The organism is Pseudomonas sp. S3E17, assembly GCF_024168685.1.
In the GTDB taxonomy this organism is placed as follows: domain Bacteria; phylum Pseudomonadota; class Gammaproteobacteria; order Pseudomonadales; family Pseudomonadaceae; genus Aquipseudomonas; species Aquipseudomonas marginalis.
Genome location: NZ_JALJWE010000001.1, coordinates 1,260,152 through 1,719,486 on the forward strand (window position 1 = coordinate 1,260,152; position 459,335 = coordinate 1,719,486).

A 459,335-nucleotide genomic window follows, 5' to 3' on the forward strand; every position below is an offset into this window, starting at 1 on the left:
TGAATTGCACTATGAATCACAAAGCCCGCTCGGTTCACATTGAACCCGGACTCACGAACCTGATTGCCCTCTTGGTCTACCAGCACCAAGGAAGAGGCTGTGATTTCTTCGAAAAGAAGCCCGTAGGGATTGATCAAAAAATGGTGGTCCGGCCCGGGAACACGGGCACTGATGTGAGTAAATACCAGGTCGGTCCAGCCGTACAAAGCAACCAGGCGATAGCAAGCCGCCAAATCACATCGCAGTTGCCACTCCTCCTCACTCACGTGTGCCTTAAGCGAAGGCATGTGCATTTTGAATCCCCTTATCAGAAGTTCTTTCTGTGCTATTTCTAAGTTATGCACGGCAAGCATAAGGTGAGACAAAGCACTTCTCTGTTGCTCAAAGGGACAGCTGTGAGTCATTTAGGGACAGCATCAACTGCGGGCTTAGACGATGTACGAAAGTTTGGAAGTTGACCGCCGAGCGCTGATCCACAGCGCTAGGCGCCAGCCTATTTACGAGGAAATTGAAAATGACTTACGATTTTGACCTTTATGTGATCGGTGCAGGTTCCGGAGGTGTTCGGGCTGCGCGCTTCTCCGCCGGTTTCGGCGCCAAAGTGGCTGTGGCCGAGAGCCGATATTTAGGTGGTACCTGTGTAAACGTTGGCTGTGTCCCGAAAAAACTGCTGGTTTACGGAGCGCACTTCTGCGACGAATTCGAGCACTCGAAAGGGTTCGGATGGACTCCAGGGGACACCAAGTTCGAGTGGGCAACACTGATCGCCAACAAGGATCGCGAGATCAATCGACTGAACGGTATCTATCGCGATCTGCTGGCCAACAGCGGCGTGACTTTGCATGAAGGCCACGCCAAGATCGTCGACCCGCATACGGTCGAGATTAATGGTGAGCGTCACACCGCCAGGAACATTTTGATCACTACCGGTGGCTGGCCGCAGACTCCGGAGATTCCGGGTCATGAGCATGCGATCAGTTCCAATCAGGCATTCTTCCTCAAAGAACTGCCAAAGCGTGTTCTGGTGGTGGGTGGTGGTTACATCGCTGTTGAATTCGCCGGTATCTTCCACGGGTTGGGCGCCGAGACCACATTGCTGTATCGCGGCGATTTGTTCCTGCGCGGCTTTGACGGTACGGTGCGCAAACATTTGCAGGAAGAGCTGAGCAAGCGCGGCATAAACCTGCAATTCAATGCCAACATCGAGCGCATCGACAAGCAAGCCGATGGCAGCCTGAAAGCAACCCTCAAGGATGGTCTTCAGCTTGAGGCGGACTGCGTGTTCTACGCTACCGGTCGGCGTCCGATGCTCGACAACCTTGGCTTGGAAAACACTGGCGTCAAACTCGACAAGAAAGGTTTTGTCGAGGTCGATGAACTGTATCAAACCGCTGAACCGTCGATCCTGGCTCTGGGCGATGTGATTGGTCGGGTGCAACTTACACCGGTCGCGCTGGCAGAAGGCATGGCCGTAGCGCGGCGCTTGTTCAAGCCCGAGCAGTATCGTCCTGTGGATTACAAGATGATCCCGACGGCGGTGTTCAGCCAGCCCGACATCGGCACTGTCGGGTTGACCGAAGAAGAGGCACGAGAGGCCGGGTACGAAGTGGTGATCTTTGAAAGCCGTTTCCGGCCGATGAAATTGTCGCTGACTGAATGCCAGGAGCGCACTTTGATGAAGTTGGTGGTGGACGCCAAGACCGACAAGGTCTTGGGCTGCCACATGGTCGGCCCGGAGGCCGGCGAGATCGTGCAGGGTTTGGCGATTGCGCTGAAGTCGGGCGCGACCAAGCGCGATTTCGATGACACCATCGCCGTGCATCCGACGTCCGCTGAAGAGTTCGTCACCATGCGCACACCGGTCGCGGGTTAACCGCTCTTCGGTTATCTGATGCGTCTAGCCCTGTCGCAACGACAGCAGCTAGACGCACGCTTTCACCATCATCACGAACTTGTTGGCTCCGCCTGTGAAAGTTGCTCACGGGCAAACTCAGCCACTGTGTTCAGCGCTTTGGCCGCTGAGCGCAGGTAAAAGGCTTGAAGCTGAAAAACGTGCCATCGTGCTGCGTACACCTCCAGCCAGCAATTCACCCCACTGTTGACTGCGTGTTCGGCCAAACGTATGGAATCGGATAACAGCAGTTCATGCTCGCCAACCTGAACCAGCATCGGAGGCAGTCCTTGCAGATCCACTCGCAATGGACTGGGCGTCGCCTCATCGGAGGCATACCAACCCAATCCCTGCTCAAGCCAATCGCGACGAATCATGGGGTCTTCCTTAAGTCGCGAGATCATTGAGGCGCCGGTCAAGTGCTCGTCGGTTACCGGTGACATCAGCAGCAGCCCAGCGGCAAAAAGCTCGTAACGATCTCGAAGCTTGAGGGCCAAGGCCAATACCAACGCAGCGCCCGCCGAATCGCCTGCGAGAAAAATCCGGTTGGCGGCATAACCTTGAGCGCGCAAGGCTTCATAGCATGCCAGCGCATCTTGCAGTGCTGCTGGACAGGGATGCTCTGGAGCCAATCGGTAATTCGCAACCCATACCGACATCCGGGATGCCTTGGCCAAGCGACTGGTGATGCTCCAGTGCGTGTCCGGGGAGCCGAGGCAAAACGCTCCGCCGTGCAGGTACAAAATGACACCGCCGCTCTCACCTTGCTTGGGAGCAACCACCTGTACGGGAACACCATTGACCTGCTGGCAATAACGGATCACGCCAGTGGTGCCGGGCATCAGCCGGGAAAGTCCCCTGACCACCCTTCTCTGCGCGACGACACCCAATCCCGGCCCGATCAACGACCGAAATGTGGTGCGCAAGAAGCCTCGCAAAAAACGAGTTTTCATCACCTCAAGCCAATCTGGTGATTCCGCTATCGTGGTGCCTCCTTCGAACTGACGGCTAAAGCGGTAGGCGTGCAAAGCCGAGAATCGCGTTAGCCAGCGATAGGTTAGGGTGAAGCCTGGCCAATTTGTGCTGTTGTTGCCGGCTTCATCGACGTACCAGCTCTTGCATCCGTTCCACACCGTGTTGGCCAGGCGGTTCTGGGTCTGTTGGTGGAAACGGTCATACGCGCTTTGATCGACCTCAACTGTGTTCGTCTCTGTTGCATTCAAAGTGCGCAAGCATCGCATGATGTGGGCAATCTGGCTTTCAAGCATATACACGATCGAGTTGTGGCCAAGATTGGTATTTGGGCCGTAGAGCATGAAGAAATTGGGGAAGTTCGGAACCGCTAGTCCAAGATAAGCCCGGGTACCGTCGCGCCAAGCCTGATTAAGGTTTATTCCGCCACGCCCGACAATGCGCATCGGAGACAAAAATTCAGTGGCCGCAAACCCGGTACCGTAGACGATCGCATCGACCTCATGCTGTCTGCCGTCAGCGGTTTCAATTCCGTTCTCCGTAATACGGACAATACCGTCGGTGACCAATTCCACGTTGGGCCGACTCATGGTCTTGAGGTATTCGCTAGACAGCAAAATGCGTTTGCAGCCGAACGGATAATCAGGAGTAAGTTTCTGCCGTAATTCGGGATCAGTCACTTGCTCGGTCAGCAGCTTGCGAAATGGAATACCGACCGCCCATTTCATCAAAGACTTGAACCGGGTAAATGCCAGAGCTCGTGATTCATACCGTAGATATATTGATGCACGGTAAGCCTTCATCAACCAGGGAACATTGCGTAGCAGGGCTTTTTCTCGTTCGGAGTAAGCGCGGTCGGGACGTGGCATCACGTGCGCTGGAGAGCGCTGGAAAACCTTCAAGTGCTCCACCTGTCCGGCAATGGCCGGGACAAACTGGATCGCAGAGGCCCCGGTGCCGACTACCGCTACCCGCTTACCAGCTAACGAGTAGCTGTGATCCCAAGTGGCCGAGTGAAAGATGTGGCCCTTGAAATTATCCATGCCCGCCAATTTTGGAAATGCCGGGCGGCTCAGCTGTCCGGTGCCGCTAATCAGCAACGAAGCACTCAGTACAGTTCCGTCCCTCTGAATGACCTGCCACAGCGAGGTCGCTTCATCGAATTCAGCGGAGGCGACTTCGACGCCAAAACGGATGTACTTACTCAACCCATATTTGTCGGTACAGCGTTGCAGGTAGTTATGAATTTCACCCTGCGGAGCGAACACTCGGCTCCAGCCCGGATTGGGCTCAAACGAAAACGAATATAAGTGCGAAGGTACGTCGCACGCTGCGCCGGGATATGTGTTGTCCCGCCAGACACCGCCTACGTCATGTTTTTTTTCCAGGATGACGAAGTCCTCGACGCCGGCCTTTTGCAACGCAACGGCCATGCCGATGCCAGCGAAGCCGGTTCCAATGATGATCGCGGTCAGAGGCATTGCGGACTGAAGGTCCACATCAAATTCATGCAACGACATAAGGTGCCTCATTCTTGTTATTGGCAATGGTCGAGTCTTCCGGCTCCACGGACAATTTCACCCGTTGAATACCCCGAATAAGATCAGCGGCTTTCTCAGCGATCATGATTGTCGGCGCGTTAGTATTGCCGCCGATGAGGGTTGGCATAATGGAAGCATCGACAATCCGTAAGCCCTGCAACCCATGTACGCGCAGCTTCGAGTCCACCACAGCAAGTGCGTCAACGCCCATCCGGCAGGTACCCACTGGGTGATAAACGCTGTCGGTGCGACGTTGCAGGATGGCGCGGATCTGCTCATCGGTGCCGATTTCTGCGGTATACAGATCTTGAGTGATCCAACTGGCAAGAGCGGGAGCCTGCATCAACTGACGGGTGATTTTGAACGCCGCGACCATGTCTTCAAGATCTTGTGGATCCTGAAGAAAGGCCGGATCAATCAATGGCGCCGTTTGCGGGTCATTGCTGGCCAGCGACACCGCACCGCGACTGCGTGGTCGCAGAAGGCAAAAATGGCAGGAAAGTCCATGGCCGAGTCGCAATTTGCGGGCATGATCCTCGACCGGCGCAACGACGAAGTGCAGTTGAATATCCGGTTTGTCCAAAGCCTCGCGAGTTTTAAGAAACGCCCCGCCTTCGGCAAAGTTCGAGGTCAACATACCCCGACGTTCATTTCGAAAACGGACTGCCTCTTTCAGCAGCTTGACACCGCCGCCCATGGAGACGCCCATTGCGTCGAGGCTGGGTGTTTTGTAAACGAAGACAAAATCCGGGTGATCCTGCAGGTTCTGGCCTACCCCTGGAAGATTCAGCAGGACTTTGATGCCGTGGCGTTGCAGTTCTGCCTCCGGCCCCACACCAGAAAGCATCAACAGTTGTGGCGTCTGAAAGGCTCCGGCGGCAAGGATTACTTCCCTATGTGCCCGTAACACGTGAATCTGGCCGTGTTGAAGAACTTCCACACCTACGGCGCGGGTACCTTCGAACAGGATGCGTTGAACCTGTGCCCGGGTTTCCACCGTTAGATTGTTGCGTACACCGATATGAGGAAGAAGATAGGCTCGCGCTGCACTGCAACGCTCACCATGCTTTTGCGTCACTTGGTAAATACCTACGCCTTCCTGCTCGACACCGTTGAAATCGTCGTTGAGCGGCAAACCGGTCTGACGGGCCGCGTCCAGGAATCGCTGCTGAAACGGGTTGTCGGAACGCAGATCGCTTACCCACAAAGGCCCGCCTCGACCGTGCCATTCGTTATCGATTCGCTCGTTGTGTTCGCTGAGGCGGAAGTAAGGCAGCACGTCTCTGAACGCCCAGCCGGTATTACCCAACGAAGCCCAATGGTCGTAATCCCATTGATGTCCCCGTACATAAATCATGGCGTTGATCGCTGATGAACCGCCCAATGTCTTACCGCGAGGCTGGTAGCCCTTGCGGCCAGCAAGAGATATTTGCGGAACGGTTTCGAACGACCAGTTGTTCACCGAAGTCGGCACCATGGACACCACGGCGGCTGGGATATTTATCAGACTTGATTGACCACCTCCCCCCGCCTCCAGCACACAAACGCTGACGTTCGGATCTTCGGTCAACCTGCTCGCAACCACACACCCACCGGAACCACCACCCACAACGATGTAATCGAAGGTCTTTTTCATTATTGTTTTCTCACGCACAGAACAGTGCGAAGTCCCAAACGTCTAATCAGAAACGTTTAAAAGCGATTTCTGATTCGCGCCAAGCACCGCGACAGCCTTTATTGTTGTTGAAACGGCTAGCCGAACACGGATGATGTTGACGCCTATCAGGGAAGAGACCAATGCTGGAAAGGGCCAACTGCTTTATTATTTGGGCCAATCTTTCGCAATAGGCAAAGAGTCATGAGCTTTCGGGATTTTACGCGCGGCCCCGCCAGCGCCTTGTTACAGCTCGAATTCGGTCGTGAGAAAGGCCTGTCGGCCACTAAAGTTCTTGCGGGCTCTGGGCTGACTCAGGCGCAATTGGGCGATCCGAACGTCGAGTTGACCGCCGATCAGGAGCTACGCGTGATCAGCAATTTGCTGACACTTCTAGGGAATCCATCCGGCTTGGGATTTGAAGTTGGTACACGCTATCACTTCTCCACTTATGGCCTGTTCGGTTACGGCTTGATTAGCAGTGCGACTACAGGTGATGCCTTGGCATTGGCGTTGCGCTTTCTGCCGCTCACCTACGCTTTCACCGTCATTTTGTATGAAGCGCAAGGCAATGACGGCGTGTTGACCTTTCAAGCGCCTGGGCTAGCGTCGGACTTGCGTGATTTTGTGCTGGCTCGGGATATGGCTGCAGCAGCAGTGCTCCTGAACGAGTTGGCTGGTGAACACTTCGCACTGTCGCGTTTTACCCTCAGAGCTACTGCACCAACGCTACCTGGCATCGATCATCTTTTGGGCACCACTCCGACCTACTCGGCCAACTGCAATAGCCTATCCTTCAATCGTGCATTCCTGTCACACCCCTTGCCCCAGGCCAATGCCGTCACGGTAAGCATGTGCGAACAGATGTGCACAAAGTTGATGCAAAGCAGAGTCGCCCGCTCGGGCATGACTGCCCTGGTGCAGCATTACCTAACTAGCTCCGAAAACACACCAAGGGATCTTTCCGAAATTGCCCGTCTGACCCATATCAGCACGCGCACCCTGAAGCGCCGACTGAGCGATGAAGGCACCACGTTTCGAACACTGCTGGCAGAAGCCCGCAGCAGCAGCGCCATCGAAATGATCAACGACTCCCGCCTGAGCCTGACCGAGATCGCCGAGCGACTAGGCTTCAGTGATTTATCGAGCTTCTCTCAAGCATTCAAGCGATGGCATGGGGTGGCACCGAGCAATTTCCAAAACTCAAAAAAACAAAAGTGATCACCGGAAAGGATTTTCGGGTTAATGAATCCCTGCTTTGCCAAATACAACCAATAGCGCTCACGCGCCCTTCACCAGAATAAGCGACTCGTATCAGCAGTGGGGTCTTGAGGCTGGTTGAAACGATCCTTGCGTTCGCCTAGGGACAGAAACTTCCATGTAGTAGAGGCAAAATCGCTCCCCGCCATCCAATTGGATAATACTTTTACTAGCGTCATATTTTTTAGAAGAAAATTCTAAATTTGATGTGTTTTCTGAAAAAGAACAGAAAATTTTCTGTTGGGAAATGCCCTATATTTTATTGAAGCCCATGTGTCGTAGATAGCTTGTAGCTAAGCACCACAATGAGTTTTTAGCCAAGTCGTGGGATGTCAAAACCATAGCAACTATGAGAGGTGATCATGGAACAAATACCATTGTTTATTGGCGGTGTATGGCGTAATACGCATCCCAGTGAATCGATCCCTGTAATAAATCCGGCAACAGAAGATCAGATCGGACTCATCGCGAAAGCGAGCTTGGCTGACATAGAAGACGCGGCAATCGCAGCTGAGAAAGGCTTTGCGACATGGAAGCAGGTTTCCGCGCTCGATCGTGCATCGATAATGCATAAAGCGGCAAATTTGATTCGTGAGCGTGCTGAAAATATCGCTCTGGTACTCACTGCCGAGCATGGAAAGCCCTTGGCGGAAGCAATGGGTGAAGTCGCAGCAACTGCAGACACCATCGATTGGCATGCTGAAGAAGGCAGACGTGCATATGGACGAGTCATACCTTCCCGCGCATTGGGTATTCATCAATTTACTCTGATGGAGCCAATCGGGCCTGTAGTGGGATTCGCGCCGTGGAACTTCCCCCTCATTCAAGCCGTAAAAAAAGTCGCTGGTGCCTTGGCGGCCGGCTGTTCGATCATTTTGAAAGGTGCTACCGAGGCACCGTCCTGTGCTGTCGAGCTCGTCAAAGCATTCGCTGACGCTGGCGTTTCTCCTGGAGCAGTCAACCTGCTTTTTGGCGACTCGGGCCAAATTTCTGAGCATTTGATTGCCCATCCCTCTATCCGGAAAGTAACCTTCACCGGATCTACGCCAGTGGGCAAAAAGCTTGCGAGCCTCGCAGGGTTGCACATGAAGCGATCCACGATGGAGCTGGGTGGCCACGCGCCCGTGATCGTAATGGACGACGCGGACATCGCCACCGCAGTCAAGATTTCTGTTGCAGCTAAATACCGCAATGCGGGCCAGGTCTGTGTCTCCCCTACTCGCTTCATCGTTCACTCGAAAGTATTCGACGAGTTTGTTTCCCGCTTCGTGGAAGGCGCACGCGCCATCAAGGTAGGTGACGGTCTTGATCCCAACGTAACCATGGGCCCAATGGCGCACGCTGGCCGGCTCAAGGCGACAGAAGAACTCGTGGCGGATGCGGTATCGCATGGAGCGAAGCTAGAGATCGGCGGAAATCGCGTAGGCAACAAAGGGTACTTCTTCGAACCAACGGTTCTGACGAATGTACCGGTAACTGCCCGCGCCATGGTTGATGAACCATTTGGGCCAATTGCATTGATCAATTCGTTTGACGACATCGAGGATGCCATCAAAGAAGCAAACAGACTGCCATATGGTCTCTCCGCATACGCCTATACCCGATCGCTTACCTCTGCAAATAAGCTGTTCAACGGAATCGAATCTGGCGCCATCTCGATTAACCATCACAGCGTTGCACTACCAGAGCATCCGTTTGGCGGCGTCAAAGATTCCGGATACGGAACCGAAGGTGGCCCCGGCGCACTCGACGCATTCATGACCACGAAGTTCGTTTCTCTCGCGAGCGTTCTTTAACTTTCGGCGAATATGATTTTTTAGTTCTGCTACCGAATACAGCTGAATTAGGAAATAACGCGTCGCTAACTATTGGAACTTATATGCTTACTCCGAATATTATCGAGCGTCTTGTCGGCGCAAATGAAAACTCTCCGCTCGCGATGGCCATTGCGGAGCGGGCAGAAATTATGGCACTCAGTCAAGCGAGCCATGATGCCGTGATCATTCCGAAAGATCCTGGCGGTCTGTCACATGCAGAGCGTGCAGCTCTTGCTGAACGAATCGCTCGGTTGAGCGATTCTGAAGAACTGGCTGATCACTACCATGCATGCCTTGAGTCAGCTGGTGGCGATGAAGGACTCTATGTCGCCGCCAATCCTCAGCAGACGGCATACGGTGATGAACGCTTCATGGCAATCATCCGATTTACTGATCTGGTCACTCAAAAGCCACGCGAAGCTACGAAGCAAGATATCGACACATTGAAGGCTGTCGGTATTACAGAGCCGGATATCGTCAGGCTCACCGAGGTTCTTGCTTTCGTTAACTATCAGCTCCGGGTCGTAGCTGGGTTTAAAATTGCAGGAGAAATGAAATGAGCCAGGTCGTGCATAATTTCACCGTATCGGTGCCTCACTGGTCGCCGTACATCAAGCCTGTCGAGTTAGAAAGCGCGAGCCAAGAGCAGCTCGATGCGATGAAAGTGACCCCATCGAGCAAAAAAATCTCGGAATATGTGCTCACTCTTGCTCATGACCCTGAATCGCTCGCGGTACGATCACCTTTGTTTAACGCCATCATGTATGGTCGCGCCGGCTTACCCCCTGCTGAGCGTGAACTAGGTGCGATAGGTTCTTCGATTGTTAACCGCTGTGTCTACTGCGCTGCAGTACACGGTGCCCGATACAATCAACTAACCAAAAGTACAGAGCTGGTCGCAAAAATCTTTGCAGACGAAACAGAAGCTCGGTTGGATGTGCGTTCTCAGGCTCTTTTCGACTTCGCCGTAGAGCTGGCTAAATCACCTCCATCATTGAAAGGACAGCATGCAGACGCGCTGAAAGACCTCGGTTTTGACACGCTTGGCGTTGTTGATCTGGTGTTGGCCACGGCCATCTTCGGATGGGCGAACCGCCTGATGCATGTTCTGGGCGAACCCGTAAAAATCTAATCCGATGTTTCGTAAAACGTGATGTCAGCATAGCGGGCAGCCCCAAACTGCCCGCTATCAAAATGCTTAATTTCCCCGCACTTCCCTTCCGCTTTCCTCCGAATTCCAGCCCGCCACGTTCATTTCGATACGAAATCGAAGCCATGGAATATCCCCTTCAGACGTGCTACACAGTCTGTCGTAACACTTCGCTGACCTTGAGCAACCGATTTGCAATACAGCGCCTGGTAAGGAGTTTCGTATGTTTCCAACCAACCAGACAATGCGCTGCGGCTAACGGACATAAAATGACCCGACCTCTCACCGTCAGTGCCACTTGGCTTGTAGGCGTCATCGAGGAGCTCACTCGGCAAGGTATCGACCCTTCCCGTTTGGGAGCTCCCTGGGCTCAACACCTGGAGGACGTGGCACCTACGCGGCAGCTGCAACTCGTGCAAGTGAGACGGCTTTGGCAGCGTGCGATGCAACTTTCCCAAGATCCGCTGCTAGGCTTGAAGGTTGGAGTAGCATTACCACTGCAATCAATGAACGTCGTGGCACTGGTGTTAATGCACAGCAGTTCATTACGCCAGGCGCTCGCCCACACGGTCAGGCTGCAGCAATTAGTTAGCAACTCTGGTCGCTTTTTAACTGAACCCACGTCCAACAACGGTGTTCAGCTGGTTTACCACGTAACACCTAGTCCCGTAGCCATGCATCCCGCCCAAATAGATTCTCTCTTTGCCGCGTACATGCGTCTTCTCTATAGCTGTATGCCGGCTGATCGTAGGCCATCCAGAATTGAGCTACCTGGAACTGACGCGTGTTTAGCAGACCGCTATCAAGTCTATTTTGAATGTCCGGTCATTCTCGGAGTCGAGCACGCTCGTGTCGTATTCGGCGCTGAACTGCTGGACTCCTCCTGGCAGGCTGCCGATCCAACCCTACTTCGCATCGTACTTGGTCGTGCAGAGGCGATGCTTAAAACCCAGGGTCGCTCCGACACGCTCGTTGATTACGTGACGGCAGCCATCGCTGCGCAGGGATTTTCAGAAGCGAATTGCGACAGCGTGGCGCACTCGCTGGATCTCAGCAGGCGTACTCTTCAGCGTCGATTGGCTGAACGCGGTTCATCCTTCCGCCAATTACTGGAAGCGGTGCGTATGAGCGAGGCATTGGAAGGCCTCGCTGATCCCGATCTGCCGCTTGTGATGCTGGCAGAAAGGCTGGGCTACGCTGAGCCCAGCGCGTTTTCGCATGCTGTGCGAGGTCACTTCGGTAAGGCACCTAGTGCACTGCGCCATGAATTGGCAAGCAGCTTACTTACTGGAGGAAAGCCCCTTTCAATCAACAACACTGTGAGTTCTGACCACCAAAGTGCGGCTTGTGGAGCCAATTCGCCCCAGTGCGAACTTGAGAGTTAAAGCTCTCGGAAAAGGTCACGTTCGAGAACAGCGCTCGCCGCGACAAGCCCACTGACCATCGCGCCACTGACTCCGGCAGCAGTCACATCCTGTCCCCCAAAGTACAAGCCTTTAACAGGGCCGTGCGCGCGCATCCATCGCTGTGCAAAACGTAGCGGCGTTTGCTCATAGCCCATGAAATTGCCGTGACTGCGGTTTAGAAAGTGATTGAAAGTGAGAGGTGTAGCCAACTCGGCATGAGCAATGCTTCCGCCGATTTGAGGATAATGTTTTAAGGCCACGCCCATCAGGTCTTCACTCAGTCTTGCCGTCATGTCCTCGTACTCTGCACCTCTATGCTTCCACTTCGTGCCAGTGAAGCGCTCGAACACCGCCCAATCAGTGAGGCCGCAAATATCCATAGTGCTTTGCTTAGGGTGACGGTCTGGCCAACTCGGATCCCGCAGCGATGGGTGGGCAATGAAATGTAAAGGCATGGGCTGTCCCTCTGGATCAGCTTTGTAACGTGCGAGGTTCGCCGGTAGATCATTGCTCGGGTGCACCCAAAGATTGGCTGGATGAATATTCAGATCCGCATTTGCGATGTCGATGCCAAGATTCAGCACAGCAAAACATTGAGTCGTACCCATCCGCTTAGTCATCTCGCCCAATGGCTGCGCTAGCTCAGGATCGGAATGAGCCAACAGTGGTAAGGTCTGAGAAATACCAATCGCACTCACGACTCTATCCGCACGAATCTGACTTCCGTCAGCGGTTTGTACGCCTACTACGCAACCAGCCCTAATTTCGATGCTCACAACCTCTGCCGCCACAAGGCAAGCTCCTCCAGCAGCACGTACAGTGTCGGCCATTGTTGTAGCGATGCGTTGTGAACCTCCAACGGGGTAGCTAGCACCATCGATGTAATGGCTGAAAACCATGGCGTGGATCGCAAAAGAAGCCTCCGCCGGAGAATTGCAGTAATCCCCGTAATTCCCGCACCAGACCGCCTTGAGGTCGGCGTTGTCCGTCAATTCGTCCAAAACGTCCTGTACCGTCCGCTGTGCAAGCGGCATGAATGCAGTCTGAGCCCTGGTGAACGCTGCCTCAGACGCTGAACGTGGCAAAGCACGCTCTCCAAAGAAGGATTTCGCAGCCCGGCTTGCCTCACCCACTAGCTCTACATAACGATCGATCGCGCGCGCATCCTTCGGAAAGTAGTCTTTGAGTCGATCCTTGTAGACTTGTGCACCAGCCATGTGATCGTAGCTATTGGCACCTACGATAATGCGATTGTAGTTCTCGGGCATGGGAGCCCATTCAAGTTGACCACCTGAGACTTTGTCGAAAAGGCGATAGAGTCCACTCGTCTTGCGGTGTACCTCCCCCATGTAGTGCAGGCCAACGTCCCACTCGAAGCCTTGGCGTTTGAAGGATTGCAAGCAACCGCCCAACACCGCGTGGCGCTCAAGCACCAAAACGCGCTGACCTTCCAGCGCTAACAATGCGGCTGTGCTTAGGCCGCCTGCGCCAGAACCTATAACGATCGTGTCGAACCTGCCGTCTAGCTCACCACGGGCCAACACACGCTTAAAACTCAGATCGTAATCGCTCACCGTTCGTCCCCTTCCCTGCCCTTTCCGGGATTTTTATTGATCATTGCCGAGCCGTCGCTGCGCAGCTTGGCTCAGTGTGGGTGAGAGGGAAATTTGAGTGAATGGCACCACGCGCCAAAGATTTGTGACGACACGACAGTTCAAAGGGTGGGAAAGCCAACGCCAAGGGTATTGGCATCTCAGATCAATTCTCTGTCGCACGGTAGCAACGACAGCAGTGGACTGGCATCAGAGAATCGCTCCACGGTCATCCTGTGATTTGTTTATAAAAACGAGAGAAGGGACTGCGATGATGGAGAGCAACTTCAGGCATATTCAGGTAGAACCCGAGGCGCACGGTTTTGGAGCCAGGGTTACTGGTATTTCGATTGATAAGCCACTCACGGCAGCTGTACTCGAAGAGGTAAAAGAGGCATGGGCCAGGCATTCGGTAATTTACTTTCCGGATCAGCCGCTCTCCCACACGCAACTGGAGGCATTCACGCTTCAATTTGGTGAGTTCGGAATAGACCCATATATCGTCCCGATGGAGGCCCATCCGCACATTCTCGAACTCAGGCGCGGGCCTGATGAGAAAGCGGTCAACTTCGGTGCCCAGTGGCATTCCGACTGGAGCTTCCAGGAACAGCCGCCGGCGGGAACCATCCTGCATTCCAAGATCACTCCGCCCGTGGGTGGCGATACCCTGTTTGCCGACGGCTATCGTGCCTACGATGACCTTTCCGAGACGATGAAGGGCTTACTGAGTCGTCTCGCCGCTATACATTCTGCGAGCATGCCCTATGGCAAAAATGGTCTCTTCGCAAAAGAAACAGAAGCGCGCTCGATGAAGATAGTGGTCAGTGAAGACGCGGACAAAACCTGGCCACACCCGCTGGTGCGTGTACATCCGGTAACAGGTCGAAATTCTTTATACGCAAGCCCTGTCTACACGCAGGGTATTCAGGGTTTGACTCATGGTGAATCATCGGCGCTGTTGAGCTATTTGTATCAGCACATGGTGCAGGACAAATATATCTACCGCCATCGGTGGGCGCCGAACATGCTCACCCTTTGGGACAACCGCTGTACGCTTCACAATGCAGAGGGTGGCTACGACGGTCACTTACGCGTCATGCATCGAACAACCATCTCTGGCGAACGCCCTGTTGGTATTGCCGCCGTTTAATCACTAAACCAGGAAATACACTCAATGATTGACGTAAGCATTCTTTACCCGAATGAAGCTGGCGCAACCTTCGACTTCGATTATTATCGTGATAACCATATGACGATGATTCAGCAGAAGATGGCCGGAGCATGCAGCCACTTCACTATTGAAAAAGGCCTTCAAGGCCCAATGCCCGGAAGCGATCCGACGTACCTTGCGATAGGCCACCTCTTCTTCGAATCGCTCGACGCATTTGCCGCTGCATTTGGGCCTCACGCTAAAGCCATCGGCGCGGACATCGCCAATTATACTAATCTCAAGCCCATCATTCAGATCAGCGAAGTGCTCGCTGGCTGATACATCCCAAGAGACGCAATTGGCGTATACCGAAAGGCACCTAGTATTGAAAATACCAGGTGCCTATTTGTTAGAGCTTGCATAAGAGGCGTTAGCTCAGCAATGGCTTATAACAAGCGGCAATCGACTACTCGCTTCGTACATTTTTACAGAGGTTGATCAGCGACACGTCTGAACCCTTTCCATCGAGGAATGCATTCAAATATTTCTCATAAGGACTTATGTCAATGTTGGCTTCTTTAAGCCAGTCAGCATCGTAATACGTTGAGGCATAACGATCTCCTGAATCGCAAATAACCGATACTATCGACCCTGTCTGCTTCTGCGAGCACATATGCTCCGCGATGCAACAAACGCCAAAAAAATTCGTTCCGGTGGAACCACCAACACGGCGCGATAGCCGCTCCGAAAGAACGTGCATCGCAGCAAGTGAGGCAGCATCTGGAATCTTGATCATGTGATCAATGACATCAGGGATGAACGAAGGCTCTACTCTCGGCCTGCCAATACCTTCAATCCGAGAGGGAGTCGGACAAGTGCTTCCCTTATCCCCTGTGTCGAAGGATTCATAGAAAGCAGAATGTTCAACGTCAACTACACAAAGTCGAGTATTCAGATGCTTATACTTGATATACCTTCCGATTGTGGCGGACGTTCCTCCAGTGCCGGCACTCATAACCACCCAAGCCGGCTCAGGATCTCGCTCCATCGCCATTTGCGAAAATATGCTTTCAGCGATGTTATTGTTACCACGCCAGTCAGTAGCCCGCTCTGCATTTGTAAATTGATCTAAATAATGACCACCCGTTTCACGAGCAAGCTGTTCGGCGACCATGTAGATAGCCCCAGGATTGTCAACAAAGTGGCACTTTCCTCCTAATCGGATGATAGCGTCGATCTTCTGGCAGCTTGTGGATCGCTGCATTACTGCAGTAAATGGCAGATTTAAGAGCTTAGCGAAATACGCCTCGCTGACCGCAGTGGAACCAGAAGATGCCTCGATTAAACAAGTACTCTCTTTGATCCATCCGTTGCAGATGCCATACAGGAAAAGCGATCGTGCCAAGCGGTGCTTCAGACTGCCTGTAGGGTGAGTAGACTCATCCTTCAGATAAATCGATATCCCAGGCAGCCTGTTAAAATCTAAAGGAATCAGATGTGTATCGGCAGAGCGATTGGCATCCCCCTGCAACACGCCGATTGCCCAGCGAGTCCACTCTTTATCCTGATTACCGAGATTAAGATTCATAAATATCCTGTATTTGGCTACTGATTCAACATTCAGTCCAGCGCGACAATGGCATCTACTGCAACGAGGGCTCCTTTTGGTAGTGCGGAAACCTCGAATGTGGCGCGAGCAGGGAACGGAGAAGAGAAATAGGTAGCGTATACGTCATTCAACTTCGCAAAATCACTTAAATTCGTGACCATTATTGTTGTTTTGATAGTCTTTGAAATACCGGTACCCGCTGCTTCAGCAATCGCTGAGATATTACTGAGACACTGTTTCATTTGAAGCAAGGCATCGTCCGCGACCAACTCTCCCTTGGCAGGGTCAATGCCTAGTTGCCCCGAAACAAATAGATATTCGCCATGGCAGACTGCTTGGGAATAAGGGCCAACGGCAGCAGGCGCTAACAAAGTTGCAACATTTCGCATAAAATAATCCCTATCCATTATTAATGGATATCAACAATTTATAATTTTATGTCAGTAAAGGTATCGGTTACCGATACCTTTCATGGGCCAAGCAAGGACACTTAACTCAATCAGCGAAAACCTTGTTTGCTGGAGTTGAATTGCTAAATGGAACAACTCCTACGATCTCAAGCTCGGCATAATCGGTGAATTTATTATAAATCTCTTCAGCATCCTCAAGATAAAGCGATTTTGTGATACCACGTACCGCACGAGGAACCGAGTATCTAAACCCGCTGATGGCCGAGCCGGAAAGCCCCATACTTACAAGGGCGCTATAGGTAAAGTTGAATATATTCTTAATATAGGGGGCTTCCCCACGCTTTTTTTCGACAAACTCAAAATTCTCGCCAAGGTAGGGGTGGCTGGATATTTGAGCATCTTCCTCCCCATGGGCAGGACTATATTTGTCTCGCCATAGCGCTATGTCATTGGAAATACTTGAAAGCTCTGGGCGTAGTGAAAAATCGTTGACAAACCCAACAGCAACAATCAAGTAGTCGACCTTGAGCTTGTCTCCAGATGCAAGGGTAACCTCAACTTGTTCTTTTCCGTTATCAATGACGAGTTTCACCCTTTCCCAGGCCGCATTGGTACGAACGCTCGCACCTTCTAAACCTGACAATCGATTATAGGCGTCCTGCGGAGCTGGAATGTTGTACCTGAACATATGCCGCATGTATTTCCACTTCAGGGAATCATCCATATCAGCGTAATGATTAAGAAACCCTGCTTTTGCCATCCAGATCTGAGGATTAATACGCTGGATATCCTTGCGACGAATACAAACAGTCGCTTCTAACGCTCCCGCCTCAAGCGCGGTCGAAGCGTTATCGAATGCAGATGCGCCTGCACCGAGAACAGCAATCTTCTTCCCTACAAGCTTGGAAAAATCAATATGCTCTCCTGAAGAAGCATATCGATCTCTGGGCAATACCGATGAGATGAATTTGGGGACATGCCACGCCCCACTGCCATCAACGCCCGTCGCAACAACCACTCTGCGAGCATAAACAACGTCGCGAGACGATATTTCCCCTCGACCGTCGAATCTGTTCAGCTCTAGTCGAAAGAGTTTATCTTCTGGAATGATGTTGGAGACACCAGTAAGATTCTCGACTGGAATCTTTAGCGTATCGCGACACCATGTAAGATACTCTTGCCAATCGCCTTTCGGAATCTTGATCAGCTCTTCCCAGGCCTCTTCACCGTATTTGGCTGTGTACCAGGCTTGAGGTGCAAGGCTGGTTAAGGAAGCATCAATACCTGGCAAATGCTTTACGGTACGCAAAGTGCGCATCCGCGCCGTATTGTTCCATGGGCCTTCCAGTCCCTTGGGCTGCTGATCAAAAACAACGATGTTATCAACTCGTTCGCGCAAAAGACCTGCCGCGACTGCCAACCCGCCTTGCCCGCCCCCGATGATAGCAACGTCGTAGACATGCTTACCGCTAGGGTGCGCCTTAGGCAGTACCCAAGGGTCATGAGGAAAGCGTAGGACGTGGAGATCTGCCTGTACCCTGGACGCCAATTCATCTAGAGCACTATATTTTGTTGATTTAACACTCATTTTTCTTCACCTATCTACATAGATCCGAAATATAGGTCATCTCGTCGCAAACAGCCCAGAGGCTACTCATATTGCCATTTCGCTAATTGGGTTCGATAAGTCAGTGTATTCTTCCTTCATCAGAAGCTGCTTCCAATCTTCACCGCTAAAACCAAGCAAAAATGAATAAACTTCTAAAAAAATCAAAATCCTTGGAATTATTTTTCAAGGACTCGCAAAGATGCGAACGAAGATATCCAATAGCAATGCAAAACCCGCATTTTTTCGTTTTTATTACGTAAAAAGTAACGTATTACGATAGAAGCGAATTCCAGCGTCATATGCTTCTAACGCGATTTCACGCATTGGATATTTCGTAGAGTTTCTAAGTGGCAACGGAGTTATTACATCATCGCCAAGTGCGATTCTAGCTAGCATTTTTCCGAAATAAGCATTTGGCGCAATGCCTCGTCCGTTACATCCGATGGTCGCAAAGATGCCCGGGCGCGGTTCAACGAGATGCGGCAATCTGTCGACCGTTTGGCCGAGCGTGCCTGACCACCGATAGCCCCATTTGAATGTAGGCGCGAACGGGTAGACAAACTTCATTGCGCGATTTACCCAGCTATCCCCTTCCGAATGAATGGGAAGGAACCCAATAGATCCAACATGAAGACGCCCAACCGGGTCATATCTGAACCACAGCGGTATCTTATGGGTGTCCCACATGGCTATGTAGTGAGGCAAAATTCGCTTTCTCCACTCAGGAGGTAACGGGTCTGCTGTGGCGATACCAAAAGCACCAAGAGGCATTATTTCCTCTTTGAAACCTGGTACCAGATCATTGCTGTATGCGTTGGTTGAGAGAATGACTTTGTCGGCTTTTATTGTCGTATTGCCGGTGGTAGCAACCCATCCGGTACTTGAAGGTTCCAGGGATGTCACTTTAGACCCTGTAGAAATTCTAAGACCTCTGGCGACTGCGGCTCGCGCTAACCCGCGCACGTAGGCAAGCGGTTGAAGCGTAAATCCGCGATGATCGATCAGTGCTGCTTTATATCGGGTCGATCCGTTCATCTCTTCGAGTTCAGAGCCATAGACCATCTGAACATTCGCGCCCAAGGCTTGCCAATCCGAAGCCTGGGTTTCGAGTTCTCGTGTTTTTTGAGGAGACGTTGAACAGCGGATGATAGGCCTTTCGTCAGCGGCACAATCTATATCGTAATCGCGTATCAACTGACGGACGACGTCTGGGGCGCTACCCAATTCCATCAAGAAAAGCTGACCATAATCGGGGCCTAATGCGCGGAGGATTTGTTCGGGCGAGAGGAACTGGCCAGGATTCACTTGCCCCGCATTGCGACCGCTCGCACCAGAACCAATTTCTTGAGCCTCAACCAATATCGTCTTAGCACCGCGCTCCGCACAGTGGAGTCCTGCCGTCACACCATTAAAGCCGCCACCGATGATCAACACATCGCACGACTCTTGCCGTGAAAGGATCACGCTTTCTGGCTTTGCCCCACCAGTTGCAGACCACATTGAATGGTCGATCTCAGATTCTTGTCCGCTAATGAAAGGTCTATCGCCATTAAACATAGTCATCCTACTTCGCTACGAGCGCTTAAATTATTAACTGTTGTCAATCGCTACAAAGTGTTTCTTTCTTGCTTAACTAAATAGCCATGGTATGCAGGATTTTCCGTTCCAAGGCAGTAACTGCACGAGTAATAGGAAATGCAATAACAAAATAGATTACTGCCGCTGCTGTCAAAAGCTCCACCGGGTGCCCTGTTCGGTTCGATATGTTTTGACTAACGAACATCAAGTCAGCCATACCCACGGCGGAGACGAGTGCACTCTCCTTAAATAAGCTAGTGCAATTCGATAAAAGCGTGGGAGCCGCTCTGAGAAGCGCTTGTGGTAGAAGAACGTACAAAGTATGAACACGGTAAGTGAGCCCTAAAGCGACCCCCGCATCATGTTGTTCTTTACTGACGAAACTAAACGATGCACGGAACGTCTCACTCGTAATCGCCGCCATATACAACGTAAGCGCGATTATTCCGCAAGTCAGATTCGATAGCTCCATACCCAAGACCAGAGGCAAGCAGAAAAACATCCAAAACAACTGAATGAGCACTGGAGTACCGCGAAACAGCGCTACATAGACAGTGCTGACCCCATAGATAATCTTATTTTTTGAGCTCCTTGCAATCGCCACCAAAAAACCTAAAGCACACCCCAACACAACGCAGATTGCTGTGAGCTTTAGAGTTAACAGAAGGCCAAAAAGCAACGCAGCCTTGTAATCGAAGATTACTGAAAAATCTAGTTCCATGGCCGCGTCCTCATGAGTTTTCCGCTTTACGGCGTCGCTCTATGTATTCTACGAGCTGTGATACAGGGAACGATATTGCAAAATATATAAGAGCAATAACGGTAAACACCTCGATAGGTCGATAAGTGTCGGTGGCCAGTATTTTCCCCATATACATAAGGTCTTGCAAAGCGACTATCGCAACCAGCGCAGTTTGTTGGAATGCACCAATGCCGTTTGCAACCAATACTGGTAGCGCCGAGCGGAATGCTTGTGGGAGCACCACATACACCGTTCGTTGAAACGGAGAAAGTCCCAGAGCAACAGTTGCATCGTACTGATTGCTTTGAACTCCCTGCATGGCGGCCCTGTACGCTTCCGCGTTGAATGCAGCAAGGTTGAGTCCAATCGCCAAAATACCCATCGTCATTGCATCGATGTAAACATCGAAGATGATTGGTATGCAGTAGAAAAACCATACGATCTGGACAAGCGCAGGGGTACAGCGGAAAAATTCGATGAACAAGGTAAAAGGCCAACGGAGTATCGGATTTGGGCTCATAACCAATAGTGCAATGATGAAACCCAGAGTCAATCCGATGATATTAGCTGCGACAGTGAGTTCCAGGGTTACGACTAACCCTTTGAGCAGCGGCCAGAGACCGTTCGCGATGAAGAACAAATCAAATTGATAGTTCACGTCCGACTCCTACCGTCTCACCAATATGAAAGACTCGCTGTATGAACTCTCTCGTTCGAGCTTCCTTCGGCCTACCGAGTACCTGCTCGGGAGGCCCATCTTCGACTACAACGCCGCCAGCGCAGAAAATCACACGCGAAGCGATGTTTTTGGCGAAGTGCATATCGTGAGTCACTATCACCATTGGCATGGATTGTTCAGCCAAATGCATGATGACTTGCTCGACTTCAGCCACCAGCTCGGGATCGAGAGCAGAAGTCACTTCATCAAACAACATTAGTTTTGGATCGAGCATCAAGGCTCTAGCGATGGCGACGCGTTGCTTTTGCCCGCCGGAAAGATGGGCAGGATAAGCTTTTTCCTTTGCCTCCAACCCGAATCTCGTCAACAATCCGCGTGCTCGTAGTTCTGCTGATTGCTTAGACTCACCTCTCACTTTGATCGGTGCGAGTGTCAAATTCTGAAGAATATTGAGATGTGGGAACAATGTGTAATGCTGGAAAACCATACCAATGTTACGACGAATCTCCTTATCAATTACCGTCCTTCCATACTTATCAGTCGTAATATAATTTTTACCTTGAAACAGTAATTGGCCTTTATCAATATCCTCTAGGCCCATCAACACTCGTAGCAACGTACTTTTTCCACCACCACTCGGCCCAATCACGACGACACGATCACCAGGACACATGCTAATATCCAAGCCTTGCAGCACAGGCTTTACGCCGCCAGCATAGCTCTTGTGCAGCCCCTTCATTTCCACGAGATAGTTTGCATTTGCCATTAGCTTCTACTCCAAGTTCAGACAACCTCTAACACCTACCAAGACTAATCACTTAGTCTCGTGTGAGATTGCTTTTTTAATTAGCTCATCCATATGACCGGTCGTAACAGCGTCATTGATATAAAGGTCTAATACTTGAAGATCTGCGTATGAGGTATCACGTCGTAAGCCGAACGAAACGCCTTTTTTATCGATTGCCGGTACGGGCTTAAGTACCACGGCCCAGTCGGTATGCGAAGCAGCGAATAAGTCGTTAGCTGCTGACGTATCAAAAATCACATCAGCTCGTTTAGACATTACAGCCAAACGGATTTCGTCCGGGCCGGGCAACCGCATAATAGATGCGTTTTTGATGATGGCCGTCAGTGACTTATCTTGAGCAGTCCCAGACGAGACAGCGATAGTCACGCCAGGCTGGTCAATATCAGCAAGGCTTTTTGGCTGATTCGTCTTTGGGTTTTTCTGGTTGTAGATAAAGGTCGATTCAGTAGCTGAGAGATTTTTTGAGAAAACGATAGAGAGAGCACGTTGTGGCGTAGCCGTAAGCGCTGGGGCCAAATCCCATTTTCTGGATTGCAAGCCAGCAATCATGTTATCCCAACTGGTATCCACAAATACCGGCTTGACCTTTAAGATCTCAGCAAATTCTCGGCATGTATCCACGAAGAAACCCGAATACTCTCCAGTGGCCGGGTCTTTCATGATGTAGGGCGGAGCCTCAGCCGCGCCACATCGAATAGAACCAGATTTCTGAGCAGTAGCCCATACGCCATCCCCCTCACCCTCGGCGTAAACGCCTGTCGATCCGGAAACCACTCCTACTAGAACCAATGCCGGTAACAGACGCATGCCCATACGTTTGAAAATCATATCGGTATCTCCCAGTGATGCGCCGGCCAAGCGCAGATTCGAGGGGATGGCCCTCTGAGCCTCTTGTTATTTTCAGCGCGCCCGCTTTGGGGCTAGAACGCACCTCTTTTTTTCTCCCTGATGAAGCACTTTGCTCGATCCGTTTAGCTGATGAAAAAAGACTACCATTTGACAATAGGTAAACTATTGCAAAATTTCCACACCTCAACCTCTTGACATAGAAGCAACTTCCAATGTTCTCTATATCTGTGCAATATTTTTTCGAGGCTGTGTAAATGTCCACTTCTTCAAAGCTGCCGGATCGCTCATCCCGCCTAGACCGTATTGATCGTCGAATACTGGCAGGTCTCCAGCGAGACTCTACTCAGCCCGTCACCGAGCTCGCGGAGCAAGTCGGGCTCTCCATGACTCCGTGCTGGCGCAGAATTCAGCGCCTGGAACAACAAGGTTTCATCAAAAAACGTGTCGCCATCCTTGACAGAACGACGCTGAACGCAAAAGTGACAGTGTTCATAATGATCAAAACAAGGGAACACTCCATTGAATGGATAGATCGCTTCCATAAAGCCACCCGTGACATGACCGAAATTGTCGACATTTATCGGATGAGCGGTGAGGTTGACTATTTAATTCGGGCTTTCCTGCCTGATATCCAAGCGTACGATGCACTCTATAAAAAGATCATTAGTCAGCTACCGGTTGCGAATATGACTTCCATGTTTGCAATGGAAGAAATCAAGTCGACAAGCGAAGTACCGCTTGATTTTATTCCAGATTAAATCGGCTTCTGAGGCAGCTCGTTGTATCCAGACGAGCTGCCTGGTCTAAACGCTAACCATCGAAATTGGCAATGTTTTTCCGAATTCCGAACCGGGTTGGGCGTATTGCCACAGCAATGGATAGAACTCTAAGAAATCCGCACTCAGCGGCTCATACAGCGCAGTCAGCTCTTCGTATGCACCAAGCAAGCCGTCTGGTTGGGATAGGCGTAGGGAGATGACTTCCAGCCCATGGCCGATCATCGAAAAATCCCTATACGCTCCAAGCCAATCTTCCGTGATGATCAACGGCGCGATTTGAGCCAATCGTTCCGGCAACGCGGGCTCCCCCTCTAAAAGTCGATAGATTTTTTGAGAGAAAACGTCCAGGGGTAGATCGGCGTATCGCTCCCAATCTCGCGCTAAGCAGTGATCAAAAAACATGTCGAGCGCGATTCCTGCATAGCGACGTCTTGTTGCCGGGAATCGATCAAGCGCCCTTCTAACCAGTGGATGGGAATCCGTGAAGGCATCAATTCGACGATGCAGCCTGATTGCCTCCTCAGTCTGAGTAGAAAATTTTCCTAAAAGCGCACCCTTCACAAAATCTCCATAAAGACTCCCCAGCAGCTGTTGCGGCTCCTGTCCGCCTAAGTGGAGGTGTGCAAGGTAGTTCATAGTGATTCCTAGTAGCTGAATGGAGGCTGGCCACACTATTGAAGGAGAGTTCCAAGCGTAAAAAAATACCCTTAGCAGGAACACTACCAGTCAATAGGTAGGTCATCAACACCAGATTTCCCCTCCCCCAACACCGTCGTGTGGCAGACGACGGTCAACCGCCGACGCGTTCAAAGCGACATGATAAAATCGAATATTTAATCCATCGTTAATAGTCAACCAATTAGGTGGCGGCATGTAACAATATTCAAACCCCTTGCCGGTGAGCATCCGGGCTGTTAATTCCACGTAGGATGCTATGCAAGACGGTAAGCAAACTCGTGAAACCCTCAATGCTTGCTTGGCGCAGGTGAGTAGCCTGCCACCCCGAGACGTGAAGGGCATAGCATAGCTTTGGTCGCCCTACAAATCAGGCCCGGTTCAACCAAGTGTCCCATGTGGTGTGGAAAATGAGGATGGAATACCGGGCATCGCAGACTCTGTGAAATCTGCGCGGATGGTAATGGACGCAGGTTTTGGTGATATCGAAATCATGGCTGCCAATGACTTTCTGTTCGATTAGTTCCTAAGCAGCACGCCGAACATTCGAACGGACCAATACAGTGGCTCCGTTGAAAACCGTCAGCGCTTCCTGCTGGAGACTATTGATTCGGTTGCTGCTGAAATCGCTGGTTCCAAGACCGATGTAGGTTGCTCACCGTTTGGGCACCTGTATGACGCTTGCATATACGACGGTGAGAATAAATTTAGACGAGCGCGGCAGCAGCACTCAATGAGCGGGAACTAGAGTTTATTCAACTGAACTGCCTCGCCGCGCAGACACTTCAGGGTTTCAGTGGTGCATTCCTTGAATCCTACAGGCGCACCACTCGCGTTTCAAATAACGTCTAAATCAGGCATTAAAGCCGCCGACGAGTTTGCAGATGTCTAACATTCTACTGGACCAAAGAAAAATACTGGCACATTTCACTAGGTCGAGCACTCAAGAGGTCAATCGTGTTGTCAGTGCTCAATGTAGAAACTTGACCCAGCCAGCAACTGCAAGTGACGCAAAGCAAGTCCAGCCCGAGAACAGCCAGCGCCACGCGCGCGCGCGTGGCACAAACCCCACGCCCCGCACAAAGGCCACACTCATCGCCGTGAACAAGGCCATTGCCAGCCCATGATCAGCTTTGCCGTCCGGGGCGGCCATCAGGGGCGGATAGAGCGTACACACGAGCATGATCGCTACTGCGATAAGCAAGCTTAGCGGGTGAAGGCGTGAGGGTGCCGGGGCGTCGGCGACACGCGGCATCATGGCCGGGGCCCCTCACGGTCGCTCAGGGCGCGACCGGCTTCGTTCTCGCCCCACATCGCATTCAATATGGCCAGCAGCAAGGCAAAACCGACTCCCAGCATCCAGGCGAAATACCACATAGTCTTTACTCCTCTGATGGCGTTAGTAGGCCGAATGTTCGTTGGCTTCGATCTGTGCCACGGTGACCTTGCCGCGCATGACGCGATAGGCCCACGAGGTATAAATCACGATCAGCGGCATGAAGATCAACGTAGCCCAGAACATGATGGACAGGCTGAGATGACTGGACACGCTGTCCCACACGGTCAGGCTGGCCGCAGGCACGGTCGACGACGGCATGACGAAGGGGAACATCGACACGCCGGCCGTGCTGATCACCCCGATCACCGCGAGTGACGAGGCGACAAACGCGGCCAGTGTGCGGCGCATCATCATCAACAATGCGGCACCGACTGCGCCACCCAAGCCCAGCGCGGGCAGCAGCCACAACACAGGATAATGGCCATAGTTGGTCATCCAGGCCCCCGCCTCGCGTACCACGGTCTTGTTGAGAATGTCCGGCAGCCCGGCGGTATCCACTACCGAGGTAATGCGATAGCCGTTGATCGATTGCAACCACACACCGGCAATGACGAATGTAAACAGCAGCACCAGCGCCGCGCCAACCCCGCCCTTGATGGCACGGGCCTGGATCAAGCCTTCAGTGCGGTGCGCCAGATAGGTACCGCCTTGCAGGGTGATCATTGCACTGCTCACCACGCCGGTCAGCAGCGCGAAGGGGTTCAGCAGTTGCCAGAAACTCCCGGTGTAAGTCGATACCAGCATGTTATTGAAGTGGAACGGTACGCCTTGCAACAGGTTGCCGAACGCGATGCCGAACACCAGCGGCGGCACGGCCCCGCCGACAAACAGCCCCCAGTCCCAGGTGCTGCGCCATTTGGCGTTGTGAATCTTGCTGCGATAGTCAAACCCCACCGGGCGGAAGAACAGCGCCCACAGGACCAGAATCATCGCCCAGTAGAACCCGCTGAACGCGGTGGCATACACCACCGGCCACGCGGCGAACAGTGCGCCGCCCGCCGTGATGAACCACACCTGGTTGCCGTCCCAGTGCGGCCCCACCGTGTTGATCGCGACGCGGCGCTCCAGGTCCGTGCGGCCTACAAAGGGCAGCAGGGTGCCGACCCCCATGTCGTGGCCGTCCATGATGGCGAAGCCGATCAGCAGTACGCCGACCAGTGCCCACCAGATAATTTTCAGGGTGACGTAATCAAGCATGGTGGAGTTCCTTCAGGTTGGCATCGTGGGCATAACGGCCGGTTCCGAGGCTGCCGGGCCCTTGGCGGGCGAACTTGACCATCAGGAACATTTCAACCACCAGCAGCACGGTGTAGAAAGCGACGAATCCTGCCAGCGAGCCATAGAGGTTGTTGATGCTGAGCGTGGAGACGCTCATGTGGGTGGGCAGCACGCCGTAGATGGTCCAGGGTTGACGACCGTATTCAGCGACGAACCAGCCCAGCTCGCAGGCCAGCCAGGGCGCGGGGAGCATGCAGAGCGCCCAACGCAGCAGCCAGCGGCGACGTGTGCAGGCCGACTTCAAGGTGCTCCAGAAGGCCAGCCCGAACAGCAGGAGCATGGCGAAACCCAGCGCGACCATGGCCCGGAACGCCCAGAACATCGGGGTTACGCGCGGTACGGTATCGTTCACCGCCTTGTCGATAATGGCCGGGGTGGCCTGGTTGACATCCGCGACGTATTTTTTAAGCAGCAGGCCAAAGCCAAGGTCGGCCTTGTACGCTTCGAAGGTCTCGAACGCCGCCTTATCGGTGCGATCGGCGCGCAGGGCTTCCAGCGCATTGACCGCGGTAATGCCACGCAGGATGCGCGCGCGGTTTTTCTCTTTGATGTCATGAATGCCGGGAATCTGTTTGCTCACCGAGCGCGTGCCGATCAAGCCCATCACCCACGGCACGTCGACTTCCCAGTTGTTCCGGGATTCGGCTTCATTGATGCTGGCCAGCAAGGTCAGCCCCGCCGGCGCCGGTTTGGTTTCCCACATGGCCTCCATGGCCGCGAGCTTGGTTTGCTGCGCCTCACCCACCGTGTAACCCGACTCATCCCCCAGCACGATGACGCTCAGCACCGAGGCCAGGCCGAAGGCAGCCGCCACCCGAAAGCTGCGCTTGGCAAACTCGATGTCACGCCCCTTGAGCAAGTACCAACTGGAGATCGACAACACAAACATTGAGCCGGTGACATAACCGGCAGATACCGTGTGGACAAACTTGGCCTGGGCCACCGGGTTGAACACCACCGCCCAGAAATCCACCATCTCCATGCGCATGGTGATGTAGCTGAACTCCGAGCCCACCGGGTTCTGCATCCAGCCATTGGCGATCAATATCCACAACGCCGACAGGTTGGTACCGACGGCCATCAGCAGCGTGACCAGCAAGTGATGCTCTTTCTTCAGGCGATCCCAGCCAAAAAAGAACAGCCCGATCATGGTCGACTCGAGGAAAAACGCCATCAACCCCTCAATGGCCAGCGGGGCACCGAAGATGTCGCCCACGTAGTGGGAGTAGTACGCCCAGTTGGTGCCGAACTGAAATTCCAAGGTGATGCCGGTGGTCACCCCCAAGGCGAAGTTGATGCCGAATAACTTGCCCCAAAAGCGCGTCATATCTTTCCAGATGACATTCCCGGTCATCACATAGACGCTCTCCATGATGACCAGCAGCCACACCATGCCCACCGTCAGCGGCACGAAAAGAAAGTGGTATAGCGCAGTCGCCGCGAACTGCAGCCGTGACAAATCCACCAGTTGTTCTGAGATCACTTGCTTGCCCCTTGAGTCGAGGTGGGTACACCGAATCGGTTGCCGACAGTGTTCGGGTCGACAGTGACGTGCGAATCCCGGACGAACAGCCACCACAGCACGCTCAGCAGCACGAGCTTGATCAGCACCGCGGTGAGCAGATGGCGCAGCAGTCGTTTGTCGGAAATGGTCATGCCAGGCAATTAGCACAGGGTATGCCAAGGCCTGAGTCTGTATTTATATCGTTAAAAAACAGACAGTTACGATGTTATCGGGTTGGATTCAGCGGGAATTGGCAGGCCAGCACGCTGCCAATCTGCCAGGTTGGCAGTCATTGGCAGTCGTAGACTGCCTAGGCCAGGCCCTGTTCTTTCAGGCGTCGGTACAAGGTCCTGTCGCTGATCCCCAGGTGCTTGGCCAACTCGCTGCGGGTGCCTTTGAATGTCGCCAACACCTGCGCCAGCGTGTTGCTGTCTAACGGCGTCGAAGCCACAGCCTGAGGCGGCAGCGCCGCGCATGCCTGGGGTAAATGGACGGCACGGATGACGCCGTCGTCAGCGAACAGACTGGCTCTTTCCAGAGCATTGCGTAACTCACGGATATTGCCAGGCCAGGGGTATTGCTGGAGCCTTGCCAAGGCTTCAGGGTCGAGGGTCAGGCGGCGCGTGCCGGCACCGCCACGCTGTAGAAAGGAATTGGCCAGCAAGCCGATGTCTTCGACCCGGTTACGCAAGGGTGGCAAGTGAATCGGGAAGGCGCTGATGCGATAGTACAGGTCCTGCCTGAACTCGCCTGTTTCCATCATCTTTTCCAGCGGTTTGTGGGTGGCGGCAATCAATCTGAAATTGGCGTGACAGGTCTCGACACTGCCGACCCGGCGATAAGTCGAGGATTCGATCAGGCGCAACAGTTTCACCTGCATGGCCAACGGCACATCGCCAATTTCATCCAGAAATAATGTGCCGCCCTGGGCGGTTTCGACCAAGCCGGGCTTGCGCGTGATGGCGCCGGTAAAGGCGCCTTTTTCATGGCCGAACAACTCGCTCTCGAACAACGTTTCGGTCAAGCCCGAGCAATCCACCACGACAAACGGCCCGGCGGCCCGCTCGCTGGTTTCATGGACGGCGCGCGCGAACAGCTCTTTACCGGTGCCCGATTCCCCCAGAAGCAGCACCGGCAGCATGGATGGCGCCACCCGTTGCAACTCCGACAGGGCGAGGTTGAAAGCCGCTGAACAGCCGACCAACCCTTCGTCGCTGGGGCGCGCCGAGGCGCTGCGTACCAGTGTCAGGCGCTCCACATAGGCGGTAATCACCCCGTGCTCGTCGAGGATCGGGCGCAATTCCACGTCGACATGCTCCGGCCCCCGAGGCGTGTGGTGGATGTGCAAGACACGATCCGGCCCACGCATTTCCTGGGCTTTTTTCATCGGGCAATTCTCACCCGCCTGATCACAAGGGACGTCGTAATGGTGGGAGATCTGATAGCACTTATGCCCGATGAAGGGCTTGTCAGCGCTGCCGAACTGACGCTGATAGGCCGTGTTGGCCGCCAGGATGTTGTAGTCCGGATCAAGCACGATCATGGGGTTGGGTTCGTGTTCCAAAAACGAAACAAGCGACTGCACTTGATCCGGAGGGGGGACGGCGTTGGTGGGGGTCGGCTGAAAAGTCTTCATCATGGCTCCTGGAATCCATTCTTCTATCCTGTTGTGGCACTGCCACCTCTGTCAACAGGCACTGCCAATGGCAGAAAAACCCACCCGACAGAGGCCCTAACACGCCCATACAACAACAAAAAAACAAATAAAATCAATTAGATATTAGAAATTTTGGTGAGTGCCATCGCCTGGCAAACTTATTGCGCTGTCAGTCCTTAGTCTAAGTGGCTCGGTAAAAAAAGCCCTCTCAAGGAGACCGTTCATGCGCGTCAAACTTCACGTCGAAGGCTTCTTCGACTCTGCCACCAACACTGTCAGCTATCTGGTACTGGATGAAGCCAGCAGCCACTGCGCGATCATCGACAGCGTTTTGAATTACGACCCCAAATCAGGCCACACCGCCACCACGTCCGCTGACCGCCTGATAGCCCGGGTGAACGAGCTGAATGCGCAGGTCGAGTGGATTCTGGAGACCCACGTCCACGCCGACCACCTGACCGCCGCGCCCTACCTGAAAGAGAAAGTCGGCGGAAAAATAGGCATCGGCAGTCAGATTTCGACGGTGCAGAAGGTCTTCGGCACGCTGTTCAATACCGGTAGCGATATGCCCCGCGACGGCAGTCAGTTCGATCACCTGTTCGTCAGCGACGAGTCGTTCAGCATCGGCACGCTGCACTGCACCGCACTGCACACACCCGGCCATACGCCAGCCTGTATGACTTATGTGATCCGCAACGGCGGCGAAACGGCAGCCTTCGTCGGCGACACCTTGTTCATGCCCGACTACGGCACTGCCCGCTGTGACTTCCCCGGCGGAGACGCACGCACGCTGTTCCAGTCAATCAACAAAGTGTTGAGTCTGCCGGCAGAGACATTGCTTTATATGTGCCACGACTACCAACCGGGGGGCCGTGAAGTGCAGTTCGTCAGCACCGTTGCCGAACAGCGCGAGCACAACGTGCATGTGCGCAATGGCATCAGTGAGGAGGAGTTCGTGGCGATGCGTACCAAGCGGGATGCCTCGATGGACATGCCGACACTGATCCTGCCCTCGGTCCAGGTCAACATGCGAGCCGGGCATTTGCCCGAGCCTGAATCGAACGGGACCCGCTATCTGAAAATCCCGCTCAACGTCGCCTGACACTCATCCCCCCCCCAAAAAAATATAAGAAAAAATACCCATAACGGAGACACTTATGGATATCCGCCGCCTTGCACCTGCTTTATCGGTATCAGAACAGATTCTCCCCAGCCAATTGGCTGAACTGAAAGCCGCCGGCTTTCGTGCCATCATTTGTAACCGCCCCGATGGCGAAGGCAGCGACCAACCGTTGTTTGCCGAAATCAAACGCGCCGCCGACGCAGTCGGCATGGAGGCGCACTACCTTCCCGCCGAATCGGGCAAAGTCACCGACGAGCAAGGGGCTGCCTTCGGCAAGCTGTTGGAAACGCTGCCCAAGCCGGTGTTGGCCTATTGCCGCTCCGGTATGCGCTCGACAACGATGTGGGCGCTGTCACAAGCGGGTCAACACGACCTGCCGCACATCGTCGAGAGCGCCAAAAAAGCCGGGTTCGATATGAAGGGCGTGATTCGGCGGATTGCGAACCAGGGTCGCACGCCGGTCGAAGTGGCTGAGGCGCAGCACACCGTAGTCATCATTGGCGCCGGCGCGGCGGGTATCGCCACCGCCTCCAGCCTGCTGGCCCGCGCGCCGGGGCTCGACATTGCGATCGTCGACCCGGCCGATGTGCATTACTACCAGCCTGGCTGGACGCTGGTGGGCGGCGGTGTGTTCGACGCGCGTCAAACGGCTCACACGATGGGCACCACCCTGCCCCGCGGCGTGCATTGGATCAAGGCAGCGGTGGCGGCTTTCGAGCCCGAGCGAAATGCGGTCATTTTGGATGGCTGCCGGGTCGTCAAATACGAGCAACTGATCGTGTGCCCCGGCCTGAAGCTCGATTGGCATGCCGTCGAAGGCTTGTCGGAGACCCTGGGCCGCAACGGCGTGACCTCCAACTACCTGTATCACCTGGCACCTTATACCTGGGAAAGGGTGCAGCAACTGCGAGGTGGTCGGGCGATTTTCACGCAGCCGCCGATGCCGATCAAATGTGCCGGGGCGCCGCAAAAAGCCATGTACCTATCGGCCGATCATTGGAAACGCAGCGGCGTACTGGATGCCGTCGAGATCGAGTTCTACAGCGCCGGTGCGGTGCTGTTCGGGGTTTCCGACTATGTGCCGGCGCTGATGGAATACGTCACTGCTTACGGTATCGACCTGAATTTCGGCAACACCCTCACCCGCGTCGACGGCCCGGCACGGACGGCCACGTTCAGCGGGGTGAATCTGGATGGCAGCCCCCGTGTGGTGACCCGTGAGTTTGATTTACTGCATGTGGTACCGCCGCAGGTCGCGCCGGATTTCATTCGAGTGAGCCCGTTGGCTGACGCGGCCGGCTGGATTGATGTCGACCCCGCCACGCTGCGACATAAAACCTGGGCAAACATTCATGCGCTGGGCGACGCGGCCAATTCGAGCAACGCCAAGACCGCTGCCGCCGCCCGCAAGCAGGCGCCGGTGGTGGCCTATAACGTGTTGGCGGCCATGGGTAAGGCGAACGGTTGCGCGCAGTACGACGGTTACGGCTCCTGCCCGCTGACGGTGGAACGCGGCAAGATCGTCCTGGCGGAGTTCACCTATGGCGGCAAGGTCGCCCCCAGCTTCCCGTCATGGCTGATCGACGGCACCCGCCCGTCCCGGCTGGCCTGGCTGCTCAAAGAGCGGATTCTTCCACCGCTGTATTGGAAGGGCATGCTCAAGGGCCGCGAATGGCTGGCGAAACCCGAGTTGACCGACCAATGAAATCAGGGCTGAACGCAAGGAGACTGAAATGATCATCGTCTTACTGCTCGGATTGACAGTGGGCGTGATTCTGGCTCTGACCGGCGCCGGCGGTGGAATACTCGCGGTGCCGTTGCTGGTGTTCGGGGCGGGCTTGAGCATGGCCGAGGCCGGGCCCATTGGCCTGCTGGCCGTCGGCCTGGCCGCGACCCTGGGCGCGGTGATGGGCCTGAAAAACGGCACCGTCCGCTACAAGGCAGCGCTGTTAATTGCCGCCGCCGGGATCATCTGTTCGCCCCTGGGCCTTTGGTTGGCGCAGCGCACGCCGAATCGTCCGCTGACGATCCTGTTTGCCTGCGTGCTGATGTATGTGGCGGTCCGGGTATTCAAACGGTCGTTGCCGCCGTCCGCGGCGTCAAAGGCCGCTGTCGCGAGCAAGCCACCGCCCTGCGTATTGGACGCCCAACGAGGTAAGCTGAACTGGACGGCGCCGTGCGCCTGGGCACTCACGGTGTCGGGCGTGGTTGCGGGCGGGCTTTCGGGCTTGCTCGGCGTGGGCGGCGGCTTTGTGGTGGTGCCGGCGCTGCAGCGATACACCAATTTGACCGCGCAGTCGGTGCTGGCAACGTCCCTGGCGGTGATTGCACTGGTGTCGATGTCCGGCGTTGCCGCAAGCTCTGCGGCCGGCCACCTGCAGTGGGCGATTGCCCTGCCGTTCTCCCTGGGCGCATTGGTTGGAATGATGTGCGGGCGCCTGATCGCGGCCCGGCTAGCAGGTCCACACCTACAAAAAGGGTTTGCCGCTGTTTCTATGGCGGTTTCGGTGGCCTTGCTGGTGAAGGCTATTTAGTGATGTACATGAGCCATCCACTTCCAGGCCTGCCTAAGCCTCGCCTATAGCCCGTGACTTGCCCCCAGCTTTGTTCGGCTGAGCGCATGGGTGTAGTGAGTGTCACCGGCGGGCACTGCGTCGACCGCTTTTTTCAAATCGCGTTGTCAGTGGCGAAGTCCGAGTCACTTAATAAAATCCCTTGATGTAAGTGGCTGACGCTGACCCACATCAAGGGACGCCCGCAAAAAATTTGCTAAAACGATGCTGGGGCTGACCACGCCCCGGCTGTCTGCCTGATGACTCAATAAAAACGATTGCAGACCTGCGCCGAGGGGATCGCCCCAGGCCGGGTTATTAAAGGAATAGTGCGATGACTTTTCCCCTGTTACGTCTGTGCCTTGTGGGGGTGATGCTGTGTCTGTCTCATCCCTTACACGCCAACGAAGCTCCCCCCTCGCTGATCGAACAGGGTAAGTACGTTGCCCAACTGGGCGACTGCATCGCCTGCCACACCGCCAAACAAGGCGCGCCAATGGCCGGCGGGCTGGAGCTGAGCACGCCGATGGGCACGATTTATTCGAGCAACATCACCCCGGACCGCGACACTGGCATCGGCCAGTACACATTCGAGCAGTTCGACCGGTTGATGCGTGAAGGCGTGACGCCTGCCGGGCAGAACGTGTACCCGGCGATGCCCTATCCGTCATACGCGAAGATGAGCGAAGGCGATATGCGCGCCTTGTTCGCCTACCTGATGCAGGGCGTGGAGGCAGTGAAAAAACCGAACATGGAAGCGCAGATGGGCTTTCCGTTCAACCAACGCTGGGGCCTGGCGTTGTGGAATTTCGCGTTTCTCGACAAGCAGCCGTTCGTGCCTGACACGGCGAAGGATGAAGTGCTTAACCGTGGCGCTTACCTGGTCCAGGGCCTTGGCCACTGCGGCTCTTGCCACACCCCGCGCGGCTTCGCCTTCCAGGAAAAAGCCATGAGCGATGCGGACCGCAGCGGCCAGCATTACCTGGCCGGCGAGACCGTCGAACACTGGCGCGCGTTGAGCCTGCGCAACTTGTGGACGGTGGAGGACACCGTGCAACTGCTCAAAACCGGGCAGAACCGCTTTGCCACAGTCTCGGGCAACATGGCCGATGTGATTCACCACAGCACTCAGCACTTCACTGACACTGACTTGACGGCCATCGCGACCTACTTGAAATCCCTGCCGCCAGGTAAAGATGACCTGCCGATGCCTGCCGTGGCGCACGAGCCCGCAGCACCGCCCAAGGAACTGTTCAACAGCCGTGGCGGCCTGGGTTACATGCAGTTTTGCAGTGACTGCCACCGTAGCGATGGCGGCGGGGTGAAAGGCCTGTTTCCACAGTTGGCCGGTAACCCGAGTGTCGCCTCGAACGACCCGGCTTCACTGCTGCACATCACCCTCACCGGGTGGAAAACGGCTGAGACGGCAACCCATCCACGGGCCTACACCATGCCCGGGTTTGCTCGCCTGGCAGATCAGGAAATCGCCGAAATCCTCAGCTTCGTGCGCAGCAGTTGGAACAATGAAGGCACGCCCATCAGCGCAGCCCAAGTGAAGAAAATGCGGGACCAGCTCAACCCGATCACCACTGATTCTTCAGCCTTCGAAACCCCACGTTTGGCTGAGTTACTGACAGCCCCCAACGCCGAACAAGTTGTACGCGGCATGCGCCTACATCTGCAGACCAAGGAGCTGCTGCCCAATAACGTCGGCAACTCGCTCAATTGCACCAGTTGCCATCTCAACGCGGGCACTGTGGCGGACGGTTCGCCGTTTGTTGGCGTCTCGACGTTTTTCCCAGGTTATGCGCCACGTGCGGGCAAAGTGGTGACCCTGGAAGAACGGATCAACGGCTGCTTTCGCCGCTCCATGAATGGCAAGCCGCTGCCACCACAATCGACAGATATGCAGGCGATGGTGGCGTACTTCGACTGGATGAAAAACAACGTTAAGCTGGAAGATAGAGTGGCAGGGCGCGGGGTGGGCAAGGTCGACACGACGATCAAGCCTAATCTGGACAACGGCGAGCGGGTTTATGCCAAGCAATGTGCGGTGTGCCATGGCGACAATGGCCAAGGTCTGACGCGAGCGGACGGCGAACGGGTGTACCCACCGTTGTGGGGCGAACAGTCGTTCAATATTGGGGCGGGGATGGCGCGCGCATACACGGCCGCGGCATTTGTTAAACGCAACATGCCGATCGGGTTCCACGAGAAATTTCCATTGGGGCAGGGAGGGTTATCTGACCAAGAGGCGGTGGATGTGGCCGCGTACTTTACCCAGCAGCCAAGGCCGGATTTCCCGGACAAACTGAAGGATTGGCCGAAGGGTGGTAAGCCGGTGGATGCGCGGTATTAACCGCAGCCGCCCAAAGCGGGCGCTGTAAATAAGGGAGCGGCGGTCTTGGTAACTTTATATAAACTCCATCAAGGCCGCCAGACAAACTCCCACAGGTCACACCGTGCCATGGCTCACAACGGATTAAGTAGCTGAATGAGGCTACTTGATCTCACCCTGGTTTTTAAAGATGAGTAAACTTGCATGATGCAGGAAAAGTTCATCGCGCCTCCATTTTGGCTAGGAATGGCCTAAAGTAGACGGATATTTTCCGGCTACTTCAGCCCATTCCAAGCACCCATCTGCGGTATGCAATTGAAGCTGCTGACGGCTACATTGCACATTTGCTTACACACGGCGCCGCGGATAGCGCTAATCCGGTTGGTTGATACCTTGTCCCAGCATCACACCATTAACGGTCTCTCCGTATAAGTTTACGCCGTCGCCTTCGTGATACTTTTTTCGAGTCTTTTCAATGGAACCATCGACTAGACGAGGATCCTGAGGCCGCTCATGGCTATTGATGTACGCAGCCACATGCCAAGCTTCATCATCCTTCAGAGAACCGCCCTTACCCAGGGGCATATTTTGCTTGATAAAACCGGCGGCAGTATTGATGCGGTGCATCCCCGCCCCCCAGTTGTAAGATTCCCATCCCCAAAGCGGCGGAAATACGAATGCGCCCAAGGACTTTTGGCCCTGCCCCTCCACTCCATGGCAGATGGAACATTGTTCAACATATATTTGTTTCCCTTTAGCCAGATCAAAACCTTTTTCAGGTGCGGGGATAACAGGATAGAGGCGCCCTGGAAGGTTCTCGCCCACAGGTGCCTTGGTCGCGAGCCAATAGGCATAGGTGCCGAGCGCTTTCATTACATGACTATCACTGGAGGGAGCCTTGCCGTTCATGCTGAATTCGAAGCAACCCTGCATCCGTTCGGTAAACGTATTCACTTTGTTATTCTTTTTTCGATAGGCGGGGTACATGCCATAAGCTCCCCACAGAGGGGCAGAATCCGCCTTACGACCTTGATCGAGGTGACAATTACTGCAGTTAAGACCATTGCCAACATACCCAGGAGCATTTTTTTGAGTATTGACAAAAATATCACGGCCCTCCCTTACCAGCACCCCGAAGGCATTGTCTGGCAGGTCCATTTCTTGCGGTGGGGTAAATACAGAAGGCGAAACCGCATCAACCGCCATGATGGCGTGGCTTTGAGCATTCGCATCACGTTGAGATCCGACCGGCCCCTTGATTGTCGGAGCCATGTCGCGTTCTTCGTACAACGTTTTCGCAACCAGAAGTGGCACAGCTATGGCAATAGTGAGCAGTATTTTCGCTGGAAACTTCATTGCTTAACCTCACCGCTCAACCTGGGCAAATAGACTGACAAATCTTGAACTTCGGTATCGCTCAACGAACGTGCGATATGGATCATTAGTTCATTTGGGTCATTCTTTCGCGTTCCACTGCGCCAAGCATTTAACTGCGCCGCGATGTAGGCACTGGACTGGCCAACAAGCGGGGGAAAGCTTTCTCCCACGCCAGTGTTACTCACCCCGTGACAAGCCACACACGCAGGAATATTGCGACTCCAGTCTCCTTGCTTCACCAGTTTTTCAGCGACGCTGCCCAGACTACCGGTGGAATTCAACCCGACACTCGGAGCATCGACAACTAATGCATTTAAGTAGCGGGCAACAGCCTCACCTTCAGTATTTTTAAGCGCCAATGCGATAGGTTGCATCACGGCACTGGCCCGTTTTCCAGAGCGAAAATCTTCAAGTTGCTTGGCCAAATAACCCTGCGGCAAGCCCGCAAGACGGGGAAATCCTGCGCTGCTGTTGCCCATCCCATTGGTAGAATGGCAGGTAGCGCAAGCCACTGCTGCAGGTGACTCGCCTCCTTGAGTGTAGATTTTCTGACCTAGGGACTCGGCGTTTGCTCCGGTCGCCAGCACAACAACGCAGGCACTAATGCTGGTCTTGAGACAGAATCTTGTTGAAAGACTCACGATTTTTTGACTCCTTTTTTTATTGGCTCATTCACAGTGCGATCCAACTATTTATGCCCTAGGTTTATGCCCTAGGTGAAGGAGCTAGATAGCGACATACCGCGCTGTAATGATTTTTATGAATATACTTATGCCCAAAAAAAATATTGTCAATTTGTTCCCTCATAACTTTGAGGGCAGAGCCCCTCCTCCCATCCCCTTACTTGGAAGCGTCGCTCGGCCCCCGTCAGACCTGAAATCGCACGAGGAACTTCAGTGCGCATATCGGCAACATACGCTTCCCACTATTGCAGCGGCTTATATCAGTGATCGCTTGTGCTGCGCCTCTACTACCCGTAATTCCATCGAGACCAGTGCGCGCAGAGTCGAGCCGAATCTTCCACTCGCTCAGACGGGCAATCGCCAAAGCGAGTGCTCGCGATTCTGGATCGTCTTCACTGCGGTCCGCTCCAACGAGCCAAAGCTGCGGGTCCGGAACCTGCCCCGTACTAGGGCATGGATATCGTTGGCGCCTGCACAATAATCTAGGCAGCTTCACTTTGAAGGTCCTCAAGCACTGCATCACAGTGGTCACCGGCGTGTCCGGTTCAGGACATTCCTCGTTGGTGTTCGACATGATCGCGACTGAATCCCAACGCCAGCTCAACGAAAGCTACAGCCGCAAGCCCGTTTAACACCTAGACGCGATGCTTACTCATCAACCCGTTGCCCCGCGATGCAACTGGGCGGCTACATCGCGGGAATGCTTAACGATGGCCTTCAGGTCCGGCCTGGCACGACACTACTATTCAAAATCAAATTAAACCCAACCAGATCCGTCACCTTCTCACTGAGCGCCCATGCAACAAAACTACCGCCTTCCAGCACGCTCAATAGCGCCCTTGCCAGCACCTCGGGATCTAGCTCTGCTTTGATGACGTTTAACGACTGCCCGAGCGCCAAATTATTTTTTAACCAAGCAAGGTGCACTTCAAAAAATTGTCGGGTCAATTGTTTAAGGGCCTCCGGTAGTACCGACAGCTCAGCGGCAAGTGCGCCACACAGCGGTAATGCGCCACTGTTGGAGCTGTCAATAAAAAAATCAGAAAAATTTTTCAAGCGCGCCAGCACATCAGCGCTGTCTTCGTTAATTAATGTCAGCTTTTTTTTAAACCTAAAAAGATAACTCTCGATGACCGCGGCCCCCAAATGTTCTTTAGTCGGAAAATGATGATGAATACTGGCTTTTTTAATACCAATTTCATCGGCTAAATCGGCATAGCTGAATGAGGCATAGCCTTTTGTTCGCAACAATAACTCGGCAGTAACTAAAAGATCAGTTCGTGTGCTCATGGCGCTTACCTATATTTATTAGTGCGATAATACTCACTGCGCCGGCGCACTGGTTCAACTCATCACGATAAGAGGCCACCACGACTTCGGCCTCTTATCGTTCATTTCTTATACGCCTGCTTGATTAGGATGAGCATTGATATCTAATGATTCGTTTGTTCTGGAGCGGACCACCTTCCACCATCCCAACGACAGCGCGATCGCCACCAAGGGAATAGACAAGACAGTATAAGTCCCGTTTGGATAATCGAGTCCCAACAGCACCAACACCACACCGAGGAAAATAAGCGTCAGCCATGACGTAAATGGCGCGCCAGGCATTTTAAAAGACACCATTTCTACCTCCCCTCTTTTAACTGCTCGACGGTAGTTTATTTGTGACAAAACAATAAACGCCCACGTCGACAATATCCCCAGCGACACCAAGTTCAATAACAACTCGAAGAGTTGAGCAGGCATGAGAAAGTTCAACCCCACTCCAATGACGTTAATGACCATGGTGACCAGAATCCCCATATAAGGAACGCCCTGGGTGCTCATGCGTTTGAACATTTTCGGCGCAGACCCGCCCATGGCCAATGATCGCAACACCCGCCCTGTTGCATACAAACCGGAGTTTAGGCTTGAGAGCGCGGCAGTCATCACGACAATGTTCATGACGGAACCGATGCCAGGAATGCCGAGCGCCTCGAAAAAGGTGACAAAGGGGCTGACGTTAGCGCTGTAGGCAGTCCACGGTAAAACGGTCACCAGCAAAAATACCGAGCCCACGTAAAACAGGCCGATACGCCAGATCACGCCATTGATCGCCTTAGGAATTACGCGCCGTGCATCCGCCGTCTCACCTGCAGCGGTACCCACCAGTTCGATGCTCGCATACGCAAATATCACGCCTTGCACGATGATAATTGCCGGCAATAGCCCATGGGGGAATATCCCGCCATTCTCGGTAATCAAGTGCAAGCCTGGGATAGTGCCTCCCACCGCATGGCCGGTGGCAAAGAAAAACGAACCTATAACCAGGAAGACACTGATCGCCGCAACCTTTATGACCGCAAACCAGAATTCCATTTCGCCGAACCATTTCACTCCGACCATATTCATCACGGTCACCACACCCAGGGCACTCAATGCAAACACCCACTGTGGAACGTCAGAAAATACACTCCAGTACTTCATGTAAATAGCGATGGCGGTTATATCAACGACGCCCGTTAATGCCCACACCAGAAAATACATCCATCCTGCCACAAAAGAAGCGCCTTCTCCCATGAACTCTCGCGTGTATGAGACAAAACTGCCACAACTCGGGCGGTGCATTACCAACTCGCCCAAGGCTCGCAAGATGAAGAACGCAAAGATGCCACAGACCAAATAAACAACGGCCAGCGACGGACCAGCAATTTGTAGCCTGGCCCCTGCGCCCAAGAACAAACCGGTGCCAATAGCACCGCCCAATGCCATCATCTGTACATGGCGTTTTTTCAAATTTTTTGAGTAGCCACTTTCGTGGGCATCCAGCCAATCTGCCCGGTTCGCGGGCCTGCCTTTGAAACCACGGTCTTTTGGAAAGGTATTATTTTTTTTCATAATCCACCCGAGCGATTAATGTGCTTTTTTTTATTTATCGAAACGCCTACTTTTTGTGTACCTTAAAAAGTTCAGATAAAACGTTCCTCATCATCACTTTGTCAGGCGCCATGCCTCTCCCGCACGCCTCTTGTATAACTCCGACTCTCGCCTGGCCAAACAACCACTAGAAACGCCGGACAACAAAAAACCTACCATCCACATGATAGCCATGCAATAAATATTTAAAACACGCGACCATGCTATTGTTTTTTATGGCAAAAAAATAAATTGCCAACCAAGTGGTAGACATTTAAATATCGTGTGAATTACTCTGATATCGTCGCCTTAGCCGCGACCAGCCCCCCACCAGGACAAACATTGGACGGTCGTATGAAGCCTTATAAAAACGTACAAACGCTGCTCGCCCACGCATCAATCGAGCCCGACCAGCATCATGGTTTCGTGAACACGCCGGTTTATCGAGGTTCGACCGTCGTATTTCCTACCTGCGAGGACATGCGTGAAGGCCGTCAGAAATATATCTACGGCCGATGGAATAACCCCTCGACGCAGGCGCTGACCCAGGCCCTGACCCAACTTGAAGATGCGCAAGGCACTGTGCTTTGCCCTTCAGGTCTCAACGCATGTACGACAGCCATATTGTCTGTGGTCGGTACGGGGGATCACCTGCTGGTTGCCGACAATGTGTATTCGCCGATAAGAGCTTTTGCCGATGACGTGGGGCGGCGCCTTGGCATCGAAGTATCGTTCTACGACCCGATGATCGGCTCCGACATCGCGGCGCTCATCAAACCTAACACCAAGGCCATTTACCTCGAGTCGCCAGGGTCGTTGACCCTGGAAATACAGGACATCCCCGCCATCGCCAAGGTCGCCCATGCACATGACGTATTGGTGATCGCAGACAACACCTGGGGTACCCCGCTCTACCATCCTGCGCTGGAACTGGGTGTGGATCTTTCGATCATGGCCGCCACAAAGTACATCGTCGGCCACTCTGACGCGGTGCTGGGAACGGTCTCGGCCTCAGAGAGAGCCTGGGACCGCCTGAAAAAATACCACTTCAATATGGGCTTGTTCGTCAGCCCTGACGACGTGTCACTGGCGCTTCGCGGCATGCGAACCCTGGATGTAAGACTTGAACGACATTACAAAAACGCGATGATCGTGGCCCGCTGGCTGGAAAGCCATGGCGACGTTACGGCGGTTTACTACCCGGCCCTCGAATCCCACCCTCAGCATGAACTATGGAAAAGAGATTTCAAGGGCGCCTCCGGACTGTTGTCTTTTCTGACCAAGCCCGCGACCCAAGCAGCGGCCGATGCACTGCTGGACAACTTGTCGCTGTTTTCAATCGGTTACTCGTGGGGCGGCTATGAAAGCCTGGCGATGCTTACAGACCCTAAAGCAGTCAGAAGCGCGACAACCTGGGAGCATGATGGCCATCTTGTGCGACTGCACATTGGCCTGGAAGACCCGGAAGACCTTATCGCCGACCTGGAACAAGGCTTTGAGCGCTTCAACAGGTTAAACAGCTGACAGGCTGCTGGTTTTTCATGCACTTCTTTGGCTGCGCCTGACCAGCGCAGGCAAGGTTGCGAACAGCACTTCATACGGCACCGGAATCAGCCCGAACATCACCAGCGGACCCAACGAAAGCCCGCCCATGAGGGTGATCGCCATCCGTGCCCGCGAACAGCATCAACGGCGCAGGCCGATGATGCAGGTAAACTTTGCCAAGACGATAGGCCGCAGCCTCATCACTGCGGCCTTCAGCATTGGGCTCCAGACCTGCACTGCGCGAGGCTGAACATGCGATCAAATCCAAATGGATGGGGAGTGGCCGACTGGCTGGTTGGATCAACACCGGCCCTCTGCGCCTGGCAAGTTCGCGCGGTCCCACAAATCCACGACCAAAACAGTCGACCATTGAAGCGATCGGCGGCTGATCAATGGGCAGATTTGCAGTCGCGGCCGTTGAAGTCTGGGCACTTGACCATAGCACTCAACTTTCGACCGAAGAAACCGCAGCGATGACAAAGCGATCCAAAGCCAGTCGCCCCTCGCTGTGAGTGCGATGCAACTGAGTACCGACATGGCGACAAACTCGATTGCGGTGGCGCAGGCCTGCCAGAAAGGTGTACCGCAATCGGGTCAGCATCACCGATGCTTTCGACCCAAAGTGCAGCGGGAGCCAGCCAGGCGGCCAGCGCTTGCAGCGAGCTATCGAGCCTGGCAATAAACGTGAACAAACTGGTAGGCGGTTTCAAGGTTTAAACGTGCAGTGATACCAGCGGCTGCTCAAAAAACTGCGAGTTAAAACAAATCAATAACCTGCCGAAAACGCTCTCGACGGCTCAGGGCAAACGGTTAACGCTTCGGTCATGTCACTGCCTTACACTGTCTTTCAGCGCGTTTTCAACACCTTCGATTATACGGATAGTAAATATTTTCAGAATAAACGTTGCAAGCCTACCAACTGGATGGTAGCTTGTTACCATATTCCAAGAAGCCCGCCATCCACCACCCTACTTGTTTTGTGAGAATCCTATGAAAGACTGGACCCAAACCCGCAAAGACATCAACGCTCGCCTGGTAGAACTCAACGCTCTGTCTCCAGAAACCATGAAAGGCATGGCTGCACTCGGTGCCGCCGGTGGCAAGACCAACCACCTGGACGCCAAGACCCGCGAGCTGATCTCTCTGGCCGTGGCCGTGACCACTCGTTGCGACGGTTGTATCGCTTTTCACGCTGCCGAAGCCAAGAAGCTTGGCGTTACCAGTGAAGAAGTGGCCGAAGCCTTGAGCGTGGCAATCAACATGAATGCCGGCGCCGCACTCGTCTACAGCACTCACGTGCTGGACGCGTTCGATAAGTCGTAAGTAAACGCTGACTTTCAACCTTTAACACTGTCGAGATCAATCATGACTAAGCTGTTCACCCCTTACGATCTGTCGGGTACCGCGCTGAAAAACCGCGTGGTCATGGCGCCGATGACCCGTACCCGTACCCTGAACAACATCGCGAACGCGTTCACCGCGCAGTACTACGCACAACGCGCGTCCGCTGGCTTGCTCATCACCGAAGGCCTGCCGATTTCCGACGAGGCTCGTGGCTACCTGTACACCCCCGGGATTTATACCGAGGAACACCTGGCAGGCTGGCGCCCGGTAACTGACGCAGTGCATGCCAAGGGCGGGAAAATTTTCGCGCAACTGTGGCACGTTGGCCGTATGTCGCACATTTCGGTACATGGCATCGTTCCGGTTTCTTCGGGCACTCAGCCGGCGGTCGATACCACCGTGTACGCCTGGTCCACACCGGACCAAACCGGCCCGGTACAACCTAGCGTGCCGCGTGCGTTGGAAACCAACGAAGTGAAACGTGTCATCGCTGACTTTGTGAAGTCCGCACGCATCGCGATGGATGCCGGTTTCGACGGGATCGAAATCATGGCAGCTAATGGCTTTCTGTTCGATCAGTTCCTCAGCAGCGCTTTGAACACCCGTACCGACCAGTACGGCGGTTCAATTGCCAATCGCCAGCGTTTCCTGTTGGAAACCATTGACGCGATCGCTGCCGAAATTGGCGGCTCGAAAATTGGCGTACGTTTCTCCCCGTTTGGTCGCTTGTACGACTTCGGCGTCTACGAAGGTGAAGAAGAAACCTGGATGAGCATGGCGGCCGCGCTGAATGAACGCGAACTAGCGTTCGTTCACCTGAACTACCAGCCGACCATCGTCGCCGCGCAAACGCCACCGGGTTTCGGTGCCGCATTCCGTGAAGCGTATAAAGGTACCTTAATGGCCGCCGGCGGCTTTACCCAAACACTCGCCGAGTCTGAATTGGCCAAGGGTGAGCTCGACCTGATCGCCTTCGGCACCGCCTACATTGCTAACCCGGATCTGGTAGAGCGGATGCAAAACGGCTGGCCATTGGCTGAACCTGATCGTGCGACGTTCTACGCTGTCGGCGATCAAGTAGCCAAAGGCTACACGGACTACCCTGAGTATGCCGCAGCCAACGCTTGATGGCTCATTGCATCACTTTTTTTCACCACAACCGTTAAGGAGCAGACCATGCCACTCGTTACCATCAAAGGTATTGAAGGCGTTTTTACCGACCAGCAAAAAGCTGAAGTCATTCAGAAAGTGACGGACGCCATGGTATCCGTAGAAGGTGAAAGCATGCGTGGCATCACCTGGGTCATCTTTGAGGAAGTCAAGAGCGGCGATTGGGGCATTGGCGGCAAACCCATTACAGCTGAAGAAGTACTGAAACTGCAAAAAGGTCAGTAAGGGGTCTCATCCCTTAATAAACGACTCCCGGGTCGTTGGGCGTTATCACGCCCAACGACCCGGGAGTTTTTGCGTTCTATATGAACACTGATTTATCGTGGAATATTCAATGATTCTGATCATTTATGCTCACCCGTACCCGGACAAATCCACGGTAAACGCGGCTATGCTCAAGCAGGCAGCCACTCATCCTGATGTCGTCATCCGCTCTCTCTACGCGCTTTATCCCGACTTCAACATCGACGTCGAGGCCGAACAGCGGGCGGTTGAAAAGGCTGACCTGGTAGTGCTGCAACATCCAATGTACTGGTACAGCTACCCTCCCCTGATGAAATTGTGGATCGATAATGTATTCACCCATGGCTGGGCCTACGGCAAACACGCCCATGCGCTTAAAGACAAACCTCTGTTGTGGGCAGTTACGACCGGCGGCGACGAGGATCACTTCGGCATCGGTGCCCATCCCGGTTTTTCTGTACTGGCTCAGCCACTGCAAGCTACGGCTATCTATTGCCATATGCGCTGGCTGGAGCCTGTGGTTTTCCATGGTGCGTATACCGCGGACCCAACTGCCCTGCACACACACCTCGAGTACTACAGCGCACGCCTGACCGCTGGCAAGGAAGATTGATATGGAAACTCACAGCCTGATTGAAATGCTCATTTACCTGGGTGCGGCGGCATTGATAGTACCGATTGCCGTGCGACTGGGGCTGGGCCCTGTGCTCGGCTACCTGATTGCCGGCTGCCTGATCGGTCCATGGGGGCTGAAGCTGGTAACGGATGTGAAGTCCATTTTGGAGTTCGCCGAAATCGGCGTCGTACTGATGCTTTTCATCATCGGCCTGGAACTTGATCCCAAACGGCTCTGGGCTATGCGCCGAATGGTATTCGGCGGCGGCGCCTTGCAAATGCTGGTCTGTGGCGCGGCGATTGCGGTGTTTTGCGTCGCATTGGGCCTGAACTGGACGGCAGCGCTGTTGGTCGGCTTGACGCTGAGCCTGTCGTCGACCGCAATCGCCATGCAAGCCATGAACGAACGCAACATGACCTCGACCGCCGTGGGCCGTAGCAGTTTTGCCGTGCTGCTGTTCCAGGACATCGCGGCCATTCCGCTGGTGGCAATGATTCCGCTGCTGGCGGCACATGGTGGCACGCCGTCGGGTTCAGAACTGGCGATATCGGTCGCCAAAATCGTCGGGGCGATCGGCGCGGTCGTCGTGTTAGGCCAGTACGTTTCCCGCCCGGTGTTGCGCTTCGTGGCGCGCTCCGGATTGCGCGAAATCTTCAGCGCCGTGGCGCTGTTTCTGGTGTTCGGGTTCGGCTTTCTGCTGGAAGAAGCCGGTTTGTCGATGGCCATGGGCGCCTTTCTTGCCGGCGTGCTGTTGGCCAGCTCCGAATACCGGCACGCCCTGGAAAGCGACATCGAGCCGTTCAAGGGGCTACTGCTCGGCTTGTTCTTTATCGGCGTAGGTATGTCGATCGACTTCGGCACGCTGATCAATGCACCGCTGATGGTCTTGACCCTGACCCTGGGCTTTATAGTGATCAAGCTGCTGGTGATCAAACTGCTCGGGCGCTTCCTGAATGTTCCCGCTGACCAGCGCTCCTGGCAGGCGGTGTTTCTCGGCCAGGGCAGTGAATTTGCGTTCGTCGTGTTTGGCGCTGCAACGGTGGCCGGAATTCTGGTCGACCCGTGGGGGAAAAGCCTGACACTAGCTGTAGCCTTGTCCATGTGTGTCACGCCGTTGCTGATTCTGCTGCTTAACCGCCAGGAATCCTCCGGCAAACAGGCCGATGGGGACGCCGACACGATCGACCAGAAAAATCCGCGGGTGATCATCGCCGGCTTCGGGCGATTCGGCCAGGTCGCCGGTCGCTTGCTGATGTCTTGCGGCTTTGAGGTAGTGGTGCTGGATCACGACCCCGACCATATCGAGACGCTGCGCAAATTCGGCGTCAAGGTGTTTTACGGGGATGCTACTCGTCTGGATTTATTGCATGCCGCCGGCGCTGACCAGGCGGTGGTGCTGATCAACGCCATCGACGATCAGGCCGACAACTTGAGACTGACCCAACTGGCCCAGGAGCACTTTCCTGACTTGAGGTTGGTGGTGCGCGCGCGCGACATGGGCCACATCATTACCTTGCGCCAGATGGGCATCGAGGCCGTCGAGCGGGAAACCTTCGAAAGTGCGCTGTCCTTGGGACGCAGGGCGCTGGAGTACCTGGGCATTGGGCGATACGAAGCCCGCGAGCGAGCGGATCGATTCCGTCGGCTGAATCTTGAGATGCTTGAGGACATGGCCGCACAACCGGTGGAGGATACCGAATACAAGTACGACGCCTACAAACGGGCCAACGCACTGTTGACGGAAATCTTCAACGAAGACCGCGCGCATCCCATCGTTAACTGGATCGGCGCCAATCCACACCCAAGCGATGAACAGGACCGCAAGGCAGATCAACCATAGCGCTGAGGGACAGCCGGGTCAGGCCGCCTCTTCCAGCTCTGCGAGAATCGCTTTTTTCATGGCGCCGATCGACCGGGATCCGGCCATGACTCGCAACAATCGACCCTCATGGAAAACCGCCAGGGATGGCACCGCGCGGATACCGTACATTTGCGCAATGGTCGGAGACACCGCCACATCGATCTTGCCAAACGCAGCCAACGCATGAAGTTTTTCTTCCAAGGCATGGAAGACCGGTTTCATTTCTTGGCAAGGCTTGCACCAGGACGCCGAAAACAGCACGACGCTACTGCCTTTGGCCACAAAGCGGGCGAATTGTGGGGCACTCAACTCAACGATACGGCTCATTTTGACCTCGTGTTTAAGGCGATGGGCAGGCGGTCGGTTTAAGGGCCGCATGACCATTGCCAATCAAATTTTGCAACCATCGATCCCGCAGACCTGGCCAATGAACGCGTCATCGTTGACTCCGGCCTTTGTCTGCATTTTATTCAGCGCTTCGAGAAATGCGGCCTCAGGCTGAGCCCCCGATAACGAGAACGCATTATTGAAGACAAACATCGGAACGCCTGAACCCAGTTGCGCGGCGATTTGCTCGTCCTCTTCCATCTCCACACGCATCTCAACGGATGACTCCGCCAGTCGGATCGACTCATCCGATACACCGGCTGCCCGAGCAATGGCTTCCAGGCTGCCTTGATCAAACAGTGATTGCCCGTGAGTGGTGCTTTGCTCGTACAGCGCTTCCACCAGGTGTTTTTTAACGTCGGCGTCTGTGACGGCCTTGACCAGTACGTGGGCCTGCGTGGTATCGCCAAACAGCATGGTGTCAAAGCGGTAGTCCAAGCCGTCGGCCCGACCATATTGACTCACCGTGCTGATCATCGCCTCAACCAAACTGGGATTACCAAGCTTGCGTTTAAGCGCCGCAATCATCGGCTCTGGCGCGTAGTTTGCCGCCAGGCGATATGCTCGGATGTTGATCTGTACCTGGTCTTTCTCAGCAAACTGATCAAGCGCTTTCTCGAATCGACGCTTGGCAATCCAGCACCAGGGGCACACATAATCAGACCAGATATCGACTACATATTTTTTCGAAGGGGTTTGCATCATTTATCCTGTATTCAAAGAAATTGAGACCCGGCCAGCGCGTCAAGCAAATGGTCGAAGCCAGCCAACGGGTCGGCTGATCGGCCCAATGTCCAGTTGATAAGGCTTGCGCCTTCCAACGTGCTCAGCAACATGAAGGCGTACACTTGCACAGGCTTGTTCAACGACCAGCTGTGGTGCTGAGCCGCGTCATTGAGCGTGCTTTGCAGCCAGTCAAGCTGGGATTCAAAGAAGTCCCGAGTCAGCCCTTGCAACGACAATGGCAACGCCGCCATTTCTGCTGCCAGCGCACCGCATAGCGGTAACAGCCCGTCATTGGCGCTGATAACGAAAAGCCGGGAGAAGGCACGCAGGCGCTGCAGTGGATCGGCATGTATGGCTTCGATTGATGCTAGAGTCTCATTGAAGCGAGCGATATAGTCCTTGATCAACTCCGCGCCCAGGCACTCCTTGGTCGGGAAGTGATGATGGATACTGGCTTTTCTGATGCCAATTTGCATCGCAAGATCGGCGTAGCTGAACGCTGAATAGCCTTTGGAACGCATATGCGTTTCTGCGGCACTGAGTAACGCAGCTTTGGTCGTGATGGACATTTAAGACTCCTGCAGCCGGCCTTCAGCCGCCTTCACCGTTCATCGGTAAAGGCGTGAAACTCCCGCAATGGGAGCTTCACACGCTTTGCTTGCCGTTATGGTCAGGCACGAACGGCCATGATGCCGGCATCCACGTCCCAAATAGCACCCGTCACCCAGGACGTTTTGTCCGAGAGCAGGAACAGGATCGTATTTGCGACATCTTCGGGAACGCCGACGCGGCCCAGTGGGTGGAAATCGTTCAGCGACTTCATCGCCTCCGGGATCGCGTCCTTGTCCATGAACCCTTCGTAGATCGAGGTATGGACGATGCCTGGCGAAACGGCGTTCACGCGGATACCCGAGTGAGCCAATTCAATTGCCAGGTTACGTGTCATCGCATGCAGACCCGCCTTGGCCATGGAGTAAGCGGAAGCCGGCGAACTTGCCAGTGCAGCCTGTGCGCCGATGGAGCCGACGTTGACGATGGCACCTTCGCGCTTGGCCGCAAGCATGTTCTTGACCACGGCCTGGGTGATGAAAAAGGTCGCACGGTTGATCGACAGGTACATGTCGTACTCGGCCTCATCGTGCTCGGTAAAAGCCTTAGGAATGAAGATCCCGGCTGAGTTCACCATCAGACTGATGTCGGTGTGGTTGGCGTTGATTTCCGAGCGAACTGCGTTCATGCCCGCCTCAGTCATCAGGTTAGCAACGATCACCGACACAGAGCCAAGCGAGCTCAACTCTTTGCGGACGGCTTCGGCTTTGTCTTGCTTGCTGCCGGTGAGTACCACGCTGCCGCCGGCCTTGAGCACCATGCGGGCCGTTTCCAAGCCCATGCCACTGGTGCCGCCGACGACCAACAGCTTCTTGCCTTTAAAAAAGTTGTTCATTTCAGACTCCGGTTATCCAGAACTATTGAGGGTCGGCACCAGGGCAGTTGGCCGCTGGTGCACACAAGGATTGAATTAATTTGCCGTGGGCGAATCAGCCCTCACGCACTTCCAAAGTAGGGACCATACGGATGGCTCGCGAGAAGTTGGCGTAGTTGACCGAGGTTTTCAGCACAACTTTGTGCAACTCTTCAACACGTTCACGGGAGGCGTCGGTGTGCAGGCGCACCACCACGCTCACTTCGTCGTAGCCTGGGTTGATGCTCTCGTCGATACCCAGGAAGCCACGTAGATCGAGGGTGCCGTCTGTCTCGATTTCCAGGCTATGGATCTTGATGCCCATCATCGCGGCATTGGCGGCGTAACCAACTGACATGCAGGCGTTGAGAGCAGCCATCAGCAGTTCTTGCGGGTTTGGTGCAGAGTTCTGGCCGAGCAATTCGTTGGGCTCATCGGCGGCAATTTCAAAATTACGCGAGTGGGTCTCACCTGCCAGGCTGTAGCGGTTCACTTTGGCGACAGAACGCGTCTGGCCTTTCCACTCAGTCTTGACGTTGAAACTTGCATGGCGCTTGGTCGCATCCTCAGCTACACCTTGTGCAAACTGCTGGAGTGCGGCGACGTCGATACCGTTCAGGTTGTTGCTCATCTGCTTAATCCTCTTTGGATGGACCGGGCGTTTGGCCCGAAAGAGAAGCAACTCTACCAAGTAGTAGGTAGCTAATCAAGCTATTTTATAAACACCCCATAAACCGCTCAAACAATGCAAAAAAAAACGCCTCGATTATTCGAGGCGTTTATGAGGTGACGGGCGTGCAGTGCAATAGTTTTTAATGACGCATGGTGTCTGCACGTACCCCATTCAAAATCAAATCGAACCCGGTGGACTGCTCATAAGCGTCGCTCATTGCCCAGGAAACAAAACTGCCCCCTTCCAATGTATTGAGGATGAGCCGAGCAACGTGCATTGCATTGAGCTCGGCCTTAATCTCCCCTCTCGCCTGGCCCAGCACGACATTGGCTTGAAGCCATTCAAGATGGATCTCGAAAAAGCCTCGGGTCATTTCCTTGAGCCTGACCGGTAATGCCAACAGCTCCGCAGCCAGTGCGCCGCACAACGGTAACAATCCGTTTTCACTGCTCTGGGCGAACATCTGGGCAAATGCGTTCAGGCGCTCGACAATTTCCGTGTTTTCGTCATTTACCTGCTCCAATTGTTTTTTGAAGCGAAACAGATAGCTCTCGACGATGGCAATCGCAAGGCCTTCCTTGGTGGGAAAATGGTGATGGATACTCGCCTTTTTAATGCCGATATCCTCAGCCAGGTCGGCGTAGCTGAAGGCTGCATAGCCCTTGGTACGCAACAGGATTTCGGCGCTGCTCAGAAGATCGGAACGTGTACTCATGATGAAGCATCCAGATTTTATCAATCGGCCATCATAAATCAGTCATCCCTGAGTTGACAGTGCACAGCCCTCATGCATAACGCCCGATGCAAGCATCGGGCGTTATGGGTTTACCTATTGTCAGCAACAGCGCGGCTGGCCGTTACCGCCGCCGTAGCGGGCTTGTTGGCGCTCCCGAAAGAACGTCTCGTAATCCATCAGCGGTTTGTGCGGGTGTTTGGTCTGCATGTGTTCCACGTAAGTATCATAATCAGGCATGCCGACCATCAGTCGTGCGGCCTGACCCAGATATTTACCCAGACGGCTCAGGTCATTGAACATCGCGCGCTCCCCTCATGCATCCGGCACTGGCTGATAAGGCGCTTCCCTGTCGGTGCGTTCCTTCGTGCCCCATGCAGCAATACCTACCTTGAGTGCAAAGAACAGGATACTGAACACCACCGCCAGAAACAGCGCGGTCAACGTCGCGTTGGTATAAGCGTTGTAGATCACGTGCTGCATCTGATCGAGGCTTTTAGCCGGTGCCAGTACCTGCCCATTGGCAACCGCATCGCTGTACTTTCTGGCCAGGGCCAGGAAGCCGATCGCGGGGTTGGCGTCGAACAACTTGATGAAGCCCGCCGTAGTGGTGCAGATCAGCAGCCACACCGCTGGCAGCATGGTCACCCAGATATAGCGTTGGCGCTTCATTTTGATCAGCACAACCGTCGCCAGCATCAGCGCGATACCCGCCAGCATTTGGTTGGAGATACCGAACAGCGGCCACAAGGTGTTGATGCCACCCAGTGGGTCGATCACACCTTGGTACAGCAGGTAACCCCACATCGCCACACAACCGGCCGTTGCGATCAGGTTAGCGGTCCAGGACTCGGTACGTTTGAGCGCCGGCACGAAGGAACCCAGCAGGTCTTGCAGCATAAAGCGACCGGCACGGGTGCCCGCGTCGACGGCGGTCAGGATGAACAGTGCTTCGAACAGGATCGCAAAGTGATACCAGAACGCCATGGTGTTTTCACCCGGCAACAGTTGGTGAAGGATCTGCGCGATGCCAACAGCCAACGTCGGCGCGCCGCCGGCTCTGGCCAGAATCGTGGTTTCACCGATGTCATGGGCGACCGCCTGCAATGCTTCCGGCGTGATCGCAAAGCCCCAACTGCTAATGGTTTGCGCGACGGTTACCGCATCAGCACCCACGACGGCGGCCGGACTGTTCATGGCGAAATAAACGCCAGGCTCGATGACCGATGCCGCAACCATCGCCATGATCGCCACGAACGACTCCATCAACATGGCGCCGTAGCCGATGTAACGGGCGTGACCTTCGCTGGCAAGCAACTTGGGCGTGGTGCCCGAGGCAATCAGCGCATGAAAACCGGAGACCGCACCACACGCGATAGTGATAAACAGGAACGGGAACAGGCCGCCCTTCCACACTGGGCCAGTACCATCGGTAAACTGCGTCAACGCTGGCATTTTCAAATCAGGCATCGTAACCAAGATGCCGATTGCCAACGCCACAATGGTGCCGATCTTCAGGAACGTCGACAGGTAGTCACGCGGCGCCAGGATCAACCACACCGGCAGCACTGCGGCGACGAAGCCGTAACCTATCAGCATCCAGGTAATTTGGATGCCGGTGAAGGTAAAGGCCTTGGCCCAGACCGGATCAGCGGCAATCTGCCCGCCCAGCCAGATTGAACCCAGCAGCAATGCCACGCCGATGACAGAGATTTCACCGATGCGACCCGGGCGGATATAGCGCATGTAGATGCCCATGAACATCGCAATTGGGATGGTCGCCATTACCGTGAAGATGCCCCAAGGGCTCTCGGCCAGGGCTTTGACCACGATCAGCGCCAGCACCGCGAGGATGATGATCATGATCAGGAAACAGCCGAACAGGGCGATGGTGCCGGGAATACGGCCCATTTCTTCACGTACCATGTCGCCTAGCGAACGGCCATTGCGACGTGTCGACATGAACAGCACCATAAAGTCCTGCACCGCACCGGCCAGCACCACACCGGCGATCAGCCACAGCGTGCCAGGCAGATAACCCATCTGTGCCGCCAGCACCGGGCCCACCAATGGGCCTGCACCAGCAATTGCTGCGAAGTGGTGACCGAACAGTACGTGCTTATTGGTCGGCACGAAGTCCAGGCCATCGTTGTTCACCACGGCAGGGGTGGGGCGACCGGGATCGAGCTGCATCACCTTGTTGGCGATAAACAGGCTGTAGTAACGATAGGCAACCAGATAGATAGCGACTGCCGCGACGACGATCCACAGCGCGTTGATCGCTTCGCCGCGGCGCAAGGCCACGACACTCAGCGCAAACGCACCCAGGACAGCCACGGAAAACCAGGCGAGATGTTTAGCCAGACGGTTCATTGCGTGTCTCCTGTCACAGCCATTGAGCTGCGACGATAATTTTTATAATTGTGTCCGCTACGCGGCGCTGGCTAATATCCGCGTACACCGATAACAAATACATCCGCACTACTACGCAGGCGTCTACGTAGTTCTACTGAGACGCACGGGAGTCGCGATGCAACTCAAACATAAAATCGTCGCACTCGGGATACTGCCGTTAGTGTTGGCCATCGCAGTTATATGTGCGCTGGTCATTTCCTTGAATAGCCAATTAGGTGACCAACAAGCGCGCCTGATTGAAGACAGCATCCTGGCCAGCAAACGCGCAGAACTGAAAAACTACGTCGCCATGGCGCAAAGTCTGATCGCACCGCTGTATAACGACGGCGCGGGCGACGAGCAGGCGCAGCGCCAAGTACTCGAAGAGCTGCGCAAGCTGAGCTTTGGTATCAACGGCTACTTCTTCGTTTACGACCGCGAAGGCCGCAGCCTGATGCATGCGCGTCAGTCGGAGTTAGTGGGGCAGTATCTGTGGGAGATGAAAGATCCGCACGGGCTGCCCGTCATCCAGGCTCTGTTCAAAAGCGCCCGATCCGGCGAAGGTTTTCAGCGTTACGCCTGGAACAAGCCCTCCTCCGGCCAGGTCACCGATAAGCTCGCCTATGTGGTCATGCTGGACCGCTGGGGCTGGATGCTCGGCACCGGCATTTATCTGGAGGACGTCGAGCGCGCCACTCAGCAAGCTCGCGATGAAGTGGCCCTGGGCATCCGCAAAACCATGCTTGACATTGCCTTCGTGGCATTAGTCGCGGTGCTGCTGGTATTCGCCAGCGGCATGACACTCAACGTCAGTGAACACCGCCTGGCCGACAAAAAGCTGCAACGCCTGAACAGGCGTATCGTCAGCCTGCAGGAAGAAGAGCGTGCCCGCGTTTCCCGCGAGTTGCACGACGGGATCAGTCAGCTTCTGGTCTCGATCAAATTCCAGTTTGAGCTGGCCGGGCATGTGCTTGAGGGGCCGGAGTCGAGCAAGGGGCTGGTGATTCTTAGGGAGGCTACGCAACGGCTGGGTAGCGCGATTGGCGAAGTGCGCAGCATCTCCCATGACCTGCGCTCGTCACTGCTCGATACCTTGGGGCTGCCGGCCGCCATCGGTCAGCTCGCCAGTGAGTTTGAACAACGCAGCGGCCTGAAGGTGAGTTGTCAGTGCCAAGGCATCGATTACCCAATGCCGAGCGGCACGACAGATTCGTTGTTTCGGATCCTGCAGGAAGGCTTGATGAATGTTGAACGCCACGCTCACGCAGAGCATGTTTCTATCACGCTACTCGCGACGGATCAGGGATTGAGGTTGACGATTGTGGATGACGGCGCCGGGTTCAACGTTCTCCAAGTGCTACGCCGCCACAACGGCATTGGCCTGCGTAATATTCGCGAGCGCGCCGAACACTTGGAGGGACATCTGCAACTGACCTCAACGCCAGGCAAGACCATGTTGAACATACTGCTACCGATGGAAAAACCTGGCAAAGATGCCGTTTGATTTCCCCCACTCAACAGGAAGAACACGTCGATGAAGGTGCCAGGTCGCATACGTATTGGATTGGTCGACGACCATTCGCTGGTTCGCGACGGCATTAAATCGTTGCTGGCCATTGTGGATACCGTCGAGGTGATCGGTGAGGCCGAGAACGGTCACGAGGCGCTCCACCTGGTCGAGCAGTTCCAGCCGGATCTGTTGCTGGTGGATATTGGCTTGAAGGATATGAACGGCCTTGAACTGACCCGTCGGCTCAAACAGCATTCGCCCTTTCTCAAGATCCTGATACTCAGCATGTACGATAATTTCGAGTACGTGAGTGAATCCATTCGCAGTGGTGCCAGTGGTTACGTACTGAAAAACTCCCCGTCCAGGGAAATCATCGCGGCCATTGAAGCCATCGCCAGTGGCGGCACCTTTTACAGTGCGGACATCGCGCAAAAGCTCATCGCCGACAAGGACACCGACAAAGAACTGACACCTCGTGAGAGCGAGGTTTTGTACAAGATGGTTCAAGGCATGAACAACAAAGAGATGGCCCGCGACCTGGATATCAGCGTTCGCACCGTTGAAACCCATCGGCTCAGTATTCGTCGCAAACTCAACATCGACAAACCGGCAGCCCTGGCGAAATACGCACTGGATCACGGCCTCGTTTCGCGTAATCGAGAGTGACGGCCGAAGCGCAGACGCTATACGCCGACCGACGATGCGCGCACGTCGCTGGGCGTGCGTCCATAGTGCGCCTTGAACGCCCTGGCGAAATGCGCCTGGCTGGTGAACCCTTGGCGATAGGCGACTTCAGCAATGTCCAGTCCGCGGCTGTCCGTCTGGCTCAGCAGACGGAACGCTCCCTGTAAGCGCTTTTCCAGAATAAAACGATGGGGTTGCGTGTCTTCCAGCGCAAATAGCCTGGCCAGGTGTCGTGTGGAGACGCCGGTTTGAAGAGCCACCCGCTCACAACTCAATGCAGGATCGGACAGTTGCTCGAGGATGCATTGCTTGGCGGCCAACAAGTAGGACGCACTGAGTGCGTTGATCCGGCGATTGCCCATCTGACCCGCAATGATAGTCCCCAGCAGTTCAAGGGCATCCTCTTGATAGCTGTCTGCCCCTTGGCTGAGCGGCTGCTCGAAAAAACCGCCGGTGCGCTCACTCAATGTCCTTAACAGTAAACGCTGTGTGCCGGTGTGGGCGCTGATCTTCACGGCGTGATCAAAGCGGCGCAGGCAGCGGGATGCAAACACGTCCTGAGGGATATCGAAGATAAACTTGTGCATCGAAGCGGAGAAGCCGAACAGGTAGGGCTTGTCGGTGCGATACACCATCACCTCGCCCGGTTCCAGCAGATGGCAGTTGCCGTTCTGAAAGAAAAACGATGCACTGCCCATGACCAGCGATACGAATACCGACTCTTTTGGCACGGTGCGAATCATTGAACCATCACGCTCGATGACGTGTTGGTTACCGACAATATGGGCGACCCGTAGCTGGTCAAGGCTCAGGTTGTCTTCGCGGGCGCTGAACCCGGTTTCACTGAAGGACGAACACTTCAGACCAACCAGTGTCGATGCGTTGTACTGTTCCCAGAATGCTACGCGTTGCTCCGGCGGTAGGCCATCGGTACTGGCACACTGGGTATCAAGCATGGCGGCGGCTCGGATCATTTTTATTATTCTCGTTTTTATTGACTGCTCGGTCCCACACAAGGCGGATTACAGGGCCTGCAGCGCCCCATTAACCGCTGACCCAGACACGCTGTCAATCCGTAGCCGATACAAAACCACGGTAACCGATGAACTGAAAATATCCGTCCGATTCAGACAATAATGACGTCAGTTTCGATCAAACCCCAGAGTTCCTTTCACCCTAGAGTGCCCTCTGTATTCCAACAATCAGAGGCCCAACATGCCCGAATTAGCCAGTAACGAATTTTGGAAAGACCTGCAGCCTATCGCGAACTGCTTCAAACCCGATGCCAAGCCTGAGGTTTACCTGCCGAATGCCGCCAGTGATGATTTGCGGCTCTACGTACCCTTTACCGAGACCGTCTCTTCACGCCCCTTATGGATCTCCCCGAGCGAAAACCGCTGGTGCGACATCTTGATGTCCAGCAAGGCCGGCCTGGTCAATCGCCACTACCACCCCCATGAAGTGTTCGCCTACACGCTTTCGGGTAAATGGGGTTACCTGGAGCATGAGTGGACCGCCACGGCCGGCGACTTTGTCTACGAGACGCCCGGCGAGGGGCATACCCTGGTGGCGTATGAGCACGAGGAACCCATGCGCGTGTTCTTCATCGTCAAGGGGCCGCTTATCTGGCTCGACGATCAAGGCGAATCCACCGGTTACTTCGACGTGCACTCCTACATTGCGCTGTGCCGTGAACATTACGAAAAGGTCGGCCTCGGGGCTGATGCAGTGGACCGTCTGTTCCGTTAAACCTCGTGCTACGGAGAACCACAATGGCTCACAACAATAATAAAGCCAGTTATGAAAATGTTTTGCTCTGCGTGTTGTTCCTGACGTTTGGTTTTGTGTTTTTCGACCGTCTGGCGCTTTCGTTCCTGTTTCCGTTCATGGCTAAAGACCTGCAACTGAGCAACAGCCACCTCGGCATGTTGTCCTCGGTGCTAGCCTTGGCCTGGGCGATCTCCGGTACGCTGGTCGGCGCGTGGTCGGATCGCCGGGGGGTGCGCAAGCCGCTCCTGATTGCGGCGGTCATCCTGTTTTCCCTGTGCTCGGCCCTCTCGGGGCTGGTCGCGGGCTTCCTCAGCCTGTTGCTGTTTCGAGGCATCATGGGGTTGGCCGAGGGCCCCATTCTGCCATTGTCCCAATCAATGATGGTGGAGGCGTCATCGCCGCATCGGCGAGGCCTGAACATGGGCTTGCTGCAAGGTTCGGCAGCGGGTCTGTTGGGCGCGGTGATCGGCCCTCCGGTGTTGATTGCCCTGGCCGAAGCCTATGGCTGGCGGCATGCGTTCGTTGTGTCGCTGCTGCCAGGATTGCTGATTGCATGGTTCATCTGGCGTTACGTGCGTCAGGATGAACCTCGTCAGGCTGCGATGAGTAACGTCAAACTCACCGGGCATCGGCTGGCACTGCTTAAAAGCCGCAACATCGTGCTGTGCACCTTGATCAGTTGCGTGTTTTTAACCTGGTTCGTGATCCTGATCTCCTTTACCCCGACGTTTCTGGTCAGCGTCCGCGGTTACAGCGCGCCGAGCATGGGCACGATCATGAGTTGCCTGGGTGCGGCATGGGTTGTGTGGGGGTTTATGGTGCCCAGCATCTCCGACCGTATCGGCCGCCGTCCGACGCTGGTGCTGTTCTCACTGGTTGCTGCCTGCTGCCCGATAGCCCTGCTATTTGCCCCCTCGCCGATGATACTCGGCGTGCTGATGGTGCTCACCTTCACCGGGCTTGGCTGCTTCACGCTGTTCATGTCCACCATTCCGGCCGAAACCGTCCCGCGCGAGGTCATGGCTACGGCACTGGGCATGATCATGGGCATTGGCGAACTGGTGGGAGGGTTTGTGGCGCCGACCATCGCCGGGTTCGCCGCCGATCAGTTCGGACTGTCGATAGTGATGTGGATTTCCTGCGGCGGCGCCTTGCTGGCAGCAGGGCTGTCCCTGCTGCTCAAGGAAACCGCGCCTTCCGTGCTGCAACGCCGATCAATGCAAGCCTGCACACAGCGTGCGTGATCCAAGACCGCCACGCTGCTCCATTTGCTCATCACAACAACAATAAAATGAGTCCCCGACCATGCACCCTACTCTTCGTTTGTGCGCGTTTTTGTTCCTGGTGTTTACCTATCCCCAAGCCTGGGCACTGGACCGAGAAGGTCCACTGGCCGGCCTGGGCGAGCATTTGGCCGACTATGGCATCCAGCCCCATGTGCAATTCACGAGCCTGTCGATGAAAAACCTCGACACCGGCCCGCGCCCCTACAGCTTCGGCAACAGCGGTGACCTGTACATCGGCGCAGACGTTAACCTTGCCACGCTCAGTGGCCTGGACGGCGCAGCCCTGCATTTCGAACAAACCGTCTTTATCCTCGATAACGGTACCGGCCAACCGACCGGGAACAAATGGCAAGGTGCCGTCGGCAGCTATTTTGGCGGTGCGCCCTTGCACAATGACATCGCCAGCAATCAGTTAAGCGTGTTGACCTACGAGCAAAAATGGCTCGACGGTCAGCTCGACCTGCACGTCGGACGGACCAATGGCCGACGGTACTTCTACATCTATAACTGCGAAACGGGCGTCACCTGCACCGACCCGATCCTGGACGCTTCAAGTGGCATGTTGCCGCCGCCCTTCGGCGCCTGGGGTGGCTACCTGAAGTATCAAGTGAACCCGCGTTTTTACGTGCACGCGGGTGCGTTCGAATCCAACCCGGTGGATTACCTGAAAAAGCGCAAAGGCCTGGACTTCAGCACTGACGACGCGAGTGGCACCAGCTTTCTGCTAGGCATTGGCAGCAAGCCGGGCGATGACACCACCCAGTACGAACTGAATGCGTACTTCAACTCGTCCAATCAGGTCGACCCATTGACGGGTGCCAGCGACCACGGCACGGCCGGCGGCTTCTTCAAGTTCCGCCAGACGCTATGGCGCGGCGGGCAGCAAGGCGTTCAGGTATTCGGCTCGCTGTCGGCGGCGGCTGACGATAAACAACCCTTCAGCCATTTCGCCGAAGCCGGGCTGACCTACCTTGCCCCCTTTGATCGGGCGCAGGACAAGCTCAATCTCAAAGCCAGCTACCTGCAAGTCAACGACCATCAGTTGCAGTTCCAACAACGCCTGCGCACGGCGGCCGGTGGCGATCCTGAATTGGGTGAGCGCAATGTCTACGCCGTGGAAGCCAACGGCCATTTTGCCTTGACCCGCAACCTGGCGATCGAACCGAGCATCCAGTACATCATCAACCCGGACAACTTCTACAACCCGGGCGCGACGCAATTGAGCAACAACGGTTTCGTGGTTGGCCTGCTGGTGGTGCTGGATGTGGGTTCGGTACTGGGTCTGTAAGCCGGTGCCTTGAATAAAACGTTTAACTGACTCCATGAGGTAAAGATGACTATGTTCAGCAGCACTCTGTTTGAAGGCAAGGTCGCGCTCGTCAGCGGCGGCACCTCCGGGATTGGCCAAGCGACAGCCGAGTATCTGGCCCGGCATGGCGCCAGGGTCGTGGCGATCGGCTTGGGCGCCGACGCGACAATCGTCGCCGAGGGGGTTGAGCTCGATCTGCGCGAGGTTGACGTCACCGACGATGGTGCGCTTAAAGGCGTGATCCAAAGCCTGGACCGCCTGGATATTCTGGTACCGGCCGCGGGTGGCACCCTGGGCGAAAAGGAGATGGAGTGGGAGGCCTTCAACCAGGTGTTGTCGGTTCAACTCAATGCCGTTTACCGCCTCATCAACCTGGCGCATCCGCTGCTGGCCAGGCAAGGTGGGTCGATCATCAACATCGCGTCGATGTTCTCCTACTTCGGCGGGGGCAAACTCGTGGCTTACTCGGCAGCCAAAGGGGCGGTTGTCCAGATTACGAAGTCCCTGGCGGAGGCCTACGCCCCTGACAACATTCGCGTCAATGCCGTGGCGCCGGGGTGGATCACCACCCCCCTGCTGGCGAAAATCGATGATCAACCGAGGATAGATCGCCTGCTGTCTCGTACGCCCATGAAGCGCTTCGGCAGCGCCGAGGAGGTCGCCAAGGTGATTGCCTTTCTGGCTTCTGATGCGGCGTCATTCGTGACCGGTGTGGTTTTGCCCGTTGATGGGGGGTATCTGACTACCGCGATCTGAATCAACACTCGCTCGAACTCGGGCCTGCGTTGTCAGGCCCGTTTGGCTATCGGGTCTTAAGGGTCGACACGCCTTGCGCCATTGCTCGACTCAATTTTCTTAAATCAAACTCGCGCAATCAAACCACGGCAAACCAATCATCAACCAACTAAACGGTAGGTATTTGATCTAAATGCCTTTTAAGAAAGGCATAAACACCCCCTATGCAACTAAAGTATTTTTAAATTTTGTCGATAGTCATTCCATAGGTGAACGCCCCCACACGCCAAGGAATTGATATGCTCCTGCGAAAATTGAAACTCGCACCTCGATCCGCGCTCTGCTTCGGCTTTTTTTGCCTGATAATTGTTGCGATGGGGCTGCTAGCCCTGAGACAGGCAGGACAGCTGAAAACTGCCGAAAGGTACCTGGAAACAAACGTATTACCCAGCGTGATGCTGTTGGGGCAGTTAGACCGAGAATTCATCGGCATTAGAGGTAACAACGCTCGTGTACGTAATCCAATCGAACCTCAAGAGCGCAGAACCAAAGCGCTTAGTGACATTCAGCAGGCTCGGCAACTGATTGATCAATACCTGCAGTCTTTAAGAAAATTGATAGTCACTGTGCAAGGCAAGGAAGCGTTTGAGCGTCTGCGCGAAGCCCAAGATGAATATTCCAAGGCGCAGGATCAGTACCTTGCCTCAGTGGCAGCGCAACAATTGGACACTGCCGTTTCCATATCGAATGGAATGATGAAAGACGCGGCGGATCAAGTCGAAGTATCCCTCAAAAACCTCATCAGCGTTAACGAAGGCAAGGCCAAAAAAGCGGGACAGGACGCCGATGATATTTATCAGCAAACGGTGATGACGGTGAGCGTATTTTTGCTGGTTTCGGTGACAGCCTCGGTGTTACTGGCCTGGCTCTATACCCGAAGCCTGACGGTGCCCATTAATGAGTCATTGGTTATCGCACAACGTATTGCTGCGAATGACCTGAGCCAGGATTTCAACGTGGAAGGCTTTGATGAAGCAGCACTGCTGGTAAAAGCAATCGCCACGATGCAGTCAAATTTACGTGATGCCCTTGCGCTGATAGGTGATTCATCGACTCAGTTGGCAGCTACATCCGAAGAAATGCATGCCGTGACAGAGGGGGCTTCGCGCACCATCCAACGTCAAAACCATGAAATCGAAATGGCGGCGACCGCAGTGACTGAAATGAGTGCGGCGGTAGAAGAAGTCGCGGGTAATGCCGCGTCCACCTCTGAACTGACCTCACAATCGAGCTCGGCTGCTATCGCAGGCCGGAATCAGGTGAACGAAACAGTCACGGCCATCAACCTGATGGTCTCCAACGTTCAGACTACCTCGGTTGAAGTGCAAACCTTAGCGACCATGGCGACCGACATCAGCAAGGTGCTGGATGTAATCCGTGGTATTGCAGAGCAAACCAATCTGCTCGCATTGAATGCAGCCATCGAAGCTGCCCGCGCCGGTGAAGCCGGTCGTGGCTTTGCCGTCGTCGCCGATGAAGTCAGAGCCCTGGCCCATCGCACCCAGAAATCCACGCAAGAAATTGAGCATATGGTGAGTGCGATCCAGACGGGCACAGGCAACGCAGTAACATCGATGAGTCAAACCAGCCTGCAAGCCAGGCAGACCCTTGAAATGGCAAACGACGCAGGCAAAGTCCTAGGCGAAATTACCGATTCGTTGAGTCAAATCAACGAGCGAAACCTGATGATCGCTACGGCCGCAGAGGAACAGGCCCAGGTCGCTCGGGAAGTGGATAGAAACCTCGTCAGTATCAGGGACCTGTCCAGCGAGGCATCGGAAGGCTCAAGCCAAACGGCGATCGCCACCGCTGAGCTGACGAAGCTGGCAACCGATCTGAATCATTTGACCAAACAGTTCAAACTCTGAGAATCCACACCTCAATCATCCCGTCGACGTGCGCGGCACCGTCGACGAGACACCACGTCCAGTCACGTCGGTGATTATCGGGTTCAACTAGCCGATACGACCTTTTGCCGCTGCTCGCCAAGGCCGTCGATCCACAGGTGAATTTCATCACCCGGTGACAACCACTGTGGCAGCGGCTTCATGCCCATCCCCACACCAGGTGGCGTGCCCGTACAGATCACATCGCCCGGCTGCAACGTCATGTAGCGGCTGCAATACGCCACGATTTGAGCAACAGAGAAAATCATGGTTTTCGAATTCCCGGTCTGGCGGCGCTCACCGTTGACCTCCAGCCACATGTTCAGGTTTTGCGGGTCAGGGACCTCATCCCGGGTCACCAGCCAAGGCCCGATAGGACCGAATGTGTCACACCCTTTGCCTTTGTCCCACTGTGAACTTTGCATTTGGAATGCCCGCTCCGACACATCGTTCACAACGCAATAACCCGCAACATAGTTCAAGGCATCGGCTTCGTCCACATAGCGGGCTTCACTGCCGATCACTATGCCCAGCTCCAGCTCCCAATCCAACTGGGTGGAATCGCGTGGCTGCTGGATGTCGTCATCGGGGCCGTTCAGGCAACTGATGGCTTTATGAAAAATGATCGGCTCGCTTGGGATCGCCATGTGCGCCTCTTCTGCGTGGTCGCGATAATTGAGCCCGATGGCGATAAATTTGCGCACGTGAGCTACAGGTACACCATAACGAACCCCGCTTTCGACCAATGGCAAACTGGCTATATTCAAGGTCGCCAAATGTGCAAGTGACGGCGGCGCTAGCACCGATGCATTGAAATCGGTGACGTGCGCTGAGAGATCGCGAACGCGTCCGTCGGCATCTATCACCCCCGGACGCTCTTCGCCTCGTGGGCCAAAACGACAAAGCTTCATGACTACCTCGATTAGCAATAAAAGGGAAAATGAACTGCAACATCTAGAGGCAAACGCCAAAGCTGCAGAAGCAAATCGGCCGATTTGAATAAAACCATCATAAGGATTAAAATATATTTTTTGCAACAAAATATATTTATAAGGAATTACCATTCCATGATTGTTCAGCCCGCCAAAAGCCTCACGCAAGCGACCTACGAGCGCTTGCGCAATGACGTTTTATCTTGTGTTTTGCGCCCAGGGGACCGCGTTAACGTAAAGGTCTTGGCCGAACGCTATAACGCCAGTGCGGGCGCGCTTAGAGAGGCATTGTCTCGAATGGTCTCAGAGGGAATGGTGATTGCCGAGCCCCAGAAAGGCTTTCGCATTTCTGCCATCTCGCTGGCGGACCTGAACGACCTCACACGCGCTCGCATGGAGATAGAAGCCAGCTGTCTTCAGCATGCAGTGGACAACGGTACGCTTGCATGGGAAGCAGGACTGGTCGTCGCGCATCACTGTCTCTCAAGAATTGATCCGCGTGACGCGGATGAATGGGCTGCCGCCCATACGGCTTTTCATGAGGCGTTGGTCAACGCCTGCCCCAATACCTGGCTATTGCGCATTCGCTCAATGTTATTCGAGCAGACCGCTCGCTACCGCGCGATGTCGATTGCTATGACCGCCAGGGATCGGGACATTGGAAGTGAACACCAGGCGCTGCTCGATGCAGCGCTGGCCCGAGAAACAACCAAAGCCTGTGAGCTGTTGAAACAGCATATCCACACCACATCCTTGATGCTGGTTGAATGCTTGCAATCGGTTGAGCCGTTTATGAATCCCACGTAATGACGCTCACGACGCCCTTAAAGACTCATGGGGTTCAAGCATATTGACTGGATTGCGATGAAAATCGAGCGCTGGCAAACGGTCTTGTCTGACCAGACCCCCCAGACTACCCACTCCAACCCAAGAGGAGTCGGTATGAAAACTTCACGTGTCGCCGCGGGCCTGTTTGCCCTTTCACTCATCGCCGCCAACGCGCAAGCACAATCGTTCACGGTATCCAGCAGCAGTGTCCAGGACGGGCATTTTCAACAGCGCCAGTTTGCCGATGTGTTCGGCTGCACCGGCAAGAACCTTTCCCCTGAAATTTCCTGGAGCGGTGCCCCGCCTGACACCAAGAGCTTTGTGGTAACCCTGTACGATCCCGACGCTCCGACGGGTTCTGGATGGTGGCACTGGGTGCTGGCAAACGTGCCTGCAACGGTAAACGAACTGAAGGAAGGCGCCGGGAGCGCCGGAGGCAAACTACCCGCCGGTACGCTGCAAGTACACGGTGACAGCGGTATGCCCGGTTATCTAGGGGCCTGTCCACCCGAAGGGCAAACCCACCATTACGTCATCACGGTCTATGCCATGAACGTCGATACAATCAAATTACCGCTGACTGCCACTCCGGCCATGCTTGGATTCATGGTGCCAGGTAATTCGCTTGCCAAGGCAACCCTAACGGTACAAGGCGGCAGATAATGTCGTCACCGAACGCTTACGAGTCTCTGCGCATTATCCATCGACCCGGCGTCGGTTCGGCAGGCATCGTACTTCAGCAGGAAAGTCTGGAGTTCAAGCGTTTGTACATCGAGAGCCCCGTCTTCATCTACGTTGAGCGGGGCTCGAAAACCGTGCGATGGTCAGGCGGCGAGTACGTGATCAACCCAGGCGAGGCCATAGCTGTGGCAGGCGGCCTATCTCTGGATATCATCAACCGATTGGCGCAAGACGGCAGCTATCAGGCCCACTGGCTGGTGTTGGACGAAGCGTTGATTCAGTCTTACGCCGAAGCCAACATGCACCTTGCGGCCATCCGATATGCTCAGCCCATCACATGCGACGGAGAACATTTTGCCGAGTCCTTTGAGCGTGCCGTTGAGGCGGTAAAAGACACCACGATACCTAATCTGGTCGCTCGACATCGTGTACAGGAATTGCTGGTCTGGGCGGGTGTGCAGGGGGTGCGGTTCGAGCAACCGTGCCTGCCAACAATGGCGTTCAAGGTCCGGCAGTTGATCGCCAGCGACTTGGCGAACGAATGGAGCGCTCTCGACATTGCTTCCACCTTTGCGCTTAGTGAAGCCACCTTACGGCGCAGGCTGGCGGAAGAAGGCACCACCTTCAGTCGCTTATTGATTGATGCGCGCATGACCTTTGCCTTGCAGCTGTTGCAATCGTCCGCTCAGACCGTCATGCAGATAGCGCTTTGCGTTGGTTATCAAACGCCGTCGCAATTTGCCGTGCGCTTTCGAGACAGGTTCGGCTTCGCGCCTACGGCAATTCGGGGGCATCGGCGCTGATTGCCCCTTCCACCCAGACGCCCATGTTAGCGTCGCAGCGTAGAGGCCTCGACGCTGATGCTGACGACCCTGGGGTTATCAGGCCGGCTGCAGCCCCTTGATCGCAATCGTCATCCATTGCATCCATAGACGCTCCATCGCGTGTGTATCGACTGGGGTTGAGTCCGCGCGCCACGCCAAACTCAGAATGCCATTGGCGGCGGCCCACAACGAAAGCGCTGCCAAATGGGCGTCTACGCCCGCATCAATCGAGCCATCGGCGATTCCATCGGCAATAGCTGCTTCCATTTTACTGTTCTGGTGCCTGACCAGCTCGCTGACTCGAGAGAGCGCTTCGAGATCGTTCGGCGGATCGGCGAGCAATCGAAACGCCGTTGGGCGCTCCATCGCAAAGCGGAAATAGCCCCTCGCGGCCACCTCCAGGCGCTCCAATGGTGTACCTGCCGTTCGATAAGCAGCGTCCATATACGCCTTGTTTTCTTCAAAGGCTTTTTCAGCGACCGCCATCAATAAAGCCGACCGGCCGCCAATACGGTTGTAAATGGTCTGCACGGCAACATCAGCACGCTCAGCGACGATCTCAAGTGTCAATGCCATCGCGCCGTGCTCGAGAATGAACCTTTCGGCATGTTCGATAATGGCAGTTCGCGTGGCCTGGGCCTTGCGCTGCGTGCGAGTAGGGGATGTGATTTTGGTCATGTCGACAGTCTACACAAGGATAATTATTGTAAGTACTTCCAATTTTGGAATAGCATCAAAAAAACAACAAGGAATATCGCTATGTTCCAACGTATGGAAGTCTCGTTTCCCTCAGAAGATGTGCATTGCGCCGCTTGGCTCTATCTGCCTGACGCTGTAAGCGCTCCCCCCGTTATCGTTATGGCGCATGGACTGGGCGGCATACGGGAGATGCGCTTGGATGCCTTCGCAGAGCGATTCTGCGAAGCCGGCTACGCTTGCCTGGTCTTCGACTATCGCAACTTTGGCGCAAGCGAGGGCAAGCACCGACAGCTTCTCGATATTTCCAGCCAGCAAGAGGACTGGCGATCAGCAGTCGCTTATGTCCGTCGCCATCCAGCGTTGAACCCGGAAAAAATCATACTGTGGGGGTCATCCTTCAGCGGCGGACATGCACTGCATACCGCAGCAGCAGACAACGCCATAGCCGCCGTAATCGCGCAGTGTCCTTTCACCGACGGCCTCGCTTCGCTGCTTCAGGTCGACTTGCTGACTTTGCTCAAACTAACGATATTGGGTATTACAGACATGATCTGTGCGACGTTGGGCCTTGCGCCGGTGCGCGTAAAAATTGCCGGTCCCAAGGGTTCCGCTGCACTCATGACAGCACCCGATGCTGAATCCGGATACCTCAAACTGGTTCCCGATCAATACCCGTTCAAAAACTACGTCTGCGCGCGCTTTGCGCTGAAGATCGGTTTCTATCGCCCCGGTAAGAAAGCCTCGTCACTTTGCTGCCCCGTGATGTTCTGCGTGTGTGACAACGACAGCGTCGCCCCTGCCGCACCGACGTTGCGTTACGCAGGAATAACCAAAGATGCCGAGATTTACCGGTCTGCGGCGGGGCATTTCGGCATATATGTCGCACATGCTTTCGAGCAGGTTGTAGAGCAACAAATCTCGTTTCTAAAACGGCGCATTGACCCTCAAAGCCGCCTTCTTGATCACCATGCTCAGAGAAAGGTATGACAATGACCCCGAAACCGAGCGTATTCGTGACCGGTGCCGCCAAAGGCATAGGCGCTCAGATTGCATTGATGTTTGCCAGGCAGGGGTACCGAGTGGGCGCAACGGACGCCAATGAACACGACCTGCACGCCTTTGAGGCAATGCTCGGCCCTAATCATTTCTACCGTCGACTGGATGTCACACAAGCGGATGATTTCGCCACCGCACTCAAAGACTTTGCGGCTGGCAATCTGGGTGTTATCGATGTGCTGGTCAATAACGCAGGGATTGCCTTTATTGATGACTTCGAAAAAGTGCCACTTGAAAAACACCTCTCCGTCACTGAGGTCAACATCAAGGGGGTGCAAATAGGGTCCTATTACGCGCTGCCCTACCTGAAGAACAGCTCACAGCCCAGCCTGATCAATATGTGTTCCTTGAGTTCGGAATACGGCGTGCCCAGCGAAGCCTCTTATTCGGCGAGTAAATTCTGGGTTAAAGGCTTCACTGAGGCGCTCAATATTGAATGGGAACGTCATGGCATTTATGTATGCGACATCATGCCTAATTTTGTCGCGACGCCGATGATGCAGTGCGCCCATGGAAAAATTGTCGATTCGATCGGCATCCGACTCACTGCGGAAGATGTCAGTCGCACCCTTTGGCGAGCGTTACAGAATCGTCGGCGAGTTCACTGGGAAGTTGACACTTGGCGCCCTCGCCTGCTGCGCTCGCTCAATAAACGACTACCCGCCCCGCTACGCAGGGCTGCTATGAAATATTTGAGCGGCTACTGATTCCCCGATATGGATCGATTGTCGCTCGCACGCCGGTCCATTGCCTATTTGCGACCGTACGACTCACCGACGCTTGTCCACAACGGACTTAAATAACAAAGTCCAGACAGCGTATTCTCGTCCAGCTTCAAGGGTTGGAATTGGAAGGCCTGCTGAGCGGCGATATCGTCATCCGGCCGTTTGCCAACCCTGTTGGTCTGACCAGCAGATATTTGGCCAATTGCCGGAGCGTTTCAACCTGGCCAATGTTGAAGACTTCAATCGCAATGTCCCCAACATCAACGCCTGCCTGGAAACGGGGAACTGCTACATCTCCCCTAAACGTACCTCTTGCAACCGCCTGGTATGAAAAAACTCGCCAATTACAAAGCCGTCGCCGAAGGCATCGCGATGCTCTACTTCCCCCACGCAGAAGTGATCATTCACGATATAAAGACCCAAACCGTCGTTCATATCGCCAACAACCTCTCCAAGCGACAGCTCGGGGACGACTCAGCCCTGCACGAACTTCGTGGGAACGTCGAGGCCGTTGATAACCTCGGCCCTTATGAAAAACTCAGTTGGAATGGACAGCGCATCCGCTCAGTCACCAGTGTGATGAGAGATGATTCAGGCAAGCCGGAAGCGCTTCTGTGCATCAACATGAATTCAGCGTGTTGGAGATGGCACGAGATGCCTTGAATAATTTCTTTGAGCCTGGTCGGCTGCTTCCGCAACCCGAAGCCTTGTTTCGCGACGATTGGCAGGAGCGGATTAATACGTTCCTCCATGCCTGGCTCAAGGAATGCAATCTTGCACTACAGGGACTGAGGCGTATGACAAACGTCTACTGGTAGAGGCCCTGTTCGCGCAAGGTGCTTTTGAAGGACACAGCTCAGGCGACTACATCGCCAATGTCCTGTCGATAGGCAGAGCTGCGGTTTACAAGTATTTGAATACGTTTGCGCGAAGCGGCATGGTTGAGTCAAACCTATCACCGTAAACAGCCGAGTAGCACCTCTTGGAGCCAGTAAAGGCGGCGCTAGCCGCCCCCTTATTATTCAGGTAGCCATGGGTCAGGCGTCCAGCCAAACTTGCTCAGCGAACATAAACCCCATAAAGCCGCCCAACGGGTTGCTGCCGTAGCCTTTGACACGCCGATCAACGCCATCGATGTTACTGATAAAAACGGGGATGCCGATACCGCAGTGATCATGTACCAGCGTTTGCATATCCGCGTACATTTTACTGCGCTTGGCGTCATCGGTTTCACCTCGGGCAAGCAACAACAACTGATCGAACTGGTCGTTCTTCCAGGCCGATTCGTTCCAGGGTGCGCTCGACTGGAAAAACTGCGAGAACATAACGTCCGCGCTCGGCCGCGGATTGATATTGCCGAAGCTCAGGGGGTGCTTCATCCAATGATTGGACCAATAGCCGTCACTCGGCAGACGGCTGACATCGAGCTTGAGGCCGATCTGTTTCGCAGACTGTTGCAAGAGTACCGCCATGTCCACCGAACCAGTGGCGGCAGGCGATGCAATCAGCGGCATCGTGATGCTTTCCATCCCCGCCTTTTTAAGCAAGAACTTGGCTTTTTCTGGGTCGTACACGATCTGCGGCAGGTCGGCATTGTAATAGCGTGAGCCCGGGGAAATCGGGTGGTCATTGCCCACCACGGCGAAGCCACGGAAAACTGCGGATTTGACCTGTTCACGGTCTAGCAAGTATTTCATCGCCTGAGTAAATTCCGGGCTTTTGCCCGGCAGTTGATCCTGGCGAACAATCAGATCGGTGTAGTTGCCCGACGGCGCCGAAATCGCCTGGTGCTTGCTACTGGCATTGATGCGTACCGTAGAGCGTGGATCGACTTCGTTGGTGATCTGCACATCGCCCGATAGCAACGCGTTGATCCGTGAAGGTTCGTCGGCGATACCGATAAATTCGATTTCATCCAGGTAAGGCAAACCCGGCTTCCAATAGTTGGTATTGCGCACGGCAACGGAGCGCACACCAGGCTTGAACTCCTTGACCTTGAACGGTCCGGTGCCAATTCCCTGGTTAAAATCAGTGGTGCCTTCGGGAACGATCAGGAAATGCGACACCGCTAGAATCGATGGCAGCTCGGCATTCGGGCCATTGAGGCGAATCTGTACTTCGTGTTCACCGCTCGCTTTGATCTCGATGAACTGCTCCGCCAGCGGCAGAACCTTGGACCCGGTGATGGGATCCTTGTGGCGCAACAGCGAAAATACGACGTCGGCGGACGTCAGCGATTTTCCGTTGTGAAAGGTCACTTCTTTACGCAGACTGATCACCCAAAGCGTGGCATCGGAAGTATCGAATCGCTCGGCCAACTCTAGTTGCGGCACCATATGGTTGTCGAAACGGGTCAGTCCGTTATAAAACATGTATTGGCGCGTGTAGTCGGTGGAGCCGGCCCCCTTGGCGGGGTCGAGGGTATCGGCAGTAGAACTGTTCATGCCGGCGACGCGGATCCGCCCGCCGGGCTTACCTTTACCGGGGCTTGCCTGATCGTCGGCAAGCAATTTGCCGGCGGCACCGAACAGGCTACCGGCGCCTGCTGCGGCCACACCCGCCACCCCGAGCATTTGCAGTGCATGTCGGCGAGACATACCACGATTGAGGCTTTCGAAAATACGCAGACTTTCTTGGCCCTTGATCAGTTGAGTGTCGGCCTTGGTATCGGTCATATCAGTTGTACCTGTCGAGGATGCATAGGAGAAGATCACCGTCAGGATCTTGTAGGTGATCTACCGGCATGACGTGTAGAACAGTTGCAGCGCTCCACCCCCCCTGTGCGCTGACGCATCACAGAATGATTACAGCATCACAGGACCATCGAAAACTGGTTGAAATAGTGGCCTGGCTGGCACAAACCGCCGTTTTCAGCCTTGCCCTCAGCAGAGTTTGCGGAACGCACCACGCGCGCGCAACGGATGAAAAGTCGACAAAACGGTGCACAACGTGAACGACGCGCGCCTAGCGGTTGGGCTAACGCAAGCAACGCACCTGCATCGTCGCAGCGGTTTAGCGCACCAAGTCCTGAAAACGGTAGTAGGCACCCACCAACGGCAGAAACCACGGGTTTCCGAAATGCCCTGGGATGGCCGGCCAAGTGAAATCCCGCCAAGGATTCAGGTCGGCGCGGCCGTCAAGAACCTCTGCCATGATTGCGCCCATGTAAGTCGCCATATGGGTGCCGTGGCCGCTGTAGCCCATGGAGTAGAACAGTCCGTCGTGCTCGCCGGCCCGAGGCAGGCGGTCGCGGGTCATATCGACCATCCCGCCCCAGCAGTAATCAATGCGCGTACCGCTTAACTCCGGGAATACTTCGATCAGCGATTTCTGGAGGATGACGCCGCTTTTCATATCGGATGTGGGGTTTGATGTGGCGAAACGCGCACGCCCCCCAAACAACAAACGGTTGTCAGGAGTAACCCGAAAATAGTTAACGAAGTTTTTGGTATCGGTGGTCATGCGCCTGCGTGGCAACAGACGGTCCAGCACCTCGACAGACAAAGGCTCTGTAACGATTATAAAGGCCCCCACCGGAACGATACGCCGACGAAACCACGCCAGCGGCCCCACCGAGGACGTGCCGGTCGCCAACAGCACCTGCTTGGCACGCACTTCGCCGCGCGACGTCTTGACCTGGTGCACCGTGCCGGTCTGACGCGAAAGCGCTAGCACGGGCGCGTTCTCGTAGATGCGCACACCACGTCGGGCGGCCGCCTCGGCCAGGCCTTGACCATAGCGGCCGACATGCATACCAGCACTTTTACCGAAAACCAACCCGCCAAAATAGCGGTCTGAACCGATCTCACTGCTCAGTTGCTCACGCGTCAACATATAGGTGTCCGGATCACACTCCTTCTCCATCAGCGCCTGTGACCGAGCCAATTTGTCAAAATGCTCAGGCTTCGCCGCGAGCTTGAGTTTGCCTACCCGTTTGAAATTGCAGTCGATACCCTCTTGCTCTATCAGCGACTCTACCTTGCTCACCCCGGCGTCAAAGGCTTGATACAACAGATTCGCACGTTCGCGCCCAATGGCTGTCGAAAGAGCAAAATAATCCTGAGCAAAGCCGTTGTTACACATACCGCCATTACGGCCGGAGGCGGCATTGCCGACCAAACCTGCTTCAAACACAGCCACACTCGCGCCCTTTTTGGCTAGGGCAATGGCGGCGGACAATCCGGTAAAGCCGGCACCTACGATCGCTACATCAACCTCGCCACTGGGTGCGTCACGCTCACCAGCCGCAAATTTAGGCGCGGTATCCAGCCAATAGGGCATCAGTTTCATAAGGGGTTTCCATTAAGGTTGAGTAAGCAATTCGCGCATCGCCACATCTGGGCGTCCGCGTACGTCAACCGATCGACTGGTTGGACAGGGCAAACAAACGCACATTAGCTTCAGCGGAACGCACCTGCGATTGAGCAGCGCGCACCATTGGTATTGCATGACCGACGCAGGGTAGGCCCTGCTCTTTCAACCAAGGTGATAAGTCACTGCCCTCGTTCACATCGATACGCACGAACCGGCCTCGATGAGCGTCAGCAAGCGCCGCGATAAGCGCCCTGGCATCCTCTAACGCATCTGGCGCGCTGGCCACGACAGGGCCGATGACAACTCCACGCCCGAACTCCCGCACACAGCCGTAACCTGACACACCCGCACCGTGATCCACGACCAGAATGCTCCCGACTTCGAACAAAGCATTCAGCAACGCACCACGGTCACGTCCCGTGGCTGCCAGATCCAGTTGGCGCACCGCTTGTTCGTCACCCGCCCGCATAACGCGCAGGTGTGTCGAATGAGGGATGAAGTGATGCGCGAACTCCAGCACCGCCTGGTGCTGGTTAACCTGTCCACGGGCGATGAAACCGAGCCGTGTGTAAAGCCTCAAGCCCTCCTGGGTTGAGTTGAGGATCAGCGTTCGCTCCCCTGCCTGCTGCAACAACTGGTCCATCAGGGCCCGGCCAATGCCCTTGCCCTGCAGGGAGGGGGACACGATGATCATGCCCACTGAGGCATGGGTGCCGCCTTGCGGCCACCACAATGCCGTTGCCACCAATTGCCCCTCCACCTCAACGGCGAGTCCTTCCCCAAGGTCGAAGGCGAAGCGCCAGTCCGCATCACGGTATGGCCATCCCAATGCGGATGAGAGCCCGACTGCGTAGGGTAGATGATCTTCACGCAGCGGCATCATGCGCGGTCCCACCAGAACTGAAGACATGGCGTGACTTGAATGGGATAGAGCTTTCTCGTCGGTGTCCCGGGCGGAGTGTTTCGACATGAAAGGTGATACCTCTGTTTAGAATTGAGCGATGGAGGGCATACGGTTAAAAATCAGCAACCTTGCCCCAGGCTGACGTCTGAAAACGGTCAGGGTGATAAGGCCGTGGGTCGACGATGGGGGCGACGCCACTTACAATATCGGCAATCAAATGGCCTGCGCCTGGGCCAATACCGAAGCCATGCCCACTAAAGCCAGCCGCCAACACTAAGCCCGGGAGGCCGGCTATTTCACCGATGCCAGGAACACCGTCGGGCGTGCTGTCCACATAACCTGCCCATGACGCGCCCACCGACGAACTTTTCAGTATGGGGATCAACTCAACCGCACGCTTGTAGGTCAGTTCAACAATCGCGGCATCCACCTTCGGATCGAGAATGCGCATCCTCTCCATGGGTGTCGGCTGGTCAAGGCGCCAGCGCTTCCAGCTTTCATGGCCCGCGCGTACTCCTTCAAATCCTCCAGGCGCCAGGTTTCGCCACCTGCGCTGAAACATCGGCAGGAACTGTGGGGCGAAACCGATCAGTTGGGGTGTGATGTCAACCCGCCCTTTACCACTTATCGCGATCGTGTAGCTACCATCGAAGCGGCGCGTCATGGACACATCGGGCGTATGCAGCGCGCTCGGTATTTCCTGGCTTGGTGCAGAGACAGAGAGCACCGTTTGACGAATGGTGGCCTGTGGAAAGCGAATGCCGTATTGGCGGCAGAACGAGGACGCCCAGGCACCCGCCGCGAGGACCGCAATCGGGGTGCGGATAATGCCCTTTTCAGTAACGACCGACGACAACCGACCGGCTTGGGTCTCGATGCCACGGACGGCGCAGTTTTGATGCACAGTGCTGCCAAGCGCCATGATGGCGCGAGCTACCGCTGGTGCCGCGCGAGAGGGGTCGGCGATACCATCGGAAGGTGAAAAGACTCCGCCTTTCCACTGCTTGCCGGTCGCCCTACCGCGTTCGGCGGCCTGCTGCGCAGTGAGCATGTAGGTCTCGACGTTGACGGTACGGGCAAACTCTCCCCAACGAGCCCAACCTGTCAGTTCCTTCTCATTGTTGCTCAGGTACAACAGACCACACCGCGTAAAGCCCGTCTGCTCGCCAGTTTGCACACCGAACTGCTCCCACAGATCCAGGCTTTTAGTCGCCATCGGCAACTCACGTGCATCGCGATTCTGCTGACGGCACCAGCCCCAGTTGCGGCTTGATTGCTCAGCACCTATGCCGCCCTTTTCCACCAGCGCGACCTTCATGCCGCGCTTGGCCAGGTAATAGGCCGTAAACGCACCGATGATACCGCCGCCAATCACGACTACATCAGCGTCCAAGGGAAGATCGGGTGAGGTTTGTACAGAAGCTAAAGGAGCGGGCATGTTCTGAGTGTCCGTTAGGGGCGGTGGCAGTGTGAGCTTCTGTATTCACTGCGGCAAAAGCTTGCGCAGTGGCACTCGATCTTTTCAAAACGGCGATTTGTTAACGCCATTACTGACGCGGTAAATACGGGCTCTCGTGCCGTTGCTATCCAAAACCCAGCGTGACGCAGCCGGCCGCTAAGTGAGCGCATGCTGAACAGGTTATAACTTCACAAAAACAATCCACGCCGAAGTTAAGGCTCCAGACGTTCAGATCCACCGTTTTAGCCCCCGAAAACGGCAGATTCCTTCTCGACATTGAAACGACTACTTCCTATTGGTAACAGGAGCGTTATTCGACGACGTTACCAAGGCAAAAATTAGCTTTTTGAACGGGTTATTCCGGACACAGCGCTACAGTTGAGTACCCGTTCAATGTGATGGGCAATAGGAATTCGGAATGAAGCTTCGTTCGATGCACGATTACGAGTGCATCTGGACACATTCCATACCGCTATCACAGTAATCCGTGGGCGCAGGGTTACCTGACAGCTTGCTTTATATAAGGATCCAACAATGAAAATGCCTCTGCTTCAAGCTCACCGGAGCTTAGCCACTCAGGACACTCGATAACTGCTCGATGAGTGAGCGCTTCGATAGTCGTCTCAAGAATGAAAACGAGCATCTGCAGTCGATGGGCAGACATGTGTGAACAGTGTTTTGCCAAGTGCCCACTGAGCAAAGAAGACAATTGCTCACTCAACTCGAGTGCCTGCACATAAAGTCCGACGCGTGGAATTTGTTCTATCAGGACTTTATGTAGCTCAGGCTGCAGTCGGTGTGCGTCCAGGCTCGAACGAATGATGGCGAGTAACAAAACGTCAAGTGTGGAGTCGCGATGGGTATGCAACGCAGACTCAACGATTGCAAACACCTCCTTAAAATGCCCCTTAATCACACTCGCTACCAACGACTCCTTGTTTGGAAAATATTGGTAAAGCGTTCCAATGCTCACCCCTGCGCGTTCGGCGATAGCGCCAGTCGTCGCACTCTCATAGCCACAGCGGACTAAAACCTGAGAGGCCGCCTGAAGAATGGTTTCAACAGTGCGTCTGGATCGGTCCTGGACAGGCACCTTTCTCTCGCTAGTAAAGGCTCCTCTACTGTTATTCGCCATGTAGTCTCCAAATGCGAGTTGTGAACCTGAGGAATCCCTCATATCGTAACGTAAACTCATGTTGAACAGCCAGGAAAATGAAAAAATGACACTTCCCCACTCACTTGGTGTTGACACTAAACGCCTCGCACTGCTCACAACAGCCATTCATGCTGATATTGAGGCCGATAGGTTCGACGGCGCAGTTGTGCTCGTCGCCCGTCGCGGCACAATCATCCTTCATGAGGCGTTCGGCTATGCCGATCGCGCAGCAAATAAGCCCGTCCAACGCGATTCCGTTTTCGTCACAATGTCAATCTTCAAGCAGATGGTAAATGCCGCCGTGCTCCAACGGATTGATCGCGGCGAGCTCAGCTTTACAACTCAAGTTCGCGAACTCATTCCCGAATATGCCGCCAACGGAAAAGGGACCACGACCGTCGCGGATTTGATGTTGCACAAAGCTGGCTTGCCGCTAGGAGCTCCAGGCATACCTCCCGAAAAAATCGGTAACATTCAAGCGGTAACCAGCGCAGTGAGCGCTATGGTGGCGCAATCCTTGCCAGGAAAGAGCATCAGCTACGCCGCGGTGCTCGGTCATGCAGTGCTCGCGGAAATCGTACGCCGACTTGATGGCGGAAACCGCACATTCGGTCAAATTCTGAAAGAGGACCTTATAGAACCACTCGCAATGACGGACACATCACTTGGCTTCGGGCTTCGGGAGGACCAGATAGATCGTGTTGTACCAGTAGTGGTGAAAAACCACGCCCCGGCACTTTTAGATCCTGTAATGCTCGAGGGCGCCGGTAAACATGCTGCGACGCCAGGGTTTGAAGTTCCTGCAGGAAGCGCATACACAACCGCGCATGACTGGTTCCGCTTCGCCGAAGCGTGCCGCCGCGGGGGGGAAATCGATGGCATTCGTGTCTTGAGCCCAGCAATTTTGCGCTTTTCCCGTACAATCGCTACCGGCGAACTGACTAATAGTCTCTGGGATTACGCACAGAATATGAGGGGGTGGCCAGCGCTTCCGGCAAATCTAAGTCCCGGCTTTTATGTTCGTGGAAGTGGGATAACTTCACATGCGTTCGGCCTGCTCTCCTCCCCGGAAACTTTTGGAGGCATCGGCACTGGTTCAAATTGTTTCTGGGTGGATCCCGAACGAGAACTCACCTATGTATTTCTTTCAGCAGGGTTAATGGAAGATTCATATAGCTGGGAAAGGCACCAATGTTACTCAGACCTAGTGCAGTCCTCATTAACGGATTGATGCCAGTTGACCGACCATCGTGCTGAGTCACTATAAAGATATGAGAGAACTAATAATCTCAACATGTAGAGCAATCACGCAAACACACGAGGTAGCTGTATATACCACTGAAATGAGATCGCAGGATCAAAAAGTGACTCAAAGCGATAATACGGGTTGTGGTCGACATTTTTAAATAGCGACCTAGTACGTTGTCGTGCAAGCCATTGAATCTCCGCACTGCAATAATCCAAAGGTGAAATTTCATTAGACAAATACGACCTAACTTATACAAAACTCTGTGAAAAGAATATTGCTATAGAATAAAAATAACTATTGCATCGCCAGTAGCTGTTGCGGCTAAGTGCCTTTGGGTTGCGCATTGTCTGTGGCGGTAGCAATTCCTCGAGTAAACAGGGGCATCCGATGATTCACAATAAAAATTCCAATATCAATCGTGTTACTGCTTTAGCGTTAGGTTTATTCGGCTTGTGTGCTGCCGCGCAAGCCGCTGAAAATGGGGCACATACTACGGCTGACGGGGTTTACGACTTCGGCGCCGGGATAATGCCCCCCGCCACACCGTTCGGTACTCTGAGCCTGCGTACCTCCTACTATTCAAGCAATGTGAAGAAAGACCAACAAGGGCGCTCCGTGGATAACCATTTATCCTTAGATGTGCTGGCGATCAGTGTCGCTTACCTGCATATGACAGACCAGACCGTATTAGGCGCCAGATATGGCTTCGGTACCGTAGTGCCGTTTTTCCAGATGGACGCCTCCATCCAGGTGCCGACGCCGAATGGTCCATTGACGCTGTCGGCAGATCCTTTTCGCATGTCGGATATGCTGATTTTCCCGGTCATCCTGCAGTGGGCTTTATCACCCAACCTGTTTATTAACACCCAGTTCCAGATCCAGATGCCCACAGGAGACTATGATAAGAACCGATTGGTCTCCCCTGGGTACAATCACTGGGCCTTTTCCCCTATCGTCAACGCAACTTACCTCAGCGATACCGGCTTCGAGGTGTCGTCGAGTTTCGAGCTTGATGTGAACACGCGCAACCCAGCAACCCACTACAAAAATGGTATGGAGTACCGCCATGAATTCGCCGTGGGTCAGCACCTCGGGCCCTGGACCGCAGGTATAGGCGGCTATTACTCCCGGCAGTTCTCGGACGACGATGCCCCTGGCTTGACCAGTGGCAATCGTGGCCGGGTATTGGCGCTGGGCCCGGCGATCAGCTACTTCAAGCATGGACTGCCGCCGATCTGGCTGCATTTTTACAAAGAGTACGATGCGGTTAATCGCACCGAAGGTTATAACATCGCCTTGCGCGTTTCACAAAGTTTCTGAGGGCAAGTTGATGAAAACTGTACATACCAACGCTCCCCACGTCAGTGTTAACGCGCAAAGCGACTTGATCGAAACAATGAAGCGGTTCTGTAAGGACGACTTTGCCTCATTATATTGTGACGTCTATATGTCGGCGTTGTCTGCACTGAATAAACAGCATCTGCAGAGGTGTCTCGCGCGCCTTGTACGCAGCCTGTAGCAGGCATATTGGAGGGGTGCCGGTAGCGCTGGTCGTGCTTATGTTCATTGGTTAGTTGGCGTTTGAGCCTGATTGTACTAGCCAATCTCCCACTAGTGCTCCTGGCTTCGACGCAGGCGCTGCACCTACTTGGCAACACCTTCAACATTATGACACTCGGAGGCCTGGTACTTGCGATAGGCATCGCTAGTCGATAACGCGGTGGTCGACTTAGAGAATACCAACCGGCACGTCGCGATGGGTAAGTCGGTACCCACCGCCCTTCTTGATAGCGCAGAAGAAGTGGTCGTCCCAGCGTTTGTATCCACGCTGTGCATTTGCAAAGCGCTCAAGTAGATCCTATTGCTGACAGGCCTTTCCTCCTGGGTCTTCGCCCATCTGACCATGGCGGTGTCTTCGCCATGCTCGCATCTTCCATGCTCTCGCAAACGCTGAGCCCCGTACTATGAATCTCACAATTGCTAGAACACTGTGGCGCACTCACCTTCGCGTACCGATCGAAGCCGGACCGACCTGCCCCATTTGCAACGCCCAATGCGCAGGTGAAAGGGGAAATCAGGGCAGTTCTGGTCATGCTCCCACTACACCGAATGTAAGGGAAAAATGCCGATCAGAAAAAATACGCGTCGTCCATGATGCGCCAATGGAGATCAACGTGAGCATTGGGGTCAATGAAGCGGTCAGTGCATCATCAACGGCGACTAATCCCTCTTTAAGTCGATTAAGGGTCGCAATACGTGATACATCACTCCTCGTAGCGAGGTCACGCGGAGCCTCAAAGGTAGTTGTCACATCCACCAGCAGCGCAGCAGAACTTAGGGCCGAAAATTGCATTTCAAAGGTGGAGACCTGAATTGGCCACAACCAATCAATGCCACGCAGCTCTAGTCAAAAACAAAGTTATTTACTGGATCGCCAGCAAGGTAAGCGCCACCCCAGCGGCCATAAAATTCGATTGCCTACACCAAAACTTAAACATCGATGTATATATATTAGATAACCGGTAGGAGTTAGCCCACAACAAACTGGGCGGCGCTGCAGGTCATCTCGCCCAATTCAACTCCTGATCAACTACCCAAACCTGAGCCTCTCCTGCGAAGTGCCCTCTATTCCTGCGCCGCTTCCAAAAAATCATAGAAAAAATGTAACTATTGGTATCAGCAGCATTTTTCCCGTAAACCCAGATGGCAGACATGCTAACTCAGTACTCCAGCCATCGCGCATGGGGAAAACTTGAATGTAAGTGTCAAACCACTTTCAAGTTGATTGCAATTACTCCCCCGAATCGACTCTATTTCATTGGATCATGTCAGCGACGGCTACCGGTATATGCCATCGCATTCCTATCACCCCGATGGCCGCCCAACCAAGGAACCCATTGATGACTTCACCACTCATGCGAGATATCGATCATGCGACAGCTACCTACTTCGTTGATAAAAGCCTACTACCACCCGATTGAGGCAGCGATACGCTGGAGTAATCTGCATCGCTTTGAAACCTCAATCCTGGACCAACTAGGCAAGCGTCTACGCCCGATGCAGGACGATTTTCCACGCTGGCCGAAGCTGTATTTGAACAGTGAGCGTATTTACTGCGCCCTTTGCAATGGCGATCTACCCTTCGGAAAAAACGGCGTCATCTGCCAGGACATAACTCTGCTTGATGATCCAGACCTGAGCATCTGTGAGCCGCATCTGAAAGCCTGGATGCAACGCGACTACCCGGAAGAAAAACCTAACTTTCTATACGGCCCAGCGGAGCGCCGCGGTCTTAGCTGGGCGGCGTTGCAGGAGATGTCAGCCAACCATGCTGCGCTGAAAGTGCAGCTTGATATGTGTGCACAGAAAGCTTCGCAATTACGAGAGCGCAACACCCTGCTAAAACGCGACCTGGCGGAATTCCAGCGCTTGTTGCCAACCGATGAAGACCTCAGTGATCGCGGTCGCTCAGCATTGTTAAACATTATCGGTGGCCTACTTACAGCCCTGCGCGGCATATCGCCCGGTGGCCAGCGATACAGCCAGTTCGACAGCGACGCGGCAATTATCCAAACGGTCATTTCCTACCATGGCGGACGGGTTGGGATCACCGAACGTACGATGCAAAAGCACTTCGCCGCTGCTCGCCGCAGCCTGAGCACTTAAGCCCCCCCTACATCGCACCGCAACTGCGGTCGTATACCCCGCAGTTGCGGTAGCCGTCGACAGAGATGGGCTATTGAATACCGATCACCCCAAACAAGCCTTCGGGAGTGATCACCATGACTGAGAACGCCTCCATAGACCTCCACGCCGAGCACCGTGTATTACGTCGGGTGGAAGTCGAGCACAAAACCGGCCTTAAGCGCGCGCATCTGTATGCATTGATGCGTGCTGGGCGTTTTCCCAAAAGCATTTCGCTCGGCACACGGGCAGTGGGCTGGGATTCGCTGGAAATCGAACAATGGATCGCTGAACGCCGTGCCGAGCGCGGCTGAAGGGAGACGACTATGCGAGTTGTATCCCTGATAGAGACCAAGGGCGGCGTCGGTAAAACCACCACGGCGGCAAACGTAGGCGGCTTTGTCGCCGATGCCGGGTTGCGCGTGCTGCTGCTGGATTTGGATGTGCAGCCCACGCTGTCCAGCTACTTCGAGTTAAATAAACTGGCGTCCGCCGGCAGCTACGAGTTGTTAGCGTTTAATGAACGTGACCTTGAGCAACTGGTTTCGCACACCACCATCCCCAACCTGGATCTGATTGCCTCCAACGATGATCAAGGCCATTTGGGCCCCCTACTGCTGCAAACGCCCGATAGCCGATTGCGCCTGCGCAATCTGTTGCCAATGTTTCAGCATCACTACGACCTGCTTTTGATCGACACACCAGGCACACGTAGTGTGCTGCTGGAGATGGCCGTAATTGCCTCAGACCTGGTGGTGTCACCGGTCACTCCGGAGATTCTGGCCGCGCGTGAATTTCGCCGGGGTACGCTGCAGTTACTTCAAGATATCCCTCTCTATCGCAATCTGGGTATTCAACCACCGCCCCTGCATCTGTTGATCAACCGCGTGCATCCTGTCTCCACCGATGCGCGGCAAATCCAGCAGGCACTGCGCCAGGTATTTGGCAGCGTCCGTGGAGTTCATGTGCTGTGTACTACGATCCCAGCGATCACTGCCTACCCTTGTGCCGCCACCCATCAATTACCAGTCCATCGATTTGAACGCCGCAAGCCCTCCCGACGAGTCGCCCCTGCGGGGCTGGAGACCATACGCGCATTGGCCTGCGAACTCTTCCCGGACTGGACAGAGCGCTTTGCCAAGGTCAACGGGAGCGGAGCGCGCCAACATGATCGATAGTCGTGTACCGAGACGATTGCGGCGCCTGATTGTTCTGGCGCTGCAAGAAGGCTGGCGGGTCGAGATCAGTCCTGACGTGCAGCTGACTTTGCGCAAACCGGGTTTCACGCCGATTCAGACCGGCCCTCGTGCCAACGATGCCCGAGTGCTGCAGCGCTCAAACGGCGATGAGCCCGATAATGGCTAAGTCACCCACCAGTGATGTGGCCGCCCATCTGCTCGCCGCATCGTTCAACCGTCGCAAGCAGGATACTTGTGATCCGCTGGTGGATACCCCAATGCAAGTGAGCCTGGAACAATTACGCCCGTATCAATTGAACCCACGCCGCGCGCTGAACCCTCAGCATCAGGCAATCAAGGCCTCAATCCGTCAGCGCGGCCTGGATCAGCCACCGAATATCACCCGCCGTCCCGGCGAAGAACACTTCATCATCCGCAACGGCGGCAACACTCGCCTGGCGATCCTGAACGAGCTTTGGCAGGAAACCGGCGACGAACGTTTCCACCGTTTTTTGTGCCTATTTCGTCCCTGGACCGCACGCGGCGAGATTCTTGCCCTAACTGGCCACCTGGCCGAGAACGATCTGCGCAGCGGCCTCACCTACATTGAGCGCAGCCAGGCAGTCGAGCAGGCGCGTCAGTTGTACGAGCAAGAGTATGGACAGCCTTTGAATCAACGCGAATTGGCTGAGCGCTTAAGTGAAGACGGCTACCCAGTGGATCAGCCCACAATCAGCCGCATGGGCGATACCCTGACCTTCCTACTGCCGGCGATTCCCGAGGCGCTTTACAGTGGGCTGGGGCGCCCTCAGATCCGAAAGTTGCTGAGCCTGCGCAAAGCCGCGCAACGGACCTGGCAACGTCATGTGCCCGATGCTGACGCAGACTTCGGCGCACTGTTTCAGCAGAGCCTGGCGCGCTGTGACGCCGAGACAAAGCAGTTTTCGGTGCCGCGCGTACGCGACGAACTGCTCGGTGATCTGGCTCAACAACTGACGCTGGACTACGGTGAATTGGCGCTGGATATTGGTGAGTCAGAAATACGCCGTGAAGTGTTGGGCCAATTGCTGGAGCCGGAAGTCCCACTCCCGCTAGCAGAGCGCGGTCCAGCATCAGGGCCGCTTACCGCACCGCCCGACCACGCCAAACCACCTACCGCCGAGCAACTGCGCACACGCATTGCCGAACTGGCGCGGAGCCTGGTTGATCAGCCCACTGAGGTACGCCCACAGCCTGAACACCTGGGTTTTCTCTGTTTCTGCACCAATGAACACGAACTTCCACCACCTCAGAAAGCGTTGATTGCGCTACTGCTGTCACTGACTGGGCAATCGCCAAACACCCGCCTAGGGCCACTGCTTTGCGGCACCGCCCACAGGGAGCCGGAACTGGACGACCCTGCATTTGCCCGACTAATCCGCCTGATCAAACTGGCTCGCCAACTCCCTCACAGCGGTGAATCACAATGAACACACCTCAGCCGTTAAACCAGGCCGTGATTACCCAGATCCTGCATGACTTGCGCAACGGTCAACTGCGCCGTGGCTTGGCGATGGGTTTTACCGAGCAACAACTGGGCGCACTCAAACGCCCCGAGTTGCTCAGCGTACTGGCTAATGCGCCCGTTTGCTGGTGCACGGTGAAGGTCAACGCCGCGATGGTACAAAGGGTTCTCAGCCAGGCCAACGCGGTGAAGGAAGAAGTCAACACCATCGACCGTCTGCTGCGCGCCGGCGCCAGCACCGAGATGATGAGCTTGTATCACGGTCTGACTCATCAGGAGGTTGCCATGCGCCGTGATGTACTGGGTCTGCCCAAGCGCCGCGGACGACACCCCGCACTGGACGAGGCGCAGGACACCGAGTTGTGGAAGCGCTGGAAGCCGCAGTTGGATGCACGCCAGATCGATGTGAACGATGAACCGAAAATGCTCGAACTGGCCCTGGACGTTGCCGAAGACATGGCACTCCCCTTATCGGTGGTCTGGGCAATGATTCAGGACTGGATCAAACAGCGATTGGTCTGAGCCATGGCTCATCCTCCGCTGCCCTGTGATGATTTTGTCTACAGTGGCCAACTGCACGACAGTGTGCCCCGCGCTCTGTTGCTGGATCGGCGCCTTTCTCCACTGGAGCGCAACGCCTGGCAAGTCATTCGCCTGCTGCTCAACGGGGACGGCATAACCTCCATGCCTACTTACGAGCATCTGCGTCCCTATCTGGCAACCTCTCCCTGCGCCCTACAGGCGTCCACCGAAACCGTGGCACGTGCACTCACCGTGCTGCGTTTATGTCGCTGGCTGAGCCTGGCGCGACGTCGACGCCCCGAAGGCAATGGGCGCTGGCAAGGCAATCTTTATGTACTGCACCAAGCGCCACTGACACCCAATGAAGCCCTACGCCTGGATGGCGAGTATCTGGAATTGCTCAGCCAATCACTGACCCATGCCAGCAAGGCCGTCCAGCGCGTGGCCTATGACGCCCTCCAGGCTCTGGCCGAAGATCCTCTGCTCACCACTCAGCCACTGCCCGAACACCTGAAACGGCTCGCTGAGTGGCTGGAAAGCACCACCGGCATTACGGTTTCACCATGCCCCATCATCACAGACTTTAGCGCTGCACCTACTTCGGAATCCGAAGGCCGCCCTACTTCGGATTCCGAAATCAACCCACCAGCTTCGGCTTCCGAAGTAGGTCGCCAGCCCAGTAAATCCGCCAGTCTTCGGAATCCGAAGCAGGGCCCTAGTACTGTATTAAGTATTAGTAAAAGCTTTTGTATACCGCGCGCGCGAAAATCGAATGCGCCCCACCTGCCGACCGGTTTCGCTCAACTGCGCCCGGAGGAACAAAGCGCAGCGTTGGCCACCCTACAGCGAATCGCGCCCGATCTGCGTCAGGCGGTGCTGAACGAATGGCAGGTTCGTTGCGAAACCGGCGACGTGCAACGCCCGGCCAATTACCTGTTCGGCATTCTGCAAAAAGCCCTGCGCGGGGACTTTCATCCGTGGGCAGCACAATCGTTCCAACCTGCAGCACCAACAACCGCGACACCCGAGCAGCAGGAAGCGCAACGCGCCCTCGCACACCAGCATCTGGCGCAACTGCGCAAACTACTCAAGATCCGCTGATCGTACCTAACCGACTTATGTCACTGACATAAATCCACAGCAGGTCGCCAACAAACCGGGATACGCCACCTACCCATTGTGCAAAGACAGTGCCTAACCAACCCGTCAGCCTGAAACCTCAACTTGCCCTTGAGCCCTTTGCCCATGGCCACGATCGAAGACGCCCCGCTCGGCAGCCTGCGCAGCCAAATGCGCCTGACCTTGCATACACTTCATGCGATCCGTCTGTGGAACGGCCGACTGCCGTCCGCTGACGCACCACGCATCCGCGGCCTGAATGATTTCGTCACCCTGGTCAACCGCGTCTACCGTGACGCCGCACGCGACGATCCCTACGCCGACACCCTGTTACTGCGTTTTGAAGCCAAGCTCGACAGCACCCGCACTGCCCTGCTCAACCTCCACGCACAACTCAACGCCGCCATGGCACAAGCCCCAGCTGCCTTCAGCTTGGGTGACAACCTGAACGTGGAACCGGTCCAACTGCCAGTCACTTTCAACGCCCCATTGGGGTTTCTGGCGCTCTACCTGCTGGCTGACTACGACGAATTGGCCCGTCGCGCACTGCTGGCTCAGCACACTGCCCTGATCGACCCACCCACCCTCGAATACTGGCTGGACGAGGGTGCCCACTGCTTGCGCAGCCTGTTCAGCCTGATCCAGACCTATCGCACCAGTGGTGCCTGTCGCGATGACTTCGCGGCCAACAATGCCAAGGCGCAACGGGCTCGCGAGCAGTTTGGTGAACTGCCGCAGAACATCCTCGATGGCAGGCTGCGTGCCAGACATGCGCCTGCCATTCGACAGAGTGAGCCAACCACTCTCAACAGTGCTGGGCCAACCAGCAACAACACCCACGGACTGCCCGAGGACTCTTGACCATGCCCACACCGATTGCAGACGAGGTCACCATCCTGCTGGAACAGTCCACCTCCCTAAAGGGCCTTTTAAGGGCTTTTAAAGGTAAGGGGGAATTGACCACGCTGGTCGATAGCTGCATCGCACTGCGCGACGAACTGATCCAGCAGACCCTGCCACACAAAGTAGCGCGTGCACGCGTCTCGCCACTGCATCTGCTGCCGGTGCAATTGAGCAGCCAGAGCACTGGCGCAGGCACCACGTTTCTGCGTTGGCGCCGCGTCGACCGTACCGCCATGGGGGTAGCGCAATGGCAGGCCCTGATACTGGCGCCGAGTACACCGGATGCGCTAGTACCAACGCTGTATCGACTGGAGCAGCAACGGGTGTTGCTCAACGCACAGATCAGCCTGACTCACACCCTGATGCACCTGGCACGCACGACGACCGACAAATTGGCCGTGGCCGAGCGCACCTATGAACAACGCCTGCAATCCATCAGTAAGGAGGTCGTATGAGCACCTACTTTGTCGGCGAGGGGAATATCGGTACTGCACCGGAATACCGTGAGTTCCCACGGGACAATGCCGAACCGCGGCGATTGTTGCGGCTTAACGTTTACTTCGACAACCCGGTATTGATTAAGGACGGTTATGAGGATCGCGGTGGGTTTTGGGCGCCCGTGGAGCTGTGGCATTCCGAAGCGGAACAATGGCAAGCGCTGTATCAGAAAGGCATGCGCGTACTGGTCGATGGCCGCACTGTGCGCGAGGAGTGGGAGGATCGGGAGGAGAATCTGCGCGTCACCTTCAAGGTCGAAGCGCGGCGGGTAGCAATTCTGCCGTATCGGATTGCCAAAATTACGCTTCAAACGCCTGTAGAACCGTTAGAAAAAACGACCTCCGAGCGAGACTGAATCGTTACATCTTTTTAACCAGAGAGCTTGCGCCAACAGCCTTGTACATACCCATTATGACGTCATTCGTCGAGAGCATGCTGATAAGCAAAGACACTGTTTTTAGTCTTTCTTATAGCCGAGCCGCAAGCCCGTCACCGAGTGGTGAGTTTATCTCTTGACCGCCTACTGCGCTCTCCGCTCGGGCCTTGTATTACGAGAGCCTCAAAGCGTTTCAGACGGACCTGCGTACGCGAACTAAATAGCCGGTATATTTTCAGCGTCAGAAATCACGCTCCCCTTTTCCTGACCATCAACGCTGACGTCTGGTTTGTGCGGAGCCGTACCTTCATGCTGAATTTGGACAGGCCGCAGTTTGAACAGTCGATTAGCTGTGTTCATACCAAACGCAAGCCATGTCGTGAACAGCAAACCTAAAATTGCGCCAAGTATCGCGAACACAGCCTCAAACCGCCCTTGGTCCGCAAGGTAGAAAAAAGTAATCATGAGCGCGCTGTACGGAACTAAGCCAGATAGAGCGATGTAGATGGGCCAATGACCGTAAGTTTTTTCGCTATTACCGTGTGCCATTCGCTGAAAACGACGGCCATCTTCAGAAATATTTACAAAAATCCGAGCGACCAAGTAGTACCTCAGTGCGGCAAAAGCATGGTCCTGGTAATCCAGGGCAAGGCGCAAGGCGCGTGGGTCAAGATTGATCCGTTGGCTGAACGCTTCACGCACATCCATCACCAGTACCATTGGGTGCACAGTGCGCCACGAACCAGAATGCACCAAGTCACGTAAACGCTGCGTTCGTTGATGAGAGATGCTAGCCGTGTTGTGCCGCCACGTAACGAACAGCGTCAACAACGCAATAGCGAGCGGCACAACTACAGCCTGCCATACCTGAAAATCCATTTGCGACTCCTTCATCAACATTAACGATATAAAGTCAAACACCATCTCACAATCAACACGCCTACGTCCGTTAGGTCGAACGTAATTTGCGATCTTCGACACATTGCGAAGTAACTCGAATCTCTATGTTTATAGACGCTCTCCCGGCATGATTGATAGCGTTCAACGCCCGCTACATAAGTATCGACATCCGAGGAGACGCATATGGCAGAGGCTGCCCACTTTTACGTATACAAAGACGTCAAAAACGAATGGCGTTGGCGATTCATCGCTAAAAACTCAAAGATCATCGCCGTCAGCTCCGAGAGTTATCACAACCTCAAGGACTGCGAACACTCTGTTGAATTAGTCAAAACACAGGACTCCGCCACCCGGGTTATTGGCGACGACTCCTTCATGCGATTACGTACACAGTAATCAGATTCGGCTCATGCAGTGCAGCACTGCATGGGCTATCTCACACAGTTCTTACGTTTGAGCCAGATAATCAACACCCGCCTATAGCGGGCTGCGCCCGTTGCCGATTGACGCTGCCCCGCCACCCACCATCCTCTCCAGGCTAACGCCCAGCGCTGCCGACTCGCTCGGCACCCGCCCAGGTCCAGGTAGTCCAGATCTTCAAGGCTACGGCGCAGTACCCGCTGCGTTGGTCCAACAGCCTGTTGCATGTCACAGGCCATCGTCCTTCCCACGGCCGACCCAGGCCGTCATTGTCTGGAGATTCATCCATGAAGCTACAGCCCACAAAACCTGAGGTCTCGGGCCAGATGATCGCTGATCACCCCGAGGCCCCTGCGACCCAGCAGTTCTTCCAAACCTGGCAACACGCCGTCCGGCTCGCAGGCCCACGTTACTTCGGTATTGAGCATCACAACGACATCAATCTAGCCCTCAGTAAATGGGATCTGTGCCCCGATGTCCCACTGATTGACACGGCCATCGGCGCCATGAGTCATGGTGAGCAGGTGTTCCTTGCTGCGCTGGTCAGTTTTTACAACGATGAAACCGGGGGACGCCTGTTGCAACGGGTTGGCGTCCACGGACTGGCTGACTTTGGTCTGCTGGACTCCCGGCGACGCTACCTCATCGCCAACCTGATCATCCACTACAACGGCTGGTAATCCAGCAACTCAGGCACCCGACGGGACACCTCCCGTCGGGGGTGGTGTCCCTCCTCATTTGCTTATAGGAGAGTAGCCATGCCTATCGACAATCATTCGTTCAACCCATTCGTCCGCGGCTTTAACGAACTGCGCATCCAGCGCCTGCTGGCCATCCTTTACGATGCCAAGGCGCCGCTGTGCTATCTGCCACCCCATCCTTCCCAGCAGCACCTGGATGACGAGCAACTCGAACGTCGGCCTTGTCTGTTCAATGACACCCATGCGCTGATCATTACCTCAAACGCTGCGTCGACGGTCGATGACGACAACCACCCAAATCCAGGAATCGTGGTGCAGGTGATCTACGGAGTATTTGCCCACGATCAATCACCGCCCCTCCTGGTGGGCGATCTCTATTCCCAGGCCCATGCCCAACAGAGAATTCAGCAACTGACGTTTGAGACCGGCCACTACAGCCGTTGCTGGGAGGTCAGCAGTGCCCACTTGCCGGAAACGGCCTGGAGCACGCTGGAAATGTTGACGTCTTTAAATGGCCTGCTGTTTGAGTCCTTTGTGCTACCGGCCAGCGCTGCTATCGGTTTCAAACTGATTGCCACACCCTGGACCGATGCGCATCTAAGCAAGGTCGGAAGCATCACAGCAGAACAGTTGCGCCAGGAACAACTCTGCAAAGGCGTGCCCAGAGAACTGGTCGAGGTGCTGCATTTGGCGGCACAGGCTGATGTTCGGGTACTGATATTCGACCCAAACGCTGCGTGCCTGGCAGGATTACCTACCTACGAAGACTTGCAATGATCCCACCACTCAGAAGCCCCGTTCGCGGGGCTTCCTCATACCTGCAGCCGCGAATTCGGGTGTCCGTGCACGGCGTATTCATACATGCCACAGGCAAGCAACAGGATCACGCTGAAAGCATGTTCCGCCGACCCGTTCGGCAACATGCCCAGGTGGTCTCGGTCTTCAAGGCCACGGCGCTCAGGCGCTGATCCGCGTCACGCACATCGCCAGTCCAACACTGGTAATCAACCCGTGGGACCACGTTCCGACGGGACGTCTCCCATGTTCATCTTCACTTTGAATTGAGGGAGACTGTCATGTCTCAATCGTCTTGCGTCTCTGAAGAGACGACCTACTTCGATCTGCACACCCAGGGCCTCGGTTACCTCAACCGAATTCGCGAGGTCACACCCAGCCGCGGCAAGTCATTCCTGGCCTGCACCATCGCCGCGCTCAATGGGCCCACACAGGCGCCTGAGTACCGCTACTTCGACGTCATTGTCTGCGGCGCTGAAGCGCAGCAATTGGTCAACCGCTACGCCAACGCCGTCAACCGCGGCCAAAAAGTCCTGATGGGATTTCGTCTCGGCGATCTGTGGACCGACCTATTTCGCTACAACCGTGGCGAAAAAGCCGGCAAAACCGGCGTCAGCTTGAAGGCGCGGTTGCTGTTTGTCAGTTGGGTCAAGGTCGACGGAAAGCTGGTCTATCAGGCACGACCCAAGGTTGAGTCCGAAGAGGCCGAAGCACCCTATCCTGCGGATGCACCGGCGACTGCCGAGTCCATTTAGAACCCGTGTTCCTTTCATCCATCCGACGGCGTCACGGTTTGCCGTGGCCTTGTCGTACGTTATGGAGGATTCCATCATGGAAACCGCATACGCTAACGCCCCGCGTTTTTCGCCGGGCATGATCGTCGCTACGGCCGGGGTTCAAGCCCTGATCGAAAGTAGTTCCTTCCAGCCCCTGCCCTACCTGCTGCGCCACCTCAACGGTGACTGGGGCGATATCTGTCCTGAAGACTGGGAGGAAAATCAGTCCGCGCTGGAGCTTGGCAACCGCCTGCTCTCGGTCTATCACGTCGCGCCGGAGCTGACATTGTGGATCATCACCGAGTGGGATCGGTCGGTGACGACGATGCTGCTGCCTGACGAGTATTGAGCCTGAAAAGCAACGGCCCCAATCGGGGCCGTTGTGCTGTTTGCCTTCAAGGCTTGACCCAATCCAGATCCACCGCGCCCTGGATACCCTCGACCTGGCCCTTACTGCTGTGCTGCCACCACTGCCAGCTTTTGCCGTGTTTGCTCCAGGTTTCCGGCACGGTGGGGGCGGCGACGTCCCAGTGGGCAATCCACAACGGGCATTCGCTGAAGTCATACTTGCGCCAGGCCACGCTGTTGCTCCAGATACTGGGCGAGGCATAAATATGCGGATACGCCCCCTCCAGCAGCGACACCCTGACCAGCGTCACCAGTTGGAACAAGGCATCAGCCATCTGATCCGGGGTGGCCTCTTCGTTGCGATGGGTCTCGACATCGATGGCCAGGATGTCCTGCCCGACCTTGAACCCCACCTCCGAGAGGCAGCCCTGGATATTGGCCAGTTGCTCGCACGGCGTGCTGCTCAACGCACGGAAATAGTGGTACACCCCGGCCTTCAGACCGTTCGCCTTCATGCCTTGGAAGTTCTCGACGAATTTGGGATCGGTGTAGTCGCCGCCCTCCGTCATCTTTGCTATCGCATGGGTAACGCCCGTGCCGGCCACACGCACCCAGTCAATATCGCCCTGCCAGCGCGACACGTCGATGCCGCGTGCACTTGCATCGTTGATCGGTCCTTCGCAACTCATATCTGCTCTCCTGCAATGGATATCTTGACGCTGCATCTTTTCATCGGCGACCGGCCGCCATGCACTATCGGGATACCGCACCTTGCCCATTCCAGATGGCAGCGGGCACATCAAGGCACGACGCTGCGCCATAACTGTCATGGAGCCCATCATGCTGATACGCCCAAATTGCTATCGCCCGATCATTGCCGCTTTGGCCGCGATGCTGGTCGGTGCATGTGCCTCAACCACAGAGGAAACAGCACTTTCCATCACACCGATGCCGGTGCCAACCGACGAGGATGTACGCGGGTTCCTGCGCCAAGGCCGCTACACCCTGGTCGAACTGCGCCCCGACGCCGGGCAGCAGAACCTGCTGCGGCAAATCATCGACCTACGCATTCCAGCGACCCACGCCACCACCGTCGGCGATGCCATACGCTATCTGCTGCGCCGCTCGGGCTACCAGCTGTGTGAGGGGGGCCCGGTACTGGCGACCTTGTGGGATCTACCCTTGCCGGCGGCACATTTACGGCTTGGCCCGCTGCCGTTGAACCAGACCCTGCAACTGCTGGCCGGTGATGCCTGGCGCCTGTCGATAGATGAACGCGCACGACAGGTCTGCTTTATCACCACCCAATCCAATGGCGAGGCTCAGCCATGATTTCAACGCCCCGCAATAGTTCGCGCCTGATCCGCGTGGCAGTGGTCGTATGGTTGACACTGATCAGCGTCGGCTTGGTCGCGCTGGCACTCTCCCTGACCCGTCTGGATGCACAGCGCCGCCAGGACGCACCTGATGCGCAGATTGCCGAACTGCAAACCCGCGCACTTGAACTGGAAGCGTTCCGGGCCTCGGTCGATGCAGCACCGGCCACAGTCACGGAAAGCGATTTCCAGCTGATGCGCGACCACTGGCAGCAACAGTGGGACACCCTCGACCAGCGTCAGCAGGATCTCGCCAGTGCCACAGACCTGATCGCCCTGCAAAGCCGTCTCAACGCCTTGGCTCAACAGATCGACACTGCCAAACCTATCGTAACCAAACCGTGCCCTCGCGCTGCCAAGCCACGCGCTGTTTCCACGGCCCCGACTTTCCAGTTACTGGGCATGGAGTTGCGTGGCGGCGAACCCTTCCTGGCAATCCAACCCAACGGCACCACCGACTTGGCCACCGTTCGCCTGCTCCAGCTCGGCGATGCCGCAGGCCGCTGGCAGTTGGAGGCCCTGGAACCACGCAGCGCGCTGTTCCGGAGTGGCCAACAGATGCAGCGCCTGCCGCTGCCCCAGGAGTAAGCCATGGCCTCGCAACTGCTCTCCCGTACCCAGCCCGCACTGGCCGTCGCGGTACTGGCGGCCCTGTTGATCGGTCTGGCCTCGGCATTGGCCGGTGGCGACGTCACCAGTGACACCCGCCTCAGCCAGTCACGCGACAGCCGCGAAGTTCGCACCGACGAACAACAGGCCAGGGAGTGGGGCCTGGGCGGTGAAGACTGGGCACGCTACCGGCAGTTGCAACAAGGCCCGCTGGGCGTCTACTCGCCCAACCTTGACCCGTTGACTGCACTGGGTATCGAAGCCCGCAATGACGAAGAACGCCGGCGCTTTGCCGAGCTACAGGTACGGGCCGAATCAGCCCGCGTCAGCAAGGAGCTGGCGTATCAACGCGCCTACGATCAGGCCTGGAAACGGCTGTACCCAACCCTGCAGGTGGTCACCCTGACCGCCGCCGCCAACAGCAGCCCGGCGCGCTTGCAAGGCAATGGCCGCCTGGCGCTGTTTATCGAGGACAACTGCATGGCCTGCAACCTGCAGGTCAAGAAGCTGCAAACCGCCGGCCGCGAGTTCGACCTGTACATGGTCGGCAGCGACAATGACGATGCCCGCCTGCGGCAATGGGCCCAGCGCATGGCACTGGACCCGCGCAGCGTGCGCGAACGCCGGGTCACCCTTAATCACGACGCCGGGCGCTGGGCCAGCTTGGGCGTGGCTGGTGAGCTGCCGGCTCTGGTGCGCGAGGTGGGCGGGCAATGGCAACGTCAATGATCGGCCACTGCACGGCACTGCTGCTGGTCCCGACACTGCTTGATCCATCCGCACTCACCGCGCGGGAACTGCCACCGCCAGCCTATCAACTGGCAGCCGCACAGGCCCGGGTGCCGCCGAATCTGCTCTACGCAGTGGCCCTGCAAGAAAGCGGACGCAACCTGCGTGGGCGGACCGTGCCCTGGCCCTGGACGCTGAATGTCGCCGGCCAATCCCGCCGTTACGGCACCCGCCGCGAGGCCTGCGCTGATCTACGCCAGGTCTTGCAGCTCACCCCCGCCACACGGGTGGATGTGGGTCTCGGGCAACTCAATGCCGGTTATCAACGCCACCGCGTGCGCCAACCCTGCGAGCTGCTGGAGCCGTACCGCAACCTGCGCCTGGCCGCGACCATTCTGCGCGAGCAGTACAACCCCGACCAAAGCTGGTTGATGGCCGCCGGGCGCTATCACCGCCCCGCCGGCGGCGCACCGGCCGTTCGCTATCGACAGCGAGTGGGCCAGCACCTGGCAAGGCTGGAGGTCGTAGCTTCGACCCGGAGAACGCCATGAAACACGTCGCCCTATTACTGGTGTTGTGGGTGCCCCGCCTTGTGCTGGGCGCAGCGTTCGATGACGCGCCAACGGCACCGTACAACGAAGCCGCGCTGCTACCGATCCGCTCACCCTCACTGCGCCCTGGCCCTGTAGAACCGCGAGCGATCAGCCTACCCGGCATCACCGCGCTCTTTCTCATCGGTGACGACCCGCGCTCCCACGCCTGGCTGCAAAAACGCCTGCCCGACCTGCAACGCCTCGGCGCCGCTGGGCTGGTGGTCAATATTGAGTCAGCCAAAGCACTGCAGGCCCTGCGCGAACGTGCCCCCGGCCTGAGCTTGACCCCAGTGCCGGGCGATGACCTGGCCCAGCGGCTGGGACTGAGCGGCTACCCGGTGCTGATCACCGCCACGGCCATCGAGCAATGACATGGCCCAGACCGTCGAAGTGCTGCTGCGCCCGGCGGTGGAGCTATACACCGTGGCGATCTGCGTCGGCAGTGCGCTGCTTTGCCTGACCGCCCCCTGGGCATTGGCGCTCAATCCGCAACTTGGGTTAGGGGCGGCGTTGGGGTTTATCGTGTTCGGCGCAATTCGTCTCCAACAGGCCTGGGTAATCCTGCGCTACCGCCGCAACATCCGCCGCCTGCCCCGCTACGCCCTGCGCGACAGCCAAATCCCGGTCAGCCAGGAGCGGCTGTTTCTCGGCCGCGGCTTTCGTTGGGAACCGCACCATACCCACCGCCTGCTGCAAACCTACCGCCCGGAGTTCCGGCACTACGTCGAGCCCCCTTGGCGGCTGCGCTATGCGCGCCGCCTGGAACAGCGCCTGGAATTTGCCCCCCCGCCCTTGCCGCAACTGGCGCGCGTCACGTGTTGGGACCATCCACTGAATCCAGTGCGTCCCTTGCCCGCAGTGGGCGGCCTGGCCCGCCTGCACGGTGTCGAACCTCATGAGGTCGAAGTCAGCCTGCCGCTGCGTGAGCGGGTCGGCCACACCCTGGTGCTCGGCACAACCCGCGTCGGCAAGACCCGTCTGGCTGAACAACTGATCGCCCAGGACATCCGCCGTGGCGAGACCTGCATCGTGTTCGACCCCAAGGGTGATGCCGACCTGCTCAAGCGTGTGTACCTGGAATGCCTGCGCAGCGGCCGGCTGGATGCCTTCTACCTGTTCCATCTGGGTTGGCCCGACAGTTCCGCGCGCTACAACGCCGTCGGCCGTTTTGGTCGCATCACCGAGGTGGCCAGCCGCATCGCAGGACAACTCTCCAATGAAGGCAACAGCGCCGCGTTCCGCGAATTCGCCTGGCGCTTCGTCAACATCATCGCCCGTGCCCTGGTCGAACTCGGCCACCGCCCGGACTACCTGCTGATCCAGCGCCATGTGGTCAACATTGACACCCTGTTCATCGAATACGCCCAACACCTGTTCGCTAAGCGCGCGCCCAAAGCCTGGGAAGCCATCGTGCAAATCGAAGGCGGCATCAACGAGCGCAATACCCCACGCCATATGCTCGGTCGCGACCGCCGGGTGGTGGCCATCGAGCAGTACCTGACCCAGGCGCCGCTGTTCGACCCGGTGCTCAAAGGCCTGCGCAGCGCCGTGCGTTACGAGCGCTCCTTCTTCGACAAGATTGTCGCCTCGCTGCTGCCACTGCTGGAAAAATTGACCAGTGGCCGCATCGCCCAGTTGCTGGCCCCGGACTACGCCGACCTGAATGACCCACGGCCGATCTTCGACTGGATGCAGGTGGTGCGCCAACGCGCGGTGGTCTATGTCGGCCTGGATGCCCTGTCCGATGCTGAGGTGGCCGCCGCTGTAGGCAACTCAATGTTCGCCGACCTGGTTTCGGTGGCCGGCCACCTATACAAATTCGGCCTGGACGACGGTTTGCCCGGTGTCGCAAACCACCCGATGGCCCCGATCAACGTCCACGCCGATGAATTCAGCGAACTGATGGGCGACGAGTTCATCCCCATGGTCAACAAAGCCGGTGGCGCGGGCGTACAAGTCACCGCCTACACCCAGACCCTCAGCGATATAGAAGCGCGCCTGGGCAACCGCGCCAAGGCCGCCCAAGTAGTGGGCAACTTCAACAACCTGATCATGCTGCGCGTACGCGAAACCGCCACCGCCGAACTGCTGACCCAGCAACTGCCCAAGGTCGATGTCGCCAGCGTCTCACCGCTCAGCGGCGCCACCGACAGCTCCGATCCCCACGGCCGCACCGCCTTCACCTCCAGCAGCATGGACCGTATCAACACCACCAGCGTGCCGTTGCTGGAGCCGGCACATATCGTCGCCCTGCCCAAGGGCCAAGCGTTTGCCCTGCTCGAAGGCGGCACCCTGTGGAAGTTGCGCATGCCACTGCCGATCCACGAACCCAACACCGGCCTGCCCGACGACTTGCGCGCCCTGGCCGAACAGATGCGTTGCCAGTACAACAACGACGCGCCGGCCTGGCACGCGCAAGCCTGCGGCAATGCGTGACCCGGCCAGCGCCGCCCAACAACAGCAGGCGCGGCAGCATGGGCTGGTCATGGGCCTTATCACCCTGCCGCTACGGTTTATCGGGGTGTTATTGGGCTCGTTGCTGCTGTGCCTGGTGATTGAGCTGATCGGTATGCACCTGTTCTGGCCGGAGCAAGGTTGGCGGCATGCACAAGGGATGATGAACTTCGAGCTGCAGCAGCTTTCGGCCCAGTTCATCCGCAGCGTGGTAATGCAGGAGCCGGGGCGCAGCGCCTACCGGCTGGTGAGCTGGTTGCATCAGACCCTGCTGCTCGACAGTGGGCTGCTCGACTGGTTGACAAGGATGAACGAACAGGCGAAAGCGGCTGATACCGCAAGAGGGTTCAACGCTAGCCTGGCTCAGGCCGTGGTGTATCTGGAGCGGCATCTGCTGGCGGCGTTCTACACCACGGTGACTTTTGTACTGCGCCTACTGGTGCTGGCTCTGACCCTGCCGCTGTTCGCCCTGACAGCCTTCACCGGGTTGGTGGATGGGCTGGTGCGGCGGGATCTACGCCGGTTCAGTGCTGGGCGGGAATCGGGGTTTCTGTACCACCGGGCAAGGGCGACAATTCTGCCATTGGCGGTGTTGCCATGGGTGACGTATCTGGCCTTGCCGGTGAGCGTGCATCCGTTGTGGGTGCTGCTGCCCGCAGCAGCGGCTTTGGGAATGGCGATGGATGTGACAGTCGGAAACTTTAAAAAGCACCTTTAAAACTAAGCGTTTGTGGCCGCTTATCCAGCCAGTCACTAGCCCGGTCAGTGAGCATCACTATTCAATACTGATTTTTACATCAGGCTCTGATTTCATCGTCGGGCGATGAAGTTCTGGATCACCGGCATCAAGACATCGGAATTGCAACTCAGCATTGGCGTAACGCCCATAGCCTGAATCTCGCGAAGTCTCCTTCACCGGCATCAGCTGCTTGCTCTTCCTCTCACAGAACGCATTTGCCTCTCGGTAAAGCTCGGCCTTTACCTGAGCACCTCCAAATGTCGTAAAACTGCCATCCTTCGCAACCATGTAGGTGTCCTGGCCCATTTGAACAACGCCCGTCGCAGAGCATCCAGCGGTGAGTATTAAAACGAGGATTGGAGCAAACAAAACGCGCATGAAAAGTTAGTCCCTTGTGATTTCGAGTAGGTATTTTCCCACTCTGCCACATCACCACCTCATACAGCCACTGGACTGAGTAGCCCCAAACAATGCAACTGACCATTCCAGAAGCATTAGTTGAGAACGCAACACTGCGGATGTTGCTACCTGCAATCGAACGTGAGAGGTTTGGTTACGCTCAAACGGGGCTGACACAGCACGGTGACACGGCATGTTGTACGCATGGGTTGATGGAGTAAAACGTTCGCCTACTACCAAGGGAGAGAGAACGACCTGCCGCGATTGCAGTGGCATGTTGACATCTGTCATTCCTGTCGAAAACGTGAACCATTGGAGGCACAAAGCCGGTGATTGTGACGTGTGGAGTGAACCAGAAGGCCCTTGGCACCTCGATTGGAAAGAAGCCTTCCCCGAAAGCTGCCGCGAGGTCGGCCTCATTGACCCTATGACGGGCGAGCGCCATAGAGCCGACGTCTTGTGCGGGGCCGGCGTATCCCCGGCGACTGTATTGGAGTTGCAATACTCCCCTATATCAGAAGATGAGCGGGTTGCACGCGAAGCTTTCTATCAGCAGGCCCACCGCATGTTTTGGCTTGTGCATGTGCATGACGGCCCTTCAAGCTTTACGGGCTGGAGCTTCGCCGCGTCGATTGATTGGCAATCAAAACCGGTTGATATCGACGGTCGCCATTTTGCGATCATGCAGTGGTACGGTCGTAGCAAACAGTTCATCGAGAAGTGGAAACGCGCGACTGCACATGTCTTTTTCGAGTGTCAAGGTCATATCTTCTTTCTCGCGGGTAACACTCTGTCGTTGCGCATCACGGGTGGCATAACACTTAAAAAAGGTCAGTACGCCTTGTGTCATCTGTCGCGTGAGCAGTTCATCCAAACCGTTCTAGCGAGTTAGGGACTATGACAGACAGTCCCACTCGCTTGGTAGTGCCCGGCGGAATCGACTATTACATGTCAATAGCTGACAAAACTGCACAAGAGCTGTTGGCTTCGGAAAACTTGATGGTAATGGTGCTGAGAGAGTACGACACCTATTTCCGTGAACGTCTTTGGCAAGCTGATCAACCGTCAGCCTTACCGCTCATGCTACAGATGAACGCCTATCAGTTGTTCCTCGCCAGTTCAAGAATGGCATTGAGCGGACATAGCGCCGCCGTTTTTCCTCTGTTACGCACTGCATTGGAGTCCGCAGCCTATGCTGGGTTGATGATACAAAATCCCGATCTGGAACAGGTTTGGTCCAGCCGACATCTGGGAGAGACAGATGCTGAGAAAAGGATTTTTCGTAAGGCTTGCAGTAAAGATTTCAACTTTCGCAAAGCAATCGAATCACTGAAAACACTGCAAGCGCATGCACCGAACATTCTCGAATACATCATGGACTGCTATGAGCACGCTATCGACCATGGTGCTCACCCCAATATCATAGGGGTATTCAGCCATGTGACTATCGACAATCAGCGTGCCGATGATGGACTTGTCGCCGCTAACTTCACCAGTCTTTACTCCACGTTTCACATCGAAACGATACGTGGACTCTGTGCCTGTCTCGATTACGGTTTTGCCATCATCAGCATAATTGCACTATCACGCTTGAGCATTAGTGACGCGCTGCTTGAAGAACTCGACCACCTCGTGGACGCCAAGGAAGAAGCCACCACCCCCTACTCTGCGGAGAGCTGAAACTTCGCGCTCACCAAAATTGCCTCAATGCTCCTTGGTTGCCGCTTTATGAACATTCCACTTTACGTTCGCTGCGAGCCAGGTGCCGGTTGAAAGTAGTCAGCGCAAATCTACCGTGCACCATTACGGGCGTGTGCCAGCCCCCATTCCGCACTGCACTGGACTCACGGGGCATGCAGCATTTACCTCCATGTATTGGAGGGCTGACCGATGCTACCCACCTATGTCTCTCGGCAGCCCTTGCTGCTGTTTCCCGCAACGTTGATGCTCTTCGTACCGTTCGCATTTTCATCCACAGCGGCATCCGAACCAGTAAGCCTGGCAGTCCTGCTCCGCCAACTCGACCTCATCGAACGCCAGGCCGAAGCCAGCGCACGCCTCCCCCACGACGACACCTCCCGCTACCACTTCGACTACACCCGTTTTCGCGATGACGTGCAGCGCATGCGCCAGGGCATCCGTGACCACCTGAGCCCGCAGCGCGCCCAGCCGCGCGATCCGCTGCCGTTGTCCGGGGACTACCGCCGTGAAACCGAGGCCAACCATGAGCCTGAGTAACGAACAAAGCATCGCCTTCCTGGCCCACGGCGGGTTCACGCCGGGTGCCAGTGCGGCGCTGTTGATTGCAGTGGTATTCGCGGTGCTGCTGGTGTGGGGCGTATGGGCGTTGCGCACGGCTTATGTCGGTTGGGCCGAGCACAAGCTGACCCAGCGTCAGTTGCTCGGAGTCGCGGTGCGTTTTGCCGCGATGTATGTGGTGTTGACCTATTTCCTGCTGTCATGAACGAGGTTGCCATGAAGCGTTGCCATCAGGTCTTTCCCGTTGCGCTAGCCGTAGCGTTCGGCGGCTGGTCGGCGGCGATGCTGTTATCACCGGCTCGGGCGCGGGGTGCGCTGCCCAGCCTGGAAGAGCCCTCGCGCGGGACAGGTGACGGCATTATCTCAACGATGCAGAACTACGGTTACGACATCGTGCTGCTGGTGGCGTTGCTGGTGATCGCCTCGATGTTCATTGGCGTCTGCTACCACGCCTACACCACCTATTCGGAGATCCACGCCGGGCGCAAAACCTGGGGCCAGTTCGGGCTGACCGTGGCGGTGGGTGCGCTGTTGCTGGTGGTCGGCATCTGGTTGCTGACCCAGGCCACCGGGATCTTGTAGGGAGAAGGCCGCCATGCTGAGCACATCGCGATCCGATCAGACCCTGACCTTTTTACCCCATCGCCTGAACCGCCAACCGGTGGTGGTGCGCGGACTGACGGCCGATGAGCTATGGGCCTGCACCGGGATCAGCGCCGCGCTGGGGGCGCTCGCCGGGTTGCCGTTGGCCTGGCTGAGCCGTAGCGTGGCGATGGTGCCCACGTTGATGCTGATCGCGGTGGTGTGCGGGGTGTTTTTCGGCGGTGGCTTGCTGCGCCGCCAGAAGCGCGGCCGGCCGGATGCCTGGTTGTATCGGCAGTTGCAATGGAGGCTGTGTCAGCGCTATCCGCTGCTGGCCCGCTACGTCGGCGGTGAAGGTTTGATTCTGCGCTCGGGCGCCTGGCGCACACGCCGGAGCCAAGCATGAGCCGCTTCAAGAACGAGGTCACGCACCTGCAAGCCCATGTGCGCAGCTTGCGCCTGGGCGGGTTGGCGTTGCTGGGGCTGACGGCGCTGTTGGCGGTTGGCTGGTGGAGTGCGCCGCGTGACTTGACCATCCACATTCCGCCAGATCTGCGCTCGGGCAGCGTGCGCAAGTGGTGGGAGGTGCCGCCCGGTACGGTGTACAGCTTTGCCTTCTACATCTTCCAGCAGCTCCACCGTTGGCCCACCAATGGCGAAGACGACTACCCACGCAATATCCGCGCGCTTTCCTCTTACCTGACCCCGGCCTGCCGGGCGTTTCTGCTCGACGAAGCCGGGCGCCGGCGCGACAGCGGCGAGCTGCGCCAGCGGGTGCGGGGGGTCTACGAGATTCCCGGCCGCGGCTACGGCGACAACCCGATGATGCGGGTCAAGGCCCTTTCCGATGATGACTGGATCGTCACCCTGGACCTGAGCGCCGATGAGTATTACGGCGCCGAGCAGGTCAAGCGGGCGCTGGTGCGCTATTCGCTGAAGGTGGTGCGGCTGGACATAGATCCCGAGCGCAACCCCTTCGGTCTGGCGCTGGACTGCTACAGCGAAGCGCCGCAACGCATTGGTCGTAGCCCCGATGACAACGGCGAGGAGTCCGCACCATGAAACGACGGCTGTGCAGTGCCCTGTTTTTGCTGGTTAGCCCACTGGCCACTGCGGTGGAGATCCTGCGTTGGGAGCGTTTGCCATTGGCGGTACCGTTGCAAGTCGGCCAGGAGCGGGTGGTGTTTATCGAACGCAATGTGCGGGTCGGCCTGCCTGCGTCACTGCAAGGCAAACTGCGCGTGCAAAGCGCCGGCGGCGCGCTGTACCTGCTGGCGAACGAAGCTATCGCGCCTAGTCGCCTGCATCTGCAGGACGCCGACGATGGGACGTTGATCCTGCTGGATATCGTTGCCGAGCCGGCCAAAACCGGCGAGCCGCCACTGGAGGCGGTGCGCATTGTCGAGGCCGAAAGATCGGCCCCCCGCGACGAGGTGGAGGCTACCGTTGCACGCCCTGCCCCACCAACACCGCTGCCCGTGGCACTGACTCGCTATGCTGCACAAAGCCTGTATGCGCCGCTGCGCACGCTCGAACCAGTACCCGGTTTGAGCACGGTGCCCCTGCGCGATGACCTGGTACTGGACACCTTGATCCCGGAGCTGCCGCTGGCCTATCGCGCACTGGCGGCCTGGCGGCTGGAAGACTTGTGGGTCACTGCGGTGCGACTGCACAACACCTCGCCGCGCTGGATTGAGCTGGATCCGCGCCGCCTGCAAGGGGATTTCGTCAGCGCCACCTTCCAGCATCTCGACCTTGGCCCCAAAGGCGACGCCACTGACACCAGCGTGGTGTATCTGGTCACTCGCGGCCACGGTTTGGCCGGATCGCTGCTGCCAAGTATCAGCCCAGTGGATGCGGTTCTGAACCTGCCCCGGAGCCACGACAATGAAGAGTAACGGCCTGCTCAAGTGGCTGATGCTGCCGCTGATTTTGTTGCTGTTGTACGCCGGCGTGAAGTGGGCCGGATCGTCGCGGGATAACGCGGGCGACAGCAATAGCGTCGAGCCGCTAAGCCGCGATGAAATGCAGGCGCTGGGTATCGAAGGCGATACCCCGCGCGATACGGTGGCCACGCTGGTTGCCCAGGTCAAACAGCTGCGCGGCGAGCTGCAGGGTGCGCTGAAAAGCAATCAACAGGAGAAGGCCGAGAACGAACGTCTGCGTCAGCGCGAAGGCGCCATTGAGCAGCGCGTCCAGAGCACCTTGCAGGACGGGCGCGAGCAGTTGGCCGAAACGCAACGTCAGACCCGTGGCCTGATCGAGGAGCTGCAGCAGCGTCTGGAATCGCTGGGCAATACCGACCTGCCGGTTGGTCTGGGTCTGGAGGACAGCGATAACCAAGGTCTGATGCGTGATCAACTGATCTGGATCGAACCCGAGGATGGCCGCGCCCCAGCAAACAAGCCCTCCAAACCACTGACCTTTCCCACCTCATTCGGCCCCGCCCAAAAACCACTGGAAGACACCTCCGCCCGGCTCGACAACGCAAGCAAGGCGTTGCGTGAAAAAACCGCACTGCAACCGGTGTATACCGTGCCGGCCAATGCCACGTTGATGGGCTCAGTGGCGATGACTGCGTTGATCGGCCGCGTGCCGGTAGACGGCACTGTCAATGATCCCTATCCGTTCAAGGTACTGATCGGCCCGGACAATCTCACCGCCAACGGCATCGACTTGCCGGAAGTGGCCGGCGCGGTGGTCAGCGGCAGCGCTTCAGGAGATTGGACGCTGTCGTGCGTGCGCGGCCAGATCCGCTCACTGACCTTTGTGTTCCGTGACGGTACGGTGCGCACGGTGCCGTCGAAAGGCGCCAAACGCGAAAATGACAACGATGAGCAGAGTAGCGACACCCGCCAGGGGTTGGGCTGGATCAGCGATCACTACGGCATCCCCTGCGTTGCCGGTGAGCGCCGCAGCAACGCCCAACAGTACCTGGGCTCACAGGCGCTGATCACTGCCGCCGGAGCGGGCGCCGCCTCGCTGATTCAGGGCAACAACAGCATGACCTACTCTAGCCCCGGCAATCCGCTGGGCACGGTGGGCATCACCACCAACGAGGCCTTGGGGCGGATTCTGGCCGGTGGGGTGCAGGAGATGGCGCAGTGGGTCAACAAGCTCTACGGGCAGGCTTTCGCGGCGGTATACGTGCAACCTGGCGCCAAGGTTGCGGTGCATATCGAGCGGGCGATCACGGTCGATTACAACCCCAGCGGGCGCCGTGTCGATCACAACCGAGGAGAGAGTGGCCATGTTGTTGAACTGGATTAAATCCGCGCTGTTGTCCGCCCTGGTGGTGCTGGGCGGCTGCGCCACCAACCCGGAGAAGATGCTGCCCCACGGCGATGCCACAATGCTGGATATCTGGAACCGGCAGACCGACGGCGGCGCTTCGATGCGCCGCCTGCTGGACGCCCGCCAAACGCTGCGCCGACCGTTGCAGCCGCCGGTGCCGATGGTCGATCAGAGCGGCTACACCCGCACCGCGCAAAACGAGATCTACCGCCAGTTCCAGCGCCTGCCCAACCCGGACCTGGTGATGTATATGTTCCCGCATTTGGCCGGCACAGAGTCGGTCCCGGTACCCGGCTACAGCACGGTATTCCCGCTGTATCAGCGGGTGCATTACGCCCTGCCCGGCGAGCGGGTCGAGGACTACTGATGAAACGCGTACAGCGTCGTCCGGGGAATGCCTGGCAACGCTATCTGGCTCGGCTGCGCGGCTTGGGCATCCCCGCACCGAGACGTGACGCCACTCGCCGTCCTGCGACCCGCGCCGACGAACAGCAGCTGTATGCCGCGCCGCGGTCCTTTGTCGATCTGCTGCCCTGGGTCGAATATTTGCCCGACTCGCAGAGCCTGCTGCTGGATGACAGTCAATCGGTCGCGGCGTTCTTTGAACTAAGCGCCATCGGCACCGAGGGCCGCGAGGCCGAGTGGTTGTGCAGCGTGCGCGATGCGCTGGAAAACGCCTTGCAAGACAGCTTTGATGAACTGGATCAGCAGCCGTGGGTGGTGCAGCTCTACGCCCAGGACGAGACCGATTGGGACGAGTATCTCGCCGGGCTGCGGGCTTATATGCAACCACGGGCGCAGGGCACGGCGTTCAGCGCGTTCTATTGGCGTTCCATGCAGCATCATCTGCAGGCCGTGGCCAAACCCGGCGGGCTGTTCGAGGACACAACCGTCAGCCACCTGCCCTGGCGCGGCCAACGCCGCCGCACGCGGCTGGTGGTGTACCGGCGCACAGCGGGCACCCCATCACGACGCGGCCTGCCACCGGAAGCGGCCTTGACGGCTGTTTGTGAGCGCCTGCTCGGCGGGCTCGCCAATGCTGGCGTCCACGCCCGCCGCCTGGAGGCGGCCGCGATCCATGCCTGGTTACTGCGCTGGTTCAATCCCGCCCCCGACTGGCTGGGCACAGACGCCGAGACGCGACGGAGTTTCTATCGACTGGCTGAGCTGCCCCCTACCCCGGATGCCGATGAACTGGAACTGGCCTGCGGCAGCGACTTCGCCCAACGCCTGTTCTTTCGCCAACCGCGCTCGGATACGCGGCATGGCGTGTGGTGGTTCGATGAACAACCGCACCGCGTCGTTACCCTGGACCGGCTGCGCAGTCCGCCCGGTATCGGCCATCTCACCGGCGAGACTGCCAAAGGCGGCGATGCGCTCAACGCGGTATTCGACCAATTGCCGGAAGACACCGTGCTGTGCCTGACCCTGCTCATCACCCCGCAGGATCGGCTGGAAGCCCAGCTCAATCACCTGAGCCATAAATCCGTGGGCGACACCCTGGATTCGCAACAGACCCGCGAAGATGTCGAACAAGCGCGCAGTTTGATTGGTCGCTCGCACAAGCTCTATCGGGGGTCGCTGGCGTTCTACCTGCGCGGCCGTGACCTGCCGGAACTGGACGCACGCGGCCTGCAACTGGCCAATGCCTTGCTCAATGCCGGGCTGCAACCGTTGCGAGAAGAGGATGAGGTGGCACCGCTCAACAGCTACCTGCGCTGGCTGCCGTGCGTGTTCGATCCTGAACTGGACAAGCGCCAGTGGTACACCCAACTGATGTTCGCCCAGCATGCCGCCAACCTGGCGCCGGTCTGGGGCCGCAGCGAAGGCACCGGCCACCCCGGTATTACCTTGTTCAACCGGGGCGGTGGGCTGATCACCTTCGACCCGCTGAACCAATTGGATCGGCAGATGAACGCGCACCTGTTCCTGTTTGGCCCGACCGGCTCGGGCAAGTCGGCGACCTTGAACAATCTGCTCAATCAGGTCATGGCGATCTACCGGCCGCGGCTGTTTATCGTCGAAGCCGGCAACAGCTTTGGCCTGTTCGCCGACTTCGCCCAACGTCTGGGCCTGAGCGTGCATCGGCTTAAACTGGCCCCCGGTGCCGGGGTCAGCCTGGCGCCGTTCGCCGATGCTCGCAGGCTCGTGGACAACCCCTGCCAGGTCAAGACGCTGGATGCCGATGCCCTGGATGAGGACGGTTCCGAGCAGGAAGACGAGCGCGATGTGTTGGGCGAACTGGAAATTACCGCGCGGTTGATGATCACCGGCGGCGAGGACAAGGAAGAACAGCGCCTGACCCGCGCCGACCGCAGCCTAATTAGGCAAAGCATTCTGGATGCCGCCCATCACTGCGCCAGCCAGCAACGCACGGTGCTGACCGAAGACGTGCGCGACGCCCTGCGCGCCATGGGCCAGGATCTTGCTTTACCCGAATCGCGGCGTGTGCGCCTGTTGGAGATGGCCGATGCCATGGACCTGTTCTGCCAAGGCAGCGACGGCGAACTGTTCAACCGCGACGGCACGCCCTGGCCCGAAGCCGATGTGACCCTGGTCGACCTGGCCACCTATGCGCGCGAGGGCTACAACGCGCAGTTGTCGATCGCCTATATCTCGCTGATCAACGCGGTGAACAACCTGGCCGAACGCGACCAGATGCTCGGCCGCCCGATCATCAATGTCACCGACGAGGGGCACATCATCACCAAGAACCCGTTGCTGGCGCCCTATGTGGTCAAGATCACCAAGATGTGGCGCAAGCTCGGCGCCTGGTTCTGGCTGGCCACGCAGAACCTGGACGACCTGCCCAAGGCTGCCGAGCCGATGCTGAACATGATCGAATGGTGGATCTGCCTGAGCATGCCGCCGGATGAGGTGGAGAAGATCGCGCGTTTTCGTGCGCTGACGCCGGCGCAGAAAGCCTTGATGCGCAGTGCGCGCAAGGAGGCGGGCAAGTTCTCGGAGGGGGTCATTCTGTCCAAATCCATGGAGGTGCTGTTTCGTGCGGTGCCACCCAGCCTGTACTTGGCGATGGCGATGACCGAGCCGGAGGAAAAGCACCAGCGTCACCAGTTGATGCAGGCTCATGGCATTGATGAGCTGGCAGCGGCGTTCCGGGTCGCAGCCCAACTGGATGGCATCCGAGGGATCGAACCGCTGGTCATCGATCTGCCGGAAATGGGCTGAACGGCATGGAAATTGTCATTCAGTTGAATTACATTCTACCCAAGCCCACCCCAGGAACCTCAGCCATGGCCAGCAATGCCCTGATCCAGACCCGCATCGACCCGGACGTGAAAGACCGTGCCACGGCGGTCCTGCACAACCTCGGGCTTACGGTCTCCGACGCCGTGCGTATCCTGCTCACCCGCGTCGCCAATGAAGGCGCCCTGCCCTTTGGATTTGCCACCGACCCCGCCACCTATGACGCCTGGTTCCGCGCCAAAGTGCAGGAGGCACTGGACGACCCTCGCCCGGCGATTGCCGCCGAGGACGTCGAGGCTCACTTCGCCAAGCGCCGTGCCAAGGCCCAGCGCAAGCTGTCGGAAGGTGGTGAGGCGTGAAGTTGGAGTGGTCGCCTTGGGCTATGAAGGATCGCGATGCGATCTTCGATTTCATTGAGCAGGACAACCCGCGTGCGGCCATTGAGGTAGATAGCCGAATTGCCGAACAGATCCAGCGACTGGCTCAGTTCCCTGAGAGCGGTCGCCGTGGCCGTTGTCTCGGCACACGCGAGCTGGTGATCAATCGCACGCCTTACATCGTCGCCTACAGAATCCATGATGAGCGTGTGCGGATCTTGCGCGTGTTGCATGAGGCTCAGAGCTGGCCGGAAGATTTACCCACGCTGGTTGGCCAATGATCTAAATTCTTGATAGCGCACGCCTCTGCCATTCAATACCTAGTGTTGACTTACGATGACTCGGGAATAGGCTAACCGCGTCACAACGCTGTTGTGGCCGGGTGTCGCAACCTGCAATCGCACGAAGGCGCGGTTCAGCGCTATATGACAGTGGTCGACGCTTTTTCAAGCCGGCTACTGTCCTTTTATGGCAGGCCGTGCGGGGCAGGCTTCGGCCTGGCCGGTTTGCCTTCGTGTACCGGTTTGCGACCCTCGTACGGTCTGCCACCTTTTCCGTGTCGCAACGGCGGGTGGGAGTTCCTTAACCACACGTTGGAGATAAGGAGAATGGCCTATCCCCCTTTTACGCCAGGGCGCCGCCCGGTAAACATCGCTATCAGATCCAAACTGTCCAGAAGCAACCTCGCACGATGGTTTCGAGGTTCTGCGCCAGCGGAGGTTTTGTCATGAACAACGACCTCCCCATGAAGAGCGCGTCGTCCAATATATTCAATGTACGCCCTGGAATTAGCCCAGAAGATGCCTTGACCAATGCCAGTGAACTACTGGCCTCCGCAGTCAGCATAGGCTATCACGGCGCCTTCGAGTTGGTGGGTGCCCAGCGCGACAAGGCGCTGGGCATACTGCAGCTCGTAGAAATGGCGCAGATGCTGGTCAATCAGACCCTTGAGCAGCAATTTCCAGCGGCATGATTGCGTGACGCGAGCGCCAATGGCCGCTGCGGCACTTTCGCAGCGGCCTTATTGCTGTCTCTGCGCGATCGTAAAAATTTCCTACACGATTTTCAGAACACATCAAAAAATCGAATAGCCGACTTCGTGACTTGAAACCGCCGTATCAAACTATCTGCCTGGTAGGCCCACAGTCATCATGTTGCGCCACACCCAAACGTTCTGCTGATACATAAGATCACCGCCGCCAAGGGCCGCGTGTTCAACTGCTCAACGTTCATGACCCCTCGTATCCTGCTGTAACCGTCTAACTCCCACGAGTAAGCCCGACACCCGATGCAGGGCGCCGCGCGCCGGGCTATCCACATTATCGAATCTATGAACTACCAACATAGTAGGGGTGTAAGCCGCCCCGCTTTTCCTCGCGACATCGCCGGTAGCCGGCGCTCAACTACCTTCTGATCGTTCAACCGGTAGTTGCCTGATGGACCCACGTCAATGCTTGCGGCATGGCTCGTTGAGCCTCGCCCTGCTGGCCACAGCCGGCAGCGCCACCGCCATCGATAGCGCCACCCTGATCAGCTCCAGTCTGTCCACGGACTGCCTGGCCTACCGCGTTGTCGGCGTGTGCTACTGGCTGCGCTGCACGCCCTACGGCTGCAAGGTCAAAACCTCGGTGAAGGTGCGTCACTATGTGCCCGACGCCGTGGTGTCGAGCTATGCCGATACCGGGAAAAACCCGTGGCGCGAAGTCGCGTTGATGAGCCCGGCCAATCCTTCGGCTCAAGGCGGCGGCGACAGCACCACCAATCAGTCCAACGAAAACGCACTGCTCAAATTCAAGAATGCGGACGTGATCGGCCATCCGGGCACGCTGTTGTTCAATCGCTTCGCCAGCCAGTTCGGCTACAGCTGCACCGGTGCCAGCACCGCGTATAGGCCGTATTTTCTGAGTAGTTTCGACGTCCCCGCCTGGCGCTACAACGTTCCCGAGATGATCTATCCAGAGGCATTGACACCCGGTCAGCGTGAGGTAGGTGTCACCGGCGATATGTGGGGCAACGTGTATCCGCGCGGCGGTTTCCTGCAGCAGGCCGACGACTACAAGGCGGCGGCCGTGGTCGCCCAGCGCGCAGGCGATGTTGTCACCCGCAGCGGTCAGCCGCATCTGTATCAGTCCTTGCTGGCCCGGGCGCAACCGGGTTATTGGCCGGCCGGCGCACTGCGTGAGAACGATGCCGACAGCGGCAAGTGGCAGCGGCTGCAACCGGACATATCGATGAACTGCGCGGTGTTTCCCAATAGCGAGGCGTTGCCGCAGGCCGAGGACGGCGCGTATGCCTGGGGTTTGTGGCGCCCGTATAGCTGCTGCAAGCGCGAGGGCCAATTTTTTCTCGGCAGCACCGACACAGGGAGTTGAACAATGAAGACCCACTACCCCGCCGCCCTGCTGATCTTCGGGCTGCTGTGCTACCCGGCCTACGCCGACGCCCCCAACTTCGGTGCCAGCGGCAGTGTGATCGGCGACGACGTGCTGTACAGCATCGGTGGCGGCCGCGTCGTGCCGATGGGCCCAGGCGCAAACATGCGCAGCCTCGGCGTCGGCGTGGGCTGGAACAGCAATATGATCTGCGGCGACATGAGCCTGGAGACCACGTTGCAGAATCAGTTGAACGGCATCACCAATGGCTTTCAGTCGATCATGAGCAGCGTGATCCAGAATGCCACCAGCGCCGTCGCATCCTTGCCCGCCTTAATCATTCAGCGTGCCAACCCCGGCCTGTACAACCTGCTGACCAACGGGATTTTGCAGGCGCGGCTGGACTTTGACCGCTCCAAGACCACGTGCCGGGCGATTGCCAACCGCATGGCCAATATCGCTGGCAACCAGTCTGGCTGGGAGCAACTGGCCGAAGGCATGGCGCTGAAAGAAACCACCAGCAAGACCGATGCCGTGGCTGCGATTGAACAGACCGAGGCCAAGCGCGGCAACCGTGGCGTGCCTTGGGTCGGCGGCGAGCAAGCCGGTGGCAGTGGACAGGCGCCGATCAAGGTGGTCGGTGATGTGACCCGCGCCGGCTACAACCTGCTCAACGGCCGCAGCGCCACCGACACCTCCTCGATTCCCAGCACCAGTTGCGGCGGTCGCTTGAGCTGCCAGAGCTGGCCGTCGCCCCAGGCCGCAGCCGACTGGGCCAACCGCGTGTTGGGCGAACAGGTACAGCGCACCTGCGACGGTTGCAGCAAGACCGACAGCACGCCGGGCACCGGGCTGACTCCGCTGATTCAAGAGGAGTACGACGCCAAGCTCAAGGCCCTGCTGGATCTGGTCAGCAAGCGCGTGCCGACCACCCCGGCCAATCTGGACGCTGCCGGTAGCAACGCATTGCCGGTGACTCGGGGACTGATTGAGGCACTGCGAGAGGAACCCGATCAGGATCTGTTGGGCAAGCGCCTGGCTTCGGAAGTGGCATTGTCCAGCGTGCTGGAGAAAGCCCTGTTGTTGCAGCGTACGCTGCTGACCGGGCGCCAGGAGCCGAATGTGGCAGCCAACGACCTGGCGCAACAGGCAGTGGCCCAGGAGAGCGACATGCTGACCCTGGAAATCCAGAACCTGAAGACCGAACTGGAGCTGCGTCGCACCCTGGCGGCCAATGCAGCGAGCGAGATACTGCGGCGCAATCAACTGCGCATCGAAGGTTCGCGCGGCGTGTATCAGGGCGATCCGCAACGCAACCGTATCGAGCAGATCGAACAGCCAACCGAGGGAGGCCGCTGAGATGCGCTGGCCAGACGTCAAGTACCTGCGCCCGCTGGGTCGTGGTGCGGCGTGGGCCTTGGGCCTGGTCGTCGCGACCCTCCTGATCAATGTGCTCGCCATCCGCCTGCTGGGCGATGTGCAGGCCTGGAGCAACTGGTTGCGCCATCACACACTGGGCTTGTTGCTCTGGCGCCTGGGCCTGTACGCGGCACTCATTTACGGCTGGTGCTGGATGCGCGCACGTCTGCTGCAGCGCGAACCAGACGCCGCCGTGCATCTGCGCCGCGCCGAATGCGCTGGTGTGGCCGCACTGGTGTTGCTGGAAGTCAGCAATGCCCTCTCGGGACCGGAGGCCACATGACCCTGACCACCACCGACTATCTGGAGTATTACCTGACTTTGGTGGGCTGGATCGTCAACAACGGCTTATGGCAGGTGTTGGTGGCCAGCGGCGTATTTGCGCTGCCGTTTCTCGCGATCATCCTGCAGGAATGGCTGCGCGCCCGCGCCGAAGGGGCCGATGAAGGCAACAAGGGTGTGCTTTCGGCGATGCGTATCGAGAACCGGGTGTGGGTAGCCATCGTGGTGATTCTGTTCGCGGCCATTCCGTTTATCCCAGTGGACCTGAGCACCCTGAAGTTCGATGAAAGCCGCTCGCAGCAATGCCAGGTGCGCGTCGTCGCGCCCACGGAAACTGGTTGGGAAAGTGCCTTTACCACCCTCAACAACCAGAGCGCCGAGGTGCCAGTGTGGTGGTTTTTTATGCACTCACTGTCCAAAGCGGTGACCGGCGCGGCAGTAGCTTCGATCCCCTGTGGCGCGGACCTGCGGCAGATGCGCATGGCCATCGACAGCGCGCGGATCGATGATCTGCTGCTGGCCCAGGAAGTCGCCGACTTCACCCGCGATTGCTACGCCCGCGCCCGCGCACGGCTGTTCATGGACCGCCCGCAACTGAGCGACGAACAGATGAACGATGTGGGCTGGATCGGCTCACGCTACTTCCTCGACACCCCCGGTTTCTACGACCGCTACCGCTCCAACACCCCGCGCAGTGCTTGGCCGTATGACCCCAACCGCGATGCGGGACTGGCACAGGTGCCGGACGGTGGCGGCTATCCGGGTTGCCGGCAATGGTGGACAGATGCCGACAGCGGCTTACGCTCGCGCCTGTTGCAGCAAGTGGATGCGGACTTGGTGACGCGCCTGTCACGCTGGGCCAGTTTCATCCCGCGCGCGCAAGTCGATGACGCCGTGATCAGAGCGGTTGCTGCGCCTCGGCAGCAGGTGATGAACCAGGGCCAGGTGTACAACGACTATGGCGGACAGGTTGAAAAGAGCATCCCCAACCTCGTCACCCGCGCCACCGCCGACCTGGGCCTGACCGTGGGCTCGCTAGGCTTTTTCCCGGCGATGGATGTGGTGCGCCAGGCGCTGCCGATGGTGTTGTCATTCCTGAAGATGGCCTTGGTGATCTGTCTACCGTTGGTGCTGGTGATCGGCACCTATGATCTGAAGACCTTGGTGACCTCTACCTGTGTGCAGTTTGCGCTGTTTTTCGTGGATTTCTGGTTTCAGTTGGCACGCTGGATCGACAGCACCATTTTGGATGCGCTCTACGGCAACGGAGCACCGCACAGCAACTTCAATGTCCTGTTTGGGTTGAATAATTCGTTTGGAGATATGTTGCTGAATTTCGTCATGGCGATGATGTTCTTGGTACTGCCCACCTTCTGGATCGCGGCATTAACTTGGACTGGACTGCGAGCAGGCAACATTGTTGAAGGACTCGCTGGCGGGGTCAGCGGTGCTAAGGAGGCAGGGTCTAAAGGCAGCGACACAGCCATGAGAGCAGTGAAGTGAGTTTGTGCTCATGAATCCCCACTGTCGTGAGGGTCGATTCGCGTATCGTACTTGTCATAAAGACCGAAACCGGAAAGACCATATCGCCAAGTCGGATGATCCTTGTCCCAAGACAGGTCGCTTCGAGCAACACCTCGACCGATCAACCATAGCCCGCAAACAATCATCACTAGGACAAGTGAAAAGCTCAGCAGCAAGACAATCACGCTAAAGCGCAGGCACCAGGCGAAGACCCTGGCACCCGGTGCGGGAATCCCAAGCCCAACCAGCCACAAGCGCAACCGCTGTTCCTGTCGCAGCAGGCTTCTATAGGCTCTACCCAGCCAGCGCCCGACACGCTTGGCTTTACTGTTTGTTGAATGACCGCTCATGGCATTCACCTCTACGACAATGGGCTTTTCAGCACTCCAGTTCGAGGACGGACGAGTAACAATGGATACCACAGCATTCCTGGGATGTGCGTGCCGCCCGTCAGCAAAAAATGGCTTGAAACGGCGGGCGCAAGGGACGCAAAGGAAGGGTTCATCAATGGCAAAGGCTCTATCCAAAAAAGGCAAAAGGCACTCCCGCCATGCACACTTCGGAGTGTTGTCATGTTTCGATGGTTACGCCCCCGAAAAGGGGTAACTGAATCGTCCACTTCTGCTGACATCGAACTGCCCAGCGGTTGGCTGTATCCGCAGTCGGCAGCGGCATTGTTGGCTGTGCCCCATCGCCGAACACTGATGGAGCAAATCTGGCAACGCACCGCCGTCTCCCCAGCACAATTCGCCGTGTTGTACCGCGCCCCACTGGAACGCTATGCCGAACTGGTCCAGCACTTCCCCGCCTCACAAAGCCATCACCACGCCCATCCTGGCGGGCTGTTGGACCACGGCCTGGAAATCGTCGTCTGCGCTCTGAAGCTGCGCCAGTCACACCTGTTGCCGCTGGGTTCGCCACCCGAGATCCAAACCCAACAGGCCGAAGCCTGGACTGCCGGCATCGCCTATGCCGCCCTGCTGCACGACATCGGCAAGCTGATCACCGACCTGGTGGTGGAAGACCAGGCCAGTCATCGCTGGAATCCATGGCACGGCCCGCTGCGACAGCCCTACCGCTTCCGCCATAACCCGGACCGGCAGTACCGCCTGCATGGCGCCGCAGCCGAGCTGCTGGCCAGCTCCGTGCTTGGCCGCGAACCGCTGGACTGGCTCAGCGGCTTCCCGGCGCTGTGGGCCGCATTGCTGCACGCCCTGGCTGGGCAGTACGAACACGCCGGCCTCCTCGGCGAACTGGTGATCCGCGCCGACCAAGCCTCCGTCGCCCGCGCCCTTGGTGGCGATCCGGTGCAGGCGCTGGCCGCACCCCGCCACGCCCTGCAGCGCAAGCTGATCGACGGCCTACGCTACCTGCTGCACGAGGTGCTCAAGCTCAACCGACCCGAAGCCTCGGACGCCTGGCTCACCGACGATGCGCTATGGCTGGTGAGCAAAACCGTTTCAGACAAGCTGCGCGCTCACCTGCTGTCCCAAGGCATCAGCGGCATTCCCGAGCGCAATACCACCCTGTTCAACATCCTGCAGGAACACAGCCTGGTGCTGGATAACCCGGACGGCAAAGCCATCTGGCGCGCCACCGTGCAAAGCGACAGCGGCTGGACGCAGACGTTTACGCTGCTCAAACTGTCCCCCGCGTTGATCTGGGAACCGGACCAACGCCCAGCAGCCTTTGCCGGTCGGGTTCAGGTGGAGACGGCAGCGCACAACGACTCAAATGAACCAAACGATGTCCCTGACCTACCCAAGGGCGCAGCGCCGTTACCAGCGTCTGACGAAGCCACTCAACCGCCAGAAGACGCCCCAGCCCTGCCATTCATGCAGTGGTTGCGCGATGGAATACGCGAGCAGCGCCTCGCCATGAACGACAGCAAAGCCCTGTTGCACACCGTTGACGGCACACTGTTCCTGGTTAGCCCCGGTATCTTTCACCGCTATCTGCAGGAACACCCAGAAATCGCCAACAATGCGCACAGCAACAACCCGCGTGACTGGTCATGGCTGCAGAAGCAGTTCGAGCAACTGAAGCAACACCGCAAACGTCCGAACGACCTCAATCTGTGGGCCTGCGAAGTCTGCGGGCCTCGTCCAGGCAAACGCCTGCATGGGTATCTGTTGCTACGGCCGGAGTCGGTCTCGGCGCAGGTGTCGTTTGATAACCCTTATCTTCGTCTGATGACGAACGAACACACGGAATAGACCCGCTGATTGGCGGCAATGTTGGCTAGTAAATTCACGTCACGAGAGGATAAGAATGTAGTGTGGCCAGTTATTCTCAAACCGTCTTGATAGACGCTTTTCGGCACGGTAGGCTTTTCATGTCACAGCAGAGCTGTGACCGGGTGTCAGATCCCGACCAAACCAAGGCGCGGCCCCATGCGCCATAACTCAGCCGTTGGCGCTTTTTTCTGCCTTCTGCTGCTCCTTATGGCGGCCCGCGCGGGGCAGGCTTCGGCCTGGCCGGTCCCTTGGTTCCGGTATTCTGACCCCCGTGCGGTCCGCCACCCTATATCGGGTCAGAACGATGGGTGGTTGGTTCCTTAATCAAACCAAGGAGCTAAGGAGATGACTTATCCCCCTTTCACGCCAGGGCACCGCCCACTACGTCTAATCAATATGTCGTTACACATATCGGAACTTTCCGTCAGCGCGCTCAGTTGGTCAGTTATCAATCCGCAGCTGTTCAAATATCCCCGCAAAGGGAGGTTTGCGTATGAATGACCACGATAACCACGCAGATGCATCTCAGGGCCTTTTCAACGTACGCCCAGACATCACCAACGAAAAAGCCTTGGTGCATGCCAGCGAGTTTCTTCAATCAGCTACCGCACTGGCTTATGACTACATCGCCAAACTCGATGACGCGCAGCGTCAGAAAGCCTTTGGGGTTATTCAACTGATTGAGGATGCACAATTGCTGGTCAACATGGTGTTGGAGCGCGAAGCCCCATCTGCCAAATGAAAAATCAGCCCGGATGGCCACTCCCACAAGGAGTGGCTATCCGCTTTGCCGATAGCGGACTACAGATCCCACACCTATCCGTTCGGACAGTAGATCCTCATATCGCTCTCCCGACACAATCACGCTATCGCCAGGGTGGACTCGGAAAGCCGTCCATCTCACAGCACCGCTCACATCTTCCCGTATGGAATCGGCCTTTGCTATGTTGGAAGTCTTATGAAGCTCGAAATTGCGCTGTACCAGGCGTTAGCCTCAATCAACGTTCCCGAGCAAAAGATCAATGCGGTCATTGATGCGATGGAGTCCGACTTGAATACCTATCTCGCGACAAAGGCTGATATTGCCAATGTAAAAACGGAGCTTGCGAGTTTTCATGGTGAGCTCTCGAAACTCGAAGCGCGACTTACGATTCGCATGGGTGTCATGCTATCGGCCGCCGTTGGTGTGCTGATCGCGGTTATGAAGCTGATGCAGTAAGCGTTCAAGCGGTTTTCATCGCACGTACCGGCGGAGGGATTTTCATACGTACCATTGCTGCAAAACTGCATATCCATCAGACGCGTCTCTTCCATGGGGTGCCTCAAAACCTGGTCGAATTCCCCCATGGCCGAATCGTTCTAAAAATATGTTTTCACACAGCCTAGGCCAAAAGCGGACAGTGATCCGAATAAATAAAACTGTCCGCTTTTCTGTTAAAGGTACAGCTCAATCCTTACTTAAAAGCCAGCGAAGTGCATGCCATCAATTTAGATGGCAAGAAACTCAAGGCGACTCACACTTGGATCAGAAGAAAAACATGGGCCTCACGATACGGTTAATGGGCAGGTAAATAACGGTTAAATAGCGTGGCGAAATCTATGTCTTCGAGCTCCCGCCCAATGAAATAGCCTTTGTCCCGGGCGAGATTGAGCGCTGCTCCCCCTGGGGCGGCAACTGGCAGAATGAAAGCCATAGGATTGAGCCGCCTGAAGATATCGTATTCGACCTCAACACCGTCCATCCCGCCAATGAAAACTGCACCGACCAGATCTTCCCTAGAGAGCATCTGTTCGCGCATCAGTTGCAAACTACCTTGGATATCATCGAGAACGGGATCGGTGTAAATTACGTTGCCAAACCGTTGGTTCTCTTCCGGATAACGACCTTCGAAAAAGCGGCTTTGATACAGGATCACAGAGCTTGCGTAATCAACCCCGAGATCTTCGCAGATGCTCCAAATCATTGGGGTAATTGCAGGATGGCCGCCCCATACAATCTTGTGCCGGCGAACGGTAGCGATAGCTAGTTCACGAACGGCACACTGGATTAGAAACGGGTCAGCGGTCTCGTAGTACGTCCCTCGCCCGATCACGGGGATGCTTGCAGAGAGGAAAATTGCCCCCATTTCTACCCCCTCCAGTCTGCAAATTGCCAGCCAGCCTCGCAAGCCTTAACCCAGTGCGTCGCTTGGATGTATTGGCCCAGCCAATCCAAGTGACTCAGCCATTCGGGATGCAGACCTATATGGTCATAGAGTATGGCCACAGATTCGTCAGGAGAGTTCATTGAAGCTTCGTGCATTGTTGTCGAGGTCGGCACGCCCACCGTTGGGTAAACCACAACAATCCGGTCGTCGGGAAGACGTACTCGAATCCCGCGGCCGGTGCCCATGCCAATCACTTCGCCACCTATGGCCTCAATGCCTATTCGCAGATTGCTCACTAAGTTAACGGTTCGCACTGCATGGCTTTTGCTGCGAACTTCTTCAAGCTGAAGACAGATCCGGTCAATCGCGTGATCATTAATCCGTCCAGATATGACATCTATTTCACTCGCATCAAGTTCAGCGAGGCTTGCAGTTGCCAAGCGCGCGGACCGCTGGGCCTCAGGCCACCCTACTCGAAGAACGCTAATGCCCTTGGCAAGCGCCCTTCCGAACTCGGCTGCCGTCCATCGACTGTTGAAGTAGTCAGGCGTGTCGAGCATCAACAGCACGTCAGAGTCGCAAAGCCGATGCCACAGCATGGTCTGAAAATCTTCTGCCGGCGCGATGCTATGGGTATCTAGGAAAACATCGAAATGCCTGGCAGAGAGCGCCTCGAACATTTGCAGCGCTGCCTGCCTGGCCTCGTCTCGTCGATAACTGACAAAGACTCGACGTTGCTTCGGAAGCAGGCCTGCACATTCTAAAAGCGCAGTGGCGACACGTTTCGCCCCGCCATTGGCGTAAGACAAACAATTTAATGGGTGCAGAATTTCCGGGACGTCAGTCGCAACTCGATCTAGGTCAGACACGACCGGGACAACAGGAATGCCACCTCGAAGCAAGCTTGGTAGGCTGGGGTGATCCGCGCCTACTCCCCCAAAAAATACAACGGCAGCCGATCGTTGCTGATGAGGAGTAAAAGCAGCAGGAACTATCTCCCAGCCGATATCTTGGCCCAACCTCAAGCCAAACATGGAAACCGCATCTGCTACGGTGGTTTCAAGCTCAGAGATTTGCGAGGCCGTGGGTGCCCCCAAGACAGCTAGCTGATAGATGAATGACATGACAGCCTCGCTATCGGAGTTGATTAAGCGCCAATAATCAAACGAACGCCGAGAGATTGTCCCCCGAGCGCCCGCGCCTACTCAGAACCGCTCCCACACATCAACATGTTGGCCGTCGAAGAATCTGGAGCGCACCTCCGCAAAGTGTTCTTTGCCAGCCTCATTGCCACGTTGCGCCATATCCTGGATAGCCTCGGCGTCATCCATTTTGATTTCAACAGGGGTCTGCTGGTTAACGCGCACGTGACGTGTCGGGCCCAGAAAGCTCTCTGCGAGTACCAGAGCACCGTGCTCTTGGGCGGCGAAAAAAAGATCGACACTGTGAGGTGCCCAACCTGCCTTGCCCTTTCCGAGCTGATCGGTGAAGTCGCTTTCGCTACTGAGTGTGCCGATGCTCAGTACATCAATCCTATCTAGAGGGATTCTCAAGTATCGAACCGCTTCCGCCAGAGCCGGAAGGATGGGGTTATTGGCCCAGACGCCTCCATCCAGGAACGTCTCCAGTGCAATAGGCCCGTCGAAGGCAACTTCATCAAAATAGGTAGGTGCAGCGGATGAAGCCAATGCGGCGTCGACGGCTGAAATATCTCGATAAGCGGTGCGATCTGGGCTATGTGGGGTGACGATCGCCTCTGCTTGACCTTGCTTAGCCCGAACAGTGGGAATCACCAGACGACAGCGAGAATCTGCAGCCAACGTTTTGTCCCCGTACACCTCAGTCAACAGGTCGCGAAGTGTGGCAGAGTCGTGCTTGGATTTGAGCCAGTGCCGCAGTTTCCGATCCTTCGGAAAAATCTGAGGTCCCTTTTCCTCGTAAAACTCAAGGATTTCACGCGGCTTCAGGCCCATGGCGAGCCCAATAGCGAGAATTGCACCAGTGGATGTGCCAGCGACCAGGTCGAAGTGCGAAATCAGGTCATTTCCACCACCAGCCTTGAGCATGTCGTCCCACTTGGCTAAGACCGCTGCAGTGAAGATACCTCTCAGTCCTCCTCCGTCGAGCGCCAAAATGCGGAAGTTACGGCCCCGCGAGATGTTCCGGCGGGCAAGTGGTAGGTTCTTCAATTGCTCAACAATCAGCCCTACGACCTGATCAACCGATGTGCTGTTGGCAATGGTCGCATTCGCCTCGTGAGGTAGCCCGTTTCGCAGGCGAGATAACAACGAAGGGTCGTCTTTTAGATAACCCGCGATCGCTCCGCCAAAGCCAGCGACGACAAAGGCTGGCTTTCCGAGCTCAAGCATCGTATCCAGCTCATTGGGAACACCTGCTTTTGCTTTGTTCACGTCCCACCACGCACCACCCACGCAGATGACGGTGTCGGAACGATCAGCCATCCAATCACGCATCGGCGTCAGGCCGTCTGCGGCTGGACCATCGCTGTTATCGGCAGGCACGATCTCTACAGAAGCGAATGCTCTCTGCTCCTCAATTTCAGCAGTGTACTGGTCGGTTGAGTAGCTCCTCGCCCGCACCAGGGTAAGTGAACCCTTGCTCCCACCTGCCTGGATGAAGCCCTCTGCAGCTTTGCGCAGTGGTTCAGTGAACGAAGGATGGCTCCCATGGACAATAGTTCCCCCTTCACTGAAGACTTTCGCTGCGAATTTCTGTACGAAATCAGCGATGTCTGCTTGCAATTCTTTGTTCGACCCGGACAGGTGAATCCTAACGCCGGCCAGGCGCTGTGTGACTGCCATGTGTAATACCTGAGTGATCTGAAATGTCGATTTCTGAGGGCCACTACGGCTAGGATCGTATTTCTAGCGACCGGCCAAGCCCGCTGCGGTTTCGATCCAGCCAGCGATGTTTTCCCTGCCGTTTTGAGCGACGAAGTCGTATCTCATGCAGTGCTCGGACAGCTTGACAACCTTGTTGTCGCTGGTAGGGGCATCAAACCACAGATCAGAGGCAGGGATGGCGGCGGCGTAGTCCGAGTACTTCACCCATTTACCGTCCTTGAGCTCCGCGAAATAAATCTTTCCGCTGGAGAGATAGACACCCACTTCAGCCAGTGGGTCTTTGCCTTTCAATCCCAGCTCCTTCTCGTTGTTTTTTAGGCCATGGATATCGACGGTGAGCAGCCCATTGCCCTTCAAAACGCTGCGCACGATCTCATAACGTACCCACCGCCTGGCAGCGGTGTACTGACCGGCAAGCACGCAGGTCACGGAAGTGCTCTTGAGACCATTACGGAGGAAAGTCTTGAGCGCCTCATCGCCTTCCTTCTGGGAAGCTTCGAATACACTGCCGTCGAAAAACCCATCCGCCGCTTGATCGTTGCTGACAACCAAGCAATTCCTGACATTAAAGACTCGCCAAACGTCTTCTTGATAATGGAATGAAAAAAATGTTCTGCGTGCCATCCCTTGCCTCCGTTCGTTGACAACCCGCCGCCATTATTTCGGAGCGACTTCAGTTCACTCTGGCATGTGTAGTCTGTGGTCGCCCTGTAAAGTGAGACCGGCAGACATCAAGCGGGTTAGAAGTCAGCAAGATTACACCAAGCAATCGCCGGCGACATCACTATGATGGCCAGGTCTGAGTTATGGATTGGTTCACTGCTTAGAGATGTTGATTTGAGACAATGTTGGCAGCTTGAACAACGCTTCAAAAGATGGCACTTTGCTTGCAAAATGCTAGGAAAGCTTGCTTATGCCAATTCGCCAGTCAGATCTCCTCAACGCAGGCCAACGCCGCTCCATGCAAGGGCGATTCAGTAAGCGTTTCAGTCAACCCACAGCTTTTTTGAGCCATAGCCACAAGGACGCAACACTCGCTCTAGGCTTGCAGGAACTGCTCAACAGTCAAGGATGGGATGTCTACATCGACTGGCAGGATCAGACAATGCCCGACAAGCCAGATGCTGAAACGGCCTTCCATATCAAGGCCGCAATTATCCACGCCGACTGGTTCCTCTTTCTTGCAACGCAGAACTCGATGACGTCGCGCTGGTGCCCCTGGGAAATCGGCTTTGCGGATGGCAAAAAGCCCCATGATCGCATCGCGATCGTCCCCACCGTGGACAACGTTGGTCATTTTTATGGCAACGAGTACCTGAACCTCTATAACAAAATCGATGTGCCTAGTGGCGCTGCTGGTCTTGCCTTCTACGACACTCGAGGCAATGGCAAGTGGATAAACACTCTTTAATTCCAACCTACCTGTAGTGCCTACAACATGAAAAGGGAACATCTAGGATCTGTATTGCTTTTTGGTCGGGAACTGTGACTATGGCGTAATGGACAAGAATTAAAGCTTAGAAGAGTACCATCTATGTACAAGGACTGGAGGTGACCGATGGCGGAGAAAAGGAATGTATTTATCAGCCATGTCCACAAGGATGACCATGGGCTGCAGAAGCTCAAGAATTTGCTAGCCCCTAAAGGGCTGGAGGTAAGAGATTCCTCCATTCATACAGGGAAATTCAACGATGCCACTGATGAGCACTACATCAAGACACAGATTCTTGCGCCAGCTATCAACTGGGCTGGCGTTTTTATTTGCTACGTTTCCCCCCAGACCAAGGACAGTGATTGGGTTAACTGGGAAATTGAATATGCAGCCAAACAGGGAAAGCGCATTGTTGGTGTATGGGAGCATGGCGAGAAAGAATGTGACCTCCCAAGCGCCCTTAAAGAGTATGCCGACGCTTTGGTTGGATGGAGTGGTAATGCAATCGTTGATGCAATCAACGGGAAGGATTCTTGGGAGAAGCCTGATGGTGATGCCTGTGATCAGGTGCCGTTGAAGAGGCATCCGTGCTAATGGCTCGTATTCATTCTTATGTCGTGCGGTATGACAGTGGTTTCGCGCCTAATCCATTCTACGGTTACTGTTCGCTTGCAACCTGCAAACCCAGAATCCGTCAAACAGCTCATGTCGGGGATTGGGTAGTTGGTAGTGGTAGTAATGATCGAAGTATTCGTCTTGGTGGACATCTCGTTTATGCAATGCGTGTAACTGAAGCGATGACATTTGATCAATATTGTTTAGATCCTAGGTTTGAATCCAAGAAACCGTACCGTAGTGGTAGTCGGAAACAAAGCTGTGGAGACAATATATATTTCAGGGCTGCAGGTGGGGCCGATTGGCAGCAGCGCGACTCGTTTCACTCTCATCCAGATGGCTCATCCAACTCGGACCACGTGGCACGTGATACAGGTGTTAACAGAGTTCTGATTAGCGACGATTTTGTGTATTTCGGAGGCGAAGGCCCGGAATTTCCCGATGAGTTGAAAGACCAGCAAGGCCGCCACCTATGTAAAACAGGAATTGGGCTAACCACCTTTTCTGATGTGCAACTGATTGCAAACTTTGAAAAGTGGATTCGTAGTTTTGGTGTGCGCGGTTATCAGAGCGCACCATTCGAATGGCTGACTCTCCGCAGGTGACCTATGAAAAAAGAAGGCTCACTCTTACTGTCAGATTACGCTGCGGAAATCGCAGCTACAGACGTACTTGATTCGCATGACTTCAATCCAGTCCTCCAAGGACTATACGGAGAAGTTGGTGGAATAATGGCTACGGCCAAAAAAAATGTTCGCGAGAGAACGGCATACCCTGGTTTTAGGAAGGCGGCGGAAGAAGAATTTGGGGACACTCTTTGGTATTTAGCGGCAATCTGCAGACGCTTGCAGATCCCTCTTGAAGATATCTTCGCGGAAGCTGCGAATCACGGAAACTTCAGAAATTTAGGAGCTGCAAGTGATGTAGCCGAAGGTGCGTTAGCTTATATCGCTGTACCCGTAAACTCGACTACTACCTTGGATACCACATTGGTACTTCTTGGACAATCAGCAGCGGCTTTGCTGGGAAACACTCCTACCCGTACTAATTTGGTTTCTTTCGCACGAGCATACTTGGATGCAATGCACGCAGCCAAACTTGCGTTTTCGGAGGTAGCTCGCGGCAATCTTCGGAAGGCTCGTGGCGCGTTTTTGGAGCCTCAAGTAGATGATTTAGCTGGCCTTGATTTCGACTGTGAGTTTGGGATCGAAGAGCAGCTTCCTAGGGACTTTAGGATACGGGTAAATCAACGAGGAAGCGGTAAGAGTTATCTCCAATGGAAGGGGGTATTCATTGGAGATCCGCTGACTGACAACATTGCCGATAATGATGGCTATCGGTTCCATGATGTCTTTCACTTTGCTTACGCAGCAATCCTGCACTGGTCGCCTGTAACGCGGGCATTGATTAGACACAAGCGGAAGAGTCATCCGAGGTATGATGAAGAACAGGACAGTGGTCGGGCCATCGTCGTGGAAGAAGGGGTTTCGGCGTGGATATTCTCCAGAGCCAAGGAGCTGAATTTCTTCGAGGAACAAGAAAAAATTTCACTTGGGCTTCTCAAGACTATTGGCGAGTTCGTGGCTGGTTACGAAGTTGAGAAATGCCCGCTGAAGCTCTGGGAAAGAGCGATTCTGGATGGCTATGCTGTCTTTCGCCAGCTTAAGGCGAACCAAGGTGGTTGGATCATTGGAAACCGAGAACAACGCACCATCACATACATGCCGCTTGAGTCTGAAAAATGAAGATCCACCCATTTGTTGATGCAGTCGCTTCGCTGCAGTTTGAAGACTGCTTCAATCCGTATTCGGATCGTTGTGAAATTCATGACCGGCGCGATGCACCGCGTCGCCGTGCTGCCGCGCTGTCCGCCATGTTGCGTCGTGCAACTGAGGAGCCCGTAGATGCGATATGGATCGGACGAGACCTCGGATATCGCGGAGGACGCCGTACAGGCTTAGCCCTGACTGACGATGTTCACATAAGCCAGCACACTAGACGCTGGAATCTTGACCTAGCCTCCGAGCGACCGACGATAGGCAATGCTGTGGCCGAGCGAACCGCTGCGGTCATATGGGGGATGCTGGAAAACATTGATGCTCGCATCTTCTTGTGGAACGTCTTTCCTCTTCATCCGCATGAATCAGGAGATCCGTTCACAAACCGGCAGCACAACGCGAGTGAGAGACGCGCAGGTGAAGCGCTTCTACAGCAGCTCATTGACTTACTACGGCCCTCTCGCATCGTGGCCATTGGCAACGATGCTGCCGCTGCGGCACATCGCATTACAGATTCTGTACCCGTGGTTTGCGTAAGACATCCTAGCTACGGGGGGCAGACCCAGTTCCAGAAGCAGATATCGGAGCTCTATGGGCGTCGTATGAGCACTGGATCGTTGTTTTGACGGGCCTCGCTTCTTAGCGAGCGGTGATTGCCGTTTCAATCCCTCATGACAGTTGTCTCTGACGTAGTTGTAGGCCTGCACTAATGTTGAAGCTCGGTAGGGCGTGGAGCTTTTCGTCTAGCATCGGTCGCGGTATGGATGGCAGTTACCTGCCACCCCCCGCACAGATCCGTACGTGCGGAACTCCCGCATACGGCTCCTGCCTTGGGTTCGGGACGCGAAGCGATCCTTAGGATACGGGTGTGCGTTCTTTGAGCTCGGTATGTAGTGATCTGTGAGGTATGCGTCCGGGCATCACGTCTTGCGTGATTAAACCGGCTGCCACTATATGCGGAAGCAACTGCTCAATTTCACTCGCCCGCTGCGTCGGCAGACGCGTGAGAACATCCTTTAGATAGGCGTACGGATCGTGGCCATTCAGCCGCGCTAACTGGGTCAAACTCATGATCGCCGCAGATCGTTTTCCGCTGCGTAGCGACCCGGCGAAGAGCCAGTTCTTGCGCCCAAGAGCCCATGGCCTTATCTGATTTTCGATGTGGTTGTTGTCTATCGGTACCGTGCCGTCATCCAGATAGCGACTCAACGCCACCCAGCGCTTGAGGCTGTAGTCCAAGGCTTTGGTAATCCCCAACCGGCCGGTGAAGTCACTTACGTGATCCCAGCCATAAAGGCGATGTTCCCCACTTAAAAATACGTGGACACCATCGTCCTTATCGTCAGGATCGCAATGCGCCAACGAAGCTCTTATTCCAAATCTTTTAAAACCCAGGTCGTTCAGGAATGCTTGCAACCTGGAATTTCGATCGCCAGCGTAGCCTTACGGCACGGCATCAACGCCAATCTGGTTCGCAAATGGATACCTGTTTATCGAGATCATCAGGTACCGGCTTTACCCGCTTTCGTTCCGTTGAAGCTGGAGCCGAGCATCCAACCCGATCAGCAAATGTCTGTCATCATCGAAGTCCCTTTTGGCCAGCAGACGCTCACAGTAAAGTGGCCATCCTCAAATCCGAAGGGTGCACCCGATTCATCCGTGGGCTCACTCGATGATCCGCATAGACTCCATCTGGCTCGCCACCGACCCCATGGACATGCGTGCCGGCACCAAGACTGCGCTGGCCAGGGTGATCGCGGTGTTCGGTGCGGCGAAGCCTCACTGCGCTTATCTGTTTGCCAATCACCGCGCCACTCGAATGAAAGTGCTGGTGCATGATGGGTTTGGCATCTGGCTGGCGGCTCGCCGATTGAACCAAGGCCAAGTTCCACTGGCCAGGCATTCGTCAAGGCCTTGAACTCGAGTTGAATACCGAGCAACTTCAGGCCTTGGTGTTGGGTTTACCCTGGCAACGCATGGGCAGTGGCGGTGCGATCACACTGCTTTAAAAAAGCTGAAATTGGCGCCTTGGCCTACTGATGCAAGCGACCTGCTTTGGTGCAATCCAAGGTATGACTTTTTCTCCCAATCTCGACCAAATGTCCTCCGACCAACTGCGCGCCCTCGCGGCGAAGTTGCTGTCGCAAGTCGAGACCATGGACAAGAAGATCAACCGCGACCAAACGGTTATCGAGAAGCTGACCCACGAAATCGCGCAGCTCAAGCGTTTCAAGTTTGCCAAGCGCAGCGAGCAGCTGAATCCAGAGCAGGCCAGCCTGCTCGATGACTTGATCGATACCGATATCGTCGCGATTGAGGCTGAGCTTCAAGCCTTGCAAGCGGCTCCAACGCAGCCTGAGAAAAAGCAAAAGCCTAAGCGCGCGGCATTGCCAGCAGAGTTTCCACGCACGTTGATCCATCACGAACCAGACAACACTCACTGCCCATGTGGCTGCGCGCTAAACGCGCGTCGGCGCTAATGAGCCTTATCCAGTCGGCCAAACTCAACGGGCATGACCCATATGCTTACTTGAAAGACGTTCTGGCGCGACTACCAACGCAGCGTGCAAGTGAGATCGCCGAGTTGTTGCCGCATAACTGGGTACCGTTGCACAACCTGTGATCCCCGTTCGGTTACGTTGGGCGGACAGTTACGCAACACCAATCAGCGCCAAGGCAAAGCCGAGATGAGCGGGGAGCTCGTGATCATGAATTGGGAGCCTGCCGCGTTAGGGGGATTTTTCTAGCGACAACAATAGGTGTCATACATCCCCTCCATTTTTCCCAGACTACACAGGAGGGGATTTGTTGCATTTCGAAGATCTGGTGGTTTTTTTAATTTTACATATCTTGAATTTCTAATGGCGCCCCTAGAGCTATTGGCGGTGAAAGTGCAGTCAAAGTTTCACAGAGAGCAACGCCAAAGCTTATCAGTAGATTTAAGTCATTGATGATTTGGCCGGGGCCACTGGATTGGCCTGGATTTAGCGCGTGAGCAATCGCGTTGCGGCGCTCGAAAAACTCTTCAAGGTGTACCAGCAGTTTTCCATGGGCCTTGGCGGGGTCTGCGTCGCCAAATATTTCAAGTATCGTAGGTTTATCCGAAATTTTCTTGCAGGTGTCTCCTAGCCCGCTAACTTTAAAGAGTCCATTAATTTCGTTTGGACGCATATTGTTTTCGTTGTGGATTAGGTCTTTATATATATCTTGTGTTAAGTCTCCTTTGCAGAAATCGTGTATGACATTGAACTTTGCTTGAGCTATTCCGAATATATTTTCTTGTCCGCCGCCTATTTGGTTGCCATCAAACCTGACTTTCGAAAGGCCATCCATAGTTCTTTTCCAAGCTGTAGCTGCTAACTTGTTTGGAAGCTTATCGAAAGACTCTGTTGCGGAGACTACAGCACGCGCATATTCCCTTGCCATTTCTCTGACGTATTCTTCGAAAGTGGCCGCGAGCAGCAGAGTGGCAGAGTTGGCGGCGGCAATTCTTGCCTTAGCGGGTTTCTGGGGATCATTAAATGTTTCGACAAGGGAGCGGATGGCCTCCATGTCGTCTACGAACTCTTCAGTGACTATCTCAAAAGGAGTCGCCACATTAATTACTCCGGCCGCAGGATTGTTCGCATCAAAGTGATGCGAGCTTTCACGGCATTGGCAGTATTACCTTGTCCGGTAAGAGTGCTTATGCCTTCCGCATTATTAAGAGCGGCTGCCATCCGTTCTTGAATCGCTAGGCCATCGCTCCGAATGGAATCCCTGTGCTCCCACAGATCATTCATAGCTACCATTGCCGAGTCGAACATAGCTGCGGATACTCGTGATCTGCCCTTTTCGTCAGGGGGGAGTACGAAAGGATTGCCATTGAAAATCTTGTATAACAAGGTAAAACGCTCAATGAATTCTTGTTTCATCACTTCTCCTTCTTGCTCAGAGGTGACTCGTTCCATTGCTCTGTCTAACATTGATTTCATTGAGCCTCGAATATTTGCTTCGTCTCTGAGAGCAAAGTAGCGAAGCACAAGCTGGCAATCACCCATAGTGGAATAAAGGTTGTTTTTCTGACGTAGAGGATTTTCATAATACTCGTTCGGATCGGACTCAATATATGGCGGAATATCGAAAACCTCTGTAAAAAGATTAAATCTAGTCAAGTCAATAATGACTTTGTTGAAACTCCCGGCATTGAGTGCGTTGCGAATTTCTTGCGGATTTAGTTTGGTACCCCCAGTATTCAAACGATCGAAAATAAATCGTCGTATATCTGTTAGCGAAAGCCTACCTTGAGCTTTTTCAGGTTCGCTTTCTAGCAACAGCACAATTGCAGACAGACTTGCCCGATCCAGCGCTCGCTTGATTCGCGTCGGGCAGCGGTGATAGCGAAGCCCAATGAGGGGCTTGAGCACTGTAAGCCCAGTTAGTGCAAAGTCATTGGCAATAAACTCCCGGACGGTATTCAGGCGTTGCTGGCCATCCATCACTTCATATCGAGCGGCGTCGCTTTCATATAAAAATACTGGAGGCACTGGTATGTTTAGAAGTAATGATTCTATGAGCTTTGATTTTTGAGCAACGGACCATCTCAGGCGACGTTGATATTCAGGTCGAAGATTAAGCACTTCCCCTTTGTCGATAAGGTCGCGTATCTGCGGAAGAAAAAAATTGTTTGTTTGATAGATTATTCGAAATGCATTTTTTGCAAAGTATTCATCTGGGTCAACGTGTTGAGTCTCCGTAGTCATGCCCTCAGCCTCGTCTTCCGGATCACCCATCAAGATTTCGATATCCATCCTTCCTACCTCGATCATTTCAGTCGTCAATGTGTGGTAGCTATAGTGCCCTAGGCGCCAGTTCATTGCTCATTGCAGCATACAGGGTTTGGATCCAGTCCAGCTTTACTGCATAGTTTTAGGGCAAAATGGAGGCCTTTACCGGCCGCTCTAATGCGCTGGCGATATAGCCCCCCCATATTTCGCGGCCTATAGCGGTAGGTCGACCCATCGGTGGGGAATTCCTACCTACGCTCATTGTGGACTCTGGACGCCAATGTAGACCGGCCCCATCCTCTGCGATTCCAGAAAAAATGGGGGGCTGGTACCTGCAATGTTGCGGTTACATGTTGCGAATGTCGTCGTTTGCTTTAAGCACAAACTCAAACCGTCACCGTCCACCCAACACCCTCTCCTGAGAGCCCTCCCAATTCGCCAAGATAGTGGGCACCATTTTTTAGTGGACACTACTTTGGATACAGCTCCCCTTCGTTGCCCTGGTCGCCGCCCGAACTTCCCTCCCGCTTTCAAGCGCAAGGTCGTCGAAGCCTCATACCAACCTGGTGTCTCCGTGTCGTTGATCGCTCGCGAACACGACGTCAACGTCAACATGGTCTTTCGCTGGCGGCAGCAGTACCTAGATGGGGTGTTCGGCCCGGTCAGTCGGGGGGGGCAACACTGTTACCCGTTGAAGTTATTGACGCGCCTATTGAATTGTCGCCACCCGCGCCGCTGCCGCAAGAACCCATTCCGAGATCCTTATAGAAGTAGGAAAAGCCAAGCTACATATCACCGGCACGCCTGATCCGCAGACCTTGCAACTCACCTTGCAGCAGTTGCTGTGATGATTGCACCTCCCGCTGGAATCCGTATCTAGATCGCCGCCGGCGTCACTGAAATGCGCCGTGGCTTTGATGGATTGGCAGCGTTGGTACAAACACAGCTGGAAACCGATCCCTTCTCCGGCCAGATTTTTGCCTTTCGCGGACGGCGCGGTGATCGAATCAAATTGCTGTGGTGGGACGGCGACGGCTTATGTCTGTTCTGCAAACGCCTGGAACAAGGCCGCTTTGTCTGGCCCCAGGCAACCAGCGGCAGCGTGTCTGACGTTGGGTGGCGGTGCCTGAAAACATCACCTTGAGCAAGTTACATCGCGTGATCCAGGCCGTTTTTGGCTGGTGCGATACGCACCTGCATGAGTTTGAAATTGATGATGAAAGTTATGGTGTACCGGACGCGGAATGGGGCCCGCCAGTGATTTCGGAGCAGCGCAAAAAGCTGATCAGCATGTTGTACGGGAAGAAGACGTTTCGCTACGTCTATGACTTCGGCGATAACTGGGAACTGCGTATTAAAGTTGAGAACACTTTGCCTGCAATTATTTTCCCGCAAGTGCCATGTTGCATTGATGGGGCTAATGCACGCCCGCCGGAGGACATTGGTGGTGCGCCAGGATATGAAGATTTTCTGGCAGCGTTGGCGGATCCGAATCACCCTGAGCATGAGGCAATGTCGGAATGGTATGGGGATGATGGGTTCGATCCGACGGCGTTTGACTGCGAGCGGGTCAATCAATGGTTGAAGTAGGCGAAGGTCTGATCAGCAAGAGGGTGTCGGGCGGACGCTTACGTTTTATTAATGGGTGGATCACTTTAATCTTGCTGATTAGCGCCGAGTCGGCCATCACCTGATCGCCGAATGTCAGCCCCAAACTATTCCCCCCTGAACGAAAATGGCATAATATGCCAACAATCAAAAGTACCTGTTTGCATAGAACTGGAGCTAGTTATGGCGACGCGAAACGTTGTGCTCACCCCTCACCAGGAACAGGTTATCCATGACCTGGTGCAGTCCGGCCGCTATCAGAATGCCAGCGAAGTGATGCGAGAAGGTTTACGTTTATTGGAGCAGCGCGTCGCCGAAGACACCGCCAAAATTGAGGCACTGCGTCAGGCAACCTCAATCGGCATCATGGATCTTGAGCGCGGGCGCTTTACTCAGGTGAACGACGGAGATCTGGAGCACTACCTCGAGGGTTTGAGCATGGAGGCAACCCTCCCCGCGCGCGAGAAACACTGAGCATGCCGCAGTATCGGATTTCCAACCCGGCGCGCGCCGACATTGTCGACATCCTTAGGCTCTCCCAGACGCAGTTCGGCGATCAAGCACGCCAGCGCTACCAGGCGCTGATCCTCGCGGCGCTGCAAGCGCTTGCCGACACGCCTTATTGCATTGGCAGCCACGACCGCGACGAGCTTGCTCCGGGCCTTCGCAGCTATCACCTCATCTATTCACGCCAGCAGGCCAAACAAACCCATGGAACGGTCAAAAGCCCACGCCATATCGTGTTCTATCGTGTGGCAAACGACGACGTGATCGAGGTCGTCAGACTCCTTCATTACGCCATGGAAGTGCAGTTGCACTTGCCTAATGACTGATCACCGAGCTAGCCCAAAGGGCTAACTGGCCATGAACAGCGAAGGTAAGGTGCCCCCTCGCCCTCGCTGTCAGTCGACTCGGCAGCCAATTGAAGCGGGAGGTTTTGGACCTAACCTGACTATCGAGACCCAAGACCAGAAACACGATGTTCAACTTTGCGTACCACTTCAATGCTGAACAACCGCTTCTAAAGTGTTTTCGTGACCAGGCGCCTAACATTACGCTCCCGCTCTCGATGGGCACGTGTATCGATGCCCATGGCGACCAGCGCCTTGGCAACATCACGCAGAGCACGAACACTTCGCGTGCGAGTCAATTTCAGGATAGGTGCTGAAAAACACACCCGACAACACCGCTTAAAGGTATCGACTCATTACCCATGCACTCTTCCGAACAAGCAAGGGTTTGCCAGATACGGGTTGCTCATCCAGTATACGGAGGCACACTGAATACCAGCCACGGCCACCGAGGTCCGTGTCAGAAATCGCCATTCGCGATCGCTCGCACACCCGGTGCGAGCGGGGGCAAATCTGGGGGCATATTTTAGATTTTTTGAGCTGAAAATATTGTCCTAGAGCCCAGTCAAAATGTTCTTTGGCGACCCTGAGAGTCTTTAGACGTCGTCGGGCAGGCTGTTGATCTGATCATTTTTGCCTTTTCATAGACCATGGAGATCCATCCACTTCCAGAAAATTGCTACATTGGGGGCATATCTGAGGGCATGCTTTGGATGGTTTGAAAAGGATGCCCCCAGCCTAAGGCTCAACAATCTTCTTCTCGAAAAATCACCTGCGACAGTTCCCTATCGCCGTTGAATGCTATCGGATCACCTCAGCTCAAATACGCAGAGTGCTCATTGCCGTTGGAGCAGTCTGAGCGCTTGCTGGGTTGATGTCGCAGTGGCTGACACAGGCATCGCTTGCAGGACAACCGTCGCCCCACGATCACGCCGGTTTTCAAAAGCCCGTAAGGGCCCTTCTACCCCCGAAGATTGAAAATCCAAACGACCAACAAGTACTAACTCAATAGCAATCATTCATAGGTTGGGGCGATCTGAAATCGGCGTTGAGGTACGTGGAGCCCGCACAGCAGTTCGGCGGGCTAGCCAAGAAATTGGAAGGTTCCGCTTAACCTCTTGAGCTTCCTGGCGTTCCAACCATTTTTCATCTATGAAATGAGTACCGTAGGCAAACCAAGGAAGTGGTATGGAACTGGTTACCGTTGCATGCATCGTGCTCAATCGTATTGGCTCTGCCAACTCAGCAGGATTCGGCTTCGGAAGGCATCGCAGGCAGCAGTTTTTCACCGAAGTGATTGACGACGAAGTGGACACTCTCCGCCAGAAAGTGATTGAGGTTGCAGAGGCAAATGGAGAGAGGGAGGGAGCACTTCACAACCTGACGCGCGCCCAAAACCTAGGCTTTCCACCCGGCCAGATAGTGTTCGACGTCCAAGGAATATCCACTCAATACAGTGACCCCTACGCCGCTTGTGTTGTTTTCCCCGCCCTCAAGGTGGCTGGCCGTTTCTTCAAACTTGAAGAGGTGGCTGAGAGCGGGATGATCCTTCATATTTCTTCCAGCTAAGTACGCGAGGCGCGCCTGGCAGCCCTATGCCAGGCGCAAAGACAGACTATGACGACAGTTTACGCTTGAACTTGAACATCACGTCATCAAGCCATCGCCCATAAGCCGCAGGGGTAGCTGGGACGAGCAGCCGGCGTTCCTCCACCTCTTGCTCCGACCGGTGCGACATAGTGAAACTGCTGGTGGCAACCGCAGGCGGCTCAGCAAATACCTTGTATGAAACGCCATAGAGAGACAGTTGAAACCACCCTCCTCGGCCCTGGCAAAGAATCTCATGCGCAGCCTCTGCCAAGCGTCTCACTTGAGTTGGCGATATGTAGTACCCGTCAAAGTGGTTAGACGTGCGGACTGGGTTTGCCAAGGACATCGACAACCAGGACAGTCCACGATCGTGATGCCGCCAAATCAAGCCCGGAGCATCAATTCCAGTAAGCTCATCCCTGTCGAAGTCCACATAGCCGGCTTTGACCGTGCTGAGTCCAGCTTGGCAAAACTTCAAGAAATACGATTCATGCTCCGCGTGGATGGCACGCAGACTGCCAGGGCTAGCAGGCTGAGGGAGGAAGGCCAGCTCGATCCGTGTTTCGTGGTCTCTGCCACCCCACCGACCGGTGGCGTTCCGAATCTGAAGTTGTTTCTCAAATTCCTCCTCACTAACTGCACTTCGGTTCGTATTCAGCTGGTTTAATGCCCGGACGATACCATCCGAAAGCTCCTGCTCATTGGCGAATGTCGCGCGGAAAAGGCCGTCGACATAATCCGATACTTCCCAGCGAAACTCCTGCTGAGGCCCCTCCACGTCCACATCGTGCAGGAACGCGAGGATGGGCTTGTCTGCAGCACGAGCGCGCCGGAACTCTTGCTGTGTCACTGACTCCCCAGATGCAGTTCTGAATCCGAAATCTGCACCTAGCACCAGCACCACCACATCTGCCTGCTCGACCTCAGTCATGCAAGCTTCTTGAGAGGAATAAGGCCGCGCCCCAAAATCCTCGCACATCACTGGCACATGCCCCAGCAGCGTGACAGCTTTCTTGGCTGCCGCCCGATAGCTCTCAAAGTTTCGAACGACAGAGCTGATGAAAACGTTCATAAAACCCCCAATCACCCCAAGATTCGCCAAGCTCGCATGAGTTTGAGCAGCCAAAGCGCACGCCTTGTTAGCATGGCTACTGATCACTCTGACCAGAGGTTGACATTCTCATAATTATGCACAAAAATCCCGGTTGACACTACAGATTATTTGCACGCTTTTCGGAGAAATGCATGCCTGATTACCAGCATCCAAGCGAGCTTGAGCCGAAGCTCAGCCGCGCTCACCTTGATGTCGTCTGCAACAACCTCTTGGATGCTGCTTACAAGGCGCTCGAGGCTACCTCCACTGACGATGACACTAACTGGACTCGAGGGATCTTCCCTTACGGTCGCATTCATGGCCGCTTCAAGCGTTTACATCTCCAGGGTGACCTCCCTTGGTTCAAGCTCGTCAACAACACGCTGGATTTCACGGTCAGCATTGATGGGGTTTTGATGCAGGTGGTCACGGATGATCCCGACACTCGCAAAAAAGGCTATCGAGTGGAGAAGAACGTCGTTGAGCTTTACCACGACAGCCTTCTAGGGCCGGCTACTGACGGGAACGTAACGTGGCGGCTGTACGTAGACAGCGATCGAAATCCAGATGGCCCGACTCTCACCGTGTCTGTCCTGGGCTTCGACACCAACCGAAATGTCGTTAGCAAGTGGACACATAACTACGAACCTCTGGTTTCTGTCCGCGTCACCGAGCTTTCCCCTATTGTTGAAATTGATGATTCTCTGCCAGTTCGTCGCGATAAGGACGCTGCGCAGAAAGAAACGAAAGACGCTGACTTGAAAGATGAATGACACAACAGGCCTTCTGCCTCTGGGTGATGAGTTCTCACCCGACAAGCTCCGCCTTGCAAGGTGCGCCTCGGGGCGATCCCTTGCTGAAATCGGCGAGCTCCTTGGCGTGACCAGACAATACGCACACAAGCTTGAGATCAACTCAATTCCCAATCCTGGACAGTTGAAGCAGCTATGCGAAATCCTGAACGTCAAGGAGAGCTTCTTCTTCGTTCCGCGCAAAAGTGGTGTTGAGCTTGAACAATGCCACTTTCGTAGCGTGCGAGCCTCGACCCAAACGCTCAAGAAAACAATCGCAGCCCAAGTGGAGATCTTCGAGCTTCTCGTTGATGAGCTGGACAAGGAGGTAGCTTTTCCCTCCGTCGATTTCCATGCCATCGAGGAGCCAGTCACTGGTGCCGGAAAAATTGAACAGGTGGCCGAGCGTTTTAGGAGAGAGCAAGGAATAGGTTTGGGCCCACTTTCGAGCGTTACCAAGCTTGCGGAAAAGATTGGGGTGCTCGTCGTCAACCTGGCGGACGCGGACGATCGCGTTGACGCCTTTTCATTGTTCAACAAACGTCCATTGATCGTCCGGAATACCTCAAAGGTGAACCCTGGACGGCAGCGCTTCGATCTGGCCCACGAGCTAGGTCATCTTGTGATGCATCAAGGGGTGGAAACCGGCTGCCGGGAAACGGAAGAGCAAGCTAATCAATTCGCCAGCGCTTTACTCATGCCAAGGGCTAGCTTCGCCGCTGAGTTCCCAGCAATGCGAGGTAAGTATCTCAACTGGCCAGCGCTGAAAGACTTGAAGCTTCGCTGGAAGGTGAGTTTCAAGGCGCTGATTTATCGTGCACGGGCTTTGGATCTTCTCACCGCTGACCAAGCCAAGAGCGGCTTCACTTATCTCGCTCGGAAAGGGTTTACTAAGCACGAGGAGTTCGACGAGCTCATCCCAATGGAGTCTCCCCTGCTTGTGCAACGAGCAATCGATCTCCTGGATTTTTCTACTTGGAGCCGGGTTCTCGCAGGGGCTGGACTGACCAGTCAGATGGTCGAGAACCAGTTCATGCTCAAGGTGCCTGCTTCTCCGTTGAGGCTTATAAAGACTGGCGATTCCCAGGGGTAATCCCAAGCCACTCAACAGATGCCCTGCTTCCCCAGGGCATCTGCAGATAGTCAGAAGATCTCATCGTCATCTTCGCCCGCCGCGAAGTCGGCCAGATCAACGTCGAATGCTCTGTCGAGCCGCAACAGCGTTCGATCACTAGACGTATCGCCAGCGTCGATACAGCCTGAAGCATCAGCAAAAATAACGATCGCCTTGTTCCCAGTCTTCGAGCTCGGGTAGATGATCCCATCAATTTGATGATCGTCATCGGTACGGTAGACGTGCCTGAAATACTCGGTCACCACCTGGGTCGGAACATAGTCCGCGTGAGCTCGATCGCTTCGCTCGATCGGTTTGGTGAAATCCTCGACGAAGTCACACATGAAGCTGAAGTATGGCCTTAGCGTTTGCAGTTCAGGATCGAAAAGGCTCGGCACATAAAACGAGCGGGACAGATCAACCACTCGCAGATCCCTGATAGGCGAAAACTCGCCGGTGGCTGCCTTCTTAAGGGCTCCCTCAGCAGGATCGTAGGTTTCACGAATGGCGGTGTCTTGATCGAACGCCCCATAGAACATAGGGATTCCCACGGGGCTCATCCGGTTCGGCATGTTCGCATGCGCGGCTGGTGGCGGCCCAAGCTCACTAGCTCGGCTGAGGTGAACCTCAGGATCGACGATGCGAACGCGGAAGATTGACTGTCCTGTAGGCACTGTATCAATTAGGTCGAGCTTTTTCGCCACGCTCCCCAGCGTTTCAAGAATGTCGACCGGGTTCATCTCATCGTGCTGATCAGCCGCATATGAGGTGTTCACAGCTTTGTAAAACACGAATCGTGCTGTGTGAATGATGAAATGACTGAAGCTCTGCCATCCGTAGACCAGCGTTCGATCTATGGGTAACGAATACGGATCTCTCTCGCACCATGCCACGTCGTGTATGGATCCGGCGATAGTGTCGAACACTTCTTCCGAACACTCGGGGCCGTGGTAGTAGAGAAGCTCCCAAGTGCCGCATACGCGGCCCTGCCAGCCTCCTTCACGGGTTTCGTAAGCGAGCCCCTCATTCGTAGCTTCGCCCCACTCTATTGAGAGGCTGTTGAAAACGTGCTCAATCACGTCATTCATGTCAGCGACGCGTCGGCTTCCATCGCAATAGCTGCAGATTCCTCTCACCGAATTATCCTTGATGAAAGCTTTGAGGCCGTCATCTTCGACGCAGCGTAAGCACACGAACGTGTCCTCGACTCGCGAGAAACCTCGCTCCATGTCCTCTTCCATCATTCTCTTGACTCCGCCCATAGCAACGCCTCAGATGCATGCTCAAACATCTCAAAAGTACTGGATACGTAGCATCTTCAGAGATAGATCGTTCGGATTCGTACCGTCATGAGTAGCACATGATCAATGGAACTGGGACGGGAGCCTCGATCAACCTGGCGCTTTTCTCGACTACCCACGCGCCAAACGGCCACATCACCTGAAGCACAAGGAGAATAGTGAAGGTCAAAAAGGCCCGAAGCAGATACTCATGGGTCATTTTGATGCCGGTCACTTTTTCGTTGACTAGCGAGTAGTTATGCAGAACGGCGCGGGCGAGCTGTTTAGCTAAGCCCGCTTTAGGCGAGCTTTCTTTCCAGGTATTGGCTAGCTCTCCTGGGCCAAGCTGAGCGAACCCTGCGACTTTCAACGTTCTGAATGCCCACGCCCCTGCGCGTAGCAGAAAGGCTACTGCCAATCCGAACAGGACGAGACCAATGCAGCCTAGCCATTTGCTCGACTTGTCGCTCCACAGAGCGGGCAGCAGTGAGACTAGGACGGGTATCAGCGCCGTAATGGCGGCTAGGTAGATACCGGCTTTCGCGTCAGCTCCCTTCCGGCGGTCAACCTCTGCATCGAAAAGACGGCGTGACTCGTCCAACACCACGTCGCTGTCTGTCGACCAATCCCCCGCCTGAACAGACGCAGCAATGCCCTGCTTCCATTCCACATCTTCAGCCTGCTGAGTAGGCGACAACGGGATGAGGGTCGGCCATACCCAATGAAGCCAGTCTTTAAGTTTGAGCAATGGCGTTCACCGTCAGCTCGTCTACGATTGCAGCAGCGATTGGGTAACCCGTGAGATTCTCGATCCAGGCCCACTGCCCGTTCGGATTTATCTCCAAGAACCACAATTTGCCCGATTGATCGCAAACCAAATCGATTGCCCCGTAACGAAGACCTAGGCGCTGGACGAGATTCACGCACTGACGTTCAACGCGTCGATCAAGAACAATCTTTTCGTGGCGAAGATCAGGACGACTGCCCTTGCGCCAGTCAGTTATCGTTTCCTCGTTATCTTGTGACCAGATCGCCGTCGCAAAAACCCGCTCGCCCACGACGGTCACTCGGACATCGTATTGCTTCAAGATCTCTGATTGCACAATGAAGGGGGTCAGCCTGATGGCTTCCGCCTGTTCATCCTCAATCTCAGCGAGTCGAGAGGTGAAGATGACTCGCTCCGTTTCGCCTGCTAACACCGCTTGTCGAAGAGGCTTGCCAATGGCCTGGCCACGAGCAGAGATAGCCCTAGCGCATAAGATGTCGTTCGTCACAAATGCCTGTGGTACATGGAAGCCGATCTCCTGCGCGAGAAGGAGCTGCATCGGCTTGTCCTCAGCCATGAAGATCTTGGTGGGAGAGTTCAGCCACCGGCCTTCTAAACGGGAGTAAAGGCTTTTGAGGAAGCTACTCCACTCCGCTTCGATGTAGGCCCGCTCTCCAGGATCCATTGCCGTGTCCGGTACAACTGGAGCTCCCGGCCTACGGAAATAAGCTCCTGTTATCGCTGCCCCGCGGACTACTACCCCGTCTAGCGAAATAGACCACGCGTCCCGGGGAAACCCTGCCATCGAGCACAACGCTTGGGGCAACTGTTCGGTATTCAGCCGAAAAAAAGGCTGGCCACGTCGACGGAGCTCACCAACCACGTAGTCCATCGTGATGTCACGACAATTTGTAACCAACAACAACATGAAGCGCTTCCAGTTCAGTCCGTGTAGTAACGAGCATCTAGCCCAAAGGTAGGATCACCATTGTCGTCCCGCTCCAGCTCGACATTAGTCTTGGTGATCAGCTCCAGGATGTGATTGGCACTGCATTGATCATCGCGCTCAGTCGCCGCATCGGTTTTGGTAACCAGCTGCAGCAGGTGATTGCTCGAGTCGAATCGATGCGGGGAGCCTGAATCAGCCGATTGGCCTCGGTAAGGACTGGGATCGTCGTCATCGCTTTCGACTCTCTGGTAGGTTTTGGTCAACAGCTCGACCTGCCAGCACGCCTCGTCATCCTGCTCAGCGTTGACCTTGGTCTTGGTCATCAGCTCATTCAGCGCCCCGTCAGCGATGATTGGAACTACTCCATCAGGAGCCTCAACGGCCCACATCTGGAGCTCCGGGGAATAGAAGCCCGGGATACTGTCCTCTCCTGTTCTAGGCGTCGCAAATCTCGATAGAAAGGGCGACGATTTCTGCAGAGCTCCCAAGCTGGCGTCTCCTGTGCCGGCGAGTCGCGAAAGGCGACAATGCCCGGACAATACCAGATTCATAGCAATCTGCTAGCAACAAAAGCCATCAGGATTTAGGATCTGGGGCAGCCGATAAACATCGCCATGAGAACATGAATCCGTTTGGCTATTTGTAACGGCGCGGAAAACGCCCGACAGAACCCAGACGTTGATATGCTTGAGGACGACACCCCCCACATGGAGGGACAGCTCAAGGGACGTACCGACCTCCTCATTCTGGAGCACCGTAAGCGAGGCCTAGAACTACTGATTTTCATCGGGAAGCGAAGTACGAATACCTCATCCCTCCTTCCAGAAGATCGGCTTAGTTCTTGGAGAGCCGGCATTGCTGTGCCTAGCTAAGTGCTCATCCCATCAGAAATCTTATAAAGTGTTAGAAATACGTCTGCTTCGGTCACGCTGAGCAGGTCTTCAAAGATGGTCACAAGGACGGTCTATGGCCGCCAAGGATGAGCAAGTGATTGGTCGTGGGTCTGAATGGCGTCGCTGGGAACCGCACATCCATGCGCCGGGAACTGTCCTAAATAATCAGTTTGGCAGCGACTCCCCTTGGGATGTCTACCTCAAAAAACTTGAGACAGTCGCGCCGAAAATTGAGGCGCTGGCGGTGACTGACTATTACCTTACTGACACTTACGAAGAGGTGCTAAGGCAAAAGGCGGCTGGCCGTTTACAAGATGTGCAGCTCATTTTTCCCAATGTCGAATTGCGTTTAGATGTCGCTGCAAAGTCTGGCTTCGTCAATTTGCATCTCCTAGTCAGTCCTGAAGACCCGAACCACATCGCAGAACTGCACCGCATCCTTCAGCGCCTTCAGTTCCAGGCGCATGGCGATACCTTCAACTGCACCCGCCAAGATCTGATTTCGCTCGGGAAAAAAGCCGACACTAGCATTCTCGATGATCGTGCGGCGCTTTCGCACGGTGCCACGCAATTCAAGGTAAATTTTGACCAGCTTCGCCGCGTTATGCGAGAGAGCGATTGGGCGAAGACCAACATCCTCATCGCGGTCGCAGGCGCGACGGGCGACGGAACGTCGGGGTTGCGCCAAGCCGCAGACGCAACCATGCGTCAGGAGATCGAAAAGTTCGCCCACATCATCTTCTCAAGTAGTACGGCACAGCGCGAGTTCTGGTCTGGTCGTAAGGGCGTGACGCTCGACCAACTGAAGGAGCGATATGGCGGTTGCAAGCCCTGCCTCCACGGCAGCGACGCCCACGACCAGAAAACCGTAGGCCAGCCGGTTGAAGAGCGTTATTCGTGGATCAAGGGTGGTCTAGAGTTCGATGCCCTCCGCCAGGCTTGTATCGACCCCGAAGGTCGGGCTTATGTCGGCAGCGAATCGCCGTCCACGGCCATGCCTTCCCAAGTTATCTCGAACATAACTATTGGAGATGCCAGTTGGGCAGCAACTCCGGACATACCAGTTAATCCTGGGCTCGTCGCAATCATAGGCCCGCGCGGCTCAGGCAAGACCGCGCTTGCTGACATGATTGCCGCCGGCTGTGACGCAATCACGCCAGGCACTTGGAGTGCGAGCGCAAATATCAGCCCGTCATTTCTCGTCCGTGCCCGCCAGTTGCTTGGCCACGCGACTGCGACGCTGACATGGGGTGGAGGTGCTTCAGTCACACGCTTCCTCGACGGTCGCGATGCAAACGGTCATTTAGCCTTTCCCCGAGCGCGCTACTTGTCGCAGCAATTCGTAGAGGAGCTTTGCTCCTCTGCTGGCGTCTCCGATGGACTTATTGCGGAGATAGAGCGTGTGATCTTTGATGCCCACCCGCACGATGATCTTGACGGCGCTATCGACTTTGCCGAATTAAGGGATTTTCGCACCGCCCGTTTCCAGCAGGCCAGAGAACGGGAGGCTGAGGCAATCGCCGATTTATCCGAGCGCATTGCCACGGAGATTGAAAAGGAAGCTGCTGTCACAGGCCTAGCGCTGCAAGTCACGCAAAAGACCGGCCAGATCAAGAGTTACAACGAAGATCTCGCCAAGCTTGTCGTAAAGGGAACTGAGGCGCAGGCCATTCGCCACACCCAGCTCGGACAGGCCGTGCAGACGCTGCGCGGCACGATCCAGGCCTACGGAAATCAGCGCCGGACATTCGTTGCCCTGCAGGATGAGGTCGTCAGCACTCGCAATACCAAGGCCCCCGAGCTGCTTCGCCAAGCCAAGGAGCGGCATGTTCTCAGCGGCCTCAGTCAGGAGCAATGGGATGAATTCCTGCTGATCTATAAAGGCGATGTCGATACGAGTTTGACCAGCTATGTCACATGGTCCGATCAGCAAATCGCAGCGCTCACAGGTCCGGCCATTCCGGCCACTCCAACCAGCGACCCGAACACGCCGCTCTTCCCAGATACTACTGACCTCTCCAAATTAACCCTCAATACGCTGTTGGCTGAAATGGCCCGGCTGGAGGTCCTACTAAGCGCCGACAATATCATTCGCGGTCAGTACTCCACCCTGTCAAAGCGCATCGCCCAAGAGAACGCAGCGCTCATTACCCTTCAATCACGCCTAGCCGACGCTCAAGGAGCTGGCGCGCGTCGTAAGGAACTCCAAAGCGAGCGCGATGAGGCTTATGGCCGAGTATTTCAGGCGATCATCAATGAGCAGAATTCGCTCTCCGATCTTTATGGACCGCTGATGGCGCGCTTGAATGCGTCCACCGGCACACTTCGCAAGCTCGGGTTCTCGGTTCGCCGCGTCGTCGACGTTGCCACCTGGGGAGCTGTGGCTGAAGAAGACCTTCTCGACCGACGGAAGGCCGGGCCATTCCAAGGACGCGGTGCACTAATCGCTCTGGCGGACACAACCCTACGATCAGCATGGGAAACAGGGTCGGCTGCCGACGTACAGGCAGCGATGGCGAACTTCATTTCGCTATACATGCGCGACCTTCTGAGCCAGGCCCCCTTTGGCCAGAATCAACAAGCAGAGTTTCGTGGCTGGTTGAAGCAGTTCGCGCACTGGCTTTTCGCCACCGATCACATCTCGGTGCGATACGAAATAGTCTATGACGGAATGGATATCCGCAAACTGTCGCCTGGAACGCGGGGAATCGTACTTCTCCTTCTCTACTTGGCACTGGACGATGCTGACGATCGGCCACTCATCATCGATCAGCCAGAGGAGAACTTGGACCCCAAATCTGTGTTCGAGGAGTTGGTCGCCCTGTTTATCGCGGCCAAGGCCAAACGCCAGGTAATCATGGTCACGCACAATGCCAACCTCGTCATCAACACCGATGCGGACCAAATCATTGTCGCCGACGCCGGTCCGCATCCTGCTGGTGGTTTGCCCCCATTCAAATACACTTCTGGCGGCCTTGAGAACACTGCTATTCGCAAGGCGGTTTGCGACATTCTGGAGGGCGGCGAAGAGGCCTTCCGCGAACGCGCACGTCGATTGAGGGTTAGGCTGGATCGCTAACGGCTGCGGCATTGAGCTCTCGATGCGTAGATTGATTGTCCGATGTTTCGGAACAAACATCGGTTTTCCTCACCTTGATGCTGCGCACCGGTATGGACGCAAATTGCACCTGGGTGTGATCCCATCGACCAACGGAAGGATGCAACAGCTCCAATGACGGCCTCCGCTCCTATAGACACTACGGGCCTGCTCACCATATTGGGAGTCATCGCCGCGGTGTGGGCGCTCATCTCTCCCACTAACCGACTCCGGCTTCGCTTCTGCACGACCTGGGTGGATTGGGTCGTGGGTGGGTCAGTGCTTTGTCTTGTCCACTACTTGGTGTTCGCCCCGGCCTTGGTGCAACTTGGGCTGTACTACAGCTTGGGGCCTTGGAAATGGGGGCTCGACAGTTCCAGTGCGGTGTATCTGCTGCTGCTCTCGGTGGCGCTCTACTTCTTTTGGCGAACACGCTTTCCGACACTGGCCCGAGGGCGAGTTCACGTCTTTCGTGAGCTGATCGAAAATCTGCACCTGACGAAACGCTACGACGAGCTGGTGCTGCTGGTCGAACCCCAACTGCCGACACTCATTTCCCTGACCCAGCAACAGTCTTGGCTGGTGTGCTGGATCGAAAACCGGGGCAATTCCAAGAGTGAACTGGCTGCGCTCCTGCGTGGGGAAGCCCCTAAGTCCCCTTCAGCCTGGCGCAAACAGTGGCGCCGCGTGTTTCAAACATTGAAATCAAGATGCGCGGAGCGAGACCAGGCCAGCCTACATGCCCGGGAGATCCTGTTGAATCTGCTCACCTCACCTGACTTGATCGTTCACTTGGCACAGGCGCACCCACATTTCTGCCTAAAACTGCTGAAGACTGACGAAGCAATACGCTCCGACTTCATAGCGCATTACATCGAAGCATTGCTGGACGCGCCGGGAAGCCGTCTCTATGTCGAGCTGAAAAACAATCAAAATCTAAATGGTGGAAGCCGCTTGTATCTGCCGGAAAGCAATCGGTTACTTCGCTTTTTCTTCGCTGATGCAGCCATGGCGGTGAAGAACGGCTTGGAGGCGGCAATAGGTGACTCAGTATGCCGCCGCTTGGATGAAGACCGGAATTTGGCCGAGAAGCTTAACCAGCCGCTGGGCTCCTACCAGCAGAGTGGGCGGTTTCGCTGTCCAATCAATTCCGGCATCACGCTCTTTGAGATCATGGTGCACGAAGGCATCCATCAGGGACTCCAAGACCATATGTGGCTGCACTACTTTGACGACTTCGCCGAAAAGATCCTCAAGCAAATGTCCGGGCCACCCGACGAAGATGCCTATCAGGAGTGGCCGACGCCCTTTCACTACATCCTCTATCGCCTCGTCAGCATCGCCACGGATTGGGCTGAGCAGTGCGCGCGGATGGATGACTCTGAAATCCCGCAGGCAACGCTTTCTGCCGGTAATTTTGATCGCCACTACATCTCCAAAGAAGCTACTAAGGTGCTTGGCGCAATGCTGCAAGACATCATTCCGAGTGAGAAGCTATCTGCTTCCTTCAAGACGTATCTGCTAGAAGTCGCCATTCGCAGCCATGTGCAACTCCAGAGCGATCCGAAGATGGCAGATGTTGCGGCGTCATTCCTGACCGCCGTGATCCAGGGGGCCAACTTGCCAACGAAGGTCGCCTACCGGCAAGAGCTTCGGAATGTATTCGGAAGTTTAGATCACGTTCTGAGGGGCAACGCATCTGCCTTCGAAACAGCGCTGGATGCCTCCCTGCCTTGACCCTCTACTGCGCTCAGGTGTCCGCCGCACGGGGGTGGGCCGTGATGGTGGATGACACCAGAGTTGAATCACTCATTCGGCATGTCGGACGTTGGCTGTAGCTACTACTTGATTGAGGCCATAGCCTCTTCGCTCATCGCCCTCGTCAATGAGTCGCATCATGGCCTCGCGCAGTTCGCTCGACACGGGTGTGCTGGCGTCCGTGTCGCGAAAGTAGCGCATCACGGTGCCCGCAACGATGTCGGCCAGCTGCACGCCGATGGCCTCATGCGATTGCGCAAACTCGATGCTGGCTTCTTCCTCGAACCGGTAGTCAGACTGCGGGGTGTAGGGCAGATCCACGGAGCGGCTCAGGTTTTCGGCCGTCATTTTTCCCAGGCGCAGAATGTTCTCCACCTCCAATTGCTGGTCGTGTACCAAGCGGATGCCGGCCAAGCGCTTGCTGTAATAGCGATTCATCCTGGCATAGATACTCGTAAATGACGTCAGGTTCGGCAACATCCAGACCTGTTTCGCATGTTTGTTGAGATCGGGGGGCGGAAGAAACCGCGACCAAGCCTCGCTACCGTTATCACGTTGCTCGCCGTATTCGGCTTCAGCCTCCTGCACCATGTGGGCAATGCCTTCCGCGATTTGCATGGCCGATCCGGTGTAGCCCAGATCTGTAGCCATGTCGCGCAGCACGGCGAATGAGGCGCGGAGCGTCGTGTCACCCGGCGCCAGGCACGAGGCGACCAATGTATCGAGGACGCGTTCGGACGCGTGAAAGTACAGGAAGTCTGCCACCGTGTTCTTGATGAAGTGGAGCTTTACCGACTCGGTATAGCCAAGGCATGCTGGCAAGAGTTGGAACGAGGTGATGCTGGTGCAGATAAAAAAACGCTTGTCGACCACCTCGATGAAAAGCGGAGCGCGCTGATCAAGCAATCCATGGATGACTTCGGCCGAAAATCTTGGCTTGGCTGTCAGCGACTTAGACTTGAGTTCGCCGGCAGAAATGCGGTGACGGCTTCGCAGCTCATTGATGCGATCGTCCCAGTCATGACCGTCCTCAAGACCAATGCCGGCCAGGGCGAAGTAGGGCTGGCCCTTGAAGTCGTAAGCATTGCCGCTGTTGATCATGTCCCCGCTGTGGCCGCTTTCATCAATATAGACGGTGGTCATTTTCTGTCCCTAAAATGATTCGCCTTTAGATATATAGCGCATTCTGAACGCGCGCTCGACCTAGTGTTAAGGATCGGGCGCGTCTGCGCCTTCCTTTGAGCTGGCGGCTTTGGGTGTCTTCCTGCCACCTCTGCAGAACGTCAATGTCCCGTTGCAGGGAAGAACGACTCTTTGATCAAAGTGCGCCAAAGTGCCTGCTGATCCGTTGATTCAACTGTCTTTGACCATGAGGTCGGTGCGCTGCCAATGCTAGAAATCTCCCCAATCAGCCAGCGCCAATTCGAGCTCTATGCCCTGTCGCTCGAACACGGTCCCAATTTCGACCCCGCGCATATTTTCAGTGCCTATCAGGCCGGAACTGGTGGCGTAACCGGCTGCATTCTTCTTGATCCGGACACAGGAGCTTTCACATATCTGGCCATGCGCCGCCGCATCGACCACTGTTGGATCAAAGTAGATGAAAGCGGGCCCTACTCCACACCCGAGGCTGCACTAGAGCGACTCACCGTCGCTATGCGTGCCAGTGATCCACCGGAACCATTGCCGCCAGGAGTCAGGCGTCGCCCGCATTTGCTGAAACCGGGGCCGCGTGGGACTTCTCCAGAGTTCCAGCTGCTGACAACCACGATCAACCATCTGCCGGCGCTCATGGCGGTCGGCGAATGCTACCTCGCGCTTCCCAACCCCGACGCCAATTTCGCCTCAGATTTTCAAACCAACAACTTCGCGTCCCGTCTGTTCGAGCTCTACCTTTTCAGCTGCTTTCGTGAGCAGGGTTTGAACGTCCGACAAGACCATGTCTCTCCCGACTTCTTGATCGAGAAGGAAGGTAACGCATGCTGGATTGAGGCAGTTACAGCAAACTCCGAGCTTCCACGCGCCGGCGGCATAGGGAAATGGGTTCATGCCCCAAAGGATCGCATTGAACGGCTCACAGGCAACCCGGCAGAACGATTCGCAAAGACGCTGCGCGGCAAGCTCCAGCGTAACTATCATGAACTGGGCCATGTAAAAGGACAGCCGTTCGCCTTAGCGATCGCCGACTTCCATGATTTCGGCTCCATGGTTTGGAGCCGCGAGGCTCTTCCCACCTACCTTTACGGCTTACGCGCGGACGTCACCGGAGATGGCACTGATCGTCGCTCGATTGGAGTGCCGATCTCAAATCTGACGGGCCAACACAGCATTCCTGCTGGGCTCTTCCGCGACCCAAATTTCGCACACCTCTCGGCCGTCATCTTCAGTAATTCTGCAACGCTTGCCAAATTCAACCGCATGGGTTTCTTGGCAGGATGGCGACCGCCCGGGCTGACGATGATCAGGCGCGGCATTCTCTTCGACCGAACTCCGGGCGCACTAGAGCCTATCGATTTCAACCTTGCCGTCGACAGTGCCGAATACCAAGCACTCTGGCCGTGGGGCGAAGCTTGGTGTCAGGAACTGGAAGTGTTTCACAACCCATTGGCAACACATCCCATCCCGTTTGATCTCATCCCCGGCGCGACCCACTGGTTTGAACGCGATGGCGACATCGAATGCAGCACGATTTGGGCGAACTCAGTCATCTCATCGGTCACTCATCTACAGATGGACGGCAAACCCGCTGTGACGAGCAAGCCGCGTGACCGTCGCCAACCACCTGCCCCCCACGAGCACAGAATAGACAACGACAATGACGAATGAGCCATCTGACCGGACGATCATCCTACATCTCCTCCGCGGCGCCGTGCCCGAGCGAGCCGATGAAATAAGCGGTCTTTGGAGCCAATACGGCCATGCCGTCGAGATCGCGCCAAGTAAAAAGGGCGTGACGATGAATGCCAACGAGAAACGTATCCAGTTCGACACTAAGACGATCGACTTGTTCTGGCTACTTGGTTTCAGCTCGTGGCGGGCCATCGAAGTGTACGCACCAGCCTTAGTTGTCGCGACATCCAACGGGTTACCGCTCGACCAAGCCCTCAGTGTCGATGAAGAACGCGGCCAATATGAATTCGACTACAAGCAGCGCATCGCCGCCGCCCAGTCGCTCATCACAGCCGAACAGACCTCAGACGTATCCTGGCCGATGGACATCCCCCTGCCGAGCGCCGACCGTGATGGCCTGGGCAACATTCAGCACATGGCGGCATTCGACCTTGTTGCGCTCGCCTTGGCCTTCGCCCTGCTACACGAATTCCAGCACGTAATGTTCTGCGCCGATAAACGCGCGCCCTCTACGCGACCTGAAGAGGAAATCGCCTGCGACACCTATGCCCGAACTTTCATGACAAGCGAGCTCGCCGCCTATGCGAAGGTACACGGACACGATTTCGCCCAGGTCCAGAACAAGCGCGCGATGGGCATCACGCTCGCCGCCGTTGTCGTTCATGCGATGACGCCGCCCCATGCACGTTGGGGCGATAGCGAATACCCACCGATCAACGAACGGCTGACAGCAATGATCCGTGGCTACACTTTGCCAGCCGATTCATCATTCTGGGCCTTCACGGCCTGTGTCCTAATCGCGCTAATGCGGCAGGAAAACCGTCCGCTCGACATTGTCGCCTACTCGAACAAAGAAATGGTCGAAATGCTGCTCGACCGGCTCGGTTGAAGGCCTAGGGGAAATAAGATGCCGGTCTATTTCATTGGTGAAGATGAAAACGGATGCTCTCCTATCAAGATCGGGGTCGCGAAGAACATCGAGGAGCGTAAGCGCAATCTCCAGACTGGTAACCCTCTTGATCTGAAACTGCTTGGATGGATCGAAGTAGCCGATGCCTTTCAGCTTGAACGCCAGCTTCATCAGCATTTCGAGTCGACCCATGTGCGCGGCGAGTGGTTCGCAATCGAGCCTGCAGAGATCTAGCCCATTCTCATGCGCGCTGGCCTAGACGGATTTGTCGCCAAGAACGCTGATGCGTTCCAGGTCATTGGCTATGACCGTGACGCTGTGCCGGAGTATCTTGGGGTATGGGAATGGGGCGACCTTGAGATCTATGAATGTTGCCCCTACTGCGGCTGCCTGTGCGGCATGCACTTTCAAGATGCATCACAGATGTACCACTGTCTGAACTGCGACACGCTAACGGACTTTTCGGACTTGGACCCACGCAACGAAGACTTGGACGACTGAGCCATGACTGACAAGGAACTTAGTGCAAGTGAACAATGGCTTGAAGCCCGAGCCCCCGGCTTTCGGCGCCTACCAGATCTTGATCGCCGCGTCATATTCGACTTCGCCTTTCTTTGGAGTCTTTTCGAGGCACAGATCATGGAGAACCACGCCCGGACTGATCGCATCCGCGATCGAATCGATGCCTGGACTTTGGACGGAACGCTAGGAGCTGAGCTCTACGAGGGGGAGCTTGCCTATTTTCGGAATCGTTACTATGCCGACGGTGAATTGACTCACCATTTCCCGCACTTGAAACTCCGGCCCTCAGACCACCTTGGTCTCGTTCAGGAGGTTGTTGAAGGGGTGAACGACACCCCACGCGACCGAATGTTAGCTCTCCTGATGATCGTCTGGCGCCTACGCAACAATCTCTTCCACGGCGAAAAATGGGCCTATGAGCTTCGCGATCAGCGCGAGAACTTCAGTCATGCGAACAGCGTTTTGATGCGAATACTCGAACGCCATGGCCGGCTCGGCTAACAGTCCAGCCGCCCTTGAAGACCGTTCCCTAGCCAAGTTGAACCGGTCCCTCGCGCTCGATCCAGGCTTCAGAATTCCCGAATGCGCAATGGGGAACCGTAAGCCTAGTGTGGCCTACGCGGCTATTTCGGGTCGCCCTTCTTAAATCCCCTGTCCCCTGCCATAAAGGCCTCCAGCATGTACGGAATGAGAGTCGCCGCATCGACGGTCTCGCCATACGCTTGACCGTATAATGCCGCATAGCGGTCCAAGTCGGCTTTCAATCTCGCTGGGCACATGATGGTCAGCTTGACGCTCTCGGTCTTGGGGAGCGGCCCCAGCCGCAGCTTGCGCGATGTGGTCATCTTGATATCCCCCCGATCGAAGAACAGAGGCTGATACGGCCTCAGAATCAGATCGCGATTGACGATGACGCGGACCGGCAATCCGGGACGCTCAGTCAGCGTTGGCTGGATGCTGAGGTTGCGTCGGGTCATCTCCTGCCCGACCTCATTCACGCTGTCCTGCATGCTGTCACGCCCTGCGACGATGACGCGATCACCGTTTTGGCGATTCTCCAGTGCGGCCAACTCCGCGCCAACACCCAGCAATGTCGTCAACGCGGCACCTGCAAAGATACGATCCCAGTGCCAATCGACACCATCCTCAAGGCCAGCGTAACCAGCCGGATCAGTGACCGCTAGGTTGTCGAGCGCGAGCGAAGAAGTGTCCGGCAAAATGATGCGACTCCATACCATCTGCACGCGGCTCGACCAACTCGGAATGTAGCGAGTCAGAAGGCACGATCACCAAGGCCGTGGCCATCCGCGTGACGAGCCGTAGTCCGAGCATGGCCTGATTCATTCCCACTCAACCGGCATGACTGTCGCGGCATTCGTAGCCGGTGCCAGCACTGTCACGAGCGCGACGCACAGCTCGCCTAGCTACGGCTCACGTAGACCAGCCGCCTGGGTTTGCCGAGCAGCGATCAAGTTGAAAATGATAGATGCGCAAGGACGCTGTACGGTCCTAAAGTGCGCTTGATGCCCTGCCCTGGGCAACCAATCATCAGGCATGCTCCGAACAAGCCGACTGGCGTACACTGAAAACCGTGGAAGTCCATCATGCTCCGCATCAGAAATCGCCATTCTCGATCGCTCGCGCACCCGGTTCGAATGGGGGCACAATTGGGGGCATAATTAGTTTTTTTCTGGTTGTAAATACCGTGTTAGAGCGGAGTCAAAATGTTCTTTGGCGATCCTGAAAGCCTTTAACGCCAGGTTACGCCGACGATTCACAAAGCCTGTACACGTGAATAAAACGCTGTCCTAACCAAGCCTCAATCGTCCATCAGCCCCGCGAAAGGACGTTCAACCTAACCCAGGTCGAGCAGCAAAACGACCTATCGAAGGAACTCTCCTGATGGAGCTCAGACAGCTTCAATACTTTCTTAAGATTGCCGAACACAGAAGCTTGAGCCGGGCTGCTGCTCAGCTTGGCCTGGGGGTTTCTGCCTTAAGCCAGCAAGTCAGTAAGCTGGAAAATGAACTGAGTACTCGGTTACTCAATCGCACGACCACTGGCGTGACACCGACCAGCGCCGGCATGGCGTTTCTTCACCATGCGCAACTTGCGGTAAGGCAGATAGGTAATGCGGTACATGCCGCTCAGCGAGGTCGCATGAGCGGATACGTCAGTGTGGGCCTGCCACCCACTACGGCCAGCGTTCTGGCGTTGCCTCTGATCGAGCGCATGCGCACCCGCTACCCTGACATTCAGCTGCACTTAGTGGAGATGTTATCCGGCCATCTCGCGAGCCAGCTTAACGCTCGGCAGTTAGATCTGGCGGTTGTGTTCCAAGCCGATGCCGGAAGGCGATGGCACGTCACTCCGTTGCTCGACGAAAAGCTGTTTGTCATAGCAGTCCCGACTCTGCTTGATATCCCTGAAGGCGATACCGTGCAAATTGATCAACTCGGGCATGTACCGTTGGTTATGCCCAGTGCACAGCACGGATTACGCACTAGCATAATCACGGCGTTTGAGCGCAGTGAGACCGTCCCTCACATCGTGATGGAGATCGATGGGCTAGCGACGCTGATGCAAGCAGTCAAAGCTGGACATGCGGCGACAATACAGCCAGGTGCCGCCGCCGCTCGCTTAGGGGATGCAGAACTTCGCATGGTCGAAATCTCTGACGACCACGTGGGGCGCCGCAACTTCCTAGCCAGCCTTTCGGACGACGAGCTGTCCCCTGCTGCGTTAGCCACGCGCGTCGTTCTTCTTGAGGTCAGCCGTGAGCTAGTGAATATGCACCTTTGGCCGGGGGCAAGCCTTCAACTGCCAGAGGCTCTCCATCAGGTAGGCCTTTAGTAAAAGTAAAGGCCCTGCTGCTAGCACGTTCTTTCGACCACTCAGACCTCGCATTAAGCTTCGCTCACTCACAAGGAGCACCGTGCTCCAGCCGGTTGTAGAGTCGAGTCGAGGAAAATAACAATGATTGATGTGTTAGTCATCGGAGGGGGTAATGCCGCCTTATGCGCTGCGCTGATGGCGCGGGAGGCTGGTGCGAGCGTCATGCTTCTGGAAGGCTCGCCCAAGATTTGGCGGGGTGGCAATTCGCAGCACACACGTAACCTTCGGTGTATGCATGATGCGCCGCAAGACGTTCTAGTAGACGCCTACCCAGAGGAAGAGTACTGGCAGGATTTGCTGAAGGTCACCGGCGGGATCACGAATGAAAAACTTGCCCGAATCACGATCCTTGCATCTTCCAACTGCCGAGACTGGATGCGCTCCCACGGCGTTCACTTCCAGGCGCCGCTCTCCGGCGCTCTCCATGTTGCAAGGACAAATGCCTTTTTCATGGGCGGTGGCAAAGCCTTGGTCAATGCTTATTTCCGAAGCGCTGAGCGAATAGGCGTTCAGATTCGCTATAACGCCCAGGTCACCGATATCGAGCTCAAGGACGGAAAGTTCATTGCTGCACATCTCCCTGAACGCGTGGTGGATGACGAGCATCTGCCGGCTGAACGGATCGAGGCCAAGTCCTGTGTGCTCGCTGCTGGCGGTTTTGAATCCAACCGTGAATGGTTGCGAGAAGCCTGGGGCCAGAACGAACGGGGTGAATGGCCCTCCGATAACTTTTTGATTCGCGGCACGCGTTTCAATACCGGAGTGCTACTTAAACGCATGATAGCGCTGGGCGCGGATGTCATCGGTGACCCGACTCAAGCCAACATGGTTGCGATTGATGCGCGGGCTCCTCTCTACGATGGAGGGATATGCACCCGTATCGACTGTGTGTCTCTTGGGGTCGTAGTCAATCGGGAAGGTGAGCGCTTCTACGATGAAGGCGAGGATTTCTGGCCCAAACGTTATGCCATCTGGGGTCGACTGGTCGCAGGGCAGCCCGGTCAGCAAGCGTATTCAATCATCGACCAGCAAGCTATAGGCAGATTCATGCCACCTGTGTTTCCAGGCACCACCGCTAACACACTGGCAGAGCTTGCCCGGAAACTAAACCTGCCCGTCGAGACCTTCGTTAAGACGGTGGAAGATTTCAATCAGGCATGCCAGGCAGGGACATTCGATCATACGGCGCTCGATGACTGCCACACTGAGGGCCTAACCCCTGCGAAGACTCACTGGGCGCGCCCTCTAGTTAACCCCCCTTTCTATGCATATCCGCTCAAGCCGGGGGTTACGTTCACATACTTGGGACTGGCGACTGACGAAACCTCTGCCGTTCATTTCAACGGCAAGCCTAGCCCCAACTTGTTCGTCGCAGGGGAGATGATGGCCGGGAACGTACTGGGAAAAGGTTACACAGCCGGGATTGGCATGGCCATCGGCACTGCTTTCGGTCGCGTTGCCGGGATCCAAGCCGCAGCCAGCGCAGACATTGCTTCCAAATCAGAGACAGGGGGATCTCGATATGCAGCTTTATGATCCCAAAACTGCCAACCCGTTGATTCCGGTTCTAAATGTCGATGAGACTGAAGTTCAGCGACAAATGACCATTTGCAACTCGTGCCGTTATTGCGAAGGGTTTTGCGCAGTTTTTCCAGCCATGACGCGCCGACTGGCGTTCGGGCAAGCAGACATCCATTACTTGGCCAACTTGTGTCACAACTGCGGCGCATGCTTGCATTCTTGTCAGTACGCAGCCCCGCACGAGTTTGCGGTCAATGTTCCAAAAGCCATGGCCAAGGTGAGGGTCGATACCTATGGGGAATACGCATGGCCTAGACCATTTGGCCAGCTTTATCAGCGTAATGGGCTGACCCTCGCTGTAGCCTCGGGTATTGGCCTGGCGCTGTTTTTGTGTCTGACGCTGGCCATCATGGGCAACCTGTTCCGTGAAATGCCGGGCGGTAATTTCTACGGCATTTTCCCTCATAACACCCTTGCATTGATGTTTGGCGCCGTGTTTGGTTTCTCCATATTGGCGTTAGGGATTGGCGTGAGGCGTTTCTGGAAAAATGTGTCACCCGCCCAAGTTCCTACTTCCCTGAAGGCATCGGCAGCCATCGAGGCGACAGCCAATGTCGCTAAGCTCAAGTACCTGGACGGCGGTCATGGTGAGGGGTGCAGCAACGCCGATGACAAATTCACGCTCTGGCGACGTCGCTTCCACCACTTGACGTTCTATGGCTTTCTGTTGTGCTTTGCAGCCACTTGTGTGGCCACGCTTTTCCACTACTTCCTCAACTGGTCCGCACCCTACCCTCTCTTCAGCCTTCCAGTGATTCTCGGCGTACTAGGCGGCGTCGGGTTGTTGGTGGGTCCTGCAGGCTTGTTGTGGTTGAACTTCCGGCGTGATCCCGAACACGGCGATGCGAACCAAAGGCCCATGGACCGTGGTTTCATAGCCCTGCTGTTTCTGGTCAGCCTTAGCGGTCTGGCGTTGCTAGCCTGGCGGGAGTTTCCAGCCATGCCGCTGCTGCTGGCGATCCACTTAGGATTCGTTATGGCCTTCTTCCTGACGATGCCTTACAGCAAATTCGCCCATGGGATTTTTCGATGTGCGGCGCTGCTTAAGTTCTCAATCGAGAAACGCCAACCAAATCCTATCAACGCCGGGAGCGATTGAATCCGGCCTTCACGATTAGAACTCGTTTTTTCACAGAAATAACTAATGCAAGGAGACGAAATTGAAAACTCTCGAGTTTCTCACCCATGTTCGTAGCAGCTGAAGCCAACGATGCCGGCGGCCTGGCGGTGGGGGACGATAAATGTAAGGTCTCAGTAAATACACCGCTGAGTGAGCTGCAGCCGCCGGCAACAACCCGGTGAGTCAAAATGAGTAGGTCTAGATAGACTGACAGGCATTGACGGTCGTTCCAAACATCGGCAGGTCAACGGCGCCAACGGTGGTCAAGCACGCGGCAGACCTAGCTCTCAATAGTTACGTATTGCGCAGGAAACGCTCAAGCACATTGTTGGTGATCATCACGGTGTAGATGTCTGCCTGCATGAGCCCATGCACCCATTCGCAGGTGGCGGCGGTAAACACCTCGCCTCGACCTTTGTGGAAGTGCACCACCATGCCGGCCCCGCGGCTATGCATATCGATGCTGGCGTCGCTGAGGTCCGGCGCCAGTACGGAAGCACGAAACCGCGCATCGCCATCGCCGAGCATGAATGAATAGGCATCCTCGGACCGGCCATGCTCGGCATTGGCCGCCCAGCCCATGGCGAGAATTTGCAATCCGCAGGGCGCCCCGTCTGTGTAGAGCGGTTCCGGGAGGCCGTCGACGAAGGTGTATTCCAGGCCATCCACCTCATAGCCGAAGAGGTTGGCTTCGTCCGCGAACATATCCGCGTAGCCGAGGCCCGTCCCCATGAACGCCCAGTGCTTGGGCCTGAAGACTGTGTACCCGCGCGGGCTGCGCGGCGCCATGCCTCCAAAGCTGGCGTAAATCCCCCGCAGAGCATTCACCCCGAACGTCGTTGCCCCGGGGTGATTCACCCTCGGATCTTCCCAGGCCCCCGTTAGCCGATGAGGCTCGGTAGCGGCCACAGGATCGAGCGCACCGGCATCGTACTTGTAGGCCACCTGCCGCCGGCCTTCATCCTCCAGGCGAATCTGCCACATGAAATTGCCGGCGAAGCGCGCGACCTTGCCGCCCTCCTCGACAAAGGCGTCGACATGGTCACGCATTTCCCGCGTCCAGTACTCGTCGTGCCCGATGAAGACGGCGCAGGCGTAGCCCTCAAGCGCGTGGGGGTCGTGATGCAAATCGTCCTGGGTCAGGATATGCACCGTATAACCTTGCTGCTCGGCCCAGACCACAAAAGGTCTCTCGAAGGAAGCCCACCCCGCCAGCGCGTAGTACTTGGCGTAGCCGTTAAGGGAGGCCCATTCGATGAACTCATAGCGCGCCGGCCCTGGCTTGCGGGGCCGGGTCGCGTTGACGCAACGTGGCGCATCGGCCGGCAGCCACACCTGCCCTCGCGCCCAGGGGCGCTGCGCCGACAGCAACGGCGAGCGGCCACGTGGCGTGCCGGGGTGAATGCCAAAGTAATGATTGGCGCCGCCCCAGTCGTTATAAGCGGCCCACGTCGAGGTGGCCGCGACGAGCACCAACGCATCGGCACGCTTGCACAGCGCCTTGACGATAAACAGATGATGCCCGAGGACGCTGTCGTCGCCGTCCCGCACTTCCACTATGTAGCCACCCTGCTCGGCATCCGCCGGAATTGACCATTGCATGAAGACAGGCCATTGGCAGCCATGCTCGTAGGCACGTTCGGGTATGGGGTGGAATCGAGCGTCAAGGCTGTCGGTGGTATGCAGCGTGCGGGCGATGGCGCCATCACGATAGATCCGCAGCCGCACGTGCGGGCGGTTCGACGACAGATACAGGCAAACCGAATCACCCGGGCTATAGGAGCGACGGTCCGAGTAGCACCAGGCGGCCGCCGGGCCCGACTCGCAAGGAACTTCGACCCAGGTCTCGCGTGCGGCCTGACGTGGGCCCGAAGTCTGGCTGACGGTCACGTTGGCGCCCGGGCGCTCACCTCGCGCAGCGGTGTTTTTGAGGTCTGTGGAATTCATTGAGTCGTACTCCTTTGATCGGCTGATTCTGCAGCTCGACCAGCCAATGTATTTACGCTGACTCGAGCGCCAGGCGCCTTGATGTGCGCAAGGTCGATGCCCGCTGTTTCGTCGATAAGAAACCCTGCCAGCACAGTGACGACGCCCAACCCGATCACATAGCTGACGTACAGATAGCCAAGGTCGGCGCCGCTGAGATAGTTGTGTAGATAAGGGGCGGTGCCGCCAAAGATCGCCACTGAAACCGACGAGACCAAACCGACGCCCTGTGCCCTTGCCTGGGTCGGCACCTGCTCGGACAGCACAGCAGGGAAAATCGCCGCGATCAGCGACCAGGCGCCCAGCCCCAGCACCTGGGCCAGGAACAGCGTCCAGGGCTCAGTGGTCACCATTATCGAAAGGGGATAGGTCAGCACGATCACGCCCAGGCCCCAGGTGATGACCATGGGCCGGCGCCCTACCCGATCGGACACCATCCCGCAGACTGGCAACCAGCACACACAGAGGAGCTGCGCGAGAAGGCTGGCCACATAGGCCCCCGTGGCGTCCATGCCCTGGGCAATCGCCGTCGAGGCGCCGAACGTGACCCACGCGTAGTAAGTGACATTGGCGGCCGCTGCAAGCATGACGATGTTGCGCGCCACGCGTAGCATTTCGCCCTTGGACAGCTTGCGCGGCGGCCGCACCAGACCCTGCTGCTCTACAAATACATGAGACTCCTGGGCGCCACGGCGCAAAAACAGCGCATAAATACCGAGTACTCCACCGATGGCGAAGCCAATCCTCCAGCCGTAGTCACCCATGGCCTGCGCCCCCAGCAGCCAAGTCAGAACTGCCGCCACGGCCGTTGCCGCCATCACGCCCAGCGTCACCCCCACATACACGGAACTGGACCATAAGCCACGGTGCTTGCTTGGGGCGATCTCGGCGACATAGGTATAGGAAACCCCTGTCTCGCCACCATGGGCGAGCCCCTGCATCAGCCGGAAAAACAGCAGCGCGACCGATGCATACAGGCCAATACTCTGGTAGTCAGGGATAAGCGCGATGCCCAGGCTGCTGATCGCAAGCAGCAGCATGGTGAGCACCATGATGGTCCGGCGCCCCAGTCGGTCGCTCAGCCGGCCAAACAACCAGCCGCCGACAGGGCGTGCGACAAAGCCAACCGCAAACACCGCAAGGGTCGCGAGCATCGCCGAGCGCGCATCGGTCTTGTCGAACAGGTTGCTTGCCAGGTACACCGAAAAGGTGGCGTACAGGGTCCAGTCGAACCATTCGAGCGCGTTGCCGATACCGGCCGCGCGCAACGATTTGAGGCGTCCTTGGTGAGACGTCGTATTGTTCATGGGGTATCTCCTGGTGACGAACGGGATCGAAGCGGTTTTGGCAAACCGGATCAAAGGTGCAACGCGGGCTTGGGCTGGCGTACGCCCTGGGCAGATGGCACGCGGACACGCAGCGCAATCAGCAACGCGGCCAGCAGCATCAGCATGGCCGCCGCTACGAATACGCCTGCGCTGCCACCGAAGCTGAACACTGCACCGCCAGCAGCGGCGCCCGTGGCGATGGCCGACTGCACAGAGGCCACTACCATCCCTCCGGCACTTTCCGCCTGGTCAGGTACCGCGCTGGCGACCCAGTTCGACCACGCCACCGGCACACCACCAAAGGCCAAGCCCCAGACCGCCAGCAGTAGCGCCTGCCCCGGCACCGAGGCCGGCAACAGCACCAGCGCCAGGGCTGCAACGCCGACCAGCGCCGGCATCAACACCAGCGTGGCCAGCGGGTGACGCTCCAGTAGCCTGCCGGCCAACAGCGTGCCGGCGAAGTTCGCCACGCCAAAACCCAACAACATCAACGACAGCCCCTGCGGGCCGATGCCAGTCGTCCCTTCAAGGAATGGCCGAACATAAGTGAACATCGCAAAGTGGCCGCTGTGCACCAGCACACAACCGAACATCCCCATGGCGATGCCCGGGCGCTGCAACACCTCGAGCACAGTGCGCAGACGTGCCGGCCGGCGCGGCGCCAGGCGCGGCAGCGTGAACGACTGGAAAGCCAGGGTCACCATGCCTACCGCCGCCGCGGCAAAGAACGCGCTGCGCCAGCCGTACAGCCCGCCCAGATAGCTGCCCAGCGGTACTGCAACGACCGTCCCGACGGCAATGCCACTGAAAATGATCGACAGCGCCCGGGGCAACAACGCACTCGGCACCAAGCGCATCGCCACCGCCGCCGCCATACTCCAGAACCCGCCAAGGGCAATGCCCAGCAAGATGCGCATCACCAACAGCACCGCGAAGCTGGAGGAAACGGCGACCAACAGATTGGAGGCGACCATCAACGTGGAAAAACCCAGCAGCACCCAACGTCGGTCGATGCCGCGGGTCAGGCCGGGCACCAGCAAGCCGGCGAACAGCGCCACCACGGCGGTCACCGTTACCGCCTGGCCAGCCAGCGCTTCGGACACCCCCAGGTCGGCAGACATCAGCGTCAACAAACTGGCCGGAAGGTACTCAGCGGTCAGTAATCCGAACACACCCATTGCCAGCGAGAAGACGGCCATCCACGCGGGCGTCGCAGGCTCTACGTCCGCACCGACGCCGCAATGGCGGTCGGATACGGTGTTACATACACAGTCAGTCATTGCACGGATCTCCCAATCTTCATGGCGAGCCGAAGTCTAGGCGCGGGAAGCTGGATGATCTATGATCGAAAATCTCTCCTTTTTGACTAAAACACCTGAATAATGCCAACAGATCAGTTTGCTCTTTCCTCGGACCTCATCAACGAGCTGTTGCGCGGCATGCGCCTGCGTGGCGTCGAATACCGGCGTATCCAGGCAGGTCCAACCTTTGGTTTGGGCTTCGCGGAAAAACCTGGGCACGCCTGGTTCCACTTCATGGCCGTCGGCAATGCCGTGCTGCGAATGGAGGACGGCAGCACCTACGCGCTATCTGCCGGCAACGCCGTGTTCATTTCCCACGGTGCGGCCCACCAACTGTTTTCCGATCCGGACGCGCCTGTTCAAGACATCGACCGCCTGGACGGCGCGCCCTTAGGTGACACCGTCAGCGCGGTTAATACCGGAACCGATGCCAGCCCCACGCCGAGCACTATTTTGTTCAGTGGTTGCATGGAGTTTGAACTGGGCAGTATCCATGGCCTTGGCCGGCTGATGCCGGGACTGATGCTGATTGATGCCGGCGGCCAGCGTTACCCCGGACTGGTGCCGATCCTGACCACCATGGAGCGCGAGGTCAGCGCCGCGCGTATCGGCTTTGCCGGTATCCTCGCGCGGTTGGCTGACGTGGTGGCCGCCATGGTCGTTCGCGGCTGGGTGGAGTGCGCCTGCGGGAATGCCTCTGGCCTGGTCGCCGCCTTGCGCGATCCACGCTTGGCCGGTGCCCTGCTGGCGCTCCATCAACAACCGGGCCGCGACTGGACTGTTGCGCAGCTGGCCGAGCACTGCAACACCTCGCGCTCGGCCTTCGCAGACCGCTTTCAAGTGACGATTGGCATGACCCCGCTGCGCTACGTCACCGAACTGCGAATGCGGCTGGCAAGCCAGTGGCTGACGCTCGAAAGGCTGCCGATTGAAGAGGTGGCGCAGCGCTTGGGCTATACCTCCCAGGCCGCTTTCAGCCGCGCATTCAAGCGCATTACGGGCAAGACACCGGGTTTGAGTCGCAAGGTGAGGCCGCACGCTGTTACTTGAAGCCGATGAGCCTTTGACTCATCTACCCCCCGTTACGTCGAGGAATGTACCGGTAACGAAGGATGCCTCCGCGCTCGCCAGCCATAGAATCGCGCGCGCCACTTCCTCCGGCTGACCGCCCCGCCCCATGGGGATCGAGTCCTTGACACGATCCACCCGCCCCGGCTCACCGCCGCTGGCGTGCATGTCGGTATAGATATGTCCGGGGCGAATACAGTTGACCCGTATCCCTTCCCGAGCCACCTCCTTGGCAAACCCGATGGTGAAAGTCTCCAGCGCGCCCTTTGACGCCGCATAGTCGACGTACTCATTGGGGCTGCCAAGGCGTGCCGAGGCCGATGAGACATTGATCACCACCCCGCCCGGGCCGTTGTAGCGGTAAGACATGCGCTTCACCGCCTGCTGGGCACAGAGTATTGGCCCAATGGCATTGACCGCAAAGATGCGCTGCATCCGCTCGAAGCCGAGGGCCTCCAGGCGTGACTGAGGTGCGAGCATCCCGGCGTTATTGACCAGTACGTCGATGCGACCGAACGTGCGGTCGATGGCCGCGAACACATCGGCCACCTGTTGCGGGTCCGCACTGTCGGCCCGCATCGCCAATGCCCGGCGCCCCAATGCTTCTACATCCGCAACTACCGCCAGCGCTGCGGACTGGTTGGCAACGTAGCTGATCGCAACGTCATAACCTCTTTCGGCGGCCAGCCGGGCGGTTGCCGCCCCCACTCCACGACTTCCACCCGTGATTAGAATCAGCGGTGCCTGCGAGACATTGACCATTAAACATTGCTCCTGAGCCGTTGGCTGTATCAGCCGATGATGAGGGTGCCGCTGGCGATCACTACGCACGCCAGTATCCGGCGGGGGGTGAGTGTTTCGCCGAGAAACACATAGCCGATCAACGCCGCAAACAGCACGCTGGTTTCGCGCAATGCCGATACCGCGCCCAGTGGCGCTTCGTTCATGGCGTAAATGACCATTCCATAGGCGAGTAAAGAGACCAGCCCGCCGACCAACGCGGTCACTGTTCCAGGCCGGATGCGGAACAAGCTGCGGGTGTCGCGCAGGCCGATGTAGACCATCGGCATCAGCACGCCCCACAGCGCGCACATCCACACCGTGTAGGCAAGCGGCGCACCGGAGAGCCTGGCGCCGATGCCGTCGACCACGCTGTAGGCCGCGATAAATCCGCCCGTTCCCAGCGCATAGGGCAGGCTGGGAACCGACAGACTGCGCCCTCTGAAGGCCAGCGAAATAATCCCGCCGGACACCAGCGCAATACCGAGTAACTCGCCAGGCGTGATGCTTTCCCCGGCAAACACGGCTGCGCCCAAGGTGATCAGCACCGGCGACGAGCCACGTGAAATCGGATAGATCTGCCCCAGGTCGCCGACGCGGTAACTGCGCACCAGAAACAGGTTGTAGCCCACATGCAGCAACCCCGACAGCACCGCGTAGCCCCAGCTTTCAAACGCAGGGGACACCATGAACGCTGCGGCGACGACACTGGCGATGGCGATGGCAATGCACATCACCGTCATGGACCACAGCCGGTCGGCGCCGCTACGCAGCAGCGCATTCCAGCTGGCATGCAGCAGCGCGGCGAAAAGCACGAGGAGGATGAGATGAGTAGGCATGCCCCACTGTAGGCAATCCGGCGCCGGGGCTAAAGCGAAGTCTCCTCAGCGCATCATGAACGGATACTCATGACTCACTCATCCGGTCGTTTGGACCTTCAGAGCCTCGCTGACCAGCCATTGGCGAAAGCTGGCGATGTGCGGCTGGGATTCGATGCCCTTGGGGCAGACGAAGTAGTAAGCGAGCGGCGATGGAAGCGGCACATCAAACAGCCGCACCAAACGGCCATCGCTGATTTCGTTCTCGACATGCCCGCTGCGCACCAATGCAACGCCCTGGCCGAGCAAAGCCGCCTCGACCGTCATGTTGGTATCGCCAAACCTGACGCTTTCCTGGAGCGGCAAATAGGCCAACCCCACGGCTTGAAACCACACCTCCCACTTTGGCACCAACTCGGCGCCATCCCGAGTCAGGAGCGGGAAATGCAACAAGTCTGCCGGGCTTTGCGGTGTGCCAACGCGCCGCAGCAGTTCAGGACTGGCCACGGGAAATACCTGCTCCCCAAACAGGAACTCCGAATGCAGGCCTGGGTAATTGCCCTTGCCGAGCCTGATCGCAACATCAGCCTGACCGTGAGAGAAGTGGATGATTTTATCCGTGGTGTCCAGCGAGACCAGCAGCTCGGGATGCTGGCGAGACAGGCGCGGCAAGCGTGGCAGCAGCCATTTGAGCGCGAAGGAATAGGTGGTGCTGACGCTGAGCCGAACCCGGCCCTTTTGCTCGCGCAGATCACCCAAAGTCGCCTCCAGGCTGATGAAAAACTCCCGCACGATGGGCGCCAGCGCAGCCCCCGCTGCCGTGAGGCGTAACGCCTTGCCACGTTCAAACAGCGGCAGCCCCCAAAGCGCCTCAAGGTGTTTGAGCTGGTGGCTGACCGCGCTTTGAGTCACATGCAGTTCCTGTGCGGCTGCAGTAAACGTCGGGTGGCGGGTGGCAACTTCAAAGGCGCGCAAGGTCGCGGTAGGCGGCAGGTCTCTCATCGGGGCAGGATCCAGCGAGTTATAGGAAAAGCGCATGCATGAACGTTAGCTCATGCAGCAGCTTACTTCACTGTAACCATTTGAACCTCGTCCTTGTTCAGTCCGCGCCTACAGAAGCAGCAGCTTTGGCGACTTGATAGACGAGAGGACGCGGGCGCCCTCCCCTCGAACACCCCTTGCTCAGGCAGGTTGCACTGCTTGAGCCTTGCTCGCGTTGCCAGGGCGGATTTTGAACCAGATGGCGTACATCGCCGGCAGGAACACCAACGTCATGATGGTGCCGACCAAAGTACCGCCGATCAGTGTGTAGGCCAGCGTGCCCCAAAAAACAGAATGGGTCAGCGGGATGAATGCCAGGATGGCCGCCATCGCCGTCAGCAGTACCGGGCGGGCCCTCTGTACCGTGGCTTCGATGACGGCGTGAAAAGGATCCAGGCCTTCCTGGGCGTTGTGATGGATCTGCCCGATCAGAATCAGCGTGTTGCGCATCAGGATGCCCGACAGCGCGATCAGCCCAACCAGGGCGTTGATACCAAACGGTTGATGAAACATCAGCAGCGTCGGCACCACGCCAATAAGACCCAGCGGTGCGGTGAAAAACACCATGATCATTGCCGAGATCGAACGCACCTGGACGATGATGATCAGCAGCGTCAGCGCAATCATGATCGGAACCAGCGGCACTATCGCCTGGCCTGCCTTGCCCGACTCCTCGATTGCACCCGCTTGCTCGATCCGATAGCCGGCGGGGAGCGTGGCGATAATCGGCTGCAGTTGCTTGATGATCACACCCGATACATCAGGTGGTTGAAGGCCTTCGTCAATATCGCCACGCACGGTGATCGTCGGTGTACGGTCACGGCGCCTGAGGATCGGATCCTCCATACGCACATCCACCTCTCCGACCTGGGACAGAGGGATCCGCTGGCCTACGGCGCCCACCAATGTAAACCCTTCAATCCGCGCAGGGTCCAGACGTATATCGCCTGCAGCGCGCCCAACCACCTGCACTGAACGAATGTCTTCACGAACCGACGTGATCGGCACGCCCGCCAGCAGGAATTGCAACTGCTGGGCGACGGCGCTGGAGGTCAGTCCAACCGCCTGCAAGCGATCCTGATCCAGGCTGAAATGCAGGGTCGGCGCCAGCGGGCCCCAGTCGCTGTTGACCGTCCTCATCAACGGACTCGCGTGCATGACCGCTTGTACACGGCCCGCAATCTCACGCAGCTTCGTCGGGTCAGGCCCCATTACCCTGTAGGCGACGGGATAGGGTGAATACGGACCAAACACAATTTGAGTCGCCCTGACACGGGCCTCTGGGGCGAGCCCGGCAGCGACCGCCTCGCGAAAACGCAGCTTGAGGGTTTCCCGTGCCTCCTGGCTGGACGTCAGCACCACGATCTTGGCGAATGACGGATCCGGCAGTTCTGGCGCCATCGCCAGGAAGAAACGCGGCGCGCCCTGCCCGATATAGGCCGTGACGATTTTTGCCTCTTCCTGCTTTTGCAGCCAGGCCTCGACCTTTTTCGCAGTGGCACTGGTCTGCTCGATGGAGGTTCCGTAGGGCATCTGCACCTCGACCATCACCTCGGGACGGTCTGACGTCGGGAAGAACTGCTTCTTCACCAGGCCCATGCCCAGGACGGCCACGACAAACAGCGTGATAACCGTACCAGCCACCAGCCACTTGAGTTCGATGACCCGGGTCAGGACCCGGCGGAAGCGGTTGTAGCGCGGGGTATCGTAGATAGCCGCATGCCCACCCTCTACCTGCTTGATGTCTGGCAGCAACTTCACGCCCAGGTAAGGGGTGAAAGCCACTGCGACAACCCAGGAAGCGATCAGAGCAATGCCCACGATCCAGAACATGTTGCTGGTGTACTCGCCAGCAGTGGACTGGGCGAAACCGTTGGGCATGAAGCCAACCGCCGTTACCAGTGTGCCAGAAAGCATCGGCGCGGCCGTATGACTCCAGGCATACGCGGAGGCTTTGATGCGGTCGTAGCCCTCCTCCATTTTCACTACCATCATTTCGATCGCGATGATGGCGTCATCTACCAGCAACCCGAGCGCCAGGATCAATGAACCGAGGGTAATACGGTCAAAGTTCTTTCCGGTGGCCGCCATCACCACAAACACGATCGCCAGTGTCAATGGCACGGCAGCTGCGACCACGACGCCTACACGCCAGCCCATGCTGAGGAAGCAAACAAGCATCACCACGAGCAGCGCGACAAAAAACTTGACCATGAACTCGCCAACGGCCGAGTCGATGTTGACGGCTTGATCGGTCACCTTGGTCAGCGTCATGCCCAGTGGCATGCCTTCATTGATCTTGGTCGTCTCGGCGTCCAGCGCCTTGCCCAGGTCCAGGCCGTTCCAGCCTTCGCGCATGATGACCCCCAGCAGCAGGGTCTCTTCTCCGTTACTGCGCACCAGAAAGGTTGCCGGGTCTTCATAGCCACGTTCGACAGTGGCCACGTCGGAGAGCTTGAGCGTGCGCCCCTGAACCACAATCGGCGTGTCACGAATCTTCTCCAGCTTATCGAAGGCGCCGTCCAGGCGGAGGAAGACTTGCGGCCCATTTGTTTCAATCGAACCGGCGGGCGTGAGCACGTTTTGGTTATTCAGCGCGGCAAAGATGTCCTGAGGCGCAATGCCCAGGGTGGCCAACCGATCATGGGAGAACGAAACAAATATGCGCTCGGCCTGCTCGCCGATGATGTTGACCTTCTTCACGCCCGGCACATGCAGCAGTTGCTGGCGCAACGACTCAGCATCACGCACCAGCAGCCGCTGCGGCTCGCCTTTGGCTTTGAGGGCGAACAGCGCAAACGTCACGTCCGAATACTCGTCGTTGACCAAGGGCCCGATTACCCCCGCCGGTAGCTTGGTGGCTTCGTCGTCGAGCTTTTTGCGTGCCTGATAAAACTCTTCCTGCACCTGTGAGGGTGGCGTGCGGTCCAACAACGACACCATGGTGAAAGCAAGACCGGGCCGCGTATAGGTTTCCGAGCGGTCGTACCATTTCAATTCCTGCAGGCGTTTTTCAAGTGGCTCTGCGACCTGGTCCTGCATTTCCTGCGCAGTAGCCCCCGGCCAGGCAGTAATGACCGTCAACTGCTTGACCGTAAACGGTGGATCCTCCGCACGCCCCAGTTGGAAGAACGCCAGGGTGCCCGCAACCGCGATCAGAAAGATCAGGAATACGGTAATGGATCGCTCACGAACGGCGATCGCCGAAATATTAAAGCGGCCTTCGCTCATGGATGACTCCCGGCAACATGGGCGTCATCCTGCTGGGGCACTCTCACGTCCTCTCCATCGCGCAGCAGATGGGCGCCTAACGCGACGATCTGCTCACCGACCTTGAGATCGCCTGCCACGCGCGCGGCATCGTCGCTCAATCCCAGCACCTGAACAGGACGCCAGGTCACCTTTGCCGGCGAGCCTGCGATCACCCACACACCGGTGCCATTGCCTGGGTCATAAAGGGCTGCGATGGGGACTTGCAGCGCCTGCCCGTGCGCGGCGCCTTCTGCGATCCGCAACGTGACCGTCGAACCTATCGGGGCATTGGCCAGCGCGCCCTCAAGCACATACCGCGCCTCAAACGTGCGCGTCACTGGGTCGGCAGAGTCAGAAAGCAGCCTGAGCTTCGCTGTAACAGCCCCTGCGGTACTGCCGTAAAGCGTCGCTTGCGCGGTGGATCCGGCTGCAGGACGCAACGTCTCGGGCAGATGCACGATGGCTTCGCGCTGGCCTGCACGGGCCAGTCGAACCACGGGCTGCCCCGGGCTGACGACTTGCCCGGGCTCTGCGAGTGTTTCCACCACGACACCGTCGGAATCCGCAAATAACACCGCGTAACCGGAAGCATTGCGGGCGACATCGGCCTGGGCTTGTGCGGCGCTGAGCTGCGCCTTTGCGCTATCCGCTGCGGCCTTGACCTGGTCGTAGGCCGATGCAGAAACAGCTCCTGCGGCGACGAGGTCGCGATATCGCGCCTCGTCATCGGCGGTCTGCCTGGCGCGGGCCCTGGCGGCGGTGACCGACTCTTGCTGTGCTCGCGCCTGCAACCCCAGGTCGATAGGGTCAAGGCGCATAAGCGGCTGACCGCGTTTAACGCTCTGGCCGGTATCGACCAGCCGCTCGAGGATCTTGCCGGAGACCCGAAAGCCGAGATCGCCCTGCACGCGGGCCGCCACTACCCCCGTGAATGAACGTGACGTCTCCGATGAGCCCTCAACCGTTCCGGGCCTTACCAGAGGAGCCTGCGTGCGCGGATCGTCAATGTTGGATGAGTCACCACACGCCGTCAGGACGAGAGGCAACAAGCAGGCTGCAATGGGGATGGGTCGGAGCCGGAGCATAGGTTCCCTTATTGAATAGAAAGAACAGGGATCATATATTCAGACCGGTGACCATTATTGTCAACGGTCACAAACGAGATTTCAAACGACACAGAAAGATGCACTACCCCGCTACGTGACCGCTCAAAACCTGGTTGCAACAAGACTGGGTTGATGCAGGACCGCATACTCCAAAGCAGCACATGACGGAAATGAACGATATTTTTCAGTCATATCTGAATTTAGCCTAGAGGCCTCAATTGACAGAGAGTGACCATAAAGTAATATGGTCACCAACAATGTTCGATTCAAGGAATCTCAATGCGCTCCTTCCGCCCTGCTGCTTTTTTGATCAGCGCCAGCTTGATGACAGGTTGTGCGGTCGGTCCGGACTATCGCCGTCCGGACGCCCCGCTCCCGGACCGTTACCTGGGCCAGTCTTCTGTCGAGCAGAGACCAGGAGCGACGCCTGCCAGCCTCGTCATCTGGTGGGAAGGCTTCGGTGATCCACTGCTCGCCGACTTCGTCGCCAAGGCACTTGAACAGAACCTCGATCTGGCGCAGGCACAGGCGCGAGTCGCGCAGGCGCGGGCAGGACTAGGCGCCGCCAATGCCGCTTTATGGCCCTCGGGAAACATCAGCGGCCAGGCCGCCCGCGCCTACCAATCAGTCGAGACGCCACTCGGCCAGGTACTGAACTCAACCCCCGGCTATGATCGCTATGGCAGTTCCTACGAGGCCGACCTCAATGCCAGCTGGGAAGTGGATGTCTTTGGCGGCCTGCGACGCGGACGCGAGGCTGCATTGGCCGAGTACCAAGCGTCCGAGGCAGGCGCCGCGGCCACACGACTGGCCATTGCCGCACAGACGGCGGATATCTACATCACTGTCCGCGGATTGCAGGCTCGGCTGGACATCGCGAATCGACAAGTCAAAACCCAGCAGGGGCTGCTGGAGAAAGTCCAATTGCTCTACAGCAAGGGACTTGCCGCCAGCCATGAGGTTCGTCAGACCGAGGGGGCTTTAGCACAGGTCCAAGCCACCGTACCGGTCCTGCAGACCGGTCTGGATGCGGCCATGAATTCACTCGATGTCATGCTCGGCACGCCACCCGGTACTCATCGCACGCAACTTGCCATGGTCGCAAGCATTCCGGCAGCGCCGCAGTTAAAGGCCATGGGAACGCCAGCCGACTTACTGCGCCGCAGACCTGACCTCATTGTCGCCGAGCGCCGCCTTGCCGCCTCAAACGCACGCATCGGGGAGGCGATTGCCGAGTACTACCCTAAGTTCTCTCTGAGCGCATTACTGGGGAGTGCGACAGCTGTATCGGCAGGCAATCTTTTTTCCGGCGGCGCCAGTCAATCGTCGGGCGTACTGGGGCTGCGCTGGAGACTCTTCGACTTTGGCCGCATCAACGCCCAAATCGACCAAGCCAAGGGACAGGAAGCCGAATCCCTGGCCGCTTACCGTCAGTCTGTGTTGCGCGCCACCGAGGATGTCGAGAACGCGCTCTCCTCACTGGTGAATCGGGACACCCAAGCAACCACCCTCATTGGAGGTGAGACGTCTCTGACGCAAGCGCGCCAATCGTCGTTCACTGCTTATGAGAAAGGCACGGCCAGCTTGATTGACGTCCTGCACGCTGACGAGACCCTGCTTCAGGCTTCCGACGCTCGGGCGCAGGCACAAACCGAATCGGCACGCGCGGCAGTCGCCGCGTTCAAGGCGCTGGGCGGCGGCTGGCAGCCCTCGGATAGCCGACTGACGAGCCGATGACACGGGTGGTTTTCGAGATTCAAACAAGGGGTATGCAAGATGACAGTGAGAGAAAATTCATGGGTGCTCATTACTGGAGCGTCCAGCGGATTCGGCAAGGAATTTGCCCGACAGTACGCCGCAAAAGGGAAATCGCTGATTCTGGTGGCCCGCAGGCTGAACGAGCTTGAAGCACTCGCGGACGAATTGCGTAGTCGTTTCGACGTCGACGTGATGGTGCAGCAAGCGGATCTTTCATCGATAAATGTGATTATCGATCTGCATCGGCGCCTGCATGACAGCAATACGGTGGTCGATGTCCTGATCAACAATGCGGGTTACGGCTTGCAGGGAGCATTCCTGGATGAGCCCCTGGAAAGCTCCCTGGCGATGATCGACCTGGACGTCGCCAGCCTGACCGCCATCACTCGTCTGTTTGCAGAGGATATGCGGGCCAGGCGCAGGGGGCATATCTTGATGACGGCCAGCCTGCTGTCCTACCAGGGCGTGAAGAACTTTGCGGTTTACTCTGCCGCCAAGGCTTACGTACTCAGATTCTCCGACGCCCTGCATCGTGAGCTCAAACAAGACGGTGTGGTGGTCACAGCGCTTTGTCCAGGCATGTCGGATACCGGGTTTGCAGCAAGTGCCAAACAAAAGATAACACCGGTCTTGAAGAGGGTCATGATGCAACCCGAGCCTGTAGTGCGTGCAGGGATACAAGCGTTGCACGCAGGCCGCATGAGCGTCGTGCCGGGCTTTGGCAACAAGGCTATTGCGGTCTTGACCTGGGCCACACCCCGTCGACTTCACCAGGGCCTGATGTCGCGCGTAATGGGTGTTTGAGCGGGCCAGGCACGGATACCTGATCCACTAGGTATCCGCTCTCAGGCCACGCAGTGAGTCAGAATCGATAGCTGACAGAAGTGCCCAAACCGCTCGCGCTATTTTTATACTTCGAGCTGTAGGCGCCTCTTGAGGCGGATACGTCATTGACCTGCACGCTTTCCTCCCATAGGTAGGAATACGCCACATCGATCGTGACATTCTCTGCCGGCGTCCACCCTGCCCCGACACTGATGACTTTCCGGTCACCGGTCGGGATTCGCGGCCCACGGTTGACGTTGTTGGCGGGGGACTGGTCAACCGAGAAGCCTGCGCGAAGAACCCACTGATTGTTCAGCTTATACGCCGTGCCGATAGCGTGCGCCCACGTGTCGTGCCAGTTCTGCTCCTCGGTAATACGACTCAGCGTTCCGCTCAACGCCGCAGGCAAACCACTGTTTTCGAACACCAATTCCTTGAAGCGACTCCAGCGCGTCCACGTACTGCCCAGGTAGAGCGTCCAGTCACTGTTGAGTTGATGAGTCACGGAAAAATCGACTGATTCCGGGGTGTCCACATCCAAGGAAGCGTCATAGCTCGTACCGCTTACACCCAGCACACTGAAGATGCCGTCGGTGAGCTTGGTCTTGGCATCCAGCCGGTAGCTGACCTTGGAGTGATAGGTCAGACCCAACCGAGTTCGATCTGTCGCTTGCACTAGAATACCCGCGTTAAACCCAAGCGCCGTGTCATCACCGGTGCTTTTGAGTTTTCCGTCATTGCGGCCCGGGCTGAGTGGATTGAGCACCATCCCGGAAAGCTCACCACTGATACGGTTGATGGTCGGTCCGAAACCGATCGAGACCTTGTCGTTGAACGCATAGCTGATGGTGGGCTGAAACGTAAGGGTCGTGACCTCACTTTTGTTGGCGTAGTAGCGGCCGGCGAAACCACTGCCATAATCGGTCATTAGCCCAAATGGCACATAGAAACCCACACCGAACGCCCAGTGCTCATCGATGGGTTTGACGTAGTAACCCATGGGCACTGTGGTGGTCGGCACCATGTCCCCGTCCTCCTGCCCCCCGAATGTGCTGCGCGTCTGGCTTATATGGGCCTTTGCGAAAAGCGTTGCCGCCCCGACGCTGGCCTGCTCTTTTTTCAAGCGAGACATACCGGCCGGATTACCGAAGACGGTACTCGCATCTTCTGCAGATGAAGAACGGCCGGCAAATCCGGAGCCCATCCCACTGATGCTTTGTTCATTGAGAGCGAAACCGCTCGCGAACAGTTGTGTCGACGAGAGGGCAACAGCAAGGCCAAGCGGGGTCCTGCGCAGTATTTTTTTCATTATTAGGACTCGATAGATCATCGGGATAAAGCGGTAGAGAGCGTCACGCCGAGCGCGGGCTACCGGGAGGGGCCGCTGCGCAGAGTTACGAAGATCGTGCGCGCCGCGGCGATTCCTCCAGGATAGGTACAGCATATTTATTCATGTGACTATTTATGTCAATAGTCACCAATTCGACAAATGAACATGCGTGGCTAGGCGGCAAATGCTGCGTGGATAATCCACTCAGTTACCTGGTGAGGTTTGATACATGGCTGTGAATGTGGGGATCAGGCCCCGGATTCGAGTTAATACCGCGCCCCGGAAAAGGGTGTCCACCTGGATCGGTGTTCACCATCATCTCAGCGTTGATATCAGAGCAAAGTGATAGAGATAATTAGCGCAGGCTCACGGCATCAAGCTACGCAGAATGAGATTGGAGGTGAGGACCGGAGCCAGCTCGACGAAGTCAAGGTTGTATTGCAAAAGCAACGGATTGACGAAAGGGCGCAGCGCAAGGTGGATCGAATCGACTGTTTCGTCCAAGGGTGTTTTGCGTTCAAATTCGCCGATCTCTCGGCCTTCACGCACAATCTGCAACACGAAGTCCCTGACCAAGGCGTCATATTGCTGAGCACAGGGCCAGTTCTCAGACGCTGCAAATGCGGCGATGTCATAGAGCTTTCGATCACTGAAGAACAAATTCACCCCGGTAGCGATCAACGTTTTCACCAAACGTCGAAAACGTTCGGTCGGCGAGATGTCCTCTGCATTAATGGCCTGTTCTACGGCCGCGATGATTTCCGCCAGGCAATTGCCACAGATAGCCTCACCAATCGCCTGCTTGGAATCAAAAAACTTGTAGATGTACGCCTTGGAAAACCCGATCGCTTTCGCCAGGTCGGAAACCGTAGTTTTGCTATAGCCGTATTGACTGAAGTGCTGATTGGCCGCCACGACGATCTGATTCCGGATCTCATGATCGGCTGGGCCACGGATGCTGGGGGAAACTATGGATGTCTTGTTCATGCGAGCTAGCTTACGCATCCGAAAAGCGCTTGACAACGAGTGACCAAATTATACTTTTGTCACAAGCTCGCAATGATCAGGGTTGGTTTCAGGTCAATTGTCTCTACGCGGAAGGCCAAGCACCTCCCCTGTCACTCCCTGTCAGCTTGCCGGATTGCGTGCCATGACGATCCACGTCGCGCCGTCGATCATCACCGACCGCTCGCCGGGGAGGCCCGCGAAGGCGGCGCGAACCGCGGCCCAGGCGCGGGCTCGGATGGCGTCGGGCTGATCAGCGAGCACAAGCGCCAGCGGGCCCCCCTCGAATGCCATCTTCACCGCGTCGTCGATCGCCGCGTCCCGCGTCACGCCCTCGCCGAACGGGATGGAAGCATCGAAGGGCGTGCTGGTGATATCGGTGAAGCCGGCCGCTGTCAGGATGCGTGCCACGCGCTCCCGGTCGCCAAACGAGAATGGGCCGGGCGCTTCGGGATCGGGCCGTGCGGTCAGCGGGAGGATGCCCTTGAGCGCGCCCATCGGCAGGCGCACCCAATCATTCTCGGCCACACCGCGCCAGCAGACGAAGGCGACCCGCCCGCCCGGCCGGAGCGCGCGTCGCATATGGGCGAACGCCCCTATCGGATCGTCGAAGAACATCACCCCGAAACGCGAGAACAGGAGGTCAAACGCGCCCTCGGGCAACTCGGCGCTGCTGGCATCGGCTACCCGGAACCGGGCCGGCGTATCCTGTGGCGCCAGCGCACGCGCGCGGCCGATCAGCGGTTCGGATATGTCCACGCCCAGCACATGGCCGCCCGCGCCGACGCGGGCGGCCAGAGCCAGGCTCGACGCGCCCGCGCCGCAACCGATGTCAAGCACGCGTTCGCCCGTGGCGGGCGCGGCGGCTTCGATCGCGGCCTGGCCGAATACCGCAAACATGGCGTCGAGCCGGGCCTGGTTAGCGGCCCAGTACTCTCCGCTTTGGCCATTCCAGTCGGCAACCTGATAGGCATTTTGCTCTGTCATGACATCTCCTCGTTTTGATTCGTTTTTAACCAGGCCGTGCACAAGCCGGGAATGGCGACCTTCTGAGACCGGTGTTCCAGAAGCCTGCGACAACCGAACTGCCCTCAAACCAGCATCGACTGTTGGGCGGAGATACCCGCCGTCGCGCCGTGCGATATTGCCAGGGTGACCGAGGCCATAAGGGGGTTTGCCAGGTCGCCCGCGGCGTAGATGCCGGGCACGCTGGTTTCGCGGCGCTCGTCGACCTTCAGGGCGACGCCCTGGGGCGTATCCACCGTGGCGAGGCCCAGCGACTCATGCAGGCGTGCAGACGGCTTGTTGCGCGGATGCGCGAACAGAATGTCGACCGCGACAGGAGGGCCGGCGTTGAGCCTGACGGTGGCGTTATGGTTCTCGTCATGGTCGATTTCGGTGATCCGGCCATTGACGACAGAGATGCCACGTCGCGCCAGGTCGGCCTGGATGTCGGGTGGAATGTCATGCCCATTGGCGAAGACCGTCAACGTGTCGGTCCAATCGTGGAACAGCCTGACCTGATTCATCGATTGCGGGCCGGACCAGACGAGGCCCCAATGCTGGCCGGCGACTTCAAAGCCGTCGCAATAGGGGCAAGGCACGATGGAGGTGCCCCAGTTTTCGGCATAGCCCGGAACATCAGGCATCTGGTCAACGACGCCATAGCTCAGGATCAGGCGGCGCGCCCTGAGGCTTTCGCCATCGCCAGTGAGGACGCAGAAATCGTCGATGGCGCCGGAGATGCTCTCGGCACGGGCAGTGACCAACCTGACCGTGGGATAGCGCGCCAGCTGCCGCCGCGCCTCGGCCAGGATCTCCAGCGGTGGCTTGTGATCGTGGCCGAGCAGGCCATGGGAGTGGCCGGCGAAGCGGTTGCGTGGGAGGCCGGTATCGAGAACGGTGACCTTGCGCCGGGCACGACCGAGCTGCAGGGCTGCAGCAAGACCGGCAAAGCTGCCGCCGATGATGATGACGTCATTCATGGTGATGGGCTCCGCGTTGTGGATGAAGGGAGATCGGCTTGCATTTTTAAGATACTTTGAAGTACCCTAATTCAAGAATTAGAATACTGTCAAGTACTGGAATATTTATGACCGAACACAACCAGGGTCGGCGCGGCCGGCCCGCCAACGAGGCGCTTGGCCAAACGATAGTCGACGCCGCGTGCGAGCTTTTTGTGGAATTGGGTTTTCAAGCGACGACAATGGACAAGGTCGCCCAGCGGGCGAAGATATCCAAGCTCAGCATCTATCGGCACTTTGAGAACAAGGAGGCGCTGTACAGCGCGGCCATCGCGGCCCACTGCCATCAGTTTGCACCACAGGCCCTTATTGAAGGCGTCGACGGTTCGGCGGCAGATCAGCTCATGGCGGTGGGAACATTCCTGCTTCGCACGTTGTTGAGCCCGGATGTGCGCAGTGTCGAAGCCATGATCATGGTCGACAAGACGAATCAAAAGTCGTTAAGCAAGCTCCATTACGAAGCCGGCCCCGCCTATGTCGTCGCCCAGATCGAGGCCCTGCTGCGTCAGTTGCACGGAAAGGCGGTGCTGAACGTGCCCGATCCTCTGGGGTCCGCCCGCTTGTTTGCCGCGCTTTTCAAAGGCTCCGATCTCCTGATGATCGCCCGCTTCGATGAGGCGAGAGCAGAGGATGAAATCGAATCCTATTGCCGATCGGCCGTCACCCTGTTCATCGCCGCGCATGGTGGCAACGACCGCGCTGGCGGATAAGCATTCGTTGCTCCAGGCAGCTTGGCCTGAGCCGTCGTCCGGGCCTTGGCAGCTATCACCTGATCTATTCGCGCCAGCAGGCCAAACATCCGCATGGCCCCATGGCTTAGCTGAACACCGAAGAACTCTCAGCTTCGATATCGACCAAGGCGCGCCCTTTCGACCAACGTTTATAATCCGCGGGAGTCATCCCCGTCAGTTGTATAAATGAACGACGAAATGACGTGTCCTCGTTGTAGCCACAATTAAGGGCTACCTGTTTAACGCTGGCCCCTGGTATCTGTAGCAGTACACAGGCCGTCTCTATTCTCACGCGGGTGATGAGTTCTTTAGGCGATTCATTTGTGAGGTTCTTGAAGCGTCTGTGTAAAGTTCGCTCGCTGACATTCAACGCCTTGGCCAGCCCCGCAGCGGTCAGGCCAGGATTTCCGTGTCGAATGATTTGCTCCGTTTCCAGCAGCAGTGGATCGGCATTGTTAATGAATCCTCGGGGCGCGTAGACGGACTGGGGCAATGGCAAGCTATCGGTCACAGAAATATCAGCCGTTAATTTCGCTACCTCCGCGCCTGCCAGGCTCCGGATCACATAAAGCGCCAAATCAATCCACGACAAAGGCCCGCCGGTAGTCACGATGCGATCCTGGGACTCTACCGCGGAACCCCATGCAACCAGCGCCTTGGGAAATCGCTGTTTGAAAACATGGTGGAGCCACCACGTTGTAGTACAGCGCCGACGGTTCAACAGGCCTGCCTCGCCCAGCACAAATGTGCCCGCACACGCCGCACCCACCAGTGCTCCCTGTTGGTGATTGGCTTTAATCCACTGCGCAGCTCGCGTGAGGGATTCAGAGCCAGGTGGCAGCCGATCAGCCCCGAGTGCCATCCCGGTAACAAGTACAGCGTCGCAAGGCCCGACATTTTCAAATGTTGTATCAACGGGGATCACCCGCCCTTGCGGGTCTCGCACTGCGTTGCCATCGGCACTGACTATGATCGTCTCAAACTCGTCGCAGACGTGGGCCTTTAAGGCAGATGGCAGCCCCGCCGGTGGAGACCTCAACGCCTGATTGGTCATCCAGAACAAATCAGCCAGCCCGGTAATCGCAGACATCAGGCTGCCCTCTAAAGCAACGATGGCAATGCGCATGGTAATTCCCTGTTTAAAGATCAAGATGGCGAGTTTTGCATGAAATATGGCCGATCCGAGCCCTCACGGTTTTAGCAGAGTCTCCCTAGACTTGCAGCACAAACTGTAGAGACGGCCTGCATGAAAAAGCTACTGCACCTAAATGTTCACTGCGCAAAAGAACGTTTGTGGGCGCTTCTAAGGTGGTCAGGTCGACTCACTTTCACAGTGGGAGCGTTCCTGCTGATATCTGGAGGCCCCGCCATGGCGGCAACAACCGCACACCCCGTGCCTAATATCGTGCTGGTACACGGTGCTTTCGCAGATGGCTCGAGTTGGTCGGCAGTGATGGAGCGATTGACTGCAATGGGCTATCACGTCACCGCTGTCCAGAATCCATTGACTTCATTGAGTGATGACGTAATCGCCACGGAGCGCGTTCTGCGCAGGCAAAAGGGCGATGTACTGCTGGTGGGACACTCATGGGCTGGCGCGGTGATAACACAGGCTGGCAACGCCAGTAATGTAAAAGGCCTGGTCTATTTATCCGCGCTTGTGCCCGATAGTGGAGAGTCCGCGGCGGATCTGTTGGCGCGGTTGGGGGCACCCATGACAGGCCTCAGCCCGGATGCAGATGGGCTGCTTTGGCTGGATGATCCAGCGCAATTTCATCACGTGATGGGCGCAGACCTGGCGATGTCAAACGCACGGTTTCTGTCATCAGTGCAGCAGCCCATTGCCGCCGTCTGTTTCGCCGCAAAGGTCAAGCATGCGGCCTGGCATGACAAGCCAAGTTGGTACTTGCAAACAATCGATGACCAGGCACTTCCCTACCCGGTGCAGCAAACCATTGCGCGCCAGATTGGCGCCAGGACCTTGTCTATTCGATCCAGCCACCTGTCATTGATTTCTCAGCCCGATGCGGTAGCCAAATTCATCGACCGTGCTGCCAGCGAATCGGAAAGATGAGCCTCTGCCCACAAACAACGTTGATAACAACGCTTTTCCACTCCCGAGGAAATCAAGAATGAAAGTGCTCCATATTGACTCCAGCATCATGGGCAACGATTCCATTACCCGAGATCTTACCGCCTCCATCGTTGCGCACATTCAAGCCAGTAATCCTGATGCCCACGTCCAGCGCCGCGACCTCGCCGCTCAAGAAGTAAGACACCTGAGTGGCTCAATTGCCGCAGGGTTTCGGCAAACGGGGAACAGTGATTTTTCGGCGGATATTTTATTGGAACATCAACTCTCGGAAACGCTGGTGACCGAGTTTCTCGCGAGCGAAGTGCTCGTAATCGGTGCGCCAATGTACAACTTCAGCGTTTCGACTCAGTTGAAGGCTTGGTTAGACAGAGTCGCGCAGGTGGGGCGCACGTTCAAATATACCGAACGCGGCCCTGTTGGCTTATGCGGCGGGAAGCGCGTCATCGTGGCATCGGCGCGCGGAGGTTTTTACGCTGAAGGTCCTTTTCAGAACATGGACTTTCAGGAAAGTTACCTGAAAGCGTTTTTTGGCTTTCTGGGAATTGACGATATCGAATTCGTTCGTGCCGAAGGCGCCTCTAAAGGCGAGCAGGTTCGCGATAACGGCGTAACGCTGGCCAAAAACGCCATTACCTCGGCAGTGGCACACTTGTCAGCAGCCCACTAATAACCATTAAAGCCAGGAGATTAACGGATGCTTTACGCCATAAAGTTGACCTACACCAGTTCTGCCGAACAGATTCTGGAGCACCTGGATGCGCACAAGGGCTGGCTGATCAAATACATCGGATCGGCACATGTGCTTTTCGCCGGCCCGCTCATGGATAAGAGTGGCGGATTCATTCTTGCCCACGCCCATCAGTTGTCAGACATTCAGAAAATAATGGCCGAGGATCCTTTTGTTGCCCAAAGGCTTGTAAGCCTCGACATAATTGAGTGCGACCCGGCAATTCGCTCGACGGATTTCGCGGCACGCTGGGCCGAGAATGCGCAGTCTGTATAAATGACCGCTGAGTTTGTAAACAACAGGCTGCTTTAGACGAAGGGTCCAGAAATACCAACTTTGTCGACTCTTCAGTGCAATCTTTGGCTTGCCTGCACCACCGCGATTCGATGAGTAATCCGATTCTATACGCTATGTAGAAACGTTCCTCATCATTCACCTCTGATTGATCTGGAACTCCCGATGGATATTTCTTTCACGACCTTGGTTCTATTTGCTACGTCAGTGGCGATTCTAATGATCACGCCCGGAGCGGACATGATCTACATCCTGTCTAATTCGATCAGTAATGGTGCCCGCGGGGGTATGGCTGCGATTCTTGGCGTGGCGAGTGGCGCGTTTTGTTATGTGCTTCTGGCGATAGCGGGTGTGGCGGCCCTCATCGCTGCGTCTCCACTGTTGTATGGCCTGTTGGTAATAGCAGGCGCGGCATACCTCTCCTGGCTGGGTGTGGGCCTGCTCCGCTCCGGTCAATCGGTGATACAGGTCCAGGGCGGAATCAGGGCAACTTTCTGGCCCGTCTACCGACGCGGGTTAATGACCAACTTGCTCAACCCGAAGGCGATGATGTTCACCCTCTCATTCATGCCGCAATTCATTCCACAGCACGCAAGTCATAAAGCACTTTCGATGCTTTATCTCGGTGTCGTCCTGGTAGTGGTCATGATTTTAGTAGAGCTGCCCCTTGCGCTCTGTGGACAACAGATTGGCCTTAAGTTAGGTAATAATCCACGCATTGGTGTGTGGATCAACCGAGTCGCAGGGGCGTTGCTGCTGTCCATTGGTGTTTTTCTTGTACTCTCTAACGTCTTCTAAACCGTCTTGCCCAGGATAGTCGTTGGACAAATAACGGTCATTCCCTTTGGAAAACCACAGCGCTAGAACACAAAGCTGTGCCCTAACTCCACCTCCATCCACCCCAAGAACCGCCTGACCCTGGGAAAACTGGAGTGCGCCTTCGGGAACACCAAATGGTGGGCGGCAACCGCAGCGCTCAACGCTTCGGGGGCGACTTCAACCAGCGAACCGTTGGCGAGGTATTTTTGCGCCAGCAGCGTGCTTTCAAGGGCGAACCCCAGGCCGTGGCTCGCGGCTTCCAGACTCATGTAGGAGCGGTCGAAACTCAAGGCGTAGGGCTTTTCGGGACGCGCCAGGCCATGCTGGGCGAACCACTCAGGCCACCTGAGCAAGGTTGCTTCGGAAAGGATCAGCTCTTGTGCCAGGAGATCTGCGGCGTTTTTTACCGCGCAGCGCGCGATCAGCTTGGGCGAGGCCAGCACCGCGAAACTTTCGTTGCGTACGGTGCGCACTTCATAGCTGGGCCAATTAGGCCGGCCGTGACGAATATCCACATCGATCTTGTCCTGGCTGAAATGCAGCGACTCATAGGAACACGACAAATTGATCTGGATGTCCGGATTGCTCGCGCGAAACGACTCCAACCGCGGCATCAGCCAGAGCAAGCCAAAGCTGGGGGCCGAATGCAGCCGCAGGCAATCCAGGCTGACGTCACTCGCGGCGCGCTCGGTGGCGACCTCAAGGCTCTGCAACAGACCGGAAATATCCTTCAAGTACTGCTCACCCACTGGCGTCAGGGTCACCCCACGCGCTGCCCGCACAAACAACTGTCGACCAATCATCACCTCCAGCTTGGCCAGTTGATGGCTGATCGCTGACGGTGTGAGGTCGAGCACTTCGGCGGCCCTTGCCAGGTTGCCAAAACGGGCTGTCTGCTCGAAGGCCTGAATGGCTCTCAGCGGTGGCAGATTGGAGGTGGGGATATCGTCCTGGCGCATCGGTAGTCAGCCTATTGTTTTTGGGTCGCGGGCGGATCGTGCCATTCAAGCATTTGCGGTTCGCATTGACGAGTGCTGAATTTTATTCATGTAGCAGTGAGGTTTGCGTTATTGCTCGGCCCGTCGACGGGGACCACTCTGAGCCATCGATCGCTGAATCGAACCATAAAAACAATCAGAGGTATCCCTCATGCTTCTTCAAGGCAAAGTCGCGATTATTACTGGCGCCGCATCCGCACGCGGCATCGGCCGCGCAACCGCGCTCACTTTCGCCCAACACGGCGCCCGCGTTGTCATCCTGGATCTCGACGAGTCCGCCGCCCGTGACGCCGCCGCCACCCTCGGCGAAGGCCACCTGGGCCTGGCTGCCAACGTGGCCGATGAGCAACAAGTCCAGGCAGCGGTCGCCAAGGTGCTGGAGCACTACGGCCGTATCGACATACTCGTCAACAATGCCGGCATCACCCAGCCCATCAAGACCCTGGACATTCGCCCGAGCGATTACGACAAGGTCCTGGATGTCAGCCTGCGCGGCACGCTGTTGATGTCCCAGGCGGTGATTCCGGTGATGCGCACTCAGGCTTCGGGCAGCATCGTCTGCATGTCATCCGTATCGGCCCAGCGCGGCGGCGGCATTTTTGGCGGCCCGCACTACAGCGCCGCCAAGGCCGGCGTGCTCGGACTGGGCAAGGCCATGGCCCGCGAATTTGGCGCGGACAACATTCGCGTCAACGCCATTGCGCCAGGCCTGATCCATACCGACATCACCGGGGGCCTGATGCAGGATGAGCGCCGCCACGCAATCATCGAAAGCATCCCCCTGGGTCGGCTTGGTGCCGCGCAGGATGTTGCCAATGCGGCACTGTTTCTCGCCAGCGACTTGTCGTCCTACCTCACCGGCATCACCCTGGATGTCAACGGCGGCATGTTGATCCACTGACCACAGGTGCCAGCACCCGCTGTCCATTAAGTTCTGGATCGAAGATACGTCGGGCCTCAAGCCCGGCGTTCTATAAAAACAAGAGATCAGACCCTCATGATGACCACCATGACGCTCGACACTGTGTCCACAGTGCGCGCAAGCGCGTATCGCAAAACTGCCTGGCGATTGATGCCTTTCCTGATGCTGTGCTACCTGTGCGCCTACCTGGACCGGGTAAACGTCGGGTTTGCAAAGCTGCAGATGATGAATGACCTGTCCCTGAGCGAAACCGTATACGGGCTCGGCGCGGGCATGTTCTTTCTTGGCTATTTCCTCTGCGAAGTGCCGAGCAACCTCATCCTCCACAAAGTCGGTGCCCGGCGCTGGATCGCGCGGATCATGATTTCGTGGGGCATTATCTCCGCCCTCTTCGCCTTCGTGGAAACGGCCTGGCAGTTCTATGCGCTGCGCTTCCTGCTCGGTATCGCCGAAGCCGGGCTCGCACCGGGCCTGCTGCTCTACCTCACCTACTGGTTCCCCTCCTACCGCCGCGCCAAAATGACCGTGTTGTGGTTCATCGCCATCCCGCTCTCCGGCATGATCGGCGGGCCGCTCTCGGGCTACATCATGACCCAGTTCGCCGGCGTGCATGGCTGGGCGGGCTGGCAGTGGATGTTCGTGCTCGAAGCCATTCCGACCGTCATCGTTGGCCTGATGGTGCTGGCTTACCTCAAGGACGGCGTGCACCAGGCGACCTGGCTCACCGATGAAGAAAAAGCGCTGGTCAGCAAAGAACTGGCCGAGGACAACAGTCGCAAAGTCACCCATGCATCGGGCGGCGCCTTCCTGCGCGACCGCCGCCTGTGGATTCTCGCCTGCATCTACTTTTGCGTGGTCATGGGCCAGTACGCGATCACCTTCTGGCTGCCGACCCTTATCCGTAATGCCGGTGTTGCCGACCCGATGCACATCGGCTTGCTCACCAGCCTCCCCTACCTGTGCGCCATTGTCGCGATGGTGCTGATGGGGCGCAGCGGCGACAAGCACCAGGAGCGCCGTTGGCATCTGGTGGCGCCAATGCTTGCCGGTGCGCTGGGCCTCACGTTGGCGGCGGTGTTCGGCACCCACCTGATGCTGTCGGTGTTGTGCCTGTGCCTTGCAGCAGCAGGCGTGCTGTCGGCGTCGTCACTGTTCTGGATGCTGCCGACCACCTTGCTCGGTGGCGTCTCCGCCGCCGCCGGGATCGCTGGAATCAACAGCTTTGCCAATCTGGCGGGTTTCTGCTCGCCCTACCTGATTGGTTGGATCACCACCACGACCGGTTCGAGCGCCATCGGCATGTACCTGATTACCGGTGTGCTGTGCATCGGTGCCTGCCTGGTGCTGCGCATTCCTGCTGCTTCGGTCAATCGTTGAGTTAACGGAGAATTTCCATGACTGCCACTTTATCTCGCGCGTCCTCCACCACGCTGGTGCAGCGCGCCCATAACATTCGCCGCCATGCCTTGCGCATGGGCCAAGTCCAGGGCCAGGGCTATGTCGGCCAGGCGCTGGGCGCGGCAGACTTGCTGGCCGTGTCGTACTTTCACGCCTTGAACTACAAGCCCGAAGACCCGGAATGGGAACAGCGTGATCGCTTTTACCTTTCCATCGGCCACTACGCGATCGCCCTGTATGCGGCGCTGATTGAAGCGCAAATCATCCCACTGGATGAACTTGAAACCTACGGTTCGGATGACAGCCGCCTGCCCATGTCCGGCATGGCCGCCTACACTCCCGGCATGGAGATCACCGGCGGCTCCCTGGGCCAGGGGCTGGGCATCGCAGTGGGTGCCTGCCTGGGCTTGAAGCGCAAACAGTCCGCCTCATTCGTCTACAACCTGCTGTCGGACGGCGAGCTGAATGAGGGATCCACCTGGGAAGCGGTCATGTCCGCTTCGCACTGGAAGCTCGACAACCTGATCGCCATTGTCGATGTGAATAACCAGCAAGCCGACGGACACTCCAGCGAAGTGCTGGCATTTGAACCCATCGTTGACCGCTGGCAAGCCTTTGGCTGGTTCACCCAGCGGGTAGACGGTAACGACCTGGATGCCTTGGTCAAGGCGTTCGACGCGGCCCGCAGCCACCCCGGCGCACAACCGCGCGTCATCATTTGCGATACCAAAATGGGCAAAGGCGTGCCGTTCCTGGAAACCCGCGAAAAGACTCACTTCATCCGCGTCGACGAGCATGAATGGGATGTGGCCCTGAACAACCTGGAAGAAGGCAAAACCGTATGAGCAACGCACACAAGACTGACGTTCAGGCACCCGCGGCGGCGAAGAAAAAGCTGACCACCTCGGCGATGATTGCCTCGATTGCCGCTGAAGGCCAGGCCACAAAACCAGCGCCATTCGGTCACGCACTGGCCGCACTCGCGGACCAGCGCCAGGACATCGTGGGTTTATCGGCTGACTTGTCCAAATACACCGACCTGCACATTTTTGCCAAGGCGCATCCGGAGCGTTTCTACCAGATGGGCATGGCCGAGCAACTGTTGATGAGCGCGGCAGCCGGCATGGCTCGGGAGGGGTTCGTGCCCTTCGCTACCACTTACGCGGTGTTTGCGTCGCGCCGGGCCTATGACTTCATCTGCATGGCAATTGCCGAGGAAAACCTCAACGTCAAAATCGTCTGCGGCCTGCCGGGCCTGACCACCGGGTACGGCCCCAGCCACCAGGCAACCGATGATCTGGCGATCTTCCGCGCCATGCCCAACCTGATGATCGTCGACCCCTGCGATGCCCTGGAAATCGAACAAGCCGTGCCCGCCATTGCTGCGCACCAAGGGCCGGTCTACATGCGGTTACTGCGCGGCAACGTACCGCTGGTGCTCGACGAATATGGCTACACATTCGAGATCGGCAAGGCCAAGACCCTGCGTACGGGCAATGAGGTTTTAATCATTTCCACCGGTTTGATGACCATGCGCGCCCTGGAAGCCGCCAAGGAACTACAGGCAGATGGCGTGGATGTCGCAGTACTTCACGTGCCCACTATCAAGCCTTTGGATGAGCAGACCATTCTGGCTGAAGCCAGAAAGCCGGGACGACTGGTAGTGACGGCCGAAAACCACTCCATCATTGGCGGATTGGGCGAAGCGGTGGCAACCGTGCTGTTGCGCAATGGCGTTACCCCGACGTTCCGGCAAATAGCGTTGCCGGACGCGTTTCTCGATGCAGGAGCGCTTCCGACGTTGCACGATCGCTACGGTATTTCCACCCAGGCTGTGTGTGCGCAGATCAAGGGTTGGCTATAGGGTTTGAGCCTGCAAGGGACTGAGTGAGTCCCTTGGCAGTCATTACGTTCCACCACCTTCCAAGAACTCGCTGAAACCCACATAGAACCTGCCTACAGGTGAGACCATTTACGTATTTGCGAGTCCCCATCCAATCTGGTCACCAGAACAGCATCCTCAATGCCAGCGCGACCACGACTAGATTGAAAACTGCCTCCATCCACTGGTCGCCCTTCTTTAGGGCAAACTTCGCGCCGGCATTTGCACCCAATAGCGTGCCAATAATCAGGCAACATCCGTACTGCCAGTCAATGATGCCGCTGACGCCGAAAATCAGTAATGAACCCACGGAGAGGACCAGCCCACCGACTTTGCGGGTACCCACCGATTCGCTGATGCTTTTTCTGAAAAAGATAATGAATAAATACGTCGAGAGTTTGGCTTGCCCACCAAATAACCCGCCGATCATTCCTACGGGGATAAACAGGATATAGCCAAACAGACGTCTGATCGCTGAGGGAGGTGTTTCGCCGCTACGAGGTTTTTTTATAAGGGACAGTGCGACGAGCAGCAATGTCAGCCCGCCAATTACCTTGTGCAGCAGCGCGGGATCTATTTGAAGAAGCAGGCTCGCGCCTGCCAGAGCCCCAACCAACCCCAGTACCGCAGCTGGAAAGGCCAGCGCATAATCGACCTTTCCCTGGTTATGGAAGTGCCGCAGTCCGGCAACCATGGTGCCTACCGAGGCCAGGCGCGCAGTGGCGATCGACGACTGAGGTGCAATCCCCAGCCAGATCATCACCGGAACGGTCAAAAACACACTCCCACCGGTGTTGGTCCCGACGAATCCCGTTATTGTTCCAAGGAAAATCAGACCGACGCCTGTCAACCACTCATGCCCCATCATGTTGAGGTGCTCGCATAAGATTCATGGCACGGCTTACTCGCTCAAGTAAACCGGGTCTATCCAGTGATAGCAGTTTCTATTTCGGGAGCCGGCGGTCACATGAAGCTTTGCGGTATGTACGAAGCTGTACTCGCCGATAATCGGGCGGCGTCGGTCAAAGGCGTCGCCCAGCGTTTTCGAAACGATGCTGCTGAGCTTTAGAACTTTCGACGCTCTACCGCTGCAAGCTATTGAGTTGAAGTGCAAATTAGTAATCAGAAGGCATGTTTCGGTGATACCGCATCGCTCGCCGATGCCATTGACGGTACAGGAAATAAAAGTAGCGCCTGCTTCAATGGAGGCCAAGGTATTTGCCATCGCCAAACCTCTGTCGTCATGAAAGTGCACTTCGAGGTCAATCTCAGGCAGTGCCTGCCTGATTAGTTCAATAGTGGCCTGAACCTTGAAAGGTTCGCAAATCCCTAATGAGTCGGCATAACAAATTCGGTCCGCGCCGGCAGCTTTAGCAATCTTAAATGTCTCAATCAAATCATCAGATGGCGTTCGAGAAGCGTCTTCAATGGTATAGCGAACTTTCAGCCCCAGTGATTTTGCATACAACACACTTCGTTTAATGAGATCCTGTATCTGTGCTTTTGATTTTCTAATTCGATATTTCTGTGACGTCTCATTGATACCAGCAAATATGCCTATCCAGTTTGCCCCTGTCGCCGCAACCGCATCAATATCATCTTGATGCGCGCGGGAATGCGCAAGGATATTTTTGGCGATCTTTGATTGTACAAGCGCGGTAACCCTGTCGAACTCTTGTTTCGACGCATACGGGTGGCCGGCTTCGATAAAGTCGATACCTGCATCTGCGAGTGCGTAGGCTATGGTCAAGGTAGATTGGGTTGTGAGTTTAACCCCAGGCGCTTGATTTCCTTCGCGCAGCGTAGAATCGACGAGTGTTATAAAAGTCATAAAATACATTCCATTGCATTAAAAGATTATACGGCTTTCGAGCGCTCAATCGACTTGTAGCGCGAGGTATATGAAAGTAGTTTTTCTTCATTAACCTCTACACCCAACCCTGGCTTATCGATGGAAAGTTTCACTTGCCCATCGCAAAACGAGTAACAACTTTCATCAACTATATCGTCTACAAATCTCTCAGTAGGGCATCCGTATCCGGTGGTCGCTACATTTTTCAGGGTAGAAACAAAATGATGAAGGGCTGCTGTGCCAATACCAAACGGGTGCATGCTACCAGTACTGACTTGTAAATCGGCGATCTCGGCCGCAGCACATAAGCGGCGGGAGGCCAATATGCCACCCGACTTGAAGGGTTTCAGACAGATGACGTGCGCGGCGTTGAGGTGAATTATCTCCTTTAGATCTCGAGCATTGAAAACGCTTTCATCGGCGATGATAGGGGTGCAGACATTTCGTTTGACCTCCGCCAATCCGCAGATATCATGGCCGGGTGTAGGTTGCTCGACAGCAAAAACACCGTGCTGCTCTATACGCTTTATAAACTGAATAGCGGTGGAAACGTCATAGGCACAGTTGGGATCAACTTCCAATTCAAAGTCATCTCCTAAAGCCTGCCTGACAGATTTAAAGCAGGCGTAATCGTCTTTCAATACACCGGATCCTTTGAGCGTCAATCGCTCATAGCCAAGCCCTTGCAACTCCAGCGCACGCTCAGTGACCACTTTAGCGCAAGCAAACGGTAAGCTGCGGCTTACCCTATAACTAAGTGCATGCGCGCCGCCCAACAAGTTACAAACTGGAACGCCATATACTTTCCCCGCAAGATCGAGAAGCCCATGATCTATTGCACACTTAGCAAACAGATGCCCCTTAATGACCAGATCAAGCTCGCTCATTATTATTTCAAACAGGCATGGATTCTTACCAATTATTGCAGGACACAAGTAGGTTTCCAATACTGCCAGCATCGTTTCGGGAGTATCGCCCTGGGCGGGGTAACCTCTCGATATAATTCCCGACTCTCCCCATCCCACCAGTCCCGTGTCTGTCGTCAGTTTCAACACTATATGCCGCCCTTTGGCGGTGATATTGGTTGCGGTCTGATAAGGATTTTTATACGGAACCTCTACTAAAAACACTTCAGCTTTAGCAATCAGCATAGGGTAACTTCCTGTTGGTGAGCGTTGATACTGGAAATTAAATGAAATGTACTGGGATGCTTGCAGCAATATCAAGCATCGCAAACCAGGGTTTCTCAGCCACCAACATGAATAAAATTTCATGATTTCGCATATTGATTTTCTTAAAACTACCGACTGCCTGTTCTCGCCTATTGAATCAAAAGAAATTTTATTTATGACACTTTTTCGCACTAGGCAGCTTACTGCCTGACTTCTCAGCCCCTTTATAGCTTCCAACAGCTTTGCACTCAGCAAGCTATATATATTTAATCTAACAAAGGACCTGAATTAGGTTGGCACTGATTAAAAGCCGCCCAGCGCCACCCATATATCATTCCGGAGAGGGTCGATGCTCATCGCTTACTCTACGGCGCATCAAGAGGGATCTCGAGGATGAAGGTTGCGCCCTGCCCTTCCCCGTCGCTGTGCACGGTCAAGCTGCCACCCATTTCCTGCGCGGCGAGCGCGCAGCTGTGCAGACCGAAACCGTGACCGTCTTTGCGAGTCGTGAAGCCATGGGAAAAGATACGCGTCAGGTGCTCTGGCGTAATCCCGTTGCCATTGTCGGCCACTGTAATACGCAAGACTGCTCCGTCACCGATGAGGGAGGCGCTGAACGTGATGCACGGGCTGCGATCGACCACGCCGTCCAACGCCTGCCTGGCGTTTCTGATCAGGTTCACCAGTATCAGCAGCATCCGGTGCCGGTCCAGCGACAGCAGGGGCAAGTCGGCAATGTCCTTGACCACCGTCACCTCCTGATTCATCCGTGAGCCGGCACTCATGCGCCAGGCATCATCGATTAATTCCGAGACCGGTATTGTCTCGACGACACTGACGGCAACGGCATAGGACTGCTGGGCAGCGACAATGGTCTTGATGTGGTCAATGCCTTTGGTGAGTTGCTCGAGCTCTTCGATGATGCCCTGCTGCTCTGCCGCCACCGCCTGCGCCAACTTGAGCAGGTAGTCGGGCAGCATCTTTCCCCTCTGGTCCTGGGTGAGGAAATCGCTCAGCTCATGGATGTGTTCGTTCATCATCTGCGCCACCTTGCCCAGGCCCTGGGCCTTGGAGGTGCGCATCTGGCTGCTGACCAGCTCGGCCGAAACGTTCACGCTGTTGAGGACATTGCCGACATTGTGCAGCACCGTCGTGGCGATCTCGGCCATGCCCGCCTGACGGGATTTCGCATTCAGCTCGGATTGCACCTGGCTCATGCGTAGCGCCGCGCGTACGCGAGCCTTGAGCTCCAATGGCGAGAAAGGTTTGGCGATATAGTCATCGGCGCCACTCTCCAACCCGGAGATGCAAGCCTCGCTGCCGCCGCGGGCGGTCAACAGGATGACGGGCAGATGGGCAAAACCGGCGCTCGCCTTGATTCTGGCGGTCAGGCCAAAGCCGTCAAGCTCCGGCATCATCACATCCGAGAGAACGACATTGATCGGATGACGCTGCAGCATGGCCCAGGCCTGCTCTCCATCAGCGGCGGTGACGACACTGTAGTCGTCGCGCAAAAGCTCGCTGAGGTAGCCAAGCATTTCCGGGCTGTCATCGACCACCAGGACCCTGGACTGCGAGGTGCGTTCCGGGTGCTGCTCGTTGTCTGCATCGCCCATGGACGCCTGGTCGTTGCTACTGCCACGGCGGCCGTCATCGAACAGCAAGTGGCGCTGCTCGGTTGTGATCATTGCGGTGGGTGACGATCCCTCATGCAGATGACCGGCTTCAGTCGGCGCGCTGTTCTGCTCGGTTCCCCGAGGAAATCGAACAAGGAAGCACGAGCCCTTTCCAGGCTCACTGTTGACGCTGACTTCGCCCCCCATCAGTTCGACCAGATCCTTGACCAGGGCCAGGCCGATGCCTGTACCGCTGTAATGCCGCGTGGCGGAATTGTCGATCTGGGAAAAACGCTGGAACAGCAGGGGTAATTTATCAGGCGCGATGCCAATGCCCGAGTCTTGCACCGCGAGCTCAAATCGCTCGTCATCAAGCGCAGTGACTGCCAGATGCACCGTACCGCCAGCAGGGGTGAACTTGATGGCATTACTCACCAGGTTGAGCAGAATCTTCTCGAAGTGTCGGGGGTCCAGGAACACGGTACCGAGGGCAGGATCGATGCTGCAGGTCAACGTGCAGCCTTTGCCCTTGGCTACCATGGCGGCGTCCTCGGCCAGCACGCCCACCGCCTTGTTCAAATCAACGGGCGCCGGACACAGCTCAAACTTGCCTGCTTCGGCCTTGGAGAAGTCAAGGATATCGTTCACGCGGTTCAGCAAGCGCAGTGCATTTCGTTGTGCGCGCTCGATTTGCACGCGCCAGTCCGCCGGCGGCGTGATCGCCATCGAGAGCTGCTCCAACGGGGCGAGAATAAGGGTCAAAGGGGTACGCAGTTCGTGGCTGACCGTGGCGACGAAATCACTCTTTGCCTGGTTGGCCGTCTCGGCCTGGTTGCGCGCCTGAATAAGTGCAACCGCCTGCGCCTCCAGCACCTCGGTCTGTCGGTGCAGCGTGTCGGTCCGTTCGGCGACCATTCTCTCCAGAGAGGCCTGCACCTGCTGTCTTTCGGCTTCGGCCTCGGCCTCCAGCACCCGGATGCGCAAGGCATTCTCCTGGAACACCCGGACGGCGCGAGTCATGATCCCAATCTCATCGCCGCGCCCAGCACTGGCGATTTCGGCGCTCAAGTCACCGGCAGCCAGCCGGCGCATGACCGAAGCCAGGGCGACGATGGGCTGCGCGACAAACCGCGAGGTGCTCCAGGCGATGGCTCCGGCCAGCAGGATGGCGACGGCGCCAGCGACTATTGTCGCCAGCACGCCGCGATCCTTATGGACCAAGGCGTCTGAACGCGCTTCGCCTGCGAAGCGCGCAACCAACAGGCCAGCGCTGCGTGCCTCGATGCGAACCTGGTCGCGCGCGTCGCCCAAGGCGTTGCTCGCCTGATGGAACCCGGCAAATGCCGCCCGGTAGCCAGCAATCTGATCGCTGACCGTCAGGGGCGTAGCGTTGGCCTGCTGCCCCACAGACGAAGGCAGAACCCGGGCGAGACGGGAGAGTTCATCGAGGATGACGCCTACAGAGCTGGCGACCTCGGCCGACGGCGCCAGGCGAAACGACAAGGTCTGCGCTTCCAGGGTGGCAACACGTTCGGCGAAACGCTTGGACAACGCGGCGGCGTTTTGCAGCAAACCGATGGCGGCCTGAATGTCACTGGCGTCATGGGCAATGTGCTCGTCCACTTCAGCCAACATGACTTCAAGGCGCTCTGCCACACCTCCAACAGCCCCCAGATGCCGCAAAGCCTCGCCGCCCCGGAGCCTGGGAGCCTCGCCAAGCTGCTCGAGCGCAAGGCTGGCTGCTGCCACCGCCGTCGCCAACTGTTCCAGGGTCTCCACCTGTTGCGGCGCCCCCATCAACTCACGCAATTGCTCGACCACAGGCGGCAGCGCCGCACAGGCGTTGCGCGCCGCAGTGGCGGCGGCACCATCACCGCTCACCAGCACCTGGGCCACATTGGCGGTAATGATGCGTTCGCCGTTGCGCAGGATATCCAGGATGCGATGGGCGCTCTGGGCGTTGCTCACCCGCGCCTGGTGGTCGGCGGCGCGGGAGTCCAGGCCCTTCAGCCCAGCGGCGATACCCTGCTCAACGAGGGCCGTCGCCTCTCGCATCCGGGCGTAATGGGCGGTCATATTCTCGGTTTCGCCATCCATGGTCAGCGTCGCCGCCCGCAAGGACGCGATCGCCGCAGCGAGCCTCTCCAGGCTGCCCTTGAGCGATTGCGCCTCTGCCGCCGGGATGGCGTTAAGGCCGTTGATAGCCGTCGCGACCAAGCCTTCGGCCTGGGACACGCTGTCCTGGTCGCGGGTGGCAATGAAGTTTTCCACCCGCCCGGTAGCCCCGTTGACCGAGGCCAGAATTTCCGCGGAATGGCTGGCGGAATCCACCGCACGTACCATGCCTCGCAGGCCGTAGAGGTTCACGAGCGATACCGCCAGCATCAGCAACACCAGTGCGGCAACCGCCAGGCCGATCCTGACGGCAATAGGCCTGGCCGTGGCTGATTTGAATGTCAACATGGGGCCTCGCCTCCTAGCCCGCCGCTACTGTTTCGTCACCTCCGGCAAAGGCGCCGGCGGCGCCGTATGGTTGATGGCCGCATCGATCATCGCCGCAACGGAAGCCTGGCCGTAGAACGGATTGGCGGCACCGCCCACCGGCATAGTGGCAAGCCAGGCGTCCAGGTCTTTGGCATCAATACGTACCAGCGGCACCTCGACAAACTTCGGCACCTGCTTGCCAGCCAATATCTGCTGGGCCACCCAGAACCCCATCTGGGAGACGCTCGGGGAGGCAGAGACAGAAACGGTCTCGTAGCCATTGGCATCGCGTTCCTGTTTCCACAGGGCAAGTTCGTCCTGACGGTTCCCCATCACAATGATCGGCAAAGGGCGTCCCGCCGCCTTGAACGCCATGGCCGCACCATATCCGTCGCCACCCTGGGTAGCCACGGCATCAATGGTGGGCAGCGACGGCAGCGCCAGCGTCACTTCCTTGCGGGCGACAGAAGCCGTCCAGTTTCCGTATACGGTCTTGACGAATTTCAGGCCCGGATAGTCGCTGGCGGCCTTGCGAATGCCATCACTGATGTTTTTATCCGTGGCATCGCCAGCGATGCCACGGATCTCCAGCAACGTCCCGTTGCCCTTCAGGCGCTCGGCGATGTAGTCCATTTCCACACGGCCCATGGCGGACCAGTTGTAATCCACGGTATAGACACAGGGCTCGGTGACCAGGCTGGCCATGACGACCACCACGATGCCGGCGTTGCAGGCATCGCGGATCACCCCGTTGAGGGCCGTGTCGGAGGCAGCGAGGATCACGATGGCATCGACGCCCTTGACGATCATGTCCTGGATATGGGCTGCCTGTTCCGAAGCCGAGTTATTGGCGCTGACGACGGGAGCCTCACGGATCAAGCCCTCCTTTTGCGCCTGGAGCGCAATTTCCTGCCAGTTGCGCACCATCACCTTGCGAAAATCGCTGCCTGCGTAGGAATTGCTGAAGGCAATGCTGTAGCTCGCCGTAGGGCCGCTGGCGATGCCGTCGGCGGCAGCGTGGGCCGGATTGCCGGCAACCATCGCCAGCCCCGCCACGCAGCCGGCGAAGCGCCTCAAGATCGTGTGGATCGACTGGGTGTTCATGCTGTTCTCCATCGTGCTTGGCATTTACCAACAGTCATCCACCCGCACCGGCTTACAGCCTGGATCAACGGCGTGTTCTGGTTGGAGCAATTGGCCCCCAAATTGGAGATTTTCGAACAGGTGAGGTGTGGGGCAGGCATTGAACGTTTCCCTGTATGCCGCGTGCGGGTTGTTGCGTGAGCCGTTGAAAACGCCTGAAGCCCGCCCACCGGCTGTCTTGCCGATATAAGGCTGCTGGCCAACGTCAATGATTTTGCCCGGGTCGGTGCCCTTGGCGGCCGAACATTGAGCCCCGTAGATGGCTCGCATTGGCAATGAGCATAGTATCAAAGTGCCCGCTTTGCTCACGGTCTGTGAACGGATGCGCCGTTCTGAGCCATAGTTTTATGTTTGACTGCCGCCCCACTCAACCTTGCCTGCTGTTCTACGCTTGTTGCTCGACCCACTTATCGGAGACCCGACATGAACCCACACACCACCGCCCTGGTCCTGATCGAATACCAGAACGATTTCACCACCCAAGGCGGCGTGTTCCATGACGCCGTCAAAGACGTCATGCACACCTCCAATATGCTCGCGAACACCGCCACCACGGTTGAACAGGCGCGCACGCTCGGCGTGAAGATCATCCACCTGCCGATCCAGTTCGCCGAGGGCTATCCGGAACTGACCACCCGCGACTACGGGATTCTCAAGGGCGTTGCCGATGGCAGCGCTTTCCGCACCGGCAGTTGGGGCGCCGACATCAGCGAGGCGATTACCCGGGAAGCCGGCGACATTCTCGTGGAGGGCAAGCGCGGGCTGGACGGTTTCGCCACCACGGGCCTGGACCTGGTGCTGCGCAACAACGGCATCCAGACCCTGGTGGTGGCGGGCTTCCTGACCAATTGCTGTGTCGAAGGCACGGTACGATCAGGTTATGAGAAGGGCTATAACGTGGTGACCCTGATCGATTGCACCGCGACCTTCACCGACGAACAACAACAGGCTGCCGAACGCTTCACGCTGCCGATGTTTTCCAGGACGTTGCAACACACCGAGTTTCTCAACGGGCTGAACGCCCGCTAGCCATCGCCCAGGAGGCGGCTTTACACCCGCCCTCGGACTCCCAGCCACCTGCGACACCCTGGCCGGGTTCGTTGATCTGAAACACCTCAGTTGTCAGGGTGTTCGCTCGCCACTGAATCGGCAGCGTCCACATCAGACATATCCTCCTCAAGGGGGGCATCGTCGTCCGGCGGCAGCGGGATCTTATCCTCATCACGCCTCGGGTCGTGCCCTGTCTCGTTGTCCGTGCCGCGCGTTACAGCCTGCTGTGAAATGTTGCCCGGGGCATTCTCATTGATTTCCATGCTGGCTCTCCGTTCTTGGGCCCGGGATATCCGTGCTTAAGGTTGAGAAACGCCATGCCCCCCAGAGTGCCGGGCAACAGACGAATGGACGCGCCCAGGCTGGCACAAGGTGACACTGCCGGCCGGCAGACTGGGAAAAGCCCTCCCGCAAATGCTCAAATCGCTGCCCGCAATTCACGGGGTGACAGGCCATAGTGTGAGCGAAAGCGCACGGCAAAACGTGAGGCCGAGGCGTAGCCGCAGGCGCCGGCAATTTCACCGATCGGGCGAGACGTTGTCTGCAGCCGTTGTAATGCTGTCGACAGTCGAACGCCCTCCAGAATGTTCCTGAAACTATTCCCCTCGTTCGCCAGTTGGCGACGCAAGGTCGACTCCCCCAGGTTCATGTGCTGTGCGATGCTCGCAACCGTCCAGTCTCTCTCCGGGTTGGCCATTACCAGTTGCTGCACCCGCTCGCACAAGGGATCGTTGCGCCCCATCAGCAGAGGTCCGGCCTGGCCGCCAAGGCACAGGCTCAGCAGCACCGCTTCCCCATAATGTGCGGAGAGTGCCTGCGGGGCGTTTGCATGGATGGCGACCAGCAACTGCTCCCATGCCTGGGTCGTGTGCCTGTCCAGGGGAACGCACAGATCGCTCTTCAGTGCACCGCGACCACTCTTGATCTGCTGGCTATATCGGCTGCTGAATTGACGCAATGTCGAGACGGGAAAGGTCACCGCATCGGCGATGTAATGACCCTGAGGGCCGGGGAAGTTTGAGATACCCAGCTCGCGCCCGGCCGGCATCAGAATCAGATGCCGAGGCCCTGCGCGCATTTCACGGTCATCCCATTGCAACAGTTTTTCCCCCTGCCGCACTCGACACAAGGTGGTCACGAACACCGGCACCCTGGGCAAGGTAAGGGTATGTCGCGCCCGTATGACACAGGCATCGATAATATTTTCCCGGTGCTGTATGCCGTCACAAGGGCGCATGGTTCTTAACGTCCGTAAGTGGAAGTAATGGTCGCTTTGGCCAGGACGTTGGCGTTGAGCATGTAACCGACCAAGGCTCCGCTGGCCTGGTTGTCGAGCGGTAGCTTATCGACTTTCAAGGCCCACACGGTGAATTGATAGCGATGGGGTTTATCGCCGACAGGAGGGCAAGCGCCACCGAACCCCGGCTGGCCATAATCGGTTCGCCCTTGCACGGCACCCGCAGGCAGGTTCGCCCCCACGCCGCTTGGCAAACTATGGGTGGAGGCTGGCAGGTTGACCACCGTCCAATGCCACCAACCGCTGCCGGTGGGGGCATCGGGATCGTAAACGGTGATCGCGTAACTTTTGGTCCCTGCGGGGGCGTTTTTCCACGAAAGCTCAGGAGACGTGTTGCCACCGTCGCAACCGAAGCCCTGGAACACTTCGCGACGGGTCAGCGGGCGGTTGTCAGCAATATCCCGGCTGGTCAGTGAGAAATCCGCAGCGTAGCCACTGAGTGTGACGGCCATGAAGAGTGCAGGCAGGATTGATCTGATGTTCATTGCGGCTCCAGCTGAGTCTTGAAGTGAAGCTCGAGTCTAGGTTGAACAAAACCGGGAGACTGTGCCGAAATGCTCGATAACAGTGCCGAAATGCTCGATTGTCCGGACGAACGATGGCTCTCCACATGCCCGACGGCCTTCAGATGCTCAAGAGCTCGCTGACGGGCAGTCGATGAGTGGTCTTCATCTCGCGCAGGGAGAGGTTCGAGCGAATACTGGAAACCCCCGGGAGCTTCCTCAGCACTGTTTCGACAAAGCGGCTATAGCTGTCCAGGTCCCGTGCAACCACCTCAAGGAGAAAGTCCGCCTCCCCCGTTGTGTTATGGCAACTCAATACCTGCGGGGCCGCCTGGATAATCTTTTCAAACGTTGCCGTGGCTTCTTCGCTGTGATCCGTGCAGGAGATCTGGACAAACGCCTTAAGGCCCAGCCCGAGTTTCTTTCGATTGAGAATGGCCTGGTATCCCTCGATAACCCCGCATTCTTCCAGGCGTCTTTGCTTGCGCCAACAGGACGCTTCGCTGAGGGACAGCTGCTCGGCCAGCTTGACATTCGACAGCTTGCCATCGCGCTGCAAACGCTCCGATATTGCAATGTCCGCCTTATCGAGCTGTTCAATCATGAAATAACTCCCCAAATTCAGGCTTAAAAATGAAGGTTAATTTCAATTCTTGCGTTCGGTCAATGGCAACTTGAAGGGTAATTTCACGACGCTCATTCATAATGGCAATGCCTGAATCGCCCCTCCAAGCCGAGGTAATTTGAATGAAAGCAGTCGTCTACGAAGCCTTTTCCAAACCGCCGCGCCTGATGAACGTGGCCGATCCATCCCCGGAACGTCATGGCGTGGTAATCCAGGTGCTTGGCACCGGGGTGTGCCGCAGCGACTGGCATGGCTGGAAAGGTCATGACCCCGACATTGAACTGCCCCATGTACCGGGTCATGAGCTGGCGGGCATCGTGGCCGAGGTGGGCCACGACGTCACGCGGTGGAAGGTCGGCGACCGCGTGACCGTGCCGTTCGTGGGTGGCTGTGGTGCCTGTGCGCAGTGCAACAGCGGCAATCAGCAGGTGTGCCACACGCAATTCCAGCCGGGCTTCACTCATTGGGGCTCTTTTGCCGAGTACGTCGGCATCCACCAGGCCGATCTGAACCTGGTCGCGCTGCCTGAGAGCATGGACTTCGCTACCGCCGCAAGCCTGGGTTGTCGCTTCGCCACCTCATTCCGTGCAGTCGTCGACCAAGGCAATGTCAGCGCCGGTCAGTGGGTCGCGGTTCACGGCTGCGGAGGTGTCGGCCTGTCTGCGGTGATGATTGCCCAGGCCATTGGTGCGAACGTGATCGCCATCGATATTTCCCAGGAAAAACTCGACCTGGCACGCGCCCTCGGCGCTTTCGCCACCATCAATGCCCAGTGCGTCGCGGACGTCACCGAAGCCGTGCTGGAAATCACCCAGGGCGGTGCCCACGTCTCGCTGGACGCGTTGGGCCACCCAACCACCTGTTTCAACTCCATCAACAACCTGCGCCGTCGCGGCAAGCACGTCCAGGTCGGGCTGATGCTCGCTGATCACGCCACGCCGGCCATCCCCATGGGCAAGGTTATCGCCCATGAACTTGAGATCTACGGTAGCCACGGCATGCAGGCGCATCGCTATGGCGCCATGATCGAGATGATCACCTCAGGCAAGCTGGCGCCTGAAAAACTCGTGGGTAAAACCATCAGCCTGGAACAGTCCATCGACGCGCTGACGAACATGGACCGGTTCGAGACGGCAGGGGTAACCGTCATAACCGAGTTTTAACCCATGACGCGACGCTGAGCCGCATTGAGCAATAGTTTAGAAATCTCTGAACTATCTATTTGCACTTCCCTATTCTTTCCACCAACCGCCCCTCCCTACTATTGGCGGCAACAAAGGAGCCTTTCCACAGAGATGCGGCCCGAAGATTGCCTTTTCTGATTGTCACTGCCGTTTTTTGTGCGTTTCGGTCCGCGCCGAAACGCCGCTGTGTCAATCAAGCGAAGGCACCTTTGGAGCAGATCGATGAAGTTGGAAGTATTCCGAACGTTATGGGGCTACACCGCGAGCAAGGCACAAGCGCTCGAAGAGTTGCTTGAAGCCGGGTTCGATGGCATGGAAGCCCGCCTGCCCATGACCGCCAGCGAACGCGCCGAGTTCGCAGCCTTTCTACGCGCCAACCATGTCAGCTATATCAGTACCGTCTTCAGCGCCTACGATGTTCTGCCGGAACAATCGGCGAGCGTCGACGAACACCTGCTGGACCTCGATAAAAAATTCGCTTGGGCGGCTGAGTTGTCACCGCGCTTCATCAACCTGCTGGCTGGCAACGACCGCTGGCCACTGGCACAGCAAGTCGACTTCTTTGGCCGCGCGATGGACGTCGCGCGCAAGCACGGCCAGGTGTGCGCCTTTGAAACCCATCGTGCGCGCTCGTTGTTCAACCCCTGGGTCACCCTCGAGCTGATTCGCCAACTGCCGGACCTGCGCTTCACCAGCGACATCAGTCATTGGGTCGTCACCTGCGAGCGTCTGCTCAACGATCCGGAAGATGACCTCAGCGCTTTCGTCGAGCGCGTTCACCACATTCAAGCCCGGGTCGGTTATGACCAGGGGCCCCAGGTTCCCCACCCCGCCGCCCCCGAGTACGCCCACGCGCTGGCCTTCCATCAGCAGCATTGGGAGGCCATCTGGCGATCCCAGGAAAGTCGCGGCTATCAGGTCAGCACGCTGACGCCGGAGTTCGGTGCCGACGGCTACCTGCATCACCTGCCCTTCACCAATGTGCCGGTAGCCGACCTGTGGTCGCTGAACGTATGGATGGCAAATACCGAGCGCGAGCATTTCCGGCGTTTCAGCGGTGCCTCAACCCGATAAGGAGCGTTACTTCATGCCAGACCAAACGCCAAAGGCCGCCAACTTCAATCGCATTCCGCTGGTGGACATCGCCGGGCTGTACAGCAACGACATCGCACAGCGCCAGGCAGTGGCCGAAGAACTCGGTAACGCCGCCCGCGCAGTGGGTTTTCTGTACATCAAGAACCACGGCATCGAGTCGTCGCTGATCGACGGCTTGCGTCACGCGGCGAAGGACCTGTTTGCGCAATCCCTTGCGTACAAGATGCAGCATTACATCGGCACCTCCCGCAGCCACAAGGGGTTTGTGCCTGAAGGCGAAGAGGTCTATGCCAAAGGCAAACCGGACCACAAGGAGGCGTTCGATATCGGTTTTGAAGTGGGCGAAGACGACCCGCTGGTCAGGGCCGGAACCCCCTTGATCGGGGCCAATGAATGGCCGGACCTGCCGGGTTTCCGTCCCGCCGTCGAAGCGTACTACGCTGCGGTGTTTGCGCTGGGGCGTCGCCTGTTCAAGGGCTTCGCGCTCGCATTGGGCCTTGAAGAGGACTATTTCGAGGCAATGGTTACCCGCCCACCGTCGAAACTGCGCCTGATTCACTACCCCTTTGACCTGGCCGCCCAAGACGCACCCGGCATTGGTGCGCATACCGACTACGAGTGCTTCACCATTTTGCTTGCCGACAAGCCAGGCCTCGAGGTGATGAACGATCAGGGCCAATGGATTGATGCGCCGCCCGTGGACGGGGCCTTTGTGGTCAACATCGGCGACATGCTGGAGGTCATGACCGCGGGTACGTTCGTCGCTACGGCTCACCGAGTGCGAACCGTCAGCGAAGAGCGCTACGCCTTCCCACTCTTCTACGCGTGCGACTTCCATACGCAGATCAAGCCACTGCCACAGTTTCTTGAAGGCGCTAAGGATTACGAGGAAATCACCATCGGTGAGCACATGTTCGGCCAAGCGTTGCAGACCTATCAGTACCTGCGCCGCAAAGTCGAACGGGGCGAACTCAAGCTGTACGAGAAAGCGCGCAAGCCATCGAGTTTCGGTCACTTGAAGAGCCAGGCGCAGGACGCGTCCTGATGCAACCCTCAGCCTGGTCACACCGCCCTGTTTAACCACCCGCCCAGCCCTACTTTACCGACGTGGAGTCATCGATGATGCGCAATCCAATCAATCATGCTGTCCGCTTGACCCTGCTGGCCGTCGCACTCCTTGGTGCGGCCGGCGCCCATGCAGCAACGACGGTGACACCCGGCGTACTCAAGGTCGGCATGGAAATCACCTATCCGCCCTTCGAGTCATACGACGAACATAAAAACGTCGTCGGTTCCGACCCCGAGCTGGCGCACCTGCTCGCCAAGCACCTGGACCTCAAGGCCGACTTCGTTGACACCAAGTTTTCCAACCTGATCCTCAGCCTGAACGCCGGCCACTACGACGCGATCATCTCCGGCATGTACATCACGCCCCAGCGGCAGACGCAAGCGCAAACCATCCCCTACGCCAAGACCGGCGCAGCGATCATGGTGCTGAAGGACAGCCCGCTGAAACCGAAAGTACCGGAAGACCTCTGCGGCCTGAAAGTCGGCCTGGAAAAAGGCACCACGTGGGTGACGCAGTTCAACACGCTCTCGACCGACTACTGCGCCCCGAATAACAAGGGCGCGATTATGGTCAGCGAGTTCCCGTCCGCACCGGAGGTAACCCAGGCGCTGCTCTCCGGCAATGTGCAGGCTCAGGTGGAGATCGACGGCGCCGCCGGCATGATCGCAGAACGCACCAAGGGCCGCGTCGTGGTGAGCACCGAGCACTCGATCTACCAGCAGACGCTGGGTATTTACGTCAAGAAAGGCAACGACGCGCTCTATCAGGCACTGCTCAAGGCCTTTGAGGCGAGCAAGGCCTCCGGTGAATACACCGCCCTGTTGAAGAAATACAACCTCGAAGAACCGACTAACTGACCCGGTGCAGCCCTGTGGGAACGCAGCCGCTCCCACAGTCGGCGGCTTTCGCTTGACTGCCCGGCCCAGGTAAAGCCTGTGTCGACGCCAGCAGTTGGAGAGACACATGCAATTTGAATGGCCTTACTTTTTTTCTCTGTTTTCGCTCTCGGACTTCTGGAAAGCCTGTATTACGGTGGTGGAGCTCAGCACGCTGGCCTGGTTCATCGGCATGCTGCTGGGTTTCCTGCTGGCTTCGGCCAAGCTTTCGGCCGCGCGTTGGATCAGCGTGCCGGCGTCGATTTATATCTGGTTCTTTCGCAGCGTGCCGCTGCTGGTACTCGTGGTGTTCGTCTATAACCTGCCGCAGATGTTCCCGGTCACCCGTGGCGTCCTGTCCAACCCGTTCTATTCCGGCCTGTTGGCCCTGGTGGTCACCGAAGCGGCCTATATGGCGGAAATCCACCGTGGTGGCTTGATATCCGTGGCCAAAGGTCAAAAAGAGGCCGGCCGCGCGCTGGGCATCGGCCTGATCGGTTTGCAGCGCCTGATCGTGATCCCCCAGGCGTTCCGCATTTCCCTGCCGACGCTGATCAACGAATACATCACCGTGGTGAAACTGACCTCGCTGGTCTCGGTGATTTCCTTGACCGAACTGTTGACCGTGGGCCAGCGCCTTTACGCGCAAAACTTCCTGGTGATGGAAACCCTGTCGGCTGTGGCGGTGTATTACGTGCTGATCGTGACCGTGCTCGGCTGGCTGTTTCATTGGCTGGAACAACACCTGGAACTCAACAACCGCACACCCCGGACGCTGGATGACACCAGCATGGGGCGCCTACGCTCCTCACAACCCGCCCCTACTTCGGCAAGCGCTCGGAAAGCCTCCGGGCCTGGCTCGGCACCCGCCCTGCAACTGGTCGACATTCACAAGCGCTACGGCCAGCACGCTGTGCTCAAGGGCATCAACCTTGATGTAAATGTGGGTCAGGTGATTTCCATCATCGGCCCATCGGGCTCGGGGAAAACCTCGCTGATTCGCACCGTCAACGCCCTGGAAAGCATCGACCAGGGCGAGATCATTCTGTTCGGCGAAAGCTATATCCACGCCGGTGACAACACCAACACGCAACAAGTACGCCGTGGGGTACAGCACATCGGCATGGTGTTCCAGGGCTTCAACCTGTTTCCCCATCGCACCATTCTCGACAACGTCACCCTCGCGCCGCGCTATCACGGCCGCGACAAGCTCATCAGCGAGCAGCGCGCCTACGCCCTGCTGGACAAGGTCGGACTGCTGGCTCACGCGCACAAGTATCCGCATCAGTTGTCTGGGGGGCAGCAACAACGCGTGGCAATCGCCCGCGCATTGGCCATGGATCCACATATCATGCTGTTTGATGAGCCGACGTCAGCCCTTGACCCGGAACTGGTAGGCGACGTGCTCAAGGTCATCGGCGACCTGGCCAAAGAAGGCATGACCATGCTGATAGTGACCCACGAGATGGACTTCGCCCTGTCCATTTCCGACCGGGTGATTTTCATGGAGGACGGCCTGGTTGCGCTGGATGCGGCGCCTGGGATGATTCGTGCCGATCAGTGCGGCGAGAGAATCAAGGCGTTCATGCGGGTTTGAACCCGGCGTGAGTGGCGCCTGAAATTCGAAACGCAAGCGTCGCTGATCAGCGCCACTCAACGTACCCTCAGCGCCTGGCCTTGAGCCGGACACTGGCAAAGGTCGACTCCCCTCGCGCCTGCTCCAGGGCACTCATTGGCATCGTCACCGGTACGGCACGAATCGTCGGTTTCAACATGACGGCTCGCTCGCCTGCCGTCACCAGGCGCTCGTCACTGGGCGGCACGCCAAAGTACTCGCGGTAGCATTTGGAGAAGTGCGGCGTGGACACAAACCCGCAGAGCAAGGCCAGCTCCACGATGGAAATGGGGGTTTGCTTGAGCAACTGACGCGCGCGGATCAGCCGCAACCGCAGGTAGTAGCGCGAGGGCGAACAGTGCAGGTACTTCTGGAACATGCGCTCAAGCTGCCGGCGTGACAGGGCCACATACTCGGCCAATTCATCCAGGTCGATCGGTTCTTCCAGGTTGGCCTCCATCAGCGCGACGATTTCCTGCAGCTTCGGTTGCTGGGTGCCGAGCATATGCTTGAGCGGCACGCGCTGATGATCCTGCTCGTTGCGCATGCGCTCGTACACGAACATGTCCGAAATCGCCGCCGACAACTCATGCCCATGCTCACGCCCGATCAGGTGCAGCATCATGTCCATGGGCGCGGTGCCGCCCGAGCTGGTCAGGCGATCGCGGTCGAGGGTGAACACGCTGGCGCTGAGGCTCACCCGTGGAAAGGCTTCCTGCATGGCCGCCAGCCACTCCCAATGCACGCTGCATTCAAACCCGTCGAGCAGCCCCGCACGGGCCAATACCCAACTGCCGGTACAAATACCACCCAGGCGCTTGGAATAACGCGCCTGGGTCCGCAGCCACTTCATCAGTTCGTCGCTCAGGGTATGTTGAATACCCGTGCCGCCGCACACCACGACGATATCCGCAGAGGGCGCAGCGGCTATGGAACAGTCCGGCGTGATGGGCATGCCGTCGCTGGCCCACACAGGATGACCGTCGACACTGGCGGTGTGCCAACGATAAAGCTCCTGGCCTGCCAGTTGGTTGGCCATGCGCAGCGGCTCTACCGCCGACGCCAACGAGATCAGGGTGAACTGATCCAGCAGCACGAATACCAAACAGGTGACCGGCCGGGGGTTCATGGGCGCGAAGCCAGGGGGATCGATTTTTGGGTGCGGTCCGGCTGCCGCGCCGTGATCACGCCGACCAGGGAAATCAGCAAGGCCAGGCCGATGGTCGACGACACCTCGAAGCGGTGCTCAGGCGTCAGCAGCATCACCGCCAATGCGCAACAGATGAAGACGATAACCACCCAGGTCAGCCAGGGAAACAGCCACATCTTGAACGTCAGGGTGACATTGCGGCGTTGCAGGACCTTGCGCATGCGCAGTTGCGACACGGCGATCACCAGGTACACCAGCAAGGCGATGGCACCCGAGCTGGCCAGCAGAAACTGGAACAATCCGGCGGGCATGAAGTAACTGAGCAAGGTCACGCCAGCCCCGAGGATCGTGCTGGCGATCACGGCGGCCCTCGGCACACTCGCGGCGGAGGTCTTTTTCATCAGCGTGGGCGCATCCCCGCGCTTGCCCAGGGAGTACAGCATGCGTGAAGCAATGTAGATGGACGAGTTCATGCAGCTCGCCACGGCAATCAACACCACCACGTCCACCAGTAACTTGGCGTGGGGAATGTTCATCAGCTCCAGGGCGCGCTGATAAGAACCTACCGACGCCAACAGCGGGTCATTCCACGGCACCACGGAAATCACCACGAAGATCGACAACACGTAGAACACGCCGATGCGCCACATCACCGAGCGCGTGGCCCGGGCGATATTCTGCGCCGGGTTATTGGACTCGGCAGCCGCGATGGTGACGGCTTCCGTGCCAATAAAGCTGAACATGATGGTGATGAATGCCCCGACCACCGCCGACAGGCCGTTAGGCGCGAAACCGCCGTGTTCTTCCATCAGGCGACTCAAGCCGCTGGCCTCCCGCTCGGGAATCCAGCCCATCAGCACCGCGCCTCCCAGACCGATGAAGCCGATGATCGCCACCACCTTGGCCATGGCAAACCAGAACTCGAATTCGCCGTACTTGGAAACGCTGAACAAATTGGTGACCACCAACAAAAAGATCGACAACAAGGCGAACAGCCAAGCGTCGATCTGCGGGAACCACTGGTTGAGGATATGCCCGGCGGCCAGGGCCTCGATGGGAATCACCAGCACCCAGAACCACCAGTACAGCCAGCCGATCGTAAACCCGGCCCAGCGGCCGATGGCCTGGTCGGCGTAGGTCGAGAATGAGCCGGTGTCGGGGTTGGCCACCGCCATCTCCCCCAGCATGCGCATGACCAGCACCACCAACAGGCCGGAAAACAGATACGCCAGCATCACCGCTGGGCCTGCCGCCGCAATGGCGTGCCCGGAGCCGACAAACAGCCCCGCGCCGATAATGCCTGCAATGGAGAGCATGGTGACATGACGCGGCTTGAAGCCCTGCGCCAGCTGGCCGTTGGAATCCTTGGAAATCAGGCTATTCATCGTTGTTTTTTATTCTCTGTGATCGACGTTAAGACGTACTGACTGGAAGGTCAGGCGATCATCATTTCTTAATGACGGGTCACAGTACGCGGCCTGCGTGCCGCAAAAATAGCCTCATAGCGGCACGCCGGTGCCTGATATCGACATTGGCGGGCGGCCGCCGCTCATTGCCTCGGCGGGTCAAGGTTCGCCAGAAAGCCTGCAATCAGCGCGTTGAACACCGCGCCCTGATCGTCGTGCACATAGTGGCTCGCGTCGGCGACCTCCACCGTCCGTACATGGGGGTTGCTGGCCCTCATCGCCTGCAGCGTCGCCGGCGGCAGGAAGTCCGAGCGACCACCGCGAATGAACAGGCTGGGGCAATCCAGCGCACGCACCGCTGGCCACAGGTCCGTCGGCTCGATACTCAGGCGGGCCTGGGCAATCCCCTGCTGATCATGGCGCCAGCCAATCACACCGTCGCGCTCCTGCATCGAATGCGCCAGCCTCGACGCCAGGCCCTGCTCCGACAACCCTGGGCGCGAAGCCCTCCAGAACGCGCGGGCCGCGTCCCAATTGTCGAACTGCAACGGCGTCTGGCCCATCTCGCGGCGGATACGTGCGGCGCCATCGCCCTGGGTTGAAGAGCCGGGGCCGATGTCCTCGATCAGCAACCCCAGCAAGCCTCCCGGATGTTGCCGCGCATACTCGAGGGCGTTGGCGCCGCCCAATGAATGCCCGAGCAGGACAAAACGCTGCAGGCCGATATGGGCGATCAGATCCTCAAGGTCCTCGACATAGGATTGGGTGTGATACGTGGAGGGCTCGGCCCAGTCGCTCAACCCACGACCACGCTGGTCGAGGGCATAGATGCAGTAGCCCTCCCCCAGGGCTTGCACCAGAGACTCCCAGGTCTGGGCATAGGCGCGCAGGCCGTGCAACAGCACCAGGGGCACGCCACTCGATACGCCCCAGCGCAAATAGTGCAGGCGCAGGCCCGAACGGTTGGTGAAGAAACAGCTGTCTGCAGGCATGGGCTTGCTCCTTTAGAAACGGTCGAAGCGATAAGGGCTTGGGTCAATGATCGGCGCATGCCCACTGACCAGGTCCGCGGCGAGATGACCCGCCGCCGGCGATGTACCGAAGCCGTGCCCCGAGAAACCGGTGGCCACGGTCAGCCCCGGAATCTGCGCGACCGGGCCGATGACCGGGTTGGAATCGGGTGTCACGTCGATAGTGCCGGCCCAGGCCTGGGCGATCCGTGCCTGTTCAAACACCGGCCAGGCCGCCATCAGGTTGTTCATCGCGTCGTTATTGAGCTGCGGGTTGGCCGCGGGATCCTGCACCCTGACGCGCTCGAACGGGCTGACGCTGTCGGCGCGCCAACGCCGCGCCAGGGCCAGGTCATTGATGAACGGCTTGCCCAGCGACACGTTCAGCACACTGCGTTGCGCACGGAACTGCGGCATGTATTGCTTGGCGAGCAGCAGATGGTCGAGGGTCAGGAACGCATCCAACTTGCCCCGTTGGGTAATGATGAAACCGCCGTCCTGGTGCTTGCGAAACGAAAAGTCCGGCGCGCCGACCGCGATCTGCGTCGGCCCCTCCATGGGGTGGGTACGCAGCACCGAGCAGGTCAGGGGCAAGGTCGGCAACGCCACACCGAGGTTGCCCAGAAAGCGCCTCGACCACATGCCCCCCGCCAGCAGCACATGATCACAACGGATTTCGCCCTTTTCCGTGACCACACCGCTGACCGTGCCGCCGGACATCTGCAGCGTACGCACCGCGCACTGCTCGATGATCACCACGCCCCTGTCCATGGCGGCCCTGGCAATCGCGCTGCTGGCCAGCGTCGGTTCGGCACGCGCATCGGAAGGGGTAAAGATGCCGCCGGCCCAGTCACCCGTGCCGCCTGGCACCAGCGCGTCGATCTCACGCTTGCTGAGCAGGCGTGAATCCAGCGACAAATGCTCCACCGACGTGAGCCAGCCCTCGTGCATTGCCATTTGCGCCGGGGTGCGCCCGACAAACATGATGCCTTCCTGGCGATACCCCACATCCGCCCCTACCCGCTCGGGCATCTGCGCCCACAAGCGGTCGGCGGCCAGGGCCAGCGGGATGTCGGCCGCGTGGCGGCTGGTCTTGCGCACCCAGCCCAGGTTGCGGGACGACTGTTCGGCGGCGATCCGGCCTTTTTCCAGGACCACCACGGCGATATTGCGCTCAGCCAAGGTCAGCGCAGCCGTGAGGCCGATGATCCCGCCGCCAATGATGACGACGGCGGTCGCGCTGGGAAACACGGTGGAGGTTGTCACGGGCGCTATTGTCGGTGCCATGGTCAGGACTCGGTAAACGAATAAGGGCGGCCAGGCCTGTGCATGGCCGCGTGACGATTATTGCGACAGGCGAATGAGATCGACCTGCGCCTTCGACGCGTTGCGATACGCCGTCACTTCCAGCTCTACCTTGTAGACCGTCGAGCCCAGTGGCGGGCAGGTCACGGTGCTGGCCGGGTCGACGCCGCGAAACTTCTCGCCGATCAGGCCCATCACCGCCGGCACGTCCTTGGGGTCCTGGATGAACACCCGCGAACACACCACGTCGGCCAGGCTCGAATCGACAGCCTTGAGGGCCGATTCGATGTTGGCGAACACCTGGTGCGCCTGTTCCAGGACATCCTCCGGGATCAGCTTGGTCTGGGGGTTGCGGCCGGCGGTGTTGGACACGTAGATCCAGTTGTCCACGCACACCAGCCGCGAATAGCTGGCCTGGTCTTCGAACGGTGAACCGGTCTTGAGCTTGGTGATTTTTGTCATGTCGAATGCCTCGTCAAAGTGAATGAAGCTACGGCTCAGCGCAGCTCCGGGGTTTCCCACAGGTTCAAGGTCACGCCGATGCCGTGCTTGACGGCGTTGCGGTACACCACCGTGCCCCAGGCCACGTCTTCGACGGGCATGCCGCCCACCGACATGATGATGATTTCCTCATCGTTCCTGCGGCCAGGCGCGGCCCCGGCGATGATCTTGCCGATGTCTTCGACGTCATCGAGCTGCATCTTGCCTTCGGCAATCATGTCCATGAAGCGCACGCCAATGACCGGCACGTTGTGATGCGCAGGCTTGGGCAATTCCTCGAACCAGGCCTGGTACAGACCGGTGTTGTCGAGCACCCTGCGTACGTCGGGCTGCTCCATTCCCGCGTCGAGGGAGCAAGACGCCGGCATCGCGAGGAAGGCACCTGGCTTGACCCACTCACGCCGCACAATTGGGTAGATCGAGGGGTCGCCCGTGGCACCGGAGCTACAATAAGTAACAAGGTCGGAGTCGCGGACCACCGCTTCGAGGGTGTCGACCACGTCTATCGTGGTGATCTGCGGATACGTCTGTTCCACCCACGCAATAAAGTTGTCGAGGCTCTGCTGGCCACGGCCCTTGAGCTTCAGGGTGTCGATATGCGGGCACACCGCGATGAAGGCCGCCAGGGTGGTCTTGCCCATCACGCCCGGGCCAAGCAGGCCGACGACTTTCGAGTCCTTGCGCGCCAGGTGGCGTGCGCCCACGCCGGGGATCGCACCGGTGCGGTACGCCGACAGCAGGTTGGCCGACATATGGGCCAACGGCGCGCCGGTGTCGGGGTCGTTCAGGGTGAACATCAGGATCGAACGCGGCAGGCCTTTTTCGCGGTTGGCGATATTGGAGCCGTACCATTTCACCCCGGCGGTGCAGAAACTGCCGCCCAGGTAGGCCGGCATGGCCATCATGCGCCGATCCGCCGTGGGCTTGGGCATGTTCGGGAACGGCGAATCCTGCGGGAAAATCACCATCGCGCCATGGGAATCATTGTTCGGGCCGGCCATGCGGTAGTCACCGGCATACAGCAGGCCGAACATTTCCTCCATGGTGTTCACGCAGGCCAGCATGTCGGTCACACCCGCGCGGATCATGTCCTGCTCGGAGAGGTAGATAAAATCGATTTTTGTAGTTGCAGACATAGTCATTCTCGGGCTGAAGGTGATATCGCTGCGGTAGGCGCAGCTCCACGCTGTCGAGATCGAGTATCGGGCGGGGGATGGCGGCGGTATTGTAAATTTCGGACATGCCGTTCAGTCGGGCATGACGATAGTTGGCGCGATTAATGCGTTAATTTTTCCCTGGCGCTGCCTGCCCAAGGAACAACCATGATCAAACCGAGTGTGCCGACTCCCCGGCTCCACACCGCGAACGAACAACCCTGGTTCGTGCTCAACTCTTCACGCTATTCAGTGATGCCGTCCGCGCACCCGGCAATCTCGCATTTCTATGCCTTCGATGTGGCGCAATCGACCAACCTGCTGGCCGTGCCGGATGGCTGCGTGGATATCCTGTTCGACTGTGATGCGACGCGACCGACTGCGCGCATCTGCGGCACCCCGCTGGTGGCCCAGGCGGTCGAGCTGCACCAGCACCACCACTATTTCGGCGTGCGCTTTTCGCCGGGTGTGATCCCCGGCTTCGTCAATGTACTGGCCGAAGAGTTGACCGAGCGGGAGCTCGATCTGCTGGAAGTCTCCGAGTTTGCCCAACGCCTCTTCGAAAGCATCGTCCAGGCACCGCTGCTGGGCGACCAGATGCGGCTGTTCAACGACTACCTGACCCCGCGCCTGATGGGCAAGACGTCGCGACTCACCGCCATGATCATCCAGCAGGCGCTGCACCATCGCGGCGATATCCGCATCCAGCAACTCGAAGACCTCAGCGGCTACACCAGCCGGACCCTGCACCGCCAGTTCAACCAGGACACCGGCATGTCACCCAAGGCGTTTTGCCGGATCATCCGCTGCCAGGCGGCCCTGGACACCCTCAATACCCAGCACGATGTATCGTTTTCGCAGTTGGCCCTCGACCTGGGGTTTTCCGACCAATCCCACTTCCTGCGCGACTTCAAGAAACTAGTCAGCACCACCCCCTGCGACTACCAGCGCACCATGACGCAAAACGCCTACACCGACAGGATCAGCTACGCCTGATCACGCTGTTTGCGAATAAACCCGCGTCTCCATCGTTTCTCCATAAAACCTCCCATGAAAGCGCATGCTCGTGGTGCACAGTAGCCTTCGTCGCCCCATGGTAATTCGCCATACTGCGATGACCGAACAGCACGACCGAGCCGACCATGACTGAATCACACCCTGTATCGACACCGACGGACCTCGCGTCCCCACGCCAGGCGTTGGTACTGATCGCCGAAGACGAGCCGGAAATCGCCGACATCCTCGCGGCCTATCTCAAGCGCAGCGGCTTCCAGACCGCCCATGCCCTGGATGGGCGCCGTGCCCTTGAACTGCATCAATCCCTCAAGCCCGACCTAGTGCTGCTGGACGTGCTGATGCCGAAGCTGGATGGCTGGATGGTCCTGGCCGAGATCCGCCACCGGGGCACCACACCGGTGATCATGCTGACCGCCCAGGACCAGGACATGGACAAACTCATGGGCCTGCGCATCGGTGCCGACGACTACATCGTCAAGCCGTTCAACCCCGCCGAGGTCGTCGCCAGGACCCAGGCGGTGCTGCGTCGCTCCCTCGATCATGGCTACGGCGCCCGCCAGCGCGTGCTGCGGGTGAATGCCTTTGAAATCGATATCGACAGCCATGAAGTCAGCGTGCAGATCGGTGCCCACACGCACAGGCTCAACCTGACGGTGACCGAGTTCAGATTGTTGGCGCAACTGGCCAAGGCCCCCAAGCGCGTATTCAGTCGCGCCGAGTTACTGGCCCTGTGTTCGCCCGAGAGCGACAGCCTGGAGCGCACCGTCGACAGCCATATCAGCAAGTTGCGGCGCAAAATCGAAGACCTCGGCCTCCAGGGCGTACCGGCCAGCATCCGTGGGGTCGGCTACCGGTTCGGGAGCCAGCCATGAAGACCGCCAACAGTTTGAGCCGGCAGATCATCGTGTCGATGTCCGCCGTGGTGCTCTGCGTGATTGCCCTGGCCGTGGTCGGCTCCTACGTGTTTTACGCGTTGCTCTGGACGTTCTGGCCGCCGTCGGATCTGGACGTGGACGAATGGCTGCCCACCGGCATGGAGTGGGCCTGGATGGCGCTGATCACCTGCATCAGCCTGGCGGTGGGCGCCGTGGTGGCGATTAAACTGTCCCGGCGCATTCTGATGCCCTTGAACTCGGTCGCGGCCAGCCTTCGCCGCCTCGCCGATGGTGACCTCGATGCCCGGGCGACGGCGTCCGACCGCTCACTGGCAGAGGCCACCTTGCTGGTGGATGACTTCAACAGCATGGCCCAACGCTTGAAACGTATGGCGCAAGAGCAGTCGTTCTGGAACGCCGCAATTGCACATGAACTGCGCACCCCGCTGACCATCCTGCGCGGCCGCCTGCAAGGGTTGGCGGAAGGCGTATTCACCCCGGACCAGGCACAGTTCTACAGCCTGCTGAGCCAGGTGGAAGGCCTGACGCGCCTGATCGAGGACCTGCGGGTCGTAGGCCTGGCGGACAACGGCTACCTCGAAGTGCAGATCCAGAGTGCCGACCTGGCCGAGGAGATCAAGGCCGACGCCTGCCTGTTCGAACCGGGCCTGCAGGCCTGCGGGTTCGTGCTGCACCTCGACCTGCTCGAACGGCCTGTGCAGTGTGATCCGGCGCGGATTCGCCAAGCCTTGCTGGCCATGCTCGACAACCTGAAACGCCATGCAACCCCCGGCAACGTCACGGTGCGCCTGGGCAACCAGGATGGCCTGAATACCTTGAGTGTCGCGGACGAAGGCCCGGGGATCGCAGAAGCGTTTGCAACGCACATCTTTGAGCCGTTCCAGCGCGGCGAAAGCTCACGCTCCCGCGCCCAGGGCGGCAGCGGCCTGGGGCTCGCCGTCGTACGCGCGATTGCCCTGTCCCATGGAGGTCGCGCGACCTGCCGGAACCTCGACAACGGCGGCACCTTATTCGAGCTGAGCTGGCCCGACCAGTTGGTCGCCATCTAACCCCAACCGCCCCCAGGTGAAGGCATGCGCCTCTGTATTTTCAGGGTCAATCGGTACCGCCACTTTGCCTTGCTCGACGCACAAGGACGTTGCATTGCTTTCAAGAGCTGCGAAGGGATTCCACAGAACGGCGAATGGGTGCAAGTCAACGAAGTCAACCTGGCCTGGTTGAATCGCGCGCTGCCTGCGCGCGCCATGACCAGGCTACACACCCGCCTCTTGTAGTCAGCCTGGAATTGCCTGTATGCCTTTCAACTATCGTGATCGAAACGTGATTGACGTGGCGCTGCTTGAAGACTCGGTACGGCTCTATGGCGCCAAGCTCAAGCGGTTGCAGCGCTTCTGGATTCCCCTGCAGAAACAGGCGCCACGCCTGGTGTTGTCACTGTGGGTCCTTGGGGTTGTCGCATCGCTGTTCAGCCAGTCCTATTACCACTGGTTATTTACCGCGCCGGCGATTTGCCTGCTGATCACCCTGGAAATCGTGATCGAAGAAGTGCAGATCGACTTGTTACTGATGACCGAGGAAACGCGCTATCTGCTCGACATCACCCGCGGTCTTTATACCGGGACCCTGAGTTCCCGCCCTCCTACTTTGCGTAAACCAGGTGGCCCATGCCCTCCGTCACACCTCCACTACTGATCGAGCAGAGCCGCAAAATCGGTCAACAATCCGCCAGCCAGACACTCAAGGCGATCGCCAAGGCCTACCCCGGCAAATTGTCCGGCACCCTGTCGCTGGTGGCGCTGGAAAACGCGCTGCTGCTTGCCTACCCGTTGTTTGCGGGGTTTGCCGTCGACGCGATTATCCGTGGCGACACCGGCAATGCCCTGCTCTACGCCGCCGTGGTCCTCGGTTTCTGGGTGGTGGGCGCCGCCCGACGGGCCCTGGACACCCGCACCTTTACGCGTATCTACGCCGACCTTGCCGTGCCGGTGATTCTTAACCAGCGCCTGCAACGCCACAGCACCTCAACGTCCGCCGCGCGGGTGGTGCTGGCACGGGAGTTCGTCGATTTCTTCGAAAAACACGTGCCCACCATTGCGACGGCGCTGGTCTCGATCATCGGCGCGGCGGCCATGTTGCTGGTGATCGAACCCTGGGTCGGCCTGGCGTGCCTGGTGGCGCTGGGCCTGTGCCTGGTGGTGGTGCCTGGCTTTGCACGGCGCAACCAGCGCTTGCATGAGCGGCTGAACAACCGCCTGGAAAAGGAAATCAGCCTGGTGGAAAAGGTCGGCGCCCCCACGCTGCGCCGCCACTATCAGGTGCTGTCGCGGCTGCGTATCGGGCTGTCGGACCGTGAGGCGGTTGCCTTCCTCACCATCGGCATCCTTGCGGCCCTGCTGTTCGTGGTCGCCATCAGCCAGTTGGCGCTGGCGCCCGCGGTGAAGGCCGGCCATATCTATGCGGTGATGACGTACCTGTGGACGTTCGTCAGTTGCCTGGATGAAGCCCCCAGCGTGGTCGACCAATTGGCCCGGCTTAAGGACATCGGCAAACGCGTGGACCCGGGACTGGATGACACGCCAGCCTGACCCCTCGTCTATTCAGCCGACCGCCCGCCGGGTGTGCGAAGGCGACTCGCCAAACAACTCGCGGTAATGGGCGGCAAAGTGGCTCAGGTGGAAAAAGCCCATCGCCACCGCCACATCACCGACGTTCTGGCTGCAGGCCGGCGTTGCGATCAGGCGTCGACGCACCGCATTCAGGCGCAGGTTGCGCAGGTACTCGACCGGGCGCATGCCGGTCACCGCCTGGAAACTGTTCTGCAGGGTGCGCCGGCTGACCCGCAGGTGTTCGCACAGGTCGAGGATGCTCAGCGGGGTATCGCCGCTGGCATCGATCAACTCCTGGCAACGCTTGACCAGGTACGCACTCACGGCGAAATTTCTGCGGCGGCAGCGCACCTCATCGGTGGCATTGCTGAACAGGTCGAGAAAGGCGCCAAGCAGCTCGTCTTCGAGCATCTTTTCGGCGCAGGCACTGATAGGGTCCGTCTGTTGCAATAGGTGACGAAACAGCGGGTAGATACGCTGGCGTATCCGCAACAGTAACGCGTCATCCACGCAAATCTGGGAACGGGTGGTGACGCGCTTGAGTTGGTCGCTGGACAATTCGAAAGCGGCGAGTTTGGCAAAACGTACGGTGTCGACGTTAAGCGCGAAGAAATGCGTGCCTTCGGGCGCATGCAGCACAAACTCCTCGCCATCGCGCAACAGCACCACGTTGTGCGCGCCCACCTGCTGCCCCTGTACCACCGGTGCACTGCCCAACGACATGGCCACGCACAGTCGTCCTTTAGGCGCAAAGCCACGCTGCACCACGCGCTTGTCCAACACTTCCTGGAAGATCTGAAAGCGCTCGGCAGACAATTGGCGCAGCCCACTGGTCAGGCAGCCACGCCCCAGTTGGTCATACACTTGCCGCCAGCCCTGGATGGAGCCGGCGTGCAATTGAGGGTCATTGAAGGTTCGAACTTCAGCAAGCATGGTCGTCGTTCCTCGGGGGCCCCGTTGTCGTCTCGGCCTGAAGGGGACTGGAGTCATCCTTGACGGCAGCTAGGGCTCACACTGCGGCAGTGTCCGCAGTGAAAAGCAAAGCCAGTTCCGTGCCAAACATCTGCAGGCGGTAGGTGCAGGGCTGGATATTCATCGGCGCCAACAGCGCGCCAGACAGCACCACCTGCCCGGCCTCCACCGGTTGACCATCGGCCAGCAGCCGGCGTATCAGCCAGCACAGATTGGCCAGCGGTGGATCTTCCCGGCCCTGGGTCTCCCCTTCGCCGCAGATCGCGCCTGCGCATTCCAGGCGGAACGCCACGTTGGCATGTTCAACAGGGTCGAAAACGGTTCTGGGTCCCAGGCAATACAAGCCCGCTGCCGCGTTGTCGGCCAGAAAGGCCCCTACCCCGAACTTCCACTCCTGCCAACGGCAGTCGGCAATCTCGAACGCGGGTGCCACCTCGGCAATTGCGGCCAGGATCTCCTCATCGCTGTAGTCACCTGGCGTCAGGCTGCGACCCAGCACAATCGCCACTTCGACTTCCAGCTTGGGCTGGATCAACCGTGAAAGCGCCACCGCCGTGTTCGACGGCACGCGCATCGCGTCGGTCAGGCCGCCATACACCGGTTCGTCAATGCCGAAGCGCCGTTGCGCGGTGCTGCCAGCGAAGGCGATTTTCCAACCGCTGAACTGTTCGCCCGCCGCCAGGCGCGCATCCAGTGCCTGGCGTTGCAGGGCGTAGCCGCCGCGCAGGTCCAACGCCTCGGGGGCCAGTGGCGCAATCGCTTGCACCGCACGCGTGGCCTGGTCTAACTGGCTCAATACGCCCGTATCGATGCTCATGACAGTTGCCCCGCTAACTTGCGTAATACCGCGTCAAGCCGTTCCGGCGTGGTGATGGCGGCAACAAACCGGTCAGGACGCACCACAACGACGCAGTCACGCACCCTGGAGAACCATTCGCCGAGGCGGTTATCCACGTCCTCCACGCTGATGGCGTCCGTGGCCGTCAAGGGCTGGTGGCGGCCCAGGCCGCTGCGCGAGCGATTGACCTGGATAAAACGCGTGTCCCAGCGCGCCCAGAACCTTGCCATGTCTTCGCTCAGTGGCTCACGGGGATTGACCCGGTAACCCAGCACCGCATAGGAATTGCCCAGCACGTCATCCAGACGCCGACGCTGGCCCTGGGCGTCTTCGATAAACGGCTGCACAAACAGCTGGCCCACCAGGTCGTCTTCACGCAGTTCGGCACGTTCGTGATAGACCAGCCCTTTGGTGAGGGTGGCCTTGGGTTTGAACTTGAACTCCAGCAGGTGCGAACGCAGGTTATCGACGCTGTTCACCGCCTGGAACAACCAGTCGCGCACGCCGGCCATCAACGGGTTGGTCAGCCCCAGTACCGTGCCCATATTGTCGGCCAGGGCGACCAGTTCGGTGGCGTGTCCGCGACGTTCCTGGTCGTAGCTGGCAAGGATCCCATGGGCCGCACGCCCCTGGATGATCGCCGCCAGTTTCCAGGCCACGTTGGCCACGTCGCGCAACCCGGAATTAAGGCCCTGCCCGGCCCAGGGTGGCGATATATGCGCGGCATCGCCGACCAGTGCCACACGCCCCTGGACAAACCGAGCCGCCACGCGCGAATGGTGGGTGTAGGCGCGGATACGGATGATATTCAGCGCGTCCACGGCGTCGCCGATATGCCCCCGGATCAGGTCGCGGATGGTGTTCTCGTCACACATCTTCGCCTCGTCCTCGCCCTCCATCAGCATGAATTCCCAGCGCCGCTGCTGGTACGGCAGGTAGATGCACACGAAGGGCCGCTGCGGGTCGGCGTGCAGGGCGGTGTACGGCGCATCCAGGGTGTCATTGGCGGTATCGACCACGACCCATTTGCGCGCATGGGTCAGCCCCAGCAGTTCGACGCCCAGCTTTTTGCGTACGGTGGAGCGCCCGCCGTCGGCGCCGATCACGTAATCGGCGCGCAGCTGATAGACCTCGCCCTGGGCATCGCGCACCTGCAGGGTCACGCCCTCCCCATCCTGTTCCAGCTCCAGCATTTCATGGCCCTGGCGCAACACCACAGTGCTGCGCTGCCCCAGGGTTTCGCGCAGCGTGCCTTCGAGCAACTGCTGCATGAAAATGTTGCGCATCGGCCAGCCGTACTGCGCGGCACTTGGCTTGACCTCGGCAAAACACACGCCCCGCGCGTTGTAATAACGCAGCGGCACATCGCAGATCATGTCACGCACTGCCAATTCGGCGATGCCGATCGCCTGCAACACGCGCAGCGCTTCATCATCCATGCCCACCGCGCGTGGGTAAGGCAGTATGCAGTCGGCAAGCTCAAGGACGACGCAGTCGATACCGTACATTCCCATATAGTGCGCGGCCGTGATCCCATTGGGCCCGCCCCCGACAATCACAACCTGGGTCTTCTCCTGCTTCATCGCTGTTCACCGCTTTCTTGTTGTGGTTTTAAACCGGCGTTGCCAAGGCCCGCACGCGTGTCATCAGTGCAGCCCGTCAACGCCCTGGATGTCTTCGGCACGCAGGCCACCCAGCCGTGCGTGCAGGCGCCCGCGCGTGGCGAAGGCCCAGATCACGATGACTTCGTCCGGCGCGGGGCCGTCGCCGAACATCAGCGACATGCTGTCGTAGTGGGAACGTACGTAGAGCGCATCCTTGTGCGCCAGGGGGACGTCAATGGTCGATCCCGGACCGCCGCGCTTGCCGGTGGAAGGCACCCACGACTTGCCACCGCCCAGCGCGACGCGAATCGGGTCGGCGGCCGGATTGGTCAGGAACGCGTTGCCGTGCTCGTATTCGCCCGCGCTGCCCACCAGGATCGCCTTACCATAGCTGACAATCTCATGGGCACCGGCCAGTGCCTGTATGCGCCGGCCGAACTCTTCGCCCAACAGCGGCGAAGGGTCGACCAGTTCGGCGAGCGACTCGCTGTAGCGACCGGCATAGGGGTTGGCGATCACGGCGGCGATCGCGTACTTGAACAGGGGCTCGCCATCGGCCAGCTGGCCGGTTTCGTTGGCCAGGGTTTCTTCGACAAAGCTGTACCATTTGCGGATGTGATACGTAGCAAAATTCGCGGTTTTCATCAGGGTTGCCTCAAAGTGGGTCGAGTGGATCGAGGTTGAAATGTCGGCTCGGCGCGCCGGCGGCCTTGAACCGGGCCTTGCCGCGCGCATCGTCGTGTTCGGTCTCGAGGAAGAACTCCATGCGATTGCCGTCGGGGTCGTTGAAATACACGCCATGGCCGATCTCGTGATCGGTGATCTTCACCACCTCGACGCCCTTGCCCAGCAACATGCCGTAGAGCTGGCGCAGGGTGGTCATGTCCCCGGCGATTTCCAGGCCGTAGTGCTGCAGGCCCAACCCGCCTTGATGGGCGCCGGGGTCGGCGCGAATCAGGGCGATGTCGTGGTGCTTGCCGCCAAATGCCATCATGACCCAGCTCTCGCCCCGGGCACTTTCGTGCATGCCCAGGATGTCGGCGTACCAGCGTGCCGACACGTCAGGGTCACTGACCCACAGCGATAAGTGAGTCCGCAGGATCTCGATCTTCATGGCGCTATCCCTCAGTGCTTTTTGACGATGGATTGATGCCCGGACTTGATCTGCACAACCGCAGGCGTCCAGAGCACATCAGCGATCTCGCTGAATTCCCGCCAATGCTTCTGCCAGCCGTCACCGCCATTGTCGGAGGTGAACAAATGCCCGTACTTGGTGCCCGCCACGATCTGTCGCGGGTTGGCCGGGTTGAAGGCAATCGCCCAGACACAGGAGTTGGGCTGCTGTGGCAGCGGCAGCACGTTCCAAGTGAGTGCGGCATCACGGGACACCAGGATCTTGCTGGTGGTGCCGGGGGTGCCATCGGAAATACTCAGGTACAGCTCGTTCTGCGTACCCAACGGCGCGTTCATGGCGCGTATGTAGTACAGGCCGAAGGCTTCGCGACCGATGATGCCGGTCCAGGTCAGCCCCTCGTCCAGGCTGCGGTACACCGCATTGACGCAGACCACCACGATGACTTTCTCGCCGTGGTTGGGCAGTACCAGGATGTTGTGGACGTCGGAGTTGTAGTCCCACAGCAGCCGGTCGTCGACGCGGGTCCAACTGTCGCCGCCGTCGCGGGAATGGAACAGCCCGCCCTCCTCCAGGCCGAACCACAACTGGTTGCGGTCAGTGGGGTCATAGGCGAAGGCCAGCAGGCGTGGGCGGCTGACGCCATCGCAGAACTCGGGGATTTCCACCGGGGCGCGATCCCAGCTCAGGCCGCCGTCCAGGGTGCGCCACAACACGGCACGCGAAGGCGCGCCGGTGCCGACGAAAATTCGTTGTGCATCCTGCGGGTCAACCGCAACTTTCCACACGGTCTGCCCGTTGAAAGGCGAATCGATGCGCTGCCAATGCCCACCGGTATCGTGGCTCACACACAAGCCCACATCGGTACCGGCATAGATCCGCTCGGGCGTGTCGGGGTGCAGGCTCAAGGATCGGGTGATCGCATCGAACTCCAGGTCCTGCCCCAGGCCCAGGCGATGCCAGGTACGGCCATCGTCGGCACTGCGGATCACCGCTTGCCCGACGGTGGCGACCAAAAGGGTTCCATTACTCATCTGTGATACTCCTCAGATATAGATGCCACGGGTCAAACCGCCGTCGATGCCGATGGATTCACCGGTCACCGCAGCCGCTTTCGGCGACGCCAGGAAGCCGATCAACCAGCCCATTTCAATCGGTGCGAGGGTGCGGCGAATCGGCGTCGCGTCGATGTAGGCCTGCTCGACCTGCTCGGCGGTCTTGCCCTGCTTGACCGCTTCGCGCTCGTACAGCTCCTGGATATGCGGGGTGTCGACGACGCCAGGGTGAATCAGGTTGACCGTGATCCCCGACGGGCCGAGCTGGTCGGACAGGGTCTTGGTCATGTGCGCGATCGCCAGGTTGCGCATGCCCGAGAGCACTTTGCTGCTGCGCCCGGTGAGGCCGCCGATGTTGATGATGCGTCCGAAGCCGCCCGCCTTCATGTGCGGGGTCACGGCCTTGGCGCAGCGGAAATAGCCGATCACCTTGGTGTTGAGGTCCGACAGCAACTCATCGTCGCCGGCGTGTTCGATGTCATTGCGCACCACACCCGATGGCGCCGCGGCACCGTTGACCAGGATGTCGATACGGCCGAAATGCTTGTGCGCCGCCTCGACCATCTCCGAGACAGCCTTCATGTCATTGGTGTCACAGAACAGCGGCAGCACTTCATTGCCGGTCTGTGCGGTGATCTCTTCGGCCGCCAGCTGCAGGAACGCCATGCGCCGCGCGCAGATCACCACCTTGCAGCCTTCCTCGGAGAGAAAACGTGCGACTTCCTTGCCGATGCCCATACCGCCACCGGTGACAATGGCCACGCGGCCTTTCAATTCCAGATCCATAGCAATTACCTCGTGTGATTATTCAATTCAGGCCAGATCGACAAACACGCTTTTGGTCTCGGTGTAGGCATCGATCACGTTCTTGCCCATTTCCCGGCCCCAGCCGGATTGTTTGTAGCCACCGAACGGTGAAGAGGGATCGACCACGTTCCAACAGTTGATCCAGACCGAGCCGGCCTTGAGCTGTGCCGCCACGCGGTGCGCCGAGCGCAGGTCGCGGGTCCACAGGCCGGCGGCGAGGCCATATGGCGAATCGTTGGCACGCAGCACCAGGTCGTCGATGTCGGTCCAGCTCATGACGGTCAGTACCGGGCCGAAGATTTCTTCGCGGGCCACGCAGGCGCGCTCGGCACGGTCGAGGAACACGCTCGGTTGAATGAAGTGCCCATGCTCCAGGTGCTGGGGACGGCCGCCGCCGCAGATCAGTTCGGCACCCTCCTCCCGGCCGCGCTGCAGGTAACCCTTGACGGTGTTCAACTGCCGCGCGGACACCAGCGGGCCCATGCTGCTGGCGGGGTCCAGGCCATTGCCCAGTACATGGGCGGCGGCATGGCGCTGGAGTTCTTCGAGTACCTGGTCGAGCACGCTGGCATGCACATACAGGCGCGAGCCGGCCGTACATACCTGGCCCTGGTTATAGAAAATCCCATCGGCGGCGCCCTTGGCGGCGCGCACAATGTCGGCGTCGGGCAGGATGATGTTCGGCGACTTGCCGCCCAGTTCCAGCGAGACCTTTTTCATGTTGCCGGTGGCCGCCTGGGCGATCAGCCGCCCAACCTGGGTCGAGCCGGTAAAGGCGATCTTGTCCACGTCGGGGTGCTGTGCCAGCGGTGCACCCGTGTCGGCACCCAGGCCGGTGATCAGGTTGACGACGCCGGCGGGGAAACCTGCGGCCTCGATCAGTTGCACCAGGCGGATCGCGACCAGCGGGGTCTGCTCGGCGGGCTTGAGCACCGCCACGCAACCGGTGGCCAACGCCGGGCCGAGCTTCCACACGCACATGGTCAACGGGAAGTTCCACGGCACGATCAGCGCGCAGACCCCCACCGGTTCGCGCAACGTGTAGTTGAGCATCGGCGCGCCGCTGGCCGGGGATACGGGCAGCGTGCTGCCTTCGATCTTGGTGGGCCAGCCGGCGAAGTAGCGAATGATGTTTGCCGCGCTGGCCGCTTCACCGCGCGCGTTGGCGATAGGCTTGCCGTTCTCCAGGGTGATCAGTTGCGCCAGCTCCTCGCGGTGCTGGTCCAACAGATCGGCCAGGCGAAACAGCAACAGGCCGCGCTGCGCCGGTGACTGCAAGGCCCAGTGGCCGGTAAAGGCTGCGCGGGCGGCCGCGACGGCCGCATTCACATCGCGTTCATCGCCCTGGGCGACTTCGGCCAGGGTCAGTTCGGTGGCCGGGTTTTCCACGGCAAAGCGACGACCGCCGGCGGCGTCCTGCCAGGTGCCGCCGATGAACAGGCGACCGGGCTGCGCCAGGAATGCCTGGACGGCAGGTAATAATTCGGGCTGATGCATAGTCGACTCCTTCACAGCGCCATTTCGATCAGGCAAGGGCCACGGTCGGCCTTGGCATTGGCCAGGGCCCGTTGCAGTTCGGCATTGGTCTGGACCGTGCAGGCCGGGACCCCGTAGCCTTTGGCCAGGGCCTTCCAGTCAATACGCGGGCTGTCGAGCACGGTCAGGCGCAGGGCCTGGGGGTCCATTTCGGTCATGCCGAAACGGCGAAGTTCGTTCTGCAAAATCGCGTAGCGATGGTTGGCGGCAATCAGGATCACCACCGGCAACTGCTCGCGGGCGATGCTCCACAGGGTCTGGATGGTGTACTGGGCGCTGCCGTCGGATTGCAGGCAAAACACGCTATTGCCGCGTTCCGCCAAGGCGGCACCGAACCCCACTGGAATCCCCTGGCCGATCGCGCCACCGGTATTGGTCAATACCCGATGCCGCGCGGCGCGGGCGGAGGCGGTAAAGAAGGGGTAGCCGCAGGTGCCGCCCTCGACCGAGACAATGCTGTCGTGGGGCAATGACGCGGCCAGCACTTGGCCAATGGACTGCGGTGTCAGTTCGGCATGGCCGGGCGGCAGTTCGATCCCCTCCGGCGTCGGCACGTAGGCCGGTGCAGCCAGCGCATCGGCCAGCGCCGTCAACGCGCCGGCGACATCGTCACCGACCTCGGCCAGGCTCAGCAGGCGCTCACGCTCGGCGAGGCGCGACGGGATGCCTTCGTAGCCAAAATAACTGATGGGCTCCGGCACGCCCGCACAGATGACCAGGTCGTACTGCTCAAGGATTTCAATCGCCACTTCCGGGAAATACGGCAGGCGATCCAGGTCAGGCAAGCCACCGCCACGGTAGCTCAGGCGCGGAAAGGTCTCGGCAAACAGGCGCACGCCGGGCAGTTGCGCCAGGCGTCCCGCCGCTTCCAGGCCGGCGACCGACAGGCCCTCATCGCCGACGATAAACACCAGCCGCTTGCCGTCACGCAATGCCTGCGCCACGGTTTCGACCCGGTCACCGGCAAACCGGCGAACCGGTGCGCGCAGAGGGGCGAACACACCGTTATGGGTCACTGCGTGGGCCTGCAGGTCCATGGGCAGGATCAGGCTGGCGATCTGGCCTTTGGCCTGCCAGGCCGCACGCACGGCTTCCTGCAGATCCTCACCGATACCGGCAGCGGTGCGCGAGGTGCGCACCCAACCGGAAACGGCACCGGCCAGGGCGTGGATGTCGCTGGCCAAGGGCGGATCGTAGTTGACATGCCAGGAGGCGTGATCGCCGATGACGTTGACGATCGGCGTATTGGCCCGACGCGCGTTGTGCAGGTTGGCGATGCCATTGGCAAAGCCCGGCCCCAGGTGGGTCAGGGTCATGGCCGGCTTGCCGGCGATCCGGCCATAGCCGTCCGCAGCCCCCGTACAGACCCCTTCGAACAGCGACAACACCGGCTTGAGAGCAGGTGCGCTGGCCATGGCGGCCACCAGGGGAATCTCGGTGGTCCCGGGGTTTGCGAAGCAGTACTCGATACCGCTTGCCGCTGCCGCATTCACTATCAGTTGCGCACCATTCATTTTCAGCCCTCTTGCTTGAGCATTTGCAGTGATGAGATTTATCACATACAAATCCGCAACCAACAAGAACTTTATGCACGCTTTTCTCATTTAATGAGATTTATGAGATTTTAATGACCTCAAAAGCTAACCCGCGATTGCGTTTTTCTCTCACTGCGGTAGTGTTGCGCCAGCGCTTGGGCAACCGGGTCCCCGTGGGTACGCCACAAGCGCCCTTCCCTTTCTTTTAGGAACACAATGAGCAGCCTGAGCAAATTGCTGAGCATCCTCGACCTGTTCGGTCCGCAAATGCTGAAGATCGACCCCGACACCATTGCCGAGCGCATGGGCCTGTCACGGGCGACCGTGTACCGCTACGTCAAGGATTTGTGTGACGCCGGCCTGCTGACCCGCGTGGACGCCGGCAGCTACGGCCTGGGCCCGCGGGTCATCGAGCTGGACTGGATGATGCGCCAGTACGACCCGATCCTTCTCGCCGGGCGCGAGCTGATGCACGAGCTGTCGGCGCAAACGGGCCTGGCGGTGTTCGCCAGCGTGTTTTACGACGGGCGCATCATCAACACCTACATCGCCGAACCCACCGACACCTATCACTTCGCGTTCGGGCGCGGGCAACCGCTGCCGTTTTTCCGCGGGGCACAATCGAAGGTCTTGATCGCCTTCCAGAAAGGACGCCGCCTGCAACGCCTGTTCGACGAGCACATGGCCAACGACCCGGACAGCCCGTATGACTGGGCGGGCTTCTCCAGGGCCGCGAAAAAAATCCGCAAGGACGGCTACTGCCTGACCCACGACGAACTCAACCTGGGCCTGACCGGTATCGCTGCGCCGATCATCCAGGCGGACCTCGATGAGGTGGTCGGCAGCCTGTCGGCCGTCGGCACCACCCAGAACTTCAAGCTGCTGCGCCAGGAAACCGTGATCGAAATGGTCATGGACACCACCCGGCGGATTGCCGAAAACATGCGCAACCCGCCGAGCCACACCGTCCCCTAGGCGTCATGTTCAGAACGGCACGGCCACCGTCAACTGGCTGTACAGGTTGGTGCCGTTGCCGCCGACCTGATTGCCCCCGGTGGTCGCGTCCTGCCTGGGTGTGTACAGCCCCACCAGCGGGGTGATGATCAAGTGCGGGTTGACCGCCCACTCGGCATACACATCTAACTCACGGCCATCGAGGTTCAACGCGTTGCTTTTGCGCACGGTGGCGTAGTCGAAATACAGCGCGCCCAGGCTCAGGTTTTCCAGTGGGGTTGCCTTCAGCCCGACATGATGGATGCGGGTATTGGTGTTGAACGGCCCGGCGTAATTGCCGGCCACTTCGCCCTGGAACCAGGTGCCGTAGCCCGTGCTCTGGCCGGTGAACAGTGCATCCCAGTTCTGCGAATAGCGGGTGTAGCGATACGTCACCTTGGGCGCCCAGGCGATATCGGCGAAGGTGTAGCCCGCTTCGCCGTACCAGGCTTTTTCTGGCCCCGCGTCCTTGTCCTGCCAGGCGTACTCGAAGGCCAGGCTGACGTTGGGGATGCCCGCATCGCCCTCACCGCGCACGCTGTAGACATTCATGCCCTTGCGCTGGCGTTGAAAGTCGCTGGCCCATTGATCGTTCACGTCCAGGCCGTGCACCCAGGTCAAGCCGAGCGTCCCCGGCTGGGCGGTGTAGTCCAGGGTCGCGGCGGCCAGTTCGGTTTCGGCCTGGATACGGTTATCGGACTTGAGCCACAGCACACTGCCATGCAGGCCATCCTGCCCCCCCAGGCGCACCACCGCGGTTTGGTCGAACGCGTGCCGGGCCGCCAGGTAGTAGGCGCCCCCACGGTTCAAGGTGCCATCCGCCGGGCCCTTGCCCGGGTTCAGCCCATCGTCGTTGATCAGGAACCCTCGGCCGACCTTGACGACCTGGCGCCCGCCGGAAATATCCACGCCGTCCTGACCGAGTGCCGGGAACAGATCGCCGGAGCGCCAGCCCAGGTAGGCGTCTTCAATCTTCGTGGTGCGCTCGGTGCCGAGGCTGTTGCCACCCGGATCTCCATCGCCCCACGTGGCGGAGCTGACCAGGGCAAATGCCCCGTAGGCGCGGCCAATGCCGCCGAGTCCCTGGTCGCCACTCAAGCCATACTTGATAAAGCCTTCACGCCAACTGGAGCCGCCCGGCGTGCCATCGTAGTTCTTGCGACTGTTGAACTGACCGAACACCGCGGTCATGTCGGCGTTAAGGTGACGGCTCTCATCGCTGTACAGCTCATAAGCGTGCACCTGACTGATAGCGCCGAGCGCCAGGGTGCACACAAGCGTGCAACCGAATACGGGATGACGGGATAGATAACGCATGGCTCAAACTCCTTCTTCGACAGCCTGCTTGCGCACAAACAACAGTTGCTGCCCCGTGAACTCCAGCAGCCCCTCCAGACCGAACTCGACACCGAACCCCGACATCTTGCTGCCGCCAAACGGCGTGTTCGGCTGGATCTGGGCGTGGCAGTTGACCCACGCCACACCACTCTCCAGGCGACTGGCCAAGGCCTGGGCCTGCTCGACATCCGGCCCCCAGACCGAGCCGCCGAGGCCCATGTCACCGGCATTGGCGCGCTTCAGGACATCCTCGACATCCCGGTAGGCAATCAACGGCAACACCGGGCCGAACTGTTCTTCGTCCACCAGGCGATGGCCGTCGGTCACGTCCGCCACCAGGGTGGGTGGATAGAAAAACCCGGGATGGTCCAGACGCGCACCGCCGCACAACACCCGCGCACCGTTGGCCCGTGCGTCATCGACCAGGGCTTCCACCAGCTCCAGTTGCTCAAGGTTCTGCACCGGCCCGAAGGTGACACCGGCGTCCAGGCCGTCGCCCACGACCTGGCGCGCCGCAATGTGCGTCAGCGCGTCGGCAAAAGCCTCGTACTGCGACTCATGGATATACAGGCGCTTGAGCGCAGCACAGGTCTGGCCCATGTTGAGAAAGGCCGCCTGGAAGATCGCCTCGGCCACGGCCTCCACGGCGGTCCCCGGCAATACGATGGCGGCGTCGTTACCACCAAGTTCCAGGGTCAGGCGCTTGAGGTTGCTGGCGGCGCCGCGCATCACGCTTTGCCCGGTGGCGGTGGAACCGGTGAACACGATCTTCTGGATCCCCGGGTGCGAGGTGATCGCACTGCCGAAGCCCTGCTCGCCGGTCACGCAGTTGATGACGCCACGGGGCACATGCCGGGCAATGATCTCGGCCAGGCCCAGGGTGCTCAGCGGCGTCAGGCTCGACGGTTTGCTGATCACGCAATTGCCGGCACGCAGCGCCGGCATGATGTGCCAGACGGCGATCATGAACGGCCAGTTCCAGGGGGTGATCGACGCCACCACGCCCAAGGGTTTGCGGTGCAGCTCAATGCGCTGGGTGGGCGTTTCTTCCACCCGTTCCACCGCAATTTCCTGCCCGGCCGCGTAGCGCGTCCAGGCGGCGGCGCCCATGACCTCGGAAAAAGCCAGCTCCAGCGGCTTGCCCTGTTCCAGCACAATCAGCCGGGCCAGTGATGGGGCCTCCTGCTCGATATCGGCGGCAATCGCCAACAAACGTTCACAGCGATCAGGGTGGCTGCTGTGGCGCCAGCTCTTGAAGGCCAACTGCGCGGCGTTCACCGCCTGGTCGAGTTGCCCCAGGGAACCGGCCGGGCACTGGGCGAACACGGCCCCGGTGGCCGGGTTGATCACATCGAACCGGCCTTCTTCACCGGCCACCTGGATCCCATCGATGAGCATTTTATAGTTGTGCATTTGAAACCGTCCTTTCACACGCTGGCGCGCCATGCCGAGCAACGGCAGGCTGCGATTGTCTGGTTAGTCGAGCGATAAAAACGCGGGGGCCTTAAAGCTTGTGGCTGCCCAAGGCCAGGAAGCGTTGCGGCGAGCTGTTGCGCAGTCGCGCGGCGAGTACGATGCCGATGATCAAGGCCGCCGGAATAATTGCGCAGAGGCTGTAGGACAGCAGTTGGCTGGCGCCGGTCAGCACGTCGAAATGCACCACCGCCAACACCAGCACCATCACCAGCGCCAGGCTCGAAATACCGGGCAGGATCCGTCCACGCAGCAGCCCGACCTTAAGCTCGGGATGCCGATGAAAGTAGACGCATACCGACACCGAGGTCAGCGCCATCAACAGGATCACGCACAGCGTGGCCAGGTTGGACAGCCAGGCAAACAGTTGCAGGATGGGATCGGCATCCATCGCGGCAAATATCAGCACCACGACCGCAGCGATCAAACTCTGCAACGCCGAGCCCATATGCGGGCTCTGGTGCACGCGATGGGTGGTGCCCAACAGGCTGTGCAACAGGCCGTCGCGGCCGATGGCGTAGAAGTAACGCGCGGCGGCGTTGTGAAAGGCCAACAGCCCGGCATAAATACTGACCATGAACAGCACGCGGATGATCTGGGTCAGCTGCGGTCCGACAAAGTGGTCGGACATGCCATAGATAAAGGTGGTCGGGTCCTGCAGGGACTGCAGCAGCGGCACGATCTTATCCGCCCCCACGCCCACTACCATCGACCACACCGACAGCGCGTAGAAACCACCGATCAGCAACACCGAACAGTAGGTGGCAATCGGGATACTGCGCTTGGGGTTCCTGGCCTCTTCGCCGTAGATAGTGGTGGCCTCGAAGCCGATAAAGGCGGCGAAGCAGAACAGCAAGCCGATTGACGGCGTACCACTGAACACATGGCGGCTGCTGAACGAGTCCAGGTTGATGCCGCTGTCGCCGCCTGACTTGAGGATGGCGAAGTCCAGGACCAGGATCGCCAGGTACTCGGCGATCACCACCACCGACAGCACCCGTGCCGACAGGTCAATCTTGCGATAGCCCAGGATCGCGATGCTCACCATCGCCATCAGCGAGTAGGCCCACCAGGGCAGCACCAGGCCGAAGGCGGCTTCCATGGTGCCACTGACCACGCCACCGAACATCCCGTACAACCCGACCTGCAGGATGTTATAGGCGAACATCGCCAGCACCCCGGCCGCGCCACCGGCCAGGCCGCCCAGCCCACGGGCGGTGAACGCGTAGAAACCGCCGGCATTGGTCAGGTGGCGCGCCATGGTGGTGTAGCCCACCGAAAACGCCAGCAGCACCAGCAAGGCCAGGATCAGCAACGCCGGGGTGCCCGCACCGTTGCCCAGCATGATGCCGATCGGGAAACCGCCGGCGATCACACTGAGCGGGCTTGCCGCCGATATCACGAAGAAGATGATGAAGCCCACACCCAGGGCACCACGCTTGAGCTCCGTAGAGCTGTTGACCGGGATAGATACACTCATGTTGTTGACCTTATTGTATGAGGCAGTCGCTTTTGGGTTGGCCCGACCACATCGCATCGGCACCGGTTAGCGTTTTGTTTTAGTTGCGCGCTGAATTTGATCCTATGCCCGCCCTGGAACGGCTCGCTATCCCAAATCGGTAGCATCCAAAGCCCCGCCCCAAAACAGGTCGGGGTCGCCCGATCCCTCCTAGCGCTGTTGCCGATTTGGGATAGCCGCCCGGCCTGTCATGCCCGCACCCTAGCCTCACCCGTGCTATGCGCGGATGCCGGCAACAAGAATAAGAACGTGCCCATCACCGCCAACGCCTCCGTAGGAAGCCCCAGCCATGCGTCCAGCCCATCTCACCCTCCAATGGCGTATCACCCTGCTGAGCGGACTTTGCCTGCTGGCAGTCGTGGGCGCGCTGATTGGCGCCAGCGCCTACCAGAATCAAACCAGTGCAAAGCTGCTCAAGGAGCAGAGCAGCACGTTGCTGACACACGCCGCGCTGGAACGCTTGCAGGCCCAGGCCGTGGCTCATGGCCAACAGGTGGAGCGTTTTTTCAATGAAACCGCGCTGTATGGCGAAGGGTTCGCCCAGCAGGTTCTGCAACTGCGCGAGCAAACCCTCAATGGACGCCTGACGGTCGTGCAATTGCGTCAAGCCCTGGTCGGCATCGCCCGAGAAGCCCTCAGGCAGCGCGAAAAAGTCCTCGGCCTGTACGTGATCATGCTGCCCGATGCCCTGGCCGGCAGCGACGCCGACTGGCGCGACCAACGCGCCCTGGCCGCGAATGAAACCGGGCGCTTTGCGCTGTACTGGTCCCAGAGCCAGCCGGGGCAACTGGTGCAGGAGGTGTTGAGCGAGGCACAAATCGCCGCCAACACTGCGCCCCCCGGCAGCGCACCGGCAAACGCCTGGTACGCCTGCCCTCAGGCGCAACGACAGGTGTGTGTGGTCGAGCCATACACCATCGAAGTGGAAGGCCACAAAGCCCTGATGAGCAGCATTTCCATCCCCCTGATCGTCGACGGTAACGTGCTCGGCGTGGTGGGCATGGACATCAGCCTCGACACCTTGCAGAAACTGGCCGCCAACCTCAGCCAGGACCTCTACCAGGGCGACAGCCAGGTCACCCTGGTGTCGGCTTCGGGTCAAGTGGCGGGACGCAGCGGCGATGTCGCGGGGGAAACCCTGGACATCCGCCAAGCCGTGCAAACGGCAGCGGGCACTCCAGCCTGGCAACTGCAGATCAAGGTCCCGCAGGCACGGGTGCAGGCGTCCGCCCGGCAGATGCAGAGCGAACTGGACGACAAAAGCCGTGAGTCCAACTGGCTCAACCTTGGCCTGGGCATCCTGGCCAGCAGCCTGGGGATGCTGCTGATCTGGCTGGCGGCCTACGGCGTGACTCGCCCATTGCTGAAGATGGCCGAGCTGCTCGATGCCATTGTCGAGGGCGACGGGGACCTGACCCAGCGCCTGCCCGTCGGGCGACGCGACGAGCTGGGCCGCCTGGCCAATGGTTTCAACCGTTTCCTCGACACCTTGCAGCCGATTATTCGTGCCATCCAGACCGCGTCCCTGGATACCCGCGACAGCGCCGACACCTCGTCCGGCATTGCCCGCGAAGTCAGCACCGGCATGCAGCGCCAATACCGCGAAGTGGAGCTGGCCGCCACCGCGCTGCACGAAATGAGCGCCAGTGCCCAGGAAGTGGCCCGTCACTCCCACAGCGCCGCCGACGCTGCCACCGCCGCCGAAAACGCGAGCCGCTCAGGCCAGGCGGTGTTCTCCACCGCCGAACGCAGCATCGAGGCCCTCGACCAACGCCTGGAAACCACCCTCCAGCAAGTCAACGCCCTGGCCGACAGCAGCAACCAGATCGGTCAGGTACTGGACGTGATCAGCGCCATCGCGCAACAGACCAACCTGCTGGCGTTGAATGCGGCCATCGAAGCGGCCCGTGCAGGCGAGCAGGGTCGCGGTTTTGCGGTGGTGGCCGATGAAGTCAGGCACCTGGCCAGCAACACCCAGAGTTCGGTCGAACAGGTGCGTACAGTGATCGAAACGTTGCAACAGCTGAGCCAGGCGGTGGTACACAGCACCCAACTGAGCCGCGAGCAAGCCGGCGGCAGCGTACTCCAGGTGCAACAGACCCGAGTGGCGCTGGGGCATATTTCCCAGGCCGTGGATGTGATCGAACAGATGAATCAGCAGATCGCCAGTGCGGCCCTGGAGCAGAGCAGCGTGGTGGACGATATCAGCCATCGCGTCAGCGACATCCGCGGTATCAGCGAAACACTCGCCGGGCGCATGCACGAGGCGTCGCAGGCCAGTGACGCATTGCATCAGATGGCCAATCACCAACAACAGCTGGTCGGGCATTTCCGCGTGTAATGGGCGTGCCGCCTGACTGAGCTGCGGTGGCCGCCTTTCAACTCTCCAACATTGAGTTCCCCCATGATTTATCCACGCCGCTGGCTGATCCTCGGGATTATTTCCAGCGGGGCCTACTCGGCAGGCGTGGTCATTCCAGCCCGGTTGACCCTTCGACAGCCTTGACCACGCGCTGCTGGTCAGGCTGAGCAGGCAGACACCGCCGCCCACGCCTTAAAGCTTGTGGCTGCCCAAGGCCAGGAACCGCTGCGGCGACGCCTTGCGCAGCCGCGCCGCGAGGAATACACCGCCCAGCAACGCCAGGGGAATGATCGCGCAGAGGCCGTAGGACAGCAGTTGGCTGGCACCGGTCAGCACATCGAAATGCACCACCGCCAGCACCAGCACGGCCACGAGCGCCAGGCACGAGAAACCGGGGAGGATCTGCCCACGCCAGAGCCCGACCTTGAGCTGCGGATGGCGCCGGAAGAACACCAGCACCGCGGCCGAGGTCAGCGCCATCAGCAGGATCACGCACAGTGTGGCCAGGTTGGACAGCCAGGCAAACAGCTGCAGGATCGGATCGGCATCCAGCGCCGCGAAAATCAACACCACCACGGCCGAGATCAGGCTCTGCAAGGCCGAGCCCATATGCGGGCTCTGGTGCACCCGATGGGTGGTGCCCAACTGGCTGTGCAACAAGCCGTCACGGCCGATGGCGTAGAAGTAACGGGCGGCGGCGTTGTGAAAGGCCAGCAGGCCGGCATAGATGCTGACCATGAACAGCACGCGGATAACCTGGGTCAGCTGCGGGCCGACAAAATGGTCGGACATGCCATAGATAAACGTAGTCGGGTCCTGCAAGGCCTGCAGCATCGGCACGATCTTGTCCGCGCCCACGCCCACCACCATCGACCAGACCGACAACGCGTAGAAACCGCCGATTAGCAACACCGAGCAGTAGGTCGCAATCGGAATGGTGCGCTGCGGGTCCCGGGCTTCTTCACCGTAGATGGTGGTGGCCTCGAAGCCGATAAAGGCGGCGAAGCAGAACAGCAGGCCGATTGACGGCGTGCCGCTGAACACATGGCGGCTACTGAACGAATCCAGGTTGATGCCGCTGTCGCCACCGGACTTGAGCATGGCGAAATCCAGGACCAGGATCGCCAGGTACTCGGCGATCACCATCACCGACAATACCCGCGCGGACAGGTCGATCTTGCGATACCCCAGGATCGCGATGCTTGCCATCGCCATCAGCGAATAGGACCACCACGGCAGCACCAGGCCGAAGGCGGCTTCCATGGTGCCGCTGACCACCCCGCCGAACATGCCGTACAAGCCGACCTGCAGGATGTTATAGGCAAACATCGCCAGCACCCCGGCCGCGCCACCGGCCAGGCCGCCCAGCCCACGGGCGGTGAACGCGTAGAAACCGCCGGCATTGGTCAGGTGGCGCGCCATGGTGGTGTAGCCCACCGAGAACGCCAGCAGCACCAACAAGGCCAGGATCAGCAACGCCGGGGTGCCCGCACCGTTACCCAGCATGATGCCGATGGGAAAGCCGCCGGCGATCACACTCAGCGGGCTTGCCGCCGATACCACGAAGAAGATGATAAAGCCCACACCCAGGGCGCCACGCTTGAGCTCCGTGGAGCTGTTGATCGAGTTGGATACACTCATGCTGTTGACCTTATTGTATGAGGCAGTCGCTGTAGGATCGGTGCAGCCGGCTGTCGACCGGGTACCGAATAGCTTGTCGTTGTTGTTGCACGCTGGCATCGATCCTATGCCTGCCCTACAGCGTGCCGGTATCCCAAATCGGTAACGCAAGCGCCCACGGCGAAACACCTGCACATCCCGAGCGGACGACGCAGGCTGATTCAGATCTTGCTAAAGGCTTGGGTTCAGGCTCGCACGTTGCCGGTAATGGCGGCGCGGGTCGTGTGGGACGGCAACTGCGCGAACAGTTCCTGGTACTCCGCGGCAAAATGGCTCAGGTGGTAGAAACCCCACTGGGCGGCGGCGTCCCCAATCGACAGCTCGGATGCCCGGGTAGACATCAAGGTTCGGCGTACGCCGTTGAGCCTCACTGAGCGCAGGTAATTCAGCGGTGTGGTCTCGGCGACCGAGCGGAAGCTGTTCTGCACCGTGCGCCGACTCACCTGGAGACGCTGGCACAAATCGATCACGCTGGGCACGTTGATCATTTCGGTCGTGGCCAGGCGATGGCATTTCTCGACGATAAAGCTGCGCGTGGAACTGGGGCTGCGCTGCTGCTTGTCACAGGCCGGGTCGGTCATCAGTTGCAGCAGCTCGCCGAGCATGGCCTGTTCCAGCGCCGACTCACGCTCGCGCGTGTAGTCGAGGTCATCGTTTACCAGGGCCTCGGAGAACAATGCCAGCAATCGACGCCGGGCCTGGGCAAAACGCTGGGGAGACACCTTTATCACCGGTTGGCGCAGCAACCGATTGAGTTCTTTCGCCGACGCCGTCTGTTCCAGCGCCTCTTCGAACAATTCACGCTCAAAGGTAATGGACAAAAGCTCCATGCCCATCGGCATATGGAACATGAACTCCTCGCCACCGTGGAGGAAGAACAGGCTGCTGTCATCCACCTCGCGGCCCTGCATGCGAACCGAGCCGGGCACATTGATCGGCACCGCAAAACACATCTTGTCGCGAGGCGCCACGCCGTTCTGCACCACACGCTGGTTGATCTGCTCGAGGAACAGGTGGCAACCGGTCGTCGTCAGTTGCATCAGCGAACTCTCGGCCGAACCGGCGGTGAGCTGGCTGTAGTCCTGGCTCCACTGCTGGATGGTGGCTGCGTGGACGTGGATATCGCGGAAATGGCTGATCGTCTGGTTTTTCATTGGGGGGTGTGCCTCTACCAACATTCTTGTTTTTAGATCGCCGATGCCTTTGATACTCGCACATCGGTCACATCCTGCAAATTGTTTATGCGCTGGATTGCCCGCGTCTCATGTGCCGATTCGGGCTACCGGCCGGGAACCCGCGGCGGAGATGATCGGCACACTTAAATCGACATTCCAGAGAGACCGTCATGAGTGAAGCCAACTTTCAAGCCCTGCACTTCGCGGATGCCCCGCACATTGTCTCCGGCACACTGCCCGGCCCCAAGACCCTCGAGGCCCTGGCGCTGTCGGCGCGCACCGAGTCGATGGCACGCGGCGGCGGCCGCATGCCGGTGGCCATGGACCGCGCCTTCGGTGCGACCTTCAAAGACCCCGACGGCAACACCTACATCGACCTGTCTGCCGGCGTGGGCGTCAGCAGCGTCGGCCGCTGCCACCCCAAAGTGGTGCAGGCGATTCGCGAACAGTCCGAAGTGCTGATGCACGCCCTGGAAATCAACAGCACACGGCGCACCGAGTTGGCGGCCAAGCTCTCCGAGATCGCCCCCGATGGCTTGCGTGGCGACTGCGTGACCTTCTTCACCCAGAGCGGCAGCGATGCGCTGGAGGCCGCGATCAAGTTTGCCCGGCGCATTACCGGACGCCACCAGATCATCGCCTTCCATGGCGGCTACCACGGCGTGTGGCATGCCTCGGGCGCGCTGACCACCGGCACGGCCTACCGCAAGGGCTTCGGTGCCCAGATGGGGGGCGTAATCCACGCGCCCTACCCGTACGCCTACCGTTTCCCCTTCGACACCACCCACAAAAGCGCCGAGCAGATCGCCGGCGAGTACATCGACTACCTGTTGAACACCCCCTACACCGCCGCCGATGACGTGGCAGCCGTGATCGTGGAGCCGGTGCAGGGCGAAGGCGGCTACGTGCCACCCTCGCCGGAATTCCTGCAATTGCTGCGCCAGGCCTGCGACCGCAGCGGCACATTGCTGATTGTCGATGAAGTGCAATCCGGCGCAGGACGCACCGGCAAGATGTGGGCGGTCGAACATTCCGGCGTGAAGCCCGACATGCTCACCTTCGGCAAGGGCATCGGCAGCGACCTGCCCATGGCCGGCCTGATCATGCGCTCGGACCTGGCGGCCAAGATTCCCGACGGCTCGATGCCCAACACCTTTGCCGCCAACTCGTTGTCGGCGGCCGTGGCGTTGACCAACATCAGCATCCTGCAGGATCCACAACTCGACCTGCTCAACCGCGCCCACACGTTGGGGCTGGAAGCCCAGGCGCATATTCGCGGCTTCAACAGCCCGCTGGTCGGCGAAGTGCGCGGGCGCGGCCTGATGATCGGTATCGAACTGGTCGAGGATCCGCTCACCAAGGCGCCCCTGGCGGGCGAAAAGATCGGCCAGTTGATGGGCTACCTGCTCAACCACGGCGTGCTGATGATCCCCTGCGGCCGCTACAGCAACGTGATGCGCGTGATGCCCTCGCTGACGATCTCCCGCGAACTGTTCTTCAAGGCCCTGGACATCTTCGGCGACGCCCTGGCGTCCCTCAAGGCGTGAGCCTGCCCACTACTCGAGGACCGCAACATGACTGAGCACTTGAATCATTTCATCGAAGGTACGCCCTGCGAAGCCTTCGACCGCCGCCGTTTCGACCTGGTCAACCCCGTGACCGAGCAGGCGTATGGCAGCTCCGCCCGTGGCACCCGCGAAGACGTGGAACGTGCCGTGGCGGCGGCACGCCACCAACTGGAAAGGGGCGGCTGGAGCCAACTTGGCGGCGCCCAGCGTGGCCGACTGTTGGCGAAACTGGCCGACCTGGTCGAGCGCGACAGCGAACTGCTGGCCGATCTGGACGCCAATGCCATCGGCCGCTCGCCCATCGAACCGCGCCGGATGGACCTGCCCAACGCGATCGCCAACCTGCGCGCCGCCGCCGGCTGGGCCAATCAGCTCGAAGGTCGCACCATTCCCACCGGCGGTTACTTCGGCACCAAAACCCTGTCGTACACGGTGCGCGAGCCCGTCGGCGTAGTCGGTGCCATCGTGCCCTGGAACTCGCCGCTGATGATCACCGTGTGGAAGCTCGCCGCGTTGCTGGCGGCGGGCTGTACCGTGGTGGTCAAGCCTTCGGAGGAAACCCCGCAGTCGGCCCTGCACCTGGCGCTGCTGGCGCAGGAAGCCGGCTTCCCGGACGGCGTGATCAACGTGGTCACCGGCTACGGCAACGAAGTCGGTCGCGCCCTGTGCGAGCACCCGGATGTGGCCAAGATCAGCTTCACCGGCAGCCCCGAGGCCGGGCGTGAAATCCAGCGCACGGCCGGCGTGCTGTTCAAGCGCGTGGCCCTGGAACTGGGCGGCAAGAGCCCACAGATTGTGTTTGACGATGCGTCCTTCGACGATGCCCTGCGCGGCTGTGCACTCGGCCTGTTCGCCAACCAGGGCCAGGTGTGTGCCGCCGGCTCGCGGATCCTGGTGCAGCGCAGCCTCGCCGAGCGTTTCGGCGCCGCGCTGGCCGAGGCCGCACACGCAGTGAACGTCGGCGACCCGCGCGAGCCCGGGGTACAGATGGGCCCGGTGGCCAAGAAAGCCCAGTTCGATCGCGTCAACCGCTACATCCAGCGGGGCATCGACCAGGGGGCAACCCTGCTGGCCGGCGGCGTCTCGACGCCCGAGCAAGGCTGGTTCGTGCGCCCGACGATCTTCGCCAACGCCCGCAACGACATGGACATCGCCCGGGACGAGATTTTCGGGCCGGTCGGCACGCTGATCACGTTCGACAGCGAAGACGAAGCGATCGCCCTCGCCAACGACAGCACCTACGGCCTGGCGGCCACGGTCTGGACCGGCGACCTGGCCAGGGCGCACCGTGTGGCGGCGGCGGTAAAGGCCGGCGCCGTCGGTATCAACTGCTGGAGCCCGCTGGACGCCAACCTGCCTTGGGGCGGCGTCAAGACCAGCGGTATCGGCCGTGAAGGCGGGTTCAGCGGCGCGCTGGCCTACACCGAGGAGAAAGTCATCACCGTGCTGCTGCCGGCCTGAGCACACGCGCTGTCCTGACCGAGCCACCCTCCAACGTCGAGGGTGGCCATTCCACCGTGCATCGCTCCCTGGAGAGCTTGATATGAACCCAATGGATCAACCGACAATCGATCGCTACCCGACGTCCCTGCGCCTGTTGCACTGGCTGCGCGCCGTACTGGTGCTGGGCCTGCTCTGGGCAGGCTGGCATATGACCGGCATGAATGATGAGGTGGCGAGCAAATTCGAGCTCTATTACCCGTGGCACAAGTCCTTCGGGGTGTTGACGTTCCTGGTGGTGCTGACTCAGCTCGCCGTGCGCTTTCGTACCCCCAGGCTGCCGCAGCCGCTGGAAACCCTGGCCGGGTATGAACGCTTCCTGTCACGCCTGACGCAACGCGTCATGTATGTCCTGCTGGTGATCGTGCCGCTGATGGGTTACTCCATGTCGAGCACCTTTACGATGAGCGACGGGGTGTTCTTTTTCGGGGTCAACCTGCCGGAGCTGTTGCCGAAGAATGACGATTGGTTCGTGGTGTTCCAGTGGCTGCACAAAGTCCTCGCCTACACACTGCTGGTGCTGATCGTGCTGCATGTCGCAGGCGCCCTCAAGCACCGCTTATACGACCGCGATCCGCGCAACGACGTGCTGCGCCGGATGCTCTGAATGAATGGTGCAGGCAAGGGACATGAAATAACCCCGGCAGGCAGCGTGGCGGGGTCGTCTTCAGCAATCCATGCGCCTGGCCGGCCCCTAGGCCCGCGCCCCGATCAACACCAGCACCCCACCCCACTGCGTCACCCTGATCGGCAAGCTTTGCTCCAAGGCCTCCAGGGTCTGGCGCGCATCATCCAGCGGGAACCGGCCACTCACGCGCAGCTGCGCCACCGCGGCATCCAGGCGCACGATGCCCTTGCGGTAGGGCCGGATCGCTTCCACCACGCTGGCCAGCGTCTGGTTGCGCACCACCAGCCAGCCGTCGAGCCAGGCGGTTTCGGTGGCGGCCATGGGCACTTGGGTGAGGATGCGCTGGTGGTCGAACAGCGTGCTCTGGTGCATGGCCACTCGTTGCTGGGCACCGCCGTCGAAGTGCAGCACCGCATCGGCATCCAGGGTGACCAGGCGCATCGCGCCGTCCTGTTCACTCAGCATCAGGCGGCCCGTGGTGGCACTGATATGGGCGGCGCGGGTCTTGACCTGCAGCGGACGCAGCAGGTTCACCAGCATTTCGCCGGTGCGCAGTTCAAGACTGTGCGCGTCCCCGGCCAGCGTCGAGACCACCTCGCTGCGGGCATTGAGCTTGAGGGTGCTGCCATCGGCCAGTTGCCAGGTGCGACGCTCGGCGGTGCCGGTGGCGTATGTCTGCCCCGCGTCTTCAAAACGCCAGCCCCACCCCGCGCCCGCCGCCAATCCCAGCGCACACAGGCTGGTACGCAGGAATGCGCGACGGCTGTTGGGTTGCTCCAGGCTACGCAGCAACTGCGCGCTGGAGCGCCCGCGCCAGGGTGAGGCCTTGAGCTGATCGAGGCCGGCGAGCAGTTGCGCGTATACCTGGCGATGATGGGCCGAGGTGCCCCGCCATTCATCCAGCGCCTGCTGCTGGGCGGGGCTGAAGTCGCCGGACTGGATCTGCACCAGCCAGCCGATGGCCTCCTCGGCCACCGGGTCGTTCAAAGGCTGTTTGCTCACTCGCTCAACCCCAGGTAACAGGCGCGCAGGGCCTGGGTCATCAATTGGTGGATGCGCCCCAGGGACAGGCCCAGGCGTTCACTGATCTGCGTGTAGGTCATGCCGTCCAACTGGCTGTGCACGAACACCGCCTTGGCTTGCCCCGACAGGCCGTCCAGCAGCCGGTCGATGGCCAACAGGCTCTCGATCAGAATCAGTTGTTCCTGGGGCGATGGGTGCACGTGTTCGGGCACGTCGGCCAGGATCTGCAAGTAGGCTTTTTCCAGGTCGCGTCGGCGCCAGCTCTCGTACATCAGGCGCTGGGCGATGGTGGTCAGCAGCGCGCGCGGTTCGCGAATGGCCGTGGGGTCGGGCAGCATCCACACCTTGAGGAAGGTCTCGGCGGCGATGTCCTCGGCGCTATGGCTGCAACCGGTGCGGTACGACAAACGCGCACACAACCAGCTGTAGTGCTGCTGGAAAATCTGGCCGATAAGGCGGGTCTTGAGCAAAGCATTCGGGTCCATAGGTCCATAATCTTCATGGACTGCACACGCCAGCGGACAAGTGGTGGTGGGCCTGTCGGTTTGAGGTAGACCTGCGTCCGGGCAGGTGAGTCCAGTTTGCCCCAGTGGGCATCACCAGATAAAAGAATAAAAAAAGCCATCAAGCTGCATTTTTTGCATAACCTTCGGCGCTTTTACGGACACGCCAAAGCACCGCCTGCGACTGTCGCAGGCGGTACGGCGCGTGGCTCAGTGCGTGGCCAGTTGCGCCTCGCTGCGTTCCTGTTCGCGCAATGGGCGTACCAGCCAGGTGACCACCACGGTCAGCACCAGCAGGATCACGGCCAGCGCCCAGAGCACACCATGGAAGGCGCTGTCATAGCCGCCGATAAACAGGCTGTGCACCGTCGCCGCTTGCTCCGCGCCCAGGGTTTGCAGGGACCCGGTGAGGTTGCCGGCGGCGACGTCGTCGATCCAGCGTTGCAGGGTCGCCGGGTCGGGCGCCAGGCGGCTCAGCGTGCCGCGCAACTGGCTGTCGAGCAAGGTCGCCAGCAGCGAGCCATACAAGGCCACCGCAATCGCTTCACTGCCCAGGCGGAAGGTGTTGAGCAGGCCCGCCGCCATCCCGGCCTTTTGCTCCGGCACGGTCTTGAGCGCCAGGCCATCCACCAGCCCGGCCGACAGGCCCATGCCGATGCCCACCAGCAACAGCGGCACTGCCAGTTGCCACAGCGCCACACCGACCTGGCTGACCAGCGCCAACGCCACCACACCGACCAGCAACGCAATCAGGCTGGCCTTGAGAATGCCGATCGCCGACACCCCGCGTGCCGCCCACTTGCCCGCCAGGATCGGGCAAAACAGCATCGGCACCGTCAGCAGCAACATCGCCAGGCCCGCATGGGTTGCGCTCAATTGCAACACGCCGAACAGATAGCTCGGCAGGTACGTGAGCAAGGTCACAAAACCGAACGACGCCGCCACGGTGACCAGCGCCAGGCCGACGAAGGGCCCGCGCGCCAGCAGCGACAGGTCGAGCATCGGCTGCAGGTGGCGACGCTCCTGCCAGGTAAACACCGCCAACAGCACCACGGCGACCGCCACCAGGCCGAGTACACCGCGGCTGGTCCAGCCCCATTGCGAGCCCTGCACAATCGCCACCATCAGCGCCAGCAATGCCAGCACAAACAGCGTCGCCCCCGGCACATCGAAGCGCGCGGTGCGCTCAGCCAACACGCCATCGCGGGTAATCAACGGGCTGCCCAGCAGCACGATCACCAGGGTCACCCCATGGGCCCAGAAAATCGCGCGCCAGCCGACGCTGTCCAGCAGCAGGCCGGACAAGGTCGGGCCCAGGCTCACGCCCAGGCCGGCAACGGTGCCGAACAGGGCAAACGCACGCAGCCGCGCCGGGCCGCTGAAGTGGGTGGACAAAATCGCGATGCCGCAGGAAAAGATCGCCGCCGCGCCAATGCCCGCCAGCCCCCGCGCCGCGTCCAGCAGCCAGGCGCTCTCGGCCACGGCGGACAGCACCGAGGCCACCACGTACAGCGAAGCGCCGGCGACAAAACAGCGTTTGCGCCCGAGCCGATCCGCCAGCGCGCCCCACGCCAGGGTGAAGCAGGCGAACGCCAGGTTGAACGCATTGACCACCCATTGCAGGCTGGTCAACGGCGCCTGGATGTCGGCGCCGATGGCCGGCAACGCAAGTGCCGTACCCGAGATGGAACTGGGCACGACGAAGATCGCCAGCAGGATGATGGTCAGTAGAGCCGTATCGGCAAAGGTCGTTTTCATGGGTCCTTCCAAGGTCAGGTTGAAGTGAAGCCGTGCACCGGCAAGCGGGCAGGACGGCGCAGGATGATGCCGTCGACCCAGGGCACCTGGTCCGCCGGCACCGCCAGGCGCAGGTTCGGGAAGCGCTGCACGAGAATCTGCAGCACCGTGGTGATTTCCAGGCGCGCCAGGGCGGCGCCCATGCAGTTGTGCATGCCGTAGCCGAACTGCAAATGCCGCGCGCCCTTGCGGTCCAGGCGGATCGCCAGGGGCTCGGGGAACGCCGCCGGATCACGGTTGGCGGCAAACGCATCGGCGTAAATGATGCTGCCTGCGGGAATCAGCCCCCACGGCCCTTCCAAGTCGACGCTGGCCAGGCGCGGGAAGGTCGAGATGGTGCCCAGGGGAATCAGGCGCAGCAGCTCCTCGACCGCCTCCGGGATCAGCCCCGGATCGTCGACCAATTGCTGCCACAGCTCGGGGGCCGCCAACAGGGTGTACACCGATTTGGTCAGCACCGTGAGGATGTTCTGGTCGCCGCCGATCAATACCCCCAGGAGGATGCCCACCAGCTCCTTGTCGTTGAGCGGCGGCTCGCTGTCGGCACGGGTCGCGACGAAGCGCTGGATCAGCCCATCGGGATCGGTGGGCCGCGCACCGGTGACCAGGTCCGTCAGGTAGTTGTACACGCCCCAGAACTGGTTCAGCAGTTCCGGCACATCAGCGTCCGACGCCACCTGCACGGTGTGGCTGAGGGGCCGGTAATACTCACGGTCACTCAAGGGGATGCCGAGCAACTGGCAATCCACGGTGGCGGGGATGTGGTCAAGCACCTGGGCAAACAGATCGGCACCGGGCGCCTGGCGTTGCAGTACATCGAGGCGTTCATGGGTGGCGTGTTCCACCTTGTCGCGCAGCAACGCCACGCCACTGGGGCTGAAGTCCCGGGCCACCACCTTGCGCAGGCGACCATGGTCGGGGATGTCGTTGTTGAGCAGCAGTTCAGGCGGCGTGATGGTCGGCAAAAAGCTCGCGCCGTCTTCTTCGTTGCACGGCGCGCGTATCGCGCGGTTATCCAGCAGCAACGCCTGCACGTGTTCGTAACGGGTCAGGTGAAAGGCCAGGTGACCGCTGGGCAGCAGAATCCTCGGCAGGCCATTGGCGGGGCTGGCAGGTTGATAGGCCGGCGGTGCATCCAACTGCGGGATGCGCGCCACGGTGACCTCGGGTCTGGCGATCACGGCGATATTCATCAGGCAGGCTCCATGGCAGGTTGCAACAGGCTGACACCGGTGAGGCGCTGCAGCTGGGCGAGCGCCTGGTGGTTGTCGATGAAGTGCAGCACTTGCCAGCCAAGCGCGTCGGCGGCTTCGATGTTTTCCGCGACGTCGTCGATCAACAGGCTGTGCTGCGGTGCGACGCCCGAGCGCGCAGTCGCCACCTGGAAGAACGCCGGCTCCGGCTTGCGGCTGCGCTCCTGGCTGGAATCGACAATCAGGTCCACCACCTCATCCAGGCCCACCATCGCCCGCCAATGCCGCTCCCACTCCACCACGTTGTTGGTAAGGATGCCGACGCGAAAACCGGCACGCTTCAGCGCGCGCACGGCGGCCACCAGCGGCGCATTGGCCGGCACCCCGGCGAACCATTGCGCGCCGAAGGTGTGCAGGTGAGCGCGGGATAAATCGACCTGCGGGTCACGGCGGCGCAGGGCCTGCGCCAGGCGCTCGCCCCACTCGCGCTCGGTGAGCAAGGCACTCTCCACCGGCGCGAGCATGGGCACGCCCAACTCATCGGCCACATCGCCCATGGCCTGTTGCAGCACGTGCGGGGCCAGCCCGGTCTTGACCTGGTATTGCTCGAACAGCGCCGGAATCGGCGGCGACAGCACCCCACCGAAATCGAACCAGATAAATTGCAGGTCGCTCATCGCACACCTCCCGCCACCAGGGCCAAGGGTTGGCTGGCGACCAGCGGCAGCAACTCGAGCTCAGCGGTGGCAATCACCGCGCCGCCCTGCTCGACCTCCAGCGCCAGGGTGATGCGACCGTGTTCGTCACGGGCCAGGGAGGTCAGGTCCGCACGGACCCGGGTTGGCAAACCAAACTCACCGAAGCGGGTAAACACCACATGGCAGCGGGATAACAGCAACTGCTCGGGGCCGACCTGCAACTGCCGGTCCGCCGCCACCAGCGCCACTTGGCGGAAGCCTTCGAGCAACAGCATGCCGGGGATATGGTCGAGGGGGTGGTCGAAGATCGCCGGGTTGTTCAGGTCGACGATCAGCGGCGCCACCAGCGTCGCGGCGCCCTGCTCCAGTTCACGGCCGAGCACCACATTGTTCAGCCAGTGACGCCCTACGGCGGATGGACTCAAGGGTGGCGGCAACTGTGCCAATGGGTCGGCGTTGGCGGGAATCGCCGCCAGGCCACGGGCACGCATCTTGTTCCAGGCCGCGCCGCTCATCCAGCGAATGCTCATGCGTTCGTGGCGTGCAGCCACTTCGCCATTGATGCTCAGGGACATGTTCAGGGTCACGCCACTGCGCTCGCCGTGGCGCAGGTATTCATCCACCACGTAGACATCGATCTCGGCGGATGCCGGACGATCCCCCACCACCAATAAACTCCGGTCGGTCACGCGGGTCACACTGTCCAGGTAGATAAACTTGTCCTGGGCGCTGACGTCGAGGAACGCATGGGAGATATAAATCGACGCCTGGCGGAATACTTCCAGCAATAACAGCATGTCGTAGTGTGCGGCGCGGTGGGTATGTTCACTGAAGTAACTGTGGGTACGCGGTAGTTGAGCGCTGCAGCGAAAGTGTCCTTCCTTTACCAGTTCCGCGCCGGTCAGGAACACTTCGCTGACGGCGGCACGGTGCACCATGCTGCGCGGCACGGTGTTTTCGCAGCGAATAGCCAGGGCTTCAGACATAGCAATCTCCTCCTTTGATTACTGCGAGAAGGCTAAGCTGAAACGTTTTTTCGCCACAACTGACCGAACGGCTAGGTCGTTGGACATGAACCTGTAGAACTTGCACTTCAGACATGGGCATCTGTCTCCTGATGAGCTTCTCCGTAAGCGTGCAGACCGCCGTACACGTTCATCGCGGTGAACGTTGTATGCTTTGCGCGGACAACCCGTTCTGGCTGTCAGTACCCTTGTGCAGATAGTCCCTTATATTTTCACTGCGCACTTAGACCTATTTGATCGAAGCTTATAAGCGCAACTAAATCATCTAGACACCCAACTAATCGTTCTAACTTAGTAGTGAAAATCCACACGCGAAGTTGCTCAAGGTCGTAAAGAACATCACGACCCGGAGCAGATTGGCATGTTGAAAACAGGATTCACCCTGGCGCCTTTGGCGTGTGCATTGGCCATGGGCGGGCTGACGCTGCCGAGCCTGGCGTTGGCGCAAAACGACGCGGCGACGGTACAACGGGTGATTGACTTCAATATCCCCGCAGGCCCCCTGGATGAGGTGCTGCTGAGCATCTCCCAGCAAAGCGGCCACCCTATCGCCTTCGACCCGCCGCTGGTGGAAGGCCGTGGGAGCCGCGCGATCCAGGGCCGACTGAGCCAGGAACAGGCGCTGGGCATTGCCTTGGGCGGCTCCTCGTTGGGCTTCAGCCAGACGGCCAGCGGTGCAGTGTTGATCCATCGACTGGCCAGCCCGGCAGCGGCAGCCAACAGCGAACCGCTGGCGCCACGCCTGAAATCCGTGGAGGTGATCGGCACCCGGCGCAGCGACGTCACCGCGCTGCAAAGCGCGGCACCCGTGGATGTGATCAGCAGCGAGCAGTTGCAGCGCGCCGGCACCGATAACCTGGCCAAGGCCCTGGAAACCCTGGTGCCGTCGGTGAACTACCCGCAGGTCAACGGCACCGATGGCGTGTCGTCGCAGCGGCCGGTGTCGTTACGTGGGTTGGCCGCCGACCAGGTGCTGGTGCTGGTCAATGGCAAGCGTCGGCATGCCTCGGCGTTCGTCAACACCAAGGCCACCCTGGGGCGTGGCTCACAGGCGGTGGACCTGTCGACGATTCCCGTCAGCGCCGTCGACCATATCGAAGTACTCCGCGATGGCGCCTCGGCCCAATACGGTTCGGATGCGATTGCCGGGGTGGTCAATATCGTGCTCAAGGAGCAGGACCACGGCGGCGCCGTGCAAAGCACCTTCGGCCAGTACACCAAGGGCGATGGCTTTCGCCGGTCGGTGGGGGGCTGGAGCGGTTTCACCTTGCCCGGCGATGGCTTTCTCACCCTCAGCGGCGAAGGCCTGCGCAGCGAACGCACCTCCACCGGCGGCACCGATGGCCGGCAGTTCTACCCCAGCGGCGACGCCCGTGAAGCGGATGCCGACCGCCATTGGCGCTACGGCTCGCCGGGCCTCGAGGACTGGAACCTGGCGCTGAACAGCGGCCTGTCCCTGAGCGACACGGTCGACCTGTACGGCTTCGCCACCTACCAGGACCGTACCGGCGAATCCCAGGCAACCTTTCGCCGCCCCATCGACCCCAACAACCTGGTGGCCGTGTACCCCAACGGTTTCCTGCCACTGCTCGACGTGCGCTCGCGGGATGCCTCGGTCACAGGCGGCATAAAGATTCGCGATGAGCAACTTGGCAGCTTTGACCTCAGTGCCAACTACGGGCGCAACCGCATCGACTATCACCTCAGCGATTCGCTCAACGCCAGCCTCGGCGCCGCGAGCCCGACGAGCTTCAATGCCGGGGCGCTGGTCAATGAGCAAACCAACGTCGGCCTCGACCATATCAAGGAATTCAAGGTCGGCTGGGGCGCGGGCCCGCTGGTGTTCTCCAGCGGCCTGGCGTGGCGCAACGAAGCCTATGAAGTGATCGCCGGCGACCTCGCCTCCTGGACCCACGGCAGCGCCCTGCCCGCCCGTGCCGGCGGCGCCCAGGGCTTCCCCGGCACCCAGGACAGCGACGAAGGCCGTTATGCCCGCCACGTGTTCGGCGGCTACCTGGGCCTGGAGCAGCAAGTCACCGACAAACTGCAACTGGGCCTGGCCGGGCGCAGCGAGCACTACGACGATTTCGGCACCACCAGCACCGGCAAGTTCTCCGCGCGCTACGACTTCACCCCGCAGTGGGGCCTGCGCTCGACCCTGAGCAGCGGCTACCGCGCGCCCACCCTGGGGCAGATCGGCACCTCGGCGACCCAGACCGAGTTCAAGGCCGGCGACCCCACCGCCTACCAGGTCGGCACCGTCAGCGTGAACACCCCGGTCGCCCGCGCCTTGGGCGCCAGTGACCTGAAGCCGGAAAAATCCACCAGCCTGTCCCTCGGCGTGGTCTGGCAGCCGCTCGAGCGTGCCAGTGTCAGCCTCGATGCGTACCACATCCGCATCAAGGACCGCATTGCCCTGTCGGAAACCCTCAGCGGCCCCCAGGTCAGCCAGATCCTCGCCAACCAAGGCTATGGCAACTACTCCGGGGTGAGTTTTTTCACCAATGCACTGGACACCAAGACCAGCGGCGTGGACCTCGCCGCCCACTATCGCCTGGACCTGGCCGACGCCAGCCAGTTGACCCTCAACGGCGCCTTCAACTACAGCAAGACCCAGGTCACCGACATCAAGGACAACCCCGGCCCGCTGGCCGGCACCGGCATCACCCTGATCAATCGCGAAGCCCTGAGCTATGTGGAAAGCGCCTCGCCCAACAGCAAGCTGATCCTCGGTGCCGACTGGCGCAAGGGCGCCTGGCAGGCGAGCGTCAACACGATTCGCTACGGCACCTACACCCTCGACTCCAACCTGGGCGAAGCCCGCGACCAGACCTTTTCGGCGCAATGGGTGAGCAACGCCAGCCTGTCCTACGACATCAACCAGGCGCTCACCCTGACCCTGGGCGGCAACAATATTTTCGACAGCTACCCGGACAAGATCGACGTGGCCAACCGCTTTGTCGGCGGGCGCGTGGCCTACCAGAGCATCTCCCCGGCCGGTGCCGAAGGCGCCTTCTACTACGTGAAAGCCGACTACCGCTTCTGACTCAACCAAGGAGTTCCCATGAGCTTTGATCCTGTGCGTTTTACCCAAGTGTTCGAACACGACTTTGCCCTGGCCAAGCAACTGCTGATCAAGCACCAGGTGTTGTCGAGCAATGAGGCGGGCAATATCAGCCTGCGCATTCCCGGCGAAGCACGGCTAGTGATCGCCTCGCTCAGCGGCGCCGACAGTGGCGTGGCGGCGATTGTCGATTTCGACCTGCAACACAGCCAGGGCAGCCTCACCGATAACCTCAAGGAAGTGGCGGCGCTGCACGTGGCGATCTACCGCGAGCGGCCCTTGGTGAATGCGGTGATTCACACGCACTCGCCGTACCTCACCGCCTTCGCGATTGCCGGGCGAGCGTTGCGTCCCCACGCCACGCAGTTGCTGGGGATTCTGGATGAAGACCAGGAGGTGCCGCTGACGGCGTGGGGGCCGCGGTATGCGCCGGAGCCGGTGGTGGCGGCGTTACGTGAACATCCGCGTGCGCCGGCGGCGTTGCTGGCCAATCACGGGCCGTTTGCCTGGTCGGAACGGGACGTGCTGGCAGCGACGCGGTTGTTGGTGAACCTGGAAGAAGCGGCCTACCTGACCTTCCTGGCGCAGCAGCTCGGTACGCCGCAGCCCTTTCCCAGCGGCGCGGCGCAGCGGTCGCGCCTGGGCTGGAGTGCGACATGAGTGCGCTCGCTCATCGCCCTGATAAAAGTGGGAGGGACGGTGCGACGATTCGACTTGCCCCCGGCCCTTACGACAGGTCACTTTGGCAGCGGGCGCTGTTGGTTATTTTTGCATTCGGCGCACTCCACGCCCACGCCGAACCCCTGCTGGAACGGGCCCAATCCCGTGGCACCCTCAACGTCTGCACCAGCGACGAATTCCCCCCCTTCAAGACCTTCGATGCCCAAGGCAAGCCCGGCGGGTTGATCCTGGACCTGATCGTCGACCTGCAACAGCAGCTGTCTGCCAAGGTCGGCCAGCCGCTCAAGCTGCAACTTGTGCAAGTCAATCCGCTGAACCGCTTGCTGTTTCTCGAACAGGGCCGTTGCGAGGTGCTGGTCACGTCCCTGCTCGACACCCCCGCACGGCGGCGCGAAGTGGATTTTGCCAGCCCCGGTTTCTACAGCTCGGCCGCCACCGTGTTTGCGCCGAAAAGCACCGCCGTGCCGGACTGGCAAAGCCTGCGCGGCAAGACCCTGTGTGCGCCCGCCACCAGTGTGTGGGTGCGCCCGTTTGAGACGCGCTATGGCGTGCAGTTCGCCTCGTTCAACGGCACGGCCGAAGTGCGCAAGGCGGTGGCCGACAGCCGTTGCCTGGGGGCGATGGGTGACGATGCGTTGTACAGCGCCCTGGCGCGCCAGCCGGAATGGGCCGACTACGAGGTCAAACTGCCGGGCCAGGACCCGGCGCCGTGGGGCATTGCTTTGCGCAAGGGCCAGCCGGCGTTGTTGGCGGCGCTGTCGAGCATCGTCGAAGGCTGGCATGCCCAGGGCGTGATCATCGGCCTGGAACAGCGCTACGGCCTGGCGCCGAATGCCTGGGTAGCGCAGCAGCATGCGCGGGCCAGCCATGAGTGAGGCCAACCTGCGCCTGTGGCTGGAACAGCATGGCCTGTCGCTGAGCATCCTGTGGGACCCGATGGACCGCCAGCGCTTCCTGCTCGGCCTGGGCCTGACGCTGTTGCTGTCGGTGGCGAGTATTGCGCTGTCCCTGGTGATCGGTGTGTGGGGCGCTGCCGGCCTGGGTTCGCGCCGCTCGCTGTGGCGCCGGTTGAGCGCGGGGTACGTCGCGTTGTTTCGCAACACGCCGCTGTTGGTGCAGCTGTTCTTTTTCTACTTCGGCGTCGGCGCCTGGCTGCCGCTGGCGGACGACACCAGCGTGCGGCTGCTCAACGGCACGCAATGGGCGATCATCGTGATCGCCCTGCACAGCGGCGCGTTCCAGGCCGAGAACCTGCGCGCCGGGATCGATGCCGTGCCCCGCGCCACCCTCGACGCGGCCGCCGCCCTCGGCATGCAAGGCGCCACGGTACTGCGCCATATCGTGCTGCCGCTGGCGCTGCGTAACAGCTTGCCGGCCATGGGCAATACGGTGGTGCAAACCATCAAATCGACCTCGATTGCCTACGCGATTGCGGTGCCGGAATTGCTCTATGCGAGCAATCGGATCTGGTCGGACAACTTTAACGTCGCCGAGATGATGCAGGTGCTGTTGCTGGTCTGGTTGCTGCTGATCGGCGCCAGCAGTTGGCTGCTGCGCCGCCTGGAAAACCACTTGCGCCTGCCAGGCCAGGAGTTGCCCGATGCTGCCTGAACCGTCCTGGCCCGCGCTGTTGTGGCAGTGGGCGCCGGCGCTGCTGCAAGGCTTCGGCCTGAATATCCTCATGGGCGTCACCGCGATGCTGGTGGCCACGCTGGCCGGTGTCGTGCTCGGCAGCCTGCAGGTCAGCGCCCGGCCGCGCCTGCGCCGTGGTGCCGGGCAGCTGAGCCGCCTGCTGCGCAACCTGCCGTGGCTGGTGGTGATGTTCTATGTGGCCTACCTGTTGCCCTATGAAGTGCACTGGGCCGGGCGCTGGTGGCAATTGCCGGACTGGCTCAAGGTCGCGCTGGGCCTGGCCTTGCCCGCTGTGGGCTATGTCTCGGAGATCGTGCGCGGCGCCGTGCGTGCGGTGCCGATGGGGCAATGGGAAGCCGCCCGGGCCCTGGGCATGCATCACGGCCAGGCGCTGCGCCACGTGATCATCCCGCAGACCCTGCCGAGCCTGATGGCGCCGTGGATGAACCTGTATTGCGCGGTGACCATGTCCACCTCCCTGGCCAACCTGCTGGGGGTGGAAGAGCTGATGACCACCGTGCAATCGCACCTGTCCACCCAACTGCGCAACGACCTGCTGCTACCCGCCTACGGCTTGGTGTTCATCGCCTTCTTTGTCTACATCTACCCCCTCTCCCGCCTGGCCAAACGGCTGGAGCGCACATGAGCACTAACCCCATGCATGACGATACCCTGCTGACCCAGTTGGGACGCGACCCTGCCAGCCACGAAGGCAGCGTCAACACCCCGGTGTATCGCAGCTCGACCTTTATCTGGCCCGACACCGGCACCCTCGAAAACCACCTGCAACAGGCCGCCGACCCGCATTATCGCGGGCATATCTACGGCCGTAACGGCAACCCCACCACCGCCGCGTTCGAAGACGCCGTGGCGCAGCTGGAAGGCGGCTTTCGCGGGCTGATCATGCCCAGCGGGCTGGCGGCGATTGTCGGCGCGGTGCTGGCGGTGGCGCGGGCCGGCGACCATATCCTGGTGACCGACAATTGCTATTGGCATGCGCGCCAGGTGTTCGACCAGATCCTGCCGCGCTATGGCATTGAGGCCACGTACTTCGCGCCGATGCTCGGTGCCGACATCGCCGGCTTGCTGCGCCCGAATACGCGCCTGGTGTACGCCGAAGCACCCGGCTCCAGCACCTTCGAGGTCCAGGACATTCCCGCCCTGGCCCGCGTCGCCCATGCCCACGGCGCACTGCTGATGCTCGACAACACCTGGGCCACGCCGCTGTTCTTCAAGGCGTTCGCCCATGGCGTGGACATCTCGATTCATGCCGCCACCAAGTACCTAGTGGGCCATAGCGACGCCATGCTCGGCGTGATCGTCACCACTGAAACCCTGTATTCGACGGTGCGCGAGACCGTCCGCCAACTGGGCTATATCGCCAGCGCCGACGACGCCTACCTGGGCCTGCGTGGCCTGCGCACCCTGGGTGTACGCCTGCGCCAGCACCAGCGCTCGGCGCTCACCGTCGCGCACTGGCTGCAACAGCGTCCCGAAGTGGCCCAGGTGCTGCACCCGGCGCTGCCGGGGGCCATCGGGCACGCGCTGTTCAAGCGTGACTTCCTCGGTTCCACCGGGCTGTTCGGCGTGGTTCTAAAGCCGCGTTTCGAGCCCCAAACCAAGGCCTTCCTGGAAAGCCTGCAGTTGTTCGCCATGGGCGCCAGCTGGGGCGGTTTCGAGAGCCTGATTCGCCAACAGCAACGCCACCCTTCGGCACTGATTGAACCAGGCGTGCTGCTGCGCCTGCACGTGGGCCTTGAAGCGGTCGAGGACCTGCTCGCCGACCTGCAACAAGGCCTCGAACGCCTGAGCGCCACCCCCCATTCACCAAGGAGTCTGCCATGAGCCAAGCACTGCCCACCCACTACAGCATTTGCCCGCTGCTGGTCGCGTCCAACATTGCCGTTGAACTCGGTTGGCTGGACGAGGAATACCAACGCGTCGGCGCCGACGCGATCTACCTGCGCTCACTGCCCGACAACCTCGGTTGGCTGCCGCACTTCACCCATGGCGAAGCGCGCTTGATTCGCGATGGCGGCGCGGTGCCGGCCTTGTGGGCGCGCGCCGACCAGGCCGATACGTTGCTGGTGGCCAGCACCGCCACCCAACGCGCCGGGCAGATCCTGGTGCGTGCCGAGGGGCGTATCCGCCAGGTCGCCGACCTGTTCGGCAAGCGCATCGGCGTACCGGTGAGCCGCAACAAGGCGCGGGTCGATGTGCTCAAGGCGCTGGCCGAGCATGGCCTGTTCAATGCCCTGCAACTGGCCGGGCTGGAGCCGTCGCAAGTGCGCCTGATCGAGCTGGAGGATGAAGGCGACCCGCAGACCTTGTTGCCGGCGGTGAGGCCTTCGGCGTTCTGGTCGCAACTGCATGGGCTGCATGGCCAACCCGGGCATGAGGTGCAGGCCCTGGCCGAAGGCCGTGTGGATGCGCTGCATGTCGCCGCCGGACATGTGCCGGCCCTGCTCGCCAGCGGTGAATTCACGGTAATCGAAGACCTGGAACGCTACCCGGACTGGACCCTGAAAAACCACAACGGCCCCTACGCCACCACCGTCAACCGCGCTTTTGCCGAAGAGCATCCCCAGGTGGTGGTGGCGTTCCTGCGCGCCGCGATCCGCGCCGGGCGCTGGATCAACCAGCACCGCGATGCCGCCGCCGAGCTGTTCACCCGCGTGACCTTCCTGCCGGACGCCGGGTTTATCCGCCGCGCCATCGCCGAGCTGGATTTTGTGCCGAACCTGGCGCCGCAGAACCTGGCGGCCCTGGAGCTGAAGAAGGACTTCCTGGTGCAGCGCGGCTTTCTGCAAAACGACTTCAGCGTGCACGAGTGGGCCCAACCCGGGTTTCTCGCCCAAGCCCACGCCGGGCTTTAACGCCACACCTTTGCCAAGGACAGACAATGATTGCTCAGTACCGCAAGACCCTGCTGGCCGGCCTGTTGGTCGCCGATTCAAGTTGGGCGGCGCAGGCCGCCGACTCCACCGAACCGCAACTGAGCAAAGTCGAGGTGGTCGGTGCCCGCGTGACTGAAGCCAGCGCCGCTATTGGCGAAGACAAGATCAGCAATACCCTGAGCATCTCGCACCAGGCGTTGCTGTCGGCGCCGGCCGGCACTTCGGGGCTGAAAATGCTCGAGGCGCTGCCCGGCTTCAACGTGCAGGTCAACGATGCGCTGGGCCTGTATGAGTTCGGCAACTCGGTGTTCGTGCGTGCCTTTAACCTGCAGCAGATCGGCTTTTCCATCGACGGTGTGCCCCTGGGACGTACCGATCAGTTCGGCGGCAGCCCGATCTATCGCTACGTCGACAATGAAAACACCGAGCGGGTCACTGCCTCCACCGGCGCGGGCGACGTGTCGCAATCGGGCTATGCGTCCCTGGGCCCGTATGTGGATTACCAGACCAGCAACCCCACGCTCGATCCGGGCGCCAGCCTGTCCTACACCCTCGGCAGCGACAGCCTGCGGCGCAGTTTCGTCAAGCTGCAAAGCGGTGAATACCAGGGCCTGTCGGCGTACTTCAGCCGCTCGAAAATCGACGGTGACCTGTGGCGCGGCCCCGGCACCATCGACCGTGAACACCTGGAAGCCAAGGTGCGCTATCGCTTCGGTGAACGTGACGAGGTGTGGCTGCGCGCCGTGCACAACGCGTTCTACGACTACGACTCGCCCTACGTGAGCAGCGCCCAGTACGACGGCAGCGCCAATGACCCGTTCGGTCGCTCGGGCCGTTACTTCGCCTACCTCGACAGCCTGCCCGACTTACCCGAGAGCGTGCCCGGCGTGCGCTACAGCAACACCAACTACAACCAGTTCTACAAACAGGCGGTGAACCAGCGCCGCGACACCTTGTACAGCCTGGGCGGCCAGTTCGAGATCCGCCCGGACCTGCTCAACTACACCACCCTCTACTACGAGGCCAAGAAAGGCTTTGGCGTGTCCCCCGAGGCCTACGCCACCTCCCTGGCGCTGCACACTGCCGAAAACACGGTGGATGGCCTGTTCGCACCCCGCGGCGTGCAATACGGCTTGTCGTCCCTCAGCGGCCATCGCTTCGGCGGGCGCACCGGGCTGCAATGGGACATAGGCCAGCACCAGATCGACACCGGTGTGTGGGCCGAGACCGATGTGTTCAACCGCCAGCAGGCGCGCTACAACCTCACCGACGGCAGCCCGGCCGGCGAGCCGTTGCTCAATGAGCCCGTGCACCTGCAAGGGGATTTCAGCTCTACGCGCAATTCGTTGCAGTACCACCTCAAGGACACCTGGACCCTGCTCGACGACCGCCTGCGCCTGCAGTTCGGTTTCAAGAGCCTGCACCTCAAGTACCGCATCGAGGGCTATCGCAACGCCGGCGACTACATCAACGACCGCCAGCCGCGCCTGGCCACCCAGTGGAACGACGCCTTCCTGCCCCAGGCCGGGCTGGTCTACAACCTCACCGATGACACCCAGGTATTTGCTTCCTATTCGGAAAACATGGCCCTGCCCCGTGGCGCCGACGACATCTTCCGCGCGGCCAGCCCCAGCGCGCCGCCACCGGAGGCGGAACGGGCGAAGAACTACGAGGTGGGCTATCGCATCAACCGCCCGACCTTCAACGCGGCCTGGGCGCTGTACCGCACCGACTTCGACAACCGCCTGCAAGCCTTCGCCTCAGCCGTGCCCGGCAGCAGCCAGGTGGAAACCTACTACCAGAATGTCGGCAAGGTGCAGGCCTACGGCAGCGAGCTGAGCGGGCAATGGAAACCCCCGGTCCTGGCCGACAAGGTGGTGCTCAACGGCAACCTGACCTACAACACCTCCACGTTCCGGAACGACGCCGGCGGCCTTTCGATCAAAGGCAACGAGGTGCCCGACAGCCCGCGCTGGCTGGCCCAGGCCGGGGTTACCTATGAGCTGGCGCCATGGGCACTGCTGAACTTTTCGGCACGCTATATCGGCGAGCGCTACAGCAACTTCACCAACAGTGAATCGGTTCCCGGCTACACCCTGTACAACGCCTACCTGGATCTGGGGGGCGAACGCCTGCACTACGGCCCGCTGAAGAATGTGAAGGTGCGCTTCAACGTCGACAACCTGTTCGACAAGGATTACCTCGGCTACATCCTCACCAGCACCAGTGGCCCCGCCGTGTTCCGCCCGGGTTCGCCGCGCACCTTCCAAAGCACCTTGAGCATGGAGTTCTGAACATGAACAAGTACATGCTGCTGCTCGCCCTGCTGCCACTGTTGGCCCACGCCGACACCGCCGTCAGCCCCGCCACCCTGGCCCTGCACCAACGCCTGCTGGTACTGGACAGCCACCTGGACACGCCGCTGACCCTGACCCGCCCCGGCTGGAACATCCTCGAGCGCCACGACTACCGCCAGGACGGCAGCCAGGTCGACCTGCCGCGCATGCGCGAAGGCGGCCTGGATGGGGGTTTCTTCGCCGTCTACACCCCCCAGGGCCCACGCACCGAGGAAGGCCGCGCCTACGCCAGCGCCTATGGCCTGGCCACCCTCACCCGCATCCGCGATGTGATCGACCGCAACCCCGACAGCTTCGCCCTGGCCCTGACCGCCGCCGACGCCCGGCGTATCGCGGCCCAGGGCAAGCGCGTGGTGTTTATCAGCATGGAAAACGCCGACCCGCTCAGCTCCGATCCCGAGTTGCTCGACACTTACTACCGCCAAGGCCTGCGCATGCTCGGCCCGGTGCATTTCATGAACAACGACCTGGCCGACTCGGCCACCGCGCTGCCGGAATGGAAAGGCCTGAGCCCCAAGGGCCGCGACCTGGTGCAACGGGCCAACCGCCTGGGCATCCTGCTGGACGTGTCCCACGCCAGCGACGCGGTGTTCGACCAGATGCTGGCGCTGTCCAGCGCCCCACTCATCGCCTCCCACTCCAGCAGCCGCGCGGTCAACCCGCACCCGCGCAACCTCGACGACAACCGCGTGCGCCAACTGGCGGCCAAGGGCGGGGTGATCCAGGTCAACGCCTACAGCGACTACCTGATCCCCCTCACGCCCAACCCGGACCGCAACAAAGCCATGGCCGCGCTCGGCGCACGCTTCCACAACCTTGCCGCCCTCAGCCCGGAGCAGGTCAAGGCGCTCTATCAGGAGCGCGACAGCCTCAACCAACGCTTCGCCCAACCCAAGGCCAGCCTCGATGTGTTCATGAAGCACCTGCTGCACCTGCTCGAGGTGGTCGGCCCGGATCACGTCGGCATCGGTGCCGACTGGGACGGCGGCGGTGGCGTAAGCGGGCTGGAAGATGTGAGCCAGTTGCCGGTGATTACCCAGCGGTTGCTGGATGCCGGGTATAGCGAGGCGCAGATCGCCAATATCTGGAGCGGGAATTTGTTGCGGGTGTTGCAGGCGGCACAATCCGCCGCCCTATAGCCTTTACCTACTGCCACCCTCCCCCCATCACCTTATACAAACTCACCCGATTACTCTGCTCCGCCAGGCGCAGGGTGATCAGGTCCTGCTGGGCGCTGTACAGCGAGCGTTGGGAATCCAGGGCTTCGAGGTAGCTTTGCGAGCCGGCGCGGTAGAGCGCGTCGGACAGGTCGTAGCTCTTTTGGCTCGCCTCGGTCAGCGCTTGCTGGGCGGTGAGACGCTGGTCCAGGGTGCTGCGCACGGCCAGGGCGTCGGCGACTTCCTTGAATGCGGTTTGCAGGGTTTGCTGGTAGGTCTGCACCTGGATCTCTTTCTCGACCTTGGCCGCATCCAGGGTCGCGCGGTTGCTGCCGGCATCGAAGATCGGCAGGCTGATGCTCGGGGCGAAGGTCCACGCGCCGCTGCCGGCCTTGAACAGGCTGGACAGTGACGCACTGGCGGAGCCCGCATTCGCAGTGAGGCTGATGCTGGGGAAAAACGCCGCGCGGGCCGCGCCAATGTCGATGTTCGCGGACTTGAGGCTGTGCTCCGCCGCCAGTACGTCGGGGCGCCGCTGCAACAGGCTCGACGGCAGCTCGGCCGGCACCTGCACCAACGCCGCTGCCGATCGCAGGTGGGCGTCGGGCAGCAAGGCGTCGGGGATTTCGCTGCCGACCAGCAGGCGCAGGGCGTTACAGTCCTGGAGGATCTGGCTCTGATACTCGGCCACATCGACCCGCGCCGATTCGACGGTGGTTTGCGCCTGGGCCACGGCCAACGCCGTGGAGCCACCCAGCGCGTGGCTGCGCTGGGTCAGTTCGTAGGTGGACTGCTGGCTGGCCAGGGTCTGCTCGGCCAGTTGCAGGTGCTCGTTGTCGGCGGCCAGGGTCAGCCAGGCGGTGGCCACTTCGGCCACCAGGCTGATTTGCGTGCTGCGCCGGGTTTCGGTCAGCGCCAGGTAGTCTTCCAGCGCTTCGTCCTGCAGGTTCTGCACGCGGCCGAACACGTCGACCTCATAGCTGATCAGGCCCAATTGCGCGCTGTAGTCGTGGCTGGTCACGGCCGTGCCGCTGCTGGACAGCGAGCCCGGCGTGCGGCTGTGGGTACCGCTGACGCTGGCGTCGAGGGTCGGGAACGCTGCTGCGCGCTGGATGCGGTATTGCGCCTGGGCTTTCTCGATATTCAGGCTGGCCAGGCGCAGGTCGCGGTTATTGGCCAGGGCCAGAGTTTGCAGGTGTGCCAGGCGGCGGTCGGTAAAGAACTGCTGCCACTGGATGTCGGCCGGCACCTCACCCTGCACACCCGCTTGCCATTCGCCAGGCACCGGTGCCTCGGGTTGCTGGTAGTGTGGCGCCAGGTTGATGCAGCCACTCAAGACCACTGCGGCCACTAACGGGAAGAGAAAGCGGGTCATGCGTCACCTTTTTCGACAATGGGCGTCGTGCTGACACGGCCAAAGCGGCGACGGATCAACACAAAAAACAGCGGTACAAAGAAGATCCCCAGCACCGTGGCGCTGAACATGCCGCCCAGCACACCGGTGCCGATGGCCCGGCGCCCGGCGGAACCTGCGCCACTGCTCACGGCCAGGGGCAGCACGCCGAACATGAAGGCCAGGGACGTCATCAGGATCGGCCGCAGGCGCTGGCGCACGGCGATCAGCGTCGCCTCGCGCAGGCTGTTGCCCTGCTCCTGCAGGTGCTTGGCAAACTCGACGATCAGGATCGCGTTCTTCGCTGCCAGCCCTACGGTGGTCAGCAGGCCGACCTGGAAGTACACGTCATTGCTCAACCCCGTAAAGCGTGTGGCCCACACCGCGCCGACGATACCCAGGGGCACTACCAGGATCACCGAGAACGGCACCGACCAGCTCTCGTACAACGCGGCCAGGCACAGGAACACAAACAGGATGGACACCGCATACAGCAACGGCGCCTGGGACCCGGAAAGACGCAACTGGTACGACTGGCCGGTCCACTCGTAGCCGATGCCATCGGGCAGTTGCCGGGCAATCGCCTCCACCGCGTCCATCGCCGCGCCGGAGCTCACACCGGGTGCCGGGTCGCCGACCACTTCCAGGGAGGATGTGCCGTTGTAGCGCTCCAGCAACGGCGAGCCATAGCTCCAGGCACTGCTGGCAAATGACGAAAACGGCACCATTTCATCGTTGCTGTTGCGCACGAACCAGTGGTCCAGATCGGCCGCTTGCATCCGCGTGCGGGCTTCGCCCTGCACGTAGACCTTCTTCACGCGGCCCTGGTTGAGGAAGTCGTTCACATAGGTACCGCCCAACGCCGTGGACAAGGTGCTGTTGATGTCGCTGGTGCTCAGGCTCAGGGCCCCCGCCTTGCGGTCATCGATGCTGATTTTGAGTTGCGGTGCATCGTCCAGGCCATTGCTGCGCACGCCCAGCAGGCGCGGGTCTTGCCTGGCCAGCGCGATGAACTGCTCGCGCGCCGCCACCAATGCGTCGTGGCCAAGGCCGGCGAGGTCCTTGAGCTGCAAATCAAACCCCGAACTCTGGCCGAGGCCGCGCACGGCGGGCGGTTGCATCACGAACACATCGGCGTCCCCAATACTCGCCAGGGCCAACGTGGCACGTTGGGCAATCGTGGCGGCATCGTTCGAGCGCTCACTCCAGTCCTTCAAGCGAATAAACGCCCGTGCGGTGTTCTGGCTGTTGCCGCCCATGCCCAGGCCGCTGATGCTGATCATCGCCTCGACTTCCGGCTGTTTGAGCATGTACGCCTCGAACTGCTGCAACACCGCCTGGGTGCGGCTGTCGGTAGCGCCCACCGGCAGCTGGATTTGCGCCATGAGAATGCCCTGGTCCTCATCCGGCAGAAACGAAGTAGGCAAGCTGGCATAACCCGCCGCCATGGCTGCGGCGATCAGCACATACACCACCAGGCTGCGCCATGAGCGTTGCAGGACAGCGCCGACCAACGCTTCATAGGCGCTGGAACAGCGTTCGAAGGAACGGTTGAACCAACCGAAGAAGCCCCGTTGAACCGCATGCCCCGGCTTGAGCAGCGTGGCGCACAGTGCCGGCGTGAGGGTCATCGCCACCACCACCGACAGCACCATGGCCGAGACGATGGTCACCGAGAACTGCCGATAGATGATCCCGGTGGAACCGCCAAAAAACGCCATGGGAATAAACACCGCGCTCAGCACCAGGGCGATGCCGACCAGTGCACTGGTGATTTCATCCATCGATTGACGCGTGGCCGCCAGGGCCGACAAGCCCTGCTCGGCCATCACTCGTTCGACGTTTTCCACCACCACAATGGCATCGTCGACCAGCAAGCCAATGGCCAGGACCATGGCAAACATGGTCAGGGTATTGATCGAGTAACCGAACAATGCCAACACGCCAAACGTGCCCAGCAACACCACCGGCACAGTGATCGCCGGGATCAGCGTGGCCCGCAGGTTTTGCAGGAACAGAAACATGATCAGCACCACCAGCACGATGGCCTCGCCCAGGGACTTGACCACTTCCTCGATGGACAGGCTCACAAAGGGCGTGGTGTCGTAGGCGATCACGTTCTTCAATTGCATTTCGGTGGGGTAAAACGGCGCCAGTTCCTTGAGCTTGGCCTTGACCGCCTCGCCCACCTCCAGCGCATTGGCGCCCGCCGCCAGTTGCACCCCCATGGCGGCGGCCGGCTTGCCGTTGAGGGCCGAGTTGATGTCATAGCTCTCGCTGCCCAACTCCACGCTCGCCACATCACCGAGCAGCACGACCGCGCCGTCGCTGCCGGACTTGACCACCACATTGCGGAACTCCTCGGCCGTCTGCAGTTTGCTGCGCGCGCTGATGGTGGCATTGAGTTGCTGGCCCTTCACCGCCGGCAATGCGCCGAGTTGGCCGGCTGAGACCTCGGTGTTTTGCGCCTCCAGCGCAGTGCTCACATCCGACGGCATCAGCGCGTATTTTTCCAACAGCGCCGGGTCCAGCCAGATGCGCATGGCGTAGCCCGAACCGAGGGTCTGCACGTCGCCCACGCCGTCGATACGGCTGATGGAGTCGAGCAAGGTGCTAGAGATGTAGTCACCGATCTGGGTGCCGGTGACGCTGGGGTTGTCCGAGGCCAGGGCGGCAATCATCAGGAAGTCCGAGCCGCCCTTGGTCACGGTCAGGCCTTCGCTCTGCACCGACTGCGGCAAGCGCGACTCGGCCTGTTGCAGCTTGTTCTGCACCTGCATCTGCGCCACATCGGGGTCGGTGCCGGCGCCAAAGGTCAGGCTGATACTGGCGCTGCCCGCCGAACTGCTGGAGGCCGACATATAGGTCAGGTTGTCCAGGCCTTTCATCTGTTGCTCGATGACCTGGGTCACCGAGTCTTCGACGGTCTTGGCCGAAGCGCCGGTGTAGGTGGCGGAAATACGCACGGTGGGCGGCGCGATGTCCGGGTACTGCTCCAGCGGCAACTGGCTGATGGATAACGCGCCGCCGAGCATGATCACGATGGCGATGACCCAGGCGAAAATCGGTCGATCGATAAAGAAACGCGCCATGTTCAACCCTCCTGCGCCAGGGCACCGGCATCGGCGGCCTGGGTCTGGACCACGGCGCCGATGCGGACTTTCTGGCCACCTTCGACGATCACCTGGTCACCGGCCTGCAAACCCGCCGTCACCCACCACTGGTTGCCCACGGCGCGGTCAACGCTGAGCACGCGTTGCTCGACCTTGCCGTCAACCACCAGCAACACCGAGGTCACGCCGCTGGCGCTGCGGCTTACGGCTTTTTGCGGGATCAGGATCGCCTGGTCATCCCGGGCCTGCTCCAACACGCCACGCACGTACATGCCGGGCAGCAGCACATGCTCGGGGTTGTCGAACACCGCACGCAAGGTCACGGTGCTGGTGCCCTGGTTGACGCTGACCCCGCTGAACTTGAGGCGGCCGTCGTGGTTGTAGGTGCTGCCGTCATCCAGCGTGAGGCTGATGCGGGCCTCGCCGTCGCCGTTGGCCTGCAACACGCCACGGGCCAGGTCGCGCTTGAGGGCGAGCAATTCAGTGGTGGACTGGGTCACATCCACATAGATCGGGTCGAGTTGCTGCACGGTAGTGAGTGCGGTGTCCTGGTTGGCCACCACCAGTGCGCCGGGGGTGACCGTGGACGTCTCGATACGCCCGGCCACCGGCGAGCTGATGCGGGTGTAGGCCAGGTTGATGCGGGCGGTGTCGAGGTCGGCCTGGGCCACCTGGACGTCAGCGGCGGCGGTCAGCAGGGTGGCCTGGGAATCTTCGTTGGTTTGCTGGCTGATGGCGTCGATCTTCACCAACCGGGCGTTACGCGCGGCGGTGGTCTGTGCCGACTTCAAGGTGGCGCGCGCCTTGGCCAGGCTCGCCTGGGCCTCAGCCAATGCCGCCTTGTAGGGTGCCGCATCCAGTTGGTACAGCGCCTGCCCGACCTTGACCTCGGCGCCTTCGACAAACAGGCGCTGCTGCACGATACCGCCGACCTGCGGGCGAATCTCGGCGACCATAAACGCCTGGGTGCGCCCGGCCAGTTCAGTGGTCATGACCTGGCGCTTGGGCTGCACAGTGATCACCGAGACCTTGGGGGTGGCGACTGCGGGCGCGGGGTCGCCAGCCGAGCAGCCGCCGAGCAGCACCAGAATGATGAACGACAGGAGTACCGCGGCGGTTACCAGGTATTTGGCGAAAAGTTTGGTCGACATAGTTGCCTCTGCAAGACGGGGTGGTGCAAGCCTTACCGTCATGCTGCTAGGCAAATGTGCAGGAAAATTGAAGATTGCCCGCCTGGGTTGAATCTTTCCTCCATGGGGCCCTAAATGGGCGGGTCCACTCTTTTACGGCCCTTGTTCATGAAGTCGAGTATCTCCACCAAACTGTTTGTCGCCGTATCGGCCGGTGTGCTGCTGGTCATCCTCAGCATGGGCCTGGCCACCGGCTGGAGTTTTGGCCGCGGGTTTCTTGGCTATATCAATGAACAGGCGCTGGAGCGCATGGCCACGGTGGTGCCGCGCCTGGCCAGTGCTTATGCGCGTGAAGGCAATTGGGCGTTCATGCGCAACCGCCCGGATCGCTGGTTCGACATCATGCGCCCAGACCCCTACGAAGAACGGGTCACCAATGACCTGCGTACACCGCTGGCCTCGGACTTGACGGGTGCGCTATTTCGCATCGCCCTGCTCGACAAGGACCGCAAGCGCGTCACCGGCTACACCGCGATTGGTGAGGATGCACTGGTGAGCCCCATTGTGGTCGCGGGCGAAACCGTGGGCTGGCTGGCCGTGACCCCGTTCCAGAGCGTGACCGAAGCCGGTGGCGAACGCTTCCAGCAATACCAGCTGCGCACCAGCCTGGTGATGGGCGTGTTCTCGCTGCTGCTGGCGATGCTGATTGCCTGGTGGATCGCACGCACGCTACTGGAGCCGGTCAAGCGCGTGGCCGCCGCCACCCACCGCCTGGCCAGCGGCGACTACAGCAGCCGCGTGGCCGTGGCCTCCAACGACGAAGTCGGCCAACTGGCCCGCGACTTCAACCAGTTGGCCTATACCCTGGAGCGCAACGAAAAAATGCGCCGGGAGTTCATGGCAGATGTCTCCCACGAACTGCGCACGCCGCTGTCGGTGCTGCGCGGCGAGCTGGAGGCGATCGAGGACGGTGTGCGCAGCCTGGACCCGAATACGATGAAATCCCTGCTCGGCGAAGTCGGCATGCTCAGCAAGCTGGTGGATGACCTGTATGAGTTGTCCCTGGCGGACATCGGCGCACTGACCTATCGCAAGGCCCCGTGCATGCTGAACGACGTGCTCGACAACAGCCTGGCGATGTACCGGGAACGCTTCGCCGCCCGCCAGTTGCAGCTCGACCTGGAGCTGCCGCGCGAGCCCGTGGCGCTGCTGGCGGATGCCAGTCGGCTGCAGCAATTGTTTTCCAACCTGCTGGAAAATGCGCTGCGCTACACCGACGTCAATGGCAGGTTGCGCATCAGTGTGGGGGTCGACCGCGACACGGTGCGTATCGACTTTCTCGACTCCGGGCCGGGCGTGTCCGCAAGCCAGTTGCCACGCTTGTTCGAGCGGTTCTACCGTGGCGAGTCATCACGCAACCGCGAGCATGGCGGCGCCGGCCTGGGCCTGGCAATCTGCCGCAGCATCGCCAACGCCCACGATGGCAGCCTGGTTGCCGACCACTCGCCCTACGGCGGCCTGTGGCTGACCCTGCGCCTGCCCCGGAGCCTGTGAACCATGCACGATGAGCCGCCGATCCTGATCGTCGAAGACGAACCCAAGCTCGCCGCCCTGATGCGGGACTACCTGGAGGCCGCCGGCTATACCACCCGGTGCCTGGACAATGGCCTGCACGTGGTGCCCGCCGTGCGCGTCCACGAGCCCAGGTTGATCCTGCTCGACCTGATGCTGCCCGGCCGTGACGGCATGCAGCTGTGCCAGGACCTGCGCGGTTTCAGCGCGGTGCCGATCATCATGATCACCGCCCGCGTCGAAGAAGTGGACCGCCTGCTCGGCCTGGAACTGGGTGCCGACGACTACATCTGCAAACCCTTCAGCCCCCGTGAAGTGGTGGCCCGGGTCAAGGCCATCCTGCGCCGCAGCCCACAGTTGCTGGGCACCGGGGTGCCGCGCCTGCTGATCGACGAAGCCCGCTACCAGGCCTCGCTGGACGGCATCGCGCTGGACCTCACGCCCCTGGAACTGCGCCTGCTCAACACCTTCGCCCGCGCCGCCGGCCGTGTGTTTTCCCGCGACCAGTTGCTGGATCACCTCTACTCCGACCACCGCGTGGTCACCGACCGCACGGTGGACAGCCATATCCGCAACCTGCGGCGCAAGCTGGAACAGGTATGCCCGGGGGAAACGCCGATTGAGTCGTTGTATGGGGTGGGGTATCGGTTTCAGTTGGCTGAAAAGCAGCCACAGGCCTGACAACCCCCCTCCCCACATTGGGTTCTTCGGTGCTTGGAAGATTGACGTTACATCGGCGTGCTGCTGATAACCCGCAGCGCCAACCCCTCGTACGCATCCAGGGTAATGGTGAACTCGCCCTCCGCCGTCAGGTCGCCCTCCACCCGTTCGTTGATGATGTCCACCACCATCCCCGCCGCGATATCCGGCAGGTTCAGGGTTTCGGTGATCGGCGTGGCGCCGAAGTTCAGCGCGGTGATTTGCGTGCCTCTGCCGGCCGGCAATTCGTGGACCATGATCAACAGGCCGGGGTTCTGCACGTCGGGCACCAGTATCTGGCGGCTGGCGGCGATGTCGTAGGCGCGGCGCACGGCGAGGATCTTTTGCAGTTGCGAGGCGAACGAGTCCGGGTCCTGCAACTGGCTGTTGAGGCTGCCGTAGAGGCTTTTCGAGCGCGGCATCTGGCCGGCCGACAATGCTGCGTCCGGGTTCAGGTCCACCAGGTCGTAGGCGCCGCGATGAATCCAGCGGGTATCGCCATCCTGCATCAAGTGCTCGACGTCCTCGGCGGCCAACGGCAGCGCGCCTACCAGGTCCCAGCCGGACAAGGCGAACACCCCCGGCTGCATGGCGTTGTACATCACCAGCAGTAAATGGATCTGGCGAATCTGTTGGATGTCGGCAGCACTGATCGCCTCCAGGTCGCGAATGCCCAACGCCGCCGTGATGATGCTGGCGGTGGTGCAGGACACGCCATTGGTCACGAACTTGAGGTTATAGGGCGCGTGCTCGCCGGCCAGGCGTTCGTACATCTGCTCACGGATGTGCTCGCGCAGGATATTGCCGGGGAATGTCTGCCCCTGGTAAAGGAAGGTGTCGTGGGCATGCAGGGTCCAGAAGTGCACCAGCTCCAGGGTCAGCTCATCGTGGTTCTGCAACGCATGGATCAGCGAGCCGGGGTCGATGCCCTGGCGGTGCATTTCGCGCAGCATCAGGCGCAGGAATTCGGCATCGCCCATCAACAGCGCGTGCTGGTACGCCGGACGGGTGATGAAGTCATAGGACAGGTCGGCGCCGCCGTGGGACATCGACGCAATGTCATCCACCGTGAGGTTCAACTCCTGGAAGCTGAAACCGCCGGCCTTGCGAATCGCCCCGCCCAGCAGCTGGTTGCCGGTGATCGACAGCGGATGGCTCTCGGACCAGGCCGTGCCATCGAGGGTGCGTTCCACGCCGAGGAAACCATTGGCGTCCAGGCGCAGGATTTTCGCGCCCATCACGTCGATGGCGTGCAGGGCGTCACCGATGATCATCTGCTGCGCGGCGAAGGTCGGGTCGAGCCAGTTCAGCGACGGCTGGCCTTCCTTGAAGTAGTGCAGGTATACCCAGCGACGCGGCTTGCCATCCACGCCGATGACCACCGGCGTGGTGCTCCAGTCGGTCTCCTTGACGCCGGGCTCGAAGAAGATCACCCGCTGCAATTGGCCGACGATATAGTGCTTGTCGCGCAGGGCATCCACCTGGGCCGGGCTGAGGTTCTGCGCGTCGCGGCCCTCGGCTACCTCGGGCAGCAACGGCCAGTCTTCCTCGCGGATCTCCACCATATGGTAAAGGCCGGGGTAATCCTCGTAGGCCATCTCCGCCAGGCGAAAGTCCGCGCCCTTGCCGGTGTGGGACGGAATCACGTCGTCGATGATCACCGCATTGTGCGCCGCCGCCATGCGCGTCAACGCCTGCAACTGCGCCTCGGTGCCCAACTGCGGGTCGATCTCGAAGCTGATGCGGTCGAAATTGCCGTCGATGGTCGGCGTGTGCCGGGTGCCGGTCAGGCCACCGGATTTTTTCAGCGGGCCGTTATGGATGCCCTGGATGCCGATCTTCGACAGCGCATGCCACAGCGTTTCATCCCCCAGCGCCTCCAGCACCGTACCGCCCTCGCGCGTCACAATCGACGCCGGGTAGGCGGTAAACCACACCGACGACAAGGCCGAGGCATCACGGGGCCGGGTCTGCGCATACGGCTGCTGCCACAACCGGCCCTGGCCCGAATAGAGCTTGGCGCGCTGGCGTGCCGCGTGCAGCATCGATTGTTCCACCAGCCAGTTCACATGGTTGTTTTCAGCCGCGGTCATAAGCTTGGTACCTGTCGTGGTTAAACATTACTCGTGAACATATGAGGGCTCGGTGGGCCATTCGTTGCATTGCAATGTGGCGTGCCTGAACGGGGGATCGGGCGTTCAGCAGGTTTCCCGATACTGCCTCGGCGTAAACCCCGTCGATGCCTTGAACTGCCGGGTGAACGCGCTGTGGTCGGTATAGCCGCATTGCAGCGCGACCTCGGTGATCGGCATGTCGCTGTGCAACAACCGATGGGCGTGTTCCAAGCGTACTTTCTGGATCATCTGCCGGGGTGTCAGGTGGAACACGCGCTTGCAGTAGCGCTCCAGTTGCGCCACGGAAATCCCGGCGATGCGCGTCAGTTCGCCAAGGGTGACGCGGCGGTTGAAGTGCATGCGGATGTGCTCGTCCACGGCGGCCAGGCGTTGGTAGGCCGGGTGGGTTTCGCTGGCCGATTGCAGGTCGACCGAGATCCCGGCCAGGCCGATGATGCGGCCTTCGTGGTTGTACAGCGGCCATTTGTGGGTCAGGCACCAGCCGGGTTCGCGGCTGCCGTACAGGTGCAGTTCGAGTTGGTCCTCCAACACAAAGCCCTGCTGCAGCACGCGCCGGTCCTGCTCGGTGTAGCCCGGCCCCAATGGTGCGGGAAAGACGTCGGCGCTGGTCTTGCCCAGCAATGGTTGCAGCTGCTTGAGGCCGCAGCGCTGCACCAGGGTGCGGTTGGCAAGGACGTAACGAGCGTCTGTGTCCTTGATGAAGATGGCAGCATTGGGGATCACATCCAGCATCGGCAGCAGCTGCCCCACACCGGCCAGTAGCTGCTCGATGCTGTGGAGAGGACTGGCCCCTTGGCAAAGGCTCGCAAACGCGCGTTGAAGCATGATTATCTCTCCCCGGCTTTCGCCCTGATGGCAAGCAGATTGCCCCATGCCCGGGGTGCTGTCGAGCAGGGCGAACTGTGCTGATTTCGTCATCGATGCCGGCAAAAAACATCAATCGCCGGCCCGCTTGCGCGTTCACGATAGGGCCACTGCATGCCTATCCCTACACTCACAAGAAGGCAGCCCACAGCTCTTATTGATGGAGCGCGTTATGAAGCGACTGCATGTGATCGACTCCCACACCGGCGGCGAACCCACGCGCCTGGTGATGACCGGCTTCCCCGCGCTCAAGGGCGCGAGCATCGCCGACCAGTTGGAAAACCTGCGCACGGAGCACGATCCATGGCGCCGCGCGTGCCTGCTGGAACCCCGTGGCAATGAGGTACTGGTCGGCGCGCTGTACTGCGCGCCCGTTACCCCAGGCGCCACCTGCGGGGTGATCTTTTTCAACAACGCCGGTTACCTGGGCATGTGCGGCCACGGCACCATCGGCCTGGTGGCGTCCCTGCAGCACTTGGGGCTTATCCAGCCGGGCGTGCACACCCTCGACACCCCGGTGGGGCCGGTGGCCGCGACCTTGCACGACGACGGTGCCGTGACCCTGCGCAACGTGCCTGCCTATCGCTATCGCCAGCAGGTGACGGTGGATGTGCCGGGGCATGGCGCAGTCCAGGGCGATATTGCCTGGGGCGGCAACTGGTTCTTCCTGGTGTCCGAGCACGGCATGGCGCTGGCAATGGACAACGTCGACGCTCTCACCGACTACACCTGGGCGATGCTCAAGGCCCTCGAGGCCCAGGGCATCCACGGTGCAGACGGCGCCCTGATCGACCATGTCGAACTGTTCGCCGACGACGCCCACGCCGACAGCCGCAACTTCGTCATGTGCCCCGGCAAAGCCTACGATCGCTCCCCCTGCGGCACCGGTACCAGCGCCAAGCTGGCGTGCCTGGCCGCCGACGGAAAACTCGCCCCCGGTGATACCTGGGTACAAGCCAGCATCACCGGCAGCCGCTTCGAAGGCCGATATGAATGGGACGGCACACGTGTCATCCCCTTCATCACCGGCCGCGCCTACATGACCGCCGACAGCACCTTGCTGATCGACGAGCAGGACCCGTTTGCCTGGGGCATCTGAGCCCATCCCTTTTGATTGAACGCTGTAAGGAGCTAGGACAATGAGCGACAACATCTTCACCGGTTGCGTCCCCGCGCTGATGACCCCGTGCACCGCCGCGCGCAAGCCGGACTTCGACGCGCTGGTCGCCAAGGGCCGCGAGTTGATCGATATCGGCATGAGCGCCGTGGTGTATTGCGGTTCCATGGGCGACTGGCCGTTGCTCACCGAAGCCGAGCGCCAGGAAGGCGTGTCACGCCTGGTGGCGGCGGGCGTGCCGACCATTGTCGGTACCGGTGCGGTGAACAGCCGCGAGGCGGTGGCCCACGCCGCCCACGCGGCCAAGGTCGGCGCCCAGGGCTTGATGGTGATCCCGCGCGTGCTGTCCCGAGGTGCGTCCGCCACGGCGCAAAAGGCGCACTTCTCGGCGATCCTCAAGGCCGCGCCCAACCTGCCGGCGGTGATCTACAACAGCCCTTACTACGGCTTTGCCACCCGCGCGGAGTTGTTCTTCGAGCTGCGCCGCGAACACCCGAACCTGATCGGCTTCAAGGAGTTCGGTGGCGCTGCCGACCTGCGCTATGCCGCCGAGCACATCACCTCCCAGGACGACAGCGTGACCCTGATGGTGGGCGTCGATACCCAGGTGGTGCACGGTTTCGTCAACTGCAACGCCACGGGGGCGATCACCGGCGTCGGCAATGCCTTGCCCCGCGAAGTGCTGCACCTGGTGGCCCTGAGCAAGCAAGCCGCCAAGGGCGATGCCAAGGCCCGGCGCCTGGCGCGGGAGCTGGAAGCGGCATTAGCGGTGTTGTCGTCCTTCGATGAAGGCTGCGACCTGGTGCTGTATTACAAGTATCTGATGGTGCTTAACGGCGACACGGGCTACGCCCTGCACTTCAACGAAACCGATGTGCTCAGCGACGCCCAGCGGCATTACGCCGAAACCCAGTACGCGCTGTTTCGCAAGTGGTATGCCAACTGGTCGAGAGAGGCGTAGCGGATGCACGACCCTGACCCTGCGGATATCACCGTAATCGGAGCCGGCATCATTGGCGTTGCCTGCGCCCTGCAGCTGGCGCGCCAGGGGCGGAAAGTGCGGGTGATCGACCAGCAGGCGCCCGGCATGGGCGCCTCCTACGGCAACGCCGGGCACTTGGCGACCGAGCAAGTGTTCCCGATCGCCGACCTGTCGATCCTCAAGCGCTTGCCCGCCATGCTCATGGACCCCATGGGCCCGCTGCGCCTGGACTGGAAATACCTGCCACGCGCCCTGCCCTGGTTCATCCGCCTGCTGCTGAACCTGCGCCCGGCGAGTTACCAGGGCACGGTGACGGGTCTGCGCGCGCTCAATGAAGCGAGCCTTGGCGCCTGGCAACGGTTGCTGGCCAGTATTCAGCGCCCGGAGCTGTTGCGCGAAGATGGCTCGCTGCTGGTGTTCGAACGTTCAGACTCCCGCGCGGCCATCGATGGGTTGCAACAGCGTATGCGGCAGCAAAACGTGCCGGTGGATTTCTGGTCGGCGGATGCCATACGTGAAGCTATCCCGCAATTGGGCGCCCAGATCCAGGGCGGCCTGTTTTTCCCGCGAACAGGGCACTTCCTTGACCCTTACCGGTTGGTCTGCGAATTGGTGGAGGCGGCCAAGGCCAGTGGCGTGCAGTTCCTCCAACGCCAGGTGCTGGATGCGCGGGTTGAAGGCGATGGCGTCACAGTGAGCACCGATCAAGGCACCTTTGCCGCCCGCCAGGTCCTGATCGCCTGTGGCGCCCACTCGGCCGGACTCACCGCCGCCCTGACCGGCAAAAAAGTCCCGCTGGACACCGAACGGGGCTATCACCTGATGCTGCCCCATGAACAGCAGCGCCTGCCGTTTGCCGTTACGTCCCTGGAGCGCAAGTTCATCATGACGCCCATGAAAGGCGGCCTGCGCCTGGCCGGCACCGTGGAATTCGCCGGCCTCGATCGCCCGCCGAACATGGAACGGGCGTGGCAGTTGCATCGGTTGAGCCAGGGGTTGTTTCGTGAAGACCTGAGTGCAGAGGACGCGACGCCGTGGATGGGCTTCAGACCATCGCTGCCGGATTCGCTGCCGATTATTGATCGGGTGTGTGACGGGAAGGTGCTGCTTGCGTTCGGGCATCAGCATCTGGGACTGACCCAGGCGGCGGTGACGGCGGAGATGGTGGGGCAAATGGCGTCGGGGGCGCCTGCGCTTTCAGGGTTGCCGGGGCTAGGGGCGTATCGACTGGGGCGGTTTTGAGAAGAACCGCCACCTCCAAGCACAGCAACTTGCACACGCTATTTCATGTGGTGAGCGGGCTTGCCCCGCGTGGGGGGCGAAGCGCCCCTGATCAAGACGAATGCCGAGTCTCAGGCACTCCTCTGCGCCTGGTTTTTTGGGGCTGCTGCGCAGCCCAACGCGGGACAAGCCCGCTCACCACAAGAATGCGCTCGCCTGAAATTATTTATGCAGGGCTCAAGACTTTAGTGTGAAACTTTAACCCTTTAAAATCAGTAAGTTATTTTAATTTTTATAAGAGTTTGCTCCCGCTGGACTGCGCAGCAGTCCCCTTTTTTGGGCCGCTTCGCGGCCCAACGGGAGCAAGCTCCCTCGCCACGGGGGTTACCGTTTGCTGTGCGACAGCGCTAAGCCGAAGATTCAGCGGGACCTCCCGTATTTGTGCCGACTTCACTGAACGAGACTACCGGTCGAGGCCGCCTACAAGGCATCCGCCATGCCTTGGATTTCCTCGCACCTTACTTGACCAACCGCTTCTCCTTGGAGGGGCGATATCCGAAATACGAGCTGTAGCACTTGCTGAAATGGCTCGGCGAGACAAACCCGCACGCCACCAGCACTTCCACCTGTGACAGTTCGGTGTGCTGCAACAGCCGGCGTGCTTCGGTGACGCGCAGTTCCATGTAGTAGCGCTGCGGCGTGGTGCCCAGTTGTTCCTTGAACAGGCGCTCCAGTTGGCGGCGCGAGCGGCCGGCGTAGACGGCGAGTTGGTCGAGTTCCAGCGGTTCTTCGAGGTTGGCGTCCATCAGCTTGACCACTTCGCGCAGGGGCGCGCTGACGCTGACGTTTTCGCTGGGTTTGATCCGCCGGTAACGCGATTCTTCGAAGGCCAGGATGTCTTCGATACCTTCGACCAGGGCTTTGTCGTGCAAGCTTTTGATCCAGTCCAAGGCCATGTGGAAAGCGCCGGAGGGGCTCGACGCGGTGAGGCGGTCGCGGTCGATCACGTAGGGTTCGCTGGTAACGTGGGTGGCCTTGGACACTTCCGCCAGGGCCGGGCGGTGTTCGGGGTGGATGGCGCAGCGGTAGCCCTGCAGCAGGCCGGCGCGGCCGAGGAACCATGCGCCGTTCCACAACCCCGCGAGGCTCACGCCCTGCTCGGCGGCACTACGCAGCAGTTGGATCAATTGATCGTCAGCCTTGAGCTCGGTGCGAAAGCCGCCGCAGATCACCAGCAGATCCAGGCCTTGCAGCGCGGGCGCATCGAGACGCACGTCAGGGCGGATCACCAGGCCCAGGTCGCTGATGACTTCCCCGTCGTCACAACCGAAGGTGCGCGTGGCGAACAGATCAGGTCGCAACAGGTTGGCGGTGACCACGGTGTCGAGGGTCTGGGTGAATGCCGGCAGGGAAAAATGTTCGAGCAGCAGGAAGCCGACGCGGGTGACCGATGCCGGCTGGGAAGTTTCGTTGAGGTAGCGCAGGTTCTTGCCTTTCATGCCACCGCTGAACTGGCGTCTTTCCATCGAGGGTTGGCCCACTTTTATTGTTGATGCAATGGGCGCCATCTTAGGGGGAAAAACGCTGGCTGTCTCAGGCACTGATCTTGAAAAAACCACAGGCCCCAAAAGCCCGTGGCAGAACCCTCGCCGGCGCATCTGATACGGTTTTTTCTTTGCTATCTGCGCCTGTATTGAAACGCCGCCTGGGCGGACAATGGCCCCCATCCCCACCCCCTTCCCTTCGGAGGCCTTATGACCAAGATGGCGATTTTCCTGTTCGGTTTTTTAGTGCTGACCATCGGCATCGGGCTGCTGGCGACCATCTCGCCGGTTTAGCGCCTAGCCGGCAAACAACATCGGGTACAGCGACAGCACCAGCAACCCGGCCATTGACCAGTTGAACAGCCTTACCCAGCGCGGTTCGCGCAGCACATTGCGCAAGCCGCTGCCACACCCGACCCACACGCACACACTGGGCAGGTTGACCACGGCAAAGACCAGCGCGATCACCAGCACGTTGGTGACATAACCCTCGGCCGGCGTATAGGTGGTGATGGCCCCGAGCGCCATGATCCACGCCTTGGGGTTCACCCACTGAAACGCCGCCGCGCCCAAGAACGTCATGGGCTTGCCGTGCTCCTCATTGCTATCGGACATGCCGCCCGCCGTGGCGATCTTCCAGGCCAGGTACAGCAAGTACGCCGCGCCCACATAGCGCAACACTGTGTAGGCCCACGGGAATACCTTGAACACTTCACCCAGGCCCAGGCCGACCGAAATCACCAGCAGCATGAAGCCGATACTGATCCCCAGCGCATGGGGCATCGAGCGGCGAAACCCGAAGTTCACCCCCGAGGCAAGCAACATGGTGTTATTCGGCCCTGGGGTGATCGAGGATACGAAGGCGAACAGCACAAAGGCCGACAGCAGGCTGGTAGACATGGACATGGTGCGGCATCCGAGCGGTGTGGTAGGCCTGCGACAGTAGTGGGTTATGCCGCCCGGCGCCCCGTACAGCCAGGCACGGATCGAGGCATACACTTCAGGTTCAGATGGCTCCGGCGTTTTCACAAAGCTTTCACAGACGCCCCCTTATGGTGAACCCAGCTCCTAATGAACATCCCTTTTAGCCCGTGCTCCCCATCGCGGGCTTTTCTTTGCCTGGGATTTATCCGGGGCAAAAAAAGAGGCAGGCCATTGTTCATGGCCTGCCTCCCGTTGACTGACTGTCAGCGCGGACCGCCACCAGGGCCGCCGCCTTGACCATGACCACCACCGCCATGGCCACCCCCCCCGCCACCGCCCGGCGGCATGAATATCCAGCAGCCCGACAAGGTCGACAACAGCGCGACAACAACAGCCGCCTTGGTTAGGTAATTCAACTTCATGACAACGCTCTCTGCTTTACAAGGTTGGGTGTACGTCAAGTAAGACCGCGTTAAATGAAGTCCGTCATGGGTTTCGTGTAACGTCTTGGTAGGGTTTGTGTTGGGGTGGATACACGTCATTCGTTGATGCGAGTAAGGCCAATTTTGATACCTGATCAGCACCAAAGGGAGAAGTCGATGAAAGAGTTGATACAGGGCCTCGATGGACCCAGAACCGCCCAGCAGGAATTGTTTTATGACCTGGACGATGCAGCTGCAGTGATTGGCTGGTCTGTGGTTGAACTGACAGCCCTGGCAAACAGCAGCAGGACACCGAGTGAGGCGTTGGCGCTAATGAAGATCTGCACGTTGCTGGCAACTCAGCGGGATAAAATCGCCAGGTACGCGGATGAAGTGAAGGCGCAGCGCATCAGCAGGTCAGAGGCTGAGTGCTGAAGATTGAGGTCGGTACGCTCAAGAATGAGGGCCTCGACTCGGAAATGTAGCCAGCCCTCAATCTTTGCGTCAGTGAACAGTGCGAGCCAGCGGGAGCCGACTCGATAAGCTCATTCGACAGCAGCGTCAGGTTGAGCGTTTGTCGTCGAGATCATGTAGTTTTTTAACACCCTTCCCCGTCTTTCGCTCGTATTCATGATGAAAAAACCAAACGACCAAAAGTAGCATCGCTAGACCAAAAATGAATAGCAACAGCTCTATTGCGGGACCTTCGTGTGAAAACATTTTCGTTCCTCATCCTGAAGTAGCGTGACTTGAAAACAGCCACAACCGAAATTATTCGTAACAATACGAACATTTCCAGGGTAGTCGCCAACACGGGCCATGACAACCTTAAAAGCCTCCTGACCCTTGATCTAGACACGTCACTCGTCGAAAACCCTTCGAGCGCGGGAGCGACACGGGGCAACGCTGTACACAACGGGAAGGGAATGGCGCCTGCACAGGCGGATGCGGAGGGAGGTAGATCGGCCTGCTCGAGAGGTTGGCACCCGGGCCTTTTCTTCCACCCAATAAAAAACCCCGTAGACGTTAATCTACGGGGTTTTCAAGAGTGGAGGCCGAGGTCGGAATCGAACCGGCGTAGGCGGATTTGCAATCCGCTGCATAACCATTTTGCTACTCGGCCTCAAACGATCAATGCCCTTGCCGCTGACATTCACCGTATAAAAACTTGAGTGGGCCATAGAGCCCTACCTCTACTCTAACTCATTGAATACATTGAAGTTTTTAATGCTTCGTTGCGTTCGATGGGCGCCATTATGTACTCATTTGCTTTTGCCTGCAACCCCTTGATTTCAAAAATATTTCGTAGTGGCATCAAGGGGTTGCGCGCCTGCCCTACTCCTTGATGAGCTGCTGCTGGTACTGCGGATCGGCCTTGATCTGGGCGTCGGTGAACGGCAGTGGGCGGAGTTTTTTCTGCGCGAAGGCTTGGGTCTGGTCCTTGGCGTAGGGGGATGCCGGGTTGCTGGACAGGGAAAACGCGAGCACGCCCTGGGCGTGGGGGCCCTGGTCGTCGAAGGTGACGATCTGCAGGTAGCTGCTGCCGCTGACCACTTCGCGCTTGCCGTCGGCCCGGGGCACGGTTTGCATGGCGTTGTAGATCCCCAGCGCCTGCGGGCCGCCGTGGATCGGGGTTTGGCCGCTGACCTGGATATCGCCCCATTTGCTATCGGCGTTGAGGCCGAGTTTGGCCACGGCTGCGCTGGAGGCCAGCATGGCTTCGCGCAGGGCCTTGGCCACGGGGGCACGCTCGATGGCCAGGCCCCGTGGGGTGGTCAGGGGTTGGGCCGGATCGAACGCGACGCGCCAGGCATCAGGGATTTGCTGCAGGTGCTCAAACAGGTTGATGAAGTGCACCAGGCCCAGGCCGCTGTCGAGGTTGGCGCGTCGGTCCCAGTCGTTGAGGCTGGTGCACAGCGACTTCAGCGCAGTCGCGTCGGTGCCGAGGTGTTTGGCGCAGAACTCCAGCAGGTCGGGCATGACCTGCCCGGCCAGGTACACCTCGTTGTCCATGACCATGTTTTGCAGGTCGGCGACGCTGATCGGTTGCGTTTCCAGGGATTGCAGGCGTTGCAGGGCGAAGCGTGCGCGCGGGCCGAGGCCGATGTGGTCCTGGCTGATCAACGGGGAGAAGCCGGTCAATGGTGCCTTGGGGTTGGCCAGCCACGCCGAATCGTTAGAGTGCTGCACGTAGTCGCTACGCTCCAGCTGCGGCAACTGGTCGGCGGGGAAGATGCCGGCCTGGGCGGCGCGCGGGTCGACGTCCCAGGCACAGGCACTGCGGGCACCGTCGAGCATGATCATCTGCAGGCCGGCACGCGGGTCGCTGCATTGCGCCAGTTTGGCCGCGCTGACGTTGGGCACCACCGACAGGTTCATGTACAGGCTCTGGCCCTGGTCATCGGCAGCCAGGGTATTGACCCACGGGATACCTTGCAGGGTGTGCACCGAGGTTTGCAGGTCCTTGAGGCTCGTGGCACGGTTCATGGCGTACCACTGTTGCAGGACGCGGTCGTTGCCCAGGTTGGCATCGCGCAGGCTGAAGGCGTGGTGAGTGTCCCAATCCAGCTTGCCGGGCCATTGCACCACGGGGCCGAACTGCGAGCTGTAGACCGGATGGGTCACCGGCTTCACGCTGCCGTCCGCTTGCCTGGCCTGGACCGTCACCGAGGTTTTTTCCAGGGGGATGGATTTTCCATCCAGCATATAGCGCGTGGAGTCCTTGGGATCCAACGTCAGGCGATACAGGGTGAAGTGCTTGGACGTATCCACCGTGTGCGTCCACGCCACATGCTGGTTGAAGCCGATATTGATCACCGGCAGGCCGGGCAGCGCGGCGCCCATCACATCCAGCTGGCCGGGGATGGTCAGGTGCATTTCATAAAAGCGCATGCCGCCCACCCACGGGAAATGCGGGTTGGCCAGCAACATGCCACGGCCATTGAACGAGCGGTCGCGGCCCACCGCCACGGCATTGCTGCCGCGATCCAGGCTGAAGCGCTGTTGATTGGCGGCGGCCAATTCGAATGCCTTGGCGCTGGGTTGCACACTCGCGGTTGCCTGGGGCGGCGCGGCGCCGACCAGGGCTTCGGCGAACTGGCCGACACCGCCTTCCACCAACAACCTGCGGGTCAATTTCACCAGGTCTTCAACCACCAGCGGCCGCACCCAGGCCGCCTGGCACTGGGCGGGTGCGCCCTGCTCTTTCAGGTAACGGTTGTAGCCGGCCACGTAGCCTTGCATGCGCTGTTGGATCTGCGGGCTTTGCGCCTTCCAGAAAGCAGCCACCGCGCTCGGTGTATTCAGCCAGGTGAAAAACACGTCGCTGGCCAGGTTGTTGCGCTCTTCCTGGGTCGACTGCTCGGGGCCGAAGTACCGGGCCCGCTCGCCGTTCACGGTAACCACTTCATTGGCCAGCAGGCACAGGTTGTCCTGGGCATAGGCATAACCGATCCCGAAGCCCAGGCCGCGTTCGTCATTGGCGCGAATATGCGGCACGCCGAAACTGGTGCGGCGGATATCCGCCGACGCCTGCGTCATCGACTCCCGTGCCGTTGCAGCCAGGCTCACCCCCAGCAACAGCCCCGTCACGCACACCCTGGCCAACCCGTTGGAAATAATCACACAGACTCCGCAGTCAAATTGAACACCCTCACAGGGGTAACCACCCCACCGTAAGGACGCAAAAAACCGGGAGAAATTTAACCCTGGGGCGGGTTTATCCGAGGCGTCGCAGATGTGACAAAGCCGATACCGACAAATTTTCTACATCACACCCTTCATGATTTTGCACGCTCGTTCGTCTTATTGACTAAGAGCGCCATCATTTTCCTGATCAGGCTCTGATAAGGAGTTTTTGCATGTACAACCCGCAAGTGCCCACGGACGGACATTCACCCGCAGCCGACAGCCAATTTGGCAACGGCGCCCAAGCGTTCGGCAAAACCCCCGAACAGCAAGGCAACCAGCGTATTCGCCACCTGCTCAAGTGTTTCGGCCTGCGCACCAGCCTGATCCGGCTGAAGGTCATCGACGCCCTGCTCACCGCCGCCGACAACCAGCGCACCCTGGGGGTACGTGGCGTGCACAGCCATTTGCTGGAGCTGGGGATCCCGCTGTCGTTCCTGAGTGTGCGCGAAGTGCTCAAGCGCCTGTGCAGCGAAGGCGTGATCACCCTCAACGCGGATAAAAGCTACAGCCTCCATGAAGAGGCTGCCAAGGTACTCGACGCTCGAAGCTGAGGCTGACCTTAAAGCTTGACCTTGCGGCGCATGATGCCGTTGATCACCACCACGACGACCGCGACGGCGATGGCGATGGTCTGGAATGTCTTCTCACTGATAAACCCGATGTTCTGCAGGTAGGACAGGCCAAACATCGTCGCCAATACCGCCAGGGCGATCAGGATCGAGTATTTCAAGCGTTGCTTTTGGGTCATGACGGGTTCCTGAACCGGAAGAATGTAATCACTGTGTATCGCCGAACACACCAGGCACATACCCGGCGACGGGATGCACAGGCTCGACGGGATCTTATGTTACAGGTGATGAAAAGCTTTCGCTCGTCCGGTGTCCCCCTCACCCCGAGGCGGCGGGCTTCACCTTTGAATGGACGAGGGCATCGTAACCTTTCACGCAAGCATCTACATGCAGCCTTACACACTGCATGCCTTCGAGGAGGAACCCCGGCGGGTGTTTTCCGCACCCAAAGGGGCGCCTGGGGAACAGGGAACCTCCTACTGACAGGCGCCTTTGTTGATACGTCAAAAAAGGTACCCACCGATGCAAAGTATCCTCCCCGTATCCATTCAACAGCCTCAGCATTTTCTACCTGCAACCCCAGGTGACAGCCAAAACCAGCCATCGTCCGGCTCCCAACACGCCACGCCTGCACAGACACCCCGCCACAGTGCCGCCAATACAGAATTGGCGCGGGTGATAGCATACAAACAGAACCTGCGGACCCTGGGCCAAGCACTCACCGAAATCGCCACGCGCCTGGGCACGAGCGCAACGCCCCAGGCAATCCTGGGCGCGCTGAAAACCACGACCATCGATATTCATCCCGAGTCCTTCTCATCCGACGCCCATACAACCGTCACGCTTGAGGCTTACATCAGATCGTCCGGCCTGAGCATACCCTCCCGCCACGATTCCCTGACCGTCCTGGCGGAATCGGTGCTCAGCAGAGCCCAGGAACACCCTCTGGGCGACTTTGGCGGCGCTCTGTCTTGGCCGTTACCCCTGAGTGCCGATGGGCAACGTTCACTGGTGGACGCCGCCAGGCGCTTTGTGACCCAACACCCAAACCCTTCACAAATAGGTAGCCAGAGTGTGCTGGAATACCTGAACAGCAACCAGCCACTATCCAGCGAGGCAGCGCGGGACCCGGTCAAGGCGCTGGAAACGCTCCTTGCCACGCCGCGTGCGCAGGCGTTGGGCCAAGCCTTGCAGACCGAGTTGAACGGTATTGCCACACACTCCAGCGTGAACGACTACACCTTGGCCGCCATAAATCTGTTGCTGGACCCGCCATCCATGCCCCCGTCTCACACAAAAATGGTGGCAGGCTTCGATCTGGCCCAGCAAAGCCACTGGGGCGAACCCGCTTCAGCGTTGTTCGGCCACTTCAGCACGCATCTGCATCGCACCCACCGCACCACACCCGAAATGGCCAAGGTCGGCGCTTACCTGTTACTGGCCAGGAAGGCACCGGAGTTGCTGATCAAAGACCTCCCCGCCAATTTGACCTATGGCAGCCCGGCCTGGGTAAGCCTCTCCATCGCGGCAGCGACGATAGAAGCGCAGACACCAGGCAAAGTACCCAACATGACCTTTGCCCAAGTCATGCTGAAAGCCAAGGATGCCGGCCAGGAAGATATGGCCGTGACCCAGCAGGCACAGGCCGCCGCGTTGCGGACCTGGGGCGTCGTCAACGGCGTGCTCTCTGAAGATGAAGCCGCTCGGTACAACACCAGCGACATCGAAAAGGTCAGGAGCGCCTTCAACCTGCAGGCCGATGCGCGGATAGAGGCCAGCGACCAGATCGAAGCCACACTCCCCAGCCGCAAGGAAATTGCCCTGGCCAAGCTAAAGGAAAGGTTTGGCGAGAACTTGCCGTTTGAAGAGAAAATCCTGACTGTCAAAGACACCATACAGCCCTTCGCCCAACCGCTCTATGACCCCAATAGGGCGCCCGCCGGCCGACACTCATTACTGGATATCGCGATGAGCGGGCTGCACCGGTATGAATGGGAAACACAACATCCCAAGATCAAAACGGCCATACAAGGCAAGTCCCTCAAATTTGACGTAAACACCGTATTCAATAAGGACCTCAAGCAGGCCATAAAAGATCGCAAAGAGGGCATCGCCACGGCCGTCAAGCAAATGATCAGCCAACTCCCGATTAACGATCGGCAGAAGCTGGAATATGGGAAGCTCGAGTTCTATCAGAACCATACCTACACCCTGGGCATGGGCTTTAGCGGCCGAACCCTGGCAGAAAAAAATCACACGTTATTGATCAAGTCCACGGGGGTAAAGGGCCAAACAGTTTATGAGATGGATTTAAATCAAGGCACTGTCAAATCCGTTTCCGACACCGTATTGACCCGAGAGCGCGAGCGTGACGCCAACCGGGTCTATCCCATAGAGGCGTTCACCCCCGAAGACGTGCCTAAAACAGTGTTTGAACAAAACAAGCCAGCCCAAGACCCATTGCCCGTTCCCAACAGTTTCTCCAGCACTCGAACGCAGGCCATCGCCGACGCGTTTATCCAACACTTGGACATCGAAAACGAAGATGTGATCAAACAGGCCAAGGGCGCAACCACCTACGACCGGCAAATGGAAGCCCAGTCGAAACTTGTCAATTTTTTCCTTGACCTGATTCCATTGAAATCGGCGATCCAGAACTTTGTGAATGGCAACTACCTGGAAGGCGCAGTCGACCTGGGCATGGATATTTTCGGTTTCGTCACCGCCGGTGCGGGCGCGGCGGCGAAAGTGGCCAAAGTCGGATCCAAGGCCATCAGCGCGACGACCAAGGCCCTCAAGGTCACCAAAATACTCGGCACTGCCGTCATTGGCGAACTCAATCCTTTAAGTGGGGTGGGCGATCTGGTACAGGGTGGCGCCAGGCTGATCGGCAAGGGCGTGGACAAGATCAAGGCCGCTGGTGACGCCTCCGATTTGACCAGGGCCGTCAGCCGCGAGCATGGGCCCATCACACGCGGCACGTTCAAGGTCGCGGACCAGACCTATGAGGCAGACACGATCCTGTCCAATGGGCGACGGTATGCCTACGATCCGGTCAAGAAGAAGCCTTACGGGACACCGCTGGAAGGGTTCTCCCCATTGAATGTGTTAATGCCGCCGTCGCCCCGCCCGCGTGATGGACTTCGTTACGATCCACTCGACAGGACTCATCGCCCCGCTCATAGGGGGATCCAGCCCAGGGTTCCGTTACCCATGGATGAATATGCAACCAGCCGCCATACCAATGGCGCTTTGATCGAAGACCACTTCACACCCAATAGAATCCAATTCACCCGGGAAAAATTCACACTTGAAAAAAATGGCTATTTTCGAGACGTAGCGGCGGGCAACTTTCCTCCACGTCCGGCGCTTCCTGATATCACCGAAAAGATGACACCCAACGAACTTATCGCTGAAGCGTTGAAAAAAACCAATGTACTGGTGTTTGGGGAAAGCCATAGTGAAGTTGCAAGCCTGATCGCAATGCGCGACGCCATGAAAACCTTCCACGAAGGAGGCGTCAACACCATCTTCCTGGAAGGTGCCACACTCGATGCATACGGTTTGATCGCAGATACAACGCTGGCGCATACCATTTCAAAAAGGAAGGGCGGCGCCACACTTTATGATGAACTCAAAAAAGCAGCGGAAGAGTTTGGCATAGAGATAATGCCGCTCGAACATCGCTACCTGACGCGCCACTCAGACTCTCCAGGTTATTTCTCCGGGTTGGGTACCCTCGACAAAACTTCACCGGAATATATAGCGCTATCCAAACAGCGCCTTGAGGAAGTCAACTACTACGGCGCCAAGCAAGTCATGAAAAATGAACTTGGCGGCAAGTCGGTCGTTTGGGTGGGCAGAGCACATATGAACACGGCCGAAGGTGTTCCTGGCATTGCCGAGTTAACCGGGGGAATCGGCATAGGGGTCTATCAAAAAGCAGATATCGCCGAGAGTGTGGCCAGGAAGGCTGACAAACAAAGAGATACCTCGGCAGCGCTGTCCAAAACGGATGACACGGTTGGAGATATGCAAATCGACATAAAAGTCTAGTCATTGGGAAAGGTAAGCTCCAAGGCGATTTACCCTGGGGCTTACCTTTTGCTGTTTACTCCCCATGCACCCACCGCTGATGAACCCCGCGTGCAAGCGCATCCAGGGCAAACCCCAGCAGCCCGATCAGCAACACCATCGCCATCAGTTCCGAATAGGCCAGGCGATCACGGGTATCCAGGATGTAGTAGCCAAGCCCCGCGCTGACCCCAAGCATTTCGCAGGGCACCAGCACGATCCACAGAATCCCGATGGCCAGGCGCACGCCGGTCAGTACGTGGCCCACCACGCCGGGGATGATCACCCGGCGCAAGGTTTCCCAGCGCGTGGCGCTCAGGCTGCTGCTCAACTGCAGCCAGCGCGGGTCGAGCTGGCGCACGCCGGCGGCGGTGTTGAGCATGATCGGCCACACCGCGGCAAACGCCAGCAGGAAGTAGATCGGCTGGTCCCCTACCCCCATCAGCATCACCACGATAGGCATCCAGGACAGCGGCGAGATCATCCGCAGAAACTGGAAGGCCGGCGTAGTCGCCGCCTCCAGGTTGCGCGAACTGCCCACCAGCAGCCCCAGTGGCACCCCCACCAGCAAGGCCAGGAACAGCCCGACGAAAATGCGCTTGAGGCTCACGACGATATGCAGATACAGCTCACCGCGCCCCAGCAATTCCCACAGGCTGCTGAAGGTGGCGGCCAGCGAAAAGCGCGCCGCCAGGCCGCCGCCATCGCCCCACACCTTCACCCCCAGCCACCACAGCAACAACAGGCCGGCCAGGCCACTCAACCCGAGCAACCAGCCCGGGACTCTGCGGTTGTTCAAACGCCAATCTCCTCGGTCCGCTCAAAGCCCTCGGGCAAGCCGAAGGTGCCCATGCCGCCCACCGCTTCGATGGCGTTGCGCACGAAGCGGTCATCCACCAGATCCTTGGCGACAAAGGCCGGGTCCAGGTCGGCGAGGAATTTCTTGTCCCCCTCGATCAGGGTGTCCTTCAAGCGTCGCACCAATTCTTCGGTGTAGCTGGGGAATGGATAGGGCTGGAAGTCGATGCGGTGCTCGTCCCAGTCGGCATGCCGGATCGCGCCATCGGCCAGGTAGGCCGCGCGGTCGGCAGCGGCTGGCGCCAGGACTTTGCTCAACACCGGCTCGGCATGTGGCGTGTAGCGGTTCGGGCCGTCTTTGGACAGCAGTTTCACCGCCTCTGCGCGGTTATCACGGGTCCACACCTGGGCCTTGACGATCGCATTCACGACTTTCTGCGACCACTCCGGGCGATTGTTCAGGTCGTGTTCGTGCATGAACACCACGCAGCACGCGTGATTGCGCCACACGTCGCCGGTAAACCGCTGCACACGCCCGACCTTGAGGTTCTCCGCCAGGGCGTTGAACGGCTCGGCGACGATATAACCGTCGATGCGCTGGCTGGCCAGGGCCGGCGGCATGTCCGAAGGCGGCAGCACGATCAGGTTGACTTCGTTGGCGCCAATTGCACTGCCGGCGGCACGCGCCACCGGGGCCAGGCCGTTGTCACGGAACAGTTGCTGCACCACCACGTTATGGATCGAATACCAGAACGGGATCGCCACCGACTTGCCGCCCAGTTGCTTCACCTCGGTAATGCCCGGTGCCACGGTGAGCCCCGAACCGCCCACATGGTTCCACGCCACCACCTTGGCCGGCACCTGGCTGCCATAGCGTGCCCACACGGTCATCGGCGACAGCAGGTGGATCACGTTGACCTGCCCGGAGATAAACGCCTCGATCACCTGCGCCCAGCTGCGCAGCAATACCGGACGCTCGGCCTTGATGCCTTCGGCTTCGAACAGGCCGTTGTTATGCGCCACCAGCAAGGGCGTTGCGTCGGTGATCGGCAGATAGCCGATGCGCACCGGCGCATCCGGCTCGCTGGCGGCGCGGGCCTGCAGGCTGCTCAGCAGCGGCAAGGCGCCGGCGGCACTGAGTACCGCGGAAAGTTTGAGAAAGTCACGGCGCGAGTGGGTCAGGTCATCCAGGCACATGGCTGGGCTCCAGCAGGTCAAGGGGTTGGGGTTGAGGGCGGCTCGCCTGCCGTAGGGTTTTGAGAATCTCGATGCGCAGCGCGCCGATGGCTTCCACCTGTTCTTCGCGCGGTTGCGGCAGGTCGATGCGCCATTCGCCCAGCGTCCGCGCCGGGCGGTTGCCCAGCAGCAGGATGCGGTCGGACAACAGCAGTGCTTCGTCGATGTCATGGGTGATCAACACCGCCGCCGAACCCTGCTCACGGTTGACCTTGAGCAACAGGTGCTGCATATCGGCACGGGTCACTTCATCCAGCGCACCGAAGGGCTCATCCAGCAACAGCACCTGGGGCTGGCGTGCCAGGCAACGGGCCAACGCGGTGCGCTGGGCCATGCCGCCGGACAGCTGCGCCGGAAATTGCTGGCGGGCGTGCTCCAGGCCAACCGCCGCGATGGCGTGGTCGACGCGCCGGCGGCGCTCATCAGCACCCAGGTGCGGCTGGCGGGCGAAATCCAGGCCGAACGCGACGTTCTTTTCCAGGCTCAACCAGGGCAGCAGGCTGGGGTCCTGGAACGCTACGGCGACACGTGGATGGGGTCCGTTCAACGGCTCGCCCAACACCTGGACCTTGCCTTCCTGGGGCGCCTGCAAGCCGGCGAGCACCCGCAACAGGCTGGACTTGCCGACCCCGCTGGGGCCCAGGATCGACACCACTTCACCGCGCTGCAATTGCAGGTCGAAGCCTTGCAGCACCGGGCCGCCGGCGTACCCCAGGCCAATGCCCCGGGCACTCAATACCACCGGGCTCACAGGTTGGCCTGGCGTTGCAACTCGGTGCGCAATTGCACCAGGCTGGGCGTGACGATCGGCACAAACGCCGACTCCCGCCAGCGCCGCGCAAACCCACTGCCATGGGCCGTGAGGTAAGCCTTGCCGCCGCTGGCCTGCAGTTCCAGCTGCACCGCGCTGGCGGCGGTTTCGGCCAGGCCGATGCGCAACTTGAACAACGCCACCGGCTCGGCGGCGAAGCGCCCGGCGAGCAGGCCATTCTGCAGCTCGGTCACCAGGTGATCCAAGGTCCCGCGCAACCCTTCGAGTTCTTCGCGCAACACCGTGCGGGCCGCGCCCAGGTGATGGGCGACTTCCGCCAGCGAGCGCCGGGCCAGGCCGATCGACATTCCGCACTGCAAACCCAGGAACGCCGGGCGCACGGCCGGCAGGAACTTGCGTGCATCCTCGTGCAGCAACCACTCGCGACTCAGCTCGACACCTTCCAGGCCCAGGGCTGCGGTGTTGCTCGATTGCAGGCCGAGCAGCTCCAGGTCGCCGGAACGTTGCAGGCCCGCCACCGAATCCGGAATCGCCAGGATAAACGGCGCGCCACCACCGGCATGCTCCACCGCCGCTGCCGCGACAAAGCCGTTCTTGCGCAGATTGGTCACCCAGTGCAGGCGACCGTTGAGGGTCCAGCCGTGATCATTCGGCTCGGCGCTGATCTGCAGCGTCTCGATGCCCGACAGGAACTTCATCGCATTCGACAAACCGGTGGCCCCCGCCAGCCTGCCGCTGAGCAGGTCCGGCAGCAGTTGCTCGCGCAGTCGCTCATTCGGGCTCTGCAGCAGATACTCGATAAACGAGCGCTGGCCCCAGCACACAAACGCCGCCGCCAACGAATGGCTGGCGACATTGGCAATGGCCTCGACGGCGCCGGCCACATCGCCGCCCAGGCCGCCGAAGGCTTTTGGCACACCGATACGCAGTACGTTGGCCTCTGCCAGCCGGGGCAGCACTTCCTGGGGATCGCAACTGCCCACATCCAGGGCCTGCGCTTGAACATCGAGCCAACGGCTCAAGATCGGGTCAAGCATTCATGTTTCTCCTTGTCAAAGCAGCAGGGCCACCCGCCCTTCAGCTGGCCGGTTTTTCCCAACGGTATTGCGCCAGCTCCGGGTTCAGCGGGGTACGGGCAAACACGTTAGCGAAGTTGCACAGGGTTGCCAGGCTCACCCCCAAAATAACTTCCAGGGCCTGGCCTTCGGTGAAACCGGCGGCGCGGAACGCGTCAAAACCGGCATCGCTGACATCGCCACGGGTGGCAATGACTTCCCGGGTAAAGGCAGCGAGTGTCTCATAACGGGCATTGGGCAATTCGCCGCGCTGACGCAGGGCGTCGATCACCTCTTCCGGCAGCTTGGCCTTGTTGCGCGCCACGGCGGTGTGGCCGGCGACGCAGAAATCGCAGCCGTGGGTAGTGGCGGCAATCAACTGCACCACTTCGCGATCGGCCAGGCTCAGCTCGGCCTTGGCGTTCAGGCCCGAGACGGTGATGTAGGCTTCCAACGCCGCCGGGGCGTTGGCCAACACACCCAGCAGATTGGGGATGAAGCCCGAGGCTTTCAGCGCGTTTTCCAGCAACGGCTTGGCGGCAGGTGGCGCGGTTTGCGGGGTGAGCAGCGGTACACGGGACATGGAGCGGTCTCCTGAGGGTTCGTGTATCCAGTCTGTTGGTTATAAGAAATCCTCTCAATAGGCTAAAGTAGCGATTACTTGCTCTTGAGTCTTTCCATTAGATGAATTCTTCCAGTGCACTTGTCGATTGGTTATTAGACAGCCTCGAACTCAACACCAGCCTGTTCCATGTCGGGCGCTATTGCGGCGATTGGCATGCCAGCACCCACGGCCTGGCGCGCGCGAGTTTCCACCTGATCGTGCAAGGCGAGTGCTGGCTGCATATAGCCGGCGAACCCACAGCCGTAGCGTTGAACAACGGCGACGCGGTGTTCCTGCTACGTGATCTGGAATACCGGTTGTCCGGAGCAGCCACGGCGGCCGGCGCACAGGAATGTCCGCGACGCCCGATGCTGCCCCTGGACAGCGGCGCCAGCGACGGCGTGGGGCTGGTGTGCGGGTTCTTTCACTTCCAGTCGGGCTTGTCGGCGATGATCGTCGATACCCTGCCCGCGTGGATCGTCCTGCGGGCCGGCGACCCCTCGCTGACGGCGGCCCGCAACCTGTTCGAGCTGATCCTGCAGGAGTGCCAGCGCGACCCGGCGCCTTCCGCGGCGTTGCTCGAGCGCCTGTGCCACCTGTTGTTTCTGTATGTATTGCGCCAGCAAGTGCTGGATAACCACGCACTCGGTGGCCTCGCCGCACTGGGGCGCCAGCCGGCGTTCGCGAACCTGCTGGAACAATTGATTGCTCGCCCGGCAGACGCCTGGACCCTGGAAAGCATGGCGGCCTGCACCGGCTTGTCGCGCTCGGCGTTTTTCAAGCGCTTCACTGAGTTGTGCGGGCAGTCGCCCGGCCAGGTGCTGCTGATGATGCGCATGCGCCACGCCTGCCAATTGTTCAAGCAGGACCAGACCGTCGCGGATGTCGCAGTGGCGGTGGGTTATCAGTCCGTGGCGGCGTTTACCCGCGCCTTCCACAAAGTGACCGGGCAGCAACCCGGCGCTTATCGCAAGGCCCAGGCCTAGCGTTGCAAACCGGTGCCCGGCTGGCCGCACAGTTCGACCAGCCAGTCCACAAACACCCTGACCCGCTGTGACAACTGGCGATGGGGCGGATACAGCGCCGTCAGCGCCATTTTCGGCACCGGCAACTGCGCCAGCACGGGCACCAGGCGGCCCTCGGCCAGTTGCCGCATCGCATGATAGTGCGGCGCCTGAATCAGGCCGTAGCCGGCTTCGCACGCGGCGAAATAACCATCGGAACTGTTGACCGCCACACGCTTGGGCAACTGGATCGGGTGCACGGCGTTGTCGACCAGGAACTCCAGGCCGAACCGCTTGCCGCTGGCCGTGGAGACATACTCGACCATCTGGTGATTGGCCAGATCGTCGAGGCCCGCCGGTATGCCCATGCGTTCCAGATACCCAGGGCTCGCCAGGGTCAACTGGTCCATCATCGCCAAGGGCCTGGCCACCAGCGACTCATCCAGCGCCGGACCGCCGCGCAGCACGCAATCCACACCTTCGCGGATCAGGTCCACCGGACGGTCGTTCAGGCCGATGTCCAATTCGATTTGCGGATAGCGCGCGGTGAACGCCGGCAATGCGGGAATCACAATCAAACGCCCGATCCCCGAGGGCATATCCACGCTCAGGGTGCCGCGTGGGTTCTGGCGGCGAGTGGAGAACACCGCCTCGGTTTCCTCCAGGTCGGTGAGCAGCTGTACGCAGCGCTGGTAATACGCCGCGCCGTCCAGGGTGGGGCTGACCTGGCGCGTGGTGCGCTGCAGCAACTGCACGCCCAGGTGCGCCTCCAGTTGCTTGATCAGGATGGTCACCGACGCGCGCGGCAGTTGCAGGCTGTCGGCGGCCTTGGCAAATCCGCCCAACTCGACAATCCGGGTAAACACCCGCATGGCGTTAAAACGATCCAAGGGCCGGCTCCAGGAGGATTATTTAGAAATTACCAATAGTGATAGTGCTTTTAGCCGGTTTATCCCGGTTTTGTCGAGGGTAACAATGGCGTCCTACCTCATCAGGAGCTGCACCCATGCACACTCGTCAACTCGGTAAGAACGGTCCCCACGTCAGTGCCATCGGCCTCGGCTGCATGGGCATGAGTGACTTCTACACCTCGGGCAGCGACACCCGGGAGGCCATCGCCACCCTGCACCGTGCCGTGGAATTGGGCGTCACCTTGCTCGACACCGCCGACATGTACGGCCCCCATACCAACGAAGAATTGATTGGCAAAGCCATTGCCGGCAAACGCGACCGGGTGTTCCTGGCCAGTAAGTTCGGCTTTGTGCGTGACCCATCGAACCCAGAGGTGCGCGGCGTGAATGGCCGGCCCGAATATATTCGCCAGGCCATCGACGGCACCTTGAAGCGCCTCGGCGTGGAGACCCTCGACCTGTATTACCAGCACCGTATCGACCCCGAGGTGGCCGTCGAAGAAAGCGTAGGCGCCATGGCCGAGCTGGTCGCCCAAGGCAAGGTGCGTTACCTGGGGCTGAGCGAGGTCAGCGCCACCACCTTGGAGCGTGCGCACAAGGTGCATCCGATCAGCGCCCTGCAAAGCGAATACTCCCTGTGGAGCCGTGACCAGGAAGACAACGGCTGCCTGGCTGCCTGCGCACGCCTGGGTGTCGCGTTCGTACCTTACAGCCCGCTGGGGCGTGGCTTTCTCACCGGGGCCCTGAAAAGCCCGGATGACTTCGCCGAAGACGATTACCGCCGCTCCAGCCCGCGCTTCCAGGGCGAGAACTTTGCACACAACCTGCGACTGGTGGAGCGGGTCCAGGCCCTCGCCGCCGAAAAAGGCGTAACCGCCGGGCAACTGGCATTGGCCTGGGTACTGGCACAGGGTGATTACCTGATCCCCATTCCGGGCACCAAGCAGCGCAAGTATCTGGAAGAAAACGTCGCCGCCCTGGACATCACATTGAGCCCGGCCGAGCTGGCGGCACTGGCATCTGTGTTCCCGTCGGGCGCTGTGGCGGGGCCACGCTACCCCGAGACGTCCATGGGGCTGGTGCACCAATAACGCTCAACCCGGGCGCAGCTGTCGAGGCTGCGCCCAGGAAATATCCTGCACCATGACCGGCTCCGGCAGCGGGAACGTTTCGACGCGTGCCTCCACGTAATGGAAAGGCCTGATAGGCAATCAGGATTATCTGACAACCCTCGTGAAGGACTCACTTATGCTCTCTGCGCTCACCTCCCCAACCGTTCCCACGGCTCGGTCCGCCGTTGCTACGGCTCACGACAAGCCTGAACCTTCGCCCTATGACCCGCCCACCGACCTGGCGCCAGGCCTCTACAATGAACGTTCCCACACCCTGCATATCGACGGCGATATCAAGTTCGGCCGGTTAATCGTATGGAATACATCAGACCCCGAAAACCCGAAGATCGAGTTGAATCTGCTGACGGTGGAAACCGGTGACGGCGCGGATTGCGTACACGTGCGCAACTGGCCGGGCAACCGGCTGCAGGTGTGTATCAACGGCAAGTCATATGGTTTCGACAATCACGTCAAACAAGGCCCGCCACAGGGCCTTTGGATCGAGACCAAAGGCGGCAATGACACGGTGATCATCGACGATGACGTCAAGCTGCGGGTGGACATTGAAGGCGGCGATGGCCATGACTACATCCAGGCCGGAGGCGGCAGGAGCAGATTGTACGGCGGCAATGGTAACGATGTGCTGCGACTGGGCAGCGGCCTGGGCCTTGCAGCCGGCAACGACGGTGACGACACGATCATCGGCGGAAGCGGCAATGCCGTGATGTACGGTAATAACGGCAAGGATCGTCTCTATGCCGGATATGGTCCCTCGACCAAGCAGAGCTACCTGGATGGGGGTGATGGCAATGACCACCTCTACGCCGGCAGCGGGCACACCGTTGCCCATGGCGGCAACGGCAATGATGATCTTATCGGGCATGACCGCACGACCTTCTACACCGGCAAAGGCCGCGACCGTATCTGGAATAACCGGCGCAAGGATCTGATTTACGCCAATGCCCATGACCGGTTCGACCGCAGCAAAGGCTCGACTTTCACCGAGGTCAAACCCAGCAACGCCGGCAAGCAAGCGTTTACCGTGGCCGAAGGAACGCTGGGATTCAACCAGCAAGTGAGCGATGACCTCGAGTTTCTACGCAGTTCGCCGCTTGGCCAGCAAGCCCTGGCGAAAATGGACGAACTGGCGGAGATCAATGGCGCAAAGGTCGAGATCAGGCAGGTGACCTTAGGTTACACCAGCTACGATTTTGGCAGCGCTGAGTCGGATAGCCAGACGTCCGAGGAAGAGGAAAACATCGATGAGACACAATATGGCACCCTCAAGGACGGCGTTCCCGGCGCCCGCGCCAGGCATGCCTCGATCGCCTATGACCCCTACGCAGTCCTTGAGAGTACTGACCGCACCAACACCCTGGTGCCCGTCACCACCCTGTTCCATGAAAACGGCCATGCGTTCAATGGCGCCAACGGCACATTCCTCGGCGGTGAAGACAAAGAGCAGTTGCAATCCGGAGCGTGGGTGCCGGTTCGAAATGACGAACGCCAGGTCATTGGCATTCCCAGCAACGCAACACCCGCAGACCTCGACAACGACCCGTCTACGCCGCCGAGCACGGTCAATCCGCGACCTTTCATGGAGAACGCCTTGAACCAGGAGATGGGTAAACCGCTAAGAAAAACACACAAATTCGAGCACAGTGATCAGGGCGACGGCATCTGATGAGCCGGGCGTAGCGAGCCGGCGGCCGGCCTCGCTACGTGCCCGCCCAATAAACTTTGCACCATGGTACCTAAAGACGTGCCAATCCCCGCCGATACCCCTACGAAGCTCCAAAAAAGCCGCGTCGATAATAAACGCTTCGTAAGGACGACCCCATGCCCCCACTGCGTTCCATCCAAGCCCGCTATACCCTGTTCCTGGTGCTGTTCGTCCTGGTGTTATTCGTGTTGACGGTCGTCGGCATCGGCCAACTGGTCGCGCCCACGCTGCGCCATACCGAGGAACAGGTGGTGCTCAACCGCATCAGTGAGGTGGCCGAGCAGATCCAGGGCGAACTCAACAAGGTTCAGTCCCAGCAACGCACCATCACCCAGACCATTCCCCTGCTCGACAGCGATGCCATCGACAAGGTCCTGCCGGGCCTGGTCGACCAATATGGTGAGCTGAAGGTCTTCGGCGGCGGTATCTGGCCGCTGCCCAACCAGCGCACGCCGGGGCGCAACAAGCACAGCACCTTCTGGCACCGCGATGCCTCGGGCAAGCTGGCAGTGAACACCTTCTGGAACAGCGACCCCGCCCCCAACTATTACGACCAGAGCTGGTACAAGGGCGGCCTCGCGTCGCCACGCGGCCAATGTGCCTGGGCTGCGGCCTATAAGGACGACGCCAGCCAGGAGCCGCGCACCAACTGCGCCATGGCGATCCAGCGTGACGGCGCGGCGTACGGCGTGGCCACCATCGACGTGACCCTGGGCTTCTTCAACGAACTGGTTGCGAGCAAGGAAAAGGACATCGGCGGGCAGATGCTGATCGTCGAAGGCGACGGCAAGATCATCAGCAACAGCACGCGCCTGAGCAGCCCGGTGGTGTTGAAGAACATCAGTGAATTGACCGGCACCTCGGCCTTTGCCGCCCAGGTCAGCAAGGCCCTGGCCCATCGCGACCAGGCCTTGCAGCGCAACGAGTTCGACAACCAGGGCGTGGCCAGCACCTTCTACATGCGTCCCATCGAAGGCACGCCGTGGTTCCTCGCCACCGCCCTGCCCACCTCGCTGATCACGGCCCAACGCGATGACGTACTCGGCAGCCTGGCCCTGTTGCAGATCCCCATGGTGTTGCTGCTGGTGCTGCTGGCGGTGTATGCGATTCGCCAATTGGTGCAGCGCATGAAAATCCTGAAGGCCAACATCGACGCACTGTCCACCGGCGATGCCGACCTGACGCGGCGCATCACCATCCGCGCCGAAGACGAACTGGGCGCCATCGGCCATTCGGTGAACCGCTTTATCGTCTACCTGCAAGACATGATCGGCGAAGTGACCCAGGCAACCGGCGCCATGTCATCGGGCCTTGAGCAATTGCAGCAAACCTCGGCGCACACCAACAGCATCCTGGTGCGCCACGCCTCGGAGACCGACCAGACCGTTACCGCCATCACCGAGATGAGTTCCACCGCCGATACGGTGGCGCAGAACGCGGCGCAAACCGCTTCGTTCACCCAGCGCGCCAACGAACACGCCGACCGTTCCCGCGTGGTGGTGGGTGAAGCGTCCACCAGCGTCAGTGCACTGATCGGCGAAGTCGCCAGCGCCACTCACACCGTCGAGAACATGCGCCAGGACGCCGCGCGCATCACCGAAACCCTCGGCGTGATCGGCGCGATTGCCGGCCAGACCAACCTGCTGGCCCTCAACGCCGCGATTGAAGCCGCGCGGGCCGGCGAGCAGGGTCGTGGTTTTGCGGTGGTGGCCGACGAAGTCCGCGCCCTGGCGGCGCGTACCCAGGCCAGCACTTCGCAGATCAATGAAATGCTTGCGCGCCTGACCACCGGTGTCAGTTCGTCGGTAGCGGCCATGGAGAACACCCAGGCCAGTTGCCAGTCGGCGGCGGATGCCACGGCACGGGTGAACACCGGCCTCGACGAGATGGCCGGTTCGGTCAGCCATATCAATGACCTCAGCACCCAGATCGCCACCGCTGCCGAGCAGCAAAGCGCGGTGACCGAGGAGATCAACCGCAGCATGGTGCATATCCGACATATGGTCGAAGAGCTGGTGCAGAGCGGCCATGCCACGCAAACCAATACACAAAGCCTGCTGGACGCCAATGGCCGGGTGATTGCGTTGATGGGCCGGTTCAAGGTGCGCTGATAAATGGCTGAAACACTCCCGTGCAATGTGCGGGAGTGGGACTATTCTGACAGTTCACAGCCACACAGGAGGTGTGCCATGCGCGCTGTCGAGCAGTCGGTCCGCTTGGATCGGATCAGTCAGGAACGTTTTATCCAGGCCCCTATCGATGCCGTCTACGACTATGTGACCCAACCGGATCGCTGGCACGAATGGCACCCCACCTCCCTCGGTGCCGACACCGGCACCAGCGGCCCCCTCCCAGCCGGCGCGCGCTTTACCGAAATGATCGACCTGCTCGGAGTGCGCGTGCCCATGAGCTACCGCGTGCAGATCGCCCGGCGTCCCGACGAGTTCAAGACAGTGTTCACCTCACTGGCCGTCGACGGCTCGATCCACTACTTTTTGCAGCCCTTTCGCGACGGCACCCTGTTCAAGCGCGTGCTGACCTATGAAACCGAATTGCAGTTGGCCAGCCTCCATGAACGCATGATCGAGCTGTCGGCGATTGCACTGGACCGGCTCAAGCAACGGATGGAAAACTCGCTCTCCGTATAATTTTGAAACATTAACCCGACGTCCCATGGATAAAAGCAGGGAGAATGCCCGGCTTACTGCCCGGTATTGGACGAGACTTCCATGAAAACCCCATTGCGATTGGCCCTGCTTTCAGTGCTGTTCACCACCACCCTGGCCCAGGCCGCCGACCTGATCCCCATCGATGTGCACCGCGACGCCAATTGTGGCTGCTGCAAAAAGTGGATCAGCCACCTGGAGAGCAACGGCTTCAAGGTCAACGACCACGTCGAAGCCGACATGAGCGCGGTCAAACAACGGCTGGGCGTGGCCCCGCGCCTGGGCTCGTGCCATACCGCCGTGATCGACGGCAAGTTCGTCGAAGGCCATGTGCCCGCCGAGCAGGTACTGGCCTTGCGCAAGCGCGACGACCTGCTGGGTATCGCCGCCCCCGGCATGCCCATGGGTTCGCCCGGCATGGAAATGGACGGCCATGCCGAGGCCTATCAAGTCATCGGCCTGACCCGCGACGGCCAGGATGTGGTGGTGGCGGACTACCCGGCGCACTGATCGGTGCCGATGGGTTACCTGGGGCTGTTTCTCGCCGCATTCGGCGCGGCGACGTTGCTGCCCCTGCAATCGGAGGCGGTGCTGGTCAGCCTGTTGATCAGCGGGCATTACAGCCCGTGGCTGCTGCTGGGTATCGCCACCCTGGGCAATGTCCTCGGCTCGCTGGTCAATTGGTGGCTGGGGCGCTGGGTGGAGCACTTCAAGCAGCGTCGCTGGTTTCCGGTCAGCGACAAGCAGCTGGAAAAGGCCCGCCATCATTACCAGCGCTGGGGGCATTGGACGCTGCTGCTCAGTTGGGTGCCGGTCATTGGCGACCCGCTGACGTTGGTGGCCGGGGTGATGCGTGAGCCGTTGTGGCGGTTCCTGCTGCTGGTGACCCTGGCCAAGGGCCTGCGTTACGCGGTGCTCGCCGCCGTGACCTTGCAGTGGGTGTTAATCCCCCGTTAATCCCGCGCAAAGAGCATCCGAGCACCCTGTTCGGAGCCCCGCCCATGCCTCTATCCCGTGCTTTTTGCATCGCCGGCCTGTTGACGGCCAGCATCGCCCCGGCGTTCGCCGCCAGCTATGGCCCTGAGCTGCAAGGCTTCCAATACCCCTACCCCCTCGAACATTTCCAATTCCAATCCCAAGGCAAATCCTTGCAAATGGGCTACATGGACGTGCCGGCCAAAGGGCAACCCAACGGTCGCAGCGTGGTACTGATGCACGGCAAGAACTTTTGCGGCGCCACCTGGGAAGGCACGATCAAGGCCCTGAGCGACGCCGGATATCGGGTGATTGCACCGGACCAGATCGGTTTCTGCAGCGCCAGCAAGCCCGACCACTACCAGTACAGCTTCCAGCAATTGGCCCTCAACACCCATCAACTGCTGGAAAAGCTCGGCATCCAAAAGGCCACACTCATTGGCCATTCCACCGGCGGCATGCTCGCCACCCGCTACGCGCTGATGTACCCCGAACAGACCGAGCAGCTTGGGCTAGTCAATCCGATTGGCCTGGAAGATTGGAAAGCCTTGGGCGTGCCCTCGCTCAGCGTCGACCAATGGTATGCGCGAGAACAGAAAGTCAGCGCCGAGGGGATTCGCAAGTACCAGCTCAACACCTATTACGTAGGGCGCTGGAAGCCTGAGTACGAGCGCTGGGTCGACATGTATGCGGGCCTGAGCAATGGCACCGGGCACACGCTGGTCGCATGGAACTCGGCGTTGATTTACGACATGATCTTCACCCAGCCGGTGTACTACGAGTTCAAGAACCTGCAGATGCCCACCCTGTTGCTCATCGGCACCGCCGACACCACCGCCATCGGCAAAGACGTTGCGCCGCCGGCGGTCAAGGCCAGGATCGGCAACTACGCGGTATTGGGCAAGCAAGTGGCCAAGCTGATTCCCCACGCCACACTGGTAGAGTTTCCAGGCCTGGGCCATGCGCCGCAGATGGAAGAGCCGGCGAAGTTTCACCAGGCGCTGTTGCAGGGCTTGAACGCCCTTTAATCCAACTTTTTTCGAGGCACGCGTGCATGTCGGTACAGATCGCAGTCATTGATGATTGGCAAAATGTAGCCAATGGCGTGGTGGATTGGTCGGTGCTGGAGTCGGTTGGGCAGGTGCACTTCCTGCACGATTACCCGGCCGATACCGCCACGATGATTGAGCGTTTAAAGGCGTTCGAGGTCATTTGCGTCATGCGTGAACGCTCGACCTTCGACAAAGCCCTGTTGCAGGGTTTGCCCAACCTCAAGTTGCTGGTGACCGGCGGCATGCGCAACGCCGCCATCGACATAGCCGCCGCCAAGGCCCTGGGTATCCAGGTGTGCGGCACCGACAGCTACAAGCAGGCGGCGCCGGAACTGACCTGGGCACTGATCATGGCGTCTACGCGCAATCTGCTGGCCGAGGCCAACTCATTGCGCGCGGGTGGCTGGCAGGTGGGACTGGGCGGCGACCTGCATGGCAAGACCCTGGGCATTCTCGGCCTGGGCAGCATTGGCCAGAAGGTTGCGCAGTTCGCCCAGGTATTCGGCATGCGGGTGCTGGCCTGGAGTGAAAACCTCACGCCGGAGCGCGCCGCGCAGGCCGGGGCGACCTGGGTCAGCAAGCGCGAGCTGTTTGAGCAGGCCGACATTCTCACGATTCATTTGGTACTCAGCGACCGCAGCCGTGGCCTGGTCGACGCCGAAGCATTGAGTTGGATGAAACCGACGGCCCGGTTGGTGAATACCGCGCGCGGGCCGATTGTGGATGAGCAGGCGCTGGTGCAGGCATTGACCACTGGTCGCCTGGCGGGCGCGGCGCTGGATGTGTACGCCGAAGAGCCGCTGCCGTTGGATCACCCGTTTCGACACCTGCCCAACGTACTTGCCACGCCCCATGTGGGCTACGTGAGTGAGCAGAACTACCGGCAGTTCTATGAGCAGATGATCGAAGATATCCAGGCCTGGGCCGAGGGGGCACCCATTCGGGTGCTGGGCTGACGCACCAATAAGGTGCGACCCGCACTAATGGTGTGAGCTTAATTTTCGTGGTGAGCAGGCTTGCCCTGCGCTGGGGCGCGAAGCGGCCCTGAAAACCGGCAACGGGGTGGCAGGCCGCCAAATCGTTTGGGAGCGCTTCGCACTCCAGCGCAGGGCAAGCCTGCTCACCACAACCTCTCGCCTTCCTCAATTGCATATGGTTACAAGTTTTTTGTCCTACAAAATTCCCGCACAAACCCTACAGGCTCTGGAATCTGTCCTAGACTGATGACCGATGGGTCCCTTCCAAAACAAAAACCCCGCAAAAAATCTAAACTTTCGAACTCTGCCATAGGTCAGGTCTAGGGTAAGGCGCGCACAAGCGGTGCATACCAGATGCCGTCTATCTATTCTTTTTTGCTTACCGTGCAACTGGCATACGCCTTGCCAGTTTGTTATTGCGCTTGTGCGCCTGGCCGCAGGATGCGGTCATCGGAGCTAATGGCAGCGGGCCATTAGCCGACCAACACGTGGAGATAGCTATGATCAGTGCCGCTGCAAGTATTCAGGGAGAGCGTGTTAGTCAGCCAGTTGGCGGGTCGACAGCTTTAGTCGACCTCAACACGGTGCGGCCGGTCCCGAGTCATAACCCCAATCGCAAGAAAGTCCTGTTCGTGACCTCCGAGTTCGCCGACCTGGTGAAAACCGGTGGCCTGGGCGACGTGTCCGCGGCCCTGCCCCGCGCCATGGCCCATTTGCACGATGTGCGCGTCCTCATCCCCGGTTACCCGCAGGTGATGGAAAGCGACAACCCGATCCATATCATCGGTGAGCTGGGTGGCCACGCCGCGCTGCCGCCGTGCAAGATCGGGCGCATGGACCTCAAGGACGGCCTGGTCATCTATGTGCTGATCTGCCCCGAGCTCTACGAGCGCGAAGGCACGCCCTACGGCGCCAACAACGGCCGTGACTGGCCGGACAACCATATTCGCTTCGCCCGCCTGGGCCTGGCCGCTGCCGACATGGCCGCCAACCTCGCCCAGATCCACTGGTGCCCGGACCTGGTGCACGCCCATGACTGGCCCGCCGGCCTGGCACCCGCCTATATGCACTGGCGTGGGTCACGTACGCCGACCTTGTTCACCATCCATAACCTCGCCTATCAAGGCGTGGTCAGCCTGGCCTCGACGCCGGAGCTGGGTATCCCGCCCCACGCGTTGCAGCAGGAAGGCATGGAGTTCTACGGCAAGATGTCGTTCCTCAAGGCCGGCATGGCGTACTCCAGCCATATCACCACGGTGAGCGCGACCTACGCCCAGGAAATCACCACCCCGGAATTCGGCTGCGGCCTCGACGGTTTCCTCGCCGCCAAGACCCAGCAAGGCCTGCTCAGTGGCATCCCCAACGGCATCGATGAAAGCTGGGAAACCTCCACCGACACGCACCTGACCCACAACTTCAATATCGGTGACTGGGAAGGCAAGGCCATCAACGCCGACCACGTGCGCGAGCTGTTCGGCCTGCATGACTCCACCGGCCCACTGTTCGCGGTGGTCTCGCGCCTGGTCTACCAGAAAGGCCTCGACCTCACCGAAGCGGTGGCGAGCTTTATCGTCGAGAACGGCGGGCAGATCGCCATTATCGGGCGCGGCGAGCCGGAAGAAGAACAGGCCATGCGTGAACTGGCGCTGCGCTTCCCGGGCCAGGTCGGTGTGCGCATCGGCTTCAACGAGACCGACGCGCGGCGCATGTTCGCCGGCAGTGACTTCCTGCTGATGCCATCGCGCTACGAGCCCTGCGGCCTGAGCCAGATGTATGCCCAGCGCTTCGGCTCGCTGCCCGTGGCTCGCAACACTGGCGGGCTGGCGGACACCATCGAGAATGGCGTCACCGGCTTCCTGTTCAATGAATCCACCGTAGAAAGCTACGAAGAAGCCCTGAGCCGCGCGTTCCGGGTCTTCGCCAATAAAGGCCTGCTCAACGCCATGCGCAGCCGCGCCATGACCCAACCCTTTAACTGGTGCCAGGCGGTGGAACCCTACGCCGAGCTGTATGAACAACTGGTGGCCAAGGCCTTGGGGAAATCGACTAAATAATCAAGGGAGGTCTTCATAGATGCCGTTACGGACTTTGGAAACCTGGCCCCACGGCGCAATCATGCTGGACGCGCAACACACGCGTTTTGCCTTGTGGGCGCCAGACGCGTTTTATGTCAGCGTTGAATTGGAAAACGGTAAATCCATCGCCATGCTGCCCCAGGCAGATGGCTGGTTCGAGACTGAAGTGAAATGCCCGGCGGGCACGCGCTACCGCTACAACATTGATGGGGAAATGGATGTTCCCGACCCCGCGTCCCGGGCCCAGGCCTCGGACGTGCATGGCTGGAGCCTGGTGGTCGACCCGCTCGCCTACACCTGGCGTCACGCCAACTGGCAAGGCCGCCCCTGGCACGAAGCCGTGATCTACGAAGTGCACGTCGGCGCGATGGGGGGCTACGCCGAAGTCGAAAAGCACCTGCCACGCCTGGCCGAGCTGGGCGTCACCGCGATTGAATTGATGCCACTGGCGCAATTTCCCGGTGAGCGCAATTGGGGGTATGACGGCGTACTGCCCTATGCACCGCAGTCCTCCTACGGCTCGCCCGAGCAACTCAAGCACCTGGTCGACAGCGCCCACGAGCACGGCCTCGCCGTTATTCTCGACGTCGTCTACAACCACTTCGGCCCCGACGGCAATTACCTCGGCCAATACGCCAAAGGCTTCTTCCAGGAAGATGTGCATACGCCGTGGGGCGCCGGGATCGACTTCGAGCGCCGCGAAGTGCGGAATTTCTTCCTCGATAACGCACTGATGTGGCTGCTTGAGTACCGCTTCGACGGCCTGCGCCTGGATGCGGTGCACGCCATCGACAACCCCGGTTTCCTCCAGGAACTCGCGCATCGGGTACGCCAGCAGGTGGATACCGGTCGGCATGTATGGCTGATGCTGGAAAACGAGCTGAACCAGGCCAGCCTGCTCAAGGAGGATTTCGACGCGCAATGGAATGATGACTTCCATAACGTATTGCACGTGTTGCTGACCGGCGAAACCGATGCCTATTACAGCGACTTTGCCCAGGACCCCACGGCCAAGCTTGCCCGGTGCCTGGGCGAAGGGTTCATCTACCAGGGCCAAACCACCCGCCATGGCCACGAGCGCGGCGAACCGAGCGCTGAACTACCGCCCACGGCCTTCGTCGCATTCCTGCAGAACCACGACCAGATCGGCAACCGCGCCCTGGGCGAGCGCCTGCACCAGCTCTGCTCGCCCCAGGCGCTCAAGGCTGCAACCGCCCTGCTGCTGTTGTCGCCGATGATTCCGCTGATGTTCATGGGGGATGAGGCGAACGCGAGCGAGCCGTTCCTGTTTTTTACCGACCACCACGGTGAACTGGCTGAAGCGGTACGCGAAGGCCGACGCAATGAATTTGCCGACTTCGCCGCGTTCCATGACCCCGAGCGCCGTGAACGCATCCCGGATCCCAACGCGCTGTCGACATTCGCGCAATCGGCCCCGGTGATCGCCGATAACCCGCACGCTGAGCTCTACCGCCAACTGCTGGGCCTGCGCCATCGCCATATCGTGCCGCACCTGCCTGGTGCCGTGGCGTTGGGCGCGCAGGTGCTGGCCTACGCCGCCGTCAGTGCGCGCTGGCGCCTGGGTAACGGCAGCCTGTTGCAGATCGACCTGAACCTGAGCGCCACGCCACTGGATCACCCGGCGACCGCGCCGGTCCTGTTCGAAACGCCGGCCCTGCAAGGTGCGCAACTGCCGCCCTTCAGCGCCCGCGTCACTTTATCCCCTGTTGGAGAGCACCCTTGAGCGAAGCGAACCTGGAAATCCTCGCCAGCCGCGCGGGCCTGGCCGTCGATTGGATCGACGCAAACGGTCGCCCGCAACGAGTGACACCCGACGCCCTGCGCGCGGTTCTCAAAGGCCTGGGCCACCCGGCCGACAGCGATGCCGACATCAACGCCAGCCTGCTTGAATTGGAGCGGGTGCAACAAGACAAGCGCCTGCCGCCCCTGATGACCGTCGACAGCGGTGAAGGCCTCGACCTGGCGCGCTACTTCGAACCCGACACCCTGTGCCGGGTCAACCTCGAAGACGGCGAAAGCCTGGAACTGCGCCTCGACGGCGATGCCGTGCTGCCCGGGGTTATAGCCTTGGGCTACCACCAGGTGCAGATCGACAACCAGAGCTTTACCCTGGCGGTCGCGCCCACCCATTGCTACAGCGTGGCCGAAGCGGTGGACAACCAACCCGCCCGAGCGTGGGGCCTGAGCGCCCAGCTGTATTCACTGCGCCGCTTGGGCGATGGCGGTTTCGGCGACACCCTGGCCCTGGAACACCTGGTCCGTTCCGCCGCCGAACGCGGCGCCGATGCCCTGGCGATCAGCCCGATGCACGCGATGTTCAGCGCCGACACCGAGCGCTACAGCCCGTACTCGCCGTCCAGCCGCCTGTTCCTAAACAGCCTGTACGCCTCGCCTGCCTGCATTCTCGGTGAACGTGAGGTGCGCAACGCGATTGAAGCCCTTGGCCTGGAAGAAGAGCTGCACGGGCTGGAACAGCACAGTCTGATCGACTGGCCGGCCGCTGCGCGGGCCAAACAACGCCTGTTGCGCGTTCTGTATGAAGACTTCCGTCACGGCCATCACCCGCAGCATGCCGACTTCCTGAGCTTTCGCCAGGCCGGTGGCGAGGCGCTGGAAAACCATTGTCGCTTCGAAGCCGTGCAGGCTGTGCGCGCCGCTGCAGGCGAGGACCTTGACTGGCGCCACTGGCCTGAAGAGTGGCGCTCGCCGCAAAGCCCGGCGCTGGTGGCGTTCGCCGAGGAGCACCACGCCGAGATCGGCTTCTACGCCTTTGGCCAATGGCTGATCGCCCGTTGCCTGGAGCGCGCCCAGCAAGCCGCCAAAGGCAGCGGCATGGGCGTCGGCTTGATCGCCGACCTGGCCGTCGGCGCCGACGGCGGTGGCAGCCAGGCCTGGAGCCGCCAGGATGAGTTGCTGGCCGACCTGACCGTGGGCGCGCCACCCGACATCCTGAACCGCGCCGGTCAGGGTTGGGGCATTTCCGCGTTTTCGCCCGAAGGTCTCAAGCGCAACGGTTTCCGCGCGTTTATCGAGATGCTGCGGGCCAACTTCGCCCATGCCGGCGGCTTGCGCATCGACCATGTAATGGGCCTGCAACGCCTGTGGGTGATCCCCATGGACGCCTCGCCGCGCGAGGGCGCTTACCTGTATTACCCGGTGGACGACCTGCTGCGCCTGCTGGCGCTGGAATCCCACCGCCACCAGGCCATCGTGCTCGGTGAAGACCTCGGCACGGTGCCCGATGGGCTGCGCGAGAAACTCATTGCACGTTCGATCCTCGGCATGCGCGTGCTGTTGTTCGAACAGGGCCACGATGGCCAGTTCAAGCCGATCCTCGACTGGCCGGATAACGCCCTGGCCACCACCAGTACCCACGATTTACCGACCCTCAACGGTTGGTGGCACAGCCGTGATATCGACTGGAACGTCCAGTTGGACCTGATCGATGCGCCCACCGTGGAGCAATGGAGCGAGCACCGCCTGCGTGAACGCCAGGCGCTGCGCCAGGCCTTGAGCCAGGACCCGCAGAACTTCGTCGATGAGATCCGCAATGAAACCGACCACATGATCGACGCCAGCGTGCGCTACCTCGGCCACACCCGAGCGCCGCTGGTGCTGTTGCCGCTGGAAGACGCCCTGGGCCTGGAAGAACAGGCCAACCTGCCCGGCACCACCGACACCCACCCCAATTGGCGCCGCCGTCTGCCGGGCGAGGCCTCCAGCCTGCTCGACAACGCCGGTGCCGCGCGCCGCCTTGAACTGCTGGCCGTCGCGCGTAACCAAGCCTATGAGCGTGACCGATGAAAGCCCTGCCCCTGCGCGCTACACAGCGCCTGCAATTCCACAAAGGTTTTACCCTGGACGATGCGGTGCCGCTGGTGCCGTACTTCGCCCAGCTCGGCATCAGCCATCTCTATGCCTCGCCCTTGCTGAGTGCGCGTGCCGGCTCCATGCACGGCTACGATGTGGTCGACCCCACCAGCGTCAATCCCGAGCTGGGTGGCGAGGCCGCCTTGCGCCGGTTGGTCGCGGCCCTGCGCGAGCACGATATGGGGCTGATCCTCGATATCGTCTCCAACCATATGGCCGTGGGCGGCGCCGACAACCCTTGGTGGCTGGACCTGTTGGAATGGGGCCGGCTGAGTCCCTACAGCGAGTTTTTCGATATCCAGTGGCACTCCCCCGATCCGCTGCTCAAGGGCCAATTGCTCATGCCCTTCCTCGGCAGCGACTACGGCGAAGCCTTGCAGAGCGGCACGCTGACGCTGCATTTCGATGCCGCCCACGGCGCGTTTCATGTTGAGCATTACGAACATCGCTTCCCGATCTGCCCACGGGATTACGCGGCGATCCTCGGCACCGACGAGCTGCTCAAACCCCTGGCCGACCGCTTCAGCGCCCTGGCCTATCAGGATGACGCCTACGCCGAAGCCGCCTGGCTCAAGCAGACGTTGGCCGAGCGTGCCACCGAAGTCCTCGAGCTTATCGAACGCCGACTGACCGAGTTCGACGGACGTACGCCGGAGGGCTTCAACCGTCTGCACCACTTGCTCGAGCAACAGGCCTACCGCCTGGCCAGCTGGCGCACGGCGGCGGACGATATCAACTGGCGGCGCTTCTTCGACGTCAACGAACTGGGCGGGTTGCGCGTGGAGCGCACGGCGGTGTTCGAAGCCACCCACGGCAAGATCTTCGAACTGATCAGCCAGGGCCTGGTGGATGGCCTGCGCATCGACCACATCGACGGCCTGGCCGATCCGCGCGGTTACTGCCGCAAGCTGCGTCGCCGGGTGGACTCGCTGTCGCCCGAGCGGCACTTGCCGATCTTCGTCGAAAAAATCCTCGGCGAGGGGGAAACCCTTCGCGAAGACTGGCAAGTGGACGGCACCACCGGCTACGAATTCATGAACCAACTGTCGCTGCTGCAACACCATCCCGAGGGCTTTGCGCCGCTGGCTGAGTTGTGGACGCGCCACAGCGAACGGCCCTCGGCGTTTATCGAAGAGGCGCGGCTGGCCCGCCAGCAAATCCTCAACGGCTCCCTGGGCGGCGACTTTGAAAGCGTGGCCCAGGCCCTGTTGCAAGTGGCCCGCGACGACGTGATGACCCGCGACCTGACCCTCGGCGCGATCCGTCGCGCATTGCAGGAACTGATCGTGCACTTCCCGGTGTACCGCACCTATATCAGTGCCCGTGGTCGCAGCGCAGATGACGACAAGGTGTTCCAGCAGGCCCTGGACGGCGCTCGCACGACCCTTGGCGAGGGCGACTGGCCGGTGCTCGAGCATCTGGAAAATTGGCTCGGTGGCCAACCCTGGCGCAATCGTCCGGTGGGCCGCGAGCGCAAGATGCTCAAGCATGCCTGCGTGCGCTTCCAGCAACTGACCTCGCCGGCAGCGGCCAAGGCCGTGGAAGACACCGCGTTCTACCGCTCGGCCGTGCTGCTGTCGCGCAACGATGTGGGCTTCAGTACCGAGCAGTTCAGCGCGCCGTTGGCCGAGTTTCATGCCGTCAATCAACAGCGCTTGCAGGCCTTCCCCGACAACCTGCTGGCCACCGCCACCCATGACCACAAGCGCGGCGAAGACACCCGGGCGCGCCTGGCCGTGCTCAGCGAGTGCGCGCCGTGGTACGTCGAGCACGTGGAGCATTGGCGCACCCTGGCCGCACCGTTGCGCGACGACGCGACTACACCGTCGGCCGCCGACGAGCTGATCCTGTATCAGGTATTGCTGGGCAGTTGGCCGCTGGACCAGGCCGAGGACTTCGAGGGCTATCACCAGCGCCTGTGGCAGTGGCAACAAAAAGCCCTGCGCGAAGCCAAGTTGCAGAGCAGCTGGAGCGCGCCCAATGAGGCCTATGAACAGGGGGTCGAGGCTTTTCTCACGCGCCTGCTGCTCACGGAGGAAGGTCGGCCCCTGCGCAGTGCGATCAATAACGCCGCCCAGGCCATCGCCCCCGCCGGCGCACTGAATGGGCTGGCGCAAACCTTGCTTCGCCTTACCGTGCCGGGTGTGCCGGACCTGTACCAGGGCGATGAGTTCTGGGACTTCAGCCTGGTGGACCCGGACAACCGTCGCCCGGTGGATTTCACCGCGCGGCAACAGGCACTCAATACCCCGCCGGACATCGGCGAACTGTTGTTCAACTGGCGTGACGGGCGTATCAAACAAACCTTGATTGCCCAGGTATTGGCCTTGCGCAAGGCCTATCCTCAGGTGTTCCGCAGCGGCCGCTATACAGCGCTGGAAGTGGTCGGCCAACACGCCGAGCGGGTGGTCGCATTCTGCCGCGAACACCAGGGCAAACGCGTGCTGGTGGTGGTGCCACGCTGGTCCCATGAGCTGCTTGAAAACGGTGTGCGCCCCCAGATCAATGCGCGGGTTTGGGGCGATACACGGGTGAAATTACCGTTCGCCGCACCAACGCAAAACTGGAAGGGACTTTTTCATACAGGCGCAGTCACACCAGACAAGGAGCTGTTGATCAGCACTGCCCTGGGGGATTTCCCGGTCAATGTCTTTATCAATCCTGATGATCAAGAAAGCTGAAAATTTTCTGTGAGGAGCATTGTGATGAGTACTGAAGACAAACGCATACGCGAACTGGCGCATCAGATCTGGGAGTCTGAAGGCAAACCCCACGGGGAAGACGCGCGCCACTGGGAGATGGCGCGCAAGCTGGCCGAAGCCGAAGCGCTGACGCCGAGCAAACCCAAGCCCGCCGCCAAGCCCAAGACCGCCCCCAAGCCTGCGGCGAAAGCCAAGCCAGCGGCGCCAGCCGCGAGCAAGCCGGCGCCGCCGGCGGCCAAGAAGCCACCCGCGCCGAAAAAGCCCAAGGCTTAACGCGCACGGCGCCATCAACCTTTTGCCGATGCGGTCGGCAAAAGGTGATTTCACTCTTCTTATCATTCGCTGAAAACTCGTCAGCAGGGCCGCGTTCGGCCCGAAAAATAGCCTTGCAGGAGCAACTCAATGAGCAAACCCCATAAGACCCCATCGACGCCGGGCAGCGAGCCGTCGCGGATTCGTGAAGGTTTGCCCTTCCCCCTCGGCGCGACCTGGGATGGCCTGGGTGTCAACTTTGCGCTGTTCTCGGCCAACGCCGAGAAAGTCGAACTGTGCCTGTTCGACGACACCGGCGAAGTGGAACTCGAGCGCATCGAATTGCCCGAATACACCGACGAAATTTTCCACGGCTACTTGCCCGACGCCCACCCTGGGCTGATCTACGGCTACCGTGTGTACGGGCCTTATGACCCGGCCAATGGTCATCGCTTCAACCACCACAAATTGCTGATCGACCCCTACGCCAAGCAACTGGTGGGCGAACTCAAATGGTCCGAAGCGCTGTTCGGCTACACCATCGGCCACCCGGACGACGACCTCAGTTTCGACGAGCGTGACAGTGCGCCCTTCGTGCCCAAGTGCAAGGTCATCGACCCGGCGCACACCTGGGGCAACGACCAGCCGGTGCGGGTGCCGTGGGACCGTACGATCATCTACGAAACCCACCTGCGCGGCATCAGCATGCGCCACCCTTCGGTGGGCGAAGACGTGCGCGGCACCTGTGCCGGGTTGATGGAAGATGATGTGCTCAAGCACATCCGCCAGTTGGGCATATCGTCGGTGGAGTTGCTGCCGGTGCACGCCTTCGTCAACGACCAGCACCTGCTGGAAAAAGGCATGACCAACTACTGGGGCTACAACAGCATTGCCTTCTTCGCCCCCGACCCGCGCTACCTGGCCAGCGGCAAGATCGCCGAGTTCAAGGAGATGGTCGCGCACCTGCACGAGCAGAAGCTGGAAGTGATCCTCGACGTGGTCTACAACCACACCGCCGAAGGCAACGAGCGCGGCCCGACCCTGTCCATGCGCGGCATCGACAACGCCTCGTACTACCGGCTGATGCCCGATGACAAGCGCTTCTACATCAACGACTCCGGCACCGGCAACACCCTGGACCTGAGCCACCCGTGCGTGCTGCAGATGGTCACCGACTCCCTGCGTTACTGGGCCAACGAGATGCACGTCGACGGCTTCCGCTTCGACCTCGCGACCATCCTCGGCCGCTACCGCGATGGCTTCGATGAACGCCACAGCTTCCTCGTGGCCTGCCGCCAGGACCCGGTGCTGCGCCAGCTGAAACTGATTGCCGAGCCCTGGGACTGCGGCCCCGGTGGCTACCAGGTGGGCAACTTCCCGCCCGGCTGGGTTGAATGGAACGACCGGTTCCGCGACACCGTACGCGCGTTCTGGAAAGGCGATGACGGCCAACTGGCAGACTTCGCCGGGCGCATGACCGCCTCGGGCGAGATGTTCAACCACCGTGGCCGGCGCCCGTACAGTTCGGTGAACTTCATCACCGCCCATGACGGTTTCACCCTGCATGACCTGGTGTCGTACAACGACAAGCACAACGAAGCCAACGACGAAAACAACCAGGACGGCAGCAATAACAACCTGTCCTGGAACCACGGCGTCGAGGGCCCCACCGACGACCCGGAAATCAACGCACTGCGCCTGCGCCAGATGCGCAACTTCTTCGCCACGCTGCTGCTGGCCCAAGGCACGCCGATGATCGTCGCCGGTGATGAGTTCGCACGTACCCAGCACGGCAACAACAATGCCTACTGCCAGGACAGCGAGATCGGCTGGGTCAACTGGGACCTGGACGAGGACGGCAAGGCGTTGCTCAAGTTCGTCAAGCGCCTGATCAAGCTGCGCCTGGCCTACCCGATCCTGCGTCGTGGGCGCTTCCTGGTGGGCGACTACAACGAAGACATCGGCGTCAAGGACGTCACCTGGCTGTCGCCGGATGGCAACGAGATGACCACCGAGCAGTGGGAAGACAGCCACGGCCGTTGCCTGGGCATGCTGATGGATGGCCGCGCCCAGGAAACCGGGATTCGCCGCGCCGGTGCCGACGCCACCTTGTTGCTGGTGGTGAACGCCCACCACGACGTGGTCAATTTCCGCCTGCCGCCGGTGCCGGAGGGTGAGTTCTGGACCTGCATGCTCGACACCAACGAGCCGGCGGTACGTGGCCAGGAACGCTTCGAGTTCGACCACGAGTACGGCGTGACCGGCCGCTCGCTGCTGCTGTTCGAACTGCAGCGTGACGACGAGGTGTGACATGGCTCTGCATGGATTCCTTCAAGGCTTCCAGGACTATGCGGACACGCAGGACCTGGCCAAGGCCCTGAGGGCACTTCAGGAGGAAGGCCTCGATCAGTTGCCGCTGCCTGGCAGCGGCGACACCCTGGGGCGGTTCAGCCGCCTGGCGCAGGTGGCTGGCCATGACCTGCGCCTGTGCAAGCTGTTCGAAGGTCACACCGATGCGCTGGCGATTATTGCTGAGCTGCGTAGCCCGGCGCCGCCTTTGGGCAGCCTGTGGGGCATGTGGGCTGCAGAACCGCCGAATGCCAAGGTGCAGGTGCGCTGCGAGGGCCATCGCCTGCGTCTGGACGGGCGTAAAGCCTGGTGTTCCGGGGCGGCGGTGGTCAGCCATGGTTTGTTGACGGCATGGGATGAACAAGGCGGCCAGCAATTGGTGGCGGTGCAGATGGACCAACCGGGGATCACGGTCACCCACGACGGTTGGAATGCCGTGGGCATGGCCGCCACCGGCAGCGTCGAGGTCGTCTTTGACGGCGCCCATGGCCTTGCCGTGGGCGGCCCCGGCGACTACCTCGGGCGCCCTGGGTTCTGGCATGGCGGCATCGGTATCGCCGCCTGCTGGTACGGTGCGGCACAACGCCTGGCCGAGGTGTTGCGCGATCACTGTAGCAAGCGCTCGGAGCCCCACGCCCTCGCCCACCTGGGCGCCGTCGACAGCGCCCTTAACAGCGCCGCCTGTGTGCTGCGGGCCAGCGCCGAACAGATCGACCGCGAACCCAAAGCTGACGCCCGGCAACTGGCGCAGCAGACGCGCGCCTGTATCGAGGACACTGTCGAGCAGGTCATGCGCCATGTCGGCCGCGCCGTGGGGGCGGGACCGTACTGCAAGGATCCGCACTTCGCCCAGTTGATGGCGGACCTGCCGGTGTATGTCCGCCAGAGCCATGCCGAACGCGACCTGGCCGGCCTTGGCGAACTGGTCGCCGGGGAACCCACAGGGAGGTGGCAGTTATGAAACCCAACCCGATCGTCGGCCAGGGCACGCCCCTGCAGCGCTGGCAGGACTCGCCGCTGATGGCCGAACTGCCGCAGATCAGCGTCGAACAATTGGTGCCCGAGGGCCACCGCGCGGTGATCATCGCCCCGCACCCGGATGACGAGGTGTTGGGCTGTGGCGGCCTGTTGCAGGGCTTGGCCGAGTTGGGCCGGCCCATTCAATTGATTTCGGTCACCGATGGCAGCGCCAGTCACCCTGGTTCCACCCACTGGTCGGTGGAGCGCTTGAGCGTGGTACGCCCCCAGGAGTCGGCCCAGGCCCTGCATCGCCTGGGTGTGCCGTTGCACAGCCTGAAATGGTTGCGGGCCGGCTTCAGCGACAGCCAGGTGGCGGCGCGAGAGGAGCAGCTCAGCGCCTTTATCCAGCGCCACCTCAAACCCACGGATGTGGTGTTCACCACCTGGCGCGAAGACGGCCATTGCGACCATGAGGCCGTGGGCCGCGCGAGCGCCAGGGCGGCGCACGCGGTGGGTGCGACCCTCTATGAGCTGCCGGTGTGGACCTGGCACTGGGCGTCCCCCGAGAACAGCCAAGTGCCGTGGCACCGTGCCCGCAAAATCCCCCTGACCTGTGAAGCCGTCGCGCGCAAGCGCCACGCCATCCATGCGTTCGCCAGCCAGTTGGAGGGTGACCCGCAGATCGGCCTGCCGCCGGTGCTGGCGCCCTATGTGGTGGAGCGTCTGCTACAACCTTTTGAAGTGGTATTCGTATGAGTGTGGCGACGCCATATTTCGATCAACTGTTTGCCGGTAACGACGACCCCTGGGCCTTTCGCCAACGCTGGTACGAGCGCCGCAAACGGGCGCTGACCCTGGCACTCTTGACCCGGCCGCGCTATGCCTCGGTGTTCGAGCCCGGTTGCGCCAATGGCGAATTGAGCTTCGAGCTGGCCCCGCGCTGTGATCACCTTTTGTGTTGCGACACCGCCTCGGCCGCCGTCGCCCTGGCACGCAGCCGCTTGCTGGGCTTTGCCCATGCCCGGGTGGAGCAGAGCCGCCTGCCCGCGCAATGGCCGACCGGCGAATTCGATCTGATCGTCTTGAGCGAGCTGTGCTACTACCTCGACCGCGATGACCTGTGCCGCTTGATCGATCGCGCCCTCAACAGCCTCACCGCCAACGGCCAGGTGTTGGCCTGCCACTGGCGTCCGCCGATCGACGGGTGCCCGCAGACCGCCGAACAGGTGCATGCCCTGCTCCATGAGCGGCTGGGGATGCCCCTGGTCGCCACCCACCACGAACCCGACTTTCTACTCGACCTGTGGAGCCGTGACGGCACTTCGGTTGCCACCCTTGAGGGCCTGCGATGATCGGCATTCTGATCCCGGTACATAACGAAGAGGCGCTGCTCGGCGAGTGTCTGGAGGCCGCATTGGTGGCTGCCCGTCACCCAGGCCTGCTGGGTGAAGCGGTGCAGATCCTGGTGCTGCTCGACAGTTGCAGCGATGCCAGTGCGGCGATTGCCGAAGGGTTCCCGGTGCAGCGCCTGGAGGTGCAGGCGCGCAACGTGGGCCATGTGCGCGGGGTGGGTGCGCGACACCTGCTCAACCAGGGTGCGCGCTGGATCTCATGCACCGACGCCGACAGCCGCGTGGCCCCCGATTGGCTGGTGGCCCAGTTGGCACTGGGCGCCGACGCGGTGTGCGGCACCGTGACCGTCGACGCCTGGAGCGAAGGGTTCGACCCGGCGGCGCAGATCCGTTACCAGGCGGCGTACCACGCCCGTGACGGTCACCGGCATATCCACGGCGCCAACCTGGGCATCAGTGCCGGGGCCTATGTGCGGGCCGGAGGGTTCGAACCGCTGGCCTGTCACGAAGATGTGCAATTGGTGCGCGACCTCGAACGCTGCGGGGCGTCCATCGCCTGGAGCCACGCCCCGCAGGTCATCACCAGCGCGCGCCTGGAGGCCCGTGCCCAGGGCGGGTTCGGCGATTATTTGAAGAGCCTGATGTGCGCGTCTTGAAAAAAACGACATTGCAAAATGTAAAAGCGACCAATCCTTGTCTATGCTGATGACGCCTTGCTGGTAATTCAGGGTTGGATTACCACGCGTGCACCACGGCGGAGTCTGTGGTGAATAAATAGAGTCGTCCCGTCAACGGGGCACGACCCAGCATCAACCGACAAGGACGTAACGCCCATGAAGCCTGCCTCCCTCAGTGAAGGCCGTCGCGGCCCCGCGCAAATCTGGAACAGCGCACCGCAGCTGGCGCAAATCCCGCCTATCTCTACCGCCTCCCTGGTGCCCGCTGGCGCGCGCGTGGTGATCATCGCGCCGCATCCCGGCGACGAGGTGGTGGCCTGCGGCGGTCTACTGCAATTGCTCAGCACCCTGGAACACCCCCTGCAAATGATCTCCATCACGGACGGCAGTGCCAGCCACCCGGGTTCCCACGTATGGCCGGCCAGCCGCCTGAGTGTGGTGCGGCCCCAGGAAAGCGCCGAGGCGCTGCGCCGCCTGGGCATGCCCTTGCACAGCCTGAAGTGGATTCGCGGCGGTTTCTGCGACAACGCCCTCGCCGCCCGCGAACCGCAACTGAGCCAATTCATCGCGCGCTACCTGCAACCGGGCGACGTGGTGTTTTCCACCTGGCGCAACGACGGCAATGACGACCATGAGGCCGTCGGCCGTGCCAGCGCCAACGCCTGCAGCCTGGTGGGCGCGCAACTCTATGAACTGCCGATCTGGGCCTGGCACTGCCCCGCCCGCGAGGGTGCGACGATCCCCTGGCAACGGGCGCGCAAGGTACGCCTGGACACCTGGACCGTGGCGCGCAAGCTCCACGCCGTCCATGCGTATGCCAGCCAGTTGGCGGGCGATCCGCAGATCGGCCTGGCGCCCATATTGGCCCAAGTGCTGCTGGAGCGTATGCGCGAGCCTTACGAGATTGTGTTTGCGTAAGGCATGAAAGGGAGCGAGCAGCCCGCCGCTCCCGTCAGCCGTACATTTACTCCTCGGACTCCCGGCACTTGATAAGGTATCGACTGGCATCCTGCCAGCGAGCGTCGTCACGCAATGTTGCTTGGGCTTCGTCGACGCTTTCGGCTTCGACTGATTCATCTGCCTGCTTGGCGTCGGCCCCTTGCCCGGCGTTGATCGTCGTGTCGTAGATCGCGCAGTCAAACAGCGCGGCCCAGCTCTGGCTGGGCAAAATCATCAATATCAGGGACGCGCACAATGCTTTTACTGTTTGGGTATTCACGATAGCACTCCTTGTAGATGTGGCGGCCTCACAGGCCATTCGCCAGGCACGTCGACTACAGGATCATCCGTTGGCTACGCCCTTGAGACCCGCAAGGCCCCTGCCCTCTATATTCATCCACTACCGTTTCGTTCCCGGTCCATCCAGCATAGCCAAGCCAATGCTGCGCCATAACTCGTCTACACCTGTTATTTCTGACAGTGGCGGCCCGCAGGATGGGTGGCTATGGTGCAAAAAGCGCTGCACAGCTTGAGGTGCAGTCGAGAAAGCCATGCCAACCCCTTGCATTGGCCGGTGTTTTCGAACAGGTAACCCGTCGTCCCTGATCCGTATCGCGTCACGTTGTCATGGTCTGGCCTGCACCGGCCTTTGCCGGTGCCGGGGCAACTTTCCCCTCGCACGAGGATGGATCATGCACTCACGGACTCTGACCCTGCTGTACCTGATTGCCTTGGCGACGTTGCCGCCCGCGTCTTACGGGGCGTGCACCATCAGCAACACCGCCGGCGATGACCTTTCTTCCTGCGACAGCGGCACGGCACCGGGATTTACCGACAACGCGGGCAACAACACCCTGAACATCAGCGCCACGGGGCGGATTACCGGGAATGTCACCTACGGCGCCGGCAACGATCTGGTGGATGTGAACGGGCCGAGCGCCGGGATCGACGGCAACCTCAACCAGGGCGATGGCAGTAATATTTTCCGGCTCAACCTGGGCAGCATCACCGGCAGCGTCAGCCAGGGCTCGGGGGCAGATGTAGCGCAGATCAGCGGCGGCCAGGCCGGCGCCGTCAGCCAGGGCGCAGGCGTCGACAGCTTTGCCATGAGCGGAGGCACCATTGCCTCACTGGCCCAGGGTGATGGCCTGGACACCTTCAACATGAGTGGCGGCACCATCACCGGAGCCTTCGAGGATGGCGACCAGGCCAAGATGAGCGGCGGCACCATCGGCCGGGTCGACATGAAGCTCGACAACAACCTGTTCGATATGTCGGGTGGCAGCATCATCGCCAACCTGGTAACGGGCTTCGGCAACGACACCATCCTGATCTCGGGCTCGGCCTTTATCGGCGGCAACATCAGTGTCAGCGGGGGCAACGATCACGTGGCAGTGTCCGGTGGCGACGTCAATGGCCAGATACTCCTCAGCTTTGGCAACGATCACTTCGAATGGACCGGTGGCAACCTGCATTCGTTCGTACTGCTGGGCGCCGGTGACGACACGGCGGTGCTGCAGAACCTGGTCAGCACCCAACTGGCCGCGGCGCAGTTGATCGACGGTGGCCTGGGTATCGACACGCTCACACTGGACAATACCAAGGCCGGCGATCCAGGCCTGTTTCCCAACTGGGAAAACATCCGCCTGGACAACCAGTCGCAGCTGACCCTGGGCGGAACGCTGAAACTGGGTGACAGCGCCACCGGTACCGGTAGCCTGACCATCGACGGAACCAGTGAACTGTTGATCAGCACCGGAGTGATCGACCCGTTTACGGCCGGCCAACGGGTGAACGTCACCAACAGTGGCACCCTCAACATGACCACCGGCAACACCCGGACCAACGACACCTTGACCATCAATGGCAATTACACCGGCGACAATGGGCGGCTTGCGCTGCAAAGCGCCTTGGGTGCGGACGATTCCCCCAGCGACAAACTGATCATCAACCAGGGCACACTCGCCGGGACCACGGCCATCAGTGTCACCAACCTCGGCGGCGCGGGGGCGGCCACCCTGCAGGACGGCATCCAGGTGGTGCAGGCCCTCAACGGCGCGTCTGGCAGTGGCAACGCGTTTACGCTGGCCGGGCCTGTATCAGCCGGGGCGTTCGACTACTACCTGTTCAAGGGCGGCGTAACGGCCGGCACGGCAGAGAACTACTACCTGCGCTCGACGATCCCCGTGGTGCCGCCTGACCCGGTGATAATCGTGCCGTTACCCACTCCGGTTCCCGGTGAACCACCGCTGCCGCCCAATCCCGGGACCGAACCGATCCCCATTTATCGTCCGGAAGTGCCGATCTACGCCGCGCTGTTTCCCGCCGCGCAGCAACTCGTGCAGGGCATGCTCGGCACCTTTCACCAGCGCATGGGTGACCAGAGCCAGCAACTGCACAGCGGTGCATTCACCTCAGGTTGGGGGCGGTTCTACGGCAGCAGCTCGCGTCAGAGCTTCACCGGGACGGTCAGCCCATCGCTCGACAGTTCGGTGACCGGCTTCCAAGTGGGTACCGACCTGTATGCCAGCACCTACGACAATGGCCTGACCCAACGCAGCGGGTTCTTTGTCGGCCACAGCACCCTCAAAGGTAACATCAAGGGCTTCAACGGCGGCTGGCAGGACAAGGACGCCGGCAAGACCACCTTGCGCGGGGACAGCCTGGGGGTCTACTGGACGCTGATCGGCGCCAACCAGGCCTACCTCGACCTGGTATTGATGGGCACCCGCTTCGATGGCAATAACGAGTCGGATCGTGGCGTGAAGATGGACACCCACGGGCACAACGTCACAGCCTCCGCCGAGGCCGGCTGGCCGTTTACATGGGGGGCTGGCTGGGTGGTTGAACCGCAGGCGCAACTGTTCATCGGCAGGACCAGACTGGATAAGCAAAACGACGGGATCTCCGACGTCGCCTATGACGCCGACACCAACGTCACCGGCCGCCTCGGGGTGCGCGTGCGTGGCGACTACCGGGTGCGTGGCATGCCGCTGCAGCCCTACGTCCGTACCAACGTCTGGCACAGCAGCGCCGGGCAGAACACCGTCACCTTCAACGGTGTGACGGCCATCGACACCGAGCAGAAGTCCACCACCCTGGACCTGAGCGCCGGCGCCACGCTGAAGGTGGCCACGGGCATCAGCCTGTACGGCGAGGTGGGCTACAACCGCAACCTGGGCAGCAACACCTTCAACGGCCGCCAGGGCACATTTGGCCTGAGAATGGAGTTCTGAGCACCCCGTGAATCACCTGTGGTCAGGGTTGACCACACCGGCCGCCTTGAAGCGTGAAAACTGAAAGGCAATGCCCAGCCAGATAAACCAGGCCGGCATCACGCACAGCGCCAGGCGTGTATCCGGCCGCAACGCCAGCAGGCACAACACGAAGACCAGGAATGCCAGAGAAAACCACGCCATCGGCACACCGCCGGGCATCTTGTAGAGAGACCTGGCGTGCAGGTCCGGGCGCTTTTTACGGTAGGCGATGTAGGACGCGAGGATGGTCGACCAGGTGAAAATCACCAGGATCGCCGACACCGTCGACACAATCGTGAAGGCGGTCATCACTTCCGGCACCACAAACAGCAACACCAGGCCCACCAGCATCAGCAAGGTTGTGAAGGCCAGGCTGATAAACGGCACGCTGCTTTTCGACAAGCGCCCAAAGATACCCGGCGCGTCCCCCAGGTCGGCCAGACCGAACAACATCCGGCTTGCGGAGAACACGCCACTGTTGGCCGACGATGCCGCCGAGGTCAGCACCACGAAATTGACGATCCCCGCCGCAGCTGGAAAGCCCGCCACCAGGAACAGTTCCACGAACGGGCTCTTGCTCGGCGACACCTGTTGCCACGAAGTGACCGCGATGATGCACGCCAGGGCCAGCACGTAGAACAGGATGATGCGCAGCGGAATCGAGTTGATCGCCTTGGGCAAGGTCCTTTCCGGTGCTCGGGTTTCGGCGGCTGCGGTGCCGATCAGTTCGGTGCCGGCAAAGGAAAAGATCGCCATCTGGAAGCCGGCGAAAAAACCGAACAGGCCATTGGGAAACGCCGCCTGTTTGTCCAGCAAGTGGCTCACGGAGGCCCTGACCCCGGTGGGCGAGACAAACGAACTGGCAATCAGCACCACGCTGACACCGATCAGGGTCAGCACCGCGATGATCTTGATGATCGCGAACCAGAATTCCACTTCGCCGAACAGCCTGACCGTCAGCACGTTCAACGCGAACAGCGTCAACAGCATGCCCACCGCCGGCATCCAGGCCGGCACATGGGGGAACCAGTACTGGAAAAACCCGCCGACCACCACCGCGTCCCCCACCACCGCCACGCTCCAGCTCAGCCAGTACGACCAGCCGAGAAAGAATGCCGCACGCGGGCCCAGGTACGCGCCGGCAAAGTCAGCAAAGCTCTTGAAGTTGAGGTTGGACAGCAGCAGCTCACCCATGGCGCGCATCACGAAGTACACGAACAGCCCGATGATCATGTAGATCAGGATGATCGAGGTGCCGGACAACGCGATGATCTTGCCGGAGCCCATGAACAGGCCGGTGCCGATCGCACCGCCCATGGCCATCAGCTGGATGTGGCGGTTGTTCAGGGTGCGTTGCAACGCAGGCTTCTCACACAGCCCGGACGTGGTTGTTTTCATCACAAAACCTCTTGTTATGTTTTTGAGTTTTGGCAGAAAAAAGAATCGAGCGAGTGTTGTTATTAGGTCAGGCAATCTTGCTTTCGAAGCCGTGCAGAACGTTGACGGCGTTGATGCCGATCTCGTCGACCATGTAGCCGCCTTCCATCACGAACAGCGTCGGCACGCCCACGCCGGCGATGATCTCGCCCATGCTGAGGAAGTCCTGGCTGTCGAGGAGGAAGTGGCTGATGGGGTCGTCCTTGAAGGTGTCGACGCCGAGGGAGATCACCAGCACCTCGGGGGCGAAGTGTTTGAGTTGCTGGCAGGCGTGGATCAGCGCGGTTTTGTACTGGCCCCACGTGGTGTTTTTCGGCAAGGGGTAGTTCAGGTTGAAGCCCTGCCCGGCACCTGCGCCGCGTTCGCTGTCGGCGCCGGAAAAATACGGATAGGACACCGACGGGTCGCCGTGCAGGGAGATGAACAGCACATCCGCGCGGTCGTAGAAAATATTCTGCGTGCCGTTACCGTGGTGGAAATCCACATCCAGCACCGCCACGCGCCTGGCGCCTTGGGTGATGGCCTGTTGCGCGGCAATCGCGGCATTGTTGAGGTAGCAATAACCGCCCATGTATTCGCGGGCCGCGTGGTGCCCCGGTGGGCGGCACAGGGCGAAGGCGCTGTGATGGCCTTCGTCGATCAGCGCCAGGCCGGTGAGCGCGATGTCCGCGCTGGTCTTGACCGCCTGCCAGGTGGTGGCGGTGATCGGCGAGCCGGCGTCCATGGCGAAGAAACCCAGCTTGCCGTCGATAAAGTCCGGCACCTGCCCATTGGCCAGGTCGCGCACCGGCCACACCAGCGGCAGCGCGTCATGGCGGCGGCCGATGGCGGTCCATTCGGCCCAGGCGGTTTCGAGGAAGCTGACGTAGCGCTCGCTGTGGGCGTTGACGTAGCAGGCGCGCTCGAAGCTGCGCGGCACGATGATATCGCCCAGCCCGACGTGCCGGACGCGGTCACGCACGGTGTCGGCGCGGCTGGGTTGTTCGAATGAGGGCTTGAGCACGCCGTCCTTGAGTTCGGTGCCGTGGTGCAAACGGTGGTCATCACTAAAAACAGTCAGCATTTGGATACATCCGCCAGAAAAAGACAGGGTCTATTTTGTTCTGGCTGAGCAGGGCTTTCTTTGCTTTTACTTCTGACACTGATAGCTTTATCGGGTGTTTTTACCCTGGTTACAGCCAAATATGAAAAATAAAACCAAGCAGGTCGTTCTGGACGACACCGATCTCGCCATCCTCGCCCTGCTGCAGGAAGACGCGAGTATTTCCAACGCCCAACTGAGCGAGCGCCTGGCCCTGAGCCTCACCCCTTGCTGGCGGCGGCGCAAACGCCTGGAGGAAGAAGGCGTGATCAAGGACTACCAGGCGAACTTGGATCGCAAGTTGCTCGGCCTGGACATCATGGCGTTTGTGCATGTGCGTTTTGCGATCCACACCGACCATGCGCCGGATGCGTTCGAGGCGGTGGTCAAAGAGCTGCCTCAGGTGCTGGCGTGCCACAAGATCACCGGCGACGCGGATTACCTCTTGCAGGTGCTGGCGGAGGATCTGGACAGCTACAGCGAATTTGTCGAAAGCGTGCTGCGACGGCAGCTGGGGATTGCGTCGATCCAGTCGAGCCTGGCGCTGCGCGAGGTGAAGGCGACGAGTCGGATCGCGATTCCGAAGCGCGATTGAGCACGCAAAAAAAGAACTCGCCGACGGCAGGTAATGGCCAAACGCCTGCCCCCCAGATGTGAAAAATTCGTTAACCAATTCTCCCCAAAGGCTTTTTTCGGCAGGTTTAATCTGCCAAACTAATGCGAATAATTATCAACAGATTTATTATTCGCCACGGACGGCACTTAGGGGAGAGTCCGTTCCATGTCTGTGCAACAACACGGCGGTAAAGGTTTTACACCCAGTCTGATCGCTTTGGCGGTGTGTCTCGCCACTTCGCACGCGGCCTTCGCCGCCGACGCTGAAACGCCTGCAACCACGTTGGAGCTTGGGGCCACCCGGATCTCCGGCGAGCAACAACTGGGCGAAACCACCGAGGGCACGCAGTCCTACACCACCGGCGCGATGAAAACCGCGACCAAACTGCCCCTCACCCTGCGTGAAACCCCGCAGGCCGTTACCGTCATCACACGCCAGCGCATGGATGACCAGGGGATGACCAGCATCAACGACGTGGTCAATGCCACGCCTGGGCTATTCCTCAACTATTCCAGCGGCCCAGGCCGGCAGTCCTACACCTCACGCGGTTTCGACATCGACAACCTGATGTACGACGGCATCCCCAGCGGCTACAACGGCGTTTCCGTAGGCGCCCAGCCGAACCTGGCGATGTTCGACCGTGTCGAGGTCGTGCGTGGCGCCACCGGCCTGGTGACCGGTGCGGGCAACCCGTCGGCGGCCATCAACCTGGTCCGCAAGCGGCCGCTGGACGAACAGAAAGTCACCCTCACCGGCGCCGCCGGCAGCTGGGACGACTACCGTGGCGAGCTCGACGCCTCCAGTCCGCTCAATGACAGCGGCACCTGGCGCGGCCGGGTGGTCACCTCCTACCGCGACGCCAACAGCTTCATCGACAACGTCGAGTCCTATCACGGCCTGTTCTATGCCGTCACCGAGGCCGACCTGAGCGAAGACACCACCCTCACCCTCGGCTTCTCGAACCAGAAGGACAAGACCAACTACTTCTGGGGCTCGTCGATGATCGGCCAGGACGGCCACCACCTGGACCTGCCACGTTCCTACAACCCCGGTACCGACTGGGAGAACAAGGACCAGGAAATCAACACGGTCTTCGCCGAACTGCGCCAGCGCCTGGCCAATGACTGGAAGCTTCAGGTCAACGCCAATTACGCCGAACAGAACGCGTTGTTTTCCGGTTCCTATCAGTCGCGCTGGGTCAACAACACCCTGGCGCGCACGGTCTACCAGGCCGCCTACGATGAAAACCAGGCCGGTGTCGACGCCTTTGCCAGCGGCCCGTTCCAGGCATTCGGGCGCACCCATGAACTGGTGGTGGGCGCCAGCCGACGCATCTACGACATGACCACCCACAACTACAGCCCCTACAACACCAACTGGCCCCTCACCGCGGGCAAACCGGACTTCGTCCACACCACCAACGACCGTGAAGTCACCACCCAGGACGGTGTCTACGTGACCACGCGCCTGAGCCTGGCGGACCCGTTGAAGCTGATCCTCGGCGGGCGCCTGGACTGGTATGACTACGATGCCCATGGCAGCAATGACGGCGACTATCACGTCACCCGCAACCTCACCCGCTATGCGGGGCTGATCTACGAACTGGACGATCATCACTCGGTGTACGTCAGCTACAGCGACATCTTCACGCCGCAGAGCGCCAAGGACACCTCCGGTACCCCGGTCAAGCCGATTGTCGGCAAGAACTACGAGGTCGGCATCAAGGGCGAATACCTGGGTGGCGCGCTGAATGCGAGCGTGGCGCTGTTCCGTGTCGACCAGGAAAACCGCGCCACCCAGGTGACCGTGCAAAACTGCCCACAGACAGAGTGCTATGAGGCCTCCGGAGAGATTCGCAGCCAGGGGATCGACTTCGAACTGCAAGGCGCGCTGACCGAGAACTGGCAGGTCGGCGGTGGCTACACCTACGCGCGTACCCACACCATCAAGGATGAAGCCAACCCGCAGAAGGTCAACAAGCAGTACGACACGGACGTTCCGGAGCACCTGTTCAAGCTGACCACCCGCTACAACTTCCAGGGCCCGCTGGAGAAACTGCGCGTGGGCGGCAACATCTCCTGGCAAAGCCGCCTGTACAACGACGTCAAGCTGGCTGACGGCAGCACCTACCGCCTCCAACAGGGCGCCTACGCCGTCACCGACCTGATGGCCGGCTACAAGGTCAACGACCACCTCGACCTGCAGCTCAACGCCAACAACATCTTCGACCGCCGCTATTACTCCAGCATCGCCAACTCCGTGAGCTATGGCGGCGACGCCTACGGCACCCCACGCAACATGATGCTGACGGCCAAGTACAGCTTCTGATCCACCTGGTAAAAGGGGGGTCCTAATGTGGGAGGGGGCTTGCCCCCTCCCACATTGACCCCGCTTGCCACCAGGAATGTGTTCTGCCCCCTCCGAACGCGTTCGCGCTTAAAGTCCCCTCCCCCAATGCCGATAAGCTTTTTGCTTCCCTGCACCTGCAAAGTGCCTGATACCGGCTTTGCTCTGTACCCGCGGGCCGTAGTGGCACGCCGCATGCTTTGATCCTTGCCAGACCACATGGAGTAAGAGTGAATGCCCGCACGCGCACGTTTCCTGGAGCACTACCGCAAGGCCGACCGCATCATGCTGGCATTGATCTGGCTGATGACGCTGTTCTCCGTCGGGCTTGCGTTCTGGCACGACACCCTGACCCAGGCGATTGTCGTGGGAGGAGGCACCAGCACGGTGCTCACCGCGCTCTACCGCGCCATCGGCGGCACACGGGTGATGCGTTGCGCACTGGGCGCGGGCTTGATGGTCATGGCGGCGCTGCACATCAACCAGGCCCAGGGTGTGATCGAAGCACACTTCGGGATTTTCGCGCTGCTGGCGGTGCTGACGTTCTATCGAGACTGGCTGCCGATCCTGGTGGCCGCCCTGACGATTGCCGTGCACCACGTGGTGTTCCATGCGTTGCAGCATCAAGGCTTCCCGGTGTTCGTGATGGCGCATCACGGCGGTTGGACCATGGTGTTTGTCCACGCCTTCTACGTCGTGATGGAAACCATCGCCCTGCTCTACCTCGCGGTGAACAGCCAGGCCGAGGCGGTGGAAAGCGAGGAAATGCTGGAAAAAATGCTCGCCGTCACCACCCAATTCACCGTGGAAAGCGCCAAAGGTGAAGGCAAGATGCACGTCTCCCTTGCCAAGCGCTTTGACCATTTCCTGCAACAAATCACCCACCTCATAGACGGCGTCGCCCGCGACTCCCACGGCCTCGGCCAACTCGGCCAGGAACTGGCCCACGCCAGCGGTACCCTGGAAAAAGGCGCTCGCCACCAACTGGCCGAAATCGCGCAAATGACCGACTCCATGCAGCGCATGGAAGACGCCATGGGCCACATTACGGTGCACGTCGAAGAAGCGGTTGAACACGCGGGCGTCGCCAGCCAACAAATCCTGCGTGGCCAGGAAAGCGTCGGCCGCGCCCAACACGAAATCACCCAACTGGCCACACGCCTGGAAGGCACCCACCACACCGTCCAAGGCCTGGCGGTCCAGGCCGAACAAATCGGCTCGGTACTGGAAGTCATCAGCAGCATCGCCAACCAGACCAACCTCCTCGCCCTCAACGCCGCCATCGAAGCCGCCCGCGCCGGCGAACAAGGTCGCGGCTTCGCCGTCGTCGCCGACGAAGTGCGCAGCCTGGCGCAACGCACCGCCGTCTCCACCCAGGAAATCAAAACCATCATCGAGGGCCTGCAGCAAGGCAGCCGCCAGGCCGTGGAAGCCATGCACGACAGCCGCCAGGGCGTGGAACGGTGTGTGGAGGACAGTCAGCTGGCAGTGGAAATGCTGCGAGCGGTGGGCAATGACATTACCCAGATCGATGCGCTGAATGGGCGGATTGTCTCCACCACACGCGAACAGACTTCGGCGAACCTGGAGATTGTCGGGCGCTTGCAGTCGGTGCAGAGCATTGCGCAGAGCACGGCGGAGGATGTGGAGATGTTGGCCAGGAGCAGCGAGCAGTTGCCGCCGATTGCGGTGCGGTTGGATGCGTTGGGGCGGCGGTTTCATCAGTGATAGTTTGGGGCTCGCCATCGGCCGGAAGCCATCACGGGTCTCGTCTTGACGGCCCGGGCCGCCCCTGGTCCTGAGCGTTCGCTTAGTCTTGCTTGACCAGCTCGACCCTGCGGTTTTCAGCTTTGCCTGCCTCGGTGGCGTTGTCGGCCACCGGGTCAGCCTCGCCAAATCCGGCCGCAGATAACCTCGCTGCGTCGATGCCCTTGGCGGTGATGGCGGCCTCGACGGCCTTGGCGCGGCCGTATGACAGTGTCTTGTTGTGCGCGGGATCACCGGTGTGATCGGTGTAGCCGTTAATGGCCAGTTTCAACGACGTATTTTGCTTGAGTAACAACAACACTTGTTCGATCTGTGGCTGTGAACCCGGAAGGATGCGGGTCTGGTCAGTCGCAAAGTTGATGTGCAATGCCACCTTGCCGGTTTTATCTATCTGCGCTTTCAGTTCACTGGCCGGCAACAGGCTGGCCGTTATTTGCAGCGGTTTGGTTTCGGCAATCAGCAGGCCGCCGCCGAACGCGTAGCTGCACAAATGAATCCAGATATCGCGGTCGGCGCGATGGATAACAAACACCTGCGCGGCGTTATTCCAAATGTCCCCCAGGCCACTGTTGTATTTGAGCGCAAAGTCCCGCGGCCATTCTTTGATCTTCTGGCCAGGGTCTTCCGGAATCCTGCCATCGAAGATCTTGCTGCCGCCCAACGAGGACACGACGGACTCGAGGTTGCGCTGCAATTCCAGGTCGGAGAACGCCTTGCCCTGCGCGGCGTCGATATGGGCTGACCAGACCTTGCCTTCTACCACTGCCAGGCGATCACCGGTCCAGAAGGGTACCTGATCAAAGTCGGAGACATCGGGCGCGGTGGCGATGACATATCCGTCGGGAAGGGCGATGTAGGGAAAGGCGCCCAACGGCACGTTCGACACCTTAAGGCTCGCGGCATCGAATACCTTGTTGTCTGCTCCGCTCTCGAATGACGAGGCTTGAATGCTCAGCCCCAGGGTGACGATTAAAACCAGGGTAGTCGCTGCTGTTTTTTTCACTAACGTCATGTTATTCCCGCAAATCCTTAGCACCCAGGGTGATGGTCGAGCGGATAAAGGGTGCTGCTGTCGTTGGCTGCTTATAAAACCGGGGCTATCGAGATAACTCAATAGCACAGCTGCCCTATTGCATCGCGCGTTAGCGCTGGATCACAGTTGTTCGCGCTCTAACAGGTCTTTTCTACGCTATTCGACGCTGCCGATCGTATTGAACAGGGATGCTTTTTTTGAAACCTATAACCACCAGAAAAATTGAAATGAACGCTGCGCTGGCGATGGCCTTGATCTCGCTGTTAACCACCAGCGCTACCTGGACCGAGGCAGCCGTTGCTGCTACGGCCTCCTCGGCACCGTGTACCAATGAAGCGGATTTCCAGGCCGGCACCGTTGTGGAGTCTGAAAGTCGCGACAACACCTCTGCAGTAACCAATCGTAGTAAAACCGAAACGCTGGGCCCTGAAGACTTCGCCGGGGCCAACCCGGTGGCGTCATTACACACCACGTTCATAAGCAATTCGCCGGTGTATTTGACGACCACCTTTGCGCAAATCAAGGACGGCCAGTTGATTCGCTATGGTGATCGGCACGGTGCCGGGCCTTCGTTGACCACGACCCTTTACACCCCTCCTCCCACCACGCCGCTGGATTTACAACCCGGGCAGACAGTCACCGTCAGTTACAAGAACCAGGTCGTCAGCGGCGGCACCACGCTTGAGTTTGGGGTATCAGAAAAGCTGACCTACCACGGCCGCGAAACGATCAAGACAGCACTCGGGACGTTCGAGACCTGTCGCTTCACCAATGAAATTTCCACTGGATCAACGTCCGGTCAACAACCGACCCAGAAGGTCGTGGTGCAGAATTGGTTTGCTGCCGAAGGGCCCTACCGTGGGCAATCAATCAGGTCGACCAGCCTCTCCGGAACCAATGGAGGACAGGAGCGGCTCGTTGAAGTGGTCAAGATGCGATATGAGACGCGAGCCAACTAGGTAGCTTTATGCCCAGGCGATGAGAAGTAGGATAGCACTGCCCTTCCTGGCAACGGGTTCAAGCACGCTGTTTGTGCCGCAATTGCATCGAGCAAAATGTACTTAATTGCTTAATGGCCTTTAGTAACTAGTACAGGTGTACTAGTTCAGCTGTTCTATATCATAAGTTGTATGAGTCGGACATGATCAAAGCGTGTTTTCATTGATCTGGACGGGTTGTGCTTGCTGATATGAGTTGCCGAATTGTGGTGGCGGACGAACACCCACTTTATCGAGAGGGCATGACAGGATTACTGGAGTGCTTAATACCTGGAGCAAAAATAAAACAGGCAGGAAACCTGGAGGAAGTCTGGGCTCTCCTGAATCGCTGGCAACCTGTGGCCATGCTGTTTATCGAAGTATATTTGCCAGGGCTTTGCTCCTTGAAAGAGCTTGCAAAACTGTGCGAGGAAAGAGGCACTACTGCAGTCGTTGTTGTTTCGACAGTCGATGACAGCGTGGTCATTACGCGAGTGATGGAGGCCGGCGCCAATGGTTTTATTGGCAAGAACATTTCAGCCGAAGAGGTACGTAACGCCATCAACGATATTCGGAACGGCCAAGTAGTGGTCAAATACGAACCGGCCGAATCGCCATCATTTGAAAGTGATCACGCGATGGGCAAACTGACGTCGCGGCAGCGGGAAGTCTGGCATTTGATCGCACAAGGTAAAACCAACAAGGAAATTGCCGCTGAACTGGAAATCTCTCCCTATACCGTGCGTATTCACGTGTCTTCGCTGATACGTGCCTTGAACGTACCCAATAGAGCAGTAGCCGCCGCGCGTTTCGCGGGGCGCTACACCTGCTAGTCCCTTGATGAATCTACGGGTAACTCACACTTCATTGACTTGACCTGTTCAAGCAACACGTTACGCAGTTCCGGCGGTCGCACGGGTTTGGCCAGTACCGAGATATTGAATGCGTGCAGTGATTGACGGATGCGCTCGATTTCGTGCCCGGTGATGACCAATGCCGGTATCTCTTGACCCCGGAACTCGCGTATTGCCGCGATACATTCAGCCCCCGAGACCTTTGTGCCCAGGTCGAAGTCGGCAATGATGATGTCGCAATCGCTGGCCAGGGTATCCGCATCACTGTGGGTCTCGACGACGCAGCCCCATTTCTCCAGCAGGGCCTTGGTGGCCAGCAACACATTGGCGTCGTCTTCAATCAGGCATATCCGTAGTCCGTTCAGGCGTTCATGGGCGCTTTTCATCCGAGGCGCGACGACCTTGGGGGCGGCGTGTTTCAACCCGCTGATTGCCACCTGGGTGCCGCGCCCGGGCGTGGAGCGAATATGTACATCGACATTGAGCAACTGGCTGATGCGCTTGACGATGGACAAGCCCAATCCCAGGCCCTCGACATCCTTATCGCGTGCGTGGCGCACCCGATAAAACTCCTTGAATACGTCCGGCAGATGTTCGGCGGCGATACCGCAGCCCTTATCGTAAACCACCACGGCCAAGCCCTTTGCCTGGCGTCTGACACCGATCAGCACGGGCTCTCCCGATGCGTACTTGATCGCATTGGACACCAGGTTCTGCACCATGGTGGTCAACAGCCCCGCATTGACATTCACCCAGTGCTCGCAAGGGCGCAGGCGCAGTTCAATCCCGGCCCAGCGTGCGGCCTCGGTGTTCTGTTTGACGACCTCCTGCAGCAGTGCGCCCAGGTTCACCGGTTCCGCTTGCGGCTCCAGCTTTCCGTTGTCGAGGGTGTAGATATCCAAAATCGAACGGAACAGTTGAGAGACGGTGTGCAGCGAGCGGTCGATGTTGTCCACCAGTCGCAGTTCTTCGCCGCCCAGACTCGCGTCACGCAGGCACGCGGTGAACAGGCCGATGGAGTGGATGGGCTGGCGCAGGTCGTGGCTGGCCTGGGCGAGAAAGCGTGATTTCTCCTGATTGGCGGCGATTGCCTCTTCCGATGCGATGCGAGTGCGCTTGAGCAGAATGTGCGCATAGGTCGGCACGACGATGGTGGTCACGATCAGCATCAGGAACATGTAGGGCTGTGCGCGCCAGAAGGGGTTGAACAAGAAAATAACGATAAGGGTGGACAACGCGATCACGGTTGCCAGGGCCAGATAGTGTGAGCCGAAACGCATGCCATTACCCAGGGTTACCCAGAGCAGCGCGGCATAGATAGGCAATGCACCTTCGCCTCCCAGCACCATGGCGAAAGCGATACCGGTGTAGTCATGAAGCATGGAAAGCAAGCGCCGCCAAAAAAAGTGTCCTGGCCAGCGCTTGATCGCCATGCGCAGGAATATCGACACCACGATGAATGTGGAGATATACACGATGATGGGCGTGTAGGCTGCGGTATCGCTGGGGCGCAGCCCGCTCAGTACGATGATGTACAGCAGCGCACAGGCGCTGACGGTCAGGCGCAACGTGGCCTGATTGAGTTCGCTGTTCTTTTCCACGCGTTCAACCTCATGGACCATGGGGGATGCATCGCTGGATGCCGCCCCCTTGAGAACAATAAGGCGTAGGTTGGCGTGTTAAGCATCAAACGACACGGCGTGTCGTATCAGAAGCGGAACGTGTCAGTAAAGCCTGTAGTAATCCACCACGTCATCCACAAAGTAGATTATCAACTTCGTTCCCTGGGTCTGGCTTTGAGCTTTTTTCGTGCCCGTCACACTGCCGACATCATTGGCGACACCCTGTGCCTTGGAGACTTGCGACGAGGCGTCGTACATCTTCAGGCTTGTCTCGGTCGAGACATATTTGTGGGCCAGGGTCATGTACTTTTCCAGGCCCTCCTGGTTTTTATCATAGGTCCAGTTGGACCCGTTGCTTCTGCTCGTTGAATCAAGTTGCTCTTCGGCTGGAGCGCCGAACAATTGCGTCACCTGAGTCTTGGTAGTTTTTCCCGGGATGATGGTTTTCTTCAGGTAAGCAACATCGTACTTTTGTGCTCCAGGATTTAAGGAATTCATCAAATCCCCAGTGTTAGCACAGCCTCCCAGGCCTGCGGTCAGTATGCACAGCGTGAATCCGATTCTAAGTAGTTTTCCATATTTCAAGCACATAGACTTACCTTGAGTTGTGATTAATACCATTCCATTTCGACCGGGTGCACGGTGAAGTTGACACAACGTAGTGCAACTAATCGAGCCTTTGGATTCACAGGCGGGCAAACACACTGGAACACTTCAACGCTGAAGTTAAAGTGCATTCCGGCGTGCGCTCTGGCTCAAAGCCTTTAAGACTTTTTCGAGCGTGTACAGCTTATGAGGGCGCGTGAGCTGACGCCATAGTACAAGTGTGCTATAGGCGACCAACAGGGACTTGTCTAGCATAGCCAGATGGACATTAATGGCTTGAATTAATGTAATAAATTGCTCGCCAGTTGATGTAATGCCCGATTATTGAAGCCGCATGAATGGAGTCGAAATATGAAATCATGGATCACCGTCTTATCCATTCTGATGCTGTCCGGGTGTGCGGGTTCTCCCTTGAGTAATCTGGTCATGAACCAGCGTTATCAAACGACATCGGACATTACTGCTTCATGGGTAGGTGCATCCGAAGATGAGTTGGTGACGTCATGGGGGGCGCCAAAAAACAGCCATGGCCTCAGTGATGGCAACTCGAAAATCATCGGCTACGACTACGTATGGCTTACAAACGGCAGCCATTCGATGGAATGGGGTTATGTGCCTGATTACGCCCGTTGCGAACAGCGGTTCATGATTGAAAAGGGCGTGGTGACCCGCTGGTATTCATCTGGCGACTGTCCAAAAAGGCCTAAAGGCGCCAAGTTGATCCCCGGTAACACCCCCGTGCCCCAACCCACGCTCTAATGGTCATTGCACCGTCTTGATTCACGTATCGAGCTTGCCCGGCCACCCACTGGCACCGGGAAAGTTACTGAATTGAGCCGCCGCCGCCGCACGGGTGGGCACACCCAGGGATTTAAGCAGAGTGGAAACATGGATGCGTACGGTGAACGGGGAGATACCCAGTTGCTTGGCTATTTCCTTATTGGTCTTGCCCGCCGCAACCAGGCCGAGCACTTGCCGCTGGCGGGCGGTGAGTGAGGCAAGGCTTGGGTCCAGCAGGGGATTTTCGGGGTTGTACTTCACCACGACCTCCCCTTCCCGAATCGCCAGGATGGCTTCGGCAATGCCTGCCGGATCAACGTTTTTGCCGATAAAGCCATCAGCACCTTGGGCGATGACCTGGGAAATAATGTCCAGGTCATCGACCATCGACACCACAATGATCGAGGTGCGCTTGAACTCGTTGCGCAGCTGGCCTATGACCTGCATAGACGTGATACCGGGAAAGCGCAGGTCCAGAATCAACGAATCAACTTCTGCGCCCGCACGCGCCAGCGCCAGTACTTCATCCAGATTGCCCGCCTGCTCTATCATCGCTGTCGGCATAAGCCGTTCTATGGTTCTCAGCATACCTTCGCGAAACAGAGGATGGTCATCTGCCACTATGATTCTGTGCGTCATGTCAAGGTCCATCTCACCTCAGGTCCGGCGCATCGTAACGCAAACTGTAACGCCAGGTTTCAACTTTTAAGCGACTTCTTACCCTGGAGAATCGCAATGAACACGACGGAAAAGAACAGTGAACTGGACCAGGCCACGTTGCGGTTGACGGTCAGCACCTGTGCTTCGCTGTACATCTTTGTGGTGGCCCTCCTTCCTTCAAGTGACTTCGCCACCTATGTACCGATCATGTGGTACATGGCGTTTTTCATCAGCGTGGCAGTCCCCCTGCGCATGGCGATCAAGCGCTGGCCAGGGCACTTTTTCTGGCGCCGATTGTTCGCCATGGCCCATGACTATACCGGCATCGCTTTCGCCATGATCGTGGGTGGAGAAGGCGCGCTGCCGGTTTATGCAGCGTTGCTCTGGGTCACATTGGGCAATGGCATGCGCTTTGGCTCGCGCTACTTGACCGCCGCGACACTCATCGCGCTGAGCATGCTGGTCATGATCTTCATGCTCACCCCCTTCTGGCGCGCACAGCCCTACATGTTCCTGATGCTGATCGTGACCACCATCGTCGTGCCGGCCTATGCGCACATTCTGCTCAAACGCACGCGTATCGCGTCGGAAGAGGCAATCGCCGCCAATCAGGAGAAATCACGCTTTCTCGCCCAGGCCAGCCACGACCTGCGCCAGCCCATCCACTCCATCGGCCTGTTCACCGCGTGCCTGCGGGACGCGAATCTGGGCGGCGAAGAACTGCGACTGGTGGACAACATCGACCGCTCGCTGCATACCGTCTCTCAACTGTTCCGTTCGATCCTGGATATCTACACCCTCGACAACGGAAAGCTGGAGCCGCAAGCGGAGCCGGTGAACCTGGGCGCGCTGCTGCGGGACGTCGTCAAACAGAACACCGAGGCCGCACGCTGGGCCGGGGTTCAACTGCGCCTGCGCCCTTGCGAGCACTGGGTGAATGTCAATGCGGGGCTGTTGACCACCATGGTGCAGAACCTGGTGTCGAATACGCTCAAATACGCGTCCGGCCAACCGGTCCTGATCGGTGTGCGTCCCAGAGGCAAGGGCTTGGCCATTGTCATCTACGACAAGGGACGCGGCATCGCCGCTGAACATCTGCCGGACGTATTCAAGGAGTTTTACCGGGTGCGCCACGCACGCGACAAGGATGTCGAGGGCCTGGGGTTGGGCTTGTCCATCGTCAAGCGCATCAGCCAGTTGCTCAATCTGGATATCCAGTTGGACTCCCGACTCGGCCAAGGCACCCGCGCCACTATCCAACGCCTGGAAAGCGTCGCGCCGGGCACCGAGACACAACGGCCAGCGGCCACGCAAAGCCGTCTGCAGGGGCTGCGGGTATGCCTGGTGGAAGACGATTCCAACGTACTGATGGCGACCTCGGCCTTGCTGGAAAAATGGGGATGCGAGGTAGAAAGTCATAGCGATGGACTGAACGTGACCACGGAATGCGACATCATCATTGCCGACTTCGACCTGGGCCCTAGGATTTCAGGCTCCGAGTGTATCGCCGCGATTCGCGAACAGCGTGGTTGGGAAGTACCGGCCATGATCATGACCGGCCATGAAATCGAGCGTATCCGCAGCACATTGATCCACATGAATATCTCCATCCTGTCCAAGCCCGTGCGTCCGCCTGAATTGCGAACGACCCTGCTCGAACTGACCAAGCATTTCGCCAGGGAAATGGGTTAGCTGGAGGATGTCCATGCCCGGATATATCGAAGGACGTCCGTCCGACCACCGCAACAGAATCGCCCAGCAGCGGTCACTCAGCTGTTCAGCGACATCGGCTTGTCTCCACCCGGAGGCAATCCAAACACCTTGCGCACCCCATTGAGAAACGCCCCATAAGGCCGGCCCAGAACCAGCATCATCAACGCCGCACCGAGCGTGCCGCGCACCAGCCCACTGCCCGATGCACCACTGAAGGCAATGATCGCTGCATAGATGGGCACCTGGAAGCTGACGAGGGCAAGGCTGTCCCATAGCAACCTGGAAACCCGACCCTGACTGGCGCGCGTCATCACCCAATCCCGCCATAGGCCGTAAGGTCTCGCGACCGGCACCATCAGCACTGCGCCCAGAAGGCGCGCATGAAGGACCTGATCCCAGGCCATGCCGGCAATGAAACGTTCATTGATGATGCCGGTGATTGTGAAAAACACGATCAGCGCTGTTGTGTCTGCAAAAAACGCAGTCCGGCCCATTGACTGTTGCGAGCGTTGAAGCACATCACATCTCCTGTCCTGGCTTGAACAAACAAAGCGCTGGACCTTGATTCACGCACGACGCCAGCTCAGCCAACAGTGCCAACCTTCAGCCCGGTTACTCGGCCCACCATGATTCAGCTATTCGGCGGCGCATCTTCCCGATGTGACAGCGGCTGCACCGCCAGGTGCGGAGATTCGCCGAAGAACTCGATCAGCAGTTCGGTGAGCACGCGTATTTTCCGGGCGGGATGCGGACCCGGCGGGCGGAGGATGTAGGCCCCGGCCGGTGGTGGTGGATGGTTTGTCATGATCGGTACCAGTGCGCCGGATGCCACGTGTTCATGGGTGAGGCAGTCAGGCAGGTAGGCGACGCCGAGGCCAGCGATCGCGGCGGCAACAAGGGCGATGCCGTTGTCGGCCTTGAAGCGTCCTTGTGGACGAACCGTGATGATCTTGTCGCCGTCCATGAACTGCCAGGCTTCAGTGCCTTGCAGAAGCGCCTGATGGTCGACCAGGTCGTCCGGCGTCGCGGGGGCACCGTGCGCCTTGATGTAATCCGTGCTCGCGACGAGCTTGGTATAGACCGGGCCAATGCGCCTTGCGATCAGGTTGGAGTCCTTCAGATACCCCACGCGAATGGCGCAATCGTAGCCCTCGGTGATGAGGTCAACGAAGCGATCGCTGTAGCAAGTCTGCATATGCAACTGAGGGTGACGGCGTGCCATTTCCGCCAGCACCGGTGCGAAATGAGTCGGGCCAAACGACAGCGGGACGGCCATGCGCAGGCGGCCGCGAAGCGCGCCGGAAGGCAGGATCGTTTCCTTGGCGATGTCGATCTCGGTGCAGACTCTGGCGGCGTAGTCCCTGAATGTCGCGCCGGACTCAGTGAGTGCTGCCCCGCGAGTGGAGCGTGCCAGCAGTTGCACGCCCAGTTCGCTTTCAAGCCGAGCCAGGCGACGACTGACGATCGACTTCGATACGCCAAGACGCACTGCAGCCTGCGAAATGCCCCCGGCATCGGCCACCTCCACGAAGGTCTGTAGTTCTTCGATATCCATGCTTGCGTTCCCCATCATGCGACACAGCACATCGCGCGATGCTACTACTGCGTCGAACATGGGAACAGCACAATGGATTTTCCAGGCACAGCATCCTCTACCCGTGTCCTGGAATCCATTACCCGCACGGGCTCAGGCCCTTTTACCAACGTGCCCCCATAAAAAGGATTTGCCCATGGCAAGCGAGACTCTGCGCAACCCCCATACCGACCCACTACTGACCCCGGAAAACTCAGCGTTGATCATCATCGATTATCAGCCTGTTCAGGTTTCCTCGATCCGCTCGATGCCGCGTGACGAACTCGTCTTCAACATCACCAGCGTCGCCAGGGCGGCGGTCAACTACAACCTTCCGATCATCCATTCCACCGTCAATGTAGCGACCGGTCGCAATAAACCGCCGATCCCGGAACTGCAAGAGGTACTCGGCCACCTGCCGACCTATGACCGCACCTCGATCAACAGTTGGGAGGACATGGAATTCAAACAGGCGGTCAAGGCACTTGGGCGTAGGAAACTCATCATGACGGCGCTCTGGACCGAGGCCTGCCTGACATTCCCGGTGCTCGACGCTATCCAGGAAGGCTATGAAGTGTATGTGCCGGTCGACGCGGTTGGCGGCACATCGCTCGCCGCACACGAGGCGGCGCTACGCAGAATGGAGCAGGCGGGCGCGAAGCTCATCAGCCGCGTGCAGATGTATTGCGAACTGCAGCGCGACTGGGCGCGAGAAGTGACCGTGCCGGGCTTTATGGGCGTGTTCGAGAACTTCGACGGGTTCAACGCTGAAAAGGCTCTGGAGGAAGCGGGCAAGAAAACCTGATCAAAGGGCAGTTGATGATTGCGTGATGGCCCTGGCCTGATGTGGCGTTCATCGGTCAACGCTTGCGTGCCCAGGTTTCAGCCGCAGAAGAAGCGCCAGCAAGTTAAATCAAATCAACTCAACCCGCGCTGGCATCATTGCGATCCAGCGCGTCAGCATCAGGGCCGCCTGGCAGTTCATTACCGCTTCACACACACAAACAACGCATTGCCGGTCACGCCCGCCCAGGGCGTGATCCGCTCATAGTCATGCTCGAACACCTGCACCTCAAAATACGGCTGTAACAGCCCCTGCAACTCCGTGAAACTCAGCGCCACCATGGTGTGCTCATCCTGCCAGGCCTGGGTCACCCCCGCCGTGGTCTTCTCGATACTCAGGCGCAGTGCCTGTTGCTCCCCTTCTCCGCGGTAATGCCAGCCGGAGCCGAAGGTGAAATGACTGCCTTCAAACTCCACGCTATGGCGTACCAGCAAGCGGTTGTCGATATGCAGTTTGTCCACCGCGTTGAAGCAGAACACGCCGTTGTCGGCGAGTGCGCCGTGCACGCTGGCGAGGCAGGCGCGCAGTTGCGCGAGCCCGGGGTTGTAGTGGGTCGAGTACAGGAAGCAGGTGATCAGGTCTTGCGGTTCGTCCACCTGGAAACCGGCCATGTCCTGGCGGCTGAACCGTGCCTCGGGACAGCGCAGTTGGGCGAGGTCCAGCATCGGTTGGCTGATGTCCAGGCCGGTGCTGCGGTAGCCGAAGTCGAGGAAGTGGCGCACATGGGGCCCGGTGCCGCAGGCAAGGTCCAGATGGCGGCGCCCGTCATTGCCGAACAACTGGTGCAGGCGGCGCACGCTGTGGCTCTGCGCGCGGTAGTCGATGTCGGCGCACATCAGGTCGTAGTAGATGGACAGGTCGGTGTACAGCGCGTTGGAGGACATAAGTGGCCAGAGGGTTCGGCGGGAATTTCGCGCCGGCATGGTAACCCAGTCCCGGGTGTAAACCGCTACACTCGCCCCTCAACCATCCGCCAAGGAGGCAACCATGAGCGTTCGCGGTCTAGACCGACAGATCGACAATATCGAGTTCAACGTGGGCGATATCGCCCGCAGCAAAGCCTTCTACGGCGCAGTGTTCGGCTGGACATTCGTCGACTACGGCCCCACCTACACCGAGTTCAGCGATGGCAGGCTGACCGGCGGGTTCACTACCGCAGAACCCGTTCGACCGGGTGGCCCGCTGGTGATCCTGTACGCGGATGATCTTGAAGGCACGCAGCAGCGGCTCAAATCCGCAGGCGCCGTGATCAGCCGCGAGACCTTTTCGTTCCCCGGTGGCAGCAGGTTTCACTTCATTGACCCGGATGGTTATGAACTGGCGGTGTGGACCGCTCAGCCGTAGCTGGCCGCAACACCAGGCGTGGAAGCGCAGTTGCGCTCCCACAGGCTGGCGAGCGCCGCTACTGCAACGGCACATAAATATCGGTCTGCCATTGATCCTGCGGTGTCTCGGGGAAAATGCTCAGGTATTCGAAAAACAACGGCTGGTCCCGAAGCTCCTCGCCGCTGCCAGGCAGCCAGTCGCGGTAGATCGGATAGATCGACTCTGCGATGTGATCCGGCGAACCCACGTGACGCACCACCACACAGCGCCCGCCGGGGATGACGCGTTCAGTGACGCCGAACTCATTCGCGGCCAGCGCCTGGTGAATCTCGCCGCAAATGGCAAACCGGAACTCATCGGCCGGGGTCGTATCAGGATTGTCGAAGGGAATACCGAAGCTGCGACTTGAAGCCACCGGCGACTGCCCGCTGTGCATGCGCCACGCAATGAATGTCTGCACGCTTTCATTCACGCGCCCTGGGGCGCCGCGGTGCTCGAATGCGGCCACCTTGACCGCAGGAAACTCCACAATTCGTACCTGCATGATGATGCTCCTGGAAAAGTAAGGGACGCTGAATACCCCGCGCCAGAGCTGCCAATCCGGTCGTTTCCTGAATGCGCTCGGCGCCATGCCGAACGCTCGCCTGAACGCCCTGGCAAAGGCTTCAGGACTTTCGAAGCCAGCCCCCAGCGCCGCCTCAAGCACCGAATAATCAGCGCGGGAAGACAAGTCATGTGCCGCGTGGCGCAGGCGCATCAGTTGCACATAGCGCGCAACCGGCATGCCCATGAACGCGGTGAATTGCCGATGGAAGTGAAACACCGAAAAATGCGCCACCTCGCTCAGCGCCTTCACCGACAAGTCACCTTCAAGATTCGCGTCGATATAGGCGAGTACGGCGTCGAAGCGCTGTGTGTAGGCGGCGTTGCCTGGCAAGTCAGACACGGGTTGCAAGCTCCGGGATAGGCGTTGGACGATAGGATCGACTATACCGACAGCCTGCGCCTAGCCGTGCTTGCTGAGGTGGAGGTGCCAGCACGGATTCACAAAGGAAGCCTGGCAATCACCTTGATCTCGAACTGGTACCCATACAGCCACGTAACCCCCACGCCAGTCAGCGTCGGGTGCGGCGCTTCGCCCCAGAACTCCGGCACCACCTTCCAGATCGTCTCGAACCTGGATTCGGGATCGACGATAAACACCGTCACGTCGATCACATCGTCAAAGGTGCAGCCGGCAGACCCCAGGATCGCATTCAGGTTGTTGAACGCCAGGCGGACCTGATCCTCCAGATCGGGCTCGGGCGAACCGTCCGCATGGCTGCCGACCTGCCCCGAGACGAATAAAAAGCCATTGGACTTAATGGCCGGTGAATAGCGATTGCGCTCATACAGCGCCTGGCGTCCAGGCGGAAAAACCACATTGCGCTGCGTCATGGAAGCCTCCTTCAAAGGGTCGAGATTGACCCGCAATTAACGATGGGCAGACTCTAGGGGCTTGTGCCAGGACGATAAACCAGCAACTTTAGCCAGCACTGTTTGTGAAACCCAAACAATCGATCGCCGAGGCCTTAATGGACCGTTTTGATGCAATGCAGGCATTTGCTCGCGTGGTGGAGGCCGGCAGCTTCACCAAGGCCGCCGAGACCCTGCACATGAGCAAGACCACCGTGACGCAACTGGTGCAGCAGTTGGAGGCACGCCTGCGGGTCAAATTGCTTAACCGCACCACGCGCAAAGTCAACGTCACGGCCGACGGCGCCGTGTACTACGAACGCGTGCTGCAACTGCTGGCCGACATGGACGACGCCGAGACCAGCCTGTCCGGCGCGGCAACCCTGCCCAGGGGCCGCCTGCGCGTGGATGTGCCGAGCCCACTGGCCAGCATGATCCTCGTCCCCGCGTTGCCTGGGTTTTACGCCCGCTACCCGGACATCCAGATCGACATGGGCGTCAGCGACCGTATCGTCGACATGATCGATGAGAACGTCGATTGCGTCGTGCGCGGCGGTGAACTCACCGACCAATCCCTGATGGCCCGGCGGGTAGGCGACCTGGCGCTCGGCGTGTTTGCCGCACCGAGCTACCTGGCACGCGTAGGTACGCCCGTCCACCCACGGGAACTGGAAGACGCCAACCATCGTATCGTCGGTTTCCTGTGGGCCCGCACCGGCAAACCCTTGCCCTATGCCATGCGCAAGCACCAGGAAAGTCTCCAGATCAAGGGCCGCTACGCCCTGGCGGTCGATGATGGCAATGCCTACCTCGCCGCCGGCCTGGCGGGCCTTGGCGTGCTGTGGTTGCCCAGCTACATGTCGAAAGCCTTCGAGGACCGGGGCGAATTAGTGCCCTTGTTCAAGGACTGGCACCTTGATCCGATGCCGCTTTACGTGGCCTTTCCGCCAAACCGGCATATCAGCCTCAAGCTGCGCGTGTTTATCGAATGGGTGGCTGAGTTGCTGGCCGTGCATGCCCCTGTCAGTGGGCGACAGGATGGGTGCTGATGGACGCGTGTATGGGTTCGCTGATCGACCGGAACAAGCAACCTCTACTGCCTTTCAAGGCTTCTCTTCAATCGGCGCAGATGACTACTGACCATCACTTTATGGGCGAGCCCTACCGGTAACATGTAGATGCGTCCATAGAGGTTATGCGTGACGACCGATGATGTGATGGTGAGCACACGATCTGTTATCGAAAGGCAGATCATGACATCCAGATGCCTGTCACGCTCGGTAAGAACCAGGATATCGGAGGCGCTGTGCTCCACCAGAAAGAAATCCAGGTGTTCGCCTGCGTGTACCGTTTTTCGCGCAACGCCGGAGAACCCGCCGATTCGCTTCACACCGAATAACGAAGAAATTGCGTCCCTTATTCGGAAAGCCAACCGCATGGCCAGCCCCGGCTCAGCCGTTGTGATGTTCCACGCGTCAAGCATGGTGATTTCAACGGGGAGCTGAACCGACCTAATGTGGTAGTAATCGAGCTCCGACAGTGCACGCAACGCGTGAGCTGGTGATGTGATAGGCAATTTTCATCCCGTCCAGTGGGCCAATTTTCATTCCCGATAACATCCGAGGCTGAGTGTTATGCGGCTATGTTACGTCAATGTACAGCCGCCATGAACGCCCCCTCCCTGTCCCTTCCCCCGTGTATCGCAAGTGGGCGAACATATCCCCGCCATAGTATGGTTGCGGCCTCCAACCCTCACAGGATATGAAGGTTACCCATGCGTTTACTGTTTCCCCTGGCCGTCAGCTTGACGCTGATCGGCTGCGCCACCACCAAGACCGACGTTCGCAACGAAGCACACATCAGCCGATATGATCCGACCACTACCGCGCGTGTCCGCCTGATCACCGGTGACACCACCCACGCCGGCTTTATCAGTGGCCAGACCTGCGAGATGTTCTACAACGAGTCCCTGCTGACCAAAACCCCCGAAGAAGCCGGATGGCAAACAGCCCATGTCGACTCGGCAGGGCTCTACCCTTTCCGCGCGACAGACCGCCAGAACAGCGTGATTGGCATGCCCGCCAGCAAGGCGAGCAAGGCCATCAACCGTTCGCCCAAGGTGTTTGACGAACACGTCATCCCGGCCGGTAAACCCTTTATTGCCGGGTTCGCCATGGGGGGCTCGCAGCTATCCTGCTTTCCCGCGCCTGTCACGCTGATCCCCGAGCCCGGTAAAGACTATGAAATGGAACTTCAAATGATGAAAATCAGCACGTTCAAGGCCGGCTGCGTGATTGCCGTCCGCCAGCTCTCCACCCAGGCCGACACCACCGTTGAAACACCGCTGAGACCCCAGGTGTGTGCCAAAACACCGTCGGGCTGGTACACCGTGACTCCAGCGTCCTTGCCTTGATCGTCCAAGGACAGTTGTTGAACGGCAGTTGTGCTTGACTCAATGGTTTCCTCACACTCATAGAGGGACAGACATGGGCATTTTGGATCGATTGTTTGGTGGACGCTTTACCATGCCTCCTCCCGAGGAAACCAACCTCTTTGATCAGTGGCTCGCCCGGTTCGGTAAACGGTTTCTTCACCTGGACTCCGGAGGTGAAAATTACGACGGTTTCATTGTTGACGCGGATCGACTGGAAGACGTTATTGAGCTGGCTGGACGAGCGGGAATCCACGTGCGTCTTGAGAGCTTCTGACTCTGCGGCGGGGTGAGGGGCTTCTGCAAAACCTGTTCAATCAAGCCCTCGCCCGATGAATGTCCCTGCCCCGGCCGCTATCCGATCAGGTTTTCCCTTTCCCGGTCATTGCGGCCTTGGACCTGGAGCCCTAATCCCCCCTCGGGCGTTCAGCCTGCTGTTTTTGCTCCTGCTTGAATTGCTGCTGCCAGCGCACCAGCGCCTCAGCCCCGTCCGATGCCTGCACGGCCCATGGCGTCGACGCGATCATGCCGAAAAGCGTCCAGATAAGGAGTTGCTTCATTTCATCTCACCTTGGTTGTTTGAACTGGAACGGATGCGGATATCCGCGTTGGTAATGTTTGAATAGGTGTCGAGCAGCCCGGCTAACTCCTGGTAGCCAGCCGCCAGAGCGTGAGCCCCCAGCCGGGTCAACGATCTCGACGTCCGACGTGCCTGAGCCGCGCCGATCGCGGGATTGGAGGCATACCTTGAAATACGCCGATCGCCCCTTTGCGCACATTTGGCGATTGCCGATTCAGGTTCCAGCTCCCGTGTCTGGCGTTGCAAAGTCAGCAGCCGGCGGCTCAATTGAAGGGACACGGAGCCGGCGCCGCCCGCCGGTTGGTGACCAGCGCCCAAGAGTGCCTGCAAGGCGACCAAGCGGTGCTGTTGCCGGGCCTGCCACTTGAGCAGGTCCATGCGGCGCCCGTGCCGGAGTAAGCGCCGGGTGTCCCTGTGCAGCGCCTGGGTCAGGACGTGTACATGGCGGGCAGATTTCCCCGGCAGTAGCTGGAAGGCCAGCAGGCAGATGGCAAGCGCTACCAGCCAGGCGAGCGCTTGATTGGCGAAGTCAGTGAAGTCGTACTGGGCCGTGCCGCCGGTGCCGACGAGGGTGTTGAACGCGATCAGGTAGGCAATGCCCTGCAAGGCGTGGCGCGGCCGGGTGGTGGCATGAATGCCGACGGTCCAGAAGGCGATCAGCACGATGCTGAGCAACGCGAACCCGCTGATATGGGGCAACACCAGGAACTTGCACGCCGCTGCCGTTACGATGCCGTACAGCGTTCCCTCGAAGAAGCGGCCGATGCCTTGAGCGGGCGCCGGGCTGGTGGCCAGCAAGGTGCAGCACGGGCCCAACACTGCCAGCAAGGTTGGCCCCTGGTCCCAGGCGGTCAGGTACCAGACCGCAGCGGTTGCAAGCGTGGCCACAAGGGCACGTAGACCGTTGCGCAGCGCGTCGCCGTAATGGCGGTGGAACCCCACGGCGCGGGCCGGCGTCCGGGGCGCACGCTCAAGGCAGGCAAAGCTCAGCAAGGCGCTGTACAGGTCTGCCAGTTGTTCACTCAAGCACTGCTGGCTTTGACGGTTTTCATGGGCCTGGGCGAGGCGATGCTGCATCTCCCGGACATGCTCGGCTGCCACGGAAAAACCCGGCTTTGCGTCGGCCAGCTGTTGCAGTTGCGCGCCCATTCGAACGAGGGAAGTCAAGCCACCGTGGTTGAGCGGTGACTCGTCCAGGATCACCCCGTGCACATACGCAAGCCCTGCCTGCAGGGTCGCGAGCCTGGAACGGATCAGGCGGGACTCACCTCGGCCGATCCCGAGAAGCTCGTCCACCTTACCCACATCGATGGCCAACTGGCCCTGCGCAATAGCCAGTTGCGCGCCCTGCTCCCCCTCCAATCGCAAGGCCAGCAATCCCAAGGTACGGGCGGCGATGTCCTCAAGTGCCTTGTTCAGTTTGGACTCGACGGTCTTGCGGCTGAACAACGTCGCCACCAGACTCAGGCTCAACACCCCGAGGACCACGGCCGTGCCCCGCGCCACGATATGCTCGAAACCTTGCTGCGGGGCGACAATGGCCGGGCCCAGGGCAAGGCAAACCGTATAGCCTGCGACCACTGCCGCCGTGGCCTGGTAGTGCCGAAGCACGGTCATGGCACCGACACAAAGGCCGAGCCACACCCCGATCCCGAGGATGAACAGCAGCATTTTTTGCGCGAACAGGCCGGTCAGGACCAGGGCGGCGAGCAACCCCACCAGGGTTCCCAGTACGCGATTGAAGCCCTTGCCGACCACCGCGCCCTGCAGCGGATGGATCAGCAGCAACACGGTCGAAGCCGCCGAGAACGGCGCCTCCAGGTGCAATTGGAAGCCCAGCCACAGGGCCAATGTGGCCGCCGCAAGACTGCGCAGCACATACCCCGAGGTCTCGGGCGACCATGCCCCGAGCATTCGCAGTGCGCGGGCCATCACATGAAATCCTGCAGCCACTGGGTAAGCCGCCAATGGGGGGCGGCCCCCGCCTCGGCGACCTCGATACTCGCAGTCATCCCCGCCGCCAGCTCCACGCCCGGTGGCACCTTGTCCAGCTCAATCCGAACCGGCACACGCTGGGCCAGGCGTATCCAGCTGAACGTAGGAGCCACCTGGGGCAAGCCGCTGTTACTGCGCAGCTCGTTGCCGTCGGCAATGCCTCTGCCGAGGCTCGCCACATGCCCTTCAAGCAGCGGTGCAAAGCCCATGAGCTTGATGGACGCCGCGGCCCCCACGCGAACACCGGGCAGCTTGGTCTCCTCGAAGTAAGCGGTGACCCAGAAGCTATGGCTGTCGACCACAAAGATATTGGTATCGCCCACCGCCGCGTAGTCACCCGGCTGCAGCCGCAACTGGGTCACATACCCGTCGACCGGTGAACGAACCGTCGTGCGCTGCAGATCCAGCTGCGCGTGGGCCAACTGGCTCTGGGCCGCGTCCACCCGCGCCCTGGCCACCGCCAGGTCCCGGGCCGCATTGTCGGTCTCCTCCCGCGCAATGGCATCGCCGAGTTGCTGGCGACGGCTGAGCTGTGAGCGGCGCTGTTCGAGCACGCTGCGCGCCTCGGCAAGCTCGGCCGTTCGCTGTTGCCGGGCCAGCAGATAGGCGCTGCGGTCGATCTGGTACAGCAACGCGCCCTTGGCGACCCACTGGTTGTCCTCGACCAGCAGTTGTTCAACCTGGCCGGACACTTCGGGGGCAATACGGATGACTTGCGCGCTGACCCGCCCGTCCCGTGTCCAGGGGGCCAACTCATAGGCGCGCCACAGCTGCGTACACAACAACAGCGCGGTCAAGCCGAGCACCAGGGTGACGAGGGTCTTGAGCAGGTGTTTGATCGTCATCGCCCGCGCCTCAAAACTTCAGCACAAGGATCGAGAGAACGATCAACGACATGCAGAAACGCGCCATGCTCGGGTGCCAGGCCCAATCCAGCCAGGGCCGCATGATCCGCTCCAGCAGTGCGTAAACCACGGCGGTAACGCCCAGGTAGAGCAAGAAAGGCGGCAGGTAGAGGTGGGCAATCGTGATTTCGCTCAGCATCGTTGAATCTCGCAGTCGGCAATGGCCTTGCTGACGATGGTAGGGACTGCAAGGCCGTGCCGATATTGAGTATGCTGCCAAGATATAATCAAATTCAGACAATCGAGGTGGAGCGACATGGACGAGACACGTCTCTACGGGGTGGATCAATTCGAACTGGACAGTTTCGACCAGCCCGCAGTGGCGTTGATGCTGGGGAGCCAGGGAAACGACACCGAATTCCCCGTCCATACCCACCGCAAAGGCCAACTGGTGGTGGCGTATCACGGCGGCATCGTGTGCACCGTAGAGGATGGCGTGTGGATGGTGCCGTCGGGGTTCGGCGTATGGATCCCGGGCGGTATTGCCCACAGCAACCGGGTGACCGCCAACGGCAAGATCGGCTATCTGTTCGTAGAGCCCGGTGCGGCCGCGCTACCGCACACATGCTGCACGCTGGTGCTGTCACCGCTGGTCCTGGAATTGATCCTGCACCTGAGCGCCCAAGCCCAGGACTATCCGCCGGCGTCTGCCAATGCACGCGTGGCGAGCGTGCTCCTCGAACAGTTGGAACTGGCCCCCTCGGAACAGCTGTACCTGCCGCTTCCGGCCACAACGCAGCTGCGTTTCATCGCACGGGGGTTGGCCCAGGACCCGTCAAATCGCTGCACCATGGCCCAATGGGCACGCCAGGTCGCCATGAGCGAGCGTTCCCTGGCGCGCTTGGTTAAAAGCGAAACTGGGCTAACCTTTGGCCAATGGCGCAAGCAATGGCAAATCATCGTGGCCTTGCAGAGCCTGGCCGAGGGCGAATCCGTGCAACGCACCGCCGAAGCCCTCGGGTACGAGTCGGTCAGTTCGTTCATCAGCATGTTTCGCAAGACACTGGGCTCGCCGCCGGCGCGGTACATGCGGCGGACCGCAACACATCAGCGGGGATCCCGGTTGGCTGATGAAGCTTTACCCGTCGAACGGTCTAAATTTGCAGAATGACGTGCCGATAGGCTGGATGTAACCCAAGGAGGCGGTTTCCCATGTTCAATACAAAAGCCAAGAGCCAGCTTCACGCCCAGGCAGCCGAGCTGTTGGAACTGCGCCAACTGCGCGATGGCCTGAACCGTGAAATGCTGACGTTGAGTATCGACTCGACATTCAAGATCACCGCATGCAACGACAACTTTGCCAAGTCGTTGGGCTACACCCCGGAGCAACTTCGAGGCCGTGCCATGGCCGAGATCGTCCCGCAGTACGTCTCCAAGCTGCCCTGCTTTCATAACTTCCGGGCGGCGGTCGCCGCTGGCAAGTCCATTACCGACGATTACCGCTACCTGCATGCCGACGGCTCATTGATATGGCTGCATGCACATTGGCAGCCGATCACGGATGCGAGCGGCCAGTTGAGTCATGTCACCTGCTATGCAACGAACATTACCGCCCGGGTAGAAAAAGCCTCGGAAAACACTTCTTTCATCCAGGCATTGCTGCGCTCGACGGCGGTGATCGAGTTCGACCTCTCCGGGCATGTCATCACCGCCAATGAACAGTTCCTGCACGCCATGGGCTACAGCCTGGAACAAGCCAAAGGCAGCCACCACCGGATTTTCTGCAAACCGGAGGAAACCTCGTCCCAGCACTACAAGGATTTCTGGGCAACCCTGAACAGGGGCGAGTTTGTAGCCGGCCGATTTGAACGCGTTGACAGCCGCGGCCAGACCGTGTGGCTGGAAGCAACCTACAACCCGGTGTATGACACTGAAGGCACACTGTGCAAGGTGGTCAAGTTCGCCACGGTGGTCTCCGACCAGGTTGCCCGGGAACAGGAAGTCAGTGGCGCGGCGCAAACCGCATTTGAAATTTCCCGGCAGACCGATGTCAGTGCCGAGCGCGGAGCCGTGGTGGTCAACGACACGATGCATACCATGCATAAAATCGCCGCTGATATGCAGGCGGCTGCCGGCGGAGTCGAAGCCCTCGGAAAACAGTCACTGCTGATCAGTTCGATCATTCAGACCATCAGCAGCATTGCCCAGCAAACCAACCTGCTGGCATTGAATGCCGCGATTGAAGCCGCCCGTGCAGGCGAGCAAGGTCGCGGTTTTGCGGTGGTGGCTGATGAAGTGCGGCAACTGGCCGGACGCACCAGCACGGCGACGGAAGAAATCGCCTCGGTGGTGCTGCAGAACCAGAAACTGGTGGATGAGACCGTAGCAGAAATGGCCAACAGCAAGTCCCAGGCAGAGCAAGGTCTTGAACTCGCCACGCAGGCAGGCCAGGTCATTGTGGAAATTCAGGACGGCGCCAAGCGGGTGGTCGACGCGGTGGGCAGGTTTGCGAACCAGGTGGCTTGACTGGCCCGCAGTGGCGCAGGCGAATTCGAGAGCGATGACATAGCAATCGATGGTGGCCACTGTGAAGCTGTCTTTTGAGGGTTGGATGCAAATGAACTATTTGCTGAACGCCTGGAATGCCTGCAAAAAACCAGCGACTAAAGGGGAGCTTGTCTTCGAAGAGCTTGGTGCCTCTGCTGAGCGGCAGATTTTCAGTATCGTCGATCGGAAGGCAGGTAACGCCCGGGCAGGATCGAAAGCTGCCTCCCTGGATGCGGACTTATCAAGCTAGGCTCCAGCAGCCTGACGATGGGCGATAGGGAAACTCATCGGCAAGTTTCGGCCAGAAGCGGACAGTTTCACAGGCTTAGCAGCGCTTCCTTGAAGCTCGAAGGCGTCTACAGAAGCAGGGGCGATTCAGCCCCCGCCAGTCCTAAAATCGAGACGGCGGTTCATTTCCAGCTTTGATGTGTGAAAAGACATGGTCTGGATCTGCCTGGCACCAATATCTGAACAGAAGGCTAGGTTCGGTATCCCCAAAATACTGACTCAGGGAGCTCTCGGCGGGGATTAACAATTTAGTTTCTGGCCATTGCTGAGCTAAAACACCTATATGTTTGCCAGACGAACAAATAATCCACGTCGCCTTGCCTCCACTGATGCCAGGCAGGTAACCCATACCTTGGATCGCTTCGAACAAAGCGCGCAGTGTTACTGCTGGATCAAGCCTGATTGATGTCCTACGACTTTCCAGATCATCCCCTGCATGCACGCTATCCCGATCAATTTGAATGACCAACATGAATATTCCTTTTTAGCGTTGTGTGATTACTAGAATGCCAGCGTAGGAATGCCAGCAGCTATCTGTCTACAGTCCGCTTTTGGCCGAAAGCGCTCCGTCCAAGCATAGAGGTATCAAGCCAGACTCAAGCAAATGGAAAACTACATCCCCCTGACCGGAATCGATCTGGCACCCGCGTCTCTTTAAATCCAACCTGCTCAACGCGCACTGGCATCTTTTCGCCGCCAACGCGCACATTGTCCAACCACCTCCACTCCCCTTATCCTCGACGCTCCCCGTCCGTCCCAAACCGGAGCCGCCATGGACCTCGCCACCCTCGCCCTGTTCCTCCCCGCCTGCTTCGCCCTGAACATGGCGCCCGGCCCCAATAACTTGTTGTCCGTGAGCAACTCCACCCGCTATGGCTACCGCACCTCCTGCCTGGCCGGTATCGGTCGCCTGCTGGCCTTTGCCGGCATGATCGCCCTCGCCTCTGCGGGGTTGGCGGTGGTGTTGCAAACCTCGGAACTGTTGTTCTACGCGATCAAGATCCTGGGCGCGGCGTATCTGTTGTATCTGGCGTTTCAACTGTGGCGCGCAAATCCCCAGGCGGAGGCGGAATCGGTAACCGCCAAGGTGAGCCTATGGGCACTGGCGCGACAGGAGTTCCTGGTGGCGGCGGGCAACCCCTATGAGGAGCAATATGAATTTTTCTTAGGCACTGCTTTCGGCCAGAAGCGAACATGCAAGCGAGCAGCAATTCGCTGGTAGGATGGCTGATTAAGGTGTAATGCTTGGATTGGTAGCAGGAGTTTATGGGTGAGAAATGAGCTCCAGGACGGGAGAGAGAGGGGGGCCTAGCGCAGATCTACTTCGGTTAACGCCATCACAAAAGGAGTTTCCACTTGACGTTCACTTTTCAAATTCCTAATTCAGACCAGCAGACGCCTATAGCTATCGAGCCCGGCTCGTCAGTTGTTTTCGTCGGGGCAAATGGATCAGGAAAAACGCGCTTGGCTGTATTCATTGAAGAGGCGGCAGGCATTGATGCTCACCGCATTTCGGCTCATCGAGCCCTCAGGCTCAATCCTGCTGTACCGAAAATTCGTGGTGCCGAGGCGCTCCGAAAGCTCCGATTAGGGTGGGAACATGAGAACGCAACAATTGTTAACCGCGCAGGGAGTCGGTGGGCCGATTCAAAGCCCGCAGTGGGAATGCTGGACGACTTCGACAGCCTGCTTCAAGCACTGTTCGCAGACCAGTCGGTCACAACCTTGGATACGCACAGTAAGGCTAGGTCCGGTACGCTCACGCAGGCCATGCCTACAAAGTTCGAAACCCTTTCGGACATCTGGCAACGCCTTCTTCCCCACCGGCAATTGGTTATTTCCGGTGATGACATCCGAGTCTCAGTTATTGGTGGTTCCGGAACCTATCCCGCCTCGGAAATGAGTGATGGAGAACGCGCGATTTTCTATCTTCTAGCACAAGCCCTGGTCGCCGCCGACTCTTCTCTTCTAATCATCGATGAACCTGAATTGCACGTTCACCCATCCATTATGTCGAGTCTCTGGGACGAAATTGAAGCCGCGCGAAAGGATTGCGCATTTATCTTCATTACTCATGATTTGCACTTCGCTGCGACCCGAGCAGCCCAAAAATACGTCATCAAGTCGTACACCCCGGCGCCTTCTTGGACGATAGAAACTGTTCCAGATGACACCGGTTTTAGCGAAGAAGTGACAACACTGATACTTGGCAGCCGCCGCCCAATTTTATTCGTGGAGGGCGCTGGGACAAGTCTGGATCTCGCAATCTATCGGTGCTGCTATTCGGAATGGACTGTGATACCCCGGGGCTCGTGCGAACAAGTCGTGCACGCCGTGGTTACCATGCGCGCGAATGCTCAGCTCACACGTGCCACCTGCGCGGGAATAGTCGATGCCGATGACTATACGCCAGACGAAATCCATTATCTGAATGGTTTAGGCGTACACCCGCTACCGGTATCTGAGGTCGAAAACCTAATTCTGCTACCTGAAGTCAGCCGTGTTATCGCGCAAACCGAAGGCTACGCAGGGGCGGATCTCGAACAACAATTGTCAAAACTGCAGGCTGCCGTCTTCAACACCTTGCAATCGCAAGCGGCAATCGACGACGTCGTGGTTAGATACTGTCGGAGACGAATTGATCGGGCACTGAAGAAGGTCGACCTTTCGGGGCCAAAGAGCATTCATGAATTACTTTCGGAGTATGCGTCCCAAACCGCCGCCTTGGATATCGCAGGCATCGCAGCAGGCGTGACCAAGAAGATTCAGGACGCCTTGGCAAATGGTGACTTGCCTAGCTTACTGACCATTTACGACAACAAAGGAATGCTCGCCCTTGCCGCTCAACACTTGAAACAGACGAGATTGGCTTCCTTTGAGGGTTGGCTAACAAGGATGCTACGAGATGTGGTGGTCTCTTCCGGCTTGGCCGCAGCGTTCAAAGGAGTCCTACCGCCCGTGCAAGCAAGCTAATTACGGACTTCCTCACTCCGTTCGCTTTGGATTTTCAGCCCTCGTTTTCTAGATGTGGGACGCAGCCGCTGTGCCCGTCTCATCTTATCAAAATCTAGACCTACGAGCGGCTGCTTTATGTCGAAACCTGCCATTCAGCGGTTCAGAATCAAGCTGGCGAGCAGCAACCCGAAGGCGATCCTGATCTTCACCGCGTTCCTTCCGCAGTTCGTGGTGCCAGGCCAGCCGATCACGCCGCAATTCGCCGTGCTGGGCGCGCTGTTCCTGGTGTTGGAATGGATCGCCATCAGCCTCTACGCCTATATGGGCCTGCACATGCGTCGCTGGTTTGCCGAGCCGCGTGGCAAGCGGATATTCAATCGCTGCTGTGCGGGGTTGTTGTCGGCGGCGGCGACGGTGTTGTTGACCGCGCGCAGGACTTGAGGAAAAAACATGACCCGCAACCAACTTGCCGACCTTTACCTCGGCTACATCGATTGCCTCAACCGGCAGGATTGGAACCGCCTGGGCGACTTCGTCCACCCTGACGTGGCCTATAACGGCAAGGTGGTCGGCCTGGAGGGCTATCGCGCCATGCTGGAGCGCGACTTTCGCGAGATCCCCGACCTGGTGTTCCACATCCAGTTGCTGATCGCCGATCCGCCCACCGTCGCCAGCCGGCTGAACTTCAATGTCACGCCCCGGGGCGAGTTTTTCGGGCTGGCGATCAATGGTCGCAAGGTGGCGTTCTCGGAGAACGTTTTCTACACGTTCGTCGACGGCAAAATCGCCCAGGTCTGGTCGGTGATCGACAAGGCGGCGATCGAACGGCAGTTGGCCGTCTAAACTCCATGGACCCATTGTCCGTGGAGACCGATCATGAAACCCAAGAACACCCTCTGCCTCTGGTACAACGGCACCGCCGAGGAGGCTGCGCGCTTCTACGCCAGCACCTTCCCCGACAGCACGCTCGACGCCGTGCACCTGGCCCCCGGCGACTACCCGTCCGGCAAACAGGGCGATGTGCTCACGGTGGAATTCACCGTGATGGGCATCCCGTGCATCGGCCTCAATGGCGGCCCGATATTCCCCCACAGCGAAGCGTTTTCCTTCCAGGTCGCCACCGATGACCAGGCCGAAACCGATCGCTACTGGAACGCCATTATCGACAACGGCGGCCAGGCCAGCGCCTGCGGTTGGTGCAAGGATAAATGGGGATTGTCGTGGCAGATCACGCCTCGGGTGTTGACCGATGCGGTGGCCAACCCTGACCCGACAATAGCCAAGCGTGCTTTCGACGCGATGATGACCATGACCAAAATCGACATTGCGGCGATTGAAGCCGCGATAAAAGGCTGAGCCACCTGCACCGGTGCATTCAAGCCACGGGGGAAGTTGACACACCTCGTAATATTCCATGAAGATAGCCCCAGTCTTCATGGGTGTGTCAGCTTATGTCCGCAACCTCAGTGGTTAACCTTTCCGTCATTGGCTTGATTGCCAAGGCGCAAGGTTGCGTGGCGCACGCCCTCAAATCGAAGAAACAGTCGCTCATGTGACCGGGGCGCGCTGTCCCGTCAGATGAGCTGACAGGACATTGAGCGCGGACTCCCTCCCCCCTTGCACAATTGCCCATGCCTTTCTGACGGTGACTCAAACGGTCAATCATCAGGAGAAAGTGCATGTCATCGTTTCAAGGTATCTGGGTTCCCGTGGTCACGCCGTTCCAGGATGGCGCCATCGATTTTGTCGGCCTGCACCGCCTGGTCAGCCACCTGCTGGACAAGCACGTGGCCGGGATCATGGTGTGCACCACCACCGGCGAAGCCGCATCGCTCAGCCGCCAGGAACAACTGGCCGTGCTGGATGCGGTATTGCAACAGGTGCCCGCCCACCGTGTGGTGATGGGCCTGGCGGGCAATAACCAGATTGAATTGCTGCAATTCCAGGTCGAGGTCCTCAAGCGCCCGCTGGCGGGTTTGCTGGTGCCGGCACCGAGTTACATCCGCCCTTCTCAGGCCGGCCTTGAAGCGTTCTTTCGCACGGTGGCCGATGCGTCCAGCGTGCCGATCATTCTCTACGACATTCCCTACCGTACCGGCGTGACCTTCGAGCAGGCGACCTTGCTGAACATCGTCGCGCACCCGCAGATCGTGGCGATCAAGGACTGCGGCGGCAACCTGGGCAATACCCTTGCGATGCTGGCCAGCGGTGAGGTGGATGTGTTGTGTGGCGAGGACCTGCAGATCTTCAATGCGCTGTGCCTGGGCGCCAGCGGTGCGATTGCCGCGTCGGCCCATGTGTGCACCGAACAGTTTGTAGCGCTGTGGCAACAGGTACGGGATAACCAGTTGGCTGAGGCGCGGGCGACGTTCCTTGGCTTGGTGCCGTTGATCAACACACTGTTCATGGAGCCCAACCCGGCGCCGGTGAAAGCCGCACTGGCGCTGGAGGGTTTGATCGAGAGTGAGTTGCGGGCGCCGATGCAGCGGGCAACCCAGGCGGTCATCGCAAAGCTGCAAAGGCTTTCACGCCAGGCCCAGTAACCCGTGGTGAGCGAGCTTGCCCGCTCACCACAATAAGCTTGCGCAGGCTCACCCAATAACGCATTCGAGAGTGCACCTCCACACCCCACGTGATCTGAGGACTACTCGTAACCTGTGGTGAGCGGGCTTGCCCCGCGTTGGGCTGCGAAGCAGACCCAAAACCAGGCGCTGCGGTTTACCTGACAGAACACAGGGAGCCTGATTGGGGCTGCTTCGCAGCCCAGCGCGGGGCAAGCCCGCTCACCACAGCAAGCCCGCTCATCACAATAAGCTTGCGCAGACTCACCCAATAACGCATTCGAGAGTGCACCTCCACGTGCCCACGTGATCTGAGGACTACTCGTAACCTGTGGTGAGCGGGCTTGCCCCGCGCTGGGCTGCGCAGCAGACCCAAAACCAGGCGCTGCGGTTTACCTGACAGAACACAGGGAGCCTGATTGGGGCTGTTGCGCAGCCCGGCGCGGGGCAAGCCCGCTCACCACAGCAAGCCCGCTCACCACAACAAGCCCGCTCACCACAGAAGCTCAGGGCATCAGGAAATCTGCGCCTCCACCTGCCGGGCCGTATGCAACCGGTGCAACGTGATCTCGCGCACCGCCTGCTTGCTCAGTTCGATATGCCGTTTCAGCAGGTGCTGCGCCTGGTCAGCCTGGCGTTGCACGATGGCCGCAAGTATTTGCCCATGCTCTTCGTACGTCGCAGCAATGCGGGGCGCCTGGGTAAAGTCGAGCCGCCGGATGATGCGGATCTGCTCCGTGATGGCGTAGTGCATGCGCGCCATTTCACGGTTGCCGGTGGCTTCCACCAACGCGCAATGAAAACGCTCATCCAGCGCCGATACGGCCTGGGCGTCCTCCAGGCGCTCGCCCTCCTGCACCTGCCAGGTGGCCTGCAACGCCTGCAGCATCGGGTTCGGTTCGTCCATCGCACATAACCGGCCGACAGCCGCCAGTTCCAACACGATGCGCACGTCGTAGAGCTCTTCGAAGTAGGCGAAATCGAAAGGTTTCACCTGCCAGCCGCTGCGAAAATACACCTCCAGATACCCTTCCCGTTCCAAGCGATACAGCGCCTGACGCACCGGCGTGCGGCTGGCGTGCATGCGTTCGGCCACCTCGCCTTCGCTGAAACGATCGCCCGGCAGCAGGCGGAAGTCGAAGATATCCGCCTTGAGCTGGGCGTAGATCTGCTCGGCCAGGCTGTCGGGGCGTGTCTTGGCCCGCATGCTTAACCGCGACTCGCAATAAAGGCGCGCCAGCCACCGAACTCGGTGATGTCGAGGGCGTCGGCCAGTGCCCAGGGCTCGCAGATGAAACCTTTGACGCTGCGCCCATCCGCCAGCAGCAGGTTGCCGATCCCCAGCGGCGCGGGAATCTCGGCGACGAACTCGCCGAAGCGTGCCAGGGGCATGTCCCACAGCTCGACGATGATCGCCCGACCGCTGTCCGCCTTGGCCAGCCCTGGCTTGGGCGGTACGGTGCCGGGCAGCGCGTACAGGCGGTAGGTGTCGGCCGTCAGGGTTTGCTCCACCAGCACCGCGTTACGCGTCGTCAGTTGGACATTCAGTGGCATGCCGGTGAGATGTGCACCCACCACCGCCACGCGCACGCAGCCGGGGGCTTGGGCGGGTGCGGACGGTGCCGGCAGATAGCGCTGGGTGGCGCCCAAAGGCAGCTCCAGGCTGGCTTGCCAGCGCTTGCCCAGGTGCGCCAGCGCCGTGTCATGCCAGGCCGGTACGAGCAAAGTAATGCCGCTGGGCAAGCCATCGGCGCGCAAACCGGCCGGCAGCGCCAGGGCCGAGAGGTCGGCCAGGTTGGTGAAGTTGGTGTAGTAGCCGAACTGCGAGTTGTAGCGCACCGGCTCCTCCGCCATCTCGGCCATGGTGCGCAGGGTTGGCGAAGTCGGCACCAGCAAGGCATCGAAACCGGCCAGGCTGTCATTGATACGGCGGCTCAGTTCGGCCCGCAGGTATTCGGCTTTGTAGGCGTCGCAGGCGCTGTACCGGCGGCCATTTTCGACAATGCCGCGCACCACCGGGTTGATTGCCTCGGGCTGGTTTTCCAGCATGCTTTCCAGGGCTACGGTGCGTTCGGCAACCCAAGGGCCGAAGTACAGCTGGTCCGCCAGTTCCTTGAACGCAGTGAAATCCACCGGGGTGATTACCGCGCCCAGCGCCTTGAAGTGCTCGACCGCCTGTTCGAACACGGCCTGGTTCTGGGTATCGCCGAAAAACTCCAGGGCCGCCGGGATGGCCAGCTTGATCGAAGCGCCCACCGCCACTGGCGCCGTGTTGGGGTTGGCGCGGGAATAGGCATCGCTGGCGTCGTATCCCGCCGCAACGTGCGCGACGGTCTCGGCATCTTCCACGGTCAACGCAAACACCGAGACGCAATCCACCGTGCGGCAAGCCGGCACCAGGCCGGTATTGGACAAACGCCCCTTGGTCGGCTTCAACCCGACGATATTGTTGAACCCCGCCGGTACACGCCCGGAGCCCGCCGTGTCGGTGCCCAGGGAAAACGCCACCAGGCCACGGGCGACCACCGACGCAGAACCGGAGCTGGAGCCGCCGCTGACGTAATCCCCATTGAAACTGTTGCCCACCGCGCCATACGGCGAGCGGGTGCCCACCAGGCCGGTGGCGAACTGATCGAGGTTGGTCTTGCCCATCAGGATTGCGCCGGCGGCGCGCAGCTTCTGCACGACCGAGGCATCCCGGGGCGCGCGATAGGCAAATTCGGGGCAGGCGGCAGTGGTGTCCCAGCCGGCCGCGTCGATGTTGTCCTTGATCGCAAACGGCACGCCATACAACGGCAGCCGGGTCATATCGCCGCCCTGGGCTGCCAATCGTTCGCTCAACTGCGCCAGTTGCTCGGCCAATGCCTGCGGTTGAGCGCGGGCGATCCAGGCGCTGTCCTCGGCGGGGTATTGCGCGGCCAGGGTTAGCAAAATGTCCGGCGTGATCGCGCTGCTGCGGTAAGCGGCCTGCCATTCACCGAGGGTCCAGCCAACAACGTTGTGCATGGGAAACTCCATCTTGTATCCAAGTTTGGATTTATCTAAGCAAAGCCCACGCCAGGTCACTCTGCCAATGAATACAAGGGTATCGCCGCAAAACGTGCGCGTAGATGGCGCACCCGGGCATCGTCCATGCGCCAAAAAAAGACATTCAATCGACCCCTCGGTTGCGACCGACCCGATACCGACCTACTGTTCCAGACCATGCTGCGCAATTTGCTGTCCCCCCACCCTAAGCCCCCAGGTGACGACATGCCCACACTACCCCGCCCTGCCGTACTCGAGCTGATCGGCAACACGCCGCTGGTTCGGGTCAGCCGTTTCGATACCGGCCCCTGCACGCTGTTCCTCAAGCTTGAATCCCAGAACCCCGGCGGTTCCATCAAGGACCGCATCGGCCTGGCCATGATCGACGCCGCCGAGCGCGACGGCCGCCTGCGCCCCGGCGGCACCATCATTGAAGCCACCGCCGGCAACACCGGCCTGGGCCTGGCGCTGGTGGGCCGGGCGAAAGGTTATCGGGTGGTGCTGGTGGTGCCCGACAAGATGTCCACGGAAAAAGTGCTGCACCTCAAGGCCATGGGCGCCGAGGTACATATCACCCGCTCCGATGTCGGCAAGGGCCATCCCGAGTATTACCAGGACATGGCCGCGCGGCTGGCCAAGGAGATTGACGGCTGTTTCTTCGCCGACCAATTCAACAACCCGGCCAACCCCCTGGCCCACGAGACCAGCACTGCGCCGGAGATCTGGGCACAGACCCAACACGATGTGGACGCGATCGTGGTGGGCGTCGGCTCGGCCGGCACCCTCACCGGCCTGACGCGCTTCTTCAAACGGGTGCAGCCCGAGCTGGAAATGGTCCTCGCCGACCCGGTGGGTTCGGTGATGGCCGAATACAGCCGCAGCGGCAAGCTGGAAACACCCGGCTCGTGGGCGGTGGAAGGCATCGGCGAGGACTTCATCCCGTCGATTGCCGACCTGTCCAGCGTGCGCCACGCCTACTCCATCAGCGATGAAGACAGCTTCGACCACGCCCGCCAACTGCTCAAGGCCGAGGGCATTCTCGGCGGTTCCTCCACCGGTACCCTGTTCGCGGCCGCGCTGCGCTATTGCCGCGAACAAACCGTGCCCAAGCGCGTGGTCACCTTTGTTTGCGACACCGGTACCCGCTACCTCTCGAAGGTCTACAACGACCAATGGATGACCGATGCGGGCCTGCTGCACTACAAGCACTACGGCGACCTGCGCGACTTGATCGCGCGGCGCTTCGAAGATGGCCGCGTGATCAGCGTAAGCCCCGACGACACCCTGCTCACCGCCTTCCAGCGCATGCGCCTGGCGGACGTGTCGCAACTGCCGGTGCTGGTGGACGGCCGCGAACTGGTGGGGGTGATCGATGAGTCCGACATCCTGCTGGGCCTGCACCATGACGCGGCGGACTTCTCCATGATGGTCGCCAGCGCCATGAGCGACAAAGTCCACACCCTGGCCCCCGGCGCCAGCCTGGCCGAATTGCAGGCTGAACTGGATCGCGGCCTGGTCGCCATCATTGCCGACGCGGCGGGCTTTCACGGCCTGATCACCCGCGTCGACCTGCTCAACCACCTGCGGAGATCCCTTGCATGAGCCAGCCCGACAAAAGCGCGTTTGCCACCCGTGTGATCCACGCCGGGCAATCACCCGACCCGACCACGGGCGCGCTGATGCCGCCGATCTACGCCAACTCCACCTACCTGCAGGACAGCCCCGGCGTACACAAGGGCTTCGACTACGGCCGCTCCCACAACCCCACGCGGTTTGCCCTGGAGCGCTGCGTGGCCGATCTCGAAGGCGGCAGCCAGGCGTTTGCCTTCGCGTCCGGGCTGGCAGCAATCTCCACGGTGCTGGAGTTGCTGGATGCCGGCGCCCATATCGTGTCCGGCAACGACCTCTACGGCGGCACCTTCCGCCTGTTCGACAAGGTGCGCCAGCGCAGTGCCGGGCACCGTTTCAGCTTTGTCGACCTGAGTGATGTGGCGGCGTTCGAAGCGTCCCTGCAGGACGACACGCGCATGGTCTGGGTCGAAACCCCGAGCAACCCGCTGCTGAGCCTCACCGACCTCGCCGCCATCGCCCGTATCTGTCGCAGCCGCGGCATTCTCTGCGTGGCCGACAACACCTTCGCCAGCCCGTGGATCCAGCGTCCGCTGGAATTGGGCTTCGACATCGTGGTGCACTCCAGCACCAAATACCTCAACGGCCACTCCGATGTGATCGGCGGTATCGCCATCGTCGGCGACAACCCCGAGTTGGCCGAGCGCGTGGGCTTTTTGCAAAACTCGGTCGGCGCCATCGCCGGCCCGTTCGACGCCTTCCTCACCCTGCGCGGCGTGAAAACCCTGGCGCTGCGCATGGAGCGCCATTGCAGCAACGCCCTCGACCTCGCCACCTGGCTGGAACGGCAACCGCAGGTATCCCGGGTCTATTACCCAGGCCTGGCATCCCACCCCCAGCACGAACTGGCGCGCAGGCAGATGCGCGGGTTTGGCGGGATGATCTCGGTGGACTTGAACAGCGACCTGGCCGGCGCCACGCGCTTCCTGGAAACCGTTAAGCTCTTCGCCCTGGCCGAGAGCCTGGGCGGTGTGGAAAGCCTGATCGAACACCCGGCGATCATGACCCACGCCAGCATCCCGGCGGCGACCCGCGCGCAGTTGGGGATTGGCGACGGGCTGGTACGGTTGTCGGTGGGGGTTGAGGACGTGGACGATCTACGAGCGGACCTGGCGCAAGCCTTGGCCCGTATATAAATCCCCCAGGCAACAGGGATCAACTGTGGGAGGGGGCTTGCCCCCTCCCACATTGGGTATGCGTTACACCTGGACTATGTTGGCACGCGCCGAATGCAGCTTCTTGTAGCTCTCGATCAAGCGCAAATGCCGGTCCAGCCCTTCCAGCTTCATGCTGGTCGGCGTCAGCCCATGGAAGCGCACACTGCCGTTGACCGAGCCGATCACCGCGTCCATCCGTTCATTGCCGAACATGCGGCGGAAGTTGGCTTCGTAGTCCGCCAGTTCCAGGTCGTCGTCCAGTTCCATCTCCAGCACCGCATTCATCGCCTGGTAGAACAGGCCACGCTCGGCGGTGTTGTCGTTGTACTGCAGGAACATCTCCACGCACTCCTTGGCCTCCTCGTACTGCTGCAAGGCGAGGAAGATCAGCAGCTTCAATTCGAGGATGGTCAGTTGGCCCCAGGCCGTGTTGTCGTCGAACTCGATGCCGATCAGGGTGGTGATGTCGGTGTAGTCGTCCAGCTCGCTTTCGATCAGGCGCTCGACCAACGCCTGCAATTCCGCTTCGTCCAGGCGGTGCAGGTTGAGGATGTCCTCGCGGAAGAACAGCGCCTTGTTGGTGTTGTCCCAGATCAGGTCGTCCACCGGGTAGATTTCCGAGTAGTCCGGCACCAGGATGCGGCAGGCGGTTGCGCCGAGGTGTTCGTACACCGCCATATAGGCTTCCTTGCCCATGCCTTCGAGGATGCCGAACAAGGTGGCGGCCTCCTGGGCGTTGGAGTCTTCACCTTCGCCTGAGAAGTCCCACTCGACAAATTCGTAGTCCGATTGGGCGCTGAAGAAGCGCCACGACACCACACCGCTGGAGTCGATAAAGTGCTCGACGAAGTTGTTCGGCTCGGTCACCGCCTGGCCTTCGAAGGTCGGCTGCGGCAGGTCGTTCAAGCCTTCGAAGCTGCGGCCTTGCAGCAGTTCGGTGAGGCTGCGTTCCAGCGCCACTTCCAGGCTCGGGTGGGCACCGAACGAGGCGAACACGCCGCCGGTGCGCGGGTTCATCAAGGTCACGCACATCACCGGGAATTCGCCGCCCAGGGACGCGTCCTTGACCAGCACCGGGAAACCCTGGGCTTCCAGGCCTGCAATACCCGCCAGGATGCTCGGGTACTTCGCGAGTACTTCAGCCGGCACGTCCGGCAGGGCAAATTCTCCCTCGATGATTTCGCGCTTCACCGCCCGCTCGAAAATCTCCGACAGGCACTGCACCTGGGCCTCGGCCAGGGTGTTGCCGGCACTCATGCCGTTGCTGAGGTAGAGGTTCTCGATCAGGTTGGACGGGAAATACACCACCTCGCCATCCGACTGGCGCACGAACGGCAGCGAAACGATGCCGCGCGCTTCATTGCCGGAGTTGGTGTCGAACAGGTGCGAACCGCGCAACTCGCCGTCGCGGTTGTAGACCTTCAGGCAGTACGCGTCGAGGATTTCGCTGGGCAGCTCGTCATTCGGGCCCGGCTGGAACCAGCGTTCGTCCGGGTAATGCACGAACGGCGCGTTGGCCAGTTCCTCACCCCAGAACTGGTCGTTGTAGAAGAAGTTGCAGTTGAGCCGCTCGATGAACTCGCCCAACGCCGACGCCAGGGCGCCCTCCTTGGTCGCGCCCTTGCCATTGGTAAAGCACATCGGTGAATGGGCGTCGCGGATATGCAGCGACCACACGTTCGGCACGATATTGCGCCACGAGGCGATCTCGATCTTCATGCCCAGGCCGGCAAGGATCCCGGACATGTTGGCGATGGTCTGCTCCAGCGGCAGGTCCTTGCCGGCAATATAAGTGCCCGCCTCGCTGCCCGCGCTCGGCATCAACAAGGCCTGGGCATCGGCATCGAGGTTGTCCACTTCTTCGATCACGAACTGCGGCCCGGCCTGCACCACTTTCTTCACGGTGCAACGGTCGATGGAACGCAGGATGCCCTGGCGGTCCTTATCGGAAATATCGGCCGGCAACTCGACCTGGATCTTGAAGATCTGGTTATAGCGGTTTTCCGGATCGACAATATTGTTCTGCGACAGGCGAATATTGTCCGTGGGGATGTTGCGCGTGCTGCAGTACAACTTGACGAAGTACGCCGCGCACAACGCCGACGAGGCCAGGAAATAATCGAACGGCCCCGGTGCCGAGCCATCGCCTTTATAGCGAATAGGCTGGTCGGCAATCACCGTGAAGTCATCGAACTTGGCTTCAAGCCGGAGGTTGTCGAGAAAGTTGACCTTGATTTCCATGGGGGCACACCAGAATAACGGGCTAAACAAAAATGGCCGCCATTATGAGGTTTTTCATCGGGAAGTTTCAGGCTTTTGACCAGTGGCTGGCGAAATGAGCCATGCGCATTAATCTTCTGCCCAATGCCGCCGATGGACTGTGTGCAACCAGGGAGTAGTCGGAATGCGCAACAACCAGCCTGTAACACAGCGCGAGATTTCACTCGCGCCTTCGCAAAAACTCATCTCCGCCACCGATATTCAAGGGATGATCACTTACTGTAACGACGCCTTCGTCGATATCAGCGGCTTTGAACGCGCCGACCTGATCGGCGCGCCCCAGAACATCGTGCGTCACCCCGACGTGCCACCCGCCGTTTTCGCGCACATGTGGAGTGCGCTCAAGCAAGGCCTGCCGTGGATGGGCATCGTCAAGAACCGCTCGAAAAACGGCGATCACTATTGGGTCAATGCCTACGTCACGCCGATCTTCGACGGCAGCCGGGTCGTTGGCTTCGAGTCGGTGCGGGTCAAGCCCACGGCCGATGAAATCCGCCGCGCCCAGGCCCTCTACCGGCGTCTGAGCCAAGGCAAGCCAGGCGTGCCGCGCCAGGATGCCTGGCTGCCGGCGGCACTGAGTTGCGTGCCGTACATGGCCACCGGTGTGGCTGGCAGCGTCGCCGGGCTGTTCCTCAGTGCACCGGTGGCCGTCGCAGTGGCCGTGGCGGTCGCGCTGCCGGTGGGCCTGCTGTGCTCACACTGGCGCCAGGGCAGTACCCTGCGTTTGTTGGAGGGGGTCGAACCCTCGACGTCGGATTCCTTGATCGCGCAGATGTACAGTGACGCACGCGGCCCACAGTCGCGTTTGGAAACCGCGTTTCTCAGCCAGACCGCGCGCCTGAAAACCTGCCTCACCCGCCTGCAGGACAGCGCCGAACAACTGAGTACCCTGGCGGGGCAATCCGATCAGTTGGCTGCCGCCAGTGCCAAAGGCCTGAACCGCCAACGCGTGGAAACCGAACAGGTCTCGGCAGCCGTCAACCAGATGGCCGCGACCACCCAGGAAGTCGCCAGCCATGTACAACGCACCGCCGACGCCACCCAACAGGCCAACGTGCTGACCGGGCGCGGCCGCGAAGTGGCGCGCGATACCCGTGAAGCCATCGAGCGTCTGTCCACCATGGTCGGCGAGACCGGGGTGACCGTGGCGCAACTGGCCAGGGACAGCGACGAAATCGGCAGCGTGGTGGATGTGATCAAAGGCATCGCCGACCAAACCAACCTGCTCGCCCTCAACGCTGCAATCGAAGCGGCACGGGCCGGCGAACAAGGCCGAGGCTTTGCCGTGGTAGCCGACGAAGTGCGCCAACTGGCCCAGCGCACGTCACAATCGACCACCCAGATCCATGGGCTGATCACCAAGCTCCAGGCATCCTCCAGCAACGCGGTGCAAAGCATGGAAAACGGCCAGCGCCAGGCCCAGGAAGGCGTGACCTGGGTGCTGGAAGCGGACCAGGCCCTGGTGGGGATCAGCGAAGCGGTGTCGCATATCACCGACATGACCACCCAGATCGCCGCCGCCACCGAAGAACAAAGCGCCGTCGCCGAGGAGATCAGCCGCAACATCACCACCATCGCCGAACTGGCCGACCAGACCTCGATACAAGCCCATCAATCCACGGACCTGAGCAAGGAACTGACGAATACCGCGGCCACCCAATACGCGTTGGTTGAGCGCTTCAACCGCTAAAGGCAGACAAGCTTCTCTAGTAAGCCCGCTTACTGTGGTGAGCGGGCTTGCCCCGCGCTGGGCTGCGAAGCGCCCCCAAAACCAGGCACTGCGGTTTGTCTGATGGAACACAGTGATCTTGAGTGGGGCTGCTTCGCAGCCCAGCGCGGGGCAAGCCCGCTCACCACAACAAGCCCGGTCACTCACAAAAGGCCCGCTCACCATAGTAAGCCTACTCACCACAACAAACCGGCTTGCCACAACAAGCCCGCTCGCCACAAGATAACCACTCATGCCAAGCTTGGGTTAACGCCCACTCATCCCTCTGCATGAAGCCCGCTCATGTCCATCGCCGACAACCTCCTCGCCTTCACCTTCGCCGCCACCCTGCTGACCCTCACGCCCGGGCTCGACACCGCCTTGGTCCTGCGCACCGCGACGGTGGAAGGCAAGCGCCAGGCGCTGCAGGCCACGCTGGGCATCAACGCGGGTTGCCTGGTGTGGGGCGCCGCGGTTGCCTTTGGCCTGGGCGCGCTGATCGCGGTGTCGGAGATGGCGTTCAATCTGCTCAAGTACTGCGGCGCGGCTTACCTGGCCTGGCTTGGGCTGAACATGCTGGTGCGTCCGCGCCGCTCATTGGCACCCGCTTCAGCCGATGGCAAGCCCGGCGGCAACTGGTTTATCAAGGGCATGCTGGGCAATGTGCTGAACCCCAAGGTGGGGATTTTCTACGTGTCGTTCCTGCCGCAATTTATCCCCCAAGGGCATTCGCTGATTGCCTGGACCTTCGGCCTGGTGGGCATCCATGTGCTGCTCGGGCTGCTGTGGTCGCTGGTATTGATCGGCGCCACGCAGTCGCTGTCCGGGTTCCTGCGCCGCGAAAAGGTCATCCAATGGATGGATCGCACCACCGGTGTGATCTTCTTGCTGTTTGCCGCAAAGCTCGCGCTCAGCAGGCGCTGAGTTTTTTCCAGACCAAATCCCTCCTTGCTCCCTCGGCGCAAACACGCTACAAATCACCCCGTCGCGAAGTTGTACGACAACCTAAAAATAAATCGCCATCCCCGACGATGGCGCCAACCGCCCGAGCCCCAGCATGACTCCGCCTGCCCCGACGCAAACTGCCCCCGCCCTGTTCTCCCGCCCCATTGCCGTGTTGATTCTGCTCTGCATGGGCTGTGCCTTCGCCGGCAATCACATCGCCGCTCGCGTCGCCTTCGATGACGGCGCCGGTGTGCTGTTGGCCATTCTGCTGCGTTCAGGCTGCACCTTGCTGGTGCTGGCGGTGCTGGTACTGTGGCAACGCCAAAGCCTGCGCCTGCCCGCAGGTGCATGGCGCTGGCAAGTGCTGCTGGGCCTGCTTATCGCCACCCAGAGCCTGTGCCTCTACTCCGCCGTCGCCCGCGTGCCAGTGGCGCTGGCGCTGCTGGTGGGTAACGTGTTCCCGATTCTGCTTGCCCTGCTCACCTGGGCATTCGGCGGCCCACGTCCGACGGCGCGCACCGCCTTGCTGATGGGCTTGATTCTGGTGGGCCTGGTGTTTGTGCTGGACGTACCCGGCCGCCTCTCAGGCCATGCCGATATCGGCCCGCACTGGCTGCTCGGCGTCGGCCTGGCCTTCTGCGCCGCCTTCGTGTTCGCCTGCGCGCTGTGGATCACCGACCACAAGTTGTCCCAGGTACGCGGCTCCGTGCGCAGCCTGCTGACCATCTTCATCGTGTTCAGCAGCGTCAACCTCGCCGGCCTCAGCGGCGCCCTTCCCGGCGGCCTGAACCCGCCGGCCACGGGTACCGGCTGGCTGGCACTCGCAACGTTGGTGGTGCTGTATGGCACCGGTTTTATCGTGCTGTTCATGTCGGTCCCGCGCCTGGACATGCCGCGCAATGCGCCGGTCATGAATATTGAGCCGCTGGCCACGCTGTTGATGGGCTGGGTCGTGCTCGATCAAATGCTCAGCGCCGGCCAGATAGTCGGCGGCGTCATCGTGGTGACCGGGATTGTGCTGCTGACCTATCGCAAGTCTGCCCGGTAACGATAAATCCCCGCCTGACCTGGCCCAATTCCTGCCTCCCCCATCCCACCCGGTCGCTACTGACTATGCGGACGACTCTTTTGAGCCCGGCCGCCCAACACCCTCCCCGGATAATCCAGCATCCCCGCCCCCCTTCCGAGGCCTTCCCCATGACGAGCCCCTCCACCGAACAGGTAAGCCCCCAAACCCTGCGCAAGGTCATCATCGCCGCCGGCATCGGTAACTTCGTCGAATGGTTTGACTTCGCCGTGTACGGCTTCCTCGCCACCACCATCGCCCAACAGTTCTTCCCCAGCGGCGACGCCAGCGCGGCCTTGCTCAAAACCTTCGCGGTGTTCGCCGTCGCCTTCGCCTTCCGGCCCCTGGGCGGGATTTTCTTCGGCATGCTCGGCGACCGTATCGGGCGCAAGCGCACCCTGGCCATGACCATCCTGCTGATGGCCGGCGCCACCACCTTGATCGGCCTGCTGCCCACCTACGCCGCCATCGGCGTCACGGCGCCGATCCTGTTATCGCTGATCCGCTGCGCCCAGGGTTTCTCCGCCGGCGGCGAATACGCCGGTGCCTGTGCCTATCTGATGGAGCACGCGCCCCGGGACAAACGCGCCTGGTACGGCAGCTTCGTGCCGGTGTCGACGTTCTCCGCCTTCGCCGCCGCAGCCGTGGTGGCGTACGCACTCGAAGCGTCATTGTCCGCCGAGGCCATGGGCAACTGGGGCTGGCGCCTGCCGTTCCTGATCGCCGCGCCGCTGGGCCTGGTGGGCCTTTACCTGCGCTGGAAGCTGGATGAGACGCCGGCCTTCCAGGCCGTGAAGCAGGAGCATGCGGTGGCCCACTCGCCGCTCAAGGAAACCTTGCGCAACCATGGTGCGGCGATCTGCTGCCTGGGCGCTTTTGTGTCACTGACGGCGCTGTCGTTTTATATGTTCACCACCTACTTTGCGACGTACCTGCAAGTGGCCGGTGGGCTGAGTCGGGCGATGGCGTTGCTGGTGTCGCTGATCGCGCTGATCTTCGCCGCGGCGATCTGCCCGCTGGCGGGGCTGTATTCGGATCGCGTGGGGCGTCGGGTCACGGTGATGACGGCGTGCGTGTTGTTGATGGTGGTGGTGTACCCGTCGTTCCTGATGGCCAGTTCCGGTTCGTTCGCGGCGTCCATTGTCGGGGTGATGTTGCTGGCGGTCGGTGCAGTATTGTGCGGTGTGGTGACGGCGGCGTTGCTGTCGGAGACTTTTCCGACCCGCACGCGCTATACCGCTTCGGCGATTACCTACAACATGGCGTATACGATCTTCGGCGGTACCGCGCCGCTGATGGCCACGTGGTTGATCAGCACCACCGGCAGCAACCTGTCACCGGCGTTCTACCTGATTGCCGTGGCGTTGCTGGCGTTGGCGGGCGGGCTGGCGCTGCCGGAGACCGCGAGGATTTCCCTGCATGACGTGGGCACCGAGGACAAAAGCGCAGCGCCGCTGCTCTCGCGTTAAGCACGTTCGAGTCACGGCCTGCGCAGCCTCGCCGGGGCTACAACTGCGGAGGGGTTAACAGGTCCAGGAGGCGTTGCGATCCGCCAGCAAGCCATACCGTTCAATGGCCTGCTGGCATACCTGGCGTTCAAGACTGCCCTGCTCCACCAACGCGGTAAGCGCCGCCAACACGATGTGATGCCGATCCACCTCAAAGAAATCCCGCAGCGCCGCCCGTGTATCACTGCGCCCAAACCCATCGGTGCCGAGCACGGTGTAGCTGGAGTCCAGATAGGACGCGATCATCTGCGGGACCGCCCGAACGTAGTCGGACACGGCAATCACCGGTGCACCTGCCGGCAAGCAATCATTCAGGTGACTGACGCGCTTGCCGGCCCGCGGATGCAGGCGGTTCCAGCGCTCCACTTCCCGCGCCTCCCGTGCCAGTTCGCTGAAACTGGTCACGCTGTACACCTCGCTCGCCACGTGCCAATCCTCAGCCAGTAACCGCGCGGCGGCCTGGGCTTCACGCAGCAGGGTACCCGAACCGAGCAGGCGCACCCTGGCGTCGACGGCGCCTTCCAGGCGATACAGGCCCTTGATGATCGCCGCCTCCACGCCTGCGGGCAGGCTTGGCTGCGGGTAGTTTTCGTTCATCAGGGTCACGTAGTAGAACTCGTCCACATCCTGCTCCAGCATCTGGCGCATGCCGTGGTCGAGGATCACCGCAAATTCACCGGCAAACGCCGGATCGTAGGCGCGACAGTTGGGTACGGTGGCGGCGGTGAGATGGCTGCTGCCGTCCTGATGCTGCAAGCCCTCGCCGCCGAGGGTGGTGCGCCCGGCCGTGGCACCGAGCAGGAAGCCACGGGCGCGCTGGTCGGCGGCGGCCCAGATCAGGTCGCCGACGCGCTGGAAGCCGAACATCGAGTAATAGATGTAGAACGGCAGCATGCGCAGGCCATGCACCGAGTAGCTCGTGGCCGCCGCGACCCAGGAACTGATGGCACTGGCCTCGCTGATGCCTTCTTCAAGAATCTGCCCGTCGGTGGCCTCGCGGTAGCTGAGGATCGAGCCGATATCTTCCGGCTCATAACGCTGGCCGACACTGGAATAGATGCCGATCTGCTTGAACAGGTTGGCCATGCCGAAGGTGCGCGCCTCATCCGCCACGATGGGCACGATGCGCGGCCCGAGCGCCTTGTCCTTGAGCAGGTTGCTCAGCATGCGCACGAAGGCCATGGTGGTGGACATTTCCTTGCCGTCGGCCGCCGTGGCGAAACCGGCATAACCGCTCATGGGCGGTACGTTTACCGGTGCTGCAGCCTGGCTACGGCTGGGCACATAACCGCCCAGGGCCGTGCGCCGCTGATGCAGGTAGCGCAACTCGAGGCTGTCATCCGCGGGTTTGAAGAAGCTCAGCGACTCGGCCTGCTCATCGCTCAGCGGCAACTGGAAGCGGTTGCGGAACGCGAGCAGCGCCTCGCGATCGAGCTTCTTCTGCTGATGGGTGGTCATCTTGCCCTGCCCGGCCTCGCCCATGCCGAAGCCTTTTTTGGTCTGGGCCAGGATCACCGTGGGCTTGCCCTTGACCCGGCGCGCGGCATGATAGGCGGCGTGGATCTTGACCATGTCGTGGCCGCCACGCTTGAGGCGGTCGATCTGCTCATCGCTCATGCCCTCGACCAGGCTGGCCAGCGCCGCGCTCTGGCCGAAGAAGTGTTCGCGGTTGTAGGCCCCGTCCTTGGCGGCGAAGGTCTGGAATTGACCGTCCACGGTGCTCGACAACGTGTTGACCAGGGAACCGTCGGCGTCCTTGGCGAGCAAGGCGTCCCAGTCCGAACCCCAGACCAGCTTGATCACGTTCCACCCTGCCCCCGCGAACAACGCCTCCAGCTCGTCGATGATCCGCCCGTTGCCACGCACCGGGCCGTCGAGGCGTTGCAGGTTGCAGTTGACCACCCAGGTCAGGTTGTCGAGGCCTTCGCGCGCGGCCAGGGTCAGGGCCGACATGCTTTCCGGCTCGTCCATTTCGCCGTCGCCGAAGACCCCCCACACGTGACGCTTGGCGGTGTCCTGCAGGCCGCGATGCTGCAGATAGCGCATGAAGCGCGCCTGGAAAATCGAACTGATGGGGCCAATGCCCATGGAGCCGGTGGGGAACTGCCAGAAGTCCGGCATCAACCACGGGTGCGGGTAGCTGCACAACCCACGCGCCCCGGCCTTGGCGCCACCGAGTTCCTGGCGATAGTGGGCCAGGTCGTCCGCGCTCAAGCGCCCTTCGAGGAAGGCGCGTGCATAAATGCCGGGGGCCGAATGGGGTTGGTAGAACACCAGGTCGCCGCCAAAGTCGTGATTGCGGGCGCGGAAAAAGTGATTGAAACCCACCTCGAACAAATCCGCCGCACTGGCGTAACTGGCGATATGGCCACCGAGTTCGCCATAGGCCTGGTTGGCCCGCACCACCATGGCCAGGGCGTTCCAGCGTACCAGCGAGGCCAGGCGCTCTTCGGTGGCCAGGTCGCCGGGAAACGCCGGTTGCTGCTCGACGCTGATGCTATTGATGTAGGGCGTGCCGTGCCGGGGTTTCCAGTCGATGTGCGGGGCGCTGGCGTCGCGGACCAGCAGGTCGAGGATCTGGCGTGCGCGCTCAGGGCCGGCATTGGCTACCAACGACGCCAGCGCGTCACGCCATTCGTCGAGCTCTGGTTGATCCAGGGCTGTGTGATTCACTGCACTCGCGAAACCGTTCATGGGCACCTCCGGGCTTTTTTTCCAGTTTATGTCGGTGCCTGAGGATTTTTTGCCTGTTATCAGGCGCGGTTTATAGAATTTTGAGCATGAATCACTGCCCATGGGCTTTTTCCCAGCACGTTGTGCTCAATCAACCCGAAACCTCACCAGTGTGTTTAAAATGCCGCCCGCTCAATGACCGACGCTCAACGATGAACCCAGACGCTCTCGCTACCCTGCACGCCCACCTGCTCACCGCCCTGGCCAGCCCGCCGACTGAAACCCGGCGCCTGTTCCATGGCCGTGGCCGCTGCTGGCCGGGCCTGGAGCAATTGACCGTGGACTGGCTGCAAGGCGTGGTGCTGGTCGCGCTGTTCAAAGAGCCCGAAGCGCCCCACCTGGAGGGGTTGAAACAGCTGTTGATCGACTTCGACTGGGGCCAATTCGGCGCTCACAGCGTGGCGCTGCAACACCGCTACCTGCCGCAAAGCACCACGGAATGGCTGGTGGGCGCAGCCATCGACGAGCTGACCATCACCGAAGGCGGCCTGCGTTACCTGATCGACCTGGGCAAAAAGCAGAACAGCGGGCTGTTCCTCGACATGCGCTACGGCCGCAACTGGGTGCGCGAGCAGGCCAAGGGCCAGCGGGTGCTCAACCTGTTTGCCTACACCTGCGGCTTCTCGGTCGCGGCCATCGAGGGCGGCGCCAGCCACGTGGTGAACCTGGACATGGCCCGTGGCGCCCTGAGCCGTGGCCGCGATAATCACCGCCTCAACGGTCATGACCTGAGCAAGGTCACCTTCCTCGGCCACGACCTGTTCAAATCCTGGGCCAAGGTCACCCACAGCGGCCCCTACGACCTGGTGATCATCGACCCACCGTCCTTCCAGAAAGGCAGCTTCCTGCTGACCAAGGACTACCAGCGCGTACTGCGTCGCCTGCCGGATTTGCTCACGGCCCAGGGCACTGTCCTGGCGTGCATGAACGACCCGGCCTTCGGCGAAGACTTCCTGATCGACGGCGTCACCCGCGAAGCACCGGGCCTGCGCTTTATTGAACGGCTGCAAAACCCGCCGGAATTTCCGGATATCGACGCGCAAAGTGGCCTCAAGGCGCTGGTGTTTCGCCAAGGCTGATGCCGAAACGTCCTACGCTTGCTACGCTATGGGATGCGCCGGGCGGTGAACCTTATGACCCCCTTCCCGGTCGATACCTGCATTCCCCGGCCAGACTCGACAGCGTCACGTTGTCGGCTGCCCCGTTTCACCTTTTGGAGAACCGCCCGTGATATCGACCCTGCATGTAGCCAGAATCAAAGCCTGGGGCGCCCACGGCTTTACCGCCACCGGTGTGGTATTGGCCTTCCTGGCCACCCTGGCGCTGCTGGAAAACTCACCCAAGGCCTGCCTGCTCTGGCTGGGCCTGGCCCTGGTGGTAGACGGCGTGGATGGTTCCCTGGCGCGACGGGTGAATGTCAGCACGGTATTGCCCAGCTTTGACGGCTCGGTACTGGACCTGGTGATCGATTACCTCACCTATGTGTTTATTCCGGCCCTGTTTATCTACCGCTATATCGACCTGCCGGACTTTACCCACCTGTTCACGGTGTCGGTGATCCTGGTGTCATCGCTGTTCTGCTTCTGCAACGTGAACATGAAGAGCAAGGACAACTATTTCGTCGGCTTCCCCGCCGCCTGGAACGTGGTGGCCTTGTGCGTATACATCATCCAGCCGGACGCCTGGGTCACCTTGCTGACCGTGATCGGCCTGGCCCTGCTGACCGTGACGCCGATGAAGTTCCTGCACCCGTTCCGGGTCAAGCGCTTCATGCCGATCAATATCGCAGTGACCACCATCTGGTTGCTGTGCAGCTTCTTGATGGTGGTGGATTATCCCAACACCAACCCGTGGACGTTTGGGTTGTGGTCGGTGATGTCCGCGTATTTCCTCGGGATCTGCGTGTGGCGCACGGCGCTGGAGTGGATGGGGACTCACAAATAGCCAGATGAACACCGTTCAACTGTGGGAGGGGGCTTGCTCCCTCCCACATTGGCCTTGTGGCCGACCTTTAATCCTGCATCCGCCCAAAACGACCCGATTGGAAATCCGCAAACGCCTGGTGAATCTCCTGCTCGGTATTCATCACAAACGGTCCATGCCCAACGATAGGCTCGTCAATCGGTTCGCCGCTGAGCAGCAGGACCTTGGCGTCGTCGTTGGCCTCCAGGGTGAGTTGGCGGCCGTCGCGTTCGAATAACGCCAGTTGGCCTTGGCGTGCGACTTCTTCGCCATTGACCAGCACCGTGCCGCGCAGGATCACCAGGGCGGTGTTGCGCCCGGCGTGCAGGTCGAGGGTGACGGGCTTGCCGGCGTTGAGGCGCAGGTCCCACACATCGATCGGCGTGAAGGTGCGCGCCGGGCCCTGGGTGCCGGCGAATTCACCGGCGATCAGGCGCAGGTGGCCGGCGTCGTTGGCCAGGGGCAGCACGGGGATATCGCCGTCGACGATGGTCTGGTAGCCCGCGTCGGCCATTTTGTCCTTGGCGGGCAGGTTGACCCACAGTTGCACCATCTCCAACGCGCCGCCGCTGCGGGCGAAGGCGGCGGAGTGAAACTCTTCGTGGAGGATGCCCTTGGCGGCGGTCATCCATTGCACATCGCCCGGGCCGATTTTGCCGCCGGCGCCGGTGGAGTCGCGGTGTTCGACTTCGCCATCGTAGACGATGGTCACGGTTTCAAAGCCGCGATGGGGGTGCTGGCCGACGCCGCGACGCTGGTCTGTCGGGGTGAAATCGGCCGGCCCGGCGTGGTCCAAGAGCAGGAAGGGGCTGATGTGCTTGCCCATCGAGTCGTAGGAAAACAGCGTACGCACGGGGAAGCCGTCGCCGACCCAATGGGCGCGAGGGCTGGTGTAGATGCCGATGAGTTTTTTCATGGTAGTCCTCCAAAGTGCATACACCTTAAAACCCGCAGCAATTCGGCGCTAGACGGTAAAAACAACCTTGATCGTCCTACCCGCAGGACGATCTACGGCTGCACCCTCACAAAAACAGCGTTAATGATAATGACTCGTAGTAATATCCGCCCTCTCCCGCTCAACCCTCGAGGGCTGCAATGCCGTTTGCCACTGCGCCTGCCGCACCGCGCGTACTGGTGGTGGATGACCACCGCAAGATTCGCGAACCCTTGGCTACGTACCTGCGACGTCACACCTTTGAGGTGCGCACCGCTGAAGACGCGGCCGGCATGTGGCAATTGCTCAAGACCCGGGCGTTCGATGTGGTGGTGCTCGACGTGCTGCTGCCGGATGGCGATGGCTTTGAGTTGTGCAACCAGTTGCATCGGCGCAGCAACACCCCGGTGATCCTGCTGACCGCCCGCGACACTGCCGCCGACCGCATACGCGGCCTGGACCTGGGTGCCGACGATTACGTCACCAAGCCGTTCGAGCCCCGGGAGCTGGTGGCGCGTATCAACAGCGTGCTGCGCCGTCAGGGCCGCGCAACCGGCCCCACCGCGCCCGGCGCTGGCGCACGGGCCTATGAGTTCGCCGGCTGGCACTTCAGTGTGGCCAGCGCCACCTTGCGCCGCGACGACAGCCCGGCCATCCGGCTCAGCACTGCCGAAAGCCGGCTGTTGCAAGTGTTCCTCGCCCACCCCAACACCCTGCTGCCCCGCGAACGCTTGATCGACCTCACCGCCGCCGCCGACAGCGATGTCAGCGACCGCGCTATCGACCGTCAGGTCAGCCGCCTGCGCCGCAAGCTGGCCCAGGGCGATGCCACCCCGGAACTGTTACGCACCATCTGGGGCGGCGGCTATCTATTGGCGTCCGAGGTCAGCGAATGCACACCTTGAGCCGGCTGTGGCCGCGCTCCCTGGCACGGCAGTTGAGCCTGTTGTTGTTGCTGGCACTGCTGGCGTCGAACGCCATTGCGATGTTGTTTTTGCAACGCACCGGCAGCCTGATCCACCCGCTGTCGCGCAGTTTCAGCCTGGAACGCCTGGGGATTGCCCATCACACGGCAATCGACCTGACCCCAAGTGAAACCGCGCACCTGCTGGCCGGCATGAGCACCGACGACACGCGCTTCTGGATCGGCCCCACGCCGGAGGTGGCGCCGTTTGCGCAACGCCCGGAAGAACAGCGCCTGGCCAACGAGCTGCGCCACCAATTACAGCTGGATAACAGCGCCGCCATTGGCATGCAGTTGGAACGCATCAGCGGTGCCGACGCCCGCACCCATGTGTTCAGCCCCGCCGGGTGGGCGCCGTTGCGCCTGCGCAGCAGCGTGCCGCTGCCCAACGGTACCTACCTGAATGCCGTGCAATACCCCGCCGGCGCCTATGAATGGGGCCGCGTCCTGGCCTACAGCCTGCCGGTGACCACACTGCCGGTGCTGCTGATCGTGATGTTTTTCATCGCCCGCGTGGTGCGCCCGATCAAGACCCTGGCCCAGGCCACCGAGCGCGTCAGCCGCGGTGAATGGATCGCCCCGCTGGCGGAAACCGGCCCACAGGAAGCCCGCGACCTGACTGCCGCCTTCAACACCATGCAGGTCAACCTCGCCCGGCATGTCGAAGGCCGCACGCGGATGCTCGCAGCGGTCAGCCATGACTTGAATACGCCGATCACCGAACTGCGCCTGCAAGTGGAGTTGCTGGAGCCCGGCGCAGCCCGCGATGACATGCTCGAAAGCCTCGGGGAACTGAGTGCAATGGTGCGTGAAACCCTGAATTTCGTGCGCGACGAATCGGTGCAGGAAGCGACTGCCACGCTTTCGTTGAGCAACCTGCTGGATGACCTGGCCAAGCGTTACCAACGCCTGCAACAGCCCGTCACCTGGGCCGGCGCACCCGCGTTGCTGCTGACCTGCCGCCCGCTGGCGCTCAAGCGCGCACTGACGAACCTGATCGACAACGCCCTGCGCCACGCCGGCGATGCCGACCTTAGCCTGGTTCGCGAGGACAACGGTTGGCTGCGCATCGAGATTCTCGACCACGGCCAAGGCTTGCCCGAAGCGTGGTTGAGCAAAGTCTTCGAGCCCTTCGTACAACGGGGTGTCAGTGACGGCGGCGTGGGGCTGGGCCTGGCGATCGCACGGTCGTGCATCCAGGCCCATGGCGGTGAACTGGTCTTGGAGAATCGCCCACCGGCCGGCCTGTGCGCGGTGGTGCGATTGCCCACAGCGCTCTAGAAGTTGAGCGTGGCGCCCATCCACAGGGTGCGGCCGTAGTTCACCGTGCCATAGGTTTCATCGTCCAGGCGCTTGTCGGTGAGGTTGTTGAGGGAGGCGTTGAGGGTCAACGAATCGCTCACGTCATAGGAGCCGCCCAGGTCGGCGGTGGTGTAGCCCGGCGCCGGTTCGTCGGTGGTGATGGTGTTGCCGGTTTCCTCGCCGTAGTAGCTCAGCGAAGCCCAGACTTGGGTGCGATCGTTAATGGTCCATTCCGTGCGCACATTGGCTTTTTGCTCAGGGGTGAGGGCCAGGGGCGCACCTTTGTTGGCACCGCTTTTCTGCTCGGAGTCAGTGTAGGTGTAGTTGGCCTTGAGCAGCACGCTGGGGTTGATGTCCCATTGGCCGTTGAGCTCAACGCCCTGGATGATCGCCTTGTCGACGTTGACCCGCTCCATGATGGTGTAGCCGTTCCAGCGCCGGTCGGTAGTGACGGTGGAGAGCTTGTCCTGGAAGTCGTTGTAGAACAGCGTCACGCCGCCGGACAGGTTGTCGCGGTTGCTCCACAGCGCCGAGACTTCATAGTTGGTGCTGGTCTCGGGCTTGAGGTCCGGGTTACCGAACATCACGAAGCGGTTGCGGCGCAGGTAGGCGTAATCCTCGACGACCGCACGCAGCTCGGGGGCCTTAAAGCCACGTGCAACACCGCCCTTGAACGTCCACTGCTCGGTGGCGCGCCACACCCCGTAGACCCGTGGGCTGACGTGGGCGCCGTACTCTTCGTGCTCATCCAGGCGCAGGCCGGTGGTCAGGGCGAAGCTGTCGGTCATCGACCACTCGTTTTCCGCGAACAGGGCTTTTTGCACCACCGAGAATTTATAGTCGACGCGGTCACCGAGGCCCTGGTTCCAGTCGGTCAGTTCGCTTTTATTCCATTGCACGCCCACGGTGCTGACGTTGTGGGCGGTGGGCACCACCAGCTTGGCGTCAAACACAGTGTTCTTGATCTCGGGTTTGCGCCCGTAGATGTCAGTCTGCGCCGGCGTCGCCTTGCCTTCACGGCTGGAGGTTTCCTGGGACAAGGCAACGTCCGAGGTGGCCCAGCCCCAGCGACCCTGATGGGACAGCGACCAGTGATCGCGGTTGTTTTCCTGTTCGCGGGTGGCCCAGTTGGCGCTCATGCCGTCGCCATTCTTCAAGCGCGTGGCGCCGGCTTCCAGCAGGATGTCGTGGTCGATAGTGGGGGTGAAGGCCAGGCGCGCGGTGAGGTCGCGGTGGTCAGCCTTGCTGAAGCCATTGGTCTGCTCGATGTCGTCATCGGCCTGGCGGTCCAGGTAGCGGCCCCACACCTGCAAACCGAGGAAATCTTCCTTGAGCGGACCACTGAGGTAGAACTGGGTCTGGCGTGCATTGCCCTGGTCGCTGTGCTGGCGCGCCGAGTAGTCGTACCCGACGGAGCCGCCCCAGGTCGGTGAGACCTTGCGCGTGATCACGTTGATCACCCCGCCGATGGCATCCGAGCCGTACAGCGACGACATCGGCCCGCGCACCACTTCAATCCGCTCGATGGCCGCGGCGGGTGGCACAAAGCTCTGTTCGTAGCCACTGTTGCCGTTGACCCGCGATTCCCGCGCGCTCTGGCGCTTGCCGTCGACCATGATCAGGGTGTAGTCGGCCGGCATGCCACGGATGGAGATGTCGGTTTCATTCGCACCGCCGTTGACGGTCACGCCTTCCACGTCTTTAACCGCGTCGCCGAGGTCGCGATAAGACTTGCGACGCAGCGCCTCGCCATCGATCACGGTGACCGAGGCCGGCGCGTCTTCCGCGCTTTGCGCAAAACCGGATGCAGTCACCACTACATCATTGAGTTCCAGTGCAACAGGCTCATCGGCGTGGGCATGAAGACTGGCGGCAACCAGCAGGGCCAGGGGCGAGAAACGAAAAGCAGGCAGCATGGGCGAAGACCTTCGGATTAGACTCAAAAGAGAATCGTAATCATCCAGCCCCGAATAACTTGGACAAAGTGTGACAGCTCAAGCCGCCGCGACCTCCGCGGTACGGCGCTCACGCAACAGATGGAAGGCCACGAAGGCCGTCACGGCAAAACACGCCTGGATCACGATCATCGGTGTGGCACTGCCGTCGCGCAGATGGCTCAGTAACAGGCCGCTGCAGGTCGCGCCGAACATCTGCGCAAAGCCCATCAAGCCCGCCGCCAAACCGGCGCGGTGAGCGTTGGGCATGACCCCACCGGTCACAGACCCGGGCAATACCAGGCCGCCGCCGAGGGTCGCCAGCGCAATGGGAATATCCAGGCCCAGTACCGACAGGCCAACCAGCGCATAAATCACCAGTGCGGCAATCCCGCCCATGGCCACCAGCGCCACGCCCATCGCCACAATCCGTTGCGGCCCCAGGCGCTGGATGTTGCGCCGGGTGTACGTGGAACCGATGATCAGCATCGACACGATCAAGCCGAAATTGATGCCGTACTCCAGGCTGCTCAAGCCCAGCAGGTTGATGAACACCGCCGAGGAACCGGCGATCACCGCGAACATGGCGCCATAGGTACACGCCAGCGCCACGGCGAACGCGCGGTACCGGCGGCCCTTGAGCAGGTCCAGGTATTGCCCGCCGAGGGTGCGCCAGTGGCCGGCCTTGGGGTCTAGGTAGTGGTTGCTCTCGCGGAAGAACAGCAGCGCCAGCAGCAACACCCCACTGCCAATCACCAGCGCCAGCAGGATCGGCGCACGCCAGCCCAGCAGCTTGATCAGCAGGCCGCCGACCATCGGTGCGACGACGATGGCGTACAGCATGCCGATCATGGTCAGCGCCAACGCCGGCCCCGCTTCGGCCTTCCACACGTCACGCACCACGGTGCGCGCCAGTACCAGCGCAGCGCAGGCGCCGAGGCCTTGCACGACGCGAGCGGCGATAAATTGCTGGATGTCATTGACCAGCAGCATCGACAAGGTCGCCAGCACATACAGCAGCAGCCCGCCGAGCAGCACCGGACGGCGGCCGATGCGGTCCGACAGCGGGCCGAACAGCAGTTGCCCCAGGCCAAAGGCGGCGACAAACGCCGACAGTGCCATCAGCGCCGAACCCGGTGGCGCCAACAGGGCGTGCTCGATCAGACCCAAGCCTGGAATGATCAATTGGGTCGAGACTTCACCCAGCGCCGTCAAGGCCACCAGTAAAAACAACAAGCTTCGCGATGGGGCCGGGGCGTTCGACATGGGGATTATCCGAGGCTGGATTTATTTATATTTCGACCATAATATGCGTAAAAAATTATGTCCATAATTTTTTGCCCAATGGTAATCCCCGGAGCCCGACATGATCCCTCTCCCCCCGCGCCTTCTCACGCCCCTGGCCCTGTTGATCGTCCTCAGCGGCTGCAACAGCCAGGCCGACACCGCCGCCCAAGCGCCGCAACCGCGTCCGGTACTCGCCGCCAAGGTCGAGGCCGCCGGCACTCAGCAAGGCGCCTATACCGGCGTGGTGGCTGCGCGTACGGAAAGCGACCTGGGCTTCCGGGTCGGCGGCAAGGTCATCGAACGCAAGGTCGACCCCGGCCAGCACGTTTCCCGTGGCGACACCCTGCTGGTGCTGGACATCGGCGACTTCGAGCTGGCCCTGCGCTCGGCGAAAAACCGCGTCAACGCCGCCCAGGCCCAGCTGCGTCAGCGCCGTGACGATGAAAACCGCTACCAGCGCCTGGCCAGTACTGGTGCGGTGTCCCGGCAGATCTTCGACCAGTCGGCCACCAACCTGCGCGTGGCCGAAGCCGAGTTGGCCGCGGCGCAATCCGACGCCAGTCAGATCGAGAACCGCCGCACTTATTCGGTGCTCAAGGCCGATGGCGACGGCATCATCACCGACGTGCGGGTGGACCGCGGCCAAGTGGTCGCCGAAGGGCAAGTCGTCGCGCGCCTGGCCCATGACGGCGCCCGCGAAGCCATCGTCAACCTGCCGGAAAACCAGCGCGACCAGGCCGCGCAAAAAGCCCTGGCCTTCCCCTTCGGCGCCCCGGACCAGGCGGTGACGGCGACCTTGCGCGAACTGTCGGCCAGCGCCGATCCCACCACCCGCACCTACCGCGCCCGTTATGTGCTGCACGGTAACGTCGAGCGCTTCGCCCTCGGCTCGACCATCACCGTGCGCCTGCAAGGCAATCGCCAGGCGCAACAAACCCGCGTACCGATCGGCGCCTTGCACGATGCAGGGCAAGGCACCGGTGTGTGGTTGATCGGCGCGGATGACAAGGTCAGCTTCGCCGCCGTCAAGGTCGCCAGCCTCGGCCAGGAAGACGCCTTGCTCGACAGCGGCGTGAACCCCGGCCAGGTCGTCGTCGCCCTCGGCGCGCACCTGTTGCACGGCGGCGATGCGGTGCGGCTGTTGCCCGCCCAGGTGCTGGCCCTCAACCGCAAACAGGACCAATGAGCATGCGCGGCATCAACCTCTCGGAACTGGCGGTCAAGCACCGCGCAGTCACGCTGTTTTTGATCATTGCGATCCTCGCCGCCGGGATCTTCTCGTTCGGCAAACTGGGGCGCGCCGAAGACCCCTCGTTTACCGTCAAGGTCATGACCATTACCGCCGCCTGGCCCGGCGCCACTGCCCAGGAGATGCAGGAGCAGGTGGCCGACCGCCTGGAGAAGCGCCTGCAGGAACTGGACTACTACGACCGCGTCGAGACCATCGCCCAGCCGGGCTTTGTGTCGATGCGCATGACCTACAAGGAGTCCACGCGCCCCAGCGAAATCCAGGAGCTGTTCTACCAGACGCGCAAAAAACTTAGCGATGAAGCCGCGAGGCTGCCCAACGGGGTGATCGGGCCGTTCTTCAACGATGAATATTCCGATGTGTACTTCGCCCTGTACGCCCTGGAGGCCGAGCACCTGCCCCATCGGCAACAGGTGCAGATGGCCGAGGAATTGCGCCAGGGCCTGCTCAACCTGCCGGGGGTGAAGAAGGTCAATATCCTCGGCGAGCAGGCGCAGCGGATTTTTGTCGAGTTCTCCTATGAGCGCCTGGCGACCCTGGGGATCAAGCCGGAGCAGATCTTCGCCGCCCTCGCCGCACAGAACGCCGTGGCCCCGTCAGGTTTTGTCGAAACCGCAGGCGCGCGCGCCTATATCCGTATCGACGGTGCCTTCGACAGCCTGGCGCTGATCGAAAACGTGCCCCTGGAAGTCAACGGTCGCGTGCTGCGCATTGCCGATGTAGCCAGCGTCAGCCGCGGTTATGAAGACCCGCCCAGCTACCGCATCCGCCACCAGGGCGACCCGGCGCTGATGCTAGGCGTGATCATGGAAAAGCACTGGAACGGTCTGGAGCTGGACAAAAGCCTCAAGGCCGAGGAAGCCCGGATCCAGGCGGACCTGCCGTTGGGCGTGAACTTCGCCAAAGTCTCCGACCAGGCAAAGAACATCAGCCTGGCGGTGAATGAATTCATGCTCAAATTCTTCGTCGCCCTCGCGGTGGTGATGGTTATCAGCCTGCTGGCCCTGGGCTTTCGCGTCGGCCTGGTGGTGGCGGCGGCGGTGCCGCTGACCTTGTCGGTGGTGTTTGTGATCATGCTGCTCACCGGGCGTGAGTTCGACCGCATTACCCTGGGCGCGCTGATCATTTCCCTGGGCCTGCTGGTGGATGACGCCATCATCGCCATTGAAATGATGGTGGTGAAACTGGAGGAAGGTTTTGACCGGATTCATGCGGCCACCTTCGCCTGGAGTTCCACGGCGGCACCGATGCTCACCGGTACGCTGGTGACGATCATCGGCTTTCTGCCGGTGGGATTTGCACGGTCCGGTGCGGGGGAATACGCCGGCAATATCTTCTGGATCGTCGGCTTTGCGCTGATCTCGTCCTGGCTGGTGGCGGTGGTGTTCACGCCGTACCTGGGCGTGAAGTTGCTGCCGCAGATCAAACCGGTGCCCGGTGGCCACGACGCGATTTATGCCGGGCGCTATTACCAGAAGCTGCGTGATTTGGTCGAAGCCTGCGTACGCAGGCGGTGGCTGGTGACCGGGTTGGTCATCGGCGCCTTTGTACTGTGCGTACTGGGTATGGCCGTGGTGAAGAAACAGTTCTTCCCCAACTCCGACCGGTCCGAGCTGATTCTTGAGGTGTATATGCCGCCCGGCAGTGCCTTCAAGAGCACCGAGGCGGTGGCGGCGCAGCTGGAAAAGGCGCTGCTGCAAGAGCCGCAGACCAGCATGGTCGACACCTATGTGGGCGGTGGTGCACCGCGTTTCTTCCTGTCGCTGAACCCCGAAATGCCGGACCCGGCGTTTGCCAAGCTGATCGTACAGACGCCGGACTCTCACGCCCGCGACGCCTTGAAGCTGCGCATGCGTGAGCGAATTGCGGCCGGTGAGTTTCCGGCGGCGCGGGTGCGGGTCACCCAATTGCTGTTCGGCCCGCCGGTGCCCTTCCCGGTGGTGTTCCGCGTGTCCGGCCCGAATGTGGAGGTGCTGCGCGGCGTGTCCGAGGACGTGCGCAAGGTCGTCGCCGCCAACACGCTGACCAAGGACGCCTTTCTCGATTGGGGCGAGCGCACCAGCGGTTATCGCCTGGTACTGGATCAAGACCGCCTGCGCCTGCTCGGCTTTACCCCCAACGAGGTCAAATCCCAGCTCAACGCCTTGCTCAGCGGCAACCCGATCACCGAAGTGCGTGAGGGCAACCGCACCGTGTCCGTGGTCGCCCGGGCCCAGGGCAACCAGCGCGAGAACCTCGGTAACCTCAACAATATGACCCTGACCAACAGCGCCGGCACGTCGGTGCCCCTGGCCCAGGTCGGGCAGTTCCAGGCGGTGATGGAAGAACCGATCCTCAAGCGCCGCAACCGCGCGAGCACCGTGGAAGTGCGCGCCGACATCATCGACGGCGTGCAACCGCCCGACGTGGAAATGGCCGTGTACAAAGACCTGCAACCGCTGATCGCCCGGCTGCCGGCCGGTTACCGGATCGATATCGGCGGCCCGGTGGAAGAAAGCGCCAAGGCCAACGTGGCGCTGGCGGCGCTGTTCCCGATCATGATCCTGCTGACCCTCACGGTGATCATGTTCCAGGTGCGTTCCTTCGGCGTGATGTTCATGGTCTTCGCCACCGCGCCGCTGGGCTTGATTGGCGCGGTGCCGACCTTGCTGCTGTTCAACCAGCCGTTCGGGTTCAACGCGATCCTGGGCTTGATCGGGATCGGCGGGATCCTGATGCGCAACACGTTGATCTTTACCGACCAGATCCGCCAGAACCAGGAGCATGGCATGGCGATCCACGCGGCGATTGTCGAGGCCACGGTGCGGCGCGCGCGGCCGGTGATATTGACCGCGCTGGCGGCGGCGCTGGCGTTTATTCCACTGACGTTGTCGGTGTTCTGGTCGTCCCTGGCTTTCGTGCTGATTGGCGGGGTGCTGGTGGGCACGGTGTTGACGCTGTTGTTTCTGCCGGCGCTGTGCAGCCTGGTGCTGGGGCGGGAGAAGACAAAAATTGTCGAAACGCCCCACGTAAGCGCCGGATAAGCGCTACTCCCCTGCCCTGAAAACCGCTGCAAAGTCCCTCGCCTGAATACACAGTGCGAGGGATTGCAGATGGTGGTTTTCGTTAAAGCCCCGGTTGAAGGGGCTGTTTCATGATCGAGGTGACCCGCCAAGCCATTGGCTACCTGGTGCTGGCCGCCATGGATTCAAAGACGCGAGACATCGAATCCGTTCTCAGCGACTTCGGGCGCTGCCTCAATACCTACGAGACCTGGGCGGAAAGCTTCTTTAGCTTTTCGGCCCTGGATATCGAACAGGTCTTCAAAGTCGGGGATGACGTGGCGCTCGTCGCGCCGATCAACCGCGCCATCCTTCCCAGCAGCACGACCGCAACGTGCCAGGCAAACGGCACGTTGACCCTGGTGCATATGTTCCAGAGCGCTCGATTCGTGCCCATTGGCAATACGCCCGTGATGGTGCAGCGCATCGATCCAGAGGGCGGCCCCCTGGGCGAGCCGATCCACAAGACCATCGGCCCCAGCGGCATCCTCGAAATCACCGAGTGTGATCGCAACCAGCAGTACCGGGTCAGCTTCTACCCCAACGTCTCCAAAGACCATTTCAAGGCGCTGTATGCCTCTTATCAGTCGGTTATCGCCCCGCTGGACGGTTGGTTGCGCAGTGAATGGGAGACCACCTTCGAACCGTTGTGGAAGGGTTACGCCGAAGCCAGCTTCCCCAAGCGCTACCTCGCCCTGCATCAAGCCTATGCCCGCGGCTTCGGCGAAGCGCTTTATTCGCTCTGGGACACTGTCAAGCAGTTGTTTCAGTGGCTTGGCGATCCGTTGGCCTATGCCGAACAACTGCTGCATTACCTGTCAGCGGACGAACTTGAAAAGCTGCTGAGCCTCGGCGCCGCCACCCTCGCCAAGGGCTTGTTGGTGCTCAGCGATGAGCCGCTGCTGTTCATCCATCTGTCGGCAATGGTCAGCTGGATGCGTCTGTTGCCACCGCCCTATATGAACGAGTTGCTCGGGGAAATCAGCGCCGACGTATTGATCAACTTGTTGCTGTGCCTCGCCACTGCCGGGATGGGGATGGCGGTTCGAATAAGTACCAACGTGCTGGGCGGCATCAAGTCTCAACGTGCGCGCCGATGGTTGGAGCGCATGGCGGGGCAGTTCGGAAAATCGCCCATGGATGAGCATGTCGAGCTCGCCAAACCGGTTCTGCTGGGTGGGCCTGAAACGTCGATCAAGACCATTCCGGTTGCGCCGTTGAAGGTTGGGGAGCATGTGGTTTCGAACCCGGTGCCGGCGGCTCGCAGGAAGACTCAGCAGACGGTGTTGGTCAGGCAGGAGCCTGTCGATGATGTTCCAGTTTCAGGGAAGAACCCCAACGGGGATGCGGCGGCTTCTTCGGATAAGACGGTCACCAACGGTTGCCCCGTGTCGATGGTTACCGGGGAGGAATTGCTCACCCTCACCGATGGCACGTTGGATGGGATCTTGCCGTTCGAGTGGACCCGGCTGTATCGCACCAGTGCGGTGGAAGTGGATGACGGGTTGGGGTTTGGCTGGAGTCATTCGCTGGCGCATCGGCTTGATGTGTCGGGCGATTCGGTGGTGTGGACGGACCATGAGAACCGCTCGATTGGGTTTCCACTGCCGACTGTTGCTCGACCTGCCATCACCAATAGTTTGGCCGAAGCCGCGATCTATTTAGGTACGTCGCCGGATGAACTGGTGTTGGCCCAGGCGTCGCGGTTTTATCACTTTCGCGACGGTGTGCTGGTCTCGATCAGCGACGCGTACGACAACCGGCTGCGGATTTCTCGGGATTATTTGGGGCGGATTGAGCGGCTGGATAACGGTGCGGGGTGTGCGCTGTTTTTGCGTTACTCGTCCGCTCGCATCGTGGCGGTGGATTATCAGGTTCAGCGGGCCAAGGGGTGTGAGCCTTACGAATGGGTGACGGAGCAGAACGTCGTTTCCTACGCCTACGACGACGCTGGCCGACTGGTCTCGGCGACCAATGCCGTCGGCGAAAGCGAGGTTTATCGCTACGACGATCAGCACGTCATTCTTGAGCGGGGCTTGGCCGGTGGGGCGAGTTTCTTCTGGGCGTGGGAACGGTCCGGCAAAGCGGCGCGATGTGTCCGACATTGGGCCAGTTTTCCGCAGATGGATACGCGGTATGCCTGGGGGGACGACGGCCGTGTCACGCTGCATAACGCCGATGGTAGCCAGGAGGTGTATGTCCATGACGACCGGGCGCGGCTGGTGCAGCGGATTGATCCGGACGGTGCGCAGCACTTCAAATCCTACGATGACAAGGGCCGGCTGACGGTTGAGCAGGATCCGCTGGGGGCGGTGACGGCGTATCAGTACGACGAAGCCGGACGCTTGGTGGCGTTGTTTCCCGGGGATGATGAGCCGACGTCCTACGAGCATGACAACGGGTTCGTACGGGTTGTAAGACGGGGTCTGGCGGTCTGGAAATATGAGCGCAATGACCAGGGCGATGTCATCCGCAAGACCGATCCCGATGGTCATGTCACCGACTACAGCTATGACAAATACGGGCAACTGGTTGGGGTTTGGTACCCGGATCACAGTTGCCATCGGCTGGTGTGGAATGAGCGCGGACAGTTGCTTGAAGAGCAACTGCCAAATGGCGGGATCAAGCGTTATCGCTATGACGATCTTGGCCGGCAGGTGGCGCGCGAGGATGAGCATGGCGCGCTGACCCAGTATCAGTGGGACAGCGTGGGCCGGTTGGTTCGCGTGGTGCTGCCCGGTGGGGCGTGTCGAGAATACAGCTACAACCCCTACGGCAAAATCACCGCCGAACGCGATGAATTGGGCCACGTCACCCGCTACGAATACGCCGACGGGTTGCACCTGATCAGTCGGCGCATCAACGCTGATGGCACTCAGGTCAACTACCGCTACGACAACGTGCGGTTATTGCTGACCGAGATCGAAAACGAAGTCGGCGAGACCTACCGACTTGATTACCACCCCAATGGCCTGATCCAGCAGGAAACCGGTTTTGATGGGCAGCGTACGGCCTACGTCTACGACCTCAACGGCAACCTGCAGGAAAAGACCGAACACGGTGACGATGGTAGTCAGCTCGTTACCCGTTACGAACGAGACCACGCCGGACGCCTCGTCAGAAAAACCCTGCCCGACGGCAGTCTTGTTGAATATGCCTACGACCGGCAGGGCAACCTCCTCAGCGTCGACGACGGCCACTGGGCGCTGGCCTACGAATACGACCAACAAAACCGCCTCACCGCCGAACACCAGGGCTGGGGCACCTTGCGCTACGGCTACGACGCCTGCGGCCAGCTTCAACACCTGCGCCTGCCCGACAACAACCGGCTGGTTTTTAATCATGCGAAAGGCGGCCACCTCGCCACCGTCGAGTTAAATGGCACGCTGCTGACGTCTCATCTATTCAAAGCCGGCCAGGAACACCAACGCCAACAAGGCCAACTCCTCAGCCACTACCACTACGACGACCAGCACCGCCTGCACGCCCACGCGATCACCCAGCAACAAGACCATCTCTACCAACGTCAATACGACTACGACAAAACCGGCAACCTCACCCGCCTGCTGGACACCCGCAAAGGCGAACACCACTACCACTACGACCCACTAGGCCGCCTCACCCGCGCCGACCACTCCCAAGACCTGCAGGAACGCTTCGGCCACACCCCGGCCGGCACCCTGCTGATGCAAGACCGCCCCGGCCCCGATATCGTCGCCGGCAACCGCCTGATGATCCAGGGCGACCGCCACTACGACTATGACGCCTTCGGCAACCTCATCCGCGAGCGGCGCGGCAAAGGCCATCAACTCGTCACCGAATACCGCTACGACTGCCAGCATCGGCTGATCGGCATTACCCAACCCAACGGCCAAACCGCCAGCTATCGCTACGACCCGTTTGGGCGGCGCATCAGCAAAACCGTGGACGGCCTAACCACGGAGTTTTTCTGGCAAGGCGACAGGCTGATTGCCGAGCACCATGCGGATAGCCATCGCAGCTATCTCTATGAACCCGACAGCTTTCGTCCACTGGCCCTGTTGGAAGGTTTCGGCCCAGAAGAAACGAAGCCGTATCACTACCAACTCGACCACCTCGGCACGCCGCAGGAACTCACCGATCCCGACGGCGAAATCGTCTGGTCCGCGCACTACCGCGCCTACGGCCAGATCAGCCGACTCGACAAAGGCACAATCGACAACCCGCTACGTTTTCAGGGTCAGTACTTCGATCAGGAAAGCGGGCTGCACTACAACCGCCATCGCTACTACAATCCGGATATTGGGTGTTACCTGACGCCAGATCCGGTGAAGCTGGCGGGTGGGATCAACGCGTACCAGTACGTGCCCAATCCGACGGGGTGGGTGGATCCGTTAGGGTTAAGCTGTAAGATTGGAAATTGCCCGGATTCAAAAAACGATTTAACAAAAAAAGCACCTCCTGGAGTATTAACTACTCACGAGAAGGCTGGAGGACACCTGATTGAAAAACATGTCGGTCGAACAGACGAACAGTTAGCGGCTAGGTTTGAATCAGAACCGCACATCCCAGCCTCATCCACCTTCAAAACTCTAGAAGAGGCTGAGGCTATAGTGTCCAAAAGCTTGACTGCACACCAGCAAGAAATAACTACATTTTTAAGTGGAAACAAGGAAAAACTCTTAATTAAAGGCAGCTCAAGTCAACCCGTAGGGGTAAGCATGCTAAATGGAGCAACAAAATCCGTACCTGTTTATAAGTTCCTATTAGTCATAAAACGAGCTCCTAAAATGCCAGATGGCTATCTATTGCTAACAGGATACCCAGAAAAATGAATGAACCATTAACAGAGTTACAACAATTTTTTGGTGCTTACTTTAATCAAGATTGGGCGGAAGATCATTCATCGGCCGATGATGTCATTGATACATTTCTACTGGACTCGCCTAGAGAAATAATCATGACAGTAAAACAGGAAATTTTAGAGCTGATAAATTCGTATACCAATGAGCCAGACCTTCAAGAAAATTTACTGCATATACAGCATTGTTATTACTACTATCCACACCAATGGGCCTCAGGCCCGTTATGGCTAAATCACATAGTTCGAAAGTTTGATGAACACCTACAAAAAAACCAATATTCAACTTAAAAAACAGCCGTATAACGATCTTTGCTATTAATATTTTGGCCTGCTGCGCAGTCCACGCAGGGCAAGCCTGCTCACCACAAGGAATGAAGGCTCAGCCAAATTGAATGGGTGAGCCTCCCAGCCTGATCAGCGTTTACTCAGTTCCATAATCATCCGACTCAACAAGTAAATCCGCGGCGCCACGCTCTCCACCTCCGCATACTCCTGCGGCGTATGAATATTCCCCCCTACAATCCCAAACCCATCCAACGTCGGCGTCCCCACCCCGGCGGACAAACTGGCATCCGCCGCCCCGCCGCTGCCTTCAATGGTCAACGTCTTACCCAGCTCCCCGTAAATCCCCTGGGCAATCGCCACCAGCTTGTCCGACTCCGGCGTCTGCGGCATGGGCGGCAGGCCGCGTTTGAGGGTGGTGGTCACTTCGGTTTCCGGGATCAACTTGTTGGCGGAGACCCGCACCAAATCCTTCTCGATCCGGTCGAACTCTTCCGGCAATGCCGCACGCACGTCGGCCTTGGCCGTGGCTTGGTCGGGGATGACGTTGGTGCGGTCGCCCGCGTTGATCACGGTGAAGTTGATGGTGGTCTTCTTGTCTTCATCGCCGAGTTTGCCCAGTTGCAGAATCTGGTGCGCGGCTTCCATGGCGGCGTTGCGTCCCAGCTCCGGGGCGACGCCGGCGTGGGCGGCTTTGCCTTTGACTTCGACCACGGCGGTGGCACTGCCTTTGCGCCACACCACCAGGCCGTCGGCTGGGCGGCCGGGCTCCAGGTTCAGCGTGACGTCGTGGGCCTTGGCGGTGTTGCGGATCAGTTCAGAGGCGATGTCGGAACCGGTTTCTTCGCTGGCATCGAGCAGGAAGGTAATTTGTGCGTAGTCCTTGAACCCTTGGTTCTTCAGGACTTTGAGCGCGTAGATGCCGGCGACGATGCCGCCCTTGTCATCCATCACCCCGGGGCCATAGGCGCGGCCATCCTTGATGTGAAACGGCCGTTCGGCCGCCGAGCCTTCCTTGAACACGGTGTCCATGTGGGCCATCAGCAGGATTTTGGCCTTGCCGTTGCCCTTGAGGGTGGCGATCACATGGCTGCTGTTGGCGGTGGCATCCGGCACGCGCTCGATGGTGAAGCCCAGCTGTTTGAGTTCATCGACGGCGATGTCACTCACCTGGGTCAGGCCTGGCCCGTAGCCGGAGCCCGAATCGATATTCACCAGGCGTTCCAGCAGTTTCAAGGCCGGGGCCTTGTACTGCTCGGCGTCGGCCTGGATCTGTTTGTGGGGTTCGGCGCTGTAGGCCGGGACTGCAAAAGACAAGGCCAACGTGGCGGCCAGGAAAGTACGCGGGAAGGTGAAGGGCATGAACCGATCCTTGTTTTTTGTTGGGGTGCCGCCTCACCCTACCCCACTAGACCGACCGCAACCAAGTGCCTTGCACCGAACTGACCCGGTTGCGCCCGCTGCTCTTGGCTTCATACAGCGCCAGGTCTGCCTCATTGAGCCAACGGGTTGAGTCGACGTGCCCCGGTTGATACGGCGCCAGGCCGATGCTCAAGCTGGCACGCAATGAAGGGTCCTGGGCGTAGGCCAACGCGTTGAAGCGATCGCGCAACGCATCCATCACTTCGGTTGCACGGTTGAGCGGCATGCCCGGCAGGATCACGCAGAATTCATCGCCGCCATAGCGCCCGGCCAGGTCAGTAGTGCGCAGGTTCTGGCGCAGCACTTTGCCGAGCTGGCGCAGCACGATGTCGCCGGTGACGTGGCCATAGGTGTCGTTGATAAGCTTGAAATGGTCGATGTCGATCAATGCAATCGCGGCCCCTTGCTGTTCGCGGCAGCAACGTTGGAACTCGATCTCCAGGTGGTCTTTCCAGGCGCCATGGTTGAGCAGGCCGGTCAGGCTGTCGGTGCGACTCAGCGCCAGCAGTTCGCGTTTATGCCGGGCCAGGGTCACCGCCTGACGGTAACAGATCCAACCCAGCGCCAGCGGGTACACCATCAGAATCGGCAGGCAGGCATAGAGCTGGACCGGGGTGGTCGTGGCGATAAAGGCCGGGGTGAATATCAACAGCGACGTGCCGATGCCCAGCGCCTGCGCCGCCCAGCCCGCCAGCATGAAGCGCGGACCGCCGATGGCGACGTTGTTCATGGTCATCATCGACAGGGTCGTCACACCGGGAAGCGGGTTGAAGTGCATGGCCGCAACCCAGAAACCGCCGCAAAACGAATCGAACAGCAAATTGCGGCGCTCACTGCGCAGCGTATGGGTAGTACGCAACGAGCGCTGAAAGGCCACGACCGGCCAGACAAAGGCGTTGATCACCATCCAGGCCCACACCCACGGGGCCGGATCCAGCGGGTACATGCCAAACACCACGCACACAAAACCGAGCGTCAGCCCTAAGGTGCGGGATTTATACAAACGGGTAGCGAGCGGAAGTCCTTTTCCTCCAACGGCTGGCATGGAGGGCTGTAATCCTGGATGAATGCCTGGAGTCTATCAGGGCGCCAGCAATTAGCCACCACTGCTAATTCCCCCGCTAAAACGTTCAGTGGGAAAAACCGCGGGCCAGCATCAATGCCACACCCAGCAGCAGTACCGCCGTGATCCGCTGCAACACCACACGGCGCTGGGGGTTTTCCAGCACATGCTTGATGCGCTGGCCGAAGTAGCAATACAGGCAACCGCTGGCAAATTGCAGCACCAGGAAGGTCGCCCCGAGGATGGCGATATCCACCGCCGAACGGTGCTCCTCTGCCCCGGCGAACTGTGGGAATACAGCGCTGAACATGATGAGGGTCTTGGGGTTGGAAAAGCCGGTCAGCAGTCCTTTGCCGAACAGGCTGCGCGAGCCCTCCACGGCAGCCGCCTTGCCGATCGACACGCCGCTGCCGGTCCACTGCTTGTAGGCCAGATAGAGAATGTAGGCCACTCCGACCAACTGAATGGCCTGGGTGATGGCGAGATTGCCCTTGATCAGTGCCGAAAAGCCCACGGCAAAGATCAGGATGGAAATCAGGTACGACACACTGGCACCGAGTTGCGCCGGGATCGAACTGCGCAAACCGCTCTTCAAGCCCAGACTCAACAGCAGCAGGGTCATGGGGCCGGGGCTGAAGGTCATGGTGGCGCAAAACAGCAGGAAGTAGAGATACGAAGAGAGCGTCAATGCGCTGGTCATGGCCTTGGACCCAGGGTGAGAAGGCCTGCAGTTTAGGCAAGCGGCGTTGCATAAGGCAGGTAAAGTCAGGCCTAATCCGGCCGAACTTCACCGGTAAAATCAACGGTAAACGCAAGGAAGGTTTATGTTTATACCCGCCATCACGTTTGTGAACGGCACACCCAAGGTGCAGCAGATCGTCGAGGCGTTCAGCCAGCTCATCGAGACCGGCGAATGGGCACCCGGCAGCAAGTTGCCGTCGGTGCGGGAGTTGACCCAGGTCCTGGGCGTCAGCAAGTTCACCCTCAACGAAGCCCTGGACCGCCTGCGCGGGCGCAACCTGCTCACCTCCAGCCAGGGCCGTGGCTACTTCGTGGCCGTTGACAGGGTGCGCCCGGCCTCGGCGAGCTGGGTCGACCTGCTGCCCCAGGACCTGCTCAGCGTATTGCGCCGCCCCCTAGCCTCGGTCTACGGCGACCTGCGCCCCGGCGGCGGCCACTTGCCAGAAGCGTGGCTGGACAACGAAGCCTTCCGCCAGGCCATGCGCAGCACCGTGCGCGCGCCGTCGCTACGCATCGCCGCACTGGGCACACCCGCCGGGCTGCTGCCCTTGCGCCAGGCCCTGCAACAGAAGCTGCATGCCGATGGTTTGTCGGTGCCGGTGGAACAAATCATCACCACCCCCAACACCGTGCAGGGCCTGGACATGCTCATGCGCCTGCTCGCCAGGCCCGGCGACACGGTGCTGCTCGACGCACCGTGCTATTTCAACTTTCACGCCAACCTGGCCTTGCACGGGGTCAAGATCGTGACCATCGAGCGGCGCCCCGACGGCTTCGACTTCAGCGTTCTCGAGCAGTTGCTGGCCGAACATCGCCCCAGCCTGTACCTGACCACCAGCGTGCTGCATAACCCCACCGGCCACTCCTTCAGCCCCAGCCAGGCGTTTCGCCTGTTGCAACTGACCCAGCAGTATCACTGCCATATCATCGAAGATGACCTCTACGCCGACCTGCACCCCAACCCACCGCCGCGCCTGGCCACTGTCGCCGGCCTCGACCAGGTCACCTACCTTTCGGGCTTCTCCAAAGTCCTCAGCGCCAACGCCCGTGTCAGCTATGTGGTGGCCGCACCGCAACTGGCGGCCAACCTTACCCATATGAAGCTGATGAGTGGCGGCGTGACCTCGGAACTGTTCGAGCAGATCGTCTACCGCATGCTCAGCGAAGGCGGCTACGCCAAGCACCGCAAGCGCATGGTCCAACGCCTGATGGAAGCCGGCGGGCGCGTGGAGCAATGGCTGCGGCGCTGCGGGTGCGAGTTGCCGATGGCCTATGAGGGCGGGATGTTTATCTGGGCACGCCTGCCAGCGGGTGTGAACGGCGAATGGTTGGCCCAGGAAGCGTTGAAACGCAGCCTGGTCCTGGCGCCGGGCGCGCTCTTCGGCTACGACCCGGCCCATCGCGATTCGATGCGTTTCAACGTGGCCCACAGTGATGAGCCACGGGTGCAGCAGGTGTTTGAAGCGCTGTTACTCGAAGCCGTGCGCGGATCCTGAACGACCGCGGCGGTTCTGCTACCCCCTGCGACGTTCGATCCATTCTTGTGCGTTGACCCATTCTGTTACACACCATATAGTGTGCCCACAAACAGAACAGACCACTACATAGTGTGCAGTATCGGTATTGACCGACCACACTCTGCGCAGTATTTCAATGCCTGGCAGCCTGCAAATAAGATTTTTTTGGACGGGTTCACATGCCGTCAAAACAGAACAGAAGGGAGTATTTCAATGCTGAGTTGGGATGAAGTCGACAACGAGGACACCGGTGCAGCCGTGATCAAGGGCGCCAACGCCGGCCACGCCAGCGAAGCCAACATGGACCGCCTCGACGGTGCCGGCGCCGCCGCCGCCATCGAAGCCCGCGCCGTCACCGCCAGTGACTCCGCCGCCATCGTCCGCGCCAAGGCTGCCCTGGACAAACTCGACGTCGCCGAAGGCCTCGCCGAACTCGAAGGCGCCTCCGCCCGCGTCGCCGTTGACGAAAAGCGCATGATCAACTGCCGCGCCGACCTCAACCAACTCGTGCCCTTCAAGTACGACTGGGCCTGGCAGAAATACCTCGACGGCTGCGCTAACCACTGGATGCCGCAAGAGGTCAACATGACCGCCGACATCGCCCTGTGGAAAAACCCCGAAGGCCTGACCGACGACGAACGCCGCATCGTCATGCGCAACCTCGGCTTCTTCTCCACCGCCGACTCCCTGGTCGCCAACAACCTGGTGCTGGCCGTGTACCGCCTGATCACCAATCCGGAGTGCCGCCAGTACATCCTGCGCCAGGCTTTCGAAGAAGCGATCCACACCCACGCCTACCAGTACTGCATCGAATCGTTGGCCATGGACGAAGGCGAGATCTTCAACATGTACCACGAGATCCCATCGGTCGCCAAAAAGGCAGCCTGGGGCCTGAAATACACCCGCTCGATCTCCGATCCGAAGTTCGAAACCGGTACCGTCGAGACTGATAAAGAGCTGCTGCGCAACCTGGTCGCCTACTACTGCGTGCTGGAAGGCATCTTCTTCTATTGCGGCTTCACCCAGATTTTGTCCATGGGCCGCCGCAATAAAATGACCGGCGTTGCCGAGCAGTTCCAGTACATCCTGCGCGATGAGTCGATGCACTTGAACTTCGGTATAGATGTGATCAACCAGATCAAGATCGAAAACCCGCATCTGTGGGATGCCGAGATGAAGGAAGAAGCGACCCAGATGATCCTGCAAGGGACGCAGCTGGAGATTGAATATGCGCGGGATACCATGCCGCGTGGGGTGCTCGGTATGAACGCTGCGATGATGGAAGACTATCTGAAGTTCATCGCTAACCGTCGCCTTTCGCAGATTGGGTTGAAGGAAGAATATCCGGGGACGACCAACCCGTTCCCGTGGATGAGTGAAATCATGGACTTGAAGAAAGAGAAAAACTTCTTCGAAACCCGTGTGATCGAGTATCAGACCGGCGGTGCGCTGAGCTGGGATTGATTAAAAAACGGCCCCTTTCTGGGGCCGTGTTGTTTCACTTGTCGATGTTTTTTATGCCCAATCAAACCATCAAGACCCCCTGCGTCGGCCTGTGCTCCACCGTTTACGGCGACCTGGTCTGCCGGGGCTGCAAGCGTTATCACCATGAAGTGATCCAGTGGAATGGCTACAACGCCGAGGAAAAGCAGGCGGTATGGCTGCGCCTTGAGCAATTGCTGGTGCAGGTCATGGCCAGCAAGCTGGAGGTGTCCGACCCGCAGCGCCTGCGCCAGCAACTGGAGGACCGCAAGATTCGCTTTATGCCGCACCAGTCGCCGTATTGCTGGGCGTACCAGTTGATTGCCCGGGGCGCTCGGGTGATTTCCAGGCTGGACGCGTATGGGTTGGCGTTGTTGCCGGAGTTTCGCGAGCGCAGCCTGGCGGATTTGCGCGATGCCATTGACCGGGAGTTTTTCCTGCTGTCCGAGGCGCATTACGAGCGGTATATCGCCCCGGGATTTATACGCGAAGTGTTTGGCCCGCCCCTCATCGCCAGCAGTATGTGACCGTCGCAGCTGTCGAGCCTTGGCGAGGCTGCGTCAGGCCCTCACCAACAGCCCAAGCAACTGCCACGGCGTCATCTTCGTCACCATGATCATCACGATCACAAACATCCCCAGGAACCCGAAAACGCCCAGCCAGAACCATTGCCGATAAACACCACGGTATCCATCATCCAGTGCCGTCTCGGTCTGGACCGCCCGAGAGGCCATCCGATGCAAGCGCTTCTGCAGCACCAGCACCGGCAACCACAGCGAGCCCACGCAGAGGAAGATGATCAACGCGGTCAGTACCCATTCAGTGGTCACCGGCAGCCCGGCCAGCCGGATCAGCAGCAAGCCCGTGATGATCTGGATGACGCCCGCCGGCGTGGTGATCCAGGTGTCGAACCGTACGACCATGCGCGCCACATGGGCGATCACCTGCGGATTGCCGGTACGGCTGGCGGCGATCAGCATCCTGCGCAGCGTCAGGTCCTGCCAGCCCAGCACGTCGTGCACCTGGCCCTGCTTGAGTTGCTTGATCGGTTTGCCCGCATAGGCAAGCACGCCTTCGATGGTCGACAGCCCCGGCATCTTGGCCGACGAGGAAATGCCATGCTCGATGGCGTCGATGCGCATGAAGCGATCGCGGTACTGATCGATGAGGGCGGACGACAACGTCGGCACAGAGCTGCAACCGCTGAGGACGGCCACGCCCGCCTGCCGGGCTTTCGCGTCCAGCACGCCGATGCCATTGACGAAGGTCCGGCAATCCGCCAGGTCGCAGTAGTTCACGCCCGCGTCGATGCAGTGCTGGGCGACGGCATAGGACTGCCCCTGGAACGGGCCGCCGGTGTGGATCACCAACTGGATGTCCATCGACTGCAAGACGCCAGCGAACCCGACCGCCATGGCGTCGCCGCACCAGCTTTCGCACTCGCGGCCGGAGGATGTTTTCAACGCATAGACTTTGCCCCGCAACTTGTGTGGGTGGCGGCCCGAGACCACCAGCTCAATGCCCGGCGCGCCCGCCAAGTGCCGGCAAATGATGCTGCCGAAGTTGCCGTAGCCGCCGATCACCATCACCCTGAGTGCCATTGCCTGCTTCCTTGATCAATCAATTGTGCGCCGAGCCTGAAGCGGCCGGCGGTTGAAGATACCCGATGTATCTAACCGCCTGAGCCAGGATCGACACTCAGGCAGCATTGCTCCCAAGCCTCAGGGCTGCTTACGATAAAACCCGGTCAGATAGTCCTGGCTGTCCGGCGCCGAGTTGTGCTCGATCACGGCAAAACCCTTCACCAGTTGGATATGATACGGCCCGGCCCGAGGGGGCGCCTGGGGTGCGCGCACGATGATCAGGTTTGCGGTTTCCATCGGCACGCGTTGGTGCGTAGTGATGATGATCTTGTCGGTGCCGGTGTCTTTGAGCGTCACGCTGAGTTCCGCCACTTCCCGGCCCTGGGCATCGCGTTCGGGAAGGATTTTCAGGTCCAGGTCACCGTCGCGGTCGAGGAAGTCGTCGCGCATCTGGTAATGGCCATCGCGCTGGTCGCGGGCCACGTCGCCGAGTTTGTCGTACTCAGGCTCCCGGTCCTGCCTATGCAGTTGAATCTGCAGTTCGGGCTGGTCGCCGCTGGCGCCACTGATCCAGGTGCCCGCGTAGGCATAAGGTTCGACGGTTTCCCGCGTGATGCGCCAGATGCCGGTTTGACGGCCGTCATCGGCATATTCGTGCAGGTAGATAAACGACTGATCGCCGTATTCCCCCTGATCCCCCACCAGTTTGATCGGCTTGCCGCTACCGCTTTTGGTGTAGCGCAACTCACCGATCAGCACCGCGCCCTGTTGCTGGTACCAGAGCTGCACCGGGATCTTGCCGTTGAGGGTGCCGGCCAGGAACTCGGGGTCTTCGTTGACCGGCCCTTCCAGCCTGGGCGTTTCCAGCCACTGGCCGTCCTTCCACTCACCGGTGGTGCGCAGCATGTAGCCGCTGGGCATGCTGTTGTTGGCGTCATCGTCCGTCGCCGGCACTTCCGCCTGGGTGTACGCGCTGAGTCGCACCAGTTTGCCGTCGCGCATCTGATAGCGGCTGGCGCGGGTCCAGCAGCAACCCCGGTCGGTCTGCGAATGGATAATGCCGTCCTTGGGATTGATCGAAAACATCCCGCCGGAGGTCTCCTTGGCGAGCTCGGTCAAGGGGCCATTCAGCACCCAGTGGGGCTTGTGCGGGTCTTGCAGATACACGTCGTAACTGGACTGGAAGTCCTTATCCGCCCCGGTGCCATTGCGGATCGCCAGGTCCTGGCGGCCGTCCTGGTTGAAATCGGCGAAGTACACCACGCCGTTCTCCCCCATCAGGCGCCAGTCCACGGTTCTGCCTTGCTGGTCCAGCGGCACCTGGGCATCCGGGGTCTGCAATTGCTGAAGGATTTCGAGGGAGCGTTTGTCGCGCAGGGTGATGAGCGCCGGCGCCAGGTGCTGCAAGTCCTGCGGCACCTCCGGGAACAACACCTCGACCAGGTATTGACCGCTGGGGTCATTGACCGAGAACGAACGGGGCTCGGCCATGACGGGAGCGGCCAGGGCCAGGGAGAGGAGTACACCGCTGAGTCGCGTACGCATCCAACGCATCCTTGCTGAAATTCGGGGGCGGCAGTGTAAAGGCAAATGGCGAAGGCTTCGAACAAATCGCTGTTTAGGCGCACTCAATGGCTGCTATGTTTTGTGCCTCACGAGCCAAAGGACGCGCCATGGAACCGTTAGCCACCAACGCTGCATTGGTGCTCATCGACATGCAGCAGGGCATGAATGACCCGAAGCTCGGGCGCCGCAACAACCCGCAGGCCGAGCAACAGTTGCAGCAATTGCTCGGCGCCTGGCGGCAGTCGGGTCGGCCTGTGGTGCACGTCAGGCACATCTCCCGTACCACCGGCTCGGTATTCTGGCCGGGCCAGCCGGGCTGCGAATTTCAGCCTGCGCTGCAACCGCTGGCCCACGAACACGTGGTGGAAAAGAACGTACCCTGTGCCTTTATCGCCACCGGGCTGGAACGCTGGCTGCACGCGCGTTCGATCAAGCAACTGGTGATCGCCGGGGTGATCACCAACAACTCCGTCGAAGCAACGGCACGTACAGGCGGCAACCTCGGCTTTGATGTGCTCGTCGCCCCAGACGCCTGCTACACCTTCGATCAAACCGATGGGTCCGGGCGCCTGTGGCCAGCGGAGGACGTGCACGCGCTGTCGCTGAGCAACCTGGCCATGGACTACGCCAGGGTGGTCGAGACGGCCGGGATTCTCGGCGCTATGCGCTGAACACGCCGGCTTGCACCAGCATGTCAACCAGCGCTTCAGGCCAGACCGTTTCCTCGGTGGCACGCAACGCCTGAGCCGACCACCAATGATGGTCCGCCATCACCTGGGTCTCTTCCAGCGTCCACTCAGCCCTGGACAGTTCGGTGCTGGCGGTGTGCACCACAAAGTAGTGCTCGACGGCCGACACCGTTTCACCGCTGGGCAGCATCAGCGCAAACCGGCGCTCGGCGATAGGCGCGGCAACGGCCTGCACCTGGATACCGGTTTCCTCGCGCAGCTCGCGGATTGCAGCGGCCTCGAAAGTCTCCCCCGGTTCGACACCGCCGCCAGGGGTAGCCCAGTAATTTTGACCGGCCAGTGCGCCGTCTTTATGGATGAACCTGAAGAGCAGTACTTCGTGCGCGGGGTTGATCACCAGCAGTCGTGCAGCCTTTCGTTCACGCATGGGTCTTCCTTGGGGTCGGGGGTTGATGAGCCTGCAGATACGCCCTCAGCATCAAGATGGTTTGCTGCTCCAGCGCAGCCTCGAACGCAGGCGCGGCGTTCCCCTCAAGCAGGGTGCGCACCGGGCCGACGATGGCACTCAGCGAGATCGCCGCGACCAGGCCAGGGTCGTCAAAGTGGGCGTCGGACGCCGTTGCCAGCATGGCTGCAATCGCGCCCACCATGCGCAGGTTGATACGTGCGACCAACTCCGGCCCGCCGCGTTCGGCTGCGATCGCATACAGCGCCTTGGATACCGCCTGTTCGCGCAATTTTGCGGTGAGTAATGCCTTGACCAGGCCGCCCGCCATCTCCGCAACCGACGCGCCCTGAAGCCCGGAGCACGCCAGTTCGACGCTATCGGCCACGCGCACCAGGTGTTTTTCCAGAATGGCGGCGAGCAACGCATCGCGATTTGGGTAGTACTGGTAGAGACTGCCCACCGACATTCCCGCGCGCTCCGCCACCCGCGTAGTGGTGCAGCGCACCAGGCCCTGCTGGGTCAAAACCTGAAGGGTTGCCTCATGCAATGCTTCGACGGTTGCCGCGGAGCGTGCTTGAACCGCTGATTTTCTTGGTTTCAATGACGCTTTGACGGTGCTCATGGAATGCGAATTCCAAAATCTGAAGGATCCTTCATATTAGGGCCTTATTCAGTTCAAGCAAGAGCAGCAGTCATGAGCAACCTGGCAAGCAGCGGTACCTTCACCCTTGGCGACCATAAGGTCAACCGCATCGGCTACGGCACAATGCAACTGGCTGGGCCGGGTGTATTCGGCCCGCCCAAGGACCGGGATGCGGCCCTGGCGGTACTGCGTGAGGCCGTCGCAGCCGGTGTGAACCATATCGATACCAGCGATTTCTACGGACCGCACGTCACCAACCAAATTATCCGCGAGGCACTGCATCCTTACCGGGACGACCTCACGATCGTCACCAAGATCGGCGCCCGTCGCGACGATCAAGGTGGATAGCATGGCGCAGCATCGAAGGCGGAACTGACCCAGGCCGTGCATGACAACTTGCGTAACCTGGGCCTGGACGTGCTGGATGTGGTCAATTTCCGTTGCACCCACAACCTGATGGGCACGGCAGAAGGCTCGATCGCAGCGCCCCTGGCCGCACTCGCCGAACTGCAACAGCAGGGCCTGGTACGCCATATCGGCATCAGCAACGTCACGCCGACGCAAGTGGCCGAAGCCCGTGGCCTGATTGAGTTCGTCTGCGTGCAGAACCTGTACAACATCGCCCACCAACACGACAACGCCTTGATCGATGAGCTGGCCAGGGACGGCATCGCCTATGTACCGTTCTTCCCCCTAGGCGGATTTACCCCGGTCCAATCATCGACACTGACCAACGTTGCCCAGCGCCTGGGCGTAACGCCAAAGCAACTGGCCCTGGCGTGGTTGCTGCGTCGCTCAGCGAATATCCTGCTGATTCCGGGGACCTCATCGGTCGCTCATTTGCGAGAAAACCTCGCCGTAGCCGAACTGGACCTGACGGACGACGTGCTGGCAGAACTGAACGACATCGCAGGGTAAACGCATCAGCCTGCCAGTAATTGCGCGATAGCCTTACGCAGCTCCCCATGCACGTCTTCTGCGTACGGCAGCGCATTTTTCCAGTCATAAAACCAAACGGGCATCTTGCGCTTGTCATCCGGTTCCGAGGCGTAGCGCGGGAAAATATGGCAATGCAACTCCGGCTCCGAATTGCCCAGGATCTCGTAGTTCATCCGCAATGCACCGCTGGCTTGCAGCACCGCGTCGCCGATGCGCGCCATGTCGAGCAGGTAGATCGCGCGGGCGTCGGCATCCAGGTCGTTCAGGCTGGCGACCACCGGGTCGGGCAATAGCAGGTAGTAGCCAGGCAGGAATTGCACATCGCCCATCACGGCCCAGCCTGAGGGCATGCGGCAGATGACTTTGTCGTTAATGCCGTTGCGGGCCTGTTCTACGCGTTCCATGATCAGCGGCATACCCTGTCCTTGCGTTAGGTGAGTGCGGGCTGCATCTTAACCATCGTCGACATTTTCAGCACTGGAAACAGCCCATGCGCATTGCCTGCCTTCATACCGCCGCCAGCAATATCAGCGTGTTTGAAACCGCCGCGAAAGCACTGGGTATCGGCGCTGATGTGCTACGCCATGAAGTGCGCGCCGACCTGTTGGCTGCTGCCGAAAACGCCGGTCATCTGAGCGCCGACATCTGCGCATCCACCGCATCAGCCCTGCTTGCACTGGCTGAACAGGCCGACGCCGTGGTGCTCACCTGCTCGACCCTGGGTCCGGTCGTTGAAGGTATCTGCAGCAGTGTCCCGATCCTGAGGACAGACGAAGCGCTGGCCGCCTCGGCGGTGCAGGATGGCGGAAAAATTGCGGTGCTGTGCGCGGTGGAAACCACCCTCGAACCTACCGCGCGGCTGTTTCACAAGGCCGCGCTGCAATCGAACGCGGTCGTCGAAGTGCGGCTGGTTCCGGGGGCATGGCGCTTATTCAAGGCGGGTGACATCGACGGCTACCTGGCGACAATCGCCAGAGCTGCCGATGCCGCCTATAGGGATGGAATGACACGGGTTGCGCTGGGCCAGGCGTCGATGAGCGCGGCCGCCGTGCAGGTAACGGCCGGCCCGCTGCCCCTCACCAGCGCAGCGGCCGGGCTGGCGGCCGCTATGCGGGCCGTTGCCCTCAGTGCGGTTGTGCGACCATTGCACGCCAGGCCTGAACGCTAGGTCGCTCGTTGACCCTGGCCTGCCAGGCGCGCAGGGCTTCACACGTCTGCGGCACCGGCAATTGCACCAGGTCCGCGAAGATCATGCCGCCGAGTAACGCGATATCGGCCATCGAGAAGGCATCGCCCGCCACAAAGTCGCGGGTCTTGAGCACGTTATCGAAATAGTGCATCCCCCTGACCGCCTTGTCCCGCATGCGCATGCCCCATTCGGCGTTCTGATAAAGCTCTACCTCAGGCCCAAGCCCAGGGGTGGCATGATGGAAATACACGCTGACCGCATCCATCAATTCAATCTCTGCGCGCTTGGTCATCATGTGGATCAGGCCTTGCTCGGTCGGCGTCATGCCGGTGAGGGTCGGGTTGCCATCGAGCGTGTCCAGGTACTGGGTGATAGCCGTGCATTCAGCGATGAACGTGCCGTCGTCCAGTTGCAGCACTGGCAGGGTGCCGGAGTAGTTGAGGGCCAGGAACTCAGGTTGTTTGTGCTCCCCTTTCCATAGGTTGACCGACACGAACTCAACGCGCGGCAACAGATTTTTCTCGGCCAGCGCTATACGAACGCGCGCTGGATAGGGGCCGTTGTACCAATCATAAATCTTCATCAACGGCGGTTGGGATACGTCGGGTTGTGGTTGTTGGAACGTCATGATCTGCTCGCCTACCTGTCAAGTGGTAGGTGGAGACTGGAGGTATTATTTCAGACTGTCAAGCATTACCTACCAGTTGGCAGGTAAAACCTTATCAGCGTAGAATTCGCCCCTCCCCACACTGAAGAGCAATCCACACGTGAGTGAAAATGCCCGCGAAGCGATTCTGGAGGCCGCCAGACTCGCCGCTCAGCACTACGGCTACAGTGGCATCAACTTCCGCAGCATCGGCGAAACGGTGGGGATCAAGAACGCCAGTATCTATTACCACTTCCCGAGCAAAGCCGATCTCGGCGCAGCCGTTGCCAGGCGCTATTGGGAAGACGCTGCCAACGCCCTCGCGGCGATACGCAGTGAGAACCCGGATCCGCTGCAGTGCCTGCGTGCTTATCCGAGCATCTTTCGAAAATCACTCGAAGACGGCAACCGCTTGTGCCTCTCCAGCTTTATGGCGGCCGAATATAAGGACCTGCCGGAGCCGGTGAAGGAAGAGATACTGACGTTTGCCAATATCAACGTAGCCTGGCTGGCGGCGTTGCTTGCTGAGCTCGAACCCGCCGGTGCAGAGGCCTGCGAGCGTCGCGCGCGTGCCATCTACACCGCCATTGCCGGCGCGCAGTTGATTGCTCGCACCCGGGCCGATCTCGGTTTGTACGACGAATTGGTCCAGAGTTATCGGGACGCGGGGCTTATCCCGGCGTGACAAGCTGGAGCCCTGCCGGCGACAGGTGGCGCTCCAGCAATGGCCCCATCGCTGTTGGCCCAACAACACTGCTTGGACAGCTTGTGCTGAATCAACACACGCCTCCTCCCCCAAAAATCCACATATCCCATTGAAATAAAAGCATTTAATCCTCTGGCATGGCGCGTGCAATCGCCTTCGTATACTGACGAAGGAATACCCCCATGCCCCAGACACTGCCCCAGGCGCTGTTGCGCCAAGCCCACACCCGAGGGTCGGCGATTGCCTTGCGCTTCAAGCGCCTGGGCATATGGCATGAGCGCAGCTGGAGCGCGGTGGCTGACGAGGTCAGCCAGCTCGCCGCCGCCTTGCATCAGCGCCGCTTCGGGCCTGACGATAACCTGTTGATCCTCAGCCAGGCGCGCCCCGAAGCGTTGCTGCTGGCGCTGGCCGCGCAATGGCTGGGCGCCAGCGTGACGCTGCTGGACCCGGACCGCGACAACCGGGCGCTGCTGGCCGGGCTGCGACCGCGCTTCGTGCTCGTGCAAGACCTGGAAGCGCTGCAACAACTCGGTGAACGCGGGGTGGTGGTGTTTCTTGACGGGCGTGGCCTGAGCCAGTTCGCAGACGCCGATTTGATCGACTATACCGAGCTGCGTGCCGATGCACCGCCACCCGCCCACGCCCCGCAGCCGAACGACACCGCCTTCGTCTTTCATGCCGACACCTCCCTGCACTTGACCCACGGGCAACTGCTCGCGGGCGCCCGAACGCTGGTCGACCGCGAACACCTCGGCGCCGACGACGAAGCCCTCGCCGCGCGGGTGTTTGCCGCCAGCGGGCAGGCACGCTACCTGCTCGCGCCCTGGCTGCACGCCGGCTTTCGGCTGAACTTCCCCGAGGCCCTCGCCACCCGCGACACCGACCGCCGCGAGCTGGGCCCGACCCTGGTGCTGGGCACCCGCGAATCCTATGGGCGCCTGGAGCAATGGGTGCGTGAACGCCTGCCACTGCCGGGCAACTTCAGCCATCGTTTATACGACTGGGCCATGCAGCCGACACCCTCCCCCGTGCGCCGCTGGCTGGGCCATTGGCTGGTGCGTCGCCCGTTGCTGGATGTGCTGGGCATGAGCCGCCTGCGCGTGCCCTTGCTGGTCGGGCCGCCGCTGCATCCGGAAAGTGCCGCCTTCTTTGCGGCCCTGGGCATTCGTCCCGGCCATTGGCAAGAGCCGTCCACCCGCCACGAACCCAGCGACCACTTGCTGCCTCAATCTGCCTGACGAGCCTTCCATGCCCACACCCACTGAAGCGGTATTACTGCGGCTCGATGACATCTCCCTGTCGTTCAAGGGCATCAAGGCCATCACCTCCATCAGTTTCGAGGTCAAGGCCGGTGACATCTGCGGCCTGATCGGCCCCAACGGCGCGGGTAAAAGCTCGCTGCTCAATGTGATCAACGGGGTCTACCACCCCCAGGGCGGCAGCATCCGCTACGCCGGCCAGACCCGGCGGCGCATGCGTGCGCACCAGGCGGCCGAAGGCGGGATTGCGCGGACCTTCCAGAATATCGCGCTGTTCAAAGGCATGAGCGTGCTCGACAACGTGCTCACCGGGCGCAACCTCAAGCGCCGCAGCAGTTGGCTGGAACAGATGCTGCGCCTGGGCCGTGCGCCACGGGAGGACGACGCCCACCGCCTGCACGCGGAAAAGGTGATTGCCTTCCTGCAGATCCATCCCTGGCGCCATGTGCTGGTGGGCACCCTGCCCTATGGCCTGCAAAAACGTGTCGAACTGGCCCGCGCCCTGGCCGCCGAACCGACCCTGCTGTTGCTGGATGAACCCATGGCCGGCATGAACGCTCAGGAGAAAGCCCAGATGAGCCAGTTCATCCGCGACATCAACCGCGAGTTCGGCACCACCGTGGTGCTGATCGAACACGACATCGGCGTGGTCATGGGCTTGTGCGACCACGTGGTGGTCCTCGACTACGGTCGCAAGATCGGCGACGGCACCCCGCAACAGGTGCGCGCCAACCCCGATGTCATCGCCGCCTACCTGGGGACCTGAGCATGGAATTTTTCTTCGAAGTGCTGATCGGCGGCCTGCTGGCGGGCGTGATGTATGCCCTGGTAGCGATTGGTTTTGTACTGATCTACAAGGCCTCCGGCGTGTTCAATTTTGCCCAGGGCGCCATGGTGCTGTTCGCCGCGCTGACGTTTGTCAGCCTGTTGGAGCGCGGCTTCCCGTTTGCCTGGGCGTTCCTGATCACCCTGGCGAGCATGGTGGTGCTGGCGCTGCTGATCGAAAAAGTGGTGCTGCGGCCCTTGGTCAATCGTCCACCGATCATCCTCTTCATGGCGACCCTCGGGCTGTCCTACCTGATCGAAGGCTTTGCGCAGTTCCTGTGGGGTGCGCAGGTGCACGGGCTGGACCTGGGCATCGCCGACGAGCCGCTGGAAATCCGCGGCATGTTGCTTTCGCAATTCGACCTGTTTGCCGCCGGCACCGCCGCCGCCCTGGTGATCGTGCTGTCGCTGCTGTTCAACAAGACCCGGGTGGGCCTGTCGTTGCGTGCGGTGGCCGATGACCCGCTGGCGTCCATGGCCATCGGTATTCGCCTGCCGCGCATCTGGGCGTTGGTGTGGGCGGTGGCCGGGTTCGTCGGCCTGGTGGCCGGGTTGCTCTGGGGCGCGCGCCTGGGGGTGCAGTTCTCGCTCTCGCTGGTGGTGCTCAAGGCGCTGCCGGTGCTGATCATCGGCGGGTTCTCGTCCATCGGCGGGGCGATTGTCGGCGGCCTGATCATCGGCGCAGCGGAGAAGATCGCCGAGATCTACCTCGGCCCGATCATCGGCAGCGGCATCGAGAACTGGGTGCCCTACGTCCTCGCGTTGCTGTTCCTGCTGGTGCGGCCTGCCGGGTTGTTCGGCGAGCGCGCCATCGAACGGGTTTGATTGTCCTTGGGGAAATGCCTGCATGTTGTATCAAGAAGTCGGTCAAATCAGCACCTCCTACGCGGCCGAGCGCCGCACCTTTCGCCTGCGCCAGGACCGCGTCGCGCTGTGGCTGCTGCTGGGCGTGGCGTTTTTTGCGGTGCCCTGGCTGGGCAATGACTACTGGTTCAGCGCGATCCTGGTGCCGCTGCTGGTGCTGTCGCTGGCCGGGCTGGGGCTCAACCTGCTGACGGGCTACGCCGGGCAACTTTCACTCGGCTCGGCGGCGTTCATGGCGGTGGGCGCGTTTGCCGCCTACAACCTGCAGTTGCGGGTGCCCGGCCTGCCGCTGCTGGTGAGCTTTGCCCTGGGTGGCGTGATCGCCGCCGCGGTGGCGGTGTTCTTCGGCTTGCCGAGCCTGCGCATCAAGGGCTTTTACCTGCTGGTGGCGACCCTGGCCGCGCAGTTCGTGGTGGAGTGGGTGCTCACCCGCTTCAGCTGGTTTACCAACGACAACGCCTCGGGCGTGATCACCTCACCGCCGCTGCTGATTGCCGGGCTGGATTTCAGCTCACCGCGCGGCCGCTACGTGCTGACGCTGGCCGTGGTGGTGACGCTGTTCTGGCTGGGCAAGAACCTGGTGCGCAGCGAGCTGGGCCGCAACTGGATGGCGGTGCGCGACATGGACACCGCCGCTGCCGTCATCGGCATTCGCCTGCTGAAGGCCAAGCTGCTGGCGTTTGCCATCAGCGGCTTCTACCTGGGCGTCGCCGGCTCACTGTGGGCGTTCGCCTACCTCGGCACGGTCGAGCCCCACGGCTTTGACCTGAGCCGCTCGTTCCAGGTGCTGTTCATCATCATTATCGGCGGCCTGGGCAGCGTGCTCGGCAACGTCCTTGGCGCGGCATTCATCGTGTTGTTCCCGATCCTGCTGGCCAATCTCTTCGCGCTGTTGCCCGCTGGACTGATGGATGCCGGACAGCTGGAGAACATCCAGAAGATGCTGTTTGGCGCGCTGATCATCGCGTTTTTGATCAAGGAACCGGAGGGGCTGGCCCGTCTGTGGCAGCGCTTTCGTCAACGGGCCAGGGTTTGGCCGCTGCGTTACTGAACTCAATAACCCCCCAGGAATGACCTCCATGACACACCGCTTATCGCTGCGCCGCCTGGCCTTGGGCCTGGCCCTGATCACCGCCGGGCTCACGGCCGGCGCCCAGGCTGCCAACGAACAATACTTCCCGTTGCAGAGCTACCGGGTCGGTCCGTACGCCGCCGGTGGCACCGGTTTCTTCGGGGGCTTTATCGACTACCTGCAATACATCAATGCCAAGGGCGGGGTGAACGGCGTCAAGCTGACCTGGAGCGAATGCGAGACCGAGTACGTGGTGGAAAAAGGCGTCGAATGCTATGAGCGCCTCAAGGGTGGGCTCAACGGTGCACCGGCCGCCGCCACCAACCCGCTGTCAGTCGGCATCGCCTATGCCACCCTGGACCGCTCCACCGCCGACAAGCTGCCGCTGATCACCATCAACCATGGCCGCACCGACTCTACCGACGGCAGCGTGTTCCCCTACGTGTTCCCGCTGCAGCTCAACCCGTATTCGGAAGTCTCGGCGATCATCAACTACATCGGCCAACGCGAAGGCGGCGCCGACAAGCTCAAGGGCAAGAAAATCGCCGTGCTCTACCACGGCTCGCCCTACGGCAAGGAAACCAATGGCGTGCTCGAAACCCTGGCGAAGAACGCCGGCTTCGAACTGACCCTGCTGGAAGTGCCGCACCCCGGCAACGAGCAGCAATCGCAGTGGCTGAACATCCGACGCCTCAAGCCCGACTGGGTGATCCTGCGCGGCTGGGGTGTGATGAACCCGGTGGCGCTCAAGTCCGCGCAGAAAGTCGGCTACCCGGCCGATCACATCATCGGCAATATCTGGAGCAACTCCGAAGAAGACGTGGTACCGGCCGGTGCCGCCGCCAAAGGCTTTATCTCGATCACCACCCACCCGTCGGGCACCGACTTCCCGGTGCTGCAAGGGATCAAGCAAAGCGTGGTAGACGCCGGTAAGGGCAACCTGGCCGACCCCAAGCGTTTCGGCACCGTGTATTACAACCTGGGCGTGGTCAACGGCATCCTCAACGTCGAAGCCCTGCGCCTGGCCCAGGAAAAATACGGGCAAAAACCATTGACCGGCGAGCAGGTACGCTGGGGCTTCGAACACCTGAACCTCGACGACGCACGCCTGCAGGCCCTGGGCGCCAAGGGTCTGGTGCAACCGCTGAAACTCTCCTGCGCCGACCACGAAGGCGGCGGCGCCGTGCGCTTCCAGCAATGGGATGGCCAACGCTGGAACCTGATCAGCGACTGGGTACAGGCCGACCGCGCCCTGCTGCGGCCGATCATCGAAGCCTCGGCGGCGCAGTACGCCAAGGAGAAAGGCATCACGCCGCGGGATTGCAGCAAAGAGCAGTAAGCCCGAAATAGACCGTTGTTGAGCGCTCACCCGGAGTGGGTAGTACCGCCCAGGCGCTCAGCAACCCAATCGGCAATCCAGGCGCCGGCGTTCGAGGTGTTGTCCAGGCTGCTGTGGTGGATACCGCCTTCACGCGGGGTGAACACCTTCAATTCGCGATCCGGGCTGTTGGTGAGTTGGTCATAGGACTGATGCGCGTACGCCAGCGGAATCTGTCGGTCGGCCTCGCCATGACTCACCAGGAACGGCACCTTGATACGCTCCATTACCCCGTTGAGGTGCACCTGCTCGGCGAGCGTCATGAACGCCTCCATGCTGCTCGCACCCCACACCCAGCACACGTGCTCCCAGTAGTGCGGCACCGGTCGTTCACCTTCGCGGGCCAGGCGGCGCTTCTGCATTTCGCCCCAGTTATGGTTCGCCCCCCACACTGCGCCCAGGGCGAAGCGCGGTTCGAACGCTACAGCGCGCGGGCAGTAATACCCACCCAGGGACACCCCCAGCAAGCCGATACGCAGCGGGTCGATTTCGCGGCGGGTTTGCAGGTAGTCCATCAGCGGGCTGGCCCACAGTTCGGTGTTGACGACTGCGGTCATGCCATGCAGGCGCAGGGCTTCGCCGGTGCCGGGCTGGTCGATGAACAGGCTGGAGATGCCGCGTTTGGCAAGCAATTGCGGGAACAGCCCGGCGCGATGGACCATCTCCTTGGTGCTGTCCAGGCCATTGATCACCACCAGACACGGCGCCGCGTCAGTTACGCCCTCAGCCGGGGTGAACAGCCCGGCGAGATGGGCACCGTCGTAGGGAATTTCAAACCGCCGGGTATTTTCGCCAGACAGTTCGACGCCTTCGGCGAAGGTGCGCAGAAACTTGGCGTACAACGCTTTGCGAGGCGCATAACCGTGAGCCTGCATACGCTCGGCAGTGATGAAATACACCGCCGCGCGGTTCAACTTGTCACCGGCGCTGAGCCACCTGCCGGCCGCCTTGTCTTCCTGCGCCAAGGCCACCAGGTTGTCGCCTCCAGCCTCCCAGGCGGCCATAAACGCCCGGGTGCCCGCATCGTCACCCTGGCGGGCTACCTCCAGCAGCGGCCGGCACATGGTGTCGATCTCGCCGATCTTGCCGCCCATCTCGATGGCTGCCGCAACTGCCAGGCTCCACACATAATTGGTTTCGAAATACTGGAACATGCTCATGGGTCAATCCTTGTGAAAATCAGCGGCGCATAGCCGGGAATTCGCCCTGGTAAAAGGTCACGTCCCAGGGAATGTCGTCCTGCATGAACGCAGGCGGGTTGCCCATCCACTGGGCCGTGCCGAAGCGAAACTCCCATTCGCGCGGTACCCAACTGTCGTCGAGGTAATCGGTGTCGGCGCCGTACTCGGCCTCACCACCGGTGGGTGAGTTGAAGTAGCAGAAGATTGCCGAAGCGATGCGGTGGCGGCCGGTACCGAGAAAGCCATGCTGCCAACCGCGTCGGGTCATGTAATTGGAGCCGACCATCACCTCGTCGAAGTCCTCGACCCCGAAGCAGGTGTGATGAAAACGCGGCACCCCGCCCGCCCCCGGTGCCTTGTTATTGAGCAGGAAGGTGTTGTGGTGCTCATTGGCACCGTCGGCGCGCAGGTAGGTACCCACGCCTTTCTGATGGTCGGACAGGCGAAAGTTCAGACGGTCGCGAAAGAACGCAAAGCTCTGCCAATAGTCATCCACGGCAAACACCACGTGGTTGATGGTTTTAGGTCGAGCCCGCGTGCGCCATTTGCGGTGCTGGTTGAGACGGTTGACGTTGCCGGCAGCGTTGACCGGGTCGGGGGCGTAAGTGACTTTCCTGCGGTTGAACACGCGAAGCCCCAAGGCCTGGCCGCAATCGCTGAGAAAGTGCCAGGCATCATCCTCGCCCAGGAGAACCTCACGGTCGCTGGACAAGTCGGCGACCAGCCGCGCCAGGTTTTCAGCGTTGTCCACGCCCCAGATGGTCTCCTTCACACCGAAGCCTTCGTAGCGCGACGCCGGAATAGAGGGGTGATGCATTTCGCGCACGATAATGGTCGAGCCTTCCTCCAGTCGATACAGGCTTTCCTGATCGTTGGCACTGAGGCGCACCAGGCCGAAATCATCAAAGAAGCGCGAGGCCAGGGCCAGGTCCTCGACGCCATACAACAGGGTGTCGATGCCGATGATCGCCATCTCAGGTCTCCTGGAAAGTGAAATTGCGCTGCATGGTTGTGTCCTCGTCAAACAGGGGTCTAAGGCCAGAGTAAGAAGCCCGGCCCATGCCGACTAATCGTTTGTCGACATGGGTTCTATCCATGGCGTGGATGGCTTCAGACGCCCGCCATGGAGTGCGGCGAATCAGTGACGGCTGTTCAAACCCAGCATCTCGTCGAATTGCACATGCAACAGCAGCCCGGCGGCATAACCATCGCGCGGGTTGACGCCGGTGTAGGGGTTCAACCAACTGCTGGCTCCCCACGTACGCAGCACGAAGGGGCTGAGAACGATGCTGTCGGTGAGGATGAAGTTGGCGTCCAGCGCGACCGCATACTCGTTGCGCCCGGGGCGGTAGCTGCCACCGCCCGATGCCGCGTGGGCCTCTTCAAGGAAGCGTTGCTCGCGACTGGTCAGCTGTGCCCAGTTGACGTTCACCGAATAGCTGTCGAACGGTCGGCTGCGAAAGGGTGCAGAAAGAATCAGCCCTGCGTTGCCTTGGGTGCCGACGCCATTGGTGGTGCCTTCATCAAGTGTGTGGGTCAAGCTGGCATAGGCTGCTACCGCTGTTGGGTTGAGGTCTTGGGTGGCGCCGCCGTCCTGGCGCCAGACGGTTTTCTTGGCGCCCAGGTAGAAACCTGTCACGCCCTTGCGGGTATCGGCAGCGGCAGTTGTGTCAGTGACTTTCGAAGTGCCGTTGACCGTGAAATAGGGGTCGGTCTGTTGCCCGTTATTGTGAAAGCCCAGCACCTCGAACGTTTGCGGGTAGGCTTGCATGCGATAGTCGGTGCGATAGGCCAGGTTCGCCAGGTAAACCGTACTCAAGGTGCCGCCACTTTCGCCGACGTCGCGCTCCCAGCCGTTGGTGAAAGGATAGGCATTGTTGCTGCGCCACGCACCGACCTGCGCGCGCACGGCGGGGCTGAAATCGTAGCCGACGCGCGCACCCCAGTTGGCGTAGGGCGGCGGGTTGATACCGGCCGTGTCCTGCAGGATCGCGTTCACGCATCCCAGCGGCACGTTGCACAGTGGCAGCGCAAAGTAGTTGCCGGCGTTGCTCTTGCCCGCTTCGACTGACAGCTTGTCGTCGAGCAATTTCTGCTCGTAGGTGAACAGGCTCAGGTGGCTGACATTCGGAATGTAAGGGCCCGGTTTACCGGCAATCACATCACCCACCTGCCCACCGTAGTCCAGGTTGCTGGTCCAGGGCACGTACAGCTGCTCGAAGTGGATCGTCCCACCGGGCAGGCCAATGAGCTTGTCGAGGTTGAAGTCGGCGCCGATGGCAAAGATGGTCAGTGACTCGTGGTTACCGGTGTACAGGCCGGCGCTGGGGTTGCGCAGGTAAATTTCAGTCATCGACAGGTGCGGGCTCACACCATGGTCGTTGAGCCACTTGCCCTGCGCCTCAAGAAGCTTGCCACTTTTGGGTGGCACATTGGGCTCCACATTCAATACGCGCGGACCGACTTTTTCATTCGGGTACTCGTCGCTCGGCGCGGCGGCAGCCAGGGCGGGGCCTGCCGTCACGATGATCAATGCACAACCAACCGCCATTCGAATCGTCATGTTCAGTCTCTTTTGTTGTTTTTATGAGATAAGGGGGGCCTGCTCCGGTACCAGGGCACCGGAGTGTTCGGTCATTCCAGGGTCAGGCGTCTTCGAGATTGACGCCGGTCAGGCGCAGGTTGCGTGCCGCGCGGCACTTCACCAGGCTGGCGCCGAGTGCCAGCAGTACCACCGGCAGGCAGAGCCAGCCGGCCCAGCCAATGGTGGTGGCCAGGCTTCCGCTGACCTTGCCAACGGCCACGACCAGGATCGGGCTGAAAAACATGCCCAGGCAGTAGCTGCCGTACCACATGCCAGTGCCCAACCCGCGGCGCTGCCACGGCAGTTCACGCATGTTCCAGATGGCCAGGGTGGGCAACATCAGGCCGCAGCCCAGGCCGTTGATCAGTGCAACAACCATGATTGCCTGCCAGGTGTGCATCGCCGGAATCAACAGAAAGCTGGTAGCGATCAGGCCAAAGGCCAGGGCCAGGCAATGGGGGGTGCGCAGGCCCAGGCGAGTCAGCAGGTGCACGCTAAGAGTACCCAGCACGATCATCACGCTGCACGCCGACGCGACGAGGCCGGCGGTCTGCGGCGACGGTTCGCCGATGTCCCCGAGCAGGTAGGCCATCTGGATCTGCAGGATCATGAACATAACCGCGCCGATGAAGGTCACCACACAAATCCCCAGCATCAGCAACGGCCGAAAGCTCACGTTGTTGCGCGCCTGCTCTTCGTCCGACGCCATGCTGGCGGCGCGCGGTTCCCACAGCATGACCTTGCTCAATAGCGCCAGTGCCAGGGGCACCGCGTAGACCACATAGGGCATGCGCCAGCCAAGTTCACCCAAGGCGCCGCCTACCATGAAGAACAGGATCGCCGACGACGACGCAAAGGTGGTTTGCAGCGCCAGGTACTTCTGGCGTTGCGCACCGCTGTAGTAGTCGCCGATCAGCATGGTGCTGATGGTCACCACCACCGCCTCCACGCAGCCCAGGGCGATACGACTGACGATGATTGCGTAGAGCGAGTCGAGGAACATCGGCATCAGGCCGAACACGCCGTAGCCGACAATCGACGCCACCAGCAATTGCTTGCGCCCATACCGATCGGCCAACACGCCCACCAGCGGGCTGAGCAACGCCACCAGCAAGCCGGGAATAGTCAGTGCCACCGGGATCAGGAACTCGACGTTAGGCACGTCGGAAAAATGCGCCTGCATCTGTGGCAGGCTCGGCGCTACCACGATGGCCGCCATCGGTGACAGACAATTGATCAACAACAACAGGTACGTCGCGAGGGTCGCCTTTGACTGGGTGACGCGGGTAGGAGCGTTCATGGCCTCTCCGGATTGTTATTATTAAAGGGTGAAACGCACGCTGGGGTATTACAACTGCAGGGTTCGCTCGATCAGTTGCTCGATGCCTCCATCATGGCGCAAGCCCAGGGCTTCGGATGCCTCGGCATGCAAGGGCGGGTAGCGGCCGAAATTCGCCTCCAGGTGTTCATCAGGCTGGTACTCCACCTGTGCACGGCGGTCTTCGCCGAAACGCCTGCACAGCCCGTCGACCAACTGCGCCATACTCAGGTGCAACACCGGCAGCGCGAACACTCGCCGCGCCACCAGTCGCTCGGGCGCCAGCGTAGCGGCGTGCAGCAGGTTATCGACACAGCGTGCCGCCGACATCCACCAGGCCTGCGCCTGCGGCGATACCGGGCACTCGAAACGCGTGCCCGCCGCCAGCGCCCAGAACACCTCGCTCATGAACGCCGACAACAACCCGGAAGGTTGCGGCGGGCGGGCCACAATGCCCGGTAAGCGCAGGCTGATGCCATCGATCCAGCCACGGCGGCTGAAATCATCGATCAGCAACTCACCCATCAATTTCTGGGTGGCGTAACTCAATTGCGGGTGCAGGGGCGTATGGTCGTCTACCGCGGTCGCCAAGGGCGAGCCATACACCGCAATGGTGCTGGCGAACACTACCCGCGCCGGGTTGGGTTGATCCTTGAGCCCTTCCAGCAACGCCAACGTGGCGTCCAGGTTGACTCGACGGCCCAGGCTGTAGTCGCGCTCGGCGGCCCCACCGGGGATGCTCGCCAAATGGAAGGCGATATCGACCGGCGTTTCCAGGGCATCGGCCAGCAACCGCAGGTCGGCGATACTGCCGGCAAGGCAGCGCACGCGGGGGTCCGGCGGTATCTGAGGAAACGCCAGGTCCAGCAGGGTCAAACGTGTCCAGCCCGGCAGTGCATAGGGATCGGCCAGTAAGCGACGTACCAGGGTGGCGCCCACAAAACCATTGGCGCCGGTGATCAATACATGCATGTCAGTGCTCCTGCACGGGGGCTGGAACAAACCGGTGATCGATGGCGCCGAACAGGCTTTGCCCGTCCAGGCCAAAGATTTCAAAGCGCAAACGGTCGCCGAATTTCAGGAAAGGCGTGTTCGCCTCACCCTGCTCGATCACTTCTATTGCACGTCGCTCGGCCAGGCAGGCCGAGCCTTTGGCGGTGTAGTCACGGTTGGAGAAGGTGCCCGAGCCCAGCACCGTACCGGCGCGCAAGTTGCGGGTACGAGCCAGGTGCATTACCAGTTCCGGGAAGCTGAAGTCCATTTCATCGCCGTTGGGTTCGCCGAAACGCTGGCCGTTGCACTGCACATGCAGCGGCAGCTTGACGCGGCCGTCGTGCCAGGCTTCGCCCAGTTCATCCGGGGTGACCGCCACCGGCGCAAACACCGTACTGGGTTTGGCCCGCAGTGGACCGAAACCGATACTCACCTCCTTGAACAGATGCGCGCGCAGGCTCACGTCGTTGAGCAGCATCAGCAACTTGATATGCCCCGCCGCTGCCGTTGGCTGAACGCCCATGGGCACATCATCAAGCACCACTGCCACCTCGCCCTCGAAATCGATCTGGTGGTCCTCGCCGGGCACCGGGTAATCGTCGCAGGCACCGAAGAAATCGTCCCCGGCGCCCTGGTAGATGATAGGCACGCCGGGATCTTTCTTGATGTCCAGATTGTACGCACGCTCCATCAGGCTGCCGTGGTTGAGGAACGACGAGGCATCGGCCCATTGGTAGGCACGGGGCAGCGGTGCCATGGCCGCGCGCGGGTCAAAATCGAACGCCTGGGGTGCCCGGCCTGCGTTAAGTGCGGCGGACAACTGCTGCAATGCCGGTTCGCAGCGGGGCCATTCTTCCAGCGCAGCCTGCAGGGTGCCGGCGATTCCACTGGCCAGCACCGCGCGGCCCAGGTCGCGACTGACAACCACCAAGCGCCCATCGCGGGTGTGATCCTTCAGGGTTGCAAGTTTCATCGGTGTGCTCCTGGCCCGGACCACAGGGCCGGGCATTCAATGAGTTCCAGCAGATTGCCGCTGTTGTCGCGCACAAAGCCCATGGGGCTGCCTTCGATGACCGTCTCAAAAACGATGTCGGCACCTTTGCCGCGCAACGCGTGGAAGGCAGTCGCGGCATCCTGCACGGCAAAGCACAAGTGCTTGTGGCCGTGGGTCTTGAGGTCCAGGTGCGGCTCGCGACGGTCACTCGGTAACGGGTGCGCTTGGTCCAACTGGAACAGCTCGATGCGGTAGTCGCCGCAGCGGATAAAGGCGATATGCGCCGGGATCCGGTCAATGTAGGCGCGGCTTTCCAGCTCGAAACCGAGCATCCGCCGGTACCAGCCGATGGACGCCTCCAGGTCGGGGACGCTGATCCCGCCGTGGTGGGGTTTGATCGCAAACATGGCAGCCTTCCTCAGTTCAGTGCCCGACCGCCATCCACTGGGATGACCGCGCCGGTGGTAAATGTCAGGTGGCAGGCCAGGGCCAACACCGCCTGGGCGACCTCTTCGGGCAAGGCCAGGCGACCCAACGGGGTACGTGCGGCTTGCTCGTCACGCCAGCCCTGGGCCAGGCCCTGGACGAACTCCGTATCGGCCAACCCCGGCGCCACCGACACCACCCTTACCTGAGGCGCCAGGGCACGGGCCAGGGACTGGGTCAGGTTGTCCACCGCCGCCTTGCTCGCGCAGTAGGCAATATTGCTGCCCATCGCCGTACGCGCGGCAATCGAGCTGATGTTCACCACCAGCCCATCGCCGCCGGCCTTGAGCAGCGGTGCCAAGGCCCGGATACAGGCGATCGGACCGCGCACGTTGATGGCCAGGATATTGTCGATCAGCCCGTCATCCAGACCCTCAAGGTCGGCATGTTCGACAAACCGCGTCGTGCCGGCGCAATTGACCAGAATGTCGCAACGCCCAAAGTGCCTCTGTACCTGAGTGGCCAGTCGCTCGAGCATGGCGCTGTCGGTGACAGGTGCCGCCACGGCGAGGTGGCCACCGGCAACAGTCGGCAGGTCAGTCACCAGGGTATGGGCGGCATCGCTGGAGCGGTTGTACCCCGCCACTACGCTGGCACCCGCGCGGGCCAGGGCATGGCAGATCACCACCCCCAACCCGCCGGTGGCTCCGGTAACGACGGCGACCTTGCCTTCCAGGCGGCCCATCAGGAGGCCTTCTTCAGGCGACGCACACGGATATCCGCCTGTTCCTTGTGGCCGGAGAAATGCTCCAGTGCACACAACCGCGAGCAGACTTCACCGATGGCCACGCTGGCTTCGTCTGTGAGCACCCGCTGGTAGGTATGAGTCTTGATGAACTTGCCCACCCAGAGCCCGCCGGTGTAACGCCCGGCGCCCATGGTCGGCAGCGTGTGATTGGTGCCGATCACTTTGTCGCCGTAGGACACATTGGTGCGATGCCCCAGGAACAGGCCGCCATAGTGAGTCATGCGCGCCAGGAACCAGTCCGGGTCGCGGGTCATCACCTGCACGTGTTCAGAGCAGATGCGCTCGGATTCGGCGAGCATCTCTTCGTCGCTGTCACACAAGATGATCTCGCCATAGTCGCGCCAGGCCACACTGGCCACCGGAGCGGTGTCCAGGCGCGCGAGCACCTGCTCGATGGCCGCCGGCAATTCTTCGGCAATACGGCGGCTGGTGGTCACGCAAAACGCCGGTGAAGTCGGCCCATGTTCGGCCTGGCCCAGCAGGTCGACCGCCACCAGTTCGGCATCCACCGTGTCATCGCAGATGACCATGGTTTCCGTAGGCCCGGCGAACAGGTCAATACCGACGCGACCGTACAGTTGACGCTTGGCTTCGGCCACGTAGGCATTGCCCGGACCGACGATCATGTCGACCTTCTCGATGTGTTCGGTGCCCAGGGCCATGGCAGCGACACCTTGCACGCCACCCATCACATAGATTTCATCAGCCCCCGCCATGGCCATCGCGGCGATGATCTCCGGCGACGGCTGGCCATCGAATGGCGGTGCACAGGCGATCACGCGTTTCACACCGGCCACTTTGGCGGTAAGCACGCTCATGTGCGCCGAGGCCAGCAGCGGGTACTTGCCGCCAGGGATGTAACAGCCTACCGAACTCACCGGGATGTGCTTGTGCCCGAGCACCACGCCCGGCAGGGTTTCGACCTCCACGTCGCGCATCGACAGCAACTGGATTTGGGCGAAGCGACGGATCTGGGCCTGGGCGAAGGTGATGTCCTCAATGGCCTGGGGCGACAGGCTGTCTATGCACGCCTGGATCTGCTCCTGGCTCAGCCGCAGGCTCGGCGGGTTCCAGCCGTCGAACTGTTGCGAGTACTCCCGCACAGCCGCTTCACCGCGCTGATCGATCGCATGGATAATCTGTTCGACCGTGTCGCGCACCTGGGCGTTGAGTGCCGCCTTGTGCTCCGCCGGTTTGCCTTTTTTCAGATAACGAATCATGAGCCGGTTCCTGTCTTGTTATTCGGTATTCAGCGCCAGTGGATCAGCGGTTGGCCCGCCAGTGGCGCCCGGAAAAACGGAATGCGTGTGCCCTGCAGACTGCCCAGGTACACGGTTTTCAAATCGGGCCCGCCAAACGTCAGGCTGGCCATCCACGGTGCCAGTGTGCCGTGGGCAGCCTGCATGATCTGCGGGGTGAGGGTTTTGGCGCGGTAGTGCTGGTTCAGCAACGCTGTGGCGACCGGGTTACCGTCATCAAGCAGGTTGAGTACTTCGCCATCGGGGGTCAGGGCAATCAGCTTGTCGCTCATCACCAAGGTCACCCACAGGTTGCCGAAGCTGTCGAAGGCAAAACCGTCGGGAAAGCCCTCCAGCTCCGCCGGGCCAAACACTTCACGCTCCCCTAGCGAGCCGTCGGCCTGCTGGCGCAGGCGGGAGATTCGCCGCACATTGCTTTCCACCACGTACAACCATTCTTCGTTGTCGTCGAAGCGGATTTCGTTGGTGCCGCCAAACCCTTCGGCGACGATGCGAATGCCCTGGGCGTCGATCACGCCGATGTAGCCATCCAGCACGCCGGAATTGATCGAGTCGGTCCACGGTTGCATCGTGGTCGTTACCGTGAACCAGATACGCCCCTTGCGATCCCGTAGAGGGAAGTTGGTCTTGCCCATGGGCTTGCCGTCGAGCTGGTCAAACAGCACCTGGACATGGCCCTGGAGGTCGAGCTTCTCGATACGGTCCAGGCCCCAGTTGCAGATGATGAAGTCGCCCTGCTCCGTCAGCGCCAGGCCATTGGGCAGCGACGCGCCCTGGGACTGCACATAGCGCGATTCGAAGGACGCCGCCTGCGCCTCCACCTGCGTGGGCGCCAACAAGGTCTGCTCGCCATTGGCAGTAATATGCATCACCCCGCCACGTGCGTCGGCGGACCACAGGCTGCCGTCGGGCTGGGCGATGATGCATTCGGGGCGTTGCAGGTCGTGGCCGATGAAACCGATAGCGTCGCGGTCGACCTGCCAGCCTTTGAGCGGATTACGTTGCATGAGCATGTCCTTGGGTCATATAGGCTGGGCGACTACATCGATCATTTGTTTCATCAAACCGGCGAAGTTGGCATCCGGTGTCGGCCGCTGCTCCCACTCGCCGATCTGCACGGACCCTTGGTTGATGAATTTGCAACGCTCGTAGCGACGCAGCATGAAACCTTCGAGCACCTCGGCCAGGCTCAGCTCGGCGCCACACAGTTCACCCAGCACCACGGCATCCTCCACCGCCTGCGCGGCGCCCTGGCCCATGTGCGGCGTGGTGGCGTGCGCGGCATCGCCAATCAACAACACGCGCCCGCGGTACCAGGGGGCCGGCATCAACAGGGCTTCCAGCGGGCGATAGACCACTTGGGTGTTGTCGGTGATCTGGGCGCTCAGCTCCGGTACCAGGCCGCCGTAGCCTTCAAGGCGTCGGCGGAACTCGGCGGCCAGCGTGTCCGGGTCGAAGAACGGGTTGCCGGGTTCTTCGAACACCGACAGGATGTACAGGCTGTCTTCGGTCAATGGCGTGTAGCCAGCCTTGCCGCCCGGCTTGCCCTCAAACATGTGCGACCAGAGCAGGTCCTTGGGCCGTGGCAGGTTGTAGCGCCACACGCCCTGCCCCGTGAATTGCGGCGTGTACTGCTCGCCGAATACCGTCGTACGCACTTTGGAGTACACACCGTCGGCCCCCACCACCAGGTCATAATCACCCCGACTGCCGTCGGTGAACCCCACGCTGACGCCGTGTTCATGTTGAGAAATATCACTGAAGGTCAGGCCCAGACGCAGGTTGGCGCCACTGGCGGCCACCGCATCAAGCAATACCTGATGCAACGCCGGACGGGTCAGTCCGAGGTTCGCGGGATACTGCTCGCCGGCCAGCCGTGCACCACTGAGTTCGGCTTTTACCTCCCCCTGCTGGTTGCAGATGCGCAGGCCCTTGTAAGGGAAACCGGCGGCCACGGCCGCGTCGGCAATACCCAGTTGCGCCATGGCGCGAATGCAGTTGGCCTGGACCACGATACCCACGTGATACACCTTGGCCTGGGGGCTGATTTCGACAATATCGACCACTACGCCGGACTTGCGCAGGGCGATGGCGGCGCTGAGGCCGCCGATGCCACCGCCGACGATCAGCACACGCTTGATGGCGCTCATCAACGCACTCCTCTTGGATGCAGAGTGAAGTGGGCACACAGGCTTGGAAGCGTGAGGTGGGGCACAGGACTGCTCTCCATATTTATTGTTGTTATGGCCGGCCTCACAGGGGGCTGGCTGAACATGGGCCAACCTTACTCACCCCTCAGGTATGCCGGAAATTGTTTGTTCGGATAGGTCCCATCCATCAGATGGATAGCCCAACAGCCACCGCTATTTGCGTTTCAAATCCTTTGCCAGGCAGGTATAACAAGCCTGGATGCCCGTAAGCACAATCATAAAAAACGGAGTAACGCCATGCGCTTTCACGGTTTGGATTTGAACCTCCTCGTGGTGCTGGACATGCTGCTGGCGGAGCAGAACATCACCCGTACCGGTGAGCGCCTGCATCTCAGCCAGCCGGCCACCAGTGCGGCGTTGTCACGCCTGCGCGACTATTTCGAAGATGATTTACTGGTACAGGTCGGTCGCAGGATGGTCCGTACACCGATGGCCGAAACCCTGGCCCAGCCGATTCGTGATTTGCTGATCCAGATGCGCTCCACCTTGGAAAACCGCAGCCGATTCCAGCCGGACCTGGCACGCCGAAACTTCACGCTGATGGCGTCGGATTATGTGGGCATGGTGCTGCTGCCCGAGGTCAGTCGCAGGCTGAACACCCTGGCACCGTCATGCTCCATCGAACAGTTCCTGCCTACGGATGAGGCCGCCCTTGAGATCGAGCGTGGGCACGTGGACTTCCTGGTGCTGCCGGACAAGAACATCCTCAAGGAACACCCCTGTGTGGCGCTGTTCAGCGATGAATACGTGTGCGTGATGTGCAAGGACCATCCGGCCGCCAATGGGCCTTTGTCCATGGATGACTATAAGGCGCTGGGGCACGTGCTGGTGCGCTGGGGCGGCGAGCATCGCGCCCCCATGGCTGATGAGTGGTTTGCGCGCAGTTTCGGGTTCACACGCCGGGTGGAAGTGACCACCAACACCTTCAACAGTGTGCCGCCGTTTCTGATCGGTACCCTGCGGGTCGCCACCATGCACCGTCGCCTGGCGGAGAGATGGGCACAATACTTGCCGCTGCGGATCGTATCCGCCCCCTGGACCGCGCCGCCGCTGACCATGTCCATGCAGTGGAACAAATACCAGCAGCTCGACCCCGGGCTGGCCTGGTTGCGCAACCTGATCATCGAGACCGCCAACTCAATGGATCCCGATCAGGCATCGTAGGCCTGGCGGGCGGCCTCGATGACCGGGGCCTGTTGTTCGAGCCACACCAGCAGCGCCTCAAACTGGGTAACCAATGAAACGCCCAATGGCTTGAGGCTGTATTCCACCTGCGGCGGAATGGTAGCGATCACACGACGTTCGAGCATGCCGTCACGTTCCAGCGCACGCAGCTTGAGGGTGAGAATGCGCTGCGACAAGCTACCCTCCGCCATATCGTTGACCTGCCGTTGCAGTTCGGTAAAGCGCAGCGTACCGGTGTGCAGTACCAGCAACAGCAACGGGGTCCAGCGATCGCCAAGCCGAGCCAGGGATTCACGCACAGGGCCATGGGGATCATTGCCGCCGCGCAGCACCCGCGCTTTCAGATCATCCAGCGCCTGGCGCTGAATCTTGTCGACCACATGCATCGAGCCTTCACCTTTGTGCATCCCACTCTCCCTGCCAGCCCCTGGGGGGTACGTACATTCAGGTAACCGACCTACATTAAAGTGCCGTCTTCCGCCTGCCGGCCCGCTGCACCAGTATCCGGCACAGCGGCGCCCTGCCCCCGGGCAGTACGCCGACAACAAAAACAACAGAAGCGGAAGATCCTATGAATCATTACGATATCGTCGCCATCGGCGGCGGGCACAATGGCCTCGTGGCCGCAGCCTATCTGGCCAAGGCCGGCAAAAAAGTCCTCGTGCTGGAACGCAAGGACTATGTGGGCGGTGGCGTGACAACGCGCCAGCTTAACACTCCAGGCTTCTGGCATGACGAGCACTCCAGCGTGCATATCATGATCCAGGGCAACCCCATGATCACCCGCGACGAGCTCGGTCTGTTCAGCCGGTTCGGCCTCAAGTACAACTACTCCGATGTGCCCCATGCGACCGTCTTCGAAGACGGCAGCGCACTGATCACCTACCGCGACCTGGACAAGGCCTGCGAATCCATCGCCAGCGTGTCGCCTCGCGACGCAGAGACCTATCGCAAGCTGGCGACCAAGGCCGCCGGACTGCTGCCGATGTTCCTCTCCGGTTTCTATTCGCCCCCGCCGCCCATGGGGGCCATGGTCGCCATGCTTGACCAGAGCCAGGAAGGCCGCGAGATGTTCGACGCCATGCAGCGCAGTACCCTGGACATCGTCGACAACCTGTTTGAGCACGACAAGGTCAAGATCCACCTGTTGCGGGTGATCGCCGAAAACCTGCAAGCCCCGGACGAGTTGGGTACAGGTATGGGTGTGTATGTGTTCGTCGGCATCATGCACACCTACGGCGTGTCGCAACCGGTGGGTGGCAGTGGCAAGCTTTCAGAAGCCCTGGTGCGCTGCATCGAGCACCACGGCGGCGAGATCCGTTGTAACAGCGAAGTGCACAAGGTGATCGTCGAAGGCGGGCGCACCAACGGTGTGGAGCTGGCCGACGGTGAGCGAATTCTGGCCCGAGACGCGGTGGTCGGCGCCTTGCACCCCCATGTAATCAAACGCTTCGTCGACGGGCTTGATCCTGGGGTGACCGCACGCGCCGAACGCGCCACGCTGGCCCCATTCAGCCTGTTCGTCAGCCACTACGACTTGCACCGGCAGGCCGAGTTTCATGCCGGCGCCGATGTCGGTCGCGCCACGATGCTGACCATGATGAGCTGCGACCGCCTGAGCGACATGCTCGACGACTTCGACGAGTTGCGCCGTGGGCGGGTGTCCAGGCGCAGGCTGGTGGCCGGTGGCGACGAGAGCATCAACGACCCGACCCGCGTGCCGCCAGGCAAGGGCATGTTCCACGGTATGACGTTCGCACCCTATGACCTCGCCGAAGGCGGTGCCGCGCGCTGGGACGAGTACAAGGAGGAATTCGGCGATCTGAGCCTCCAGGCGTACCGCAAGTTCGTCAAGAACCTTACGCCGGATAACATCATCGCCCGCAAGGTGTGCTCGCCGCTGGACCTGGAACGCAGTTCGCCCAACTCCATGGTCAAGGGCGATGTACACGGCGTCGCCCCCTACTTCTACCAGAGTTTCGCCCACCGCCCTACGCCCGACCTCGGCCGCTTGAGCGTACCCGGGCTGGACAACCTGTACCTGGTGGGTCCTTTCATGCACCCGGGCGGCGGCGTATTCGGCGCCGGCCGGGGCACCGCAATCAAAATATTCGATGACCTGGGCATCGATTTCGACCGTGTGACAAGGAACTGATCATGAAAATATTCGGCAGCGACAACAGCGAGCTGATGACCGTGAGCGCCATAGAGCGCAGCGGTGACGACCTGGTACTCAAGGGTAAGATCTTCGGCGCCATGCCCATGCTGGCCAGGGTGCGACCGGAAGAAGCACGTGCAGCCTTGCGCCTGCTTGATATCAAGACGGCTGTGTTCCTCTTGAGCCTGCTGTTCAGGCCGGCCAGCCGCAAAGCCGGCAAGTAGGCGCCAGGGTGCTGCAGGAGAGCGGCTTGGCCATTCACCTGCAGTGCTGCATCAGTCCACTCCCAACTCCACCACCCCACCGCTCAGCCGCACCGGCCACACCCGCAAACGCTGGTGCGGTGCCTCCAGGCATTGGCCGTCTTCCAAACGGTAATGCTGCTTATAGATCGGCGCGGCCACCACCAGGTCGCCCTTGATGCTGCCGACCAGCCCGCGTCCGATCACATTCGCGCCGGATTCCGGGTCGTGGTTGTCGATGGCGTACAGCGTCTGGTCCTGGGCGCCGGGCAGGTAGAACAGCGCGACTTGGGCGCCGTCCAGCCACACCACGACGCCGGAATTACTCACCAGGTCGGTCTCTTTGCACACGCTTTTCCAGGTGGCAAGGTTGCGCTGCGTGTTGGACTGGCTCATCAGGCAAGCTCCTCGGTGACGGCAATCAGGTTGAGTTCGGCGGCCATGATCGGCCGACGCTGGCCGCGTTCCTGGACAAAGTGGATGTCCGGGTCGGGGCGTTTGTCGTTGACGAAGGTGCGGAAGCGCTTGAGTTTTTCCGGGTCCTTGAGGGCGTTGGCCCACTCGCATTCATAGCGGTCGACCACCAGTTGCATCTGCGCTTCGAGCTCGGCGCCCAGGCCCAGGCTGTCGTGCAGGATCACGTCCTTGAGGAAATCCAGGCCGCCTTCCAGGCTTTCGCGCCAGACCGAGGTGCGTTGCAACTTGTCGGCGGTGCGGATGTAGAACATCAGGAAGCGGTCGATGTACTGGATCAGCGTGGCGTCATCCAGGTCGGTGGCGAACAGTTCGGCGTGGCGTGGGCGCATGCCGCCGTTGCCGGCGATGTACAGGTTCCAGCCCTTCTCGGTGGCGATCACGCCCACGTCCTTGCTCTGCGCCTCGGCGCATTCGCGGGTGCAGCCGGACACCGCGAACTTGAGCTTGTGCGGCGAACGCAGGCCCTTGTAGCGGTCCTCGATCAGCAGCGCCATTTTCACGCTGTCCTGCACACCGTAGCGGCACCAGGTGCTGCCCACGCAGGACTTCACCGTGCGCGTGGACTTGCCATAGGCGTGGCCGGTTTCAAACCCGGCGGCGATCAGCTCGGCCCAGATGTCCGGCAGCTCGTGCAGTTGCGCACCAAACAGGTCGATGCGCTGGCCGCCGGTGATCTTGGTGTAGAGGTCGTATTTCTTCGCCACTTCGCCAATCACGATCAACTTGTCGGCGGTGATCTCGCCGCCGGGAATACGCGGCACCACCGAGTAGGTGCCGTTCTTCTGCATGTTGGCCATAAAGGTATCGTTGGTGTCCTGCAGCGGCACCAGGGACGCGTCCATGATCGGCTGGTTCCAGCACGAGGCCAGGATCGACCCCACCGCCGGTTTGCACACGTCACAGCCGATGTGGCCACGGCCATGCTTGGCCAGCAGTTCTTCAAACGTGGTCACGCCTTCCACGCGCACCAGGGCATACAACTCCTGGCGGGTGTAGGCGAAGTGTTCGCACAGGCTCTTGTCGACGCTGACGCCACGGGCAATCAGCTCGTGCTCGAACACCTGCTTGAGCAACCCGGCACACCCACCGCAACCAGTGCAGGCCTTGGTCTGCGACTTGAGCAGGCCGAGGTCGCTGCACCCGGCGTCGATGGCCGAGCAGATCGCGCCCTTGTTGACGTTGTGACACGAGCACACCGTGGCCGAGTCCGGCAAGGCGCCGGGGCCGAGGGTCGGTGCGCCGCTGGACGATGGCAGGATCAGGCTGGCCGGTTCGGCCGGCAGCGCGATGCTGTTCTGCATGTATTGCAGCAAGGTGTCGTAGTAGCTGTTGTCGCCGACCAGTACCGCGCCGATCACGTGTTTGCCGCTCGCATCCACCACCAGGCGCCGATAGCTGGCAGTCGCCTCGTCGATGAACTGGTAGCTGCGCGCACCCGGTGTATGGGCGTGGGCGTCGCCGATGGAGCCCACGTCCACGCCCAGCAACTTGAGCTTGGTGGACATGTCGGCGCCGACAAAGGGCTCGGCACTGTGCTCGCACAACAGCGCGGCGACGCCACGGGCCATCTGGTAACCCGGCGCAACCAGACCGAAAAGGCTGCCGTTCCAGGAAGCGCATTCGCCAATCGCGTAGATGTTGGGGTCGCAGCTCAAGCACTCGTCGTTAATCACTACGCCGCCGCGCGGGCCAATGTCCAGGCCGGCCTGGCGAGCCAGGGCGTCCTGGGCGCGGATCCCGGCGGAGAACACAATCAGGTCAGTCTCAAGGAATTCGTCATTGGCAAAGTTCATGCGATAGCGGTACTGCTCACCGGCGCTGATCGACTGGGTGGCGCGGGACAGATGCACACCGACGCCCAGCCGCTCGATCTGGGCCTTGAGGGCCAGGCCGCCAAAATCATCCAGTTGCACCGGCATCAAGCGCGGCGCGAATTCCACCACATGGGCTTCCAGGCCCAGGCTTTTCAGGGCGTTGGCGGCTTCCAGGCCGAGCAGGCCACCGCCCACCACCACACCACGGCGGGCATGGGCGGCTGCGGCACGGATGGCGTCGAGGTCTTCGAGGGTGCGATACACCAGCCGCGAGTCGCCTTCGGCGCCCTCGATCGGCGGCACGAACGGATAGGAGCCGGTGGCCAGCACCAGCTTGTCGTAGCCCACGCAGCCCTGGGCGGTGATCACTTCACAGCGTTCGCGATCGATCTCCAGCACCGGTACACCTAGGTGCAGGGTCACACCCGGCGTCTGGTACAACGCGGCGTCCGACAACGCCAGGGACTCGGCATCGCGGCCGGTGAAGTACTCGGAAAGATGCACGCGGTCATAGGCACGCATCGGCTCTTCGCTGAACACGTGCAACCGGTAGTGATCCAGCGCGCCGCGTTCGATCAATTGCTCCACGCAATGGTGGCCGACCATGCCATTGCCGACGACGATCAGGGTTTTCATCTGTTTGTTCATAGCAAGCACCCGACAACGTTCATCACGGTTTAAAAAGCAAAAAAAACGCCTGAAACCTTGCGGTTCCAGGCGTCTTTGCCTGTTCTTATGCGGGATCGGATCGGCGACTGCGCCGGATCTACCGCTTTATGCCCCTGTTGTCGATCGTCGTTGACCGAGGTGGGTTGAGGGGGAGCTTGCAGGGTCTGTGCCAATCGGTCGCGAGCCTTACTGCGACGCCTTCTGGCGGCACTTATCGAGTCTGAATGCACACTTCAGCGCCTCCAACTGGTGCATCCCGCGACAAAAAAGTGCATTCCCGGATAGAAATCAAAGGGTCACGAAAAGCGGGCTTATTGTGGTGAGCGGGCTTGCCCCGCGCTGGGTGGCGAAGCCGCCCCATCACTGCCACTGCTTACTTCCTGTAAGGACTGAGGCGCCTGGGTTTAGGGCTGCTGCACAGCCCAGCGCGGGGCAAGCCCGCTCACCACAGCAAGCCCGCTTGCCACAATTTGCCTGTGCTTATTTGCCCGTGCTTAAGAAATTGGCGCGTGACTTGCTAGGAACACACACAGAGCAGTCAACGCTGATTGCCCATTCACGACAAAGGCGCCGTGCAATCCCCGTTTCCAACGGAGGGTTGCAGGGCGCTTTTTTGTTGGCGGGCAGAAAAAGTTTCGAGGGTGACGGATGGCAAACCAAAGCGTACGCAGTGTGTGTCCCTATTGTGGTGTGGGCTGCGGCATCATCATGCAGGTCGAGCACAATAAGGTGGTCAAGGTCATCGGTGACAAGGCCCACCCCACCAACTTCGGCCGCCTGTGCACCAAAGGCACCACCTGCGGGCAGGCCATCGCCGAGTCCGGGCGGATGGAGAACGCCTACCTGCGCGAGAAGCGTGACCACGACCCGGTGCGCATCGCCATGGACACCGCCATCAGCGAAACCGCCGGGCGCCTGCGCGGCATCCTCGACAGCCACGGGCCGGATGCCCTGTCCTTTTATGTGTCCGGACAAATGTCCCTGGAGGCCCAGTACCTGATCAATAAACTGGCCAAGGGCTTTGTGCGCACCCACAACGTCGAGTCCAACTCGCGCCTGTGCATGGCCAGCGCCGGCAGCGGCTACAAGCTGTCCCTGGGCTCCGACGGGCCGCCGGGCTCCTACGAAGACTTCGACCGCGCCGATCTGTTTTTCGTGATCGGCGCCAATATGGCCGACTGTCACCCGATCCTGTTCCTGCGCATGATGGACCGGGTCAAGGCCGGGGCGAAGCTGATCGTGGTCGACCCACGGCGCAGCGCCACGGCGGACAAGGCCGGCCTGTACCTGCCGATCAAACCCGGCACCGACCTCGCCCTGCTCAATGGCCTGTTGCACCTGCTGGTCAAGAACGGCCACACCGACCCCGCGTTCATTGCCGCGTTCACCGAGGGCTGGGAGGCCATGCCCGGCTTTCTCGAGGACTACCCGCCGCACACGGTCGCCCAGATCACCGGCCTGGCCGAAGCGGATATCCGCCAGGCCGCCGACTGGATCGGCGCCGCCGCCGAGTGGATGAGCTGCTGGACCATGGGCCTCAACCAAAGCACCCACGGCACCTGGAACACCAACGCCCTGTGCAACCTGCACCTGGCCACCGGCGCCATCTGCCGCCCCGGCAGCGGGCCGTTTTCCCTCACCGGCCAACCCAACGCCATGGGCGGCCGTGAGATGGGCTACATGGGCCCGGGCCTGCCGGGGCAGCGCTCGGTGCTGGTGGAAGCCGACCGCGCATTTATCGAAGACCTCTGGCAGATCCCCCCAGGCAGCCTGCCGCGCCAGGTCGGCGGCGGCACCGTGGCGATGTTCGAGCAAATGAGCGCCGGGCAGATCAAGGCCTGCTGGATCATCTGCACCAACCCGGTGGCCAGCGCGCCCAATCGCCGCAAGGTCATCGAAGGCCTGCAAGCCGCCGAACTGGTGATCACCCAGGACGCCTTCCTCGACACCGAAACCAACCGCTACGCCGACATCCTGCTGCCCGGCGCGCTGTGGGCCGAGGCCGAAGGGGTGATGATCAACTCCGAGCGCAACCTGACCCTGATGCAAAAAGCCGTCGAACCCCCGGGCCAGACCTTGCCCGACTGGCAGATCATCGCCAGGGTGGCCTGCGAGATGGGCTTTGCCGACGCCTTCACCTACGCCAGCGCCGCCGAGGTCTTCGACGAGATCAAGCGCGCCTGGAACCCCAAGACCGGCTACGACATTCGTGGCGCCAGCCATGCACGGCTGCGCGAACAACCGCTGCAATGGCCCTGCTCTTCAGAGGCTGGTGCGGAGCGCAACCCGATCCGCTACCTGAATACCGGCACGCTCAGATTCGCCACCGAAAATGGCAAAGGCCAGTTCCTCGCGCGTCCGCATATGCCGCCGGCGGAGATGCCCGACACAGCCTTCCCTTTCGTGCTCAACACCGGCCGTTTGCAGCACCAGTGGCATACCCTGACCAAGACCGGCAAGGTCGCCACCCTGAACAAACTCAACCCCGGCCCCTTCGTCGAACTGCACCCCGAAGATGCCGCCAGCCTGGGCATCCAGGACAAGGACCGCGTGGAGGTGCGCTCCTCCCGCGGGCGTGCCGTACTGCCTGCGGTGGTCACCGACCGCGTGCGGCCGGGCAACTGTTTTGCGCCTTTCCACTGGAACGATGTATTTGGCGAAAACCTGGCGATCAACGCGGTGACCAACGACGCGGTCGATCCGATTTCGCTGCAACCCGAGTTCAAGTTCTGTGCCGTCGCCCTGGCCCGGGTCGAGTTGATCGATCACCAGTTTCTCGATGGGCCGGTCTCGCAAGACCTGCCCGCCTTAGCAGAGGACCTCACCATGTCGCGCCTCGACGCCTTCGCCGATATTGCCGGCCTCCGTAACGTGCCAGCGCCGCCACTGAGCGACAGCGAGCGTACTTACCTGGCAGGTTTCCTCAGCGGTCTGCGCTCCGACGCCGGGCGCCAGGCAGCCGGTGTGCCGGTGATGCCAACCCATGCGCCGCTGACCAAGGATTCCCGACTGTGGCTGGACGGTTTGCTCGGCGGATTGTTCAGCCGCGCAGACGTCAGCGCCATCGCCGCAACGCCCTTCCCGGCCGTCACCCTGCTATGGGCCTCCCAGACCGGCAACGCCGAAGCCCTCGCCGAGCGATTCGCCAAGCGCCTGCGCGAAGCCGGTATCAGCGTCGAGCTCAGCGCGATGGCGGATTTCCCGGCCAGCAAACTGGCGAGCACGCAAAACCTGGCGTTGATCAGCAGCACCTTCGGCGACGGCGACCCGCCGGACAACGGCGAAGGCTTCTGGCACAGCCTCAGCACCGCCGAGATGCGCCTGGAGTCGCTGCGCTTTGCGGTACTGGCCCTGGGCGATCCGAATTACGACCAGTTTTGCAAGCACGGCCAGCGACTCGACCAGCGCCTGCTGGAGTTGGGCGCGACCCGCCTGCTGGAGCGCGTGGATTGCGACACCGAATTCGAAGAGCGCGCCGATGCGTGGCTGGCCCGATTCCAACAGACCCTCCACCCGGCAAAGCCCGTAGCCCCGGTAACACCCGCCACACCGGCTGGCAAAACCAAGCTGCATGGCTCACGGCTGCTGCTCAACCGGCACCTGAACCCGCAGAGCACCCACAAGGAAACCCGCCAGTTCGCCCTGGACCTGACCGACTCCGGGCTGAGCTATGAAGCCGGTGATGCCCTGGGGGTCATGCCACGCAACTGCCCAGAGCTGGTCAGCGAACTGCTCGATCTGACGCGCCTGGATGCCAGTGCCTGCGTGAACATCGACACCTTCGGCGATGTACCGCTGCACCAGGCATTGACCCAGCGTTTCGAAATCGCCCGCCCCAGCAGCGACACCCTAGCCTTTATCGCCGAGCGCAGTGCCAACCCAGGCCTTAAGCGCCTGCTGAGCCCCGAGCACAAGACCGAACTGCAGGCTTGGCTGTGGGGCCGGCAACTGGTGGATGTGCTGCACGAGTACCCCATCGATTGCTCGGCGGACGAACTGCTCGGCACCCTCAAGCGCCTGCAACCACGTTTGTATTCAATCGCCTCCAGCGCCAAGGCCTACCCACAGGAAGTGCACCTCACCGTGGCCGCCGTGCGTTATGGCAAGCGCAAGGGCGTTTCCTCGACTTTCCTCGCCGACCGCGCCGCAGACAGCGAAGTGCCGTTGTTCGTGCAGCCGTCCAAGCACTTCCGCACACCGGCCGACGGCGACGTGCCGATGATCATGATCGGCCCCGGCACCGGTGTGGCGCCGTTCCGCGCGTTTTTGCAGGAACGCCGGGCCCAGGGGCACCAGGGCCGCAACTGGCTGTTCTTCGGCGAGCAACACGCGGCCAGCGACTTCTATTACCAGGATGAACTGCAAGGCATGCAGCGCGATGGCCTGCTCACCCACCTGAGCCTGGCGTTCTCCCGCGACCAGGCGCAAAAGATCTACGTACAGGACCGCATCCACGAACAGGGGGCCGAGCTGTGGCGCTGGTTGCAGGACGGCGCCAGGCTGTATATCTGCGGGGACGCCAGCCATATGGCCAAGGACGTCGACCAGGCGTTGCGCCAGGTCGCGCAAACCCACGGCGGGCTTGGCGTTGAGGGCGCAGTGGAGTACTGGCGCCAGTTGAGCGAACAGAAGCGTTACCTGCGTGATGTCTACTGATTGGATACAGAACAATAAGCACTTTGTATTGTGTACAAAAAACCCTAAAGATTTACCGGCACCGGGCCGAAACAGCGGTGATAGCAAATCGCCGCGCTGTTTTTCCTGAGCGGACGATTTGACCACCCTCTGCGCTGATGGTCGTCTCGATGAAAATAAAAAATAAGCTGGTGCTGGCATTTGTCTCTGTGGCGTTTATTCCGGTAAGCCTGGTGGCCGTGATCTCCGTGATGAACACACGGACCCAGGCGGTGGATCAGTTTATCGATGGCAGCACCCGGGAAATCCGCCAGATCGATGGCAATATCCGCCAGTTCTTCGACGGCACACTGCAGAACGTCGATCAAATGGCCACCGATCCTGTATACACCTCCGTGGACTCTCTGAAGAATTACCAGCCTGCCGATGCAGCCAGCCAGCCGATGCCGGCGGCGGCGCAGGATGTGATCAAGCGCTTTGCACGCTTCGGCGCCACGCACCCGGCCGCCGCGATCCTGTCCATCGGCCTGGAAGATGGTACCTACGCCAAATGGCCGGATGACCCGCAGCTGGCCAAGTACGACCCACGCACGCGCCCCTGGTACAAGGCCGCGATGGCCAGCCCCGGCAAGACCGTGCGCACGCCGGCTTACTACTACGACAAAGACGATGTGGCGCTGGTGGGCACTGCCCGGGCGTTGCTGGATAACGCCGGCAAGGCCAAGGGCGTGTTCGTGGTCAGCGTGTCGCTGAAGAACCTCACCGAACTGGTCAAGAGCATCAAGCTCGGCGAAAGCGGCTACGTGATGCTGATCGAAGACGGCGTGGTGCTGGTCGACCCGCGCGACGCCGCCCACAGTTTCAAGCCGCTCAAGGACCTGGGCGCCGCCTATGCGCACCTGGCCGAGACGTCCCAGGGTTCTACCGAGGTGGAAATCGACGGCGTGCGCTACATGGCCAACGTGTGGACCTCTCCCGGCTTGGGCTGGCGCTATATCGGCCTGATCGAGCACCGCGAAGTCATGGCCGAAGCCACGCGCATGACCTACCTCACAGCGGTCATCGTCGGCGTGCTGGTGCTGATCTTCGGCGTGCTTGCGGCGGCGTTTTCCAAAGTGATCGTCAAGCCCATCGGCCAGGTCAGCAGCGGCTTGCAGTCGATCGCAGAGGGCGAAGGCGACCTGCGTCACGCACTGCAGGTGCAGGGCAAGGATGAAACCGCTGAACTCGCCGGCTGGTTCAACAAGTTCCTTGCCGCGATTCGCCAATTGATCCAGCACATCGGTGCCGCCTCGGCCAATTTGCACAACGCCTCCAAGGTCAACAGCGAAGTGGCGCACAACATGAACGAAGCCGCCGGGCGCCAGCGCGAGGCGGTGGAACTGGTGTCCACCGCGTTCAACGAAATGGTCGCCACCGCCAACGAAGTCGCCCGCTCCTGCAGCAGTGCGGCAGAGTCGGCGGAGAACGGCCATCGCCGCGTGGCCGAGGGCAAGCAGCAGATCGAAGTCACCACCGATAACGTCAACCGCCTGGGCCGCCGCTTGACCGAGTCGTCCGACGCCATGGTCGAACTCGAAGCCGGCAGCCGCAGCATCAACCAGATCATCGGCACCATCCGTGCGATTGCCGAACAGACCAACCTGCTGGCCCTCAACGCCGCCATCGAGGCCGCCCGTGCCGGTGACCAGGGCCGTGGTTTTGCCGTGGTCGCCGACGAGGTGCGCGCGTTGGCCAAGCGCACCTCCGACTCCACCGGCGAGATCGAGCAGTTGCTCGGCACCCTGGAAAACAAGACCCAGGAAGTCACGCAAAAAATGGGCAGTTGCCTGGACCTGTCACGGGCCAGTGTGTCGTCCATCGAAAGCGCGCGGGACAGCTTTGAAGGCATCCAGCTGTCGGTCAACGAGATCCGTGACCAGAACCTGCAAATCTCCGCCGCCGCCGAGGAACAACACAGCGTGGCCGAAGAGATCAACCGGCATATCCAGCAGATCTACGACGAGGCACGCCTGGTGGAAAGCCTGGCCAACTCGGCGCAGGACGACTCGGGGCGCCTGTCGAATCTGTCGGATGAGTTGAATGGCCTGGTGGGGCGCTTCAAGTCCTGATGAATGCCGCGATCTGTTGCCACATCGCCTGCGGGTTGGAATACATCGGGAAGTGCCCGCACGTGGCAATGGGTGCCAGGCGCACGCCGTTGGCCTGGATGTGCGGCAGGTAGGACAGCCCGGCGTTCTGCGCGCCGTACATGAACAGCTTCGGGCATGGCAGGCCGAGGAACTTGTCCATCAGGTCGGCGTTGTCGGAAAGCGTCACCATCGACTGGAAAATCCCGCGCACCGCACCGGCGCGGACTTTGTGGCGCAGGCTCGCTGAATACAGGGCGCTGGCATACGCCGGCGCCTGGCGGGTGCGTTCGATGAAGGCGCTGAAGAACACCTCCGGGTCATCCGCCGGGTAGTCGACGATCTGGCGACTGAGAAAGCAGTCTTCCGGGGCGATATTGCCTTCGATATCGATGAAGCTCAGGACACGGCCAGGGAAACGGTGCGCCAGCAGCAAGGCCGTCAACCCGCCCATGGAGTGGCCGACCAGGTGGAAACGTTCGATCTGGAAGTGCTCCAGCACCTGCAAGGCGGTTTCGAGCAGGAACGGGATGCTGATTGCCCCCAGGTCGGCGCATTCACTTTCGCCACAGCCGGGCGCGTCATACGCAACAAAGGGATGCCCGTCGAAAGCCGGGTGCAGGACGATATCGGCGTAGTCTTCCTTGGTGGAGCCAAAGCCGTGCAGGAACAGGATCGGCGCGTGTTCGCCGGAGCGATGCAGGGCGGCGATATCCAGCGATACGCCATCTACCGTCAGCGGCAGACGGGTGTGAGTGAACGACATGGCGAGGGCTCCTTGAACACAAAGGCGGCCAATTTCAAGGGTTTCCCTACGCGTGTAAATGACCGATTGCAGAACGTTTTCATACGCCAATCGTATGAGCCTGGAATTGTGCGACCAGTTCTGTGACTAACGGGTTTGGTCTTTGCGAGTTCCAGGCGACCGCCGTCGTCACGACGTTGAGCTTCTGGGTCAAGGCCCGCAGCACCACGTTATCCGGCGCGAGTTTTTTCAACGAGGCCGGCACCAGCGCGATGCCCTGGCCGCAGCTGACAAAGGCAATCTGCGAGGCCACCGAGCGCACCTCATGCAGCACCCGCGGCGAGAACCCGCTGGCGCGGCACGTGGCGATCAGGTTATCGAAATACACCGGGCTGACCTTGCGCGAAAACATCACCAAAGGCTCGCTGGCCAGACTCGACAGGCTGATGCGCGTGCGCGACGCCAGCGGGTGATCGCTGGGCAGCGCCACCATCAGGCGGTCCTCGCGCAACGGTAGCGATTGGATCGCCGGGCCGAGGTCGCCGTCCAATCGCGCAAACGCCAGGTCGATATCCCCCGCCTCCAGCGCCGGTACCGCTTCCACGCTGTCGATCTCGCGCACTGACACGGTGAGCTGGGGGTATCGCTGCTTGAGCGAATCGATCAAGCCGGGCAACACATCAAACATCGCCGTGGAAATCGCGCCGATGGTGAGCATGCCCGACTGCCCCGCCACCGCCTCCTCCACCGCCAGCTCCAGGCGCTCCAACTGTTCGGCGAACTTGCGCACCGCCGGCAGGATCGCCGCACCCACCGGCGTCAACTTGGCGCCCCGCCGCGAACGCTCGAACAACGTGACCTTGAGCGCCTGCTCCAGCACCTGGATCTGCTCGCTCAACGGCGGCTGCGACATACCCAGGCGCTTGGCGGCACGGCCGAAGTTCTGTTCTTCGGCCACGGCGAGGAACAGCCAGAGGTGGCGAATAAGGCGGAAGTTGATCATGGGGATTCCATAGGCTTGACGTATGAAAGGTCAGGTTTAGCGCCAATAAACCTATCATCTTTGGATAAGCCATATGGCGCAAGCACAGCCCCACATTTTTAATCCGCTACGTACGTAGGAAGGACGGTGGGTGAATCCATCCAATCCAGAAAAGCCCGAAGCCGCGCGGTGAAGTTTTCCATCGTGGCGCCAGGATTCCTGGCCTCAAAGAGAAAGAACGCAAGGTGAGTGACCCGCTGCGGATACCCCCGGACGAACATCGCCACATGCTCTTCGAGGGTGCGGGGCCATGTCGACGCATCTTCCGAAAGCAATACATGGGTGGACCTGATCAGCTTGCGTGAAGCCTCGCGCTGCAAGCGAAGTCGCTGCGTCTCGGTGTCGGCGCACGCGATGCACGTGAGGTACGTGCTCAATACGGCGTGAAAATCACCATTTACCGCCAGCGCGATGTCACGGGATGGCCGAAACCGTTCGAAATGCACTGACAGATCATTGCCCCACAGGCAGCGGCACTGGTGTTTGAGCCAGAAGCCCCACCTGTTGCGGTTTTCCGCCGCCAGTACTTGCGCGCGGTGGCCGATATCGAAATCCACCTTGGTGACAAGGGGGTGCCGCTGCTCCAGCGCACGCCGGACTGCCTCCAGCCGGGCCAATAGCTCCGCGGTTGCCGGCTCGCGCAGCACCAAGGTGAGGTCGAGGTCGGAAACGCCGGGAGTGGCATCGCCCCTTGCGACACTGCCGTAGAGATAGAGGCCGTCCAGGCCCAGGTCGTCCCTCGAGAGCGACGCGCAGACGTCCGCCAGCAACGGCTGGTATTCAAGCTGCACGGCGGTGTCGGGGACGGTGAGGATAAAACCGTCCGCGTCGATGCCCGCAGAAGGCGTACTCATGGGCGATGCACCTCGATCACCAGCCCTTCCGCCTCGCTCGGCACGCAGAAATGCCGGGTGATCAGGTCGAACTCGGCATCCGTTGCCGCGAAATCATGATCGCCCCGGGCATTGCGCGCATGCAGCCTTGCGCGGCAGGTGGCGTCGTCCAGCTCGAGGTAATGCAGGCGGTGCGACACCTTGGCGGCCTGCGCCAACCCCAGCAGCCATTCGCGATTGGCCAGGGTATTGGCGGGAAAATCCAGCACCACGTTGACGCCGGACTCAAGCAGGTTGATCACCAACGGGCCCAACACCCCGCGAATACGCTGGGCACAGCGTAGGTAGTCGGCGATCGAGAGGATTTCACCGGGGTACAACTGGGCGAGCCAGGTGTCTTCGCTGAGCAGGATGGCGGCGTGTTCGGCCGCCAGGGTCTTGGCCAGTGTTGACTTGCCCGAGGCGATCTTGCCGCACAGTAGGTGCAGGGTTGGCATGGGGACGGCTCCTTATGTGAAGCCTTGAGCATGCCAGCTTTTCCGGCTGGTTCTTAATATTTCGACACGAATTATGCTGAACTATCTGATACGTAAGGCGTTCATTTTCTATGCGCAGCCCCGACCAGGGGCGTTGTACAACAAGGAGCCGCCTTACCATGACAACCCTTCCCGCCTACCGATACACGCCGGGGCCGCTGCATGCGACCTTGCTGGCCGGCACCGTGCCGCTGTTTCTTGGGGCCTTGCTCAGCGACATTGCCTACACCCAGACCTACCAGATCCAATGGGCCAACTTTGCGTCCTGGTTGATTGCCGGTGCTCTGGTGTTCTGTGGGTTCGCGTTCCTGTTTGCGCTGGTCAACCTGCTTCGCGCCGAGCGCAAGGCGGGGCAACCCACGCGGTATGTCCTGCTGCTGTTAGCCACCTGGGTATTAGGGCTGGTCAATGCCTTTCAACATGCCAAGGATGCCTACGCCTCAATGCCTGCCGGGCTGATCATGTCGGCCGTCGTCTTGCTGCTGACACTGGCGGCCACCTGGACCGGCCTGCGCTCGGGAGGTGCCAAATGAAAACGTCCCACACACTGAGCGTATTGAGCGCCGCGCTGTTGCTGAGCGCCTGCGGCGGCGAAGGTGACAAGACCCAGGCCCGTGGCCCCGACCCCACGTTGCCGGAGCAACAAAGCAGCCTGTTGCCGAGCATGAAGATCGCCGAGCCCACCCCCTGGGGCGATCAGAAACCCAAGGTGCCCGACGGCTACAGCGTCACGGCCATCGCCACCGACCTGGCCATCCCGCGCCAGACGTTGGTGCTGCCCAACGGTGACATCCTGATCGCCGAAGGCCGTGGCGGCAGTGCGGCCAAGCTCAAGCCCAAGGATGTGATCGCCAGCGTGATCAAGGCCCAGGGCAACACCAAGGTAAAAGGCGGTAACCGCCTGACGCTGCTGCGCGATGCCGACGGTGACGGCACCTATGAGTTGAAGACGGTGTTCGCCGACAACCTCAACGCGCCCTACGGCCTGGCGTTTGCCGATAGCAAGCTCTACGTGGCCAACCAGGATGCGCTGGTGCGCTTCGACTACACCGATGGCCAGACCAAGGCCAGCGGCGCACCGGTGAAAGTCACCGACCTGCCGGCGCAGATCAACCATCACTGGACCAAATCCCTGGCGGTGAGTGCCGATGGACGCCAGTTGTATGTGGGGATCGGCTCCAACAGCAACGTGACCGAACGTGGCATGGAAGTGGAAATCGACCGCGCCATGGTCTGGCAGATCGATGCAGCGACCGGCGCGCACAAGCCATACGCCACCGGCCTGCGCAACCCCACGGCGCTGACCATCCAACCCGACTCCGGGCAACTGTGGACGGTGGTCAACGAGCGCGACGAACTCGGCCCCGACCTGGTGCCCGACTACCTGACGTCGGTGAAAGAAGGTGCGTTCTACGGCTGGCCCTACAGCTATTGGGGCCAGAACGTCGACCCGCGCGCGCAACCGCAGAACCCGGCCAAAGTCGCCGCCGCGCTCAAGCCCGACTACAGCCTGGGCTCCCACGTGGCCGCACTCGGCGTGGACTTTTCCATCCCGGCCATGGGCGAGCAATTTGCCGACGGCGTATTCGTCGGCGAGCACGGCAGCTGGAACCGCGACAACCCGGTGGGCTACAAGGTGATCTTCGTGCCGTTCAGCAATGGCAAGCCATCGGGTGAGCCGATTGATTTCGCCACCGGCTTTCGCGGTGACGACGGCAAGACCCGTGGGCGCCCGGTGGGGGTGACGGTCGACCCGAAAGGCGCGCTGATCATCGCCGACGACCTGGCCAATACCGTGTGGCGGGTGACGCGCAAGCCATAGCGGCATATGACAGGGGCGGCGGCGCCCCTGTCAGCCTTCATCCTGCAATTGCACCTCCAGCCAGTCGAGCAACGCCATGACTTCAGCGCGGATGCCCTCTCCCTGCTGCCGATAAATCGATAGAGCCTGGGGCAAATGCACACTCTCGGCACAGGGCCTTACCAGCGCCCCGCTGTCAATCAACCGGCTCCCATGGCGCCGACTGGCAGCCCCCCTGGCATGCCTCACGACGAGCCTCGTGCTGTCGAACATCAGCAGTTTTCATCAACCTGCATTGGATACAAGCGCCTGGTTCGCGGGGCTGGCTTTGTCCCTGCGTGCGGTCGCCCTTTGGTTGTGGTTCAGCGTGATCAACCAAAGGCAACTGACGCACCTCGCGGCGCAGGCAACCGGCCTCTGGACCGCACTGATGATGGGGGGCGCCGGTGTCGCCACGCTGTGCCTGCTGCCGTTCATCCAGGCACTTGGCTTGTTCACGCTGCCGACGCTCGGCTTCGGCCTTTCCCAAGCGGGCCCGCTCTATGCCTGGGCCCTGATCATTGCGGTAATGTCGACCCTCGTCGGCGCCTGGGCCTGGGCGCGGTGCTGATCGGCGTGGCCATGGCGATTCGAATCATATTGACGAGCCCACAGGCGACGGCCAAGCCTGGGATGACCATGATCGGCGATCATAGCCGTTGACATGCTTGCCTGAAGCAACAATATAATTGCCTCAGGCAACCATTCGAGCATCCACCATGTCCACCCCTCTGCTTGTGGAACGCGCCGGCATCGTGCGCGGCTTCAATCGCTTCTACACCCACCAGATCGGCGTGCTGCAGGAACACCTGCTGCACAGCGACTATTCCCTGACTGAAATTCGGGTGATGTACGAGCTGTCCTCCCGTGGCGACCTCACCAGCGCCGACCTGTGCCAGATGCTCAGCCTTGACGCGGGTTACCTGAGCCGCCTGACCAGTGGCTTCGAGAAAAACGGCCTGATCCAGAAAGTCCGCTGCGCCACCGATGCGCGCGCGGTGCAATTGCACCTCACCGACCTCGGCCGCGCGGTCCTGGCACCCCTGGAACAGCAGACCCAGGATGAAGTCATCGCCCTGCTCGAGAGCCTGCCCGAACCCCAGCAGCAGCAATTGACCGACGCCATGCAACGCATCCAGGCCCTGTTGCAAGGCCGCGCGTCGAGCTACCTGCTGCGTGATCCACGCCCCGGGGATATGGGCCTGGTGGTGCAGCAGCAAGCGGCGCTGTATGCCCGCGAATACCACTGGAACTGGGAGTTTGAAGCGCTGGTGGCGGAGATCGTCGCCAAGTACCTGCGCGAGTTCGACCCGGCGCGGGAGCGCTGCTGGATCGCGGAGAAGGATGGCGAGGTGGTGGGTTCGGTGTTCGTCGTGCGCCATGACGATACAACCGCCAAGCTGCGCATGCTCTACGTGGATGCGAGTGCGCGGGGCCTGGGCATCGGCCAGCGCCTGGTGGACGAATGCCTGCGCTTTGCCCGCGATGCCGGCTACACCCGCATGATGCTGTGGACCATGAGCGCCCTGACCGATGCGCGCAAGCTCTACCAGAAAGCCGGTTTCGAGTTGGTGGAAGAAGAGCCCACCTTGAGTTTCGGCAAGCAGCTGGTCAGCCAGACCTGGGCGCGCGCGCTGTAGCAAAGGCGCTTGAAGGAATGGGTCTCGACACAACGTTATGGGTGATTCGACGGACCTGTGGCGAGCGGGCTTGTCCCGCGTTGGGCTGCGCAGCAGCCCCTAAACCTGGCGCAGAGGCGTGTCTGATGCACCGCATTCGTCTTCATCAGGGGCGCTTCGCACCCCAACGCGGGCGGTGCGACGATTCGACAAGCCCGCTCACCACAGAGGTAGCGGGTCTGGGTTTACAGGTCAGTGATTTCCTTGTGGCGCGGCACCAGGGTCTTCATCACGCTCCACGCCACCAGGTACGCCAACGCACAGATCGCGAACATGATCATGTAGCCGGTGTGGATGTCATTGATCGACTTGTAGTAGTCGAACACCCAGCCACCGATCTTGGTCATCACCACACCGCCGATGCCGCCGGCCATGCCGCCGATACCGACCACCGAGGCCACGGTTTTCTGCGGGAACATGTCGGACACGGTGGTGAAGATGTTGCACGACCACGCCTGGTGCGCCGAGGCGCCGACGCCGATCAGCAATACCGGTACCCAGAAGCTGATGTAGCCCAACGGTTGCGCCAGCAACACCACCAACGGGAACAGCGCGATCACCAGCATGGCTTTCATGCGGCCGTCATAGGGGGCATCGCCACGGGCCATGAAGTAGCTGGGGAACCAGCCGCCGCCGATGCTGCCGACCATGGTCATGCTGTACAGCACGGCCAGCGGCATGACGATATCGGCGCCTTTCATGCCGTATTGCGCCGACAGGTAGGTGGGCAGCCAGAACAGGAAGAACCACCACACGCCATCGGTCATGAACTTGCCGAAGGCAAACGCCCAGGTCTGGCGGTAGGTGAGCAACTTGAACCACGAGACTTTTTTCTGTACCGCGCCTGCAACCGGCGGGATAGAGGGCTGCTGCGCCTGGTCGCTGCGGATATAGGCCAGCTCTTCGGCCGACAGGCGTTTTTGCTGCTCCGGCTTCTCATACACCGCCGCCCATACCGCCACCCACACAAAGCCCAGCATGCCGATGACCATAAAGGCCGCTTCCCAGCCCCACATCCCGGCGATCAGGGGCACACAGATCGGCGCCAGGATCGCGCCGACGTTGGCGCCGGAGTTGAAGATCCCGGTGGCCAGCGAGCGTTCTTTCTTGGGGAAATATTCGGCGGTGGCCTTGATCGCAATCGGGAAGTTACCCGCCTCGCCAATCGCCAGCACGGCCCGGGACAGCATGAAACCGGCGATGGACACCGGGATCACTGCCAGGCCGAGCGCACCGCTGACCGCCGCGATACCCTCGCCCATCGGTACCGAGAACGCATGCATGATGGCGCCGGTGGACCAGACCGCAATCGCGATCACGTAGGCGGCCTTGGTGCCGATCTTGTCGACGAACCGCCCGGCGAACAGCATGGAGATCGCATACACAAACTGGAACACCGCCGCGATATTGGCGTAATCGGTGTTGCTCCAGCCAAATTGCGTCGACAACTGCGGCGCGAGCAGGCTGAGCACCTGGCGGTCGAGGTAGTTGACGGTGGTCGCGAAAAACAACATCGCGCAGATGGTCCAGCGATAGTTGCCTACAGCTTGGCCAACGCGCTGGGCGTTGATGGGCTCGATCAAGTTCATGGCATCACTTTTTATTTTTGTTAGGTAGGACATATGTAACGTCATATGTCGTCGTACAACTGTGGCTTTTATATCGGGCTACCTACCCGCTGTCAATCTGAAAGATTATGGCTTTTGCTGGCTATCTCACGGGTGTGAAAAGTGTCAGGCGCGGCTAGGTTGTAGGACGACAAGCGCGCATGACCGTGGCGAACAGGCTTTTTGTGGTGAGCGGGCTTGCCCCGCGCTGGGCTGCGAAGCGGCCCGAAAACCAGGCACTGCGGTTTGTCTGATGGAACACAGTGATCTTGATTGGGGCCGCTTCGCAGCCCAACGCGGGGCAAGCCCGCTCACCACAGAATGCCGGATCGCCACAGGGTAGGTGCTCACCCCGAAACCCAGCCCATTGCACGCAAATTGCGCCCAAGGCAAAAAAACGCAAATAGCGGTGAATTATTTCATGTCCGCTTGTATCTGAACTGACAGAGCGGTGCCATTGCAACGATGGCACCTCCCCTGTTCTGTTTTAGAGTGGTCCGCATGAAATTACGTAAGAAAAGCGTCAAGCCCATCGGTTTGAAAGACATCACCATTGTTGACGACGCCAAGATGCGCAAGGCGATCACCGCCGCCGCACTGGGTAACGCCATGGAGTGGTTCGACTTTGGTGTCTACGGGTTTGTCGCCTATGTATTGGGCAAGGTGTTCTTCCCCGACGCCTCCCCCAGCGTACAAATGATCGCGGCACTGGCGACGTTCTCCGTGCCGTTCCTGATTCGTCCCCTGGGCGGCCTGTTCTTCGGCGCGCTGGGCGATAAATACGGGCGCCAGAAAGTCCTCGCCGCGACCATTGTGATCATGTCGCTGAGCACCTTCGCCATCGGCCTGATTCCCGGGTACGCCTCCATCGGCATCTGGGCGCCGATCCTGCTGCTGCTGTGCAAAATGGCCCAGGGCTTCTCGGTGGGCGGTGAATACACCGGCGCCTCGATCTTCGTCGCCGAATATGCGCCGGACCGCAAGCGCGGTTTCCTCGGCAGCTGGCTGGACTTCGGCTCCATCGCCGGTTTCGTGCTCGGTGCCGGTGTCGTGGTGCTGATCTCCAGCGTGCTGGGCGAAGCCGACTTCGAGGCCTGGGGCTGGCGCCTGCCGTTCTTCCTGGCCCTGCCCCTGGGCATGATCGGCCTGTACCTGCGCCATGCGCTGGAAGAAACCCCGGCGTTCCAACAGCATGTCGACAAGCTCGAACAGGGTGACCGCGAAGGCCTGACCCATGGCCCGAAAGTGTCGTTCAAGGAGATCGCCACCAAGCACTGGCGCAGCCTGCTGACTTGCATCGGCATCGTCGCGGCCACCAACGTGACGTACTACATGCTGCTCACGTACATGCCGAGCTACCTGTCCCATAACCTGCACTACTCCGAAAACAGCGGCGTGCTGATCATCATCGCGATCATGGTCGGCATGCTGTTCGTGCAGCCGTTCATCGGTTTTGTCAGCGACAAGATCGGCCGCAAGCCCTTCATCATCGCCGGCAGCATCGGCCTGCTGCTCCTGGCCATTCCGGCCTTCATGCTGATTACCAGCGGCAAGACCGGCCTGATCTTCGCCGGCTTGCTGATCCTGGCCGTCGTGCTTAACTTCTTCATCGGCGTCATGGCGTCCACGCTGCCGGCGATGTTCCCCACGCACCTGCGCTACAGTGCCTTGGCCAGTGCGTTCAACGTCTCCGTATTGATCGCCGGCGTCACCCCTACCGCGGTGGCCTGGCTGGTGGAAAGCACCAACGACCTGTACATGCCCGCCTACTACCTGATGGTGTTTGCGGTGGTCGGCCTGATCACCGGCCTGACCATGAAGGAAACCGCCAACAAACCCCTGCGCGGCGCCGCACCGGCTGCGTCGGACATGGAAGAAGCGAAGGAGTTGCTGCAGGAGCATCACGACAATATCGAGCAGAAAATCGAAGACATCGACGCCGAGATTGCCGAACTGGAAGCCAAGCGCCAGAACCTGGTGCAGCAGCATCCGCGTATCAATTAAGACCTGACCAAGCGTGGTGGCAAGGGCCGCCACGCCAGTGGAGTGTTCAACCATGCTTCCAAGCTTCACCGCCGCACACGCGTTACTCAGTGCCGACGAACGCGCTGCCATCGCCGAAATCGAAGCCACCACCAGCATCCTGCAATTGGTCACCCGCCTGACGGGCATGCGCTTTGCCGGCATCGCCAAGTTCACTGACCTGGAATGGATTGTCTGTTCAGCGCACGACCCCTTCGACATGGGCATTCATGCCGATGACGTGCTCGACCTGGAAACCACCCTGTGCAGCGAGTTCTGCATCAACCCGCAGACCCTGTTTATCCCGCAGGTCAGCGCCAATGGCCGCTTTGCCACGCGCCCGGTGGTCAAGCAATACGCCATCGAGAGCTACGCCGGGGCGCCGATCTTCCTGCCGGATGGCCGCCTGTTCGGCGCACTGTGTGCGCTGGATTCCCGGGCGATGCTGTTTGACGACCCCAACCTGCCGGAAACCCTCAGCCTGTTTGCGCGGCTGATCGGCTGCATCTTCTACGCTAACTTGACGCCAACGGATCGCTGACCGGCGCTTTGCCGCGCAGCATGGCCATATCGCGCTTGGGCGGCACACCAAAAAGCCGGCTGTACTCGCGGCTGAACTGCGACGGGCTTTCATAGCCGACCTTGAACGCCGCACTGGACACGTCCCGGTGCTCGTTCAACATTAAGCGCCGCGCTTCGTTGAGGCGCAGCCATTTCTGATACTGCAGCGGGCTCATCGCCGTCAGTTGGCGAAAGTGATGGTGAAAGGTCGCCGCGCTCATCTGCACGCGCGCGGCCAGTTCGTCCACGCGCAACGGCACGTCGTAATTGAGCTTGAGCCAATCGATCGCCCGCGCAATCCGATAACCCTGCCCGTCCACGGAACAGATCTGGCGCAGTCGGCCGGCCTGGTCGCTCTGCAATAGCCGGAAGTGAATCTCGCGCTGGATCAAGGGTGCGAGCACCGGTATCGCTTCGGGCTCATCAAGCAATTCAACCAGGCGCGCAAATGAAGCGAGCATGGCGCCGGTCACGACACCAATCCCCACGCCTTTCATCACCGCCCGCTCACGCGTTGGCGGCAACGCCCCCTGGGCGATCAGCTCGGCCAGGATGCGCAGGTCGAGCTTGAAGGTCAGGCCCAGGCACGGGCGGGTCGGGCTGGCGACCAGCACTTCGGAGTTGGCCGGTATATCCAGCGACGTGACCAGAAATCGTGCCGTGTCATACGGGTACCCCTCGCCGCCGACCCACAGCCGCTTCTCACCCTGGGCAACCAGCACGATGCTCGGCTCGACCATGCACACCACGGGTGTCGCGGGCTGCTCACGCCGATAAAAGCCCAGGCCAGGGATGGGCATGGGGTAGTCGCCGGGTACGCAGACCCTTGAGCCGATCGCGTGGACCAGCACGTCCAGGGGCGTTTGATTGATCTTCATAAAGGGCCCTTTGCTCTGATCGTTGGACTTTACCCCGACCGGCCCGCTTGCGTCCCCGGCAACCCGCCAGACTCAGAGGATCAGGCAAGTAATCCAGTGGAACGCACTACAGAACCCTCAGCCACGCCGGGAAAATGTGCCGACCCCCTTCTCAAGGATCCATCCATGAAAAGCCTCTTGCTCACCCTGAGTCTGCTGGTGATTTCGTTCTCTTCTCTGGGAGCCGACATGTCCAACGGTGCAAACAACTTCTACACAAGCGACAAGGTGTCCGTCGAAAAAGTCACCTTCAACAATCAATACGGCATGCCGGTGGCGGGCAACCTGTTCGTGCCCAAACAGCTCGCCCCGGCCTCGAAAAACGCCGCGCTGATCGTCGGCCACCCGATGGGTGCCGTAAAGGAACAGAGCGCCAACCTCTACGCCACCAAAATGGCCGAACAGGGCTTTGTCACCTTGTCGCTGGACCTGTCGTTCTGGGGCGAAAGCGCAGGCACACCACGCAATGCGGTGCTGCCCGACCTCTACGCCGAAGACTTCAGCGCCGCCGTGGACTTCCTCGGCACCCGGCCGCTGGTCGATCGTGAGCGCATCGGCGTGATCGGCATCTGCGGCAGCGGCAGCTTTGCCATCGCGGCGGCCAAGATCGACCCGCGCCTCAAGGCCATTGCCACGGTCAGCATGTACGACATGGGCGCCGCCAACCGCAACGGTCTCAAGCACGGCATGACAGCGGAACAACGCCGGCAGGTGCTGGTGCAGGCGGCCAACCAGCGTTACGTGGAATTCCAGGGCGGCGAGCCCCTCTACACCAGCGGCACGCCGCTCAAGCGGACCGGCAACCCGATTGGCGATGAGTTTTTCGATTTCTACCGCACACCGCGCGGCGAAGTCACCCCGGCCGGCGCGTCGCCGCAGACCACCACCATGCCGACGCTGACCAGCAACGTGAAGTTCATGAACTTCTATCCGTTCAACGACATCGAGACCATTTCCCCTCGCCCGTTGCTGTTGATTGCCGGTGCCGATGCCCACTCCCGCGAGTTCAGCGAAGATGCCTACAACCGTGCCGCCGAGCCCAAGGAACTGGTGATCATCCCCAACGCCGGCCATGTGGACCTCTACGACCGGGTCAACCTGATCCCCTTCGCCAAGCTCACCAGCTTCTTTAAAAGTCACTTGAAGTGATCTCGATAAACCCTCACGCGCCCCGCTGGGGCGCCGTCTTCGCCCTGTCCCTGGCGGCCTTTGCCCTGGTGGCCTCGGAGTTCATGCCGGTGAGCCTGTTGACCCCGCTGGCCGCCGACCTGGGCATCAGCCAAGGCCAGGCCGGCCAGGGTATTTCGGTGTCAGGCCTGTTTGCCTTGCTCACCAGCCTGATGATCGCCCGAGTGGCGGCGCGCATGGATCGCAAGCGCCTGCTGGTCGCGCTGACCTTGCTGATGATCGTGTCCGGCAGCGTGGTAGCGTTCGCGCCGAACTACCTGATCTTCATGCTCGGCCGCGCCCTGATCGGCGTGGCCATCGGCGGCTTCTGGTCGCTGTCGGCAGCCACCGCCATGCGCCTGGTGCCCGAGGGCCAGGTGCCGCGCGCCTTGGCTATCGTCAATGGCGGTAACGCACTGGCAACCGTGATCGCGGCACCGCTGGGCAGTTTCCTCGGTGGTTTGATCGGCTGGCGTGGCGCGTTTTTCTGCGTGGTGCCGGTGGCCGTGGTCGCGGTGCTGTGGCTGCTGCTGAGCCTGCCGTCGATCAAGCCCCGCAGCCAGGCCGGCAACGGCCACCTGTTGCGCTTGATCAAGCGCGCCCCGGTGGCCCTGGGCATGCTGGCCGTCAGCGTGTTTTTCATGGGCCAGTTCATGCTGTTCACCTACCTGAGACCCTTTCTGGAAGGTGTTACCCAGGTGGGTGTATCGCTGCTGTCGTTGATGCTGCTGGTGCTCGGCCTGGCCGGTTTGGCCGGCACACTGCTGATCGAGCGTGTCCTGAAGAACGGCCTGTACCCCACGCTGATCGCCATTCCCGTATTGATGGCGGTGATCGCCCTGGCGTTGGTCGCATTCGGCAGTTCGCCCGTTATCACCGGCGCGCTGCTCTGTGTGTGGGGCCTGGTAGCAACCGCCGCGCCGGTGGGCTGGTGGACCTGGCTGGCAAAAACCCTGCCTGAAGATGCCGAGGCAGGGGGCGGCTTGATGGTTGCCATCATCCAACTGGCAATCGCTGCCGGGGCAACGCTGGGCGGCGTGGTGTTTGACCTGTGCGGCTACCAGGTGACGTTTGCCTTGAGCGCCGCACTACTGTGCATGGCGGCGATACTCGCCTGGGCCGCTGCGCGGGTCAGTCAACGCGCACTGTCGATGATCTGCCCGCCATCCGGTGTCAGGCTGTAGCCGGTGATGAACTGCGCATCCTGGCTGGCCAGGAACAGCGCCACCGGCGCGATGTCGTCTTCCGGCGAGCCATAACGCCCGAGCACATTGGTGGGTGCCGGCGCGTCATAACTATCACCCCAGGTATCGGCCACCGGCAGCAGGTTATTGACGGTGATGTTATCCACGCCCCATTCCCGCGCGGCCGAGCGGGTCAGCGCGCGTACCGCTTCCTTGGCCATGTTGTAGGGCGCGTAGCCTTGCAGGCCGATGATGCCGGCCAGCGAACCGAAGTTGATCACCCGCCCTGCGCCGCTGGCCTTGAGGTACGGGTAGCAGGCTTGCATGGTGCGCAGGTAGGCGATCGGGCCCATGTCCAGGTTGCGTTGCAGTTGTTCGACCGGCAACTCGAGCACCGAGGAAAACACCACGGACGGGTCGAATGCGTTATTGACCAGAATGTCGATGCCGCCATAGGTGGCGACGACGTTCGCCACCGCTGCGCTGACCTGCGCCGCATCAGCCAGGTCGCACACCACGCCGAGCGCCGTGCCGCCTGCGGCCTGGATATCGGCCACCACGCGCGCGACGTTTTCCGGGGTGCGCGACACCACGGCGACCTTGGCGCCCTGGGCCGCGAACAGCTTGGCCGTGGCGCGGCCGATACCACGTCCGGCACCGGTGACAATGGCGACTTTTGCGTTGAGTCGGGACATGTGTTTTCTCCAGTCTGTGAGGGATGAATTTCAGCTAAGATCCCCGCCGAGATGAATTCGCACAAGTAGGATGAAAAAGTGGCAGTCAGTATGGAAAACCAGACTAAAAGCGTTGAAAAGCTGAATATGCATGAAGAAATGCGGCGTGCATTTTCACTGCTCAGCGGCAAGTGGAAACTGGAAATCATGTGGCTGTTGAACCAGCGGGTCTATCGGTTCGGCGAGCTGCGCAAGACCATCGGCGGCATTACCCAACATATGCTCACGGCCCAACTTCGCGAGCTGGAAGACGATGGCCTGGTGACCCGCACGGTGTTCGCCGAAGTACCGCCCCGGGTCGAATATGAAATAACCGCCAAAGCCCGCGCGCTCGCGCCGACCCTGCAGGCGCTGATGGCGTGGTGGGCTGAATACGGCGACAGCCTGCCGGTGAAGCCGCCATCCCGAGGGCGCACCGCGCTTCAACGCCCGCCAACACCGAAGCGCTAAGTTTTTTACCCGCGCCGCCGATAACCCGTCATACCAATGACTTGCAGCGACGTCCTGCGGGAAACCATGCCGAACTCTCTCGCCCCTATCGTCCGCACCTTGTCCGACCGCAGCAGCCTGTCGCTGGCGCGCACGTCGCTGTTCAATTTCGTGGCGTTGCTGGCCCTGGTCTTTGCCGCCGCCGCCTATTCCCTGGTTTACCTCGCGCACGAGCTGGATCACTCCGAACAGCAGGAAAGCGCGTTTTATACGCGTAAAGCCGTGCAATCCCTGGAGAAGTCCCTGCGGGTGACTGTCAAGGACTACGCCTTCTGGAGCGACGCCTACAAGCACCTGCACATGACCGTCGACAGCGACTGGGCCTATGCGCGCGGCAACGTCGGCGCCACGCTGTATCAGGACTTCGGTTTCCAAGGCCTGTTTGTGGTCGATAACGACAATCGCACGGTCTACTCGGTGATCAAGGGCGAGCTGCAAAGCATCGAGCTCTCGCAGTGGCTCGACCAGCCCTTGACCGAGATTATCGAGCAGGCGCGTGCCGGGGCTGAAAACGAAACACCGGTCACGGCGTTCATCAATGTACGCGGCAGCCCGGCACTGGTGGCCGCCGCCGCGATCACACCCGGCACCGACCCCACGGTAGTGCCCGATGGCCGGCCGGCCTCGGTGTTGATCTTCGTCGATGTCCTCAACAGCGCCAAGTTGCACGCAATCGGCGATGAGTTCGGCGTGGGCAAGCTGCATGTGGCCACGCCCGATGACATCGGCCAGACCCTGGTTTTCCCCCTGGGCGACAACGGCGCCGCCGGCAGCCTGCACTGGGAACCGGCCCGGCCCGGCCTGCGTTTGATGAGCGTAGGCCTGCCGCTGCTGGGCCTGGCCGCGTTGCTGGTGTGCCTGATGACCTGGGTGATACTGCGCCGCACCACCGCCGCCGCCCTCGCCCTGGATGCCAGCCACACCTCGCTGCAAGACAGCCAGGCCGCCCTGGCCACCAGCGAGGCGCGCTTTCGTGACGTGGTGGAGGCCAGCTCGGACTGGGTCTGGGAAATCGATGTCGGCTGGCGTTTTACCTACCTGTCGGAGCGTTTCGAAAGCGTCACCGGCCTGACCCGGCAAGCCTGGCTCGGTGCGGCCATGAGCGACCTGCTGGACACCGAGGCCGACCTGCTGTCGCAGTGGCTGAGCACTCCGGGCCGGCGCGTGGACATCAGTGTGCAATGCCGCTATATCGATGCCCAGGGACAGGAGCGCACAACCCGGCTGTCGGCCCGGGAAATGCCCTGTGGCGGGTTTCGCGGGACGGCCACCGACGTCACCGAAGAAGTCGAAGCACGTCGGCGCATCGAGTACCTGTCTCAACACGACGCCCTGACCGGGCTGCCCAACCGCACACGCCTGCAGGCGTTCCTGGACGGCAAACTCAAGGCCCTGCCCAGCGCCGAGCAGCCGCTGGTGATGCTCAGCCTCGACCTGGACCGCTTCAAGCCGGTCAATGACCTGCTCGGCCACGCCGCCGGTGACCGGGTGCTCAATCAAGTGTCCGGCCGCCTGGCCGCTTGCGTGCGCCATGGTGACCTGGTGGCCCGCGTCGGCGGCGATGAGTTTGTGCTGATCCTCAGCGACGCCGGCAGCCAGGATGAAGTCGAAAGCCTGTGCCTGCGCTTGATCGAGTCCATCGAGCAGGCGATCAAAATCGACGAACAAGAGGTGTTTATCAGCGCCAGTATCGGCATTGCCCTGGCGCCCACCGATGCCCGCGATGCCACCGAACTACTGCGCTACGCCGATATCGCGCTGTATGAGGCCAAGGCGGCCGGGCGCAATACCTGGCGCTTTTACTCCGGAGACATGAATACGCGGATCATCGAGCGGCGGCGCCTGGAGAGCGATCTGCGCTTTGCGATCAAGCACGCCGAACTGCGCCTGCACTTCCAGCCGCGCTATCGCATCGCCGATGGGCAGATGGTCGGGGCCGAAGCCCTGGTGCGCTGGCAGCATCCGGTACGCGGGCTGATCGCCCCGGACACCTTTATTCCGATTGCCGAAGAATCGGGGCTGATCCTGGCGCTGAGTGACTGGGTACTGGCAACTGCCTGTGCGTGCGCGGCGCAGTGGCCCGACACGCTGTTCGTCTCGGTGAACCTGTCACCCACCGAGTTCAAGCGCGGCAACCTGGTGGAGCGCGTGCGCCACGCCCTGGACGCCTCGGGTATCGACCCTGCGCGCCTTGAGGTGGAAATGACCGAAAGCGTCATGCTCGAGGACGCCGTCGGCGCACTTGAAGTGATGCGCACACTCAAGCAACTGGGCATCCGCATTGCCATGGATGACTTCGGCACCGGCTATTCGTCCCTCAGCTACTTGCGGGCGTTCCCGTTCGATGGCCTGAAAATCGACCGCAGCTTCCTCACCCGGCTGGAGGAAAGCGAGGATGACAAGGCGATTATCCAAGCCATTGTCGGCTTGGGCCGTGCCCTTGCCCTGACGGTCACGGCCGAAGGCATCGAAACCGCTGAGCACCTGGCCATGCTCAAAAGCGTGGCGTGTGAAGAAGGCCAAGGCTACTTCCTCAGCCGACCGCTGGATATCGACGCATTCAACGGCCTGCTGGACGACTACTGCGCCGACGTCAGCGGAAAAAATGACTCGGGGTCTTGCCAAACTGTTTCTTGAACATGCTGGTAAATGCGCTGGGGCTTTCGTAGCCCAGCTCCAGGGCCACGTCGATAATCTTCTGCCCCACCGCGATACGCTCCAATGCCAGCAGCAGCCGCGCCTGCTGGCGCCATTGGCCGAAAGTCATGCCGGTGTCCTTGCGGAACAGGCGCTGGATGGTTTTCTGGTCGAGGGCCAGGCGCTCGCTCCAATCCGCCACGGTGGAGGCATCGCCCGGGTCCTCCTGCCACGCCAGGCAGATCTGCTGGATCCGCAGATCGGCGGGCTGCGGCAGCGACAGCGGCAAGGCCGGCAACAGCGCCAGCTCGTCGAGGATCAGGTGCATGATCCGCGCATCGCGGGAGTCTTCGGCATAGGGCGGTTTCAAGCTCACGGAGGCCTTGATCAGCTCGCTGAGCAGCGGCGAAATACTCACCGCCTTGGTCTCGGTCGGCAGGTTGGGGAAACTGTCGGGGCGCACGAACACGCTGCGCATTTTCAGGGCGCCCACGCAACGCAGGGAGTGCACGTGCCCGCAGGGCATCCAGAAGCCGCGATTGGGCGGAACCGTCCATTGGTTGTGCGCCGAATGCACCACCATCACGCCTTCGGTGGCGTAGAGTAATTGATGCTTTTCGTGACTGTGGTCGGGGATCACCCAGTTTTCCGGATAATCGGTGGCCGAACTGATGACGGCCCAGTCGCCCTCATCGATTTCCTGCAAAAATTTATCCAGTGATTTGATCATTTCGCCCTTTTTACGATGGTTGCCTCCCGAATTACGCGAGACAGGCATTCCTGGGGAATCTAGCATAAGCTCTGAAACAAATTGAAATGGGCAGCCTGCTCAAGTACTCGCTGCCCCTGTTCGCTGCCTTGTATGGAATGCCTGCATGTCGACCCTGACCGCATCACCTGCCGCCACCTCGAGTCCGCCCCACGTAAGCCCGTTAGTCCTGCGTATCCTCGGCGCCTGTGCCCTGGCGCACATGATCAATGACCTGATCCAGGCCGTATTGCCGTCGATCTACCCGATGCTCAAGGCCAACTATGGCCTGACGTTTACCCAGGTCGGCCTGATCACCCTGACGTTCCAGCTGACCGCCTCGCTGCTGCAACCCTGGATCGGCTACCACACCGACCGGCATCCCAAGCCGTGGCTGCTGCCAGCGGGCATGGTCTGCACCCTGGTCGGCATCCTGATGCTGGCGTTTGTCGGCAGCTTCCCGGCGATCCTGCTGGCGGCAGGCCTGGTGGGCGTCGGCTCGTCGACCTTCCACCCGGAAACCTCGCGCGTCGCGCGCCTGGCCTCCGGCGGGCGCTATGGCCTGGCGCAATCGACCTTCCAGGTCGGCGGCAACACCGGCAGCGCGTTGGGGCCGTTGCTCGCGGCGGCGATCATCATTCCCTATGGCCAGGGCAACATCGCCTGGTTCGGGCTGTTTGCCGTGTTCGCGATCCTGGTGCTGTATGGCTTGAGCCGCTGGTACCGCAACCACCTCAACCTGTTCAAGCTCAAGCAAGGCGGCAAGGCCACCCACGGCCTGTCCAAAGGACGCGTGACGTTTGCCCTGGTGGTGCTGGCAGTGCTGGTGTTCTCCAAGTACTTCTACATGACCAGCCTGACCAGCTACTTCACGTTCTACCTGATTGAAAAATTCCACCTGTCGGTGTCGAGTTCCCAGATGTACCTGTTCCTGTTCCTCGGTGCGGTGGCCGTGGGCACCTTCGCGGGCGGGCCGATCGGCGACCGGATCGGGCGCAAGAAAGTCATCTGGTTCTCGATCCTCGGTGCCGCGCCGTTCACCCTGGCCCTGCCCTACGTCGACCTGTTCTGGACCGCCGTGCTCAGCGTGGTGATCGGCTTTATCCTCGCCTCGGCGTTCTCGGCCATCGTGGTGTTTGCCCAGGAACTGGTGCCGGGCAATGTCGGCATGATCGCCGGGATCTTTTTCGGCCTGATGTTCGGCTTCAGCGGGATCGGCGCGGCCTTGCTCGGACTGCTCGCCGACAGCCACGGCATTGAGTACGTCTACACACTGTGCTCGTTCCTGCCACTGGTGGGCATCCTGACGATACTGCTGCCGTCGACCAAAGGCGTCTAGACCGCCGATCATCGGATGGCTGTATGCCATTATCCTTTGGGCTCTGAAAAACCTGCGTGTGCGCTTACAATCCCCGGCTTCAACGCACACCCAGGCAGACCCGGCACGAAATGACGCTCGACCCTCCTACGATTTTGGCACTCACCGTTGCCCTGGCCGCCGCTGCTGCCCTGTACCTGGCTATCGAATGGCGCAGCGTGCGCGAACCTTCGCTGCTGTTCTGGAGCGCCGGTTTCGCCACCATCACCGTCGGCTCCACCCTGGCCCTGCTGCGCATCAATGGCTACCTGCTCATCGGCATCTGGTTTGCCAACGGACTGCTGGTGGCCGCGCACTGCCTGTTCTTGCTCGGGGTCGCGCGCTTTACCCAGGTACGCCTGTCGCCGCGATGGTGGCTGCTGCTGGCCGTGTGGCTGGGCATGCTGATGCTCCCGACCGACCTGCCGTGGTCCAAAGCCATGTTGGGCGTGCAGTCGCTGCTGGTCGCACTGCCGACCCTGCGCGCCAGTTTCCTGCTGCGGCCCCACGGCCGATCATTGAGCATCGGCGCGGTGCAACTGCGTTATGTGCTGCTGGTCCACGGCATGTTCTACGTGGCCAAGGCGCTGTCGGTGGTGATCCCCGGCACCTTGATCGACCTTGCGGCGTTCAAGGGCGAGATCATCCAGGTGTCCCTGGTGGAAGGCGCCATGGCGATCATGCTGATTGCGCTGTCGATGACCGGCTCGGAACGCTACCGCCGCGAACAGCAGATCGCCCGCCTCGCTGCCCGCGACCCGCTCACCGCCCTCTACAACCGCCGCGCCCTCGACCTGCGCGCGCCGCGCCTGCTGGCCCAGGTGTCGGCGCAACAACCGGGCGCCCTGCTGCTGATCGATATCGACAACTTCAAGTCGGTCAACGACCTCCACGGCCATACCGCCGGCGACCGTGTGTTGATCGCCTTGAGCGAGATGATTCGCGCAGTCGTGCCCCGAGGCGCGCTGGCCGCACGTTTGGGCGGTGATGAGTTTGTGATCCTGCTCAACCCGGCCTCGACCGAGCAGATCGTCGAACTGGGCAGCAGCCTGCGCGAGCAGTTCCAGCAACTGGCCGCACAAACCTTCGCCACGCCCGCGCCGGTGACCCTGAGCATCGGCGCCACCCTGTTCGACCAGCCGCCGGCCAGCCTGGCGGCGCTGATCGAACAGGGAGATACCACGCTGTATGAATCCAAGCGTGGCGGGCGGGACAGCATTCGGTTGGTGGATCGGACCGGAGCCGGGGCCTACAGGTCGTAACTCACCGCTACACACCTCCCCGTCCTCACCGACTCCAACGCACAATCGGCCAGATGCAGCGCATACAACCCGTCGCGCACACTGGTGGGCAGCGGCTGGCCGCTGTTCAGCGCATCGATAAACCGGGTCAGCTCATTGCGATAGGCATCGGCGTAACGCTCCAGGAAGAAATGCTGCAACGGTTCCAGCGCTTCGGTGTGGTCGGCGCTCCAGTGGCGCAGGGTGCTGGGGCGATGGTTGTCGGTGAGCAGCACGCCAAGGGCGCCGGAGACTTCCACGCGCTGGTCGTAGCCGTACACCGCCTGGCGGCAGCAGTTGATATGGCATTGCTTGCCGGAGGCGGTACGCAGCAGGACCATCACGCTGTCGTAGTCGTCGATCTGTTCCAGGCTCGGGTCCACCAGGCGGCTGGCAATGGCGCTGACTTCCACCGGTTCTTCGCCGAGCAGGTGGCGGGCGGTGTCGAAGTCGTGGATGGTCATGTCGCGCAGGATGCCGCCGGAGTGTTCCAGGTAATCCCGCGGCGCCAGGCCTGGGTCGCGGCTGGTGATGATCACCTGGCGCACCGCGCCGATCTGGCCGGCATCCAGGGCCTGGCGCAGGCGCAGCATGTCGGGGTCGAAACGGCGATTGAAGCCGAGCATCACCTTGCCGCCCTGGCGTTCCACGGCCTGGGCGGCGCTGCGGGCCTTGGCGATGTCGAGGTCGATGGGCTTCTCGCAGAGTACCGACTTGCCCTCGGCGACGGCGGCCAACAGCAGGTCGATATGGGTGTCGGTGGGGGTGCCGATGACCACGGCGTCGATGTCTTTGCGCGTGAGGACGGCGGCACAATCGTAGGCCGCCTCACAGCCCAGTTGGCGGCTGAGGGCATCGACGCCTTCGCGCCAGGGGTCGGCCACCAGCACCAGCGTGGCATTCGGGTGGGCGGCGACGTTGGCGGCGTGGATCCTGGCGATGCGCCCGGCACCTAGAACAGCGATACGTAGCATGGTTGAACTCCTGATGTTGTTGTTGGAGGGAGTACTCAGTCCGGCAGGTTGAACGGGGTGACGATCTGCACCTGTGACGGCGCAATCGGCCCGGCCTTCCACAACCGGTGGTAGTGCAGGATGTGCAGGAACACGTGGCGGGCATCGATCTGCAGGTTGTGGTCGATGATCGCGGCGATTTTTTCGTCCAGCAGCAGTTGGCGGTTTTCTTCGTCGAGGTCGTGGCCGATAAACACTTCCAGCGGGCGACCCAGGGCGGCGAAGGCGTCGACAATCGCACGGTTGCCGCCACCGACGCTGTACACCGCCTTGAGGCCGGGATGCTGTTGCAGCGCCTGGGTGACCCGCTCGAAGGTGCGCGGGTACACGCCATAGCCGCCGCTGACGTCCAGCACCCGCAGGTGGGGGGCTCGCCCGCGCAGCCAGGCGCGAAAGCCCATCTCGCGCTCCTCCTCGCCCCGGAACAACTCGCTGCCGATCACCACCGCCACGTCCTGGGGCAACGCCGGTAGCCAGCGCGACATCAGGTAGGCGGCGGTCTGGCCGGCGGTGCGGTTGTCCATGCCGACATAACCGATGCGTTCGCTTTGCGGCAGGTCCGTCACCAGGGTCACCACCGGGATGCCCGCCGCGATCAGGTGCTTGACGGCCAGGTTCACCGCCGGCTCGTCGGCGGCCTTGAGCACCACGCCCTGGCTGCCGGTGTCGAGGCAGCGCAGCAACTGATCGTGCATGGCCTGGGGCTCGATTTCTTCGAACAGGTGAAAACGCGGGGCGATGCGAAACGGCGCCAGGCTGGCCAGTTGCGCGGTGATCGCCGCCTGCACCGCGGCGCTGAAACGCTGAGGGGTGTGCATGATCACGTCGACATGGAAGGTGCGCCCTACCGCCAGGCCGTTTTTCTCCTGGGACTCCAGTTCATCCAGCGCCTGCTCGATACGTCGGCGAGTCTGGGCGTGCACGCTGCCGCGCTGGTGCAGCACGCGGTCGACCGTGGCCTTGCTCACGCCCGCCTGGGTCGCGAGCTGCTTGATGGAGAAGTGTTTGGCGCGTTCGAGCATGGGTTTCGCCTGAGGTGTTTATGAGGTCTTTTTTAGGTATTACTGAGGTTTTGCAATGCTAGTCTCAGTTTTGTCCGGCGTCGAGCCGGGCAATCAAAACAACAACAATCCAGGAGACCCCCATGCCTCAAGCCGACCTCGCCAGTACGTTCAACGGCCAATATTTTGTCGTCACCGGCAGCACCCAGGGCCTGGGCGCCGCCGTGGCCCACACCCTGGCGCGACGCGGCGCCGCCGGGCTGATCATTTGCGGGCGGCGCCGCGCCCAGGGCGAAGAACAGGTGCGGCAGTTGGCGCAGCTGGATTGCCAGGCGTTTTTTGTCGAGGCCGACCTTGAACAGGTCGAGGATTGCCGCGCGATCATCGACGCCGCGCGTACCCACTTCGGCACCTTGCATGGCCTGGTGAACTGCGCCGGGATGTCGGACCGCGGCACCATTGTCGACACCTCGCCGGAGCTGTTCGATCGGCTGATGGCGGTGAATGTGCGGGCGCCGTTTTTCCTGATGCAGGACGCGTTGAAATTGATGATCAGCCAGGGCGTGGAAGGCGCCGTGGTGAATATCCAGAGCATCACCGGGCATGGCGGGCAATCGTTCCTTTGCGCGTATGCGGCGTCCAAAGGTGCGCTGGCGATCCTGACCAGGAACGTGGCGTTCAGTGCGCTGCGCAACCGGATCCGCGTCAACGGCCTGAACATCGGCTGGATGGACACGCCCCATGAGGATCAGATCCAGCGCCAGTACCACGGCGCCCAGGACGGTTGGCTGGCTGAGGCGGAACGCGCGCAGCCGTTCGGTCGCCTGCTCAAGCCCGAAGAGGTGGCGCAAAGCGTGGCGTTCCTGCTGTCGCGCGAGTCGGGGATGATGACCGGCGCGGTGATCGACCTGGAACAAGGCGTGGTCGGCTGCACCGACAGCGGCAGCCCGCAGCCCTTCAAGGCCCTGAGCCTGGGAGGTGAGTAATGTCGGCATTTGCGACAGCGCAGGATGTACGCATTGAGGATTTCAAGCAGATTTGCGCGCAACAGGCGCGTGCCGAGGACTATCCCCTGGCTGCGGAAGTGCTCGGCAACGTGCCGGTCTATCAGGCCCGCAGCTTGTGCAACAGCGACCGCCACACGGTGATGAATGAGCTGCACCGCTTGTTTCGCGATGGACCGGGCGTGATGGTGGTGCGCCGCGCCTATGAGGACCTGGAAGTGGTGGATCGCCACAGCCAGGTGTTCGAGGCGATCTTTGCCCAGGAGGCCGCCCAAGGCGTGGCCGCCGACCATTTTGCCAAGGCCGGCAGTAACGGGCGTATCTGGAATTCATTGCAGAAGGCGGCGCTGCAGTCGCCGCAATCCTTTGTGGAGTATTACGCCAACCCGCTGCTGGGGCTGATCGCCGAGGCGTGGCTGGGCCCGAGCTATCAGGTGACGGCGCAAGTGAACGTGGTGCACCCCGGCGGCCAGGCGCAACAGCCGCACCGCGATTATCACCTGGGCTTCCAGACCACCGAGGTGGTGGAACGCTTTCCCCTGCCCTTGCATGTGCTGTCCCAGTACCTGACGTTGCAGGGCGCCGTGGCCCACTCGGCGATGCCGCTGGAAAGCGGCCCCACCCAGTTGCTGCCGTTTTCCCAGCAATACGCCCTGGGTTACCTGGCCTGGCGGCGCCCCGAATTTATCGAGCACTTCCAGCAGCACGCCGTGCAACTGGCGCTGGACAAGGGCGACCTGCTGTTTTTCAACCCGGCGCTGTTCCACGCCGCCGGCACCAACCGCACGACCGGCCACCAGCGCATGGCCAACCTGCTGCAAATCTCCTCGGCCTTCGGCAAGCCCATGGAGGCCCTCGACCGCGACCGCATGATGCTGGCGGTGTACCCGGCCCTGCTGGCCAACACGGCCCTGGATGCCCAGGCAATTGCAGCGGTGGTGGCCTGTACCGCCGACGGCTATGCCTTCCCCACCAACCTCGACACCGACCCACCTTTGCAGGGCCTGGCCCCGCAAACCGGGCAACAACTCATGCTGCAAGCCCTCGACGAACGCTGGGCGTATGAGGACTTCGCTGCGGCCGTGACGCAACTGCGGGCCAAGCGCCAGGCGTGATGCTTTAACAACAACAAAAACAACGGAGCACAACCATGAAGAAGCAACTCCTTGCGGCACTCTTGACCCTCGCCATCACCCCCTGGGCGCTGGCCGATATACGGATCGGCGTGAGCATCGCCCAGGTCGACGACGTGTTTCTCGCGCAAATGCGTGACTACATGGCCGCCCACGCCAAGGAACTGCCCGGCGTGACCCTGCAATTCGAAGACGCCCAGGGCGACGTGGTGCGCCAGCTTAACCAGGTGCAGAACTTCACCGCCCAGGGCATGGACGCGATCATCGTCAACGCCGTAGACACCGCCGCCACCCAGAAAATGACGGTCAATGCCCAACAGGCCAGGATCCCGCTGGTGTACGTCAACCGCCGCCCCGAGTTCAAGGAAGTACCGCCGGGGGTTGGCTATGTCGGCTCGGATGAGATCAAGGCCGGTGAAATCCAGATGCGCTACCTGGCCGAGAAAATGGGAGGCAAGGGCAACCTGGCGATCATGCTCGGGCTGCTGTCCAACAACGCCACCCACAACCGCACGCAGGGGGTCAAGAACGTGCTCAAGGACTATCCGGGTATCAAGATCGTCGAGGAGCAGAGTGCCGAATGGCAGCGCAGCAAGGCGATTGACCTGATGAACAACTGGATCGTGTCCGGGCGCAAAATCGACGCCGTGGCGGCGAATGCCGACGAAATGGCGATTGGCGCGGCCATGGCGATCAGCCAGGCCGGCATGCAGCCCGGCAAGGATATTCTGGTGGCCGGCAGCGATGGCGGTGCGGCCGGGCTGGATGCGGTGAAGAAAGGCCAGTTGCTGGTGACAGCGTATCAGGACAACAAAGGGCAGGCCGTGGGCTCCATTGACCTGGCGGTGAAGATGGTCAAGAAACAGCCGTATGACGCCGAGCTGACCATTCCTTACCAGCAGATCACCAAGGACAACTACCAGGCATTCCTCAACCCATAAACGGTTGTCCTAATGCCAGTCAGTGAATCACCTTCGTTTAACTGAACGACGTTAGGGCTTGCCACAAAAACCGGGGGTGTCGCTGCGGTTCATCGCAATGCGTAAAGCACCATTGCACCCAGCCCGAACAGGCAAGTCACCCCCAGCCCATACGCCAGCGTGCGCCACGGCTGCCATCCCGCCAGATACATCAGCGTATGGGCCATCCGCGCCAGGGTGAAACCAATGAACAACCAGGCAGTGGGCGCACCGGCAGTGCCCAGCGCCACACACAACCCACCGAGCACGAAGAACAGCGGGATATTCTCCAGGTCATTGGCCCAGGCCCTGGCCGCCCGACTCACCTGGGGTAACTCCACGGGATGTGCAGCACACTTGAAGACCGCCCCATCTTCGCGGTTGGTGAACGCCAGCCCGCGAAGCCGGAAAAATCCCTGATAGCAGGAAATGCCGAACATCTTCAGGCACAGCAACAGCACGCACAGGGCGTAGATGTGCAACAGCTCATTCATCCCGAAATCCCTTCAGCACGATGTAGAGCAACGGCCCCACCGACACGAACACCGCCGTCAGCAAGAAATACGGCAGCACCGACGCCAGCGACCGCCCCCGCGCCCGTGCGTCCTGGTACATCCACACACAGGCCAGCACGGCCATCAGGTACAGGTCGATGACGACCTGCGCGGTGTCCGGGCGCGATATCAACTCACGCCCGAAGGCCAGCAACGATTGCTCGGCCGTGAGCAGCGTGAACAGGGTGTACAGCGAAAAGCCCAGCAGAGCGGCGAGGGCCAGATAAGGTTTGTGCATGGTCGGCTCCTTGACGTGATCGAAGCTCACCCTAGTGATAAGGTTGCCCTCCTCGCAATGACCTCGGAGGTCATAGTCACGCCATGGATAACCCCGCTACTGCCGGCGAACACTTGCGCCAGCTACGCCGACAGGCTGGTCTGAGCCAACTTGACCTGGCCCTGATGACCGGCGTGTCCCAGCGCCACCTCAGTTGCCTCGAAACCGGACGCGCCAAGCCAGGCACAGGTACGTTGCATCACCTGCTCAGCGCGCTGGAAACACCGCTGGAGCAATGCAACCGCGTGTTTCTCGCCGCCGGCTTCGCGCCCCGCTATACCGCTACCCCGCTCGCCTCCCCGGCCATGGCCGCAATTCGCGAGGCGGTCAACCATGTCCTGCACGCCAACAACCCGGCCCCGGCGATCCTGCTGGGCAGCCACTGGGAAGTATTGGCCGCGAATGCGAGTACCGGCGCGCTGTTGGCACTGGCGGGGGTCACGCCGCCGATGGAAGGCCTGAACCTGCTGACCACCCTGCTGCAACCCGGCGGCCTGGGCGACCACCTGGTCAACGCCGAAGAAATCCGCACCCTGGCTTGGCAACGGGCAAGCCGCGAGGCGCTGGACAACCCTGCGCTGGCCGCTCTCCTGGCGAGCCTGCCCGCCCCCGCCCACACCACGCCGCCGCCTGAAATGCCGCCGCTGGTGTTGACCCGCGTGCACACCAGCCAGGGCGAGCTGAGCTTTCTGTCCACCTTCACCACCTTCGGCATGCCCCAGGACATCACCCTCGCCTCCCTGCGTATCGAGCATCTGATTCCCGCAGACGACGCCACCTGGCAGGTGATGCGTGCCGCCCATGGGGAAAATGCCGCACTGGTTTTGTGAAATATCTGTACGTAGACTGCCGCCATACCTCAACTTAAGGCGGCGAAGAAAACGTCATGCAAGTTACCGAAGTCTCCATTGCCCAATTGCGCGCGGCGCTCGAATCCGGCCAGACCACGGCCGTTGAACTGGTGCAGGCTTACCTCGCGCGGATCGATGCCTACGACGGTCCGCAGACCGCTACCGCACTCAACGCCGTCGTCGTGCGCAACCCCGACGCCCTGAAGGAAGCCGAGGCCTCCGATGCCCGCCGGGCCAAGGGTGAAACCCTGGGGCCACTGGATGGCATTCCCTACACCGCCAAGGACAGCTACCTGGTCAAGGGGCTGACGGCCGCCTCCGGCAGCCCGGCCTTCGCCAAGCTGGTCGCCCAGCGCGATGCCTTCACCATCGAGCGCCTGCGCGCCGGTGGCGCCATCTGCCTGGGCAAGACCAACATGCCGCCGATGGCCAATGGCGGCATGCAGCGCGGCGTGTATGGCCGCGCGGAAAGCCCGTACAACGCCGACTACCTCACCGCGCCGTTTGCCTCCGGCTCATCCAACGGTGCCGGCACCGCCACCGCCGCCAGCTTCGCCGCCTTCGGCCTGGCGGAGGAAACCTGGTCCAGCGGGCGTGGCCCGGCGTCCAACAATGGCCTGTGCGCCTACACCCCGTCCCGTGGGGTGATTTCGGTGCGCGGCAACTGGCCGTTGACCCCGACCATGGACGTGGTGGTGCCCTACGCCCGCACCATGGCCGACCTGCTGGAAGTGCTCGACGTGGTAGTGGCTGAAGACCCGCACACCCGTGGCGACCTGTGGCGCCTGCAGCCGTGGGTGCCGATCCCCAGCGTCGCTTCGGTACGCCCGGCGTCTTACCCTGAATTGGCGGCGACGGCCGAATCCCTGGCCGGCAAACGCTTCGGCGTGCCGCGCATGTACATCAACGCCGACCCCGAGGCCGGCACCAGCGAGAAGCCCGGCATCGGCGGCCCCACCGGGCAGAAGATCAACACCCGCGCCAGCGTGATCGACTTATGGAAGGACGCACGCCAGGCCCTTGAAGCGGCCGGTGCAGAAGTCATCGAGGTGGATTTCCCGCTGGTGTCCAACTGCGAAGGCGACCGCCCCGGCGCGCCGACCGTGTTTACCCGGGGCCTGGTGTCCAGGGAATTCCTGCACGATGAACTGTGGGAACTGTCGGCCTGGGCCTTCGATGATTTCCTGCGCGCCAACAACGACCCGGCCCTGAACCGCCTGGCCGATGTGGACGGGCCGAAGATCTTCCCCCACGACCCCGGCACCTTGCCCAACCGTGAAGACGACCTGGCCGCCGGCATGGACGAGTACGTGCGCATGGCCGAGCGTGGCATCACCCCGTGGAACGAGATCAGCACCGTGCCCGATGGCCTGCGCGGCCTGGAGCAAACCCGGCGGATAGACCTGGAAGACTGGATGGATAAGCTCGGCCTCGACGCTGTGCTGTTCCCGACCGTGGCCGATGTGGGCCCGGCGGATGCCGACGTGAACGAAGCCAGTGCCGATATCGCCTGGAGCAATGGTGTGTGGGTGGCCAACGGCAACCTCGCCATCCGCCACCTGGGCGTGCCCACCGTTACCGTGCCCATGGGCGTGATGGCGGACATCGGCATGCCGGTCGGGCTGACCTTTGCCGGGCGCGCCTACGATGATTCGGCATTGCTGCGCTTTGCGGCGGCGTATGAAGCCACCGGCAGCAAACGCCTGATCCCGCCGCGCACGCCGCCGCTGGCGACAAACTAACTGATTCACTGTGGGAGGGGGTTTGCTCCCGATGAGGGCGTGTCAGTTGATGCATCGGTGGCTGACCCACTGCCATCGGGAGCAAGCCCCCTCCCACCGTTCTGAGCGCATTTCAAGTCAGGCCATATAGGGCACGGCAATCAGCAGGATTGCCGTGCCATGGCAGGCCGTCGCCGCCAACACGCCATGACGCATGCGCACCAGTGCGCAGGCCAGCCCTTCAATCAGGGTAAACAGCAACACCGGCCAGCCCAGTTGGGTCACGCTCAAGGCCAGGAAGGCATGGCAGCCGGCAAACGCCACGCCACTGATCAGCGCCGCTCGCAGCGGTGTCACCTGCTGTTCAAGGTAGCCCTGCAAAAACCCGCGAAACAACACTTCCTCCAGCGCATTGGCGCCATAGGCCAGCACCACCATGCCCGGCAGCCACACCCAGTAGCCGGGGATCGCGTGCGGCTCTATCCCTTGATAGAGCCGCAACGGCACACCGATCAGGCAACCGACCGCAAGCCCCACCGCCAGGCCCAGGGCGCGGTGGCCCCGGGTCCATACCACCAGGCGCCACAACTCCGGCGCCACCCGGACCAACCCTACGACCAGCAGCACCGACAGGCCACCCAGCGCCGCCAATACAAAGGCATTCGCGGTGAAGGCGATTTGCACGTCGTCACTGAGCGCCCACATGCCCAGGGGCGTCATCGCATCGCGTATCAGCACGAACGCCGCGAGCAGAATCAGGATGCGCATGGCCGGCAACGACTTCGGCGTCAACCCGAACCACAGGCCGAACAGCAGCAAGCCCGGCGCCAGGTGCAGGCCGTAGTTGAGCAGGACGACCAGGCCTTGGCTGACCATCAGTCGTGCGCGACCGCGATCATGTCGATCTCCACCGCCGCCGACTTCGGCAGTTGCATCACCCCCACCGACGTGCGCGAATGCACCCCGGCACCGCCGAGGATCTCGTGCAACAGGTCCGAGGCGCCGTTGGCCACTTCACTCTGCTGATCGAAGTCCTCGGCGCTGCGTACATACACGGTGATACGCGGGATGGCCTTGACCCGGTCCAGCGAACCGAGCGCTTGCTTGAGCAGGCCCAGGCAGCGCAATGCACTGATGCCGGCGGCGATTTGTGCCTGGCCCAGGGTCAAGGTGTCACCGACTTTACCCGGCAGCATGATCGTGTCGCCGACGCGAGGGATCTGCCCGCTGATGTACAGGTGGTTGCCGTCGCGCACCAGCGGCGTGTAGTTGCCGCCGACTTTGAATTCATCCAATTGATAGCCGAGGCGTTGTTGCACGGCTTGGTATTTTTCATCGGGCGTCATGGGCGTGCTTC

The 459,335-nt window shown here is 60.0% G+C and carries 417 protein-coding genes, 1 tRNA gene and 14 pseudogenes (2 of these 432 running past the window's edge); 244 read left to right on the forward strand and 188 right to left on the reverse strand.

Annotated features, from left to right (window positions below):
• On the reverse strand, nt 1-293 hold the 5' portion of the coding sequence (locus J3D60_RS05170; protein WP_253490203.1) for a class II aldolase/adducin family protein. The gene continues 463 nt to the left of window position 1, outside the view; the window shows 293 of its 756 coding nt (coding positions 1-293); the start codon lies at nt 291-293; its stop codon lies off the left edge, out of view.
• 221 nt (nt 294-514) lie between these two features.
• On the opposite strand from J3D60_RS05170, the gene gorA reads away from it, so the two are divergent.
• Complete coding sequence (gene gorA, locus J3D60_RS05175) at nt 515-1,873, forward strand: glutathione-disulfide reductase (RefSeq protein WP_253493961.1); 1,359 nt, start codon at nt 515-517, stop codon at nt 1,871-1,873.
• A gap of 71 nt (nt 1,874-1,944) precedes the next feature.
• Here the strand turns inward: gorA and J3D60_RS05180 are convergent, their stop codons facing one another.
• The gene (locus J3D60_RS05180; RefSeq protein WP_253490205.1) at nt 1,945-4,383 is read right to left on the reverse strand and encodes an alpha/beta hydrolase fold domain-containing protein; all 2,439 of its coding nucleotides are present in this window, start codon (nt 4,381-4,383) and stop codon (nt 1,945-1,947) included.
• Nucleotides 4,370-6,040, reverse strand: coding sequence for a GMC family oxidoreductase (locus tag J3D60_RS05185; RefSeq protein ID WP_253490206.1), 1,671 nt, complete (start codon nt 6,038-6,040; stop codon nt 4,370-4,372). Before J3D60_RS05185 ends, J3D60_RS05180 begins: the two co-directional genes overlap by 14 nt.
• Before the next feature lie 222 nt (nt 6,041-6,262).
• Here J3D60_RS05185 and J3D60_RS05190 point away from each other — a divergent pair, with 222 nt between their 5' ends.
• The 5 genes from J3D60_RS05190 (at nt 6,263) to J3D60_RS05210 (ending at nt 11,670) form a co-directional block, all read left to right on the forward strand.
• Nucleotides 6,263-7,279 carry an AraC family transcriptional regulator gene (locus J3D60_RS05190; RefSeq protein WP_253490207.1) on the forward strand — a complete coding sequence of 339 codons (1,017 nt, stop codon included), beginning with the start codon at nt 6,263-6,265 and terminating at the stop codon, nt 7,277-7,279.
• Between the two features lie 398 nt (nt 7,280-7,677).
• Nucleotides 7,678-9,114 carry an NAD-dependent succinate-semialdehyde dehydrogenase gene (locus J3D60_RS05195; protein ID WP_367399676.1) on the forward strand — a complete coding sequence of 479 codons (1,437 nt, stop codon included), beginning with the start codon at nt 7,678-7,680 and terminating at the stop codon, nt 9,112-9,114.
• Between the two features lie 83 nt (nt 9,115-9,197).
• The gene (locus J3D60_RS05200) at nt 9,198-9,695 is read left to right on the forward strand and encodes a CMD domain-containing protein (protein WP_050548696.1); all 498 of its coding nucleotides are present in this window, start codon (nt 9,198-9,200) and stop codon (nt 9,693-9,695) included.
• Nucleotides 9,692-10,267 carry a peroxidase-related enzyme gene (locus J3D60_RS05205; protein WP_253490209.1) on the forward strand — a complete coding sequence of 192 codons (576 nt, stop codon included), beginning with the start codon at nt 9,692-9,694 and terminating at the stop codon, nt 10,265-10,267. Before J3D60_RS05200 ends, J3D60_RS05205 begins: the two co-directional genes overlap by 4 nt.
• A gap of 287 nt (nt 10,268-10,554) precedes the next feature.
• Nucleotides 10,555-11,670, forward strand: coding sequence for an AraC family transcriptional regulator (locus J3D60_RS05210; RefSeq protein WP_301294466.1), 1,116 nt, complete (start codon nt 10,555-10,557; stop codon nt 11,668-11,670).
• On the opposite strand, the gene J3D60_RS05215 is transcribed toward J3D60_RS05210, so the two are convergent.
• Complete coding sequence (locus J3D60_RS05215) at nt 11,667-13,265, reverse strand: NAD(P)/FAD-dependent oxidoreductase (protein WP_253490212.1); 1,599 nt, start codon at nt 13,263-13,265, stop codon at nt 11,667-11,669. The two genes, J3D60_RS05210 and J3D60_RS05215, sit on opposite strands and share 4 nt — an antisense overlap.
• Before the next feature lie 292 nt (nt 13,266-13,557).
• Here J3D60_RS05215 and J3D60_RS05220 point away from each other — a divergent pair, with 292 nt between their 5' ends.
• On the forward strand, nt 13,558-14,433 hold the full coding sequence (locus J3D60_RS05220) for a TauD/TfdA family dioxygenase (RefSeq protein WP_253490214.1): 876 nt from the start codon (nt 13,558-13,560) through the stop codon (nt 14,431-14,433).
• A gap of 24 nt (nt 14,434-14,457) precedes the next feature.
• Nucleotides 14,458-14,772: an EthD family reductase gene (locus tag J3D60_RS05225; protein WP_253490216.1), complete on the forward strand. Its 315-nt coding sequence runs from the start codon at nt 14,458-14,460 to the stop codon at nt 14,770-14,772.
• 127 nt (nt 14,773-14,899) lie between these two features.
• Here J3D60_RS05225 and J3D60_RS05230 read toward each other — a convergent pair whose 3' ends face one another.
• The 8 genes from J3D60_RS05230 to J3D60_RS05265 all read right to left on the reverse strand — a co-directional run bounded on the left by J3D60_RS05230 (nt 14,900) and on the right by J3D60_RS05265 (nt 22,696).
• Entirely contained in the window at nt 14,900-16,021 is a 1,122-nt protein-coding gene (locus tag J3D60_RS05230) for a PLP-dependent cysteine synthase family protein (protein WP_253490218.1), read from the reverse strand.
• A 32-nt stretch (nt 16,022-16,053) separates the two neighbouring features.
• The gene (locus J3D60_RS05235) at nt 16,054-16,431 is read right to left on the reverse strand and encodes a Rid family detoxifying hydrolase (RefSeq protein ID WP_253490220.1); all 378 of its coding nucleotides are present in this window, start codon (nt 16,429-16,431) and stop codon (nt 16,054-16,056) included.
• A gap of 106 nt (nt 16,432-16,537) precedes the next feature.
• The gene (locus J3D60_RS05240; RefSeq protein ID WP_253490222.1) at nt 16,538-18,040 is read right to left on the reverse strand and encodes an FAD-dependent oxidoreductase; all 1,503 of its coding nucleotides are present in this window, start codon (nt 18,038-18,040) and stop codon (nt 16,538-16,540) included.
• 273 nt (nt 18,041-18,313) lie between these two features.
• Nucleotides 18,314-19,624 (reverse strand): FAD-binding oxidoreductase, encoded by a 1,311-nt coding sequence (locus J3D60_RS05245; protein WP_253490224.1) that lies wholly within the window; start codon nt 19,622-19,624, stop codon nt 18,314-18,316.
• Between the two features lie 70 nt (nt 19,625-19,694).
• Nucleotides 19,695-20,360: an amino acid ABC transporter permease gene (locus tag J3D60_RS05250; protein WP_150689090.1), complete on the reverse strand. Its 666-nt coding sequence runs from the start codon at nt 20,358-20,360 to the stop codon at nt 19,695-19,697.
• Nucleotides 20,361-20,370: 10 nt separating this feature from the next.
• Entirely contained in the window at nt 20,371-21,039 is a 669-nt protein-coding gene (locus J3D60_RS05255) for an amino acid ABC transporter permease (RefSeq protein ID WP_253490226.1), read from the reverse strand.
• Nucleotides 21,023-21,826, reverse strand: coding sequence for an amino acid ABC transporter ATP-binding protein (locus J3D60_RS05260; protein ID WP_108538219.1), 804 nt, complete (start codon nt 21,824-21,826; stop codon nt 21,023-21,025). The genes J3D60_RS05255 and J3D60_RS05260 overlap by 17 nt, the downstream gene beginning before the upstream one ends.
• A gap of 48 nt (nt 21,827-21,874) precedes the next feature.
• Nucleotides 21,875-22,696 carry an ABC transporter substrate-binding protein gene (locus J3D60_RS05265; protein ID WP_253490227.1) on the reverse strand — a complete coding sequence of 274 codons (822 nt, stop codon included), beginning with the start codon at nt 22,694-22,696 and terminating at the stop codon, nt 21,875-21,877.
• A gap of 275 nt (nt 22,697-22,971) precedes the next feature.
• On the opposite strand from J3D60_RS05265, the gene J3D60_RS05270 reads away from it, so the two are divergent.
• Complete coding sequence (locus J3D60_RS05270; protein WP_150689092.1) at nt 22,972-23,475, forward strand: Lrp/AsnC family transcriptional regulator; 504 nt, start codon at nt 22,972-22,974, stop codon at nt 23,473-23,475.
• A gap of 45 nt (nt 23,476-23,520) precedes the next feature.
• Here the strand turns inward: J3D60_RS05270 and J3D60_RS05275 are convergent, their stop codons facing one another.
• Nucleotides 23,521-24,132 carry an ACP phosphodiesterase gene (locus J3D60_RS05275; protein WP_069787661.1) on the reverse strand — a complete coding sequence of 204 codons (612 nt, stop codon included), beginning with the start codon at nt 24,130-24,132 and terminating at the stop codon, nt 23,521-23,523.
• A gap of 583 nt (nt 24,133-24,715) precedes the next feature.
• Between J3D60_RS05275 and J3D60_RS05280 the strand changes: the two genes are divergently transcribed.
• Nucleotides 24,716-24,919, forward strand: a complete 204-nt coding sequence (locus tag J3D60_RS05280; protein WP_224796979.1) for a hypothetical protein — start codon at nt 24,716-24,718, stop codon at nt 24,917-24,919.
• Nucleotides 24,920-25,141: 222 nt separating this feature from the next.
• Here J3D60_RS05280 and J3D60_RS31260 read toward each other — a convergent pair whose 3' ends face one another.
• The 6 genes from J3D60_RS31260 to J3D60_RS05310 form a co-directional block, all read right to left on the reverse strand.
• Nucleotides 25,142-25,429: a cyd operon YbgE family protein gene (locus J3D60_RS31260; protein ID WP_069787662.1), complete on the reverse strand. Its 288-nt coding sequence runs from the start codon at nt 25,427-25,429 to the stop codon at nt 25,142-25,144.
• Nucleotides 25,426-25,548, reverse strand: coding sequence for a cytochrome bd-I oxidase subunit CydX (cydX, locus tag J3D60_RS05290; protein ID WP_253490229.1), 123 nt, complete (start codon nt 25,546-25,548; stop codon nt 25,426-25,428). Before cydX ends, J3D60_RS31260 begins: the two co-directional genes overlap by 4 nt.
• Nucleotides 25,549-25,570: 22 nt before the next feature.
• Complete coding sequence (gene cydB / locus J3D60_RS05295; protein WP_253490231.1) at nt 25,571-26,707, reverse strand: cytochrome d ubiquinol oxidase subunit II; 1,137 nt, start codon at nt 26,705-26,707, stop codon at nt 25,571-25,573.
• Nucleotides 26,700-28,271 (reverse strand): cytochrome ubiquinol oxidase subunit I, encoded by a 1,572-nt coding sequence (locus J3D60_RS05300; protein ID WP_069076695.1) that lies wholly within the window; start codon nt 28,269-28,271, stop codon nt 26,700-26,702. The genes cydB and J3D60_RS05300 overlap by 8 nt, the downstream gene beginning before the upstream one ends.
• Nucleotides 28,268-28,444, reverse strand: coding sequence for a cytochrome oxidase putative small subunit CydP (gene cydP / locus J3D60_RS05305; protein WP_024076427.1), 177 nt, complete (start codon nt 28,442-28,444; stop codon nt 28,268-28,270). Before cydP ends, J3D60_RS05300 begins: the two co-directional genes overlap by 4 nt.
• A gap of 158 nt (nt 28,445-28,602) precedes the next feature.
• Nucleotides 28,603-29,928, reverse strand: coding sequence for a sigma-54-dependent Fis family transcriptional regulator (locus J3D60_RS05310; protein WP_253490233.1), 1,326 nt, complete (start codon nt 29,926-29,928; stop codon nt 28,603-28,605).
• A 244-nt stretch (nt 29,929-30,172) separates the two neighbouring features.
• Here J3D60_RS05310 and J3D60_RS05315 point away from each other — a divergent pair, with 244 nt between their 5' ends.
• The 4 genes from J3D60_RS05315 (at nt 30,173) to J3D60_RS05330 (ending at nt 35,983) form a co-directional block, all read left to right on the forward strand.
• Nucleotides 30,173-31,051 carry an MBL fold metallo-hydrolase gene (locus tag J3D60_RS05315; protein WP_253490235.1) on the forward strand — a complete coding sequence of 293 codons (879 nt, stop codon included), beginning with the start codon at nt 30,173-30,175 and terminating at the stop codon, nt 31,049-31,051.
• Nucleotides 31,052-31,106: 55 nt separating this feature from the next.
• Entirely contained in the window at nt 31,107-32,777 is a 1,671-nt protein-coding gene (locus tag J3D60_RS05320; protein WP_253490237.1) for a bifunctional protein tyrosine phosphatase family protein/NAD(P)/FAD-dependent oxidoreductase, read from the forward strand.
• A gap of 28 nt (nt 32,778-32,805) precedes the next feature.
• Nucleotides 32,806-33,606: a sulfite exporter TauE/SafE family protein gene (locus tag J3D60_RS05325; RefSeq protein WP_253490238.1), complete on the forward strand. Its 801-nt coding sequence runs from the start codon at nt 32,806-32,808 to the stop codon at nt 33,604-33,606.
• Between the two features lie 352 nt (nt 33,607-33,958).
• Nucleotides 33,959-35,983: a c-type cytochrome gene (locus J3D60_RS05330; protein ID WP_253490239.1), complete on the forward strand. Its 2,025-nt coding sequence runs from the start codon at nt 33,959-33,961 to the stop codon at nt 35,981-35,983.
• A gap of 351 nt (nt 35,984-36,334) precedes the next feature.
• On the opposite strand, the gene J3D60_RS05335 is transcribed toward J3D60_RS05330, so the two are convergent.
• Nucleotides 36,335-37,318 (reverse strand): c-type cytochrome, encoded by a 984-nt coding sequence (locus J3D60_RS05335; protein WP_253490240.1) that lies wholly within the window; start codon nt 37,316-37,318, stop codon nt 36,335-36,337.
• Nucleotides 37,315-37,980, reverse strand: a complete 666-nt coding sequence (locus J3D60_RS05340; RefSeq protein ID WP_253490241.1) for a c-type cytochrome — start codon at nt 37,978-37,980, stop codon at nt 37,315-37,317. Before J3D60_RS05340 ends, J3D60_RS05335 begins: the two co-directional genes overlap by 4 nt.
• A 539-nt stretch (nt 37,981-38,519) precedes the next feature.
• Between J3D60_RS05340 and J3D60_RS31265 the strand changes: the two genes are divergently transcribed.
• Entirely contained in the window at nt 38,520-38,654 is a 135-nt protein-coding gene (locus tag J3D60_RS31265) for a hypothetical protein (protein ID WP_301294467.1), read from the forward strand.
• 85 nt (nt 38,655-38,739) lie between these two features.
• On the opposite strand, the gene J3D60_RS05345 is transcribed toward J3D60_RS31265, so the two are convergent.
• Complete coding sequence (locus J3D60_RS05345; protein ID WP_253490242.1) at nt 38,740-39,312, reverse strand: TetR/AcrR family transcriptional regulator; 573 nt, start codon at nt 39,310-39,312, stop codon at nt 38,740-38,742.
• Nucleotides 39,313-39,420: 108 nt separating this feature from the next.
• Nucleotides 39,421-40,902 carry an amino acid permease gene (locus J3D60_RS05350; RefSeq protein ID WP_253490243.1) on the reverse strand — a complete coding sequence of 494 codons (1,482 nt, stop codon included), beginning with the start codon at nt 40,900-40,902 and terminating at the stop codon, nt 39,421-39,423.
• A 372-nt stretch (nt 40,903-41,274) separates the two neighbouring features.
• On the opposite strand from J3D60_RS05350, the gene metC (J3D60_RS05355) reads away from it, so the two are divergent.
• On the forward strand, nt 41,275-42,444 hold the full coding sequence (gene metC, locus J3D60_RS05355; RefSeq protein WP_253490245.1) for a cystathionine beta-lyase: 1,170 nt from the start codon (nt 41,275-41,277) through the stop codon (nt 42,442-42,444).
• A 15-nt stretch (nt 42,445-42,459) separates the two neighbouring features.
• Here metC (J3D60_RS05355) and J3D60_RS05360 read toward each other — a convergent pair.
• A pseudogene (locus J3D60_RS05360) lies at nt 42,460-42,684 on the reverse strand (hypothetical protein); the annotation flags it as partial.
• Between the two features lie 771 nt (nt 42,685-43,455).
• On the opposite strand from J3D60_RS05360, the gene J3D60_RS05365 reads away from it, so the two are divergent.
• The 5 genes from J3D60_RS05365 to kefC all read left to right on the forward strand — a co-directional run bounded on the left by J3D60_RS05365 (nt 43,456) and on the right by kefC (nt 47,678).
• On the forward strand, nt 43,456-43,788 hold the full coding sequence (locus J3D60_RS05365; RefSeq protein WP_069787674.1) for a carboxymuconolactone decarboxylase family protein: 333 nt from the start codon (nt 43,456-43,458) through the stop codon (nt 43,786-43,788).
• Nucleotides 43,789-43,830: 42 nt separating this feature from the next.
• Nucleotides 43,831-44,937: an alkene reductase gene (locus J3D60_RS05370; RefSeq protein ID WP_069787675.1), complete on the forward strand. Its 1,107-nt coding sequence runs from the start codon at nt 43,831-43,833 to the stop codon at nt 44,935-44,937.
• A 48-nt stretch (nt 44,938-44,985) separates the two neighbouring features.
• The gene (locus tag J3D60_RS05375; protein WP_069787676.1) at nt 44,986-45,204 is read left to right on the forward strand and encodes a 4-oxalocrotonate tautomerase family protein; all 219 of its coding nucleotides are present in this window, start codon (nt 44,986-44,988) and stop codon (nt 45,202-45,204) included.
• 109 nt (nt 45,205-45,313) lie between these two features.
• Nucleotides 45,314-45,835 (forward strand): glutathione-regulated potassium-efflux system oxidoreductase KefF, encoded by a 522-nt coding sequence (kefF, locus tag J3D60_RS05380; protein WP_253490247.1) that lies wholly within the window; start codon nt 45,314-45,316, stop codon nt 45,833-45,835.
• Between the two features lies 1 nt (nt 45,836).
• Nucleotides 45,837-47,678: a glutathione-regulated potassium-efflux system protein KefC gene (kefC, locus tag J3D60_RS05385; RefSeq protein WP_253490249.1), complete on the forward strand. Its 1,842-nt coding sequence runs from the start codon at nt 45,837-45,839 to the stop codon at nt 47,676-47,678.
• An 18-nt stretch (nt 47,679-47,696) separates the two neighbouring features.
• Here the strand turns inward: kefC and J3D60_RS05390 are convergent, their stop codons facing one another.
• The 8 genes from J3D60_RS05390 to J3D60_RS05425 all read right to left on the reverse strand — a co-directional run bounded on the left by J3D60_RS05390 (nt 47,697) and on the right by J3D60_RS05425 (nt 54,053).
• Nucleotides 47,697-48,026 (reverse strand): co-chaperone YbbN, encoded by a 330-nt coding sequence (locus tag J3D60_RS05390; protein ID WP_179028428.1) that lies wholly within the window; start codon nt 48,024-48,026, stop codon nt 47,697-47,699.
• Between the two features lie 63 nt (nt 48,027-48,089).
• Nucleotides 48,090-48,788 (reverse strand): DsbA family oxidoreductase, encoded by a 699-nt coding sequence (locus J3D60_RS05395; RefSeq protein WP_253490251.1) that lies wholly within the window; start codon nt 48,786-48,788, stop codon nt 48,090-48,092.
• Nucleotides 48,789-48,802: 14 nt separating this feature from the next.
• Nucleotides 48,803-49,381 carry a TetR/AcrR family transcriptional regulator gene (locus tag J3D60_RS05400; protein ID WP_253490253.1) on the reverse strand — a complete coding sequence of 193 codons (579 nt, stop codon included), beginning with the start codon at nt 49,379-49,381 and terminating at the stop codon, nt 48,803-48,805.
• A 101-nt stretch (nt 49,382-49,482) separates the two neighbouring features.
• Complete coding sequence (locus J3D60_RS05405; protein ID WP_253490255.1) at nt 49,483-50,256, reverse strand: SDR family NAD(P)-dependent oxidoreductase; 774 nt, start codon at nt 50,254-50,256, stop codon at nt 49,483-49,485.
• A 94-nt stretch (nt 50,257-50,350) separates the two neighbouring features.
• Complete coding sequence (locus J3D60_RS05410) at nt 50,351-50,905, reverse strand: OsmC family protein (protein ID WP_253490257.1); 555 nt, start codon at nt 50,903-50,905, stop codon at nt 50,351-50,353.
• 181 nt (nt 50,906-51,086) lie between these two features.
• Nucleotides 51,087-51,662: a TetR/AcrR family transcriptional regulator gene (locus J3D60_RS05415; RefSeq protein WP_253490259.1), complete on the reverse strand. Its 576-nt coding sequence runs from the start codon at nt 51,660-51,662 to the stop codon at nt 51,087-51,089.
• Between the two features lie 120 nt (nt 51,663-51,782).
• Nucleotides 51,783-51,983 (reverse strand): YbdD/YjiX family protein, encoded by a 201-nt coding sequence (locus J3D60_RS05420; RefSeq protein WP_069787685.1) that lies wholly within the window; start codon nt 51,981-51,983, stop codon nt 51,783-51,785.
• 12 nt (nt 51,984-51,995) lie between these two features.
• The gene (locus J3D60_RS05425) at nt 51,996-54,053 is read right to left on the reverse strand and encodes a carbon starvation CstA family protein (RefSeq protein WP_253490260.1); all 2,058 of its coding nucleotides are present in this window, start codon (nt 54,051-54,053) and stop codon (nt 51,996-51,998) included.
• A 157-nt stretch (nt 54,054-54,210) separates the two neighbouring features.
• Between J3D60_RS05425 and J3D60_RS05430 the strand changes: the two genes are divergently transcribed.
• On the forward strand, nt 54,211-55,578 hold the full coding sequence (locus J3D60_RS05430) for a cache domain-containing protein (RefSeq protein WP_253490261.1): 1,368 nt from the start codon (nt 54,211-54,213) through the stop codon (nt 55,576-55,578).
• 30 nt (nt 55,579-55,608) lie between these two features.
• Nucleotides 55,609-56,250, forward strand: coding sequence for a response regulator transcription factor (locus tag J3D60_RS05435; protein WP_108538435.1), 642 nt, complete (start codon nt 55,609-55,611; stop codon nt 56,248-56,250).
• Between the two features lie 17 nt (nt 56,251-56,267).
• On the opposite strand, the gene J3D60_RS05440 is transcribed toward J3D60_RS05435, so the two are convergent.
• Nucleotides 56,268-57,239 (reverse strand): AraC family transcriptional regulator, encoded by a 972-nt coding sequence (locus J3D60_RS05440; protein WP_253493963.1) that lies wholly within the window; start codon nt 57,237-57,239, stop codon nt 56,268-56,270.
• A gap of 244 nt (nt 57,240-57,483) precedes the next feature.
• Between J3D60_RS05440 and J3D60_RS05445 the strand changes: the two genes are divergently transcribed.
• From J3D60_RS05445 to J3D60_RS05465, 5 genes are all read left to right on the forward strand, one after another.
• Nucleotides 57,484-58,017, forward strand: coding sequence for a 2,4'-dihydroxyacetophenone dioxygenase family protein (locus tag J3D60_RS05445; RefSeq protein WP_253490262.1), 534 nt, complete (start codon nt 57,484-57,486; stop codon nt 58,015-58,017).
• Between the two features lie 23 nt (nt 58,018-58,040).
• Nucleotides 58,041-59,282: an MFS transporter gene (locus J3D60_RS05450; protein WP_253490263.1), complete on the forward strand. Its 1,242-nt coding sequence runs from the start codon at nt 58,041-58,043 to the stop codon at nt 59,280-59,282.
• A 61-nt stretch (nt 59,283-59,343) separates the two neighbouring features.
• Nucleotides 59,344-60,612, forward strand: coding sequence for a carbohydrate porin (locus J3D60_RS05455; RefSeq protein WP_253490264.1), 1,269 nt, complete (start codon nt 59,344-59,346; stop codon nt 60,610-60,612).
• Between the two features lie 45 nt (nt 60,613-60,657).
• Complete coding sequence (locus J3D60_RS05460; RefSeq protein WP_253490265.1) at nt 60,658-61,389, forward strand: SDR family NAD(P)-dependent oxidoreductase; 732 nt, start codon at nt 60,658-60,660, stop codon at nt 61,387-61,389.
• Nucleotides 61,390-61,667: 278 nt separating this feature from the next.
• Nucleotides 61,668-63,296 (forward strand): methyl-accepting chemotaxis protein, encoded by a 1,629-nt coding sequence (locus J3D60_RS05465; protein ID WP_253490267.1) that lies wholly within the window; start codon nt 61,668-61,670, stop codon nt 63,294-63,296.
• Nucleotides 63,297-63,379: 83 nt separating this feature from the next.
• Here the strand turns inward: J3D60_RS05465 and J3D60_RS05470 are convergent, their stop codons facing one another.
• The gene (locus J3D60_RS05470) at nt 63,380-64,225 is read right to left on the reverse strand and encodes a fumarylacetoacetate hydrolase family protein (protein ID WP_253493966.1); all 846 of its coding nucleotides are present in this window, start codon (nt 64,223-64,225) and stop codon (nt 63,380-63,382) included.
• Between the two features lie 156 nt (nt 64,226-64,381).
• On the opposite strand from J3D60_RS05470, the gene J3D60_RS05475 reads away from it, so the two are divergent.
• From J3D60_RS05475 to J3D60_RS05485, 3 genes are all read left to right on the forward strand, one after another.
• Nucleotides 64,382-65,053 (forward strand): GntR family transcriptional regulator, encoded by a 672-nt coding sequence (locus J3D60_RS05475; RefSeq protein WP_253490269.1) that lies wholly within the window; start codon nt 64,382-64,384, stop codon nt 65,051-65,053.
• Between the two features lie 135 nt (nt 65,054-65,188).
• Nucleotides 65,189-65,737 carry a YbhB/YbcL family Raf kinase inhibitor-like protein gene (locus J3D60_RS05480; protein ID WP_253490271.1) on the forward strand — a complete coding sequence of 183 codons (549 nt, stop codon included), beginning with the start codon at nt 65,189-65,191 and terminating at the stop codon, nt 65,735-65,737.
• Nucleotides 65,737-66,558 carry an AraC family transcriptional regulator gene (locus tag J3D60_RS05485; protein ID WP_253490273.1) on the forward strand — a complete coding sequence of 274 codons (822 nt, stop codon included), beginning with the start codon at nt 65,737-65,739 and terminating at the stop codon, nt 66,556-66,558. Before J3D60_RS05480 ends, J3D60_RS05485 begins: the two co-directional genes overlap by 1 nt.
• Nucleotides 66,559-66,636: 78 nt before the next feature.
• Here the strand turns inward: J3D60_RS05485 and J3D60_RS05490 are convergent, their stop codons facing one another.
• Nucleotides 66,637-67,257 (reverse strand): TetR/AcrR family transcriptional regulator, encoded by a 621-nt coding sequence (locus J3D60_RS05490; RefSeq protein WP_253490275.1) that lies wholly within the window; start codon nt 67,255-67,257, stop codon nt 66,637-66,639.
• Between the two features lie 81 nt (nt 67,258-67,338).
• Here J3D60_RS05490 and J3D60_RS05495 point away from each other — a divergent pair, with 81 nt between their 5' ends.
• The 3 genes and pseudogenes from J3D60_RS05495 to J3D60_RS05505 all read left to right on the forward strand — a co-directional run bounded on the left by J3D60_RS05495 (nt 67,339) and on the right by J3D60_RS05505 (nt 70,023).
• Nucleotides 67,339-68,265, forward strand: coding sequence for an alpha/beta hydrolase (locus tag J3D60_RS05495; protein WP_253490277.1), 927 nt, complete (start codon nt 67,339-67,341; stop codon nt 68,263-68,265).
• Nucleotides 68,266-68,267: 2 nt separating this feature from the next.
• Nucleotides 68,268-69,041 carry an SDR family oxidoreductase gene (locus J3D60_RS05500; protein ID WP_253490279.1) on the forward strand — a complete coding sequence of 258 codons (774 nt, stop codon included), beginning with the start codon at nt 68,268-68,270 and terminating at the stop codon, nt 69,039-69,041.
• A gap of 345 nt (nt 69,042-69,386) precedes the next feature.
• Nucleotides 69,387-70,023 (forward strand): annotated as a pseudogene (locus J3D60_RS05505) (transcriptional regulator).
• A 73-nt stretch (nt 70,024-70,096) separates the two neighbouring features.
• Here the strand turns inward: J3D60_RS05505 and J3D60_RS05510 are convergent.
• From J3D60_RS05510 to J3D60_RS05530, 5 genes are all read right to left on the reverse strand, one after another.
• Nucleotides 70,097-71,734, reverse strand: coding sequence for an ABC transporter substrate-binding protein (locus J3D60_RS05510; protein ID WP_253490281.1), 1,638 nt, complete (start codon nt 71,732-71,734; stop codon nt 70,097-70,099).
• A gap of 337 nt (nt 71,735-72,071) precedes the next feature.
• Nucleotides 72,072-73,349 carry an FAD-binding oxidoreductase gene (locus J3D60_RS05515; RefSeq protein WP_253490283.1) on the reverse strand — a complete coding sequence of 426 codons (1,278 nt, stop codon included), beginning with the start codon at nt 73,347-73,349 and terminating at the stop codon, nt 72,072-72,074.
• Nucleotides 73,350-73,413: 64 nt separating this feature from the next.
• The gene (locus J3D60_RS05520) at nt 73,414-74,343 is read right to left on the reverse strand and encodes a GNAT family N-acetyltransferase (RefSeq protein ID WP_253490285.1); all 930 of its coding nucleotides are present in this window, start codon (nt 74,341-74,343) and stop codon (nt 73,414-73,416) included.
• Nucleotides 74,344-74,389: 46 nt separating this feature from the next.
• A complete protein-coding gene (locus J3D60_RS05525) occupies nt 74,390-75,715 on the reverse strand; it encodes an FAD-binding oxidoreductase (protein ID WP_253490287.1) in 1,326 nt (441 codons plus the stop codon).
• 520 nt (nt 75,716-76,235) lie between these two features.
• On the reverse strand, nt 76,236-76,931 hold the full coding sequence (locus tag J3D60_RS05530) for a TetR/AcrR family transcriptional regulator (protein ID WP_253490289.1): 696 nt from the start codon (nt 76,929-76,931) through the stop codon (nt 76,236-76,238).
• On the opposite strand from J3D60_RS05530, the gene J3D60_RS05535 reads away from it, so the two are divergent.
• From J3D60_RS05535 to J3D60_RS05590, 14 genes and pseudogenes are all read left to right on the forward strand, one after another.
• Entirely contained in the window at nt 76,930-78,123 is a 1,194-nt protein-coding gene (locus tag J3D60_RS05535) for a serine hydrolase (RefSeq protein ID WP_253490291.1), read from the forward strand. The genes J3D60_RS05530 and J3D60_RS05535 overlap by 2 nt on opposite strands.
• A 405-nt stretch (nt 78,124-78,528) precedes the next feature.
• Nucleotides 78,529-79,461 (forward strand): transporter, encoded by a 933-nt coding sequence (locus J3D60_RS05540; RefSeq protein ID WP_253490293.1) that lies wholly within the window; start codon nt 78,529-78,531, stop codon nt 79,459-79,461.
• A gap of 246 nt (nt 79,462-79,707) precedes the next feature.
• The gene (locus J3D60_RS31330; protein ID WP_367399664.1) at nt 79,708-79,857 is read left to right on the forward strand and encodes an efflux RND transporter permease subunit; all 150 of its coding nucleotides are present in this window, start codon (nt 79,708-79,710) and stop codon (nt 79,855-79,857) included.
• Nucleotides 79,858-80,168: 311 nt separating this feature from the next.
• Nucleotides 80,169-80,296, forward strand: a pseudogene (locus tag J3D60_RS31335) (topoisomerase DNA-binding C4 zinc finger domain-containing protein); the annotation flags it as partial.
• A 776-nt stretch (nt 80,297-81,072) separates the two neighbouring features.
• Entirely contained in the window at nt 81,073-81,807 is a 735-nt protein-coding gene (locus J3D60_RS05545) for a hypothetical protein (protein ID WP_253490295.1), read from the forward strand.
• Between the two features lie 116 nt (nt 81,808-81,923).
• On the forward strand, nt 81,924-82,139 hold the full coding sequence (locus tag J3D60_RS05550) for an AlpA family transcriptional regulator (RefSeq protein ID WP_099170626.1): 216 nt from the start codon (nt 81,924-81,926) through the stop codon (nt 82,137-82,139).
• A 12-nt stretch (nt 82,140-82,151) separates the two neighbouring features.
• Nucleotides 82,152-83,003: a ParA family protein gene (locus tag J3D60_RS05555; protein ID WP_253490297.1), complete on the forward strand. Its 852-nt coding sequence runs from the start codon at nt 82,152-82,154 to the stop codon at nt 83,001-83,003.
• Complete coding sequence (locus J3D60_RS05560) at nt 82,993-83,190, forward strand: hypothetical protein (RefSeq protein ID WP_253490299.1); 198 nt, start codon at nt 82,993-82,995, stop codon at nt 83,188-83,190. Before J3D60_RS05555 ends, J3D60_RS05560 begins: the two co-directional genes overlap by 11 nt.
• The gene (locus J3D60_RS05565; RefSeq protein WP_253490301.1) at nt 83,183-84,472 is read left to right on the forward strand and encodes a ParB family protein; all 1,290 of its coding nucleotides are present in this window, start codon (nt 83,183-83,185) and stop codon (nt 84,470-84,472) included. The genes J3D60_RS05560 and J3D60_RS05565 overlap by 8 nt, the downstream gene beginning before the upstream one ends.
• Nucleotides 84,469-85,029, forward strand: coding sequence for a DUF2857 domain-containing protein (locus J3D60_RS05570; RefSeq protein ID WP_099170623.1), 561 nt, complete (start codon nt 84,469-84,471; stop codon nt 85,027-85,029). The genes J3D60_RS05565 and J3D60_RS05570 overlap by 4 nt, the downstream gene beginning before the upstream one ends.
• A 3-nt stretch (nt 85,030-85,032) precedes the next feature.
• Nucleotides 85,033-86,130, forward strand: a complete 1,098-nt coding sequence (locus J3D60_RS05575; protein WP_253490303.1) for an STY4528 family pathogenicity island replication protein — start codon at nt 85,033-85,035, stop codon at nt 86,128-86,130.
• A gap of 144 nt (nt 86,131-86,274) precedes the next feature.
• The gene (locus J3D60_RS05580) at nt 86,275-87,009 is read left to right on the forward strand and encodes a PFL_4669 family integrating conjugative element protein (RefSeq protein ID WP_253490304.1); all 735 of its coding nucleotides are present in this window, start codon (nt 86,275-86,277) and stop codon (nt 87,007-87,009) included.
• Nucleotides 87,010-87,011: 2 nt separating this feature from the next.
• Nucleotides 87,012-87,506 carry a DUF3158 family protein gene (locus J3D60_RS05585; RefSeq protein WP_253490306.1) on the forward strand — a complete coding sequence of 165 codons (495 nt, stop codon included), beginning with the start codon at nt 87,012-87,014 and terminating at the stop codon, nt 87,504-87,506.
• Nucleotides 87,503-87,904 (forward strand): single-stranded DNA-binding protein, encoded by a 402-nt coding sequence (locus J3D60_RS05590; RefSeq protein ID WP_253490308.1) that lies wholly within the window; start codon nt 87,503-87,505, stop codon nt 87,902-87,904. Before J3D60_RS05585 ends, J3D60_RS05590 begins: the two co-directional genes overlap by 4 nt.
• 237 nt (nt 87,905-88,141) lie before the next feature.
• Here J3D60_RS05590 and J3D60_RS05595 read toward each other — a convergent pair whose 3' ends face one another.
• Nucleotides 88,142-88,804 (reverse strand): hypothetical protein, encoded by a 663-nt coding sequence (locus tag J3D60_RS05595; RefSeq protein ID WP_253490310.1) that lies wholly within the window; start codon nt 88,802-88,804, stop codon nt 88,142-88,144.
• Between the two features lie 204 nt (nt 88,805-89,008).
• Between J3D60_RS05595 and J3D60_RS05600 the strand changes: the two genes are divergently transcribed.
• From J3D60_RS05600 to J3D60_RS05620, 5 genes are all read left to right on the forward strand, one after another.
• Nucleotides 89,009-89,221, forward strand: a complete 213-nt coding sequence (locus J3D60_RS05600; RefSeq protein ID WP_253490312.1) for a DUF1508 domain-containing protein — start codon at nt 89,009-89,011, stop codon at nt 89,219-89,221.
• Nucleotides 89,222-89,532: 311 nt separating this feature from the next.
• On the forward strand, nt 89,533-89,925 hold the full coding sequence (locus J3D60_RS05605) for a hypothetical protein (protein WP_253490314.1): 393 nt from the start codon (nt 89,533-89,535) through the stop codon (nt 89,923-89,925).
• Nucleotides 89,926-90,003: 78 nt separating this feature from the next.
• The gene (locus J3D60_RS05610; RefSeq protein ID WP_253490315.1) at nt 90,004-90,723 is read left to right on the forward strand and encodes an ABC transporter substrate-binding protein; all 720 of its coding nucleotides are present in this window, start codon (nt 90,004-90,006) and stop codon (nt 90,721-90,723) included.
• A gap of 299 nt (nt 90,724-91,022) precedes the next feature.
• Nucleotides 91,023-91,496: an STY4534 family ICE replication protein gene (locus tag J3D60_RS05615; RefSeq protein ID WP_253490317.1), complete on the forward strand. Its 474-nt coding sequence runs from the start codon at nt 91,023-91,025 to the stop codon at nt 91,494-91,496.
• 61 nt (nt 91,497-91,557) lie between these two features.
• Nucleotides 91,558-91,866, forward strand: coding sequence for a hypothetical protein (locus J3D60_RS05620; RefSeq protein WP_253490319.1), 309 nt, complete (start codon nt 91,558-91,560; stop codon nt 91,864-91,866).
• A 46-nt stretch (nt 91,867-91,912) separates the two neighbouring features.
• On the opposite strand, the gene J3D60_RS05625 is transcribed toward J3D60_RS05620, so the two are convergent.
• Nucleotides 91,913-92,554, reverse strand: coding sequence for a glycoside hydrolase family 25 protein (locus J3D60_RS05625; protein WP_253490321.1), 642 nt, complete (start codon nt 92,552-92,554; stop codon nt 91,913-91,915).
• Between the two features lie 151 nt (nt 92,555-92,705).
• On the opposite strand from J3D60_RS05625, the gene J3D60_RS05630 reads away from it, so the two are divergent.
• From J3D60_RS05630 to J3D60_RS05660, 7 genes and pseudogenes are all read left to right on the forward strand, one after another.
• A complete protein-coding gene (locus J3D60_RS05630; RefSeq protein ID WP_253490323.1) occupies nt 92,706-93,197 on the forward strand; it encodes a PilL N-terminal domain-containing protein in 492 nt (163 codons plus the stop codon).
• Nucleotides 93,194-93,829 (forward strand): hypothetical protein, encoded by a 636-nt coding sequence (locus J3D60_RS05635; protein ID WP_253490324.1) that lies wholly within the window; start codon nt 93,194-93,196, stop codon nt 93,827-93,829. The genes J3D60_RS05630 and J3D60_RS05635 overlap by 4 nt, the downstream gene beginning before the upstream one ends.
• Nucleotides 93,830-93,832: 3 nt before the next feature.
• The gene (locus J3D60_RS05640) at nt 93,833-94,579 is read left to right on the forward strand and encodes a TIGR03759 family integrating conjugative element protein (protein ID WP_253490326.1); all 747 of its coding nucleotides are present in this window, start codon (nt 93,833-93,835) and stop codon (nt 94,577-94,579) included.
• A complete protein-coding gene (locus J3D60_RS05645; protein WP_253490328.1) occupies nt 94,564-95,130 on the forward strand; it encodes a transglycosylase SLT domain-containing protein in 567 nt (188 codons plus the stop codon). Before J3D60_RS05640 ends, J3D60_RS05645 begins: the two co-directional genes overlap by 16 nt.
• On the forward strand, nt 95,127-95,543 hold the full coding sequence (locus tag J3D60_RS05650) for an integrating conjugative element protein (protein ID WP_253490330.1): 417 nt from the start codon (nt 95,127-95,129) through the stop codon (nt 95,541-95,543). Before J3D60_RS05645 ends, J3D60_RS05650 begins: the two co-directional genes overlap by 4 nt.
• A 1-nt stretch (nt 95,544) precedes the next feature.
• Nucleotides 95,545-97,551 (forward strand): annotated as a pseudogene (gene traD, locus J3D60_RS05655) (type IV conjugative transfer system coupling protein TraD); the annotation flags it as partial.
• Between the two features lie 49 nt (nt 97,552-97,600).
• Entirely contained in the window at nt 97,601-98,344 is a 744-nt protein-coding gene (locus tag J3D60_RS05660) for a TIGR03747 family integrating conjugative element membrane protein (RefSeq protein ID WP_253490332.1), read from the forward strand.
• A 57-nt stretch (nt 98,345-98,401) separates the two neighbouring features.
• On the opposite strand, the gene J3D60_RS05665 is transcribed toward J3D60_RS05660, so the two are convergent.
• Complete coding sequence (locus tag J3D60_RS05665) at nt 98,402-98,743, reverse strand: hypothetical protein (RefSeq protein WP_253490334.1); 342 nt, start codon at nt 98,741-98,743, stop codon at nt 98,402-98,404.
• Between the two features lie 295 nt (nt 98,744-99,038).
• Between J3D60_RS05665 and J3D60_RS05670 the strand changes: the two genes are divergently transcribed.
• The 18 genes from J3D60_RS05670 to J3D60_RS05755 all read left to right on the forward strand — a co-directional run bounded on the left by J3D60_RS05670 (nt 99,039) and on the right by J3D60_RS05755 (nt 114,059).
• Nucleotides 99,039-99,656, forward strand: a complete 618-nt coding sequence (locus tag J3D60_RS05670; protein ID WP_253490336.1) for a hypothetical protein — start codon at nt 99,039-99,041, stop codon at nt 99,654-99,656.
• 5 nt (nt 99,657-99,661) lie between these two features.
• Nucleotides 99,662-100,444, forward strand: a complete 783-nt coding sequence (locus tag J3D60_RS05675) for a hypothetical protein (RefSeq protein ID WP_253490338.1) — start codon at nt 99,662-99,664, stop codon at nt 100,442-100,444.
• Between the two features lie 210 nt (nt 100,445-100,654).
• Complete coding sequence (locus J3D60_RS05680) at nt 100,655-101,002, forward strand: RAQPRD family integrative conjugative element protein (RefSeq protein WP_253490340.1); 348 nt, start codon at nt 100,655-100,657, stop codon at nt 101,000-101,002.
• Complete coding sequence (locus tag J3D60_RS05685) at nt 100,989-101,228, forward strand: TIGR03758 family integrating conjugative element protein (RefSeq protein ID WP_253490342.1); 240 nt, start codon at nt 100,989-100,991, stop codon at nt 101,226-101,228. The genes J3D60_RS05680 and J3D60_RS05685 overlap by 14 nt, the downstream gene beginning before the upstream one ends.
• A 77-nt stretch (nt 101,229-101,305) precedes the next feature.
• On the forward strand, nt 101,306-101,605 hold the full coding sequence (locus J3D60_RS05690; RefSeq protein ID WP_253493967.1) for a TIGR03745 family integrating conjugative element membrane protein: 300 nt from the start codon (nt 101,306-101,308) through the stop codon (nt 101,603-101,605).
• A gap of 13 nt (nt 101,606-101,618) precedes the next feature.
• Entirely contained in the window at nt 101,619-102,011 is a 393-nt protein-coding gene (locus J3D60_RS05695; RefSeq protein WP_253490344.1) for a TIGR03750 family conjugal transfer protein, read from the forward strand.
• A complete protein-coding gene (locus tag J3D60_RS05700; RefSeq protein ID WP_253490346.1) occupies nt 102,008-102,667 on the forward strand; it encodes a PFL_4703 family integrating conjugative element protein in 660 nt (219 codons plus the stop codon). The genes J3D60_RS05695 and J3D60_RS05700 overlap by 4 nt, the downstream gene beginning before the upstream one ends.
• On the forward strand, nt 102,664-103,503 hold the full coding sequence (locus tag J3D60_RS05705) for a TIGR03749 family integrating conjugative element protein (RefSeq protein WP_253490348.1): 840 nt from the start codon (nt 102,664-102,666) through the stop codon (nt 103,501-103,503). Before J3D60_RS05700 ends, J3D60_RS05705 begins: the two co-directional genes overlap by 4 nt.
• Nucleotides 103,493-104,875, forward strand: a complete 1,383-nt coding sequence (locus tag J3D60_RS05710) for a TIGR03752 family integrating conjugative element protein (protein WP_253490351.1) — start codon at nt 103,493-103,495, stop codon at nt 104,873-104,875. Before J3D60_RS05705 ends, J3D60_RS05710 begins: the two co-directional genes overlap by 11 nt.
• The gene (locus J3D60_RS05715) at nt 104,856-105,266 is read left to right on the forward strand and encodes a TIGR03751 family conjugal transfer lipoprotein (protein WP_253490353.1); all 411 of its coding nucleotides are present in this window, start codon (nt 104,856-104,858) and stop codon (nt 105,264-105,266) included. The genes J3D60_RS05710 and J3D60_RS05715 overlap by 20 nt, the downstream gene beginning before the upstream one ends.
• Nucleotides 105,266-108,088, forward strand: coding sequence for a conjugative transfer ATPase (locus J3D60_RS05720; RefSeq protein ID WP_253490354.1), 2,823 nt, complete (start codon nt 105,266-105,268; stop codon nt 108,086-108,088). The genes J3D60_RS05715 and J3D60_RS05720 overlap by 1 nt, the downstream gene beginning before the upstream one ends.
• 65 nt (nt 108,089-108,153) lie before the next feature.
• On the forward strand, nt 108,154-108,465 hold the full coding sequence (locus J3D60_RS05725) for a type II toxin-antitoxin system RelB/DinJ family antitoxin (RefSeq protein ID WP_099170595.1): 312 nt from the start codon (nt 108,154-108,156) through the stop codon (nt 108,463-108,465).
• Nucleotides 108,462-108,764: a type II toxin-antitoxin system RelE/ParE family toxin gene (locus tag J3D60_RS05730; RefSeq protein WP_253490355.1), complete on the forward strand. Its 303-nt coding sequence runs from the start codon at nt 108,462-108,464 to the stop codon at nt 108,762-108,764. The genes J3D60_RS05725 and J3D60_RS05730 overlap by 4 nt, the downstream gene beginning before the upstream one ends.
• A gap of 446 nt (nt 108,765-109,210) precedes the next feature.
• Nucleotides 109,211-109,456, forward strand: a complete 246-nt coding sequence (locus J3D60_RS05735; RefSeq protein WP_253490356.1) for a DUF6124 family protein — start codon at nt 109,211-109,213, stop codon at nt 109,454-109,456.
• Between the two features lie 463 nt (nt 109,457-109,919).
• The gene (locus J3D60_RS05740) at nt 109,920-110,855 is read left to right on the forward strand and encodes a TIGR03756 family integrating conjugative element protein (RefSeq protein WP_253490357.1); all 936 of its coding nucleotides are present in this window, start codon (nt 109,920-109,922) and stop codon (nt 110,853-110,855) included.
• A gap of 3 nt (nt 110,856-110,858) precedes the next feature.
• Complete coding sequence (locus J3D60_RS05745) at nt 110,859-112,214, forward strand: integrating conjugative element protein (RefSeq protein WP_253490358.1); 1,356 nt, start codon at nt 110,859-110,861, stop codon at nt 112,212-112,214.
• A 1-nt stretch (nt 112,215) separates the two neighbouring features.
• Nucleotides 112,216-112,557 (forward strand): hypothetical protein, encoded by a 342-nt coding sequence (locus tag J3D60_RS05750; RefSeq protein WP_253490359.1) that lies wholly within the window; start codon nt 112,216-112,218, stop codon nt 112,555-112,557.
• Entirely contained in the window at nt 112,554-114,059 is a 1,506-nt protein-coding gene (locus J3D60_RS05755; RefSeq protein WP_253490360.1) for a conjugal transfer protein TraG N-terminal domain-containing protein, read from the forward strand. Before J3D60_RS05750 ends, J3D60_RS05755 begins: the two co-directional genes overlap by 4 nt.
• Before the next feature lie 8 nt (nt 114,060-114,067).
• Here J3D60_RS05755 and J3D60_RS05760 read toward each other — a convergent pair whose 3' ends face one another.
• Entirely contained in the window at nt 114,068-114,616 is a 549-nt protein-coding gene (locus J3D60_RS05760) for a DUF3742 family protein (protein ID WP_253490362.1), read from the reverse strand.
• A 36-nt stretch (nt 114,617-114,652) separates the two neighbouring features.
• Here J3D60_RS05760 and mobH point away from each other — a divergent pair, with 36 nt between their 5' ends.
• The 3 genes from mobH (at nt 114,653) to J3D60_RS05775 (ending at nt 117,536) form a co-directional block, all read left to right on the forward strand.
• On the forward strand, nt 114,653-116,296 hold the full coding sequence (gene mobH / locus J3D60_RS05765) for a MobH family relaxase (protein ID WP_253490364.1): 1,644 nt from the start codon (nt 114,653-114,655) through the stop codon (nt 116,294-116,296).
• Between the two features lie 514 nt (nt 116,297-116,810).
• Complete coding sequence (locus J3D60_RS05770; RefSeq protein ID WP_253490366.1) at nt 116,811-117,059, forward strand: DUF3077 domain-containing protein; 249 nt, start codon at nt 116,811-116,813, stop codon at nt 117,057-117,059.
• Between the two features lie 216 nt (nt 117,060-117,275).
• Complete coding sequence (locus tag J3D60_RS05775; RefSeq protein ID WP_099170585.1) at nt 117,276-117,536, forward strand: hypothetical protein; 261 nt, start codon at nt 117,276-117,278, stop codon at nt 117,534-117,536.
• A 337-nt stretch (nt 117,537-117,873) separates the two neighbouring features.
• Here the strand turns inward: J3D60_RS05775 and J3D60_RS05780 are convergent, their stop codons facing one another.
• The 4 genes from J3D60_RS05780 to J3D60_RS05795 all read right to left on the reverse strand — a co-directional run bounded on the left by J3D60_RS05780 (nt 117,874) and on the right by J3D60_RS05795 (nt 121,952).
• The gene (locus J3D60_RS05780; protein ID WP_253490368.1) at nt 117,874-118,443 is read right to left on the reverse strand and encodes a hypothetical protein; all 570 of its coding nucleotides are present in this window, start codon (nt 118,441-118,443) and stop codon (nt 117,874-117,876) included.
• Between the two features lie 2 nt (nt 118,444-118,445).
• On the reverse strand, nt 118,446-119,588 hold the full coding sequence (locus J3D60_RS05785) for a toll/interleukin-1 receptor domain-containing protein (RefSeq protein WP_253490370.1): 1,143 nt from the start codon (nt 119,586-119,588) through the stop codon (nt 118,446-118,448).
• Nucleotides 119,589-119,669: 81 nt separating this feature from the next.
• Nucleotides 119,670-121,286 (reverse strand): CBASS cGAMP-activated phospholipase, encoded by a 1,617-nt coding sequence (locus J3D60_RS05790; protein WP_253490372.1) that lies wholly within the window; start codon nt 121,284-121,286, stop codon nt 119,670-119,672.
• Nucleotides 121,287-121,349: 63 nt separating this feature from the next.
• On the reverse strand, nt 121,350-121,952 hold the full coding sequence (locus J3D60_RS05795; protein WP_253490374.1) for a TIR domain-containing protein: 603 nt from the start codon (nt 121,950-121,952) through the stop codon (nt 121,350-121,352).
• A gap of 289 nt (nt 121,953-122,241) precedes the next feature.
• Here J3D60_RS05795 and J3D60_RS05800 point away from each other — a divergent pair, with 289 nt between their 5' ends.
• The 5 genes from J3D60_RS05800 (at nt 122,242) to J3D60_RS31340 (ending at nt 125,779) form a co-directional block, all read left to right on the forward strand.
• Nucleotides 122,242-122,739 carry a toll/interleukin-1 receptor domain-containing protein gene (locus J3D60_RS05800; RefSeq protein ID WP_253490376.1) on the forward strand — a complete coding sequence of 166 codons (498 nt, stop codon included), beginning with the start codon at nt 122,242-122,244 and terminating at the stop codon, nt 122,737-122,739.
• Between the two features lie 147 nt (nt 122,740-122,886).
• Nucleotides 122,887-123,354: a TIR domain-containing protein gene (locus tag J3D60_RS05805; RefSeq protein ID WP_253490378.1), complete on the forward strand. Its 468-nt coding sequence runs from the start codon at nt 122,887-122,889 to the stop codon at nt 123,352-123,354.
• The gene (locus J3D60_RS05810) at nt 123,354-123,980 is read left to right on the forward strand and encodes a hypothetical protein (RefSeq protein WP_253490380.1); all 627 of its coding nucleotides are present in this window, start codon (nt 123,354-123,356) and stop codon (nt 123,978-123,980) included. The genes J3D60_RS05805 and J3D60_RS05810 overlap by 1 nt, the downstream gene beginning before the upstream one ends.
• Before the next feature lie 3 nt (nt 123,981-123,983).
• Nucleotides 123,984-125,120, forward strand: coding sequence for a nucleoside triphosphate pyrophosphohydrolase family protein (locus J3D60_RS05815; protein ID WP_253490382.1), 1,137 nt, complete (start codon nt 123,984-123,986; stop codon nt 125,118-125,120).
• A 335-nt stretch (nt 125,121-125,455) separates the two neighbouring features.
• Nucleotides 125,456-125,779, forward strand: a complete 324-nt coding sequence (locus J3D60_RS31340; RefSeq protein ID WP_367399677.1) for a uracil-DNA glycosylase — start codon at nt 125,456-125,458, stop codon at nt 125,777-125,779.
• A 309-nt stretch (nt 125,780-126,088) separates the two neighbouring features.
• On the opposite strand, the pseudogene J3D60_RS05825 reads toward J3D60_RS31340, so the two are convergent.
• Nucleotides 126,089-126,398 (reverse strand): annotated as a pseudogene (locus J3D60_RS05825) (transposase); the annotation flags it as partial.
• A gap of 108 nt (nt 126,399-126,506) precedes the next feature.
• Here J3D60_RS05825 and J3D60_RS05830 point away from each other — a divergent pair.
• The 5 genes and pseudogenes from J3D60_RS05830 to J3D60_RS05850 all read left to right on the forward strand — a co-directional run.
• Nucleotides 126,507-126,644: pseudogene (locus J3D60_RS05830) on the forward strand (transposase); the annotation flags it as partial.
• A gap of 181 nt (nt 126,645-126,825) precedes the next feature.
• Nucleotides 126,826-127,071 (forward strand): IS66 family insertion sequence element accessory protein TnpB, encoded by a 246-nt coding sequence (tnpB, locus tag J3D60_RS05835; protein ID WP_253490384.1) that lies wholly within the window; start codon nt 126,826-126,828, stop codon nt 127,069-127,071.
• 154 nt (nt 127,072-127,225) lie between these two features.
• Nucleotides 127,226-127,615, forward strand: a pseudogene (locus tag J3D60_RS05840) (transposase); the annotation flags it as partial.
• 17 nt (nt 127,616-127,632) lie between these two features.
• Complete coding sequence (locus tag J3D60_RS31345) at nt 127,633-127,776, forward strand: transposase domain-containing protein (RefSeq protein ID WP_367399665.1); 144 nt, start codon at nt 127,633-127,635, stop codon at nt 127,774-127,776.
• Nucleotides 127,777-127,816: 40 nt separating this feature from the next.
• Nucleotides 127,817-127,900, forward strand: a pseudogene (locus J3D60_RS05850) (DNA adenine methylase); the annotation flags it as partial.
• Nucleotides 127,901-127,994: 94 nt separating this feature from the next.
• Here the strand turns inward: J3D60_RS05850 and J3D60_RS05855 are convergent.
• Together J3D60_RS05855 and J3D60_RS05860 are read right to left on the reverse strand one after the other, a co-directional pair.
• Nucleotides 127,995-128,750: a HEPN domain-containing protein gene (locus J3D60_RS05855; RefSeq protein ID WP_253490386.1), complete on the reverse strand. Its 756-nt coding sequence runs from the start codon at nt 128,748-128,750 to the stop codon at nt 127,995-127,997.
• Between the two features lie 5 nt (nt 128,751-128,755).
• On the reverse strand, nt 128,756-129,943 hold the full coding sequence (locus J3D60_RS05860) for a DUF262 domain-containing protein (protein WP_253490388.1): 1,188 nt from the start codon (nt 129,941-129,943) through the stop codon (nt 128,756-128,758).
• A gap of 313 nt (nt 129,944-130,256) precedes the next feature.
• On the opposite strand from J3D60_RS05860, the gene J3D60_RS31350 reads away from it, so the two are divergent.
• From J3D60_RS31350 to J3D60_RS05885, 6 genes and pseudogenes are all read left to right on the forward strand, one after another.
• The gene (locus J3D60_RS31350; RefSeq protein ID WP_367399666.1) at nt 130,257-130,727 is read left to right on the forward strand and encodes a transposase; all 471 of its coding nucleotides are present in this window, start codon (nt 130,257-130,259) and stop codon (nt 130,725-130,727) included.
• 93 nt (nt 130,728-130,820) lie between these two features.
• A pseudogene (tnpB, locus tag J3D60_RS05865) lies at nt 130,821-130,967 on the forward strand (IS66 family insertion sequence element accessory protein TnpB); the annotation flags it as partial.
• Between the two features lie 47 nt (nt 130,968-131,014).
• A pseudogene (locus tag J3D60_RS05870) lies at nt 131,015-131,509 on the forward strand (plasmid pRiA4b ORF-3 family protein); the annotation flags it as partial.
• A 201-nt stretch (nt 131,510-131,710) separates the two neighbouring features.
• Nucleotides 131,711-132,001 carry a type II toxin-antitoxin system ParD family antitoxin gene (locus J3D60_RS05875; protein ID WP_253490390.1) on the forward strand — a complete coding sequence of 97 codons (291 nt, stop codon included), beginning with the start codon at nt 131,711-131,713 and terminating at the stop codon, nt 131,999-132,001.
• Between the two features lie 2 nt (nt 132,002-132,003).
• Nucleotides 132,004-132,360 (forward strand): type II toxin-antitoxin system RelE/ParE family toxin, encoded by a 357-nt coding sequence (locus J3D60_RS05880; protein WP_253490392.1) that lies wholly within the window; start codon nt 132,004-132,006, stop codon nt 132,358-132,360.
• Between the two features lie 1,206 nt (nt 132,361-133,566).
• Nucleotides 133,567-133,947 (forward strand): hypothetical protein, encoded by a 381-nt coding sequence (locus J3D60_RS05885; RefSeq protein WP_226524846.1) that lies wholly within the window; start codon nt 133,567-133,569, stop codon nt 133,945-133,947.
• Nucleotides 133,948-133,993: 46 nt separating this feature from the next.
• Here the strand turns inward: J3D60_RS05885 and J3D60_RS05890 are convergent, their stop codons facing one another.
• Complete coding sequence (locus J3D60_RS05890; RefSeq protein ID WP_226524847.1) at nt 133,994-135,094, reverse strand: DUF4062 domain-containing protein; 1,101 nt, start codon at nt 135,092-135,094, stop codon at nt 133,994-133,996.
• A gap of 119 nt (nt 135,095-135,213) precedes the next feature.
• Between J3D60_RS05890 and J3D60_RS05895 the strand changes: the two genes are divergently transcribed.
• A complete protein-coding gene (locus tag J3D60_RS05895) occupies nt 135,214-135,834 on the forward strand; it encodes a hypothetical protein (protein WP_005737903.1) in 621 nt (206 codons plus the stop codon).
• Nucleotides 135,827-136,945 carry an XRE family transcriptional regulator gene (locus tag J3D60_RS05900; RefSeq protein WP_074909455.1) on the forward strand — a complete coding sequence of 373 codons (1,119 nt, stop codon included), beginning with the start codon at nt 135,827-135,829 and terminating at the stop codon, nt 136,943-136,945. The genes J3D60_RS05895 and J3D60_RS05900 overlap by 8 nt, the downstream gene beginning before the upstream one ends.
• Before the next feature lie 50 nt (nt 136,946-136,995).
• Here the strand turns inward: J3D60_RS05900 and J3D60_RS05905 are convergent, their stop codons facing one another.
• The 4 genes from J3D60_RS05905 to J3D60_RS05920 form a co-directional block, all read right to left on the reverse strand.
• Nucleotides 136,996-138,210, reverse strand: coding sequence for a HEPN-associated N-terminal domain-containing protein (locus tag J3D60_RS05905; protein WP_253490394.1), 1,215 nt, complete (start codon nt 138,208-138,210; stop codon nt 136,996-136,998).
• 103 nt (nt 138,211-138,313) lie between these two features.
• Nucleotides 138,314-138,994, reverse strand: coding sequence for a hypothetical protein (locus J3D60_RS05910; RefSeq protein ID WP_226524849.1), 681 nt, complete (start codon nt 138,992-138,994; stop codon nt 138,314-138,316).
• Nucleotides 138,981-139,940 (reverse strand): hypothetical protein, encoded by a 960-nt coding sequence (locus J3D60_RS05915; protein WP_226524850.1) that lies wholly within the window; start codon nt 139,938-139,940, stop codon nt 138,981-138,983. Before J3D60_RS05915 ends, J3D60_RS05910 begins: the two co-directional genes overlap by 14 nt.
• Before the next feature lie 14 nt (nt 139,941-139,954).
• On the reverse strand, nt 139,955-140,350 hold the full coding sequence (locus J3D60_RS05920) for a hypothetical protein (RefSeq protein WP_226524851.1): 396 nt from the start codon (nt 140,348-140,350) through the stop codon (nt 139,955-139,957).
• 577 nt (nt 140,351-140,927) lie between these two features.
• On the opposite strand from J3D60_RS05920, the gene J3D60_RS05925 reads away from it, so the two are divergent.
• Entirely contained in the window at nt 140,928-143,933 is a 3,006-nt protein-coding gene (locus J3D60_RS05925) for a TrlF family AAA-like ATPase (protein ID WP_226524852.1), read from the forward strand.
• A 153-nt stretch (nt 143,934-144,086) separates the two neighbouring features.
• Nucleotides 144,087-145,688 (forward strand): hypothetical protein, encoded by a 1,602-nt coding sequence (locus J3D60_RS05930; protein ID WP_253490395.1) that lies wholly within the window; start codon nt 144,087-144,089, stop codon nt 145,686-145,688.
• 72 nt (nt 145,689-145,760) lie between these two features.
• On the opposite strand, the gene J3D60_RS05935 is transcribed toward J3D60_RS05930, so the two are convergent.
• The gene (locus J3D60_RS05935; RefSeq protein WP_253490396.1) at nt 145,761-146,852 is read right to left on the reverse strand and encodes a DUF3800 domain-containing protein; all 1,092 of its coding nucleotides are present in this window, start codon (nt 146,850-146,852) and stop codon (nt 145,761-145,763) included.
• Between the two features lie 246 nt (nt 146,853-147,098).
• Between J3D60_RS05935 and J3D60_RS05940 the strand changes: the two genes are divergently transcribed.
• From J3D60_RS05940 to J3D60_RS05955, 4 genes are all read left to right on the forward strand, one after another.
• The gene (locus tag J3D60_RS05940; protein WP_226524855.1) at nt 147,099-148,535 is read left to right on the forward strand and encodes a hypothetical protein; all 1,437 of its coding nucleotides are present in this window, start codon (nt 147,099-147,101) and stop codon (nt 148,533-148,535) included.
• Nucleotides 148,525-149,448, forward strand: a complete 924-nt coding sequence (locus tag J3D60_RS05945) for a phage exclusion protein Lit family protein (RefSeq protein WP_226524856.1) — start codon at nt 148,525-148,527, stop codon at nt 149,446-149,448. The genes J3D60_RS05940 and J3D60_RS05945 overlap by 11 nt, the downstream gene beginning before the upstream one ends.
• An 18-nt stretch (nt 149,449-149,466) precedes the next feature.
• Nucleotides 149,467-149,703, forward strand: a complete 237-nt coding sequence (locus tag J3D60_RS05950; RefSeq protein WP_253490397.1) for a GIY-YIG nuclease family protein — start codon at nt 149,467-149,469, stop codon at nt 149,701-149,703.
• Between the two features lie 270 nt (nt 149,704-149,973).
• On the forward strand, nt 149,974-150,492 hold the full coding sequence (locus J3D60_RS05955; RefSeq protein ID WP_226524858.1) for a hypothetical protein: 519 nt from the start codon (nt 149,974-149,976) through the stop codon (nt 150,490-150,492).
• A 122-nt stretch (nt 150,493-150,614) separates the two neighbouring features.
• On the opposite strand, the gene J3D60_RS05960 is transcribed toward J3D60_RS05955, so the two are convergent.
• A complete protein-coding gene (locus tag J3D60_RS05960) occupies nt 150,615-150,836 on the reverse strand; it encodes a DUF2274 domain-containing protein (protein WP_226526092.1) in 222 nt (73 codons plus the stop codon).
• A 9-nt stretch (nt 150,837-150,845) separates the two neighbouring features.
• Nucleotides 150,846-151,241: pseudogene (locus tag J3D60_RS05965) on the reverse strand (TrbI/VirB10 family protein); the annotation flags it as partial.
• A 652-nt stretch (nt 151,242-151,893) separates the two neighbouring features.
• On the opposite strand from J3D60_RS05965, the gene J3D60_RS05970 reads away from it, so the two are divergent.
• The 3 genes from J3D60_RS05970 (at nt 151,894) to tcuB (ending at nt 155,566) form a co-directional block, all read left to right on the forward strand.
• Complete coding sequence (locus tag J3D60_RS05970) at nt 151,894-152,844, forward strand: LysR substrate-binding domain-containing protein (protein ID WP_253490398.1); 951 nt, start codon at nt 151,894-151,896, stop codon at nt 152,842-152,844.
• A gap of 123 nt (nt 152,845-152,967) precedes the next feature.
• Nucleotides 152,968-154,422: an FAD-dependent tricarballylate dehydrogenase TcuA gene (gene tcuA, locus J3D60_RS05975; RefSeq protein WP_253490399.1), complete on the forward strand. Its 1,455-nt coding sequence runs from the start codon at nt 152,968-152,970 to the stop codon at nt 154,420-154,422.
• Nucleotides 154,409-155,566, forward strand: a complete 1,158-nt coding sequence (tcuB, locus tag J3D60_RS05980; RefSeq protein ID WP_253490400.1) for a tricarballylate utilization 4Fe-4S protein TcuB — start codon at nt 154,409-154,411, stop codon at nt 155,564-155,566. The genes tcuA and tcuB overlap by 14 nt, the downstream gene beginning before the upstream one ends.
• A 315-nt stretch (nt 155,567-155,881) precedes the next feature.
• Here the strand turns inward: tcuB and J3D60_RS05985 are convergent, their stop codons facing one another.
• Genes J3D60_RS05985 through J3D60_RS05995 form a run of 3 tightly spaced genes read right to left on the reverse strand, consistent with a single transcriptional unit; the run spans nt 155,882 to nt 160,181 of the window.
• Nucleotides 155,882-157,534: a N,N-dimethylformamidase beta subunit family domain-containing protein gene (locus J3D60_RS05985; RefSeq protein WP_253490402.1), complete on the reverse strand. Its 1,653-nt coding sequence runs from the start codon at nt 157,532-157,534 to the stop codon at nt 155,882-155,884.
• Nucleotides 157,531-158,880, reverse strand: a complete 1,350-nt coding sequence (locus J3D60_RS05990; protein WP_253490404.1) for an MFS transporter — start codon at nt 158,878-158,880, stop codon at nt 157,531-157,533. Before J3D60_RS05990 ends, J3D60_RS05985 begins: the two co-directional genes overlap by 4 nt.
• A 50-nt stretch (nt 158,881-158,930) precedes the next feature.
• Nucleotides 158,931-160,181 carry an MFS transporter gene (locus tag J3D60_RS05995; RefSeq protein WP_065941602.1) on the reverse strand — a complete coding sequence of 417 codons (1,251 nt, stop codon included), beginning with the start codon at nt 160,179-160,181 and terminating at the stop codon, nt 158,931-158,933.
• A 102-nt stretch (nt 160,182-160,283) separates the two neighbouring features.
• Here J3D60_RS05995 and J3D60_RS06000 point away from each other — a divergent pair, with 102 nt between their 5' ends.
• Nucleotides 160,284-161,252, forward strand: a complete 969-nt coding sequence (locus J3D60_RS06000) for an AraC family transcriptional regulator (protein ID WP_065941603.1) — start codon at nt 160,284-160,286, stop codon at nt 161,250-161,252.
• 18 nt (nt 161,253-161,270) lie between these two features.
• Here the strand turns inward: J3D60_RS06000 and J3D60_RS06005 are convergent, their stop codons facing one another.
• The 5 genes from J3D60_RS06005 to J3D60_RS06025 form a co-directional block, all read right to left on the reverse strand.
• Nucleotides 161,271-162,032, reverse strand: coding sequence for an SDR family oxidoreductase (locus tag J3D60_RS06005; protein ID WP_253490406.1), 762 nt, complete (start codon nt 162,030-162,032; stop codon nt 161,271-161,273).
• Nucleotides 162,033-162,061: 29 nt separating this feature from the next.
• Nucleotides 162,062-162,889 (reverse strand): DMT family transporter, encoded by an 828-nt coding sequence (locus tag J3D60_RS06010; RefSeq protein WP_253490407.1) that lies wholly within the window; start codon nt 162,887-162,889, stop codon nt 162,062-162,064.
• 78 nt (nt 162,890-162,967) lie between these two features.
• Nucleotides 162,968-163,870, reverse strand: coding sequence for a transcriptional regulator GcvA (gcvA, locus tag J3D60_RS06015; RefSeq protein WP_253490408.1), 903 nt, complete (start codon nt 163,868-163,870; stop codon nt 162,968-162,970).
• A gap of 180 nt (nt 163,871-164,050) precedes the next feature.
• The gene (locus tag J3D60_RS06020; protein ID WP_253490409.1) at nt 164,051-167,140 is read right to left on the reverse strand and encodes an efflux RND transporter permease subunit; all 3,090 of its coding nucleotides are present in this window, start codon (nt 167,138-167,140) and stop codon (nt 164,051-164,053) included.
• On the reverse strand, nt 167,137-168,246 hold the full coding sequence (locus J3D60_RS06025) for an efflux RND transporter periplasmic adaptor subunit (protein WP_253490410.1): 1,110 nt from the start codon (nt 168,244-168,246) through the stop codon (nt 167,137-167,139). Before J3D60_RS06025 ends, J3D60_RS06020 begins: the two co-directional genes overlap by 4 nt.
• Before the next feature lie 300 nt (nt 168,247-168,546).
• Here J3D60_RS06025 and J3D60_RS06030 point away from each other — a divergent pair, with 300 nt between their 5' ends.
• Both J3D60_RS06030 and J3D60_RS06035 read left to right on the forward strand, forming a co-directional pair.
• Nucleotides 168,547-170,004, forward strand: coding sequence for an efflux transporter outer membrane subunit (locus J3D60_RS06030; protein ID WP_253490411.1), 1,458 nt, complete (start codon nt 168,547-168,549; stop codon nt 170,002-170,004).
• A gap of 39 nt (nt 170,005-170,043) precedes the next feature.
• Nucleotides 170,044-170,829 (forward strand): SDR family oxidoreductase, encoded by a 786-nt coding sequence (locus J3D60_RS06035; RefSeq protein WP_253490412.1) that lies wholly within the window; start codon nt 170,044-170,046, stop codon nt 170,827-170,829.
• A gap of 58 nt (nt 170,830-170,887) precedes the next feature.
• Here the strand turns inward: J3D60_RS06035 and J3D60_RS06040 are convergent, their stop codons facing one another.
• From J3D60_RS06040 to J3D60_RS06055, 4 genes are all read right to left on the reverse strand, one after another.
• Entirely contained in the window at nt 170,888-172,159 is a 1,272-nt protein-coding gene (locus tag J3D60_RS06040; protein WP_065941771.1) for an OmpP1/FadL family transporter, read from the reverse strand.
• A 387-nt stretch (nt 172,160-172,546) separates the two neighbouring features.
• On the reverse strand, nt 172,547-173,167 hold the full coding sequence (locus tag J3D60_RS06045) for a TetR/AcrR family transcriptional regulator (protein WP_253490413.1): 621 nt from the start codon (nt 173,165-173,167) through the stop codon (nt 172,547-172,549).
• 141 nt (nt 173,168-173,308) lie between these two features.
• Nucleotides 173,309-174,172: a class I SAM-dependent methyltransferase gene (locus J3D60_RS06050; protein ID WP_253490415.1), complete on the reverse strand. Its 864-nt coding sequence runs from the start codon at nt 174,170-174,172 to the stop codon at nt 173,309-173,311.
• Nucleotides 174,173-174,276: 104 nt separating this feature from the next.
• Nucleotides 174,277-175,170 carry an NAD(P)/FAD-dependent oxidoreductase gene (locus tag J3D60_RS06055; protein WP_253490417.1) on the reverse strand — a complete coding sequence of 298 codons (894 nt, stop codon included), beginning with the start codon at nt 175,168-175,170 and terminating at the stop codon, nt 174,277-174,279.
• Nucleotides 175,171-175,277: 107 nt separating this feature from the next.
• Between J3D60_RS06055 and J3D60_RS06060 the strand changes: the two genes are divergently transcribed.
• Complete coding sequence (locus tag J3D60_RS06060; RefSeq protein WP_253490419.1) at nt 175,278-175,919, forward strand: TetR/AcrR family transcriptional regulator; 642 nt, start codon at nt 175,278-175,280, stop codon at nt 175,917-175,919.
• Between the two features lie 106 nt (nt 175,920-176,025).
• Here J3D60_RS06060 and J3D60_RS06065 read toward each other — a convergent pair whose 3' ends face one another.
• On the reverse strand, nt 176,026-177,066 hold the full coding sequence (locus J3D60_RS06065; protein WP_027605729.1) for a GlxA family transcriptional regulator: 1,041 nt from the start codon (nt 177,064-177,066) through the stop codon (nt 176,026-176,028).
• 243 nt (nt 177,067-177,309) lie between these two features.
• Between J3D60_RS06065 and J3D60_RS06070 the strand changes: the two genes are divergently transcribed.
• From J3D60_RS06070 to J3D60_RS06085, 4 genes are all read left to right on the forward strand, one after another.
• A complete protein-coding gene (locus J3D60_RS06070) occupies nt 177,310-178,014 on the forward strand; it encodes an alpha/beta fold hydrolase (RefSeq protein WP_253490421.1) in 705 nt (234 codons plus the stop codon).
• A gap of 58 nt (nt 178,015-178,072) precedes the next feature.
• Nucleotides 178,073-178,702: an FMN-dependent NADH-azoreductase gene (locus tag J3D60_RS06075; RefSeq protein ID WP_253490423.1), complete on the forward strand. Its 630-nt coding sequence runs from the start codon at nt 178,073-178,075 to the stop codon at nt 178,700-178,702.
• Nucleotides 178,703-178,729: 27 nt separating this feature from the next.
• On the forward strand, nt 178,730-179,038 hold the full coding sequence (locus tag J3D60_RS06080) for a YciI family protein (protein WP_253490426.1): 309 nt from the start codon (nt 178,730-178,732) through the stop codon (nt 179,036-179,038).
• A 183-nt stretch (nt 179,039-179,221) separates the two neighbouring features.
• Nucleotides 179,222-179,854 (forward strand): LysE family translocator, encoded by a 633-nt coding sequence (locus J3D60_RS06085; protein WP_253490428.1) that lies wholly within the window; start codon nt 179,222-179,224, stop codon nt 179,852-179,854.
• 62 nt (nt 179,855-179,916) lie between these two features.
• Here the strand turns inward: J3D60_RS06085 and J3D60_RS06090 are convergent, their stop codons facing one another.
• Nucleotides 179,917-180,834, reverse strand: coding sequence for a LysR substrate-binding domain-containing protein (locus J3D60_RS06090; protein WP_065941613.1), 918 nt, complete (start codon nt 180,832-180,834; stop codon nt 179,917-179,919).
• A 190-nt stretch (nt 180,835-181,024) separates the two neighbouring features.
• On the opposite strand from J3D60_RS06090, the gene J3D60_RS06095 reads away from it, so the two are divergent.
• From J3D60_RS06095 to J3D60_RS06110, 4 genes are all read left to right on the forward strand, one after another.
• Nucleotides 181,025-181,774: an SDR family NAD(P)-dependent oxidoreductase gene (locus tag J3D60_RS06095; RefSeq protein WP_253490429.1), complete on the forward strand. Its 750-nt coding sequence runs from the start codon at nt 181,025-181,027 to the stop codon at nt 181,772-181,774.
• Between the two features lie 99 nt (nt 181,775-181,873).
• Nucleotides 181,874-183,172, forward strand: coding sequence for an MFS transporter (locus J3D60_RS06100; protein ID WP_253493969.1), 1,299 nt, complete (start codon nt 181,874-181,876; stop codon nt 183,170-183,172).
• Nucleotides 183,173-183,189: 17 nt separating this feature from the next.
• Nucleotides 183,190-184,038, forward strand: a complete 849-nt coding sequence (locus J3D60_RS06105; RefSeq protein ID WP_027605721.1) for a transketolase — start codon at nt 183,190-183,192, stop codon at nt 184,036-184,038.
• Complete coding sequence (locus J3D60_RS06110) at nt 184,035-185,057, forward strand: transketolase family protein (protein WP_027605720.1); 1,023 nt, start codon at nt 184,035-184,037, stop codon at nt 185,055-185,057. Before J3D60_RS06105 ends, J3D60_RS06110 begins: the two co-directional genes overlap by 4 nt.
• 139 nt (nt 185,058-185,196) lie before the next feature.
• On the opposite strand, the gene J3D60_RS06115 is transcribed toward J3D60_RS06110, so the two are convergent.
• The 5 genes from J3D60_RS06115 to J3D60_RS06135 all read right to left on the reverse strand — a co-directional run bounded on the left by J3D60_RS06115 (nt 185,197) and on the right by J3D60_RS06135 (nt 193,303).
• Nucleotides 185,197-185,943, reverse strand: a complete 747-nt coding sequence (locus J3D60_RS06115; protein WP_253490432.1) for a sulfite exporter TauE/SafE family protein — start codon at nt 185,941-185,943, stop codon at nt 185,197-185,199.
• Nucleotides 185,944-185,976: 33 nt separating this feature from the next.
• Nucleotides 185,977-186,906, reverse strand: a complete 930-nt coding sequence (locus J3D60_RS06120; protein ID WP_253490434.1) for a LeuA family protein — start codon at nt 186,904-186,906, stop codon at nt 185,977-185,979.
• 26 nt (nt 186,907-186,932) lie between these two features.
• Nucleotides 186,933-188,078 carry a mandelate racemase/muconate lactonizing enzyme family protein gene (locus tag J3D60_RS06125; RefSeq protein ID WP_253490436.1) on the reverse strand — a complete coding sequence of 382 codons (1,146 nt, stop codon included), beginning with the start codon at nt 188,076-188,078 and terminating at the stop codon, nt 186,933-186,935.
• Nucleotides 188,079-188,464: 386 nt separating this feature from the next.
• Entirely contained in the window at nt 188,465-192,178 is a 3,714-nt protein-coding gene (locus tag J3D60_RS06130) for an ATP-binding protein (protein WP_253490438.1), read from the reverse strand.
• A 24-nt stretch (nt 192,179-192,202) separates the two neighbouring features.
• A complete protein-coding gene (locus J3D60_RS06135) occupies nt 192,203-193,303 on the reverse strand; it encodes an ABC transporter substrate-binding protein (RefSeq protein ID WP_253490440.1) in 1,101 nt (366 codons plus the stop codon).
• Between the two features lie 462 nt (nt 193,304-193,765).
• On the opposite strand from J3D60_RS06135, the gene J3D60_RS06140 reads away from it, so the two are divergent.
• Nucleotides 193,766-194,371, forward strand: a complete 606-nt coding sequence (locus tag J3D60_RS06140) for a cysteine hydrolase (RefSeq protein WP_253490441.1) — start codon at nt 193,766-193,768, stop codon at nt 194,369-194,371.
• An 86-nt stretch (nt 194,372-194,457) separates the two neighbouring features.
• On the opposite strand, the gene J3D60_RS06145 is transcribed toward J3D60_RS06140, so the two are convergent.
• The 4 genes from J3D60_RS06145 to J3D60_RS06160 form a co-directional block, all read right to left on the reverse strand.
• Entirely contained in the window at nt 194,458-194,655 is a 198-nt protein-coding gene (locus J3D60_RS06145) for a hypothetical protein (RefSeq protein ID WP_141157677.1), read from the reverse strand.
• A 155-nt stretch (nt 194,656-194,810) separates the two neighbouring features.
• The gene (locus tag J3D60_RS06150; RefSeq protein WP_253490443.1) at nt 194,811-195,629 is read right to left on the reverse strand and encodes a helix-turn-helix transcriptional regulator; all 819 of its coding nucleotides are present in this window, start codon (nt 195,627-195,629) and stop codon (nt 194,811-194,813) included.
• A gap of 5 nt (nt 195,630-195,634) precedes the next feature.
• Nucleotides 195,635-196,174 (reverse strand): kinase inhibitor, encoded by a 540-nt coding sequence (locus J3D60_RS06155; RefSeq protein ID WP_253490445.1) that lies wholly within the window; start codon nt 196,172-196,174, stop codon nt 195,635-195,637.
• A gap of 139 nt (nt 196,175-196,313) precedes the next feature.
• Nucleotides 196,314-196,796 carry an Lrp/AsnC family transcriptional regulator gene (locus J3D60_RS06160; RefSeq protein WP_065941773.1) on the reverse strand — a complete coding sequence of 161 codons (483 nt, stop codon included), beginning with the start codon at nt 196,794-196,796 and terminating at the stop codon, nt 196,314-196,316.
• A gap of 143 nt (nt 196,797-196,939) precedes the next feature.
• Here J3D60_RS06160 and J3D60_RS06165 point away from each other — a divergent pair, with 143 nt between their 5' ends.
• The 5 genes from J3D60_RS06165 (at nt 196,940) to J3D60_RS06185 (ending at nt 202,637) form a co-directional block, all read left to right on the forward strand.
• On the forward strand, nt 196,940-197,980 hold the full coding sequence (locus J3D60_RS06165; protein WP_253490447.1) for a zinc-dependent alcohol dehydrogenase family protein: 1,041 nt from the start codon (nt 196,940-196,942) through the stop codon (nt 197,978-197,980).
• A 243-nt stretch (nt 197,981-198,223) separates the two neighbouring features.
• Nucleotides 198,224-199,075 (forward strand): sugar phosphate isomerase/epimerase, encoded by an 852-nt coding sequence (locus tag J3D60_RS06170; protein ID WP_253490449.1) that lies wholly within the window; start codon nt 198,224-198,226, stop codon nt 199,073-199,075.
• A gap of 13 nt (nt 199,076-199,088) precedes the next feature.
• A complete protein-coding gene (locus J3D60_RS06175; protein WP_253490451.1) occupies nt 199,089-200,141 on the forward strand; it encodes an isopenicillin N synthase family oxygenase in 1,053 nt (350 codons plus the stop codon).
• Between the two features lie 77 nt (nt 200,142-200,218).
• Nucleotides 200,219-201,022, forward strand: coding sequence for an ABC transporter substrate-binding protein (locus J3D60_RS06180; protein ID WP_253493970.1), 804 nt, complete (start codon nt 200,219-200,221; stop codon nt 201,020-201,022).
• A gap of 106 nt (nt 201,023-201,128) precedes the next feature.
• Entirely contained in the window at nt 201,129-202,637 is a 1,509-nt protein-coding gene (locus J3D60_RS06185) for an amino acid ABC transporter permease/ATP-binding protein (RefSeq protein WP_253490452.1), read from the forward strand.
• 67 nt (nt 202,638-202,704) lie between these two features.
• Here J3D60_RS06185 and J3D60_RS06190 read toward each other — a convergent pair whose 3' ends face one another.
• The 6 genes from J3D60_RS06190 to J3D60_RS06215 all read right to left on the reverse strand — a co-directional run bounded on the left by J3D60_RS06190 (nt 202,705) and on the right by J3D60_RS06215 (nt 209,163).
• On the reverse strand, nt 202,705-203,784 hold the full coding sequence (locus J3D60_RS06190; protein WP_253490453.1) for a GlxA family transcriptional regulator: 1,080 nt from the start codon (nt 203,782-203,784) through the stop codon (nt 202,705-202,707).
• Entirely contained in the window at nt 203,781-205,190 is a 1,410-nt protein-coding gene (gabP, locus tag J3D60_RS06195; RefSeq protein WP_065941630.1) for a GABA permease, read from the reverse strand. Before gabP ends, J3D60_RS06190 begins: the two co-directional genes overlap by 4 nt.
• A 164-nt stretch (nt 205,191-205,354) precedes the next feature.
• Complete coding sequence (locus tag J3D60_RS06200) at nt 205,355-206,203, reverse strand: alpha/beta fold hydrolase (protein WP_253490454.1); 849 nt, start codon at nt 206,201-206,203, stop codon at nt 205,355-205,357.
• Between the two features lie 12 nt (nt 206,204-206,215).
• Complete coding sequence (locus J3D60_RS06205) at nt 206,216-207,508, reverse strand: FAD-binding oxidoreductase (RefSeq protein WP_253490455.1); 1,293 nt, start codon at nt 207,506-207,508, stop codon at nt 206,216-206,218.
• Between the two features lie 57 nt (nt 207,509-207,565).
• A complete protein-coding gene (locus J3D60_RS06210) occupies nt 207,566-207,988 on the reverse strand; it encodes a RidA family protein (RefSeq protein ID WP_027606668.1) in 423 nt (140 codons plus the stop codon).
• Nucleotides 207,989-208,023: 35 nt separating this feature from the next.
• Entirely contained in the window at nt 208,024-209,163 is a 1,140-nt protein-coding gene (locus J3D60_RS06215) for a tyramine oxidase subunit B (RefSeq protein ID WP_253490456.1), read from the reverse strand.
• A gap of 186 nt (nt 209,164-209,349) precedes the next feature.
• Between J3D60_RS06215 and J3D60_RS06220 the strand changes: the two genes are divergently transcribed.
• The 6 genes from J3D60_RS06220 to J3D60_RS06245 all read left to right on the forward strand — a co-directional run bounded on the left by J3D60_RS06220 (nt 209,350) and on the right by J3D60_RS06245 (nt 213,679).
• A complete protein-coding gene (locus J3D60_RS06220) occupies nt 209,350-210,177 on the forward strand; it encodes an AraC family transcriptional regulator (protein ID WP_065941634.1) in 828 nt (275 codons plus the stop codon).
• 146 nt (nt 210,178-210,323) lie between these two features.
• The gene (locus tag J3D60_RS06225; RefSeq protein ID WP_253490457.1) at nt 210,324-211,070 is read left to right on the forward strand and encodes a response regulator; all 747 of its coding nucleotides are present in this window, start codon (nt 210,324-210,326) and stop codon (nt 211,068-211,070) included.
• On the forward strand, nt 211,067-212,143 hold the full coding sequence (locus J3D60_RS06230) for an ATP-binding protein (RefSeq protein ID WP_065927442.1): 1,077 nt from the start codon (nt 211,067-211,069) through the stop codon (nt 212,141-212,143). Before J3D60_RS06225 ends, J3D60_RS06230 begins: the two co-directional genes overlap by 4 nt.
• 24 nt (nt 212,144-212,167) lie before the next feature.
• Nucleotides 212,168-212,368, forward strand: a complete 201-nt coding sequence (locus J3D60_RS06235) for a hypothetical protein (protein ID WP_253490458.1) — start codon at nt 212,168-212,170, stop codon at nt 212,366-212,368.
• 19 nt (nt 212,369-212,387) lie between these two features.
• Nucleotides 212,388-212,786 (forward strand): hypothetical protein, encoded by a 399-nt coding sequence (locus J3D60_RS06240; protein WP_065941637.1) that lies wholly within the window; start codon nt 212,388-212,390, stop codon nt 212,784-212,786.
• Nucleotides 212,759-213,679 carry an ABC transporter six-transmembrane domain-containing protein gene (locus J3D60_RS06245; protein WP_065941638.1) on the forward strand — a complete coding sequence of 307 codons (921 nt, stop codon included), beginning with the start codon at nt 212,759-212,761 and terminating at the stop codon, nt 213,677-213,679. The genes J3D60_RS06240 and J3D60_RS06245 overlap by 28 nt, the downstream gene beginning before the upstream one ends.
• A gap of 12 nt (nt 213,680-213,691) precedes the next feature.
• Here J3D60_RS06245 and J3D60_RS06250 read toward each other — a convergent pair whose 3' ends face one another.
• From J3D60_RS06250 to J3D60_RS06290, 9 genes are all read right to left on the reverse strand, one after another.
• A complete protein-coding gene (locus tag J3D60_RS06250; RefSeq protein ID WP_253490460.1) occupies nt 213,692-214,633 on the reverse strand; it encodes a helix-turn-helix domain-containing protein in 942 nt (313 codons plus the stop codon).
• A gap of 76 nt (nt 214,634-214,709) precedes the next feature.
• A complete protein-coding gene (locus J3D60_RS06255; protein WP_253490462.1) occupies nt 214,710-215,489 on the reverse strand; it encodes a 2-keto-4-pentenoate hydratase in 780 nt (259 codons plus the stop codon).
• On the reverse strand, nt 215,486-217,093 hold the full coding sequence (locus J3D60_RS06260; RefSeq protein ID WP_065941641.1) for a bifunctional 3-(3-hydroxy-phenyl)propionate/3-hydroxycinnamic acid hydroxylase: 1,608 nt from the start codon (nt 217,091-217,093) through the stop codon (nt 215,486-215,488). The genes J3D60_RS06255 and J3D60_RS06260 overlap by 4 nt, the downstream gene beginning before the upstream one ends.
• Before the next feature lie 63 nt (nt 217,094-217,156).
• On the reverse strand, nt 217,157-217,759 hold the full coding sequence (locus J3D60_RS06265) for an amino acid synthesis family protein (protein WP_027606677.1): 603 nt from the start codon (nt 217,757-217,759) through the stop codon (nt 217,157-217,159).
• 10 nt (nt 217,760-217,769) lie between these two features.
• Nucleotides 217,770-218,228 carry a VOC family protein gene (locus tag J3D60_RS06270; RefSeq protein ID WP_012724261.1) on the reverse strand — a complete coding sequence of 153 codons (459 nt, stop codon included), beginning with the start codon at nt 218,226-218,228 and terminating at the stop codon, nt 217,770-217,772.
• A gap of 11 nt (nt 218,229-218,239) precedes the next feature.
• Entirely contained in the window at nt 218,240-219,280 is a 1,041-nt protein-coding gene (locus tag J3D60_RS06275; protein WP_253490464.1) for a YCF48-related protein, read from the reverse strand.
• Nucleotides 219,281-219,292: 12 nt separating this feature from the next.
• Entirely contained in the window at nt 219,293-220,087 is a 795-nt protein-coding gene (locus J3D60_RS06280; RefSeq protein WP_053129953.1) for an SDR family NAD(P)-dependent oxidoreductase, read from the reverse strand.
• 27 nt (nt 220,088-220,114) lie between these two features.
• A complete protein-coding gene (locus J3D60_RS06285) occupies nt 220,115-221,605 on the reverse strand; it encodes an aldehyde dehydrogenase family protein (protein ID WP_253490466.1) in 1,491 nt (496 codons plus the stop codon).
• Nucleotides 221,606-221,616: 11 nt separating this feature from the next.
• Nucleotides 221,617-223,158, reverse strand: coding sequence for an acetolactate synthase large subunit (locus J3D60_RS06290; protein ID WP_253490468.1), 1,542 nt, complete (start codon nt 223,156-223,158; stop codon nt 221,617-221,619).
• A 237-nt stretch (nt 223,159-223,395) separates the two neighbouring features.
• Here J3D60_RS06290 and J3D60_RS06295 point away from each other — a divergent pair, with 237 nt between their 5' ends.
• Nucleotides 223,396-224,154 (forward strand): IclR family transcriptional regulator, encoded by a 759-nt coding sequence (locus J3D60_RS06295; RefSeq protein ID WP_253490469.1) that lies wholly within the window; start codon nt 223,396-223,398, stop codon nt 224,152-224,154.
• 9 nt (nt 224,155-224,163) lie between these two features.
• On the opposite strand, the gene J3D60_RS06300 is transcribed toward J3D60_RS06295, so the two are convergent.
• The 3 genes from J3D60_RS06300 to J3D60_RS06310 all read right to left on the reverse strand — a co-directional run bounded on the left by J3D60_RS06300 (nt 224,164) and on the right by J3D60_RS06310 (nt 228,463).
• The gene (locus J3D60_RS06300) at nt 224,164-225,489 is read right to left on the reverse strand and encodes an alginate export family protein (RefSeq protein WP_253490471.1); all 1,326 of its coding nucleotides are present in this window, start codon (nt 225,487-225,489) and stop codon (nt 224,164-224,166) included.
• Nucleotides 225,490-225,492: 3 nt separating this feature from the next.
• Entirely contained in the window at nt 225,493-226,923 is a 1,431-nt protein-coding gene (locus J3D60_RS06305) for an aldehyde dehydrogenase family protein (protein WP_253490472.1), read from the reverse strand.
• A gap of 91 nt (nt 226,924-227,014) precedes the next feature.
• Nucleotides 227,015-228,463 carry an APC family permease gene (locus J3D60_RS06310; protein ID WP_253490474.1) on the reverse strand — a complete coding sequence of 483 codons (1,449 nt, stop codon included), beginning with the start codon at nt 228,461-228,463 and terminating at the stop codon, nt 227,015-227,017.
• 328 nt (nt 228,464-228,791) lie between these two features.
• On the opposite strand from J3D60_RS06310, the gene J3D60_RS06315 reads away from it, so the two are divergent.
• Nucleotides 228,792-230,843 (forward strand): methyl-accepting chemotaxis protein, encoded by a 2,052-nt coding sequence (locus tag J3D60_RS06315; protein ID WP_253490475.1) that lies wholly within the window; start codon nt 228,792-228,794, stop codon nt 230,841-230,843.
• A 213-nt stretch (nt 230,844-231,056) separates the two neighbouring features.
• Here J3D60_RS06315 and J3D60_RS06320 read toward each other — a convergent pair whose 3' ends face one another.
• Both J3D60_RS06320 and J3D60_RS06325 read right to left on the reverse strand, forming a co-directional pair.
• On the reverse strand, nt 231,057-232,505 hold the full coding sequence (locus J3D60_RS06320) for an APC family permease (protein WP_065941650.1): 1,449 nt from the start codon (nt 232,503-232,505) through the stop codon (nt 231,057-231,059).
• Between the two features lie 224 nt (nt 232,506-232,729).
• The gene (locus J3D60_RS06325) at nt 232,730-233,698 is read right to left on the reverse strand and encodes a helix-turn-helix domain-containing protein (protein WP_065927427.1); all 969 of its coding nucleotides are present in this window, start codon (nt 233,696-233,698) and stop codon (nt 232,730-232,732) included.
• 191 nt (nt 233,699-233,889) lie between these two features.
• Here J3D60_RS06325 and J3D60_RS06330 point away from each other — a divergent pair, with 191 nt between their 5' ends.
• The 3 genes from J3D60_RS06330 to J3D60_RS06340 all read left to right on the forward strand — a co-directional run bounded on the left by J3D60_RS06330 (nt 233,890) and on the right by J3D60_RS06340 (nt 237,394).
• Nucleotides 233,890-235,266 carry an aspartate aminotransferase family protein gene (locus J3D60_RS06330; protein WP_065941651.1) on the forward strand — a complete coding sequence of 459 codons (1,377 nt, stop codon included), beginning with the start codon at nt 233,890-233,892 and terminating at the stop codon, nt 235,264-235,266.
• A gap of 27 nt (nt 235,267-235,293) precedes the next feature.
• Complete coding sequence (locus J3D60_RS06335) at nt 235,294-236,748, forward strand: aldehyde dehydrogenase (RefSeq protein ID WP_253490476.1); 1,455 nt, start codon at nt 235,294-235,296, stop codon at nt 236,746-236,748.
• 82 nt (nt 236,749-236,830) lie between these two features.
• Nucleotides 236,831-237,394, forward strand: a complete 564-nt coding sequence (locus J3D60_RS06340; RefSeq protein ID WP_253490477.1) for a cytochrome b — start codon at nt 236,831-236,833, stop codon at nt 237,392-237,394.
• 87 nt (nt 237,395-237,481) lie between these two features.
• Here J3D60_RS06340 and J3D60_RS06345 read toward each other — a convergent pair whose 3' ends face one another.
• The 6 genes from J3D60_RS06345 to J3D60_RS06370 form a co-directional block, all read right to left on the reverse strand.
• Nucleotides 237,482-238,417, reverse strand: a complete 936-nt coding sequence (locus J3D60_RS06345; RefSeq protein WP_065927405.1) for a FecR domain-containing protein — start codon at nt 238,415-238,417, stop codon at nt 237,482-237,484.
• Complete coding sequence (locus J3D60_RS06350; RefSeq protein WP_065927404.1) at nt 238,414-238,923, reverse strand: sigma-70 family RNA polymerase sigma factor; 510 nt, start codon at nt 238,921-238,923, stop codon at nt 238,414-238,416. Before J3D60_RS06350 ends, J3D60_RS06345 begins: the two co-directional genes overlap by 4 nt.
• A gap of 228 nt (nt 238,924-239,151) precedes the next feature.
• Entirely contained in the window at nt 239,152-240,699 is a 1,548-nt protein-coding gene (locus J3D60_RS06355) for an MFS transporter (protein WP_115487387.1), read from the reverse strand.
• A gap of 14 nt (nt 240,700-240,713) precedes the next feature.
• A complete protein-coding gene (locus J3D60_RS06360) occupies nt 240,714-241,931 on the reverse strand; it encodes a cytochrome P450 (RefSeq protein ID WP_092484620.1) in 1,218 nt (405 codons plus the stop codon).
• Complete coding sequence (locus J3D60_RS06365) at nt 241,931-242,608, reverse strand: HAD family phosphatase (RefSeq protein WP_253490478.1); 678 nt, start codon at nt 242,606-242,608, stop codon at nt 241,931-241,933. The genes J3D60_RS06360 and J3D60_RS06365 overlap by 1 nt, the downstream gene beginning before the upstream one ends.
• A complete protein-coding gene (locus J3D60_RS06370) occupies nt 242,605-243,615 on the reverse strand; it encodes a ScbA/BarX family gamma-butyrolactone biosynthesis protein (protein WP_065941657.1) in 1,011 nt (336 codons plus the stop codon). Before J3D60_RS06370 ends, J3D60_RS06365 begins: the two co-directional genes overlap by 4 nt.
• Nucleotides 243,616-244,015: 400 nt before the next feature.
• On the opposite strand from J3D60_RS06370, the gene J3D60_RS06375 reads away from it, so the two are divergent.
• The 9 genes from J3D60_RS06375 to J3D60_RS06415 are packed head-to-tail and all read left to right on the forward strand — an operon-like array spanning nt 244,016 to nt 255,424.
• A complete protein-coding gene (locus tag J3D60_RS06375; protein WP_253490479.1) occupies nt 244,016-246,700 on the forward strand; it encodes a TonB-dependent receptor in 2,685 nt (894 codons plus the stop codon).
• Nucleotides 246,701-246,718: 18 nt separating this feature from the next.
• Nucleotides 246,719-247,378, forward strand: a complete 660-nt coding sequence (locus J3D60_RS06380; protein WP_027606698.1) for a class II aldolase/adducin family protein — start codon at nt 246,719-246,721, stop codon at nt 247,376-247,378.
• Nucleotides 247,375-248,274, forward strand: a complete 900-nt coding sequence (locus tag J3D60_RS06385; protein ID WP_253490480.1) for a transporter substrate-binding domain-containing protein — start codon at nt 247,375-247,377, stop codon at nt 248,272-248,274. Before J3D60_RS06380 ends, J3D60_RS06385 begins: the two co-directional genes overlap by 4 nt.
• Entirely contained in the window at nt 248,267-249,010 is a 744-nt protein-coding gene (locus J3D60_RS06390) for an amino acid ABC transporter permease (protein ID WP_253490481.1), read from the forward strand. The genes J3D60_RS06385 and J3D60_RS06390 overlap by 8 nt, the downstream gene beginning before the upstream one ends.
• Nucleotides 249,000-249,677: an amino acid ABC transporter permease gene (locus J3D60_RS06395; protein WP_253490483.1), complete on the forward strand. Its 678-nt coding sequence runs from the start codon at nt 249,000-249,002 to the stop codon at nt 249,675-249,677. The genes J3D60_RS06390 and J3D60_RS06395 overlap by 11 nt, the downstream gene beginning before the upstream one ends.
• Complete coding sequence (metC, locus tag J3D60_RS06400) at nt 249,674-250,876, forward strand: cystathionine beta-lyase (protein ID WP_253490485.1); 1,203 nt, start codon at nt 249,674-249,676, stop codon at nt 250,874-250,876. The genes J3D60_RS06395 and metC (J3D60_RS06400) overlap by 4 nt, the downstream gene beginning before the upstream one ends.
• A complete protein-coding gene (locus tag J3D60_RS06405; protein ID WP_253490487.1) occupies nt 250,873-251,907 on the forward strand; it encodes an ABC transporter substrate-binding protein in 1,035 nt (344 codons plus the stop codon). Before metC (J3D60_RS06400) ends, J3D60_RS06405 begins: the two co-directional genes overlap by 4 nt.
• A 26-nt stretch (nt 251,908-251,933) precedes the next feature.
• Nucleotides 251,934-254,222, forward strand: a complete 2,289-nt coding sequence (locus J3D60_RS06410; RefSeq protein WP_253490489.1) for a TonB-dependent receptor — start codon at nt 251,934-251,936, stop codon at nt 254,220-254,222.
• Between the two features lie 14 nt (nt 254,223-254,236).
• Nucleotides 254,237-255,424 (forward strand): dipeptidase, encoded by a 1,188-nt coding sequence (locus tag J3D60_RS06415; RefSeq protein ID WP_367399678.1) that lies wholly within the window; start codon nt 254,237-254,239, stop codon nt 255,422-255,424.
• Nucleotides 255,425-255,431: 7 nt separating this feature from the next.
• Here J3D60_RS06415 and J3D60_RS06420 read toward each other — a convergent pair whose 3' ends face one another.
• Genes J3D60_RS06420 through J3D60_RS06430 form a run of 3 tightly spaced genes read right to left on the reverse strand, consistent with a single transcriptional unit; the run spans nt 255,432 to nt 261,099 of the window.
• The gene (locus J3D60_RS06420) at nt 255,432-256,817 is read right to left on the reverse strand and encodes an efflux transporter outer membrane subunit (protein WP_253490491.1); all 1,386 of its coding nucleotides are present in this window, start codon (nt 256,815-256,817) and stop codon (nt 255,432-255,434) included.
• A complete protein-coding gene (locus J3D60_RS06425; protein WP_065941665.1) occupies nt 256,814-259,927 on the reverse strand; it encodes an efflux RND transporter permease subunit in 3,114 nt (1,037 codons plus the stop codon). Before J3D60_RS06425 ends, J3D60_RS06420 begins: the two co-directional genes overlap by 4 nt.
• 2 nt (nt 259,928-259,929) lie before the next feature.
• Nucleotides 259,930-261,099: an efflux RND transporter periplasmic adaptor subunit gene (locus J3D60_RS06430; protein WP_253490492.1), complete on the reverse strand. Its 1,170-nt coding sequence runs from the start codon at nt 261,097-261,099 to the stop codon at nt 259,930-259,932.
• A 147-nt stretch (nt 261,100-261,246) separates the two neighbouring features.
• On the opposite strand from J3D60_RS06430, the gene J3D60_RS06435 reads away from it, so the two are divergent.
• Together J3D60_RS06435 and J3D60_RS06440 are read left to right on the forward strand one after the other, a co-directional pair.
• Nucleotides 261,247-262,632, forward strand: coding sequence for an ATP-binding protein (locus J3D60_RS06435; RefSeq protein ID WP_253490493.1), 1,386 nt, complete (start codon nt 261,247-261,249; stop codon nt 262,630-262,632).
• A gap of 3 nt (nt 262,633-262,635) precedes the next feature.
• A complete protein-coding gene (locus J3D60_RS06440; protein WP_253490494.1) occupies nt 262,636-263,331 on the forward strand; it encodes a response regulator in 696 nt (231 codons plus the stop codon).
• Between the two features lie 47 nt (nt 263,332-263,378).
• On the opposite strand, the gene treS is transcribed toward J3D60_RS06440, so the two are convergent.
• Nucleotides 263,379-265,442 (reverse strand): maltose alpha-D-glucosyltransferase, encoded by a 2,064-nt coding sequence (gene treS / locus J3D60_RS06445; RefSeq protein ID WP_253490495.1) that lies wholly within the window; start codon nt 265,440-265,442, stop codon nt 263,379-263,381.
• Between the two features lie 105 nt (nt 265,443-265,547).
• Nucleotides 265,548-266,309 carry an AraC family transcriptional regulator gene (locus J3D60_RS06450; RefSeq protein ID WP_065941670.1) on the reverse strand — a complete coding sequence of 254 codons (762 nt, stop codon included), beginning with the start codon at nt 266,307-266,309 and terminating at the stop codon, nt 265,548-265,550.
• Nucleotides 266,310-266,520: 211 nt separating this feature from the next.
• Here J3D60_RS06450 and J3D60_RS06455 point away from each other — a divergent pair, with 211 nt between their 5' ends.
• The 3 genes from J3D60_RS06455 to J3D60_RS06465 are packed head-to-tail and all read left to right on the forward strand — an operon-like array spanning nt 266,521 to nt 269,689.
• Nucleotides 266,521-267,447: a 4-hydroxyproline epimerase gene (locus J3D60_RS06455; protein ID WP_065941671.1), complete on the forward strand. Its 927-nt coding sequence runs from the start codon at nt 266,521-266,523 to the stop codon at nt 267,445-267,447.
• Nucleotides 267,448-267,487: 40 nt separating this feature from the next.
• Nucleotides 267,488-268,426 (forward strand): dihydrodipicolinate synthase family protein, encoded by a 939-nt coding sequence (locus tag J3D60_RS06460; RefSeq protein ID WP_253490496.1) that lies wholly within the window; start codon nt 267,488-267,490, stop codon nt 268,424-268,426.
• Between the two features lie 3 nt (nt 268,427-268,429).
• On the forward strand, nt 268,430-269,689 hold the full coding sequence (locus J3D60_RS06465) for an FAD-dependent oxidoreductase (RefSeq protein ID WP_253490497.1): 1,260 nt from the start codon (nt 268,430-268,432) through the stop codon (nt 269,687-269,689).
• Between the two features lie 497 nt (nt 269,690-270,186).
• Here J3D60_RS06465 and J3D60_RS06470 read toward each other — a convergent pair whose 3' ends face one another.
• From J3D60_RS06470 to J3D60_RS06480, 3 genes are all read right to left on the reverse strand, one after another.
• Nucleotides 270,187-271,194: a GlxA family transcriptional regulator gene (locus J3D60_RS06470; RefSeq protein ID WP_253490498.1), complete on the reverse strand. Its 1,008-nt coding sequence runs from the start codon at nt 271,192-271,194 to the stop codon at nt 270,187-270,189.
• A gap of 315 nt (nt 271,195-271,509) precedes the next feature.
• Complete coding sequence (locus J3D60_RS06475) at nt 271,510-272,118, reverse strand: LysE family translocator (RefSeq protein WP_065941675.1); 609 nt, start codon at nt 272,116-272,118, stop codon at nt 271,510-271,512.
• 281 nt (nt 272,119-272,399) lie between these two features.
• Nucleotides 272,400-272,558: a hypothetical protein gene (locus J3D60_RS06480; protein ID WP_167361111.1), complete on the reverse strand. Its 159-nt coding sequence runs from the start codon at nt 272,556-272,558 to the stop codon at nt 272,400-272,402.
• Nucleotides 272,559-272,735: 177 nt separating this feature from the next.
• On the opposite strand from J3D60_RS06480, the gene J3D60_RS06485 reads away from it, so the two are divergent.
• Complete coding sequence (locus J3D60_RS06485; RefSeq protein WP_065941676.1) at nt 272,736-272,993, forward strand: hypothetical protein; 258 nt, start codon at nt 272,736-272,738, stop codon at nt 272,991-272,993.
• A 614-nt stretch (nt 272,994-273,607) separates the two neighbouring features.
• On the opposite strand, the gene J3D60_RS06490 is transcribed toward J3D60_RS06485, so the two are convergent.
• Both J3D60_RS06490 and J3D60_RS06495 read right to left on the reverse strand, forming a co-directional pair.
• Nucleotides 273,608-273,681, reverse strand: a tRNA-Cys gene (locus J3D60_RS06490).
• 212 nt (nt 273,682-273,893) lie between these two features.
• Complete coding sequence (locus tag J3D60_RS06495; protein ID WP_253490499.1) at nt 273,894-276,182, reverse strand: acylase; 2,289 nt, start codon at nt 276,180-276,182, stop codon at nt 273,894-273,896.
• A 236-nt stretch (nt 276,183-276,418) separates the two neighbouring features.
• Here J3D60_RS06495 and J3D60_RS06500 point away from each other — a divergent pair, with 236 nt between their 5' ends.
• Complete coding sequence (locus J3D60_RS06500; protein ID WP_065927339.1) at nt 276,419-276,799, forward strand: fe2+ zn2+ uptake regulation protein; 381 nt, start codon at nt 276,419-276,421, stop codon at nt 276,797-276,799.
• An 8-nt stretch (nt 276,800-276,807) separates the two neighbouring features.
• Here the strand turns inward: J3D60_RS06500 and J3D60_RS06505 are convergent, their stop codons facing one another.
• Nucleotides 276,808-276,996 carry a hypothetical protein gene (locus tag J3D60_RS06505; protein WP_027606724.1) on the reverse strand — a complete coding sequence of 63 codons (189 nt, stop codon included), beginning with the start codon at nt 276,994-276,996 and terminating at the stop codon, nt 276,808-276,810.
• A 343-nt stretch (nt 276,997-277,339) separates the two neighbouring features.
• Here J3D60_RS06505 and J3D60_RS06510 point away from each other — a divergent pair, with 343 nt between their 5' ends.
• Entirely contained in the window at nt 277,340-280,873 is a 3,534-nt protein-coding gene (locus J3D60_RS06510; RefSeq protein WP_253490500.1) for a hypothetical protein, read from the forward strand.
• Nucleotides 280,874-280,928: 55 nt separating this feature from the next.
• Here J3D60_RS06510 and J3D60_RS06515 read toward each other — a convergent pair whose 3' ends face one another.
• From J3D60_RS06515 to J3D60_RS06535, 5 genes are read right to left on the reverse strand one after another with little or no spacing between them, the layout of a single operon-like run.
• Complete coding sequence (locus J3D60_RS06515) at nt 280,929-281,690, reverse strand: ABC transporter permease (RefSeq protein ID WP_253490501.1); 762 nt, start codon at nt 281,688-281,690, stop codon at nt 280,929-280,931.
• Nucleotides 281,687-282,886: an ABC transporter substrate-binding protein gene (locus J3D60_RS06520; protein WP_253490503.1), complete on the reverse strand. Its 1,200-nt coding sequence runs from the start codon at nt 282,884-282,886 to the stop codon at nt 281,687-281,689. Before J3D60_RS06520 ends, J3D60_RS06515 begins: the two co-directional genes overlap by 4 nt.
• Nucleotides 282,873-283,676, reverse strand: a complete 804-nt coding sequence (locus J3D60_RS06525; protein ID WP_253490505.1) for an ABC transporter ATP-binding protein — start codon at nt 283,674-283,676, stop codon at nt 282,873-282,875. Before J3D60_RS06525 ends, J3D60_RS06520 begins: the two co-directional genes overlap by 14 nt.
• Nucleotides 283,673-284,734 carry an acyl-CoA dehydrogenase family protein gene (locus tag J3D60_RS06530; RefSeq protein ID WP_253490507.1) on the reverse strand — a complete coding sequence of 354 codons (1,062 nt, stop codon included), beginning with the start codon at nt 284,732-284,734 and terminating at the stop codon, nt 283,673-283,675. Before J3D60_RS06530 ends, J3D60_RS06525 begins: the two co-directional genes overlap by 4 nt.
• A 40-nt stretch (nt 284,735-284,774) precedes the next feature.
• Nucleotides 284,775-285,335 carry a carboxymuconolactone decarboxylase family protein gene (locus J3D60_RS06535; protein ID WP_253490510.1) on the reverse strand — a complete coding sequence of 187 codons (561 nt, stop codon included), beginning with the start codon at nt 285,333-285,335 and terminating at the stop codon, nt 284,775-284,777.
• A gap of 101 nt (nt 285,336-285,436) precedes the next feature.
• Between J3D60_RS06535 and J3D60_RS06540 the strand changes: the two genes are divergently transcribed.
• Nucleotides 285,437-286,342 (forward strand): AraC family transcriptional regulator, encoded by a 906-nt coding sequence (locus J3D60_RS06540; protein WP_065941683.1) that lies wholly within the window; start codon nt 285,437-285,439, stop codon nt 286,340-286,342.
• On the opposite strand, the gene J3D60_RS06545 is transcribed toward J3D60_RS06540, so the two are convergent.
• A complete protein-coding gene (locus J3D60_RS06545; protein ID WP_065941684.1) occupies nt 286,339-287,250 on the reverse strand; it encodes a LysR family transcriptional regulator in 912 nt (303 codons plus the stop codon). The genes J3D60_RS06540 and J3D60_RS06545 overlap by 4 nt on opposite strands.
• Nucleotides 287,251-287,366: 116 nt before the next feature.
• On the opposite strand from J3D60_RS06545, the gene J3D60_RS06550 reads away from it, so the two are divergent.
• The 19 genes from J3D60_RS06550 to J3D60_RS06640 all read left to right on the forward strand — a co-directional run bounded on the left by J3D60_RS06550 (nt 287,367) and on the right by J3D60_RS06640 (nt 310,952).
• Nucleotides 287,367-288,362 carry an aldo/keto reductase gene (locus J3D60_RS06550; protein ID WP_253490511.1) on the forward strand — a complete coding sequence of 332 codons (996 nt, stop codon included), beginning with the start codon at nt 287,367-287,369 and terminating at the stop codon, nt 288,360-288,362.
• A 157-nt stretch (nt 288,363-288,519) separates the two neighbouring features.
• Nucleotides 288,520-290,067 carry a M91 family zinc metallopeptidase gene (locus J3D60_RS06555; protein WP_083236504.1) on the forward strand — a complete coding sequence of 516 codons (1,548 nt, stop codon included), beginning with the start codon at nt 288,520-288,522 and terminating at the stop codon, nt 290,065-290,067.
• Between the two features lie 155 nt (nt 290,068-290,222).
• Nucleotides 290,223-292,217, forward strand: coding sequence for a methyl-accepting chemotaxis protein (locus tag J3D60_RS06560; protein WP_092484838.1), 1,995 nt, complete (start codon nt 290,223-290,225; stop codon nt 292,215-292,217).
• A gap of 78 nt (nt 292,218-292,295) precedes the next feature.
• Complete coding sequence (locus J3D60_RS06565) at nt 292,296-292,754, forward strand: SRPBCC family protein (protein WP_065927329.1); 459 nt, start codon at nt 292,296-292,298, stop codon at nt 292,752-292,754.
• An 81-nt stretch (nt 292,755-292,835) separates the two neighbouring features.
• Nucleotides 292,836-293,282: a DUF411 domain-containing protein gene (locus J3D60_RS06570; RefSeq protein ID WP_065941687.1), complete on the forward strand. Its 447-nt coding sequence runs from the start codon at nt 292,836-292,838 to the stop codon at nt 293,280-293,282.
• Nucleotides 293,283-293,285: 3 nt separating this feature from the next.
• Nucleotides 293,286-293,729 (forward strand): YqaA family protein, encoded by a 444-nt coding sequence (locus tag J3D60_RS06575; RefSeq protein ID WP_253490514.1) that lies wholly within the window; start codon nt 293,286-293,288, stop codon nt 293,727-293,729.
• A 44-nt stretch (nt 293,730-293,773) separates the two neighbouring features.
• A complete protein-coding gene (locus J3D60_RS06580; protein WP_253490515.1) occupies nt 293,774-294,775 on the forward strand; it encodes an alpha/beta fold hydrolase in 1,002 nt (333 codons plus the stop codon).
• 26 nt (nt 294,776-294,801) lie between these two features.
• Nucleotides 294,802-295,755: a D-2-hydroxyacid dehydrogenase family protein gene (locus tag J3D60_RS06585; protein ID WP_253490517.1), complete on the forward strand. Its 954-nt coding sequence runs from the start codon at nt 294,802-294,804 to the stop codon at nt 295,753-295,755.
• A gap of 521 nt (nt 295,756-296,276) precedes the next feature.
• Entirely contained in the window at nt 296,277-297,830 is a 1,554-nt protein-coding gene (gene glgA, locus J3D60_RS06590) for a glycogen synthase GlgA (protein ID WP_092484855.1), read from the forward strand.
• A 19-nt stretch (nt 297,831-297,849) separates the two neighbouring features.
• The gene (treZ, locus tag J3D60_RS06595) at nt 297,850-299,595 is read left to right on the forward strand and encodes a malto-oligosyltrehalose trehalohydrolase (RefSeq protein ID WP_253490519.1); all 1,746 of its coding nucleotides are present in this window, start codon (nt 297,850-297,852) and stop codon (nt 299,593-299,595) included.
• Nucleotides 299,592-301,676 carry a 4-alpha-glucanotransferase gene (malQ, locus tag J3D60_RS06600; protein WP_253490521.1) on the forward strand — a complete coding sequence of 695 codons (2,085 nt, stop codon included), beginning with the start codon at nt 299,592-299,594 and terminating at the stop codon, nt 301,674-301,676. Before treZ ends, malQ begins: the two co-directional genes overlap by 4 nt.
• Nucleotides 301,673-304,423, forward strand: coding sequence for a malto-oligosyltrehalose synthase (locus J3D60_RS06605; RefSeq protein ID WP_253490523.1), 2,751 nt, complete (start codon nt 301,673-301,675; stop codon nt 304,421-304,423). Before malQ ends, J3D60_RS06605 begins: the two co-directional genes overlap by 4 nt.
• 24 nt (nt 304,424-304,447) lie before the next feature.
• The gene (locus J3D60_RS06610; RefSeq protein WP_065941695.1) at nt 304,448-304,717 is read left to right on the forward strand and encodes a DUF2934 domain-containing protein; all 270 of its coding nucleotides are present in this window, start codon (nt 304,448-304,450) and stop codon (nt 304,715-304,717) included.
• Between the two features lie 129 nt (nt 304,718-304,846).
• Nucleotides 304,847-307,006 (forward strand): glycogen debranching protein GlgX, encoded by a 2,160-nt coding sequence (glgX, locus tag J3D60_RS06615; RefSeq protein ID WP_253490525.1) that lies wholly within the window; start codon nt 304,847-304,849, stop codon nt 307,004-307,006.
• Between the two features lies 1 nt (nt 307,007).
• On the forward strand, nt 307,008-308,006 hold the full coding sequence (locus J3D60_RS06620; protein WP_253490526.1) for an acyl-CoA dehydrogenase family protein: 999 nt from the start codon (nt 307,008-307,010) through the stop codon (nt 308,004-308,006).
• Nucleotides 308,003-308,761, forward strand: coding sequence for a PIG-L deacetylase family protein (locus J3D60_RS06625; protein ID WP_141157625.1), 759 nt, complete (start codon nt 308,003-308,005; stop codon nt 308,759-308,761). Before J3D60_RS06620 ends, J3D60_RS06625 begins: the two co-directional genes overlap by 4 nt.
• On the forward strand, nt 308,758-309,357 hold the full coding sequence (locus J3D60_RS06630; RefSeq protein WP_253490527.1) for an SAM-dependent methyltransferase: 600 nt from the start codon (nt 308,758-308,760) through the stop codon (nt 309,355-309,357). The genes J3D60_RS06625 and J3D60_RS06630 overlap by 4 nt, the downstream gene beginning before the upstream one ends.
• Nucleotides 309,354-310,013, forward strand: coding sequence for a glycosyltransferase family 2 protein (locus J3D60_RS06635; protein ID WP_065941700.1), 660 nt, complete (start codon nt 309,354-309,356; stop codon nt 310,011-310,013). The genes J3D60_RS06630 and J3D60_RS06635 overlap by 4 nt, the downstream gene beginning before the upstream one ends.
• Nucleotides 310,014-310,190: 177 nt before the next feature.
• Nucleotides 310,191-310,952, forward strand: coding sequence for a PIG-L deacetylase family protein (locus tag J3D60_RS06640; protein ID WP_065941701.1), 762 nt, complete (start codon nt 310,191-310,193; stop codon nt 310,950-310,952).
• A gap of 46 nt (nt 310,953-310,998) precedes the next feature.
• Here the strand turns inward: J3D60_RS06640 and J3D60_RS06645 are convergent, their stop codons facing one another.
• Nucleotides 310,999-311,253 (reverse strand): hypothetical protein, encoded by a 255-nt coding sequence (locus tag J3D60_RS06645; RefSeq protein ID WP_065941702.1) that lies wholly within the window; start codon nt 311,251-311,253, stop codon nt 310,999-311,001.
• 412 nt (nt 311,254-311,665) lie between these two features.
• Between J3D60_RS06645 and J3D60_RS06650 the strand changes: the two genes are divergently transcribed.
• The gene (locus J3D60_RS06650; protein ID WP_253490528.1) at nt 311,666-314,209 is read left to right on the forward strand and encodes an autotransporter outer membrane beta-barrel domain-containing protein; all 2,544 of its coding nucleotides are present in this window, start codon (nt 311,666-311,668) and stop codon (nt 314,207-314,209) included.
• Nucleotides 314,210-314,221: 12 nt separating this feature from the next.
• Here the strand turns inward: J3D60_RS06650 and J3D60_RS06655 are convergent, their stop codons facing one another.
• Nucleotides 314,222-315,628: an amino acid permease gene (locus J3D60_RS06655; protein ID WP_253490529.1), complete on the reverse strand. Its 1,407-nt coding sequence runs from the start codon at nt 315,626-315,628 to the stop codon at nt 314,222-314,224.
• 67 nt (nt 315,629-315,695) lie between these two features.
• Complete coding sequence (locus tag J3D60_RS06660; RefSeq protein WP_253490530.1) at nt 315,696-316,730, reverse strand: histone deacetylase family protein; 1,035 nt, start codon at nt 316,728-316,730, stop codon at nt 315,696-315,698.
• 121 nt (nt 316,731-316,851) lie between these two features.
• Between J3D60_RS06660 and J3D60_RS06665 the strand changes: the two genes are divergently transcribed.
• From J3D60_RS06665 to J3D60_RS06675, 3 genes are all read left to right on the forward strand, one after another.
• Entirely contained in the window at nt 316,852-317,343 is a 492-nt protein-coding gene (locus J3D60_RS06665) for an Lrp/AsnC family transcriptional regulator (protein ID WP_253490531.1), read from the forward strand.
• A 186-nt stretch (nt 317,344-317,529) separates the two neighbouring features.
• Nucleotides 317,530-319,692, forward strand: a complete 2,163-nt coding sequence (locus J3D60_RS06670) for a TonB-dependent siderophore receptor (protein WP_253490533.1) — start codon at nt 317,530-317,532, stop codon at nt 319,690-319,692.
• A gap of 252 nt (nt 319,693-319,944) precedes the next feature.
• Nucleotides 319,945-321,438 carry a methyl-accepting chemotaxis protein gene (locus tag J3D60_RS06675; protein ID WP_253490535.1) on the forward strand — a complete coding sequence of 498 codons (1,494 nt, stop codon included), beginning with the start codon at nt 319,945-319,947 and terminating at the stop codon, nt 321,436-321,438.
• An 82-nt stretch (nt 321,439-321,520) separates the two neighbouring features.
• On the opposite strand, the gene J3D60_RS06680 is transcribed toward J3D60_RS06675, so the two are convergent.
• The gene (locus J3D60_RS06680) at nt 321,521-322,489 is read right to left on the reverse strand and encodes an OmpA family protein (RefSeq protein WP_253490537.1); all 969 of its coding nucleotides are present in this window, start codon (nt 322,487-322,489) and stop codon (nt 321,521-321,523) included.
• Nucleotides 322,490-322,755: 266 nt separating this feature from the next.
• Here J3D60_RS06680 and J3D60_RS06685 point away from each other — a divergent pair, with 266 nt between their 5' ends.
• Nucleotides 322,756-323,469, forward strand: a complete 714-nt coding sequence (locus tag J3D60_RS06685; protein WP_253493971.1) for a DUF3108 domain-containing protein — start codon at nt 322,756-322,758, stop codon at nt 323,467-323,469.
• 230 nt (nt 323,470-323,699) lie between these two features.
• On the forward strand, nt 323,700-324,320 hold the full coding sequence (locus tag J3D60_RS06690) for a response regulator transcription factor (protein WP_027606758.1): 621 nt from the start codon (nt 323,700-323,702) through the stop codon (nt 324,318-324,320).
• Here the strand turns inward: J3D60_RS06690 and J3D60_RS06695 are convergent.
• Nucleotides 324,317-325,963, reverse strand: coding sequence for a hybrid sensor histidine kinase/response regulator (locus J3D60_RS06695; RefSeq protein ID WP_253490539.1), 1,647 nt, complete (start codon nt 325,961-325,963; stop codon nt 324,317-324,319). The two genes, J3D60_RS06690 and J3D60_RS06695, sit on opposite strands and share 4 nt — an antisense overlap.
• A gap of 102 nt (nt 325,964-326,065) precedes the next feature.
• Nucleotides 326,066-326,461 carry a hypothetical protein gene (locus tag J3D60_RS06700; RefSeq protein WP_092485590.1) on the reverse strand — a complete coding sequence of 132 codons (396 nt, stop codon included), beginning with the start codon at nt 326,459-326,461 and terminating at the stop codon, nt 326,066-326,068.
• Between the two features lie 459 nt (nt 326,462-326,920).
• Here J3D60_RS06700 and J3D60_RS06705 point away from each other — a divergent pair, with 459 nt between their 5' ends.
• A complete protein-coding gene (locus J3D60_RS06705; protein ID WP_027608114.1) occupies nt 326,921-327,328 on the forward strand; it encodes a hypothetical protein in 408 nt (135 codons plus the stop codon).
• A 21-nt stretch (nt 327,329-327,349) separates the two neighbouring features.
• On the opposite strand, the gene J3D60_RS06710 is transcribed toward J3D60_RS06705, so the two are convergent.
• Entirely contained in the window at nt 327,350-327,988 is a 639-nt protein-coding gene (locus J3D60_RS06710; RefSeq protein WP_027608115.1) for a response regulator transcription factor, read from the reverse strand.
• 96 nt (nt 327,989-328,084) lie between these two features.
• On the opposite strand from J3D60_RS06710, the gene J3D60_RS06715 reads away from it, so the two are divergent.
• Entirely contained in the window at nt 328,085-329,701 is a 1,617-nt protein-coding gene (locus tag J3D60_RS06715; RefSeq protein WP_253490541.1) for a hybrid sensor histidine kinase/response regulator, read from the forward strand.
• A 77-nt stretch (nt 329,702-329,778) separates the two neighbouring features.
• On the opposite strand, the gene alaE is transcribed toward J3D60_RS06715, so the two are convergent.
• Nucleotides 329,779-330,240 carry an L-alanine exporter AlaE gene (gene alaE, locus J3D60_RS06720; protein WP_253490543.1) on the reverse strand — a complete coding sequence of 154 codons (462 nt, stop codon included), beginning with the start codon at nt 330,238-330,240 and terminating at the stop codon, nt 329,779-329,781.
• Between the two features lie 113 nt (nt 330,241-330,353).
• Nucleotides 330,354-331,277 (reverse strand): LysR family transcriptional regulator, encoded by a 924-nt coding sequence (locus tag J3D60_RS06725; protein ID WP_253490545.1) that lies wholly within the window; start codon nt 331,275-331,277, stop codon nt 330,354-330,356.
• A 175-nt stretch (nt 331,278-331,452) separates the two neighbouring features.
• Here J3D60_RS06725 and J3D60_RS06730 point away from each other — a divergent pair, with 175 nt between their 5' ends.
• Nucleotides 331,453-332,100, forward strand: a complete 648-nt coding sequence (locus tag J3D60_RS06730) for a hydrolase (RefSeq protein WP_253490547.1) — start codon at nt 331,453-331,455, stop codon at nt 332,098-332,100.
• Nucleotides 332,101-332,279: 179 nt separating this feature from the next.
• On the opposite strand, the gene J3D60_RS06735 is transcribed toward J3D60_RS06730, so the two are convergent.
• Entirely contained in the window at nt 332,280-333,023 is a 744-nt protein-coding gene (locus J3D60_RS06735) for a class I SAM-dependent methyltransferase (protein ID WP_065941714.1), read from the reverse strand.
• 103 nt (nt 333,024-333,126) lie between these two features.
• On the opposite strand from J3D60_RS06735, the gene J3D60_RS06740 reads away from it, so the two are divergent.
• Nucleotides 333,127-333,483, forward strand: coding sequence for a VOC family protein (locus tag J3D60_RS06740; protein WP_065941715.1), 357 nt, complete (start codon nt 333,127-333,129; stop codon nt 333,481-333,483).
• Between the two features lie 58 nt (nt 333,484-333,541).
• On the opposite strand, the gene J3D60_RS06745 is transcribed toward J3D60_RS06740, so the two are convergent.
• Together J3D60_RS06745 and J3D60_RS06750 are read right to left on the reverse strand one after the other, a co-directional pair.
• Nucleotides 333,542-334,411: a GyrI-like domain-containing protein gene (locus J3D60_RS06745; protein ID WP_065941716.1), complete on the reverse strand. Its 870-nt coding sequence runs from the start codon at nt 334,409-334,411 to the stop codon at nt 333,542-333,544.
• A 98-nt stretch (nt 334,412-334,509) separates the two neighbouring features.
• Nucleotides 334,510-334,902: a RidA family protein gene (locus J3D60_RS06750; protein WP_065941717.1), complete on the reverse strand. Its 393-nt coding sequence runs from the start codon at nt 334,900-334,902 to the stop codon at nt 334,510-334,512.
• Nucleotides 334,903-335,039: 137 nt separating this feature from the next.
• Between J3D60_RS06750 and J3D60_RS06755 the strand changes: the two genes are divergently transcribed.
• Nucleotides 335,040-335,969 (forward strand): LysR family transcriptional regulator, encoded by a 930-nt coding sequence (locus J3D60_RS06755; RefSeq protein ID WP_253490548.1) that lies wholly within the window; start codon nt 335,040-335,042, stop codon nt 335,967-335,969.
• Nucleotides 335,970-336,013: 44 nt separating this feature from the next.
• Here J3D60_RS06755 and J3D60_RS06760 read toward each other — a convergent pair whose 3' ends face one another.
• A complete protein-coding gene (locus tag J3D60_RS06760; RefSeq protein ID WP_253490549.1) occupies nt 336,014-336,496 on the reverse strand; it encodes a DUF2867 domain-containing protein in 483 nt (160 codons plus the stop codon).
• Nucleotides 336,497-336,694: 198 nt separating this feature from the next.
• Here J3D60_RS06760 and J3D60_RS06765 point away from each other — a divergent pair, with 198 nt between their 5' ends.
• The gene (locus tag J3D60_RS06765; RefSeq protein ID WP_253490550.1) at nt 336,695-337,333 is read left to right on the forward strand and encodes a hypothetical protein; all 639 of its coding nucleotides are present in this window, start codon (nt 336,695-336,697) and stop codon (nt 337,331-337,333) included.
• Between the two features lie 73 nt (nt 337,334-337,406).
• Nucleotides 337,407-337,628, forward strand: coding sequence for a hypothetical protein (locus J3D60_RS06770; protein WP_065941720.1), 222 nt, complete (start codon nt 337,407-337,409; stop codon nt 337,626-337,628).
• 130 nt (nt 337,629-337,758) lie between these two features.
• Here J3D60_RS06770 and J3D60_RS06775 read toward each other — a convergent pair whose 3' ends face one another.
• From J3D60_RS06775 to J3D60_RS06790, 4 genes are read right to left on the reverse strand one after another with little or no spacing between them, the layout of a single operon-like run.
• Nucleotides 337,759-337,911: a hypothetical protein gene (locus tag J3D60_RS06775; protein ID WP_253490551.1), complete on the reverse strand. Its 153-nt coding sequence runs from the start codon at nt 337,909-337,911 to the stop codon at nt 337,759-337,761.
• On the reverse strand, nt 337,908-339,863 hold the full coding sequence (locus J3D60_RS06780) for an FUSC family protein (RefSeq protein ID WP_253490552.1): 1,956 nt from the start codon (nt 339,861-339,863) through the stop codon (nt 337,908-337,910). Before J3D60_RS06780 ends, J3D60_RS06775 begins: the two co-directional genes overlap by 4 nt.
• Nucleotides 339,863-340,771, reverse strand: coding sequence for an HlyD family secretion protein (locus tag J3D60_RS06785; RefSeq protein WP_253490554.1), 909 nt, complete (start codon nt 340,769-340,771; stop codon nt 339,863-339,865). Before J3D60_RS06785 ends, J3D60_RS06780 begins: the two co-directional genes overlap by 1 nt.
• 10 nt (nt 340,772-340,781) lie before the next feature.
• Complete coding sequence (locus J3D60_RS06790) at nt 340,782-340,970, reverse strand: DUF1656 domain-containing protein (RefSeq protein WP_027608439.1); 189 nt, start codon at nt 340,968-340,970, stop codon at nt 340,782-340,784.
• A 117-nt stretch (nt 340,971-341,087) separates the two neighbouring features.
• Here J3D60_RS06790 and J3D60_RS06795 point away from each other — a divergent pair, with 117 nt between their 5' ends.
• The 3 genes from J3D60_RS06795 (at nt 341,088) to J3D60_RS06810 (ending at nt 343,568) form a co-directional block, all read left to right on the forward strand.
• Nucleotides 341,088-341,942: a helix-turn-helix domain-containing protein gene (locus J3D60_RS06795; protein WP_115487448.1), complete on the forward strand. Its 855-nt coding sequence runs from the start codon at nt 341,088-341,090 to the stop codon at nt 341,940-341,942.
• A gap of 41 nt (nt 341,943-341,983) precedes the next feature.
• A complete protein-coding gene (locus J3D60_RS31270; protein ID WP_301294469.1) occupies nt 341,984-343,297 on the forward strand; it encodes a methyl-accepting chemotaxis protein in 1,314 nt (437 codons plus the stop codon).
• A 61-nt stretch (nt 343,298-343,358) separates the two neighbouring features.
• Nucleotides 343,359-343,568 (forward strand): hypothetical protein, encoded by a 210-nt coding sequence (locus J3D60_RS06810; RefSeq protein ID WP_141696597.1) that lies wholly within the window; start codon nt 343,359-343,361, stop codon nt 343,566-343,568.
• A 141-nt stretch (nt 343,569-343,709) separates the two neighbouring features.
• Here the strand turns inward: J3D60_RS06810 and J3D60_RS06815 are convergent, their stop codons facing one another.
• Nucleotides 343,710-344,078: a hypothetical protein gene (locus J3D60_RS06815; RefSeq protein WP_253490556.1), complete on the reverse strand. Its 369-nt coding sequence runs from the start codon at nt 344,076-344,078 to the stop codon at nt 343,710-343,712.
• 300 nt (nt 344,079-344,378) lie between these two features.
• Between J3D60_RS06815 and J3D60_RS06820 the strand changes: the two are divergent.
• From J3D60_RS06820 to dapA, 6 genes and pseudogenes are all read left to right on the forward strand, one after another.
• Nucleotides 344,379-344,747 (forward strand): annotated as a pseudogene (locus tag J3D60_RS06820) (LysE family translocator); the annotation flags it as partial.
• A gap of 215 nt (nt 344,748-344,962) precedes the next feature.
• Entirely contained in the window at nt 344,963-346,579 is a 1,617-nt protein-coding gene (locus J3D60_RS06825) for an ATP/GTP-binding protein (protein WP_253490558.1), read from the forward strand.
• Between the two features lie 153 nt (nt 346,580-346,732).
• Nucleotides 346,733-347,002, forward strand: a pseudogene (locus J3D60_RS06830) (LysE family translocator); the annotation flags it as partial.
• 9 nt (nt 347,003-347,011) lie between these two features.
• Nucleotides 347,012-347,404, forward strand: coding sequence for an ester cyclase (locus tag J3D60_RS06835; RefSeq protein ID WP_253490560.1), 393 nt, complete (start codon nt 347,012-347,014; stop codon nt 347,402-347,404).
• 33 nt (nt 347,405-347,437) lie between these two features.
• Nucleotides 347,438-347,917, forward strand: coding sequence for a VOC family protein (locus J3D60_RS06840; RefSeq protein WP_253490562.1), 480 nt, complete (start codon nt 347,438-347,440; stop codon nt 347,915-347,917).
• A gap of 323 nt (nt 347,918-348,240) precedes the next feature.
• Nucleotides 348,241-349,104 (forward strand): 4-hydroxy-tetrahydrodipicolinate synthase, encoded by an 864-nt coding sequence (gene dapA / locus J3D60_RS06845; protein WP_065941730.1) that lies wholly within the window; start codon nt 348,241-348,243, stop codon nt 349,102-349,104.
• A gap of 532 nt (nt 349,105-349,636) precedes the next feature.
• Here the strand turns inward: dapA and J3D60_RS06850 are convergent.
• Entirely contained in the window at nt 349,637-350,329 is a 693-nt protein-coding gene (locus J3D60_RS06850) for a GntR family transcriptional regulator (RefSeq protein WP_065941731.1), read from the reverse strand.
• 2 nt (nt 350,330-350,331) lie between these two features.
• On the reverse strand, nt 350,332-352,128 hold the full coding sequence (gene atzF / locus J3D60_RS06855) for an allophanate hydrolase (RefSeq protein WP_253490564.1): 1,797 nt from the start codon (nt 352,126-352,128) through the stop codon (nt 350,332-350,334).
• A gap of 246 nt (nt 352,129-352,374) precedes the next feature.
• Between atzF and J3D60_RS06860 the strand changes: the two genes are divergently transcribed.
• Nucleotides 352,375-353,751, forward strand: a complete 1,377-nt coding sequence (locus J3D60_RS06860) for a pyridoxal-phosphate dependent enzyme (RefSeq protein WP_027608450.1) — start codon at nt 352,375-352,377, stop codon at nt 353,749-353,751.
• Nucleotides 353,748-354,914, forward strand: coding sequence for a cystathionine gamma-synthase (locus J3D60_RS06865; protein ID WP_253490566.1), 1,167 nt, complete (start codon nt 353,748-353,750; stop codon nt 354,912-354,914). The genes J3D60_RS06860 and J3D60_RS06865 overlap by 4 nt, the downstream gene beginning before the upstream one ends.
• A 63-nt stretch (nt 354,915-354,977) precedes the next feature.
• On the opposite strand, the gene J3D60_RS06870 is transcribed toward J3D60_RS06865, so the two are convergent.
• On the reverse strand, nt 354,978-357,176 hold the full coding sequence (locus tag J3D60_RS06870; protein ID WP_253490568.1) for an OsmC domain/YcaO domain-containing protein: 2,199 nt from the start codon (nt 357,174-357,176) through the stop codon (nt 354,978-354,980).
• Between the two features lie 163 nt (nt 357,177-357,339).
• Here J3D60_RS06870 and J3D60_RS06875 point away from each other — a divergent pair, with 163 nt between their 5' ends.
• From J3D60_RS06875 to J3D60_RS06890, 4 genes are all read left to right on the forward strand, one after another.
• Nucleotides 357,340-358,905, forward strand: a complete 1,566-nt coding sequence (locus tag J3D60_RS06875) for a PAS domain-containing methyl-accepting chemotaxis protein (RefSeq protein WP_253490570.1) — start codon at nt 357,340-357,342, stop codon at nt 358,903-358,905.
• Between the two features lie 321 nt (nt 358,906-359,226).
• Entirely contained in the window at nt 359,227-359,847 is a 621-nt protein-coding gene (locus J3D60_RS06880) for a LysE family translocator (protein WP_065941736.1), read from the forward strand.
• A gap of 208 nt (nt 359,848-360,055) precedes the next feature.
• Complete coding sequence (locus J3D60_RS06885; RefSeq protein ID WP_253493972.1) at nt 360,056-360,916, forward strand: DMT family transporter; 861 nt, start codon at nt 360,056-360,058, stop codon at nt 360,914-360,916.
• 149 nt (nt 360,917-361,065) lie between these two features.
• Entirely contained in the window at nt 361,066-362,403 is a 1,338-nt protein-coding gene (locus J3D60_RS06890) for an MFS transporter (protein ID WP_253490571.1), read from the forward strand.
• Between the two features lie 54 nt (nt 362,404-362,457).
• Here the strand turns inward: J3D60_RS06890 and mdeB are convergent, their stop codons facing one another.
• A complete protein-coding gene (gene mdeB, locus J3D60_RS06895) occupies nt 362,458-365,136 on the reverse strand; it encodes an alpha-ketoglutarate dehydrogenase (RefSeq protein WP_253490572.1) in 2,679 nt (892 codons plus the stop codon).
• Nucleotides 365,137-365,327: 191 nt separating this feature from the next.
• Here mdeB and J3D60_RS06900 point away from each other — a divergent pair, with 191 nt between their 5' ends.
• Nucleotides 365,328-366,254 (forward strand): class I SAM-dependent methyltransferase, encoded by a 927-nt coding sequence (locus J3D60_RS06900; RefSeq protein WP_253490573.1) that lies wholly within the window; start codon nt 365,328-365,330, stop codon nt 366,252-366,254.
• A gap of 148 nt (nt 366,255-366,402) precedes the next feature.
• Nucleotides 366,403-367,119 carry a phosphatidylcholine synthase gene (gene pcsA, locus J3D60_RS06905; protein ID WP_027606368.1) on the forward strand — a complete coding sequence of 239 codons (717 nt, stop codon included), beginning with the start codon at nt 366,403-366,405 and terminating at the stop codon, nt 367,117-367,119.
• Between the two features lie 67 nt (nt 367,120-367,186).
• Here the strand turns inward: pcsA and J3D60_RS06910 are convergent, their stop codons facing one another.
• Nucleotides 367,187-368,053: a pirin family protein gene (locus J3D60_RS06910; protein WP_065941741.1), complete on the reverse strand. Its 867-nt coding sequence runs from the start codon at nt 368,051-368,053 to the stop codon at nt 367,187-367,189.
• Nucleotides 368,054-368,232: 179 nt separating this feature from the next.
• Here J3D60_RS06910 and J3D60_RS06915 point away from each other — a divergent pair, with 179 nt between their 5' ends.
• Both J3D60_RS06915 and J3D60_RS06920 read left to right on the forward strand, forming a co-directional pair.
• The gene (locus tag J3D60_RS06915) at nt 368,233-368,976 is read left to right on the forward strand and encodes a response regulator (protein WP_253490574.1); all 744 of its coding nucleotides are present in this window, start codon (nt 368,233-368,235) and stop codon (nt 368,974-368,976) included.
• A gap of 20 nt (nt 368,977-368,996) precedes the next feature.
• Nucleotides 368,997-370,316 carry a HAMP domain-containing sensor histidine kinase gene (locus J3D60_RS06920; RefSeq protein ID WP_253493973.1) on the forward strand — a complete coding sequence of 440 codons (1,320 nt, stop codon included), beginning with the start codon at nt 368,997-368,999 and terminating at the stop codon, nt 370,314-370,316.
• Here J3D60_RS06920 and J3D60_RS06925 read toward each other — a convergent pair.
• On the reverse strand, nt 370,313-372,253 hold the full coding sequence (locus tag J3D60_RS06925; RefSeq protein WP_253490575.1) for a TonB-dependent receptor: 1,941 nt from the start codon (nt 372,251-372,253) through the stop codon (nt 370,313-370,315). The genes J3D60_RS06920 and J3D60_RS06925 overlap by 4 nt on opposite strands.
• Nucleotides 372,254-372,331: 78 nt before the next feature.
• Nucleotides 372,332-373,537 (reverse strand): Bcr/CflA family efflux MFS transporter, encoded by a 1,206-nt coding sequence (locus J3D60_RS06930; protein ID WP_253490576.1) that lies wholly within the window; start codon nt 373,535-373,537, stop codon nt 372,332-372,334.
• A 100-nt stretch (nt 373,538-373,637) separates the two neighbouring features.
• Here J3D60_RS06930 and J3D60_RS06935 point away from each other — a divergent pair, with 100 nt between their 5' ends.
• The 4 genes from J3D60_RS06935 to J3D60_RS06950 all read left to right on the forward strand — a co-directional run bounded on the left by J3D60_RS06935 (nt 373,638) and on the right by J3D60_RS06950 (nt 382,979).
• Entirely contained in the window at nt 373,638-374,744 is a 1,107-nt protein-coding gene (locus J3D60_RS06935) for an efflux RND transporter periplasmic adaptor subunit (RefSeq protein WP_253490577.1), read from the forward strand.
• 2 nt (nt 374,745-374,746) lie between these two features.
• A complete protein-coding gene (locus tag J3D60_RS06940; RefSeq protein ID WP_253490579.1) occupies nt 374,747-377,830 on the forward strand; it encodes an efflux RND transporter permease subunit in 3,084 nt (1,027 codons plus the stop codon).
• Between the two features lie 110 nt (nt 377,831-377,940).
• On the forward strand, nt 377,941-382,662 hold the full coding sequence (locus J3D60_RS06945) for an RHS repeat-associated core domain-containing protein (RefSeq protein ID WP_253490581.1): 4,722 nt from the start codon (nt 377,941-377,943) through the stop codon (nt 382,660-382,662).
• Nucleotides 382,659-382,979, forward strand: a complete 321-nt coding sequence (locus tag J3D60_RS06950) for a contact-dependent growth inhibition system immunity protein (protein WP_098479656.1) — start codon at nt 382,659-382,661, stop codon at nt 382,977-382,979. Before J3D60_RS06945 ends, J3D60_RS06950 begins: the two co-directional genes overlap by 4 nt.
• A 126-nt stretch (nt 382,980-383,105) precedes the next feature.
• Here J3D60_RS06950 and J3D60_RS06955 read toward each other — a convergent pair whose 3' ends face one another.
• The 3 genes from J3D60_RS06955 to J3D60_RS06965 form a co-directional block, all read right to left on the reverse strand.
• The gene (locus tag J3D60_RS06955; RefSeq protein ID WP_253490583.1) at nt 383,106-384,335 is read right to left on the reverse strand and encodes a M20/M25/M40 family metallo-hydrolase; all 1,230 of its coding nucleotides are present in this window, start codon (nt 384,333-384,335) and stop codon (nt 383,106-383,108) included.
• Nucleotides 384,336-384,381: 46 nt separating this feature from the next.
• Nucleotides 384,382-385,440: a diguanylate cyclase gene (locus tag J3D60_RS06960; RefSeq protein ID WP_253490585.1), complete on the reverse strand. Its 1,059-nt coding sequence runs from the start codon at nt 385,438-385,440 to the stop codon at nt 384,382-384,384.
• Between the two features lie 85 nt (nt 385,441-385,525).
• Nucleotides 385,526-386,158, reverse strand: coding sequence for a LysE family translocator (locus J3D60_RS06965; RefSeq protein WP_253490587.1), 633 nt, complete (start codon nt 386,156-386,158; stop codon nt 385,526-385,528).
• A 124-nt stretch (nt 386,159-386,282) separates the two neighbouring features.
• On the opposite strand from J3D60_RS06965, the gene J3D60_RS06970 reads away from it, so the two are divergent.
• The 3 genes from J3D60_RS06970 to J3D60_RS06980 all read left to right on the forward strand — a co-directional run bounded on the left by J3D60_RS06970 (nt 386,283) and on the right by J3D60_RS06980 (nt 389,725).
• Entirely contained in the window at nt 386,283-387,695 is a 1,413-nt protein-coding gene (locus J3D60_RS06970; protein WP_253490589.1) for a PLP-dependent aminotransferase family protein, read from the forward strand.
• A gap of 234 nt (nt 387,696-387,929) precedes the next feature.
• Nucleotides 387,930-389,180, forward strand: coding sequence for a ribonucleotide-diphosphate reductase subunit beta (locus tag J3D60_RS06975; protein ID WP_253490590.1), 1,251 nt, complete (start codon nt 387,930-387,932; stop codon nt 389,178-389,180).
• Nucleotides 389,181-389,233: 53 nt separating this feature from the next.
• The gene (locus J3D60_RS06980; RefSeq protein WP_065942129.1) at nt 389,234-389,725 is read left to right on the forward strand and encodes a DUF1289 domain-containing protein; all 492 of its coding nucleotides are present in this window, start codon (nt 389,234-389,236) and stop codon (nt 389,723-389,725) included.
• 33 nt (nt 389,726-389,758) lie between these two features.
• Here J3D60_RS06980 and J3D60_RS06985 read toward each other — a convergent pair whose 3' ends face one another.
• Nucleotides 389,759-390,799, reverse strand: coding sequence for a DUF2269 family protein (locus J3D60_RS06985; RefSeq protein ID WP_253490591.1), 1,041 nt, complete (start codon nt 390,797-390,799; stop codon nt 389,759-389,761).
• Nucleotides 390,800-390,919: 120 nt separating this feature from the next.
• On the reverse strand, nt 390,920-392,326 hold the full coding sequence (locus tag J3D60_RS06990; protein WP_253490592.1) for a hypothetical protein: 1,407 nt from the start codon (nt 392,324-392,326) through the stop codon (nt 390,920-390,922).
• 128 nt (nt 392,327-392,454) lie between these two features.
• On the opposite strand from J3D60_RS06990, the gene J3D60_RS06995 reads away from it, so the two are divergent.
• Nucleotides 392,455-393,018, forward strand: coding sequence for a cysteine hydrolase family protein (locus J3D60_RS06995; protein WP_253490593.1), 564 nt, complete (start codon nt 392,455-392,457; stop codon nt 393,016-393,018).
• On the opposite strand, the gene J3D60_RS07000 is transcribed toward J3D60_RS06995, so the two are convergent.
• Both J3D60_RS07000 and J3D60_RS07005 read right to left on the reverse strand, forming a co-directional pair.
• On the reverse strand, nt 393,008-393,463 hold the full coding sequence (locus tag J3D60_RS07000; RefSeq protein ID WP_065942113.1) for an NUDIX hydrolase: 456 nt from the start codon (nt 393,461-393,463) through the stop codon (nt 393,008-393,010). The genes J3D60_RS06995 and J3D60_RS07000 overlap by 11 nt on opposite strands.
• Nucleotides 393,456-394,106, reverse strand: coding sequence for a TetR/AcrR family transcriptional regulator (locus J3D60_RS07005; protein WP_253490594.1), 651 nt, complete (start codon nt 394,104-394,106; stop codon nt 393,456-393,458). Before J3D60_RS07005 ends, J3D60_RS07000 begins: the two co-directional genes overlap by 8 nt.
• A 72-nt stretch (nt 394,107-394,178) precedes the next feature.
• Between J3D60_RS07005 and J3D60_RS07010 the strand changes: the two are divergent.
• A pseudogene (locus J3D60_RS07010) lies at nt 394,179-395,045 on the forward strand (aldo/keto reductase family oxidoreductase).
• 5 nt (nt 395,046-395,050) lie between these two features.
• On the opposite strand, the gene J3D60_RS07015 reads toward J3D60_RS07010, so the two are convergent.
• Nucleotides 395,051-395,482: an HIT family protein gene (locus J3D60_RS07015; RefSeq protein WP_253490595.1), complete on the reverse strand. Its 432-nt coding sequence runs from the start codon at nt 395,480-395,482 to the stop codon at nt 395,051-395,053.
• Between the two features lie 74 nt (nt 395,483-395,556).
• On the opposite strand from J3D60_RS07015, the gene J3D60_RS07020 reads away from it, so the two are divergent.
• The gene (locus tag J3D60_RS07020; RefSeq protein ID WP_253490597.1) at nt 395,557-396,234 is read left to right on the forward strand and encodes an aspartate/glutamate racemase family protein; all 678 of its coding nucleotides are present in this window, start codon (nt 395,557-395,559) and stop codon (nt 396,232-396,234) included.
• On the opposite strand, the gene J3D60_RS07025 is transcribed toward J3D60_RS07020, so the two are convergent.
• The gene (locus J3D60_RS07025) at nt 396,191-396,883 is read right to left on the reverse strand and encodes a glutathione S-transferase family protein (protein WP_253490599.1); all 693 of its coding nucleotides are present in this window, start codon (nt 396,881-396,883) and stop codon (nt 396,191-396,193) included. The two genes, J3D60_RS07020 and J3D60_RS07025, sit on opposite strands and share 44 nt — an antisense overlap.
• Before the next feature lie 139 nt (nt 396,884-397,022).
• Between J3D60_RS07025 and J3D60_RS07030 the strand changes: the two genes are divergently transcribed.
• The 6 genes from J3D60_RS07030 to J3D60_RS07055 all read left to right on the forward strand — a co-directional run bounded on the left by J3D60_RS07030 (nt 397,023) and on the right by J3D60_RS07055 (nt 402,966).
• Entirely contained in the window at nt 397,023-397,586 is a 564-nt protein-coding gene (locus J3D60_RS07030; protein WP_253490600.1) for a TetR/AcrR family transcriptional regulator, read from the forward strand.
• Nucleotides 397,587-397,789: 203 nt separating this feature from the next.
• Nucleotides 397,790-398,845 carry an AMP-binding protein gene (locus tag J3D60_RS07035; RefSeq protein WP_253490601.1) on the forward strand — a complete coding sequence of 352 codons (1,056 nt, stop codon included), beginning with the start codon at nt 397,790-397,792 and terminating at the stop codon, nt 398,843-398,845.
• A gap of 10 nt (nt 398,846-398,855) precedes the next feature.
• A complete protein-coding gene (locus J3D60_RS07040) occupies nt 398,856-399,632 on the forward strand; it encodes an ABC transporter ATP-binding protein (RefSeq protein ID WP_065928065.1) in 777 nt (258 codons plus the stop codon).
• Nucleotides 399,633-399,634: 2 nt separating this feature from the next.
• On the forward strand, nt 399,635-400,516 hold the full coding sequence (locus J3D60_RS07045; protein WP_253490602.1) for a branched-chain amino acid ABC transporter permease: 882 nt from the start codon (nt 399,635-399,637) through the stop codon (nt 400,514-400,516).
• 22 nt (nt 400,517-400,538) lie between these two features.
• Nucleotides 400,539-401,606, forward strand: coding sequence for a branched-chain amino acid ABC transporter permease (locus J3D60_RS07050; RefSeq protein WP_253490603.1), 1,068 nt, complete (start codon nt 400,539-400,541; stop codon nt 401,604-401,606).
• A gap of 28 nt (nt 401,607-401,634) precedes the next feature.
• Nucleotides 401,635-402,966, forward strand: a complete 1,332-nt coding sequence (locus J3D60_RS07055) for an ABC transporter substrate-binding protein (protein ID WP_027608469.1) — start codon at nt 401,635-401,637, stop codon at nt 402,964-402,966.
• A 26-nt stretch (nt 402,967-402,992) separates the two neighbouring features.
• Here J3D60_RS07055 and J3D60_RS07060 read toward each other — a convergent pair whose 3' ends face one another.
• The 11 genes from J3D60_RS07060 to J3D60_RS07110 form a co-directional block, all read right to left on the reverse strand.
• Nucleotides 402,993-404,159, reverse strand: coding sequence for a S9 family peptidase (locus tag J3D60_RS07060; RefSeq protein ID WP_253493976.1), 1,167 nt, complete (start codon nt 404,157-404,159; stop codon nt 402,993-402,995).
• Nucleotides 404,160-404,184: 25 nt separating this feature from the next.
• Entirely contained in the window at nt 404,185-405,159 is a 975-nt protein-coding gene (locus tag J3D60_RS07065) for a VOC family protein (protein ID WP_253490604.1), read from the reverse strand.
• Nucleotides 405,160-405,324: 165 nt separating this feature from the next.
• Entirely contained in the window at nt 405,325-406,749 is a 1,425-nt protein-coding gene (locus J3D60_RS07070) for a carbohydrate porin (protein ID WP_253490605.1), read from the reverse strand.
• An 82-nt stretch (nt 406,750-406,831) separates the two neighbouring features.
• Nucleotides 406,832-408,070, reverse strand: a complete 1,239-nt coding sequence (locus J3D60_RS07075; protein ID WP_027608473.1) for an MFS transporter — start codon at nt 408,068-408,070, stop codon at nt 406,832-406,834.
• Between the two features lie 48 nt (nt 408,071-408,118).
• A complete protein-coding gene (locus tag J3D60_RS07080; RefSeq protein WP_092356976.1) occupies nt 408,119-409,060 on the reverse strand; it encodes an NAD-dependent epimerase/dehydratase family protein in 942 nt (313 codons plus the stop codon).
• A gap of 1 nt (nt 409,061) precedes the next feature.
• On the reverse strand, nt 409,062-410,054 hold the full coding sequence (locus J3D60_RS07085) for a fumarylacetoacetate hydrolase family protein (RefSeq protein ID WP_027608475.1): 993 nt from the start codon (nt 410,052-410,054) through the stop codon (nt 409,062-409,064).
• Nucleotides 410,051-410,482, reverse strand: a complete 432-nt coding sequence (locus J3D60_RS07090; protein WP_027608476.1) for a VOC family protein — start codon at nt 410,480-410,482, stop codon at nt 410,051-410,053. The genes J3D60_RS07085 and J3D60_RS07090 overlap by 4 nt, the downstream gene beginning before the upstream one ends.
• A gap of 11 nt (nt 410,483-410,493) precedes the next feature.
• Complete coding sequence (locus J3D60_RS07095) at nt 410,494-411,246, reverse strand: SDR family NAD(P)-dependent oxidoreductase (RefSeq protein WP_027608477.1); 753 nt, start codon at nt 411,244-411,246, stop codon at nt 410,494-410,496.
• Complete coding sequence (gene hisD / locus J3D60_RS07100) at nt 411,246-412,529, reverse strand: histidinol dehydrogenase (RefSeq protein WP_027608478.1); 1,284 nt, start codon at nt 412,527-412,529, stop codon at nt 411,246-411,248. The genes J3D60_RS07095 and hisD overlap by 1 nt, the downstream gene beginning before the upstream one ends.
• A gap of 29 nt (nt 412,530-412,558) precedes the next feature.
• On the reverse strand, nt 412,559-413,575 hold the full coding sequence (locus J3D60_RS07105; RefSeq protein WP_253490606.1) for an SMP-30/gluconolactonase/LRE family protein: 1,017 nt from the start codon (nt 413,573-413,575) through the stop codon (nt 412,559-412,561).
• 15 nt (nt 413,576-413,590) lie between these two features.
• Nucleotides 413,591-414,718, reverse strand: coding sequence for an FAD-dependent oxidoreductase (locus J3D60_RS07110; protein WP_253490607.1), 1,128 nt, complete (start codon nt 414,716-414,718; stop codon nt 413,591-413,593).
• Between the two features lie 297 nt (nt 414,719-415,015).
• Here J3D60_RS07110 and J3D60_RS07115 point away from each other — a divergent pair, with 297 nt between their 5' ends.
• On the forward strand, nt 415,016-415,942 hold the full coding sequence (locus J3D60_RS07115; RefSeq protein ID WP_115488350.1) for a LysR family transcriptional regulator: 927 nt from the start codon (nt 415,016-415,018) through the stop codon (nt 415,940-415,942).
• Here the strand turns inward: J3D60_RS07115 and J3D60_RS07120 are convergent.
• Nucleotides 415,930-416,370, reverse strand: a complete 441-nt coding sequence (locus J3D60_RS07120; protein ID WP_027608482.1) for a helix-turn-helix domain-containing protein — start codon at nt 416,368-416,370, stop codon at nt 415,930-415,932. The two genes, J3D60_RS07115 and J3D60_RS07120, sit on opposite strands and share 13 nt — an antisense overlap.
• 164 nt (nt 416,371-416,534) lie before the next feature.
• Between J3D60_RS07120 and J3D60_RS07125 the strand changes: the two genes are divergently transcribed.
• The gene (locus tag J3D60_RS07125; protein WP_253490608.1) at nt 416,535-418,118 is read left to right on the forward strand and encodes an NAD(P)/FAD-dependent oxidoreductase; all 1,584 of its coding nucleotides are present in this window, start codon (nt 416,535-416,537) and stop codon (nt 418,116-418,118) included.
• A gap of 2 nt (nt 418,119-418,120) precedes the next feature.
• Nucleotides 418,121-418,345 carry a hypothetical protein gene (locus J3D60_RS07130; RefSeq protein WP_027608484.1) on the forward strand — a complete coding sequence of 75 codons (225 nt, stop codon included), beginning with the start codon at nt 418,121-418,123 and terminating at the stop codon, nt 418,343-418,345.
• A 51-nt stretch (nt 418,346-418,396) separates the two neighbouring features.
• Here the strand turns inward: J3D60_RS07130 and nirD are convergent, their stop codons facing one another.
• Nucleotides 418,397-418,759, reverse strand: a complete 363-nt coding sequence (gene nirD / locus J3D60_RS07135; protein ID WP_253490609.1) for a nitrite reductase small subunit NirD — start codon at nt 418,757-418,759, stop codon at nt 418,397-418,399.
• Entirely contained in the window at nt 418,759-421,302 is a 2,544-nt protein-coding gene (nirB, locus tag J3D60_RS07140; protein ID WP_253490610.1) for a nitrite reductase large subunit NirB, read from the reverse strand. The genes nirD and nirB overlap by 1 nt, the downstream gene beginning before the upstream one ends.
• 669 nt (nt 421,303-421,971) lie before the next feature.
• Here nirB and J3D60_RS07145 point away from each other — a divergent pair.
• Nucleotides 421,972-425,979 carry a bifunctional nitrate reductase/sulfite reductase flavoprotein subunit alpha gene (locus J3D60_RS07145; protein ID WP_253490611.1) on the forward strand — a complete coding sequence of 1,336 codons (4,008 nt, stop codon included), beginning with the start codon at nt 421,972-421,974 and terminating at the stop codon, nt 425,977-425,979.
• 149 nt (nt 425,980-426,128) lie between these two features.
• Nucleotides 426,129-428,069 carry a methyl-accepting chemotaxis protein gene (locus J3D60_RS07150; protein WP_253490612.1) on the forward strand — a complete coding sequence of 647 codons (1,941 nt, stop codon included), beginning with the start codon at nt 426,129-426,131 and terminating at the stop codon, nt 428,067-428,069.
• On the opposite strand, the gene J3D60_RS07155 is transcribed toward J3D60_RS07150, so the two are convergent.
• From J3D60_RS07155 to J3D60_RS07170, 4 genes are all read right to left on the reverse strand, one after another.
• Nucleotides 428,059-428,853, reverse strand: coding sequence for an alpha/beta fold hydrolase (locus J3D60_RS07155; protein ID WP_253490614.1), 795 nt, complete (start codon nt 428,851-428,853; stop codon nt 428,059-428,061). The two genes, J3D60_RS07150 and J3D60_RS07155, sit on opposite strands and share 11 nt — an antisense overlap.
• A 79-nt stretch (nt 428,854-428,932) precedes the next feature.
• Nucleotides 428,933-429,835: a LysR family transcriptional regulator gene (locus J3D60_RS07160; RefSeq protein ID WP_253490615.1), complete on the reverse strand. Its 903-nt coding sequence runs from the start codon at nt 429,833-429,835 to the stop codon at nt 428,933-428,935.
• Between the two features lie 98 nt (nt 429,836-429,933).
• Nucleotides 429,934-430,728: a nucleotidyltransferase domain-containing protein gene (locus tag J3D60_RS07165; RefSeq protein ID WP_253490617.1), complete on the reverse strand. Its 795-nt coding sequence runs from the start codon at nt 430,726-430,728 to the stop codon at nt 429,934-429,936.
• Nucleotides 430,725-431,204 carry an ATP-binding protein gene (locus J3D60_RS07170; RefSeq protein ID WP_253490619.1) on the reverse strand — a complete coding sequence of 160 codons (480 nt, stop codon included), beginning with the start codon at nt 431,202-431,204 and terminating at the stop codon, nt 430,725-430,727. Before J3D60_RS07170 ends, J3D60_RS07165 begins: the two co-directional genes overlap by 4 nt.
• A gap of 158 nt (nt 431,205-431,362) precedes the next feature.
• On the opposite strand from J3D60_RS07170, the gene J3D60_RS07175 reads away from it, so the two are divergent.
• The 4 genes from J3D60_RS07175 (at nt 431,363) to J3D60_RS07190 (ending at nt 434,723) form a co-directional block, all read left to right on the forward strand.
• Nucleotides 431,363-431,776: a DUF2231 domain-containing protein gene (locus J3D60_RS07175; RefSeq protein ID WP_065942086.1), complete on the forward strand. Its 414-nt coding sequence runs from the start codon at nt 431,363-431,365 to the stop codon at nt 431,774-431,776.
• Complete coding sequence (locus tag J3D60_RS07180) at nt 431,773-433,065, forward strand: sorbosone dehydrogenase family protein (protein ID WP_253490621.1); 1,293 nt, start codon at nt 431,773-431,775, stop codon at nt 433,063-433,065. The genes J3D60_RS07175 and J3D60_RS07180 overlap by 4 nt, the downstream gene beginning before the upstream one ends.
• 238 nt (nt 433,066-433,303) lie before the next feature.
• A complete protein-coding gene (locus J3D60_RS07185; protein ID WP_174557020.1) occupies nt 433,304-433,654 on the forward strand; it encodes a hypothetical protein in 351 nt (116 codons plus the stop codon).
• Between the two features lie 148 nt (nt 433,655-433,802).
• The gene (locus J3D60_RS07190) at nt 433,803-434,723 is read left to right on the forward strand and encodes a helix-turn-helix domain-containing GNAT family N-acetyltransferase (RefSeq protein ID WP_253490623.1); all 921 of its coding nucleotides are present in this window, start codon (nt 433,803-433,805) and stop codon (nt 434,721-434,723) included.
• Between the two features lie 224 nt (nt 434,724-434,947).
• Here J3D60_RS07190 and J3D60_RS07195 read toward each other — a convergent pair whose 3' ends face one another.
• Nucleotides 434,948-436,351 carry an MFS transporter gene (locus J3D60_RS07195; RefSeq protein WP_065942081.1) on the reverse strand — a complete coding sequence of 468 codons (1,404 nt, stop codon included), beginning with the start codon at nt 436,349-436,351 and terminating at the stop codon, nt 434,948-434,950.
• 519 nt (nt 436,352-436,870) lie between these two features.
• On the opposite strand from J3D60_RS07195, the gene proP reads away from it, so the two are divergent.
• Nucleotides 436,871-438,373: a glycine betaine/L-proline transporter ProP gene (proP, locus tag J3D60_RS07200; RefSeq protein ID WP_253490625.1), complete on the forward strand. Its 1,503-nt coding sequence runs from the start codon at nt 436,871-436,873 to the stop codon at nt 438,371-438,373.
• A gap of 52 nt (nt 438,374-438,425) precedes the next feature.
• On the forward strand, nt 438,426-438,932 hold the full coding sequence (locus J3D60_RS07205) for a GAF domain-containing protein (RefSeq protein WP_092485038.1): 507 nt from the start codon (nt 438,426-438,428) through the stop codon (nt 438,930-438,932).
• Here J3D60_RS07205 and J3D60_RS07210 read toward each other — a convergent pair.
• A complete protein-coding gene (locus J3D60_RS07210; RefSeq protein ID WP_253490627.1) occupies nt 438,907-439,830 on the reverse strand; it encodes an AraC family transcriptional regulator in 924 nt (307 codons plus the stop codon). The genes J3D60_RS07205 and J3D60_RS07210 overlap by 26 nt on opposite strands.
• 165 nt (nt 439,831-439,995) lie before the next feature.
• Here J3D60_RS07210 and J3D60_RS07215 point away from each other — a divergent pair, with 165 nt between their 5' ends.
• Both J3D60_RS07215 and J3D60_RS07220 read left to right on the forward strand, forming a co-directional pair.
• Nucleotides 439,996-441,018, forward strand: coding sequence for an alpha/beta hydrolase (locus J3D60_RS07215; protein WP_065942079.1), 1,023 nt, complete (start codon nt 439,996-439,998; stop codon nt 441,016-441,018).
• On the forward strand, nt 441,015-442,220 hold the full coding sequence (locus J3D60_RS07220; RefSeq protein ID WP_253490629.1) for an MFS transporter: 1,206 nt from the start codon (nt 441,015-441,017) through the stop codon (nt 442,218-442,220). Before J3D60_RS07215 ends, J3D60_RS07220 begins: the two co-directional genes overlap by 4 nt.
• Here J3D60_RS07220 and J3D60_RS07225 read toward each other — a convergent pair.
• Nucleotides 442,172-442,915, reverse strand: a complete 744-nt coding sequence (locus J3D60_RS07225; protein ID WP_065942077.1) for an SDR family NAD(P)-dependent oxidoreductase — start codon at nt 442,913-442,915, stop codon at nt 442,172-442,174. The genes J3D60_RS07220 and J3D60_RS07225 overlap by 49 nt on opposite strands.
• A gap of 138 nt (nt 442,916-443,053) precedes the next feature.
• Between J3D60_RS07225 and J3D60_RS07230 the strand changes: the two genes are divergently transcribed.
• Nucleotides 443,054-443,404: a helix-turn-helix domain-containing protein gene (locus tag J3D60_RS07230; RefSeq protein ID WP_199275504.1), complete on the forward strand. Its 351-nt coding sequence runs from the start codon at nt 443,054-443,056 to the stop codon at nt 443,402-443,404.
• Nucleotides 443,405-443,470: 66 nt separating this feature from the next.
• Nucleotides 443,471-446,080, forward strand: coding sequence for an EAL domain-containing protein (locus tag J3D60_RS07235; protein ID WP_253490631.1), 2,610 nt, complete (start codon nt 443,471-443,473; stop codon nt 446,078-446,080).
• Here the strand turns inward: J3D60_RS07235 and J3D60_RS07240 are convergent.
• Nucleotides 446,037-446,858, reverse strand: a complete 822-nt coding sequence (locus tag J3D60_RS07240) for a helix-turn-helix domain-containing protein (protein ID WP_065942075.1) — start codon at nt 446,856-446,858, stop codon at nt 446,037-446,039. The genes J3D60_RS07235 and J3D60_RS07240 overlap by 44 nt on opposite strands.
• Nucleotides 446,859-446,955: 97 nt before the next feature.
• Between J3D60_RS07240 and J3D60_RS07245 the strand changes: the two genes are divergently transcribed.
• Nucleotides 446,956-448,167 (forward strand): MFS transporter, encoded by a 1,212-nt coding sequence (locus tag J3D60_RS07245; RefSeq protein WP_253490633.1) that lies wholly within the window; start codon nt 446,956-446,958, stop codon nt 448,165-448,167.
• A gap of 110 nt (nt 448,168-448,277) precedes the next feature.
• Nucleotides 448,278-449,447 carry a GGDEF domain-containing protein gene (locus J3D60_RS07250; protein ID WP_253490635.1) on the forward strand — a complete coding sequence of 390 codons (1,170 nt, stop codon included), beginning with the start codon at nt 448,278-448,280 and terminating at the stop codon, nt 449,445-449,447.
• On the opposite strand, the gene iolG is transcribed toward J3D60_RS07250, so the two are convergent.
• Both iolG and J3D60_RS07260 read right to left on the reverse strand, forming a co-directional pair.
• Nucleotides 449,435-450,439, reverse strand: a complete 1,005-nt coding sequence (gene iolG / locus J3D60_RS07255; RefSeq protein WP_253490637.1) for an inositol 2-dehydrogenase — start codon at nt 450,437-450,439, stop codon at nt 449,435-449,437. The genes J3D60_RS07250 and iolG overlap by 13 nt on opposite strands.
• 35 nt (nt 450,440-450,474) lie before the next feature.
• Nucleotides 450,475-451,500 carry a LacI family DNA-binding transcriptional regulator gene (locus J3D60_RS07260; RefSeq protein ID WP_253490639.1) on the reverse strand — a complete coding sequence of 342 codons (1,026 nt, stop codon included), beginning with the start codon at nt 451,498-451,500 and terminating at the stop codon, nt 450,475-450,477.
• Nucleotides 451,501-451,622: 122 nt separating this feature from the next.
• Here J3D60_RS07260 and J3D60_RS07265 point away from each other — a divergent pair, with 122 nt between their 5' ends.
• Genes J3D60_RS07265 through J3D60_RS07275 form a run of 3 tightly spaced genes read left to right on the forward strand, consistent with a single transcriptional unit; the run spans nt 451,623 to nt 454,557 of the window.
• Complete coding sequence (locus tag J3D60_RS07265) at nt 451,623-452,465, forward strand: SDR family oxidoreductase (protein WP_253490641.1); 843 nt, start codon at nt 451,623-451,625, stop codon at nt 452,463-452,465.
• On the forward strand, nt 452,465-453,598 hold the full coding sequence (locus J3D60_RS07270; protein WP_253490643.1) for a phytanoyl-CoA dioxygenase family protein: 1,134 nt from the start codon (nt 452,465-452,467) through the stop codon (nt 453,596-453,598). Before J3D60_RS07265 ends, J3D60_RS07270 begins: the two co-directional genes overlap by 1 nt.
• 35 nt (nt 453,599-453,633) lie before the next feature.
• Nucleotides 453,634-454,557, forward strand: a complete 924-nt coding sequence (locus J3D60_RS07275) for a sugar ABC transporter substrate-binding protein (RefSeq protein ID WP_253490645.1) — start codon at nt 453,634-453,636, stop codon at nt 454,555-454,557.
• 89 nt (nt 454,558-454,646) lie between these two features.
• On the opposite strand, the gene J3D60_RS07280 is transcribed toward J3D60_RS07275, so the two are convergent.
• Together J3D60_RS07280 and J3D60_RS07285 are read right to left on the reverse strand one after the other, a co-directional pair.
• Entirely contained in the window at nt 454,647-455,069 is a 423-nt protein-coding gene (locus J3D60_RS07280; protein ID WP_253490647.1) for an MAPEG family protein, read from the reverse strand.
• Complete coding sequence (locus J3D60_RS07285) at nt 455,062-455,367, reverse strand: DUF2834 domain-containing protein (RefSeq protein ID WP_027608514.1); 306 nt, start codon at nt 455,365-455,367, stop codon at nt 455,062-455,064. Before J3D60_RS07285 ends, J3D60_RS07280 begins: the two co-directional genes overlap by 8 nt.
• An 83-nt stretch (nt 455,368-455,450) precedes the next feature.
• Between J3D60_RS07285 and J3D60_RS07290 the strand changes: the two genes are divergently transcribed.
• Entirely contained in the window at nt 455,451-456,236 is a 786-nt protein-coding gene (locus J3D60_RS07290; RefSeq protein ID WP_253490649.1) for a helix-turn-helix domain-containing protein, read from the forward strand.
• A 56-nt stretch (nt 456,237-456,292) separates the two neighbouring features.
• Nucleotides 456,293-457,999, forward strand: a complete 1,707-nt coding sequence (locus tag J3D60_RS07295; protein WP_027608516.1) for an amidase — start codon at nt 456,293-456,295, stop codon at nt 457,997-457,999.
• A 117-nt stretch (nt 458,000-458,116) separates the two neighbouring features.
• On the opposite strand, the gene J3D60_RS07300 is transcribed toward J3D60_RS07295, so the two are convergent.
• The 3 genes in view from J3D60_RS07300 to J3D60_RS07310 are tightly spaced (each overlapping or abutting the next) and all read right to left on the reverse strand, a layout consistent with a single transcriptional unit that may run on beyond the window.
• Nucleotides 458,117-458,854 (reverse strand): CPBP family intramembrane glutamic endopeptidase, encoded by a 738-nt coding sequence (locus tag J3D60_RS07300; protein ID WP_253490651.1) that lies wholly within the window; start codon nt 458,852-458,854, stop codon nt 458,117-458,119.
• Entirely contained in the window at nt 458,854-459,324 is a 471-nt protein-coding gene (locus J3D60_RS07305; RefSeq protein ID WP_253490653.1) for a RidA family protein, read from the reverse strand. The genes J3D60_RS07300 and J3D60_RS07305 overlap by 1 nt, the downstream gene beginning before the upstream one ends.
• Nucleotides 459,321-459,335: the 3' portion of a DUF6434 domain-containing protein gene (locus tag J3D60_RS07310; RefSeq protein ID WP_065942065.1), read on the reverse strand. It continues 204 nt past the right edge of the window; the window shows 15 of its 219 coding nt (coding positions 205-219); the start codon falls outside the window, past its right edge; it ends in the stop codon at nt 459,321-459,323. The genes J3D60_RS07305 and J3D60_RS07310 overlap by 4 nt, the downstream gene beginning before the upstream one ends.

Bases quoted from the DNA above. Each gene is read 5' to 3' on its own strand.
- gorA (WP_253493961.1), top strand. From the start codon at position 515: ATGACTTACGATTTTGACCTTTATGTGATCGGTGCAGGTTCCGGAGGT.
- J3D60_RS05180 (WP_253490205.1), bottom strand. From the start codon at position 4,383: ATGTCGTTGCATGAATTTGATGTGGACCTTCAGTCCGCAATGCCTCTG.
- J3D60_RS05185 (WP_253490206.1), bottom strand. From the start codon at position 6,040: ATGAAAAAGACCTTCGATTACATCGTTGTGGGTGGTGGTTCCGGTGGG.
- J3D60_RS05190 (WP_253490207.1), top strand. From the start codon at position 6,263: ATGAGCTTTCGGGATTTTACGCGCGGCCCCGCCAGCGCCTTGTTACAG.
- J3D60_RS05200 (WP_050548696.1), top strand. From the start codon at position 9,198: ATGCTTACTCCGAATATTATCGAGCGTCTTGTCGGCGCAAATGAAAAC.
- J3D60_RS05205 (WP_253490209.1), top strand. From the start codon at position 9,692: ATGAGCCAGGTCGTGCATAATTTCACCGTATCGGTGCCTCACTGGTCG.
- J3D60_RS05210 (WP_301294466.1), top strand. From the start codon at position 10,555: ATGACCCGACCTCTCACCGTCAGTGCCACTTGGCTTGTAGGCGTCATC.
- J3D60_RS05220 (WP_253490214.1), top strand. From the start codon at position 13,558: ATGGAGAGCAACTTCAGGCATATTCAGGTAGAACCCGAGGCGCACGGT.
- J3D60_RS05225 (WP_253490216.1), top strand. From the start codon at position 14,458: ATGATTGACGTAAGCATTCTTTACCCGAATGAAGCTGGCGCAACCTTC.
- J3D60_RS05230 (WP_253490218.1), bottom strand. From the start codon at position 16,021: ATGAATCTTAATCTCGGTAATCAGGATAAAGAGTGGACTCGCTGGGCA.
- J3D60_RS05235 (WP_253490220.1), bottom strand. From the start codon at position 16,431: ATGCGAAATGTTGCAACTTTGTTAGCGCCTGCTGCCGTTGGCCCTTAT.
- J3D60_RS05240 (WP_253490222.1), bottom strand. From the start codon at position 18,040: ATGAGTGTTAAATCAACAAAATATAGTGCTCTAGATGAATTGGCGTCC.
- J3D60_RS05245 (WP_253490224.1), bottom strand. From the start codon at position 19,624: ATGACTATGTTTAATGGCGATAGACCTTTCATTAGCGGACAAGAATCT.
- J3D60_RS05250 (WP_150689090.1), bottom strand. From the start codon at position 20,360: ATGGAACTAGATTTTTCAGTAATCTTCGATTACAAGGCTGCGTTGCTT.
- J3D60_RS05260 (WP_108538219.1), bottom strand. From the start codon at position 21,826: ATGGCAAATGCAAACTATCTCGTGGAAATGAAGGGGCTGCACAAGAGC.
- J3D60_RS05265 (WP_253490227.1), bottom strand. From the start codon at position 22,696: ATGATTTTCAAACGTATGGGCATGCGTCTGTTACCGGCATTGGTTCTA.
- J3D60_RS05270 (WP_150689092.1), top strand. From the start codon at position 22,972: ATGTCCACTTCTTCAAAGCTGCCGGATCGCTCATCCCGCCTAGACCGT.
- J3D60_RS05275 (WP_069787661.1), bottom strand. From the start codon at position 24,132: ATGAACTACCTTGCACACCTCCACTTAGGCGGACAGGAGCCGCAACAG.
- J3D60_RS31260 (WP_069787662.1), bottom strand. From the start codon at position 25,429: ATGATGCCGCGTGTCGCCGACGCCCCGGCACCCTCACGCCTTCACCCG.
- cydX (WP_253490229.1), bottom strand. From the start codon at position 25,548: ATGTGGTATTTCGCCTGGATGCTGGGAGTCGGTTTTGCCTTGCTGCTG.
- cydB (WP_253490231.1), bottom strand. From the start codon at position 26,707: ATGCTTGATTACGTCACCCTGAAAATTATCTGGTGGGCACTGGTCGGC.
- cydP (WP_024076427.1), bottom strand. From the start codon at position 28,444: ATGACCATTTCCGACAAACGACTGCTGCGCCATCTGCTCACCGCGGTG.
- J3D60_RS05310 (WP_253490233.1), bottom strand. From the start codon at position 29,928: ATGAAGACTTTTCAGCCGACCCCCACCAACGCCGTCCCCCCTCCGGAT.
- J3D60_RS05315 (WP_253490235.1), top strand. From the start codon at position 30,173: ATGCGCGTCAAACTTCACGTCGAAGGCTTCTTCGACTCTGCCACCAAC.
- J3D60_RS05320 (WP_253490237.1), top strand. From the start codon at position 31,107: ATGGATATCCGCCGCCTTGCACCTGCTTTATCGGTATCAGAACAGATT.
- J3D60_RS05325 (WP_253490238.1), top strand. From the start codon at position 32,806: ATGATCATCGTCTTACTGCTCGGATTGACAGTGGGCGTGATTCTGGCT.
- J3D60_RS05330 (WP_253490239.1), top strand. From the start codon at position 33,959: ATGACTTTTCCCCTGTTACGTCTGTGCCTTGTGGGGGTGATGCTGTGT.
- J3D60_RS05335 (WP_253490240.1), bottom strand. From the start codon at position 37,318: ATGAAGTTTCCAGCGAAAATACTGCTCACTATTGCCATAGCTGTGCCA.
- J3D60_RS05345 (WP_253490242.1), bottom strand. From the start codon at position 39,312: ATGAGCACACGAACTGATCTTTTAGTTACTGCCGAGTTATTGTTGCGA.
- J3D60_RS05350 (WP_253490243.1), bottom strand. From the start codon at position 40,902: ATGAAAAAAAATAATACCTTTCCAAAAGACCGTGGTTTCAAAGGCAGG.
- metC (WP_253490245.1), top strand. From the start codon at position 41,275: ATGAAGCCTTATAAAAACGTACAAACGCTGCTCGCCCACGCATCAATC.
- J3D60_RS05365 (WP_069787674.1), top strand. From the start codon at position 43,456: ATGAAAGACTGGACCCAAACCCGCAAAGACATCAACGCTCGCCTGGTA.
- J3D60_RS05370 (WP_069787675.1), top strand. From the start codon at position 43,831: ATGACTAAGCTGTTCACCCCTTACGATCTGTCGGGTACCGCGCTGAAA.
- J3D60_RS05375 (WP_069787676.1), top strand. From the start codon at position 44,986: ATGCCACTCGTTACCATCAAAGGTATTGAAGGCGTTTTTACCGACCAG.
- kefF (WP_253490247.1), top strand. From the start codon at position 45,314: ATGATTCTGATCATTTATGCTCACCCGTACCCGGACAAATCCACGGTA.
- kefC (WP_253490249.1), top strand. From the start codon at position 45,837: ATGGAAACTCACAGCCTGATTGAAATGCTCATTTACCTGGGTGCGGCG.
- J3D60_RS05390 (WP_179028428.1), bottom strand. From the start codon at position 48,026: ATGAGCCGTATCGTTGAGTTGAGTGCCCCACAATTCGCCCGCTTTGTG.
- J3D60_RS05395 (WP_253490251.1), bottom strand. From the start codon at position 48,788: ATGCAAACCCCTTCGAAAAAATATGTAGTCGATATCTGGTCTGATTAT.
- J3D60_RS05400 (WP_253490253.1), bottom strand. From the start codon at position 49,381: ATGTCCATCACGACCAAAGCTGCGTTACTCAGTGCCGCAGAAACGCAT.
- J3D60_RS05405 (WP_253490255.1), bottom strand. From the start codon at position 50,256: ATGAACAACTTTTTTAAAGGCAAGAAGCTGTTGGTCGTCGGCGGCACC.
- J3D60_RS05410 (WP_253490257.1), bottom strand. From the start codon at position 50,905: ATGAGCAACAACCTGAACGGTATCGACGTCGCCGCACTCCAGCAGTTT.
- J3D60_RS05415 (WP_253490259.1), bottom strand. From the start codon at position 51,662: ATGAGTACACGTTCCGATCTTCTGAGCAGCGCCGAAATCCTGTTGCGT.
- J3D60_RS05420 (WP_069787685.1), bottom strand. From the start codon at position 51,983: ATGTTCAATGACCTGAGCCGTCTGGGTAAATATCTGGGTCAGGCCGCA.
- J3D60_RS05425 (WP_253490260.1), bottom strand. From the start codon at position 54,053: ATGAACCGTCTGGCTAAACATCTCGCCTGGTTTTCCGTGGCTGTCCTG.
- J3D60_RS05430 (WP_253490261.1), top strand. From the start codon at position 54,211: ATGCAACTCAAACATAAAATCGTCGCACTCGGGATACTGCCGTTAGTG.
- J3D60_RS05435 (WP_108538435.1), top strand. From the start codon at position 55,609: ATGAAGGTGCCAGGTCGCATACGTATTGGATTGGTCGACGACCATTCG.
- J3D60_RS05445 (WP_253490262.1), top strand. From the start codon at position 57,484: ATGCCCGAATTAGCCAGTAACGAATTTTGGAAAGACCTGCAGCCTATC.
- J3D60_RS05450 (WP_253490263.1), top strand. From the start codon at position 58,041: ATGGCTCACAACAATAATAAAGCCAGTTATGAAAATGTTTTGCTCTGC.
- J3D60_RS05455 (WP_253490264.1), top strand. From the start codon at position 59,344: ATGCACCCTACTCTTCGTTTGTGCGCGTTTTTGTTCCTGGTGTTTACC.
- J3D60_RS05460 (WP_253490265.1), top strand. From the start codon at position 60,658: ATGACTATGTTCAGCAGCACTCTGTTTGAAGGCAAGGTCGCGCTCGTC.
- J3D60_RS05465 (WP_253490267.1), top strand. From the start codon at position 61,668: ATGCTCCTGCGAAAATTGAAACTCGCACCTCGATCCGCGCTCTGCTTC.
- J3D60_RS05470 (WP_253493966.1), bottom strand. From the start codon at position 64,225: ATGAAGCTTTGTCGTTTTGGCCCACGAGGCGAAGAGCGTCCGGGGGTG.
- J3D60_RS05475 (WP_253490269.1), top strand. From the start codon at position 64,382: ATGATTGTTCAGCCCGCCAAAAGCCTCACGCAAGCGACCTACGAGCGC.
- J3D60_RS05480 (WP_253490271.1), top strand. From the start codon at position 65,189: ATGAAAACTTCACGTGTCGCCGCGGGCCTGTTTGCCCTTTCACTCATC.
- J3D60_RS05485 (WP_253490273.1), top strand. From the start codon at position 65,737: ATGTCGTCACCGAACGCTTACGAGTCTCTGCGCATTATCCATCGACCC.
- J3D60_RS05490 (WP_253490275.1), bottom strand. From the start codon at position 67,257: ATGACCAAAATCACATCCCCTACTCGCACGCAGCGCAAGGCCCAGGCC.
- J3D60_RS05495 (WP_253490277.1), top strand. From the start codon at position 67,339: ATGTTCCAACGTATGGAAGTCTCGTTTCCCTCAGAAGATGTGCATTGC.
- J3D60_RS05500 (WP_253490279.1), top strand. From the start codon at position 68,268: ATGACCCCGAAACCGAGCGTATTCGTGACCGGTGCCGCCAAAGGCATA.
- J3D60_RS05510 (WP_253490281.1), bottom strand. From the start codon at position 71,734: ATGACCGATACCAAGGCCGACACTCAACTGATCAAGGGCCAAGAAAGT.
- J3D60_RS05515 (WP_253490283.1), bottom strand. From the start codon at position 73,349: ATGAAACTGATGCCCTATTGGCTGGATACCGCGCCTAAATTTGCGGCT.
- J3D60_RS05520 (WP_253490285.1), bottom strand. From the start codon at position 74,343: ATGTCGAAACACTCCGCCCGGGACACCGACGAGAAAGCTCTATCCCAT.
- J3D60_RS05525 (WP_253490287.1), bottom strand. From the start codon at position 75,715: ATGCCCGCTCCTTTAGCTTCTGTACAAACCTCACCCGATCTTCCCTTG.
- J3D60_RS05535 (WP_253490291.1), top strand. From the start codon at position 76,930: ATGTTGAACAGCCAGGAAAATGAAAAAATGACACTTCCCCACTCACTT.
- J3D60_RS05530 (WP_253490289.1), bottom strand. From the start codon at position 76,931: ATGAGTTTACGTTACGATATGAGGGATTCCTCAGGTTCACAACTCGCA.
- J3D60_RS05540 (WP_253490293.1), top strand. From the start codon at position 78,529: ATGATTCACAATAAAAATTCCAATATCAATCGTGTTACTGCTTTAGCG.
- J3D60_RS05545 (WP_253490295.1), top strand. From the start codon at position 81,073: ATGCGACAGCTACCTACTTCGTTGATAAAAGCCTACTACCACCCGATT.
- J3D60_RS05550 (WP_099170626.1), top strand. From the start codon at position 81,924: ATGACTGAGAACGCCTCCATAGACCTCCACGCCGAGCACCGTGTATTA.
- J3D60_RS05555 (WP_253490297.1), top strand. From the start codon at position 82,152: ATGCGAGTTGTATCCCTGATAGAGACCAAGGGCGGCGTCGGTAAAACC.
- J3D60_RS05560 (WP_253490299.1), top strand. From the start codon at position 82,993: ATGATCGATAGTCGTGTACCGAGACGATTGCGGCGCCTGATTGTTCTG.
- J3D60_RS05565 (WP_253490301.1), top strand. From the start codon at position 83,183: ATGGCTAAGTCACCCACCAGTGATGTGGCCGCCCATCTGCTCGCCGCA.
- J3D60_RS05570 (WP_099170623.1), top strand. From the start codon at position 84,469: ATGAACACACCTCAGCCGTTAAACCAGGCCGTGATTACCCAGATCCTG.
- J3D60_RS05575 (WP_253490303.1), top strand. From the start codon at position 85,033: ATGGCTCATCCTCCGCTGCCCTGTGATGATTTTGTCTACAGTGGCCAA.
- J3D60_RS05580 (WP_253490304.1), top strand. From the start codon at position 86,275: ATGGCCACGATCGAAGACGCCCCGCTCGGCAGCCTGCGCAGCCAAATG.
- J3D60_RS05585 (WP_253490306.1), top strand. From the start codon at position 87,012: ATGCCCACACCGATTGCAGACGAGGTCACCATCCTGCTGGAACAGTCC.
- J3D60_RS05590 (WP_253490308.1), top strand. From the start codon at position 87,503: ATGAGCACCTACTTTGTCGGCGAGGGGAATATCGGTACTGCACCGGAA.
- J3D60_RS05595 (WP_253490310.1), bottom strand. From the start codon at position 88,804: ATGGATTTTCAGGTATGGCAGGCTGTAGTTGTGCCGCTCGCTATTGCG.
- J3D60_RS05600 (WP_253490312.1), top strand. From the start codon at position 89,009: ATGGCAGAGGCTGCCCACTTTTACGTATACAAAGACGTCAAAAACGAA.
- J3D60_RS05605 (WP_253490314.1), top strand. From the start codon at position 89,533: ATGAAGCTACAGCCCACAAAACCTGAGGTCTCGGGCCAGATGATCGCT.
- J3D60_RS05610 (WP_253490315.1), top strand. From the start codon at position 90,004: ATGCCTATCGACAATCATTCGTTCAACCCATTCGTCCGCGGCTTTAAC.
- J3D60_RS05615 (WP_253490317.1), top strand. From the start codon at position 91,023: ATGTCTCAATCGTCTTGCGTCTCTGAAGAGACGACCTACTTCGATCTG.
- J3D60_RS05620 (WP_253490319.1), top strand. From the start codon at position 91,558: ATGGAGGATTCCATCATGGAAACCGCATACGCTAACGCCCCGCGTTTT.
- J3D60_RS05625 (WP_253490321.1), bottom strand. From the start codon at position 92,554: ATGAGTTGCGAAGGACCGATCAACGATGCAAGTGCACGCGGCATCGAC.
- J3D60_RS05630 (WP_253490323.1), top strand. From the start codon at position 92,706: ATGCTGATACGCCCAAATTGCTATCGCCCGATCATTGCCGCTTTGGCC.
- J3D60_RS05635 (WP_253490324.1), top strand. From the start codon at position 93,194: ATGATTTCAACGCCCCGCAATAGTTCGCGCCTGATCCGCGTGGCAGTG.
- J3D60_RS05640 (WP_253490326.1), top strand. From the start codon at position 93,833: ATGGCCTCGCAACTGCTCTCCCGTACCCAGCCCGCACTGGCCGTCGCG.
- J3D60_RS05645 (WP_253490328.1), top strand. From the start codon at position 94,564: ATGGCAACGTCAATGATCGGCCACTGCACGGCACTGCTGCTGGTCCCG.
- J3D60_RS05650 (WP_253490330.1), top strand. From the start codon at position 95,127: ATGAAACACGTCGCCCTATTACTGGTGTTGTGGGTGCCCCGCCTTGTG.
- J3D60_RS05660 (WP_253490332.1), top strand. From the start codon at position 97,601: ATGCGTGACCCGGCCAGCGCCGCCCAACAACAGCAGGCGCGGCAGCAT.
- J3D60_RS05665 (WP_253490334.1), bottom strand. From the start codon at position 98,743: ATGCGCGTTTTGTTTGCTCCAATCCTCGTTTTAATACTCACCGCTGGA.
- J3D60_RS05670 (WP_253490336.1), top strand. From the start codon at position 99,039: ATGTTGACATCTGTCATTCCTGTCGAAAACGTGAACCATTGGAGGCAC.
- J3D60_RS05675 (WP_253490338.1), top strand. From the start codon at position 99,662: ATGACAGACAGTCCCACTCGCTTGGTAGTGCCCGGCGGAATCGACTAT.
- J3D60_RS05680 (WP_253490340.1), top strand. From the start codon at position 100,655: ATGCTACCCACCTATGTCTCTCGGCAGCCCTTGCTGCTGTTTCCCGCA.
- J3D60_RS05685 (WP_253490342.1), top strand. From the start codon at position 100,989: ATGAGCCTGAGTAACGAACAAAGCATCGCCTTCCTGGCCCACGGCGGG.
- J3D60_RS05690 (WP_253493967.1), top strand. From the start codon at position 101,306: ATGCTGTTATCACCGGCTCGGGCGCGGGGTGCGCTGCCCAGCCTGGAA.
- J3D60_RS05695 (WP_253490344.1), top strand. From the start codon at position 101,619: ATGCTGAGCACATCGCGATCCGATCAGACCCTGACCTTTTTACCCCAT.
- J3D60_RS05700 (WP_253490346.1), top strand. From the start codon at position 102,008: ATGAGCCGCTTCAAGAACGAGGTCACGCACCTGCAAGCCCATGTGCGC.
- J3D60_RS05705 (WP_253490348.1), top strand. From the start codon at position 102,664: ATGAAACGACGGCTGTGCAGTGCCCTGTTTTTGCTGGTTAGCCCACTG.
- J3D60_RS05710 (WP_253490351.1), top strand. From the start codon at position 103,493: ATGAAGAGTAACGGCCTGCTCAAGTGGCTGATGCTGCCGCTGATTTTG.
- J3D60_RS05715 (WP_253490353.1), top strand. From the start codon at position 104,856: ATGTTGTTGAACTGGATTAAATCCGCGCTGTTGTCCGCCCTGGTGGTG.
- J3D60_RS05720 (WP_253490354.1), top strand. From the start codon at position 105,266: ATGAAACGCGTACAGCGTCGTCCGGGGAATGCCTGGCAACGCTATCTG.
- J3D60_RS05725 (WP_099170595.1), top strand. From the start codon at position 108,154: ATGGCCAGCAATGCCCTGATCCAGACCCGCATCGACCCGGACGTGAAA.
- J3D60_RS05735 (WP_253490356.1), top strand. From the start codon at position 109,211: ATGAACAACGACCTCCCCATGAAGAGCGCGTCGTCCAATATATTCAAT.
- J3D60_RS05740 (WP_253490357.1), top strand. From the start codon at position 109,920: ATGGACCCACGTCAATGCTTGCGGCATGGCTCGTTGAGCCTCGCCCTG.
- J3D60_RS05745 (WP_253490358.1), top strand. From the start codon at position 110,859: ATGAAGACCCACTACCCCGCCGCCCTGCTGATCTTCGGGCTGCTGTGC.
- J3D60_RS05750 (WP_253490359.1), top strand. From the start codon at position 112,216: ATGCGCTGGCCAGACGTCAAGTACCTGCGCCCGCTGGGTCGTGGTGCG.
- J3D60_RS05755 (WP_253490360.1), top strand. From the start codon at position 112,554: ATGACCCTGACCACCACCGACTATCTGGAGTATTACCTGACTTTGGTG.
- mobH (WP_253490364.1), top strand. From the start codon at position 114,653: ATGTTTCGATGGTTACGCCCCCGAAAAGGGGTAACTGAATCGTCCACT.
- J3D60_RS05770 (WP_253490366.1), top strand. From the start codon at position 116,811: ATGAATGACCACGATAACCACGCAGATGCATCTCAGGGCCTTTTCAAC.
- J3D60_RS05775 (WP_099170585.1), top strand. From the start codon at position 117,276: ATGAAGCTCGAAATTGCGCTGTACCAGGCGTTAGCCTCAATCAACGTT.
- J3D60_RS05780 (WP_253490368.1), bottom strand. From the start codon at position 118,443: ATGGGGGCAATTTTCCTCTCTGCAAGCATCCCCGTGATCGGGCGAGGG.
- J3D60_RS05785 (WP_253490370.1), bottom strand. From the start codon at position 119,588: ATGTCATTCATCTATCAGCTAGCTGTCTTGGGGGCACCCACGGCCTCG.
- J3D60_RS05790 (WP_253490372.1), bottom strand. From the start codon at position 121,286: ATGGCAGTCACACAGCGCCTGGCCGGCGTTAGGATTCACCTGTCCGGG.
- J3D60_RS05795 (WP_253490374.1), bottom strand. From the start codon at position 121,952: ATGGCACGCAGAACATTTTTTTCATTCCATTATCAAGAAGACGTTTGG.
- J3D60_RS05800 (WP_253490376.1), top strand. From the start codon at position 122,242: ATGCCAATTCGCCAGTCAGATCTCCTCAACGCAGGCCAACGCCGCTCC.
- J3D60_RS05805 (WP_253490378.1), top strand. From the start codon at position 122,887: ATGGCGGAGAAAAGGAATGTATTTATCAGCCATGTCCACAAGGATGAC.
- J3D60_RS05810 (WP_253490380.1), top strand. From the start codon at position 123,354: ATGGCTCGTATTCATTCTTATGTCGTGCGGTATGACAGTGGTTTCGCG.
- J3D60_RS05815 (WP_253490382.1), top strand. From the start codon at position 123,984: ATGAAAAAAGAAGGCTCACTCTTACTGTCAGATTACGCTGCGGAAATC.
- J3D60_RS31340 (WP_367399677.1), top strand. From the start codon at position 125,456: ATGCTGGAAAACATTGATGCTCGCATCTTCTTGTGGAACGTCTTTCCT.
- tnpB (WP_253490384.1), top strand. From the start codon at position 126,826: ATGATCCGCATAGACTCCATCTGGCTCGCCACCGACCCCATGGACATG.
- J3D60_RS31345 (WP_367399665.1), top strand. From the start codon at position 127,633: ATGAGCCTTATCCAGTCGGCCAAACTCAACGGGCATGACCCATATGCT.
- J3D60_RS05860 (WP_253490388.1), bottom strand. From the start codon at position 129,943: ATGGATATCGAAATCTTGATGGGTGATCCGGAAGACGAGGCTGAGGGC.
- J3D60_RS31350 (WP_367399666.1), top strand. From the start codon at position 130,257: ATGTTGCGGTTACATGTTGCGAATGTCGTCGTTTGCTTTAAGCACAAA.
- J3D60_RS05875 (WP_253490390.1), top strand. From the start codon at position 131,711: ATGGCGACGCGAAACGTTGTGCTCACCCCTCACCAGGAACAGGTTATC.
- J3D60_RS05880 (WP_253490392.1), top strand. From the start codon at position 132,004: ATGCCGCAGTATCGGATTTCCAACCCGGCGCGCGCCGACATTGTCGAC.
- J3D60_RS05885 (WP_226524846.1), top strand. From the start codon at position 133,567: ATGGAACTGGTTACCGTTGCATGCATCGTGCTCAATCGTATTGGCTCT.
- J3D60_RS05895 (WP_005737903.1), top strand. From the start codon at position 135,214: ATGCCTGATTACCAGCATCCAAGCGAGCTTGAGCCGAAGCTCAGCCGC.
- J3D60_RS05900 (WP_074909455.1), top strand. From the start codon at position 135,827: ATGAATGACACAACAGGCCTTCTGCCTCTGGGTGATGAGTTCTCACCC.
- J3D60_RS05905 (WP_253490394.1), bottom strand. From the start codon at position 138,210: ATGATGGAAGAGGACATGGAGCGAGGTTTCTCGCGAGTCGAGGACACG.
- J3D60_RS05915 (WP_226524850.1), bottom strand. From the start codon at position 139,940: ATGTTGTTGTTGGTTACAAATTGTCGTGACATCACGATGGACTACGTG.
- J3D60_RS05920 (WP_226524851.1), bottom strand. From the start codon at position 140,350: ATGTGGGCCGTTGAGGCTCCTGATGGAGTAGTTCCAATCATCGCTGAC.
- J3D60_RS05925 (WP_226524852.1), top strand. From the start codon at position 140,928: ATGGCCGCCAAGGATGAGCAAGTGATTGGTCGTGGGTCTGAATGGCGT.
- J3D60_RS05930 (WP_253490395.1), top strand. From the start codon at position 144,087: ATGACGGCCTCCGCTCCTATAGACACTACGGGCCTGCTCACCATATTG.
- J3D60_RS05935 (WP_253490396.1), bottom strand. From the start codon at position 146,852: ATGACCACCGTCTATATTGATGAAAGCGGCCACAGCGGGGACATGATC.
- J3D60_RS05940 (WP_226524855.1), top strand. From the start codon at position 147,099: ATGCTAGAAATCTCCCCAATCAGCCAGCGCCAATTCGAGCTCTATGCC.
- J3D60_RS05945 (WP_226524856.1), top strand. From the start codon at position 148,525: ATGACGAATGAGCCATCTGACCGGACGATCATCCTACATCTCCTCCGC.
- J3D60_RS05950 (WP_253490397.1), top strand. From the start codon at position 149,467: ATGCCGGTCTATTTCATTGGTGAAGATGAAAACGGATGCTCTCCTATC.
- J3D60_RS05955 (WP_226524858.1), top strand. From the start codon at position 149,974: ATGACTGACAAGGAACTTAGTGCAAGTGAACAATGGCTTGAAGCCCGA.
- J3D60_RS05960 (WP_226526092.1), bottom strand. From the start codon at position 150,836: ATGACCACATCGCGCAAGCTGCGGCTGGGGCCGCTCCCCAAGACCGAG.
- J3D60_RS05970 (WP_253490398.1), top strand. From the start codon at position 151,894: ATGGAGCTCAGACAGCTTCAATACTTTCTTAAGATTGCCGAACACAGA.
- tcuA (WP_253490399.1), top strand. From the start codon at position 152,968: ATGATTGATGTGTTAGTCATCGGAGGGGGTAATGCCGCCTTATGCGCT.
- tcuB (WP_253490400.1), top strand. From the start codon at position 154,409: ATGCAGCTTTATGATCCCAAAACTGCCAACCCGTTGATTCCGGTTCTA.
- J3D60_RS05985 (WP_253490402.1), bottom strand. From the start codon at position 157,534: ATGAATTCCACAGACCTCAAAAACACCGCTGCGCGAGGTGAGCGCCCG.
- J3D60_RS05990 (WP_253490404.1), bottom strand. From the start codon at position 158,880: ATGAACAATACGACGTCTCACCAAGGACGCCTCAAATCGTTGCGCGCG.
- J3D60_RS05995 (WP_065941602.1), bottom strand. From the start codon at position 160,181: ATGACTGACTGTGTATGTAACACCGTATCCGACCGCCATTGCGGCGTC.
- J3D60_RS06000 (WP_065941603.1), top strand. From the start codon at position 160,284: ATGCCAACAGATCAGTTTGCTCTTTCCTCGGACCTCATCAACGAGCTG.
- J3D60_RS06005 (WP_253490406.1), bottom strand. From the start codon at position 162,032: ATGGTCAATGTCTCGCAGGCACCGCTGATTCTAATCACGGGTGGAAGT.
- J3D60_RS06010 (WP_253490407.1), bottom strand. From the start codon at position 162,889: ATGCCTACTCATCTCATCCTCCTCGTGCTTTTCGCCGCGCTGCTGCAT.
- gcvA (WP_253490408.1), bottom strand. From the start codon at position 163,870: ATGAGAGACCTGCCGCCTACCGCGACCTTGCGCGCCTTTGAAGTTGCC.
- J3D60_RS06020 (WP_253490409.1), bottom strand. From the start codon at position 167,140: ATGAGCGAAGGCCGCTTTAATATTTCGGCGATCGCCGTTCGTGAGCGA.
- J3D60_RS06025 (WP_253490410.1), bottom strand. From the start codon at position 168,246: ATGCTCCGGCTCCGACCCATCCCCATTGCAGCCTGCTTGTTGCCTCTC.
- J3D60_RS06030 (WP_253490411.1), top strand. From the start codon at position 168,547: ATGCGCTCCTTCCGCCCTGCTGCTTTTTTGATCAGCGCCAGCTTGATG.
- J3D60_RS06035 (WP_253490412.1), top strand. From the start codon at position 170,044: ATGACAGTGAGAGAAAATTCATGGGTGCTCATTACTGGAGCGTCCAGC.
- J3D60_RS06040 (WP_065941771.1), bottom strand. From the start codon at position 172,159: ATGAAAAAAATACTGCGCAGGACCCCGCTTGGCCTTGCTGTTGCCCTC.
- J3D60_RS06045 (WP_253490413.1), bottom strand. From the start codon at position 173,167: ATGAACAAGACATCCATAGTTTCCCCCAGCATCCGTGGCCCAGCCGAT.
- J3D60_RS06050 (WP_253490415.1), bottom strand. From the start codon at position 174,172: ATGACAGAGCAAAATGCCTATCAGGTTGCCGACTGGAATGGCCAAAGC.
- J3D60_RS06055 (WP_253490417.1), bottom strand. From the start codon at position 175,170: ATGAATGACGTCATCATCATCGGCGGCAGCTTTGCCGGTCTTGCTGCA.
- J3D60_RS06060 (WP_253490419.1), top strand. From the start codon at position 175,278: ATGACCGAACACAACCAGGGTCGGCGCGGCCGGCCCGCCAACGAGGCG.
- J3D60_RS06065 (WP_027605729.1), bottom strand. From the start codon at position 177,066: ATGCGCATTGCCATCGTTGCTTTAGAGGGCAGCCTGATGTCTGCGATT.
- J3D60_RS06070 (WP_253490421.1), top strand. From the start codon at position 177,310: ATGGCGGCAACAACCGCACACCCCGTGCCTAATATCGTGCTGGTACAC.
- J3D60_RS06075 (WP_253490423.1), top strand. From the start codon at position 178,073: ATGAAAGTGCTCCATATTGACTCCAGCATCATGGGCAACGATTCCATT.
- J3D60_RS06080 (WP_253490426.1), top strand. From the start codon at position 178,730: ATGCTTTACGCCATAAAGTTGACCTACACCAGTTCTGCCGAACAGATT.
- J3D60_RS06085 (WP_253490428.1), top strand. From the start codon at position 179,222: ATGGATATTTCTTTCACGACCTTGGTTCTATTTGCTACGTCAGTGGCG.
- J3D60_RS06090 (WP_065941613.1), bottom strand. From the start codon at position 180,834: ATGCGCCAGGACGATATCCCCACCTCCAATCTGCCACCGCTGAGAGCC.
- J3D60_RS06095 (WP_253490429.1), top strand. From the start codon at position 181,025: ATGCTTCTTCAAGGCAAAGTCGCGATTATTACTGGCGCCGCATCCGCA.
- J3D60_RS06100 (WP_253493969.1), top strand. From the start codon at position 181,874: ATGACCACCATGACGCTCGACACTGTGTCCACAGTGCGCGCAAGCGCG.
- J3D60_RS06105 (WP_027605721.1), top strand. From the start codon at position 183,190: ATGACTGCCACTTTATCTCGCGCGTCCTCCACCACGCTGGTGCAGCGC.
- J3D60_RS06110 (WP_027605720.1), top strand. From the start codon at position 184,035: ATGAGCAACGCACACAAGACTGACGTTCAGGCACCCGCGGCGGCGAAG.
- J3D60_RS06115 (WP_253490432.1), bottom strand. From the start codon at position 185,943: ATGATGGGGCATGAGTGGTTGACAGGCGTCGGTCTGATTTTCCTTGGA.
- J3D60_RS06120 (WP_253490434.1), bottom strand. From the start codon at position 186,906: ATGACTTTTATAACACTCGTCGATTCTACGCTGCGCGAAGGAAATCAA.
- J3D60_RS06125 (WP_253490436.1), bottom strand. From the start codon at position 188,078: ATGCTGATTGCTAAAGCTGAAGTGTTTTTAGTAGAGGTTCCGTATAAA.
- J3D60_RS06130 (WP_253490438.1), bottom strand. From the start codon at position 192,178: ATGTTGACATTCAAATCAGCCACGGCCAGGCCTATTGCCGTCAGGATC.
- J3D60_RS06135 (WP_253490440.1), bottom strand. From the start codon at position 193,303: ATGAACACCCAGTCGATCCACACGATCTTGAGGCGCTTCGCCGGCTGC.
- J3D60_RS06140 (WP_253490441.1), top strand. From the start codon at position 193,766: ATGAACCCACACACCACCGCCCTGGTCCTGATCGAATACCAGAACGAT.
- J3D60_RS06145 (WP_141157677.1), bottom strand. From the start codon at position 194,655: ATGGAAATCAATGAGAATGCCCCGGGCAACATTTCACAGCAGGCTGTA.
- J3D60_RS06150 (WP_253490443.1), bottom strand. From the start codon at position 195,629: ATGCGCCCTTGTGACGGCATACAGCACCGGGAAAATATTATCGATGCC.
- J3D60_RS06155 (WP_253490445.1), bottom strand. From the start codon at position 196,174: ATGAACATCAGATCAATCCTGCCTGCACTCTTCATGGCCGTCACACTC.
- J3D60_RS06160 (WP_065941773.1), bottom strand. From the start codon at position 196,796: ATGATTGAACAGCTCGATAAGGCGGACATTGCAATATCGGAGCGTTTG.
- J3D60_RS06165 (WP_253490447.1), top strand. From the start codon at position 196,940: ATGAAAGCAGTCGTCTACGAAGCCTTTTCCAAACCGCCGCGCCTGATG.
- J3D60_RS06170 (WP_253490449.1), top strand. From the start codon at position 198,224: ATGAAGTTGGAAGTATTCCGAACGTTATGGGGCTACACCGCGAGCAAG.
- J3D60_RS06175 (WP_253490451.1), top strand. From the start codon at position 199,089: ATGCCAGACCAAACGCCAAAGGCCGCCAACTTCAATCGCATTCCGCTG.
- J3D60_RS06180 (WP_253493970.1), top strand. From the start codon at position 200,219: ATGCGCAATCCAATCAATCATGCTGTCCGCTTGACCCTGCTGGCCGTC.
- J3D60_RS06185 (WP_253490452.1), top strand. From the start codon at position 201,129: ATGCAATTTGAATGGCCTTACTTTTTTTCTCTGTTTTCGCTCTCGGAC.
- J3D60_RS06190 (WP_253490453.1), bottom strand. From the start codon at position 203,784: ATGAACCCCCGGCCGGTCACCTGTTTGGTATTCGTGCTGCTGGATCAG.
- gabP (WP_065941630.1), bottom strand. From the start codon at position 205,190: ATGAATAGCCTGATTTCCAAGGATTCCAACGGCCAGCTGGCGCAGGGC.
- J3D60_RS06200 (WP_253490454.1), bottom strand. From the start codon at position 206,203: ATGCCTGCAGACAGCTGTTTCTTCACCAACCGTTCGGGCCTGCGCCTG.
- J3D60_RS06205 (WP_253490455.1), bottom strand. From the start codon at position 207,508: ATGGCACCGACAATAGCGCCCGTGACAACCTCCACCGTGTTTCCCAGC.
- J3D60_RS06210 (WP_027606668.1), bottom strand. From the start codon at position 207,988: ATGACAAAAATCACCAAGCTCAAGACCGGTTCACCGTTCGAAGACCAG.
- J3D60_RS06215 (WP_253490456.1), bottom strand. From the start codon at position 209,163: ATGTCTGCAACTACAAAAATCGATTTTATCTACCTCTCCGAGCAGGAC.
- J3D60_RS06220 (WP_065941634.1), top strand. From the start codon at position 209,350: ATGATCAAACCGAGTGTGCCGACTCCCCGGCTCCACACCGCGAACGAA.
- J3D60_RS06225 (WP_253490457.1), top strand. From the start codon at position 210,324: ATGACTGAATCACACCCTGTATCGACACCGACGGACCTCGCGTCCCCA.
- J3D60_RS06230 (WP_065927442.1), top strand. From the start codon at position 211,067: ATGAAGACCGCCAACAGTTTGAGCCGGCAGATCATCGTGTCGATGTCC.
- J3D60_RS06235 (WP_253490458.1), top strand. From the start codon at position 212,168: ATGCGCCTCTGTATTTTCAGGGTCAATCGGTACCGCCACTTTGCCTTG.
- J3D60_RS06240 (WP_065941637.1), top strand. From the start codon at position 212,388: ATGCCTTTCAACTATCGTGATCGAAACGTGATTGACGTGGCGCTGCTT.
- J3D60_RS06245 (WP_065941638.1), top strand. From the start codon at position 212,759: ATGCCCTCCGTCACACCTCCACTACTGATCGAGCAGAGCCGCAAAATC.
- J3D60_RS06250 (WP_253490460.1), bottom strand. From the start codon at position 214,633: ATGCTTGCTGAAGTTCGAACCTTCAATGACCCTCAATTGCACGCCGGC.
- J3D60_RS06255 (WP_253490462.1), bottom strand. From the start codon at position 215,489: ATGAGCATCGATACGGGCGTATTGAGCCAGTTAGACCAGGCCACGCGT.
- J3D60_RS06260 (WP_065941641.1), bottom strand. From the start codon at position 217,093: ATGAAGCAGGAGAAGACCCAGGTTGTGATTGTCGGGGGCGGGCCCAAT.
- J3D60_RS06265 (WP_027606677.1), bottom strand. From the start codon at position 217,759: ATGAAAACCGCGAATTTTGCTACGTATCACATCCGCAAATGGTACAGC.
- J3D60_RS06270 (WP_012724261.1), bottom strand. From the start codon at position 218,228: ATGAAGATCGAGATCCTGCGGACTCACTTATCGCTGTGGGTCAGTGAC.
- J3D60_RS06275 (WP_253490464.1), bottom strand. From the start codon at position 219,280: ATGAGTAATGGAACCCTTTTGGTCGCCACCGTCGGGCAAGCGGTGATC.
- J3D60_RS06280 (WP_053129953.1), bottom strand. From the start codon at position 220,087: ATGGATCTGGAATTGAAAGGCCGCGTGGCCATTGTCACCGGTGGCGGT.
- J3D60_RS06285 (WP_253490466.1), bottom strand. From the start codon at position 221,605: ATGCATCAGCCCGAATTATTACCTGCCGTCCAGGCATTCCTGGCGCAG.
- J3D60_RS06290 (WP_253490468.1), bottom strand. From the start codon at position 223,158: ATGAATGGTGCGCAACTGATAGTGAATGCGGCAGCGGCAAGCGGTATC.
- J3D60_RS06295 (WP_253490469.1), top strand. From the start codon at position 223,396: ATGAGCAGCCTGAGCAAATTGCTGAGCATCCTCGACCTGTTCGGTCCG.
- J3D60_RS06300 (WP_253490471.1), bottom strand. From the start codon at position 225,489: ATGCGTTATCTATCCCGTCATCCCGTATTCGGTTGCACGCTTGTGTGC.
- J3D60_RS06305 (WP_253490472.1), bottom strand. From the start codon at position 226,923: ATGCACAACTATAAAATGCTCATCGATGGGATCCAGGTGGCCGGTGAA.
- J3D60_RS06310 (WP_253490474.1), bottom strand. From the start codon at position 228,463: ATGAGTGTATCTATCCCGGTCAACAGCTCTACGGAGCTCAAGCGTGGT.
- J3D60_RS06315 (WP_253490475.1), top strand. From the start codon at position 228,792: ATGCGTCCAGCCCATCTCACCCTCCAATGGCGTATCACCCTGCTGAGC.
- J3D60_RS06320 (WP_065941650.1), bottom strand. From the start codon at position 232,505: ATGAGTGTATCCAACTCGATCAACAGCTCCACGGAGCTCAAGCGTGGC.
- J3D60_RS06325 (WP_065927427.1), bottom strand. From the start codon at position 233,698: ATGAAAAACCAGACGATCAGCCATTTCCGCGATATCCACGTCCACGCA.
- J3D60_RS06330 (WP_065941651.1), top strand. From the start codon at position 233,890: ATGAGTGAAGCCAACTTTCAAGCCCTGCACTTCGCGGATGCCCCGCAC.
- J3D60_RS06335 (WP_253490476.1), top strand. From the start codon at position 235,294: ATGACTGAGCACTTGAATCATTTCATCGAAGGTACGCCCTGCGAAGCC.
- J3D60_RS06340 (WP_253490477.1), top strand. From the start codon at position 236,831: ATGAACCCAATGGATCAACCGACAATCGATCGCTACCCGACGTCCCTG.
- J3D60_RS06350 (WP_065927404.1), bottom strand. From the start codon at position 238,923: ATGGACCCGAATGCTTTGCTCAAGACCCGCCTTATCGGCCAGATTTTC.
- J3D60_RS06355 (WP_115487387.1), bottom strand. From the start codon at position 240,699: ATGAAAACGACCTTTGCCGATACGGCTCTACTGACCATCATCCTGCTG.
- J3D60_RS06360 (WP_092484620.1), bottom strand. From the start codon at position 241,931: ATGAATATCGCCGTGATCGCCAGACCCGAGGTCACCGTGGCGCGCATC.
- J3D60_RS06365 (WP_253490478.1), bottom strand. From the start codon at position 242,608: ATGAGCGACCTGCAATTTATCTGGTTCGATTTCGGTGGGGTGCTGTCG.
- J3D60_RS06370 (WP_065941657.1), bottom strand. From the start codon at position 243,615: ATGTCTGAAGCCCTGGCTATTCGCTGCGAAAACACCGTGCCGCGCAGC.
- J3D60_RS06375 (WP_253490479.1), top strand. From the start codon at position 244,016: ATGTTGAAAACAGGATTCACCCTGGCGCCTTTGGCGTGTGCATTGGCC.
- J3D60_RS06380 (WP_027606698.1), top strand. From the start codon at position 246,719: ATGAGCTTTGATCCTGTGCGTTTTACCCAAGTGTTCGAACACGACTTT.
- J3D60_RS06385 (WP_253490480.1), top strand. From the start codon at position 247,375: ATGAGTGCGCTCGCTCATCGCCCTGATAAAAGTGGGAGGGACGGTGCG.
- J3D60_RS06390 (WP_253490481.1), top strand. From the start codon at position 248,267: ATGAGTGAGGCCAACCTGCGCCTGTGGCTGGAACAGCATGGCCTGTCG.
- J3D60_RS06395 (WP_253490483.1), top strand. From the start codon at position 249,000: ATGCTGCCTGAACCGTCCTGGCCCGCGCTGTTGTGGCAGTGGGCGCCG.
- metC (WP_253490485.1), top strand. From the start codon at position 249,674: ATGAGCACTAACCCCATGCATGACGATACCCTGCTGACCCAGTTGGGA.
- J3D60_RS06405 (WP_253490487.1), top strand. From the start codon at position 250,873: ATGAGCCAAGCACTGCCCACCCACTACAGCATTTGCCCGCTGCTGGTC.
- J3D60_RS06410 (WP_253490489.1), top strand. From the start codon at position 251,934: ATGATTGCTCAGTACCGCAAGACCCTGCTGGCCGGCCTGTTGGTCGCC.
- J3D60_RS06415 (WP_367399678.1), top strand. From the start codon at position 254,237: ATGCTGCTGCTCGCCCTGCTGCCACTGTTGGCCCACGCCGACACCGCC.
- J3D60_RS06420 (WP_253490491.1), bottom strand. From the start codon at position 256,817: ATGACCCGCTTTCTCTTCCCGTTAGTGGCCGCAGTGGTCTTGAGTGGC.
- J3D60_RS06425 (WP_065941665.1), bottom strand. From the start codon at position 259,927: ATGGCGCGTTTCTTTATCGATCGACCGATTTTCGCCTGGGTCATCGCC.
- J3D60_RS06430 (WP_253490492.1), bottom strand. From the start codon at position 261,099: ATGTCGACCAAACTTTTCGCCAAATACCTGGTAACCGCCGCGGTACTC.
- J3D60_RS06435 (WP_253490493.1), top strand. From the start codon at position 261,247: ATGAAGTCGAGTATCTCCACCAAACTGTTTGTCGCCGTATCGGCCGGT.
- J3D60_RS06440 (WP_253490494.1), top strand. From the start codon at position 262,636: ATGCACGATGAGCCGCCGATCCTGATCGTCGAAGACGAACCCAAGCTC.
- treS (WP_253490495.1), bottom strand. From the start codon at position 265,442: ATGACCGCGGCTGAAAACAACCATGTGAACTGGCTGGTGGAACAATCG.
- J3D60_RS06450 (WP_065941670.1), bottom strand. From the start codon at position 266,309: ATGCTTCAACGCGCGTTTGCGAGCCTTTGCCAAGGGGCCAGTCCTCTC.
- J3D60_RS06455 (WP_065941671.1), top strand. From the start codon at position 266,521: ATGAAGCGACTGCATGTGATCGACTCCCACACCGGCGGCGAACCCACG.
- J3D60_RS06460 (WP_253490496.1), top strand. From the start codon at position 267,488: ATGAGCGACAACATCTTCACCGGTTGCGTCCCCGCGCTGATGACCCCG.
- J3D60_RS06465 (WP_253490497.1), top strand. From the start codon at position 268,430: ATGCACGACCCTGACCCTGCGGATATCACCGTAATCGGAGCCGGCATC.
- J3D60_RS06470 (WP_253490498.1), bottom strand. From the start codon at position 271,194: ATGGAAAGACGCCAGTTCAGCGGTGGCATGAAAGGCAAGAACCTGCGC.
- J3D60_RS06475 (WP_065941675.1), bottom strand. From the start codon at position 272,118: ATGTCCATGTCTACCAGCCTGCTGTCGGCCTTTGTGCTGTTCGCCTTC.
- J3D60_RS06480 (WP_167361111.1), bottom strand. From the start codon at position 272,558: ATGAAGTTGAATTACCTAACCAAGGCGGCTGTTGTTGTCGCGCTGTTG.
- J3D60_RS06485 (WP_065941676.1), top strand. From the start codon at position 272,736: ATGAAAGAGTTGATACAGGGCCTCGATGGACCCAGAACCGCCCAGCAG.
- J3D60_RS06500 (WP_065927339.1), top strand. From the start codon at position 276,419: ATGTACAACCCGCAAGTGCCCACGGACGGACATTCACCCGCAGCCGAC.
- J3D60_RS06505 (WP_027606724.1), bottom strand. From the start codon at position 276,996: ATGACCCAAAAGCAACGCTTGAAATACTCGATCCTGATCGCCCTGGCG.
- J3D60_RS06510 (WP_253490500.1), top strand. From the start codon at position 277,340: ATGCAAAGTATCCTCCCCGTATCCATTCAACAGCCTCAGCATTTTCTA.
- J3D60_RS06520 (WP_253490503.1), bottom strand. From the start codon at position 282,886: ATGTGCCTGGATGACCTGACCCACTCGCGCCGTGACTTTCTCAAACTT.
- J3D60_RS06530 (WP_253490507.1), bottom strand. From the start codon at position 284,734: ATGCTTGACCCGATCTTGAGCCGTTGGCTCGATGTTCAAGCGCAGGCC.
- J3D60_RS06535 (WP_253490510.1), bottom strand. From the start codon at position 285,335: ATGTCCCGTGTACCGCTGCTCACCCCGCAAACCGCGCCACCTGCCGCC.
- J3D60_RS06540 (WP_065941683.1), top strand. From the start codon at position 285,437: ATGAATTCTTCCAGTGCACTTGTCGATTGGTTATTAGACAGCCTCGAA.
- J3D60_RS06550 (WP_253490511.1), top strand. From the start codon at position 287,367: ATGCACACTCGTCAACTCGGTAAGAACGGTCCCCACGTCAGTGCCATC.
- J3D60_RS06555 (WP_083236504.1), top strand. From the start codon at position 288,520: ATGCTCTCTGCGCTCACCTCCCCAACCGTTCCCACGGCTCGGTCCGCC.
- J3D60_RS06560 (WP_092484838.1), top strand. From the start codon at position 290,223: ATGCCCCCACTGCGTTCCATCCAAGCCCGCTATACCCTGTTCCTGGTG.
- J3D60_RS06565 (WP_065927329.1), top strand. From the start codon at position 292,296: ATGCGCGCTGTCGAGCAGTCGGTCCGCTTGGATCGGATCAGTCAGGAA.
- J3D60_RS06570 (WP_065941687.1), top strand. From the start codon at position 292,836: ATGAAAACCCCATTGCGATTGGCCCTGCTTTCAGTGCTGTTCACCACC.
- J3D60_RS06580 (WP_253490515.1), top strand. From the start codon at position 293,774: ATGCCTCTATCCCGTGCTTTTTGCATCGCCGGCCTGTTGACGGCCAGC.
- J3D60_RS06585 (WP_253490517.1), top strand. From the start codon at position 294,802: ATGTCGGTACAGATCGCAGTCATTGATGATTGGCAAAATGTAGCCAAT.
- glgA (WP_092484855.1), top strand. From the start codon at position 296,277: ATGATCAGTGCCGCTGCAAGTATTCAGGGAGAGCGTGTTAGTCAGCCA.
- treZ (WP_253490519.1), top strand. From the start codon at position 297,850: ATGCCGTTACGGACTTTGGAAACCTGGCCCCACGGCGCAATCATGCTG.
- J3D60_RS06605 (WP_253490523.1), top strand. From the start codon at position 301,673: ATGAAAGCCCTGCCCCTGCGCGCTACACAGCGCCTGCAATTCCACAAA.
- J3D60_RS06610 (WP_065941695.1), top strand. From the start codon at position 304,448: ATGAGTACTGAAGACAAACGCATACGCGAACTGGCGCATCAGATCTGG.
- glgX (WP_253490525.1), top strand. From the start codon at position 304,847: ATGAGCAAACCCCATAAGACCCCATCGACGCCGGGCAGCGAGCCGTCG.
- J3D60_RS06620 (WP_253490526.1), top strand. From the start codon at position 307,008: ATGGCTCTGCATGGATTCCTTCAAGGCTTCCAGGACTATGCGGACACG.
- J3D60_RS06625 (WP_141157625.1), top strand. From the start codon at position 308,003: ATGAAACCCAACCCGATCGTCGGCCAGGGCACGCCCCTGCAGCGCTGG.
- J3D60_RS06630 (WP_253490527.1), top strand. From the start codon at position 308,758: ATGAGTGTGGCGACGCCATATTTCGATCAACTGTTTGCCGGTAACGAC.
- J3D60_RS06635 (WP_065941700.1), top strand. From the start codon at position 309,354: ATGATCGGCATTCTGATCCCGGTACATAACGAAGAGGCGCTGCTCGGC.
- J3D60_RS06640 (WP_065941701.1), top strand. From the start codon at position 310,191: ATGAAGCCTGCCTCCCTCAGTGAAGGCCGTCGCGGCCCCGCGCAAATC.
- J3D60_RS06650 (WP_253490528.1), top strand. From the start codon at position 311,666: ATGCACTCACGGACTCTGACCCTGCTGTACCTGATTGCCTTGGCGACG.
- J3D60_RS06655 (WP_253490529.1), bottom strand. From the start codon at position 315,628: ATGAAAACAACCACGTCCGGGCTGTGTGAGAAGCCTGCGTTGCAACGC.
- J3D60_RS06660 (WP_253490530.1), bottom strand. From the start codon at position 316,730: ATGCTGACTGTTTTTAGTGATGACCACCGTTTGCACCACGGCACCGAA.
- J3D60_RS06665 (WP_253490531.1), top strand. From the start codon at position 316,852: ATGAAAAATAAAACCAAGCAGGTCGTTCTGGACGACACCGATCTCGCC.
- J3D60_RS06670 (WP_253490533.1), top strand. From the start codon at position 317,530: ATGTCTGTGCAACAACACGGCGGTAAAGGTTTTACACCCAGTCTGATC.
- J3D60_RS06675 (WP_253490535.1), top strand. From the start codon at position 319,945: ATGCCCGCACGCGCACGTTTCCTGGAGCACTACCGCAAGGCCGACCGC.
- J3D60_RS06680 (WP_253490537.1), bottom strand. From the start codon at position 322,489: ATGACGTTAGTGAAAAAAACAGCAGCGACTACCCTGGTTTTAATCGTC.
- J3D60_RS06685 (WP_253493971.1), top strand. From the start codon at position 322,756: ATGGCCTTGATCTCGCTGTTAACCACCAGCGCTACCTGGACCGAGGCA.
- J3D60_RS06690 (WP_027606758.1), top strand. From the start codon at position 323,700: ATGAGTTGCCGAATTGTGGTGGCGGACGAACACCCACTTTATCGAGAG.
- J3D60_RS06695 (WP_253490539.1), bottom strand. From the start codon at position 325,963: ATGGTCCATGAGGTTGAACGCGTGGAAAAGAACAGCGAACTCAATCAG.
- J3D60_RS06700 (WP_092485590.1), bottom strand. From the start codon at position 326,461: ATGAATTCCTTAAATCCTGGAGCACAAAAGTACGATGTTGCTTACCTG.
- J3D60_RS06705 (WP_027608114.1), top strand. From the start codon at position 326,921: ATGAAATCATGGATCACCGTCTTATCCATTCTGATGCTGTCCGGGTGT.
- J3D60_RS06710 (WP_027608115.1), bottom strand. From the start codon at position 327,988: ATGACGCACAGAATCATAGTGGCAGATGACCATCCTCTGTTTCGCGAA.
- J3D60_RS06715 (WP_253490541.1), top strand. From the start codon at position 328,085: ATGAACACGACGGAAAAGAACAGTGAACTGGACCAGGCCACGTTGCGG.
- J3D60_RS06725 (WP_253490545.1), bottom strand. From the start codon at position 331,277: ATGGATATCGAAGAACTACAGACCTTCGTGGAGGTGGCCGATGCCGGG.
- J3D60_RS06730 (WP_253490547.1), top strand. From the start codon at position 331,453: ATGGCAAGCGAGACTCTGCGCAACCCCCATACCGACCCACTACTGACC.
- J3D60_RS06735 (WP_065941714.1), bottom strand. From the start codon at position 333,023: ATGTCCTCCAACGCGCTGTACACCGACCTGTCCATCTACTACGACCTG.
- J3D60_RS06740 (WP_065941715.1), top strand. From the start codon at position 333,127: ATGAGCGTTCGCGGTCTAGACCGACAGATCGACAATATCGAGTTCAAC.
- J3D60_RS06750 (WP_065941717.1), bottom strand. From the start codon at position 334,902: ATGACGCAGCGCAATGTGGTTTTTCCGCCTGGACGCCAGGCGCTGTAT.
- J3D60_RS06755 (WP_253490548.1), top strand. From the start codon at position 335,040: ATGGACCGTTTTGATGCAATGCAGGCATTTGCTCGCGTGGTGGAGGCC.
- J3D60_RS06765 (WP_253490550.1), top strand. From the start codon at position 336,695: ATGCGTTTACTGTTTCCCCTGGCCGTCAGCTTGACGCTGATCGGCTGC.
- J3D60_RS06770 (WP_065941720.1), top strand. From the start codon at position 337,407: ATGGGCATTTTGGATCGATTGTTTGGTGGACGCTTTACCATGCCTCCT.
- J3D60_RS06775 (WP_253490551.1), bottom strand. From the start codon at position 337,911: ATGAAGCAACTCCTTATCTGGACGCTTTTCGGCATGATCGCGTCGACG.
- J3D60_RS06780 (WP_253490552.1), bottom strand. From the start codon at position 339,863: ATGGCCCGCGCACTGCGAATGCTCGGGGCATGGTCGCCCGAGACCTCG.
- J3D60_RS06785 (WP_253490554.1), bottom strand. From the start codon at position 340,771: ATGACGATCAAACACCTGCTCAAGACCCTCGTCACCCTGGTGCTCGGC.
- J3D60_RS06790 (WP_027608439.1), bottom strand. From the start codon at position 340,970: ATGCTGAGCGAAATCACGATTGCCCACCTCTACCTGCCGCCTTTCTTG.
- J3D60_RS06795 (WP_115487448.1), top strand. From the start codon at position 341,088: ATGGACGAGACACGTCTCTACGGGGTGGATCAATTCGAACTGGACAGT.
- J3D60_RS31270 (WP_301294469.1), top strand. From the start codon at position 341,984: ATGTTCAATACAAAAGCCAAGAGCCAGCTTCACGCCCAGGCAGCCGAG.
- J3D60_RS06815 (WP_253490556.1), bottom strand. From the start codon at position 344,078: ATGTTGGTCATTCAAATTGATCGGGATAGCGTGCATGCAGGGGATGAT.
- J3D60_RS06835 (WP_253490560.1), top strand. From the start codon at position 347,012: ATGACCCGCAACCAACTTGCCGACCTTTACCTCGGCTACATCGATTGC.
- J3D60_RS06840 (WP_253490562.1), top strand. From the start codon at position 347,438: ATGAAACCCAAGAACACCCTCTGCCTCTGGTACAACGGCACCGCCGAG.
- dapA (WP_065941730.1), top strand. From the start codon at position 348,241: ATGTCATCGTTTCAAGGTATCTGGGTTCCCGTGGTCACGCCGTTCCAG.
- J3D60_RS06850 (WP_065941731.1), bottom strand. From the start codon at position 350,329: ATGCGGGCCAAGACACGCCCCGACAGCCTGGCCGAGCAGATCTACGCC.
- atzF (WP_253490564.1), bottom strand. From the start codon at position 352,128: ATGCACAACGTTGTTGGCTGGACCCTCGGTGAATGGCAGGCCGCTTAC.
- J3D60_RS06860 (WP_027608450.1), top strand. From the start codon at position 352,375: ATGCCCACACTACCCCGCCCTGCCGTACTCGAGCTGATCGGCAACACG.
- J3D60_RS06865 (WP_253490566.1), top strand. From the start codon at position 353,748: ATGAGCCAGCCCGACAAAAGCGCGTTTGCCACCCGTGTGATCCACGCC.
- J3D60_RS06870 (WP_253490568.1), bottom strand. From the start codon at position 357,176: ATGGAAATCAAGGTCAACTTTCTCGACAACCTCCGGCTTGAAGCCAAG.
- J3D60_RS06875 (WP_253490570.1), top strand. From the start codon at position 357,340: ATGCGCAACAACCAGCCTGTAACACAGCGCGAGATTTCACTCGCGCCT.
- J3D60_RS06880 (WP_065941736.1), top strand. From the start codon at position 359,227: ATGTCCATCGCCGACAACCTCCTCGCCTTCACCTTCGCCGCCACCCTG.
- J3D60_RS06885 (WP_253493972.1), top strand. From the start codon at position 360,056: ATGGGCTGTGCCTTCGCCGGCAATCACATCGCCGCTCGCGTCGCCTTC.
- J3D60_RS06890 (WP_253490571.1), top strand. From the start codon at position 361,066: ATGACGAGCCCCTCCACCGAACAGGTAAGCCCCCAAACCCTGCGCAAG.
- mdeB (WP_253490572.1), bottom strand. From the start codon at position 365,136: ATGAACGGTTTCGCGAGTGCAGTGAATCACACAGCCCTGGATCAACCA.
- J3D60_RS06900 (WP_253490573.1), top strand. From the start codon at position 365,328: ATGAACCCAGACGCTCTCGCTACCCTGCACGCCCACCTGCTCACCGCC.
- J3D60_RS06910 (WP_065941741.1), bottom strand. From the start codon at position 368,053: ATGAAAAAACTCATCGGCATCTACACCAGCCCTCGCGCCCATTGGGTC.
- J3D60_RS06915 (WP_253490574.1), top strand. From the start codon at position 368,233: ATGCCGTTTGCCACTGCGCCTGCCGCACCGCGCGTACTGGTGGTGGAT.
- J3D60_RS06925 (WP_253490575.1), bottom strand. From the start codon at position 372,253: ATGCTGCCTGCTTTTCGTTTCTCGCCCCTGGCCCTGCTGGTTGCCGCC.
- J3D60_RS06930 (WP_253490576.1), bottom strand. From the start codon at position 373,537: ATGTCGAACGCCCCGGCCCCATCGCGAAGCTTGTTGTTTTTACTGGTG.
- J3D60_RS06935 (WP_253490577.1), top strand. From the start codon at position 373,638: ATGATCCCTCTCCCCCCGCGCCTTCTCACGCCCCTGGCCCTGTTGATC.
- J3D60_RS06940 (WP_253490579.1), top strand. From the start codon at position 374,747: ATGCGCGGCATCAACCTCTCGGAACTGGCGGTCAAGCACCGCGCAGTC.
- J3D60_RS06945 (WP_253490581.1), top strand. From the start codon at position 377,941: ATGATCGAGGTGACCCGCCAAGCCATTGGCTACCTGGTGCTGGCCGCC.
- J3D60_RS06950 (WP_098479656.1), top strand. From the start codon at position 382,659: ATGAATGAACCATTAACAGAGTTACAACAATTTTTTGGTGCTTACTTT.
- J3D60_RS06955 (WP_253490583.1), bottom strand. From the start codon at position 384,335: ATGCCCTTCACCTTCCCGCGTACTTTCCTGGCCGCCACGTTGGCCTTG.
- J3D60_RS06960 (WP_253490585.1), bottom strand. From the start codon at position 385,440: ATGCCAGCCGTTGGAGGAAAAGGACTTCCGCTCGCTACCCGTTTGTAT.
- J3D60_RS06965 (WP_253490587.1), bottom strand. From the start codon at position 386,158: ATGACCAGCGCATTGACGCTCTCTTCGTATCTCTACTTCCTGCTGTTT.
- J3D60_RS06970 (WP_253490589.1), top strand. From the start codon at position 386,283: ATGTTTATACCCGCCATCACGTTTGTGAACGGCACACCCAAGGTGCAG.
- J3D60_RS06975 (WP_253490590.1), top strand. From the start codon at position 387,930: ATGCTGAGTTGGGATGAAGTCGACAACGAGGACACCGGTGCAGCCGTG.
- J3D60_RS06980 (WP_065942129.1), top strand. From the start codon at position 389,234: ATGCCCAATCAAACCATCAAGACCCCCTGCGTCGGCCTGTGCTCCACC.
- J3D60_RS06985 (WP_253490591.1), bottom strand. From the start codon at position 390,799: ATGGCACTCAGGGTGATGGTGATCGGCGGCTACGGCAACTTCGGCAGC.
- J3D60_RS06990 (WP_253490592.1), bottom strand. From the start codon at position 392,326: ATGCGTACGCGACTCAGCGGTGTACTCCTCTCCCTGGCCCTGGCCGCT.
- J3D60_RS06995 (WP_253490593.1), top strand. From the start codon at position 392,455: ATGGAACCGTTAGCCACCAACGCTGCATTGGTGCTCATCGACATGCAG.
- J3D60_RS07000 (WP_065942113.1), bottom strand. From the start codon at position 393,463: ATGCGTGAACGAAAGGCTGCACGACTGCTGGTGATCAACCCCGCGCAC.
- J3D60_RS07005 (WP_253490594.1), bottom strand. From the start codon at position 394,106: ATGAGCACCGTCAAAGCGTCATTGAAACCAAGAAAATCAGCGGTTCAA.
- J3D60_RS07015 (WP_253490595.1), bottom strand. From the start codon at position 395,482: ATGCCGCTGATCATGGAACGCGTAGAACAGGCCCGCAACGGCATTAAC.
- J3D60_RS07020 (WP_253490597.1), top strand. From the start codon at position 395,557: ATGCGCATTGCCTGCCTTCATACCGCCGCCAGCAATATCAGCGTGTTT.
- J3D60_RS07025 (WP_253490599.1), bottom strand. From the start codon at position 396,883: ATGACGTTCCAACAACCACAACCCGACGTATCCCAACCGCCGTTGATG.
- J3D60_RS07035 (WP_253490601.1), top strand. From the start codon at position 397,790: ATGCCCCAGACACTGCCCCAGGCGCTGTTGCGCCAAGCCCACACCCGA.
- J3D60_RS07040 (WP_065928065.1), top strand. From the start codon at position 398,856: ATGCCCACACCCACTGAAGCGGTATTACTGCGGCTCGATGACATCTCC.
- J3D60_RS07045 (WP_253490602.1), top strand. From the start codon at position 399,635: ATGGAATTTTTCTTCGAAGTGCTGATCGGCGGCCTGCTGGCGGGCGTG.
- J3D60_RS07050 (WP_253490603.1), top strand. From the start codon at position 400,539: ATGTTGTATCAAGAAGTCGGTCAAATCAGCACCTCCTACGCGGCCGAG.
- J3D60_RS07055 (WP_027608469.1), top strand. From the start codon at position 401,635: ATGACACACCGCTTATCGCTGCGCCGCCTGGCCTTGGGCCTGGCCCTG.
- J3D60_RS07060 (WP_253493976.1), bottom strand. From the start codon at position 404,159: ATGTTCCAGTATTTCGAAACCAATTATGTGTGGAGCCTGGCAGTTGCG.
- J3D60_RS07065 (WP_253490604.1), bottom strand. From the start codon at position 405,159: ATGGCGATCATCGGCATCGACACCCTGTTGTATGGCGTCGAGGACCTG.
- J3D60_RS07070 (WP_253490605.1), bottom strand. From the start codon at position 406,749: ATGACGATTCGAATGGCGGTTGGTTGTGCATTGATCATCGTGACGGCA.
- J3D60_RS07075 (WP_027608473.1), bottom strand. From the start codon at position 408,070: ATGAACGCTCCTACCCGCGTCACCCAGTCAAAGGCGACCCTCGCGACG.
- J3D60_RS07080 (WP_092356976.1), bottom strand. From the start codon at position 409,060: ATGCATGTATTGATCACCGGCGCCAATGGTTTTGTGGGCGCCACCCTG.
- J3D60_RS07085 (WP_027608475.1), bottom strand. From the start codon at position 410,054: ATGAAACTTGCAACCCTGAAGGATCACACCCGCGATGGGCGCTTGGTG.
- J3D60_RS07090 (WP_027608476.1), bottom strand. From the start codon at position 410,482: ATGTTTGCGATCAAACCCCACCACGGCGGGATCAGCGTCCCCGACCTG.
- J3D60_RS07095 (WP_027608477.1), bottom strand. From the start codon at position 411,246: ATGGGCCGCCTGGAAGGCAAGGTCGCCGTCGTTACCGGAGCCACCGGC.
- hisD (WP_027608478.1), bottom strand. From the start codon at position 412,529: ATGATTCGTTATCTGAAAAAAGGCAAACCGGCGGAGCACAAGGCGGCA.
- J3D60_RS07105 (WP_253490606.1), bottom strand. From the start codon at position 413,575: ATGCAACGTAATCCGCTCAAAGGCTGGCAGGTCGACCGCGACGCTATC.
- J3D60_RS07110 (WP_253490607.1), bottom strand. From the start codon at position 414,718: ATGAGCGCCATCAAGCGTGTGCTGATCGTCGGCGGTGGCATCGGCGGC.
- J3D60_RS07115 (WP_115488350.1), top strand. From the start codon at position 415,016: ATGCGCTTTCACGGTTTGGATTTGAACCTCCTCGTGGTGCTGGACATG.
- J3D60_RS07120 (WP_027608482.1), bottom strand. From the start codon at position 416,370: ATGCACAAAGGTGAAGGCTCGATGCATGTGGTCGACAAGATTCAGCGC.
- J3D60_RS07125 (WP_253490608.1), top strand. From the start codon at position 416,535: ATGAATCATTACGATATCGTCGCCATCGGCGGCGGGCACAATGGCCTC.
- J3D60_RS07130 (WP_027608484.1), top strand. From the start codon at position 418,121: ATGAAAATATTCGGCAGCGACAACAGCGAGCTGATGACCGTGAGCGCC.
- nirD (WP_253490609.1), bottom strand. From the start codon at position 418,759: ATGAGCCAGTCCAACACGCAGCGCAACCTTGCCACCTGGAAAAGCGTG.
- nirB (WP_253490610.1), bottom strand. From the start codon at position 421,302: ATGAACAAACAGATGAAAACCCTGATCGTCGTCGGCAATGGCATGGTC.
- J3D60_RS07145 (WP_253490611.1), top strand. From the start codon at position 421,972: ATGGCAAACCAAAGCGTACGCAGTGTGTGTCCCTATTGTGGTGTGGGC.
- J3D60_RS07150 (WP_253490612.1), top strand. From the start codon at position 426,129: ATGAAAATAAAAAATAAGCTGGTGCTGGCATTTGTCTCTGTGGCGTTT.
- J3D60_RS07155 (WP_253490614.1), bottom strand. From the start codon at position 428,853: ATGTCGTTCACTCACACCCGTCTGCCGCTGACGGTAGATGGCGTATCG.
- J3D60_RS07160 (WP_253490615.1), bottom strand. From the start codon at position 429,835: ATGATCAACTTCCGCCTTATTCGCCACCTCTGGCTGTTCCTCGCCGTG.
- J3D60_RS07165 (WP_253490617.1), bottom strand. From the start codon at position 430,728: ATGAGTACGCCTTCTGCGGGCATCGACGCGGACGGTTTTATCCTCACC.
- J3D60_RS07170 (WP_253490619.1), bottom strand. From the start codon at position 431,204: ATGCCAACCCTGCACCTACTGTGCGGCAAGATCGCCTCGGGCAAGTCA.
- J3D60_RS07175 (WP_065942086.1), top strand. From the start codon at position 431,363: ATGACAACCCTTCCCGCCTACCGATACACGCCGGGGCCGCTGCATGCG.
- J3D60_RS07180 (WP_253490621.1), top strand. From the start codon at position 431,773: ATGAAAACGTCCCACACACTGAGCGTATTGAGCGCCGCGCTGTTGCTG.
- J3D60_RS07190 (WP_253490623.1), top strand. From the start codon at position 433,803: ATGTCCACCCCTCTGCTTGTGGAACGCGCCGGCATCGTGCGCGGCTTC.
- J3D60_RS07195 (WP_065942081.1), bottom strand. From the start codon at position 436,351: ATGAACTTGATCGAGCCCATCAACGCCCAGCGCGTTGGCCAAGCTGTA.
- proP (WP_253490625.1), top strand. From the start codon at position 436,871: ATGAAATTACGTAAGAAAAGCGTCAAGCCCATCGGTTTGAAAGACATC.
- J3D60_RS07205 (WP_092485038.1), top strand. From the start codon at position 438,426: ATGCTTCCAAGCTTCACCGCCGCACACGCGTTACTCAGTGCCGACGAA.
- J3D60_RS07210 (WP_253490627.1), bottom strand. From the start codon at position 439,830: ATGAAGATCAATCAAACGCCCCTGGACGTGCTGGTCCACGCGATCGGC.
- J3D60_RS07215 (WP_065942079.1), top strand. From the start codon at position 439,996: ATGAAAAGCCTCTTGCTCACCCTGAGTCTGCTGGTGATTTCGTTCTCT.
- J3D60_RS07225 (WP_065942077.1), bottom strand. From the start codon at position 442,915: ATGTCCCGACTCAACGCAAAAGTCGCCATTGTCACCGGTGCCGGACGT.
- J3D60_RS07230 (WP_199275504.1), top strand. From the start codon at position 443,054: ATGCGGCGTGCATTTTCACTGCTCAGCGGCAAGTGGAAACTGGAAATC.
- J3D60_RS07235 (WP_253490631.1), top strand. From the start codon at position 443,471: ATGCCGAACTCTCTCGCCCCTATCGTCCGCACCTTGTCCGACCGCAGC.
- J3D60_RS07240 (WP_065942075.1), bottom strand. From the start codon at position 446,858: ATGCCTGTCTCGCGTAATTCGGGAGGCAACCATCGTAAAAAGGGCGAA.
- J3D60_RS07245 (WP_253490633.1), top strand. From the start codon at position 446,956: ATGTCGACCCTGACCGCATCACCTGCCGCCACCTCGAGTCCGCCCCAC.
- J3D60_RS07250 (WP_253490635.1), top strand. From the start codon at position 448,278: ATGACGCTCGACCCTCCTACGATTTTGGCACTCACCGTTGCCCTGGCC.
- iolG (WP_253490637.1), bottom strand. From the start codon at position 450,439: ATGCTACGTATCGCTGTTCTAGGTGCCGGGCGCATCGCCAGGATCCAC.
- J3D60_RS07260 (WP_253490639.1), bottom strand. From the start codon at position 451,500: ATGCTCGAACGCGCCAAACACTTCTCCATCAAGCAGCTCGCGACCCAG.
- J3D60_RS07265 (WP_253490641.1), top strand. From the start codon at position 451,623: ATGCCTCAAGCCGACCTCGCCAGTACGTTCAACGGCCAATATTTTGTC.
- J3D60_RS07270 (WP_253490643.1), top strand. From the start codon at position 452,465: ATGTCGGCATTTGCGACAGCGCAGGATGTACGCATTGAGGATTTCAAG.
- J3D60_RS07275 (WP_253490645.1), top strand. From the start codon at position 453,634: ATGAAGAAGCAACTCCTTGCGGCACTCTTGACCCTCGCCATCACCCCC.
- J3D60_RS07280 (WP_253490647.1), bottom strand. From the start codon at position 455,069: ATGAATGAGCTGTTGCACATCTACGCCCTGTGCGTGCTGTTGCTGTGC.
- J3D60_RS07285 (WP_027608514.1), bottom strand. From the start codon at position 455,367: ATGCACAAACCTTATCTGGCCCTCGCCGCTCTGCTGGGCTTTTCGCTG.
- J3D60_RS07290 (WP_253490649.1), top strand. From the start codon at position 455,451: ATGGATAACCCCGCTACTGCCGGCGAACACTTGCGCCAGCTACGCCGA.
- J3D60_RS07295 (WP_027608516.1), top strand. From the start codon at position 456,293: ATGCAAGTTACCGAAGTCTCCATTGCCCAATTGCGCGCGGCGCTCGAA.
- J3D60_RS07300 (WP_253490651.1), bottom strand. From the start codon at position 458,854: ATGGTCAGCCAAGGCCTGGTCGTCCTGCTCAACTACGGCCTGCACCTG.
- J3D60_RS07305 (WP_253490653.1), bottom strand. From the start codon at position 459,324: ATGACGCCCGATGAAAAATACCAAGCCGTGCAACAACGCCTCGGCTAT.